The following is a 461,373-nucleotide window of genomic DNA, read 5'->3' on the forward strand; positions in this document are numbered from 1 at the left end:
GTGTCACTTACGCTTTGGCAACAGTGTCTTGCCCGTTTGCAGGATGAGCTTCCTGCCACCGAATTCAGCATGTGGATTCGTCCGCTGCAGGCTGAATTGAACGACAATACGCTGACCTTGTATGCACCAAATCGGTTTGTACTCGACTGGGTTAGAGATAAATATCTCAATAGTATCAATGGGCTGCTGAATGAATTCTGCGGTACGAATGTGCCGTTACTGCGTTTTGAAGTGGGCACGCGTCCTGCCGCACAGGTCACCACCAGCCAGCCGGCAATGGCCAGTTACAGCGCGCCTGCACCGATTGAAAATCGCCCGGCGCCCACGCAAATTTTGCGCCCAAGCTGGGATTCGGTGCCTGCGCCGGCTGATGTTACCTACCGTTCCAATGTGAATAACCGCCATAACTTCGATAACTTTGTGGAAGGTAAATCGAACCAACTGGCACGCGCGGCGGCACGTCAGGTAGCGGACAACCCTGGCGGCGCCTATAACCCTCTGTTCCTTTATGGCGGCACCGGTTTGGGTAAAACTCACCTGCTGCACGCGGTGGGTAACGGCATTATTGCGCGCAAGCCCAATGCCAAAGTGGTGTATATGCACTCTGAGCGTTTTGTTCAGGACATGGTTAAAGCCTTGCAGAACAACGCTATCGAAGAGTTTAAGCGTTACTATCGTTCGGTGGATGCACTGCTGATCGATGACATCCAATTCTTTGCCAATAAAGAACGATCGCAGGAAGAGTTTTTCCACACCTTCAACGCCCTGCTGGAAGGCAATCAACAGATCATCCTGACCTCGGATCGCTATCCAAAAGAGATCAACGGCGTAGAAGATCGCCTGAAATCGCGCTTTGGCTGGGGATTAACGGTCGCGATCGAGCCGCCTGAGCTGGAAACGCGTGTGGCGATCCTGATGAAGAAGGCCGATGAAAACGACATCCGCCTGCCGGGCGAAGTGGCGTTCTTTATTGCTAAGCGTCTGCGTTCCAATGTGCGAGAGCTGGAAGGCGCGCTGAACCGCGTGATCGCCAACGCGAACTTTACCGGTCGCGCCATTACCATCGATTTCGTGCGCGAAGCGCTGCGCGATCTGCTGGCGCTGCAGGAAAAGCTGGTCACCATTGATAACATTCAGAAAACGGTGGCCGAATATTACAAAATTAAAGTGGCGGATTTGCTGTCGAAACGCCGTTCGCGTTCGGTAGCGCGTCCGCGCCAGATGGCGATGGCGATGGCGAAAGAGCTCACTAACCACAGTTTGCCGGAAATTGGCGATGCGTTTGGTGGCCGCGACCATACCACCGTGCTTCACGCCTGCCGTAAAATCGAGCAGCTGCGTGAAGAGAGCCACGACATCAAAGAAGATTTCTCTAACCTCATTCGAACATTATCTTCCTGACGCATATGAAATTTATTGTAGAACGTGAGCAGTTACTGAAGCCCCTGCAACAGGTCAGCGGTCCGCTGGGCGGTCGTCCAACCCTGCCGATCCTTGGCAATTTACTGCTGCAGGTCAGCGAAGATACGCTGCGCCTGACCGGCACCGATCTGGAAATGGAAATGGTGGCGCGCGTTGCGCTGACGCAGCCACACGAGCCGGGGGCAACCACGGTTCCCGCGCGTAAATTCCTCGATATTTGTCGCGGTTTGCCGGAAGGTGCTGAGATCAGCCTGACGCTGGAAGGCGACAGAATGCTGGTGCGTTCTGGCCGCAGCCGTTTCTCGTTATCTACCTTGCCAGCCAGTGATTTCCCGAACCTGGATGACTGGCAGAGCGAGGTTGAATTTACTTTGCCGCAGGCAACGTTGAAACGCTTGATCGAGGCTACGCAGTTCTCGATGGCGCATCAGGATGTGCGCTATTACCTCAACGGCATGCTGTTTGAAACCGAAGGTGAAGAGCTGCGCACCGTCGCCACCGATGGTCACCGCCTTGCGGTGTGCTCAATGCCGATTGGTCAGGCGTTGCCAGACCATTCGGTGATCGTGCCGCGTAAAGGTGTGATTGAGCTGATGCGCCTGCTTGATGGCGGTGAAACACCGCTGCAGGTGCAGATCGGCAGCAGCAATATTCGTGCTCACGTTGGCGACTTTATTTTCACCTCCAAGCTGGTTGACGGACGTTTCCCGGATTATCGCCGCGTATTGCCGAAGAATCCTGATAAAGCCTTAGAAGCCGGATGCGATATTCTGAAACAGGCATTTGCGCGTGCGGCGATTCTGTCGAATGAGAAGTTTCGCGGCGTTCGCATCTACATCACCGAAAATCAGCTCAAAATCACGGCAAATAATCCCGAGCAGGAAGAAGCGGAAGAGATGCTGGATGTCTCTTACAACGGCACCGATCTGGAGATCGGATTCAACGTCAGCTATGTGCTGGATGTATTGAATGCGCTGAAGTGCGAGAACGTGCGTTTGCTGCTGACTGATTCGGTGTCGAGCGTGCAGATTGAAGATGTTGCCAGTCCAGCCGCGGCATACGTAGTTATGCCAATGCGCTTGTAAGGTCGGCATTTATGCCGACCTGGCGAATGTTCGCACCATCCTGGGAGCCATTAATGGCTCCCCTACAAGATCCCGAATAGCTTCATCCCGGAACACTTCATGGCTTTAACCCGCCTCCTGATTAAAGATTTTCGCAATATTGAGCAGGCCGATCTGGCGCTGGCCCCCGGTTTCAATTTTTTAGTTGGCGCCAACGGTAGCGGCAAGACCAGCGTGCTGGAGGCGATTTACACGCTGGGCCACGGTCGTGCGTTTCGCAGTTTGCAAGCGGGGCGCGTTATTCGTCACGATCAAGACGCCTTTGTGCTGCACGGCCGAATTGAAGGCAGTGAACGCGAACTGTCGGTGGGGTTAACCAAAAATCGCGCCGGCGACAGCAAAGTACGCATTGATGGCAGCGACGGTCATAAAGTCGCCGAGTTAGCGCAACTGTTACCCATGCAGCTGATCACGCCGGAAGGTTTTACGCTGCTGAATGGCGGTCCCAAATATCGTCGCGCCTATATCGATTGGGGCTGTTTCCACGCCGCGCCCGGCTTTTTCCATGCCTGGAGCAATCTGCGTCGTCTGCTGAAACAGCGCAATGCGGCGCTGCGTCAGGTATCGCGCTACAGCCAGATTCGTCCGTGGGATCAGGAACTGGTGCCGCTGGCCGAGCAAATCAGCGCATGGCGCGCCGAATACAGCGCGGCGATTTCCCGCGAGATCATCGCCACCTGTGGCCAATTTTTACCAGAGTTCGAGCTAGCGTTCTCTTTCCAGCGCGGCTGGGATAAAGAGAGCGACTACGCCGAATTGCTGGAGCGTAATTTCGAGCGCGATCGCGCGCTCACCTACACCGCCAGCGGCCCGCATAAAGCCGATTTTCGTATTCGTGCTGAGGGCACGCCGGTGGAAGATTTACTCTCACGCGGTCAGTTAAAGCTACTGATGTGCGCGCTGCGCTTAGCGCAGGGCGAATATCTGACGCGCAGCAGCGGACGACGCTGTTTGTATCTGATTGATGACTTTGCCTCAGAGCTGGATGACACCCGTCGCCGGCTGTTAGCTGAACGCCTAAAAGCCACGCAGGCTCAAGTATTTGTCAGCGCCATTGGTGTCGAGCATGTAATCGACATGAGTGATGAAAAGGGCAAGATGTTCCGCGTGGAACAGGGTAAAATAGTGGTTCAACCTGAAGATTAAATGAGCGAGAAACGTTGATGTCGAATTCTTATGACTCCTCAAGTATCAAAGTCCTGAAAGGGCTTGATGCGGTACGCAAACGCCCGGGCATGTACATCGGCGATACGGATGACGGCACCGGTCTGCATCACATGGTATTCGAAGTCGTGGATAACGCTATCGACGAAGCGCTCGCCGGTCACTGCAGTGACATTACCGTTACTATTCATGCCGATAACTCGGTTTCCGTGCAGGATGATGGACGTGGTATTCCTACCGGCATTCACCCGGAAGAGGGCGTCTCTGCGGCGGAAGTGATCATGACCGTTCTGCACGCAGGCGGTAAATTTGATGATAACTCATATAAAGTATCGGGCGGTCTGCACGGCGTCGGCGTTTCCGTGGTAAACGCCCTGTCGCAGAAGCTGGAGCTGACCATTCGTCGCGAAGGTAAAGTGCACCAGCAGGTTTATCAGCACGGCGTGCCGCAGGCACCGCTGGCGGTATCAGGTGATACCGACGCAACCGGTACCCGCGTGCGTTTCTGGCCGAGCTATGAAACCTTCACTAATGTGATTGAGTTTGAGTACGACATCCTGGCGAAGCGCCTGCGTGAACTCTCGTTCCTCAACTCTGGCGTCTCGATTCGTCTCGAAGATAAACGCGACGGCAAGAGCGATCACTTCCACTACGAAGGCGGTATCAAGGCGTTTGTTGAGTATCTCAACAAAAACAAAACGCCAATCCATCCCACCGTGTTCTATTTCTCTACCGAGAAAGATGGCATTGGCGTGGAAGTGGCGCTGCAGTGGAACGACGGTTTCCAGGAAAACATCTACTGCTTCACCAACAACATTCCACAGCGCGACGGCGGTACGCACCTGGCCGGTTTCCGTGCGGCAATGACGCGTACCCTGAACGCCTACATGGATAAAGAAGGTTACAGTAAAAAAGCCAAAGTCAGCGCCACCGGTGACGATGCGCGTGAAGGTCTGATCGCCGTGGTTTCGGTGAAAGTGCCGGATCCGAAGTTCTCTTCCCAGACCAAAGACAAGCTGGTCTCTTCAGAAGTGAAATCGGCGGTTGAGCAGCAGATGAACGAACTGCTGGCAGAATACCTGCTGGAAAATCCATCTGACGCCAAAATCGTGGTTGGCAAGATCATTGATGCGGCGCGTGCGCGTGAAGCGGCGCGTCGTGCGCGTGAAATGACGCGCCGTAAAGGTGCGCTGGATTTGGCCGGTCTGCCGGGCAAACTGGCGGATTGTCAGGAGCGCGATCCGGCGCTGTCTGAAATCTACCTGGTGGAGGGTGACTCCGCAGGCGGCTCCGCCAAGCAGGGCCGTAACCGTAAAAACCAGGCGATTCTGCCGCTGAAAGGTAAAATCCTGAACGTGGAGAAAGCGCGTTTCGACAAGATGCTGGCGTCGCAGGAAGTCGCCACGCTGATTACTGCGCTGGGATGTGGTATCGGTCGCGACGAATACAACCCGGACAAACTGCGTTATCACAGCATCATCATCATGACCGATGCGGACGTCGACGGCTCGCACATCCGTACGCTGCTGTTGACCTTCTTCTATCGTCAGATGCCGGAAATCGTGGAGCGTGGTCACGTCTATATTGCTCAGCCGCCGCTGTACAAAGTGAAGAAAGGCAAGCAAGAACAGTACATTAAAGACGACGAAGCGATGGATCAATATCAGATTTCTATCGCGCTCGATGGCGCAACGCTGCACACCAATGCCAGCGCGCCAGCTTTGGCGGGTCAGCCGCTGGAAACGCTGGTGGCTGATTTCAACAGTACGCAGCGCATGATCAAGCGTATGGAGCGTCGTTTCCCAGCGGCTCTGCTGCGTGGTCTGATCTACCATCCAACGTTAAATGACCTCAGTGACGAAGCCGCAGTACAGGGCTGGATCGACGCTTTAGTCGCGTATCTCACCGAGCGCGAGGCGCATGGCAGCAGCTATGTGGCGCAGGTGCGTGCAAACCGCGAACAGAATCTGTTCGAACCGGTGCTGCGTGTCCGCACCCACGGTGTTGATACCGATTATCCGCTGGATAGTGAATTCATCGATGGCCCGGAATACCGCAAAATCTGTAGTCTGGGCGAGCAGCTGCGTGGTCTGATCGAAGAAGATGCATTTATCGAACGTGGTGAACGTCGCCAGCCGGTAAGCAGCTTCGAGCAGGCGATTGAGTGGCTGGTGAAAGAGTCGCGTCGTGGTCTGTCTGTTCAACGTTATAAAGGTTTGGGTGAGATGAACCCTGAGCAGCTGTGGGAAACCACCATGGATCCGGATAGCCGCCGCATGCTGCGCGTGACGATCAAGGATGCTATTGCTGCTGATCAGCTGTTCACTACCTTAATGGGCGATGCAGTTGAACCGCGTCGTGCGTTTATCGAAGAGAATGCGCTGAAAGCGGCCAATATCGATATCTAATCGATAAGGCCGAGACAGAAAACCCTTCCCTGGTGGAAGGGTTTTTTATTTTCAGCGTGGGACGGAGAAACGGAAGCATGCGCCGGGGTATTTTTCATCCAGGCGGATATCTTTGCCATGCAGCTGCAGAATGCGGCGTACCACCATTAATCCTAAACCACCGCTGTTTTTTCGGGTGCTGGCATGGGAAAGTGCAGAAGGACGCTCAAACAGTGTGGCTCGTAAAGCCTCGGGAATACCCGGCCCGGAATCTTTCAGGCTCACTTCAACCTCACGCTCTGCGTTACGCAGCGTAACTTCAATCGTACCCGCCTGTGGCGTATATTTAAGCGCGTTATCCAGTAAGTTAGTTAGCACACGGTCAATCATTGAGACATCGGCATTTACCTGCGGCAACTGGTCTGGCATATCCACCACGAAGCGAATATTACGCGTGCTGGCCATTAATTCGAATTTCTGCACCACATCGTAAGTGAGTTCAGAAAGACTAAACGCCTCACAGTTGGGTTTTATCACGCCATATTCCAGCTGCGCCAATTCAAATAACTGCTGGGCTAACATGCTCACTTTCTGGCTTTGCGAAAGCGCGATATGCAAATAACGCTGACTTTCATCTGCTTTTAGGCTATCCGCTTTATACAGCAAGGTTTCAAGATAACCATGCAAAGTGGTGAGCGGCGTGCGCAGGTCGTGCGAGATATTGGCGACAAAATCGCGGCGCAGCTGATCCTGATAAGCCAGCTTTTCCCACTGAAAGGCAACGCGACGCGCCATACCGACAAAAGCACCTTGTAATACCGCCACCTCATCCTTTTCTTGTTGTTGCGGCAACGGTAACTCGGCTAGCTGTTTTATCTCCGTCATGTCTTCGCGGTTAAGTTTGCGTACGCGCTGCGTTAACTGACGCATCGGTCGGGTAATTAAACTGAACGCCACCACGCCCGCCGTCAGCCCAAACAGCACCACCAATAAAGAAGACCACAATGACGTACGCTGTAAAATATCGAGCTGCGCTTCCTGCTCCAGCTGGAGATAATTTTCTCCCTGGAGAATGACATACAGATAGCCAACAGGCTGGCCATTAAGCGAAAGGGGCGCAACGCTAAACACTTTCTTCTCCTGCAGATTACGCGGGTCATCACCATAAACTGGCGCAGCGGCGCCGTTGAGCTGTGATCGCAGGGGGGCAACGCTGACGTTGGTACGTTTAATATGATGAGGCGGCGCGGCATCGGCCAGAATATTGCCCTGCAAATCCAGCAAATAGACCTCAACGCTGGGGTTGAGCGCCATCAAATCATTAAACAGCGCCTTCATGAGCGGCAGGTTAACGCCTTTTTCGCCAATCATATCGGGATTAAGGCTGGCGATATGTCTGGCAAGTCCGTCGGATAAGCGTTGAACCACGGCGCTGCCATATTGTGCATTAATGCGAATCTGCATCCAGCCCGACAACAGTGTGCAAAGTAATAGCAGAGAAGCAAAAACCAGCGCCAGGCGCTGGCTAAGTGTCAGGCGTTTCATGTTTAAAACCTAATTCGCAGGCAGCGAAAATTTATAGCCTTTCCCCCACACCGTCAGGATGTAGCGGGGTTCGGCTGGGTTGTCTTCAATTTTCAACCGTAAACGGTTGATATGGGTGTTTACGGTGTGTTCATAACCATCGTGTTGATAACCCCAAACCTGATTAAGCAGATTGAGGCGAGAAAAAACTTTTCCGGGATGCCTGGCAAAGTAATAGAGCAGATCGAACTCACGCGGCGTTAAATTCACTGGCTTGCTGCGCAGCCAGACTTCTCGTGCCATGGGATCAATCATTAGCGCCTCGTGGTGCAGCGTACCGGCTTCCATGCGTGAATTGATGGCCATCGCCTCCTGGCGACGAAAAAGGGCTTTGAGCCGCGCCACCAGTTCCAGTACGGAAAAAGGTTTTGGCAGGTAATCATCTGCACCCAGTTCCAGACCCAATACGCGATGCACCTCGCTTGAACGTGCGCTGATCATGATAATTGGCGTATAACGCTTCATCGCGCGGGCTCGACGACAGATTTCTAATCCATCCACGCCGGGCAACATCAAATCAAGAATTAAGGCATCCCAATGCTGGGTTTCAAGCAGCTGCACAGCGAGATTCCCTTCGGCTGCGTGGGTTACGTCGTAGCCTTCATCCTGAAAGTTCAGACGTAAAACGTCGGCAATTCCGCAGTCATCTTCGACGATAAGTATTTTTTTTGCGTCGTGCATCATCCATTCCTGCTTCGCTTATCAGATCAATTTACCGCTAAAGACAGCGGAAAGTGTTCACATTTTGTTTAAACCTGCGTGAGGCTTTAGTGAACAACAACGCACCACAATAGCATTCAGTCCTTAAACGCTGCGCTCAGATACGGATTGAAAATTTCTCCATGGGGCCGCGGGTTTAAAAGCCAGTCATTGAGACATTTCTTGTCATAGGGCAGAGCGGGCCCGCGCAACAATGCGGCCACATTAAAAAGGGAGGCAGATGATATGGACATTCATTTGGACAAAAAAACCGCATGCCCGGCCGTGATTCATCCACGCTGGCTGCGAGCGTGCCACTGGATCAATGCCGCAGCCATTGTGCTTATGACGTTGAGCGGATGGCGCATTTATAACGCTTCACCCCTATTCGACTTTTATTTTCCGAGCGAGGTCACTCTCGGCGGCTGGTTAGGCGGAGCGCTGCAGTGGCACTTCGCCGCCATGTGGATTTTCGCTGCGAATGGTGTGTTTTATCTGACGATGAATATCGTGACCGGACGTTTTGCCAAAAAGTTTCTACCGCTGACGCTACGTGGGCTCCAGCAGGATGCCATCAACGCGCTAAAGGGCAAACTGGCACATGCGGATTTACGGCAGTACAACAACGTTCAACGGGCTGCCTATCTGTTTGTAATGGTGGATTGCCTGCTGCTGGTGCTGTCTGGGCTGGTGTTATGGAAATCCGTCCAGTTTGGATTGTTACGCGAACTCCTTGGCGGTTATGAGGCCGCGCGTTTCATCCATTTTTACGCGATGACAGCGCTGATGGGTTTTGTCGTGGTGCATCTGGTGATGGTGGCGCTGGTGCCTAAAACCTTCATTGCCATGCTGCGTGGACGCTAAGGAGAGCGAAATGAAAAAAAGTAATCTCGGACTTTCACCGGGCGATGCGGAGGCAGTAGTAAAAGAAGCGCAGCAACTTTTGGCGCGCCAGCTGGATTCATCCGCACGTCGCCGTTTTTTACGCCAGGGATTAACACTTGGTGGGGTGGTGATGCTAACCGGCTGCGATCTCCGCGAAACGCCCGACGTGGATAGCGTGCTGAATAGCTTTTCTCGCTTCAACGATCGCGTTCAGGGCTGGCTATTTAATCCTGCCAGTTTGGCACCGGAATACAGCGCAGATCGTATCGCTAAGTCTTTCCCGTTCAACGCGTTTTACGGTGAAGAGGATATTCCACAGGTTAATGGCGAACAGTGGCGCCTGGAGATTGCCGGTCTGGTGAGTGATAAGCGCAGCTGGTCGCTGCCACAGCTCTACAATATGCAGCAGGTTGATCAGATTACGCGCCATATCTGCGTGGAAGGCTGGAGCGCGATTGGCCGCTGGGGCGGCGTGCGTTTTGCTGACTTCCTGAAACTCATCGGGGCTGATACCACGGCCAAATATGTCAGTTTCAAATGTGCAGATGATTACTACACCAGCATCGATATGGCATCGGCGCTGCATCCACAAACCATCATGGCATTGAGCTGGGATGGACGCATTTTACCGCCTGAATATGGTTATCCGATGAAAATCCGTATCCCAACCAAGCTGGGATACAAAAATCCAAAGCATATACAGGTGATTGAAGTAACCAACCGTTATACCGGCGGTTACTGGGAAGACGAAGGATACAACTGGTTCGGCGGAAGCTGATCGCTAAAAACCCGGTGCCTGGTGCGCCAATACGCTTCATAAATGAAAATAATGTAAGGAAACACCCTATGAAAAACGTAATCGTAGCAACCTTTATCGCTTCAATGATGACCATGTCCGTTGCCTATGCTGCTGACACCATGGGCAAAGACGCCATGAAAAAAGATGAAATGGGCATGAAGAAAGAGGCCATGCACAAAGATGAAATGGGCATGAAGAAAGAGGGCATGCACAAAGATGAAATGGGCATGAAAAAAGACGGCATGCACAAAGATGCTATGGGCATGAAGAAGGATGCGATGGGTAAAGAAGATAAAATGAAAAAAGACGCAATGAGCCAGTAAAACCAGCCTCTTGCTCCCTGTATTTCAGGCCATCATGTATATGATGGCCTTTTTTAATGGTTGAGTAAAAAGTCTTAAGTCTGGTGTGAAACTGGCCAATGTGAGCTGAATCGCGCTAGCATTGATCAAAACCCTGACTCAACGAGGACGTTATGGCAATAAAACTGGTTGCAATCGATATGGACGGCACGCTGCTCAATCCGCAGCATGAGATCACGCCCGCCGTTAAATCCGCGATTGAGCGCGCGCACAAAAAAGGCGTTATGGTGGTGCTTACCACTGGCCGTCCCTATGTCGGTATTCAGCGCTATTTAATGGAGCTGAATTTGGTTGATGAGGGCCAATACTGCATCAGTTATAACGGTGCGCTGGTGCATCGTGCCAATGATGGTGAATGCGTTGCAGAAATTACCCTGGGCTTTGACGACTACCTTTATATTGAACAGCTAGCGCGTGAACTTGGCGTCCACTTCCAGGCTTTCGACAAATCCTTCCTCTATACGCCAAACAAAGACATCAGCGAATTCACCATCCACGAAGCGAGCCTCACTGGCATTCCGGTGCGCTATCGCTCTGTTGAAGAAATGGATCGCGCCATGCGCTTCCCTAAGCTGATGATGATCGATAAACCCGATCTGCTGGATTCTGCCATTCAGCGTTTGCCACAGCAGGCTCGCGATAATTACACCATCCTCAAAAGCGCCCCGTATTACCTCGAAATCCTCGATTCGCGTGCGAATAAAGGACAAGGCGTGAAAATGCTGGCTGAGAAACTTGGCCTGGCGCGTGAGGAGGTGATGGCGATTGGCGATCAGGAAAACGATCTGGCCATGATTGAGTATGCTGGAACGGGCGTAGCAATGGGTAATGCCATTGATTCGGTGAAAAAAATTGCGCAGTTCATTACCAAAACCAACATGGAAGATGGCGTGGCGCACGCTATCGAAGAGCTGGTGCTGTAAGCCCTTCTTTTTTCTCCTCACGTTGTGATTGGGTCGCCATGAGTGGCGACCCAACAAACCTCTCGATGCGATTTTAAGGTCGCCATTCCTGGCGTAATACCGATCGGTTAAGCAAAAAAATGCCTGTTTATGCTGGTGCGCATGAATGCGCACCCTACGAAAACCCGGGCTATATCCACGTAGGGTCACCATTCATGGTGACCGATTCAGGTTTAACTGACGAGCATTACGCCATTTCTGGCAACCCTACCGCGATTTCACATATGGATTGTCTATTTTGTGATCCACATTGTAGTACAGCTTAACGTTATGGTACTACAATCGGCGGCGTAGGCTTCGCGGAACGAAAGCAGTAATCTGATGCGCTATAGCCTTTCACTGAATGGAACATCATGACGCAAGAACAATTAAGTAAAACGGAACGCATCATCCTCACGCTGGGTGAAGAGATTGTGGCAGGGAAGTTTATGCCAGGTGCGGCGTTGCCGGCGGAAGCTGAACTGTGTGAGCGTTTTGGCACCTCGCGCAACATCATCCGTGAAGTTTTTCGTTCGCTGATGGCGAAGCGTTTAATGGAGATGAAGCGCTATCGCGGCGCCTTCGTTACGCCACGTAACCAGTGGAACTATCTGGATAGCGATGTGTTGCAGTGGGCGCTGGCGCACGATCAGGATCCGCGTCTGATTGCGGCAATGAACGAAGTGCGTGTGCTGGTGGAGCCGCAGATTGCGCGCTGGTCAGCCGAGCGCGCCACTTCAACCGATCTGGCCGCCATTGAGCTGGCCTACAACGCCATGGTGGCCAATCACCTCAATCGTGAAGCCTTTAACGAAGCGGATATTCGCTATCACGAAGCGGTGTTGAATTCGGTGCACAACCCGGTATTGCAGCAGCTCAATGTGGCAATCAGCCAGCTGCAAAAAGCGGTGTTTGCGCAAACCTATATGGCTGATGAAGGCAACATGCCGCGCACCTTAGCCGAACATAAAGCGCTGTTTGATGCCATTCGCCATCAGGATGGTGATGCAGCGGAGCAGGCGGCTAAAGCGATGATTGCCAGCTCAACGGCACGACTCAAGGAGATTATGTGACCAGCTATATCGCGATTGATTGGGGATCGACCAACCTGCGCGCCTGGTATTATCAGGCCGGTGAATGCAAAGAGGAGCGCCGTTCAGAAGCGGGTGTCACGCGCCTGGGCGATCGCACTCCCGCCGAGGTCTTTACCAGCGTGACCGACGGTTGGCCAACCAATGACGTTCCCGTCGTCATGGCCGGCATGGTTGGCAGCAACGCGGGCTGGCTATCGGTGCCCTATCTGTCCTGCCCGGTGGCGTTGGGTGAGTTGAGTAGCCGACTGACGCGCGTTGAAGATAAGGCATGGATCGTGCCGGGACTGAGCGTCGAACGTGACGACAACTACAACGTGATGCGCGGTGAAGAGACACAGCTACTCGGTGCGCTGGCATTGCAGCCCGCGCCGCTCTACGTCATGCCCGGTACGCATGCTAAATGGGTGCAGGTGGAACAGGATCGCGTGCTGGATTTCCGTACCGTAATGACCGGTGAGCTACACCATCTGCTGCTGAAACAGTCGCTGGTGGGCGCCGGTTTACCGCAGCAAGAAGAGAACGCCACCGCCTTCCACGATGGCCTACAGATCGGTAGCAACGATGCCTCGATTCTGTCTCGGCTGTTTGAGGTGCGTGCTTCACACGTACTCGGCGCGCGCGATCGCCGTCATATCAGTGATTTTCTCTCAGGTTTACTGATCGGCCACGAAGTGGCGCTAATGACAAAAAACCACGCGGCAGGCAGTCAACCGATCACCATTATTGCCGGAAGTGCGCTGGCGCAACGCTATCAGCAGGCGCTGCATTTTATCGGCATGGATTCAGTCACGCTGGAGGGCGATCGTGCTTTCCAGCACGGAATAAGGAGTATTGCGAATGTCCTGGCAAACTAAGGTTCCGCTGATCGCGATTCTTCGCGGTATCACGCCGGATGAAGCGGAAGCGCACGTTGGCGCACTGATCGACGCGGGTTTCGACGCGATTGAAATCCCGCTGAACTCGCCGGAATGGGCCAAAAGTATTGGCGCGATGGTGAAAACCTTTGGCGACAAGGCGTTAATTGGCGCCGGCACGGTGCTGAATCCGGCGCAGGTCGACGAGCTGGCGACGCTGAATAGCAAATTAGTGGTCACGCCGAATACCGATGCTGCGGTTATCCGCCAGGCGGTGGCCAAAGGCATGATCGTTGCCGCCGGATGTGCGACCGCCACCGAAGCGTTCACTGCTTTACAGGCCGGTGCGCAGGCGCTGAAAATTTTCCCGTCGTCGGCTTTTGGTCCGGGCTACATCAAAGCGTTGAAAGCGGTATTGCCGCCAGAGGTGCCGGTGTTTGCCGTGGGCGGCGTGACGCCGGAGAATCTGCATGAATTTATGGCCGCAGGCTGCATTGGTGCCGGCTTAGGTAGCGATCTTTATCGCGCCGGGCAACCGTTGTCGCGCACTGTGGAACAGGCTCGCGCATTTATTGCTGCTTATAAGGACGCTGTACGATGAAAATTACCAAACTGACCACTTATCGCCTGCCGCCGCGCTGGATGTTCCTGAAAATTGAAACCGATGAAGGCATTGTCGGCTGGGGCGAACCGGTCATCGAAGGGCGCGCTCGCAGCGTGGAAGCGGCGGTACACGAGCTGTCGGAGTATTTGATTGGCCAGGATCCGGCGCGCATCAATGATTTATGGCAGGTGATGTATCGCGGTGGTTTCTATCGCGGTGGCCCGATTCTGATGAGCGCGATTGCCGGTATCGATCAGGCGTTGTGGGATATCAAAGGTAAAGCGCTGGGCGTACCGGTTTATCAACTGCTGGGTGGTTTAGTGCGCGACAGCATCAAAGCCTACAGCTGGGTAGGCGGCGATCGTCCATCAGAGGTGATTGATGGCATTAAGAAACTGCGCACTATCGGTTTTGATACCTTTAAACTCAACGGCTGTGAAGAGATGGGCATTATTGATAACGCCCGCAAAGTCGACGAGGCCGTCAATACCGTGGCACAGATTCGTGAAGCCTTCGGTAAAGAGATTGAATTCGGCCTCGATTTCCACGGTCGCGTCAGTGCGCCAATGGCAAAAGTGCTGATCAAAGAGCTGGAACCCTATCGTCCGTTGTTTATTGAAGAGCCGGTGCTGGCCGAACAGGCGGAATACTATCCGCGCCTCGCCGCACAAACCCACATCCCAATTGCCGCTGGCGAACGTATGTTCTCGCGCTTTGAATTCAAACGCGTGCTGGAAGCGGGTGGTCTGGCGATTCTGCAACCGGATCTGTCGCATGCGGGCGGTATCACCGAGTGCTACAAAATTGCCGCAATGGCCGAATCCTACGATGTCGCGCTGGCACCACACTGCCCGCTGGGCCCGATTGCGCTGGCGGCGTGCCTGCACGTCGATTTCGTCTCGCGCAACGCGGTGTTCCAGGAACAAAGCATGGGGATTCACTATAATCAGGGCGCTGAACTGCTCGATTACGTGATCAATAAAGACGATTTCAAAATGGATGACGGTCATTTCTATCCGTTAAATAAACCGGGCCTCGGCGTGGAAATTAACGAAGAGTTAGTGATTGAGCGTAGTAAAAATGCACCGGACTGGAGAAACCCACTCTGGAGATTCCCGGACGGTTCAGTTGCTGAATGGTAAATACCCATCTTAATTTAAGCTGCAGATGTGTTTTCTGCCACTTAAATTATTTAGGATATTAAATTTAATTAAATTAAATCTAAACGATTATATGCCGGTGAAATAGGGCATAGGGCTTCACTCAGCCTTTTTCCCGGCACAGCTTATTTACCGCCACGGCGGCTTTACCTTTGTTACCACTACCTGCGTTTATCGGGGCGCGCTTTATCGCGTCTTAACGGCAATCGCGATTACGGAGAAACACCATGGATCTCTCTGCTGTTCACGCCAAACCGACGCGCCGTCGTTATATTACCTTGTTGATGATCTTTATTACGGTGGTTATTTGTTATGTCGATCGCGCTAATTTAGCGGTGGCCTCTGCCCATATTCAGGAAGAATTCGGCATCACCAAAGCGCAAATGGGTTATGTATTTTCTGCCTTTGCCTGGTTATATACGCTGTGCCAGATTCCCGGCGGTTGGTTCCTTGATCGCGTTGGTTCACGCTTAACCTATTTTATTGCCATCTTTGGTTGGTCGGTCGCAACGCTATTCCAGGGATTCGCGACGGGCTTATTATCCTTAATTGGCCTGCGCGCTATTACGGGCATCTTTGAAGCGCCCGCCTTTCCCACCAATAACCGTCTGGTGACCAGTTGGTTCCCGGAACAGGAGCGCGCTTCAGCGGTGGGCTTTTATACCTCCGGCCAGTTTGTTGGCCTGGCATTCCTGACGCCGCTGCTGATCTGGATCCAGGAACTGTTGAGCTGGCATTGGGTGTTCATCATCACCGGGGCCATCGGCATTATCTGGTCGCTGGTCTGGATCAAGTGCTATCAGGCACCGAGTCAGAGCAAAGGCATCAACAAAGCCGAGCTGGATTACATCCGCGAAGGGGGCGCGATGGTTGATGGCGATGCGCCGAGCGAGAAGAAAACCCGTACCAAACTTACCGCTGCCGACTGGAAACTGGTATTCCATCGCAAGCTGTGCGGCGTGTATCTCGGCCAATTCGCGGTGACGTCAACGCTGTGGTTCTTCCTGACCTGGTTCCCGAACTACCTGACGCAGGAAAAACACATCGCGGCGCTGACCGCGGGCTTTATGACCACGGTGCCTTTCCTCGCGGCGTTTGTTGGCGTGATTCTGTCGGGCATCGTTGCCGATCGCCTGGTGCGCAGCGGCCGTTCACTTGGGTTCGCCCGTAAAACGCCGATTATCTGTGGCTTGCTGATTTCAACCTGCATCATGGGCGCTAACTACACTAACGATCCCATCTGGATTATGACGTTGATGGCCATCGCCTTCTTCGGCAACGGCTTCGCTTCGATTACCTGGTCGCTGGTGTCGTCGCTGGCGCCGGTGCGCTTGATTGGCCTGACCGGCGGGATGTTCAACTTTGTCGGTGGCCTGGGCGGCATCACTGTACCGCTGGTGGTGGGCTATCTGGCGCAGGATTATGGCTTTGCGCCTGCGCTGGTGTATATCTCAGCCGTGGCGCTGATCGGTGCGTTGTCGTACATCCTGCTGGTTGGTGATGTGAAGCGCGTGGGTTAACTCATCCGGTGCGCATGAATGCGCACCCTACAAAACCGTGCCGTAGGGTCGCCATTCATGGCGACCTGGCTAATAGCCGCACGATAATGGCGACCGGGTTTAGTCGCATCCCGCCTGCAAATCACGTAATTTATCCGGCAACTGTTAGCTGTAAGGTTGCCTCATGTCAGAAAAACAACTCACCTTTGCTCAGCGTCATCACCAGTTGACCAACATCAACGTCTGGACCGGCGACAGCCAATGGCTGGCGTTTGATGTGCGACCTTCCGGCGCCTCTTTTACCAGCCTGACTATCGAACGCGTCAATGTGGCGAGTGGTGCCGTTGAAGTGCTGTATCAGGCGCGCGATGGCGCACACGTTGGCGTGGTGACCGTTAGCCCGGATTTGCCACCACGTTATGTCTGCATCCACGGCCCAGAACATCCGGATGCACACTGGCGCTATGATTTTCATCACCGTCGCGGCGTAATCGTGCAGCAAGGCATGGCGGAGAATCTCGATGCCTGTGACATCACCGCGCCTTATACGCCCGGGGCATTACGCGGTGGTTCACATGTGCACGTTTTCAGCCCCGATGGGACACGCCTGAGTTTTACCTACAACGATCACGTGATGCATGAAAAGGATGCGCGCGATGACCTGCGCAACGTGGGCGTTGCGGTGCCTCTGCATCCGGTGTGTCCGCCCAAACAGCATCCGCGTGAATATGACGGCAGCCATTATTGCGTGCTGATAAGCCAGACGCAGCGTGAGCCACAGCCCGGCAGCGATCAGATTGACCGCGCTTATGAGGAGTGCTGGATAGGTGATCAAGGCTATCAGAAAGCCGATGGAAGCTGGCAGCGCTGGGCAATTGCCTTTATCGGCGATACGCGTGCGGCGAATGGCGACAAAGTGGCAGAAATCTTTGTCGTGGATTTACCCGAACCCTTGGCGGATTACGCGAAAGCAGGCGCATCGCCTTTGCAGGGCACAGCCGAAAAACTGCCTGCGCCCCCGGCGGGCGTGCAGCAGCGACGCATTACGTACGGCAGAGGTTTAGCACCGCAGCCGCGTCATTGGCTACGCGCCGCACCCAACGGCAGCGCCATTGCCTTCTTAATGGCAGACGATCGCGATGTCGTGCAGCTGTGGCAGGTATCGCCTAATGGCGGAGAACCGCGTCAGATCACACAGCTGGCGAGTAGCATTCAGTCCGCCTTCAGCTGGCAACCTGCTGGCAACGCGATAGCCTTCATTTGCGATAACAGCGTCATGCGCTGTGAGGTGGCGACGGGGCAATGCTCACGTCTGACACAACGTAGTGAGCAAGCGCCATCCGGTGATGCAGTGGTATGGTCGCCGGATGGCGAGCAGATCGCCTATATGCGGGATGTTGAGGGGTGGCGTCAGCTATTCTGCGTCAGTGCGATTCCCCAGGCATAGATGCTGCAGTCGCCAGGCTGGCTTGGGTGCCCGCCAGCTTTTCGCTCTGCAGCACGCGCTCGTGTATGGAATCTTTACTTCTGTCGTCATCGGAACGGAAGTAATCCCACGGCAGCAGAATCGTATCCATCACGGCGGAGAAAGGTAAATCGATCAGCGCCAGCGGCTTGATCGCCCAACTGGTTTTGTCGTCAGTCAGCATCTCTGCGCTGGCGCGCGTGCCGGGATAATAGCCCTGACTTGCGCCAGTATGAGACATAACGCTGGAGCAGCCCGAGGTCGCAAAGGTCGTGCACACCAGCATAGCGGTGAGCGGAAAGCGTTTCATCATATTCATTTTCATCATCCCTTCAGACATGGCATCGCCCTGGCTGGAGTGTGTCACCTGACGTTAGCAAAGCTCTGTGGCCATGTCTGGCATTTCAGGCGAATCGTCCCCTGAGTGTATGCCATATCGTCAGAATTGCTGTAAAAAAATACGCATTAGCCCTTGAAAGTCATCAGGCTGCACCCATTTTCAGAGAACAGTGTTGTTGCTGTTGCCGTAAGGGGCAGCAACGGGCTAAACAACCTGTCCATGGTGGAAGGTTGCCTAAACTTGCTGATTATCAGGAGTCTTATTATGCGTAACTTTGATCTCTCTCCGCTTTATCGTTCTGCAATTGGTTTTGATCGTTTAATTAACCTGCTAGAGACCAATCAGAACCAGGCCAACGGTGGCTATCCTCCGTACAACGTCGAGCTGGTGGATGAGAACTTCTACCGCATCACCATTGCCGTAGCAGGCTTCGCGCAGAGCGAATTAGATATCACCTCTCACGACAATGTGCTGGTGGTGCGCGGTGCGCATCCTGAAGAGCAGCAGGAGCGTAAATACCTGTATCAGGGCATTGCCGAACGCAACTTCGAGCGCAAATTCCAGCTGGCCGATCACATTACGGTGCGCGATGCGCGTCTGGAAAATGGTCTGTTAAGCATCGATCTGGTGCGTATTGTCCCGGAAGAGGCGAAACCACGTCGTATCGAAATCCTGTAATCAGGATACTCAGTTGAATGAAAACGCCGCAGAGATGCGGCGTTTTTGTTTAGGTGCGCACCGCTAATCGCTGCGTCACCATCCCGCCAAATACATTGACCAGCAGGCCGAGAATGATCACGGAAACGCCGATCATCTGCCGTAGCGACAGGGTCTCATTCAGAATCAACGCAGCGCTGAGAATCCCCACCACCGGTACCAGCAAAGAGAGCGGCGCTATACGCCAGGTTTCGTAGCGGCTGAGCAGATTGCCCCAAATCGCATAGCCCATGATGGTGGCGACAAAGGCGAGGTAGATCAGCGCCAATAGGGTTTGCAGCGAGATATGCAGCAGGCTGGTGACAATCACCGTTTCCCCCTCAAACAGCCATGAGCAGGCAAAGAACGGCACGACCGGAACCAGCGCGCTCCATACCACCAGCGACATCACCGGCACGCTGCGATTACGCAAAATGATTTTGTTGGTGATGTTCCCGAGGCCCCACGACAGCGCCGCAGCCAGCGTCAGCATCATGGTGGTGAGCGTGATGCCCGCGGTGGTTTGCCCCTCCATGCCGGCGGTCGCCAGCATAAACATGCCGAGCGTCGCCACTAAAATCCCGACGATGTGATTCCAGCGCAGCTTCTCCGCCAGGAACAGCGCGCCGAGCAGCAGGGTGAAAAATGCCTGCGCCTGCAATACCAATGACGCCAATCCCGCGGGCATGCCGAGCTTGATGGCAAGGAACAGAAAGGCGAACTGGCCGAAGCTAATGGTCATGCCATAAACCACCAGCCAGCGCAGGGGAATCGCCGGACGCTTCACAAAGAAGATCGCCGGAAATGCCACCAGGGTAAAACGCAGTCCGGCCAGCAAAAAGGGCGGCATGCCCTGCAGACCCAGCTTGATCACCACAAAATTGATGCCCCACGCCACCACGACACACAGGGCCAACAACATATCTTTTACTGACATACCGTTTCCTTACTGCCGCATTCAGGCGGTTGCCGTCATCGGTGTCGCAATCTCGGCACAACATTCCTCACCGACAACGCGGAAGAAATCAGCCACCTGTAACGCCATAGAGCGATCCAGAGCACCCGCGTTAAACCACAGCGTGCCAACATCGCGCAGGCGATTATCAACCCGCAGCGCCAGCCGGTCATCAAAACTAAACGGCGGCACCGCGCCCATCTCGCACTGCGTCAGTTCCTGCGCCTTTTCAGGCGCAGCAAAGCTCGATTTCTTGCCGCCGATAGCGCGGGCGGCGCTTTTAAAGTTGATCTTGCAGTCACCCGGCACAATCGCCAGCAGATAGCGCGGATCGGCACCCTCTGGCATCGTCACTTCCAGCACCATCGCTTTGGCCGCCTGATTGAGATCGTTACCGCGAATGGCGCTAATTCGATCGGTTTGGCCAATGGCTTCATGCTCCACCACGCGATAGCGCGCCTGATGCTGATCCAGCAGGGCCGTCACTTTTTCAAAACTGTTCATGCTCGTCTCCTCGTCTAAAACCTGGCGTTAACTCCAGGCGATGGCGTGTTTCATTTTTTTGTCGGTCAGGCCAAAGAAAAAGCCCATGGTGATGCGCGTGTCGCCTTCCACACGATCAATTTCATGATAAAAAGCCGGGTTAAACAGGTAGATATCGCCACTGCGCGGTGAAAATTCACACACTTCACTGTGTTCAATCACGGCGGTTTGATAGCCGAGTTCCCCCGGCGTTTTGAAGCGCTCATCCAGAGGCTGCCACTTCTTATTGAAGATGCGCAGCTTGCCGCCCGCGTTGCACTCCTGCAAACAGACCACGCAGCTCAGCTGATGCAAGATCCCGGTCACGGTCAGGCCGCTGCCGGCGGCATCACGCACGATATTGTCGTTATGCAGGGGATTGGCGACGCCGTTGGCGTGGAAGCGCACAATCGAACCGGCGTAATCGCCCAACTCAGGCTCGTTGGCGGTTTGCAGGCTTTCCAGACGTAAGGCGTGTTTCACCCAATGGTAGATCTGATCGCGCAGGCAGTGCAGCGAGGGCGGCAGCATCGGCTGGATATCGCGCAGTTCGGTGAAGTAGTTTTCCGGCGCGGCGGTATGCTTCGCCAGATAAGGGCCGAGCGTCGTCAACGCGCCATTGGGGTAGTGCGATACGCGCACCTGCTCGCGGCAGCGTTGCAAATCGTTCACCACGGCTTCGCGCACCTCCGGCGTTAGAAAGTTGCGTAAAACCAGCAGCGGCACGCGTGCCGTAACGATGTCGTCCAGCCAGGTACTTTCCACAAACATTTCTGGGTTTATAACGCGTATCTGATTGAAAATAGCCATGTTGATCACTCCCCTAAAGGAAATTCATGAAGTTCATGGTTGCTCATGCGGCGCCATTCAGACGCCGTGCCCAGTGCCGAAATAGGTTCAGAAGAGATAAATGTCGTGTTGTTGTTTTGGAAACGGTGCAGCGTGAAATAGTTGGGATAGGGTGTATCAGCGGGATGCCACTGCCATGCCCAGGCTTTTTCGCGGGTAACAAAAATTGCGTTCGCCGAACTGCCGCCTGGCGCCACCTGCGCCATTTTGTTGCGCAAATAGTCGCGGGTGAAATCAGCGGGCGTGGCGCGATCAACGATGTACTCAAGATACTCGGCAGAATCGAAGCGCGACGCGGCCATGCCTAATTGCTGATACACAGTAGGCAAAAACCCGTTATGCATCATGTACCACTGGGTTTCGCCGCTGGTGCGCCACAGCGGATGGGAAAATTCGATACCCTGATTCTTACTTAAAGTGGCGTGGCGCACATGTACTGCCAAAAAGCGTCCGCGCAGGCGATCAACATCAATGCCCGGCAGCGCATCGGCGAAGGTGCCGGTGCCGTGTAGCGTGCGGATGTGGCCTTGCTCCAGCCATAAACAGCCCCAGCCGTTGGGATGCTGTTTGATCGGTCCTTCATGCGTGGCGGTTTCGCCGCAGCTCATGGCGCGTGCGGCCTCCAGCACCGCGGCGGCATCAAATTGGCCGTGCGCCAGAATCATTCTGCACATAGTAAATCTCTCTGTGTGGTGAGCGATGAGACGTCGAGGATCTGATGGAAAACCGCCAGAATCTCGTCCCGGCTCTCTGCCGCAAGACGAAAGGTCGCCAGAATCCCGGCGTGACGGGTTAGATCGGCATACAGCGAAGATCGCGGTGAGACATCCAGCACCGGTAGATTGAGCGGCGGCAACAGCTGACCGCGCTGCTGCTGCGCGATCCAGCGTTCTGCGGCGTCATATTGCAGGCGCTGACGTAAACGTACACGCCCCACCGCCGGCGGCTGGGCGGGGAAATCAAGCTGCGGCAGGCCGTGACCGGCTTCGATATGGAACGCCACTTCAGCCCAGTTGATGCCGGTGACTTCCTGCACCAGATTCACCACGCCCATGCCGGAGAGGCGAAAGCCCATTTCGAGAAAGTGCGGTTCGCCGTTCACCATAATGAAGTCGATGTGAAACGCGCCCTGACGATAGCCAAAGGTTTCGCAGCAGAAGCTCATCAGGCTGGAGAAGCTGGCGGGCAGCTGCTGCGCCGCGACGGCGACATGGCCGGATTCGTAAAAACTGACGCAGCCGTCGGCATCGGTGTGATGTTCGATCACCTTTTGGCAGCAGGTCAGCGCCAGCGCATGGCCTTCCGCCACCACACCTTGCAGCGAGTACTCATCGCCAGCCAGCCAGCTCTCGACGATAAAGCCGCTGAAGCCGCGACCGCCGTAATTCATGGTATCGACCAGCTTGTTGATCACCGCATCCAGCTGCTGCGCGTCTTTGACGAGCCAAATGCCCAGGCCGCCGCCGCCGTCGACGGGCTTGACGACGCAGGGATAGAGCAGGGCATCACGCGCGTCACGGATGCTCAGCGGTGAGGCGAAGAAGCGAAATTCCGGCTGCGGAAACCGCTGCCAGGCTTTGCGTAATGCCATGCGCTGAGCGTACTTATCCGGGGGAATAAAGCACCTGGCGGCGTCCGGCCCGGCCAGCAACTCCCGCACGCGCCCGGCGCTGGTGTTGTAGGCCTCAAAGCCTGCCAGCACGATCTGCGGATGTTCCATTAACCCGGCATGCAAACAGGCCTGCAGCACATCCCACGGATTTTCCGGGCGATCGAGGCGCACAACCAGATCGAACGGCAACGGGATGCTTAGCGATTGGTAATCGACAAAATCGCCCATCTCCGCCAGCACGGTAAAATAGCCCTCGCGTTTGGCCACCGCGCAGTAGGGATTTTGCCCATCGCGGGTGGCGCCAATCTGCAGGAAAATCTTTCTCATCGCGTTGCCTTACCGGGTTAACGCCCGGAGATCACTTCAGTGACGATGTCTTGCAGCACACCGTTATTCACCTGAATCACTGCTTTGTGCGGATCAAAACGCAGCACGCGTGAGAGCGCATCGCCGCGCTGGCTGTCCAGCAGTGAACTCACCTGCTCGCTGCGCCAGCAATGGCGCATTTGCGTAAGGGTTAAACCAGAAAGCTGCTCCAGCTGTTGCGCTACCAGCAGATCGTCGTTATCGCCGCCCAGCAGCGTGCGCACTGCCGCTTCGTCCGGTGCATCCTCTACCTGCTGCAGCCAGTTTTTCAGCTGGTGGCCTGCGGCGATAAACGGCGAATAGATCATGCAAATCAGCTGGGTTTCATTCAGACCAAAAGCCTGCTCGGCGAACTGCGCGGCGCGCTGACGGGCGCGTTTAATCGCTTCATCGTCCTGATAACGTGCCGCCATTTCATCGATCAGCTGCGGTGGGAAATCCTTTTTCACCATTAACCCAAGCGCAAAGCGCACATATTCGCGAATGCCTTCGGCGTAGCTACGCTGTAATAGCGTCTCCGCACGCAGACCGCGAATATGTGCCATTAACGTCGGGTTGCCGCAGTCCGATTCGGAAAAGCTGAACATCAGCTCATCAAAGCGGAAATGCATAAATTCCGTCAGCAGCGCCCAGTGCGCGCCGGCTTCATAGGCGGTGTCTTGATAGATGTTGAAGAACAGCGGATCGCGCACCAGCTGCCAGGTAATACGGTGCGCGGGGGTCACCTGATCGGCGCCGTAAATATCAGCAAAGTAGCGCTCAGCGACGCCATCTAAGGTTTGCAGGAAGCCGCTAAAGCCGCGTGACTTATCCGCCACCGGTGCATTAAACAGACGTGATAGATGGCGCGCCCACGCCAGATAAGCGGTTTGTTCCTGCGGTGAATCGCCGGTGATGATCACATCAACGCCGCCGTCATAATGCGCCGCCAAACCAAAGGAGTTCACCATGCTGAGGTTGCAGGCATTACAAAAGGTAGAGCGCGCATCGGCACGGAAACGGTGGCCATTCATCAGCACATCGTTGCGATTCTGCTGACGTACGCTGTCTGGCATGGGCAAATGACGATCGAAAGGGCGGATTTGCAGGCCATCGATTACCAAACATTCGGTGAAGTCATCTTCAAAGATATGCAACGCGCGATACACGCGATCGATATTTTCCATCACGCTGTCGTTCATCGCCGCATGGCGGTTGGTGCTGATGCGCAACTGAAACGTGCTGCCGTGCTGCTGCCAGATCAGTCCCTGAATGTAGCGTACATACGCCACCATATAGCTGCTGTCTTTGCCGCCGCCATAAGCCAGCAGTACGCGATTGTTTCCAGGATTGGCCGCATCGGGTAACGCGGCAAGCAGACGGTGCGAGCAACGCTGGGCTGAGTCGATAATCGTGGCAGTGAGATATTCTTCAATTTCTCTCATCATGGCGGACAGATTATTCATTTTTCACTTCATCCTTTGGCTAAGAAAATCGCAATTGTCCTGCTGGCGGCAGCGAGCGGAAATGGGCCACGAAGGGGTTACGGAATGAATTTTTCAGCGCGCAGGGTTCTCAATTAACTAATGCAGCCTAAAGTACTTTGAATGTAATCTGGTGAATACGCACAGATCATCACGAAATAGGGTGGAACAGATGGCGGGTGAAACGGAACAGGGCAGTCGTTACCGTCAAATTGCAGAACAGATAAAACAAGCCATTCATAGTGGTTCTCTGCCGCCCGACAGCCGGTTACCTTCGGTGCGCACGCTGGCAACGCAGCACAGTGTCAGTATGACCACTGCGCTAAAAACATTACGTACGCTTGAGGATGAGCACTACGCGGTCGCGCGGCCGAAGTCCGGGTTTTTTGTCGCGCCGCGCAAGGCCGATAATGTTTTTCCGGCGGTCATCAATGAGCAAGCGCGCGACGTTGCACCGCTCGACGAGCAAACCGAACTGCATCTGGCGATGCTGGGATCGGACTGTCGCGTGCGGCTGGATCTGGCGAACGGCGATATTTCACTCTATCCGGTCAAGAAAATCGGCTTGCTGATGCGTCAGATGGGTTACAGCAAACCGGCGCTGCTGGGGAATACGGTTAAAGGCACCGGTTATATGCCATTGAAAACCGAAATTGCCCGCCGGGCGGTGGATTATGGCTGCAATATCAGTGCAGATGACATCCTGATCACCAATGGCTGTATTGAAGCGATCTCTCTGGCGCTGCGCGCGACGACGCAGCCTGGCGATATCGTCGCAGTGGAATCGCCCTGCTATTTTGTGCTGCTGCAAATGCTACATAACCTCAATCTACGCGTGATTGAAGTGGAGGCTGGCCCTGCAGGCTACGTGAATGTTGAAAAACTGACGTCGCTATTTCAGCGCAAAGCGGTGCAGGCCTACCTCACCATTAACAACATCAATAATCCGCTGGGCAAAAGCATTCCTAACGAGCAGAAAGCCTATATCGCCCGCCAGGCCGACGAGAACGATGTGGTGATCATCGAAGATGATATTTTCGGCGATACCGCCTTTGGCGAGCGTCGTCCGTTCCCGATGCGCGCCTTCAGCCCAAATGCCATTTTGTGCAGCGGCTTCTCGAAAACCGTCGCGCCCGGCATACGTATTGGCTGGGTGCACAGCAGCAACTACATGCGCAAAATCGCCTCGCTGAAATACACCACCAGCATGGGAACCTCGGTGCTGTCGCAGGCGGCAATTGCCGAACTGCTGCGCAGCGGCGGCTACGACGCCCATCTGCGCAAGCTGCGGCGCGAGCTGAAAAACCAAATCCAGCACATGCGCCAGGCGGTGCTGCGCTACTTCCCGCCGGGCACGCGCGTCTCCGATCCCGAAGGAGGATATGTGTTATGGGTGGAGATGCCATTGGGCGCGTTGAACGTGCGCGCGCTGTTTCTCAAGGCGCGTAATGCAGGCATCGGTATCGCACCGGGGCATATTTTCGCCACTGATGACCGCTACGATCACTGTTTCCGACTCAACGCCGGCTTTGGCTGGAATGCCGAAGTGGAGCAGGCGATTCAGCAGCTGGGGCAGTGGTGCCAGTTGTCGTTGGGAGCGGCGATGTAAATATACTCTGAGGAAAGGGTCGCGTTAATAGCATAAACGGCAAAGGAACAATGACTTTGTCGCTACTCTTCATCTACGAATTAATAGATTCATTAAACACTTCTTTTAATTTTAGTAACTACGCTCATTGCTCTGATTAACGTTAATCTTGATATCTGCCAGCAATAAAGCCGCAAAAAAATAGCACGAACCAGGTCATTTAAATTAAACCTAAAAACAATAAGTTAGCCAAGCAATACGCTATTTTATTGGATTTTTATTACAAGAAAAGCTAATTAGTTCCGAGAAAAACCGCTTTGCACGAAATAAAAAGTGAGGTATTAATCTCCTCGCTGAATAGGTATGTGGGATTACAACATTGAACAAAGGAGTTGTTTATGAAAGTAATTGAGAGAGAATTACTGAGCTTCATTTCTGGTGGTGGTGGTCGTAACGATCCCCCTCGGGGCTCAAATAGTAAAAACAATAGCAATAACGGTGGCGCTGGAGGTAGCTCTGGTTACAACAGTGGCTATGTGGTTGGTTGTAATAATGGCATCATTGGCGGCACTATTGCTGGGGCCGCTGGTGGAATCGTCGGCGCAGGCCTGGGAATGGTCGGTGGCGCGATAGCCGGGGGTTGTTTCACAGGCAGTGGCAACGGTAATAATAACGGTAACAGTAATTCCTCTGGAAATTGTAATTCAGGTGGGATGGGCGGTTCCTGCAGCCGATAGATAACCCTCACCCGCTCCTTATTTGCGAGCGGGTGAATAGGAGTTAGACGTGTTCTTTTTATTCAAGAATTTTGTTTTTTTTGTGTTTTTGATGACTGGTTTTTTATTTATTAGTGGCGCTGGGGTTGTTGCAGAATTCTTCATTTACACCCCGCCACCTGAGTTGTCAAAATTGGTCGTCATTATCAGTTCATTATTATCCTTTGTTGCTCTGGCTCATAAGGTAAACAGTTTTTTAGCAAAAAAATACAAAGTGTCATGATGACGATATAATGCTAAGGGAAAAGGCTTATGGAAACAAACACTAAAAAAGAAGGTTTGTTAAACGTATCTCTTTTTCTTCTGATGTTTCTACTGACAGCTGTTCCGTTGCTCTTTCCCAATCGAAGAGAATTAATTGCGTCTGAATTGTTTTTACCGTATGGCTTTATAGTTGAGTTTTTTGTAATTGTGCCCGTTTATCTATTTAAATTTAAGAAGAAAGAGGGGTTCGGTGTCGGTAATTTTACACTAATGCAATTTGTTATGTTTTTTTCTTTAATTTTAATAATCCAGTTTGTTATACCAAAGGTGCTTTTTAATACAGGCGAAGTCGTTGTCAGTCATCAGCAGATTTCGCTACCGCTCTATACGCTTATTCTCACGCAAATATCTTATATTTTGATGGTGCCAGTTTATGAAGAGATAGCCATCAGAGGCGGGTTATTTGGCGCGTTAACTGTTTTTTCTAACAGTAAAATATTTTCTGCGCTTGTAACGTCCTTAATTTTTTCGCTGCTGCACACCCAGTATTCTGGGTTTAAGCCTTTCTTTCTTCTCTATCTTATTTCTTTAACGCTGGTTGCTGCGAGAGTCTTGTCAAAGGGATTATTATTACCTGTATTGCTGCATGTTTTTATGAACGGCATTGTGGTCAATGGACATTATCTATTCGGCCACTAAAAAATGAGTAAGGAATACTAAATTGTTTCGCCAGGAAGCGGTTGAGAATCACAGAATGAAATGGCGCGGTCGAGCCTTGCTGCTCCCCGGCATCCCTTTTTGGCTCATTGCGGGGCTGTCTCTCTTTTTTATTACTCTATTCCTGACCTTTGTTATTGCTAGCACTTATACCCGACGGATCAACGTCACGGGAGAAATATCCACTTATCCTCGCGCAGCTAATGTCTATTCCAGCGTTCAGGGTGTCGTGGTTAAGCAGTTCGTTACTGCAGGGCAGATGATTGAAACGGGTGCACCCATTTACCAAATAGACGTTAGCAAAACTACCCACAACGGCGTGGTCAGTGAAAATCAACGCCGGGATATTGATCACCAGCTTGAACGTATTACACAGATTATTAGCCGGCTTGAAAGCAGCAAGAAAGCCACTCTCGACACGCTGGAAAAACAAAAAGAGCAGTATGCCGGCGCGTTATTGCGCTCTACTGACATCCTCCGCCGCGCCCAGGAAGGGATCGGTATTATTAAGGAGAATATGGATAACTATCGGCGTTATCAGCTCCGGGGATTAGTAAATAAAGATCAACTTACCAACCAAGTGGCACTGTATTACCAACAGCAAAATAATCTCCTCGGACTATCAAGCCAGAATGATCAAAATGCGCTGCAAGTCACGGCGTTGGAGAGCCAGATATATACTCAGGGCGCAGAATTTGACAATCAGATTTACCAGATGGAACTGCAGCGTTTTGAATTGCAAAAAGAACAACTTAACATTGATGCCGGTGGAACCATCATTGTGCGAGCGCTGGCTGCTGGCCGTATCGATTCGCTGAGCGTTACGGTTGGACAGATGGTTAACGCTGGCGACAGTTTGCTGCAAATTCTCCCTCACACTATCGACCATTACGCCCTGGTGTTGTGGGTGCCCAATGACGCAATCCCTTATCTCACCCTCGGTGATCGGGTCAATATTCGCTATGAAGCCTTCCCTGCGGAGAAATTTGGTCAGTTTGCTGGCACCGTTACTGCCATCTCCAGAGCACCCGCATCACCGCAGGAAATGCTGACCTACCAGGGCGCACCCCGATCGGCATTAACTGCCGCGATCCCCTATTACAAAGTCATCGTCAGGCCAGAAAAGCCGGTTGTTATGTATGGCGGTAAACGTCTGAGTTTGGAGAACGGCATTAAAGCACAGAGCACGCTGTTCCTTGAAAAAAGGAGGCTATATCAGTGGATGTTTTCGCCGTTCTACGACATGAAACACAGCGTTATGGGGCCAGTCAATGAGTAGATTGACCTGCAAAACGCTGGTCGGTCAGCTGGAATTATGGCTGCGCCACCGTGTCCCAATGATCCACCAAACCGAGTCAGCCGAGTGCGGTCTGGCCTGCCTTGCAATGATCTGCGGATACTACGGCAAGAATGTTGATTTGATAGCGCTGCGACGGCAGTTCAACCTCTCGGCTCGCGGCACTACGCTGTCGGCACTGACGGGCATAGCTGATCAGCTAGGGCTGAGCACCCGACCGCTATCACTCGATATCGACGAGTTAGGCGCATTGAAGATACCGTGCATCTTGCACTGGGAATTCAACCATTTTGTCGTACTGGTAAGCATCCGGCGGAATGGTGTGGTGCTACACGATCCGGCGCGCGGCCGCCGGACGGTCAGCTTCGCAGAGCTGTCGAAAAATTTCAGTGGTGTGGCGCTCGAAGCCTGCCCAGGCAGCACATTTACCGCCGACAGCGTCCACAACAAAATCAGCTTCCGTACTCTGATCGCTAGCGTGCACGGCCTCAAGACCGTACTCGGCAAAATACTTTGCTTATCACTGGTGTTCGAGACCATCAATCTTGTGATGCCGGTCGGCACGCAGCTGGTGATGGATCACGCCATACCCGCAGGCGATCGGGGTTTACTGACCTTAATCTGTGCTGGATTACTCTTTTTTATCCTGCTGCGTGCTGCCGTGGGGATGGGACGTGCCTGGACCGCGCTGGTTATGGCAACGTTTATCAACGTGCAGTGGCAATCCGGCCTGTTCAATCATCTGGTACGCCTGCCGCTTGGTTACTTTGAACGGCGTAAGTTGGGTGATATTCAGTCTCGATTCGCTTCACTGGATACGCTGCGCAGCACCTTCACTACCAGCATCGTTGGCGGCATTATGGACAGCATCATGGTGATTGGCGTGCTGGTGATGATGGTCCTGTATGGCGGCTGGCTGACCTGGATCGTGATAGCGTTTACCACCTTTTATGTTCTGCTGCGCCTGGTAACCTACAAGTATTACCGGCAACTTTCTGAAGAGTTATTGGTCAGGGAAGCGCGCGCCAGCTCGTATTTTATGGAAACACTCTATGGCATTGCCGCCGTCAAAATGCAGGGCATGGCTCAGCGCCGCGTCTCCCACTGGCTGAATCTCGAAATCGATTCAATTAACACCGGTATTCGCGTCACCAAAATGGATATGCTGTTTGGCGGTATCAGTACCTTTATTGCCGCCTGCGATCAGGTTGTTGTTCTGTGGATGGGAACCCTCCTCGTGATCGATAACCAGATAACGATGGGTATGTTTGTCGCATTTGGCGTTTTTCGCGCACAGTTCTCAGACCGCGTTGGGTCGCTGACAGAATTTTTACTGCAGCTACGCATGATGAGTCTGCATAACGAGCGCATTGCCGACATTGCTCTGCACCCGCGGGAAAATTATAGACCTGAGCTCTGCTACGAAGCGAGACTGCAACCAATGGGGCTGGTAACCCATGCGCTGAGCTACCGCTACGACAGCCAGTCACCGGCAATATTTGATGCACTGAACATTTCGATCTTACCGGGAGAGTGCGTGGCGATTGTCGGCTCGTCCGGTTCGGGAAAATCCACGCTGTTGAAAGTACTGTGCGGTTTATTTTCTCCTACAAGTGGCTGTGTCGAGGTGGATGGCGTTGATATCCAGCAAATCGGTATCAACAACTATCACAAGATGATCGCCTGCGTGATGCAGGACGATAAACTGTTCTGCGGCTCAGTCCGGGAGAATATTTGCAGCTTTGCAGAGGAAATAGATGAAGCGTGGATGAAGGAGTGTGCTCGAGCCAGCTATTTGCATGAGGTTATTACGCGTATGCCAATGGGATATGAAACGCTGATTGGTGAATTGGGCGAAGGGCTGTCTGGCGGGCAAAAGCAGCGGTTGTTCATCGCCCGGGCATTGTACAAGAAACCTGCGATTCTATTTCTGGACGAGGCCACCAGCGCACTGGACAAAGAGAGTGAAGCAATGGTGAATCAGGCAATCAAAAAACTGAGCATTACGCGGGTAATCATCGCACACAGAGAGAGCACGATAGCATCAGCAGATAGAGTTATTACGCTAAAGTCATGTAATTTAAGACCTTACAACTGACCTGAGCCAGGTACGCATTCAGGCGAACCTGGCTACAACGCGGAATTTTTTACTCGCCGTTAAACGCGTTTTCCAACTCTTGCGCCAGAATTTGCACCGCGCGCTCAATCTTCTGCGCATCCGGCACGTAGTTCATGCGCATGCATTGATGGGTATGCGGCCATTCATGTTCCAGGCCGGGGAAGAAGAAGTGGCCGGGCACCATCAGTACGCCGCGCGCTTTCAGGCGCTGATAGAGCGTTTCGGTGCTAATAGGCAGATCGCGGAACCACAGCCACAGGAAAATGGCGCCTTCAGGTTTATGAATCAGACAGCGATCTTCCGGCAAATAGCGGCGCAGAATGGCAATCGTCTCGCTGACTTTAGCCTGATAGAACGGCTTAATTACCTCTTCTGACAGACGCAGCAAATCTCCGCGTACGATCATCTCATTGGCAATCGCCGGCCCAATGCTGCCCGGCGCGAGGCTGATAATGCCGTTCATGTTACCAATGGCGGCGATGGTGCTTTCATCGGCGACGATAATGCCACAGCGCGCACCCGGCAGGCCGAGTTTCGACAGGCTCATGCACAGAATGGTATTCGGGTTCCACAGCGGTCGCGCTTCGCTAAAGATGATGCCCGGGAACGGCACGCCGTAAGCGTTATCAATCAGCAATGGAACGCCGTGCTGCTGTGCCAACGCATCGAGCTGCAGCAGTTCGTCATCGGTGATCACGTTGCCGGTCGGATTGGTCGGACGCGAAACGCAGATCAGCCCGATATCATCATTCAGCGGCAGGTGATCGAAATCGACGTGATATTTGAATTGGCCTTCCGGCAGCAGCTCAATGTTCGGTTTGGCGGAGACAAACAGATCCTCTTCCAGTCCGGCATCGGCGTAGCCAAGATATTCCGGCGCTAACGGGAACAGCACGCGTTTTTTGCTGCCATCGGCGCGACGTCCGGCGAACAGATTAAAGAGATAGAAAAACGCACTCTGGCTGCCGTTGGTCAGCGCAATATTTTGCGCGGTTAACGGCCAGCCGAGTTCCTCACGCAGCATCTTCGCCAGCGCTTCCAGCAGCAGCGCTTTGCCGCGCGGGCCGTCGTAGTTACACAGCGCTTCGCTCAGCTTGCCGTCCTGATGCATCTGCAGCAGCAGTTGATGGAAGTAGTCGTTCATCGCCGGGATTTGCGCCGGATTACCGCCGCCCAGCATGATGGTACCGGGCGTGCGCAGGCCTTCACCCATGTCTTCCATCAGACGGGAGATGCCGGAATGTTGAGTAAATTTGTCGCCGAACTGAGAAAAGGACATAGGAAGTTAAAACGTTGTGAAATCGAATGGGGAACCACCATAGCGCCCGCCGCTGGCAGGCGCAATGGGTAAAGCAGCCGGCTTAGCGTTGGATCTGTGGGTTCACGCAGTTTTTCTCCACTTTACCGCTTAGGGCTGCAATCAGATTATCAACCGCGTCGCGCGCCATGCCATAACGGGTTTCATGGGTGGCAGACCCAATGTGTGGCAGGGCCACCACGTTTGGCAGCGTTAAAATCTCGGCATCGGCAGGCACCGGCTCAACTTCGAAAACATCAAGCCCAGCGGCATGAATTGTGCCGTCTTTCAGTGCGGCGGTCAGCGCCTGCTCATCGACTACCGGGCCGCGACCGGCATTGATCAGGATTGCACTTGGCTTCATCAGCTTGAGCTGCGCCGCGCCAATCATATGGTGCGTCTGTTCGGTTAACGGCAGGCTGATGCAGACAAAATCACTCTCTTTCAGCAAGGTTTCGAGATCGCAGGCGCGCGCGCCAAAGCGGGTTTCGGCTTCTTCATGCTGACGGCGCGCATTGTAGAGAATATTCATACCGAAGCCGAAATGTGCTCGTTGCGCCAGCGCCAGACCGATGCGGCCCATGCCAAGAATACCGAGGGTTTTGTGGTGCACATCAATGCCGAAATGATCCGGGCCAATACTCGCTTTCCATTCGCCGCCCTTCACCCACTTATCCAGCTCGGTAACACGACGTGCAGTGCTTAATACCAGCGCCATCATGGTATCGGCGACGGTTTCGGTCAGCACGGTTGGCGTATGCATCAGTAATACGTTGCGTTGATTCAGTGCATCGACATCAAAATTATCGTATCCCACCGATACGGTTGAGCAGGCGCGCAGCGCGGGCATTTTTGCTAGCAGATCGCCATTCACTTTGCCGCCAGAGCCAAGTAAACCTTGCGCCTGTTCGAACTGTGCCTTGTGCTGCTGGATAGTTTCCGCAGAAATATCATCTACTTCAGTGACGGAGAAATGATCGTCCAGCTTGGCGCGCAGGTCATCTGGCAGGCTCTTATACAGAATCACAGCAGGTTTCATCTTTTGCTCCCTTTAAAATGTTGGGGAGGCCTTGCGGCCTCCCGAATCGATTACGCGTGCTTCGCCCCGTGGACGGGCGGCGAGGTTTTGTTCTGGGCGGGTTTTACGACAAGCGTTAGCCAAACCGAAGCCAGCAGCGCTGCACCCATGAAAATGTAGGAGGCAGCAGGGCTGCCGGTAGCCCCATTAAGATAGCCTACAATCCACGATCCAATGAAGGAACCGAGCGCGCCCATACTGTTTATCAATGCCATAGCCCCGCCGGCGACGTTGCGCGGCAGCATCTCGGGAATGATGGCGAAGAAGGGGCCGTACGGTGCATACATCGCACCACCGGCGATCACCAGCAGCGTATACGACAGCCAGAAGTTGCTGGAACCGACCAGATACGAACCGAGGAAAGCCAGCGCGCCAATCAGCAGCAGCGGCCAGACAAACAGTTTACGGTTCTGGGTTTTATCGGACGCCCACGACACCACGATCATCGCAATGGTCGCCACCAGATACGGCACGGCAGAAAGCCAACCGGCTTCCACCATACCCATCTGCGAACCATTGCGCAGAATGGATGGCAACCACAGTACGAAGCCGTACACGCCGATGCTCCAGGCAAAATATTGCAGGCACAGCAGGATGACGTTGCGATTGCGGAACGCTTCACCATAGTTACGTACCGCTTTAATGCCTTCCTGCTCTTTTTGCAGCTGCGCCTGCAGCGCCGCTTTCTCGCTTTCGCTCATCCATTTGGCCTGCGCAGGTTTGTCCTGCACCATAAACCACCAGGCCACCGCCCAGATGACCGCCGGGATGCCTTCAAAGATAAACATTTCGCGCCAGCCAAAGGATTCAATCAGATAGCCAGAAACCACCGACATCCACAGCACCGTGACCGGATTACCGAGAATCAGGAAAGTATTGGCGCGCGAACGCTCTGATTTGGTAAACCAGTTGCTGATATAGATCAGCATTGCTGGCATCACCGCCGCTTCCACCACGCCGAGCACAAAGCGAATCGCCGCCAGCATCGGGATGTTACTGACGATGCCGGTCAGCGAGGCGCAGCCGCCCCATAAAATCAGGCACCAGAAAATCAGTTTCTTAACGCTGCGGCGTTCGGCATACAGCGCGCCGGGGATCTGGAAGAAGAAGTAGCCGAGGAAGAACAGGGCGCCCAGCAGCGATGACATGCCTTTGGTGATGCCGAGATCTTCATTAATCCCTGCGGCAGAGGCGAAGCTGAAGTTCGCCCGGTCCAGATACGCCAGACTGTAGGTGATAAACACGATGGGCATGATAAACCACCAGCGTTTTGGCGCGATTGTCTGCGATTTCATGGGTGACTCCTCTGGTTGAGGTGGGCGCATTCTATGGATGCGCCTCGGAATATCGTTGTTGTAGGTACAGACTATTTTTGAATCTTTGTCAGGTGGTCGCCATGAATGGCGACCCTACAAAACCGCACCAATCTCGTAGGGTCGCCATTTATGGCGACCAGGGTTTTGAATACGGAATCGTGCTTAGTAATCGCCCAGCGCCGCGCGGGTCGGCAGGCCTTCGCTATCGCCGGCGACCTGAATCGCCAGTGAACCGATTTTGTTGCCGCGCAAAATCGCCTGCGGCAGCGTTTTTCCTTCCAGCAAGGCGCTTATCAGACCAACGGCAAATCCATCGCCGGCACCCACGGTATCGACCACGTTTGCCACATGAATTGGCGCCACCTGACCCTGCTCACCGCTGGCGGTTTTGTACCAGGCGCCATCGCCGCCGGTTTTAATCACCACCGCTTTCACCCCTTTATCGAGGTAGAAGTCGGCAATGGCTTCAGGCTGACTGAAGCCGGTGAGAATCAACCCCTCTTTCTCACCCGGCAGCACCCAATCGGCATATTCCGCTAAATGGTTCAGCTGCTTGCGCATCTCCTCTTCGCTGCGCCATAGCACCGGACGCAGATTGGGATCAAAGGAGATGGTTTTGCCACGCGCGCGCATCTCTTTCGCCGCGTGTTGTGCCAGCTGAAGTGACGTATCAGAGATCGCAGCCGCCACGCCGCTTAAGTGCAGGTGGCGCGCGTGACCAAAATAGTCGTCGTTGAAATCATCTGGCGATAGGTGGCTGGCGGCCGAACCTTTACGGAAATACTCCACTTCCGGATCGGAGCCATCATCAACGCGAGATTTAAGCTGGAAGCCAGTGCGATAGCGCGCATCGGTGGTGACGCAGCGGTGATCGACGCCCTCTTTTTCCAACTGCTGCAGCGTAAAGCGGCCAAAACTGTCGTCGCCGACCCGGCTGACCCAACCCACGTTCAACCCGAGACGTGCCAGGCCAATCGCCACGTTGAGCTCGGCGCCGGCGATGCGTTTGATGAAGCCTTCAGCCGCCGCGAGATCGCCGGTTTGTTGGGCAATAAACATCGCCATCGCTTCGCCAATCGTCACCACATCCAGCGTTTTTTGCGTCATCATCGGTTCCTTACGCTGCACGCAGCAGGTCAACGTAATGGCGGGTCACCGCCAGCAAATCCGCACCTTCCAGCGGGAATTCGATACCGCGCGGTGCATCGGCGGGCAGCGCGTTGAGCAGCGAACGCCAGCTGTCATCGGCGTCATCCAGCGCGATGGCGCGGAAAGTGTCGCCATGCGGCACGGCGGCCTTAACGTGAATATAGCTGACATAACGGCTGAGCTGGGCCGCGGCCTGCAAACCCTCTTCACCCGTCCACTGCCAGTTGCCCATATCGAAGGTCATATCCAGCGGCAGAGCCGCATCGCAGGCTTGATGGAAGAAGCGCAGCATCGGCGCCAGTTTGCTGTCAGGTGTTTGGTCGTTTTCCACCACCAGCGTCACGTTTGACGCCTGCAACACGGCGAGCAGCGGGGTGACGTCCAAAGCAACGAAATGCCCTAACGCCAGCTTCAGGCGTTTAGCACCGATCTGCTCAGCTTCGTGCAGAAACTGGGCCAGACGTGGATTTAGTGCGCCATCATCCAGCCACAGCGCTTCCGGCACGGAATAGCTGGCGCTGAGCTGATGCTGGGAAATCGCGTTGCCCAGTGCGTGCAGCAGGCAGAGTTCACTGTCACTGAAGAGCTCGCGACGGATTTCTATGCCATCCGCGCCTGCTTTTTTTATCAGCGGCAGCAGCGCAGCCTGGCCGCCAAGTTCCGCTACTTTCTGCGCGCCGTATGCGGCAGATACAACAATAATTTCTGGTTTCATCGCTTCTCTCCGGGCATGACCACATCCCATTCGTTGTAAAAAAGCTAAATGGAACCGGTTCCAAAAGAAAGGCGCAGACTGCGGAAGTATGATCATGCTCACGAAGTGAGCCACAAATGAGGGGTTAGCGTAGCGGCTGGCTGGAGCCACGCACGATCAGTTCGCCGGAGAAGAGCTGCTCACGGATCGCCGTCTCGCTGCCTTCAATACGCGCGATCACTTGCTCCAGCGCGGCATAGCCAATTTGCCAGGTGGGCTGCTTCAGGGTGGTAATACCAACCCCCGCCAGCGCGGCCCACTCCAGCTCATCGAAACCGAGCAGGCCGATAGATTCGCCCCAGCGCAGTTGCAAGCGTTGCAGTGCACGCGCGACTTGCAAGGTGAGCGCGCCGTTAGCCGCGATTACCGCACAATTTTTACCCGGATGGCGCTGGTGGAAGTCACGTAACAGCGTTTCCAGCGCATCGGGCTGATGCAGCGCCACTTCGGCATTCTCCGCTTGCACGTGTGCGGCGTTTTTTACCGTGTCATAGAAGGCGCGAAGACGTTCGCGACGCGTGTTGACGCTGCCCAGTGGTTCACTGAGAAAGAGCAGCGCCTGATAGCCATTCTCCAGCAGATGCTGTGTGGCAATGTTCGACGCTTCAAGGTTGTTCAACCCAACCACATCGCAGGCGAAGTCGGGGATTTTACGGTCGATCAACACCATTGGCAGCATCGATTGCTGTAGCCGATTCAACACCTCTTCATGCATACCTACCGCATTCACCACAATACCTTCAACCTGATAGCTGCTCAGCAGCTGCAGATAATGCTGCTCGAGATCGACTTCATTGTTGGTATTACACATCAACAGAGTAAAACCCTGCGCGCGGCAGGCCGCTTCGATGCCGCTTAGTACATCTACCGAGTAGGGATTAGTAATGTCGGCAATGATCAGGCCGATCAAACGGGTGCGGCCGCGTTTGAGCCCGCGCGCCATCTGGCTGGGACGATAGTTGAGTTCGGCGATGGCCTGTTCGATACGGGCTTTGAGATCGGGCGAGAGGAGATTCACTTCGCCATTGAGGTAGCGTGAAACGCTGGTTTTACCGGTTTTTGCCGTACGGGCAACGTCACTGATTGTGGCTCGTGGCGGCCTGGTTTTCATTGCTTACACCTGCTGTAAAGAAACAGGCGAAGACTAACACAGCTCGCGCCTGGCGCAATCATTGCGCGTCAGAAGTGAGGCGCAATACCGGTTGCCACAGCGTCTGCAACTGGTTAACAGGGGTATCATTAAGCAGCTGTAGCACCATTTCCGCGATGCGCTCGCCGATGCGCTGCTGTGAGAGTTGCAGAATAGTATTGACCGGCTGATCGATGATTGAGTCATGCGGTAAACCATCGTAAACATACAGCGGGATAGCCTGCGCGCCCTTCAGCCTCGCAGCCTGCTGCAGGGCAATCGCGGCACCTTCACCCAGCGTACTGCAATCGGTAATGATCGCCTGCGGCGCGTCGCCTTGTGCCAGCCAGGCATTGGTTTGCTGATAGCCGGAGCGGCGCGTAGCGGGCAACGCTGCCATCAATGATTGATCGACCGGCGCCTGGTGCTGGATTAACGCATCGATAAACCCCTGGCGGCGATCGAGGGTGAAAGTCGAGAATTCATTACTGCCGAGATAGGCGAGGCGCGGTAATCCTTGTTGCAGGCAATGTTCTACCGCCAGAAAGGTGCCAGCGTGGTTATCGTAATCAATCCAGGCATAAGGCTGTGGCAGCTCGCTGCGGCCGAGTGTCAAAAAGCGAAACCCCTTCTGCTGCAAGCGTTGCAGGCGCGCATCCTGCGGCAGCGTGTGGGTCAGAATCAGTGCATCAATCGCGCCGCTGCGCATCATACGCATCAGCTTACGGTGCTGATCGTGAGATTTATCGGGCAGCAGCAGCAAATCAATATCGTGTTGAGCAAGGCATTGATCCAGCGTCAGCAGCATTTGGCTGTAATAGCTGTCATTGAGCGAAGCATGGCTGATAGGAAACACCAAACCCACCGCATTAGCGCGCCCGGTTTTCAGGCGGCGAGCAGCATCATTAGGGCGATAACCGCGCGCATGCGCTTCTTCTTCAATGCGTTTACGGGTGGTGGCGGCTACATCGTCATAGCCATTTAGCGCCCGGCTCACGGTGGTAACAGAGAGGCCAAGGGTAGCAGCGATGGCTTTTAGCGACATGATGACGTTCCATTGATCAAATTTTGATCACGCTAGCATAAAGGAAACGGCGGCTCTAGAAGTGGACGATTTTTTAGCTTTTTCTAACAAATATGCTGTTAAAAGTTGCTAAAAAGCGCGTAAAAACCGGCCTGCCCGCGCAGACCGGCTGCCCGCTTAGCTCAGCGGGCTAAGCGTAATCTCTACACGACGGTTCTGTGCTTTGCCGTCTTCGGTGCTGTTGCTGGCGATCGGATTGTCCGGACCTAAACCTTGGGTCCGCAGGCGGTTTTGTGCCACGCCTTGCAGAATCAGGCCGCTGGCCACGCTCTCTGCACGCTGCTGTGACAGGCGCATATTCAGCGCGCGAGTGCCGGTGCTGTCGGTGTAGCCCACCACATTCACGGCTGTTTTTGGATACTCTTTCAGCACCATAGCCACGCCGGTTAGAGTATTGGCCCCCGCCGGTTTCAGGTTGCTGCTGTTGGAATCAAACGTAACGTTATTTGGCATGTTGAGCACGATGTTATCGCCCTGACGCGTCACGCTCACGCCGGTACCGCGCATTTTGTCGCGCAGTTTGGCTTCCTGCACGTCCATGTAATAGCCCGCGCCACCGCCCAGTGCGGCACCGGAGGCTGCGCCAATTAACGCGCCTTTACCGCGATCTTTCTTCGACGATGACAGCACGCCGACACCTGCGCCCAGCACCGCGCCTAACCCGGCGCCGATGCCCGATTTTCCGGCCTGAGATTCGCCAGTGTAAGGATTGGTGGTACATCCCGACAAAGCAACACTGCCGCTCAATAACAAGGTCAGCGCCAAAATACGCTTGTTCATAAAAAATCCCTCACAGATTTAAACGGGGAAAAGCCCCAAAACGGCACTATTATGCCGTTCAATGATGGGGAAATGCGTGAGAGGCAGTCTTAAAATGTAAAGAATTGCGTTAAAGATTATCAGGATGGCAGAAACAGGTGGTTTGATGATCGTTGATCAGGCCGCAAGCCTGTAGAAATGAGTGGCAAATTGTTGGGCCGACGAATTTAAAGCCACGCTTTTTAAGCGCCTTAGAGAGCGCAATTGCGGGTTCGGAGGTGGTGGGGGCCGATTTATAATCCGCGTAATGATGCAAAATCGGCTGATTATCAACAAATGACCAGATAAAGCGGGAAAAGTCTTCCCCCGCGGCTTCCAGCGCGAGCAGCGCGCGGGCATTATTGATGATGGCTTCCAGCTTGCCGCGATGGCGGATCAGGCCGGCATCCTGCATCAGGCACGCCAAATCGTCTTCATCCATCAGGGCCACAGCATTGGCATCAAATTCATGGAATGCGCGGCGATAATTTTCGCGCTTTTTTAATACCGTTATCCATGAAAGACCGGCCTGCTGGCCTTCAAGGCATATCATCTCGAATAAGACGCGCTTATCAGTTTGCGGAACGCCCCATTCCTGGTCGTGGTACGCGATATACAGCGGATCCTGAGTTACCCAGCCACAACGTTGCATTGCCTCACTCCCTTTAGCAGATGAAAAAGCCGTAAATCCCTTGACGAATGACGAAATCGATTAATAGTTAAGCAATGGGTGCCGATAGTGATCTTATAAAATCTTAACGCCCATTCTCTTCCCCGGCTCGTCAGGAGTCTTTCATGTTGCAGAAAAGTCAGCGGACAGGCCAGCACAATCTTGCGCTGGCTTTTGGCGGTTTGTGGCTATTTTTTCTGGCCGGGAATGCGCATGCCTTAGATCAGACGAGCCAAAATAGTGCCCCCGATTACAATGCAATCCTTGCTGAAAAAATTTCCAGTAATCATCTGATGCTGACGGAAAATAGCGATGTCAGCTTGCTAGACGCGGCACTTAACTCACCCAATAACAGCGAGATGGTGCTGCATAGCGAAACCGCCAGCGTCGGTGCCGCGCCGTTTGTGAATCGTTACTCAGCAGGCTGGTCAATGCCGATGAGTGGCACAATCAGCACCGGGCCGGTTGCACAATTTGCGGTCGATGATTCGACGCTCAGCTGTCCAAAGTGTGAATGGGTAGACAGCAATAACGCCGAGCATATTGCGTCATTAGGCTGGCGCGTTGACTCCAGCCTCGGCGGGATATTGCCCTGGGCACAGGTGAGCTATAGCCATCTGGTGAATGAAGAGCTTTCTTCCCCCACGCGCCTCCGCCCCGATGAGACGAATGGCCGTGAAAACAATTGGGTGGATGTGAGCGTCGGCGCCAATATGCCGCTTGGCCAAAATATGGCGGCCTTTGCCTCCTTTGCACAAACCGGTGCGGTGAGCAGCGGCGAGCAGTTTATTTATAGCCTTGGCGTCAGCGCCAGCTTCTAATCGGCATAAAAAGAGAAGTGTTAAAAAGTGGGGTCAATATACTAAGCGCGCTAATCATTACTTTGGTCACAATATGCGCAACAATATTATTCTTATTAGCCGTGAAATTACGGCATTTATCATCAGTGGATTGGTGCTGGTTTTCTGTATGGCGATGGTCTATATCGACGTCAACTGGATGAACGATGCACTGCACGAAGCGTCTTTTACCGAAATCACGCAGGAGGTAATGCTGCTGCTGATCGCTTCCTGCTATTTCCTCTGCGCCTGGCAACGGTCGCAGCAGCGCAGCGTGCTGCTCCTGGTCGGCGGTTTTTATAGCTGTATGCTGATTCGCGAGATGGACTTTCTGTTCGATTTCATCAGGCACGGATCGTGGCTGTGGTTTGCGCTGGCGACAACGGCTGCCAGTCTGGCCATGGCATTGCGCCAGCCACGTCAGATTCTGCCCGGTCTGGTATCGCTGGTGCAGCATCGCAGCTGGCAGATGATGGCCGCAGGATTACTGGCTGTGCTGGTGTTTTCGCGCTTATTTGGCATGCATCAGCTGTGGGAACATCTGATGATGGACGGATATAACCGCGTGGTGAAAAATATGGCGGAAGAGGGCAGCGAGATGTTCGGTTACACTCTTTGCCTGATCGCCTCTGCACGCTATTTGTGGCAAACCCGACCACAGCCTGTCTCGGTTCAGGCACTGCCGGCTTCACGCCATGTGGAACACGCTCAACCGCTGTCTGCATCACGCTAATACCTACGACCTTTTTGGCGATCCCTTGCCCTAAAACAGGTACACTTACCGCATAACGTCGGTCTGAATTTGCCGCCCGACGCATCATGCTGGTTAACGTCAGGTTTCTTCATGTCAGTCAAAATCTTATCTTCAACGTTGGTGGGGCTGGATGGCTTTTGTCATGACCCGCTCGCGGTACTGCAACAGGCCGATAACGGCACGCTGGCGGTGCTGCATAACAATACGCCCGCGTTTTATGCGCTGACGCCGCAGCGTCTGGCGCAGTTGCTGGCGCTGGAAGCGGCCGCGCAGCAGCCTAATGATGTCACGCTGGATGAAAGTCTCTTTCAGACAGAAAGCGCGCCCATTGCCACGCCGGTGGGCAAGTTCGCTATGTACGAAGGCTGGCAGCCGGATAGCGATTTTCAGCGTCAGGCGGCCATTTGGGGCGTGGCGCTGAGCGAAGGCGTCACCGCCGCTGAGCTGGCCGCTTTTGTCGCGTACTGGCAGGCGGAAGGCCGATTATTCCACCACGTCCAGTGGCAGCAAAAATTAGCGCGCAGCGTGCAGATGAACCGTGCCGCCAATGGCGGGCAGCCAAAACGCGATCTCACGCAAATCAGCAATACTGATTATGATATTCCCGATGGATTCCGAGGTGAGTAATGAAAACGCCGAACGAACTTTTTAGCCGCCTGAAAAAAATGATGCCGTCCGACGTGCAGCCGAAATTTAAAAACGGTGCGGAGCTGCTGGCCTGGAATCAGGAGCAGGGCCGTTTGCGCTCGGAAGCAATTGTGCGGGAAAACCGCGCGATGAAAATGCAGCGCATCATGGGACGCTCCGGCATCCGTGAGCTGCACATGAACTGCTCGTTCGATAACTATCGCGTGGAAAATGATGGGCAACGTAAAGCACTGGCGATGGCGCGCGAATATGCCGCTGGATTTGAAAATAGCATCTCGAGCTTTGTCTTTTCCGGTCGTCCCGGCACCGGCAAAAATCATCTTGCTGCGGCGATTGGCAACGATCTGATTATCCGCGGTAAAAGCGTGCTGATTGTTACCGTGGCCGATTTGATGTCCAGCATGAAAGGCACCTTCAGCGGTGGCAGTGATTTAACCGAAGAGCGTCTGCTGCACGATCTTAGCCATGTTGATCTGCTGGTGATCGATGAGATCGGTATGCAGAGTGAATCGCGCTATGAAAAAGTGATCATCAATCAGATTGTCGATCGTCGATCTTCATCGAAACGCCCGACGGGAATGTTATCCAATCTTGATCCGGCCGGGATGAATTCTCTGCTCGGCGAACGCGTAATGGATCGTATGCGCCTCGGCAATAGTTTGTGGGTGCGTTTTGATTGGGAAAGTTACCGCAGCCGCGTGCGCGGTGATGAGTATTGAGGGGGGCTATGAAAGCAGCCGGTAAAGGTCCAGCGTTACTTCGTCTGAACAATCTGAAGCGGGTGATGACGCAACTGCGTTCGACCCGCATCACCTCCCGCCAGGATCTGGCACTAGCGCTTGAACTCAGCAAAAACACCGTCTCTTTGATTGTTGATGATTTACTGGAGCAAGGGCTGATCAACGAGCTTGGCCCGGTCAGCGTGGCATCGGCCGGTCGGCCAAAAATTGAAATTTCGCTGCGCGCAGAAAAGTTGAAAAGCGCCGGCATTATGGTGGAACGACAGGCGATTCACTGGCGCGTCTGCGACTACTTTTCGCAGGTGATTGCGGAACAAACCTGGCGAACGGAAACCCGCGATCCAGAGCATCTGCTGCATGAGCTGGTGGAGGTATGCCAAACCCTGCATGCTGCCCATCCCGAGTTGCTGGGCGTAGCGATTGGCTTCCCGGGCATCATCGATCCCGTGCGTGGATGGGTCCATTTCTCTGCCCATCTCGGTTGGCAGGATGTTGATGTCATGACCCTGCTGCACCGTGAAGTCCCTTTGCCTCTGCGCATTATGAACAACGTTAAAGCCGCAGCGCTGCTCTCGGTACAACAGTTGGAGCTGGATAAGTCGCAGAGCCATTTCTATCTGCGTATCTCTGAAGGATTGGGCGGAGCGCTGGTGGAGCAGGGTGAAGTGTTCACCGGCAGCAGCTGGACGGCTGGCGAAATTGGCCATCTGACCATTCAGCCCAACGGCGAGCGCTGTAGCTGCGGACGGCTGGGATGTTTGGAAACGTTGGTGAGTAAGCCCGCGATTCAGCAGCAGCTGGCAAAACGCAAAACGGGTTTGCGCTGGCAGAACTGCGAGAGCGAGCCGGAGATCGTCAATGAGGTGATGACGCAGGCGGGCACCCATTTAGGCAATGCGCTGAGTCAGGTCATGCAGCTGGTGAATCCGGCCAGCATCATCATTGATGGACCCTGGAATGCCCAACCTGCTTTTGTGCTTGCCGTGCAGCAGGCGGCGCAGGCCGGTGCGCTGGCCTTTACCTTCGCCCATACTGCGCTGCATTTTCTGCCGCTGCGTATCGATCCTGCCAACGGTTTAGCACTGGCGGTGATCGAGCAGTATGAGCGTCCAAGCCAATAACAGCGCGATAAATCGCGCCGCTACAAGTCCGTAGCGGCGCAATTCATTGCGCATCCTTTCGATTAATGCCTTGGAATATCAAACGACTCGCTCGGCTTGCCAGTTGCGGTGCTCTCCGGCAAATCCGCCTCGACGTTAAATTTACGCAGCACTAACGCATGAATCTTCTCGAGCGATACGCCCGCCGTTTCTGGTAAATAGCGGAAGGTAAAGAAGTACATCCCCAGCGAGAAAATCGCGAACAGCAGCAGCGGGAAGCCGCCGTGGAACATATCCAGCAGCATCGGGCTACTGTTCATAATTGGGAAGGTGCTGCTGATGACAAAGTTCGCCATCGACATCGCACAGATGGAAATCCCCACGCAAATCGAACGAATCTCCGTAGGGAACACTTCGCCCAGCACGGTCCACACGATCTGTCCCCACGTCATACCGAAGAAGATCATGTAAGCGAACAGGCCAACCACCGCCAGCATGCCCGGTAAATGGTAATAGAAGGCGATAAAGGAGTACGTCAGGCACACGCAGGAGGTGATGGCACCCAGCAGCAGCAGCTTACGACGCCCCACTTTATCAATCAGCAGCATGCCGGCCAGTACGCCAATAAATTGACAAATCGACAGCCAGAAAGTTTGCAGCAGCGCCGAGTCGGTGCTGCCCGCCACATTCTTCAGCAGCGTGGGCCCGAAATACTGAATCACGTTGATACCGCTAATCTGATTACCCACCGCCAGGCCAACACCGACGATCAGCAGCGGAATGGTCGTTTTATCCAGTCGCAGGCGCGATTTATGCTGTTGAGCGGTTTTGTCAGAAAAAGAGTGTTTGATTTCGTTGAACACGCTCTCGGCATGTTCGCGGTTTGAGATCTTGGTTAGCGTATCCAGCGCTTCATCATATTTCCCTTTCAGCACATTCCAGCGCGGGGATTCCGGGATAAAGGCGATGAACAGCATAAACAGCGCACAGGGCACCAGCGCCGTCGCGAGGATGTAGCGCCAGCCCATATTGATCATCACCTCGGGCAAGGTGGATTTGGTGATGAAATAGTTGGTCAGCAACACGACTGATTGACCGCCGACGCAGCACACGGCATACAGCGCGGTCGTGCGGCCGCGAAACTTTGAAGGGGAAAGTTCGGCCAGATAGATGGGGGAAATCACCGATGCCAGGCCAATCGCTAATCCCCCGATCATGCGGAAGATAACAAAGACGGTGAAGTTATGGGCGATAGCAGTACCGACCACCGAAACGGTGAACAGTAGAGCGGTGATGGCGAGTGATTTCTTGCGTCCGAGTCTGTCGCTGAGGCGCGGCGCCATAAAGCAGCCGACCAAACTACCGAGCAAGATATTGGAAACCGCCCAGCCCGTTTCAGCTGGCGTTAACTGGAAATATTCACTTAAGGGTTCGATTGCACCGGAAATAATGGAAGAGTCATATCCCATCAGCAGGCCGCCAAATGCCGCGACGGTACAGCAGAGAATGACATACTTCATGTTGTAGCGTTTTTGCCTGGTATCCATTGTTATAGCCCCTTGTCTCTACGGCCTGAACGTTGCTTGTTCAGAAAGAGGGTGGTGTAGGTTCAGATGTTCAACTGTTATTCACGCGAGGTCTTCATTGTGGAATATATGTTCTAAATGGTGTTTTTTGGATCATTTTTTCCGAAAAGTGTGAAGGTGGTTGCGAAATTCATTGATTAACGGAGCCGCGGCTAATTTATAGCTCAATGAAATGATAGGTTTTTCGTCAGCGTTCTTTGTAAGGACATTGCAAAGCTTGCTTAATAATGGAATTTTCATTCTGTTGTGCGCTCAGCATTGTAGATGTTATTTCAGTATGCTGAGCGGATTAGCGCGTTTCATTTTTTGCCAGGCAACGGGCATAATATGTTGATTCTCAGCCCCTCTTTGCGGACGCCGTAATGAAAACGCAGCGCATCACCCTGGACGATATTGCTACCTTGGCAGGCGTCACGAAAATGACGGTCAGCCGCTATCTGCGCACCCCTGAGAAGGTCAAAACGGAGACGGCAGAGAAGATTGCCAGCGTTATTGCCGAAATTGGCTACGTCGCGGATACCGAGAACGTGGCGACGAGCCGGCAAAATCCTCCCCGTATTGGCGTATTAATTCCTTCCTTTAATAATCAAATCTTTGCCGATCTGCTGGCAGGAATCGAATCGGTTACCAGTGCGCAAGGCTATCAAACGCTGGTGGTCAATTATGATTACAACGCGCAGCGTGAAGAGGAGCAGATCGCTACGGTGCTGGCCTTCAACATCAAAGGGCTGATTCTGACTGAATCGGTGCACACGGTGCGGGCGGAGAAATACCTTAATGCGGCCAATATCCCCGTGGCAGAAGTGATGGGGCTGACGGAGGCGCGTGGACGTATCAACGTGGGTTTCGACAACTATCGCGCCGGCTACGATATGACAGCCATGCTGCTGGCCAGCGGCAAACAGCGCGTCATCTATTTTGGTTCAATGTCCGATCGCCGTGATGAGCAGCGCTATGCCGGTTATCGCGATGCGGTTGAAGCCGCGGGCTTGCCTGCAGGGCGAATCGTGCCAAATAAGATCTCTTCGGTATCGATTGGAACCGGCATGATGACGCTGGCGCGCCAGCTCTATCCTGAGATGGATGCCATTCTGTGTACCAATGATGATTTGGCGGTCGGCGTGTTGCAGGAGTGCCAGGCGGCGGGCATTGCCGTTCCGCAAGCGATGGCGATTGCCGGTTTTCACGGGCTGGATATTGGTCAGGCAACCACGCCAAGATTAGCCAGCGTGATTACGCCACGCTTTGAGATGGGCAAAGTGGCGACGGAAATCATCCTGAAAAAAATTAATCAGCAGCCGACCATCGAGCAGGTAAATTTGCATTACCGGCTCTCAATGGGCGCGACCATCTGAAAAAATAAAACCCGCTTCAGGCTGCAGCGGAAGCGGGTTTTTTACAGCCTGACGAACTCAGTCGCGCGCTGTCGTGGTAGGAACAATCGGTGGCTGAGCATGATGCGCACGCTTCAGGAAGCGACTTTCCAGCACGTTCCATGAGGTGTAAGCCAGCGCCAGCGTAATCACTATCGTCAGCAGCAGACCAACAAAGGCATTGGAATCGTACACGCCAAAGTGCTGCAGTACCTGAATGATCGGCCAGTGATAGAGATACATACCGTATGAGAGATCGCCGTACTGGCTGATTTTGACCTCTTTGCACAGGTTGGTGCAGAACAAAATCACCACAGAAGAGAACGCCACCGGTTCAATGATGAAGGCATAATCGGTGCTCTTAAACAGCAGGAACAGCACCAGTGAAACAATGGTAATTTCCTTCAGGCGCTCAAAAATGGGCTGATGAACCGCTAACAGGCTACCGAAGAAGAAGTAAGACGACAGCGAGATAAACTGTTTCGCCAGCGTATCGGCTTTCGCGCCGGTATAAATGGTAGTGAAGTAGAAGAACCAGGCGCAGGAGATAACGAAAATCACGCTCCACACTTTCAGTGGATGCCTTTTCATCAACGGCACGATAAACGGCAGCAGCACATAGAGCGTCAGTTCGGCCTTGATGGTCCACAGCGATCCATCCATCGGCTGATTCGGGTTGTGAGTGAACACGCCCGGCAGCGAAGCCTGAATGAAGTTAAGGAAAGAGAAGTTAGCAATCAAATACTTGATGGTTTCTTTATTCTTGAGGAAATCCATCAGCGGCAGCGTGGTCAAACACATGCCAATCACAAAGCACAGAATAATAACGAATATATAAGCAGGTAAAATGCGTTGCGCGCGTTTAATAAAATAGGATTTAAGTGATTTACTTCTTAAGTAACTTTTCGCAATAAGAAATCCACTTATTGCGAAAAATCCTTTCACGGCAAAGTCACTATTTAGAAAATGAGCGAGGAAACGAATATCGGCATTCCGTGTCACCTCGGCGGCATGCACGAGCATGACGATAAAGGCGAGTGAGAATCGTACGATGTCAAAGTTATTTTTTTCGTTCATGTCTGCATTCTTACATTGAGTGACGTGGCACCAGAAAAGTCATGGGAGACTTCGCGTGGATGGTTAGGAATATTCCGACCTCTGCTGGCACAGATGTTACCTATTAGAGGTTCAAATAAAGCAAAATGCAACTGATGCCAGAATTAGGCAAAATATTCAGAATTTCGCCAGGCGTCTATCAGTGTTATCTTATAAAATGAAAAACGCTAACTGTAATCAGTTAGCGTTTCTGGTCCTACCGGAAAATCTTAAAGCTTTGTGAAACCTGATAGCCGGTAATCGACTGCTTGCTGGAAACAGTATTGTAATAAAGGTAATACAACACCATTAATATGGTAATGGCCACTGCAACCAATTTCTTGAGCTTTTTACATTCCCAAATACACAGGGAAATCAGCACCGGTTCAACCTGTAATAAATAGTTAGCCAGACGACCACCTGAAGCATAATCCTGCAGCGCCATCCTTAGACCACTACCAATCGCGAAGGTAATGACCAGAATGTAATAAGTGTTAAACTTTTCAAGATCAAGGTTTTTAATCTTATCGCTGAGCAGAACAAAACTAAAAATAAATACGAAGCCAATATTTTTCAGGTTAGAGAGGGTGAGAATCCCCTGATCCTGAGTCGAATCCTGGTTGGCGTAACCCATTGCCCTGTCGCCTAATCCACCAAGATGGCTGGAGAGTAAGGCAATCAGCGCCGAGCTGCCCATAAAGGCGAGCGGCAGGCTGGCCAGCACGATGAAGATTGGAATGTATTTGTTTTTTCGGACAATCATCGCCAAAGGAATGAGAATGGCAACAATCGCGGTGGCATGACTAATAAATGAAAGAATAAAGGTGGTAAACATCCCGGATTTGCTGCGGCGGGACATATGGTAAACAAAGCCCATCAGGAAGGCGGAACATAAACCGAAGCGAATTTGGTTCATGTCTTTGTTAATGAACAAGTGTGCGGAGTATACGGCCAGTGCAACCAGTGGCAGCGGCGTCAGTTTGCGGAAATAGTGGGCATTGACGCCAACCGAAATCACAGCAAAAACAAAAATGAAGATATCGGGATTTGCCGTAAACATACGGGTAATCCCAGCAATTGCGTATATAGCGGGTTCGTAACGAAACTCCTCTACGGTACGCCAAAAGCCTTCGATAACAATTTTATCGACAAACTGTACGAAGAAATCACGATACTGGAAGTCATCCAGGCCGGTTCCCAGGCCACGAATACCGCCGAAAGTAAAAAGTACTACTACGGCGACAAAATAAAGATAGGTTCTGATTTGTGCTGTGTTTTCATTTTTACTTAACATGGTTTCGACGATAGCGACGAAAGTCAGGCTAAGACTTATGATCCAGTAAATTCCCATGGTCACATATTCTTATAGTTTAAAATTTACTTATAACATATGGCCTTGTTAACGTAAACATGAGAAAAGTCTAATTTTTACTGGCCCGGTATTATATTGAGTGCAAGCGAGTATTATTATTTGCTAACGTTCAGGGATGCGTTTTTTGTTCGGCTACTATTTCGATATCTCATGGGTAAGCGTAAGGTAACAAAGGCCACTTTTTGCTGGCGCGAACCGTTTTTTGTCGCTGTTTTTACTCAGGATTTGGAGCCCGTGTGATGAAGTTCCCTCAATTGTCAGTCCTGCTTTTTTTACTGTATCTTCCTGCGGTGTTTGCCAATAAGGAAATTCCGATCTGGCCAAATGAAATGTCAGGAAATAATAAATTTATTAATTTCAGTAAAAACCCGGCCAGTAATAATCGTGCTGTCACAAATGTTGATTCTCCAGAAATGTTTTATGTTCCACCCACTGGAAAAAATAATCATTCGGCGGTGCTAATCATTCCTGGTGGTGGTTTTTCTTATATTATGAAAGATCTTGAAGGTTTGGATGTGGCAAAAATATTGAGCCAGAAGGGATATTCCTCTTTTGTTCTTATTTACCGTATGCCGCACGACGGTTCTGACGTTAATAGAAATAACGCATTCGCCGATGTGCAGCGAGCGATGCGCTTGATTCGTGCCAATGCCGCTAATTATCACATTGCACCCAATCAAATTGGCGTGATGGGCTTTTCGGCGGGCGCTTTCCTGGCCGCTAACGTCAGTAACAACCCGGATGTGACTAACTACCCTGCAGCCGATGAGCAGGACAAGGTTTCAGCGCGACCGGATTTCACCGCGCTGATCTACCCGGTGCTGTCATTGAAAGATGGGGTAACGCACGTGGGAACCCGTGCAGCGATGTACGGGAAAGCGATTAGCCCTGAAGTGATTGAGCAGAACTCGCAGGAAGATCGTGTCACTGCCAATACGCCACCAACATTCCTGGCGCAGGCGCTGGATGATGGTACGGCCTCACCGCAAAACGCATTGCGCATGTTTGATGCGCTGCGCAAAAACAAAGTGAAAGTGGAACTGCATCTCTTCCAGCAGGGCGGACATGGCTTCGGTACCGCCCAGAAGCAGAATATCCCCGCCAAAAACTGGCCGACGCTGTTCAGCGACTGGCAAGCGAGTCTGGTGAAGCATTAACAGTCATGGCAGATAGCGCAGAGGCAGCAGGGGAAAGGGATTTCCCTGCCCATTATCGCTCTCCTGCGCTTATATATTCCTCTCCATCGTGTTCTCATTTCACGCTCGTTACCGCGCGGTTCCTTTGTTAGAGTGTGATGAATTTTAAAGGAATGCTCTATGCCACGCGACAATCGCTTATCTCGCTCACTCCATGTGCTGATACATCTGGATCGTCACGTTAAACGCGCTACGTCCGAAACCATTGCCAAAATGCTGGATACCAATCCGGTAGTGGTGCGCCGCATGATGTCTGGCCTGCGCGAAAAAGGGTATGTGATGTCAGAAAAAGGGCATGGAGGAGGCTGGGAGCTGCGTGCGGCGCTGTCAGACATTTCCCTGCTGGACGTTTATCAAGCCATTGGATCGCCGGCCTTGTTTAGCATTGGACCCGCCGCCGAGTCATCACCTTGTTTGGTGGAACACGCCGTCGATGCGCGGCTCGACGAGGCGCTGAATGAAGCGGAAGCGATGTTGTTAAAGCGTTTTAGCCAAATAACCGTTGCCGATATCAGCGACGATTACCTGGCAAAAATGAAAAAACTTGGGCTTCCGTCTGACACCTTCCCTGACTGCAGCGAATAACCGATTTTTGTCGGTTATTCGCTATGCGCATTAATCCTGCTTCTGTAACGCTTTTTGTGCCTCATGCTTCATAACGTGCGTAGTGACCGCTGCCTGAAAGACCTTAAACATCAAACCATTAATAAATGTGGTTAGCGTTAAGGTGATAAAGGCGGTCATCGCCCAGTCAACAATCGTTATCCCGCTGTGCAGTAAATAAGGGTGATAAATCACCATCGCGATAAACACTACCCAATGGCTTAGGCAGTAGAAGCAATGGAATAGGTGGCCCAATAAGGCATGTTTTTTAGCGGTCCAGGCGCGTAATCCCGCGAACAGCTCAGTTTGAGTTATCGTCATAGAAATGCTGGCGGATGCCAGCGCAATTGCCAGGCATATCGCAAGGTCGGACATCAGGAGCGTATTCATATAACTTCCTTTTAGTTCAGAGCAGAGGGTGAGAGGTGATTTCATGTAACTAACAATATTACATGAATAGCTGTGCCGCAAGATGCCGCGATGTGGCTATGAGCCCAACAGGGTTAAATTGGCGAGTTATCGTTATTTATTGGCTTTTACCCATCACATAGCCAGCTAGCGCCTTTCTATAATGCTATCCACTCGCTGGAAGCGTTTCCGGCTTTACCTTTCGACATCAGGAGGAAAGATGGATATTAACGTCGCCTTTATGCAGCAACTGATGCTCTGGATTGAGGATAATATTGAGCAGAAACTCATTCTGGAAACCGTAGCGCGTCGTGCCGGTTATTCGCAGTGGCATCTGCAGCGGTTGTTCCGTAGCTATACCGGCATTGCGCTCGGCACCTATATTCGCGAGAGAAAGTTAACCGCATCGGTGATTGCGTTATTGAACGGAAACATGCCGCTGATGGATATTGCTATCAAATATGGCTTCGACTCGCAGCAAACCTACTGCCGCACCTTCCGTCGCATGTACCATCTGCCGCCCGGTGCATTTCGTCGCAAGTTTCAGCACAGCCTGCCGGAAATTGATGGGCCTGCTAGTCTGCTGTTTTTGCATCCGCTGAGTCGGCAGGCGGCGTAAAATATTTTCCCGGCGTTGAACCAAATGCGCTGCGAAAAGCGCTGATGTAGCTGCTAACGCTGTCGAAACCAACCTGCCACGCAACCTGCTGCACACTTTTGCCGGCTGCCAATCCTTCCAGTGATTTGAGTAAGCGTGAAACCTGACGATAGCGCGTCAAGCTCATCCCCACCGCGCTAGACCAGTGACGGCTCAGGCTGCGCGGGCTTAATCCTGCCCAGCGAGCGAGTTCTGGCCCGGTGCGCGCATCGGAAGGATCGTCCATCAACAGGCGCGCAATCTGGTGCAGCCGCGGTTCGGCAGGCAAGGGTAGCGTGAGGGGATGCTCGGTTGATTCATTGAGCTCATCAAGGAACACCTCGCACAGACGGTTGTAGCGCGCGCTACCCCAGTGATCGGGTGACAGCGTGGCCAGCCTTTCTGCCAACGGTTCCAGCACCGTGGGGCAGGAGAGTAACACTGGGCGATCGGGCAGCGGTGCGGCCAGCGAGTCGTCAACTAATACTGTCCAACCTAGCACGCGTCCTGGTCCGATAATCGCATGTTCAAAATAGGGGGGAATCCAGCCGACCAGACGGGGTGGATTGGCAAAGATGCCCGAAGGCGTTTTCACCGTCATTAATCCTTGTTTGAGGCAGTAGAGCTGTCCGGCAGCATGGCGATGCGTGATGCTTTCACCATGTAGCTGCTTCGACAATGCAGCGGCAATCACTTTTGGTGCATCTGGCGCCAGCAGGCGCTTTCGCAACTCATCCTGCCGCGGATGGCCAGAAAAGGTGAGAGTGTCGGTCGGATGAATAAGCATTTTTGCCTCCGCTGTGCGCTGAAGAAGCAAAGTGGCGGAGATTAGGGGGGAAGTAAAGTGCGGGCGCAGATCGATTGGCGACTGTGCCCGCTTTTGCAAAGATTAGAGAGCGTTCTGGCTCATACGGTCATAGGTTACCAGAGCCAGTAACAGCTGGCTCTGTGCAGCATAAAAACCGAATGCGTCATGCTCAGTGCAGTGTGCGGTAAAAGCGGGTAGCCAACGCCACAGCAGTCCAAGCGTCTTGTCGCGCAGCGCCAGACAGGCCGCGGCATTCGCTCTGTTTTCGCTGGCGGCAAAACTCAGGTAGCTCAACAACTCAAGGCAAATCGCCAGATGATCTTCCGGTTCAGGAAACGCCCGATCGCGCTCCAAACCGGCTTCCAGCAGCAGCGCCTGCATCTCTTCACAGGCAGCCTGACGGAAGCGCGCATTACCCGGCTCATAACAGGAGGCATAAGGCAACGCCGCCTGTTTTTGCGACATCAGGAACAGACCGGCAAAATCAGCCGCCAGTTCCAGACGCGCATCGGGGCGCAATTGCAGCGCCGCGATGCTGTTCCGGGAGGCGAGCACGCCATCCTGTAATGCAGCCTCGGCAGCCAGATGCTCAAGCCATAACGCCACATCCGGGCTCTGCAACTGCGCAAGCTGCTGCTCGTCTAATTCACGGGCGAACATCCCGGCGAACCAGCCATACAAGCAGGCGTAATGATGAGGTGTTAATTGACCCGCCATGATTACGCACTCGCCTCTTCTGGCTTCGGAATGTAGTCACACTTCGCGATCATCTCAGTTGGACCGCCGAAAGCCGTTACCGGCGCGATATCACCCTGATATTTCTCGATATTCACGATAGCGGTATGTGCGCTGGTTGCCTGAGCCAACTGCGACGAGCCAACGTCCAGTGTAAGCACATTCGGATTGCCATATTTGCACAGTGCACCCACTACGCCGCCGCGATCTGGGTTGTACCACGCGCCTTCATGGATGCGAATCACGCCTGGCTTGTAACGATCGGTGACCACCGCGCCCGCCAGCACCTGACCGCGCGCATTAAATACGCGGACCACATCGCCGCTGCGAATCCCGCGTGCGCTGGCATCCTGCGGGCTGATATAAACCGGCTCTTTGCCCGCCACGCTGTATTGTGCACGCAGCGTTTCGGATTCGCAGAGTTGCGAATGTAAACGGAAATCGGGATGCACCGACTGCAGATGCAGCGGATAGCGTGACGATCCCGGTCCACCGTGCGAGCGCTCGGCTTTTTCAAACCACATCGGGTGACCCTGACAATCGTCATAGTGCAGATCGGCAATGCTCTTCGAGTAGATCTCAATTAAGCCACTCGGCGTTCCTAACGGCTCCAGATCGGGGTCGTTACGGAATGCCTGATGACGAACAAACAGCTTCGGATCGTTAAACTCGATATAGCCGCTCTCATTCCAGAAAGCGTCGAATGCCGGTAACTGCAGGCCGCGGCCTTTACCCTGCTTGGCGCCATCCTGATAAATACGCTTCAGCCAGCCCATCTCATCCAGCCCTTCGGTGAAGGCCTGTTCGCGATCAAAGCGACGGCATAGGTCGCGGAAAATATCGAAGTCGTTACGCGCTTCAAACTGTGGTGGCACAATTTGCTTCATGCCGAGCAGACCACGGTTTGAGAGATTGCCGTACTGATCGATATCATTGCGCTCGAACTGCGTGGTCGCGGGCAGCACGATATCGGCGAAGCGGCAGGTTGCGGTCCACTGGTTATCAATCGATACCACGGTTTCCAGCGTCTGCCAGCCTTCAATGATACGGTTAGTTTGCTGATGGCGATGGAACGGGTTGGTACCGGCAAACACACACATCTTCAGCTGTGGCAGGGTGACTTTTTTGCCGTTCCAGTTGATCACTTTGCCAGGTTCCAGCATGGCATCAACAAAACGCGCGATGGGGATAGTGCTGCTGTAACCTTTGTAGTCGGTGCTGGTGTGACGCGGCGGCGTTGTCGTTGAGCCGGAGAAACCGCTCAGGATGATGCCGTTACGTGTTGGCGTACCCGCGCCGTTGTAATGCCAGCCGAAACCGAAGCCACCGCCTGGCAGACCAATTTGGCCCAGCATCGCGGCCAGCACCACCACCATCCACGCCCATTGCTCGCCGTGCTGCATGCGCTGCACGCACCAGCCCGCGATAATCTGGCTACGATCGGCCGCCAGCTGACGCGCCAGAGCGCGAATCGTCTGTGCATCAATACCGGTTAAGGTTGCTGCCCATTCGGCATCTTTTGGCTGGCCGTCGGTTTCCCCAGTGAGATAAGGCAGGAACTGCTCAAAGCCCACGCAATAGGTGCTGAGGAACTGGCTGTCGTGCAGCTTTTCACTGTAGAGAGTATGCGCGAGTGCCAGCAGGAGGGGGACGTCAGTTTGTGGATGCAGAGCAATATGCTGCACCTTATCGCGCCCCAAAAATTCATGGGTGCTGGATACCACGGGATCGACGCTGACGACGCGGATCTCGCCTTTCTCGACCTTCTCTTTTAGCTGCGCGTAATAGTCATACACGTCGTGATCCGGGCACCACCAGTTTGCCTGCTGGTTTTTCACCATGTCGGATCCCCACAGCAGCAGCGTTTTGCTGTTTTCCAGCACCAGCGGCCATGACGTCTGTTGTTCGTAAACTTCCATCGATCCAACAACGCGCGGCAGAATCACCTGTGCTGCACCCGTGGAGTAGTCACCGCCGCTGCCAACAGAGGCGCCATGCAGCGCCAGCGCACGGCTCAGCATGCCACCGGCGTTGTGGAACATACCGGTAGATTGCCAGCCACTGCCGCTCAGTAACGCGCTTGGACCATAAGTCGTCTGCACGCGTTCCAGCTCTTGATAGAACAGGTCCAGCGCTTCGTCCCAGCTCACGCGAACAAAACGGTTATCGCCGCGCTGACGCGTATCGCTTTGATGGCGTTTACGCAGCCAGTCCACCCGCACCATCGGGTAGCGCACGCGGGCGGTGCTATGCACGTGATCCGGTAATCCGGCGATGATTTTGCTGGGATAACGGTCTTGCTCAAACGGCGTGGCTTTCACAAAGCGACCCTCCACCACCGTAGCGCGAATTGCACCCCAGTGTGATCCGGTGAGAATACCTTGTGCCGCATGGGTTGCCGCCTGTGCCTGACGTGGCACCAGCAGCGAGGGCGCAAACATGCCCAGCGCGCTCAGTCCGCCGAGCTGAACAAGAAAGCGGCGGCGTGATTGGTTAAACGAATCAGTATGTTTCATGCTCGCTTCCTTAGTGTTTCTGCTGCGCGCCGCCGGTATCGGACGCATTCAACTGGAGATATTTCAGCAAGGTACGTTCTTCACGTTTATCCAGACTGGTGAAGCCGATCATGCCGTTGAGGGTGCCGATCCAGCCGTTGGCATCAAAGTGCGCTTTATCCGGCGCGCCGTGACACTGATTACAGGTGCCGCTGTAAAGCGCGCTGGCATAGGCCCAAATCGGTTTGCTGTCATTAACCATGTCGCCTTTCTGCATCCACGCGGTGGTTTGCAGTTTGCTCCATTTCACGTTCGTGGCCGTAACCGTGGTGGTTTCCAGCGTTTTCGCGTCTTTTTGCAGATCGTCGCGGATGGAAGAGACAAAAATACGTTTGCCTGGCATGAGTGACAGCACGCGCTGGCGACCTTCGGTTTCGGTCCAGCCGGTGACCTGCACTTGCAGCCAGTCGCCGTCACGCTTCACGACATGCACTTCAGAAGCGGGCAGCAGTGATCCTGAGGGGGCGCTGTCGGTTTTGTTGGCAAAGAGCGGCTTCATATCGAGTGCGAACAAAGTATCGCCGCTACTGTTGGCATCGGCGGTTTTGCGCATCTCTTCAAACTGTTTACGGAAACCGCTGCTCATATCGGGCAGCTGATGAGTGATACCTTTATGGCAGTCAATACAGGAGCGATTTTCCAGCGCGGCGGCACTCATCTGGCGCGCAGCCTCGGGTTTCTGGCGCGTATGATCCATCGCATCATAGTTATGGCAACCGCGACATACGGCGGAATTGCTCTCTTTCATGCGCTTCCACTCGCGCTCAGCAAGGATTAAGCGCTTCGCTTCAAACTTTTCTGGCGTATCAATCGACCGCGCAATCAGAGCCTGATAGAGATCATTACTTGCTTCCAGCTTGCGCTTTAGCATGCCCGGAATATCACGGGGGATATGGCAATCGCGGCACTCTGCGCGAACGCCTGATGGATTCTTGAAGTGGGTGGACTGCTTATACTCTTTGTACGGTTGCTGCATCCCGTGACAGCTCACGCAAAACTCTGTCGAGCTGGTCAGTTTAATCCCGGTGTGAGGTACCACAATAACGGCTAATCCAATGACAATCCCGACGAGCAGGATTGCCAGCACTGACCAACGTGCGCTGGGTCGGCGTAATCGCTTCCATAGTGTTTTCATTGCTGTAACCCTGTTTTTTTTAGCTATATCGCGCGGCAATTTTAGGGATGAGATATGAACAAGGTCAGCGGGCGGCATGAACAGAATACGGCGTAATATGAACAGTTATGAACAGAAAGGAATGGGCCAGCGATGTCGCATCACATAGTGATTGTTGAAGATGATGTGGTGACGCAGGCGCGGTTGCGCGACTACTTCATTCAGGAGGGATATCGCGTTTCGGTGACCAGCAGCGGTGCGGGATTGCGAGAACACATGCTGCTGCAACCCGTTGATTTAGTCCTGCTGGACATCAATCTGCCCGGTGAAAATGGCCTGCAACTCACGCGTGCGCTGCGCGAGCGATCCACGGTGGGCATTATTTTGGTCACGGGACGCAGCGATCAAATTGATCGTATCGTCGGGCTGGAAATGGGCGCCGATGATTATGTTACAAAGCCGCTCGAGCTGCGCGAACTGGTGGTGCGGGTGAAAAATCTGCTGTGGCGCATCGATCTGGCGCGCCAGGCGCAGCCGCTGCAGGAGGAGAATAGCTATCTGTTTGCTGGTTACAGCCTGAATATTTCCCGCCATACGCTGGAGCATGAAGGGGAGTTGATCAAACTGACGCGCGCCGAATACGAGATGCTGGTGGCTTTTGTGACGAATCCGGGCCAGATACTGAGTCGCGAGCGTCTGCTGCGTATGCTGACATCCAGCCGCGTCGATCAGCCTGATATGCGCACCGTCGATGTGTTAATTCGCCGCCTGCGCAGTAAGTTGCGCAGTGAGCTGTTTGTGACTCAGCATGGCGAAGGTTATTTACTGGCAGCTGACGTGCGTTGATAGAAATACACCGGACGAAATCCCGGAGGAGAGAGCGAAAGCGCAACACCGGCGCTGTTGCTGTTTTTTGCTGTCAAAATCAATATCGGCGGGCTGATATTATCCGGTACGCGTTGGCCTTGTAGTACCCGCACCGCTTGCTCCACGGCGAGCTCACCCTGCCAAACCATCTGATCGCTGGCCGCAACCACGATGCGATCGCGCTTCAATCCACGATAGACCTGATGGGTTAAATAAAATGAGGCGATCTCCAGCGGTGTTGTCCGATTACGCCCTTCGCCCATGGCCACTTCCGCTGCAATCGCCGTGCCCGCCACCAGATTGATTTCGGGATAGCGCTCCAGGCGGTCCTGTAACAGGTTACGCTGCACCTCAATGTCATTATCGCCATAGGCAACATCGACGATTTTCAGCAGGCTGCCAGTGAGTGCTGCCCGGAAACCGCTGCTCATCTCCTGGCTCCCTCCCGCATCAATCGGTCCTGGCATCAGTAGAATCTGCATCGGCTCATCTTGATGATGCGCCACCAGATAGTGGCCAATTTGATATCCCATTTGATACCAGGGAACGCCAACGCGCGTCCGCGCCGGAACATCGTTAACGGCATTCACCACCTCAATGATCGGGGTGTGTTGGGCAAATAACACCGCACCAGGAAACGTTGCCACGCTGCTGCCGAGTAAAATAGCCTCTGCTCCCCAGCGCTGGCAGGCTTCCAGCTGATGTTGCTGTACGTCGCCCTGACGATAGCCACCGGCTTCAAAAACATTGAGCGTGACGCCTAATCGGGCTGCCGCTTTACTCATCCCATAATTGATCGAGAGCCAGTAACCGTCTTTCAGATTGGGGTAAAGTGCGCACAATTTCCAGGCACGTGAAGCGCTCAGTGCTGGCAGGCTGGCGGCGGGGGAGCTGCTGCGATTGTCCTGCCAGTGCAGCAGCGGTAGCGCTGCCTGCAGCGGCATTGCCAGCACTAACAACGTTAAAAGAAGTATGCGCATAAATAACCTCAAACAAAGTGCGGCTAATGCTAGTGGCATTCGCCCGCCGGACTCAACTCTTTTTAGCGCGAAACCGCATGGCTAATACTTCCTTAATTCGTCGGTTATGGCTGGCTTTTGCCCTGATGGCGTTACTCACGCTGCTGAGCGTGGCCACGGGCTGGCTGAATCTGCGCTATGTCGGCCGCGTTGAACAGGCCGATACCCAATCGCTCCTTTCCAGCATGAACATGGCGCGTCACCTTAGTGTAGCGAGCGCCAGGGTGCTCTTTTCTGCACAGCAGCTCCTTAGCGCCCAGGATGAGCAGGAGTGGCAGGTTCAACGCACTATGCTGGGCAAGCAGAGCCAGAAAATCGTTTATCTCCTCCACCAGCTTAGCGCACAAGGCTTTGATACTCGCGCGATGGTGCAGCTGGAGACCGCTAACCGGCAGGCGATCATCCAGCAGGGCGATGTGGTGCATCAGCGCCTGCAGCTCACCCAGCAGCAGCGCCAGTTGAGCGATAATATTGGAGCAGCCGCACATCGCATTGTTGATTTGGCGCAGGGGCAGGCGAGTAATGCGGCCACCGCAGCAGGCGCAACGCAGGCAGGCATCTACGATCTCATCGAGCAACAGCATACCGCCGCCGCCGGGCAGGCACTCGACCGGTTGATTGATGTTGATCTTGAGTATCTCAATCAGATGGGCGAATTGCGCCTCATTGCGCTACGCGTTGAGCAGATAGTGATGACGTTGAAGCGCTATAACGGCGCGGCGGAGCCGGCAGAGACACCGCTGGCAGAGTTGATACAGGTACTGCATCGTCGCCAGCAGCGCGTTGAAGATCCCCGTATCAGACAAGATATTCGCGAGGCGCTGGCGATTGTTGCGCATTACACCACGCTGCTTGAAATGTGCCAGCAGCAGCAGCGCTTACACGCACAATTAGCAACGCTATCGCAGCAAAATTTCACGCTTTTCAGCCGTTTCAGTAGCGAAATGGAACGGCAGGTGAGCGAGATTGAACAGCGTAACGCGGAGGCGCTGAGCCGGGTAAACCGCGCGCGCGTACTCGGTACCGTCGCACTGGCGCTGTTGGGTGTGATGGCATTGCTGACCTTATCTCTGGTGCTGTGGCGGTTGGTTTATCGCTCGGTTTCGCTGCCGCTGGCGCGGCAAACCGATGCGCTGCAACGTCTACTCGACGGCGATCTCGACTCTCCCTTTCCCTCCAGTGGCAATGCCCGCGAACTCAATACCATCAGCCGCCTGATGGAGGCCTTTCGTACCAATGTCCGGGCGTTGCAATATCAGCAGCAGCATTTGGCGGAGTTAGTAAAAAACCGCACCGAAGAGTTGCAGGCGCTGGTGGTCGAACATCATCAGGCGCGCGCGGATGCTGAGCAGGCTAACCGCGCAAAGTCCGCATTTCTGGCGGCGATGAGCCACGAAATTCGCACGCCATTACACGGGATTTTGGGTACCGCGCAGCTGCTTGCCGATCAGCCGCTTAACATCAGCGATCGACGCTATGTGCAAGCGATCAACGATTCCGGCGAAACGCTGCTGTTTATCCTTAACGATATTCTTGATTATTCGGCGATTGAGTCCAGTCCGAAAACCATCACTCTACACAACGCACCGTTCGAACCGCGCCAGCTGCTCGGCAGTGTTGCGCAGTTGATGAATGGCCGTGCCCACAACAAAGGGCTGGCGCTCAACATTGAAGTGGATGCGCATGTACCAGAATGGATACAGGGAGATGTACACCGATTACGACAAATTGTGATGAACCTGGTGATGAATGCGTTGAGATTCACCGAAAATGGCGCCATCGTGCTGCGTATGAAGAGTTGCGCCTCTGAGTGGTTTATTGAGGTTGATGACGAGGGTTGCGGTATTGCGCATGACCATCAGGAGGCCATTTTCGCGCCTTTCGTCCAGCTACAACCCGGCAAGGGCGGCACCGGTTTAGGCTTGGCGATTTGTCGCGGTTTGGCGCAGGCGATGCAGGGCCAGTTAACCGTCACCAGCCAGCCGGAGGTCGGCAGTTGTTTCCGGCTGACGTTGCCGCTGGTTCATGCATCGGCCACGGTGTTATTGCCCGATTCTGCTCCCGCCGACCTTAGCCATTTGCATGTGTTAATTATTGAAGACAATCCGCTGACGCAGCAGATTACGGCAGAAATGCTGAAACGTAAGGGCGCACGCGTCAGTATTGCCGGTAGCGGTGAGTCAGCGTTGGCGTTTTTGGCACAAGGCGATGACATCGATTGTGCGCTGGTAGATTTCGCGTTACCCGATGCGAATGGCATCGAGTTGGCACGAAAACTGGCGCAATTTTATCCCGCCACGCGGCGTATCGGCTTCAGCGCAAGCGTTCCCGACGAGTTGCAGCCGCATGCTGACAAGCTGTTCTGCGGCATTATCCAGAAACCCGTCCACGGTGAAACGCTGTGCCGTCAGATAGTGCGCTTTCTGGCTTCTGCCCCCGTAACGGATCTCAACACTAACCAACTAAAGCAGGATTACGACACCTTTGGTGCGGATACGCTGCGTAGTTGGCTTGCATTGTTTCGCCAGCATGCAATGCCGTTGCTGGATGACATTGAATCTGCCGAACAGGATGAAATCGTATCGAAGTTAGCGCATCAGCTCAAAAGTAGCTGCGGCAGTTTGGGAATGCAAACCGCCTGGCAAGCCTGCGCACGGCTGGAGCAGGATCCTCAAGCGGATATCCCTCTAAGAGCCATTGTTGAACGCGGGTTGGTGGAGGTGGAGGCGTGGATTTATCAGGAGAATCGTGAGGCGCAAAGTGACTCAAGTGGTGAGGGATTACAGGAGTCGAATTGGGTTGTTAAGTAATTGATAATAATAAAATTAATTTACTTTGATAAAAAAGAGACCCTCACATGCATCCCCAAACTCTTTTCCTTACTGGTTTTTGTGTGAAAAATCAGCAGCTTGATTGGGGTTTAATCTTGTTATTTTACTTCACCGTGAAGGTTTTTATGATGACTGGGGCCACGAGATTTTGGCCTAAGAGTACGGTGAAAGTGCTGCAGTGCTGGTAAAAAAAGTCGGCACTGGCCTGTGGATTTTCAGATGATGGCAAACTGCTCGCACCGTTTAAGTTTAGGATGGTCGGGGATCTGTTGGATTGTGTGGAAGTTTTTCCAGGATCATGCCCTTTCGGCAGTCATTATGGAGTCGAACTGGATCACATTACTGCCTGCAAGAACAAACATTCCAGCCGGATAGCAAACCCAGTTGTTTTCCGCGCGCTTCGTTCCACACCCATTGCTAAATTTCTTACATGAAGCTACCTAATAGTTGTCGGAGTATTTAGGGATTCCGCGCAGTTTCTATGGGGCACTAATCTCTCACTGCGTTAAGATATGTGAGTGAGCCACATCGTCAACATTCTCCGATTTTCGCGGTAAACATCAATAAGTCTCATCTAAACAAAGAATATTGCTCCTGAGGCCCTGCGCTATCTATCCTTTTGTCCGGTCACGGACGAGATCTCATTTTCAATAAAAAAACCAAAAATAAAATCCCACGTGCAATGCATGGTTTTTCTGAAAATTTTAAACACTAAGTCAAATTGATCATTTGCCACACTCTCTTACACCGCAAGGGCTGAAGAGGGTATTGCAAGAAAAGTCTTATAAATCATGCTGATGATCTTATTTTGTTAAATCCATTAATTGTAAATTTATGTTACATATTTTTATTTCCAATTTATTACTTTGCGTTACTACACTCCGCGCATTGGGACTTATCCGAAATTATTTCATTTCAGATAAACATCCAAAGATACAGTGTCAGCTTGCTGGTGAATGGAATGCGCTCGCTTTTGACTCCGTTTGTTGACTCTCGTCGGATGACGTGAGGGGGGGAGGTAGTTCTGGCAGGGTTAGCCATTCTTATTAATTTCTCAGTGGCATTGACCGTTTCTATCATTCCATAGAATAGGGACAGCTATGTCTTACTCCTATCAGTCTGAGATCCCCAAGGCCCGCGTTAACATCCAGCTCAGACTGCACACGGGCAATGCACAGAAAAAGATTGAATTACCCCTCAAACTGGTCGTTGTGGGTGATTACAGTAACGGCGCTGAACAGCGTCCTGTATCTGAGCGTGAAAAGATCAACATTAATAAAAACAATTTCGACTGCGTGTTAGCCGACTTTTATCCTTCTATAAACCTTTCTGTAGCCAACACCCTTGCCGGTGACGGCAGCGAAGAAAACGTCAGCCTCTCCCTCAATGAAATGAAAGACTTCGAGCCGGAGCCGGTCGCCCGTCAAATTCCGCAGCTCAACGCGGTGCTCGCCATGCGCAATCTATTACGCGACCTGAAGGCTAATCCTTCCAAAGAGAAGCACAACCACCTTGAGCGCATTGAACTGCGTTACGAAAAAATCACCTGGACCTACAAAGACGGCAACATCATTCATTCGTACACATGGAGCGAACGCTCCACCGCCTTGTTACCGCACGAACTATTTAGCGTAATCGCTTGAGTGGATGGCGCGGTAGGGGCGGCCTTCAGTCCGCCCGCATGTTCAGAAGCTGATTTGTGGGTGCATCCGATGCGGGTATAGCCACAAACCACTTTCATTATCAGGCCTGCTTACCTTATGCGCTTTGGTTCACGGCGACGGGCGGTAGCGTGTCCGCAATTAGGAGAGTTTTGCTATGGATAGTCAGTCAGCCGCCTTGCTGCGTCGCCTTAACCCGTTCTGTGCGCAGACGCTGGAGGCTGCCGCATCGCTGTGCCAGACCCGCGCACACGCCGAAATTCAGCCGGAGCACTGGCTGCTCAATCAGCAGATTCTGCCGGTGCTGAGCCAGCAGCTGCTGACCCACATAGCTGCGAAGCAAAAACCACACTCCCTGACGCTTGGCTGGAATGAGGAAGAAGAGATTGTGCTGGAATTTGACTGGACTGAAGGAGTGCGCGCATGAGCCCCCATCCCCTAATCAGATTCAGCCACAACCATCATCAGCTGTCGGTGAAGGGATGTGAAGCAGAACTCGATGTGCTGGCGTTTGAAGGCGATGAAGCCCTGAGCACGCCGTTCCGCTACCGCATTGAATTCACAAGCTCTGACCATGCCATCAGCAAAGAAATGATGCTGATGAAAGCGGCCTCCCTGACGCTGCAGGCCCCGGTTGACCAGGGTTACGGCATCAAAATGCAGCAGGCCGTGCGTATCCTTCAGGGCGTGGTGAGTGGTTTTGAACGCCTCAGCACCTCAAAGGATGAAACCCATTATGCCCTGACGCTTCAGCCACGCCTGGCGCTGCTTGACCGTTCGCACCAGAACGCCATTTATCAGGACATGTCGGTCCCACAAATCGTGGAAAAAATTCTGCGCGAGCGTCACAGCATGCGCGGTCAGGATTTCCTGTTCTCACTGACACAGGAATATCCACGCCGTGAGCAGGTGATGCAGTACGGCGAGGACGACCTGCACTTTATTACCCGTCTGTTGGGTGAGATCGGCATCTGGTTCCGCTTTACCACCGACACGCGTCTGAACATCGACGTCGTGGAGTTTTACGACGGTCAACAGGGTTATGAAAAAGGTCTGATGCTGCCATCGGTTCCGCCATCAGGACAGCATTCGGAAGGTGTGGACTCGGTGTGGGGGATGGAAAGCCATCATAACGTAGTGCAGAAGCAGGTCAGCACCCGTGATTACAACTACCGCCAGGCCTCGGATGACATGAACACCCAGGTCGATGCGACCCGCGGGGATGCCACCACCTACGGTGATGCCTATCACTATGCTGATAACTATCTGACGGCGGGAAGTCACCATGACCGCAATCCGGCCCCGGAGTCCGGGGCGTTTTATGCCCGCATTCGCCATGAGCGCTATTTGAATGGTCAGACGCAGACCCATGCCATCACCAGCTGCCCGATCCTCTCTCCGGGGCAGGTGCTGAAAGTCACCGGCGGGTACGAAGTGGCTGAGGTGTTTGCGCATGGCGTGGTCATCACGGCGATGCACAGCCATGCGCGGCGGGATGAAGATTTTGGCGTCAGGTTTGACGGTATCCCGGACAGCACTGATTTTTGCTTCCGACCGAAACCTGGCTCACGCCCGGTGATGGCCGGCACGTTACCGGCCCGCGTCACCAGTACCACCGAAAACGATACCTACGGCCATATCGATAAAGACGGGCGCTACCGCGTCAATATGCTGTTTGACCGCGATAACTGGGAGACCGGGTTCGAAAGCCTGTGGGTGCGTCAGTCACGGCCATACGCAGGCAACACCTATGGCCTGCACCTGCCGCTGCTGGCGGGCACCGAGGTGGCGATTGGCTTTGAAGACGGTAACCCGGACAGGCCTTATATTTCTGGCGTGCTGCACGACTCGGCGCACGGCGACCACGTCACCATCCGCAACTACAAACGCAACGTCCTGCGCACCCCGGCGAACAACAAAATCCGCCTCGATGATGAGCGCGGGAAAGAGCATATCAAGGTCAGTACGGAATATGGCGGCAAGAGTCAGCTGAACCTCGGACATCTGGTTGACAGTGAGAAGCAAAAGCGCGGCGAGGGTTTTGAGCTCAGAACCGACAGCTGGGGGGCTGTACGTGCGCAGAAAGGGATATTTATCAGCGCTGATGGCCAGACGAAAGCACAAGATCAGGTGCTGGAGATGCAGCCGGCGGTCAGCAATCTGGGTGATGCCCGGGAGCAGATGACTTCAATCTCCGATGATGCGCAGAAGGCGACCGCGAACCCCGCTGATCTGCAGGCGCAGGTAAAACTGCTGGAGCAGCAGCTGACGGAGCTCAAGAAATCGGTGCTGCTGATGAGTGCGCCGGACGGCATCGCACTGACCAGCGGACAACATCTGCAGGTATCTGCCGGGCAGAACTTGATCGCCACAGCCGGTAAGAATGCCGATATCAGCGTGGTGAGGAATTTGTTTGTGGGTGTTGGTAATGCGCTCAGCGTGTTTGTGCGTAAGCTCGGCATTAAACTCATTGCTAATCAGGGACCGGTACAGGTACAGGCACAGAACGACTTGATGGAATTAATAGCCCGCAAGGAAATCAGCATCGTCAGTACCGAAGATGAAATAAAAATCATCGCGAAGAAGAAGCTGACTCTGAATGGCGGCGGGAGCTATATCAGGATTGATGCAAGTGCGATTGAATCTGCTACTGCAGGTGAATATCGTACGAAAGCAGGACACTATGGGCGTAAAGCAAGCGCATCAGAAAAGGTCACGATGCCTGTATTTCCTGTAATGGAACCTGGCGAACAAAGTTTACGTTTTGCTTTCCCTGGTGCCGATAGTGTCAGCCAAAGTATGGACTGGATGATAAATCAGCCGTATAGCATTACTGACAGTAATGGGAAAATCCTGTCGGCTGGTACTGTGGATAGTTCAGGTCGCTTCCCGAAAATAGTACTTCCTGAAAGCGATACAATAAACTTAATTATTGGGCGAGAAACCTGGGTTAAAGAAGATCTTTCTATTTCATCAACTGAAGATGACAGTGTGGAGGATCTTGGGGATGAAGAATCTGATGCCGATCTTTATTTAAGTGAGGTAGATTCTGAAGATGATAGGTCATCAGCATTGACTGAATCAATGATCGCAACTTTATTAAATTTAACAAAGGTTAGTTGACAATGTTAAATATGCTTATGAAATTTACGTTGAGTATAGCTATCTTATTTTATAACTTCGATGCATATGCTGCATGTCTGAAAGAAGGGGATAAGGTTGTACTCTCAGGAGTAATGAAAGAAGAGCTGTTTTATGGCCCCCCGAATTGGGGAGAAGATAGGAAGCATGACGAAAAATTACTCTACTGGATCCTGCATTTAAATAGCCCGCTAAAGTGCGTAGTTGATGCTAATAATGAGCAAAAAGGTTGGGGCAGCAATGTTCAGCTCATTATTAACGGTGAAGATTATAAAACTAAACGCAATTTACTTAATCACCATGTCACTGTAGATGGAAATGTTATGCTTGCTGTCACAGGCTATCATATGACTCCAGTTTTACTAAAAGACACCAGTTTTAAACCAACGAAAGAAAAATAAAAAAGGATGATGTATGAGATTTGTAAAAGCGACATACCATCTTGAAACCAAGACGGTTGAGTATGAAGCTGGTGATGGAACTCGTTTGCTAAAAACTGGTGGGACATTGAATTGGAGATTTAACAACCCTGGGAATATTATGGCATTGCCTGATGCAAGTAAGCAAAAAGGGCGGATAGGTGCCGGGACTGTGTATAATCCGAAAGAAAACACATTTGCGATTTTTTCTAGTATGGAGGCTGGGGAGCGTGAAAAATGTGCATTATTGAAGCGAAAATATCGAGATAACACCATCTCTGACATGATGTCGCAGTATGCACCTGAAACCGCAGGGAATGACCCAGTAGCTTATTCCAATTTTATAAGCTCAGAGAGTGGAGTTGCAAAAGATAAAAAAATATCTGACTTGAATGATAATGAATTCGGCAAAGTTGTGGATGCAATCAGTAAAAAAGAAGGTGGCTTGAAGCCCGGTACTGAAAAATGGGTGTATGTGACAAATGTGACTGTTTCTGATGGATCTCGACCAGTTGCTGATGTGCCATTTAAGGCAACACTAGGAAGCACTAGCTACGAGTGGAAAACAGACGCTTACGGCAAGCTCAAGACAATCATCCATACGAAACAAGGAATGGCTATTGTCGTCAAATATACTAATTCTGCTGGAAAAGAGGATGTTGTTTATTCAGCTGTTGCTGGGGATGAAACGAAGAATATACTGCTTACTAGAAACTTTTCTCAATTCTCTGCAAAAACACTTGCCGAGACCCCCAAAGCCCCACGTGAGAAGAGCGCTCAGAAGCCGATAGAGTACATAGTCATGTCAGGAGACTCTCTCTCGAAAATTGCCGATCGTTATAAGACAAGCGCTGATGAAATCGCCAAAAATAATAATATAAAAGATGTGAGTAAGATCTTCCCTGGTCAGAATTTGACGATTTATGGTGTCAATACTAATGGCTCTTCAGTATATATCGTTGCTCCAGGTGACACGTTGGCGAAGATCGCAGAAAAAAATGGTGGGAATGTTGACGATATTGCACAGCAGAATAATATATCAGATCCTAATAAAATATACCCGGGACAATCAATTTCTATAAAAAAAAATGGTAGTAATACTGCTGGCGAGACTGAAAAATCAGCAGTTAATCCTCCAACGTTAAAAACAGCTAGTAAAAAACCACTGCAAAATAGAAAAGTAAATACTAATAAAAAAGCGCTGGAATCGGTTGGGGGGAAAAAATCTGGTAATCCGATAGCGTTACTGCCTCATGATCAGCGAGAGGCTCCATGGATGGCGGTTGCATTTGAAGAGGGTAAGAATAGATGGAAATGGGGACGGGTGAGAGAAGGCGATGGTGGAATAAACTATCATAAGAAAACTGGTATTAATATGTCATCTATGGTGGGTGACTCTAATCCATGGTGTGCTTCTTTTGTAAATTATTGCCTCAAAGAGTCTGGGTATGCAATATCTGGTAGTGCAAGTTCTCAGTCCTTCTCGAAAAATAAGAATTTTGTAAAAATATCTCAGCCTATATATGGTGCAATAGTTGTTTTTCGTAAAAGAGGGTCGTGGACTGGTCACGTTGCCTTTGTGTATTGCAAGTTTAAAGATGGGGAATATGGTGTTTTAGGTGGTAATCAAGCGAATAGTGTGACAGTAAATCCACTGAAGAAAGTTTATCTTGAACAATTAAATTATGAGCTTATAGGGTATTATGTTCCGGCTTCATATCATCCTAACGCGGTTAGGATAGTTAAAAATGGCGGCGACTTATCATCAGATTTTGAAAGTATTGATAAGTTAAGAAAAAATCTTGGGTCTAACATGCTAACACTTGATGATACTAAAACTCGATGAATAATAGATGATTGGTTTACAATGTACGAATATAACCTATATTGGAGATTTCGATGAAATTGTTATTTAGTATTTTATTATTGTTCTGTTCTAATGCTTTTGCAAATGAGTGTATAACAAAAACAGATGTTGACTTTCTGAAAAAAGTATTTATTTCAAACGATAAAAATGGGCTGATTGCCCTTGCTTCTAATGGAGTAAAAGATAATATAATTAATGATGAGGTTTTCAAGAACAAAAGCATTACATTAAAAGGCCTTTCTGAGATTACTTATGCATGGGGGCGGAAAAGAAACGATGGTAGTCCTTTTCACTTAAGTCTTAAATTTCCCGAACAAAAGTTATGTGTTTGGCGGGTAACATTTACTCTACCTAAAAAGATACGAGAACAGTGTGATGATGACGGAGCCTATGGGTATTTCATAAACTTTATTAAAATTGGTAACTCCCTTAAGTTAAGCGATTTCACATCTTTATTTGTCGCACTGGATGATGGCACTTTAGCGTGCTCAAGTGCAAATGAGTTTATGATGCAAAAAAATTATGAGTAATGATAGTGATATCATTATTGGAATGAGGGATGTGGTCGATGAAAAAAGTTATTACCATATTTGTCCTTTTATATTCGTTCAATGTCTTTTCTGGTGATCCTGGCGGTATATCTTTATATGTGAAGCCATTATCATCAGCTATAGATTATAAATACATAATTGATGAGTTTTTCAGAAAATATTATGGTGTTGACAATGTAATTACACCGACATGTGACTCAAAGGACTACACCCCTTATGTAGATGAGACCTATTTAAATACCTCTTTAAAAGGGGTAGACGATCATGATCTTCTTCAAGCTATACATTCTCATGATTCTTGGATAAGAGTAGCTAATATTGAATGACAGAGTGAACATATTTGGCATGCAAATCATTTAGTAAGGATTAAAATGCTATATTAACTGGATTACTTTTTAGGAATAATATGAGGTTTCTTTCTGCAGAATTTCTGTTTATTTATTCTCCCTATGCTTCAGCTAACAAATATATAGCGAAGTCGGATATTTAATCATTGATTACGGTTTCAAAAACAATGATAAGCAATCCCTAATTGATGTGGCTGTTGCTCCAGTAAAACATTATATTGAGAATTATGTACTGATCAAAAATGAATATAGTACACATTACTAATGTATCTGATGCTTACTATGGCTGGGGTGTCGACAAAAATCAAAGTATCCTGTTAACATATCAGCTGTTTTTCCAAATGAAAAAGTGTGTGTATGGAATATATCTTTTGCACTACCGGAGTCCATGAGAAAAAATGTGATGATGATGGTGCTTATGGGTATTTTATTGAATTTAAAAAAGTTAATGGAAAAACAGTTCTGTATAATTTTACCTCTTTGTTTGATACCCTTCCCGACGGATCTTTAGCTTGCAAAGCTGCAAATAAATTTATGTTGCAAAAATAGCTTGTGAATATTGAAGTAAGCATCTGGTTAAAAATGGAGAATGTTATTGATGAATCATTATTCGGCGCCTTTGCTGCTTTTAAGGATGAGCTGTGTATTACTTATTTACCCAGTGAACTCTACTTTTGCTAAGGATCTAATTTCCAGTACAAAGTGGAACGATAACTCTGGCGAACATACACTGGTGATAGAAAAGCAAATTTCCAAAGATCAATCAGGAGAGCATTTGTCAATAAAGCAGTTGACTCAGGGTAATGTTGACTGGGTTCTTAACGATTATGTTAATGACTGTATTCTGGATATAAAGTTAGATGTTGTAACTGATTCGGTAGAGGTGAATAAAACGATTTCTGATGGCGTAGGAACTGTTTTATTTGCCTACAAGATTGGGTGTATTGGTGGACTCGATCCGGTAACCGTCAAGTATTTTGCATATAAATATGGCGTGAAGCACTCCTTAAGAGGAGAAGAGCATATCGTTGTTGAAAGTGGTAGTTATGGTGGAGAAAATCCTCCGATTCCAGATTATAATCTAAAAAAAGACAAGCCACTGTTAAATTACATGCTGAAAAAATGGAAGGCCATTTCAACGACAAAAATAAATTAGCAGTCTGATTTTTACTCCGGCGAATAACTTAGCAGGAAGTTCTTTTCTTGAGTATGGTTTTAATTGTTCAGTAATATGAGAAAATTAATGTCATATACACTTAAACATTTTCCAGAATGCTATCCCAGACCTAAACCTCTGAAATTTTTTCGTTGGCTTATTGCTCTGGTTGCCATGCTTTCGGTCAGTGTTATATTAATGCGTATATTCGGGAGTTATATTGATAACCTGTATTTTTGGAAAATTTCTTTAGGTGTGCCTATTGTTTTGTGGAGTGTTCCGTTTGCTTCTTGTTTGCTTCTGTGGGCATTGCAGGATAGCAAAGCAAATGCTTTCGACAAACAGCGAGAACAATGGATTCTTCGAGAAACCCGTAAGGCACGTCGTGCACTGCAGGTGCTGAATGCAACATTTATTACCGGCCACTCATCAGTTGCTCAGAAAGATACAGCTATTGCCATGCAAAATAACGATAGCATTATTGTTTCGCAGGTCGACCGGGATGGTAATGAAAGCTCCAGGATGAGCCAAATTTCTTCTAGCCCGCAGGACTCGCTAAAATTCGTGATAACGAATATTTTTTTGAAGTTGATTGCTGGCATTCCTTTCGCACAAATCCCTGACAAAGTACCACTGGTAGTATTTTTTGATATAACAACATCGCTGCCTCTGGAGAGTATTCGCCATTACTGGGATGAGGCCTGGCAAAAGAACAATATTACTCTTCCTGTTGAATATGGTGAAGGGAGTGGGCTCAGTGTAATTGACCGCTGGTTGAATGAGCGTATTAAAGATAAAGCAATGTTATTGGTTGTGGGTCTCCAGTTAAAGCCTGTCGATTCTGACAACACAGCTGAGGCCGGTGTTGCTCTGCTTCTTGGCAACCGCCTGACCCAGGAGGCACTCGAACCTCTCGCGCTGCTACACCGGCCAGATGCTGCTCCATCAGGTGAACTGAGCGAGGGGATGAACATGGCCGCCTATAACGTCCCGCTCAAAGAAAATATCGTGAAAAATTTATGGCTTGCCGGGTTGACCGGTGAGCAGCGCGCAGAAGTTATTGGGCGCCAGAATGCACACCCTGCGCAGTCTGTAGAGGATGACGCTGTCATTTCACTCGATACATCCATGGGACATGCCGGTGCCGCAGCCCCCTGGCTGGCTATCGCTGCCGCCACTGAAATCGCCCGACAAACTCTGTCACCACAGATGATTATCTGCGGTGATACCACACAGAATGTGCTGTGGAGCACGCTCATTACCCCGATTGCTTCCCGACAGGAGATGGATCCGTGAAGCTACCTTTAGCACCGAAGACTACGGAAGGCCGCTATCTTGCTGTCGCATTGATTTTCTTTTTGCTGTTAGCTGTTATGACGTTCATGGTCTGGAAGCATCCGGATATAGCCGGGATTGAAGACGGAAGTCAGCAGCAAATTTACTGGCTTATCGCCAGCGGATGTATTTCAGGGTGTGCACTTATCGTATCAGTGGTACTCCTGGCGGCGGTACGTAGTGCCGGAAAACAGGAGTTTAATGCGCTTGTCGACAACACCAACGGTGATGATGAGAAAAAAAAACGGGAAAATGATAAAGCGCCTGCTCATCCTGCGGTAGCCATGTGTAACAGGATTCGGGGACATCTCCGCGCCCGTATTGGCCTCTACTGGCGTCGTAAAACCCGTCTGTTGTTAATCACCGGCGATGAGGCGGCAATCGAACAGCTGGTACCTGGCCTGCAGGAAAACCAGTGGCTTGAAGGTAACCGTACCGTTCTGATTTACGGCGGCAGTCTGACTGCTGATCCGGATAAGGAAAAATACACCACGCTGCGTAAACTGCGCCGCGGGCGTCCGTTGGACGGGATTGTCCGCGTCATGTCACAGTCGTTTAATCTGACGCCACAAATTAGTGACAACGATTTACGCGGGCTGGAAAAAATCAGTGAACTGCTGCGTTATTCCACCCCGGTCTGGCTGTGGCAACTGTGTGACAGCAACTGGTCACAGGCTAAACGCACTGAGCAGGTGGTAGGCGCAAGTTTCCCACAATGCGCTAAAGCGGACGATATTGGCCGCCAGCTTAGGCATCTTCTGCCAGAACTACGGGAACAAGGCGTGAGCCAGATAGTTGAGAACAACAGCCACGACTTCCTGCTGCGCCTGGGCCAGCACCTTAAAGACGGGGGTATCGCCCGTTGGACTCAGCAACTGGTGCCATGGTTATCTGCCTCCCAGCAGCGCGTTCCGCTACGTGGCCTGATGTTCAGTCTGCTGGAGAATAAACCTGCCGATATATCAGAGGAAACAGCTGATGCGAGGAAATATATCCCTGAATCACAACGCCATACGCTGTACCTGCCAGTGACCTGGCAGGGGATCGTTGATGATTGTACCCGCGTGCGTGGCCGCCGCGTCGGTATGGCGTGGGAACAGACGCTGGCCTGGACGCTGATGGCCATTATCGGTCTCTGGGGGGCGGGGATGCTGCTGTCGTTTGCGGTCAACCGCCTGCAGATTGTCTCTGTGGCGCAGCAGGCTCATGCCCTGGTGGAGCATCCTTCTGTATCGGATTACCAGTTGACGGCTCTGCATACCCTGCGTAATGACGCTGGCCGCCTGCAGCACCATATTCAGGAAGGTGCGCCCTGGTACCAGCGCTTCGGTCTGGACCATAACCAGCAGTTGCTCGACGCGATGCTGCCCTGGTATGGGGTGGCGAACAATCACCTGATTCGCGATCCGGCAAATGCCGCCCTGACGCAGAAGCTCAGTATGCTGGCGAATTCTGCCCCCAACAGCGACCTGCGGACACAACTGGCGAAACCGGGCTATGACCAGCTTAAAGCCTGGCTGATGATGGCCCGTCCGGATAAAGCCGACGGCGCGTTTTATGCGCAGACCATGAAATCCGTACAGCCGACACGAATGGGCATATCAACCGGCCTGTGGCAAAGCCTGACGCCGGATTTGTGGGCCTTCTATATCACCGAATTGCCTAAGCAGCCGCAGTGGAAAATCACACCGGATGCGCAGCTGGTCAGCCAGAGTCGCCAGGTGCTGTTGCAGCAGATTGGCCGCCGTAACGCCGAAAGCACGCTGTATCAAAATATGCTCAAATCCGTTCGTCGTAACTTCGCCGATGTGTCCCTGGAGGACATGACCAGTGGTACCGATGCGCGGCAACTGTTTACCACCGAAGAGGTGGTGCCGGGCATGTTTACCCGCCAGGCGTGGGAAGGGGGCATTCAGCAGGCTATCGAGAAGGCTGCAAATTCCCGCCGGGATGAAATTGACTGGGTGCTGAGTGACAGCCGGAAAGCCGTCTCCTCAGACCTGTCTCCGGAAGCCTTGAAAGCACGTCTGACGCAACGTTACTTCACCGACTTTGCCGGCTGCTGGCTGAGCTTCCTCAACAGTCTGCAACTTAATCCGGCAAACAACGTTGCTGACGTTACCGACCAGCTGACGCTGATGAGTGATGTCCGGCAGTCGCCACTGATTGCCCTGATGAATACCATCGCCTGGCAGGGGCAGACCGGCCAGCAAAGCGAAGGCCTTTCGGATTCCATCATCAAATCGGCTAAAGACCTGGTAGGCGGTAAAGACAAGCCTGTGATTGACCAGTCTGCGTCGGGGCCACAGGGGCCGCTCGATGAAACCTTTGGCCCGCTGCTTCAGCTTCTGGGTAAAAACAAAGGCAGCAACGTCATGTCGGCTGACACCTCCCTGAGCCTGCAGACATATCTGACCCGCATTACCCGCGTGCGTCTGCGCCTGCAACAGGTGGCCAGCGCCTCTGATCCGCAGGATATGATGCAGACCCTGGCGCAAACTGTGTTCCAGGGCAAAAGTGTGGATCTCACCGACACCCAGCAATACGGCAGTCTGATTTCGGCAAGCCTTGGCGAAGAGTGGAGCGGCTTTGGCAGCACAATGTTTGTTCAGCCACTGACTCAGGCCTGGGAGACCGTGCTTCAGCCGTCGGCGGCGAGTTTGAATGACAAATGGAGCCGGTCCGTGGTGACGAACTGGCACACCGCCTTTGATGGACGTTTCCCGTTTGCGTCGAGTAAAAGTGATGCCTCCCTGCCAATGCTGGCTGAGTTTTTGCGCAAGGACAGTGGACGTATTGAGCGCTTCTTGTCGACAGAGCTCAGCGGGGTGCTGCACAAAGAGGGCAGCCAGTGGGTGCCGGATAAGGTCAACAGCCAGGGGCTGAGTTTTAACCCGGCCTTCCTGCGGGCCATTAACCAGCTGAGCCAGCTGTCGGACATTCTGTTCACCGATGGCAGCCAGGGCATCAGCTTTGAGTTACAGGCGCGTCCTGTGCCGCAGGTGGTGGAGACGCAGCTAACCATTGATGGACAAAAGCTGCACTACTTCAACCAGATGGCCGACTGGCAGAGTTTCCGCTGGCCGGGAGACACTTACAAGCCGGGGACGATGCTGACCTGGACCACGGTCAACGCCGGCGCGCGCCTGTTCGGAGATTACAGCGGGACCTGGGGCTTTATTCGCTGGTTGGACCAGGGCAAGCGCCAGCAGCTTGACCGCAGCCAGTGGATGATGAGTTTTACTGCACAGGATGGGCGCACATTGCAGTGGGTGCTGCGTTCCCAGCTGGGCAAAGGCCCGCTGGCGCTGCTTGATCTCCGGGGGTTCTCCTTACCAGAGCAGATTTTCAGTGTGGACAGCGCTGCCACGGCGCAGGCACTGATGAATTCGGGAAACAGTGGCATGGACGAGATGGAATAACACAATGAGCACACTGCAGAACGTTGTGACGGCCTGTCAGGCTGATGAAACTCAACTAAAGCTTCAGGCACAGGCGCGAACGAAAAGCTGGGATCGCTGGACTGCCCCCGTCAGTGGCAGTCATCCAACCGGTGAGGATCCCGGGTACGACGATAACTTCCAGCGTATCCGGGAAGAGGTCAACAAACTCTCCGGCATTGATACGGCGCTGATTTGCCAGCTGGCGGAAAAGCTGCTCACCACTGCTGCCCAGGATACTGGAGCAGGCGGACAGCACCTTCTCGCGCGGTGCCAATCATCTCTGACTGGATTTGCAGTGGTATATCCACCAGGCACTGATGAAATCGGGGCAGGATGTACTGGCTGATATCATCGCCGCCGACCTGAAAGGGTTGCTGCGTCGCCTTACCGGGCTTGAGACCCTGGCTTTTAATGACGGTACGCCGTTTGCCGATGAGGTCACGCTGAACTGGATAAACCAGAGCGTACTGGATGATATGTCCGGCTGGCGGGACGAGCTGGTCAGTGCCGCCAGCACGGCCGACAACGATATTTTGGCGCTGGAGTCGGAAGCGCTGGAGAAAGCGGACACTGACGGCCTGGATGCCACACTCCACTGGCTGCAGACACGGCTAGGTACAGATTCCACAAAAGAAAAATGGCTGCTGCGTTTGCTGATCAATCATTAGAGAATTTTGAAAAGGAGTGGTTTTGATGCAAAAATTTCCAATTAAACGCAGGGTTGGAATGTTTTTTGGTATGCTGTGTCTATATGTTCCATTGATCTTGGTGGGGGGAAGGCTTTCCTTAACTACGCTAAGAGAATATTATGAATTCCCATCTGAATTATCATTCTCATCTTTTTTTGTTTATGGTTTTTCCGCTATCTTCATCTTGACTCCAGTAGCATTTTTTTCTTTATGGCCTATTTTTCTAGGACGCAGAGTTTCAATGAAGGTACAAAAATTTGTAACTAAGTACATGATTGCAGTATTCATTGTTACTGTTGCTTTTCAGGTTGGATTTAAAATTTATTTTTCAAACAAAATTGAAAATAAAGGATATGTTGCCTGTCCAGGCACCCCGAAAGCTTGGGTGCCTGGCATGGCAACAAGATACGCCAAAGATCCCCAGAGTTGCCGTTAGTAAATGTCATAGTATGCCCAAAAAAGCTGGTGGAACACCTAATCTAAGATAAAACAGCATATTAAAAAATACATTGGTGACTTAACTTCACAGGTAATTAATTTATGAGTCCAAAACGTAGATTTATTGGAACCCTTATTATTTGGTGTGTTTCATCGTTTGGTTCTTTATGGTTTGCATATGATGCATTTACTGGACTATTTGAATTCGGAAATGAGATTGTTTTTTCACCAACGGTTTCCGCTCTGCTAATGATACCGATAATCCTACTTTTTCCATGTATATATTGGTATCTGGCCTTGCGGCACGGAGGGGAACAGGCAATTATCAAATGCAAAAACACCAATAGGTTTTTTATAGGTTTGGTTGGTGTTTTTCTCGTGAGCTCTATCATCTTTTCCTTTGCATACACTTCAACCCTTCAAAGTAAAGGCTATGTGAAATGCGCTGGTCGCCCGAATGGATGGATGCCGGGAATGGCCACTGAGTATGTACAACCACCATCGGTATGTGGGCAGCGTGAAAATTAATAAGATGTTCCTGTCCTCAGGAACATCATCAGCACAATTTTATTTAGATAATATTATTCATTCGGTAATTATTGAGCAGAAATCAATATGGATGATTTAACCTTACGTTATTACGACGCTGAAATGCGCTACCTGCTGGAAGCCGGTGAAGAGTTTGCCCGCGGACGGCAATGCTCAATCTCGATAAAGCTGGGGCGTGCGACCCTTACGTAGAGTGGCTAGCAGGAGGGGAAAACGAGCTGGCTCTGCATCTGCTGGATGAGCTCGATAGTGCAGCTCAGACAATCACCCTCACGCAGTAGACACCTGCACTGTTGTTTGAAGTGAAATCGCGCCGCCTCAGACTGCTGCGCATGAAAGCCACACGCATTGAAACCGATAAATCACGGTTACAGCCAGAGATGGACCAGCTTCTGGCGGGTCTGATTGCGCTCGATCCGGCAAGCAGTGCAGTGCTGTGCGGATAACCAGGACTTAATTTAGCGAAAAGGGAAGCGTATGGGAGCTGAAGGCTATTATCTGGTGCAGGGCGACAAGACGACCTGTGGCGGGATAATCACCACGGGCGCAGAGGATCACACTCTGTTTGATAAACCTGTGGCACGGGAGCAGGACAGCGTGACCTGCGGTAAACATGCCGGGCTTTTCAGGATAGCCGGTGGTATCGACAACGATACCATTCATGACAGGCGAATGGCCGGAACCCTCAACAGCTACAGTACCTGCCCCTGTAAGGCGAAGTTTATTCCGTCGATGTGGAATGATACATATGAGAAAAGTGGTGGTAGTGCAGATTCTGCAGAGAGAACAACGACAGCGGCAGCCACAACCACTTCATCAGCAACTACTCCATCAGTAACGACTTCCGGGCAGTCGTCAGATCTTAAGAGTAAGCTGCATTGTCAGCATGCTGACGGCGCTATACAGGTTGCTGATTATATACTCAATGAAATTAAAACGAATGTCAGAGGCCAGACTGCAGAAACAATACGTTATTTAATCGACGAAGATACTTTAAAACAAAGGCGCGCTGAGTGGGATAGACTTCCTTTTTATGCAAAGCTGGCTCCCCCTCCTCAGCCAGATTTGCTTGCTGCAATGGCAGTCTGGTATCAGACTGTTAAAACGGGTTCTACTTGGGATCACAAACCGAAGATTCGCGATAGATTTTCGTCGGTTGCAGTTGCGCGACCATTACCCAGAAAAGGGAAACCGTCAAGGTCTTATTACCACAAGTTCAAACAGCATGATTACTTTTATGATGTTTGGTCAAACATACATTATGGCTATGTTGGCCTTAGTGTCGGCTTTTCAGAATCATTGCTCTTAAAAGGTTCTACTTGGGAACAAAACATGACGCCAGGGGCGATTGGTGACGATACGGTGGACGACGTTACGAGCATGAAAATCGGTTTTGCTCTGTTCCATCAACACGGGAAATATGCAGACAGTTTGACTGTGAATAATATACTTGACGCGCTCGAGAAAACAGCTGATGTGTTAATACCTCACTCAAAGGAAAAACATTGGTGCTGGAATACAGATAACCCAGATAAGATTGAGGAGTGATTATGAAAAAGAAAATAGTTCTGGGTTGCATTGTATTGTTTTCGGGGCTATTGGTGCTAATTGCTCACATCTTCCCGACACGACCTTTCGTTACTATTACAAATAATACTAACAAGCCTCTTTTCATATATGCTGGTGAGAGCATCTATGACGTTGACCCCGAGCCTGAAGAAGTTGAGCGAATTATAAGGTCAAAACCTGAAATCATAGCTCCCGGCGAGCAATATGAATTTACTGCCTCGTTTATATCTCTGATTAGAAGAGATGCAGCAATCGATGTCGGTTGGCGGATTGGTGGCCAATATGAATATAATTCAACTGGTGGTGGAGGTCAGAATTTTATTCTTTCATCAACAGCAGGGGCGTGTTCTGTATCGATTAAAATAAACGATGGATTTAATAATAATATATTAGAGGGCACACCTGGTAATTTGTGTTTTAAAAAAATAATGGCATTCAAGTATAAATATTGATCTATGCCCTGCTTTCTTGGAAATACCTGTTTAAAGTTGAAATTTCCAGTATTTAATAATTGATAAGAAATTAATATAAATATATGGATGATTTAACCCAACGTTATTATGACGCCGAAATGCGCTATCTGCTGGAAGCCGGTGAAGAATTTGCCCGTGCTCACCCCGAGCAGGCGGCAATGCTCAATCTCGATAAAGTTGGAGCGCGCGACCCGTCCGTGGAGCGGCTAGCAGGAGGGGAAAAACGAGCTGGCGCTGCATCTGCTGGATAAGCTCGATAGTGCAGCTCAGACAATCACCCTCACGCAGTGGACACCTGCACTGTTGTTTGAAGTGAAATCGCGCCGCCTCAGACTGCTGCGCATGAAAGCCACACGCATTGAAACCGATAAATCACGGTTACAGCCAGAGATGGACCAGCTTCTGGCGGGTCTGATTGCGCTCGATCCGGCAAGCAGTGCAGTGCTGTGCGGATAACCAGGACTTAATTAAGCGAAAAGGGAAGCGTATGGGAGCTGAAGGCTATTATCTGGTGCAGGGCGACAAGACGACCTGTGGCGGGAGAATCACCACGGGCGCAGAGGATCACACTCTGTTTGATAAACCTGTGGCACGGGAGCAGGACAGTGTGACCTGCGGCAAGCATGCCGGGCTTTTTAAAATTGCCGGCGGTATCGATAACGACACTATTCATGATCGGCGTATGGCCGGCACCCTCGACAGTTACAGCACTTGCCCCTGCAAAGCGAAATTTATTCCGTCGATGATGGATGATACGTACGAGAAGAGTAGCGGAGCTTCCGCTACAGAACCAGCAGCAGGCTTTGCAGCACCTGTGCAAACTTCGCCAGAATTGCCGAGTTATCTGACCGGTAAGCAAAAGCCAACTAGATTTGTACCTGATTATCCAGTTTTACGGAATACTCATGATTTACCTGATGGTAATTTGAGGGCTATGCTAAGGCAAACTAATCAGGATGTGATGCTGCTCACTCTTCCAGAAGCTTTCGAAATATTGTCCTCGTGGGGGGCATGGAAACACGGGTGGGTAGCAATAACAGAAAGTGACCCCGGACAAATAGTTGTAAATTATGGAACAAATATCAAGGATGTTGTGACTGCATCCATGTTGATCAACCAATTGGGAAGCTTCAGCATAAAAGCAACAACATATGTAAACCACAACGGTACAGAACTGATAAAAATAAGTGGTTATCCTGGTGTAAGGAAGATATTGAATGCACCTGTGTTTGCGGCTAAAAATCCAAAGATTGTTGATTTGGGAATTGGTAAATATGGGTTTGCAAAATCTGTTGTTGAAGGAGCACGGCTGACATTTTATGTTGCAGCCGCTTATAGGACTATTGATTTCATTTTGAACGATGAGAGGTCTTTAGCTGAATTCATAGGATCTCTGGCTACTGATGTAGTGAAAATCGGCATTGTATCAGTAGTCACATTTGTCGTTGGAAGTGTCGTAGTAACCCCGTTGATTGCATTTAACCTTGTAATAGTCATTGGCGTTGGATTTTTTGCTGCCTGGGGTTTAAATAAGCTGGACCAGAAGTTTGGTGTGACAGACAAAGTAGTTGAGTACATTGATGCGGCTCAACAAGAATTTACTGAAAAAGCTAGAGAAATGGAAGACGGTTTTTGGGACTTAGGTGCTATGCTTGCAGGGCAAATGTTAAAAAAAGGAAAGCAAATTATAGAATCAGAGATTAGGGGATATTTGAGAGATTCGATTGGCGATATTACCAAAAGGACATACTAATATATGAATAAAAAAAACAAGGCTGTTTTTTCAGTTGTTATATTGTTGGTTGTTTCTATTGTGTCATTTTGCTTTTGGTTGAGCGAAATTTCTGATTATCTAGAATTCCCTGAAGAGATTGTTTTTTCGTGGATGTCATTAAGTCTTATATCGATACCGATAATGTTTGCATTTCCCTTATACTGGTTTTTTCTCTCACTTCGACATGGGGATAAACATGCACTTAAAAAAGTGAATGGAATTATGCCGCTTTTTAAGTTTATGTGTGTATTTACTTTTGCATTGTCATGTGCGATGTCGTTTGGTTATTTATCAGCACTAAAAAGCAAAGGTTACATTCTTTGCTCGGGAGTACCCTCTGGATGGACACCAGGAACAGCAAGCAAATATGTAGTTGATAAAAAATTATGCTTCAATTCGGGTTTTCAACATGAAAGATAGAGTTCGCGCATTTTTCGCTATCATTATCATTCTTGGGTTATGTTTTCTGAGTTTTTATCTTGGTGGAAGTATATTTAAAGAATATTTCAGCTTTGGTGATGAGATTGTTTTTTCATGGTTAACCGTTGCTTTAGTTGCGTTGCCTTTTGTAATGACATTCCCATTGGCCTATTTTATTCTGGTTCTCTTCAAGGGTAATGAGTTTGCTTTCAGGAAGATGGATTATTATGTCGTTTATTTAAAATGGGGTTGCATTGCTATCGTTGTACTGGGTCTGTTGTACTCCATCCTCTATCCCAAAGAGCTGCTTAGCAGAGGATATGTACGCTGCAATGGTATTCCATTGGGCTGGATGCCAGGCACAGCCACTCGTTATGTAAAAGAAAGATTTTCCTGTAAACCATATTGATGAGCGACCTTTTCTATTTGAAGTCGCCTGCCGGTTTTTTGGAATTCCCTTCATCGCTCATCACGCAGTAATTAACTAAACAGAAACTACTATGGACGACTTAACTCTGCGTTATTACGACGCCGAAATGCGCTACCTGCTCGAAGCGGGTGAAGAATTTGCTCAGGCCCACCCAGCAGGCGGCAATGCTTAATCTTGATAAAGCGGGCGCACGCGACCCGTATGTGGAACGCCTGTTCGAAGGTTTTGCTTTCCTGATGGGGCGGCTTCGCGAGAAGCTGGACGACGATCTGCTGGAGCTGACCGAAGGTCTGGTCAGCCTGCTGTGGCCGCATTACCTGCGCACCATCCCGTCCTTGTCAGTGGTCGAATTTTCTCCGGACTGGCTCCAGATGAAGGAGCCGATGCGGGTAGCCAAAGGCTTCGAGGTTCATTCCCGACCAATTGGTGAGAAGGGCACGCGCTGCCGCTACACCACCACAAAGGAAATCAGCCTGCAGCCGCTGTCGCTGGCACGGGCGAGTCTGGCAACCGATACGGATGGCCGCTCAGTCGTGACGCTGCGTTTCAGTTGCAGCAGCCTTGAGGACTGGAGCCGTCTTGACCTCAGCCATATCCCGCTCTATCTCAACGCTGATGCACCACTGGCCTGTGCCATGCACGAAGCCTTTACCATGAACGTGGCCCGGATGTGGCTGCGTCTTCCAGGGGAGGTGGACAGAAGGCCACTTGATGGGTATTTCACCGCGCTGGGATTTGGCGATGATGACGACTTGTGGCCGAAGGGAAGCAGCAGCTTTAGCGGCTATCAACTGCTGCTGGAGTACTTTACCTTCCGTGAGAAATTCATGTTCACGGGGCTACGTGGGCTGGAGACCGTGGCCTTTCCGGCTGAGCTCCCATGGTTTGGAATCGACGTGGTACTGACTGAGCGCTGGGAGCATGACTTCAGCTTTACCGAAAAGCATCTGCGCCTGAACTGTGTGCCGGTGATTAACCTGTTCCCGCTGGAATCTGAACCGCTGACGCTCAATTCTCTGCAAACAGAATACATGCTGCGCCCAATGCGCGTGCAGGATGGTCATACCGAGATATACGCTGTCGGTTCGGTGATGTCATCAAGCCAACATACCTACGTGCCGTTTTCGAGCTTCCGCCACAAAGGCGGAATGATGCGCCATGAAGCCCCGGAATATTACTACCACACTCGTGTGCGTCGCGGTCCGTCAGGTCTGCATAACACCTGGCTTATCCTCGGCGGTGAAGCCTTTGATAACCACACGGTACCGGAAGACGAAAGCCTGTCGCTGACGCTACCGGACTGAATATGGAGGCGCTCACGGCATCCGTTACGGGCCTGCTGGTGGAGGGCAGGGCTTTTGATATTTCCGGTATCATCCTGCGTGTTGACGACCGTGCCGTAAAGTTTGAGCCGGTATTTTTATATGGCCAGGTCGTCAAAGGATGCGTGGAGGCGACATTTCATGATGGAGGGCATGTGACTTCACTGGGACGTTTATTCATGCAATCAGGTAGCGTGAGCGAGTGGACCTTTACTCCAACGGGGGCACTCTCCCGTCCCGGAAAAATAATTGATGAGAGCACGTTTTTTGGTCTGATTTTAGAGCTTCTACCATAGCGGATGCTGAAAATTGAATCGTTATTTTTTTGCTATGAATCATTGCATATTTTCCTGACGAAATGATCAATAGCTTTCGGATTACTTAGCCCCAAAGTAAGGAATAAATCACGGATATGGAAATGAGAAAATTAATCTTCCTTCTGGTATCAGGAATACTGTTTACGGCACAAGCCGATGCTGCGCGTGGACGGCAGCCCTGTTCAGGTTCAAAAGGCGGTATAGCGCACTGCACATCGGATGGACGCTTTGCCTGTAATGACGGGAGTCTGAGTCAGTCAAAACGATTCTGTTCCGGTTATGGTTCCTCAGAAGCCAGCAATCGGGTAAAACCGTCCACTTCTACCCGAAAAACGCAGACGAAAAAGGTGACAACAGCGAAAAAGCAAAATCAGCAACGAGTGACAGAAAACGATGAGCCGGTCAATACCCAACCCCGCCAGCCCACATGCGCTCCCCTCTATATGGCCAGCAAGCCCGGATACACTCATTTACCCATTTGCTCAGGGAACCCGTATTAATTTGATATGGCAAAGATTCTCTTCCCGTTATTCAGATTAAATCGTCAGGATAGAAATAAGAAAGGAAAGAAATAAAACATGGCACGAAGAAAAAAAGATGACAATGCTGCAGGTATTATTCTGGTTATTATTGGCGTCATTGCCTGGGGCATTTATGTCGCGGTAAGAGCATTAATTAATTTTAATGAGCGATTTATTGAATCTGTGTCGAATCCGGCAGGGATCATCGGTCTGTTCTTTGGCTTACTGATAGCCGCTGTGCTGATAATACGGGTTTTCATTTACCGGGGATTCCGGAAGAAAACAGCAGAGCTTGAACAGGCCGCGTCGGACCTGGCTCAGAAAGAGAAAGCCTTTGATGAAACCGTCAGTAATGAAGTGAGCCGCGGCCTGTATCAGGAAAAGAAACAGCTTTCCGGTCAGTGGGATGACTTTCACAATGCCAGAAATAAAGCCTCCCAGGCACTGCAGCGTATTGTGGACTCCGCGTATAAATTCAAAGTCAAAACACTGCTTTCCGGCACCACGGTTAATAACTGGCAAAGCAAATACGACCAGCTCAGGAAGGAGAGAGACGCTTACGCGGCCATCAGTGAGAAAATCACTTTTCTGGAACTTGAAGATAATGCCGACTGGGAAGGCGTAAAACAGCAGTTTTTGGATAAGGTCGTCCTGCTGGAAAAAGCGCAGGAAGAAAAAGAATATCAGGCAGAGCTCAAGCGTCAGATGCGGGAAGAAAGACAGCGTCAGGATGAGCTGGAGCAGCAGCAGCGCGAAGCGGAAGAGGAGGAGCAGCGCCTTGCTGAGCAGCAGCGTCTACTGGAGGAAGCTCTGCTCGCGGCTGAAGGTGCTCACAGAGAAGAGCTGGAAAGACAGCGTCTGGAGCTGGAGCAGAAAATCCAGGACGTACACCAACAGTATGAACGAGCTAAATCCATGGCACAGCTCACGAAGCAGGGACACGTGTATATCATTTCAAATATCGGTTCTTTCGGCGAAAACGTCTTTAAAATCGGCATGACCCGACGACTGGAGCCTATGGATCGCGTGAAAGAACTGAGCGGGGCAGCCGTTCCGTATGATTTTGACGTTCATGCCATGATTTCCTGCGATGACGCCCCTGCACTTGAAAGAACGCTGCACGACCATCTGGAAAGCTACCGTATTAACCGGGTTAACCTGCGCAAGGAATTTTTCCGGGTTGAGCTCAGCAGAATTATTGATGAGGTGGAGCGCCACCACGGGCAGGTTGAATATATTGCTGACCCGGTGGCGCTACAGTATCTGCAGAGTCTTGAATATGCAGAAAGCGAAGCCGCATAACATCATATTCTGAAATTTTGACAGCGTAACTATTGCAGGGCTCCGCTGATGCACTGCACATAAGTGGATAACATTGTATGGCGAAATTAATGACGTCTCTGACGCTATGTTCCGGGAGAATGACGCACGGGGAGCGACGCGTAGCCCAGCGCCTTGAGTCACATCTCGGGGAGGACTGCCTTATCTGGTATGACATTCCGGTGGGGCGGGAATACAGGCATCCTGACTTTGTTATCATCGATCCCGTCAACGGCCTTATTTTTCTTGAAGTCAAAGACTGGAAGCTGAGCACCTTTCAGCATATTGACCCGCAGACGGTTACTCTCCTGACTGCGCAGGGAGAAAAGCAGGAACAAAATCCGCTGGTACAGGTCAGGGAGTATGCCTGTGCGACCGTCGAATCGTTATCCCGTGAGCCGAAACTGCAGCAAAATACCGGCCTGTACAAAGGTAAACTTAATATTGCCTGGGCTTATGGTGTTGTTTTTACCAATATCACCCGCCAGCAACTGACCTCCCTCTCAACCGACGGGGCGGTAGAATCCATATTTCCCCGGGCACTGACGATTTGTCAGGATGAAATGACTGAGTCTGTTTCTTTATCTACTTTTCGTTCTAAAATTTCCGGATTGTTTACTACCCGGTTCAGACCGGCAGTCACTCCGGTTGTCAGGGATATTCTCCGACAGCACCTGTTCCCGGAGATTGCCATTCGGACAAAGAAAAAGAGTAATCAGGTCTGCAGGGTAATGGACCTGCAACAGGAGGTTCTTGCCCGAAACCTCGGGGAAGGGCACCGCGTCATACACGGCGTGGCGGGTTCTGGTAAGACGCTCATTTTGCTCTACCGCTGTCTGTATCTTTCAGAAACGACAACGCGTCCTGTATTAGTGCTCTGTTTTAATATTATCCTGGCAAACTATATCCGTGAATGCATTGCTGAAAGAGGGCTGTCGGGGAAAGTGCACGTGTATCATTTCCACGACTGGTGCGCGAATGCTGCCCGAAAATTCAAACTCAATGTGAGCCGGGAAGGGCTGTACTTTGATAATTGCTTTGACGCTCTGGAAAATGCGGTTAACAGCGGAGCCGTGACGGACAGTGGTTATGATGCCGTGCTGGTCGATGAGGGGCATGATTTTGACCAGCGCTGGCTTTCGCTCATTGCTCGCCTGTTTGATAACACAACCCGTTCACTATTACTGATGTACGATGACGCGCAGTCGCTGTACCGACGTGAGAGAGCACTTAACTTCTCGCTGGCGAGTGTGGGTATCCAGGCTCAGGGGCGCACGTCTGTACTTAGGGTCAACTATCGTAACCCCTGCCGCATACTCAATTTCGCTTACGCCTTCTCACGTGACTATTTTGAAAGTCATCATAATCAGGAGCTCCCTCTGGTGCTGCCGGAAGCCTGCGGAGAAGAGGGGGATATTCCTGATATTGAATTATGCCAGTCTGAAGCGGAGGAGGCCCGTCGTGTAGTGGCATGGCTGAAGGAGCAACACGCGATTGCATGCCGCTGGGGAGATATGGCGGTAGTGTGCCCGACGCGTTATTCAGCAGACAGGCTCACCGTATTGCTGAATCAGCATAAGATACCCACCGCCGTCAGCTTTACCTCCGGGGATAAAAAAGCCTATTCACATCGTGACGATGTTGTACACCTCATGACCTTCCAGAGCAGTAAAGGTCTTGAATTTCCTTACGTTGCCGTCATCAATGCGTCTTTTGTTCATAAAGCAGCGGCGGATGAGTCGGAAGCTATCCCGGCGCTTTACGTGGCTTTTACCCGAGCGACGCGTTCGCTGCTGGTGACATGCTACAAAGAAAACAGCATCAGTCGTCAACTGACAAAATTTGCCGGCGTAGATCTACTGGGGCAACCGGATGACTATGCATAAAAAATTAAAAACCGGTAGCGGCCCACGGATGCTGTCGGATTATGCCACCCTGCGCGATGAGCTGACTCATCCGACTCGCCCGGATGTAAACTGGCGTTATGCCGAAAAACTGTGCCTTTCGCTGTTTGAGCAAAATGGTGTGGAGCTGCAAACGGCGGCCTGGTTGTTCGGCCTGAATGAAGGACTACCCATTCTGGAGGCCCTGATAAGCCATCATGGGGCACGCTCTGGCCGCAGCCGGTTCACGCTCGCATGGAAATCCTCAGTGGTTTGAGTCAGCGCCTGTAACAGCGGCTGCGCTCCCTCCACCGCAGGATCTTATCGCCCAGACACAGCAGCAGCTTGCCCGGCTGGATACATTGCCTCCTGACTTGATTATTGGTTACGGTTGGCAGCTCGTAGAACAGGCTCAGGTGTTGTGGCCGGAGCAGGCTAAATCCCTGGCGCGGCAGCCTAGGACTGATCGAGTGGCAAAACAGATTTGGGGGTATCAAAAAAGAGCTCACAATTTTACCCCCCCTTTAGCACCCCCAAATGTTTATTGATGGGGGTAGAATCCTGTTGACTCCCAGAGAGGATAGAAAGAGGTTATTCCAGTGAAATAGGGGGTTTAGTTGAATGTGAGGAAGTTCGAGAGAGCTAAAGTGGCGGAAGATCACAGGAGTCGAACCTGCCCAGGACCGCTGGCGGCCCTAACCGGATTTGAAATCCGGCCGCCTCACCGGAGACGACGATCTTCCTTTTACGTTGCCGCAGGAGTATAGCGGCAAAAGCGGGGGAATTCTTGATCTTAGCCAGTCGTCACAACACATTTTCGCCGTGAAGTTGCCGATACTCCTTTGGCGTATTGGCATAACTCTTTTTAAACACCGAATAGAAGTATTGCAGCGAAGGATAACCGCACATTTGCGAGATCTCATTGATGCTCATTGAAGAACACGCCAGCAACTCGCGCGCTTTCTCCAGTTTTTCCCGATGGATCATGGCGTGGATGGTATCGCCGGTTTCGTCGCGGAAGCGTTTTTCCAGGTTAGAGCGTGAAATACCGATGGCGTCGAGAACCTGCTCAACCTTGATGCCTTTACAGGCGTTAAAACGGATGTAATGCATCGCCTGAATGACGGCGGGATCGTGTAAGGAGCGGTAATCGGTGGAGCGACGCGCAATCACTTTCACCGGCGGCACCAGAATGCGTTGCAGTTCCAAAGAGTGCTTATCCAGCAGGCGATGCAGCAGTTTTGCTGCCTGATAACCCATCTGGCGCGATCCCTGCGCGACCGATGAGAGCGCCACGCGCGATAGATAACGCGTCAACTCTTCGTTGTCGATGCCAATTACGGTGAGCTTTTCCGGCACTGGAATTTTCAGGTATTCACAGGCCTGCAGAAGGTGTCGTGCACGGGCATCGGTGACGGCGATGATGCCGGTTTGTGGTGGCAGCGTTTGCAGCCAGTCTGCCAAACGGTTTTGTGCGTGCTGCCAATTTTCCGGTGCCGTTTCCATTCCCTGATAAACCACCCCCTGATAGCGCTCGCGCGATACCAGCTGGCGAAAAGCATATTCACGCTCCTGTGCCCAGCGTTTGCCGCTGGCGGCGGGCAGGCCATAAAAGGCGAAGCGGTTAATGCCTTTTTCTTTTAAATGTAAGAAGGCACTCTCCACCAGCGCGGCATTATCGGTGGCGATATAATGAACGGGCGGATAGTCCTGTTGCTGATGATAAGATCCTCCAACACCCACAATCGGTACCGACACATTCGCCAGCAATTTTTCAATGGAAGGATCGTCGTAATCGGCGATTACGCCATCGCCCAGCCATTCGCGAATGTTGTCGATACGGCAGCGAAAATCCTCTTCTATAAAGATGTCCCAGTCCGTCTGCGACGCCTGTAAATATTCACCAACACCTTCAACCACCTGGCGGTCATAAACCTTGTTGGCGTTGAATAGCAACGTAATGCGAAAACATTTCTCATGCATAATGGCGCCCCTCCTAAACTCGCTGCACCTTGCATAGCACGGCGCAGCCGATGGCAGAAAGAATTTGCGCCACACTGTGATCGCTCACGCGATTACATCCGGCGTCGCGTCGCGGTGTCCATCCATACCGCGAGCAGCAGAATCGCGCCCTTAACGATGTACTGCCAGAAGGTCGGGACATCCATCATGCTCATGCCGTTATCAAGTGAAGCCATGATAAAGGCGCCTATTACCGCGCCGGCCACAGATCCCACCCCGCCCGCGAGGCTGGTGCCGCCGATGACACAGGCGGCGATGGCATCCAGTTCAGCTATGTTGCCCGCTGAAGGCGAACCCGCACCCAGGCGTGAACTTAAAATCAAACCAGCAATCGCCACCATAACGCCATTGATCGCGAAAACAGCCAGCTTGGTGCGGGCCACATTAATTCCGGAGAGACGCGCGGCATCAAGATTACCGCCTATGGCATAGATCCGGCGGCCAAATGCAGTACGGGTTGCCATAAACATTCCGCCCAGCAGTAGCAGGGCTAATAACAGTACGGGCGTAGGTACGCCGCGATAATCGTTCAGCAGCCAGATCGCGCCCAGCACCAAAATGGCGGTAATGGCCTGCCGTACCAGCGCACCACTGACTGAGGCCTGCGTCAGGCCCAGCTTTTGACGGCGCAGACGTAAACGCCATTGCCAGAGAATAAATAACGCAAGACCCGCAAAGCCGAATCCGAAACCAATACCACCAGGCAGATAGCTTTGCCCAATTTGTGACATGGCTGGGCTGGTCGGCGCAACCGTTGTGCCGTCGGTGATGCCCACCAGAATGCCACGAAACGCCAGCATCCCCGCCAGCGTGACGATAAAGGAAGGCACTTTGCGATAGGCTACCCACCAGCCGTTCCAGGTGCCAAGTAGCAACCCCATTACCAGCGTTACGACAATAGTCAGTGGCAGAGGCCAACCGAGCCAGACGTCAAAAATGGCTGCTGCACCGCCGAGCAAACCCATCATTGATCCGACCGAGAGATCGATTTCTGCGGAGATAATGACAAACACCATGCCGACCGCAAGAATGCCGGTAATGGCAGTCTGGCGCAGCAGATTGGAAACATTCCGGGCGCTGAGCCACGCCCCGTCGGTGGTCCAGGTAAAGAACAGAGCAATCAGCACAATCGCACCCAGCATCACCAGAACCTGTAGATCAGGCAGTGCGAATCTCCCCGGCGCGCCTTTACCGGGTGTAGTGAGGCCGCGTTGTGTACTTTCGGTCTTAAGCATAATGTTCACTCCGCAGGGCGGCTTCCATCACCTGCTCCTGAGTCAGGTTATCGTTAATCAGATCGGCTTTGATTTGTCCTTCATGCATCACCAAAACCCGATCGCTCAGCCCCAGCACCTCGGGCAACTCCGAAGAAATAACAATCACGGCAATCCCTTGCTGCACCAGCGCATTGATCAGCAGATAGATCTCCTGGCGTGCGCCGACATCAATGCCACGCGTTGGCTCATCAAGAATTAAAATCTGCGGATTGAGCAGCAGGCATTTGGCGAGAATTGCCTTCTGTTGGTTCCCGCCGCTCAAGCGACCAATCGGCAGCTCCGGCGACGAGGTTTTTACACGCAGGCGCGTAATGGCCTGATTGATCGCTTGCTGCTCCTGCGCTTCGTCCAGGATGGAAAGTCGTGGTGTGAATTGTTCCAGGGCGGCAAGGGTGATGTTTTTACCCACGCCCATTAGTGAAACAATCCCATCCTTTTTACGATCTTCGGGCACCATCGCAATGCCATGGGCAATGGCGCTGCGGCAGTCGCGGATGTGGGCCTTCTTCCCATTGATAAAGATGTCTCCCTGCCAGCGGCCCGGCCAAACGCCAAATAAGCACTGCACGGTTTCTGTTCGGCCCGCCCCCACCAGACCGGCGATGCCAAGGATTTCGCCACGTTTCAGGCTGAAAGAGACGTTATTTACCCTTCGAATATGACGGTTGATGGGATGCCAGGCGGTGAGATTCTCAACCTGCAACACAGTGTCACCCATTTCATGTGGAGTGTGAGGATAGAGTGCAGTTAATTCTCGGCCCACCATCATGGTAATAATGTCATCCTCGCTCAGGCCAGCGGCAGGACGGGTGGCGATATGCTGGCCATCGCGGATTACGCAGATGGTGTCTGAAATCGCCTTCACTTCGTTGAGCTTGTGCGAGATGTAAATACAGGCGATGCCATGTTCGCGCAGGTTCTGGATGATGCTAAGCAGAACCCCGGTTTCCTGTTCCGTGAGCGAAGAGGTTGGTTCATCGAGAATCAACAGGCGCACCTGTTTATTCAGGGCGCGCGCAATCTCCACCAGCTGCTGTTGGCCTAATCCCAGTTCGCCGACGCGCGTGTCAGGTGAGACATGGAGTTTGACTCGCTCCAGCAACTGCTGGCAGCGCAACGTCATGATTTCATCATCCACCATGCCAAAGCGGCTCAGCTCCGCACCGAGGAAAATATTCTCCATGACCGTCAGTTGTCGCACCAGCGCCAGCTCTTGATGAATAATCACAATCCCTTTGCGCTCGGTATCACGAATGGTCTGCGCCTGGATTTCATCACCTGCAAACTGGATAGTGCCGTCGAAGTCACCGTGTGGATAAAGCCCGCACAGGATCTTCATCAGTGTCGATTTTCCTGAGCCGTTTTCACCGCACAGTGACATCACTTCACCCGCTTCCAGCCGCAGGCTAACGTCATCCAGTGCTTTCACCGTGCCGAAACGCTTTGTGATATGGTTCATTTCCAGCAACATCGACATCTCTCCTTCACCGGCTCACTTTTTAAAGTTCGCTTTGCTTGTGGAAGCCATCTTTAACAACTGTGCTTTCAATATTGTCTTTGTTTACGGAGATCGGTTTCAGCAGACGGGATGGCACATCTTTAAGGCCATTATTGAGTTTGCCGTTGCTGGTCGGCTGTTGATTGTCACCCAGTTGCACGGCGATTTTGGCTGCTTCGGTGGCAAGCTCTGTGATGGGTTTATAAACCGTCATGGTTTGTGTGCCGTTCATAATGCGTTTGATAGCGGCAAGATCGGCATCCTGCCCGGAGATGGCAACCTTGCCCGAAAGCCCCTGCGCACTAAGCGCCTGAATCGCCCCCCCGGCGGTGGCATCATTTGAGGCCACAACGGCATCAATATGGTTACCGTTAGCGGTTAACGCATTTTCCATAATTTTCAGGGCATTTTCCGGCAGCCAGGCATCAACCCACTGATCGCCCACCACTTTAATACTGCCATTATCAATATAAGGTTTTAACACTTTCATCTGACCTGCGCGGAACAGGCGAGCATTATTATCAACGGGCGAACCCCCCATTAGAAAATAATTCCCTTTTGGTACCTGTTTCACAATGCTTTCAGCCTGCAATTCGCCAACCTTTTCATTATCAAAAGAGATATAAAAATCAATGTCAGCGTTATTAATCATGCGGTCATAGGCCAGAACTTTAATACCTTCACGTTTCGCTTCTGCCACGACATTACTTAAAACCTGGCCGTTATAAGGGATGATGACTAACACATCGACGCCGCGATTTATCATATTCTCAATTTGCGACATCTGGGTTTCTTCATTGCCGTTTGCCGATTGCACAAACACTTTGGCACCCATAGATTCAGCTTGTTTAACAAAGATATCGCGGTCTTTCTGCCAACGTTCCAGGCGTAAATCATCAATGGCCATACCGATTTTTACTTCTTTAGCAATACCAGCATGACTAAACAGAGCCAGTGCTGCGCAGGCGGCTAACAGTGAATGTTTTATCTTCATGGTGTTCATCCTGTAGGTTGAGGCTATTGTCGTTGTAAGGAAAAACCAGGCCGATGAATTGTTGCGCTGAGTTTCTGACAACATCAATTACTGATTTTTATCTGGCCATTACGTTTTTTGGTTTATTTGCGATTTTATGAGCGCGATCGGGATTTAATTGTTTTCAGAAAAAGGAATGGTGTGGAGAAGATGAAAGGGGATAATGAAAATAACAACATTGTTTTGCGAGCTGGCGCACAAATAATAATTATCTCACTGCGAGTGTTAAATATCGTAATTGAGAAGCAGTAAATTACATTATCACAATGAAGGCTCAAAGCTGACCATTCGGGTCCTCATGCTAAGGAGCTTTATATGCACGCCTATTTCGACCAGCTTGACCGCGTTCGTTATGAAGGGACCGCAACGCATAATCCGCTGGCGTTCCGCCATTACAACCCAGAAGAAGTGATCCTGGGGAAAACCATGGCTGAGCATCTGCGTTTTGCGGCCTGTTACTGGCACACTTTCTGCTGGAATGGCGCGGATATGTTTGGCGTTGGTGCATTTGATCGACCTTGGCAGAAGCAGGGCGATGCGCTCACGCTGGCGCAGCAAAAGGCGGATGTCGCTTTTGAATTTTTCCAGAAGCTGAACGTACCCTATTACTGCTTCCATGATGTAGATGTCTCTCCGGAAGGCGACTCGCTGCAACGCTATCGAGAGAACTTTGCCGTCATGACGGATAAGTTGCTGCAAAAGCAGCAGGAAACCGGCGTGAAGTTGCTGTGGGGAACTGCAAACTGCTTTACTCATCCGCGCTACGGCGCCGGGGCGGCCACCAATCCGGATCCGGAAATTTTTGCCTGGGCGGCGACTCAGGTGTGCAGTGCGATGCAGGCGACACAAACCCTTGGCGGCGAAAATTATGTGTTATGGGGCGGCCGCGAAGGTTATGAAACCTTGCTGAATACCGACCTGCGCCAGGAGCGCGAGCAGATTGGCCGGTTTATGCAGATGGTGGTGGAACATAAGCACAAAATCGGTTTCAACGGCATGTTGCTGATTGAGCCGAAGCCACAGGAGCCTACAAAACATCAGTATGATTATGATGTGGCGACGGTTTATGGCTTCCTGAAGCAGTTTGGGCTGGAGAAAGAGATTAAGGTGAATGTGGAGGCTAACCACGCCACGCTGGCGGGCCACTCGTTCCACCACGAAATTGCTACCGCTATCGCGCTCGGTATTTTTGGTTCGGTAGATGCAAACCGCGGTGATGCTCAGTGCGGCTGGGACACCGACCAATTTCCCATCAGCGTCGAAGAGAACGCTCTGGTGCTGTACGAAATTATCAAAGCGGGCGGATTTACCACCGGCGGCTTAAACTTTGATGCCAAAGTGCGGCGTCAGAGCACGGATAAATATGATCTGTTCTATGGCCATATCGGGGCGATGGATACGATGGCGCTGGCATTAAAAGTTGCGGCACGCATGGTAGCGGATGGCGAGCTGGATAAGCGCGTAGCACAGCGTTATAGCGGCTGGAACGGGGAGTTTGGTCAGCAGATTCTGAAAGGAGAGTTCTCACTTGCAGCGCTGGCAGAGCAAGCAGAACAACAGCAGTTCAATCCACAACATCGCAGTGGCCGTCAGGAACAGCTGGAAAACCTGGTGAATCACTATCTGTTTGATTTTTAAATTTTCAGGAGCGCAGCATGGTTATCGGCATCGATTTGGGCACCTCCGGCGTGAAAGTGGTGTTGCTGGATGCAGTCGGCAAGGTGATTGCCGTGGCGAGTGCGCCGCTGGAGATCTCACGCCCGCAGCCGCTGTGGAGCGAACAGGATCCGGAAAGCTGGTGGCAGGCGACAGATAAAGCCATGCAGACGCTGGGGCAGCAGCACGATCTCAGCGGCGTTAAGGCGATAGGTCTAAGCGGCCAGATGCACGGTGCTACCTTGCTGGATAGCGATAACCAGGTGCTGCGCCCGGCGATTTTATGGAATGACGGGCGCAGCGGCGAGCAGTGCCGCGAGCTGGAGCAGCGCGTGCCGGATACGCGTCACATCACCGGCAATCTGATGATGCCCGGCTTTACCGCGCCCAAGCTGCTGTGGGTGAAACAGCATGAGCCGCAGCTGTTTGCGCAGGTGGCTAAGGTGCTGCTGCCGAAAGATTATCTGCGCTGGCGTATGAGCGGTGACTTCGCCAGCGATATGTCGGATGCGGCGGGAACCCTGTGGCTGGATGTGGCACGGCGTGACTGGAGCGATGTGATGCTCAACGCCTGTGATTTGCAGCGCAGCCAGATGCCGCAGCTGTTTGAGGGCAATCAGATCACCGGCAGCTTATTGCCGGATGTTGCCACGCGCTGGGGTATGCAAGCCGTACCGCTGGTGGCGGGCGGTGGCGATAATGCGGCGGGCGCCGTGGGTGTTGGTATGGTCGAGCCGGGACAAGGCATGCTTTCACTTGGCACATCCGGTGTTTATTTCGTAGTGAGCGACGGCTATCTCAGCAATCCAGCGCGTGCCGTGCACAGCTTCTGCCATGCGCTGCCACAGCGCTGGCATTTGATGTCAGTAATGTTAAGCGCTGCGTCCTGCCTCGATTGGGCGGCGGCGCTGACCGGCTGCGAGAGTGTGCCGCAGCTGCTGGCCGAAGCAGAAAACGCGCGGAGCGATGCCTCGCCGCTGTGGTTCCTGCCGTATCTCTCTGGTGAGCGGACGCCGCACAACAATCCGCAGGCGCAGGGCGCATTCTTTGGTTTAACGCATCAACATGGCCGACCGGAGCTGGCGCGCGCGGTGCTGGAAGGCGTGGGTTTTGCATTGGCTGAAGGCATGGATGCGGTGCACGAGTGTGATGTGCAGCCAAAAACCGTGATGCTGATTGGCGGCGGCGCGCGTAGTGCATACTGGCGGCAGATGTTGGCCGATATTAGCGGGCTGACGCTGGATTATTGTCACGGCGGCGAAGTCGGCCCGGCGCTGGGTGCGGCGAGATTAGCGCAGCTGGCAATTGATGCAGATAGCGAATGGCCGTCGCTGGCGTTGGCGCAGCGGCATCAGCCCGATGCGGCGCGTCATCAGGCCTATCAGCCGCAGCGCGACAAGTTTGCGCGCTTGTATCAGCAGTTAAAGCCGTTGATGTCTTAATGATGGCTGGATTTGGCAGGTGCTGGAAATTTTTATTAGATATGATAAGTGAGTAATGTCAGATGGTGTGGCCTGATTTGGTCGCCATGAATGGCGACCCTACGCTGTAGGGGCGGCATTCATGCCGCCCTGGCCAAACGTCGCACCTAATTTGGTATTCATGCCACCCTGGCCGAACGACGCACCCATCCCACGGAGCCCATCATGCCACAACACGTCTTCTTCCTTGTCCTTCCCGGCGTGATGGCGCTGGATCTCACCGGCCCGGCGGAAACCCTGCAGCTGGCCGACGGTCACTTCGCGCTGCACTACGTCGGCCCGCAGCCCAGCGTGCTGTGCTCCACCGGCATGACCATCGCAGACGTTGCGCCGCTACCGGCACAGCTTCCTGAAAACAGCCTGCTGGTGGTGCCAGGCGTCTATGATTCACGCGTATGGTTTGATACCGCACCGGCGGCGCTGGCGCGTGACTGGCTGCGTCAGCAGCAAGCGGACATTGATGCTAAGCGCATCACATTGATCTGTATCTGTTCCGGTGCTTTGCTCTCGGCTCAGGCGGGATTGCTGGATGGCGTGCAATGCACCACCCATCATGATGTTCTGCCACGTTTGAAAGCCGCCGCACCCGCTGCATTGGTGAAAGATAACCGCGTGTTCGTGGAAGATGGCGGCATCTGGACCAGCGCTGGCATTACCGCCGGTATCGACCTGGCGCTCCATCTGATCAATCGCTTATGTGGTGCGCAACAGGCGCTGAAGGTGGCGCGCGAAATGGTGGTGTGGTTCCGCCGTTCGGGCGATGATCCGCAACTCTCGCCGTGGCTGCGCTATCGCAACCATCTGCATCCGGCGATTCATCGCGCGCAGGACCTGATGATTGCCCATCCCGAGCGCGACTGGTCGCTTACCGCACTCGCCGAGCGGGCGCACGTCAGCGAGCGTCATCTTACGCGGCTGTTCCGTCAGCATCTGGGGATCAGCGTACGTGAGTATCATGAGCAGCTGCGTTTGGTGATTGCACGTCAACGTCAGCAGCAGGGCGAAGCGGCGGAAAAAGCGGCGCTGGCGGCCGGATTCTCCTCGGCACGCCAGCTGAAGCGAGCGTATCAGCGTTGGGACGATCAGCTCACCAGATGACGTTTATCGATGCGTTTTAACAGCATCGCTAGCAGCAAACTGCCAAGGAGCGTAACGCCCATCACCCAAGGTAAATCGAGCCACGGCCGCGACATGTCGTCGTAATGATGGGTGCGCAGATAATGGATAAACAGCGCGTGGAAACCATAAATCGGCAGTGAATAGCGCGAGATCGTCGCCAGCCCCGGCAGGGCGCGCTGATTCAACCTATTTTTGAACACTATCAGTAGGCTAATTGCAGCAATAAACACCAGCGGTCCGCAGTAGAGATACCATGTATCATTGAACGCGCCGTTGATTTTCAGCATCTGTTTAGTGCCGAGTGCAATGCCAATCACGCAGGCGATAAAGCCTAATCCTGCCAGCCAGCTAATGCCGCGCTTATCCGTCTCCATACAGCCAATCGCGCGACCGAGCAGCGCATACAGCAGGTAATAAATGCTGTCGCCGCTGACATAAAGATTCACCGGCAGCCAGTGGAATGGCCCCAGCGACTGGCTCACGGTATTGGGATTCGCCAGTACCGCTAACACGATGACCAACATGGCCACATAGCGCGGCGCCACGCTTTTCACCTGAATCAACGGTGAAAGCAGATAGATGCCGATAATGGCGAAGAAGAACCACAGGTGATAGAAGACCGGTTTTTGCAGCAGTTTGAGCAGCGATCGTCCTTCACTGATCGGCGTCAGCCAGGTGATATATGCCAGCGCCACCGCGCTGTAAAACAGCAGGCACAGCACGATGCGCAGCAGATGCCGCCCCTGCGCGCTGCGTTCGCCGAAGAACAGATATCCTGAGATCATAAAGAATAGCGGAACGCAGACGCGCGACGCCGAGTTAAGCAGGTTCGCCACATCCCAGCTGGTGCCGGTTACCGCCATGGGCCCGGTGATGTACCAGGTGGTGGTGTGAATGACGATCACCATCAGGCAGGCAACCGCGCGTAAGTTATCGATCCAGTAGATTTTTTGCTGCATGGCGTCCTCTTGCATTCACTGCGAAGAAGGGTAGCCAGTGAGTGGCACGCCAACAACCCTTCTGGCTGCAATTCAGATCACTCTGTATCAATAACCTGCGCGCTATGGCGACGAAATTGGCGCTGGATTTCCGGCTGCACAATCTGCGGTCAAAGGGTATACTGGCGCACTCTTTTTTTAACCGATCCGTATCGCGTGCGAATTCAACATGCAAAAGTTTGATACCAAGACCTTTCAGGGCCTGATCCTGACCTTGCAGGATTACTGGGCGCGTCAAGGCTGCACCATCGTCCAACCGTTGGACATGGAAGTGGGCGCCGGCACCTCTCACCCGATGACTTGCCTGCGCGCCTTAGGCCCAGAGCCGATGGCCACCGCCTACGTACAGCCATCGCGTCGTCCAACTGACGGACGCTACGGTGAAAACCCGAACCGTTTGCAGCACTATTACCAGTTCCAGGTGGTGATTAAGCCCAACCCGGACAATCTTCAGGAGCTGTACCTTGGGTCGCTGAAAGAGCTGGGTATGGATCCGACCATTCACGATATTCGCTTTGTCGAAGATAACTGGGAAAACCCAACGCTCGGTGCGTGGGGACTCGGTTGGGAAGTGTGGCTGAACGGCATGGAAGTGACGCAGTTTACGTACTTCCAGCAGGTGGGCGGCCTTGAGTGTAAGCCGGTGACCGGCGAGATCACTTACGGCTTAGAGCGCCTGGCTATGTACATCCAGGGCGTAGACAGCGTTTACGATCTGGTGTGGAGCGATGGTCCGTTCGGCAAAACCACTTACGGCGAAGTGTTCCATCAGAACGAAGTGGAGCAGTCGACCTACAACTTCGAATACGCTGACGTCGACTTCCTTTTCACCTGCTTCGAGCAGTATGAGAAAGAAGCGCAGCAGCTGCTGGCGCTGGAAAAACCGCTGCCGCTGCCTGCCTACGAGCGCATTCTGAAAGCGGCACACAGCTTTAACCTGCTGGACGCCCGCAAGGCGATTTCAGTCACCGAACGCCAGCGCTATATCCTGCGTATCCGCACCCTGACGAAAGCCGTGGCGGAAGCCTATTACGCGTCCCGCGAGGCGCTTGGCTTCCCAATGTGCAATAAAAACAAGTAAGAGGCAGCCATGACCGATAAAACTTTCCTGGTGGAAATTGGCACCGAAGAGTTGCCTCCGAAAGCGCTGCGCAGCCTGGCAGAAGCCTTTGCTGCGCACTTCACCGCTGAACTTGATAGCGCCGGTCTGGCGCATGGCGAAGTGAGCTGGTTTGCCGCGCCGCGCCGTCTGGCGCTGAAAGTGGCTACCCTTGCCGCCGCGCAGCCGGATCGCGAAGTTGAAAAACGTGGCCCGGCTATCGCCGCTGCGTTTGATGCCGACGGCAAGGCGACCAAAGCGGCCGAAGGCTGGGCGCGTGGCAACGGCATCACCGTTGATCAGGCTGAGCGCCTGAGCACCGATAAAGGCGAATGGCTGGTGCATCGCGCAGCGATCACTGGCGAAAGCGCGCAGGCGCTGCTGCCCGCGATGGTCGCGACTGCGCTGAGCAAGCTGCCGATTCCTAAGCTAATGCGCTGGGGTGCGAGCGACGTGCAGTTTGTGCGCCCGGTACACACCGTTACGCTGCTGCTCGGCGATGAGTTGATTCCCGCGAAGATTCTCGGTATTGAGTCCGATCGCGTGATTCGCGGTCATCGCTTTATGGGCGAGCCAGAGTTCACTATCGATAATGCCGATCAATATCCGCAGCTGCTGCTGGAGCGTGGCAACGTTGTCGCTGATTACGCCGCGCGTAAAGCCAAAATCAAAGCGGATGCTGAAGCGGCAGCGCAGAAAATTGGCGGCATCGCCGATCTGAGCGAAAGCCTGCTGGAAGAAGTGACCTCGCTGGTGGAATGGCCGGTGGTGCTGACGGCGAAGTTCGAAGAGAAGTTCCTCGCGGTACCGGCTGAAGCGCTGGTGTACACCATGAAAGGTGACCAGAAGTACTTCCCGGTGTATGACGCTGCGGGCAAACTGCTGCCGAATTTCATCTTCGTAACCAACATCGAATCCAAAGATCCGCAGCAGATCATCTCCGGTAACGAGAAGGTGGTGCGCCCGCGTCTGGCGGATGCGGAATTCTTCTTCAATACTGACCGCAAACAGCGTCTGGAAGATAACCTGCCGCGTCTGGAAACGGTCCTGTTCCAGAAAGAGCTGGGTACGTTGCGCGATAAAACTGACCGCATTCAGGCGCTGGCTGGCTGGATTGCGGCGCAGATTGGCGCCGATGTCAATCACGCGACCCGCGCCGGCTTGCTGTCGAAATGTGACCTGATGACCAACATGGTCTTCGAGTTCACCGATACGCAGGGCGTGATGGGCATGCACTACGCGCGCCACGATGGCGAAGCGGAAGATGTGGCCGTGGCCCTGAACGAGCAGTATCAGCCGCGCTTTGCCGGTGACGATCTGCCGTCGAATCCTGTCGCCTGTGCTGTAGCGATTGCTGACAAGATGGATACCCTCGCGGGAATTTTCGGTATTGGTCAGCACCCGAAAGGCGATAAAGACCCGTTCGCACTGCGTCGCGCGGCGCTGGGCGTGCTGCGCATCATCGTTGAGAAAAACCTGCCGCTCGATCTGCAAACGCTAACCGAAGAAGCGGTGCGTCTGTACGGTAGCAAGCTGAGCAACGCGAAAGTGGTCGATGAAGTGATCGACTTTATGCTGGGTCGCTTCCGTACCTGGTATCAGGAAGAGGGCCACAGCGTTGACACCATTCAGGCGGTGCTGGCGCGTCGTCCAACTCGTCCGGCAGACTTCGATGCGCGCATGAAGGCGGTTTCGCATTTCCGTACGCTGGAAGCCGCAGCCACGCTGGCCGCGGCCAACAAGCGCGTGTCGAATATCCTGGCGAAATCGACCGAAACCCTGAATGACAGCGTGCAGGCTTCCCTGCTGAAAGAGAACGAAGAGATCCAGCTGGCGACCTTCGTGACCGCGCTGGGCGATAAGCTGCAGCCGTTCTTTGCAGAGGGTCGCTATCAGGATGCGCTGGTGGAACTGGCGCAACTGCGTGAAGCGGTGGACAATTTCTTCGATAAAGTGATGGTTAACGCTGACGATCAGGCGGTGCGTATTAACCGTCTGACGCTGCTGGCACAGCTGCGTCAGCTGTTCCTGCAGGTAGCGGATATTTCGCTGTTGCAGTAATTGGCTTGGTCGCCATAAATGGCGACCCTACGCTGTAGGGGCCGGATAAATCGGAAGGGACGAGAAATCGTCCCTTGTTGTTTTAAAATTCGGCGCTGATTTCCTGCGAGTGGTGCAAGATGCGGCCGATAAAGATTTCATCCACTTCAGCGCGATAGATCACAACATGCTGTCCGAGAGGTAGCGAATAGATCTGCTTACCTAAATCTGGTCGTTTGCGACCTAAATCAAACATGGCCAGTTTGTCGAAGAGCTGAGCAAATCTGGAGCTATAATCATCAGCTAACTGCTCGCCATAATTCCAGTATCCATAAATCCAGATCTTCATCAGATCCGCATCAGCTTCCGGTTTTATCGTGATGGTCCTTTTCATAAATGCCTACCCTGGCTTTTGCACGTCTTAGAAAATCTTCATGATCCCACTCTTTTCCTGGGCCGCTTTCGAAACCCTCCCTGACTAACTCTCTGAGCTTCTCCAGCTTCGATTCCGCCTGTTTCTCACGCAGTAAACGCAGCGAGTCGCGTACCACTTCGCTTTGCGTACGGTAGTCGCCGGACTCAACCAGAGATTCAACAAACTCGCGCAGTTCATCACCTAAATCGATCGTCATGGTACGTGCCATTATCGTTATCCACTGTAAGAGTATTTCTTACATTCTGGCACTTTTTTGCGCAACGGGGAATGCGCGTTGCAGCGCGGTTACAGATAAAACTGCGAGGCAACGCGAAAGATTTTAAGCAGAAGAGGTGGGGAACAGGCGTGCGTCGCGCAGCAGATGATCGTTGCCACGACGGCGGGTGAAGCCGCTGCGGTCAAAGAATTCCAGAATCTGCACCGCCACTTTACGCCCGGTACCGAGCTGGTTGCGGAAATCGGCGGCGCTGGTGCTGCCACCTTGCGCGGCGCGCTGGCGAATCAGATCGGCGAAGATCTGGATCTGGTCGCTGCGATAGTAGCGATCGCGCACGATCGCTGTAATGTGCCCGAGGCGGGCAGCGGTAAGCAGCAGCGAGCGAATGGTCTGCTCATCCTGCTGTAACGTCAGCGCGATATCGCGTACCCATAGCGGCTGGTCGCTAAATAGCGGGCCAACCTGCTGCCACACTATTTCTTCCTGCAGGTTAAAGCGCGGTTCGAAATCAGGCAGATGGAGCCAGCCCTGTCGCTGTTGCAGCTGACCTTGTGCCAGCAGTTGCTCAATCAGCGCGAAGACCCATGCGGCCGGTTGATGCGACATTGCTACCCGGCGCAGACGATCCTGCCCGATGCCCGGCACTTCCGGATGCTGCTGATGAAAATGCGCCAACGCCTCCAGCAGCGTCTGTTGCCAGTTGGCTGCTTGTGCGGCACTCATCAGCGCGTTACCGAGCTGAACCGGTGCAATATGCTCGATTAATGCGTTCAGCGCGGGAGCGGTGAGCTGGCGTGCCCAGCTCAGCTCAGCCGATTCGGTCGGTTGATACGTCAGATGCGCGCGCAGGTTGGCGTCATCGCCTTCTGATGCGGCCAGTTGTTGCAGCCAGGCAAGGTAATCCGCCTGACGTTTGCCGCGCTTTTTGCTGTTAAGCAGCAGCACGCGCGCGCCGCCCAACGTTTGCTGGGCGTTGCTGTCGCGGATAATCAGCCGATCGTTCTCTGCCAGCCAGAGCGGTTCATTCAGCACTATTTCTGCCAGATTATCGGCCAAGAGCATAATGCGTCCGGTAACGTGGCTGGCGGCATGATGGACATGAATGGGCTGCGAGGTGCTTTTTAGCGGCTGCAGCAAGCGCAGCGCCACGGTTAAACGCGTGGTGCCTTGCGGTTGTGGTTCTGCCAGCAGCCAGTCGCCGCGGGCGATCTGCGCTTTTTCCACATCGCCAACGATATTCAGCGCGATGCGCTCACCGGCCTGCGCCCGCGTCACCGATTGGTTTTGCGCATGCAGCGCGCGCACGCGCAGTGGCACATTCAGGCTGCTAAGCCACAGCGTGTCGCCGACGTTGATCTCCCCCGACAGCGCGGTGCCGGTAACCACTAAACCGGTGCCTTTTAGCGTGAAGGCGCGATCGATGGCGAGACGAAAACGGTAGCGAGTGTCGAACGCCGGCTCCTGCAGGGGGCTGAGATGCCGCCGCAGCGCATCGATGCCGTGCTGCGTGTGGCTGCTGGTGACAAATTGTGGCACCGCCAGCCAGCCAAGCTGTTGCGTGAGCTGAGCTACCTGCTGCTGCACTTCGGCGATGCGCGCTTCATCCACGCGATCGGCTTTGGTCAGCGCCACGCTGAGCGGCGGCTGGCCGGCCATGCTGAGCAATTGCAGATGTTCGCGCGTTTGCGGCATCACGCCATCGTCGCAGGCCACCACCAGCAGCGCATGATGAATGCCGCCAATGCCGGCCAGCATATTGGTGAGAAATTTCTCGTGGCCCGGTACATCAATAAAGCCGAGCACGCGCCCATCCGGCTGCGGCCAGTAGGCATAGCCGAGATCGATAGTCATACCGCGCCGTTTCTCTTCCGGCAGGCGATCGGCATCGACGCCGGTTAACGCTTGCAACAGTGCGGTTTTGCCGTGATCGACGTGCCCAGCGGTGGCAATAATCATGCGACTAACGCCTTAATCAGGGCGGTTTCATCATCGAGGCAGCGTAAATCCAGCCACAGTTTGCCTTCCTGAATGCGACCAATCACCGGGCGCGCCAGGCTACGCCAGCGTTGCGACAAGTGGTTTAGGTGACTGCCGCGACCATCGCGCGGTGTGAAGGTGATGGCATAACTGGGAATGCGCTCAACCGGCAGCGATCCGCTACCAATTTGTGATGAACACGCCGCGATCGCCAGTGAAAAATCAGCGCCATAACGCTGCGCTAAGGGCGGCAGTACCCGTTCAGCCTGCTGCAGAATATCCTGCGAGCTGCGCGTCAGCAGCCGTAGCGTCGGCAAGGCTTCACGCAAGGTTTCTGGCTGACGATACAGTTGCAAGGTCGCTTCCAATGCGGCGAGCGTCATTTTATCAACGCGCAGAGCACGCTTCAGCGGATGCGATTGCAGCTGCTCAATCAGCGCTTTTTTACCGATGATGATGCCAGCCTGCGGTCCGCCTAACAGCTTGTCGCCAGAGAAACTGACTAAACTAACGCCGGCGGCAATCAGCTGCTGCGGCATCGGCTCGGCGGGTAGGCCAAACCCGGTCATATCTATAAGCGAACCGCTGCCAAGATCGGTAATCACCGGCAATTGATACGCTTCGCCTAACTCGACCAACTCCGCTTCGGTTACCGCATGGGTAAAGCCCTGAATCTGGTAATTACTGGTATGCACCTTCATCAACAGGCCGCTATTTTCTGCGATCGCGGCGCGATAATCCTTCAGATGAGTACGATTGGTGGTGCCAACTTCAACCAGTGTGCAGCCCGCTTGACGCATTACGTCAGGAATACGGAAAGCGCCGCCAATTTCGACCAGCTCGCCGCGCGAGACTATCACTTCACGCCCCGGCGCTAAGGCCGCCAGCATCAGTAAAACTGCCGCCGCGTTGTTATTGACGATGCATGCCGCTTCGGCGCCGGTTAACTCGCACAGCAGCGCACTGACGGCATTATCGCGATGGCCACGGGCCGCCTCATCCAGCGCGTATTCCAGCGTTACCGGCTGGCGTAAACAGTTTACCACCGCTTCAATGGCGCGATCGCTCAGTTGTGCGCGGCCGAGATTGGTGTGCAGCACCGTGCCGGTGAGATTAAACACCGGGCGTAGCGCACTTTGCTGCTGTCGTGCTGCACGCCGTAATGCTTCCTGCGGCCAGTTGGCGTGCCAGGCGGGCAACGTTTGATGCTGCTGAATGTGTTCACGCGCTTCCTGCTGCATGGCGCGTAGCTGATGGGTGGTAAAGGCGGTACCGGTTTGAGCAAGCAGCGGCTGCAGCGCGGGATCGCGCAGCAGGCTATCGATAGCAGGTAGTTGGCTGTACAGGGTTTTCATCGGATGGCTTAACAAGTGGGGGGTACGGTGCGGGCAAAACTTTCCCGTTCAAATAGGGTTTCAGCCAGCTTCACCAGCGCCGGGCGATTCACGCACCAGTTTGGCATGACGCGGCGGAAGTTGAGGTAGCCAAGCATACAGCCGGTGGCAATATCGGCCAGATTGAGCGCGCCGCTATTGAGCAGTTCCCCCTGCGCGGCGGCGGTTTCCAGTGCATCAAGGCCGCGCTGGATTTTATCGCGATTGCGCAGCAGCACCTCTTCGGATTGCCGATCGCCGGGACGCATTTGCTCACGCACGATCATCACCGCGGCGTCATTGATGCCGTCGGCCAGTTTTTCCAGCTGACGGATTTGCAAAGCGCGGAGGGGATCATCGGGCAGCAGGGCAGGCGCGTCACCGCGTAGTTCAATTACCTGCGCAATGATGGAGGAGTCAAACCAGGTGAGTTGATTGTCATCAATTAGCGCCGGCACTTTGCCCAGCGGATTGTATTGCGGCACATGAGTGTCGTCGGTCCACGGAGATTGATTCACGAATTCAAAAACCAGACCTTTTTCCAGCAAAATCACCGAAATTTTGCGTACAAAAGGGCTGGTGTAGCTGCCAATCAGTTTCATCGTTCGCCTCCGTGTTGAATGAATTCATGAAGAAGGTCGCCATGAATGGCGACCCTACAAACGGAACGTTTAATCGCCGGGGAACATAAACGGATTCAAACTGCTGCGAGCGAATCCTTCCTGCTCCATGCGGGCATCCAGCACCAGCGAGGCCAAATCATCGGCGACGGGCTCCACGGCGGGATCCTTCTCCTGATACAGCATCTTCAGGTAGGTGCCGCAGTCGCCGCAGCTTTCTGCTTTCACCGCCGCTTTTTCACTGTCCAGCGACCAGTAATGCAGATCGCCAGTTTGTTCGCAGTTGGAGCATTTGCTGCGCACCACATACCATTCGCTTTCACACAGATTGCAGTGCAGATAGCGCAATCCCTGCTGGCCCACGCTCATGTGCACCACGCTGGTCACCGGCACGCTGGCGCACACCGGACAGAACTGGCGATGCTCGCCATATTCCGCGCGCGCTTTGCCAGGAATCAATGCCGCCATCTGCGCCCAGTAGATCGACAGCGCCGCCCAGATAAAGGGCGATTTGTCGCTGCTGACCTGGGCAAAATCACCTTCCAGCAGCGCCTGTGCCAGATTCTCCAGCTCGGTGGTGGAGGCTTTTTCCAGATTCTCCAGCACCGCCAGCGCCTGACCGCTCATCTCCGGCTTCAGCTCGGCAATCAGCGAATGCAGCAGACGTTGCCAGTGCGCATCGCGCGGATAGGTGTGGATATCGAGCGGCGGTTTGCCCTGTTCGGCGCTTTGCGCCAGCCGCTGCTGCAGATCAAGCTGCAGCGGATGGTCATACAGCACGATCTCCTGCGCCTCGGCGATCACCGCGGCAAAGCGCAGGTAATCACCCAGCGGATTCTTCGCGGCCAGATCGCGCAAACGCGCCGCGCGGCGGCTATACAGATTTTTCAACCGGGGGAAAAGTAACGGCGGAACCTGCTCCGCCGTGTGCTTTTCGCCTTTATCCAGCTGGTCCTGCGGGATGATGCGAATACTCATCAGGGACGTTTTTCCTGTTGTGTTTGGCGTTGGCGCTGCTCGCGATACCAGCGTGGATGATGTTTCTTCGCCCACGCGGCCGGAACCCAGCCCTCAACCATGGCGGTAATGGTGCCTTTTACCCACAACGCGGCGTAAATGTGCACCATAATCACCACGATCAGCGCCACAGCTGAGACCGAATGCACCACTAAGGCGGCGCGAATCAGCGGAATGGCAAAGGCGCCGGCAAAGTAAGGGCGCCAGATGACAATCCCGCTCACCAGCAGCAAGACTAAGCTGATGATAGCAGCCCAGAACACACACTTCTGCCCGAAGTTGTATTTGCCGGTGTCGCCCACCTCTTCGTTTTGCACGATTTTGCGGATGTTTTTCGCCCACACCAGGTCTTCACGGTTGATCAGATTATGTTTCCAATAACGTAAGAACATGATGATAAAGGCGGCAAACATCACTACACCGACAAACGGATGCAGGATGCGCGCCAGCTGCGGCGTGCCAAGAACGTGCATCAGCCAGTTAAACGAAGGGAAAAAGAAACCCAGTCCGCTCAGCGCGGCGAAGACAAAACAGAACGCCACAATCCAGTGATTGATGCGTTCCGGTGCGCTGTAGCGCACCAGACGATCGCGTTTTTTCATTATTCGCGCTCCTCTTTTTCGTGCAGGTTCTCGTCTTCATCCTCTTCCACGCGGTTCGGGCCTACGCCGACGTAGTGGAACACCGAGGCAGCAAAGGTGGCGGCAAAACCGATGGCCGCCAGCGGTTTCCAGATCCCCTTCCAGAACGTCACCGCCGGGCTGATGCTCGGATTTTCCGGCAAACCGTGATAGAGCTGCGGCTTGTCGGCGTGGTGCAGCACGTACATCACGTGTGTGCCGCCCACGCCTGCGGGATCGTACAAGCCCGCATTGGCATAACCGCGCGTGTTGAGCTCGGCCACGCGTTCACCCGCCAGCGCCTGCATATCGCTTTTGCTGCCGAAATGAATCGCACCGGTCGGGCAGGTTTTCACGCATGCCGGTTCCTGGCCAACATTGACACGATCGACGCACAACGTGCATTTATACACGCGGTTATCATCTTTATTCAGACGCGGCACGTCGAACGGACAGCCCGCAATGCAGTAGCCGCAGCCAATGCACTGTTCGGACTGAAAATCGACGATGCCGTTAGCGTACTGAATAATCGCACCTTCAGAGGGACAGGCTTTCAGACAGCCGGGATCGGCGCAGTGCATGCAGCCATCCTTGCGGATCAGCCACTCTAACTTGCCGTTCTCTTCCACTTCTGAGAAGCGCATCACCGTCCAGGATTTGGCGGTTAAATCGGCGGGGTTGTCATATACCCCCACGTTATGCCCCACTTCATCGCGGATATCGTTCCACTCTGAACACGCCACCTGACACGCTTTGCAGCCGATACAGGTGGTCACGTCGATCAGTTTCGCCACTTCCTGCTGATGGTTACGCGCCTGCGGGGCAGGCGTGAGTCCATTGGTGGCGGAGCGGCGGATAATGTCTTGAGATTGATAAGCCATATTCGTTCTCCTTACACCTTCTCGACGTTGACCAGGAACGCCTTGAATTCTGGCGTTTGCGTGTTGGCATCACCGACAAACGGCGTCAGGGTATTAGCAATAAAGCCTTTCTTCGCCACGCCCTGATAGCCCCAGTGAATCGGAATGCCGATGGTATCGACGATTTTGCCGTCGACGTTCAGTGGACGGATGCGCTTGGTGACCACCGCTTTGGCTTTGATATAGCCGCGATTGGAGCTCACTTTCACCGTATCGCCCTGCGCGATGCCGAGCTTGTTGGCCAGCTTCTCGCCGATTTCAATAAACTGCTCCGGCTGCGCGATGGCGTTGAGCCGCGCGTGCTTGGTCCAGTAATGGAAATGCTCGGTGAGACGATAGGTGGTGCCGACATACGGGAACTGCTCCGCCTGGCCCATCGAGGCCAAATCGTCCTTGAACACGCGCGCCGCCGGGTTGGATATCACATTCGGATGCAGTGGGTTGGTGCCAATCGGCGTTTCAAACGGCTCGTAGTGTTCCGGGAACGGACCTTCGGCCATTTTGTCGAGCGCAAACAGGCGACCAAGACCTTCTGGCTGCATGATGAACGGCCCGACATCGCTGCCCGGCGCGGCGGCGCTGTAGTCCGGCACATCCATGCCGCCCCATTTGCTGCCATCCCACTTCAGGATCTGACGTTTCGCATCCCACGGATTGCCTTGCGGATCCGCCGAGGCGCGGTTGTAGAGAATGCGGCGGTTGAGCGGCCATGCCCAGCTCCAGTTCAGCGTGTTGCCGAGTCCGGTTGGATCGGTGTTGTCACGGCGCGCCATCTGGTTGCCTTCTGGCGTCCAGCTGCCGGCGAAAATCCAGCAGCCGCTGCTGGTACTGCCGTCATCTTTCAGATGGGCAAAGGTGCTGAGCTGTTGGCCTTTTTTCACCAGCAGCGTGCCTTTGTCATCGAACACGTCCGCCAGCGCTTTACCGTTGCTCTCCATCGCCACTTCTTCCGGGGCAGGATTTTCAGGCGTTTTATAGTTCCAGCTCATGTTCAGCACCTGCTCCGGCAGCGCACCGCCTTCACTGGCGTACATCTTGCGCAGGCGAGAGTAAATGCCGGAAAGAATCTCGCCATCATTCAGCGCTTCGCCTGGCGCATCCTGGCCTTTGAAGTGCCACTGCAGCCAGCGACCGGAGTTAACGATGGAACCGTTCTCTTCGGCGAAGCAGGTGGATGGTAAGCGGAACACTTCGGTTTGAATCTGTGACGGATCAACATCATTAAATTCGTCGTGATTCTCCCAGAAGGTTGAGGTTTCGGTGTTGAGCGGATCGATGGTGACCAGGAACTTCAGCTTCGACAGCGAAGCGATCACTTTGCGCTTATTCGGGAACGACGCCACCGGGTTAAAGCCCTGACACAGATAGCCGTTGACCTTACCTTGCGACATCATTTCGAAGTACTGCAGCACATCGTAGCCTTTGTCCCACTTCGGCAACCAATCGAAGCCCCAGCTATTTTCCTTCTGGGCTTTGTCGCCGAAGAAGGCTTTCATCTGGCTGACAAAGAATTTCGGATAGTTGCTCCAGTAGTTCACCTGACCCGGCAGCAGCGCTTTTGGCGTATTGGCAGCCAGATAGGTTTGCAGATCGGCTTGTTTCTCCGACGGCAAAGTCATGTAACCCGGCAGGCTTTGCGACAGCAGGCCGAGATCGGTGAGCCCCTGAATATTGGAGTGGCCGCGCAGCGCATTTACGCCGCCGCCAATCATGCCCATGTTGCCGAGCAGCAGCTGAATCATCGCCATGGTGCGGATGTTCTGCGCGCCCACCGAGTGCTGCGTCCAGCCGAGCGCATACAGGAACGAGGTGGTGCGATCGCGCGCGCTGGTTTCGCCAATCAGTTCGCAAACGTGCAGGAAGTCTGCTTTCGGCGTACCGCAGATACGTTCGACGATCTCCGGCGTGTAGCGGCTGACGTGCTGTTTCAGCAGGTTCCACACACAGCGCGGATGGGTGAGCGTGGCGTCGCGTTTGGCGAAGCCGTCGTCGCCCATCTCGTAGTTCCAGCTGGTTTTATCGTATTTGCGATTCTCTTCGTCGTAGCCGCTGAACAGGCCATCTTCAAAGTGATAATCCTCACGCACGATCAGGCTGGCATTGGTGTACGCCTGCACATATTCATGCTGGATTTTGTCGTTTTGCAGTAGCCACAGCAGTACGCCCGACAGGAAGGTGATGTCGGTGCCCGAGCGAATCGGCGTATAGAAATCAGCGACCGATGCCGTACGCGTAAAGCGCGGATCGATAACTATCAGTTTGGCTTTGTTGTGAATCTTGGCTTCCATCGCCCAGCGGAAACCGACAGGATGCGCTTCAGCCGCGTTCCCGCCCATCACAACGATCAGATTGGCATTACGGATGTCGACCCAGTGGTTGGTCATCGCACCGCGACCAAATGTTGGAGCAAGACTTGCTACCGTTGGTCCGTGTCAAACGCGTGCCTGGTTGTCGACCGCTAACATGCCGAGCGATCGGGTAAATTTCTGGGTTAAATAGCCGGTTTCATTGCTGGATGCCGAAGCGCACAGCATGCCGGTGGAGAGCCAACGGTTAACCGTCACGCCCGCCGCATTTTGCGCGATGAAATTGGCATCGCGGTCAGCTTTCATCAGCTTGGCGATGCGATCAAAGGCATCATCCCAGCTAATGCGCTGCCATTTATTGGAGCCTGGTGCGCGATATTCCGGGAAATGCAGACGACTGTCGCTGTGCACGAAGTCGAGCAGGCCTGCGCCTTTCGGGCACAATGCACCGCGGCTCACCGGATGATCCGGATCCCCTTCAATATGGAAAATGGTCTCTTTGGCGTTTTTCGCGCCGTCGCCGAGGCTGTACATTAACAAGCCACAGCCGACTGAGCAGTAAGTACAGGTATTACGGGTTTCGCGGGCACGCAGCAGTTTGTACTGTCGTGTTTCCGCCAATGCCACTTCCGGCGCAAAGCCGAGCAGTGCTGCCGTTGTCCCTGCCATACCGCCAGCGCATACTTTGAAGAATTTTCTTCGGCTGACATTCATGGATTATTATCCCTCTATATTCTTGCGATATACGGTGCAAGAATGACCCGACTAAACTTGTGACAATAGCGGCTAAATATTACCACAGCTTTAATGTGGTTGTTGCCCGAGACGAAAAAAGTGAAAGCGAATCAGCCAGAATGTAACGAGAGTGTGAATAAGATCTCAGGTGCGGTGCAGTCGCCGGTGTGGCAGCGCCGTACTATCGATAGCGCAGAAACCGACTGGCTGGCGCAGGAAGTGCCGATCGCGCTGGTCTATAACGGCATTTCGCACGTGGTGATGATGGCGACGCCCAACGATCTCGAAGCCTTTGCGCTCGGTTTTTCGCTATCGGAAGGGATTATCGAGCAGCCGAATGAGATTTTCGGCATGGACGTGGTGCCGGGTTGCCAGGGTATTGAAGTGCAGATTGAGCTCTCCAGTCGCCGCTTTATGGCGTTAAAAGAGCAGCGTCGCGCCATGGCGGGTCGCACCGGCTGCGGCGTATGCGGCGTGGAGCAGCTCGATCAAATCGGCAAACCGCTGCAGCCGCTGCCGTTCAGCCAAACCTTTGATTTAGGCCATCTCGATAAAGGGCTGGCGCAGCTGCGCGATTATCAGCCGATTGGTAATCTCACCGGCTGCACACACGCGGCGGCCTGGATGTCGCCGCAGGGTGAGTTGCAGGGTGGTTACGAAGATGTGGGACGTCATGTGGCACTGGATAAACTGCTCGGCAGTCGCAGCCAGCAGCCGTGGCAGCAGGGCGCGGTGCTGGTTTCCAGCCGCGCCAGCTATGAGATGGTGCAGAAATCCGCCATGTGCGGCGTTGAAATTCTGTTTGCGGTATCGGCGGCGACACAGCTCGCCGTTGAGGTAGCCGAGCGTTGCAATCTCACGCTGGTTGGCTTCAGTAAACCGGGCCGCGCCACCGTTTACAGTCATCCGCAACGCCTGCGTTAAACTACCTGTACCTGCGGCAGCGCCTGTTGCAGTGCCGCCAGCGCGCCGGGTTTTGCCGGGCCGCTGTCGCAGATCAGCAAATCGACATCGGCAATCGGAGCGTAAACCGTGCGGCTAACCACCCCGAGCTTGCTGTGATCCGCCAGTAAAATCGTGCGATTCGCCTGCTGCACCATGGCACGGGCAATTGCTGCTTCATGGGGATGGAAGCTGCTGGCACCGTTTTTAGCATCAATGCCGACCGGCGAAAGCAGCGCGACATCAGCGCGATAACGATAAATCTCGCCGAGGGTCATTTCGCCGCGCGTTTGCTGTGCGCCTGCCATCATCATGCCGCCAATCAAAATCACCTGATTATTCAATGTCTCATGCTCTTCCGCCGCGCTCAGCGCCAGCGCGGCCTGCAGGCTGTTGGTGATGATGGTTAAACCCGACATGGTGCGCAGCGCTTCCGCCAGCATGGTTGTCGTCGTGCCGGCATCAAGGAACAGGGTTTGTCCCGGCTGCAAATGCTGCGCGGCGGCGATGGCGATGGCGCGTTTCTCTTTCGCCTGCGCGTTGCGGCGCACCTGCAGCGGCGGCTCTGGCTGACTATCAACGGCCACCAAACCACCATGCACCCGCCGCGCCAATCCTTGTGCTTCCAGCTCAATAATGTCGCGCCGTGCGGTTTCGCGCGAGATGCCAAGCTCTTTAATAATGCGCTCGGTACTGACCTGATGTTGCGTGGTCAGCAGCGCACGAATGCGGTGTAAGCGAGTTTCCTGCAGCATGACTTTTCCCTGGGGCGTGTTCAATCTGGGCCTAAGCTTACCTGAGTGTCATCAGGCCGTCATGTGTATTTGGTTGTATTTGTGTATTTGGTTGCATTTGTCGCTAAAGCAGGCATGATAGCGACAATTGGCTATTTCGCATGCACCCCTTTCACCTTCGCAACGGGAGTTACCATGGCTACACGTTCTACCATCATGGACACCAACAGTTTTCGTGCAGAGCACGCCGACGATTTGGATGCGGAAACCCGCAAGCTGACCGATAAACGCAGCAAAGTGTTGGGCGAGTCATATCGTCTGTTTTACCGCAAGCCAGTGCATCTGGTGCGCGGCGAAGGGCAATATTTATGGGATGCCGCTGGCCATAAATATCTTGATGTGTACAACAACGTGGCGAGCATTGGTCACTGCCATCCGGCGGTGATTGAGGCGGTCAATCAGCAGATGAAGATGCTGAACACCCATACGCGTTATCTGCATGAGCGCATTCTCGATTATACCGAAGCGCTGCTGGCGACCACACCGGATGCCATCGACCGCGCGATGTACATGTGCACCGGTTCGGAAGCCAACGATTTGGCGATTCGCGTAGCGCGTGCCTTCAGCGGCGGCACCGGCATTATTGTGTCGCAGGAGGCCTATCACGGCACCAGCGATCTCACGTCGGGGGTTTCACCGGCGCTCGGCAGCGGACAGCCGTTAGCAGCAACCACGCGTCTGGTGCCGCCGCCGGATGCCTATCGCGTCAATGCGCCCGATCTCGGCGAGTGGTTTGCCAATGAAATCCAAAAGCAGATCGACGATATGAAAGCCCACGGTATTAAGTTTGCCGGCTTCCTCGCTGATTCCATCTTCTCTTCAGATGGTGTGCTGCCTAACCCGCGCGGCTTCTTGCAGAAAGCGGTCGATGTGGTGCATGCCAACGGCGGGATTTTTATCGCCGATGAAGTGCAGCCAGGCTTTGGCCGTACCGGCGATGCGTTCTGGGGCTTTGCACGCCACGGCGTGGTGCCGGATGTGGTCACCACCGGCAAGCCAATGGGCAACGGTATTCCTGTTTCCGGCCTGCTGGCGAAAAGCGATGTGCTGGCGGCGTTTAGCGATGAAATTCCTTACTTCAACACCTTTGGCGGTAATCCGGTGGCAATGGCCGCCGCGCAGGCGGTGTTGACGGTGATTAAAGAAGAGGACCTGCAGGAGCATAGCCGCGTAGTCGGGGCTAAGCTGTTGAGCGAATTGCAGAAACTGATGGATCGTCATGAATCAATTGGCGACGTGCGCGGCGCCGGGCTGTTTATTGGTTTCGAACTGGTGCAAGACCGCGCCAGCAAAACGCCGGATAAAGCGCTGGCGCTGGATTTGATTGAGAAACTGCGTGAGCACCGCGTGCTAACGTCAGTTGCGGGCCCGTACGGTAACGTGCTGAAGCTGCGTCCGCCGTTGGCGTTCCAGGAGGCGGATATCGATTGGCTGGTAGGGGCGCTGGATAAGTCGCTGAGCGAGCTGGGACGATAGAACGATCGTCATAAATAAGGTGCGATTATTAACAAGGTCGCCATGAATGGCGACCTTACGAATTTTGTAGGGTGGTCATTTATGGCCACCTCATTCTCAGACTGTGGCGGTTTCAGCGGCGAAAATGCGCTCCATCTTTTGCCACGCCTGCGCTACATCGTCATGCAGATTAAATAATCCCGATGTGCCCACGATAAACACATCAACGCCCGACGCCGCAATCTGCTTGAAGGTGCGCGCATTGCACGAACCATCAATTTCGGTCAGATAGTGATAACCCTGCTCTTCACGCATCGCAATCAGCTGGCGGATCTTATTCAGCGTTTCCGGTATAAATTTCTGTCCAGCAAAGCCGGGATCTACTGACATCACCGTTACTTTATCCAGCAGATGCGCGTATTCACGAATGGTTTCCGCTGGGGTTGCCGGATTTAACACCACGCCGCAACGCCGTCCGGCCTCTTTAATCTGCGTAAGTAAACGGAAGATTTTATTATTGGCGGTTTCGGGGTGAAAGCTAATAATATCCGCACCCGCCTCAATGCACATTGGAATAATATCTTCCGGATGATTCACCATTAAATGCACATCAATCGGCACTTCAGTAATTTTACGTAGGTTCTCAATAAAGAACGGCGATAGGGTAATATTTTTGACGTAGCTGCCATCCATAATATCGACATGATAAAACGCAGCGGTGCTATTCATCGCCTCCACTTGCTCGCGGAAGCGGGTAAGGTCCATGCACATTAATGACGGCGAAAATTTTGCACTCATAACTCTTTCCTCATTACAAAAACAGCGCCCGCAGGCGCTGTTGATGACATCAATGGAAGAACGAAATAATGTGGCCGAGCACGATACCGACAATGCCGAAGTCCGCGTCACCAAAGGTTGTGGAGGCGAAGCCGAGGTCACCCATCATCGGCAGCAGAATCGCGGGCAGGAAGGAGATCAGTAACCCTTGCACAAAGGCGCCGATCACCGCACCACGACGTCCGCCGGTGATATTGCCGTAGACGCCAGCGGTGGCACCGCAGAAGAAGTGTGGCACCAGGCCGGGAACGATCACGCTCAGACCAAACAACGGGCACAGGAACATGCTGATCAAACCGGCGGAGAAGCTCGACAGGAAACCGATGATCACCGCATTAGGCGCGAACGGGAACACCGTTGGGCAATCCAATGCCGGCTTGGCGTTAGGCACCAGTTTATCGGCAATGCCTTTGAAGGCGGGGACGATCTCCGCAATCACCATACGTACGCCGGCCAGGATAATGTAGACGCCGGCCGCAAAGGTAATCGACTGGATGATGGCGAACACAATGTAGTTCTGGCCGCCACTGATGGTTTCGGTAAACGCTTTACCGGCGACCAACACCAGCGCGATGAACAGAATCATCATGGTCAGCGAAATTGCTACCGATGAATCGCGCAGGAAGTTGAGCGTTTTTGGTACCTTCAACTCTTCAATCGACGGGCTGCCTTTACCGACCACTTTACCTACCAGTGCAGAGAGCAGGTAACCGGTGGAGCCAAAGTGGCCGAGCGCCAGATCGTCCGAATTGGTAATCTTGCGCGTAAAGGGCTGCAGAATTGCCGGGCACACCACCATCATGGTGCCGAGAATCAGTGATCCAATTACGACTAACCAGAATCCGTGCACACCACCCACTGACAGGATTACCGCCAGCATCGCCGACATATACAGAGTATGGTGGCCGGTCAGGAAGATGTATTTCAGCGGCGTAATGCGTGCCAGCAGAATGTTCACCAACATGCCGAACACCATGATCATCGCGGTTTCCGTGCCGTAGCTTTTCTGCGCCAGCGCCGCCATTGCGTCGGTGTTTGGCACCACACCCTGAATATTAAACGAGTGTTCAAAGAGTTGGCTAAAAATGGTCAGTGTGGCCGCAATTAAATTGGCCCCGGCGATGAGAATAACAAAACCCATAATGGTTTTAAGCGTACCGGAAATAACATCAGAGACCGGTTTCTTTTGCAATAATAAACCAAACAGGGAAAAAAGGCCGACAAGTATAGCGGGTGTTCCAAGAACATCCTTAATAATAAATTGCAGCATAACTTACTCCGTGGTGAGTAAAGTTTTCGGGGTGTTGTGTTGTTATATATTCTCAGCCAGGATTTCTTTAATTTTGGCATTATCCAGCAGGTTAGTCAGGCCAACCACTTTCGCGCTGTGCCCCGCTAACTGATCGGCAATATCTTTGGCGGCAATAATTAAATCGGCATGTTCAGATTTCGCAGAGGTTAAATCGGTATGACCGACTTCGGCTTCTTTGCCTAATTCCGCTACAATCTTCTTCACATTCATTTCAACAATGAAGCTGCTACCTAAACCATTGCCACACACAATCAGGATTTTTTTCATCGTAGGGTTCTCTGGTGATTAATTTTGAATGACAGCGTTTATGGCTGACAGAGTAGAAGCCGACAGCAGCTGCTGCAGGCGAGATTCGTCACTAAATACCTCCGCTAATGCGGTGATCATTTGAATATGATCGTCGCCTGATACCGCGCATAGCATGATGACGACATACACAGGATCGTTTTCATCTGCCTGAAAACTCACACCCTTTTTCACGTGCAGCAGCGACAAGCCATTTTTCTGCGCACCCTGTTCCGGACGAGCATGTGGCATCGCTAGTCCCGGAGCCAGCACGTAGTAGGGGCCCAGTTCTGCATGCGAGGTGAAGATGGCATCAAGATAAGCCGGACTGATTGCCCCTTCCGCCAGCAGCGGTTCAGCGGATAAGCGCACCGCTTCCTGCCAGTTGCTGACCTGCTCTACGACACGAATATGTTGTGGCGTTAGCCATTGAGTGAGCATCAGTAATTCCTCTTTATTCTTCGATGGGGTGCAATGTAGGTTATTTTCTCGCCCATTTTCTGTGATGATTGTCGCAAAAGTTAGCGCTAACACTGAGATTGTTAAAAAACGTGTTATCGCTAACATTTTCATGTGATGGGTTTGTCATTGTTGCAAGCACCTGACATGCTCACGCATTCTGGCGAGTTCGCGGGTGAGGGATGACCGAATCTGTGGTTTTTAACATGGCGCGTTAACAATTTTGGTTTTAAGCTGCGTCCTGGCACAAGCGGTGAGTAATGCAGGAGAGTGCATGACAGAAAAAAAACGGCGCAGTACCGGCAAAAGCACCCTGGCCGATGTTGCCCGTTTGGTGGGCGTAAGTACCATGACCGCATCGCGCGCGCTGCGCATGCCGGAGAAGGTTTCGCCTGACATTCGCGCCAAAATTGATGCGGCGGTCATTGAGTTGTCGTACGTGCCTAACGTGCAGGCAAGCAATCTGGCATCGGCAACTTCGCGGCTGATCACCATGGTGGTGCCCTCATTTGCCACGCCGGGCAGTACCATTGTTTCGGAAGCGCTGCAGGAAGTGCTGCGTCCACAGGGTTACAACATGATGCTGGCAGAAGCCAACCATTCGGCTGCGGAAGAGAGCGAACTGATCGAAATGCTGCTCTCTTATAATCCGGCGGCGATGGTGCATTTCAATTTCGATAACGCTGCCGAGGCGCATCGTTTGCTGAGCAATTCCGGGCTGCCGGTGATGGATATTGGCGGCGTACATCAGGATTCGGCGGGGATCAGCATTGGCGTCGATTACGCCAAAGCGATTCGCCAGCTGGTGCAGAGCCTGGTAGAGCGTGGCTATCGCAACCTCGGCTTGCTCTGCACCCAAAGTAACAACACCATCTTTCGCCAGCTGCTGAATGGCTGGCACAGCGGCATGTTAGCGCTGAATCAAGCGCCACATCGCGTGGTAACGTCACCGAAGATGCCGACCTTTGCTGCGGGACATAGCCTGCTGGCCGAGATCCGCATGACCTGGCCCGAACTGGATGTATTGATTTGCACCAGCGATGAAGTTGCCTGCGGTGCCATTATGGCGTGTCATGCGGCAGGGCTCTCGATTCCCAGCCAGTTAGCGATTGCCAGCATCGGAGGGGGGCCGTTAGCGGCAGTGTGTTCGCCACCGCTTACCAGCATTGTGCTGCCGTATGAAGAGATGGGGCGGACAGCGGGCAAACGTCTGCTGTCGGCGCTTAAGGGCGACGAGCCACCTGCTATCAATGAGCTGCCGGTTCAACTCAAATTGCGCGCCAGCACGCATAAGGTGTAGCGGTAAGTGCGCACCTTTTCCCAGATTCATCAAATCCTTATCAATTCTAAGGCATTGATAACCCTTTTACGGATCATGTTTTTAACTATAATGATCCGACTGCTTACGCGGCACACCCAGTGAGGTAGTGCTGCAAAACACTAAATGGAGAGGAAGAACATGAGTTATTCACTGCCATCCCTGCCGTATGCCTACGACGCACTGGAACCGCACTTCGACAAGCAGACGATGGAAATCCATCACACTAAACACCACCAGACCTACGTTAACAACGCTAACGCCGCGCTGGAAGGTACCGAATTTGCCAACCTGCCGGTAGAAGAGCTGATCACCAAACTGGATCAGCTGCCAGCAGATAAAAAAGGTCCACTGCGTAACAACGCGGGCGGCCATGCCAACCACAGCTTCTTCTGGAAAGGTTTGAAGCTGGGCACCTCGCTGCAGGGCGACCTGAAAGCAGCAATCGAAAAAGATTTCGGTAGCGTTGAAGCTTTCCAGGCTGAGTTTGAGAAAGCCGCTACCACTCGCTTCGGCTCAGGCTGGGCGTGGCTGGTGAAAAAAGGCGACAAACTGGCTGTGGTTTCTACCGCAAACCAGGACAGCCCGCTGATGGGTGAAGCCGTCGCTGGCGTTTCAGGTTTCCCAATCATCGGTTTAGACGTGTGGGAACACGCTTACTACCTGAAGTATCAGAACAAACGTCCTGATTACATCAAAGCATTCTGGAACGTTGTGAACTGGGACGAAGCTGCAGCGCGTTTTGCTTCTGCTAAATAAGTTCTGGCTAACGCCCGCAATATAGGTAACCGGTGGAGTTGTTCACCGGTTTTTTTTCGCTTTAATTAAACCATTCCTAAACGACGCGGATATTTTTCCGCACGATTATTACGCTGCGAAAGCTATTAACCTGCCGTTGATAATTTGGGGCATATAGTAGCGATAATTTGTCTCGCAAAGCCTAAATAATCATGTCTATTATCACAACTTCTGTGACGAATAATGATTCGTCAGCATCACTGTTTTTGCCATTAATTAGTGGGAAGTTCAGACCGGATAAATTATGGAATAGCAGTAGTTTCCGCACAAAATTTGCCTTAAGGTCGTTGGTATTTCCTATTACTACCTTCAGTTACCTTAATAAATTAGCGAAGTTACCAGCGCTGCCGCAATTATTGAGCCTACAAGGCCTGCTGCCGGCCAAACCTCATCGTCCCTACTTGCGCGCAGGTTTTAGCGTTGCGCAGCGCGCGCAGGCCATCATCGATCACTATATGTTGATGGACCAGCTGGATAACGCAACCTTGCGCCAGCTTTTGCAGAGTCCGGGCGACAATTTGCTGGCCAATTTAAGCGGCAAAAATGATGAGTCATTTTTGATTTATTGCTGTCCGGGCCGCTTCGACCGTGAAGGTGAAATTACACTGGAGTTGCGTTACGAAACCCAGTTAATTGCGTCTCTCTCGTTCTCTATTATTGGTGAGCGCCAGAAGCGCACCTTATTAATCGGTGGTTTACAGGGGCCGCGTAAACATATCTCTAACGATGTGATTCGCGATGCCACGAAAGCCGCACACGGCATATTCCCAAAACGTCTGCTGATGGAAGCCGTATTTAACCTGGCGGAGCAGTGTGGCGTAGAAGCGATAACTGCCGTTGGTGATACCACACACGTGTTCCGCAGCCTGCGCTATCGTCACAGCAAGAGCGACAAGTTTTTTGCGAGCTACAGCGAGTTTTGGCTATCTCTGGGCGGGGTGATGCGGTCGGATGAGCTGTTTATGCTGCCTTTGCGCGCAGAGCGGAAAGAGTTGGAAGAGATTGCCAGCAAGAAGCGCGCCGAGTACCGCCGTCGCTATGCCTTGCTGGACAGCCTAAATGAACAAGTTCATCAGGCGGCAGGCATCCAACGCGACGTCTCACACGCCGCGTAAGTCATGATTAGAACGGCTGCTTCGCGTAGCCGGTCATCACTTTTAGTCCCATCTCACGTCCGAGCGCGGTCATTGGGTGCACTACCACCAGGCCGCGCACACTTTTCTTGAATGCGCCCATGTTGGCCTGCTCTTTTTTGGTAATTTCGCGGCTAAAGCCCAGCTTCTGCAGCTGTTGCGCTTCTTTGCTTAGCTTCTCTGTACGTACACCACGCAGGCGCTCAATTTCCAGCTCCAGCTTCTCTTTTTCACGCAGCAGCTCTCCGAGCTTTTCGGCATCGCCAGACGCTAACAGCGGGGCTTCTTTGCGGTTGAGTGCGTCCAGCTGATCGCTGAGAAGTTTGATCTCGGCTTTTTCTTTTTCTTTCATTGGGGGAAACTCGTTAAGGAAAACAGGGAAAGGATACACAAATCTGCGCCGTTTTGCAGCGTGGAGCGTAGGGTGCGCATTCATGCGCACCTGGTCACCATGAATGGCGACCCTACAGTAGTTTGGCGAGGTTTTCATAGGGTGCGCATTCATGCGCACCTGGTCGCCATGAATGGCGACCCTACAGTGGTTTGGTGAGGTTTTCGTAGGGGCGCATTCATGCGCACCTGGTCACCATGAATGGCGTCCCTACAGTGGCTTGGCGAGGTTTTCGTAGGGGGCGCACTCATGCGCGCCTGGTCACCATGAATGGCGACCCTACACCGCCGGCTTTTTAAACACCTGTTTGTGCGAGATGCGGGAAATCAGCTCGGTCAGCGACAGCACCATGGTTGATCGTACCATTTGCAGATAACGCTGCTGCTGCATTGACCGGAGTTGATCGTCATCGCGGTTGAAATCCGGCTGCGGCGGCCAGGCGACCACGCAGTGCAATTCGCCAAACGGTCCAAGGATCTCATCGTCAGTAAAACGATAATCGCTGATGTCATGATTCAGTTCCTCGCGCAGCGCCAGCAGCAGTTCACAGTCTTCATACTCATGCCGGTTGATGACGCCAAGGCCGTAAATCAACTTGAGACGAACGGAGAGTTCGCCCAGCGGACCATCACCGAGCAGCAGCGGTTCTACCGCATATTTAACCGCGTAATCGTCCTTACGAAACACTTGCAGCACCAGCAGGTTAACCGCTTCGGTCAGCAGTTCAACGGCGGCGATCAGAAAGCTTCTCACCGAACGACCGGCATTCAGGCGCTCAAGCACCCGGTTTTCAAAAGCCTGCTTCTCTTCCATTATTGCCTGCATCGTTCAGCTACCGCCAACGGGCACGAAGACGTGCCCGAGTTAACCACTAAAGGGCGCGCATTATGCCATAGCGTTGTAAGCGCTCACCACTGAGGTGACCACATCGCTATTGGCATCCAGGCCGGAAATCTCAGCCAGCGTGGCCTGCGGGCCTTTTTCTGCCAGCAAAGCGACCAGCTCTTGCGCTTGCGGATCGGCTTCGCTGCGATAGTGCATCGCGGCGGCGATGCCCTGCACCAGATTGTCGTGAGACAGCTGATACTCCAGCGTGCCCAGCGTTGGCTTGATCAGGCGATCGCCCGCACTCAGCTTACGCAGCGGCTGACGGCCAACGCGCTCAACGTCATCTTTCAGGTAGGGGTTTTCGAAACGACTGAGGATCTTCTGGATGTAAGCCGCATGTTTATCGGCTTCAAAACCATAGCGCTTAATCAGTACCGCACCACTTTCCTGCATGGCACCTTGCACGATGGCACGGACTTTCTTATCCAGAATCGCATCACGAATGGTCGCGTGACCTGCAAGTTGGCCGAGATAAGCGGTGATCGCATGGCCGGTGTTGAGGGTGAACAGCTTGCGCTCAACGAATGCCATCAGATTATCGGTCAGTTCCATGCCTGGGATATTCGGCAGCTCGCCTTTGAACTGGGTTTTATCAACAATCCACTCGCTGAAGGTTTCAACGGTGACTTCCAGCGGATCGGTGGTGCCGGCTTCTGACGGCGGGACGATGCGGTCTACCGCAGAATCAACGAAACCAACGTGCGCTTCTACCCATGCGTGATACTGCTCTGGCAGGGCTTTCAGCACGTGCTGTTTCAGCTGGCTGGTACCGCGCACCATATTTTCACAGGCGATGATATTTAGCGGGCGGACGTTACCGCTGTCGCTGCGTTTGGCCAGACCTTTAGCCACGCCACCGGCGATGCGTTCCAGAATTTGCGGACCAACCGCAGTCGTCACAATATCCACTTCAGCAATCAGCGTAACGATATCGTCGCTGGTGCTGTTTACGGCGCTAACGCCTTTTACGATTTCGACTTTCGCCTGCTCGCCAACCACATGAACCGGATACTCATGACGGGCGTTAAGGGCATCAAGCACCACCTGATTGACGTCAGCAAACACCAGCTCGATTCCGGCATCTGCCAGCAACTTACCGATAAAACCGCGACCGATGTTACCTGCTCCAAAATGTAACGCTTTCATAAATTTGACCCATATCAAATGACGAAAGGGCGGGCAAGTCCGCCCCGGAAATGTGGGACGGGCTTACCCGCCCCAGGGAAGGTAAAACGTGCTGTTACGCTTTAACGGTGCTGCCTGAGAGCAGATCCAACACGTCCTGCACGCTGGTGGTGTTTGCCAGCTTCTCAATCACGCTGTCATCGTCCAGTGCGTTGGTCAGGCTGGTAATCACCTGAATGTGCTCATTGTTACGAGCGGCGATACCGATCACCAGACGCGCTACATCTTCTGACTCTTCGCCAAACTGTACACCTGCCGGATACTGGCAGAACACCACGCCGGTTTTCAGCACGCGATCTTTCGCTTCCACGGTACCGTGCGGCACAGCGATCGACTCACCCAGGTAAGTTGGCGTCAGCTTCTCGCGTTCCAGCATCGCTTCAACGTATTCCGGCTGGACGTAGCCGCCTTTCACCAGCTGCTCACCGGCAAAACGAATCGCCTGCTCTTTATGCGTGGCGCTCAGGCCGAGGAACACGTTATCTGCGCCCAGTTTGAACAGGTGCGCGTTGCCTTCGTCGTAGCTGTCCGCCAGTGTGGTCTGCACGGTTTCACGATGTGCTTCACTGCGATTAGCGGCAACCAGACGTTCAGTCAGATTGCTGTACAGCGCGCTATCAAGGAAGTTGTTCAGCGAAATATGCTGCGCCTGTGGCGCCTGGCGCATCGCACGTTCCGTCAGATCGCGGTGGGTAATCACCAAATCGACATCGCCCGGCAGCGAGTTAATCGCGCTGTTAGTGACAGAGATATTGCTCAGGCCGGCGTCCTGCACTTTCTTACGCAGAACACCTGCACCCATCGCACTTGACCCCATACCGGCGTCACAGGCCACGATGATTTTGCGCACGTGGTTCAGGTCAACGCTCATCGCATCGCCAGCGACCGGTGAACCCGCAACGGCCTGGCCTTTTGACTGCGCTTTCATATCTTTCATGCGCTGAGTCGCGGCTTCGATATCGTCATCTTCTTTCACTTTGCTGGTTTTCAGCAGGATTGAAGAGACCACGAAGGAGACAGCAAAGGCTGCGATAATTGCCGCGATGTTAGCGAAGTAGGCACCTTTTGGCGTCATCGCCAGTACCGCCAGGATGGAACCTGGAGATGCCGGCGAAACCAGACCGCCGTTCAGCAGCGTCAGGGTGAATACGCCAGTCATACCACCGAGGATAACCGCCAGCAGCAGACGCGGCGCCATCAGCACGTACGGGAAGTAGATTTCGTGGATACCGCCGAGGAAGTGGATAATCGCTGCACCACCTGCAGATTGTTTGGCGCTACCGCGACCAAAAATCATGTAGGCAACCAGCACACCCATACCCGGACCTGGGTTGGCTTCAATCAGGAAGAAGATTGATTTGCCCGCCTCGCTCGCCTGTTGGATACCCAGCGGAGAGAAGATACCGTGGTTGATGGCGTTATTGAGGAACAGGATTTTCGCCGGTTCAACAAAGATGGAGGTCAGTGGCAGCAGGTTGTTCTGCACCATCAGGTTCACGCCAGCGGCGAGAATGTGTGACAGACCTTCAACCAGTGGACCGATCGCCAGGAACGCCAGCAGCGCCAGCAGCATCCCGATGATACCGGCCGAGAAGTTGTTCACCAGCATCTCGAAGCCGCTTTTGATCTTGCCATCTACCACGCGGTCAAAGGATTTGATCGCCCAGCCGCCCAGCGGACCGGCAATCATTGAGCCAAGGAACATCGGCATATCGGCACCGACGATCACGCCCATGGTGGTGATTGCACCCACCACGCCACCGCGATCGCCGCCTACCAGACGTCCACCGGTGAAACCAATCAGCAGCGGCAGCAGGTAAGTGATCATTGGGCCGACGAGTTTCGCCAGCGTTTCGTTTGGAATCCATCCGGTTGGGATGAACAGCGCAGTGATGATACCCCAGGCGATAAACGCACCGATGTTAGGCATCACCATATTACTCAGAAAGCGACCAAAGCTCTGAACCTTGACCTTTACTGATGAGGACATAAACCCACCCCTTATTGAGACGCGCTGCAATAAGAGAGCGCGTTTGTTTTTGTTTGAACGTTACGGCGGGGGCCGTGGCATTACTGTATGCAGGCGGACTCTAGCACTAGTTTATTACGCTGCGTAGAGCACGGGCTTAGTGTGATGCAGATCACGCTAATTTGGGGTGGTGAGGGGGCTATAAGGTGACATCGATCACAAAAAAGAGCTGTAAGAAAGCAACGATGACGGATTTTTAAGCAAAACAAGGTGATGAATGTGACTTGAATCACCTTTTATTGGCGTTGGTTTGTTGTGTAAATGTGATCTTTGTCACAAACAATTTGTGGTCGAAAATGCGTCAGATCACACTATCGTGCAGCAGAAAAGCGCGCTGTAAGGAAGTGACGAAAATCTGAAAAGAGGTGAACCCATCAGGAGACGAGCAAGGGCGGTTTGTAGGGCCGCCCTTTATGGCGTAATGCCACTGAATTAAGCAAAAAAAGGGCTTTTTATGCAGGTGCGCATGAATGCGCACCCTACGAAAACCCGGCTATATCCACGTAGGGTCACCATTCATGATGACCGATTCACGCTTAACTAACGGGTATTACGCCATTTATGGCGACTCCGGAAAATGACTCAACGTTTTACAAACCGCCTTGCACCGCGTTTTGCGCTTGTGTGAGCGCCTGCGCGTTACTGGAAAGATTGCTCATTAGCGTGTTGTACTGCGTCGCCTGATCTTGCGTTGGGAATTGCACGCCGCCGTCATTAAAGGTAACGCGTGCGCCTTGCGATTGCAGATAATCCCCGGTTTGCACTGCCGCCTGGCTTAATGCCTGCAGCTGCGGCAGTAGCGGAATCAGCGTGCTGGCCGGCTGTGTAACGACTTTAGCGAAGGCGGCATCGTAAACTTTTTTCAGATCGTCCGGCTGCTTCAGCGTGGCTTTGCTGCTGTCGGCCTGCATTTTGGCGCTCTGAATCTGCTGTGTCAGCACACTCAAATTACTGCTCGCCTGGCGCAGGCTGTCACGGCGGGTTAAATAATCCTGCGGTACACGAATCGCAGCCAATTCATCGACAACGGGACGCATACCTTGATCAATTGCCTGGTTCGCCTGCTGTGAGAAGCCATACAGGATGGCGTAATCGCTGGCGTAGTTACCGAAGGTCTGCTTCTGGTTTTCACTCAGGCTGGGCAGATGCTCGCCGCTACGCATCACGGTATTTTGAAGGAAATCACTGAAAGCTTTACGCTGATCGCCCTCTTTGTCGCCACAGGCGGTGAGTTGCAACACCACCAATGCGCTGACCATCAGCATGCCGGTACGCATCCAGATGCGGGATAATCCTGACGCCATAATTCAACTCCTGTGATAATGGCTTTCTCCCATCCTATTCCAAGCCAATGCTCGAATTATTCGGGATTAAAATTTTTGCGAAAATGGTCCTAAAGAATAGTGCAATGATCTGGTGTGTACAACGGGCGCACCGGGCAAATTAAAACACCAGCGCCTGTCCATCTTTGCGGCTTTCCGTTGCGGCGATATAGAAGCCTTGTGGATCGCGAACAATCGCCTGCGCGCCGCCGAAGTTATAGCCGAGAAGGGGATCTTCGAGCGTGATCAGATGCCCCATTTCACGTAATTTTGCCAACGCGTTGCGATCGATACCCGGTTCGACCACCACTGAACGCCCTTGCTCAACGCGCCAGCGCGGCGCATCAATCGCCGCCTGCGGGTTTTGTTTATGCTGCATGATGCGCAGCGCCAGCTGCAGATGGCCTTGCGCCTGCATTGGACCGCCCATCACGCCAAACGACATCAGCGGCTGTCCCGCAGCATCTAAAGCAAACGCCGGAATAATGGTGTGGAACGGACGTTTACCGCCTGCCACCACGTTTGGATGTTGCGCATCGAGCGAGAACCCACAGCCGCGGTTTTGCAGACTGATGCCGGTGCCTGGCACCACCACGCCCGAGCCAAAGCCCATAAAGTTGGATTGTATAAAGGAAACCATCATGCCACTGGCATCGGCGGTGGAAACATAGACCGTGCCGCTCTGCTGCGGTGCGCCAAAGGTAAAATCTCCGGCTTTATCAGGATCGTTCAGCTGTGCACGTTGCTGAAGATAGCGATCGCTCAACAGCAGTTCGGCAGGGAATTCAAGGTGATCGTAATCGCTGACGTAGCGATCCAGATCGACCAGCGCCAGTTTCATCGCCTCAATAGAGAGATGCAACCACGGCACCGAATCCGGCGTATAGCGGCCAATATCCCATTGCTCGAGAATGCCCAGCGCAATCAAGGTGGCGATGCCCTGGCCATTGGGGGGCAGTTCCTGCACCGATCCACCGGCAAACGGACGCGACAGCAGATCAACCCAATCGGCGCAATGGTTATCCAGGTCAGACATACTGAGGGATGCGCCGTGCTGTTTGGCAAACGCCACCATCTTTTCGGCGAGTTCGCCGCGATAGAAAGCTTCGCCACGCGTTTCGGCGATTTTTTGCAAGGTAGTGGCTTGCGCCGGATTACGGAAGAGCTCACCGGCGCGTGGCGGCCGGCCATCGGGCGCAAAACACTCGGCGAAGCCGGGTTGATCTTTCAGTTTGTTATAGCCGCGCTGCCATAGGTGACCTATCAGCGGCGAAACCGGGAAACCTTCACGTGCATACGCTATCGCCGGCTGTGCCAGCGTGGTGAGCGGCAGGGTGGCAAAGCGTTCAGCCAGGGTTACCCAAGCCGATACCGCGCCAGGCACCGTGACGGATTCCCAACCGATTTCCGGCATCGCGTTATATCCGGCGAAACGTGCTGGGCTCCATGCCGCCGGTGAACGTCCTGAAGCATTCAATCCATGCAGCTGTTTGCCATCCCAGATAATGGCAAAAGCATCGCTACCGAGGCCGTTGCCCGTCGGCTCTAACACCGTGAGCGCCATTGCGCTGGCGATTGCGGCATCTACCGCATTGCCACCCTGTTGCAGCATGCGAATACCTGCCTGTGCTGCAAGCGGCTGCGAGGTAGCAACCGCGTTGCGGCCCATCATGGGTACGCGGTGTGAGGCATAGCTGGCGGTAAAATCCAAATCGCTCATAACCCTTTCTCTTTGCGTCATGCTGGTGCGGGAACGCTGCAGCGCTGTGCAGCACCATGAATGTGGGGGATAAGTGTTTAATAATAAGTCAGATAATTCATGTTGATAGCGAATTGGCACTTTTTTTGAATAGATTTTAATCAAGGCACTGCTTAACGCTACTGACTCGTAGTTTTAGGCACTGGTTGGGTAGCAAGTGCTGGTGGGTCAATCGGTTATGATGATCGATCGGGTAATGGCATAAGAAAGAATAAAAAATAATCAGGAATCAAGCAGCAAAGTCGGGGATCTGACCCATACTTAGAAACCCGGACAATTGTTGCATTGCCCTGGCATCTTTTTGCAGTGCACAACAGGCTGTGTCCCGCATCGGTTTAATAATAACTCCGCGATACAACCTAAACGGGTCGGTTTCAGCACCATTTGGTGCTTACGTCTCTACTTTCACGTGCTTCATAGTGAGTTTTTAAGGAGTTCTCTATGGAATTTAAAGATCCAATGGTCGAGTTGCTCAGCAGCCTTGAGCAGATTGTTTTGACACGTGATGCTCAGCCTTCCGTATCAGAAATTACACTCAATCAGGCTTCAGTTCCCGAGCCGCAGCGTTTACGCGAGATGACCGGCATGCAGGTGGATGAATTCGCCCGCGTGATGGGGGTGAGCGTCTCGTCAGTTAAAAGCTGGGAGGCGCAACGTACGCGCCCTTCCGCTACGGCGCGCAAACTGATGAAGCTGCTGCAAGCAAACCCCTATCTGGGGCGTCAACTGCTGGAGTAATACCAGGCTTTATTTGGTGCTCCAACCCGCCTATACGGCGGGTTTTTTAATTTACGTCGCTATACTTCGCCGCCTGTTTCACGAACCAGCTTTCCGGCACGCTGTGCGGCGGCTGTGCTAATTGAGCAAGACCCTGCTTAATTGTCTGTTCCGCCTGCTGCCACAAATGCCGATCCCCTTCGCGCAATAGTTGAATCTGAATCTGTTTTTCAACCAGATAGACGCGGGCAAAGTGAGCATCGTATTGCACGATGGCGCGGGTGTTATCGATGATATCGGCCAGTTTGATGGTTTGCGCCTCGGGTGAGGCCGCAGCGGTATGACGAAAATGCGCCAGCTTACGAGCGGCACGATTTTTTGCGGCGGGCTGCTCGCTGTCAGTGAGCATATCCACCAGTTCAGCCACCCGCGCGCCGAAATGACGTTCAATGTCTTCTAAAGTGGTGGGGGTATCTTCAACCGTATCATGCAGCCAGGCGGCGGCAATCATCTGTTCGTCATCGGTAACGCTCCGTACCAGTTCGGCGACGGCAGCGGGGTGAACAATGTAAGGTTCATCCGTATATTTACGGCGCTGGCCCGCAGCAGCATGCGCTTCTGTGGCATAACGGCGCGCTTGCTCTTCCAGTGAATCTCGCATATTCCACTCTCCCAGAGAAAGATTGCTTGCAATTATCTAGCGCGCTATCTATATTGAACCTCATGAACAGTAATCAAGATGACAAAAAAGTGAAGCAGGCGCCACTTCAGTTAGATCAGCAGCTCTGCTTTGCGCTGTACTCGGCGAATCTCGCGATGCACAAAGTCTATCGTCAGCTGCTGTCAACGCTGGAGATTACCTATCCGCAATATCTGGTCATGTTGGTGCTGTGGAATCAGGATGATGTCACGGTATCGGAGATTGGCGAGCAGCTGTTTCTTGATTCGGCAACGCTGACGCCGCTATTGAAACGTCTGGAAAGCGCCGGCTTATTGCGCCGCCAGCGTTCACGTCAGGATGAACGCCAGGTGGTGGTAACGCTAACCGATGAGGGGCGTGCGTTACGTGCCAAAGCCGCAAGTATTCCGGAAGCCATTCAGTGCGCGACCGCCTGCGATGATGATGCGATGGCGTTGCTGAAAGGCCAGTTGGACGATTTGCGCGACAGTTTGTCTCGCGCTAAGTAATTCGGGAAGTCGCTGTCTCGACATCCCACACCATGAAGTTCAGGCTTGCGCATAATAAGTAGTGCGCGATTATATAGCGAATTAATGAGGTTATTATGTCTTTAGAGAAAGTTGTTTACACTGCAAAAGCTAAAGCTACCGGTGGTCGTGATGGTCGTGCTACTTCTTCAGATAACGTGCTGGATGTAAAACTGGGCGTGCCAAAAGAGATGGGTGGCGCAGGCGGCGAAGTGACTAATCCAGAGCAGCTGTTTGCTGCGGGTTATTCGGCGTGTTTCCTTGGCGCGATGAAATTTGTTGCCAGCCGCGATAAAATTACCCTGCCAAAAGAGGCGTGGATTGAAGGTGAAGTGGGCATCGGCCCGATCCCGAACGGTTTCGGTATTGAGGCCAAACTGAATATCCATCTGCCAGACATGGATGCTGCCGAAGCACAGAAACTGGTTGATGCGGCGCACATTGTTTGCCCTTATTCCAATGCTACGCGCGGCAACATTGACGTAACGCTGAACATCATCAACTAATTGATGTTGATAAAATAAAAGGCTCCTGCGGGGGCCTTTTTCACGTCTGAATATAACGCCGATTGGTCCGATGAAAAAATTTTTCTGGTCTAACCATTGGTTAAATGTTCTACTGCTCCGCTTCGCGTCATCGCCCTATCGCCAATCAGAATCGTCCCGATCCTGCACGTTGCGTCACGCTTTTTCCGCGGTTTAGCGAACTCTACTGCCTTTAAATAGTCACATAACGGTTGATACAACGACACCAGGTCGGGAATAAATATTTTCATGAATTATATTAAAAGTTTAACGCAGCAAAAGCTGTCACTGCTGCTTGCTTTGTATCTCGGCATCTTATTGAATTTGCCGATATTTTATCGCCGTTTTGACGGTTTTTTAACCCAATCGACGCTCTCTAACTGGCTCTCTGCTGCCGCGGAAGTGATGGCGGCCGTGTTGCTGACTTTCTTCCTGATGCGCTTGCTGTCGCTGGGCGGTAAATGGGCTTATCGCGTTCTGGCCAGCCTAATTGTGGTGATTTCGGTTGCTGCAGCCTATTACATGGCGTTCTTCAATGTGGTGATCGGCTACGGCATCATTGCTTCGGTGATGACTACCGATGTCGATCTCTCTAAAGAAGTGATTGGCCTGCGTTTCGTGCTGTGGATGGTGCTGGTGAGTGCGCTGCCGCTGTTGCTAATTTGGAGTAATAACCTTAGCCAAACGCTAATCGAACAGTTGAAAACGCCGGGTCAACGTCTTAAACCCGTCGTGATTCTGTTGCTGAGCGTGGCGCTGGTGTGGCTGCCTATTCGCTATTTTGACAAGTTGCAGAAAGTTAACGAAGAGATCACTAACATCGATTTGCCGAGTTACGGCGGGGTCGTAGCGCACTCCTATCTGCCATCAAACTGGATCGCGGCGCTAGGACTGTTCGCCTGGACCAAAGTGGATGAAGAGTGGGATGGCAAAGAGCTGCTGGATCCGGCGAAGAAGTTCACCTACGTTGCGCCACCGGGCATTGACGATACTTATATGGTGTTTGTGATTGGTGAAACCACGCGCTGGGACCATATGGGGATGCTGGGCTACGATCGCGACACCACACCGAAATTGTCGAAAGAGAAAAACCTGGTCGCTTTCCGCGGCGAATCATGTGATACCGCTACCAAGCTCTCGCTGCGCTGCATGTTTGTGCGCGAAGGCGGCACCATGGACAACCCAGGCCGCACGTTGAAAGAACAAAACATTTTTGCGGTACTGAAAGAGCTGGGCTTCACCTCTGAGCTGTTCGCTATGCAGAGTGAAGTGTGGTTCTACGATAATGCAGACACCAACAACTTCTCATTCCGTGAGCAGATTGGTTCTGAGAAGCGCAATCAGGGCAAAGCGGTGGATGACATGCTGCTAGTGCCTGAACTGCAAGCCTCGCTGCAGCGTTTCCCGAAAGGTAAGCATGTAGTGATTCTGCATACCAAAGGTTCGCACTACCTTTATTCCCAGCGCTACCCGCGTGATTTCGCGCGCTATAAACCAGAGTGCATGGGGGTTGATGAAACCTGCAGTAAAGCGCAGTTGATCAATGCTTATGACAACTCCGTTTTATACGTGGATACCATGCTGGATAGCGTGCTCGATCAGCTGCGTGATAAGAAGGCGATAGTGTTCTACGCCGCTGACCACGGTGAATCGATCAGCGAGAATATGCATCTGCACGGTACCCCGCGCGAGATGGCACCGCCAGAGCAGTTCCGCGTGCCGATGATTGTCTGGGCTTCCGATAAGTATCTGGCAGACCCAACCAACCGCAGCAACTTCGAGCGCTTGCAGGCGCAGCAGCGCGTAGGTAAAACGCATCGTCATGTTGAGCTGTTTGATACGATTTTAGGTTGCCTCGGTTATACCTCTCCAGATGGTGGGATTAAAGCTGCCAATAACTGGTGTCAGGCACCTGCGGGCGCACCGGCTAAAACGCTGTAATATTTACCTGGAAGCTATTGAGCAGCAGGGCTTTTTAAGGCACTGCTTGCTTTCCAGGCGATCGGGCGGAATTTAGGTAAAAGGGATTGACGCTTTTTTAGCAGCGCAGTAATATGCGCCCCCATCGGCGAGTAGCGCAGCTTGGTAGCGCAACTGGTTTGGGACCAGTGGGTCGGAGGTTCGAATCCTCTCTCGCCGACCATCTTTGAAGAAACCTGCTTTTATAAGCAGGTTTTTTTTCGTCTGTCATTTGGACGGGATCGCTGCACCTTTCCTGAGCAACGCAGCGGGCAAACAGCAAAAGCCGTAAATACACCCTTTCCGCCAGCTAAACGCTAAATACTCAGTATTATGTCCACTTTACACGCTGCACCCCACGCCAAATCGAAGCCGCATGCTTAATTCGTGACACATTCTTCTTATGACCGGTTTATGCATCATGCTGATTTCTTATGCCATTTTACTAGCAGAATCCGCTGCCTGAACGTCATAACGCACGAAGAATCGTTCAGATATTCAGCATTTATCAATAACTTTTGTATGTTTTTTAGCGGTGATAATCACTGTCATTTGACTGTATAGCCAGATAATCACGCGGCATTGAGCGCTTTATCACCTTTTTTAATTTTGGCTTAGCGCCAGAAGGGTGTTTTTTATCGTTGCTTGCACTTACTCACACTCTGTGTAAATAACCCCACACTGTATTGACGTTCATTGCAACTGTTGACAAATTGATGCGTCAATCAAATGTAGAGACGGACGTGCCTGACAGATTCCACGGTGCCAGCGCAACAACTATAACCGCTCACATTTTGCTTACTCTTAATTGACCTGCCCGAACCGCATAAAAAAATCAGAGGTCGGGCGACGCACACAACATCACATCACAATGGAGCAAAACATGATCAACTCCCTGGCTAAATCCAGGATGCTGAAGGTCGGTCTCAGCCTGATTGCTATGACCGTTGCCGCTGGTGTCCAGGCGAAAACCCTCGTTTATTGTTCTGAAGGTTCGCCGGAAGGTTTCAACCCGCAGCTCTTCACTTCGGGCACCACCTACGACGCAAGCTCTGTACCGATCTACAACCGCTTGGTTGAGTTCAAAACCGGTACTACCGAGCTGCAGCCAGGTCTGGCAGAAAAATGGGATGTTAGCGCGGACGGTAAAACCTATACCTTCCATCTGCGCCAGGGCGTGAAGTGGCAAACCACCAAAGACTTCAAGCCAACCCGCACCTTCAATGCCGATGACGTCGTGTTCTCCTTCGAGCGTCAGCTCGACAAAAACAACAAATATCACGGTGTTTCTGGCGGCAGCTACGAATACTTCGAAGGCATGGACATGCCTAAGCTGATTGCCAAAGTCGAAAAAGTTGACGATTACACCGTACGCTTCACCCTGACCCGTCCAGAAGCGCCGTTCATCGCCGACCTCGGCATGGACTTCGCCTCAATTCTGTCAAAAGAATACGCCGACAACATGCTGAAAGCGGGCACGCCAGAGAAGCTGGACCTCAATCCAGTGGGCACCGGTCCGTTCGTACTGCAGCAGTACCAGAAAGATTCGCGCATTCTCTACAAAGCTAACCCAGACTTCTGGGGCACTAAGCCGAAGATTGATCGTTTAGTATTCTCCATCACACCAGATGCGTCAGTGCGTTATGCCAAACTGCAGAAAGGTGAGTGCCAGGTGATGCCGTACCCGAACCCGGCCGACATCGCCAGCATGAAGAAAGACGACAAAATTAACCTGCTGCAGCAGCCAGGTCTGAACGTTGGTTACCTGTCGTTCAACACCGAGAAAAAACCGCTGGATAACGTGAAAGTGCGTCAGGCACTGACCATGGCGGTAAACAAACAAGCCATCATCGATGCGGTGTATCAAGGCGCTGGTCAGCCAGCGAAAAACCTGATCCCACCAACCATGTGGGGCTATAACGATGATGTGAAGGATTACGCTTACGATCCTGAGAAAGCGAAAGCGCTGCTGAAAGAAGCAGGTATGCCGGATGGTTTCTCAATCGACCTGTGGGCCATGCCGGTTCAGCGTCCATACAACCCGAACGCACGCCGTATGGCGGAAATGGTTCAGGCTGACTGGGCGAAGATTGGCGTGAAAGCCAAAATCGTCACCTTCGAGTGGGGCGAGTACCTGAAGCGTGCTAAAGCCGGTGAACACCAGACCGTGATGATGGGCTGGACCGGTGATAATGGGGATCCGGATAACTTCTTCGCCACGCTGTTCAGCTGTGCAGCAGCGAAAGACGGTTCTAACTACTCACGTTGGTGCTACAAGCCGTTTGAAGATCTGATTCAGCCAGCACGTGCTGAAGCCGATCACAACAAACGTATTGAACTGTACAAACAGGCTCAGGTAGTGATGCATGACCAGGCACCAGCGCTGATCATCGCTCACTCAACCGTGTACGAGCCAGTGAGCAAGAAAGTATCGGGTTATGTGGTTGATCCATTAGGTAAACATCACTTCGAAAACGTCGATATCCAGGAATAACCTTTCGGATTATCGCGGTGAGGGCCAGCGCTGCTGGCCCTCGGGCGACCTCTTCGTCGCCCGCACTCCGCACTTTTTTTCCGGCTAATTCTACTATTGAAGCGCTTCTTGCGTCGCGTCCGCCCATGGCTGGCTGCGAGTGTTGAGCAATGTTGTCCCCGGCGGTAACGCCATGGGAAATGTCAGAGAACCAGGCTTATGCTGCAATTCATACTCCGACGTTTGGGCCTTGTCATCCCAACGTTCATCGGTATCACGTTATTGACCTTCGCGTTTGTCCACTTGATCCCCGGCGATCCGGTCCTGATCATGGCCGGCGAACGCGGTATCTCTCCGGAACGTCATGCCCAGCTGATGGCGCAGTTTGGCCTCGATCAGCCGATGTGGAAACAGTACATCACCTACATCAATGGCGTACTGCACGGCGACCTCGGCATCTCGCTGAAAAGTCGCATCCCAGTCTGGGACGAATTCGTACCACGCTTCAAAGCTACGCTGGAACTGGGTATCTGCGCCATGCTGTTCGCGATTGCTGTCGGTATTCCGGTGGGCGTGCTGGCGGCGGTTAAACGCGGCTCCATCTTCGATCACACCGCCGTCGGCATCTCCCTCACCGGTTACTCGATGCCCATCTTTTGGTGGGGCATCATGCTGATCATGCTGGTTTCGGTGCAGTTAAACCTCACGCCGGTCTCTGGACGCGTCAGCGACACCATCTTCCTTGATGACACTCATCCGCTCACCGGCTTTATGCTGATTGATACGCTGTTGTGGGGAGAAGAGGGTGATTTCAAAGATGCGGTAATGCATATGATTTTGCCCGCTATCGTGCTCGGCACCATCCCGCTGGCGGTGATTGTGCGTATGACGCGCTCCTCGATGCTGGAAGTGTTGGGAGAAGACTACATCCGCACCGCGCGTGCTAAAGGCCTGACGCGTATGCGTGTCATTGTGGTGCATGCGCTGCGTAATGCCATGCTGCCGGTCGTCACCGTCATTGGTTTGCAGGTCGGTACCCTGCTGGCCGGTGCGATTCTGACCGAAACCATCTTCTCGTGGCCGGGACTCGGTCGCTGGCTGATCGAAGCGCTGCAACGCCGTGACTATCCGGTGGTGCAGGGCGGCGTATTGCTGGTGGCCATCCTGATCATCGTGGTCAACCTGCTGGTTGATCTGTTGTACGGCGTGGTCAATCCACGTATCCGTCATAAGAAATAAGGGGGAATCATGTCTGCTGTTGATCCCGCAAGCGTAACTGCTGCACCCAAGCCGATGACCCCGTTGCAGGAATTCTGGCACTACTTCAAACGTAATAAAGGCGCAGTCATCGGCCTGGTTTACATCGTTCTGATGCTGTTAATCGCCATCTTTGCCGATGTGCTGGCACCGCATGCCCCGGCCGAACAGTTCCGCGATGCCTTGCTACATCCGCCAGTCTGGCAGGAAGGCGGCAGCTGGAGCTATATCCTTGGTACCGATGACGTGGGCCGCGATGTGCTGTCGCGTCTGATGTACGGCGCACGCCTGTCGCTGCTGGTCGGCTGCATGGTGGTGGTGCTGTCGCTGATTCTTGGCGTGATCTTTGGTCTGATGGCCGGCTACCTCGGTGGCGTGGTCGACGCCATCATTATGCGCGTGGTCGATATCATGCTGGCGCTGCCAAGCCTGCTGTTGGCGCTGGTGTTAGTGGCGATCTTTGGTCCGTCAATCGTCAACGCCTCGCTGGCGATTACCTTCGTGGCGCTGCCGCACTATATCCGTCTGACGCGTGCTGCGGTGCTGGTTGAAGTCAACCGCGACTACGTAACCGCGTCAAGCGTGGCGGGGGCCGGCACGCTGCGCCAGATGTTCATCAATATTCTGCCTAACTGCCTCGCACCGCTGATCGTGCAGGCATCATTAGGTTTCTCCAACGCCATCCTCGATATGGCGGCGTTGGGCTTTCTCGGTATGGGGGCGCAACCGCCAACGCCGGAGTGGGGCACCATGCTCTCCGACGTGTTGCAGTATGCGCAAAGTGCCTGGTGGGTGGTGACGTTCCCTGGCGTGACCATTTTGCTAACGGTTCTGGCATTCAACCTCATGGGCGATGGTTTGCGTGATGCACTCGACCCGAAACTCAAGCAGTAAAGAGGCACCGAGATGGCGTTATTAAATGTAGATAAGTTATCGGTGCATTTCGGCGACGAAAAGACACCGTTTCGTGCAGTTGACCGCATCAGCTACCAGGTCGAACAAGGCCAGGTGGTGGGCATCGTGGGTGAATCGGGTTCCGGTAAATCGGTCAGCTCGCTGGCGATTATGGGCCTGATTGACTATCCCGGCCGCGTGATGGCCGAAAAACTGGAATTCAATGGGCGCGATCTGCAGAAAATCTCCGAAAAAGAGCGCCGCCAGCTGGTGGGCGCTGAAGTGGCGATGATTTTCCAGGACCCAATGACCAGCCTCAATCCGTGCTACACCGTAGGTTTCCAGATCATGGAAGCGTTAAAGGTGCATCAGGGCGGCAGCAAACGGACCCGTCGTCAGCGTGCGATTGATTTGCTCGACCAGGTGGGCATTCCCGATCCGTCATCGCGTCTGGATGTTTATCCGCATCAGCTGTCGGGCGGGATGAGCCAACGCGTGATGATCGCCATGGCGATTGCCTGCAAACCGAAGCTGCTTATTGCCGATGAGCCGACGACGGCGCTCGACGTCACCATTCAGGCGCAAATCATCGAACTGCTGCTGGAGTTGCAGAAGCAAGAGAACATGGCGCTGATCCTGATTACTCACGATCTGGCGCTGGTGGCCGAAGCGGCACAGCACATCATCGTGATGTATGCCGGTCAGGTGGTGGAAAGCGGTAAAGCGGTGGATATCTTCAAAGCGCCGCGTCATCCCTACACGCAAGCGCTGCTGCGCGCGCTGCCGGAGTTTGCTGCCGACAAAGCGCGTCTGGCGTCGCTGCCGGGCGTGGTGCCGGGTAAATACGATCGTCCAACGGGCTGCCTGTTGAACCCGCGCTGCCCGTACGTGACCGATCGCTGCCGCCGCGAAGAGCCGGAGCTGCGCGACATTCCTGGCCGTCAGGCCAAATGTCACTTCCCACTGGATGATGCCGGGAGACCAACCTATGAGTCTTGATAACACTCAGCAGGAATACCTGCTGCAGGCCATTGACCTGAAAAAACATTACCCGGTGAAGAAAGGTCTGTTCGGCCAGGAACGTCTGGTGAAAGCGCTGGATGGCGTGTCGTTCAACCTCGAGCGCGGCAAAACGCTGGCGGTGGTGGGAGAATCTGGCTGCGGAAAATCGACGTTAGGCCGCCTGCTGACCATGATTGAAACGCCGACCGAAGGCCAGCTCTTCTGGCACGGTCAGGATCTGTTAAAGCACGATCCGCAGGCGCAGAAGCTGCGTCGTCAGAAAATCCAGATTGTGTTCCAGAACCCGTACGGTTCGCTCAATCCGCGAAAGAAAATCAGCCAGATTCTTGAAGAACCGCTGGTGATCAACACCTCGCTGACCAAAGCGGAACGCAAGGAAAAAACGCTGGAGATGATGGCTAAGGTGGGCCTGAAAACCGAGCATTACGATCGCTATCCGCACATGTTCTCAGGCGGCCAGCGTCAGCGTATTGCTATCGCACGCGGTCTGATGCTCGATCCCGATGTCCTGATTGCCGATGAACCGGTTTCTGCACTCGACGTCTCGGTGCGCGCCCAGGTGCTCAATCTGATGATGGATTTGCAGCAGGATTTGGGGCTGTCCTACGTCTTCATCTCGCATGACCTGTCGGTGGTGGAGCACATCGCTGATGAGGTGATGGTGATGTATCTCGGGCGCTGCGTGGAGAAGGGGAGTAAAGAGGCGATTTTCAGCAATCCGCGTCATCCTTATACCCAGGCGCTGCTGTCGGCGACGCCACGTCTTAATCCCGACGAGCGTCGCGAGCGCATCAAGCTGACGGGCGAGCTGCCTAGTCCGTTAAATCCGCCGCCGGGCTGTGCGTTTAACGCGCGCTGCCGTCGCCGTTTTGGCACTTGTGTCCAGCTGCAGCCAAAACTGAAACAATATGGCGATCAGCAAATTGCCTGCTTCGCGGTAGATCAGGATGAAAACCAGCCGGTGGTTACGCCATAAATTACCGCCATACATTGTTAAAGGCTCCCTTGGGAGCCTTTCTTATTTCACCCTTAATACATGAGGGAAATTAACGGGAGAAATCATTATCCTTAAATCGGCTCTAAAACCATTACGCTATTGCATCAGTCTTTAATTGGTCCTGACTAAGATATAAAGGGTTAAGACAAATTCCTAATTTTTCCAGCATTGTGTGAGTATCATCACATCAGATTAAAATCTGCAGGTTGCAGCGCAGTGGAGTATTTTCAGTAGCTTAGGTTAAAATTACCCGCGTGATTATTTCTGTTAATCGATATTAATTAATCGCCGTCAATAAATAATTGCACGCTTTTTGCATATCCGATTTTTCAATCATAAAGATAAAACTCTTTTATTGAATGCGGCGCTTTAATAATCAGAATTCTCTCACCGTCTTTTAATGCTTGTGATATATTCGCGGAAAATTCCCTCCCGTTTTTACAGGCTCTGATCATGAAGAATTACGACGATCTGCAGCGTTTTAAAGAAAAAACGCAGACGCTAGACATTGCTTTTAAGGATATGTCCGGCCAATCGCAGGAAGCCGATCAAAGTCAGTGGGCGTTGCTGCGCCAATTGGCTAGCGATGATGAGTCGGAATTAGGCAGCGGTCAGCGTATCGATCTGCCGCAGCCACAACCGATTAGCGTTGATGAATTTGCCGCACCACCTGCTCAGGCTGAGCCTGCCGCTGTTGCGGCTACGTCGCGCGGATCGATTCTCGAGAGCTTAAGCGCGCCTGTGGCAGCGCCATCGGCGATCGGTTCTTCACTGTTCCCGCCAGCACCCTCCGCGCAACCGGCGCAAACGGGGGCGCCGCTGGCGCCCAAGGCCACGCTGGTTGAACGTCAGGCGACAACATCACTGTTTCCGCCGGCGAAACCTGCTGTCGCGCCTGCTGTTAAGCCTGCAGCCGCTCCGCTGGCCGCAGCGCCTATCGCGCCAGCACCCACCTTTGCCGCACCGGTAGAACCGGCACGTCCGGCAGCGCCCACACCTTCTCGTTTTGGTGCCCTGTTCCGATCGCGCTCGGCAGAGCCTGCTAATCTTGCAAAAGAAACACCATTAAAACCGCTACTGGAGAAGATTGCGCTATGCCGTTAGTTTGTGTGTGCTCGCCAAAAGGGGGAGTAGGGAAAACCACCATGGCGGCCAACCTTGCATGGAGTCTGGCCCGCGCCGGCAGCAAGGTATTGGCAATCGATTTTGATGTGCAAAACGCCCTGCGCCTGCATTTTGGTGTACCGCTGCATGATGGCCGCGGTTTTGTTGCACGCTCTGCCGATCAGGCCGACTGGAGCCAATCCATTCTGACCACCGGCGGCAATATATTTGTTATGCCCTATGGCGATGTCACCGAAGAACAGCGTGAACGTTTTGAAGAAAACCTGGTAAAAGATCCGCACTTTCTGCAGCGCGGCCTGGATACCGTGCTGAATTACCCGGGATTGGTCATTATTGCCGATTTTCCTCCGGGTCCGGGTGCTGCGCTTAAAGCCATGACCGCTCTTGCCGATATGCATGTAGTGGTGATGTTAGCGGATACCGCATCAGTCTCTTTGCTGCCGCAAATAGAAAATGACCGCATGATAGGTCAGCCGCTAAATAATAAACGTGGTCATTATTTTGTCCTTAACCAAAGTGATAACCGCCGCATTATAAGTCGTGAAGTCACAACCTTTATGCAGCAGCGTTTGGGCGATAATTTATTAGGCGTTGTGCATCGTGATGAAAGCGTGGCTGAAGCGAATGCTTCACAACAATCGGTTTATGATTTCAGTCCGGCTTCTGCCGCGGCGTTTGATATCGAATTAGTGGCGAAACGCGTGGCAAATATCCTGGATATCACCGTAGGAAATGGTGAAGTTCAGGCGCCTATCCGCAGCCATTATTAATAATGAGGCCGGTATCGGCCGCATAAAAACAATACAGCTCCTTCAGGGTGAATCATGAGTAAACTCGGGTTTTACCTGCTGCTGCTGGTGCTTGCACCCGTAGCCGCGGTAATCGTCATCACGCCTATGGACAGCCAGAAGCAATATATCTTCGGCTTGATCAGCATCGGGATGATGTTTCTACTGGGCTTCAGTAAAAGCCGCAAAATAACCGTTGTGATGGTTATCCTTTCTGCGCTGATGTCGACCCGATATATCTGGTGGCGCACCACGGAGACGCTGCAGTTTAATTCAGAGATTGAAGCAATCCTTGGGATTGGCTTATATCTGGCCGAACTCTATGTCTGGCTGATTTTAATTCTTGGCTTCCTGCAAACCACCTGGCCATTAAAACGCACCATTGAGCCGCTGCCCGATGATACCAACCTGTGGCCGACGGTTGACGTTTATGTTCCCACCTATAATGAAAGCCTTGATGTGGTGCGAGATACCGTGCTGGCGGCGCAGTGTATTGATTATCCGCGCGACAAGCTGAAGGTCTATTTACTGGATGATGGCAAACGTAGCGAGTTTGCGGTATTTGCTGCCGACGTCGGCGTAGGCTATATCACCCGCGATGACAATAGCCACGCGAAAGCCGGTAACCTTAATCACGCCATGAAGATCACCAAAGGTGAGCTGATTTGCATCTTCGACTGTGACCACGTTGCCACGCGTACCTTCCTGCAGGCAACGGTAGGGCCGTTCCTCAACGATCCGAAACTGGCGCTACTGCAAACGCCGCACTACTTCTATTCGCCGGACCCGTTCGAACGTAATCTGCGTGCAGCGCGCAGCATTCCTAATGAAGGCTCGCTGTTCTACGGCCCGGTTCAACAGGGTAATGATAACTGGAACGCGACGTTTTTCTGTGGCTCCTGTGCGGTGATCCGCCGTAGCGCGCTGGAAGAGATTGGTGGCTTTGCAGTTGAAACCGTCACCGAAGATGCGCATACCGCATTGAAAATGCAGCGTCTTGGCTGGGGCTCCGCTTTCCTGGCGATCCCGCTGGCGGCTGGCCTGGCGACCGAACGTCTGGGGCTGCATGTGGTGCAGCGTAACCGCTGGGCGCGTGGCATGACGCAGATCTTCCGCGTCGATAACCCTTTGTTCGGCCGTGGTTTAACCTGGCAACAGCGTCTGTGCTACCTCAACGCCATGCTGCACTTCCAGTTTGGCTTGCCGCGCGTCGCGTTTTTGACCGCGCCGCTGGCGTACCTGCTGTTTAACCTGAATATCATTCACTCGTCGGCATCGCTGATCTTCGCCTACGTCTTGCCACATCTGGTGATGTCGCTGTACGTCAACTCGCGCATGAACGGCAAGTTCCGCTACACCTTCTGGGGTGAAATCTACGAAACCGTTATGTGCTTCCACCTCGTTATCCCCACGTTGCTGACCATGCTGGCACCGAAGCGCGGAAAATTTAACGTTACGGATAAAGGCGGCTTGCTCGATCAGGGTTTCTTCGATTTCCACATTGTGCGCCCGCATGTGATTGTTGCTGCGCTGCTTTCAATCGGCATTATTGCTGGCGTAGTGCGTGCCACCGCCCATGACTACTTTGGCGTCGATCCCTACGTTATTGCCCTTAACGTCGGCTGGGCGGTGTTCAGCCTGATCATTCTGATGGCGGCGATTGCCGTGGCACGTGAAACCAAACAGGTGCGTAAAACCATCCGTATTGACGTGCAGATTCCGGCGGTCATTCATTACGCCAGCGGCATCTCTTCACGCACGCAAACCAGCGATCTGTCGATGGGCGGTGCGCAGCTCGATGCGCCGGACCATCGTCATGAGCAGGATGACATCGAAGAGATCGATCTGCTGTTGAAATCCGGCACCATCACCATTCCGGTAAGCAAAATTTCCGGCGATGAAGAGAGCATCCGTCTGCGCTTTGGCGATATGCCGCTGGCGCGCCGCCGTGAATTAGTACGTGTGGTGCTGGCGCGTGCCGATGCATGGATTCAGCCGGAGTACAAGCAGGACAACCCTCTGGTTTCCCTTGGCACCATTATTCGTACCGTCTTTGAGCTGTTCTGGCTGACCTGGAAAGATCGCCGTGAGAAGCGTAAGCGTGATAACCAGCCTGCGGTAAAAGAGGACAGCGCTGCATGAAGAATTTGACGCAAACGTTGCTGGCAAGCTCGCTGGCAACGGCGCTCGTGCTCGCGCCAGCATGGGCTGAAACCCCGGCGGTGACTCAGGATAGTGCTGCGCTTTCAGCGGTTCCACCGCCACAGGGCATGGAAGGTGCGGCCGACCAGCAGTTACAGCAAGCCGCCGGTGCGGCGCCGTATGCTCCTTCGGAGAGCGCCCCCGCGAATGAGAATGCGGCGCCAGCCGCGCCTGCACCCGACATGGTGCTGCCTTCGGTCGAGCCAGGCGTCATAGCTGATAGCGGCACGGCTACGCTCAACCAGCCGATTAGCAGCACGGTTTCCGTCGCGCAGATGGGCCAGCCGCAGGGTATTACGCTCACCGGCGGTCAACTGCAATCCGGTATCGTGTTCACCTTGCCGACGGATGAAGTGATCACCAGCGCACGCCTCAACCTTTCGCTACGCGTCTCTGCAGCACTGGCGGCGCGTAACACTTCGCTGCAGCTGATGCTAAACGGTCAGCCGCTCGGCACCTTACCGCTGGGCTCCAGCGACAGCGATATCAGTGACTACCAGCTGGATATCCCGGCAGCGATGGTGGTATCGAGCAACAATCTGAGCTTCAAGATTAACGATGCCGATAAGCTGCTGTGCGAGAAAGAGAGCGCGCAGCAGTATCAGGTATCCATTTTGCCTAAAACCACGCTGAGCCTGGAAGGTCAGCAGCTGAACATTGGCACCAGCCTGCGCAACTTCCCGCGTCCGTTTATTGATGCGCAACGCATGACGCCAGGCAGCGTTAGCTTTGGCTTTGCCACCAATGTTGCGCCGGATAGCATCAGCGCGGCTGCGCTGGTGGCATCCTGGATGGGTATTCAGTCGGACTATCGCGGCATTCGTTTCCCGGTGGTGCGCGGCGATTTGCCCGAGCACAACGGTATTCTGGTGGGGCATCCTGGCGACAAAATTGGCACGGTGACGTTACCCGCGAGCAATGGCCCGCTGCTGCAGGTGATCGATAATCCCAACAATCCTGTTTACAAGCTGCTGCTGGTGGTGGGCGCCAATGACGATCAGCTTCGCCAGGCAGCTAACCGTTTAACCACGCAGCCGCTCACCACGGATGGCAACAGCCTGAATGTGCAGCCGCAGCCGATTGGCGTGCGAAAACCTTATGATGCGCCACGCTGGATTAACACCACGCGTCCGGTACGCCTGAGCGAACTGCTGCGTAAGGATCAGAGCCTGACCACCACCGGCATCTGGCACGATGCGCTGAGCGTCAATTTCCGCGCCGCGCCTGACCTGTTCCTGTGGGATGGCGATACCATTCCGGTGGATCTGCACTATCGCTTCCCGTCCGAAAGCTGGATTGATGAGAACAACTCGTTCCTCAACGTGATGATCAACGGCACCTTTCTGCGTAACCTGACGGTGAACAAAGTGGGCTTGCTGGAGAGCGCCTGGCATCGCCTGGGCGGTGACGCGCGGCAGGAGCATTACACGCTGAAGCTCGAACCCTACCTGATTTATGGTGACAACCAGCTGGCGCTCTATTTCAACATCAAGCCGAAAGCAGATGCGCCGTGCGGCGTGCTGCTGAACAACAATATCAAGAGCCGCATTGAAGAGGATTCATGGATCGATCTGAGCCACACGCGGCACTTCACCATGCTGCCGAACCTCTCTTACTTTGTCGGCGCGTCGTTCCCGTTCTCGCGGCTGGCGGATTTCTCGCAGACGACGCTGTTGTTGCCAGAGCAACCCAGCGACGCGGAGATCGCCACGCTGCTGGATATGGCATCACGTGCCGGCAACGCCACCGGCGTTCCACTGCTGCAGAACCAGGTGCTGTTTGGTCTGCCAAATGGCGGCACCAATCTGACTCGCCTGCAGCACAGCGATGTGTTGGCGGTGAGTACCACGCAGAACAACGACTTCAACCAACGGATGCTGGCCAATACGCCATTTGATACCAGCGGCAACACGCTGGGCGTGAAAGAGCCGACGAGCTGGGAAAAAGTGCGCGGCTGGCTGACCGGCGACTGGTATCGCCAGCAGCTGGATGCCGATCGTTACTTCTCATCGAACGAAGCGTGGCGCGGCTTTGTCAGCTATCGCTCGCCGTGGAACCGCGATCGTCTGGTGGTGATGACGGTGGCCACCAGCGATCAGCAGCTGCTACGCCTGCATGAAGATCTGAATTCTGCGCGCATTAACGCCGGTATTCGCGGTGATACTGCCATCATCACCGATGAGAACGGCATCCGCAGCTTCCGCGTGGGGCCGCAATTCCCGAGCGGCGAAATGCCGTGGTACATGATGGTGGTGTGGTATGCCAACCAGCACTCGGTGCTGATGGCGCTGGCGGCACTGCTGCTTTCAGCGCTGGTCGGCAGCGGTGCATGGGTGATGCTGAAACGTCATGCGTGGCGTCGTCTCAACCCAAAAGTTGATAGCAAGTCCGGCAAGAAGTAAGGATAAAAATAATGAAAAAACATCTGTTAAGTGCCGGCGTGCGTCATGCTCTGATTCTGGGGGGAGCACTGGCGCTCTCGCAGCCGCTGCTGGCGGCGGAGAGCAGCAATCCCGCGCTGCAGGCGCTGTTCGATCAAGCGGCTTACTGGCATCAGAAAGCGCATGACGATCTGGCGAAAGCCTCGCTGCAGAAAGTGCTGATGGTTGAGCCGAACAATACGCAGGCGCTCTATCTGCTGGCGCTCTATTCCCAGCAAAGCGGCGGCACGGCCGAAGCGGCGCAGTGGCGTGCGCGATTGAGTGCGGCCTCGCCAAACGATGCGCATCTCACCGAGCTGGATAACGCGCGTCAGCTGCAAACCATTCCGCAGGCGCAGCTGCAGCTGGCACGTCAGCAGGCGCGCAGTGGCAACATTGCCGCTTCGTTGCAAACCTGGCGTAATACCTTCAGCGGCAATGAGCCGCCGCCGAGCGTGGCGGCAGAATATTATCTGACCATGGCGGGCGATCGCTCGCTGCTGCCGCAGGCGGTGGAAGCGCTGCGCCAGTTCTCCGCCGATCATCCGCAGGATACCGGTGCAAAACTGGCGCTGGGTAAAGCATTAACCTATCAGGAATCAACCCGCCGTCAGGGTATCGATGTGCTCGCGAGCATGGCGGATGGCAACAAAGAAGCCGATCGATCGCTGCGCCAGGCCCTGCTGTGGCTTGGCCCGCAGGCTTCAGATGCTTCGCTTTATCAAACCTGGCAGCAGCGTCATCCGCAAGACAACGCGGTGCTGGATTACTACCGTAAAAACGTCGGCGGCGCGGAGAAAGGCGCGGGCTTTACTGCGTTAAACAGCGGCGACGTCAGCAATGCGCAAAACAACTTTGAGAAAGTGCTGCAGGCCAACCCGCAAGATGCCGATGCCTTGGCCGGCATGGGTTACGTGGCTCAGCGCGCTGGTCGCTATGCGGAAGCAGCGGATTACCTAACGCGCGCCGCGCAGCTGGGTGGCGATCAGAGCGACACGCGGCAGAAACAGGCCGCCGATGCGCGCTTCTATGCGCAGTTGGCCACGGCGCAGCAGGCGCTGAAAAATGGCGACAGCGCGCAGGCGCTGGCATTGAGCGAACCCCTGACGCAGGCCGACGGCGAAAAAGGGGTATCCGCCAAACTGTTCCGTGCCGATGTTCAGCGTCGCAGCAATCAACTCGATCAGGCGGAGCAAACCTATCGCGCCATCCTGCAAAGCGATGCCAACAACCGTAGCGCTAAAGAAGGCCTGTTCTACGTGCTGCGTCAGCAAAATCGCGGGGCGGAAGCCAATACGCTGCTGGCATCGCTACCCGACAGCGTGCGCCAGAGCGTCGCGCCGCGCGGCAATAGCACCGATCCAATTCGTGCGCAGGCCAAGCGTGAATTAGCCGCGGGCAACAACAGCGCGGCGATTGCTACGCTAAATAGCGGCATTCAGCGCTATCCCAACGATGGCTGGCTGCGTCTCGATCTGGCGCGCATCTATCGCGCACAGGGCGATAGCATGATGGCAGCGAATATCATGCAGCCGACCCTGCGTACCGGTGCGAGCACCGCTGAACTGTACGCGGGCGCGTTAAACGCCAGTGAAAGTGGCGCCTGGCAGCAGGCGAGTATGCTGCTGTCACGTATTCCCAACGGCAGCAAAAACAGCGATATGCGCGAGCTGGCACAGCGCGTGAATTTCAACCTGCAGATGACCACCGCCGATCAGTATCTGGCGCAGGGATCGAACGCTGCAGCGGCCAATACCCTGCGCGCGCTGGCGGCAACGCCACCGTCAAATCCGGTTGATGCCGGTAATCTGGCGCAGAAACTGGCAAAAGCAGGTGATATCACCACCGCGGTTTCCGTGGTGCGCAGCAACATGCAGCGCGGAGTGCAAGGCAACGCCGGGGATTACGCCGCACAGGTCGCAGTGCTGAATCAGGCCGGTTTGAATACTGAAGCGCAAAGCTTCCTCAGCAGTCCGGAACTGCAGGCGCGCAGCACGCCGACGCAGCTGGCGGGTATCCGCAATGGTTACGTGATCAACGAGGTCGATCGCCTGCGCGAGCAGAAACAGTACGCCGCTGCTTACGATAAGCTGGTGGGCGCGCTGCAGCACGATCCACAGAACCGCGATCTGATGTTCGCCATGGCGCGACTGTATCAATCCGGCAAGATGAACAAAGAAGCGGGCGTGGTGTATGACTACCTGATGACGCAGGACACCGCGACGCAAGACGCGCGTACTGGCGCCATCAACGTGGCGCTGGCGCAAAACGACCTCAACAAAGCCAACACCTTAACCCGCGGCCTGAATAACGCGCAGTCACCCGATCGCCTGCTGTTGCTTGCGCGCGTTGCCGAAGCTAACGGCGAACACAGCCAGGCAATGAGCTACCTGCGCACCGCGCGCGGTCAGCTGATTGGTCTGCAGGGTGCTGAAACCGGTAGCGTGCCGAGCGTGGGTGGTCTGGCCCTGGCCGATAATCCGTTTATCAATCGCGGCACCTCGCCGGTTGGCCGCTCGCCATCCAGCTATGGTGCGGTAATGCCGTGGCAATCGGCGCCCGACGCCACCAGCAGCGCGGAAGGGGTGACGCTGGCGAGCAACACGCCAGCCATTCAGCAGAGTCAGACGCTGCGCCAAATCGACAACATGATGGACGATTTGCAGGAGAAAACCGGTACCTGGGTGCAGGGCGCGGTGCAGGTGCGCGGACGCGACGGTGAATCTGGGTTGAGTAAGTTGACCGAAGCCAAAGCGCCACTGACCTTCTCTACCGTGCCGTTTGGCGAGTCGCGTTTCGATTTCACGATGACGCCGGTTTCACTCTCAGCCGGCAGCGCCGGCGGTGATGCCTGGCGTCGCTTCGGCACCAACTCGCTGGTGCAGGGCAACGTGGTGGCGACGGGAGGAGCGAAAATTGATGACGTGCCTAACTCTTCTACTGATTCGCAATCAGCGACCGGCGTTGAGCTGAACATGGCGCTGAAGGGCGACAGCTACAAGATTGATCTCGGCAGCACGCCGCTCGGACAAGATTTGAGCACGTTGGTGGGTGGCGTGCAGTGGTCGCCGAAGCTGACGGATTTCCTGACGCTGATCCTCACCGGTGAACGCCGCGCGATGACCGACAGCCTGTTGTCGTATGTGGGTGTGGAAGACAAAACCAGCGGTAAACGTTGGGGCCGCGTAACGAAAAACGGCGGTAACGCCTTGCTGAGTTACGACAACGGTGATGCCGGCTTCTACGCTGGTGCTGGCGCGTACAGCTACCTGGGTGAAAACGTGGCGAGCAACAATAGCGTGCAGGCTACGGCCGGAGCTTATGTGCGTCCGTATCACTTCGACGATCGCGAGCTGAAAGTCGGCATGAGCCTATCGTGGATGGATTACTCGAAAAACCTTAGCTACTTCAGCTACGGTCAGGGCGGTTACTTCAGTCCGCAAAACTATGCATCCGTATCGTTCCCTGTTGAATTCAGCCGCAAGTTTGACGATCTGAAAGTGAACGTGGGCGGCTCGGTGGGTTATCAATCCTATAGCCAGGATAAAAGCGCCTACTTCCCGAACAACCCGTCTCTGCAATCACAGTTGCAGAGTCTGGCTGACCAGGGCTACGTGAAGGACGCGTTCTACAGCGGCGATAGCAAAAACGGTATTGGCTACAACCTGCATGCCGGTGCGGATTACAAGATCAACAAAGATGTCACCGTAGGCGGTCAGTTAGGCTACGACACCTTTGGTGATTACAACGAAAGTACCGCCAATCTGTACTTCCGTTACCTGTTCGGAGATTACTAATGAGTGAGCAAATCGCAGCACGCGCCAGCCATCCACACCAGCCGGGCTGGTTTGATTTGGTGAGCGTGATGATTGAAAGCATGCTGGATAATGCTGGCGAGGAAGCGGAAGGCTTCCTGCAGGGTGTCGGCGCATCGCTGGCAACACGCTATCCTTTAGCAGAAGCGCGCACCGTGCAGGATCTGGAGCGTGAGATGAATCTGCAGCTGGCCCGATTTAACTGGGGTTTTGTGCAGTTGCAGCCGCAGGAAAACGCCATTCTGCTGCAGCACCACGCGCTGCCTCAGGGTGATATTCACGTAGCAGCAGAACGCTGGCAGCTGGCGTTGAGTGCGGTACTGGCTGGCCTGTATGCGCAGTGGCTGCAAGCACAAGGCGGCAGCGCGGCAGTGCCGGTAACCCTCGAGAAGAACGACGGCGGCACGCTGCACTATCGATATCAATAGGATGCTGTGATGAAAGTGATGCGGTTCTGGCGTCAATGGATGCTGTGTTTCATGGTGATGTTTTTTAGCGCCCAGGTGGCCGCAGATGGCTGGAGTACCTACAAAAGCCGGTTTATGAGCAGCGACGGCCGCATCAGCGATACGGCAAACAATAATGTGAGCCATACCGAAGGCCAGGGCTACGGCATGCTGCTGGCGGTGGCGCACGACGATCGTGTCACGTTTGATCTGCTGTGGCAGTGGACGCGCAGCCATCTGAGCAATCCACAGAACGATCTGTTCTATTGGCGTTATACGCCAGGTGCTGCCGATCCGGTTGCGGACAAAAATAATGCGTCCGACGGTGATGTGCTGATTGCGTGGGCCCTGCAACGCGCCGCACAGAAGTGGGGCGGCGATTATCAGCAGGCGTCCGATCGCATCCAACGTGCGGTGATTAAGCTTAATGTCATCGATTATGGCGGACATAAAGTGATGTTGCCGGGCGCGCAGGGGTTTAATAAAACCAGCTATGTGGTCCTCAACCCCTCTTATTTTCTGTTCGCGGCCTGGCGTGAGTTTGCCGATCATAGCCATCTGCGCATCTGGAATGAGCTGATTGATGACGGCATGGCGCTGTTAGGCGATATGCACTTTGGCAAAACCGGCCTGCCGCTCGATTGGGTAGCTTTGAATGCCGATGGTTCAGTGGCGCCGGCGCTAGGTTATTCCAACCGCTTCAGCTATGACGCGATTCGTATTCCCCTAAATATCTGGTGGTACGATCCGCAAAGTCTGCGTCTGGTGCCGTTCCAGCGCGTCTGGCAAGGCTCGCCACGGCTGACCACGCCCGCCTGGTATGATGTGCTGGGGAATACACCTGCACCGTACAATATGGAAGGCGGCCTGGTTGCCGTGCGCGATCTGACGTTGAACCAAACGCGCTATCTCAATGACCGTTTGGCGCCCGATCAAAACTACTTCTCCGCCAGCCTGCAACTGCTTACCTGGATGGCGTACCAGGAGAAGCGCTAAGTCTTATTTTCCACCGGGTCGCCATCAATGGCGTAATGCTCGTCAGCTAAGCGTGAATCGGTCACCATGAATGGCGACCCTACGTGGATATAGCCGGGTTTTCGTAGGGTGCGCATTTATGCGCACCTGCATCATTCCGAATCACCGCGAAAATTCTTCTGCATGGCCATTTTTCAACTTTATCCCGGCGAAATGCGACCCTGACCTGGGATATACTCGCTGCGCATTTCATCTAATTACATGGCCAAACTGGCCCGGAGAGGTTTTGTTGCGCGTCAGTCGTTCTTTAACGATAAAGCAGATGGCGACGGTTTCCGCCGTAGCAATTGTGACCATCAGCATTTTTATTGTCGTCCAGCTGTTTCATTTTGTGCAGCAGCGCAGGATTGACTACGCCCAACAAATGGAAAATGTGGCGCATACCGTGCGTCAGCCGCTCTCCGAGGCAGTGCTAAAAGCCGACATCCCGCAAGCTGAACATATCCTTAATACTCTGAAACCGGCCGGTATTTTATCGCGCGCTGATGTGGTGCTGCCGAATGCGTTTCAGGCGCTGCATGCCGATTTCGCGCCGGAAAAACCGGTGCCGCGCTGGGTGGCGCGCCTGTTTGAGCTGCCGGTACAAATCACGCTGCCGCTCTATTCGGTGGAGCGGTCTGGTTTGCCAAAGCCGATTGCCTATCTGGTGCTGCAGGCTGACTCCTCGCGCGTTTATCAGTTCCTGCTCAGCACGTTATCGACCATGATCACCACCTATCTACTGCTGGCGCTGATTCTCTCTGTCGCCATCAGCTGGTGTATCAATCGTTTAATTGTGCATCCGCTGCGCGATATTTCGCGTGATTTGCAGGAGCTGCCGCCGCAGGCGATTTTGACGCACAAGCTGGCGCTGCCCAACAATCACCGTGATGATGAAATTGGCATGCTGATCCGCAGCTACAACCGTAATCAGCAGGTATTAGAGTCGATTCACGATGAAATGAGCCGCATGACCACCCATTTCGCCGTGACGGATCTGCCCAATCGCGCGCTGTTCCTCGCGCTGCTCGAACAGCATATGAACCAGCAACGTAACCGCCAGGCGTGGGGACTGATGGTGATTCGTATCGAGACGCTACAGGAAGCCAACGGCGTACTGAGCGATGAACAGCGTGATACGTTAATGCTGACGCTGGTGGAGAAGATTCGCAGCACCGTGGACGATCACGTCTTACTGGCGCAAACCGGCCCCAGCGACTTCGCGCTGTTAATGAAGCGCGCGCACAACCCGTTTCGCGCCATGCGTCTGGCGCGCAACCTGATGATTCGCCTCAATCAGCCGGTGAATCTGCAAAATCTTCAGCTGCGGCCAAATGCCAGCATTGGGTTAGCGCTTTATGAAGAGAGCACCATTTCGGCCAGCGAACAGCTCGATCGCGCGACATCGGCAATGATGTCGGCGCGCCACCAGGGTAAAAATCAGATCCTGTTCTTCGATCCCGCCCTCACCGAACGGGCGCAAAAGCGTTTAACTCAGGAACATGACATCCTGCAAGGTTTGCAGGAGGATCAGTTTTCCCTCTATTTGCAGCCGCAAATCAATATGGAAACCGGTGAACTGGCCGGCGCCGAAGCGCTGCTGCGTATGCGCATGCCGGATGGCAGCTACGGGTTATCGGAAGAGTTCATTGCCAGCGCCGAGGAGATTGGGGTGATTTCGGCGATTGGGCGTTGGGTATTTGAAGAGGCCTGCCGCATTCTTGCCGCCTGGCAGAAGCAGGGGATCAATATACCGCTCAGCGTCAATATCTCGGCGGTACAGCTGCGCGATGCCAGCATGGTGAGCCATTTGCAGGGATTGCTGGAACGCCATCGTATTGCGCCCGGTAACTTCGTGTTGGAGATCACGGAAACCGCGCAGATTGGCGATGCTGAACAGGCGATTGCGCTACTGCGCTTGTTGCAAAAAACCGGCGTGGCCGTCGCGCTCGATGACTTCGGTATGGGCTACTCCAACCTGAATTATCTGCATCAGTTCAAAGCGCTGCCGGTGAACAAACTGAAAATGGATCGCAGTTTCGTCGCCGCGTTACCGGTTGATGACACCATGGTGCGCATTGTGGCGGCCATTGCCGACATCATTCACCTCGACGTGATTGCTGAAGGTGTGGAAACCGCCGAGCAGCGTGACTGGCTGCTGGCGCGCGGAATTACTATCGGGCAAGGCTACTTATATGCTGAAGCACTGCCTCTCGACGTCTTTAATCAACGCTGGCTCAATCCCTCCCAAACCCTTGAATAATCACCTTGGTTATTGATTTTCCTTACAAAATTAATGCGAAGCGCTAAGCTGAAGCGTTTCAGTTCATAGTTAGAGTTTTGTAACTTTTGTAAGGAATGTTAGGGGATATTAATCTTGTTAACAGGGTGTTATTTTCCTCGCCATCGGTAAGGTTTTACGCTTCTGGCGGCTTGCCGCATGCGTTACTCCACAACAATGGCGGTGAAAACCGTCTTACTGGACACCTGTTATGAAAATCTTAAAAAGCCTCTATTTTCAGGTACTGGTTGCCATCGGCATCGGCGTCCTGTTGGGCCACTTCTATCCTGAGTTAGGCGCGCAAATGAAGCCGCTCGGCGATGGGTTCGTTAAGCTGATCAAGATGATCATCGCCCCCGTTATTTTCTGTACGGTGGTGACCGGTATTGCCGGCATGGAGAGCATGAAAGCCGTTGGACGTACCGGCGCGGTTGCGCTGCTGTACTTTGAAGTGGTCAGCACCATCGCGCTGATCATTGGTTTGGTGGTGGTCAATGTGGTGCAGCCTGGTGCGGGCATGAACGTTGATCCGGCCACGCTGGATGCCAAAGCGGTTGCGGTTTACGCCCAGCAGGCGGAGCAGCAAGGTGTGGTTGCCTTCCTGCTGGATGTGATCCCGAATAGCGTCATCGGTGCTTTCGCCAGCGGCAACATCCTGCAAGTACTGCTGTTCGCTATTCTGTTCGGCTTTGCGCTGCATCGCCTTGGCAGCGCAGGTACGGTGATGTTCAACGTCATTGAGAGCTTCTCGAAAGTGATCTTCGGCGTTATCAACATGATCATGCGTCTCGCGCCTATCGGTGCCTTCGGGGCCATGGCCTTTACCATCGGCAAATATGGCGTGGGATCGCTGGTGCAGCTCGGTCAGCTGATTATCTGCTTCTATATCACCTGCGTGCTGTTTGTGGTGGTGGTGCTGGGGCTGATTGCGCGCTTTGCTGGCTTCAACATCTTCAAGTTTGTTGCTTACATCAAAGAAGAACTGCTGATTGTGCTGGGGACCTCTTCATCTGAGTCTGCGCTGCCGCGCATGCTGGATAAGATGGAGAAGCTCGGCTGTAAGAAATCGGTGGTGGGATTAGTGATCCCAACGGGGTATTCGTTCAACCTTGATGGCACCTCGATTTATCTCACCATGGCGGCAGTGTTTATCGCGCAGGCAACCAACGCACACATGGATGTCTTCCACCAAATCACGCTGTTAGTGGTGCTGTTGCTCTCTTCTAAAGGTGCAGCAGGTGTTACCGGCAGCGGCTTTATCGTGCTGGCGGCCACGTTGTCCGCTGTGGGCCATCTGCCGGTGGCGGGTTTAGCGTTGATTCTCGGTATTGATCGCTTTATGTCCGAAGCCCGTGCGCTGACGAATCTGGTGGGTAACGGCGTGGCGACTATTGTGGTGGCGAAGTGGGTGGGTCAGCTGGACGAGAAACAGCTGAACGCGACGCTTTCTTCAGGGAAAAAGGTGAATAACGCACCAGAAACCGCCGCGTAAAAGCGCTATTTGCGTTAATTTGCCCAGAAATGCCCGCTGTCGCTTGCCCTGACAGCGGGCATTTGCATAATAAACCCCATTGATTTTTTTCCCGATTTTTTGCCTCGTTGCGCGACATCCTGACCTTCTCGTGGTCAAAGAGTCTGTTATTAAATAAACGTGGCGGCAAAATGCCGCACCGGTCACCCAGATGTGGCCGAATATGCCGCGCTAACGAGCGTTGATCTGTTTGAGTAGGGGTTCACATGCAGGGCACCAGAATTCGGCTTTTGGTTGGCGGATTGCTACTGGCAGCATCCGGTTTTGGCGTGCAAGCCGAAACGCTCCAACCCGATCCCGCCTGGCAGGAAGGCAAACTGGACAATGGTTTTAGTTGGCAGCTTCTGACCACACCACAGCGTCCAAGCGATCGTATTGAACTGCGCCTGATTGTTAACACCGGTTCACTGGTGGAGAGCGCACAACAAACTGGCTACAGCCATCTTTTACCGCGTTTAGCGATGGTGCATAACGCCGCGCTGGACACCAATCAGCAACGTGCACTGTGGCAGCAGGCCATGGATCCACAGCGTCCGCTGCCGCCCGCTATTTCGTCGTACGATTACACCCAATATAATCTAAGTTTGCCCAATAACCGTCCAGACTTGCTGAAAGAAGCGCTCAGCTGGCTGGCGGCAACCGCCGGTAAAATGACCATCAACGAGCAGGTGGTTTCCGCCGCGCTGACGGCAACCGATCCCATCGCCACCTGGCCTGCCAATACGCAGGATGTGTGGTGGCGCTATCGCCTGAAAGGTTCGGCGATGCTGGCGCACGATCCGGGTGAGCAACCGCGCGCACCGGTCGATATCGCCCAGCTCAATAGTTTCTATCAGCAATGGTATACGCCCGATGGCATGACGCTGTATGTGGTCGGCAATGTTGACAGCCGCAGCATGGCGGAGCAGATCAATAAAGCCTTCTCGCCGCTGAAAGGCAAGCGCGTGGCACCTGCTGCGTTACCGACGCTCTCGCCGTTGCCGCATCAGCCGGTGAATCTGGTGAATGGCGGGATGAATCAGGATCGCCTGTCGCTGGTATGGGACACCGCCTGGCAGCCGATTCGTGATTCGCAGAATCTCCAGCGCTACTGGCAGAGCGATTTGGCGCGTGAAGCGCTGTTCTGGCATGTGCAGCGCGCCCTGGCGGACAGCAAAGCGCAAAGCGTGCAGGTTGGCTTTGACTGCCGTGTGCTGTATCAGCGTGCGCAGTGTTCCATCAACATGGATAGCCCGAATGCCTCGTTGCCGCAGAACATGAATCAGGTAGCGAAGGAGCTGGCCGCAGTCCGCGATAAGGGTTTGCCGCAGGATGAGTTCGACGCGCTGATGGCGCAAAAGCTGCTGGAACTCAACAAACTGTTCGCCACTTACGCCCGTACCGACACCGATATTCTGATGGGCCAGCGTCTGCGTTCGCAGCAAAATGCGGTCGTGGACATTGCGCCAGAGCAGTATCAGAAGCTGCGCCAGACATTCCTCAGCGAAATGACGCGCGACCAGTTGAATCAGGAACTGCGCCAGCAGCTGTCGCAGGAGCTGACCATGGTGCTGATTCAGCCGCAGGGTGAGGCCGAGACTAACGTGAAGATGCTGCAGGAAAGCTGGGATAAGGTGATGAAGTTACCAGACGCACCTGCTGCGCCTGCCGCTTCGGATGAAGTCAAACCGGATAACAGCGCTGGCGCGGGGGAACAGACCGCGCCATCATCCTGATTATCAGGTCTTAGCTCTAAGCCATTCCGTTACGAGCATTGGCCAGCTGGCGAGGGGAAGATCCGCCACGCCACGGATACCAAATCCGTGGCCGCCTTTCTGGTAGAAGTGAATCTCCACCGGCACCTTGTGCTCCCGCAGCGCGCTGAAAAACACCATGCTGTTATTCACCGAAACCGACTCATCATCGGACGCGTGAATCAGCAGCGTGGGCGGCGTTTGCGCATGTACGCGCGTCTCCAGTGAATACGCCTCAATCATCTTTTGATCTGGCCAGGCGCCCAATAAGCGGGTGCGCGCGCCTTCATGCGCCAGACCTTCACGCATACTGATTACCGGATAGAGCAGTACCATCGCATCCGGGCGCGGCGAGAAGCTGTCTGCCTGATCCTGCACCGGATAAAGTTTTTCACCGAAGCGCGTACCGAGGCTGGCGGCAACGTGTCCGCCCGCCGAAAAGCCCATCATCACAATGTATTTACCGTTGATGCCGCGTTGTGCTCGTTCACGCAGCACGCGCACCGCACGCTGCGCATCGGCCAGTGGCGCGTCCGGACCTTCGTGGTGACCATCATAGGGCAGGCGATAAGTCATTACCGCCAATGTGTAGCCCATCGAAGTGAAGAAGGTGGCAAGCGCGCTGCCTTCCCGATCGATCAATACCCGCTGATAACCGCCGCCCGGCGCCACCAACAGCGTAATACCGTTCGAGGTTTCCGGATGCCAGAGGGCAATTTCCGGGCAGCGCACGCCGGTGGCCGCACGGTCATAAGGTTCGTACTCTTTGGCGAGATCGACGATCTGCGGCTGAGCGCGCGAATCGCTCGCGCCTGGCGCATCACCGTTTGGCCAGATATTGATAATTTCTGTGTGCATAAGTCAGTCCTGAGCGAGTCATATTGTCATTATTCTGTTCGCGGCCGGAGTAACAGCATCCTGCTGTTATTGATTAAAACATGGTCTCTTTTGCGGCTGGCGTCCAGCCGAAAACCGCCGATTTCGCCAGTTTCGGACTATGCCTGGCGGGCGTGTTTTCGTGACATAACACATTGAATTTAAATCACTCTGATAAGCAGGGTTAAAGCGGTGCAGCGGGTAATGTTACAGAAGTGGACGAGCTAAGTGATTAGTGGAAATTGGCAGAGAAAAATACTGCGTTAAGGCAAACGTTGAGCACGAGGTGGTTAGCAATATTGATGAATTTGGTCGTCATAAATGACGACCTTACAATATGCGTAGGGTGCGCATTCATGCGCACCTGGATTAACGCGGCATTGCGCTGAGCGGAATAATCGCACCGCGATGCTGAATTACCGTGCTGGCGGTGAGGTGACCACGCGCTGCCGCCTCTTCGGCGCTGCCCCCGGCTAAACGCAGTGCCAGATACCCGGCGCTAAAGGAGTCACCTGCGGCGGTGGTATCAATCACTTTCTCTTTCGCCAGCTTGATCGCGGCAACGTCCCGCAGCGGTTCGTCGCCAACCGCCACCAGGCAGGAATCCGCACCGCGCTTAATCGCGATCTCCTGCACGCCTGCGGCACGCGTCCGGGCAATCACCGCATCCAGCGGCTGCTCGCCCCACAGCAGATCCTCATCATCAAGGGTGAGAAACGCCATATCGGTATGACGCAGCATCTCGGCGTACGCCTGCTGCGCGCTGGCTTTATCGGCCCACAGACGCGGACGATAGTTGTTGTCGAAAATTACCTTGCCGCCGTTCTGACGACAGGCGCTAAGCAGCGTCATGAGTTTGTTGCGGCTGGCGGCCGGCAAAATGGCCAGGCTGATGCCACTCAAATAGAGATAATCGTAGTGCGCCAGTTGCTGACAGATATCATCCGCCTGTGCGCTATCCAGCCAGAAGCGCGCGGCGGCGTCGTTGCGCCAGTACCAGAACGTGCGTTCACCGTGATCGTCGGTTTCGATGAAGTACAGGCCCGGCATTTTATTGTCGAGGCGCTGAATCAGATCGGTGTGAATCTGCTCCTGCTGCCAGGCGGCGATCATCTGATCGCTGAAGCTATCGGTGCCGAGTGCGGTGACGTAGTCGACACGCAGTTGCTGAGGATCTGACTGGCGTGCCAGATAAACCGCCGTGTTCAGCGTATCCCCGCCAAAACCGCGTTTGATGTTCTCACCTTTCTCGGACAGCTCAATCATGCATTCGCCGATGATGGCGATGTTCTTCTGCGTCATGGTCTTCAGCCTATAGTGAATTTCGCCTTAGTCTCGCGTCTGGTATGGCAGCCGTCAATGATTTTTAAAACGATGTTTTGATTTAGCTTAAGGCGGTAAACTCATCCTGCTGCGGTGATTTAACGGTCAAAGCGCGTTTTGTTTTGCCGATTAAGCGCGGAGCACGCTGTTACACTCAACGATTCTTGGGACTAATGAGATTGATAAAGTTATCCCTGCGATCGCCGATACTTGCCGCTGAGATGCTATTTGCAGGCACTCGACACCAACCAGGAAAAAACCATGGTGATGAAGAATTTGAGTCATCGGCTGCCTGTTTCAAATGAACTGGAGCAACAACAGGAAACGCGTTTCTTCTGGCAGCAGTGCCAACGATTCTATACTTTCCAGCCGATTTATCAGGTCTCAGGCCGCTTGCTGGCCATTGAATTACTGACGGCGGTGACCCATCCCTCCGCGCCAGAAAAAAGGTTGTCGCCCGAAGACTATTTCGAAGCCCTGACTATCTCGCAGCGGCTGGGTGTCGTCCAGGAGCAGCTGGAGCTCCTGGTAAAATGGTCACACTTTTTCAGTCAGCGTCAGCTGGTGGCGTCGGTGAATATCGACGGCCCAACGTTGATGGAAATTGAGCAGCATGAATTGATTCGTACCTTAATCGCGCAGTTACCATGGGTACGTTTTGAACTGACGGAGCACCACGCGCTGCCGCAGGAAGAGATGGTGGCGAAGATGCCGGAACTCGGTCCGCTATGGCTGGATGACTTTGGCTCTGGGATGGCGAACTTCTCTGCACTAACCGAACTGCGCTACGACTACATCAAATTATCGCGCGAACTGTTTATGCTGCTGCGTGCCAGTGACGAAGGCCGTTCAATGTTCTCCATGCTGCTGGCGTTAATTAACCGTTACTGCAACGGCGTTATCGTGGAAGGCGTGGAAACCGAAGAAGAGTGGCAACAGGTGCGCAGCTCCCCCGCGATGGCGGCGCAGGGCTATTTTTTCTCGCGTCCGGTGCCGTTTAGCGAGCTGGAACACATGGCACTTGAGCTTCCCTGATCCCGTTCTCCAGCGTCTCGACTATCCTTAGTGAGACGTGGAAGGGCATGGAGGAAGCAATATGTCACGTACTCGAAAGATCCTGAGCTGGGTGGTCGGGATTTTTTTGTTATTGGTAGTGTTAATTGTGGTGATCATCGCCACCTTTGACTGGAATCGTCTCAAACCAACGATTAATCAAAAAGTTTCAGCTGAACTGAATCGTCCTTTCGCCATTCGCGGCGATCTTGGCGTGGCTTGGGTGCGCAACCGTGAAGAGCCTGGCTGGCGCAGCTGGGTGCCATGGCCGCAGGTGCATGCTGATGATGTGATGCTCGGTAATCCGCCGACCGTTCCGGATGTCACCATGGTGCACTTACAGCGGGTAGAAGCGACTATTGCGCCGCTGGCGCTGCTGCATAAGCAGATCTATCTGCCGTGGATTAAGATGCAGCAGCCGGACGCACGTCTGGTGCAGACCGCCGACAAAAAGAACAACTGGACCTTCGATCTTGCCAGCAGCGGAAACAGCGATGCAAATGCAGCGCCTTCTGCCTGGTCATTCCGCCTCGATAACATCTTGTTTGATCAGGGGCAGGTGCAGTATCGCGACGCCATCAATAAAGCCGATGTTACGGTGACGATCAATCCGCTGGGGAAACCGGTCCCCTACGCGCAGGTTGCGGGCGGTAACGACCAGCAAAAAGGGGCGGGTGATTTTGTCTTCGGCTGGAAGGCGAGCGGCACCTACAACAACCAAAAACTGGATGGCGACGGTAAAATTGGCGGCATGTTATCGCTGCGCAGTAAAACCACGCCGTTCCCGCTGCAGGTGGATGTCCGCAACGGCAGCACGCGGGTGCGCCTTGATGGCACCTTGCAGGATCCGCTCAATCTCGGCGGTCTGGATGTGCGCCTGCGCTTCTCCGGCGACACGCTGGCGAATCTGTATGGCCTCACGGGCGTGCTGTTGCCGGATACGCCGCCGTATGAAACCGATGGTCATTTGATTGCGCGCTTCAACGAGGATAAAGGGCCGCTGTTCCGCTATGAGAAGTTCAATGGTCATATTGGTGACAGTGATATTCACGGCTCGCTCATTTATCGTCAGGGCAAACCGCGTCCTACGCTTACCGGTGAACTCACCTCGAACCAGCTGCGCATGGCCGATTTGGGGCCGTTGATTGGCGTCGATTCGGGTAAAGGCAGCGACAAAACGCAGCAGGCGAAAGCGCAGCGCGGAGAGGCCTCGACACAGCCCGCCGATCGCGTATTGCCGCATGATAAGTTCGATACCAAAAGCTGGGACGTGATGGACGCCGACGTGAAGTTCAGTGGTAAACGCATTGAACACAGCAGCAAGCTGCCACTCAGCGATCTTTATACCCATGTGCAGCTGAAGAACGGCGATCTGCTGCTCGATCCGCTGCGCTTCGGTATGGCGGGCGGCAGTATCAACTCCACCATTCATCTGGAAGGCGATCGCAGCCCAATGCGTGGACGCGCCGATCTGCATGCGCGCAAGCTGCGCCTGCGTCAGCTGTTCCCGAATGTCACTGCAATGCAAAACAGTTTGGGCCAACTTAACGGCGACGCGACCCTGAGCGGTACCGGTAATTCGGTGGCCGATTTGTTGGGCACCAGCGATGGTGAACTAAAGCTGCTGATGAATGATGGTCTGATTAGCCGAAGCCTAATGGAGATTGCTGGGCTGAACGTCGGTAACTATGTGGTGGGTAAACTGTTCGGTGATGATGAGGTGAAAATCAACTGTGCGGCTACCGATCTGAATATTCGTCAGGGCCTGGCGACGCCGAAGCTATTCTTGCTGGATACCGAGAATGCGGTCATCAACGTCACCGGCAACGTCAACTTCGCTAACGAACGCATGGATTTGTCGATCAATCCGGAGAGTAAAGGGATTCGCATCATCACGCTGCGTTCACCGCTCTATGTGCGCGGTACCTTTAAAAATCCGGATGCCGGTGTGAAAGCCGGGCCGCTCATCGCTCGCGGTGCTGCAGCGGTCGCTCTTGGTGCGGTGGTTGCGCCAGCCGCAGCGCTTTTGGCGCTGGTTTCACCCAGCGATAATGAAGAGAACCAGTGTAGCAACGTGCTGCAGCAGATGAAGAATCAGAAGTAATCAGTTACGCCACAGTACTTTGATGATGTGGTAACCAAAGGCGGTTTTCACCGGTCCGTAGGGCTGCAACAGCGGACAGGAGAAGACCGCCTTATCAAAGGCCGGTACCATCTGCCCTTTACGAAACTCACCCAAATCGCCGCCGTTACGACCTGATGGACAGGTAGAGTGCTTTTTAGCCAGCTGCTGGAAGTTTGCGCCTTTTTCAAGCTGCGCCAGCAGAGATTTAGCCTGCGCTTCCTCTTTCACGAGGATATGTAAAGCCGCCGCGGTTTTCGCCATGATGTCATCCTAATGTGTATAATCCGGCCATTATACCCTCCTTTCTTTTGATCCAACTGAGCGAATTCCGTTATGCGTTTAAATCCCGGCCAACAACGAGCTGTCGAATTTGTCACCGGTCCTTGCCTGGTGCTGGCCGGTGCGGGCTCAGGTAAAACGCGCGTTATTACCAATAAAATTGCTCATCTGATCCGCGAATGCGGCTATCAGGCGCGCCATATTGCCGCGGTGACCTTTACCAATAAAGCCTCACGCGAGATGAAAGAGCGTGTGGCGCAAACGCTGGGGCGCAAAGAGGCGCGCGGCCTGATGATTTCAACCTTCCACACGCTGGGGCTTGAGATCATCAAGCGTGAATACAAAGCGCTGGGGATGAAAGCGAGCTTTTCGCTGTTTGACGATCAGGATCAGCTGGCGCTGTTGAAAGACCTGACCAAACAGTGGCTGGAAGAAGATAAAACGCTGTTACAGCAGCTGATTTCCACTATTTCCAACTGGAAGAACGATCTGGTTGATCCGCAGGGCGCAGCGGGTTTGGCCAAATCGCAGCGCGACCAGATTTTCGCCCACTGTTATCAGCTGTATGACCAACATCTGAAATCCTGCAACGTGCTGGATTTCGACGATTTAATCGCGCTGCCGACGCTGCTGTTGCAGCGCAATCAGGAAGTGCGTGAACGCTGGCAGCAGCGCATTCGCTATCTGCTGGTGGATGAATATCAGGACACCAACACCAGCCAATACGAGCTGGTGAAGCTGCTGGTGGGTGCAAGAGCGCGCTTTACCGTGGTGGGCGATGATGATCAGTCAATTTACTCATGGCGCGGTGCGCGGCCGCAAAACCTGGTGCTGCTGCAACAGGATTTCCCGGCGCTGGAAGTGGTGAAGCTGGAGCAAAATTACCGCTCAACGCAGCGCATCCTGAAATCCGCCAACATCCTTATCGCTAACAATCCGCACGTGTTTGAGAAGCGCCTGTTCTCCGAATTGGGGCAGGGCAGCGAGCTGAAGGTGCTGAGCGCCAATAACGAAGACCACGAAGCGGAACGCGTGGCGGGCGAGCTGATCGCGCATCACTTTATCAATAAAACCGCTTACAAGGATTACGCCATTCTCTACCGCGGCAACCATCAGTCGCGCGTGTTTGAAAAGCAGCTGATGCAGAACCGTATTCCCTATCGCATCTCTGGCGGCACGTCGTTCTTCTCGCGTCCAGAAATCAAAGATTTACTGGCTTACCTGCGCGTGCTGACCAATCAGGAAGATGACAGCGCGTTTCTGCGCATTGTGAATACGCCGCGCCGGGAGATTGGCCCGGCAACGCTGCAGAAGCTGGGCGAATGGGCCAACCTGCGCAATAAGAGCCTGTATCACGCCAGCTTCGATATGGGGCTGGAGCAAACTTTGAGCGGACGTGGGCTGGAGCATTTGCAGCGCTTCACACACTGGCTGAACGACATCATTCAACTGACTGAACGTGAACCGGTCAACGCAGTGCGTGACCTGATACGCGGCATTGATTACGAAAGCTGGCTGTTTGAGACCTCGCCCAGCCCGAAAGCGGCCGAGATGCGCATGAAAAACGTTAATCTGCTGTTCCAGTGGATGACCGAAATGCTGGAAGGCGATGAGCTGAACGAGCCGATGACGCTGGCGCAGGTGGTTACGCGCTTTACGCTGCGCGACATGATGGAGCGCGGTGAGAGCGACGAGGAGCTCGATCAGGTACAGCTGATGACGCTGCACGCGTCGAAAGGGCTGGAGTTCCCTTATGTCTATCTGGTTGGCATGGAAGAGGGATTATTACCGCACCAGAGTAGCATTGATGAGAACAATATCGAAGAAGAGCGGCGTCTGGCCTATGTGGGCATTACGCGCGCGCAGAAAGAGCTGACCTTTACGCTATGCCGCGAGCGCCGGCAGTATGGCGAGCTGATGCGCCCGGAACCCAGCCGTTTCCTGCTGGAGCTGCCGCAGGATGATGTGGTATGGGAGCGCGAGAAAAAAGTGGTGAGCGCAGAAGAGCGGGCGAAAACCGGACAGACGCGCGTTGCTGGGTTAAGAGCGATGCTGGAGAACGCGAAGAAGGGTTGAAGAAGGGGCGCCATGAATGGCGACCCTACGTCGATTGTAGGGGCGGCATTGATGCCGCCTGACCATCAGGAAATCGTCAGCAGCCAGTGCACGTAAGATTGATAGTGGCTTTCCTGCTCCAGCAGCTCAGAACGCAGCGGGTGCGCTTCACGCCAACCGGCTGGCAGCGTCAGATGCAACGCATCATCATCCGCCTGCAAACGCACGGCGGGCAGGGTGTCATCGCGTCGACGGCTCGAGAAGATTATCGCTAAACGCAGCAAACGGCTTAAACGCTCCGCCATGCGCGGCGGGACGGCGTTCTGCTGCGTCAGCAAGGCCAAATCAATGCTGCCGCTTTGATTCTGTAGCAGACAGGCCAGCATTTTTTTCTGTGCGGGAGTGAAGCCGGGAAGATCAAGATGACGAATCAGGTAAGCGGCGTGCTGCGGTGCCTGACGGAAATCGACGCTCAGGCCAATTTCGTGAATCGAACAGGCGCTGAGAAGCAGATCGCGACATCGGTTATCCAGCTTCCAGCTGCTGCTCACCTGACGAAAGAAACTCTCTGCTAGCTGACGCACTCGACCAGCCTGCTCAATATCAATGGCAAAACGGCGCTGCACATTTTGCAGCGTGCGGCTGCGGATATCGCGATCCACTGGCAGATGCAGCATGCCGTACACCAAACCTTCCCGCAGTGCGCCGCCAGCCAACGTCATGCCTTCAATACCCAGCTCCTGGAAGATAGCGATGAGGATCGATAGGCCGCTGGGGAACACCAGCGCGCGTTCCAGCGTTAATCCTTCAATTTCCAGCTCTTCCAGCTTGCCGCATTGAATGGCGCGTTGCTTCAGCTGTTGCAGCTTGCTCAGGGTGATGCGTTCATCCATGCCCTGTGCCACCATGATTTCCTGCAATGCCTGCACGGTGCCGGATGCACCCACGCAGATTTGCCAGCCTTTCTCACGCAGCGCCGCTGCCACTGGACGAATCATCTCGCGTGCAGCCAGTTCGGCCTGCTCGAAATTCTCTTTCGCCAGATGACGATCGCTGAAATAGCGTTCAAGCCAGGTGACGCAGCCCATCGACAAGCTAAATAGCGTGGTGGCATGCGAGCCTTCGCCGGTCACCAGTTCGGTGCTGCCGCCGCCGATATCCACCACTAAACGCTGATCGGAACCGCCGGTGGTGTGCGCCACGCCTTGATAGATCAGGCGCGCTTCTTCTTCGCCGCTGATGACATTCACCGGGCAGCCAAGAATTTGTTCAGCGGTAATGAGGAAATCCTGCGCATTTTCTGCAATGCGCAGCGTGGCGGTTGCTACCACGCGGATTTGCTCTGGGGGAATATCCTGAAGCTGTTCAGAGAACAACTTCAGACACTGCCAGCCACGTTGCATCGCCTCTGCAGAGAGATGATTGGCTTTGTCGAGGCCCGCGGCCAGACGCACTTTGCGTTTTATCCGCGCGACGGTCTGAATACTGCCAGACACTTCGCGCACCACCAACATATGAAAGCTGTTAGAACCTAAATCAATCGCTGCATAGAGTGACGATGCGCTTAGCATGGTGTGCTTAACCCGAACGTTTACGGTTGCTATTGCGCGGTGCGCCACTACGACGGTTGCTGTTGTTCCCGCCACGGCGTGGACCGTTTCCTGAGCGACTGCGCTGCAGGCGCTTCGGCGGTGGTAGCTCGTTCAGCAACGCGTCGCTGTTGTACTTGCTCACCGGAATACCGTGACCAATGTACTCTTCAATCGCTGGCAGGTTCAGCGCGTACTCTTCACACGCGAGGCTAATGGAATGACCGCTGGCACCGGCGCGGCCCGTACGGCCAATGCGGTGTACGTAGTCTTCGCGATCGTCAGGCAGATCGTAGTTGAACACATGCGTGACCGCAGGAATATGCAAACCACGTGCGGCCACATCGGTGGCAACCAGGATATCCACATCACCTTTGGTGAAATCGTCGAGGATACGCAGACGTTTTTTCTGTGCCACGTCGCCAGTCAGCAGACCAACGCGGTGACCGTCGGCAGCCAGATGGCCCCAAATGTCTTCACAACGATGCTTGGTGTTAGCGAAAATAATCGCGCGATCGGGCCACTCTTCCTCAACCAGCGTCTGCAGCAAGCGCATTTTCTCTTCATTAGAAGGATAGAAAAGCTCTTCTTTGATGCGATGGCCGGTTTTCTGCTCCGGTTCCACTTCCACGTATTCGGCGTTGTTCATGTGCTCAAACGCCAGTTCACGTACGCGGTAAGATAAGGTGGCAGAGAACAACATACTCAGGCGTTGGGTGGCCGGCGGCATGCGGCGGAACAGCCAACGGATATCTTTAATAAAGCCGAGATCGAACATGCGATCGGCTTCATCCAGCACAACAACCTGAATGGCGCCCAGGTTGACATGGTTCTGCTTGGCATAGTCGATCAAACGTCCGGTGGTGCCCACCAGAATGTCGACGCCATCTGCCAATACTTTCAACTGTTTATCGTAGCCGTCGCCACCATAAGCCAGGCCCAGCTTTAAGCCAGTGACCTTCGCTAACGGCTCTGCATCAGCATGAATTTGTACGGCGAGCTCACGCGTTGGGGCCATGATCAGCGCACGTGGCTGATTAATCTGGCGACCTTCTGCGGCAGGATGAGAAAGAAGATAATGAAACGTTGACGTCAGGAACGCCATCGTTTTGCCGGTACCGGTTTGCGCCTGACCCGCAACATCACGCCCTGTAAGCGTAAGAGGCAACGCGAGCGCCTGTATAGGCGTGCAGTGGCTAAAGCCTTTAGTATCAAGGGCTTCTATCACCTGAGGGTGCAGGGCGAAGTCGGAAAACTTCTGTTCAGTTAAGTGTGTTTTGCTCATAGTGTGGTAGAATATCAGCTTACTAGCGCTTTACGAAAGCGTATCCGATGAAATAAAGTCAACCTACGTTGGTATAATTTCCGCCGATTCGCCAGGCACAATCTTTTGGAGTTAAACATGAGCAGCGATAAGATCGTTCACTTGACCGATGACAGTTTCGACACAGACGTACTGAAAGCAGACGGTGTCACTCTGGTAGATTTCTGGGCTGAATGGTGTGGTCCTTGCAAAATGATCGCCCCAATCCTCGACGAAGTCGCCGAAGAGTACGAAGGTAAGCTTACCATCGCGAAATTGAACATTGATGACAACCCGGGTACAGCGCCTAAATATGGCATCCGCGGTATTCCAACTCTGCTGCTGTTCAAGAACGGCGAAGTGGCGGCAACCAAGGTTGGTGCACTGTCTAAAGGGCAGTTGAAAGAGTTTCTGAACGCTAACCTGGCCTAAGCCCGGCGCGGTGTTTGTTCCGCAGTGGTGAATTTTTTCGCCACTGCTGGACGTCTCACTTTAAGCGTGTTAAGTTGAGTTCACTGCATTACGCTCTTACCTTGTAGTTTGCATCTAAGTTTTCCCTTGTCAGACCCTACTCGCAATGAACGTTATCGTGGTTTGGCAATCTGATGACTAGCACATTCGGCATCATCTTTCGACCGTCTCCTCGTTTCCTATCGCCACATCTGACGATAATCGTCGAGCTGAGTTGAAAAAGAGCCATTAACAGGCATGGAATTTTTGCCATACCACTCACGACAATCATTTCGAGAATTACCCCGAGTTTAAGAACCCATCACTATGAATCTTACCGAATTAAAGAATACGCCGGTTTCTGAGCTGATTACCCTCGGCGAAAATATGGGGCTGGAAAACCAGGCGCGTATGCGCAAGCAGGATATTATTTTCTCTATCCTGAAACAGCACGCAAAAAGCGGCGAAGACATCTTTGGTGATGGTGTGCTGGAGATACTGCAGGACGGATTTGGTTTCCTCCGTTCTGGAGACAGCTCCTACCTCGCCGGTCCCGATGATATCTACGTTTCTCCCAGCCAAATCCGCCGCTTCAACCTCCGCACTGGTGACACCATTTCTGGCAAGATTCGCCCGCCAAAAGAAGGTGAACGCTATTTTGCGCTGTTGAAAGTTAACGAAGTTAACTACGACAAGCCGGAAAACGCGCGCAACAAGATTCTGTTCGAAAACCTCACGCCATTGCATGCCAGCAAGCGTATGCGTATGGAGCGCGGGAACGGCTCGACTGAAGACCTGACAGCACGCGTGCTGGACCTGGCTTCCCCAATTGGTCGTGGCCAGCGTGGTCTGATCGTGGCACCGCCGAAAGCCGGTAAAACCATGCTGCTGCAGAACATCGCGCAGAGCATTGCCTACAACTATCCAGATTGCCTGTTGATGGTGCTGCTGATTGACGAACGTCCGGAAGAAGTGACCGAGATGCAGCGTCTGGTTAAAGGTGAAGTCATCGCTTCTACCTTTGATGAGCCAGCTTCACGCCACGTACAGGTTGCTGAGATGGTGATCGAGAAGGCTAAGCGCCTGGTTGAGCACAAAAAAGATGTGATCATCCTGCTCGATTCCATCACCCGTCTGGCGCGTGCCTACAACACCGTGGTTCCCGCATCAGGTAAAGTCCTGACCGGCGGTGTGGATGCGAACGCCCTGCATCGTCCGAAGCGTTTCTTCGGTGCGGCACGTAACGTGGAAGAGGGCGGCAGCCTGACCATCATCGCTACCGCGCTGGTTGATACCGGTTCGAAGATGGACGAAGTGATTTACGAAGAGTTTAAAGGTACAGGTAACATGGAACTGCACCTCTCGCGTAAAATCGCCGAGAAACGCGTATTCCCAGCGATCGATTACAATCGTTCTGGTACGCGTAAAGAAGAGCTGCTCACCACGCAGGAAGAGCTGCAGAAGATGTGGATCCTGCGCAAAATCATCCATCCAATGGGTGAAATCGATGCGATGGAATTCCTCATCAATAAACTGGCAATGACCAAAACCAACGACGAATTCTTCGATATGATGAAGCGTTCCTAAGTCGCAGGTGGCGACCCGCTAAGCCAAGCGGTGATTCGCACAATTTGCCAGGAATTATTGCTAACGCCACGTCTTAACGTGGCGTTTTTTATTTATGGGCATTAGGATGAGCCCAGTCAGGAAGCATTTATTTTGACTGTGGCAGATATTTGCTTGTTTTTTCAGCAATCAGACTTTTCTGCAGCAGAATTCGGAATAGGGATATACGGCAATAGCGGGTGTTTTGCCTATTGTTGACCACGATTTTAGCTGAGAGCATGAACGTGAATTTACTCACTATGAGTACTGAGCTTGGTTTAGTTTTTCTTTTTACTTTAGTGTTCCTGTTTTTTGCTCGCAAAGCAGCTAAAAAAATTGGGCTAGTGGACACTCCAAACTCCAGAAAAAGACACCATGGCGCCATTCCGTTAGTGGGTGGTATTTCTGTGTACGCGGGTATCTGCTTCGCTTTTGCCATCTCAAATTATTATTTACCGCACGCGATGCTCTATCTGAGCTGTGCGGGCGTGTTGGTATTGGTAGGAGCTCTTGACGATCGTTTTGATATCAGCGTCAAAATTCGTGCGCTGGTGCAGGCGGTGGTCGCCATTGTGATGATGGTGGGTGCCAAACTCTATTTGCTCAGCCTCGGATTTATTATCGGCCCGGTAGAGTTAATCGTTGGCCCCTTTGGCTATGTATTAACGCTGTTCGCCGTGTGGGCCGCGATCAATGCGTTTAATATGGTGGATGGAATTGATGGCCTGCTCGGCGGCCTCTCCAGCGTTACCTTCGCCGCGATAGGTATTATTCTCTACTTCGATGGCCAAACCAGCCTCGCCATGTGGTGTTTTGCGATGATCGCCGCCACCATTCCTTATATTCTGCTCAATCTCGGTTTGATTGGCCGCCGCTATAAAGTGTTTATGGGCGATGCCGGTAGTACCATGATCGGTTTCACTATCATCTGGATCTTGCTGGAAACCACCCAGGGTTTAAGCCATCCGATCACGCCGGTTACTGCGCTGTGGCTGATTGCCATTCCGCTGATGGATATGGTGGCGATTATGTATCGGCGTTTGCGGAAAGGCATGAGCCCGTTTTCTGCCGATCGCCAACACATTCATCATTTGATCATGCGCGCCGGCTTCACTTCACGTCAGGCATTTTTACTGATTACCGTGGCCGCAGCGATCCTGGCCGGTATTGGCGTGCTCGGTGAATATCTGGCCTTTATCCCGGAATGGGTAATGCTGGTGCTGTTCCTGATGGCGTTTCTCCTTTACGGCTATTGCCTGAAGCACGCATGGCGTGTAGCGCGCAAAATCCGTCGCATAAAACGTCGCTGGCAAAGCAGCAGCGAAGATAAAAAATAAATTACCCAGAAAGTACCCTGATAAGGATTTTTGTTATGACCTCTGTGGTTGTAGAAAACGAACTGGATGTGCGAGGCCTCGGCTGTACGCTGTGGCGTGGCAAGCGCTGGATTGTTGGCCTGGCGCTGCTGTTTGCGCTGTTTGCGTGGCTGGCCTCGATGTTGATGAAGCAGGCGTGGAGCACCACGGCAGTCACCGATCGTCCTACGGTGAATATGTTGGGTGATTTCTTTGTGCAGCAGCAATTTCTCAATAATCTGGATGTCCGCACCAATACGCTCAATCTCAGTTCGCCAGCCCCAACCGTTATGGATGAGGTTTATCAAGAGTTCACAATGCAGCTGGCATCATGGGATACGCGTCGTGATTTCTGGCAGCAGACCGATTACTACAAAAGTCGTAAAAGCGGCAACGCGCACAATGATGCGGCGCTGCTCGATGACTTAATCACCAACATCCAGTTCACGGCGGCCGATCCGGCGCGCAATGTCTTAGATAACATCAAGCTGGTCGCCGAAACTGCCGGTGATGCCAATAATTTGCTACGCCAATATATTGCCTATGCCAGCGAACGTGCGGCACGCCATTTGAATGCGGAGCTAAAAGGCGCCTGGCAGGCGCGCAACATACAGTTGCAGGCGCAGGTCACGCGTCAGGAAGAAGTGGCGCAGGCGGTGTTTGAACGTCAACGTCAGCGTATTGTGCAGGCGCTGAAGGTGGCCGATGAACAGGGCATTAAAGAGAATCGGGCGCCGGCTACGGGTGAGGCGCTGCCAGACAGCGATCGCTTCTTGCTTGGCCAGCAAATGTTGCAGGCGCAGCTCGACACGTTACAGGCCAGCGGACCTGCTTATGATTTAAGCTATGATCAAAACAAGGCGATGCTGAGTACGCTGCAGGCGGGGCCGCGTCTGGACAAACAGTTCCAGACCTATCGTTATTTGCGCACGCCGGAAGAGCCGGTTTCGCGTGATAGTCCGCGTCGTCTGTTTATGATGATCATGTGGGGCGCCATTGGCGCGCTGGTCGGTGCGGGAGTGGCGCTGGTGCGACGTCCGCGTTCAACGTTACCATCGAGCCATTAAGAGAAGCCACGTGAAAGTTCTGACCGTATTTGGCACGCGTCCTGAAGCGATCAAAATGGCTCCGCTGGTGCAGGCGCTGGCGCAGGATGCTGCGTTCGAGTCACGCTTATGCGTTACTGCACAGCATCGAGAAATGCTCGATCAGGTGCTGCGTCTGTTTCAGCTGCAACCTGATTATGACCTGAACATCATGCGTCCGGAGCAAGGGCTGACGGAGATTACCAGCCGCATTTTGCAGGGCATGAAAACCGTGCTGGCCGACTTTCAGCCGGATGTGGTGTTGGTGCACGGCGATACCACCACCACTTTTGCCGCCAGCCTGGCGGCGTTTTACCACCAGATTCCCGTGGGTCACGTGGAAGCCGGGCTGCGTACCGGCAACCTGATGTCGCCGTGGCCAGAAGAGGCCAACCGCACATTGACTGGCCACCTGGCGAGCTACCACTTCACCCCGACGGAAAACTCGCGGCAAAATCTGCTGCGTGAGAACCTGCCGGATGCGCGCATTTTCGTTACTGGCAATACGGTGATTGATGCGCTGCTGTGGGTACGCGATCGCGTATTGGATGATGCGGATCTCAATGCCCGCCTGGCCGCGCGCTATCCGTTCCTCGACGCCGATAAAAAGCTGATTCTGGTTACGGGCCATCGTCGCGAAAGTTTTGGCGACGGCTTCGAACGCATCTGCAGCGCGCTAGCGCAAATTGCACGCCAGCATCCGCAGGTGCAAATCGTCTATCCGGTGCACCTCAATCCCAATGTCAGCGAGCCGGTAAACCGCATTCTCAGCGGTATCGAAAACATCATTCTGATTGAGCCGCAGGAGTATTTGCCGTTTGTCTGGCTGATGAACCGTTCATGGCTGATTCTGACCGATTCCGGCGGCATTCAGGAAGAAGCGCCGTCGCTCGGCAAGCCGGTGCTGGTGATGCGCGATACCACCGAGCGGCCGGAAGCTGTGGACGCAGGCACGGTGAAACTGGTGGGCACCGATATCAGTAAGATTGTCGCGGAAGTCAGCCTGCTGTTGCAGGACGATGAAGCCTGGCAGGCAATGAGCCGCGCGCACAACCCTTATGGCGATGGCCATGCCTGCGCGCGCATCTTGCAGGCCCTAAAACAACACAGAGTATAACCATGCGTTTTGAAACCATTTCCGTTATCGGACTGGGCTATATTGGGCTGCCAACGGCGGCCGTTTTTGCCTCACGGGGGAAAAAAGTCGTTGGCGTGGATATTAATAGCCGCGCTGTCGAAACCATTAATCGCGGCGATATCCACATCGTTGAACCCGAACTGGGTGAGGTGGTGCGCGACGCGGTGCGAGACGGATACCTGCGCGCCACCACGCAGGCCGAAGCCGCCGATGCTTTTCTGATTGCCGTACCCACGCCGTTTATCGGCGATCATCAGCCCGATCTCAGCTACGTGCAGGCCGCCGCGTTGTCCATTGCGCCCGTATTAAAGGCGGGCGATCTGGTGATTCTCGAATCGACGTCGCCAGTCGGCGCAACCGAGCAGATGGCGCAATGGCTCGCGGATGCGCGTCCCGATCTGCGTTTCCCGCAGCACGGCGATGCGTGCGATGTGTTTATCGCGTACTGCCCGGAACGGGTATTGCCCGGCAAAGTGATGGTCGAACTGCTGGAAAACGATCGCGTGATTGGCGGCATGACGCCAGCCTGTTCTGCGCGCGCCAGCGAGCTGTATCGCATTTTCCTGCGTGGTGCATGCGTGGAAACCCATGCGCGTACCGCCGAGATGTGCAAACTGACGGAAAATAGCTTCCGCGATGTGAATATCGCTTTTGCTAATGAGCTGTCGCTGATCTGTGCAGAGCAAGGCATCAACGTGTGGGAACTGATTGCGCTGGCGAATCGCCATCCGCGCGTCAATATTCTGCAGCCTGGGCCGGGCGTTGGCGGGCACTGCATTGCCGTCGATCCCTGGTTTATCGTGGCGCAAAATCCAGAACAGGCGCGGCTGATTCGCACCGCGCGTGAAGTGAATGATGCCAAACCGGGCTGGGTGCTGGACCAGGTAAAACAGGCTTTGGCCGAATGCCTCACCGCCAGCGGTAAACGTGCCAGCGATATCACCATTGCCTGCTTTGGTCTGGCCTTCAAACCGAATATTGATGATTTACGCGAAAGTCCGGCGATGAGCGTTGCCCATCTGATTGCCGAATGGCACAGCGGACAAACCTGGGTGGTTGAGCCGCACGTAACGGCCATTCCGCAGCGTCTGGCGCACGAAGCCACGCTGGTCACCACCGAAGATGCGCTGCAACAGGCGGATATTCTGGTGATGCTGGTTGACCATGCGCAGTTCCGCGCGGTTGAGGCTGCACAGATTACCCAGCCGTGGATTGTTGATACCAAAGGCGTCTGGCGATGAAACAGTTTTTGGTGACCGGCGGCGCAGGATTTATCGGCTCGGCGTTGGTGCGTTTTCTGCTTGAAAACACTGAGCATCGCGTGGTGGTGGTCGATAAGCTGAGTTACGCTGGCAATCTGGCCTCGCTGGCGCCGGTGCAGCAGAACACGCGTTTCGCCTTCGAGCAGGTGGATATTTGCGATCGCGCCGAGCTGGATCGCGTGATGACGCAGTACCAGCCAGATTGCATCATGCATCTGGCGGCGGAAAGTCACGTCGATCGTTCGATTGATGGTCCGATTGCCTTCATCGAAACCAATATCGTCGGCACCTATCAACTGCTGGAAGCGGCGCGGCATTACTGGAATAACATGGTGGATGAGCGCAAAAAGGGCTTCATTCTCCATCACATCTCTACCGATGAAGTGTTTGGCGACCTGCACGGCAGCGACGATTTCTTTACCGAAACCACGCCGTATGCGCCCAGCAGCCCGTATTCGGCGACCAAGGCCAGCAGCGATCATCTGGTGCGCGCCTGGCTGCGTACCTATGGTTTGCCGGTGATCGTTACCAACTGTTCCAACAATTACGGCCCATATCATTTTCCTGAGAAGCTGATCCCGCTCACCATCATTAATGCGCTGGCAGGTAAACCACTGCCGGTATACGGCAACGGCAGCCAGATTCGTGACTGGCTCTATGTGGAAGACCACGCGCGGGCGCTTTATTGCGTAGTCAGCAGCGGCAAAGTGGGTGAAACCTATAATATCGGCGGTCATAACGAGCGACGGAATCTTGAGGTGGTGGAAACCCTGTGTGATTTGCTGGATGAACTGGCCCCACAGCAGCGTGCACCACAGCTGTCGTGCTATCGGGACTTGATTACCTTTGTGAGCGATCGTCCCGGCCACGACCAGCGTTACGCCATTGACGCCAGCAAAATTGCGCGCGAGCTGGGCTGGACGCCGCAGGAAACCTTTGAGAGCGGTATCCGCAAAACCGTGCAGTGGTACCTGGCGAACCCACAATGGTGGCAGGCGATTCTTAATGGCAGCTATCGCGGCGAGCGTCTGGGCCTGGCCACGCCGCGCTAAAACCCAATTCAGAAGGAGCAGCGATGAAAGGCATCATTTTAGCCGGAGGTTCGGGCACGCGTTTGCATCCGATTACCCGTGCCATCTCAAAGCAGCTGTTGCCGGTGTATGACAAGCCGATGATTTACTATCCACTTTCGGTGCTGATGTTGGCCGGGATCCGTGAAATCCTGATCATTACCACGCCGGAAGATCGCGCCCACTTTGAACGATTGCTGGGCGATGGCAGTGAGTTTGGCATACAGCTAGCCTATGCCGAACAACCTACCCCCGATGGCCTGGCGCAGGCGTTTATCATTGGTGAATCCTTTATCGGTGATGATCACTGTTGTCTGGTGCTGGGCGACAACCTTTATTTCGGTCAGGGCTTCAGTCCAAAACTGAAGAAAGTGGCGGCGCGCAGCAGCGGCGCCACCGTTTTCGCCTATCAGGTAATGGATCCCGAGCGTTTTGGCGTGGTGGAGTTTGATGACGACTTCAACGCGCTTTCAATTGAGGAAAAACCGCAGCAGCCGAAATCACGTTGGGCGGTAACCGGCCTCTATTTCTACGACAATCGCGTGGTGGAGTTTGCTAAACAGGTTAAGCCTTCCGCCCGGGGTGAGTTAGAAATTACCGCGATTAACCAAATGTATCTCGATCAGGGCGAACTCTCCGTAGAGCTGCTGGGTCGTGGTTTTGCCTGGCTGGATACCGGCACGCACGATAGCCTGATTGAGGCGAGTATGTTTGTGCAGACGGTGGAAAAGCGTCAGGGTTTTAAAATCGCCTGCCTGGAAGAGATCGCATGGCGCAATGGCTGGCTAAGCGACGCCCAGCTGCTGGCTGCAGCCCAGGCGCTGACTAAAACCGGCTACGGCCAGTATTTGCTGGATGTTCACCATGCCCGTCCGCGTCAATATTAATCCCCTTCACTGGGAAAACGATTTCTTCGGCCAGAACAGCGCCCGCCTGGAGCTGGAGGGCGATTTGCCGCTGTCTGAAGCGTTAACCCAGCCCTATACGCTTTGGCAAGTTAAAGTGCCCGCAGATCGTGTTGAGGCGATCGATGCCTTGAGCGAGCAGGGCTTTCAGCTGGTTGAAGGCGAAGCCGATCTGACGATCGCTATCAAAAATACTGAGCGGCAACCCGGCGTGCGGATCGCGCGTGAAGCACAAATCCCGGCACTGCGTGATGCGGCTGCGCAGGCATTTAGCCAGAGTCGCTTCCGTGCGCCGTGGTTTGAGCCTGCAGACAGCGGGCGTTTCTATGCGCAGTGGATTGAAAATGCCGTGCGCGGTACTTTCGACCATCAATGCCTGGTCGCTTGCGATGAACAGGGCGCATTGCAAGGTTTCGTCTCTATGCGGGAAGTGGACGGTGATATGCGTATCGGTCTGCTGGCGGTACTGCCTGGTGCGCAAGGATGTGGCGTGGGCCAGCGTTTACTGCTCGCTGCCGCTGACTGGGGCCGCGTGCGCCAGCTGGCGCATTTGCGTGTTGCTACCCAACTCAGCAATCTTACGGCGATGCGCCTTTATTTACGCAGCGGTGCGCGGCTGGAAAGCACCGCTTACTGGTTCTACAGGAAGGTCCCATGATCCCCTTTAATGCGCCGCCGATTGTCGGCAGTGAAGTTGAATATATGCAGTCGGCCATGGCCAGCGGCAAACTGTGCGGCGACGGCGGTTTTACCCGGCGCTGTCAGCAGTGGATGGAGCAGCATTTTGGCAGCAAAAAAGTGCTGCTGACGCCATCCTGCACCGCGTCGCTGGAGATGGCGGCGCTGCTGATTGATATCCAGCCCGGCGACGAAGTGATCATGCCGAGCTACACCTTTGTCTCCACCGCTAACGCTTTTGTGCTGCGCGGCGCGGTCATTGTGTTTGTTGATGTACGTCCCGATACGCTCAATATCGATGAAACGTTAATTGAAGCAGCGATCACGCCGAAAACCCGCGCTATCGTGCCGGTGCACTACGCCGGTGTCGCCTGCGAGATGGATACCATCATGGCGCTGGCGGCGAAGCATAAACTGTACGTAATTGAAGATGCCGCGCAGGGCGTGATGTCGCAATACAAAGGGCGCGCGCTGGGCACTATTGGTCATATTGGTTGCTTCAGCTTCCACGAAACCAAAAATTACACCGCAGGCGGCGAAGGCGGCGCAACGCTGATCAATGAGGCGAGGCTGGTAGAGCGTGCCGAGATCATTCGTGAAAAAGGCACTAACCGCAGCCAGTTTTTCCGCGGGCAGGTGGATAAGTATACCTGGCGCGATATTGGCTCCAGCTATCTGATGGCAGATCTGCAAGCCGCTTATCTGTGGGCGCAGCTGGAAGCGGCGGAGCAGATCAATCAGCAGCGTCTGCACCTGTGGCAGTGCTACTACGATGCGTTGCAACCGCTGGCAGCAGCGGGCCGCATCGAACTGCCGGTGGTGCCAAAAGATTGCCGCCACAACGCGCACATGTTCTATATCAAGCTGCGCGACAGCGACGATCGTCAGGCGCTAATCAACTGGATGAAAGAGGCGGAAATCCTCACGGTATTCCATTACATCCCGCTGCATTCAGCACCGGCGGGCGAGCGCTTTGGCCGCTTCCACGGTGCGGATGTGTTTACCACGCGTGAAAGTGAGCGCCTGTTGCGCCTGCCGCTGTTCTACAACCTGTCGGATAACAACCAGCGCACGGTGATCAGTTCGCTGCTGAGTTTCTTTGCCTGATGTCGTTAGCCAAAGCCTCAGTCTGGACCGCTTCATCCACGCTGGTAAAAATCGTGGCTGGCTTGCTGGTGGTGAAATTGCTGGCGGTGAGCTTTGGGCCGGAAGGTATTGGGCAGGCCGGTAACTTCCGCCAGCTCATTACCGTACTTGGCGTGCTGGCAGGTGCAGGTATCTTCAACGGCATTACCACGCTGGTGGCGCAGCATCAGCAACAGCCGCAGATGTTGCGTGCCGTAACGGGTACGGCATCTTCGATTGTTCTCGGCTTTTCAACACTGCTGGCACTGGTGTTTTTACTGGCGGCGCAGCCGATCAGCACAGCACTGTTTGGCCATGCTGAATACGAGAACGTGGTGCGGATTGTCGCTTTTCTGCAGCTGGGTATTGCCTGGGCTAATTTGACGTTAGCGCTGTTGAAAGGTTTTCGTGATGCACGCGGTAATGCGCTGGCGCTGATCGCGGGAAGCCTGATAGGCGTGATCGGCTATGTCATGTGCTGGTGGCTGGGCGGTTATGCCGGTGCGCTGGTGGGGTTGGCGCTGGTGCCGGCGCTGGTTGTGTTTCCTGCCCTGATCATGCTGCGTCGCCATCGCGACGTATTGCCGTTGAGCTGGCTTAAGCCAACGTGGCAGCCGGATTTGGCACGCAATCTGGCAAAGTTTACGCTAATGGCGTTGATGACCTCGCTCACCTTGCCGGTGGCGTGGGTGATGATGCGAAATCTATTGGCAGAACAGCAAGGTTGGGCGCAGGTCGGTTTATGGCAGGGTGTCACCAGCATTTCCGATGCTTATCTGCAATTTATCACTGCCACCTTTAGCGTTTGGCTGCTGCCGACGCTGGCGCGGCTGGAGCAGAAACCGCAAATCGCCCGGGAAATTGGCCGCGCGCTGCGCTTTGTCATGCCTGCCGTGGCCGTAGCAAGCTTCTGCGTATGGCTGCTGCGCGATGTCGCTATCTGGCTACTGTTCTCAGCGCAGTTCACCGCCATGCGTGACCTTTTTGTCTGGCAGTTGTGCGGGGACGTCTTTAAAGTAGGCGCCTATGTTTTCGGATACCTGGTGATCGCCAAAGCGTCGCTGCGCTTTTATATTCTGACCGAACTGAGTCAGTTCGCGCTGTTAACCGGTTTCTCCCGCTGGCTAATTCCGCTGCACGGTAGTGCCGGAGCCGCACAGGCCTATATGGCCACCTACATACTCTATTTCGCCCTTTGCTGTGGTGCCTTCATAATTTATTGCCGGAAAAAATGACGCTATTTCACGTATTGGGATCGGATATCCCGCACCACAATCATACGGTGCTGCGCTTCTTTAATGATGTGATAAGCACGGAGATGCCTGCAGATGCGCCGCGTCAATTTATGGTGGTGACCCGCGCGCCAGAAACGCTGCAAGCCTATTCAGCACTGCACATCGAAACTTTTGCCAACAAGCGTGCGCTGGCGCAGGCCGTTATCGCGCGCGCCGCTAATCGCGCGCAGCGCTTCTTCTTCCACGGCCAGTTCAATCCCAGTATTTGGCTAGCATTACTGAGCTGCAGGCTGCGTCGCCGGCAGGCATTCTGGCACGTATGGGGCGCAGATCTTTACGAAGAGGGGCGAGGCCTTAAGTATCAGCTTTTTTATCTGCTACGCCGATGGGCGCAGAGCCGCGTGTCGCAGGTATTTGCCACGCGCGGTGATTTACACCATTTCCAGCAGCGCCATCCGCGCGTACCGACCTCACTGCTCTATTTTCCAACGCGCATGCCGGACGCTGCCGTACCCGCAGCGATGGAATCCGCTGCGTTCACCATTCTGCTCGGTAATTCAGGCGATCGCAGCAATCGTCATATCGCAGGCTTAGAGGCGATTCGCGCGCAGTTTGGTGAGCAGGTCAAGGTGGTGGTACCGCTCGGTTATCCCGAGAACAATCACCGTTATATTGATGAGATTGCTGCCGCCGCACAGCGCCTGTTCCCTGCGGGGCAGGTCACCTTGCTGCGTGACAAGATCGACTTTGACGTCTATCTGGGATTGCTTAGCCGCTGTCAGCTCGGCTATTTTATGTTCGAACGTCAGCAGGGGATCGGCACGCTTTGCCTGCTGATTAAGGCCAATATTCCCTTCGTGCTGAACCGTAAAAATCCGTTCTGGCGCGATTTGAGTGAACAAGGTTTGCCGGTGCTGTTTAGCGAAGATGCGCTGGATGCTGCCAGCGTAGCCGAAGCGCAACGACAACTGGCGCAATGTGATAAATCATCGATTGCCTTTTTTGCTCCGGGCTATCTGGCAGGCTGGCGCCATGCGCTGAGCTTGAGTGAAGGGGAGAGAACATGAGCCTGATGCAGTTTTGCGGTCTGCTGGTGGTTTATCTGTTTTCGCTGGGGTTCATCCTGACCCTGACCTGGCGAGAGTTTAAACGGGTGCGCTTCAACTTCCACCTGTTCTTCACCATTCTGTTTTTGCTAACATTTTATTTCGGTTTCCCGCTAACCAGCGTGCTGGTGTTCCGCTTTAACGTCGCGGTGGTGCCGCCAGAATATCTGTTGCAGGCGCTGCTGGCTGCGACCAGTTTTTATGCCATCTATTACGTCAGCTATAAAGTGCGGCTGCGGCCAGCCAATGCACCGGTGCGGAAACCCTGGCTACAGATGAATCGGGTTGAAACCAATCTGACGTGTCTGCTGCTGGCGCTGGTAGCGATAGGTACCGTGACGGTTTTCTTTTTGCACAACGGCCTGCTGCTGTTCCGGCTCTCCGCGTACAACCAGATTTTCTCCAGTGAAGTCTCTGGCGTGGCGCTCAAACGCTTCTTCTACTTCTTCATTCCGGCGATGTTGATTCGCTACTTCCTAAAACCTACCCAGCGCCAGTGGCTGTGGTTTTTGCTGGTGTCGGTGGCATTTGGTCTGCTGACTTACGCGCTGGTGGGTGGCACGCGCGCCAATATCATTATCGCCTTCGCGTTATTCCTGTTCATCGGCATTACGCGTGGCTGGATCACCTTGTGGATGCTGGTGGGTGCGGGCGTGATGGCGATTGGCGGCATGTTCTGGCTGGCATTGCGTCGCTACAACCTTGACGTGGTCGGCGATGAGGCGTTTTACACCTTCCTCTATCTGACGCGCGATACTTTCTCTCCGTGGGAAAACCTGGCGCTATTACTGCAAAACTACGACAAAATCGATTTTCAGGGATTGGCACCCATTTGGCGTGATTTCTATGTGTTCATCCCCAGCTGGATGTGGCCTGGACGCCCGTCAATGATTCTGAACAGCGCCAACTACTTTACCTGGGAAGTGCTGAATAACCATTCAGGTTTAGCGATTTCACCCACGCTGCTTGGATCGCTGCTGGTGATGGGTGGCGTGTGGTTTATCCCGTTTGGCGCCGTTGCGGTTGGTTTGCTAATGAAAGGGTTTGATAACCTGTATCGCTATGGGCGCGATGCCAGCAACCGTTACAGTGGCGCGATTTTGCAGAGTTTTTGCTTTGGCGCGGTATTTAATATGATCGTGTTGGCGCGCGAAGGGCTGGATGCCTTCGGCTCACGCGTGGTGTTCTTTTGTCTGATTTTTGCTGCCTGTATGTGGGTGGCTAAATTGCTCTACTGGCTGTTGGCGCGCGCGGGGCTGATTCGTCCTCGCAGCGAGCCGGTTTTACACAGTCCCTCTTAACGTCTGGGCACAACGGGAAAATTCATACCATGGAAACCGATAAACCGCGCTATCGCCTGCGCGGCGTCGATCTTCACGCCTTCAATGATATGGCGAGCTTTCTGCAATTTTTGCTGCCCGATGGCACACCGCGCAGCGGCACGCTGATTGCGATGAATGCCGAAAAGATGCTCACCCTGGAAGAGGATGCGCAATTGCGCACGCTGATTGCGGAGGCTGAATTCAAATATCCTGATGGCATCAGCGTTGTCCGCTCGCTGCGTAAGAAATATCCTCAACTACAGGTCAATCGCATCGCAGGTGCGGATCTCTGGGAAGCATTGATGGAGCAAGCGGGCCGCAACGACATTCCGGTGTTTCTGATTGGTGGCCGTCAGACGGTGCTAGAGGAAACCTGCGAGAAGCTGCGTCGGCAGTGGAATGTGAACATCGTCGGCAGCCAGAATGGTTATTTTGCGCCAGAAGATCGTGAGTCGCTGTTTGCGCGTATTGCCGCTAGCGGCGCGCAGATTGTCACGGTGGCGCAGGGTTCGCCGCGTCAGGAGCTGCTCATGCGCGATTGCCGTGCACATTGGCCACACGCGCTCTATATGGGCGTGGGCGGCACGTATGATGTGTTCACCGGGCACGTCAAACGTGCTCCCGTTTGGTGGCAAAAATCAGGCCTGGAATGGCTTTATCGTTTAATCCGTCAGCCTTCACGTTTGCGCCGCCAGTTAAAGTTGCTGAAATATCTACGCTACCATTGGCGTGGCGATCTCTGATATTGCTGGTTTTTCCAGCAAAAAGGAGAGGGTAAGCAACTAAAAGTGCAGTAATTATCGATGGAATGCACAAAGCGTAATCAAACGCGTTTTTTTTATAAAAAAGGGCTGGACAGTGTGAGGTCAAGCCCGTAGTATGCCCATCCGCAACGGCGCTACGCGCCCGTAGCTCAGCTGGATAGAGCGCTGCCCTCCGGAGGCAGAGGTCTCAGGTTCGAATCCTGTCGGGCGCGCCATTTAATTTGTGCGCAAGAGCTTCGGTGGTTGGTTAACCGCGTTATGCAGTGAATTTACGTAAGCGTAACACGCTTACGCACCAGAATTATGGTGGCTATAGCTCAGTTGGTAGAGCCCTGGATTGTGATTCCAGTTGTCGTGGGTTCGAGTCCCATTAGCCACCCCAGATTTTGCTCGGACACGCGATGGTGGCGGAATTGGTAGACGCGCTAGCTTCAGGTGTTAGTGTTCTTACGGACGTGAGGGTTCAAGTCCCTCCCTTCGCACCAGGCAAAATTACGCAGTAGCGTTAAGAAGTAAAAAATCGGCGAGTAGCGCAGCTTGGTAGCGCAACTGGTTTGGGACCAGTGGGTCGGAGGTTCGAATCCTCTCTCGCCGACCATATTCGAAAAGCCTGCTTGAAAAAGCAGGCTTTTTTCGTTTTACACATTTGCCCTTTCACTCTTCTTCCTCAACCTTGTCCGTGCGCCTATTTCTGCACATTGTCGCTATTAGGCTACATTTAACCCTCTGTTTTTATTGGATATGACATTTGCTTGCATAGCTTGTCGCTTTGCAGAGACATCTTTCGGGTTGGATGTAGTGAATTCCCGACAGTGATATCAGACAGCGTCAAACCCTTATTTTTATCTTATTGAAATAAAATAACTTATTCTGGCACCTGCAACTTTGGCACGCCATGTGCAATAATATTGCTGTAGATGCTCATTCCACCTCTTATGTTTGCTAATGCTACATAAACCTGGGAATGATGCAGAGCCCCTTACGGCATCCGTTGTCCAGCCTGGCAGTCATTGCGCACGCTTTACTGCAGTAAGAAGGACATTACGTTGAGTCGGATGCCATCAGTTGTCTGAACGACCTGATCTTACACCTGCTTATGGCAGGTGTTTTTTTATCTGCAATTTGCAGCAGGCAAAAAAAAGCCGGGACAAGCCCGGCGTGCACAAAAGTAACAAACGTAAAAATCAGGCGCTGGGATTAGTCTTCAGCGTAAGTAACAGACCTTCGCGACGCATTTTGGCAGCGTCTTCCGGGCGGTGCAGACGATCGTAAACATCGGCCAGCCAGGCATAATCAAAGGCATCTGGACGCTGTGCCAGCGCCTGCTGGAAGGCTTCTGCCGCCTGCTGCCATTCACCATGACGCATCAGCATCTGGCCAAGCGTGCTGTGCAGCAGCGGTGTAGCGCCGTGCTGTTTAATCTGCTGACGCAGCGCTTTTTCCAGAGCTTGCGGATCGCCGCTTTTAATACGCGGCATTAGCAGCACCAGACGATCGTCATATTGACGCTTCAGACCTTCCAGCACGATGTTTTGCGCAGTATCGGGGTCGTCACATTCAATCAGATGTTCTGCCATTGCCACCTGCAAAGCGGTTTCCTGACGCGTTTTGCGGCTCTGGTTTTGCCACCATTTCTTCAAGCCGTCGCTGCCCTGATCGGCCATCGCCTGATTCATCAGGCCCAGCCAGGCTTGCTGCTGAAGGGCCTCGCGCTGTGCTTCATCATTGATCTGCACTTTTTGCATCGAAGGCAGAATATCGAGCAGCGCGCTCCACGCGCCGGTGCGAATATAAGCTTGCTCTGCCAGGCGTAATACTTCCGGATGGCGCGGTGCCACTTCCAGCAGACGATCTACACCATGACGCGCAGCGTGATCTTCGTTGCGCGCCAGTTGCAGACGTACGCGGGTAATTTCGACGGGAATCGTATCGTTCTCCGATAACTCTGCGGCACGTTCCAGATGCTGATTGGCGCGTACCTCATCACCACGTTGCTGTGCGGCTTCGGCAGCGAGTAAATAGTTAGCCACCGGCTGAACGGCGTGATCGGCGTTCTTCGATAACAACTTTTCGGCCTGCTTATAATCGCCTTCAGCCAGTTTCATCAGTGCACTTTGCGTGTGGCGCTGCGCGCTGCGACGTTTACGACCGGTGAACCAACCGCGTGTGCGTGCGCCGGTGCGTAGCAGGCGACGCAAAATCCATTCGACCAGCAAAATCACCAGTAGGCTGAGGATTAAAATAATCGCCAGCCCGGTTACGCTGGTTTCGATATTCCAGTTGTCGGTTTGAATCAGCACGTAGCCCTGATGGCCTGCCACCATCGGTCCAACCACGATGCCCGCCATTAGCAGCAGGAAAAGCACCAATACTTTCAGCATGCTTAGCCTCCCTGTTGATCAGCGGCAGCCGATGGTTGGGCCAGCAAATTACGCACGCGAGTTTGCATCAGTTTTTCCAACAGCGGCTGACTTTCCAGCGTATCCGGTACATCCATCGAAATGCTCTGCTGGCTCAGTTCATCCAGTTGCGTAAGGAAAGCTTTGGTCGCGGCATCATTGGTGTCATACCAGGCTCGAACCCAGGTCGATACCGCATCGATAGACTGCTTGTAAATTTCATCCTGATGACGCGGCACGGCTTGCGCCGCAATGAGCAGGCGCGAACGGATGTTTTCACGCAGATAAACGTCCTGATTCGGTGCCAGCAGCGGCTGTGCAGTGTTATCACGGCGACGGATGGTGATGAAATCATCCATAAAATTATGCCAGCTTTTCACCAGGTTCTGGCGCCACTCGTGCAGTGAACTGGAGAGCTCACCGCCGTCGGCATCCATGGGTGAATCATCGCTGTCGTTGTCGGCCAATCGCAGATTATCCACGCCGTTCGACAGCTGATTAAGCTTGAGGATGGTGCCGTCATAGTCAATCTGACTCACGGCAGAGAGTGAGCTGATATCCTGCGTCAGCGCGCGGCGCACATTCATGACGCTGGGATCGTTCATGTCTGCCAGGCTGGTATCTGCACTTTTCAGCAATGCCGCCGCGGTGGTGACATCCTGATCGCTCCACAACTTACGGCCGGCCAGCTTGACGAGGTAATCTGCCTGAGCCAGTAGCCAGGTGCGCGTGTCATTGCCGGAAATAGTGGCGACTTTATCACGCAGGGTTTCCAGCTCTTTGGCGCTGTTGTCCTGCTGGGTACGTGTTTCCTGCAGGGCACTGTTGGCGCTATTCAGCTGTTGCGTCAGCTGCTGTTTATCGCTGCCCAGTTGCTGCTGCAAGGCGCTCAGCTGCTCACTCAGATTCTGGTTAGTTTGAGCCTGTAAATCGGCCTGGTGTTTCCCATTGAGGTAAAGTCCCGCCCCAATCGCCAGCGCAATGACAATCGCCACCGCACTCAGCACTTTGCCATCGCTTTTTTTATCGCGAGGTGGCTGAGTAGCTGGAGAGGGAGAATTGTCCGCTGGGGTGGTTTCTTCAACCATGGCGGAGGAGGCTTTTTGTTCCGTCATTATGGCTCATCCCATTGTTAAGTTCAGCGTAACGCGCGCAGCAGCGCATCGTTATCGGCACCATCGGCTACATCTATGTCCTGCCAGCCCAATTCAGCGGCTTGCGTAGCCAAACGTTCACTGACGACAACAAGCCGACAGTGCAGTAACCATTCCCGCCGGTCAATCGGCGAAAACAGCGAAAACAGTTGTTGTAACATTTCGCCGCTGGTTACCACCAGCGTTGTAATGCCTCGATCGCGCCAGCGTCGGCCTTCAGTCGCGCCGTTATAGTGCTTTTCACAGCGCTGATAACACTCGCAATATTGTACTTCCGCGCCGCGTTCAATCAGCGTTTCTGCCAGTAATTCGCGGCCCGGGCTGCCGCGCAGTATTAGCGCGCGTTTGCCTGTTACCTGCTGCAGACGATTCAGGCGCACCAGCTCCTCACTGGTCTCCCGCGCATGAGGATAGTCTACTTTCAGATTACTGACGGTATGCAAAGCCAAAGCCGTGCTGCGTCCGATAGCATAATAGCTGAGCGCAGAAGGCCATGTTGTCGCGCTAAGTTGTAAAGCTGGCTGGGCGAAGGTCACCACCTGCTGCGACAGCAGAAACACCAGATCGCCCGCTTGCAGTGCGGCAAGTTGTTGCGGTAAATGAACAAGATCGCGACCCGGCGTGAATTCTATCAGCGGTAGGCTCCACGCCAGTTTCCCCAGGTTTCGCAAACGCGAGACCAGTTCACTGGCAGCCGGTTCCGGACGGGTCACAAGGATGGTCATGCGGGAGGATGTCCCTGATAGACTTCGCGCAGAATGTCGCGGGCGCCGCCATCCAATAACTCCTCGGCCAGGGAAATGCCCATTTTTTCCGCTTGATCACGCGGTCCACGACGCTCGCCCACCACCATTTGCTTGCCATCGGGCGATCCAACTAAACCGCGCAGCCAGAGCGCGTCGTCTTCCAGCACCGCGAAGCTGCCGATAGGCACCTGACAACCACCTTCCAGCCGCGTGTTCATGGCACGTTCAGCACGCACACACACTGAGGTCTCGTCATGATTCAACGCCTGCAGTAGCGTAATCAATTGCTCATCATCAATACGGCATTCGATGCCGACCGCGCCCTGGCCAACGGCTGGCAGAGAAATCTCTGCCGGCATGGCCTGGCGAATGCGATCTTCCAGACCCAAACGTTTCAATCCTGCGGCGGCCAGGATGATGGCATCATATTCACCGGCATCAAGTTTTCCGAGACGCGTACCCACATTGCCACGCAGCGAGCGAATGACTAAATCGGGACGACGCGCGCTGAGTTGGCACTGGCGACGCAGGCTGGATGTGCCCACCACCGCGCCTTGGGGCAGTTCATCAACGCTGTTGTAATGATTGGAGACGAAAGCATCACGCGGATCTTCGCGCTCGCAAATGGTCACCAGACCCAAGCCTTGCGGAAAATCGACCGGCACATCCTTCATTGAATGCACGGCAAGATCGGCACGGCCGTCCAGCATTGCCAACTCCAGCTCTTTGACAAACAGGCCTTTGCCACCCACTTTTGCCAGCGGCGTATCAAGAATGACATCACCTTTCGTGACCATCGGCAGTAGCTCAACTTGCAACCCCGGATGGGCGGCCATCAGGCGCTGTTGGACATATTGTGCCTGCCATAAAGCAAGAGGACTTTGTCTGGTAGCAATTCTGAAAATTTTGTTTAACATGCTGTTAACCATTTTGATCGTTCATCGAATATCCTATCATTGATAGGGGAATGCTGTCAGTTTCAACGGTCTTGTAAAGGACGCGATGTCAATTGTGGCCGTATTTACGCGGTTTGAAATTGAGGTTGGAGTCTGAAAAAAGCCGGGCTAGAGTCGGAACATGCTAAACTGTTAAGTAGCGCAACTTTCTTTACGGTCAATCCTCCAGGTGTTAGATTGATCACGTTTCCAGCAATAATTTGCCCAATATCTTTATTATTAAGCGGCAGGCGTTGGAAACAGGGTGCTTAACACTGGGACAATCAGGCGAAACGTCTTGTACCTCTACATTGAGACACTGAAACAGAGACTGGATGCTATTAACCAGCTGCGCGTTGATCGTGCACTGGCTGCCATGGGACCTGCTTTCCAGCAAGTCTACAGTCTGCTGCCAACATTATTGCACTACCATCATCCGCTGATGCCGGGCTACCTCGAAGGTAGCGTTCCGCATGGCGTTTGCTTCTACACGCCCGATGAAAATCAGCAGCAGCTGCTGCAAAATTTAGCGAGCGGCCAGCCGCTTGACCTCAGCAGCAGCGTGAAAGGCGAACGTCCGATCACCGGCATTTACTCCATGGGCAGTACCTCGTCCGTGGGGCAAAACAGCATCTCCGATCTCGACATCTGGGTATGCCATCAATCCTGGCTGGATAATGAAGAGCGCCTCAATCTGCAGCGCAAGTGTACGCTGTTGCAGAAATGGTGTGTGTCAATGGGTGTGGAAGTGAGCTTCTTCCTGATTGACGAGAACCGTTTCCGCCATAACGAAAGCGGCAGCCTTGGCGGTGAAGACTGCGGTTCCACCCAACATATTTTGCTGCTGGATGAGTTCTATCGCACCGCGGTGCGGATGGCCGGTAAACGCATCCTGTGGAACATGGTGCCGGGCGAAGAAGAACACCATTACGACGATTACGTCATGTCACTCTATTCTCAGGGCGTGCTCACGCCGAATGAGTGGCTGGATCTCGGCGGCCTTGGCACGCTGTCGGCGGAAGAGTACTTCGGTGCCAGTTTGTGGCAGCTATATAAAAGTATCGATTCGCCGTATAAAGCGGTGCTGAAAACCCTACTGCTGGAAGCCTACAGTTGGGAATATCCCAACACGCAATTGCTTTCGATGGATATCAAACAGCGCCTGCACGATGGCGAAATTGTCTGCTTCGGTCTTGATCCCTATTGCATGATGCTGGAGCGCGTAACGCGCTACCTCACCAGCGTTGATGATATGGCGCGCCTCGATTTAGTGCGTCGATGTTTCTACTTAAAAGTGTGTGAAAAGCTCTCCAGCGAAGATCATCATCATCAGCGCACGGGCTGGCGTCGCGAGATCCTTTCGCAGCTGGTGAAAGAGTGGGGCTGGGATGAAGAGAAGTTAGCGGTACTGGATAACCGCGCAGAGTGGAAAATCGAACGGGTACGCGAAGCGCACAATGAGTTGCTGGATGCGATGATGCAAAGTTATCGCAACCTGATCCGCTTTGCGCGCCGTAACAATTTAAGCGTCAGTGCCAGCCCGCAGGATATCGGCGTGCTGACGCGTAAACTGTATGCCGCATTTGAGGCGTTGCCGGGTAAGGTGACGCTGGTGAACCCCCAGATCTCGCCGGATCTCTCGGAAGAAAATCTCACCTTTATTCATGTCCCGGCGGGCCGCGCGAATCGTGCTGGATGGTATCTGTATAACCAGGCCCCCGACATGAGTTCCATCATCAGCCATCAGCCGCTGGAATATAACCGCTACCTGAACAAGCTGGTGGCGTGGGCGTGGTTCAACGGTTTACTCACCAGCAAAACGCGCCTGCATATGAAAGGCAACGATCTGTGCGATTTGCCACGTCTGCAGGAGCTGGTCAATGACGTGTCGAGCCACTTCCCGCTGCGCGTGCCGGCACCCACGCCGAAAGCACTCTATAGCCCGTGTGAAATCCGTCACCTGGCGATTATCGTCAATCTGGAACACGATCCCACCTCGGCATTCCGCAATCAGGTGGTGCATTTTGATTTCCGTAAGCTGGACGTATTCAGCTTTGGTCAGCAGCAGCAATGCCTGATTGGCAGTATCGATCTGCTGTATCGCAACTCGTGGAATGAAGTGCGCACGCTGCACTTCAGCGGCGAGCAGGCGATGATTGAAGCGCTGAAAACCATCCTCGGTAAAATGCATCAGGATGCGGCGCCGCCGGATACGGTAGAAGTGTTCTGCTACAGCCAGCATCTGCGCGGCTTAATCCGCACTCGTGTGCAGCAGCTGGTTTCAGAATGTATTGAGCTGCGTTTATCCAGCACGCGTCAGGAACCTGGCCGCTTCAAAGCGTTACGCATGGCGGGGCAAACCTGGGGCTTATTCTTTGAACGGATGAGCGTCTCCGTGCAGAAGCTGGAAAACGCCGTTGAATTCTATGGTGCGATTTCCAATAACAAGCTGCACGGTTTGTCGATCAAAGTGGAATCGAATCAGACGCCGCTGCCGCCGGTGGTAAACGGCTATGCCAGCGAGGGCATCATTCAGTTCTTCTTTGAAGACACCACAGACGATCGCGGCTTCAATATCTATATCCTCGACGAAACCAATCGCGTTGAGGTTTATCATCACTGCGAAGGCAGTAAAGAAGAGCTGGTGCGTGACGTGAGCCGTTTCTACTCTTCATCCCACGATCGCTTTACCTACGGCTCAAGCTTTATCAACTTTAACTTGCCGCAGTTCTACCAAATTGTGAACACGGGTGAGCGATTCCAGGTGATTCCGTTCCGCAGCCAAACGTTAACGCAGCTCTGCGCTACGCAGCCTGATAACGATAACGGCGATTTCCAGCCGCGTTACCAAATGCATTGATCCCGCCCGCGTTCGCGCGGTGGGATACGCTCTAACTCTGACCTGCTGCTGGAATTGCGGCTATTTCCTGTTGCTTTTACAACGTCAACTGCGATGATAAGCAACCATGGCTTAAGGACAGAAGAGCAGACAGAATGATACGAGCGATAAGTCAGCTGGGTATGGCGCTGGCACTGGTTAGCCTGGTAGGCTGTGGCCTGAAAGGACCGTTGTATTTCCCGCCAAAAGATCAACCCAACAAGCCTCATCAGCAGGTCACCGAGCAGCAGCAGAAAGCTTCTCAGGATGCTGATGTGGGTGGCCTGGTCACCAGCAAGCCTGGTTCGCAGGCAAACTAAACTCTATGAGTAATCCGGCGGAGCAGAAAATGCAGTTCTCAAAAATGCACGGTCTCGGCAACGACTTTATGGTTGTGGATGCCGTGACGCAAAACGTCTTTTTTTCGCCGGAACTGATTCGCCGCCTGGCGGACAGACATCTGGGGATCGGTTTCGATCAGCTGCTGATCGTCGAGCCACCTTACGATCCGGACCTCGATTTCCACTACCGCATTTTCAACGCCGATGGCAGCGAAGTCGCGCAGTGTGGCAACGGCGCGCGCTGTTTTGCCCGCTTTGTGCGCCTGAAAGGATTGACCAACAAAAGCGACATCCGCGTCAGTACGCAAACCGGTCGCATGGTGCTTAGCGTTACCAACGATGAGCTGGTGCGTGTGAATATGGGGCAACCTAATTTCGAACCGCAAAGCGTGCCGTTACGCGCAAATAAAGCTGAGAACCTTTATTTACAACGCGTTGCCGAACAAACCGTGATGTTTGGTGCGGTGTCGATGGGCAATCCACACTGTGTGATTCAGGTGGAAAGCGTGAAAACTGCGCAGGTAGAAACGCTGGGCCCGGAGCTGGAAAGCCATGAGCGTTTTCCCGAACGCGTTAATGTCGGCTTTATGGAAGTGATTCATCGCGAGCACATCCGTCTGCGCGTGTATGAACGCGGCGCGGGTGAAACGCAGGCGTGCGGTAGCGGCGCCTGTGCGGCGGTTGCCTGCGGCATTCAGCAAGGTATTTTGGCCGAGAATGTGCGCGTCGATCTGCCTGGCGGAACGCTGCATATCGCCTGGAAAGGGGAAGGGCAGCCGCTGTTTATGACCGGTCCCGCCACACACGTCTACGATGGGTTTATTCATCTATGAAAAATGTCGAAGAGCAGACCGAAAGCGAGGTTTTGCTGGACGATCAATCGGTAAGCGCATTTCTGCGTCACAACCCCGATTTCTTTATTCGCAATGCACGCCAGGTCGAACAGATGATGGTGCCGCATCCGGTACGCGGCAGCGTTTCGCTGGTGGAGTGGCATATGGCGCGACAGCGCAACCACATCCAGCAGTTGGAAGAGGAGATCACGCTGCTGATGGAGCAGGCCACGGCCAACCATCAGCTGTTTGATCGTCTGCTGACGCTGCAAGGCCATCTTGCCGCGGCAGACAGCCTGCAAGAGATGCTGACGCGTTTGCATCGCTGGGCACGCGAGCTGGGCCTGGCGGGCGCACATGTACGCGTGTTCAACGACAAGTGGCACATTGGCGCACCTTCAGATTTCACCCAACTCGGCTTGTCCCGTCAGGCGTTTGAGCCGCTGCGTATTCAGCGCTTTGGCGACGATCAGCACTATCTCGGCAGTCTGAATGGTCCGGAGCTATTACTGCTGTTGCCGCAGGCCAAAGCGATTGGTTCGGTGGCGATGTCGCTGATGGGTGAGCACGGCGAGCTCGGCGTGCTGATGTTTACCAGCCGCGATAACCAGCATTATCAGGCGGGCATGGGCACGCTGCTGCTACAGCATCTGGCGCAAATGCTGCCGGATCTGCTGTCGCGCTGGATTGAACGCGCATGAGTAGCGTCAGTCCGCTGCTGCCAGCCGTGGATGACTTTCTGCGTTATCTGAAAGTTGAACGCCAGCTCAGTCCGCTGACGCAAAAGAATTACCAACGGCAGTTGCAGGCCATTATCGACATGGCCGATGACATGAAGTTGACCAGTTGGGCGCAGCTCGAACCCGCGCAGGTGCGCACCCTGGCGGCACGCAGCCGTCGCGGCGGTTTGGGGCCTAGCAGTCTGGCATTGCGCATGTCGGCGCTGCGCAGCTTTCTCGACTGGCAAGTTCATCAGGGCATGTTGACCGCCAATCCCGCCAAAGGGATTTCCACGCCGCGTAACGCACGCCATCTTCCGAAGAACATGGACGTTGATGAAGTAAACCAGCTGCTGGAGATCGACCTTAACGATCCGCTGGCGGTGCGCGACCGCGCGATGCTGGAAACCATGTACGGCGGCGGGTTGCGTTTGTCAGAGCTGGTGAATATTGACTGTCGCCATATGGATTTGGAAGCCGGCGAAGTGCGGGTGCTGGGTAAAGGCAGCAAAGAGCGCCGGGTGCCGATTGGTGGCACGGCGGTGACGTGGATTCAGCACTGGCTGCCGCTGCGCGCGAGTTTTGCGCCGCAGGATGATGCGCTGTTTGTCTCCAGTCGCGGCAGCCGGATCTCGACGCGCAACGTGCAGAAGCGCTTTGCCGAATGGGGCATTAAGCAGGGCGTTGCCAGCCATATTCATCCGCATAAACTGCGCCACTCTTTTGCCACGCACCTGCTGGAATCGAGCGGCGATTTGCGCGCGGTGCAGGAGCTGCTTGGCCACGCCAATCTGGCGACCACGCAAATCTATACCCATCTGGATTTCCAGCATCTGGCGACGGTTTACGATGCGGCCCATCCGCGTGCCAAACGAGGAAAGTCTTAATGAAGTTTTATCGTCCGCTCGGCCCGATCAAAGCGATCACCTTTGATCTCGACGACACGCTGTACGACAACCATCCAGTGATCCGCAAAACCACGGCCGAATCGCACGCCGCCTTGCAGGCCTACCATCCGGCGCTGCGCGAGTTTACCCAGGCGGATTATCAGGCGCTGCGTAATGAGTTGCTGGCGCGCGAGCCGGAGATTTATCACGACGTGTCTGAATGGCGTCGCCGCTCGGTGGAGCTGGCGCTGCTCAATGTGGGTTTATCTGCAACGGAAGCAACCACCGGTGCCAGCGAAGTGATGAGCGTATTCCATCACTGGCGCAGCGAAGTCGCTATGCCTGACGAGACGCATCAAACGTTGACGTGGCTGGGCGAGCGCGTACCGCTGGTGGCGATCACTAACGGCAATGCCTGTCCGGAAAAGCTCGGCATCGATCACTACTTCCAGTTCGCGCTGCGAGCCGGTCCGCACGGCCGCGCTAAGCCGTGGCAGGACATGTATCACCTCGCGGCGCAGCGTTTGAACATCGCGCCTGAGCACATTCTGCATGTGGGAGACGATCTCACCACCGATGTCGCCGGTTCGCTGCGTGCCGGCATGCAAGCCTGCTGGATTAACCTGCGCGCAGGCAATCTGATGAAAATTGATGATGCGCGTTTGCTGCCGCACGTTGAAATTGATCGGTTGGCATCTCTGACCTCGCTGCTATAATAGCTGTAAATTTATCCAGTCGTATCCATCATCATTCGACTTGACGCTGCGTTGGCTGCGCGTGCTCACCCCGGTCATTTACTTATGTAAACTCCCGGGGATTCACACACTTGCCGCCTTGCGGCAAGCCGAATGATTTTGGATATGTATCTCAATTCTTAAAACGGTGCTTATGGACGTTTCTGAACTGCTTGACGGCTTGAATGACAAACAGCGCGAGGCGGTCGCCGCACCGCGTAGCAACCTGCTGGTGCTGGCCGGAGCAGGCAGTGGCAAAACCCGTGTGCTGGTACATCGCATCGCCTGGCTGCTGTCGGTAGAGAATTGTTCACCCTATTCGATTATGGCGGTGACCTTTACCAACAAAGCGGCAGCGGAGATGCGCCACCGTATCGATCAGCTGATCGGCACCAGCCAGGGCGGCATGTGGATTGGTACCTTCCACGGCCTGGCGCACCGTTTACTGCGCGCGCATCATCTTGATGCCGGTCTGCCGCAGGATTTCCAGATTCTCGACAGCGACGATCAGCTGCGCCTGCTCAAACGCTTGATCAAAGCCATGAACCTTGATGAGAAACAGTGGCCTGCGCGTCAGGGCATGTGGTACATCAACGGCAAAAAAGATGAAGGTCTGCGGCCAAAACATATCGAAAGCTACGGCAATCCGGTGGAGCAAACCTGGCTGCGTATCTATCAGGCGTATCAGGAAGCCTGCGATCGCGCCGGGTTAGTGGATTTCGCCGAGCTGCTGCTGCGCGCCCACGAATTGTGGCTTAACAAGCCGCATATCCTGAACCATTACCGCGAGCGTTTCAGTAACGTGCTGGTGGATGAATTCCAGGATACCAACAACATTCAGTACGCGTGGATTCGCATGCTGGCGGGCGACACTGGCCGCGTGATCATCGTCGGCGATGACGATCAGTCGATTTACGGCTGGCGCGGTGCGCAGGTAGAGAACATCCAGCGCTTCCTGCAGGACTTCCCTGGCGCAGAAACCATCCGTCTGGAGCAGAACTATCGCTCGACCAACAACATTCTGAAAGCCGCGAACACGCTGATTGCCAATAACAATGGCCGCCTCGGCAAAGAGCTGTGGACTGACGGCAGCGACGGCGAAAAGATCTCACTCTACTGCGCATTCAACGAGTTAGACGAAGCGCGCTTCGTGGTGAATCGCATCAAGAGCTGGCATGAGAACGGCAACGCGCTGCAGGATTGCGCCATTCTCTACCGCAGCAACGCCCAATCACGCGTGCTGGAAGAGGCGCTGCTGCAAGGCAGCATGCCGTACCGTATTTATGGCGGCATGCGCTTCTTCGAACGTCAGGAGATCAAAGACGCGCTGGCCTATCTGCGTTTGATGGCCAATCGCAATGACGATGCGGCGTTTGAACGTGTGGTGAATACGCCGGTGCGCGGCGTGGGCGATCGCACGCTGGACGTGGTACGCCAGACCGCGCGCGAACAACAACTGACAATGTGGCAGGCAACGCGCGAGCTGTTACAGAACAAAGCGTTAGCCGGCCGCGCCGCATCGGCGCTGCAACGCTTCTGCGAACTGGTGGATTCACTGGCCACCGAAACCGCCGAAATGCCGCTGCATGTGCAAACCGATCGGGTGATCAAAGACTCCGGTTTGTGGGTAATGTACGAGCAGGAGAAGGGCGAGAAAGGCCAGGCGCGTATCGAAAACCTTGAGGAACTGGTAACGGCCACGCGCCAGTTCAGCTATCAGGATGAAGACGAAGATTTGATGCCGCTGCAGGCGTTCTTGTCACATGCGGCGCTGGAAGCGGGCGAAGGTCAGGCCGACAAGTGGCAGGACGCGGTGCAGCTGATGACCATGCACTCGGCGAAAGGACTGGAGTTCAGCCAGGTGTTTATCGTCGGCATGGAAGAGGGCATGTTCCCGAGCCAGATGTCGCTGGATGAAGGCGGGCGTTTGGAAGAGGAGCGTCGTCTGGCTTACGTTGGCGTGACGCGCGCGATGGTGAAGCTCACGCTAACCTACGCGGAAAGCCGTCGCCTTTATGGTAAGGAAGTGTATCACCGCCCCTCACGTTTTATCGGCGAGCTGCCGGAGGAGTGCGTGGAAGAGGTACGCTTGCGCGCCAGCGTCAGTCGTCCAGTTAGCCATCAGCGCATGGGCACGCCGATTGCGCAAAACGATAGCGGCTTCACGCTCGGCCAGCGCGTGCGTCACGCCAAGTTTGGCGAAGGCACCATTATCAACCTCGAAGGCAGCGGTGAACACAGCCGCCTGCAGGTGGCGTTTCAGGGCCAGGGCATTAAGTGGCTGGTGGCGGCTTACGCCCGTCTGGAAACGGTGTAGCGCGGTTGCGCTACCTTGACGACTTTTTCGTCTCAGCGTAACATGCGCGCACTATTATCATGAGAGGACAATGCCTTGGACGCGCCCAGTCGATGCTGGCTCAATCACCTGTTTAACAGGAACTCCTAAGGTTACCTCTTTTAGCTGGTAGCCTTAGCGGTTATCAGCGACCTCCCTTTTTTACTCTCGTCGCATGAGTTAGCACTGATTTACCCTTGAAGCGAAAGTTTCCGTGTTCAGGCTTCGCCGTGCCCGCTATAAACAGTGGTTCACCGCCTTGTCCCATTCCAAAAAAATGGGGAGTTATTGCTATGCTGAGCGCATTTAAACTCGATCGTAATCGCCTGACGCGCATCGAGCTGGAAGAAGATAACGACAAACTCAACACGTCGGTGTGGGTCGATTTGATCGAGCCCGACGACAGCGAACGCGATCGCGTGCAGTGTGAACTCGGCCAGAGCCTGGCGACGCGTCCGGAGCTGGAAGACATCGAAGCCTCGGCGCGTTTCTTCGAAGATGAAGACGGCCTGCACATTCACTCCTTCTTCTTCTTTGAAGATGCGGAAGACCACGCGGGCAACTCCACTGTGGCATTTACCATCCGTGAAGATCGCCTCTACACGCTGCGCGAGCGCGAATTGCCAGCCTTCCGCCTCTATCGCATGCGTGCGCGCAACCAGACGCTGACCGATGGCAATGCCTATGAACTGCTGCTGGATCTGTTCGAAACCAAAATCGAGCAGCTGGCGGATGAGATCGAGAACATTTATAGCGCGCTGGAGAAACTCAGCCGCGTGATCATGGAAGGCCAGCAGGGCGAAGAGTACGATCAGGCGCTGTCACGTTTGGCAGAGCTGGAAGATATCGGCTGGAAAGTGCGTTTGTGCCTGATGGATACCCAGCGCGCGCTCAACTTCCTGGTGCGCAAGGCGCGCCTGCCGAGCAACCAGCTGGAGCAGGCGCGTGAAATCCTGCGCGATATCGAATCACTGCTGCCGCATAACGAATCGCTGTTCCAGAAGGTGAACTTCCTGATGCAGGCGGCGATGGGCTTCATCAACATCGAGCAGAACCGTATCATCAAGATCTTCTCGGTGGTTTCGGTGGTGTTCTTGCCGCCAACGCTGGTGGCATCAAGCTACGGTATGAACTTTGAGTTTATGCCAGAACTGAAATGGAGCTTTGGTTATCCGGGGGCGATTACTTTAATGATCCTCGCCGGGCTGGCGCCTTATCTCTATTTCAAGCGTAAGAACTGGTTGTAACCTGCCGAATATCTCGGTCGTCATGAATGACGACCCTACAAAATCGCTCCTGAAAACGTAGGGTCGCCATTTATGGCGACCGGAAAGCGCTTAAGCGATTAACATTAGCCCATAAACTAGCGCTGTTCCCCATTTCTGCGTAACCTGTTGGTTCTGTTTTCTTTCTGATTCCACCTTATGGCGCGCTTCTCCCTGCGACTTCAGTGGACCCTTCTGCTGATTGCATCGTTAGTACTGGGGATTATTCTCCAGTTGTTCCACCTTCCTGCGGCCTTGCTGCTTGGTCCGATGATCGTCGGCACCATCATGGGATTATCCGGCGCAACGGTGCGCATCGATAAACGTTTCTTCGTGCTGGCACAGGCGGTGCTGGGCTGCATGATCGGCCAAAGCTTATCGCCGGGAATTCTCACTCCGCTCATTCAGGATTGGCCGGTGGTACTGGCGGTGCTGGTATTGACCCTGGCAGCTAGCGGGCTATCGGGTTTTCTGCTGGTGCGCTTCAGTCATTTGCCCGGACCCACCGGCGCATGGGGATCGTCGCCCGGCGGCGCCTCGGCGATGGTGGCGATGGCCGGTGATTTCGGTGCTGATGTGCGGTTAGTCGCCTTTATGCAGTATTTGCGCGTGCTGTTTGTCGCCACGGCAGCCGCGGTGGTGGCGCGTATTGGATTAGGTTCCAGTGGCGGCACCGTGGATCTGGTGTGGTTTCCCGCGCTGCAGAGCAGTTTCCTGCTAACGCTGGTGGTCATGGTGGCCGGTGCATGGCTCGGTCAGAAGCTGCGTATTCCTTCTGGGGCATTGCTGCTGCCGGCGCTGATTGGCGCGATACTGCACGGCACCGATGTGGCCACCTTGCAGGTGCCGGAGTGGTTGCTGGCGCTGGCCTATTCGCTAATTGGCTGGAGCGTGGGATTACGCTTTACTCGCCCCATCTTCCTATTGGCGCTGCGCACGCTGCCGCAAATGCTGGTGTCGATTTTTGGTTTGATGCTGTTGTGTGGCGGATTAGCCTGGATGTTGACGCGCGTGCTGCACGTCGATCTGATGACCGCATACCTGGCAACCAGCCCTGGCGGGCTGGATACCGTGGCGATTATTGCGGCGGGCACGCGGGTCGATATCGCTTTTGTGATGGCACTACAGACACTTCGTCTGTTCACCATCCTGCTTACCGGTCCGGCGCTGGCGCGTTTTATTTCACGCTACGCGCACGCGCGTACGCGCTGAAAATACCACCGCATCAACAATGAAAACGGCAAGAGCCAGCCAGATAAAGCCGAAGGTCACCATTTTGTCCGGCGTCAGGCTCTCACCGTAGAAGATGACCGCCAGCAGGAACATCAGCGTCGGGCCAAGATACTGGAAGAACCCCACGGTGGATAAACGCAGACGCGCGCAGGCTGCGGCAAACAGCATCAGCGGAATAGTGGTGATAATGCCTGCCGCGACAAGCTTGAGATTCAGGCTCATGGCGTTCGCACTGAGATGGCTGGTGGCGCTGTCAGCGAAGCCAAACAGATAAATTGCCGCGAGTGGAAACAGCCACAGCGTCTCGATCAGCATGCCGCTTTGCGCATCAACCTGAATCTTTTTGCGCACTAAACCATATAAGGCAAAACTGAACGCCAGTCCCAGACCGATAATCGGCAGCGAACCGAATTGCCACAGCTGCACCAGCACGCCGGTTGTCGCCAGCAACACCGCCAGCCACTGCAAGCGACGGAAGCGCTCACGCAGGAATAGCATGCCAAACACCACATTAATCAGCGGGTTGATAAAGTAACCAAGGCTGGCTTCCAGCATATGCTGATTGTTTACCGCCCAGATAAACAGCAGCCAGTTGCCGCCAATGGTCACGGCGGTGAGAGCGAGCAGCAGCACTTTTTTCGGTTGCGCAAGCACGCTGCGCACCTGGGGCCAATTGCGGGTTAAAGTGATCAGTACCAGCATAAACAGCGCGGACCAAATCACGCGATGCGTCATAATTTCGGTGGCGGGGACCTCTTTTACCAGCTTGAAATAGGCCGGCGCGATGCCCCAAATAAAGTAAGCGCCAAGCGCGTAGCCAATACCCTGGCGAGTTTGTTGCGTATCCATCATCACATCCAAAAAGTGGCGATCAGCCAATCATATATGTTGCGGTAGCGGTAGCGATGTAATCGCCCTGCTGATTGTGTAATTCGACGCGCGCCACAGCGACTTTATTACCGCCGCGCAGCAGGCTGCTGGTGGCGATAAAGCGTTCGCCGCGGCCGGGACGCAGATAATCGACACGCATATCAATGGTGCCCATGCGTGACAAGCGCTGGCGCAGTTCGTCCTCGGTAATGCTGTCCTGACGCGTAAGCGCATAGCTGACACACACCAGTCCGGCGGCAACATCCAGCACTGAGGCAATGACGCCACCGTGCAGAATCTGCTGCGCCGCATTGCCCACCAGCATGGTTTTATTGGCAAAACCGAGCTCAGCGTAATCCGCTTCCAGCCGATCCAGCTCTAATCCCAGCGCCTGATTGAAAGGCATGTGATAAACAAATATTTCGCCAATCAGACGGCGCGCTTCCTGTTGTGTTAGCAACGGGGATGACATAGTTCCTGCCTTAAAATGTTAAAGAGTTGTGTATATTATGCCGCGTTCGCGCTGCTTTCCAGTTTCGGAAATCGGCACTGATCATCCGCTGGATTTGCGTGTAGAATGGCCTGCTTTTTGAACCGTCCATTGACGATCACGACACGCAGTTCCCTGGAGAATTCTATGCGTAAGCATTACGCCTTGCTGGCAGCGGCATTGATCCTTCCTGCCCTGGCGCAGGCTGAAGAAGCCACGATAAAAGAGGTTCATGATGCACCGGCAGTGAAGGGCAGCATTATCGCTAACCTGCTGGAAAAACACGATAACCCGTTCGTGCTTTATCCTTACGAAAACAATTACCTGCTTTACACCTACACCAGCGATATGAATAAAGAGGCCATCTCTTCCTATAACTGGGCCAATAAAGCGAAAAATGATGAAGTAAAATTCCAGCTCAGTCTGGCGTTTCCGCTGTGGCGCGGCATTTTAGGCGATAATTCGGTACTCGCCGCGTCCTATACTCAGCGTTCGTGGTGGCAGCTCTCTAACCGTGGCGCCTCATCACCGTTCCGTGAAACCAACTATGAGCCGCAAATTTTCCTCGGCTGGGCGACAGATTACACCTTCGCGGGCTGGACGCTGCGCGATGTGGAAACGGGCCTGAACCATGAGTCGAATGGCCGCAGCGATCCGACGTCACGCAGCTGGAACCGCGTTTACGCCCGCTTAATGGCAGAGAACGGCAACTTACTTGCTGAGATCAAACCCTGGTATCGTCTGCCAGAAAGTGAAAGCAATGACGATAATCCGGATATCACTAAATACATGGGTTACTACCGCGCCAAGCTCGGTTACATGATGGGCGACAGCATCTTCAGCGTGGAAGGCAACTACAACTGGAACAGCGGCTTCGGTGGCGCAACCTTCGCCTGGAGCTACCCAATCTCTGAACACGTGCGCTTTTACACGCAGGTCTTCAGCGGTTATGGTGAATCTTTGATCGACTATAACCATCGCCAGACCCGTCTTGGCGTGGGCGTGACGCTCAACGATTTGTTCTAACCAGCAAAAATACAGGATTACCGTGGCAACATCGGCAGTGCTTAATCAGGAAATGCTGGCGCAGCAGGTATTACAAGATACCTTCGGCTACCAGCAGTTCCGTCCCGGTCAGCAAAACATCATCGAAACCGCGCTTGCAGGGCGTGATTGTCTGGTGGTGATGCCAACCGGCGGCGGCAAATCGCTGTGCTATCAGATCCCGGCGCTGGTGCGTGAAGGATTGACGCTGGTGGTTTCACCGCTGATTTCACTGATGAAAGATCAGGTTGATCAGCTGCTGGCTAACGGTGTCGCGGCGGCGTGCCTCAACTCAACGCAAACGCGTGAACAGCAGCAGCAGGTTTTTGCGGATTGCCGTACCGGCAAGCTCAAGCTGCTGTACATTGCGCCTGAGCGACTGATGATGGATAACTTCCTCGACAGCCTGCATCAGTGGAATCCGGTGATGCTGGCTGTGGATGAGGCGCACTGTATTTCACAGTGGGGCCACGATTTCCGTCCGGAATATGGTTCGATTGGCCAGCTGCGTCAGCATTTCCCAGCGTTGCCGGTGATGGCATTAACCGCCACCGCTGATGAAACCACGCGTAACGACATCGTTCATCTGCTGCAGATGGACGATCCGCTGATTCAAATCAGCAGTTTTGACCGGCCAAATATTCGCTACACGCTGGTGGAGAAATTCAAACCCACCGAGCAGCTTCTGCGTTATGTGCAGGATCAGCGCGGCAAAAGCGGCATTATTTACTGTAACAGCCGCGCCAAAGTGGAAGACACCGCCGCGCGTCTGCAAAGCCGCGGCCTGAGCGTTGGCGCGTATCACGCCGGTATCGATAGTGCGCAGCGTGCCAGCGTGCAGGAAGCGTTTCAGCGTGACGATCTGCAAATTGTGGTCGCCACCGTGGCGTTTGGTATGGGCATCAACAAACCTAACGTGCGGTTTGTAGTGCACTTCGATATCCCGCGCAATATCGAATCCTATTATCAGGAAACCGGCCGCGCCGGACGTGATGGCCTGCCTGCCGAAGCGATGATGTTGTACGATCCAGCCGATATGGCGTGGCTGCGTAAATGTCTGGAAGAGAAAGTGCCCGGGCCGTTGCAGGATATTGAACGCCACAAGCTTAATGCGATGGGCGCGTTTGCGGAAGCACAAACCTGCCGTCGTTTGGTGCTGCTGAACTATTTTGGTGAAGGTCGCCAGCAGCAGTGCGATAACTGCGATATCTGCCTCGATCCGCCACGTCGCTACGACGGCCTGCTGGAAGCGCAAAAAGCGCTGTCGAGCATCTATCGTACCGGTCAGCGCTTTGGTATGGGCTATATTGTTGAGGTTTTGCGTGGGGCCAGCAATCAGCGTATCCGTGATAACGGCCACGATAAATTGCCGGTGTACGGTTTAGGCCGCGAGCACAGCCATGAACACTGGATTAGCGTGCTGCGTCAGTTGATCCACCTGGGCATGGTGACGCAAAACATCGCTATGCATTCGGCATTGCAACTTACGGAAGCCGCCCGCCCGGTACTGCGTGCCGAAGTGCCGCTGATGCTGGCGGTGCCGCGCATCGTAACGGTAAAAACGCGCAGCAGCAGTTCGCCAAAAGTGTATGGCGGTAATTACGATCGTAAGCTGTTCGCCAAGCTGCGTAAGCTGCGTAAGGCGATCGCCGATGAAGAGAACATTCCGCCTTACGTGGTGTTTAACGATGCCACGTTGATTGAAATGGCAGAACAAATGCCGATTAGCGCGTCAGAAATGCTCAGCGTGAATGGCGTCGGTCATCGCAAACTGGAGCGTTTTGGTAAGCCGTTCCTGGTGATGATTAAAGAACATGTTGATGAAGAATAAAGGAAATAAATCATGCTGATGTTATTCGCCACCGTCGCGCTGGTACATCTGGTTGCGCTGATGAGTCCTGGCCCGGACTTCTTCTTTGTGTCGCAAACGGCGGCGAGCCGATCGCGCAAAGAAGCGATGATGGGCGTATTGGGCATCACGCTGGGGATTGTCGTGTGGGCTGGCGTGGCGCTGATGGGCCTGCATTTGATCCTGGAAAAAATGGCCTGGCTGCATGAAATCATCATGGTCGGCGGCGGGTTGTATCTGCTGTGGATGGGCTGGCAGCTGATGCGTTCAGCGCGTCAACGTCACAAGCAGCCGCAGACGGAAGCACCGGTGGTCGAATTGCCGAAAAGAGGCATGAGTTTCCTGAAAGGTTTCCTCACCAATTTGTCGAACCCGAAAGCGATTATCTACTTCGGTAGCGTGTTCTCACTGTTTGTCGGCAACGATGTGGGTGCTATGGAGCGTTGGGGCTTGTTCCTGCTGATTATCGGTGAGACGTTCGCGTGGTTTACGCTGGTGGCGGCGATTTTCGCTATGCCGTGGATGCGTGATAAGTATCAGCGGATGGCGAAGTGGGTGGATGGCATGGCGGGTGTGTTGTTTGCCGGGTTTGGTATTCATTTAATCATTTCGCGATAACCCAGGTCGCCATAAATGGCGACCCTACGTAGGGTGGGCATTTATGCCCACCTGGTTGACTATCACGCCATTTTACGTGCGCTGGCTAACAGCGCGCCTACCGCCATAAATAAGCCACCAAAGGTGCGGTTCAGTAGCTTCATCTGCTGCGGTCCTTTAATCCAGCCTGCAATGCGCGTTGCCAGCGTGGCATAACCAATCATCACGATGATATCGACCACGATGGTGGTGACGCCGAGCACCAGATATTGCATCAACTGCGGCTGGTGCGGCTGAATAAACTGCGGGAACAGTGCGGCAAGAAACACGATGCTCTTCGGGTTGGTGAGATTCACCAGCACCGCACGTTTAAACAGGCGACGCCGCGGCATCGCTTTGGCTACGGCATCAAGATCGATACCGCCAGCGGAACGCCACTGCTGAATGCCCAACCACACCAGATAGGCTGCACCGGCCCACTTCAGCACTTCAAAGGCCAGCAGTGATTGCGAGAACAGCGCCCCTAATCCGGCACCGACCAGCACGATATGAATGGCCAGGCCAAGCTGCAAGCCGGTAATCGATGCCACCGCGCCGCGATAGCCATGGCTGATGCCGGTGCTCATGGTGTTAATCGCGCCGGAACCGGGTGAAAGGCTAAGGATGGTTGTGGTCAGCAGGTAGGTTAACCACCATTCAATGGTCATGTGCGACATTCCCTGAAGTTAGCGAAGTGTGACACAATACGACAGAAAATCGCGGCACGCTATGCAGCTCAGGTGCGCCATTCACGTTTTTTTCAGGGGGGACGGATGCAGCATCATAAACAGAGTTGGCTCGGGCGTGAGCGAGGCTTTGCAGCCTTTGCCACCGGTCCGCTGCTCGACTTCTGGCGTCGCCGTGAGGAGTGTGAGTTTACCGGCGTGGGTAACCTGAAAATCCGCTATGTTCGTTTCACCTCACCGCAACATCGTCGTGTCATTCTGGTCGTGCCTGGCCGCATTGAAAGCTATATCAAATACCCTGAACTGGCCTATGACCTGTTCCACTGCGGCTACGATGTGGTGATTCTCGACCATCGCGGTCAGGGACGTTCCGAACGTCTGCTGGAAGATTCACATCGTGGACATGTGGTGGAATTTAGCCACTACGTTGACGATTTGGAAACGCTCTATCTGAAAGAAATTGTCAGCAACCACTATCAACAGCGCTATGTGCTGGCGCACTCCATGGGCGGTGCGATTTTAGCGCTGTTTCTGGCGCGCCAGCCGCAGGCGTTCCATGCTGCCGTATTTTCCGCGCCGATGTTTGGCATTGTGCTGCCGCTGCCTGACTGGATGGCGCACCGTATTCTCGACTGGACGGAAAAACTCCCCGCGCTGCGCGAAGGTTATGCGCTGGGAACCGGACGCTGGCGCGCCAGTCCGTTTGGCATCAACCGCCTGACGCACAGCCGTGAGCGCTACCGGCGCAACCTGCGATTTTACGCCGACGATCCGGCGATTCGCGTCGGCGGCCCCACCTATCATTGGGTGCGTGAAGGCGTACAGGCTGGACGTAACATTTTTAGTCAGATCGAGAAAATCACCACGCCAACCCTGCTGCTGCAGGCCAGCGAAGATGATGTGGTGGATAACCGCTCACAGGATCTCTTTTGTGCGGAGATGGCCAAAGCAGGGCATCCCTGTGCCGGCAACGCGCCCTATGTCATCAAAGGCGCACGCCATGAGATCTTGTTCGAAAAAGATGCGATGCGTGCTGAAGCGCTAAATGCGGTGGTGGATTTCTTCGAACATCACGCTTAACAAATATTAATTACCGATATCAATACCCGAGGTTTACATGTATCACATCGTCGCATCCGACCTGGATGGCACGCTGCTCTCTCCGGAACACCGTTTAACTCCGTTCGCGCGCACCACGCTGCAGGAACTGGTGGCGCGTGACATCCACTTTGTTTTTGCTACCGGCCGTCACTATATCGATGTGGGACAAATGCGCGATAAGCTCGGCATTCCGGCTTACATGATCACCTCTAACGGCGCGCGCGTGCACAACGCTGATGGCGAACTGGTGTTTAGCCACAATCTCGACGCCGATATTGCCAGCGATTTGTACGGCCTGCAGTATCACGATGAGCATATTCTGACGCACGTCTATCGTGACGACGAATGGTTCATGAGTCGCCATCGTCCGGACGAACAGGACTATTTCCGCGAATCGGTATTCAACTATCAGGTTTATCAGCCGGGTATGCTGCCAACCGACGGGATCAGCAAAGTATTCTTTACCTGCGATGATCCTGAGCGTTTGGTTCCGATGGAACAGGCGATAGAAGCACGCTGGGGCGATCGCGTGAACGTCAGCTTCTCGCTGCCGACCTGTCTGGAAGTGATGGCGGGTGGCGTTTCCAAAGGTCACGCGCTGGAAGCCGTCTCCAAACAGTTGGGTTACTCGCTGAAAGAGTGCATCGCCTTTGGCGACGGCATGAATGATGTGGAGATGCTCAGCATGTCAGGTAAAGGCTGCATCATGCGTAATGCGCAGCAGCGCCTGAAAGACACCTTGCCAACGCTGGAAGTGATTGGCAGCAACGCGGACGATGCGGTGCCGCACACCTTGCGTAAGCTGTTCCTCGCCTAAAAAAACGGGCCGGTGATTGCCGGCCCGCTCTGGTTATACCAACTGTTTCTTGTGCTTATGTTCGCTCATCATGGTGAGCAGCAGCAGAATCACCGCCAGCACCGATCCGCCAATCATCACGATGAAGCCGCCATCCCAGCCGAAGTAATCTACGGTGTAGCCGACAATGGCACTCGCCGCGACCGATCCGCCAAGATAGCCAAACAGCCCGGTAAAGCCCGCCGCGGTTCCCGCCGCTTTTTTCGGAGCCAGCTCCAGCGCGTGCAAACCAATCAACATCACCGGACCGTAAATCAGGAAGCCGATCACAATCATGCACAGCATATCGATGCCTGGATTGCCGGGCGGGTTCAGCCAGTACACCACGGTGGCAATGGTCACCAGCGTCATAAAGAACACGCCGGTGGCGCCTCGGTTGCCTTTAAAGACTTTATCTGACATCCAGCCGCACAATAGCGTGCCAGGAATACCAGCATATTCATAGAAGAAGTAAGCCCACGAGGACTTATCCAGTGTGAAGTGTTTTACTTCTTTCAGGTAGGTTGGCGACCAGTCGAGAATGCCGTAGCGCAGCAGGTAAACAAACACGTTTGCCAGCGCGATATACCACAGCAGCTTATTGGGCAAAACGTACTGCATAAAAATCTGCTTTGCCGTCAGCTCCTGCTCGTGGTTCTCGTTGTAATCAGGCGGGTAATCGTTCTTCCAGGCTTCAATCGGCGGTAGACCGCAGGACTGCGGCGTGTCGCGCATGAGCGCAAAGGCGATGAAAGCGATGATAATCGCGCAAAACGCGGGCATATACAGCGCCGCTTTCCAGTCGTTGAACCACGCCATACCCAAAAGGAACAGCAGCGGTGGAATGCCGCCGCCAACGTTATGCGCACAGTTCCATATCGACACAATGCCGCCGCGCTCCTTCTGCGACCACCAGTGCACCATGGTGCGTCCACACGGTGGCCAGCCCATGCCCTGGAACCAGCCGCACAGGAATAGCAGCACAAACATCACCATGATGCTTGATGTCGCCCACGGTACGAAGCCCATAAACAGCATTACCGCTGCAGCGAGGATCAATCCAGCGGGTAAAAACACGCGCGGGTTCGAGCGGTCCGACACTGATCCCATAATGAATTTCGAGAAGCCGTAAGCGATAGAAATTCCCGACAGCGCAAACCCGAGATCGCCACGCGAGAAACCTTGTTCAACCAGATAAGGTATCGCCAGCGCAAAGTTCTTACGCACGAGATAGTAGGCGGCATAGCCAAAAAATATTCCCAGGAAAATTTGCCAGCGCAGACGACGATAGAGCGGATCGACACGATCATCCGCCACCTGGGGCCGATGCGATGCAGGTTTGAAGATACTCAACATGAGTGTGGCCCTCTAGGGCGCGATATCGTTATGAATTCCCAGCAGGTTGGGGCAAATGCAGCAAAGGTTATAAACGGAAAGGTGATGTTTCCATTTCGCGCAAAGGATAGTGATGGTCACGTACGGTTACTGTGATATGTGACACATTTGTTACAGTTTGATGACGATGAAGAGCGATAAAAACCAGGAAATGTTGTATTTCGCGCATTTTACTGGGGTTATAAAGCGAAGCGATAACGATTAATTGCCGATATTTTGCGCTATTGTAAACCAGATAATTCAGCCCGATCGCGACAGTTTGTTTACACTAGCGCTACTGTTTATTTTGGGATCGTTACCGTGCTGTTACTGATCGTTACCACCATTCTGTGGGCTTTTTCCTTCAGTTTAATCGGGGAATATCTGGCGGGTCAGGTGGATTCCTGGTTCTCTGTGCTGATACGTTTAGCGCTTGCCGCTATCGTCTTTTTGCCTTTCCTGCGCTGGCGCGGCTATCGTGCTTCTACCATCCTGCTGTATATGCTGGTGGGCATGCTGCAGCTCGGCATCATGTACTTGCTGAGCTTTGAAGCTTACTTGTATCTGAGCGTGACCGAGTTCCTGCTGTTTACCGTAATGACGCCGCTGTATGTCACGCTGATCTACGATTTACTCCGTCGGCGTCCGCTGCGTATCGGCTACGCCTTCAGCGCTATGCTGGCTGTGATTGGGGCGGCGATTATTCGTTATGACAAAGTGAGCGACCATTTCTGGTTTGGCTTGCTGCTGGTGCAGGCGGCGAATATCTGCTTCGCCATTGGCATGGTCGGCTACAAGCGCCTGCAGGAAACCCGCCCAATGCCGCAGCACACCGCGTTTTCATGGTTCTATCTCGGTGCGGTGATCATCGCCGTCATTGCCTGGAGCCTGTGGGGCAATCCCAACAAACTGCCTACTACGTCGCTGCAGTGGGGCATTCTGGTATGGTTGGGCGTTGTGGCTTCAGGTTTGGGCTACTTCATGTGGAACTACGGCGCCACGCAGGTGGATGCGGGCACCTTGGGCATTATGAACAATATGCATGTGCCAGCGGGCTTACTGGTGAATCTGGCGATCTGGCAGGAAAAACCGCACTGGCCGAGCTTTCTCGCCGGTGCCGCTGTGATCTTCGCTTCGCTTTATGTGCATAAACGCTGGGTGTTGGGCAGTAGTTCCAAAAGCAGCGCATAGAGTCAAAATCTCAGCGCTGTGTCGTAGGGTCGCCATTTTTTGGCGACCCATTTACGCCTTCTTAACTGGCCCCGGCCGATGAATCATCGTCAAACCCTTTAGGAAATTACGCAGAATCTGGTCGCCGCACTCGCGGAAATTCTTATGATCCGGGTTACGGAAAATGGCGCCCACCTCAGCCTGCGAAATCTTGAAGTTCGCTTTCAGCAGCACATCGGGAATATCGGTGGTTTTCAGCGCAAAGGCGATACGCAGCTTCTTCATGAAAATATTATTGTTCATGCGGCGCTCAATCGACGGTGCGGGCGCATCTTCACTCTTACCGCGACGATAAAAAATCAGACCGTTGAGGAAGTAACCCATCAACACATCGGGCAGCTTGCGAAACGCAGCATCGTCATCCTTCTTCATCCACGCCTGCACATCTTCCAGCGGCACTTCACTTCCCGCTAAGGCAAAAATCTCCACCACTTTGCTATCGCTCAAATCCAGCATATAGCGCACGCTGCGCAGAACATCGTTACTCATCATGGTGAAACTCTCTTGGTCGCGGGTTGAGGCGGCGCATTATAGAGCAGGCGGGGCAGGGATAACAGCACAGGCGACATTCGCCGCCCCGCGTCATCAGGATGAGGTGGTTTGTAATGCGCCAGGACGCGCAGCATCGCGCACGAAAGGTAAGTGTTCACAGGCGTGCTGACGGGCAAAACGTACAAAGGCTTCCAGCACCGGCTGACGCTGCTCGCCTTCACGTACCGCAGCATACAGGCGACTCCACAGGCCCTCGCCCAGCGTTCTGGTCACCACCAATCCCTGATGCTCGAAATTCTCCACCACCCAATGTGGCAGCGCGGCAATGCCCATGCGCGCTGACACCATCTGAATCAGCAGCAATGTATTATCCACGCTCTTCAGCGCAGGACTCACGCCCGCCGGCTGCAGGAAGTGCCGCCAGACATCCAAACGTTGACGCTGCACCGGATAAATCATCAGCACCTCTTCGGCCATATCTTCCGGAGAGATGTGATCAAGCTGCGCCAAAGGATGATCCGGCGCCATTACCAAACGCACTTCAAAATCAAACATCGGCGTGTAGAACAATCCGCTGCGCGGCAGAATATCTGAGGTTAATACCACATCCAGCTCACCCTGCTGCAGTGCGGGTTGCGGATCAAAGGTCACGCCGGATTTGAAATCCATCACCACCTGCGGCCAGCTTTGGCGGAAATTATTTAACGCGGGCGTCAGCCACTGAATACAGCTGTGGCACTCAATGGCGATACGCAACGTGGCCTGATGCGGCTCATGACATGCCTGCAAGGCCTGCTGAATCTGCGGCAAAACCTGCTCGGCCAGCTGCAACAATATCTCTCCCTGCGGCGTAAAGCGTAGCGGCTGGCTTTTACGTACAAACAGACGAAAGCCCAGGCGCTGTTCCAGATCGCTGAACTGGTGAGATAACGCTGATTGCGTTTGATGAAGCTGGGAGGCGGCGGCGGCTAAAGAGCCGGTATTCCGTAACGCCTGCAGCGTCCGCAGGTGTTTGAGTTCGATCATGAGATTCCTTCACATCGAGATTGAACAAATTGCGCTTGAGGAACATACAGTACCCGCAGATTATAGCGGTGTAAACATCTGGACGGCTAAACATCTCAAGTAAGCGCTGCGGCCACTTTACGTTTGTCCAGCCACACCGCTCGGCGAAGGGAATTTGCCTTCGCTGGATGAACGTAAATCGGTTGTACCTAAAGAATATCTGGAGAACATCAAATGACCATTCTGAACCATACCCTCGGTTTTCCTCGCGTCGGTCTGCGTCGTGAACTGAAAAAAGCACAAGAGAGCTATTGGGCAGGAAAAAGCTCACAGGAAGAGCTGCTGGCGGTAGGTCGTGAACTGCGTGCCCGTCATTGGCAACAGCAGAAAGACGCGGGCGTGAATCTGCTGCCGGTCGGTGATTTTGCCTGGTACGATCACGTACTGACCACCAGCCTGCTGCTGGGTAACGTGCCAGCGCGCCACCAGAACAAAGATGGTTCTGTTGATTTGGATACATTGTTCCGCCTGGGGCGTGGCCGCGCACCTAGCGGCGAACCGGCGGCGGCGGCCGAAATGACCAAATGGTTCAACACCAATTATCACTACATGGTGCCAGAATTCAGCCAGGGCCAGCAGTTCAAACTGACCTGGACACAGCTGCTCGATGAAGTTGATGAAGCGCTAGCGTTAGGCCACAACGTTAAACCGGTGGTGCTCGGCCCGGTTACCTATCTGTGGCTGGGTAAAGTGAAAGGCGAGCCGTTCGATCGTTTGTCACTGCTCAAAGAGATCCTGCCCGTCTACAAACAGGTACTGGCTGAACTGAAAAAACGCGGTATCGAATGGGTGCAGATCGATGAGCCTGCGCTGGCGCTGGAGCTGCCGCAAGCATGGCGCGATGCGTTCAAAGCGGCTTACGACGTGCTGCAGGGCGAATGCAAACTGCTGCTAACCACTTACTTCGACAGCATCGGTCAGAACCTCGACGTAATTAAAGCGCTGCCGGTGCAAGGTCTGCACGTTGATCTGGTACACGGTAAAGATGACATCCAGCAGTTGAACCAGCAGATCCCCGCAACTTGGCTGCTGTCCGTCGGCGTGATCAACGGCCGTAACGTTTGGCGTGCGGATCTCAGCAGCTGGTTTGAACGCCTGCAGCCGCTGGTTGGCCAGCGTAAACAGCTGTGGATCGGTTCATCTTGCTCGCTGCTGCACAGCCCCATCGATTTGAGTGTGGAAACGCGTCTCGACGACGAGGTGAAAAGCTGGTTCGCCTTTGCATTGCAGAAGTGTACGGAGCTGGCGTTGCTGAGTAAGGCGCTAAATAACAACGATGCCGCCTCTCTGGTGGCGTGGAGTGCGCCGATTCGTGCTCGAGCCAACTCAACGCGCGTGCACAATGCCGCGGTTGGTGAGCGTCTGGCAAAAATTCAGGCGAAAGATGTAGAACGCACCAGCAGCTATACCGAGCGTGCCAAAGCACAGCGCAAGCGCTTCAACTTGCCTGCATGGCCGACCACCACCATCGGTTCATTCCCACAAACCACTGAAATCCGCGGTCTGCGCCTCGATTTTAAGAAAGGTAACATTGACGGCGCTAACTATCGCACCGGTATCGCCGAACACATTAAACAGGCGATTGTTGAGCAGGAACGTTTGGGCCTTGACGTGCTGGTACACGGTGAAGCAGAACGTAACGACATGGTCGAGTACTTCGGCGAAAACCTCGACGGCTTCGTATTTACACAAAATGGTTGGGTACAGAGCTATGGTTCACGCTGCGTTAAGCCGCCGATCATCATTGGCGACGTCAGCCGCCCTAAAGCGATTACCGTCGAGTGGGCAAAATACGCGCAGTCGCTGACCGACAAACCGGTTAAAGGCATGCTGACCGGCCCGGTGACCATTCTCTGCTGGTCTTTCCCGCGTGAAGATGTGACCCGTGAAACCATCGCCAAACAGATTGCACTGGCGCTGCGTGACGAAGTGGAAGATTTGGAAAAAGCCGGTATCGGTATTATTCAGATTGATGAACCCGCGCTGCGTGAAGGCCTGCCGCTGCATCAATCCGATTGGGCAGCGTACCTGGCCTGGGCGGTCGACGCCTTCCGCCTGAATGCCGCAGTAGCGCAAGACAACACGCAGATTCACACCCACATGTGTTACTGCGAGTTCAACGACATCATGGATTCAATCGCAGCGTTGGACGCGGATGTCATCACTATCGAAACGTCACGTTCAGATATGGATCTGCTGGATACCTTTAAAGAGTTCGCCTATCCCAACGAAATCGGTCCCGGCGTCTACGACATTCACTCGCCTAACGTACCGAGCGTGGAGTGGATGGAAGAGCTGCTGCGTAAAGCGGCGCAGAGTATTCCGCAAGCGCGTCTGTGGGTGAACCCAGATTGTGGTTTGAAAACCCGAGGCTGGACGGAAACGCGTCAGGCTCTGGCTAACATGGTGAAAGCGGCGCAAAACCTGCGCGGTGAAAAAGCGTAATTGCGGTAAAAGTGGTTGTGTTAATACGTTGGGGCGCATGAGCGCCCCTTTTTTATTACGCGTTCGGCGCCACGCCATGCTGCGTGAACCACGCCAGCATGCGTTGCCAGCCATCTTTAGCAGAATCCGCGTGATAGCTCGCACGGTAATCGGCGTTGAAGGCGTGACCGGCATCCGGATACACCACGATCTCCGCTTTGGCATTGGCAGCATGCAGCGCCTGACGCATCTTATCAATGCTCTCCAGCGGAATGCTCTCGTCCTGACCACCGTACAATCCTAATACCGGCGCATTCAAATCCACCGCGATATCAATAGGATGCTTTTGCTGCTTCAGCGTTTTTTCACCGTCTAAGCGGCCGTACCACGCCACTGCGGCACGCACCTGCGGATTGTGTGCAGCAAATAGCCAGCTAATGCGTCCGCCCCAGCAGAAACCGGTAATGGCCAGGCGACGGATATCGCCATCATGGCGTGCCGCCCAGTTGGCCACATGATCGAGATCGGACAGTACCTGCGTATCCGGCACCTTGCTCACCAACTCTTTGAACAAGGTGGGAATGTCGTTGTAATCGTTAGGATCGCCTTCGCGGAAATAGAGCTCAGGGGCAATCGCCAGATAGCCTTCCAGCGCCAAACGGCGGCAGATATCGCGGATATGCTCATGCACCCCGAAAATCTCCTGCACCACTAAAACGACCGGCAGCGTGCCCTGATACGCTTTTGGCCGTGCATAATAGGCGGGCAGATTTTCGCCCTGGCTTGGGACTGAGGTTTCACCCGCATGAATCGCGTCGCTGGCGGTAATAATGGTGCTGCTTGCGGTGGGCTGAACTGCCGGCGCAAAGCCGCCGGGCGCCGTTTTTTGTGTCATATTGTCTTCGGTTTTCATTATTCTCTCCGTGCTAGCCATTGCGCAATCACGTAACTATAGCCTGGCTGAGGTAAGCCAGACTGACGTAGGGTGCCGAGGAATTTTTCATGCATACTTCTTCTCTATTAACATTGCGCTAAGAACTTACACAGCACCGCTTGTAGCAATTCAGAATTGCACAGCGTTAATGTGTGATGATAATCACATAATATTTTTCTGATAATGTAAGTTTCATTGTTGATGGTGAAATGAATCACATAATTATGTTGCCTGCTCACGTAGAGTGGCGCGCACATCCCCCCTATTTAGCAGGAGTCTGTTATGGCCGAGTCTGACGTTTTCCACCTTGGTATTACCAAAGCTTCCCTCAAAGGCGCCACCCTTGCCATCGTTCCCGGCGATCCAGAGCGCGTGAAGAAAATTGCCGCGCTGATGGACAATCCGCAGCATCTGGCTTCACACCGGGAGTTCACCACCTATCTGGCGGAAGTGGATGGAAAACCTGTGGTGGTGTGTTCAACCGGTATCGGCGGGCCATCCACGTCGATTGCGGTAGAAGAGCTGGCGCAGCTTGGCGTGCGTACTTTCCTGCGCGTTGGCACCACCGGCGCGATTCAGCCGCATATTAATGTTGGCGATGTATTGGTCACCACCGCCTCTGTTCGCCTTGATGGTGCCAGCCTGCACTTTGCGCCGATGGAGTTCCCGGCCGTGGCCGATTTTGCCTGCACCACCGCGCTGGTCGCTGCGGCGGAAGAGTGTGGCGCGAAAACACACATTGGCATCACCGCCTCTTCAGACACCTTCTACCCTGGCCAGGAACGCTACGACACCTTCTCGGGCCGCGTCGTGAATCGCTTCCAGGGCTCGATGAATGAGTGGCAGCAAATGGGCGTTCTTAACTATGAGATGGAATCCGCTACACTGTTAACCATGTGCGCCAGTCAGGGGCTGCGTGCCGGCATGGTGGCTGGCGTCATCGTGAACCGTACGCAGAAAGAGATTCCGGATGCGGCGACCATGAAGCAGACCGAAAGTGATGCGGTGAAAATTGTTGTTGAAGCCGCGCGTCGTTTAATTTAGTGCGCCATTCAAGGGATGAATTCGAGACCAGGACCATAGGGAGCTCAATAATTGCCTGATTAGAATGCGCGCTATTTCAGTCTTACTGAGAAATTACTTATGCGCAAAATGGTTTCTGTCTCACGCCCTCATTCCCTTAATAATCCCGCTGCTGCGCAATCACGCGTTGAAGGTGCAGCAGCACGATTTCGCGCCGCCATGACGGCTGCGAACTATCCCCTTGCGCGTCAGTGTTGTGAAGAAGTGCTGCGCGTTTTGCCTCAGCATATGCAGGTGCTTAGCGACTACGCGCTAACACTGATGCGTGTGGGCGAATATAAAAAAGCGTATAAGATTTACCAGAAGGTCTATCAGGCCCCGCCGGCGCAGCGTGCACAAGCCTCGGAAACCTGGCTGGATGGCTTGACGGAAGTTTGCGGCTGGCTGGAAAAGCACGATGAAGTGGCGCGTTACGGCCTGGAGTCGCTGGAGAAATCCGATGCGACCTTCAGCAAGGGCCAGAAAGTCGTGTTACCTTCCGCTGCGCCGCCGCCGTTTCATCGCAGTAACCCCGCGGAGAATATCATCGCCTTCAGCCTGTTCGGCGATCAGCCACGCTACTGTGAAACGCTGATTAAAAACATCGAAGTGGCGCGCGAGCTTTATCCTGACTGGATCTGCCGCATTTATCTCGACGACAGCGTACCGCAGCATGTCTGGCAACGTCTGCAGCAGCCGAATAGCCAGCTGGTGGATATGTCGCAGGAAAAAACGCTCTTCCCTACGCTGTGGCGTTTTCTGGTGATGGACGATCCCAGCGTTAAACGCTTTATCGTGCGTGATGCCGATTCGCTGCTGTCAGAGCGCGAAGTCGCGGCGGTGGAAGCCTGGCTGAATTCACCGTACTGGTTCCACCACATGCGTGACTACTTTACTCACACCGAACTGCTGCTCGCGGGCATGTGGGGCGGCTGTCACGGCGTGTTCCACAATGTTGAACAGCAGATGCGCGATTTTATCGCCCAGTATCAAGGCAGCGAACGCTTTACCGATCAGTACTTCCTTAAAGTGGCGCTGTGGCCAACGGTGCGCGACAGTTTGCTCAGTCACGATGATATTTTTCATTTTCATCAGGCACAGCCTTGGCCGACGCATCAACCGATTCGCTGGCAAACCAACAGTTTCCATGTCGGCAGTAACGCGGGCTTCTCCAGCATGGCGGGTGTCGTGGATAATGCGGAAAACGGTTGGCAGCGGGTTGAGATCACTTATGACGGAGAAAGCTGGACCTATCCGGCTAAAATACAGAACGAAACCGAATGGGTGCTGCCCATGCCGTTCTTCCTGATTGATGCGTGGAAAGCGGGCAAGCTGACCGTCAAAACGCGGTAAATATTGTCTGGACATTCATACAGTACACCTCTACCTTTTCCCTCAGCGAGACGATCCGCGGGGGAATTATGGATCAACAACTTATCATTAGCGGCGCGCTGGCACTGGCCGGCCTGGGCATTGGCTGGATCATTGCCCAGCTGCGCGCCGGTCATCAACACGCCAGCTTCACCACCGAGCGCCGTCTGTTGGAAGAGGCGCAGCAGCGTCAACAGCAGCAGCTCGAACACCTTCAGCAGCAGCTCCAGCAGCGCGAACAAGAGCTGCGTCAACTGCATGGCGCGCTTAGCGGTGCGCAAGAGCGCTTACAGCAGCTTGATTACTGGCGCGGCGAAAGTGAGCAGCTCAGTCGTGAATTGCGTAATCAGCTTGAAGTGAATAGCGCCCAGGAAGCTGAACTGCGCGAAGTCACCATTCGGCTTGAAGAGACGCGTTACGGCGCCGAGGAGAAACAGCGGCTGCTGACCAATAGCGAGCAGCGCCTTAGCGCGCAGTTTGAAAATCTGGCGAATCGCATTTTCGAAAACAGTGGACGACGTGTCGATGAACAAAACCGTCAGAGTCTGAATAGCCTGATTGCTCCGCTGCGTGAACAGCTGGACGGTTTCCGCCGCCAGGTGAATGACAGCTTTGGCCTGGAAGCGCGCGAACGTCATACGCTGACGCACGAAATCCGTCAGTTGCAGCAACTGAACGCACAGATGGCACAGGAAGCGGTCAACCTCACCAAAGCGCTGAAAGGCGATAATAAAATCCAGGGCAACTGGGGCGAAGTGGTGCTCAGCCGCGTACTCGAAGCCTCAGGTCTGCGTGAAGGCCATGAATACCAAACGCAGGTGAGCGTGCAGCTGGAACAGCAGGGCAGGATGCAGCCGGATGTTATCGTCCGACTGCCGCAGGGCAAAGATGTGGTGATTGATGCCAAAATGACATTGGTGGCCTACGAGCGCTATTTCAATGCTGACGATGAAGCCACGCGTGAGCAGGCGATTCAGGAGCACGTCAATGCCATGCGCGGCCATATTCGGCTGCTCGGCCGAAAAGATTACCAACAATTGCCCGGTTTACGCTCTCTGGATTATGTGTTGATGTTTATCCCGGTGGAGCCCGCGTTTCTGCTGGCCATCGATCGCCAGCCAGAGCTGATCAGCGAAGCGTTACAGCAGAATATTATGCTGGTGAGTCCAACGACGCTGCTGGTGGCGCTGCGTACCATTAACAATCTCTGGCGTTACGAGCATCAAAGCCGCAACGCGCAGCGTATCGCCGATCGGGCAACGCGGCTGTATGACAAGATGCGGCTGTTCGTCGATGACATGAGCGGCATTGGGCATAATCTGGATAAAGCGCAGCAAAGTTATCATCAGGCGATGAAAAAGCTGTCAGAAGGGCGCGGCAACCTGATTGCGCAAAGTGAAGCCTTCCGCTCGCTGGGTGTCGAGATCAAGCGGCCCATCAATCCACAGCTGGTGGAACAGGCGCAGCCGGAAGAGGCGGATGAAGATTGGGCTGACGATCCCGCGGTTGATGAAAACGCCACGGATCCAACAACGGATTCGCTGCGCCGCATCAACGAATAGCACGGTGGTCGCGTGCTCGTGTAGCGCGACTCTGATACACTTCGGCAAGAATTGTTTGTGGAACAGGTAAAACCGATGGCAGATGAATCACAGCAGGAAACTACCCATTTTGGCTTCCAGACCGTCGCTAAAAGCGAAAAGGCCGATAAAGTCGCGGACGTGTTTCACTCCGTCGCGGCAAAATATGACCTGATGAACGATTTGATGTCGTTTGGCATCCATCGTGTCTGGAAGCGTTTTACCATTGATAGCAGCGGCGTGCGCCGCGGTCAGCGTGTGTTAGACCTGGCGGGTGGTACCGGCGATCTGACGGCAAAATTCTCGCGTCTGGTCGGCGAAACGGGCCAGGTTGTCCTGGCTGACATCAACAGCTCCATGCTGAAGATGGGGCGCGAAAAGCTGCGTAATCTCGGCGTCTCGGGCAACGTCAGCTATGTGCAGGCTAACGCCGAAGCGCTGCCTTTCCCGGATAACTATTTCGATTGCATTACCATCTCGTTCGGTTTGCGTAACGTCACCGAAAAAGAGAAAGCGCTGGCGTCGATGTTCCGCGTGCTGAAGCCGGGCGGACGCCTGCTGGTGCTGGAATTCTCCAAGCCGCTACTGGAGCCGCTGAGCAAAGCTTACGACACCTATTCATTCCATATTCTGCCGCGTATTGGTCAGCTGGTGGCGCAAGATGCCGAGAGCTATCGTTATCTGGCGGAGTCAATACGTATGCATCCCGATCAGGAAACCCTGAAAGCGATGATGAACGATGCGGGTTTTGAAAATACCACCTACTTCAATATGACTGGCGGTATTGTCGCGCTGCATCGCGGATTTAAATTCTAATCCATCATGACTTTAACTCCTCTTATTACCGGCGGTCTTGAGACCGCCCTGAACCGTGTTCTGTACCGCGATCGCAGCCTTAAAGCCGCGCGTCAGCGTCTGGCAGGTAAAGTGTTGCTGCTGCGCCTGCAAGAGCTCGATTTTCCCTTAGTGCTGGTGTTTAGCGAATCACAGCTTGATGTGTTGAGTGATTGGCAGGACAGCGGCGACTGCGCGGTGAGCCTGCGTCTCAGCACCTTGCCGAAACTGCGCGACCGTCAGCAACTCACCGGTTTAATCCGTAGCGGTGAATTGGACGTGGAAGGTGATTTGCAGGTGGTGCAGCAGTTCTCTGCGCTGATGGATCTCGCCGAGCTTGACCCGGCAGAATATCTTGCGCCGTGGATGGGTGATATTGCCGCGCAGGGCATTAGCCAGGCCGCACGCCAGGCGTTGAAATTTGTGCAGCAGCAGGTGACCCGCCGTCAGGATTATCTTGGCCAGGCGCTAACCGAAGAGTGGCGCGTCGCGCCGGGTGCACTGGAGTTGGCATGGTTCTGCGAGGAAGTGGAAGCGATGGAACGTTCGCTCAATGCGTTTGAAACGCGTTTGGCACAGCTGGAGGCGAAATGACGCTGGGAGAAATTCGGCGCTTATACTTCATCATCAAGATCTTTCTTACTTACGGCCTTGATGAACTGATTCCCCGCATGCGCTTCACGCTGCTTTTACGCTTGTGGCGGCGCTGCATTTTCTGGATCCCTAATCAACACAAAGACGCTTCCGCTGGCGTGCGTATCCGTTTAGCGATGGAGCAGCTTGGTCCGGTGTGGATCAAATTTGGTCAGATGCTTTCCACGCGGCGCGATCTGTTCCCACCGGCGATTGCCGATGAGCTGGCAGTGTTGCAAGACCGTGTGGCACCTTTTGATGGTTTTAAAGCGAAGCAGCAGATTGAAAAGTCGATTGGCGGGCCGGTAGAAACCTGGTTTGACGATTTCGACATCAAACCGCTGGCGTCCGCCTCCATCGCGCAGGTACATACGGCAACGTTGAAATCCAATGGTCGTGACGTGGTGATCAAAGTGATTCGTCCCGATATCCTGCCGGTGATCCGAGCGGATATGCGCTTGATTTATCGTCTGGCGCGATGGGTGCCGCGTTTACTGCCAGATGGGCGTCGTTTACGCCCGGTAGAAGTGGTGCGCGACTATGAAAAAACCTTGATTGATGAGCTGAATTTACTACGTGAGGCGGCGAACGCCATCCAACTGCGGCGTAACTTCGATCAAAGCCGCATGCTGTATGTACCGGAAGTGTTTTCCGATTACTGCAGCGAATCGATGATGGTGATGGAGCGCATTTACGGTATTCCCATCTCAGATATCGCTACGCTGGAGCAGCACGGCGTCAATATGAAGCTGCTGGCGGAGCGCGGCGTGCAGGTGTTCTTCACCCAGGTATTCCGCGACAGTTTCTTCCATGCCGACATGCATCCTGGCAATATTTTCGTCAGCTATGACCACCCGGAAGATCCGCAGTACATCGGCATTGACTGTGGCATCGTTGGCTCGCTAAACAAGGAAGATAAGCGCTATCTGGCAGAGAATTTCATTGCCTTCTTTAATCGCGATTATCGCAAAGTGGCTGAGCTGCACGTTGATTCCGGCTGGGTGCCGCCCGATACCAATGTGGAAGACTTCGAATTCGCCATTCGTACCGTATGTGAACCGATTTTCGAAAAGCCGCTGGCCGAGATCTCCTTCGGGCATGTGCTGCTAAACCTGTTTAATACGGCGCGTCGCTTTAATATGGAAGTGCAGCCGCAGCTGGTGCTACTGCAGAAAACGCTGCTTTATGTCGAAGGGATTGGCCGCCAGCTCTATCCTCAGCTCGATCTGTGGAAAACGGCCAAGCCGTTCCTCGAGGATTGGATCAAAGACCAGATTGGGATTCCGGCGATCCTGCGGGCGGTGAAAGAGAAGGCGCCGTACTGGGCGGAAAAATTGCCAGAACTGCCGGAACTTTTTTACGACAGCATGCGCCAGCACAAATTATTGAAGCACAGTGTCGATAAACTCGTCACCGATTTAAATGCACAGCGAACGCGCAATCATCAGGCGCGCTACCTCTTCGGTGTAGGCGCTACACTGTTATTAAGTGGCACCGCCGTGCTGTTAAGTCGACCGGACTGGGATTTCTTTCCCGCGCTATTAATGGCCGCAGGCATCGTCACCTGGCTTATCGGCTGGCGCAAGACAAACTGATTGTCTGCCTGGTGCAAATCGCGTAATGTCGCAAGCTTAAGCCCGAAATCATACGGGCTTTCTGTGCGTTACAATCAACAGTTTTTCACAGAATATTAGAGGCATATCTCATGGGCGGTATCAGTATTTGGCAATTGTTAATCATTGCCGTCATTGTTGTACTTCTGTTCGGTACCAATAAACTTCGCAACCTGGGTTCGGATTTGGGATCTTCCATTCGCGGCTTCAAAAAAGCCATGGGTGACGAAGACGATAAAAAGGATCAACCGAAAGAGCAGGACGCTGACTTCAACGCCAAAACTCTGGCAGACAAACAGCAAACCTCGGCGACTAAAGACGACGCCCGGAACGACAAGCAGGTATAACTGTGTTCGACATTGGTTTTAGTGAACTGGTATTGGTGTTCGTTATCGGGCTAATTGTGCTTGGCCCGCAGCGCTTACCGGTTGCGGTGAAAACTGTCGTTGGCTGGATCAGAGCCATTCGCTCGCTGGCGGCGAATGTACAAAATGAACTGGCGCAGGAGCTGAAACTGCAGGAGCTGCAGGACAGCCTGAAAAAGGTAGAAGAGGCGGGCCGCGGCACGCTGTCGCCGGAGCTGAAAGAGTCGATGGAAGAACTGCGGAAAACCGCTGACTCCATGAAGCGCTCCGTGCAGCAGAGCATCGATCTCGAAAAAGAGGAAGATGAAGCGAACACCATTCATCAGACCCGGCCAGCAGCAGAGGCTGCCCAGCCAGTGACTTCACCGCCTGTCACGCCCGCTGCAGCGGAGCATCAAACCAGTGCACCTGCGCAGGCTCCGCAGCAGCCACATGACGTATCCCCTGTAGCGGAAACTCACTCCGTCGCCAGTGCCCCACAAAGCACCGCGAAGACTTCTCTCGTAAAAGATGAACCATAAACATGGCCGTTGAAGATACCCAACCGCTCATTAGCCATCTGATTGAGCTACGCAAGCGTTTGTTGAACTGCATCATCGCTGTTTTAGTCATCTTTCTGTGTCTGGTCTACTTTGCGAATGATATTTACCATCTGGTAGCGTCACCGCTGATTAGCCAGATGCCTGCCGGGGCGAGCATGATCGCCACCGATGTTGCATCGCCGTTCTTTACCCCTATCAAGCTCACGATCATTGTCTCGGTATTTTTGGCCGTGCCGGTGATTCTGTATCAGGTATGGGCGTTTGTGGCGCCAGCGCTGTATCGTCACGAGCGTAAACTGGTGATGCCGCTGCTATTCTCCAGTACGCTGCTGTTCTATGTCGGCGTGGCGTTCGCTTACTTCATCGTGTTCCCGCTGGCGTTTGGCTTCTTTGCCAAAACCGCGCCGCAGGGCGTGACTATCGCGACGGATATTACTAACTACCTCGACTTCGTTATGACGATCTTCATGGCGTTTGGCGTGGCGTTTGAGGTGCCGATTGCGATTGTGCTGCTATGCTGGACGGGCATCACCTCGCCGGAAGATCTGAAAAAGAAACGTCCTTACATTTTGGTTGGCGCGTTCGTTGTTGGGATGTTGCTCACACCGCCAGACGTTTTCTCCCAAACTTTGCTCGCTATTCCGATGTACTGCCTGTTTGAAGTCGGCGTATTCTTCTCCCGTTACTATGTGGGTAAAGGGCGTCACGCTTCGGATGAGGAACACAATACCGAATCCTGATGTCCTTAATGCAGGGCACCCGCTAGCGAGCGGGAAGAGAAAGCATCTAAACCGCCCATTGGGCGGTTTTTTTATTGGGGAGAAAACATGTTTGATATCGGTGTAAACCTGACCAGCACGCAATTCGCAAAAGATCGCGAGCAGGTTGTGAAACGTGCGCGCGAAGCAGGCGTCACCGGCCTGTTAATTACCGGCACCAATGCGCTTGAGAGTCAGCAGGCACGCCAGCTAGCAGCATTACATGCTGGTTATTGCTGGTCGACAGCGGGCGTCCATCCGCATCACGCCAGCGAATGGTCGGCGGAGACGGCGAATACCTTGCGCCGTCTCGCGGAGAGCGAACAAGTCGTCGCCATCGGCGAATGTGGACTGGATTTCAATCGCAATCTCTCGGCACACGATCAGCAAGAGTATGCTTTTGATGCGCAGCTGGCGTTGGCCGCTGAGCTGCAGCTGCCCGTTTTTTTGCATTGCCGCGAAGCACACGAGCGTTTTGTTGCCGTGCTTGAGCCGTGGTTGCCAAAACTGGCGGGTGCGGTGGTGCACTGTTTTACCGGCACGCGCGATGAGCTGCAGTCTTGTCTGGCGCTGGGACTTTCTGTAGGCATTACCGGCTGGGTGTGCGACGAACGTCGCGGTATGGAACTGCGTGAACTGCTGCCGTTGATTCCGGCCGAGCGACTGTTGCTGGAAACGGATGCGCCCTATTTACTGCCGCGCGATATGCATCCAAGGCCGACTTCGCGTCGCAACGAGCCGTGTTTCCTGCCGCACATTGTGCAGCAAGTAGCAAACTGGCGCGGTGAAGAGGCAGAAGCGCTGGGCGCGCAGGTCAATCTCAACGCGCGCCAGCTGTTTAAATTGGCTTAAAGTTTACGGAACTGCTTGTTATCCACGCTGCGCATCACCTGTTTATTCAGCATGTTTAGCAGCAGCACCGAACGCGTTTCACCATCCGGCTCGGCAAAAATGGCGCGCAGCCCTTCGAAAGTGCCATCGGTGATGATCACTTCATCACCGCTCTGCGGCGTTTCCGGATCGAGTACGATCTGCGGTGTATCGGTTTGCAGCGCTTCGATCACATTATGCGATACGGTCGCCGGCATGGTGCCGAAGCGTACGAAATGGCTGACACCGCGCGTGCTGCTGATGGTGGTGGTGTGAATCTCTTCGGGATCAAACTCGATAAACAAATAGTTGGGGAACAGCGGTTCACTCACGGTAGTGCGTTTACCGCGCACAATCTTCTCCAGAGCGATCATCGGGCTAAGGCAATTCACCGCTTGCCGCTCAAGATGTTCTTTCGCGCGCAACAGTTGTCCACGTTTACAATAGAGTAAGTACCAGGATTCCATAACTGCTCCCAAATAATGGACGCTAAGAATATCAAACCTGCTGTCAGAGTTATAGCGCATCGGCCGAGGGAAACGGTATGCTGAAAAAAATTTCACTGCGAATCTTCTGATTGATACGTCTTTGTCACCGTTTCTTGCAAGAAAATTGACGGCCGACAACCATCTGTATCAGACTCCTTCTCCATCTTACGATTGAAATGGAGTGGCTGATGGAACTGTTCCTGTTAAGTAATGGCAAAGTGGCTGACGATGCGCCGCTGTTGAGTTACGCCCACCCGCAACTGCACGCGATGATCGCCCAGCGTGGAATCACATCCGCGGTATTGGTGCCCTACGCGATTATTCGTGGCGATCATGCGCAGCGAGCCCAGGATTTATCAGATTCATTAGGTATTGAAGTGCGTACCGTGCATGAGTTTACCTCGCCCGTTGCGGCGATTGAGCAAGCTGAGCTGATTTTGGTGAGCGGTGGAAATACCTGGTTCCTCAATCAAATGCTGCATGAGCACGGCCTGATCGTCGCGATTCAACGCGCGGTGCGTGAGCGTGATGTGCCGTACATCGGCTGGAGCGCCGGATGCAACGTAGCAACGCCTTCAATCAGAACCACCAATGATATGCCAGTGCGCAGCAGTGTGGTGCTTCCGGCACTTGGTCTGTTCCCGGTGCAGATCAATCCGCATTATCTGGATGCGCACGTCAGCGGTCATATGGGCGAAACGCGCGATGAACGTCTGGCTGAATTCTGCGCCGTTAACCCGCATGAATCGGTGATTGCGCTGCGCGAAGCCAGCTTCCTGCACGTGAGTGAAAATCGTCTGCGTTACTACAGCGCACGCGGTGAAGACTTCAAAGTGTTCCGCCACGGCGAACCGACTGCGGCATATCATGATGTGCTGGCGATACAGTCGCTGGTGCCGTTTTCCTGTCAGCCAGCCTGACGCACTTCTGACTCAGAAACCTCAACATGCTAGCGTGAAACACACCTATAATGGCGCTTCACTCTGGCCGGAAAGCTAAAGCCGCATGAAATATCAGGATTTACGAGACTTCCTCTCGCTGCTGGAACAGCGTGGCGAGTTAAAGCGCATCACTCAGGAGATCGATCCTGAACTGGAGATGACGGAAATTGCCGATCGCACCCTGCGTGCCGGCGGCCCGGCGTTACTGTTCGAGAACCCAAAAGGGTACGACATGCCAGTGCTGTGCAATCTGTTTGGTACCCCGAAGCGCGTGGCGATGGGCATGGGCCAGGAAGAGGTCAGTGCGCTGCGTGAGGTGGGTAAACTGCTGGCGTTCCTGAAAGAGCCGGAGCCGCCAAAAGGCTTCCGCGATCTCTTCGATAAAATGCCGCAGTTCAAGCAAGTATTGAATATGCCCACCAAGCGCCTGCGCAACGCGCCGTGTCAGGAAGAGATTTTTAGCGGTGATGAAGTCGATCTATCGCGTATTCCTGTGATGAAATGCTGGCCGGGCGATGCCGCGCCGCTGATCACCTGGGGATTGACCGTCACGCGCGGCCCGCACAAAGAGCGGCAAAACCTCGGTATCTATCGCCAGCAGGTGATCGGTAAGAATCGCGTGATTATGCGCTGGCTGTCGCATCGCGGCGGCGCGCTGGATTTCCAGGAGTGGTGCAAAGCGCATCCGGGTGAGCGTTTTCCGGTATCGGTAGCGCTTGGCGCCGATCCTGCCACCATTCTCGGCGCGGTCACGCCGGTGCCTGATACGCTCTCTGAATATGCCTTTGCCGGTTTGCTGCGTGGCAACAAAACCGAAGTGGTAAAGTGCATCTCGAACGAACTTGAAGTGCCTGCGAGCGCGGAAATCGTGCTGGAAGGCTATATCGAGCCAGGAGACATGGCGCCGGAAGGGCCGTACGGCGATCACACGGGATACTACAATGAAGTAGATAGTTTCCCGGTGTTTACCGTGACGCACGTAACGCAACGTCGCAACCCGATTTATCATTCAACCTACACCGGGCGTCCACCGGATGAACCGGCGGTGCTGGGCGTCGCGCTGAATGAAGTGCTGGTGCCGATTTTGATCAAGCAGTTCCCGGAGATTGTGGATTTCTATCTCCCGCCAGAAGGGTGTTCTTATCGCCTTGCCGTGGTGACGATTAAAAAACAGTATGCCGGTCACGCCAAACGCGTGATGTTCGGCGTGTGGTCTTTCCTGCGCCAGTTCATGTACACCAAGTTTGTGATTGTATGTGATGACGACGTTAACGCACGTGACTGGAACGATGTGATTTGGGCGATTACCACGCGCATGGATCCGGCACGTGATACGGTGCTGGTTGAGAATACGCCGATCGACTATCTCGACTTTGCCTCACCGGTTTCCGGTTTGGGCTCGAAGATGGGACTCGATGCCACTAATAAGTGGCCGGGCGAAACCACACGCGAATGGGGCACGCCGATTGTCAAAGATCCGGCCGTTACGGCGCGTATTGACGCCATTTGGGATGAATTAGCAATCTTTGCCGAGCCGCCGCAGCGCTAAAAGCGGCAGACCAACCAGACCCGAAGAAAAAGGGAACGCATGACAACGTTAAGCTGCAAAGTAACTTCGGTTGAAGCGATTACGGATACGGTTTTCCGCGTCCGTTTGATTCCGGCCGCGGATTTTAGTTTCCGCGCCGGACAATATCTGATGGTAGTGATGGATGAGCGCGATAAGCGCCCGTTTTCTCTGGCGTCCACGCCGATGGAAAAAGACATCATTGAACTGCACATCGGCGCATCCGATCTCAATCTCTACGCGATGGCGGTGATGGATCGCATTAAAAACGATCGTCAGATTACGGTAGATATGCCGCATGGCGATGCCTGGCTGCGTGAAGAGAGCGATCGTCCAATCATTCTGATCGCCGGTGGCACTGGCTTCTCCTACGCGCGTTCTATTCTGCTGACCGCGCTGGCACAAAAGCCCGATCGTGAGATTGCGATTTACTGGGGCGGTCGTGAGCTGATGCACCTGTACGATTTGGATGAGTTGAATGCGCTAGCGGTGAAGCATCCGAACCTGAAAGTGATTCCGGTGGTTGAGCAACCGGCGGACGATTGGGTAGGGCGCAGTGGTACGGTGCTGACGGCGGTGATGCAGGATTACGCTTCACTCAGCGAACACGACATTTACATTGCCGGTCGTTTTGAGATGGCGAAGATTGCGCGGGAGCGTTTCTGCGCTGAGCGCGGCGCGCTGGAAGCACAGATGTTCGGCGATGCGTTTGCGTTTATCTGACAGACAAAAAAGCCCGCCCGAGAGGGCGGGAACACGTGCAATGGTTAACGTATTAAACCCGTTCGAATACCGTTGCGATGCCCTGGCCTAAGCCAATGCACATGGTCGCCAGACCAAATTGTGCATCGCGACGTTCCATCAGATTCAGCAGCGTGGTACTGATACGCGCACCGGAGCATCCCAGTGGATGACCGAGCGCAATCGCGCCGCCATTTAAATTCACCTTCTCATCCAACTGTTCCAGCAAGCCCATGTCCTTGATGCACGGCAGCGCCTGGGCGGCAAAGGCCTCGTTGAACTCGAACAAGTCGATATCCTGCACGCTTAAACCCGCACGCTTCAGCGCCAGCTTACTGGCGGGAACCGGTCCGTAGCCCATAATCGACGGATCGCAGCCGACGACCGCCATGCTGCGAATACGTGCGCGCGGCGTTAAGCCGAGTTCGCGCGCGCGGCTTTCGCTCATCATCAACATGGCGGCGGCGCCATCGGAGAGCGCCGATGAGCTACCCGCGGTGACGGTGCCATTCACCGGATCGAATGCCGGACGCAACGAGGCTAATCCCTCCAGGCTGGTCTCTTCGCGAATCACTTCATCGGTTTCATAACGCTTCAACACGCCATCGGCATCGTGGCCGTAGGTTGGCACGATTTCGCGCTTAAAGTCACCGCGCTGAGTGGCTGCCCATGCGCGCTGGTGTGAACGCAGGGCAAATGCGTCTTGCTGTTCGCGCGTGATGTGATGCATGCGCGCCAGCATTTCAGCAGTTAAACCCATCATGCCTGCCGCTTTTGCCACCGTGCGACCAAGGCCTGGATGGAAATCCACGCCGTGGCTCATTGGCACGTGGCCCATATGTTCTACACCACCAATCAAGCAAGCGTGCGCATCGCCCACCATGATCGCTCGGGCCGCATCGTGCAGCGCCTGCATCGACGAACCACACAGGCGGTTGACGGTGCTGGCAGGTACACGATGGGGGATCTCCGCCAGCAGCGCAGCGTTACGTGCAATGTTGAAACCTTGTTCCAGCGTCTGCTGTACGCAGCCCCAGATAATATCGTCCAGCGCGGCGGGATCGACCGACGGATTACGGCTCAGCAGCTCGCGCATTAAATGCGCCGAAAGATCTTCCGCGCGAACCTGGCGAAATGCACCGCCTTTGGAGCGGCCCATCGGCGTGCGTACCGCATCAACAATCACCACTTTTTCCATTTTTATTACCTCAGGCACTTTGCAGCGCCGCTTCGTCAATTGGTTGCACCGCGGGATACCAGCTCTGATGCTGATGGGCTTTTTGCAACAGCAGCTCCGGCAGCGCATACAGCGGGCCTAGAGCGGCATAACGCTTAGCCTGATCGACGACGTTGCTGTTGCCGAGCGTATCCATGTAGCGGAATGCGCCGCCGCGGAAAGGTGGGAAGCCGAGGCCATAAACCAGCGCCATGTCGGCTTCCGCCGGCGAGGCGATGATCTTCTCTTCAAGGCAGCGCACGACTTCATTGAGCATCGGCAGCATCATGCGGTTAGCAATCTCTTCATCGCTAAACACGCGGGTTGGCTGGCTGATGGGTGCCAACAGCGCATCCACTGCCGCATCGGCTTTCTTCTGTGCTTTGCCTTTTTTGTCCTGCTCCCAGCGGTAAAAACCCTGGCCGTTTTTCTGACCATAGCGTTTGGCTTCGAACAGCACATCAATGGCGTCGCGATAATCTTTCTGCATACGTGACGGGAAACCTTGCGCCATCACTTGCTGGGCATGGTGCGCGGTATCAATACCGACCACATCCAATAACCAGGCCGGGCCCATCGGCCAGCCGAACTGTTTTTCCATCACTTTGTCGATCTGGCGGAAATCCGCTCCGTCGCGCAGTAGCAGACTGAAAGCCGCGAAGTAGGGGAACAGCACACGGTTCACAAAGAAACCCGGGCAGTCGTTGACCACAATCGGCGTTTTGCCCATCTTGCTGGCCCAGGCCACCACTTTGCTGATGGTCGCTTCCGAGGTTTGCTCGCCGCGAATCACTTCTACCAGCGGCATCCGTGGTACCGGATTGAAGAAGTGCATGCCGCAGAAGTTTTCCGGGCGTTGCAGAGCTTTTGCCAGCTGGCTAATTGGAATGGTGGAAGTGTTAGAGGCCAGAATGGCATCTCCGCGCAGGTGCTGCTCAGTTTCCGCCAGCACTTTGGCTTTGATCTGCGGATTCTCAACAACGGCTTCCACTACCACATCGGTGCGTTCAAAACCGGCGTAATCCAGCGTCGGCTGAATGGTGGTGAGCACGCTGGCCAGTTTGGCCCCGTCAATTTTGCCGCGTTCCAACTGTTTGTTAAGCAGCTTGCTGGCTTCTGTCATGCCCAGCGTCAACGCCTGTGGATTGATATCTTTCATCATCACCGGCACGCCTTTCCATGCCGATTGATAGGCGATGCCGCCGCCCATGATGCCTGCGCCTAATACTGCTGCTTGCTGAGGAGCTCCTGCCGCGCTGCTGTGTTTCTTCGCCAAACCTTTGACGTACTGATCGTTAAGGAAAATACCAACCAGTGCGCGGGCGACATCGCTTTGCGCCAGCGGCACAAAAGCAGCGGTTTCCAGTTTCAGAGCATCGTCACGACCAAGACTGGCGGCGGCTTCAATGGTTTTCACGGCGGTAACCGGCGCCGGATAGTGTTTGCCAGCCGTTTGCATCACCATACTTTTGGCGATCGTGAAGCTCATTGCGGCTTCAATCGGACTGAGTTTCAGCGGCGCTAGCTTGGGTGCGCGACGCGCCTGCCAGTTGCCCTGCGTGATAGCGTCTTGCAACACGGTTAGCGCAGCCGCACGTAATTTGTCGCTACTGACGACTGCATCAACCAGGCCGAGCTTCAGGGCGCTGTTGCCATCCACATCTTTGCCCGCGGCGATGATTTCCATCGCGCTGTCAGCACCCAGCAGGCGCGGTAAGCGCACGCTGCCGCCAAAACCCGGCATAATGCCCAGTTTGGTTTCTGGCAGGCCGATGCGCGCAGTTGGCGTGGCAACACGGAAGTCCACCGCCAGCACGCATTCGCAGCCGCCGCCTAACGCATAGCCGTCGATAGCCGCCACGGTGGGTACGGGTAAATCTTCCAGCCGATTGAAGATGCTGTTGGCGAAAGCCAGCCACTGGCTCAGGCTCTCTTCCGGCGCATCAAACAACGACAGGAACTCTGTGATGTCGGCTCCGACGATAAACGCCGGTTTGGCTGATGACAGCAGCAGGCCGCGCAGCGCGGGTTGTTGTTCCAATACGCTCAGCGCCTCGCCTAATGAGGCGACAGTTTTGGTATCGAGTTTGTTCACCGAACCGGGCGCATCGAATACCAGCTCGGCGATGCCGTCGTCAAGCCAGTGCACTGAAAGGGTATCGCCTTGGTAGAGCATGTTCGTCTCCTGAAACCGCGAATGATGATCTGGTCATACCAGATGGATCGGAGTGTGAGTGTGATGTTAATTATTTGCAAACGAGAGTTTGATTATTTGGTACGGCGATCACAGCGCGTGCAAGACGGCATCCGCAACACGCCTGTGCTACACTGCGGCCACTTTCGCGACATCGGAGACAAGTCCATGGATTCACTGAAAACCCTGTATCACGCGCACATCGATACGCTGCAGAAGCGGGCGCAACAGGTGCTGGCTCGCTTTAAGCTTGATGCCATGCTGATTCATTCCGGCGAGCTGCTGACCGTTTTTCTCGACGATCATGACTATCCGTTTAAGGTGAATCCCCAGTTTAAAGCATGGGTGCCGGTGACGCAGGTGCCAAACTGCTGGTTATGGATTGATGGCGTGAATAAACCGAAACTGTGGTTTTATTCACCGGTGGATTACTGGCACAACGTTGAGCCGCTGCCGAATAGCTTTTGGACCAACGATGTTGACGTAATCGGCTTGAAGAACGCTGATGACATTGCGCAGCTGTTGCCTGCTCAGCGCGATAACGTGGCGTATATCGGTCCGGTACCGTCTCGCGCTGCGCAGCTCGGCATTCATAGCGAGCAGGTGAATCCTAAAGGTGTGATCGACTTCCTGCATTACCATCGCAGCATCAAAACAGATTACGAACTGGCGTGTATGCGAGAAGCGCAGAAGCTGGCGGTGGCGGGCCATCGCGCAGCCAAAGAGGCATTCGAATCGGGTATGAGCGAGTTCGATATCAACATCGCCTATCTGACGGCTACCGGTCATCGCGATACCGATGTGCCTTACGGCAATATCGTCGCGCTCAATGAACATGCTGCTGTGCTGCATTACACCAAACTGGATCACCAGCCGCCCGCGAAACGCCATAGCTTTCTGATTGACGCCGGTGCGGAATATCTCGGTTATGCCGCCGATCTGACGCGCAGCTATGCGGCGCAGAGTAAATCGCGTTATGCCGATATGATCGCCGCGATGAACAAGGAAGAGCTGGCGCTGATCGCCACGTTGAAAGCAGGTGTGCGCTATACCGATTATCATCTACAAATGCATCAGCGCATTGCGCGTCTGCTGCTGAAGTTTGAGCTGGTGAAAGGCCTGACCGAAGAGACGCTGGTGGCAGAAGATTTAACCGGTCCGTTTATGCCGCACGGTCTGGGACATCCGCTGGGCCTGCAGGTGCATGACGTGGCGGGCTTTATGCAGGACGACAGCGGCACGCATCTCGCTGCACCCTCACACTATCCTTACCTGCGCTGCACGCGCGTGCTGGAACCTGGCATGGTGCTGACTATTGAACCCGGCTTCTATATTATCGATTCGCTGCTGGCGAAGCTGCGCGGCGGCAAGTTCAGCCAGTACTTTGACTGGGCAGCAATCGATGCATTGAAACCGTATGGCGGTATTCGTATCGAGGATAACGTGGTGGTTCACGCCAATCGTATTGAAAATATGACGCGCGATCTGCACCTTGCCTGATGGATGCTTATGACATTCCCGCTGAGGCCGTGAGTCTCAGCGAGGAAACCATTAAGAAAAGTCGCTTCATCACTTTGCTGGCGCATACTGCGGGCGTGGAAGCGGCGCGCGCGTTTGTGCAGCAGGTGAAGCAGGAACATCCCACCGCGCGGCATCACTGCTGGGCGTGGGTGGCCGGTGCGCCAGATGATTCGCAACAGTTGGGGTTCTCCGATGATGGTGAGCCGTCTGGCACCGCGGGGAAACCGATGCTGGCACAGCTGATGGGCAGCGGTATGGGCGAGATTACTGCGGTGGTGGTGCGCTACTACGGCGGCATTATGCTTGGTACCGGTGGCCTGGTAAAAGCCTATGGCGGCGGGGTGCAGCAAGGGCTGAAGCAGCTAGTACGCCAGCGTAAAGTGCCGATGGAGTCCTTTACCCTGCACTGTGATTATGCCCAACTCAGCGACATTGAGCGCTTGCTGCAGCGTTTTGACGGCATCATTGAAGAGAGCCATTATCAGGATCGTATTGCGCTACGTTTGGCACTGCCGCATGGGCAGATTGATGGCTTTCGCCAAAACCTCTCTGATTACAGCCGGGGCGCGCTGACGCTCATCCCGCTGACAAACTAAAAGCATCTGTTTAAAGGAAACGGCTGAATGCATTTTCGTGCCATTACCCGCATTGTGGGCCTGCTGGTGATTCTGTTCTCGGTGACCATGATCTTACCGGGCCTCGTTGCTTTAATTTATCGTGACGGTGCAGGGCGCGCGTTCAGCCAAACCTTTATGATGGCGATTGTGATTGGTTCGCTGCTGTGGTGGCCGAATCGCAAACAAAAAACTGAACTCAAGCCGCGTGAAGGCTTCCTCATCGTGGTGCTGTTCTGGACCGTGCTGGGTAGCGTGGGTGCCATGCCCTTTATCTTCGCCGAACAACCGCATCTTTCGATTACCGATGCATTCTTTGAATCCTTCTCTGGACTCACGACCACCGGTGCCACCACGCTGGTGGGCCTCGATACGCTGCCAAAAGCAATTCTGTTTTATCGTCAGATGCTGCAGTGGCTCGGCGGGATGGGAATCATCGTGCTGGCGGTGGCGATTTTGCCGATTCTGGGCGTGGGGGGCATGCAGCTTTACCGGGCCGAGATGCCGGGTCCACTAAAAGATAACAAGATGCGCCCGCGTATTGCGGAAACGGCCAAAACCCTTTGGTTAATCTATGTGTTGCTCACCGTGGCGTGCGCGGTGGCGCTGTGGCTGGCAGGCATGCCGCTGTTTGATGCCATCGGCCATAGTTTCTCAACTATCGCCATTGGTGGTTTCTCCACGCATGATGCCAGCATCGGCTACTTTAATAGCCCAACCATTAACACTATTGTCGCGGTGTTTTTGCTGATCTCGGGCTGTAATTACGGCCTGCATTTCTCGCTATTAAGTGGCCGTAATCTCAAAGTTTACTGGCGCGATCCCGAATTCCGTATGTTTATTGGCGTTCAGCTGACGTTGGTGCTGATCTGTACGGTGGTGCTGTGGTTCCACAATGTCTATTCCAGCGGTTGGCAAACGCTTAATCAGGCGTTTTTCCAGGTGGTATCAATGGCGACGACCGCTGGCTTTACAACTGACAGCATCGCACGCTGGCCGCTGTTCCTGCCTGTGCTGCTACTGTGCTCGGCGTTTATCGGCGGCATGGCGGGGTCTACCGGCGGTGGTTTGAAGGTGATTCGTATACTGTTGCTGTTTAAGCAGGGGTCGCGTGAGCTGAAACGGCTGGTGCACCCGAATGCGGTTTACACCATTAAGCTGGGTAATCGTGCGCTGCCAGAACGTATCCTCGAAGCCGTTTGGGGATTCTTCTCGGCATATGCTCTGGTGTTCCTGGTGAGCATGCTGGCTATTATCGCGACTGGCGTGGATGATTTCTCTGCGTTTGCTGCGGTGGCTGCAACCTTGAATAATCTTGGGCCGGGGTTGGGTGTTGTGGCTGATAACTTCACTTCGATGAATGATGTTGCGAAGTGGATTTTGATTTTGACCATGCTGTTTGGACGCCTCGAAGTGTTCACGTTGCTGGTGCTGTTTACGCCGACTTTCTGGCGTGAATGAAAAAATAGGATTGAGTAATGAAAGCGTTGATTCTTTATTCCAGCCGAGATGGGCAAACCCGTGAGATTGCCGCGCGTATTGCACAGACGTTAGCGCCGCAGCAGCTGTGCGACGTCATCGATTTGCTGCAGGCGCAGAGGGTTGATTGGACGCAGTACGATCGCGTGCTGATTGGTGCATCGATTCGCTATGGCCATTTTAATCCTGCACTGATGAAATTTGTCACACAACATCAGTTGCAGTTGCAGCAGCGCGTGAATGGTTTCTTTAGCGTCAACCTGACAGCGCGAAAAGCAGATAAGTGCACGCCAGAAACCAATGCCTATACGCGCAAGTTCCTGGAAAAGTCGCCGTGGCAACCAGAATGCTGTGCGGTATTTGCTGGCGCGCTACGTTATCCGCGTTACCGCTGGTTTGATCGTATTATGATCCAATTGATTATGCGCATGACCGGCGGCGAAACTGATACGTCAAAAGAAGTGGACTATACCGATTGGAACAAAGTGACGCTTTTTGCCCAGGATTTTGCGCACTTACCAGGCAAATCGTTGTGAAATAGCGCGTTGTGGCGAAATTTAGGCCGGAAGATCATTTTTTTGCAATAAACCCTTGTCAGCTCCGAATAACTCCCTATAATGCGCCACCACTGAGACGGCAAAGCGGCAACGCAGGCGGCTCAGCAGGGAGTGAAGAAATTCATCCCGCCGGATGAAAGCGCTGAAAAAAGTGTTTGACTCTGAAGAGGGAAAGCGTAATATACGCCACCTCGCGACAGGCGGTTAACCCGCTGTTCGCAACGCTCTTTAACAATTTATCAGACAATCTGTGTGGGCACTCGCAGGATTGATATCAGCGTCTTTGGACGCAAAAAAATATCAAAGCCTCACGAGTGAACACATAATGAAATTCATTATGACGTTTTACAGATGAGCATCGCTGCACTTGTTGCAGCAAATCAAACTTAAATTGAAGAGTTTGATCATGGCTCAGATTGAACGCTGGCGGCAGGCCTAACACATGCAAGTCGAACGGTAGCACAGAGAGCTTGCTCTCGGGTGACGAGTGGCGGACGGGTGAGTAATGTCTGGGAAACTGCCCGATGGAGGGGGATAACTACTGGAAACGGTAGCTAATACCGCATAACGTCGCAAGACCAAAGTGGGGGACCTTCGGGCCTCACACCATCGGATGTGCCCAGATGGGATTAGCTAGTAGGTGGGGTAATGGCTCACCTAGGCGACGATCCCTAGCTGGTCTGAGAGGATGACCAGCCACACTGGAACTGAGACACGGTCCAGACTCCTACGGGAGGCAGCAGTGGGGAATATTGCACAATGGGCGCAAGCCTGATGCAGCCATGCCGCGTGTATGAAGAAGGCCTTCGGGTTGTAAAGTACTTTCAGCGGGGAGGAAGGCGGTGAGGTTAATAACCTTACCGATTGACGTTACCCGCAGAAGAAGCACCGGCTAACTCCGTGCCAGCAGCCGCGGTAATACGGAGGGTGCAAGCGTTAATCGGAATTACTGGGCGTAAAGCGCACGCAGGCGGTCTGTCAAGTCGGATGTGAAATCCCCGGGCTTAACCTGGGAACTGCATTCGAAACTGGCAGGCTAGAGTCTTGTAGAGGGGGGTAGAATTCCAGGTGTAGCGGTGAAATGCGTAGAGATCTGGAGGAATACCGGTGGCGAAGGCGGCCCCCTGGACAAAGACTGACGCTCAGGTGCGAAAGCGTGGGGAGCAAACAGGATTAGATACCCTGGTAGTCCACGCCGTAAACGATGTCGACTTGGAGGTTGTTCCCTTGAGGAGTGGCTTCCGGAGCTAACGCGTTAAGTCGACCGCCTGGGGAGTACGGCCGCAAGGTTAAAACTCAAATGAATTGACGGGGGCCCGCACAAGCGGTGGAGCATGTGGTTTAATTCGATGCAACGCGAAGAACCTTACCTACTCTTGACATCCACGGAACTTGGCAGAGATGCTTTGGTGCCTTCGGGAACCGTGAGACAGGTGCTGCATGGCTGTCGTCAGCTCGTGTTGTGAAATGTTGGGTTAAGTCCCGCAACGAGCGCAACCCTTATCCTTTGTTGCCAGCGGGTAATGCCGGGAACTCAAAGGAGACTGCCAGTGATAAACTGGAGGAAGGTGGGGATGACGTCAAGTCATCATGGCCCTTACGAGTAGGGCTACACACGTGCTACAATGGCGCATACAAAGAGAAGCGACCTCGCGAGAGCAAGCGGACCTCATAAAGTGCGTCGTAGTCCGGATCGGAGTCTGCAACTCGACTCCGTGAAGTCGGAATCGCTAGTAATCGTAGATCAGAATGCTACGGTGAATACGTTCCCGGGCCTTGTACACACCGCCCGTCACACCATGGGAGTGGGTTGCAAAAGAAGTAGGTAGCTTAACCTTCGGGAGGGCGCTTACCACTTTGTGATTCATGACTGGGGTGAAGTCGTAACAAGGTAACCGTAGGGGAACCTGCGGTTGGATCACCTCCTTACCTGAAGATACCTTCCCGCGAAGTGCTCACACAGATTGTCTGATAGAAAAGTAATGAGCAAGACGGCTGCGAAGTCGTGACACTACCGTGTCCCCTTCGTCTAGCGGTTAGGACTCCGCCCTTTCACGGCGGCAACAGGGGTTCGAATCCCCTAGGGGACGCCACTTGCTTGGTGACAGGTGAAAGGTGTCTCCACGACGTATCTCAAAACTGACGTAACCGTCATGTTTGAGATACTGCTCTTTAACAATCCGGAACAAGCTGAAAATTGAAACGACGTGTTGGTTCATTTCTCCGTAATAAGAAATGAATAACAACATGTTCGAGTCTCTCAATGCCTGCAGTCCCAAGCGTTGCAAAACGCCTGTGGGTTGTGAGGTTAAGCGACTAAGCGTACACGGTGGATGCCCTGGCAGTCAGAGGCGATGAAGGACGTGCTAATCTGCGTAAAGCGTCGGTAAGGTGATATGAACCGCTACAGCCGACGATGTCCGAATGGGGAAACCCGGTGCACCCAGTGCATCATCGCAACATGAATACATAGTGTTGCGAGGCGAACCCGGGGAACTGAAACATCTAAGTACCCGGAGGAAAAGAAATCAACCGAGATTCCCCCAGTAGCGGCGAGCGAACGGGGAGCAGCCCAGAACCTGAATCAGTTTGTGCATTAGTGGAAGCGTCTGGAAAGTCGCACGACACCGGGTGATAGTCCCGTACACGAAAGTGCACATTCTGTGAGTTCGAAGAGTAGGGCGGGACACGTGGTATCCTGTCTGAATATGGGGGGACCATCCTCCAAGGCTAAATACTCCTGACTGACCGATAGTGAACCAGTACCGTGAGGGAAAGGCGAAAAGAACCCCGGCGAGGGGAGTGAAACAGAACCTGAAACCGTGTACGTACAAGCAGTGGGAGCCTCTTTATGGGGTGACTGCGTACCTTTTGTATAATGGGTCAGCGACTTATATTCTGTAGCAAGGTTAACCGTATAGGGGAGCCGCAGGGAAACCGAGTCTTAACTGGGCGTTAAGTTGCAGGGTATAGACCCGAAACCCGGTGATCTAGCCATGGGCAGGTTGAAGGTTGGGTAACACTAACTGGAGGACCGAACCGACTAATGTTGAAAAATTAGCGGATGACTTGTGGCTGGGGGTGAAAGGCCAATCAAACCGGGAGATAGCTGGTTCTCCCCGAAAGCTATTTAGGTAGCGCCTCGTGAACTCATCCTCGGGGGTAGAGCACTGTTTCGGCTAGGGGGCCATCCCGGCTTACCAACCCGATGCAAACTGCGAATACCGAGGAATGTTATCACGGGAGACACACGGCGGGTGCTAACGTCCGTCGTGAAGAGGGAAACAACCCAGACCGCCAGCTAAGGTCCCAAAGTCATGGTTAAGTGGGAAACGATGTGGGAAGGCACAGACAGCCAGGATGTTGGCTTAGAAGCAGCCATCATTTAAAGAAAGCGTAATAGCTCACTGGTCGAGTCGGCCTGCGCGGAAGATGTAACGGGGCTAAACCATGCACCGAAGCTGCGGCAGCGACGCGTATGCGTTGTTGGGTAGGGGAGCGTTCTGTAAGCCGTTGAAGGTGGCCTGTGAGGGTTGCTGGAGGTATCAGAAGTGCGAATGCTGACATAAGTAACGATAAAGCGGGTGAAAAGCCCGCTCGCCGGAAGACCAAGGGTTCCTGTTCAACGTTAATCGGAGCAGGGTGAGTCGACCCCTAAGGCGAGGCTGAAAAGCGTAGTCGATGGGAAGCAGGTTAATATTCCTGCACTTGGTGTTACTGCGAAGGGGGGACGGAGAAGGCTAGGTTATCCGGGCGACGGTTGTCCCGGTTTAAGCGTGTAGGCTGACACCTTTGGTAAATCCGGGGTGTCTTAAGGCTGAGGCGTGACGACGAGCCACCACGGTGGTGAAGTAACTGATGCCCTGCTTCCAGGAAAAGCCTCTAAGCTCCAGGTAACACGAAATCGTACCCCAAACCGACACAGGTGGTCAGGTAGAGAATACCAAGGCGCTTGAGAGAACTCGGGTGAAGGAACTAGGCAAAATGGTGCCGTAACTTCGGGAGAAGGCACGCTGGCGCGTAGGTGAAGGGACTTGCTCCCGGAGCTGAAGCCAGTCGAAGATACCAGCTGGCTGCAACTGTTTATTAAAAACACAGCACTGTGCAAACACGAAAGTGGACGTATACGGTGTGACGCCTGCCCGGTGCCGGAAGGTTAATTGATGGGGTTATCCGCAAGGAGAAGCTCTTGATCGAAGCCCCGGTAAACGGCGGCCGTAACTATAACGGTCCTAAGGTAGCGAAATTCCTTGTCGGGTAAGTTCCGACCTGCACGAATGGCGTAATGATGGCCAGGCTGTCTCCACCCGAGACTCAGTGAAATTGAAATCGCTGTGAAGATGCAGTGTACCCGCGGCAAGACGGAAAGACCCCGTGAACCTTTACTATAGCTTGACACTGAACATTGAGCCTTGATGTGTAGGATAGGTGGGAGGCTTTGAAGCGTGGACGCCAGTCTGCGTGGAGCCAACCTTGAAATACCACCCTTTAATGTTTGATGTTCTAACGTAGGCCCGTAATCCGGGCTGCGGACAGTGTCTGGTGGGTAGTTTGACTGGGGCGGTCTCCTCCCAAAGAGTAACGGAGGAGCACGAAGGTTGGCTAATCCTGGTCGGACATCAGGAGGTTAGTGCAATGGCATAAGCCAGCTTGACTGCGAGAGTGACGGCTCGAGCAGGTGCGAAAGCAGGTCATAGTGATCCGGTGGTTCTGAATGGAAGGGCCATCGCTCAACGGATAAAAGGTACTCCGGGGATAACAGGCTGATACCGCCCAAGAGTTCATATCGACGGCGGTGTTTGGCACCTCGATGTCGGCTCATCACATCCTGGGGCTGAAGTAGGTCCCAAGGGTACGGCTGTTCGCCGTTTAAAGTGGTACGCGAGCTGGGTTTAGAACGTCGTGAGACAGTTCGGTCCCTATCTGCCGTGGGCGCTGGAGAATTGAGGGGGGTTGCTCCTAGTACGAGAGGACCGGAGTGAACGCACCACTGGTGTTCGGGTTGTCATGCCAATGGCACTGCCCGGTAGCTAAGTGCGGAAAAGATAAGTGCTGAAAGCATCTAAGCACGAAACTTGCCCCGAGATGAGTTCTCCCTGACTCCTTGAGAGTCCTGAAGGGACGTTGAAGACTACGACGTTGATAGGCCGGGTGTGTAAGCGCAGCGATGCGTTGAGCTAACCGGTACTAATGACCCGTGAGGCTTAACCTTACAACGCCAGAGGCGTTTTGGTGAGAGAGACCAGAGATTTTCAGCTTGTTTATGGATTGGTTTGCGGTGCCTGACAGGGCTTCGTGAACGAAACAGAATTTGCCTGGCGGCTTTAGCGCGGTGGTCCCACCTGACCCCATGCCGAACTCAGAAGTGAAACGCCGTAGCGCCGATGGTAGTGTGGGGCCTCCCCATGCGAGAGTAGGGAACTGCCAGGCATCAATTAGGTGAAGAAGCCCCGAACGGAAGTTCGGGGCTTTTTTACGTCTGTAGATGTTACTTTCCCAACGGAAACTAAGAAAACATCAACCTCGGAACATATCGATCAGGTAAACTACGGCCAGATAAACCAGTTAAGGCCGTGAAATGTCCAGCCCCTATACATCCCTACAAGCTTTCAACACCCTAGATCTTGCAATCAGCGCACAAACGCTGATCGTCGCCGATAATTCTGATGCCATAAGCTTAGCCTGGAAAAATAGCCAGCATTCCAACTTGCCCTTTATTGTATTGGGTGAAGGAAGCAACGTACTCTTTCTAGAGGATTTTAGCGGTACTGTTGTGATTAACGCTATCAAAGGTATTGCTATTGAAGAGCAGGATGAAGCATGGCATTTGCATGTCGGCGCCGGTGAAAACTGGCATAGTTTAGTTGAGCAGACGTTAAAGAAAGGGATTACCGGTTTAGAAAACCTGGCGCTGATCCCTGGTATGGCGGGGTCAGCACCCATTCAAAATATTGGCGCTTATGGCGTCGAATTTAAGGATATCTGCCACTATGTAGAAGCCTTGCATTTACCGACGCAGAAAATTATCCGTTTGTACCGTGAGGAGTGCCAGTTTGGTTACCGTGACAGCATTTTCAAGCATGAGATGAAGAGTGACTATGTCATTGTTGCAGTTGGATTACGACTGCTAAAACAGTGGCAGCCAGTTCTGAGCTATGGCGATCTGGTAAAGCTGAATCCAGCAACCGCCTGTGCCTGGGATGTATTTAATGCTGTTTGCCATATGCGACAAAGCAAACTGCCTGACCCACATATCACAGGCAATGTCGGTAGTTTCTTCAAGAACCCCCTCATTTCGGACGAGCAGGCGGCGGCATTAATTAAAGAGTGGCCAACTATCCCATATTATCCACAAGCCAGTGGTGACGTAAAATTAGCCGCTGGCTGGCTAATCGATCAATGTGGCCTTAAAGGGTATCGGGTCGGCGGTGCGGCAGTTCATCGTCAGCAGGCATTAGTGCTGATTAATGAAAATCACGCCACGCCGCAAGATATTGTAAGCTTGGCGCATCAGGTCCGAAATAGAGTCGGTGAAAAATTCGATGTTTGGCTGGAGCCAGAGGTGCGCTTTATCGGTGCTCGAGGCGAACGTAACGCCGTTGAGGTAATCTCATGAAAGATAATAGCGTGCCGTTAAAGTTAGTGGCACTTTTGGCTGATGGTGAATTTCACTCTGGTGAACAACTCGGTGAAGCGCTTGGGATGAGCCGGGCTGCTATTAATAAGCATATTCAAACCCTGAAAAGCTGGGGTTTAGATGTGTATACGGTGACGGGAAAAGGTTATAGCCTGCCAGCAGCTATGCAGTTATTAGATGAAGAAGTCATTTTGTCACATTTGCATCAACCCGATCTGGCAGTTATTCCTGTTATTGATTCTACCAACCAATATTTGCTGGAACGCATGAACCAGCTCCCTTCAGGCTATGCATGCATTGCCGAATATCAACAAGCAGGACGAGGACGCCGCGGCCGGAAATGGTTCTCTCCATTTGGTACCAACCTCTATATGTCAATGTATTGGCGCCTTGAGCAGGGGCCAGCAGCGGCAATGGGGTTGAGTTTAGTTATTGGTATTGTCATGGCTGAAGTCATTCAGTCGTTAGGTGCGCCTGATATACGCGTTAAATGGCCAAATGATCTTTATCTTAATGATCGTAAACTCGCGGGTATTTTGGTTGAGTTAACGGGTAAAACCGGTGATGCTGCGCAGATCGTTATAGGTGCCGGTATTAATTTGCTAATGCGCTCAGAAGGGGCAGCGGAAATTAATCAGGGCTGGATCAATTTGCAGGAAGCGGGAATCGAGATTGATCGCAATGAACTGGCCGCGAAATTACTCAACAGCCTGCGCGAAGCGCTACCAATTTTTGAGCGTGATGGTTTAGCACCTTTTGTTACGCGCTGGGAAGCCCTTGATAACTTTATTAATCGTTCTGTGAAGCTACTGATTGGCGAGCGTGAGGTACATGGTATTGCACGTGGAATCGATAACCAGGGGGGCTTATTACTAGAGCAGGGTGGTGAAATTAAATCGTGGGTGGGAGGAGAGATTTCTCTTAGGCCTGGTAATTAATTTCACCAGTTAAGGCTAAAACGCCCATTACTTTTTGGGCGTTTTAGCAAAAATCTCTATTTTCTTAACCGAAGACTTTGTACTGCGTGATCTGCTGATTTAGTCATAATAAGACTAGCGCGTTCACGAGTCGGGAGGATATTTTCCTTAAGATTAAGCCAGTTAATCTCTTTCCAGAGCCCGCGTGCGATATTGAGCGCATCCTCTTCTGGCAATTGAGAATAGTGATGGAAATAAGAGTCAGGATCGCTAAACGCTCCCTCACGGAATTTCAAAAATCGGTTTACATACCAACTTTCGAGTAACGACTCAGGTGCGTCAACATAAATAGAAAAATCCACGAAATCTGAGACAAATACATGGTGAGGATCGTGAGGATAATCCATGCCGCTTTGTAAAACATTCAATCCTTCAAGAATAAGGATATCGGGCTGTTGTACGACTTTGTCTCCGTCCGGGATAACATCATAAATAAGATGTGAATAAACCGGTGCTGTCACCTGGCTTGCGCCGGATTTTAAGTCGGAAACGAAATTTACCAGACGATGCATATCATAGGATTGCGGGAATCCTTTTTTCTTCATCAAACCGCGCTCTTTAAGCACGGCATTAGGATGCAAGAAACCATCGGTAGTGATCAGCTCAACCTTGCGGTGTTCTGGCCAGCGGCTAAGTAATGCTTGTAGCACACGAGCCGTGGTGCTTTTACCAACGGCAACACTGCCAGCAATACTGATGATATAGGGAATTTTTTGACCATTGGTACCAAGAAACTGCTCAAGCACCGCCTGGCGTCTCAAATTTGAGCTGATATAGAAATTAAGCAGGCGTGAGAGTGGAAGATAGATCTCGGCTACTTCTTCTAATGAAAGATCTTCGTTTATGCCACGTAAACGTTCAATTTCACCTTCGGCCAGCGTCATTGGCACCGAGTCGCGTAGCGCTGCCCATTGCTGACGATTGAACTGTAAATAGGGCGTAGTTAGAGGTGTCGTTTTTTTACTCATAAGCATGCGTTTGAGTGCAAATTTTGATGTATCAACATCTTGTAGCATCGAGCATACAACGATGTATCAAACTCAATTGCACGTCACAGGGGTAATTAACGAGAACAATGGGCAGGAGGGTAACACCAGTGTGAGTTTAAAAAGAAGTAAAATGACAAACATAAGCACGCTTTCGCAACCGTGTCCGCATTTTTCTTGTCGCTCAGTAGCTTGCCACTACATTTTCTGCTGAGGTGTTGTGCAAACGCTATGAGTAACTTACAGGGACATTGTAAATCATTAGCGCAAAACGAATGGGTTGCTCTCTTTCGCATAATAGAGCCGTACAACCACAGCGATAACCTCAACATATAGCAAGCGGGATGGACAGCTCTACGCCTCACGCTCCAGCCTTTGCATTAATCCTGGCCCTATACGATATGCCTGGCAGTGAAATCCCTCAGCTCCTCTTCCTCTCATTTTACTGGTTAATGTAGATAAATAAAAAAATGGTCCACTGACAAAAGATTTTTTGCGGCTTTTTTATAAAAAAAATCACCATTTGTACGATATCGGGCAGGGAGGAACCCAGAAGTCTGCATAAGAAAAGAAGAGGCTAAGCAAAAAGCGATTCATTAATGCGATGCAAAAATGCACGCACATTGAATGTTTTTTCTGCATATGATGACTGAATTGAGATGATTTGCACAAATAGTAAGCGATAGAACGAATTTGGCAATTTTTTTGTTGCATCCTTCTTCGGGTCTTCCTAGAATGCGCTCCACTTGATGCCGGCTTAGCTCAGTTGGTAGAGCAACTGACTTGTAATCAGTAGGTCACCAGTTCGATTCCGGTAGCCGGCACCATCAAGTAGGTGGGATTCCCGAGCGGCCAAAGGGAGCAGACTGTAAATCTGCCGTCACAGACTTCGAAGGTTCGAATCCTTCTCCCACCACCATCTCAACCTCTTGGTTGGGCATCAGATAAGGCCCTTATCTGATGGGTGAGTTTTTCATCTCTCACCTTCGAATTTCAGATTGTGCATTAGCGCAATCAAAGTCGGTCAGAAATGCTGACTGGCCGAATAATAGAAGGTCTTCTTTTATTATTCATAAGCTACAGAAAGAACAGGTAGCCGAGTTCCAGGATGCGGGCATCGTATAATGGCTATTACCTCAGCCTTCCAAGCTGATGATGCGGGTTCGATTCCCGCTGCCCGCTCCAGATGTGCTGATATGGCTCAGTTGGTAGAGCGCACCCTTGGTAAGGGTGAGGTCCCCAGTTCGACTCTGGGTATCAGCACCACTTCCTTTATCTCTCTCCTGATTCTCTCTCTGTAAACCAAACAGTCAGGCATTGCCTGGTTGATATGACGATATCTTCGATATATCCGTGTCTTAGAGGGACTAGCGATGGCTAAAGAGCAATTTCAACGCAACAAACTGCACGTAAACGTGGGCACCATCGGTCACGTCGACCACGGTAAAACCACCCTGACTGCTGCAATCACTACCGTTCTGGCTAAAACCAACGGCGGCCAGGCGCGTGCGTTCGACCAGATCGACAGCACTCCTGAAGAAAAAGCACGTGGTATCACCATCAACACGGCACACGTTGAGTATGAAACCCCGTCTCGCCACTATGCACACGTTGACTGCCCAGGCCACGCCGACTATGTGAAAAACATGATCACCGGCGCTGCGCAGATGGACGGCGCAATCCTGGTTGTTGCTGCGACTGACGGCCCAATGCCGCAGACTCGTGAGCACATCCTGCTGGGTCGTCAGGTTGGCGTTCCTTACATCATCGTGTTCCTGAACAAGTGCGACATGGTTGATGACGAAGAGCTGCTGGAACTGGTTGAAATGGAAGTCCGTGACCTGCTGTCACAGTACGATTTCCCAGGCGACGACACTCCAATCGTTCGCGGTTCAGCACTGAAAGCGCTGGAAGGCAACGCTGAGTGGGAAGCTAAGATCACTGAGCTGGCTGGTCACCTGGATACTTACATCCCGGATCCAGTTCGTGCTATCGACATGCCATTCCTGCTGCCAATCGAAGACGTATTCTCAATCTCTGGCCGTGGTACCGTTGTTACCGGTCGTGTAGAGCGCGGTATCGTTAAAGTGGGCGATGAAGTTGAAATCGTTGGTATCAAGCCGACTGTTAAGTCGACCTGTACCGGCGTTGAAATGTTCCGCAAACTGCTGGACCAGGGCCAGGCAGGCGAGAACTGTGGTGTTCTGCTGCGCGGTATCAAGCGTGAAGACATCCAGCGTGGCCAGGTTCTGGCTAAGCCGGGTTCAATCAAGCCACATACCAAGTTCGTATCAGAAGTATACGTACTGTCTAAAGACGAAGGCGGCCGTCATACTCCGTTCTTCAAAGGCTACCGTCCACAGTTCTACTTCCGTACTACTGACGTGACCGGTAACGTTGAGCTGCCAGAAGGCGTTGAGATGGTAATGCCTGGCGACAACGTGAAAATGACCGTTGAGCTGATCCACCCAATCGCGATGGACCAGGGTCTGCGTTTCGCAATCCGCGAAGGCGGCCGTACCGTAGGCGCGGGCGTTGTTGCTGAAGTTATCGCTTAATTACGATAACATTTGACGCAATGCACAAGGAAAGGGCATCATTTGATGCCCTTTTTGCACGCTGTAATATAGAACCTGGCTCATCAGTGATTTTCAATCATAATCATTGCTGAGACAGGCTCTGTTTCACGGCGTTGGATACCGAGTAACGCTCAAAAGCTCATTCGGTTTGGATGCCTCGCTCTGCGGGGCAGAATAGTTTCTGAATTATTGTGGCAGGTTGGTTTATGAGTGCGAATACCGAAGCTCAAGGAAGCGGGCGCGGCCTTGAAGCGATAAAATGGGTAGTTGTGATCGCATTGCTCCTGGTAGCAATCGTCGGCAACTATATTTATCGCGATGTAACACTGCCGCTGCGCGCGCTGGCTGTGGTTGTGCTGATCGCTGCCGCTGGCGGCATTGCATTGTTGACAATCAAAGGCAAGGCGACAGTGGCATTTGCTCGTGAAGCAAAAACCGAAATGCGTAAGGTCATTTGGCCGACTCGCCAGGAAACATTGCACACCACGTTAATCGTTGCCGCGGTAACTGCCGTGATGTCACTGATTTTGTGGGGGCTGGATGGTATTCTGGTCCGTCTGGTATCGTTTATCACTGGCCTGAGGTTCTGAGATGTCTGAAGCTCCAAAAAAACGCTGGTACGTCGTTCAGGCGTTCTCCGGTTTTGAAGCTCGCGTAGCGAAGTCGCTGCACGAGCATATCAAACTGCACAACATGGAAGAGCTTTTTGGCGAAGTCATGGTGCCGACTGAAGAAGTCGTTGAAATCCGTGGTGGCCAGCGTCGTAAAAGCGAACGCAAATTCTTCCCTGGCTATGTACTGGTTCAGATGGTGATGAATGATGCCAGCTGGCACTTAGTACGCAGTGTGCCGCGTGTAATGGGCTTTATTGGTGGTACTTCTGACCGTCCAGCGCCAATCAGTGATAAAGAAGTAGATGCGATCATGAACCGCCTGCAGCAGGTTGGTGATAAGCCGCGTCCAAAAACACTGTTCGAGCCAGGCGAAATGGTACGTGTCAGCGATGGTCCATTTGCCGACTTCAACGGTGTGGTCGAAGAAGTGGACTACGAGAAGAGTCGCTTGAAAGTGTCTGTTTCCATCTTTGGCCGTGCAACGCCAGTAGAACTCGATTTTGCTCAGGTGGAGAAAGGTTAACCCTTTTGTTCACTTTTTAGCTCTTGCGGAAGGCGCGAAATTTACCTATAATTTCGCGCCTTTTGTTTTTATGTGCCAGCAATGGCGTATAAATCGTTATCACGGGGAGCCTGTTTTCCAGGCGCTATAACCCAATTGAGGAAATATCATGGCCAAGAAAGTACAAGCCTACGTAAAGCTGCAAGTTGCAGCTGGTATGGCTAACCCAAGTCCACCTGTTGGTCCAGCTCTGGGTCAGCAGGGTGTTAACATTATGGAATTCTGCAAAGCGTTCAACGCGAAAACTGAATCCCTGGAGAAAGGTCTGCCTACTCCAGTTGTTATCACCGTATACAGTGACCGTTCTTTCACCTTCGTTACCAAAACGCCTCCGGCTGCCGTACTGCTGAAAAAAGCAGCGGGCATCAAGTCTGGTTCTGGTAAGCCGAACAAAGACAAAGTCGGTAAAGTTTCTCGTGCTCAGGTACGTGAAATCGCAGAAACTAAAGCTGCGGACATGACTGGTTCTGACGTAGAAGCGATGACTCGCTCTATCGAAGGTACTGCTCGTTCCATGGGCCTGGTAGTAGAGGATTAAGAAATGGCTAAGCTGACCAAGCGCATGAGCGTAATCCGTGACAAAGTTGATGCTACTAAGCAGTACGACATCAACGAAGCTGTTGCTCTGCTGAAAGAACTGGCTACCGCTAAGTTCGTAGAAAGCGTTGACGTTGCTGTCAACCTCGGCATCGATGCACGTAAATCTGATCAGAACGTACGCGGTGCGACCGTTCTGCCACACGGTACTGGTCGTTCAGTACGTGTTGCTGTCTTCACCCAAGGTGCAAACGCTGAAGCTGCTAAAGCAGCCGGCGCAGAACTGGTAGGTATGGAAGACCTGGCTGAGCAGATCAAAAAAGGCGAAATGAACTTTGACGTTGTTATCGCATCTCCAGATGCAATGCGCGTTGTTGGCCAGTTGGGCCAGGTTCTGGGTCCACGCGGCCTGATGCCAAACCCGAAAGTGGGTACTGTAACCCCTAACGTTGCTGAAGCAGTGAAAAACGCTAAAGCAGGTCAGGTTCGTTATCGTAACGACAAAAACGGCATCATCCACACTACCATTGGTAAAGTGGATTTTGACGCTGACAAACTGAAAGAAAACCTGGAATCTCTGCTGGTCGCGCTGAAAAAAGCAAAACCATCACAGGCGAAAGGCGTGTACATCAAGAAAGTCAGCATCTCTACCACCATGGGCGCCGGCGTTGCCGTTGACCAGGCTGGTCTGAGCGCATCAGCAAACTAATTGCTGCTTGTAACGGGCGAAAAATTCATCTAGAATCTTACGCCCGTTGTTCTGGTTGTTCGCGCAACTCAGAACCCAGATTCAAAGCGACTGAATAGCTATGCCTTAAAACTTAGTCATTCAGCTGCTTAGGTTGGAGCCAGGCCTTATCCTGGCCTCCGTCCAAGACCGCAGGAGCGAAATATTCTCGAATATTTTGCTTAATACCCTGCGTAGACGGTGACAGAACCAAAAAGAATTTTTTCTTCACTGGATTCTGCTCACCGTGTAATAGCGCTTATTGCCTTCGGGTAATTAAGTGAAGTGAGTTCCGGGAAATCTTTCCCGGTCAATCCAGGAGCAAAGCTAATGGCATTAAATCTTCAAGGCAAACAAGCGATTGTTGCTGAAGTTAGCGAAGTAGCCAAAGGTGCGCTTTCAGCGGTGGTTGCGGATTCCCGCGGTGTAACCGTTGATAAAATGACCGAACTGCGTAAAGCAGGTCGTGAAGCTGGCGTTTACATGCGTGTTGTTCGTAACACCCTGCTGCGCCGCGTCGTTGAAGGTACTCCTTTTGAGTGCCTGAAAGACACGTTTGTTGGTCCGACCCTGATTGCATATTCTATGGAACACCCGGGCGCTGCTGCTCGTCTGTTCAAAGATTTCGCTAAAGCGAATGCAAAATTCGAGGTCAAAGCTGCAGCCTTTGAAGGTGAGCTGATCACGGCGGCCAATATTGACCGTCTGGCAACTCTGCCGACTTACGAAGAAGCACTGGCACGTCTGATGTCGACCATGAAAGAAGCCGCTGCTGGCAAACTGGTCCGTACTCTGGCTGCTGTGCGCGATGCAAAAGAAGCGGCTTAAGGCTAATTTCTTTTCCTTCGTGCTTGCTAACGTATAAACTTTTTCTGATTTTTAGGAACAATCGATATGTCTATCACTAAAGACCAAATTCTGGAAGCGGTTGCCGCTATGTCCGTAATGGAAGTAGTTGAGCTGGTTTCTGCTATGGAAGAAAAATTCGGCGTTTCTGCTGCTGCCGCTGTAGCTGTTGCTGCTGGCCCAGCTGAAGCTGTTGAAGAAAAAACTGAGTTCGACGTAGTTCTGAAGTCTGTTGGCGCTAACAAAGTCGCAGTAATCAAAGCAGTACGTACTGCAACTGGCCTGGGCTTGAAAGAAGCTAAAGACCTGGTTGAAGCTACTGGTACTATCAAAGAAGGCATCAGCAAAGATGACGCAGCCGCTCTTGAAGCTGCTCTGAAAGAAGCTGGCGCTGAAGTTGAAGTTAAGTAAGACAACCCTTGGGTTGCAGCCTGAGTAACATTAGGCTGATGGCTGGTGACTTTTCAGGTCACCAGCCTTTTTGCGCTACAGGGGAATGATGGCGTTTCGCACTGTTTGTCCGTCATTCCTCTTCAATATCTTTTTCTATCGACGCCTTAATATATCGCTTTCCTGCAAAGGTTCCCTGCCTGAACAACGGCGATGAAATGATTTAAGAGTGATAGAAAGATGTATTGCATGGGGTGCTACGCATCGCATGAAAAACAAAAAATAGTGTTGCATGAACTGTCCTTTTCAGGACGGACAGCGTGGTTCGACATGTCAGCTAGCTGAGGAACCCCATGGTTTACTCCTATACCGAGAAAAAACGTATTCGTAAGGATTTTGGTAAACGTCCACAAGTTTTGGACATACCTTATCTCCTTTCTATCCAGCTTGACTCGTTCCAGAAGTTTATCGAGCAAGATCCAGAAGGCCAGTACGGTCTGGAAGCAGCCTTCCGCTCCGTATTCCCGATCTCTAGCTACAGCGGCAACTCTGAGTTGCAGTATGTCAGCTACCGTTTGGGTGAGCCGGTCTTTGACGTAACTGAATGTCAGATCCGTGGCGTGACCTATTCGGCACCGCTGCGCGTGAAACTGCGTCTGGTGATCTACGAGCGCGAAGCGCCGGAAGGCACCGTAAAAGACATCAAAGAACAAGAAGTCTACATGGGTGAAATTCCACTCATGACCGACAACGGTACCTTTGTAATCAATGGTACTGAGCGTGTTATCGTTTCTCAGCTGCATCGTAGTCCTGGCGTGTTCTTTGACAGCGATAAGGGTAAAACGCACTCTTCCGGTAAAGTGCTGTATAACGCACGTATCATCCCTTACCGCGGTTCATGGCTCGACTTCGAGTTTGACCCGAAAGATAACCTCTTTGTCCGTATTGACCGTCGTCGTAAGCTGCCGGCCAGTATCATTCTGCGCGCGTTAAACTTCACCTCAGAACAAATCCTCGATCTGTTCTTTGATAAAGTCGTTTATGAAATCCGCGATAACAAACTGCAGATGGAACTGGTGCCTGAGCGCCTGCGTGGTGAAACCGCCTCCTTCGATATCGAAGCCAACGGCACGGTCTACGTTGAGAAAGGTCGTCGCATTACTGCGCGCCACATCCGTCAGCTGGAAAAAGACAGCATTCAGCATATCGAAGTGCCGGTTGAATACATTGCTGGCAAAGTAGTCGCTAAAGACTACGTCGACCTGAACACCGGCGAGCTGATTGTTCCTGCGAACATGGAATTATCACTGGATCTGCTGGCGAAGCTGAGCCAATCAGGCCACAAGCGCATCGAAACGCTGTTTACCAACGACCTGGATCACGGTGCATATATCTCCGAGACCCTGCGTGTTGACCCAACCAGCGATCGCTTAAGCGCACTGGTTGAGATCTACCGCATGATGCGTCCTGGTGAGCCACCAACGCGTGAAGCCGCTGAAAACCTGTTTGAGAACCTGTTCTTCTCTGAAGATCGTTACGATCTTTCTGCGGTTGGCCGCATGAAGTTCAACCGTTCTCTGCTGCGTGATGAGATCGAAGGTTCAGGTATCCTGAGCAAAGACGACATCATCGAAGTGATGAAGAAACTTATCGGTATCCGTAACGGTATCGGTGAAGTGGATGATATCGATCACCTCGGTAACCGTCGTATTCGTTCTGTTGGCGAGATGGCAGAAAACCAGTTCCGCGTAGGTCTGGTTCGTGTTGAGCGTGCAGTTAAAGAGCGTCTGTCTCTTGGCGACCTCGATACGCTGATGCCACAGGACATGATCAACGCTAAGCCGATTTCGGCAGCGGTGAAAGAGTTCTTCGGTTCAAGCCAGCTTTCCCAGTTTATGGATCAGAACAACCCGTTGTCTGAGATTACGCACAAACGTCGTATCTCTGCTCTGGGCCCAGGTGGTCTGACTCGTGAACGTGCCGGCTTCGAAGTACGTGACGTACACCCAACCCACTACGGTCGTGTATGTCCTATCGAAACCCCGGAAGGCCCGAACATCGGTCTGATCAACTCACTCTCTGTTTATGCGCAGACTAACGAATATGGTTTCCTTGAAACCCCATATCGTCGCGTTGTAGATGGCAAAGTGAGTGACGAAATTCATTACCTCTCTGCAATTGAAGAGGGTAACTACGTTATCGCTCAGGCGAACACCAACCTTGCAGACGATGGCAGCTTTGTTGACGATCTCGTCACCTGCCGTAGTAAGGGTGAATCAAGCCTGTTCAGCCGCGATCAGGTTGACTACATGGACGTTTCCACCCAGCAGGTGGTTTCTGTCGGTGCGTCACTGATCCCGTTCCTGGAGCACGATGATGCTAACCGCGCCTTGATGGGTGCGAACATGCAACGTCAGGCGGTTCCAACTCTGCGTGCTGATAAGCCGCTGGTTGGTACCGGTATGGAACGTGCAGTAGCGGTTGATTCCGGTGTAACTGCCGTAGCGAAACGTGGCGGTACCGTTCAGTATGTTGATGCTTCTCGTATCGTTATCAAAGTTAACGAAGAAGAGATGTATCCGGGCGAAGCGGGTATCGACATCTACAACCTGACCAAGTACACCCGTTCTAACCAGAACACCTGCATCAACCAGATGCCATGTGTGAATCTGGGTGAGCCGATTGAGCGTGGCGATGTACTTGCTGATGGCCCGTCTACCGATCTCGGTGAGCTGGCGTTGGGTCAGAACATGCGCGTGGCGTTCATGCCATGGAACGGTTACAACTTCGAAGACTCCATCCTCGTATCCGAGCGTGTGGTTCAGGAAGATCGTTTCACCACTATTCACATCCAGGAACTGGCATGTGTGTCTCGTGACACCAAGCTGGGGCCAGAAGAGATCACCGCTGATATCCCGAACGTGGGTGAGGCTGCGCTTTCTAAACTGGATGAATCCGGCATCGTGTATATCGGTGCGGAAGTGACCGGTGGCGACATTCTGGTTGGTAAGGTTACCCCGAAAGGTGAAACCCAGCTGACGCCAGAAGAAAAACTGCTGCGTGCGATCTTCGGTGAAAAAGCCTCTGACGTGAAAGATTCGTCACTGCGCGTGCCGAACGGCGTATCCGGTACGGTTATCGATGTGCAGGTCTTCACCCGTGATGGCGTGGAAAAAGACAAGCGCGCGCTGGAAATCGAAGAGATGCAGCTGAAGCAGGCGAAGAAAGACCTGTCTGAAGAATTGCAGATTCTTGAAGCGGGCCTGTTCGGTCGTATCCAGGCGGTACTGATTTCGGGTGGTGTTGAAGCTGATAAGCTGGACAAACTGCCACGTGAGCGCTGGTTGGAGCTGGGCCTGACTGATGAAGAGAAGCAGAATTCTCTGGAGCAGTTGGCTGAGCAGTACGACGAGCTGAAGCACGAGTTTGAGAAGAAACTTGAAGCTAAGCGTCGCAAGATCACTCAAGGCGATGATTTGGCACCAGGCGTGCTGAAAATCGTTAAGGTGTATCTGGCTGTTAAGCGTCAGATCCAGCCTGGTGACAAGATGGCAGGTCGTCACGGTAACAAGGGTGTTATCTCGAAGATCAACCCTATCGAAGACATGCCTTACGATGAGAACGGTACGCCGGTCGACATCGTACTGAACCCGCTGGGCGTACCATCGCGTATGAACATCGGTCAGATTCTGGAAACTCACCTTGGTATGGCGGCGAAAGGCATTGGTGAAAAGATCAATGCGATGCTGAAGAAGCAGGAAGAAGTCTCCAAACTGCGTGAGTTCATCCAGCGTGCTTACGATCTGGGCACCGATGTGCGTCAGAAAGTTGACCTGAACACCTTCACCGACGACGAAGTGCTGCGTTTGGCAGAAAACCTGAAGAAGGGTATGCCAATCGCGACTCCGGTGTTTGATGGTGCGAAAGAGAGCGAAATCAAAGAGCTGCTGCAGCTCGGCGGTTTGCCTTCTTCCGGTCAGATCACCCTGTTCGACGGCCGTACCGGTGAGCAGTTTGAGCGTCAGGTAACCGTAGGTTACATGTACATGCTGAAACTGAACCACCTGGTCGACGATAAGATGCACGCACGTTCTACCGGTTCTTACAGCTTGGTTACTCAGCAGCCGCTGGGTGGTAAAGCGCAGTTCGGTGGACAGCGCTTCGGTGAGATGGAAGTGTGGGCACTGGAAGCATATGGTGCCGCGTATACCCTGCAGGAAATGCTTACCGTTAAATCTGATGACGTTAACGGCCGTACGAAGATGTATAAAAACATCGTCGACGGTAACCATCAGATGGAACCGGGCATGCCGGAATCCTTCAACGTACTGTTGAAAGAGATTCGCTCGCTGGGTATCAACATCGAGCTGGAAGACGAGTAAGTACTCGCAAGTACTGGTTACGGGACGTGCACTTCGGGTGCGCGTCCCTGAGAGTTCCACTCCGACGGGAGCTAATCCGTGAAAGACTTACTTAAGTTTCTGAAAGCGCAAACTAAGACCGAAGAGTTTGATGCGATCAAAATTGCTCTGGCCTCGCCAGACATGATCCGTTCATGGTCTTTTGGTGAAGTTAAAAAGCCGGAAACCATTAACTACCGTACCTTCAAGCCAGAGCGTGACGGTCTTTTCTGTGCCCGTATTTTCGGACCGGTAAAAGATTACGAATGCCTGTGCGGTAAGTACAAGCGTTTAAAACATCGCGGCGTGATCTGTGAGAAGTGTGGCGTTGAAGTTACACAGACCAAAGTACGTCGTGAGCGCATGGGCCACATTGAGCTGGCTTCACCTACTGCGCACATTTGGTTCCTGAAATCACTGCCTTCGCGTATCGGCTTGCTGCTGGATATGCCACTGCGTGATATCGAGCGCGTGCTGTACTTCGAATCTTATGTGGTGATCGAAGGCGGCATGACCAACCTGGAAAAACGTCAGATTCTGACGGAAGAGCAGTATCTTGACGCGCTGGAAGAGTTCGGTGACGAATTCGACGCGAAGATGGGTGCGGAAGCTATCCAGGCGCTGCTGAAAAATATGGATCTGGAGCAAGAGTGCGAGCAGCTGCGTGAAGAGCTGAACGAAACCAACTCCGAAACCAAACGTAAAAAGCTGACCAAGCGTATCAAACTGCTGGAAGCGTTCGTTCAATCTGGCAACAAGCCAGAGTGGATGATCCTGACCGTTCTGCCGGTACTGCCGCCAGATCTGCGTCCGCTGGTACCGCTGGATGGTGGTCGTTTCGCTACCTCAGATCTGAACGATCTGTATCGTCGCGTGATCAACCGTAACAACCGTCTGAAACGCCTGCTGGATCTGGCTGCGCCAGACATCATCGTACGTAACGAAAAACGTATGCTGCAGGAAGCGGTTGATGCACTGCTGGATAACGGCCGTCGCGGTCGCGCCATCACTGGCTCGAACAAGCGTCCGTTGAAATCTCTGGCAGACATGATCAAAGGTAAGCAGGGTCGTTTCCGTCAGAACCTGTTGGGTAAACGTGTTGACTACTCTGGCCGTTCAGTTATCACCGTTGGTCCATACCTGCGTCTGCATCAGTGCGGTCTGCCGAAGAAAATGGCTCTTGAGCTGTTCAAACCGTTCATTTACGGCAAGCTGGAACTGCGTGGCCTCGCCACCACCATCAAAGCCGCGAAGAAAATGGTTGAGCGCGAAGAAGCTGTCGTTTGGGATATCCTGGACGAAGTGATCCGCGAACACCCGGTACTGCTGAACCGTGCACCAACGCTGCACCGTTTGGGTATCCAGGCGTTTGAACCGGTTCTGATCGAAGGTAAAGCAATTCAGCTGCACCCGCTGGTTTGTGCGGCTTATAACGCCGACTTCGATGGTGACCAGATGGCTGTTCACGTACCGCTGACGCTGGAAGCCCAGCTGGAAGCACGTGCGCTGATGATGTCGACCAACAACATTCTGTCACCAGCGAACGGCGAGCCAATCATCGTTCCTTCACAGGACGTTGTTCTGGGTCTGTACTACATGACCCGCGACAAAGTGAACGCCAAAGGCGAAGGCATGGTGCTGACTGGCCCGAAAGAAGCTGAGCGTGTTTATCGCGCTGGTCTGGCCGAGCTGCATGCACGCGTTAAAGTGCGTATTACTGAATACACCAAGAACGAGCAGGAAGAGTTCGTTGCGAAAACCAGCATTATCGACACCACCATTGGTCGCGCGATTCTGTGGATGATCGTACCGAAAGGCCTGCCTTACTCCATCGTCAACCAGGCGTTGGGTAAGAAAGCGATTTCCAAGATGCTGAACACCTGTTACCGCATCCTGGGCCTGAAGCCGACCGTAATCTTTGCTGACCAAACCATGTACACCGGTTTTGCTTACGCAGCCCGTTCAGGTGCCTCTGTCGGTATCGACGACATGGTGATCCCAGCGAAGAAAGCGGAAATCGTAGCGGAAGCGGAAGCGGAAGTTGCTGAGATTCAGGAACAGTTCCAGTCTGGTCTGGTCACTGCTGGCGAACGTTACAACAAAGTTATCGATATTTGGGCCGCCGCTAACGAACGCGTTTCCAAAGCGATGATGGATAACCTGCAAACTGAAACTGTGATCAACCGTCACGGCGAAGAAGAGCAGCAGGTATCGTTCAACAGTATCTACATGATGGCCGACTCCGGTGCGCGTGGTTCTGCTGCACAGATTCGTCAGCTGGCCGGTATGCGTGGTCTGATGGCTAAACCAGATGGCTCAATCATCGAAACGCCGATCACCGCGAACTTCCGTGAAGGTCTGAACGTACTCCAGTACTTCATCTCCACGCACGGTGCGCGTAAAGGTCTGGCGGATACCGCACTGAAAACCGCTAACTCCGGTTATCTGACGCGTCGTCTGGTAGACGTAGCGCAGGATCTGGTGGTTACCGAAGATGACTGCGGCACGTTCGAAGGCATCATGATGACTCCGGTCATCGAAGGTGGCGACGTTAAAGAGCCACTGCGTGAGCGTGTACTGGGTCGTGTAACGGCTGAAGACGTTCTGAAGCCGGGCACTGCAGATATCCTGATTCCGCGTAACACCCTGATCGATGAGCACTGGTGTGATGTGATCGAACTGAATTCAGTTGATGCGATCAAAGTGCGTTCGGTTGTTGGCTGTGAAACCGACTTCGGTGTGTGCGCACACTGCTACGGTCGCGATCTGGCACGTGGTCACATCATCAACAAAGGTGAGGCCATCGGCGTTATCGCAGCACAGTCCATCGGTGAGCCGGGTACTCAGCTGACGATGCGTACGTTCCACATCGGTGGTGCGGCATCTCGTGCGGCTGCTGAATCCAGCATCCAGGTGAAGAACAAAGGTACTATCAAGCTGACCAACGCGAAGTCTGTAACCAACTCCTCAGGGAAACTGGTTATTGTTTCACGTAACGTTGAGCTGAAAATGATCGACGAGTTCGGTCGTACCAAAGAGAGCTATAAAGTGCCTTACGGTGCGGTCATGGCGAAAGGTGACGGTGAGCAGGTTGCCGCGGGCGAGACCGTAGCAAACTGGGATCCACATACCATGCCGGTCATCACCGAAGTGGGCGGTTTCATTCGCTTCACTGATATGATCGACGGTCAGACCATTACCCGTCAGACTGACGACTTAACCGGTCTATCATCGCTGGTGGTTCTGGACTCTGCAGAACGTACTGCGGGTGGTAAAGATCTGCGTCCTGCGCTGAAAATTATCGATGCCAACGGAAATGATGTGCTGATTCCAGGTACCGATATGCCAGCTCAGTACTTCCTGCCGGGCAAAGCAATTGTTCAGCTGGAAGATGGCGTTAAGATCAGTGCCGGTGACACGCTGTCGCGTGTTCCGCAGGAATCTGGCGGTACCAAGGATATTACCGGTGGTCTGCCGCGCGTTGCAGACTTGTTCGAAGCGCGTCGTCCGAAAGAGCCAGCCATCCTGGCGGAGATCAGCGGTATCATCTCCTTCGGTAAAGAGACCAAAGGTAAGCGTCGTCTGGTAATTACGCCGGTTGATGGTAGCGATCCGTACGAAGAGATGATTCCAAAATGGCGTCAGCTTAACGTATTCGAAGGTGAGCGCGTAGAACGTGGTGACGTCGTATCTGACGGCCCAGAGTCTCCGCACGACATCCTGCGTCTGCGTGGCGTCCATGCTGTGACCCGTTACATCACGAACGAAGTGCAGGAAGTTTACCGTCTGCAAGGCGTTAAGATTAACGATAAGCACATTGAAGTCATCGTTCGTCAGATGCTGCGTAAAGCAACCATCTCGAGCGTGGGAAGCACCGACTTCCTGGAAGGTGAGCAGGCTGAATACTCTCGCATCAAGATCTCTAACCGTGAACTTGAAGCGAATGGCAAAATCGGCGCGACGTTCATGCGCGATCTGCTGGGTATCACCAAAGCGTCACTGGCAACTGAATCGTTCATCTCTGCAGCATCGTTCCAGGAGACCACACGTGTCCTGACCGAAGCCGCAGTAGCAGGCAAGCGCGACGAACTGCGCGGCCTGAAAGAGAACGTGATCGTGGGTCGTCTGATTCCAGCCGGTACCGGTTATGCTTATCATCAGGATCGTATGCGTCGCCGCTCTGCGGGTGAAGCTCCGGTTGCACCGCAGGTTACTGCGGATGAAGCCTCTGCTAGCCTGGCGGAATTGCTGAACGCCGGTCTGGGCGGAAGCGACGACGAGTAAGTCGTCTGCTTAAGCTGACCAATAAAAAACCCTGCCTCGGCAGGGTTTTTTTTCGTCTCAATGCAGTTAAAACTTGCGGCAGACTTCGTCGCGTGTCAGCCCGATGTCGCGAAGCTGGTTGTCACTCAGCTGTGAAAGGATGCGATGCGTTTCACGCCGAGCTTTCCAGTTTTTCACCATGCGCACGGCACCGCGAAAGATATCCAATAACGTCACATTAAAAGGTTTAGCTGCGCGATTTTGGTCGAATTCCATAGTCATTGCCCTCAGTAGGTTGCCTGAGATGCATTGTCCAATTCCTGCACAAAATGATACAGATGCAAAAATCACTTATCTTTAACATACAGATTGCAATTGTGACGATCTGAATGGTAATAATACAGGGTATCTGTACCGGTTTGCTGTAATTAACGGCGGGATGAGGCATACGATGACGCGCTACCAACATTTAGCATGTTTGCTGTCGGATAGGATTGAACAAGGGCTGTTCCGCAGCGGCGAGAGATTACCATCGGTACGCACGCTTAGTCTGGAGCACGGCGTAAGTATCAGTACCGTGCAGCAGGCTTATCATTTGCTTGAAGAGAAGCAGCTGATTGTGCCGCAGCCACGTTCCGGATATTTCGTCGCAACGCGCAAAGCCACGCCGCCCGTACCTGCACTCACCCGACCAGCACAGCGACCGGTTGAAATCACTCAGTGGGAATCGGTGCTGGAGTTGCTAAGTAGCCGCACTAACAGCGATGTGTTGCAGCTCGGCAGCGGCATGCCCGATTTGACCCAGCCAACGTTGAAACCGCTGTGGAAAATACAGAGCCGCATGGCGCAAAAGCAGGATGTTGATCAACTCAACTACGACAGCTTGCTGGGCGTGGCGGCATTGCGCGAACAGGTCGCACGGCTGACGATCGACAGTGGTTGTCAGCTCACGGCGGACGATATTGTTATCACCACTGGCTGCCACGAAGCACTGTCGATTTCCATTCGCGCGATATGTCAGCCGGGCGACATCATTGCCGTCGAATCGCCCACTTTTCACGGCACCATGCAGACGCTGCGCGGCTTTGGCATTCGCGCCATTGAGATCCCCACGGATTCGGTGACGGGCATTAGCCTGGAAGCACTGGAACTCGCCTTTGAGCAGTGGCCGATTAAAGCGGTGGTTGTCGTGCCGAACTGCAATAATCCACTGGGATTTATTATGCCTGAGCCCCGCAAGCGCGCGCTGCTGACGCTGGCGCAGCGTTTCGATGCGGCGATTATTGAAGACGATGTCTATGGTGAGCTGGCATGGGAATATCCGCGCCCGGTTACGATTAAATCGCTGGATAGTGATGGGCGGGTGTTGCTGTGCAGTTCTTTCTCTAAAACACTGGCTCCGGGACTGCGCGTCGGCTGGGTCGCTCCGGGACGCTATCGCGATCGCGTACTGCATATGAAATACATCAGTACTGGTTCCACGGCGACGCAGCCGCAGCATGCGGTGGCAGAGTTTATTCGCCTTGGCCATTATCTGCCGCATCTGCGTCGTATGCGCCAGGTTTATCAGCGCAACTACGAAACCTTTAACTGCTGGGTACGCCACTATTTCCCGTGCGGTATTTGTGTGTCGCGGCCACAGGGCAGTTTCCTGATGTGGATCGAGCTGCCAGAAGCGTTTGACGCGGTCAGGTTGAATACCGAATTGCGGGAGCTGAATATCCAGGTTGCGGTAGGATCGCTGTTTTCGGCCTCGGGAAAATATCGCAATTGCCTGCGCCTGAATTACGGATTGCCAATGAATGAGCATACAGAGCAGGCGATAGCCCAGCTCGGTGCAGCAGTGGAGCGTGCCATGTTGGCCTGTAATATAGAAACTGTGCATACCTCCTCCCTGACTGTTTAAAAGAAAGGCAGGGCTGGGAGAGGTTAGGACCAGCCCTGGCCCGCTGCAAGCGACAGCGGGCAGGCACACTTTAACGTGGTTGCGAAATGGCACCAGATGCGACATCCAGCGAATGCATAATGCATTCCAGCTTATTACTCTTACTCACAACACCTTACATCTCTTCTGCGGGCTGGATTCCAGATTCCACCAATGCCAGCAGTTCCTGCGTTGCCGCACGCCAGTCTGGCGCTTGGGTAATTGCGCTCACTACGGCAATACTTCCGACGCCCGTTGCCAGCACTTCAGGTACGCGCGCCAGTGAAATACCGCCGATTGCCACGGTTGGCATGTCCTGCAAACGTGCCAGATGGCGTTTCAATTCCACCACGCCCTGCGGGGCTGATGGCATGTCTTTGGTTTGCGTGGGATAGATATGTCCGAGCGCAATGTAAGAAGGGCGCAGCGCGAGTGCGCGATCCAGCTCGTTATCATCATGCGTCGATAAACCTAAGCGCAATCCAGCCTGACGAATGGCCGCCAGATCGGCAACATCGAGGTCTTCCTGACCAAGATGTACGCCATAAGCATGATATTTGATCGCTAAGCGCCAGTAATCATTGATGAACAGGCGTGCGCGATACTGCTTGCCAAGTGCAATCGCCTCGCGCACTGCATCTTCAACTTCATGATCCTCGCAATCTTTAATGCGTAGCTGGATAGTGCGCACACCGGCTTCCAGCAGGCGCGCGATCCACTCCACGCTATCAACTACTGGATACAGCCCCAGTTTTGGGGCGGTGGCAGGAAAGGCGTCAGTCATACTTTTTCCTCTTTTAGGGTATCGGCAGCGTGATACAACTCGCCGCCACGATTGCGGAAGGCATCCGACATTTGCGCCATGCCCACCTCGATGGTCTGAGCTTCAACCTGTTGACGGGCGGCAAATTCGCGGACTTCCTGGGTAATTTTCATCGAGCAGAATTTGGGGCCGCACATCGAGCAGAAGTGCGCCACTTTTCCCGATTCTTGCGGCAAGGTTTCGTCGTGGTAGGCGCGAGCGGTATGCGGATCAAGTGCCAGGTTGAACTGATCTTCCCAGCGGAATTCAAAACGTGCTTTGGACATCGCATTATCGCGAATCTGCGCGCCCGGATGGCCTTTCGCCAGATCCGCAGCGTGTGCGGCGATCTTGTAGGTGATCAGCCCCTGCTTCACATCCTCTTTATGCGGTAAACCGAGGTGCTCTTTGGGCGTCACGTAACACAGCATGGCGCAGCCAAACCAGCCAATCATTGCCGCGCCGATGCCGGAAGTGAAGTGGTCGTAGCCGGGTGCGATATCGGTAGTGAGTGGACCGAGCGTATAAAAAGGGGCTTCGTGGCAGTGCTCCAGCTGCTCGGTCATATTGCGGCGAATCATCTGCATCGGCACATGGCCCGGACCTTCAATCATCACCTGCACATCATATTCCCAGGCAATTTTCGTCAGTTCGCCTAGCGTATGCAGCTCGGCAAATTGCGCCTCGTCGTTGGCATCCTGAATTGAGCCCGGACGCAGGCCGTCGCCCAAAGACAATGCCACATCGTAGGCAGCACAGATCTCACAAATCTCGCGGAAGTGGAGATACAGGAAGCTTTCGGTATGGTGCGACAGGCACCATTTCGCCATGATTGATCCGCCGCGTGACACAATGCCGGTGAGTCGTTTAGCCGTCATGGGTACATAGCGCAACAGCACGCCAGCGTGGATAGTGAAGTAATCGACGCCTTGCTCCGCCTGTTCCAGTAGCGTGTCGCGGAATATTTCCCAGTTGAGGTCTTCGGCAATACCGTTCACCTTTTCCAGCGCCTGATAAATCGGCACCGTACCAATCGGCACGGGGCTGTTACGCAGAATCCATTCGCGCGTTTCATGGATATAACGTCCGGTAGAGAGATCCATCACGGTATCTGCCCCCCAGCGCGTTGACCACACCAGTTTCTCCACTTCTTCTTCAATCGAAGAACTGACCGCCGAGTTGCCGATATTGGCATTCACCTTCACCAGAAAGTTGCGACCAATGATCATCGGTTCGGATTCGGGATGGTTGATGTTAGCAGGGATGATGGCGCGGCCGCTGGCCACTTCCTGACGGACAAACTCCGCGGTGATATTTTCCGGCTGGTTGGCGCCAAAGCTGTGACCGGGATGCTGCTGAAGCAGCACTTCACCACGAATACGCTCGCGGCCCATGTTTTCACGCAGCGCAATAAACTCCATCTCCGGCGTGATGATGCCCTGACGTGCATAGTGCAGTTGGGTAACGCAGCGACCCACTTTGGCGCGGCGCGGCTGTGGCAGATGCTCAAAACGCAAATGATCCAGGCCTTCATCTGCCAGACGCTGTTGGGTGTAACGGGAACTCAGCTGGTGAATGGTTTCGCTGTCGCCGCGCGCTTCGATCCAGTTGGTGCGCAGCCTGGTGAGCCCCTGATGCACATTGATCGTGGCTTCAGGATCGCCATAAGCACCGGCCGTGTCGTATACCGGCACCGGTTCATTCGGCTCATACTGTGGATCGTCTTTACTGCCGCCGGTGTGCGTTGGGCTCAGTTGAATCTCACGCATGGGCACGCGAATATCCGCGCGGCTGCCGGTGATCCAGATGCGTTTTGAGTTCGGAAAAGCGGTTCCCTGGAGGGAATCGATAAATTCCTGCGCCTGAGCACGTTGTTCACGACGAGAGGTTTTAGCAGACATAGCAAATTTCCTATAAAAGTTGGAAGTTGCTTGCCCAGAGTTCGGAAGGAGTAACAGATACGATAACGGCATAAGCCGACATCGTGCTGATGATATCTACTCTTGTTCCCTTCGCAGGTACTAACCTGATCAGGTTCCGCGGATCCCGAATTAACGGTCTCAGCCCCTAAGGGCACTCCGACAAGGTGTTGGGTTTTACGATATAAGCTACTTTGCTTGCCATTTTGCACCTGGGCAGTGCTCGTGGCCGTCACGTACTTCGTGTACGCTCCGGTCCCTGCGCGCTGTCCGAGTGCAAACTGGCTGCGCACGCTACGCTTATATCGCAAAACCTGACTCTTCATTTTTCTGGAAGAGGCTCATAAAAAAAGCCCATTTAGCATAAGAGGGCTTTTCTCGAATAACAAGTTTTTTACAACTGCGGGCATTCAGGCCGGGCGGGCGATGACGCTGTCATTGGCAACCGGTAGATGCGCCAGCTGGTTATCCCAGGCGAGTTGTACCAGCTTATCTTCCAGCGTGAAGCGCGATTCCAGCACTTCGCCGACTTCGGACAGCGCCTGCTGAAAATCGACACAGTTATCGTCGTTAATCGCTTGCTGCAAATGACTGTCGTAGAGCTGCATGATGCGGTCAGTGTTCGCCTCAAGTGCCGGATAAATTTGCGCGGCAGCCATTAAGGGGTTATCACCCTGCATCTCACTAATAATGTGTTCATACACGCTAAAATGACCGGTAGAAAGGTAATCCACCAGATTGTGGCAAAATGCATCCAGCGCTTGTTCATCCAGCGCGGTTAACGCATCTTTTTGTGGCTTCAGGCCAATAAGCTCGTAGTACGTGACAAGCAGCTGTCGACGGGCGCGCAACCATGAATCAACCAATTCATTTCCGCCGCCGACACGCTTTGTCAGGTCATCTAACTGGTTAAGCATATGGGGCTCCAGGTAGGTTATAGTTGTTTATTACACACTTAATATTAGAGTTTCAGCGTGCGGTTTAACGCTAAGGACAACGATTAAGATGCAACGTGAGATCTCAAGCTTAGACGCTGGATGGTGGATTGTCAGCCATGAGCAAAAACTTTGGTTACCGCAGGGCGAACTGCCGCATGGCTTATCCACCGATTTTGGACTCAGTGGCAGCCACGGCATTTTGATTGGCGAATGGCAGGGCGAAAACGTCTGGCTCGTGCGGGAAGCGCGTCCAGACAGCATGGGCTCGGTCCGCCAACTGATTGATCAAGATGTCGGTCTGTTCCAGATCGCCGGGCGCGGCGTGCAGCTGGCGGAGTTCTATCGATCGCATCGCTGGTGCGGCTATTGCGGCCATGAAATGCATATCAGCAAGCGCGAGTTCGCTTGTCTGTGTCATCACTGCCGCGAGCGCTATTACCCGCAAATTGCGCCGTGCATTATTGTGGCCATTCGCCGTGGCGATGAGATTCTGCTTGCCAATCATGCCCGTCATCGCAACAACATTTACACCGTGCTGGCGGGCTTCGTCGAAGTGGGCGAAACCTTAGAACAAGCGGTGGCGCGTGAAGTGATGGAAGAGAGCAACGTGCGGGTGAAAAACGTGCGCTACGTTACTTCGCAGCCGTGGCCGTTCCCGCATTCACTGATGATGGCGTATATGGCCGAATACGCTGGCGGTGACTTGCAGCACGACGGCAAAGAGTTGCTCGATGCCGGTTGGTATCGCTATGACGATTTGCCACTGTTGCCGCCGCCAGGCACGGTTGCGCGTCGCCTGATCGAAGATACCGTTGCCCTGTGTCGCGCCAGCGCGGCGTGAAAATGCTACACTGCCGGCCTTAGCATGAGAGAGCCTATTATGAGTGAACTGAAGAACGATCGTTATCTGCGCGCCCTGTTACGTCAACCGGTAGATGTCACGCCGGTATGGATGATGCGACAAGCCGGGCGTTATTTACCGGAGTACAAAGCCACGCGCGCTGAAGCCGGTGATTTTATGTCACTGTGTAAGAACGCTGAGCTGGCATGTGAAGTTACGCTGCAGCCGCTGCGTCGCTATGCGCTGGACGCGGCGATCCTCTTCAGCGATATCCTCACCATTCCCGATGCGATGGGACTTGGGCTTTACTTTGAAACTGGCGAAGGCCCCCGTTTCTCCCATCCGATCACCTGTCGCGCCGATGTCGACAAGCTGCCGGTACCGGATCCTGAGCAAGAGCTCGGCTATGTGATGAACGCGGTGCGTACGATTCGTCACAATCTGAAAGGCGAAGTGCCGCTGATTGGCTTCTCAGGTAGCCCATGGACGCTGGCAACCTATATGGTGGAAGGCGGCAGCAGCAAAGCCTTCACGAAAATCAAAAAGATGATGTACGCCGATCCACAAACGCTGCACAAGTTGCTGGATAAGCTGGCGGACAGCGTCATTCTTTATCTGAATGCGCAGATCAAAGCCGGCGCGCAGTCAATCATGGTGTTCGATACCTGGGGCGGCGTACTGACTGGTCGCGACTATCGCGAATTCTCGCTGTACTACATGCACAAAATCGTCGATAGCGTGCTGCACGAGAACGAAGGTCGTCGCGTACCGATTACGCTATTCACCAAAGGTGGCGGCCAGTGGCTGGAGGCGATTGCCGCGACCGGTTGTGATGCGCTGGGACTCGACTGGACTACCGATATCGCTGATGCGCGTCGTCGTGTTGGTGACAAAGTGGCGCTGCAGGGCAACATGGATCCTTCCATGCTGTATGCACCGCCAGCGCGTATCGAGCAGGAAGTGGCAGGGATCCTTGAAGGATTTGGCACGGGTGAAGGCCATGTGTTTAACCTGGGGCACGGCATCCATCCCGACGTGCCGCCAGAGCATGCCGGTGCATTTGTGGAAGCAGTGCATCGCTTGTCTCGTCCGTACCATCAAGGTTAATCATGGATTTAGCCGCATTACGCCAGGAACAGTTACAACGCGCTGCTGATGTGGTGCGGCAGGATGATTTCGACGTGCTGCCGCCGCGCTTCATTGGTGGCGCCGACGTCGGTTTTGAGCAGGGCGGCGAGGTCACGCGCGCTGCCCTGGTTATTCTCGAGTATCCTTCTTTAACGCTGGTGGAACATCGCATTGCGCGCGTGGCGACCACCATGCCCTACATCCCGGGTTTCTTATCTTTCCGCGAAATGCCCGCGCTGCTGGAAGCCTGGCAGCAGCTTTCCCAGCAGCCCGATCTGCTGTTTGTGGATGGCCATGGTATTTCTCATCCACGTCGGCTTGGCGTGGCGGCGCATTTCGGTTCGCTGGTGGATGTACCGACCATTGGTGTGGCGAAGAAGCGTCTGTGCGGACGTTTTGCTGATCTGGCTGCCGAGCCGGGCAGTCGCCAGCCGTTGATCGATAAGGGTGAACAAATTGGCTGGGTATGGCGCAGTAAAGCGCGCTGTAATCCGCTATTTATCTCCACGGGTCATCGCGTCAGCCTCGATAGCGCATTGCATTGGGTAGAAGCCTGTACGGCGGGTTACCGCCTGCCTGAACCCACGCGCTGGGCTGATGCTGTCGCTTCAGGCCGCCCGGCTTTTCTGCGCTGGCAAAATTCGCGTTAACGCTGTTTGCGCCCGGCTTTTGCGGTACACTGCCGCCAGCTAACCTATTGAGAGTAAGTTTGATGTTACAAAACCCCGTCCATTTGCGTCTGGCGAAGCTGGAAAGCTGGCAGCATATGACCTTCATGGCCTGCCTCTGCGAGCGTATGTTCCCCAACTATTGGGCTTTCTGTCAGCAGACTGAATTCGCCGATCCGCAACTCTATCGCCGTATCCTCGATCTGATCTGGGAAAGCCTGACGGTGAAAGATGCCAAAATCAATTTCGATGGTCAGCTGGAGAAATTTGAGGCTGCCATCCCTGACGGTGACGATTTCGAGGTTTACGGCGTGCACCCGGCGATCGATGCCTGTGTGGCATTAAGTGAACTGCTGCATGCCCAGCTCAGCGGTGAAACGCTGGAGCACGCGGTGGAAGTGAGCCGCACCTCGATTACCACCGTAGCGATTCTGGAAATGACCCAGGCCGGTCGTGAAATGACCGACGAAGAGCTGCGTGAAAATCAGGCGGTCATTGATGAATGGGACCTGCAGTGGGAGATTTTCCGCCTGCTGTCAGAGTGCGAGGAGCGCGACCTGGAATTGATTAAAGGACTGCGTGCAGACCTGCGTGAAGCGGGAATCAGTAACATCGGTATACTTTTTCAGCAATAAGGCAAGAAAACGTGACTTCAGGCCCGAATTACCGCGCCTGGAGGCTTCACATGGGCCCCCTGTCTGGTCTACATTTGGGGGGCTGAAAATTGTGGCTATCGGTGCGTGCTGGCTGAACAAGGCCTGAGAATGGCTTTTCCCTCGCACTCGTTGCTTAGCAAGCGATAAATACACTTTAAGGATAACTTATGAACAAGACTCAACTGATTGATGTGATCGCAGAGAAAGCTGACCTGTCTAAAACCCAGGCTAAAACTGCGCTGGAATCTACCCTGGCTGCGATCACTGAGTCTCTGAAAGAAGGTGATGCTGTACAACTGGTTGGTTTTGGTACTTTTAAAGTGAACCACCGCAATGAGCGTACTGGTCGCAACCCGCAGACTGGCAAAGAGATCAAAATCGCTGCAGCTAACGTGCCAGCATTCGTTTCAGGCAAAGCTCTGAAAGACGCTGTTAAGTAAGTTTCCGCATTGCGGTTTAGCTTTAAAAGAGGGGGCGTTATCGCCCCTTTTTGTTGCCGGGAGCGGCCATGCTGAATCAGATTAGTCAGCGCGTTTGCGCCCTGTTATGGGGTGCGCTTCTTACGGGTTGTAGCTCCACCCCCGATCTTCCTGCCTTTACGGCGAGCGGCTATCTGGCCGACCGCGGCACCGTACGCATCTGGCGCAAGAATAGCGACCATCAAGCCGTTCATCTTCGCACCGTCTTCACGCCATTTAATGGCGACGCGATGGAGACAACCGATTACAGCTGGCAACAGCAACAGCTGGTTAGCGTGGAAAGGCATCTTGCTGGCGCGCAGCCGGATGATGTCACTTTACGCTTCGATCATCAGGGTAACCTCAATTTTATGCAGCGCCAGCTGGCGGGACGACGTGAAGCGGTCAGCGCCGATAGCGTAGAGTTGTATCGCTTTGATGCGCAGCGCATGTTGGATCAGAGCAATGCGTTACTTGAAGGCCGCGTATTGCTGCGTCAGGGCCATTGGCTGGGTGGCAATCAGGTGCGTGAGTGCGATGACAAGCTGGTGAATGCGCCCTTTGATCGCGACACGCTGTATACGCTAGGTCGCCAGCAGCAGAGCCAGGCTGCGCCATTGATGGTGTCATGGCTGGAAGCGCCGGAAGGCGTGCAGCTGCTGCGCGTAACGTCGGACGACGAATGCAGCTGGCAGCCGAAAGAGAGTGACTTCTGACGAGTCGAACAGAGAAGGGGCACAAGCAGCGCCCCCTATGAATGCTTACTTACGGTTAATCGCGCGGTAGCCGATATCGCGGCGGCAGAAGCTGCCATCCCATGAGATGTGCTGCGCTAGCGCATAAGCGTTCTTCTGTGCGGCAGCAACATCGTCACCCAGCGCGGTGACGCATAAGACGCGACCGCCGTTGGTGACTACCAGATCGTCTTTCATCGTGGTTCCTGCATGGAAGACTTTGCCATCCGGAACTTCTTCCAGCGGCAAACCGTGAATCTGATCGCCAGTCGTATAATCTCCCGGATAACCGCCTGCCGCTAATACCACGCCCAGCGCAGGACGCGGATCCCACTTCGAGGTTTGCTGATCCAGTTTGCCGTCGGTAGCCGCCAGGCATAGCGCAACCAGATCCGACTGCAGGCGCAGCATGATCGGTTGGGTTTCTGGATCGCCGAAGCGGCAGTTGAACTCGATCACTTTGGGCTGACCGGCTTTATCGATCATCAAACCGGCATACAGAAAGCCGGTATAGATGTTACCTTCGGCTTTCATGCCGTTAACGGTTGGCCAGATGATCTGATCCATCACGCGCTGGTGGATCTCATCGGTCACCACAGGTGCCGGGGAATAAGCTCCCATGCCACCGGTGTTAGGGCCGGTATCACCATCGCCGACGCGCTTGTGATCCTGACTGGTAGCCATCGGCAGCACATTGTTGCCGTCAACCATCACGATAAAGCTGGCTTCTTCGCCATCCAGGAACTCTTCAATTACGATGCGGTGACCGGCATCGCCGAACGCATTGCCGGCCAGCATATCTTGCACAGCCGCTTCTGCTTCAGCCAACTCCATCGCGACGATAACGCCTTTACCGGCGGCCAATCCGTCAGCTTTGATCACGATCGGTGCGCCTTTCTCACGCAGATAGGCCAGCGCAGGTTCCACGTCGGTGAAGTTCTGGTATTCGGCGGTTGGAATCTGCTGACGTGCCAGGAAATCTTTAGTGAAGGCTTTCGAGCCTTCCAGCTGCGCAGCGGCCTGCGTTGGGCCAAAGATCTTCAGGCCTGCAGCACGGAACGCATCTACCACGCCAATCACCAGCGGCGCTTCTGGGCCAACGATAGTGAGGTCGATCTTTTCCTGCTGTGCAAAGGCCAGCAGTGCGGGAACATCGGTGGCGCTGATGGCCACGTTTTGCAGAGCGGGTTCAAGTGCGGTGCCAGCATTGCCTGGTGCGACAAACACGGTTTCCGCCAGCGGCGACTGCGCTGCTTTCCACGCCAATGCGTGTTCACGTCCGCCATTACCAATCACTAAAATTTTCATCTGTACTGCTCCCAACAATTAATGGCGGAAATGACGCATATCGGTGAAGATCATCGCGATGCCGTGCTCATCAGCGGCGGCAATCACTTCATCATCACGGATTGAACCACCCGGCTGAATCACGCAGCTAATGCCGACAGCCGCTGCGGCGTCGATACCGTCGCGGAACGGGAAGAAAGCGTCAGACGCCATCGCCGAACCTTTCACTTCCAGGCCTTCGTCACCCGCTTTAATACCGGCGATTTTAGCGGAGTAAACACGGCTCATCTGACCGGCGCCAATGCCGATAGTCATATTGTCGCGCGCATAGACGATGGCGTTGGATTTTACGAACTTCGCCACTTTCCAGCAGAACAGCGCATCACGCAGTTCCTGCTCAGTTGGCTGGCGCTTGCTGACCACGCGCAGCTGGCTGGCATCAACCATGCCCAGATCGCGATCCTGCACCAGCACGCCGCCATTAACGCGTTTGAAATCCAGCGCCGCAACGCGGCCTTGCCACTGACCACATACCAGAACGCGCACGTTCTGTTTGACGGCGGTGACTTTCAATGCGGCCTCGCTGGCGGAGGGGGCGATGATCACTTCCACAAACTGACGGCTGATGATGGCCTGCGCGGTGGCTTCGTCCAGCTCGCGGTTAAAGGCGATGATGCCGCCGAAAGCGGAAGTCGGGTCAGTTTTGTAGGCACGCTCGTAAGCTTCAAGAATCGACCCGCCCACCGCGACACCGCATGGGTTAGCGTGCTTGACGATGACACAAGCGGCTTCCTCGAACTCTTTCACGCATTCAAGTGCGGCATCGGTATCGGCGATATTGTTGTAAGAGAGCGCTTTGCCCTGAACCTGTTGCGCGGTGGCAACAGATGCTTCAGCCACATTCTCTTCTATATAGAAGGCAGCATCCTGATGGCTGTTCTCGCCGTAACGCATATCCTGTTTCTTAATGAAGTTGAGGTTCAGCGTGCGCGGGAAACGGCCGGCCGGTTCTTTGCTGTTGCTGTGATAAGCCGGCACCAGGCTGCCGAAGTAGTTGGCAATCATGCTGTCGTAGGCGGCAGTGTGTTCGAAGGCTTTAATGGCCAGATCGAAGCGCGTTTCCAGCGTGAGTGAGTTTTCGTTGGCATCCAGCTCGGCAATAATCGCCTCGTAATCGCCGCTCTTCACTACAATCGCCACGTCTTTGTGGTTCTTGGCTGCGGATCGAACCATGGTTGGGCCACCGATATCGATGTTCTCAACCGCCTCAGCCAGCGAGCAATCAGGTTTGGCAACGGTTTGTGCGAAGGGATAAAGGTTCACCACCACCATGTCGATCGGGTTAATGGCGTGCTCGGCCATGATCGCATCATCCTGACCGCGACGACCCAAAATGCCGCCGTGCACTTTTGGGTGCAGCGTTTTGACGCGTCCATCCATCATTTCCGGAAAACCGGTGTAGTCAGAAACTTCGGTGACGGGCAGGCCCGCATCTGCCAGCAGACGTGCAGTGCCGCCTGTGGAGAGCAGCTCAACACCACGACTGGAGAGTGCCTGAGCAAATTCGAGGATACCGGCTTTATCAGAGACACTGAGCAGAGCGCGGCGTACAGGACGACGTTGTTGCATGGTGGTTTTATCCCTTGGCTTTGTTTCGCGTAAAAAAGAGCGTTACATCAAGCTTAGTGTCTCTCTTCTATATAGAAGGCAACACTTGCCTCATGTAACGCCCCAAAAGGGGCATCCTTGACGTCGCCCGGCATTGTAGCGAAAACGTTTGCGTGATGCTCGCTTAAATTCATTTGTACGACGGAGTGTGGATAACTGTGTGTGTAACTGCGTATAAGGCGGGGTTTTGCTGTGGAATGCAGCGAACGGTTGTTTTTGTTGAATTTAGCGGTTGCGCACTGAGAACAACTCCCTATAATGCGCATCCATCAACACGGCACAACGGTTTACGAAATGTGGTGTTGGTGAGGAAGATTCGATAAGAACTTCCGCCGGATGAAAACGCTGAAAAAAGTGTTTGACTCTGAAGAGGGAAAGCGTAATATACGCCACCTCGCGACAGGCGGTTAACCCGCTGCTCGCAACGCTCTTTAACAATTTATCAGACAATCTGTGTGGGCACTCGCAGGATTGATATCAGCGTCTTTGGACGCAAAAAAATATCAAAGCCTCACGAGTGAACACATAATGAAATTCATTATGACGTTTTACAGATGAGCATCGCTGCACTTGTTGCAGCAAATCAAACTTAAATTGAAGAGTTTGATCATGGCTCAGATTGAACGCTGGCGGCAGGCCTAACACATGCAAGTCGGACGGTAGCACAGAGAGCTTGCTCTCGGGTGACGAGTGGCGGACGGGTGAGTAATGTCTGGGAAACTGCCCGATGGAGGGGGATAACTACTGGAAACGGTAGCTAATACCGCATAACGTCGCAAGACCAAAGTGGGGGACCTTCGGGCCTCACACCATCGGATGTGCCCAGATGGGATTAGCTAGTAGGTGGGGTAATGGCTCACCTAGGCGACGATCCCTAGCTGGTCTGAGAGGATGACCAGCCACACTGGAACTGAGACACGGTCCAGACTCCTACGGGAGGCAGCAGTGGGGAATATTGCACAATGGGCGCAAGCCTGATGCAGCCATGCCGCGTGTATGAAGAAGGCCTTCGGGTTGTAAAGTACTTTCAGCGGGGAGGAAGGCGGTGAGGTTAATAACCTCACCGATTGACGTTACCCGCAGAAGAAGCACCGGCTAACTCCGTGCCAGCAGCCGCGGTAATACGGAGGGTGCAAGCGTTAATCGGAATTACTGGGCGTAAAGCGCACGCAGGCGGTCTGTCAAGTCGGATGTGAAATCCCCGGGCTTAACCTGGGAACTGCATTCGAAACTGGCAGGCTAGAGTCTTGTAGAGGGGGGTAGAATTCCAGGTGTAGCGGTGAAATGCGTAGAGATCTGGAGGAATACCGGTGGCGAAGGCGGCCCCCTGGACAAAGACTGACGCTCAGGTGCGAAAGCGTGGGGAGCAAACAGGATTAGATACCCTGGTAGTCCACGCCGTAAACGATGTCGACTTGGAGGTTGTTCCCTTGAGGAGTGGCTTCCGGAGCTAACGCGTTAAGTCGACCGCCTGGGGAGTACGGCCGCAAGGTTAAAACTCAAATGAATTGACGGGGGCCCGCACAAGCGGTGGAGCATGTGGTTTAATTCGATGCAACGCGAAGAACCTTACCTACTCTTGACATCCACGGAACTTGGCAGAGATGCCCTGGTGCCTTCGGGAACCGTGAGACAGGTGCTGCATGGCTGTCGTCAGCTCGTGTTGTGAAATGTTGGGTTAAGTCCCGCAACGAGCGCAACCCTTATCCTTTGTTGCCAGCGGGTAATGCCGGGAACTCAAAGGAGACTGCCAGTGATAAACTGGAGGAAGGTGGGGATGACGTCAAGTCATCATGGCCCTTACGAGTAGGGCTACACACGTGCTACAATGGCGCATACAAAGAGAAGCGACCTCGCGAGAGCAAGCGGACCTCATAAAGTGCGTCGTAGTCCGGATCGGAGTCTGCAACTCGACTCCGTGAAGTCGGAATCGCTAGTAATCGTAGATCAGAATGCTACGGTGAATACGTTCCCGGGCCTTGTACACACCGCCCGTCACACCATGGGAGTGGGTTGCAAAAGAAGTAGGTAGCTTAACCTTCGGGAGGGCGCTTACCACTTTGTGATTCATGACTGGGGTGAAGTCGTAACAAGGTAACCGTAGGGGAACCTGCGGTTGGATCACCTCCTTACCTGAAGATACCTTCCCGCGCAGTGCTCACACAGATTGTCTGATAGAAAAGTAATGAGCAAGACGGCTGCGAAGTCGTGACACTATCGTGTCCCCTTCGTCTAGAGGCCTAGGACACCGCCCTTTCACGGCGGTAACAGGGGTTCGAATCCCCTAGGGGACGCCACTTGCTTGGTGACAGGTGAAAGGTGTCTCCACGACGTATCTCAAAACTGACGTAACCGTCATGTTTGAGATACTGCTCTTTAACAATCCGGAACAAGCTGAAAATTGAAACGACGTGTTGGTTCATTTCTCCGTAATAAGGAATGAATAACAACATGTTCGAGTCTCTCAATGCTTACAGTCTGCAGCGTTGCAAAACGCCTGTGGGTTGTGAGGTTAAGCGACTAAGCGTACACGGTGGATGCCCTGGCAGTCAGAGGCGATGAAGGACGTGCTAATCTGCGTAAAGCGTCGGTAAGGTGATATGAACCGCTACAGCCGACGATGTCCGAATGGGGAAACCCGGTGCACCCAGTGCATCATCGCAACATGAATACATAGTGTTGCGAGGCGAACCCGGGGAACTGAAACATCTAAGTACCCGGAGGAAAAGAAATCAACCGAGATTCCCCCAGTAGCGGCGAGCGAACGGGGAGCAGCCCAGAACCTGAATCAGTTTGTGCATTAGTGGAAGCGTCTGGAAAGTCGCACGACACCGGGTGATAGTCCCGTACACGAAAGTGCACATTCTGTGAGTTCGAAGAGTAGGGCGGGACACGTGGTATCCTGTCTGAATATGGGGGGACCATCCTCCAAGGCTAAATACTCCTGACTGACCGATAGTGAACCAGTACCGTGAGGGAAAGGCGAAAAGAACCCCGGCGAGGGGAGTGAAACAGAACCTGAAACCGTGTACGTACAAGCAGTGGGAGCCTCTTTATGGGGTGACTGCGTACCTTTTGTATAATGGGTCAGCGACTTATATTCTGTAGCAAGGTTAACCGTATAGGGGAGCCGCAGGGAAACCGAGTCTTAACTGGGCGTTAAGTTGCAGGGTATAGACCCGAAACCCGGTGATCTAGCCATGGGCAGGTTGAAGGTTGGGTAACACTAACTGGAGGACCGAACCGACTAATGTTGAAAAATTAGCGGATGACTTGTGGCTGGGGGTGAAAGGCCAATCAAACCGGGAGATAGCTGGTTCTCCCCGAAAGCTATTTAGGTAGCGCCTCGTGAACTCATCCTCGGGGGTAGAGCACTGTTTCGGCTAGGGGGCCATCCCGGCTTACCAACCCGATGCAAACTGCGAATACCGAGGAATGTTATCACGGGAGACACACGGCGGGTGCTAACGTCCGTCGTGAAGAGGGAAACAACCCAGACCGCCAGCTAAGGTCCCAAAGTCATGGTTAAGTGGGAAACGATGTGGGAAGGCACAGACAGCCAGGATGTTGGCTTAGAAGCAGCCATCATTTAAAGAAAGCGTAATAGCTCACTGGTCGAGTCGGCCTGCGCGGAAGATGTAACGGGGCTAAACCATGCACCGAAGCTGCGGCAGCGACGCGTATGTGTTGTTGGGTAGGGGAGCGTTCTGTAAGCCGTTGAAGGTGGCCTGTGAGGGTTGCTGGAGGTATCAGAAGTGCGAATGCTGACATAAGTAACGATAAAGCGGGTGAAAAGCCCGCTCGCCGGAAGACCAAGGGTTCCTGTTCAACGTTAATCGGAGCAGGGTGAGTCGACCCCTAAGGCGAGGCTGAAAAGCGTAGTCGATGGGAAGCAGGTTAATATTCCTGCACTTGGTGTTACTGCGAAGGGGGGACGGAGAAGGCTAGGTTATCCGGGCGACGGTTGTCCCGGTTTAAGCGTGTAGGCTGACACCTTTGGTAAATCCGGGGTGTCTTAAGGCTGAGGCGTGACGACGAGCCACCACGGTGGTGAAGTAACTGATGCCCTGCTTCCAGGAAAAGCCTCTAAGCTCCAGGTAACACGAAATCGTACCCCAAACCGACACAGGTGGTCAGGTAGAGAATACCAAGGCGCTTGAGAGAACTCGGGTGAAGGAACTAGGCAAAATGGTGCCGTAACTTCGGGAGAAGGCACGCTGGCGCGTAGGTGAAGGGACTTGCTCCCGGAGCTGAAGCCAGTCGAAGATACCAGCTGGCTGCAACTGTTTATTAAAAACACAGCACTGTGCAAACACGAAAGTGGACGTATACGGTGTGACGCCTGCCCGGTGCCGGAAGGTTAATTGATGGGGTTATCCGTAAGGAGAAGCTCTTGATCGAAGCCCCGGTAAACGGCGGCCGTAACTATAACGGTCCTAAGGTAGCGAAATTCCTTGTCGGGTAAGTTCCGACCTGCACGAATGGCGTAATGATGGCCAGGCTGTCTCCACCCGAGACTCAGTGAAATTGAAATCGCTGTGAAGATGCAGTGTACCCGCGGCAAGACGGAAAGACCCCGTGAACCTTTACTATAGCTTGACACTGAACATTGAGCCTTGATGTGTAGGATAGGTGGGAGGCTTTGAAGCGTGGACGCCAGTCTGCGTGGAGCCAACCTTGAAATACCACCCTTTAATGTTTGATGTTCTAACGTAGGCCCGTAATCCGGGCTGCGGACAGTGTCTGGTGGGTAGTTTGACTGGGGCGGTCTCCTCCCAAAGAGTAACGGAGGAGCACGAAGGTTGGCTAATCCTGGTCGGACATCAGGAGGTTAGTGCAATGGCATAAGCCAGCTTGACTGCGAGAGTGACGGCTCGAGCAGGTGCGAAAGCAGGTCATAGTGATCCGGTGGTTCTGAATGGAAGGGCCATCGCTCAACGGATAAAAGGTACTCCGGGGATAACAGGCTGATACCGCCCAAGAGTTCATATCGACGGCGGTGTTTGGCACCTCGATGTCGGCTCATCACATCCTGGGGCTGAAGTAGGTCCCAAGGGTACGGCTGTTCGCCGTTTAAAGTGGTACGCGAGCTGGGTTTAGAACGTCGTGAGACAGTTCGGTCCCTATCTGCCGTGGGCGCTGGAGAATTGAGGGGGGTTGCTCCTAGTACGAGAGGACCGGAGTGAACGCACCACTGGTGTTCGGGTTGTCATGCCAATGGCACTGCCCGGTAGCTAAGTGCGGAAAAGATAAGTGCTGAAAGCATCTAAGCACGAAACTTGCCCCGAGATGAGTTCTCCCTGACTCCTTGAGAGTCCTGAAGGGACGTTGAAGACTACGACGTTGATAGGCCGGGTGTGTAAGCGCAGCGATGCGTTGAGCTAACCGGTACTAATGACCCGTGAGGCTTAACCTTACAACGCCAGAGGCGTTTTGGTGAGAGAGACCAGAGATTTTCAGCTTGTTTATGGATTGGTTTGCGGTGCCTGACAGGGCTTCGTGAACGAAACAGAATTTGCCTGGCGGCTTTAGCGCGGTGGTCCCACCTGACCCCATGCCGAACTCAGAAGTGAAACGCCGTAGCGCCGATGGTAGTGTGGGGTCTCCCCATGCGAGAGTAGGGAACTGCCAGGCATCAAATAAGTGAAGAAGCCCTGAACTGACGTTCAGGGCTTTTTTACGTCTTAAGAAATGTAGCGCTGTGCTTTTATTTTATGCAATAAAGTGCCTATATCAGTTATCAACCGCTTCAACATCATCAATAACCTCTGAAAAATTCGTCGATCTCCCACGCCTGATTTCAAATTCCACCTAAAGCTGAAACATTTTCATAAACCGCATGAAGACTCGACATTTACGACATATCAGGCTAATGTCGGGCATCTGGATGTCTAAACGTTTATACGGTTGTAAGTAAGAGGTGAGCAGGCTATGCCAATCAGGATTCCCGACGAATTACCGGCAGTGAACTTTTTGCGTGATGAAAACGTCTTTGTCATGACGTCGTCGCGCGCCAGTGTTCAGGAGATCCGTCCGCTAAAAGTGCTGATCCTCAACCTAATGCCTAAGAAGATCGAAACGGAAAATCAGTTCCTGCGCCTGCTCTCAAACTCGCCGCTGCAGATTGACGTACAGCTGCTGCGCATTGATAGCCGTGAGTCGCGCAACACGCCAACCGAGCATCTGAACAACTTTTACTGCAACTTTGAAGATATTCAAAACGATAACTTTGATGGACTGATTGTCACCGGTGCGCCGCTGGGATTGGTTGATTTTAATGATGTGGCCTACTGGCCGCAGATTCAGCGCGTGCTGCACTGGGCCAACGAGCACGTCACATCCACACTGTTTGTCTGTTGGGCGGTACAGGCGGCGCTGAACATTTTGTATGGCATTCCTAAGCAGACGCGGCAAAACAAATTGTCAGGCGTCTACGAGCACCAAATCCTGCATCCACACGCGCTGCTAACCCGTGGCTTTGACGATAACTTCCTCGCGCCACATTCACGCTATGCCGATTTCCCTAGCCAGCTAATTCGTGATTACACCGATCTCGAACTGTTTGCCGAGTCGGAGGCAACGGGCGCGTATTTGATGGCGAGTAAAGATAAGCGTTTAGCCTTTGTCACCGGCCATCCTGAGTACGACGCTTTGACGCTATCAGGCGAATATCATCGCGATTACGATGCGGGTCTGCAGCCGGAGGTGCCGTTTAACTACTTCCCACAAAACAATCCAGAATTGCCGCCGCGAGCGACCTGGCGTAGCCATGGCAATCTGCTGTTCTCGAATTGGCTCAACTACTACGTTTATCAGATTACACCGTTCGATCTGCGACATATGAATCCAACACTCGAATAAGTCTCTCCCTCGTTTGATCCTGCCGTGACAGCCGCAAACTGTTGCGGCTTTTTTTTGCTTTCATTCTTTAGTGGAAATCATTGCCTTTAATTCGAGAGATTAAATTACATAAATATCATATTGATGTATGTAATTTGTAATAATAATGGAAATAGTTTTTGAAAATAAAATTAAAACCATTATGCTCTGATCTTGCAGGTTAAAAAACACCCTACATCCGGATCCGATCGCCAGACGATGGATCAACTCAGGAGGCAGCCCGCATGACAGACTCGGTTATCAGCAATACGCTAACCTTTAGCCAGCCCTTTACCCACGCGGAAAAGCAGCTGCTTACCCCGGAAGCGATCGACTTCATTCATTCACTGGTGGTGCGTTTTGCACCGGAACGCGAACGACTGCTGAAAGCACGCCGGCAACGTCAGCAGCGCTATGATCAAGGTGAGTTACCTGGATTCGATGCGGAAACCGCTTCCATTCGTGAAAATGAGTGGCAAGTTCGTCCCATTCCCCAGCTGCTGCAGGATCGCCGCGTAGAGATCACCGGTCCGCCGGATCGCAAAATGGTGATCAACGCGCTCAATGCGAACGTCAAAGTCTTCATGGCTGACTTTGAAGATTCACTGGCACCGACGTGGCAAAAGTTAGTGGAAGGACAGCTCACGCTGCGCGATGCGGTTAATGGCTCGCTGAGTTTCACCAGCGAGGCCGGTAAGATCTATCAACTGCGTGCCAACCCGGCACTGCTGATGTGCCGCGTGCGTGGCCTGCATCTGGATGAAAAGCATGTAGAGTGGCGCGATCGGGCCATTCCGGGTGGATTGTTCGACTTTGCGCTCTACTTTTTCCACAACGTTGAAGCGTTGCTGGAGAAGGGCCACGCACCGTGGTTTTATTTGCCGAAAACCGAGCATGCGGCTGAAGTAGCCTGGTGGCGTGAGATCTTCCGCTTTAGTGAAGATCGCTTTGATCTACCGCGCGGAACGATCAAAGCCACGGTGTTGATCGAAACGTTGCCTGCGGTATTCCAGATGGATGAGATCCTATGGGAACTGCGCGATCACGCGGTCGGCCTGAACTGCGGTCGCTGGGATTATATCTTCAGCTACATCAAAACATTGGGCCAACATCCCGATCGTATCCTGCCGGATCGTCAGCAAATCAGCATGGACCAGCCGTTCCTTGATGCCTATTCCCGCCTGCTGATCAAAACCTGCCATCGCCGCGGCGCGCTGGCAATGGGCGGCATGTCGGCGCTGATTCCGAGCAAAGATGCAGAGCGCAATTTATGGGTGACGCAAAAAGTACAGGAGGATAAAACGCGCGAAGCGGGCAACGGCCACGATGGTACATGGGTCGCCCATCCCGGCCTGGCTGATATCGCGATGGAGGCGTTTGATCGACGGTTGGGTCACCAACCTAATCAACTGCATATCACGCGTGCACAAGATGCGCCGATCACCGCCGAACGTCTGCTGGCACCGTGTCGCGGTAAACGTACGGAAGCGGGCATGCGCGCTAACATCCGCGTGGCGCTGCAATATCTTGAAGCCTGGATCAGCGGCAACGGCTGCGTACCGATTGATGGCTTGATGGAAGATGCCGCCACTGCAGAAATTGCGCGCACCTCTATCTGGCAATGGATTCATCACAAACAAATTCTCAGCGATGGCCAGCCGGTAACAGTCGCGCTGTTCGAACGGCTGCTGGATGAAGAGTTAGCCGCGCTGCAGCACACCCTTGGTACCGAACGTTTTAGCAACGGACGTTTCGAGGATGCTGCTGCGTTGATGGCAAACATCACTACCGATGATGAACTGATTTCTTTCCTCACTCTGCCGGGCTATCGCCTGCTGCCCTGAACCTGGAGATATGGCTATGAATCGTACGCAACAGATCAAACAACTGGAATCGAGCTGGAACGAGACGCGCTGGGAAGGGATCACACGACCATACAGTGCGGAAGATGTCATCAACCTGCGCGGTTCGGTCAATCCGGCCTGCACGCTGGCAGAGCGCGGCGCGACCAAACTGTGGTCGCTGCTCAACGGCGAATCCAGCAAAGGTTATATCAACAGCCTCGGCGCGTTGACCGGTGGTCAGGCGGTGCAGCAGGCGAAAGCCGGTATTGAAGCGATTTACCTCTCCGGCTGGCAGGTGGCAGCCGATGCCAACCTTGCTGGACAGATGTATCCCGATCAGTCGCTGTATCCGGTGAATTCGGTGCCCAATGTGGTGGAGCGCATCAATCAAAGTTTCCAGCGTGCCGATCAGATTCAATGGGCCAGCGGCGTGTCGCCAGAAGATAGCGATTTTATTGATTACTTCCTGCCGATTGTGGCCGATGCAGAAGCGGGATTTGGCGGCGTACTCAACGCGTTCGAGCTGATGAAATCGATGATTCAGGCCGGTGCCGGTGCGGTACATTTTGAAGATCAGCTGGCGGCGGTGAAGAAGTGCGGGCACATGGGCGGTAAAGTGTTAGTGCCGACGCAGGAAGCCATCCAAAAGCTGGTGGCGGCGCGTCTGGCGGCGGATGTAATGAACGTGCCGACAGTATTGATCGCGCGCACCGATGCCGATGCGGCCGATCTGATTACCTCCGACTGCGACCCGCGCGATGCGGCGTTCATCACCGGCGAGCGTACCGCCGAAGGCTTTTTCCGCACGCACGCCGGCATTGAACAGGCGATCAGTCGCGGGCTCTCCTATGCGCCGTATGCCGATGTGCTGTGGTGCGAAACCTCAACGCCCGATCTTGAACTGGCACAGCGCTTTGCCGATGCGATTCACGCGCAGTATCCCGGCAAGCTGCTGGCCTATAACTGCTCGCCGTCGTTTAACTGGAAGAAAAATCTCGACGATCGCACCATCGCGCGTTTCCAGCAGGCGTTGAGCGACATGGGCTATCGCTTCCAGTTCATCACGCTGGCTGGCATTCACAGCATGTGGTTCAACATGTTCGACCTCGCCCACGCCTATGCGCAGGGCGAAGGTATGCGGCATTACGTGGAAAAAGTGCAGCAGCCGGAGTTTGCGGCACGCGATAAAGGCTATACCTTCTCGTCACATCAGCAGGAAGTCGGCACCGGCTATTTCGATCGCATCACCAATGTGATTCAGGGCGGGCAATCCTCGGTAACCGCACTAACCGGTTCCACTGAAGCCTCGCAGTTCTAAACCCACACCGATACTGCCATTGTAGGGTCGCCATTAATGGCGACCGTTTTCCTGGAGCGTTGCCGATGACACCGAGAGAATCGCTGATCGCCCACACCATCCTGCAAGGTTTTGATGCGCAGTATGGTCGCTTTCTGGATATCACAGCCGGCGCACAGCAGCGCTTCGAGCAGGCCGACTGGCTCGCGGTGCAGCAGGCAATGAAAGCGCGTATCCATCTCTACGATCACCACGTTGGCCTGGTTACCCATCAGCTGCGCATTCTCAATGACACCTCGGAATGGGATGAAGCCTTTTGGCTGCGCGTTAAAAGCCATTACGAAACCCTGTTGCCTGGCTATCCGCGCCATGAAATTGCCGAAAGCTTTTTTAACTCGGTCTATTGTCGATTGCAGGGACACAGACACCTCTCGCCCGAGCGGCTATTTATCTTCCCGTCGCAGCCTTACGCGCCGGCTCCGGTTGCGCAGCGCCCGCTGTCGCGCCTCTATCGCCCGCAGCAAAATTGGCAGGAGACGCTGCGTCAGGTGTTAAATGACATGCCGCTGCGCCTGACGTGGCAGGATCAGACGCGTGATATCGGCTGGATTGTCCGTCATCTGCATGAACAGTTTGGCGCCGCGCAGTTGGCAACGGCAACGCTGGATGTTGCCTGCGAGCTGTTTTACCGCAACAAAACCGCGTGGATTGTGGCGCGGCTGCAGCTGAGTGATGGCATGGTGCCCTGCTTGCTGCCGATCCAGCGTGATGATGCTGGACGCTTGTGGATCGATACCTGTCTCACGGATAGTGATGATGCCAGCATCGTGTTTGGCTTCGCGCGCGCTTACTTCATGGTGTACGCGCCGGTGCCAGCAGCGCTGGTGGCGTGGCTACAGCCGATTCTGCCAGGCAAAACCGTCGCTGAGCGCTACATGGCGATTGGCTGTCAGAAGCACGGGAAAACCGAATGTTATCGTGAATATCTGCACTATCTGGCACACAGCCAGGAGGATTTCACCATCGCGCCCGGCATTCGCGGCATGGTGATGATGGTGTTCACGCTTCCCGGTTTTGATCGGGTGTTCAAAGTGATCAAAGACCGCTTCGCGCCACAAAAAGAGGTTACCGATGCGCAGGTGCGCGACTGCTACCGCATGGTTAAAGAGCACGATCGCGTCGGACGCATGGCGGATACGCAGGAGTTCGAACACTTTGCGTTACCGCGCGCGCGTATTCCCGCCGAGCTGATGGCGGAGTTTGAACGCGATATTCCTGAAAAGCTGGAAGTGCGCGACGACGTGGTAATCATCCGCCATTTATGGCTGGAACGGCGCATGGAGCCGCTCAATTTGTGGCTGGCGCAGGCCACGCCGGAGCAGCGGCAGCACGCGATTGGCGAGTACGGCGATGCGATTCGCCAGCTGGCGGCGGCGAATATTTTCCCCGGCGACATGCTGTTCAAAAACTTTGGTATGACGCGCCATGGTCGCGTGGTGTTTTACGACTACGACGAAATCCGTCCGATGAGCGAACTGGTATTCCGCGATGTGCCGCAGGCACGTTATGAAGAGGATGAGCTACAGGCCGAGCCCTGGTATAGCGTTGGGCCGGATGATGTGTTCCCGGAAACCTTCCGCTATGCGCTGTGCAGCGAACCGGCGACCGGTAAATTGCTGCTGGCGCTGCATCCCCAGCTGTTTGATCCCAACTGGTGGCGTGCGCTGCAAGTGCGCATCCGCGCAGGGCATATTGAAGAGGTGATTGCCTGGCGCGCCAGCCAGCGTTTCAGCGCGCGCTATGCTTCGGTGGCCGCTTAGCGGCCAGAATAGGTTTGCGTCACCTGTTTGGCGGCGCGAATCACCAGCGCACCCAGTTCGGTAATGCGGTCGTCGGTCATACGCGCAATCGGGCCGGAAATGGAAATCGCGGCGAACGGTTCGCCGTGCTCGTCATAAATCGGCGCGGCGACACAGCGCAGACCCAGCGCGTGCTCCTCATCATCATGCGAAAAGCCCATTTTGCGAATCAGCGCCAGATTTTCTTTCAGGCTGTGCGGCGACATCAGCGTCTTCGGCGTGTAGTGATGCAATCCTTTTTGGTGCAGCAGCGACGTGACTTGCTCATCACTCAGATGCGCCAAAAAGGCTTTACCGGCACCGGATGCATGCATCGGCAGCTTGCCGCCGATCGGCGCCGACATACGCATTAGCTGCGTGCACTGCACCTGATCGATAATCACCGCCTGATAATCACTAAGATCCAGCACCGCCAGATTCACCGTCTCGCCGGCATCTTCCATCAGCTTGCGTAATACTGGATGCACAATCGCCAGCAGATTGCGGCTCTGCAGAAAGCTGCTGCCGACCACAAAGGCATGTGAAGCGATGGTCCATAACCCTAAGTCGCCTACCTGATGGACAAAACCCTGTTGCTGCATGGTGGTGAGCAGGCGATGCGTGGTCGAATTCGGTAAGCCAGCCTGCTGGGCCAGCTCCGTGAGCGCTACGCTGCCGTGGGATTCGGCAATCAGCTCCAGCAGGCGCAGGCCGCGCGTCAGTGACTGAACCTGCCCGCCTACAGGCGCGCTGGTGGTGGTGGTTGTAGCACGAGGTTTCTTGCCGCGTTTCACGGGCGCAGGGGTTGCCATGACTTCTCCACAATCGCATCAATTATGGAAACCATTTTCGTTTTTAATGGTACGAATGCAAACGTTCGCTTTCTGGTCGGATCTGTTAGGCATCCTGGCTGAAAATGTCTCATCTGACCTGACTTTTGCTCACCTTAAAGATATGCCAGTATGTCTGGCTGGCATTGTTGCCAACGCAATGACGTGGACGGGGCAAGAGTGAGCAATAAAACAGACATGCTGCAGCAGCAGCTGGCGCAACGCATCATGATTCTGGACGGTGGCATGGGCACCATGATCCAGAGTTATAAACTGAGCGAGCAGGATTTTCGTGGCAGCCGCTTTGCCGACTGGCCATCCGATTTGAAGGGCAACAACGATCTGTTGGTGCTCACCAAACCGCAGGTGATCCGCGAAATTCATGATGCGTACCTCGCTGCGGGCGCGGATATTCTGGAAACCAACACCTTTAACTCCACCACCATTGCGATGGCGGACTATGCGATGGAAGCGCTGTCGGCGGAGATCAACTTCGAAGCCGCTAAACTGGCGCGAGCCTGCGCGGATGCATGGACGGCGAAAACGCCGCATCGCCCGCGCTACGTGGCGGGCGTATTGGGCCCGACCAACCGCACCTGTTCTATCTCGCCGGATGTTAACGATCCCGCCTATCGTAACGTCACCTTTAATCAGCTGGTGGATGCCTATCGTGAATCGACTCATGCGCTGATTGCCGGCGGTTCCGATCTCATCATGATCGAAACGGTGTTCGATACGCTGAATGCCAAAGCGGCCATCTATGCGGTGCAGGCCGAAATGGAAGCGATGGGCGTGACGCTGCCGCTGATGATCTCCGGCACAATCACCGATGCCTCCGGTCGTACGCTCTCCGGCCAAACTACCGAAGGTTTCTATAACTCGCTGCGCCACGCCGAGCCGCTGTCATTTGGCCTTAACTGTGCACTCGGCCCGGACGAACTGCGTCAATATGTCGCAGAGTTGTCGCGCATAGCCGAAGGTTACGTCACCGCGCACCCGAATGCCGGTTTGCCCAATGCCTTTGGTGAATACGATCTTGATGCCGCCATCATGGCTGAGCAGATTGGTGAGTGGGCACGCGCCGGATTCCTCAACATTATCGGCGGCTGCTGTGGCACCACGCCGGAGCATATCGCGGCGATGGCGGCAGCAGTAGAAGGCGTTGCGCCGCGCCGGCTGCCGGAGATTCCGGTGGCTTGCCGCTTAGCCGGGCTGGAACCGCTCAACATTCACGCCGATTCACTGTTCGTCAACGTTGGCGAACGCACCAACGTCACCGGCTCGGCTAAGTTCAAGCGGCTGATCAAAGAAGAGAAATATAACGAAGCACTGGATGTGGCGCGCCAGCAGGTGGAGAACGGTGCGCAAATCATTGATATCAACATGGATGAAGGCATGCTGGATGCGGAAGCGGCCATGGTGCGCTTCCTCAACCTGATCGCCGGTGAGCCGGATATCGCGCGCGTGCCGATCATGATCGACTCCTCAAAATGGGAGGTGATCGAGAAAGGCCTGCAGTGCATTCAGGGCAAAGGCATCGTTAACTCCATCTCGATGAAAGAGGGCGTTGAACCTTTCATTGAGCACGCACGCAAAGTGCGTCGCTACGGCGCGGCGATGGTGGTGATGGCGTTTGATGAAATCGGCCAGGCGGATACGCGCGCGCGCAAAATCGAAATCTGTCGACGTGCCTACAAGATCCTCACCGAAGAGGTCGGTTTCCCGCCAGAAGACATCATTTTCGATCCGAATATTTTTGCCGTTGCCACCGGTATTGAAGAGCACAACAACTACGCGATGGACTTTATTGGCGCCTGTGAAGATATTAAGCGCGAGCTGCCACACGCGATGATCTCCGGCGGCGTATCCAACGTATCGTTCTCGTTCCGCGGTAACGAACCGGTGCGTGAAGCGATCCACGCGGTGTTCCTCTATTACGCCATCCGCAACGGCATGGACATGGGCATCGTCAACGCCGGGCAGCTGGCGATTTATGACGATCTGCCAGCCGAACTACGCGATGCGGTGGAAGACGTGATCCTCAACCGCCGAGATGAGGGTACCGAGCGCCTGCTGGAGCTGGCGGAGAAGTATCGCGGCAATAAAGGCGACGGTGAGCAGGAGAAACAGCAGGCCGAATGGCGCAGCTGGGACGTGGTAAAACGTCTGGAATACTCGCTGGTGAAAGGCATCACCGAGTTTATCGAGCTGGATACCGAGGAGGCGCGTCAGGCATCCGAACGCCCGATTCAGGTGATTGAAGGACCGCTGATGTCCGGCATGAACGTGGTCGGCGACCTATTCGGCGAGGGCAAAATGTTTCTGCCGCAGGTGGTGAAATCGGCGCGCGTAATGAAGCAAGCAGTGGCCTATCTCGAACCCTATATTCAGGCCAGCAAAGAGGCCGGACGCAGCAACGGCAAGATCGTACTGGCGACGGTGAAGGGCGACGTGCACGACATCGGCAAAAACATCGTCGGCGTCGTACTGCAGTGTAATAACTACGAAATTATCGACCTTGGCGTAATGGTGCCGAGTGACAAAATCCTCAAAACCGCGCTTGCTGAGAACGCCGATATTATCGGGCTTTCCGGCCTGATTACGCCGTCGCTGGATGAAATGGTCAACGTGGCGAAAGAGATGGAGCGCCAGGGATTCACCATCCCGCTACTGATTGGCGGCGCAACCACCTCGAAAGCGCATACCGCGGTGAAGATTGAGCAGAACTACAGCGGCCCGACGGTGTATGTGCAAAACGCCTCGCGCACCGTGGGCGTGGTGTCATCGCTGCTCTCCGACACGCTGAAAGAGGATTTCGTGGCGCGCACGCGCAAAGAGTACGACACGGTGCGCATTCAGCACGGACGTAAAAAGCCGCGCACGCCGCCGGTGAGTCTGCAAACCGCGCGCGATAATGATTATTCCATCGATTGGGAAAGCTACACGCCGCCGGTGCCGCATCGCCTCGGTGTGAGCACGGTGCAAGCCAGCATCGAAACGCTGCGTAATTACATCGACTGGACGCCGTTCTTTATGACCTGGTCGCTGGCAGGGAAATATCCGCGCATTCTGGAAGATGAGGTGGTGGGTGAAGAGGCCAAACGGCTGTTTGCCGATGCGAATGCCATGCTCGATATGCTGAGCGCCAGCGGCACGCTCAATCCACGCGGCGTGGTCGGCATCTTCCCGGCTAACCGCGTCGGCGATGATATTGAGATCTATCGCAATGAGAACCGTGATGAGGTGCTGTGCGTGAGCCACCATCTGCGTCAGCAGACGGAGAAAACCGACTTTGCTAACTATTGTCTGGCCGACTTCGTGGCGCCGAAATCCAGCGGTAAAGCCGATTATCTCGGCGCGTTTGCCGTTACCGCAGGCATAGAAGAGGATGCGCTGGCCGAGGCGTATGACAAGCAGCACGATGATTACAACAAAATCATGGTGAAAGCGGTGTCGGATCGTCTGGCAGAAGCCTTTGCCGAGTATCTGCACGAGCGGGTGCGTAAGGTGATTTGGGGCTTTGCCGCCCATGAGAATCTCAGCAACGAAGAGCTGATTCGCGAGAATTATCAGGGCATTCGTCCCGCGCCGGGTTATCCCGCTTGTCCGGAACATACCGAAAAAGCGCCCATTTGGCAGCTGCTGGAGGTGGAAGCCAATACCGGCATGAAACTCACCGAATCCTTCGCCATGTGGCCCGGTGCGGCGGTTTCCGGCTGGTACTTCAGCCATCCTGACAGTAAATATTTCGCCGTGGCGCAGATTCAACGCGACCAGGTGGAAGATTACGCGGCGCGTAAAGGGATGAGCGTGAGCGAGGTTGAGCGCTGGCTGGCGCCGAATCTGGGTTATGACGCGGATTAATTCATTTAGGAGATCGCCATCAATGGCGGCCCTTCGTAGGGTCGCCATTGATGGCGACCGTGAACGGGGCGCATAATAAAAAAAGGTCGGCATAAATGCCGACCCTACAATTAATGAAAATAATCAATCAGTTAAACCGCGCATCGCGATCTGACGTCAGATCGTACAGCTGGTACTTACGGCCCAGCATCTGGCCGCCATCGCGCGTCAGCGGCACCCAATTCACCTGTGCACGGCCACGGGTTGGCGTCACGGTAAACAGATCCATCGGCACCGAAATGTAGAAGCCTTTGGTAAAGTCGCCTTCACCATACGCTTCTGCCGACACGTTGGTTTTGGTGGCGTAGAAGCCAACCATCACGCCGCTGTCGAAGCGCTTCGACACATCCAGCGTCACACCTTTATCTTTTGCCAGATATTGCCCGACGCTGGCTTTCACCAAGACATCCTGCATAAACCACGGACGCCAGTAGGTGGTGAAGTGTCCGGTTGGCGCTTTGTAATCGGTGAACTGCATCATGTTGTCCCAATCACGCTGCTTCACGTAGTTGGCATCAACCCCGAATGCCCAGTTGCTATCAATCGGACGATACAACACTTCGCCACCGACGCCGCCGTACATGGTTTCCAGATAACCGCCGTAAACCTGACCATAGAAACCATTGCCGAGCGAATGCATGTAGTTGGCTTGCAGATCGTTGACGTAAACGTTGTTTTCAACATAATCGCGAATGTGGGTGCGCACGCGCGGCAGCGTGGAATCCGCAGGTGCGCCGTTGTAGTTAAATTTGTTGTAGTTATTCGCGACGTTGCCGAACAGGCTGCCGCCCACCAGCAGGTGATCGGTGAGCCAGTAATCGGCGTTGGCCATCACGCCAACCTGATACATATAGAAGCTTTCCGGTCCGCCCACCGACTGATTCAGCACCGGCGACAAACTGTAGTTCAGGCGCTCTTTGCGGATAAAGAAGCCTTGCTCAGTGGTGCCGGGATCGACCGGATTATCACGCGTCTGCTGCAGCGGCTGCTCGTGTCCCAGCGGATAACCGGCCAGCTCGTTGTGCAGGCTGGCGACGTTGGTGCGCGTGCTGACCTGCGGCATATTGAAGCGCGACTCGGTGACATCGATGGTATCGATACCGGCTGGCAGGTTATTCATGATGATGCGATTGGCGCGATCGACGCCTTCGCGCGTGTCGCGATATTTGGTTTGTTCGCCGGAAACGTACAGCGTGCTGCCTTTGGTCTGAATATGCGGGCCGTTCAGCCCAGCGTTGTACTTCAGATCCGTCAGCTGATTCGCCACCACCGTTGGTTGCAGCAGGTCGCCCTGCGGCTGCGGGTTGTAGGCCGGTTTCTCGCTATCAATGTGCGACTGATGCAGATCGTTGAAGTTGGTGCGCAGGGTAAAGCCGAACATAAAGGTGTTGCCGCGCTCGTAGCTGGCGTTGATGTCGGCCCAATCGGTGATGCGATAAATCGCGCCGACGTTAACCTTGCTGCGCTGATCCAGACGGCCAGCAAAATCATCCTGATAGTTGTTGCCTTCGTATTCCACTTTGAGGCGCAGCGGCTGCCACGGCGTCTGATACTCCACGCCGCCGAACAGCGCCGACGGGCCATGGAACATCTGCGAACCGTTAATCGAACCCGCTTCACCACCGCCGGTGCGGCTACAGAAACTGTCGCTGTAGGAACAGAACGGATTTTTGATGGTGCCGCTATTGCCGAGATAGCCCCAGCCCAGGCCTAAGGTGAAATCAAACGGGCCCCACGCTTTGCTGGCGACCAGATATTCGCTGTCGAACAGGCCGGTGCCGCCTAAATCGCGCGAGCCAACCGCCACTTCGGGCAGCCAGTAGCTCTCCTGCCACAGCCGGAGCTTCACATCGAAGGCTTTGTCTTTATAGCTTTGGTTACCGCTGAAACCCTCTACCGCACTGTAGCGGCGCGTCCGCACGTCGGTATAACGCACGGTGGTTTCCAGCCACGGGAACAGCTGCAGTGAGGCCGAATAGTAACGATATTGATCGTTATCGCGGAAGTTAACGCTAAATTCACCCTCTTTCGCCATACGCGCCGTTGGCGTTTGCATCAGGCCCACGCCGCCGAAATCCGATTGCGAAGGACCGACCGGTTCAGGCCAGGTTTCCGCATGCACCTGGCAGGCAGCGGCAACGGAAGCAGCCAACAGGCTGAGAAGTAATTGTTTTTTCATCAGTCTGGTATCCGGTGAGTCAGAACGGAAAGCATGCGCGTATTCAAATCGCTTTGGCCCCAGGGCAGGCTCCATGAGGTGAAACCGAGCCAGATAATAGTGCCGGGCTCCACTTCAACGTGGCGATGATTCCAGTAAGCGATGGGCACTTGCTGCGTGCTGCCGGACGGCGCAATCACCGTGGCAAAACTGCGCTCCGCGCCGGACAGGCGTTCGTGACCGTCGAGATAATCACGCACCTCACGGCCGGGCTGCCAGCTCTCTTTACCGGGATTGCTCAGCGCACCGAGCACCAGCACCTGCGTGGGCTGCGCCAGCGTGTAAAGGTCATAGCTGCCCTGCAGCGTGCGGTTAGCCTGCGGACGCAGGCGCACTTCATCGGGATCGAGCGAAGTGAACTGGCGGCCAGTGACTTTTACGTCATTGAGCTGGCGGATGACTGCGCCAATAGTGGCGGCCAGCGACTCACCGCTGTCGGCTTGCCAGGCGCGCAGATCGACCAGCAGCTGTTGCTGCTGTTGTTGAGCCACGGCGGTTGCGCCGCGTTCGGCAATCACCGTACCCGGCCACCAACTGCGCAGTGCAGGATTTGTCAGTAATTGAGAGAGGTCTTGCGCATCATCGATTTGCAGTGCGTTTTTACCCTGCACATCGTGCACGGTGACGTGAGCCGCGGCCAGCGCATGGCCAGCCGTTAGCAGCATCAACGCTGCCAGCATTGGAGTTATTTTTTTCATGATTTCGCCGGCTTCAGAATAGTGGTTTCAACAGGGAAGGCGTCGGCGGCCAGCATCTGATTGGCCTGCAGCACCGTGCCATCGCGGTTATCGATCCAGAAGGTGTTCTGCCACTCCGCGCCCAGGCTTTCCATGCGCACGGTTTCATGCCAGACGCGGCAGGGCACGCGCTCACCGGCTATGTCCAGAACGGTATCGTCACCGCGCTGGAAGGTGGAGGTGGCCGTTGCGGCACGGACTTTTTCCTGTTCGCGCCACTGCACCACGCGCGTCCAGTCAGCACCGTTTTGCAGGTGCAGCGCATCGGCAAGCGGATCCTGCGCCAGATTACTGACATCCGTAAGGTTGCTCGGTAATCCCAGGGTTTTCACCAAACGACCATGCTGCATCACCAGCATGGCTTTATCCTGAGTCACCCATTTCTGCTGACCGTTTTCGTTGTAACCCAGCACCACGAAGATACGTGGGCCATCATTAATGCGGGCATAAAGGCTGGCGTAGGGCAGGTTATTGACCTGTTCGTCAGTGACCGTGACATCATCCGGCCCCTTTACGGCCAGCATTACGGTTTGTTCGAGGCCTTTTTGCGTTTGCGTGCAGGCCTGCAATAACAGGCAAAGTAGTAGCAAAGAGAGTCGGCGCACTGTGTATCCCTGTCTAAATAAGCCAAACAAAAAATAACCACACGACTGTGTGGTTATGTTTAAAGGTGCTACATCAACGAGTGGTGCTCGTTGTGGTGGTTGTTGTTGTACCGGTATTTGCGCCGTCACCGCCGCCAGAAGCAGCAATGCCGAGGCCCACTAACGCACCGAGCGCGCCGATACCCACAGCGGTAGACGCACCGGCAGAGATTGCTCCCGCCTGCGCGCCCGCTGCAGCACCAGCTTCTTCCGGTGCGGCAATCGCAGAGGAAGAGACGGCAACGTAAAGTAAGGCTGCACCGGCAACCATCAGTTTTTTCATAACAACGTTTCCTGCATTTATATAAATGAATGAATGTAGGATGTACCCAGATTTCGGGCGCGTTCAGTATAGGGCAACAAATTACCAGAGTTCAGTCTGAGTAAAAGAGGGTAACAAACAGTGATGTTTCTGGTGATAAATACGGCGAATTGGCGTTAGATGCTTTTTTTAAATGCACTTTTTTGCAGGTGTGGAATAATTAATGGGTTGTGCGAAGTGAGGCAGGATTTTTCACTTTTGCATTAACTATTGGTACGGAATAGGAATAATCAGATTTTCCTGAAGCAGGATAAATAAAAATCATAAATCAATCATATGGATAGATTTAAATTCTCGATAAATAGATCCATTTTTTAGTGAGCGCTATTCGGAATTATCTTGAAAAGATCCGATTATCCTTAGGTCACTTTAAGAATAATCTAACTGTGACGTGATGGGTAAATAACGGCGTTGTCAGGGGTATTAGGGAGTTAAACGTCATAGTGAAGGGAATATTGCCGGGGTCATGGCTTTGCTGCGGTAAAATTCATCCCAACAAGCAGGGATGAATTAATCTATCTGTGGATCTGATGTGGCAGGAAATATCAAGGCGTCGCCGTTAGCCAAAATAACCCGGAATAAGGCATTTTAAGGAAGTCGCGATGAACCGTCTCCAGATCTGCCTGAGGGTTGAGGTCGGTGAATAGCTGCGGATGCAGGAATTTCGCCATGGCTTCTACTGCCAGGATATTGAGCGGACTGTCATAGAACTGATGATAAATTACCATCACATCGCGCTGTTTCACCGCCTTCAGCACGTTGAGACCGTTGCGATTCAGCAAATGATCAAGGCGTTGCTGAGCGAGCTTAAGGTCAGCGGTATAACCGAGCGGCACGCCGATACTCTGTTTATAGTTATCGCTCCAGTCTGCGCCGGTCATCAGGTATTTGCCCGGTTGGCTGGTAATCAGCTGCTCAAGGCCGATGGTGCCATTTTTGCCCGAGAACAGATCGCTGCCCACATTCTTCCCGCCCGCCGTTTCAATAAATTCGCCAAAGCTGCCTTTGCCATAGGTGAAACAACACTCGTCGCCGGTCATGCCCGCATGACGCTCAATAAACACCAGCGGACGCTGTTGGGCGGTGAGGGATGCTGTGCGATCGCGGATCAGGCTCAGACGCTGTTGGTAAAACTGACTCCAGGCTTCCGCATGCTGTTCATCGCCCAGCACTTTGCCCAGCAGGCGAATGCTCGGCACGCTGTTGCTTAATGGGCGCAGGCGAAAATCGATGAACACCACCGGAACGCCAATCTTCTCCAGCTGATCCAATACACGACTCTGCTTCAGCTTCTCCAGCACCCCGAAATCAAAAATGATCAGATCAGGACGCATCTGCACCGTGCGTTCAACGCTGAAATCACTCAGGTAAGCATTCTCCAGCATCGGCAGCTTGCTCAGCTGCGGAAAGCGTTGCAGGTAGAGCGCATAGAGATCCGGCGCTTTGGTTTTAAGCGTGTTATCCCAGGCAATCAAATTTTTGAAGGGATCGTCAGGATGCACGATTTGCAGCGCCTGTAGCGCCCGGGCATCAGCCAATATCACGCGCTGCGCCGGATGCGCTAGCGTCACCTGGCGGCCGGCAATGTCTGTGACAGTAATGGGATCGGCCGCGACGCATGCTGCAGCAGTAAGCAGCAGGCTCGCCAGCAGCGCGCGAATGAGGGGGAATCGCATGGTCAATCAACCTGTAAAAAGTGGAACGGAAACTGGGCTGTTAACCCTTTCATATCAAGGTTACAGCCATAAAAAGCGTGGCGCATAAACAAAAGAGCGTTTACGCATCAACTTGCCTTACTTTATAATTGATAATGGTTATTATTCATATTCTTGTTTCTTTTTTAAAACAAAAACAGTTGTCTTATTGGGGATTGATTTAATAAATGTTAAAGGGTTATCACTATTCGCTGCTTGCGAGCGCTATCGCCTTCGCATTACCCACCCATGCTGCAGAAACATCAACTTCTACAACCGCCGATCGTACCGACAACTTAACCGTGGTGGGCAACTGGCTCGACAATGCTGATCCAGACAGCGTGGTGCTTGACCATCCCGGCGCGCGAACCATTGTTTCCAGTCAGCAGGTGAAAGAGAAAGGGGCTGAAACAGTTTCCGAAGCTTTGCGCGGCATTCCCGGCGTGCAGGTACAGGAAAACAACGGTACGGGCGGCAGTGACGTGTCGCTGAACGTCGGCGTACGTGGTTTGACCTCACGCCTCTCTCCGCGCTCCACCATTATGATGGATGGCGTGCCTCTGGCCGCTGCACCGTACGGCCAACCGCAGCTGTCGATGGCGCCTCTGTCGATGGGCAATATTCAGTCGATTGACGTGATTCGCGGTGGCACCGCGGTACGCTACGGGCCGCAAAACGTGGGCGGGGTGATTAACTTCGTCTCCAAAGAGATCCCGAAAACCTTCGGCGGTGGCGTCAGCACGCAGACCGAAGGCGCAGAACATGGCGGATTGAAAACGCTTACCAGTGCTTCCATCGGCGGTACCGCCGATAACGGTTTCGGCGCGGAGTTGCTCTACTCCGGACTGCACGGCCAGGGCTATCGCGCCAACAATGACAATACCGATATCGATGATTTCATGCTGAAGACTCGCTATGACTTCACGGATAAAGATCAGCTAACTGCCAACTTCCACTACTACAACGCGTCAGCGGGGATGCCGGGTGGTTTAACGGCAGCGCAGTACAAGGCCAATCCGTTCCAGTCGGTGCGTCGCTACGATCAATTTGAAGGCCGCCGTCAGGATATGTCATTCAAATATCGCCATCAGGAAGAGGATAGCCAGCTTGAAGTGCTGACTTACTTCACCAAAAGTTTCCGTACCAGTGATATTCAAAGCGGCATTGGCACCGGTGTGAATCTGGGTAAAAGTCGTCTGGCTGCCGCACCGCGCCATTATACGACCTGGGCGGTAGAGCCGAGTTATTCCCGGATGTTCCGCATCTGGGATATGGCGCATGAAGTCACGGTAGGTTACCGCTATCTAAATGAAACCTCTGATGAAAAGGGCTATCGCTCAGGGTGGTACGATCCTGACACCACCTTTTCTGCGCCGGATGCTAAAGAAAATTATTACCAGCATTCGTCAGGCGGTTCTGAAGCTCATGCGGTGTATATCGATGACGCGGTAAACGTCGGCAACTGGACAATCACGCCGGGTGTGCGTTACGAAAATATCAAAACTCACGTCTCAGATGGTTTTGCCAATATTGACCGCAACAAGTCATACAGCGAACCTCTGCCGTCGCTGAATGTGATGTATCACCTGAGTGATTCATGGAAACTGTTCGCCAACGCCAATACCTCCTTTGGTAGCCTGCAATACTTCCAGCTGACGCGCGGTGGCAGTGGCGGCCAGCCTGCACCCGGTCTTGAGCCGGAAAAAGCCTATACCTATGAAGTGGGAACGCGTTACGACGATACCGTGGTGAAAGCTGAGCTGACGGCGTTCTACATCGATTTCAACAACCAGCTGCAGTACATCAACAATACCATTGGCTGGACCACGCTGGGTGCCACGCGGCATGAAGGGATTGAGCTGGCGCTGAACTACGATTTGAGCGAGTGGGCACCCGCGCTGGAAGGGATGAGCCTCTACACCACCTACACGTACACCAAAGCCACGGCGCAGAAAGGGGAGTTTGCCGGTAAAGATCTGCCGTTTTACTCGCGCCAGGTATTTACCGTGGGTTCCCGTTATCAGACCGGAAATTGGGTATGGAACTTAGACGGTTTCGCCCAGTCTGGCCAGCGTTCGCCGGGTTCTGCAGACGCCGGCAATGGATACATTACCGAAGAGACGCCTGATGGTCAGTATGGTGATATTCCGGGCTGGATGGTGTGGAACGCGCGCGGCGAGTATGACTTCGGCCCAGCGTGGTCAAATCTGACGCTGGGGGCCGGGGTGAAAAACCTGTTTGACCAGCGCTACTTCACCCGATCCACCGATAACAACTACGGCAAGTATGTGGGTGAACCGCGTACATACTTCGTGCAGGCGTCGGTAAAGTTCTAATTCAGCACATAAAAAAGCCGTCATCCTGCGATGACGGCTTGTTACTGGCGATGGGATTGCCCCGATGAACTTAACGCCAGGATTTGTAACGGTTGATCAGGCCATTGGTCGAGCTGTCGTGGCTACTGATTTTCGCGTCATTCTCCAGCTCTGGCAGAATGCGGTTTGCCAGCTGTTTACCCAACTCAACGCCCCATTGGTCAAAGGTGAAGATGTTGAGAATCGCGCCCTGGGTGAAGATCTTGTGCTCGTACAGCGCGATCAGCGCTCCGAGGCTAAACGGCGTAATTTCACGCAGCAGGATGGAGTTGGTTGGACGGTTGCCCTGGAACACCTTGAATGGCACGATGTGCGCCACGGATTCGGCCGATTTACCGGCATCGGTGTACTCTTTCTCTACCACATCACGCGACTTACCAAACGCCAGCGCTTCGGTCTGCGCGAAGAAGTTCGATAGCAGTTTTGGATGATGATCGGCCAACACGTTGTGGCTCAGCGCCGGGGCAATGAAGTCGCACGGAATCAGTTTGGTGCCCTGATGAATCAGCTGGTAAAACGCATGCTGACCGTTGGTGCCCGGCTCGCCCCAGATGATTGGACCCGTCTGGTAATCCACTGGATTGCCTTCACGATCGACGTATTTACCGTTGGACTCCATGTTGCCCTGCTGGAAGTAGGCAGCAAAGCGGTGCATATATTGGTCGTACGGCAGAATGGCTTCGGTTTCTGCACCGAAGAAGTTGTTGTACCAGATACCAATCAGCGCCAGCAGCACCGGCAGATTCTGCTCGGCAGGCGTGTTGGCGAAGTGTTTGTCCATAGCATGCGCGCCGCTCAGCAGCTGCTCGAAGTTCTCGAAGCCAATAGACAGAATGATCGACAGACCGATGGCTGACCACAGTGAATAGCGGCCACCTACCCAATCCCAGAACTCGAACATGTTGTCGGTATCAATACCGAACTCACCGACCGCTTTGCCATTGGTCGACAGCGCGGCAAAGTGCTTCGCCACGTGCTGTTGGTCGCCTGCGGTTTTCAGGAACCAGTCACGCGCGCTGTGGGCGTTGGTCATGGTTTCCTGGGTGGTGAAGGTTTTGGAGGCGACGAGGAACAGCGTGGTTTCCGGGCTGAGATCTTTCAACGTTTCGGCGATGTGTGTGCCATCGACGTTGGAAACAAAGTGCATGTTGAGGTGATTTTTGTACGGACGCAGCGCTTCGGTCACCATGAAGGGGCCGAGGTCGGAACCACCGATACCAATGTTAACCACGTCGGTGATCGCTTTACCGGTATAGCCTTTCCATTCGCCGCTGATGATGCGCTCCGAGAAGCCTTTCATCTTCGCCAGCACCGCGTTGACTTCCGGCATCACGTCTTTGCCATCGACCACAATCGGCGTGTTGCTGCGGTTACGCAGCGCTATGTGCAGTACCGCGCGCTCTTCGGTGCGGTTGATCTTCTCGCCAGAGAACATCGATTTAATGGCGCCTGCCAGATCGGTCTCTTTAGCCAGCGCCTGTAATTTTTCGAGGGTTTCCTCGGTGATGCGGTTTTTTGAGAAATCCACCAGCATCTGGTCATCGAAAGTGGCAGAGAATTTCGCAAAACGATCGGCATCTTGCGCAAACAGGTCGGCAATTTGCACCGATTTCATCTGTTCAAAATGCTGCTGCAGCGCTTTCCAGGCTGCGGTTTGTGTCGGATTGATATTTTTCATGGCAACACTCTAGTTGAAATAAGAACCGTCATTCCATCCGGGGCATCCTGCTGGCCCGGCATCCTTAGCATTCTTGCACGGGGTTGAGTATGACCACAGTTACCACCGAAGGGAAAAAATTTGTGACCGTGGCCGCAGTGTTTCAGGTAAATCCGGCGGCGATTGTCAGCGGAACGCCAGGAAATTTCCCTGTGCCGCGTCAGCAAAAAGCCGCATTTGTCTGATTCGGACTCTACTTTAGGTCGGTGTCGGTCATCACGTTTGTTCAACGATGCGTTTACCGAAGTGTAAAGGTGAGCAAATCTTCAACCTGAAATAACTTAGCCAAAATAATTCGAGTTTCAGGAAGGCGGCAAGTGTATTCATCTCAAGAGCTTACTGAAGTAAGTGACTGAGATGAAGAGACGCAGCCAACGCACCTGAAACTTGACGTATGAAGGGTATGGACAGCAGAACAATTAATCAGTACTTTATGCGCGCTACTTACACCTCCGGGTGTAAGCCAGAAGAGGCGCGTCGCCCAGGCAGTGTGTTTGAGGATCCGTATCCGCAGATAACACATCAGGGGGTGTGACGCCGAGGTGGGGCAACACGCGGGGTGTTGCACTGTCGGCTGCAGGGGCTGAATCCTCTGGGTTGTCACCAGAATCGTCCACAGTCGGACGCTTCGCAAGGTGAAGCGCTTCTGGGTGACTTGTCTTCTGATCTTGTCTGCCCAATTCTGCTCTTCTCTTGTGCCTAGGCTGCTACTATGTCTTCCGCCCCAAAAACGGAAGAAAGATAACCTGACACGGGGTTCGTTACATGTCTCAACATCTGATCGTGGCTAAATTTGGCGGCACCAGCGTTGCCGATTTTGATGCTATGAACCGCAGCGCGGATGTCGTGCTGTCAAATGCCAATACTCGCTTAGTGGTGCTCTCTGCTTCCGCTGGCGTCACCAACCTGCTGGTTTCTCTTGCTGAAGGCCAGGAACAAGCGCAGCGCGCGTACCTGCTGGATGAAATCCGCCGTATTCAGTACGCCATCATCGATCGCCTGCAGTCACCGGATGTGATTCGCGACGAAATCGATCGCATGCTGGAAAATATCACCATGCTATCTGAGGCCACGTCGCTGGCGACTTCGCACGCGCTGACCGATGAGCTGGTCAGCCACGGTGAGCTGATGTCGACGCTGCTGTTCGTGGAGATCCTGCGCGAGCGTCAGGTAAACAGCGAATGGTTCGACGTGCGTAAAGTGATGCGCACCAGCGACCGTTTTGGCCGCGCGGAACCGGAAGTGGCTACGGTGAAAGAGCTGGCGGCGGCGCAGCTGCAGCCACGTATTGCTGAAGCGCTGGTGGTGACACAAGGCTTTATCGGCAGCGAAATTAAAGGCCGTACCACCACGCTGGGCCGTGGCGGTAGCGACTACACCGCCGCGCTGTTAGGCGAAGCGCTGCAGGCGGCGCGTATCGATATCTGGACTGACGTTGCGGGCATCTACACCACCGATCCTCGCGTGGTGCCAACGGCAAAACGTATCGAAGAAATTACCTTCGAAGAAGCCGCTGAAATGGCGATTTTTGGCGCCAAAGTGCTGCATCCTGCCACGCTGCTGCCAGCCGTGCGCAGCGATATCCCGGTGTTTGTCGGTTCGAGCAAAGATCCGGCCGCCGGCGGTACGCGCGTGTGCAACGAAACCAAAAATCCACCGCTGTTCCGGGCACTGGCGCTGCGTCGTAAGCAAACGCTGGTGACGCTGCATAGCCTGAATATGCTGCATGCCCACGGCTTCCTCGCCGAAGTGTTCAACATCCTGGCGCGCCACAGCATCTCTGTCGATCTGGTTACTACCTCCGAAGTGAGCGTGGCGCTAACGCTGGATAGCACCGGCTCCACCACCACCGGTGACAGCTTGCTGACGCAGGCGCTGCTGACTGAACTCTCTTCGCTGTGTCGTGTGGAAGTGGAAGAGAATCTGGCGCTGGTGGCGATCATCGGCAATAACCTGTCGAAAGCCTGTGGCGTGGGCAAAGAGGTCTTCGGCGCTCTGGAGCCGTTTAATTTACGCATGATTTGCTACGGTGCCAGCAGCTACAACCTGTGCTTCCTGGTGCCAACGCCAGATGCAGAAGAGGTGGTACGCGCACTGCATAAGAATCTTTTTGGTTCCTAAGGCAAATTTTTAGCAGTAAAAATCAAGCCGGACATGGTCCGGCTTTTTTATTGGTAAATTTTTTTAAACAATAATTTAAGCCTAGCGGTAGCGTCGCTTTCGAGCCAGACATTTCTGAAAAATCCCGGCTAAGCGCCTGAGACCCTTCTTGTTTTCACTGGAATTGCCTAAAAATCACACTAATCTCTCATTCAGCGGTTGTGCTTTAATCGCCTGAAACGATAATCCCGCCGCGAAAACATTAAATTATTTGAGGGAATAGATATGAAAAGGCTCGTGGCAGAAAGTCTCGGCACATTTGTGTTGGTTTTGGGTGGTTGTGGTAGCGCGGTGTTGGCTGCAGCGTTTCCAGAATTGGGCATTGGTTTTGCGGGTGTCGCGCTGGCGTTTGGTTTAACGGTTTTAGTGATGGCGTTTGCCGTTGGCCATATCTCAGGTGGCCATTTTAACCCGGCGGTGACGATTGGTTTAACCGCTGGCGGACGTTTCCCGGCGGCTCAGGTTGTGCCTTATATTATTGCACAATTGGTCGGCGCGATTGCGGCGGCAGGCGTGTTGTATCTGATCGCCAGTGGTAAAGCGGGTTTCGATGCGGCTGCTAGCGGCTTCGCATCCAACGGTTACGGTGAACACTCACCGGGTGGCTTTAGCCTGCAGGCGGGCATGATCAGCGAGTTGGTTCTGACGGCAGTGTTCCTGGTTGTGATCATGGGGGCGACCGATAAATATGCTCCGGCAGGTTTTGCGCCAATTGCTATCGGTCTGGCGTTAACGCTGATCCATCTGGTGAGCATCCCCGTCACCAACACCTCCGTCAATCCGGCGCGCAGTACCGGTGTTGCCATCTTCCAGGGGGGTTGGGCATTGGAGCAGCTGTGGATGTTCTGGGTGTTACCGATTATTGGTGCCGCGATTGGTGGTGTGATCTACCGCTTTTTGCTGGAAAAAGCAGAGTAATTTCGCCGTATTCCACGGATCGGCAGCAGCCGATCCGCATTTGTCCCCACAGGCGTCTTCCCGCCTTACGTCATGATAATGAAATGTTATGATCCTGCCTCCGTCGCTGTGGTCGTTCCCTGCGCGACATTTCATCTGTGGCAATAATAAAATAATTCCTAAGGAAGTCTGGTTATGCTCGGCAAACTTACTCGCCTGTTCCCGCTCTGGGCCGTGCTGCTCTCGGTTGCGGCTTATTATTCACCATCCACCTTTCTTGGCATTGGTCCGTGGGTCACCTATCTACTGATGCTGATTATGTTCGGCATGGGCGTAACGCTCAATATTGATGATTTCAAACGCGTGCTGGTACGCCCGGCGCCGGTGATTGCCGGGACTTTCCTGCACTACCTGGTGATGCCGCTGGCCGCGTGGGGACTGGCGAAACTGTTCCAGATGCCACCCGATCTGGCGGCAGGCATGATTCTGGTCGGTAGCGTGGCGAGCGGCACCGCATCTAACGTGATGATCTATCTGGCCAAGGGGGATGTGGCACTGTCGGTGACCATCTCGTCGGTGTCGGCGCTGGTTGGCGTATTCGCTACGCCGCTGCTGACGCGCCTCTATGTCGATACGCACATTCAGGTGGATGTCGTCGGCATGCTGCTTAGTATTGTGAAAATCGTGGTGATCCCTATCAGCCTTGGCTTGATTATCCACCACTCGATGAATAGCGTGGTGCGCCGCGTAGAGCCTTATCTGCCGGCATTCTCCATGGTGTGTATTCTGCTTATTATCAGTGCGGTAGTGGCAGGCAGCCAAAGCTTTATCGGTTCGGTCGGCTTAATGGTGATTGCGGCGGTGATTCTGCACAACGCGATTGGTCTGCTAGGCGGTTACTGGGGCGGCAAACTGTTCGGCTTCGATGAATCGACCTGCCGCACGCTGGCGCTGGAAGTGGGTATGCAAAACTCCGGTCTGGCGGCGACGCTGGGCAAACTCTACTTCTCACCGCTGGCAGCACTGCCGGGCGCGCTGTTCTCGGTGTGGCACAACCTCTCCGGTTCGCTGCTGGCCGGTTACTGGTCAGGTAAGCCGGTAGATAAGAAAAAGCCGTGATTAAATTTTATGGGGTGCCATAGCCGCACCCCTGTGCTTTACCATTTAATCAGCCATTCTTTTTCGGATTCTGATAAATAAAGCAAAAGATAAGGCGCTGGATATGATGTAAATTAACATGATATCCATGCTTTCAATGCTTACTAATTTAGATTGGGTGACTAGCTCAGCAGATTTTTTCCATGCAATCAGCCATCCTGTAATTAATAAAGTGAATGTGTTTGTTATCTGAAACGCAATCTGAAATATACATTCTTTATAAGTGCTGAATTTAACTACTCTATTGAATAATCGATATGCTGCGCTTTGATAAAACAAACAGAATAATGCAGCATAGAGTGGTGCAGTGAAGATAACGCTAATGTCAGATGTTATGCCATCGAATCCGATAAGGTAAAAATCCAGAATTTGATGACAAGAATAGAAACCATAAAGCAAAGCAAGTGCAGCAAATACTAATGGTAAGCAGAAAGCTCTCATAACCCATCTTTTGGCGTTGACATAGGATGAGCGCTAGCGGGAAGTGTCGAGAAAGATATTGGCACGTCAAGATTATAAAGCCTTTCAATGATGATAAATATTCCTGTCGCTTTGTAAGAATCGATATTATTTAACATGGCGTCCTCCTGGTGTTCAGAAAATATACCCATTTTTTTGAAAGAAGTGTGATGCCTTAATGAGAGAGTACAACTTTAAGTAACTGCTTATAGTTACATCCTACAATTCTTAAGCCAATATTCGAAGTTAAACGCTGATATTCATATCGTGATGCTTGTCAGTTAAGAACCCCCCCAATAACCGAGCGCACATATTGTAGCGGCGCAATTCATTGCGCGATAAATCGCGCCGCTACAGAATGTGCAGTGATTCAATGCGGCGCCTAACTGAGCGGCATGATGATATTCATATCGTGCTTCTCCTGAAGATAATTACAACTTCAGGTAAGTACGAATCCCATCAAGAAACATCTGCGTTGCCAGCATAATCAATATTAATCCCATCAGACGTTCCAGCGCGTTAACGCCTTTATCGCCCAGCAGACGTAAAAACAGGCCAGACATCAGCAAAATCACCACCGTCACGCCCCATGCAATCAGCAGCGCGCCCACCAGATGTGTCATCTGATGGGGATACTGATGCGATAACAACATCAGTGTTGCCAGCAGCGACGGGCCGGCCACCAGCGGGATCGCCAACGGCACCAGGAACGGCTCTTCACCGGCCGGTAATCCGCTGGTGCTGCTTTCGCCAGAAGGGAAAATCATGCGGATGGCGATCAGGAACAGAATGATGCCGCCGGAAATCGACACGGTTTCGGTGCGCAGATTCAGAAACGCCAGGATGCGTTCACCCGCGAATAAAAACAGCAGCATCAGGATGAGCGCGATCAGCATTTCGCGCATCAGCACCACCCGGCGGCGCTTGGGTTCGAGGTGCTTTAATACCGACATAAAGATCGGCAGGTTGCCCAGCGGGTCCATAATCAACAGCAGCAATATGGTCGCGGATATCATTTCAGTCATGTCAGGTAAACCATCCTATCGATTTGGCCGGGGGCCATTATTAGTTGTACTGCTGAAAAAGTTAGCGCAATCGAATTAATTCACTTGCCAGAAGTGCTGCATTTTGTAGAGTTGACGGTCATAGGTAAACCTGATTATTACGCAGACGGGCGCGATCGTTCGGCCGGTCTTTTCCTCGCACCACATAGGGCCTCTCCAGAAGCGCCCGAGACGGACAGAAAATGAAGAATGTAGGTTTTATTGGTTGGCGTGGCATGGTCGGCTCAGTGCTGATGTCACGCATGAGCGAAGAACGCGATTTTGACGTCATCAATCCGGTCTTCTTCTCCACGTCACAGCTTGGTCAGGCGGCACCGGCGTTCGGCACTAAGTCGACCGGTGCGCTGCAGGATGCTTTCGATATCGAGGCGCTGAAGGCGCTGGATATCATTATCACCTGCCAGGGCGGCGATTACACCAGTGAAGTCTACCCGAAGCTGCGTGAAAGCGGCTGGCAGGGCTACTGGATTGATGCGGCTTCCACGCTGCGCATGAAGGATGACGCCATCATCATTCTCGATCCGGTGAACCACAATGTGATTCGTCAAGGCCTTGATAACGGCATTAAAACCTTCGTCGGCGGCAACTGCACCGTGAGTCTGATGCTGATGTCACTCGGCGGACTGTTTGCCAACGATCTGGTGGAGTGGGCATCGGTTGCGACTTATCAGGCGGCGTCCGGTGGCGGTGCGCGTCATATGCGTGAACTGCTGACCCAAATGGGCATGCTGCATGATCACGTAGCGAAATCACTGCAGGATCCGGCTTCCGCGATTCTGGATATCGAGCGTAGCGTTACTGATTTCACGCGCTCTGGTACCTTGCCAACCGACAACTTTGGCGTACCGCTGGCGGGCAGCCTGATTCCATGGATCGACAAACAGCTGGACAACGGCCAGAGCCGCGAAGAGTGGAAAGGCCAGGCGGAAACCAACAAAATCCTGCGCACCAGCAGTGTGATTCCGGTTGATGGCCTGTGCGTGCGCGTTGGTGCGCTGCGCTGCCACAGCCAGGCATTTACCCTGAAGCTGAAAAAAGACCTGCCGCTGAGTGAAATAGAACAGCTGCTGGCTTCGCATAACGAGTGGGTCAAAGTGGTGCCAAACGATCGCGAAATCACCATGCGCGAACTGACGCCTGCCGCCGTTACCGGCACGTTGACCACGCCGGTTGGCCGCCTGCGTAAACTGAATATGGGGCCTGAATACCTTTCTGCCTTCACCGTGGGCGATCAGTTACTGTGGGGCGCGGCTGAACCGCTGCGTCGCATGCTGCGTCTGCTGATTGACTAAGCGCAGCGGCAAACCAGACAGGCCGGGGTTTCCCGGCTTTTTTTTGACCTTCAGGCTGCAAAAATTCATGCAAATTGCGCCAGACAAGTGATCCGCTTCCCCTTTTTGCTCGCCCGACAACAATTTTTCGCATTCCTCCCTGGCTTCTGCCAGCCCCAAGCTATGATTTAACAGAGATGTGCCGGTTGTTAACTGTTTTCGTTTTTTGAACTGAATGGTTTGTTGTACACGGTGATGATCTTTCCCACGGACGGTTGTGTCCTCGCAGTGTACCTATGGCTCAATGAAAAGCAGCGCACCCTAGTCGATAATTCTGCCGACTCGGGTCGCCTGCGCAAAATCATAGGAAGAAAGTCATGTCAGAGCTTCCCGATCGCCAGGCGATCAATGCCCTTTTTGCCGGGAATTACGCCGATCCCTTCTCGTTACTGGGGATGCACCAAACTACCGAAGGCCTAGAAGTGCGTGCGCTGCTGCCTGATGCCTCCGATGTGTGGGTGATTGAAACCAACACCGGACGTAAGTGCGCCCAACTTAAATGTCTCGACTCACGTGGCTTCTTCTGTGGCGTGATCCCGCGCCGTAAAAATCTGTTTGGCTACCAGCTGGCGGTGAATTGGCACGGTCAGCAAAACCTGATTGATGATGCTTATCGCTTTGGTCCGCTGCTGCAGGAGATGGATGCGTGGCTGCTGGGCGAAGGTACGCACCTGCGCCCTTACGAAACCCTGGGCGCGCACGGCACCACTATCGATGGCGTGCACGGTACGCGCTTCGCCGTCTGGGCACCTAACGCACGTCGGGTATCAGTCGTGGGTGAGTTCAACTTCTGGGACGGCCGTCGTCACCCGATGCGCTTCCGCCGGGAACTGGGCGTGTGGGAGCTGTTCGTCCCGGGCGCGGTAAACGGCCAGCTGTATAAGTTTGAGATTATTGATAATTCAGGCCAGCTGCGTATCAAAGCCGACCCTTTTGCCTTCGAAGCACAGATGCGCCCACAAACGGCTTCGATGATCTGTGGCCTGCCGCCGAAAACCGAGATGCAACCGCAGCGCAAAGCGGCGAATGCCTTTGATCAGCCGATTTCGATTTATGAAGTCCATCTGGGCTCGTGGCGGCGTCATACCGACGATAACTTCTGGTTAAGTTACAAAGAGCTGGCTGAACAGCTGATTCCCTACGTCAAAGAGATGGGTTTCACTCACATTGAACTGATGCCGATTAACGAACATCCGTTCGACGGCAGCTGGGGCTATCAGCCGTTGGGAATGTACGCGCCAACGCGCCGCTTCGGTACGCGTGATGAGTTCCGCCACTTCATTGCCGCTGCACACGATGCAGGGATTAACGTCCTGCTCGATTGGGTGCCGGGCCACTTCCCGAGTGATGATTTTGGTTTAGCAAAATTCGATGGCACTGAACTCTACGAGCACAGCGATCCGCGCGAAGGCTTTCATCAGGACTGGAATACGCTGATCTACAACTTTGGGCGACGCGAAGTCAGCAACTATTTATCTGGCAACGCCTTGTACTGGATGGAACGCTTCGGCATTGACGGACTGCGCGTGGATGCGGTGGCCTCGATGATTTACCGCGACTACAGCCGCGCCGAAGGTGAGTGGGTACCGAACCAGTTTGGTGGACGGGAAAACCTCGAAGCGATCTCTTTCCTGCGCCACACCAATCGCACGCTAGGCCGCGCCGCACCAGGCAGCGTGACGGTAGCGGAAGAGTCCACCGATTATCCCGGCGTCACGCGTCCCTCGGAAGACGGCGGGCTTGGCTTCTGGTTCAAATGGAACCTTGGCTGGATGCATGACACCCTGGACTACATGAAGCTCGATCCGGTGCATCGCCGCTACCATCACCACCTGATGACCTTCGGCATGCTTTACAACTACACCGAAAACTTTGTGCTGCCGCTATCGCATGACGAAGTGGTGCACGGTAAACGCTCTATCCTCGATCGCATGCCGGGCGACGCCTGGCAAAAGTTCGCTAATCTGCGCGCTTATTACGGTTGGATGTGGGGTTTCCCCGGCAAGAAGCTGCAATTTATGGGCAACGAGTTTGCGCAAGGCCGTGAATGGAACCACGACACCAGCCTTGACTGGCATCTGCTGGAGGGGGAAGACAACTGGCACAACGGCGTACAGCGGCTGGTGCGCGACCTCAACCATACCTATCGTCACTATGCGCCGCTGCATCAGCTTGATTTTGATGGACAAGGGTTTGAGTGGCTGGTGGTAGACGATCACGAGAATTCGGTCTTTGCCTTTGCGCGTCGCGATCGCGACGGCAATGAGATCATCGTCATCAGTAACTTCACCCCCGTGGTGCGTCATCACTACCGTTTTGGCGTCAATCAGCGTGGCGGCTGGCGTGAAGTGATGAATACCGACCAGCACGATTATCACGGCAGCGACACGCGTAACCACGGCGTGGTGCATACCGATGAGATTGACAGCCACGGTCGACCGCAGTCGTTGAGCCTGACCGTGCCGCCGCTGGCAACCCTCTGGCTGGTGCGGGAGAGCGACTGATGCTGGAGCAGGGGCAGCCGAAACCGTTAGGTGCACATTACGATGGGCACGGCGTCAATTTCACGCTGTTTTCCCAGCACGCTGAGCGCGTCGAGCTGTGCCTGTTTGACGCACACGGCGCTGAGCGACGTTTTCCGCTGCCCGCGCGCAGCGGTGATATCTGGCACGGCTATTTTCCCGCGCTCAAGCCCGGCCAGCGTTATGGTTATCGGGTTCACGGTCCGTGGGCACCGCAGCAGGGACATCGCTTCAATCCTGCCAAGCTGCTGGTTGATCCCTGCGCCAAAGCGGTAGTAGGAGATGTGGCGGACGAGGCTTGTGTTTATGGCGGTGAACGTGAGCCGGATCCGCTGGATAACGCCGCCGTTGCCCCTAAATCATTAGTGATTGCCGAGGATTTTAATTGGGAGAGTGACCAGCCACCGCGCACGCCGTGGGGTAATACGGTGATTTATGAAGCGCACGTGCGTGGCTTGACGCAGCAGCATCCGGAAATTCCGGAAAGGCTGCGTGGGACTTATGCGGCGCTAGGTCATCCTGCTATGGTGAACTACCTGCGCCATCTTGGCGTTACCGCGCTGGAACTGTTGCCGATTGCCCAGTTCACCAGCGAGCCGCGCCTGCGCCGTTTGGGTTTGAGCAACTATTGGGGCTACAACCCCTTCGCTTTATGGGCGGTAGATGCGCGCTATGCGTCGGGTGAAAACGGCTTATCACCGCTGCAGGAGTTTCAGCAGGCGGTAAAAGCGCTGCATGCCGCGGGCATCGAAGTGATTCTGGATGTGGTGTTCAACCACACCGCCGAACTGGAAGAGATCGGACCGACGATTTCCCAGCGCGGCGTGGATAACGCCAGCTATTACTGGCTTGATGGCAACGGTGAGTATCAAAACTGGACCGGCTGCGGCAACACGCTGAATCTCAGCCATCCGCAGGTAATGGCATGGGTGCTTGAAGCGCTACGCTATTGGGTGCGCAACTGCCATATCGATGGTTTCCGTTTTGATCTCGCCAGCGTATTAGGCCGTACGCCGGAATTTAGTCAGGATGCACCGCTGTTCGCCGCCATCAAAGCGTGTCCGCTGCTCTCGCAGGTGAAGCTAATTGCCGAGCCGTGGGATATTGGCCCTGGCGGTTACCAGGTGGGTAATTTCCCACCAGACTTTGCCGAATGGAATGATCATTTTCGCGACGCGGCGCGCCGTTACTGGCTGCAAGGTGAGCTGAATAACGGAGATTTTGCCCGCCGTTTTGCCGCATCCAGCGACGTTTTCCAGCGTGAGGCGCGTCTGCCGCACGCCAGCATCAATCTTATTACCGCCCACGACGGCTTCACGCTGCGCGACGTGGTGAGCTTCAACAACAAACACAATCAGGCCAACGGCGAAGATAATCGCGACGGCAGCAGTAATAACTTCAGCCATAACCACGGCAAAGAGGGGCTGCAGGTCAGTTTCGATATTGTCGAGCGGCGGCGGCGCAGCGTGCATGGCTTGCTGACGACGCTGCTGCTGGCACAGGGCACGCCGATGCTGCTGGCGGGCGATGAACGCGGTCACAGCCAGCATGGCAACAACAATGCCTATTGTCAGGACAATCCGCTGACCTGGCTCAACTGGCAACAGGATGATTTTGGACTGGTCGACTTCACTGCTGCATTAATCCATCTGCGCCAGCGCATTCCTGCGCTGACCGAGGATGGCTGGTGGCAGGAGGGCGATGGCAACGTGCAGTGGTTCAACGCCAGCGGCAAACCACTGGAAACAGAGCAGTGGGAACAGGGGACGCACAGAATGCAGATCCTGCTCTCCGGCCGCTGGTTAATAACAATAAACGCCACGGAATCGGTGAATGATATCGCCTTACCAGACGGAGAGTGGCGTGCCATTCCTCCTTTCGCCGGGGAAGATAACCCCATCCTGACAACTGTCTGGCACGGTCCCGCACACGGTGTGTGCGTGTTCCAAAAGCAATCATAAGGAGTCAGACATGGTGAAATTAGATAGAACAGATCATCTGATGCTGGCGCGCCAGCTCCCTACACAAACGGTTGCCTTGATCCTTGCTGGCGGGCGCGGTACGCGCCTGAAAGATCTCACCGCGAAACGCGCCAAACCTGCCGTGCACTTCGGTGGCAAGTTCCGCATCATCGACTTTGCGCTGTCCAACTGCATCAACTCGGGCATTCGGCGCATCGGCGTGATCACCCAATATCAGTCACATACTTTGGTGCAGCATATCCAACGTGGCTGGTCCCTGTTCAACGAAGAGATGAACGAATTTGTCGATCTGCTGCCCGCCCAGCAGCGTGCCGCTACCGAACACTGGTACCGCGGTACCGCCGATGCGGTGACGCAAAATCTCGACATCATTCGTCGCTATAACGCGCAATACATCGTGATTCTCGCCGGGGATCACATCTACAAGATGGACTACTCGCGCATGCTGCTCGACCACGTCGATCGCGGTGCCAAATGCACTATCGCGTGCTTACCGGTGCCGTTGGCCGAAGCCACGGCGTTTGGTGTGATGGCGGTTGATGCCGAAAACAACGTGATCGATTTTGTTGAAAAGCCGCCAAAACCGCCGTCAATGCCGGGGGATGACACCCGAGCGCTGGCGAGCATGGGCATTTACGTATTCAACGCCGATTACCTTTATCAGCTGCTGGAAGAAGACCTGCAGGTAGCCGATTCCAGTCACGACTTTGGTAAAGATCTGCTGCCAAAAATTGTCGCCAGCGGCGAAGCTTACGCGCACTCCTTTACGCTTTCTTGCGTGCAGATTGACGAAAAGGCCGAGCCGTACTGGCGCGACGTCGGCACGCTGGAAGCCTACTGGCGCGCCAACCTCGATCTAGCCTCGGTGACGCCTGAGCTGGATATGTACGACCATAGTTGGCCGATTCGCACCCATATGGAGCCGCTACCACCGGCGAAATTTGTGCAGGATCGTTCCGGCAGCCACGGCATGACGATGAACTCGCTGGTTTCGGGCGGCTGCATCATTTCTGGCTCGGTGGTGGTGAATTCCGTGCTGTTCCCACGCATTCGCGTGAACTCGTTTTGCAATATTGATTCCGCAGTGCTGCTGCCCGATGTGGTGGTTGGCCGATCGTGTCGTCTGCGCCGCTGCGTGATTGATCGCGCCTGCGAGCTGCCAGAAGGCATGGTCATTGGCGAAAACCCCGATGAAGACAGCCGTCGTTTTTACCGTTCAGAAGAGGGCATCGTACTGGTGACGCGCGCCATGCTGGCCAAATTAGCCAGAGCGGGTCAGTAGATGACGAAAGATTATAGAGAAAATTGCCGCGTGGAACGCGTGCGATAACAATAGGGGTTCAGGATGCAGGTTTTACATGTCTGTTCAGAGCTTTTCCCGCTGTTGAAAACCGGCGGACTGGCTGATGTCGTCGGTGCATTACCACAGGCGCAAATAGCCGATGGTACGGATGCGCGGGTGTTGATTCCCGCCTATCCGGATCTGCGTAAAGGGATTCCTGATACTGAAATCCTGGCGGAGCTGCAAACTTTTGCTGGACCGGTGCGCTTACTTTTTGGACAATTTAACGGCGTTGGCATTTATTTAATTGATGCGCCGGGACTGTATGAACGTCCCGGCAGCCCGTATCACGATACGTCGCAGTTTGCCTATGTGGATAACTACCTGCGCTTTGCCCTGCTGGGCTGGATGGGCGCAGAGATTGCCAGCGGATTAGATATGTACTGGCAGCCCGATATCGTGCACGCACATGACTGGCATGCCGGCTTAACCTGCGCCTACATTGCTGCGCGCGGTCACCCGGCGAAAACGGTGTTCACCGTGCACAATCTGGCGTATCAGGGGCTGTTTTCCGCGCGTCATTTGGATGAAATTCAGATACCGCGCGCCTTCTTCGATATGCATGGCCTGGAGTTCTTTGGACAGATCTCCTACCTCAAGGCGGGACTGTTCTATGCCGATCATATTACGGCGGTCAGCCCGACTTATGCGCTGGAGATTACCCGACCCGAATTTGGTTACGGTATGGAAGCGTTACTCGAGCAGCGCCTGCGCGAGGGAAGACTGAGCGGGATTCTCAACGGTGTTGATCCTGGCATTTGGGATCCGGCGCATGATTTGCTGCTCACCGCGCGCTACGACAGCGAAACGCTGGAGAGCAAAGCCGAGAACAAACGCCAGCTGCAGATTGCCATGGGCCTGAAGGTGGATGACAAAGCGCCGGTGTTCTGCGTGATTAGCCGCCTGACGAAACAGAAAGGGCTGGATTTGGTGCTGGAAGCGCTGCCGGGCCTACTGGCGCAGGGCGGCCAGCTGGTGCTGCTCGGTCAGGGAGATGCCGAGTTACAGCAAGGTTTCCTCGCGGCGGCTGCGGAGCATCCGGGTCGCGTTGGCGTGCAGATTGGTTATCACGAAGCCTTCTCGCACCGCATTGTTGGCGGCGCGGATGTGATTATGGTGCCGAGCCGCTTTGAGCCGTGCGGCTTAACCCAGCTGTATGGATTGAAATACGGCACGCTGCCGCTGGTGCGTCGCACCGGTGGTCTGGCGGATACGGTGCAAGACAGCTCACTGGAGAATCTGGCGGACGGTGTCGCCAGCGGATTCACCTTTGAAGACAGTAATGCCTGGTCGCTGCTGCGGGCGATTCGGCGCGCATTTGTTCTGTGGTCTCGACCTGCACTCTGGCGTTACGTTCAGCGGCAGGCGATGGGGATGGATTTTAGTTGGCAGGTGGCAGCACAAGCCTACCGCGATCTTTATCAACGTTTGCTGTAATGAGAGATTGGGATACTTGATATGAATGCACCTTTCACCTATGCCTCACCCACGCTGACGGTTGACGCGCTGAAGCACTCAATCGCCTATAAGCTGATGTTTACTATTGGTAAAGATCCCTCGATCGCGAATAAGCATGAGTGGCTCAACGCCGCGCTGCTGGCGGTGCGTGATCGCATGGTGGAACGCTGGCTGCGCTCCAGTCGCGCGCAGCTCTCACAGGATGTGCGGCAGGTATATTATCTGTCGATGGAGTTCCTGATGGGACGCACGCTCGGTAACGCGCTGCTGGCGATGGGCATCTACGACGATCTCAATCAGGCGCTGGACGAGATGGGGTTGGATCTCAGCGAACTGATGGAAGAGGAGAACGATCCCGGTCTCGGCAACGGCGGCCTTGGGCGTTTGGCCGCCTGCTTCCTTGATTCGCTCGCCACGCTGGGTTTGCCGGGACGTGGCTACGGTATTCGTTACGATTACGGCATGTTCAAGCAGAATATCGTTGACGGGCAGCAGCGCGAATCACCGGATTACTGGCTGGAATATGGTAATCCGTGGGAATTCCAGCGCTTTAATACGCGCTACAAGGTGCGTTTCGGCGGCCGTTTACAGCACGAAGGGGCGCGGGTGCGCTGGATCGAAACCGAAGAGATCGTCGCGATGGCTTACGATCAGATCATCCCCGGTTTTGACACCGATGCCACCAACACGCTGCGTTTGTGGGGCGCGCAGGCCAGCAACGAGATCAATCTCGGTAAGTTTAACCAGGGTGATTACTTTGCTGCGGTGGAAGATAAAAACCATTCGGAAAACGTCTCGCGCGTGCTCTATCCCGATGATTCAACCTATTCCGGCCGCGAGCTGCGTCTGCGCCAGGAGTATTTCCTCGTCTCTTCAACGGTGCAGGATATTCTCAATCGTCACTGGCAGATGCATGAAACCTGGGACAATCTGCCGGATAAAATTGCCATTCACCTGAATGATACTCATCCGGTGTTGGCGATCCCTGAATTGATGCGACTGCTGATCGACGAGCAAAAATTCAGTTGGGACGATGCGTTTGAAGTGACCTGTCAGGTGTTCTCCTACACCAACCACACCTTGATGACGGAAGCGCTGGAAACCTGGCCGGTGGATATGATCGGCAAAATTCTGCCGCGTCATCTCAGCATCATTTTTGAAATTAATGACTATTTCCTGAAAACCATCCAGGAATACTATCCGGATGATTGGGAGCTGATGGCGCGCATCTCGATCATTGACGAAAACGACGGTCGGCGCATTCGCATGGCGTGGCTGGCGGTGGTGGTAAGCCACAAGGTCAACGGCGTGTCGGAACTGCACTCCAATTTGATGGTGCAATCGCTGTTCGCTGATTTCGCGCGTTTATTCCCTGGCCGTTTCTGCAATAAAACCAATGGGGTGACGCCGCGTCGCTGGCTGGCGCTGGCCAACCCGCCGCTGTCCGATGTATTAGATGAAGCGATTGGTCGCAACTGGCGCACCGATCTCGGCCAGCTCAACGAGCTAACGGCACAAATCGATTACCCGGCGTTTATCGAGCAGATCGCCGACGCCAAATTCGCCAACAAAAAGCGCTTGGCGGATTGGGTGGCGAAAAATATGGATATTGTGCTGGACCCGCATGCGCTCTTCGATGTGCAGATTAAACGCATCCATGAATACAAACGTCAGCTACTGAACGTGCTGCACGTTATTACGCGCTATAACCGCATCAAGGCCGATCCCAACGCTGAATGGGTGCCGCGCGTGAATATCTTCGCCGGTAAAGCGGCGTCGGCGTATTACGTAGCGAAGCACATCATCCACTTGATCAACGATGTCGCCAACGTGATCAACAACGATCCGCAGGTGAAGAACAAGTTGAAGGTGGTGTTCATCCCGAACTATGGCGTGAGTCTGGCGCAGATCATTATCCCTGCGGCGGATCTCTCCGAGCAGATCTCCACTGCTGGCACCGAAGCATCGGGCACCAGTAACATGAAATTTGCGCTGAATGGCGCGTTAACCATCGGTACGCTGGATGGCGCTAATGTGGAGATGCTGGAGCATGTCGGCAAGGAGAATATCTTTATCTTCGGCAACACCACGCCGCAGGTCGAGAAACTGCGCACCGACGGCTACAACCCGCGTAAGTATTACGAGGAAGATCCTGAGCTGCATCAGGCGCTGACGCAAATCGCCAGCGGCGTGTTCAGTCCGCAGGAACCGGGTCGCTATCGCAATCTGTTTGATGCGCTGGTGAACTTCGGCGACCACTATCAGCTGCTAGCGGATTATCGTAGCTATGTGGATACGCAGGACAAAGTAGACAAGCTCTATCGTCAGCCGGATAAGTGGCAACGCAGCGCGGCGCTGAATATCGCCAATATGGGCTACTTCTCGTCAGATCGAACCATTCAGGAGTATGCGGATGAGATCTGGCACATCTCGCCAGTGAGGTTGTAAGGCGGGAATTTCAAAATCCAGGTCGCCATAAATGGCGACCCTACCAAACCGCACTGAACAAATGTAGGGTCGCCATTCATGGCGACCGATAAACGTTCAGATTTTAAGGATTATTTTAAAGTGATGCTTTTGACAATCCCGTCAGCATCACTTTGTGCCTGCTGCTGGTTATCCGCTGGCAAGGTAATTTGCAGCGTCAGCAGTTTGCCGTCCACTTTTGCCAGAATCACCGAAGACCATGACGTCTGGTTATTGGCAGAAATCACCGTATCCAGCTGCTGAGCCGGCTGATCCTTCAGCGTCACCGCTTTATTCGATACCACTTGCAGCTGTGGATCGCGGCTGCGCTGCTGCTGTTCCAGGCGCTGCGCCAACGCATCTAGCGCTTCGTTAGTGGGATCGCCCGCAATCACGATAATCGCGCGCTGGCCAGTTTCGTCGGCATAGACGTGCATGTTGGTGGATTCAGAACCGAGTTTGCCGCTCTTATCAGACATGCCCGCTGGCAGTGAGAAGCTCAGCTTGCCGTCCATCAGATTGACCGTCTGAGCAGACTGGCTGGCGCTGGCACCGTTGCTGTTTGCTGCTGCATCATCTTTCTTCTGGTCACATGCCGCCAAGCCTATCACCAGCAGGCCAATACCCACATATTTCACTACGTTACGCATTCTTTTCCCTTTTACATGATTCCAGTCAGGCGTTATCAAAACGGAATCGGCGGGCAAAAGCAACCACCGGAGTGTCAGGAAATTTTAGCGTGCCATGGCGTTACGTCTATGTGGAATCAGCCGAAATTCACCTGTCGCTGTGCGGAACGCTCGGCTAATCGCTTCAGCATGGCATTCAGCAGCACGCCGTAAGCCGGCAGGAAGAAGATCATGCAGATCAGCACTTTGAAGCTGTAATCCACCAGGGCGATCTCGACCCAATGCGTAGCCATAAACGGGTCTGGACTCTTGTAAAAGGCGATGAAAAAGAAGGCCAGCGTATCGCTGATATTGCCAAGGAACATCGCGGCCGCAGGGGCAATCCACCACTGGGGTAATTGGCGCAAACGGTTAAAAACGTGAACGTCGAGGATCTGGCCCAGCGCATAAGCCATAAAGCTGGCGCAGGCGATACGCGCGACAAACAGATTAACTTCTTCCAGCGATGCCCAACCCTGCCATTCGCCTTGATAAAAGACGCACGAGACGATGTAGGAGATCACCAGCGCTGGAATCATCACCGCCAGAATGATGCGACGAGCCAGCGGCGCGCCAAAGATGCGCACGGTGAGATCGGTTGCGAGGAAAATAAACGGAAAGCTAAACGCGCCCCAGGTGGTGTGGAAGCCGAAGATGGAAACCGGCAGCTGCACCAGGTAGTTACTGGAGGTGATTACCAGCAGATGGAAAAGCGATAGCCAAAACAGCGCATGCATGCGCTGACGTGCAGAAAAAGCAATCATGTAGGACCTTTTTAATAGTGGGGTGAGGGAACCCATTGCCCGTCATACTTCAAGCCGTAGCTGCGTTGGCTGCGTGCGTCCACCCCAGTCACTTACTTCAGTAAGCTCCTGGGGCTGCTCGCACTTGCCGCCTTGCTACAGCTCGAATTATTTAGGGCAAAATATGGTAGCAATTTAAAAATCGGCGGCATCTTAACGCGTTGCGTAATTTATGCAATGGTTAATTTTAACGCAATCGTTATCGCCTTGCGTTGGCTAATTCACACGCTAAAATGTGCGCCCATCATCCACCATAGACAGAGAATCATGAGCGATCCCTTTTCTGCGCCTGATCATCAGCTTGATGCCCTTGGCCTGCGCTGTCCAGAGCCGGTAATGATGGTGCGTAAAACCGTGCGCAGCATGCAGGCCGGTGAAACCTTGCTGATCATCGCCGATGATCCCGCCACCACGCGCGATATTCCCGGTTTCTGCCGTTTTATGGAACATCAGCTGCTGGCACAGCAGACCGAAAGCCTGCCGTACCAGTTTCTCATCAAAAAAGGGACTTAACGCTGACGCAGCAAGCGCAGCGCATTCGCGGTAACCAGCGCGGTGGCACCGGAATCTGCCAGCACCGCCAGCCACAAACCGGTAAAGCCGAGCAACGTGGTGACGAGGAAAATCGCCTTCAGGCCCAGCGCCAGCGCCACGTTTTGCCGAATGATGGCGCGCGTGCGCCGTGCCAGCACGATCGTGCGCGGCAGAATCGCCAGCTGATTTTGCGTTAATGCTACATCGGCGGCTTCCAGCGCGACGTCGGTGCCGCTGCCCATCGCGATACCGATCGTCGCTGCTTTCATCGCAGGCGCATCGTTGATGCCGTCGCCCACCATCGCCAGCGATTGTTGTGCGCCTAATTGCCGCACGGCTTCCACTTTATCGGCGGGTAAGAGACCGGCGCGATAATCAATCTGCAATTCGGCGGCAATGGCAGCGGCTGCTCGCGGGTTATCACCGGTCAACATCACGCTATTTACACCCAGTTTTTGCAGTTGAGAGAGTGCGCTTATCGCCTCTTCACGCAACTGATCCCGCAACGCCAATGCGCCGAGTACCTGCTGATCCTGCAACAGCAGCACCACGGTTTGACCCTGGGCTTCCAGCTCGGCAATCAGCTGCTGCTGAGTTGCGTTAAGCTGTCTGGCTTCACGTGGCGTGAGTAACTGATAGGTCACGCCATCAATGTCGGCACGAATACCGCTGCCCGCCAGGGTTTGCTGCTGAGAAGCGGAAGGGATCGCAAGCTGACGTCGCTCGGCTGCAGTGACAATGGCTCGCGCCAGTGGATGCGTGGAGCCCTGTTCAACGGCAGCGGCAATGCTGAGCAGGCTGTTTTCCGCTGTTCCACCGAACGACTGAATATGGGTGATCTGTGGCTTGCCCGCGGTCAGCGTGCCGGTTTTGTCGAACGCCATCATGCTAACGCGACTGAGCCGCTCCAGTGCCGCGCCGCCTTTTATCAGCGCGCCCTGACGGGCGGCAGCGGCCAATCCAGAGGTAATGGCCGCGGGTGTGGAGATCACCAGCGCACACGGGCAACCAATCAGCAGCAGCGTTAGCCCTTTATAAATCCACGGCAGCCATGCTCCAACGCCGAGCAGCGGTGGCAGCACCATCACCAGCAGCGCCAACAGCATAATCGCCGGCGTATAAATGCGGCTGAAGCGATCGATAAAGCGTTCAACCGGCGCACGATGGCTTTCGGCTTCTTCAATCAGCTGCAGGATGCGGTCGATAGCACTTTGCCCCGGCTGGGAAACCACTTTCAAGGTAACCAGACGATCGAGGCTGGTGGCACCGGCCATGATCTGTTCACCCGGCTCACGCGCCACCGGCAGCGATTCGCCGGTCAGCGCGCTTTCATCAAAACTGGCACTGGCATGCAATAACTCGCCGTCCGCCGGTAAACGGCCACCGGCCGCGACTTCAATCACATCACCAGGCTGCAGCACGTCTAAGCGGACATTTTCCCGTTGTGTGCCGACAATGCGCGTGGCGGTGTCAGGACGTAATGCCATCAGCGCGGTCACGCCGCGACGCGCGCGCGCGGCGGCGTAGGCTTCCAGGCGTTCGCCCAGCTGGAACAGCAGCAGCACCATGGCGGCTTCAGCGTGGGCACCAATCACCAACGCACCGGCGGCAGCGATGGTCATCAGCATCTCAATACTAAATGGCGATCCGCTGCGCAGCAGTTGCCAGGCGTTGCGCGCGATGGGGGCCAAACCAATCAGCGTGGTAGCAATAAACAGGCGATCGCCCCAAAGCGGTGAAACCTGGCTCAGCAGCCAGCTGGCGAGCATCAGTACGCCAAGCAGCAGTAAACCGGCATTTTCCTGCCAGCGGCTTTCCGGTGGTGGGGGCGATTGAGGATCGCTGGAGGTCAGCGTGAAGCCAGCATGTTTTACGGCTTGTTCGATAGCGCTGCGGATATCGTTTTCGGCATCCACCACCAGTTTTTCGCTGGCGAAAATCACTCGTGCTTGCTGCACCTGCGGCACGCGTTGCACGGCAGATTCGATTTTTCGTGCGCAGCTGGGACAATCCATGCCGGCAATCTGCCAGCGAAATTGGTGTGAAGTGAGTGCGGGCCTGTCACTTTCGGCGTCGCTTTCGCCGCCGGGCGAGCCGCTATCGCTGTCGCAGCAGCCACAATCACCTTCTGGCGTAACTGGCTGCGCGGCTGAGATTTTCAGGGCTGAGGGCTTTACGCTGCGAATCGAGCACAGCGGCTGCGGTTGGCGATGAGACTTTCCACAGCGGCAAGGATGGGCATGTTGATGCATATAACCTCCGGAATTAGGGGGCGGGATAGCACCCGCGCCCTAATGCTACACTCTGGAGTCAACTCCAGAGTCAAGCTGAAGGTGAGATTTTCTTCAATAAAGCCACAGGGAGCGCACAATCATAAAATGACCGGCGAAGTAACAGGCGGCGACGATGGCGCTATCGGCGCTGAAGCGGCGGCGATAGTGCGAGAAAAACCAGACAATGTTGGCTAACAGCAATAACGCGGCGCCGACAAGCAGCGAGAAACTGTAATCGGTTGGGCGGAAGAAGTAGTTCTCCGCTGCCATCCAGTTCATCACCAATGTCATGCCGATCAAGGTGCAGATTGGCCAGCGTAGATCTTCCAGCCTGGTCCAGAGAACGCCGATAACAATTACGCCAATCACCAGGAAGGTGAGGGGAATCGGCCAGAAGAAACTCATGGTCATGTGCGCGGCAAAGCTGATGGTGTACAGCAGATGCGACAGGAAAAATGCGCCCAATGCATAGAGCATCTGCTGACGCGGCAGCAGCATCAGCGCATCACCCACCAGCGTGGCAATAAGACCGGCCAGGATCAGATAATCGGTGGTGTTAAGCGTTGGCGCTTGCCACGCCCAGGCAACGAGCAACAGCAAGGTGACAGGTTTAAATAGCCAGCGCTGCCATTGCGGGCCGCGGTATGAAGCATCAACGTAGAGCCAGCCGGAAAAAAGTACGGCAAGGAAAGACCAAAGCATGTTTTCTCCCTTTTCTGAACGAAATGTCCGCCAGTTTGATGAATTTTCCCAAAATCACTTACTCAGTGTAAGTTACCGCCGCCAAATGTGACAATCAGCCGACTCTGGTTGTATGCTTTGACGTCTTTACCCGTTCCGACTCAACGCAAAGCACGAGATAAATCATGAGCAAACCACCGCTAATCTTTTTCATCGTACTGGCCATTATTGCCGTTCTGGCGACGCGTCAGTTTATCAAGCAGCGCCGCGAAACCGCGGTGAACGATGCCTCTCCAGTGCGCTCTTTGAGCGTAGAAGTGAAAACTAAGCGCGAATTTCCCTCCCCTAATCGCCGTTCACGCCAGCGCGAAGTCATTGCCGGAGAAGAGATGAAGTATGAAGCCTGGTTTCATCCACTGAATGGCGCGAGCGATATCAAAGTCTCGGTCAACGCCAGTGATTATCATCAGATGGATAAGGGCGTGAAAGGGGAGCTGAAAATGCAAGGGACACGCTTTGTCAGTTTTACGCCAGCGCCGTAAGGCCGCCATTCACGGCGACCTGGTCACTAAACGCACTCATTACATCTTCGGATAATGCTTTTTCTGCCACGCCAGCAGCTCAAACACGCCAAAGAAGAAGATCTTCGCCTGGGTTACGCCGCTCAGTTTGGGTGCGTCTTTTGCCTGAGTGGCGCGCAGCAGCACCAATTGCAGGCCGTGCATAATCACCATAAAGAACAGCGCCACATGCACAAAATAGCGCAGCGGCGTGGGGAAGGGCTGCACCAGATTGAGCAGCAAAAATGCCCATACGCAAATCATCAGCAAGCGACCCAAATTAAGCCACATTCTGCTTCTCCTGTTGGCGTTGATATAAGCGATAAGCCACCTGGCCGGCGATTTTCTCGCGGTATAAATCCCAATTGGCCGGTGCCACGGGCGTGCCGTTTTCCACTTCGCTTTCCACATAGATCAGCGCTTCATCGGCCAGCCAGCCATTTTGCTCCAGTAAGGTCAACGTTTCCTGTAACAGGCCTTTACGGAACGGCGGATCGACAAACACCACGTCAAACGGTTCGCCCGGCTGGCTCAGCCACTGCAACGTGTTGGTTTGCACCACTTTCGCCTGCGTGGCGCGCAGCGTTTGCAGGTTCTGCGAAAGCTGCTGCGCGACAGTACGTTCCAGCTCCAGCAGCGTGGCTGATGCGGCATAACGAGAGAGTGCTTCAAGGCCGAGTGCGCCGCTGCCGGCAAAGCAGTCGAGGCAACGCGCGTCCTGAATGTCTGGCGCTAGCCAGTTGAACAGGGTTTCACGCACGCGATCGGTGGTCGGACGCAGGCCAGCGCTATCCGGTACCGGTAATTTACGGCCGCGCCACTGGCCGCCAATGATGCGGATCTGGCCAGCGCCGTTGCTGCGGGGGGATTTGCTCATTTTGCTCACAACTCGTCATAATTTGTTGCGTAGTTTAACGGGCGTAGCGGGCAGAAGAAACGTTAAAAAAGGGTGCTGTGGTGCGCTGGCTGGAAAGTGTTAGACTACTGAGTTGGTAGAGCGCGCGTAATTACCTGATTTTTACGCGGCTCCCCGCAAAAAAATGCATATTTTATCCCCTGGGAACAGCGTGCTACCGGGAATAAGCCATCGAGGAGTAGGGTCACACAATGGCAAAAGAGAAAAAACGCGGCTTTTTTTCCTGGCTAGGCTTTGGCAAAGAAGAAGAGACGCAACAGCCTGTTGAAGAGCAGCAGCAAACTGCCGAGGTGGCACCTGAGCCCGCCGTTGAAGAGAGTGCGTTAGATCGCGCCGAAGCGCAGGCTGAAGAAACCGTCGCGGTTACCGAGCAGGTCGCGGAACATCAGCAGGTTGAACCAGAGGTTATTGCCGAGCCGATTAGCGCACCGCAACAAGCCGAGCCGGTTACCGCCATCGAAGAAGAAGTGCTGCCGGAAGAGATCGTCCAGCCGGTTGTCGCACCTATCGAAGAAGAGCCTCAGCTGGAAGAGCTGGCGCTTGATGCGCCAGACGTTGATGAAGAAGCCCCCGTAAGCGACGAAGAGCTAGAAGCGCTGGCGCTGGCAGAAACCTATGCAGAAGATGCTGAGCTGGCTGAGGAACCTCAGGATACCGTTAGCGATCTGCCACTGGCTGCTGCGCCCATTATCACCCAGGAGCAGGAGCGTCCTACCAAAGAGGGCTTTTTCGCCCGTCTGAAGCGCAGCCTGGTTAAAACGCGTGAAAACCTCGGTTCCGGTTTTATCAGCCTGTTCCGCGGCAAAAAGATTGATGACGACCTGTTTGAGGAGCTGGAAGAGCAGCTGCTGATTGCGGACGTTGGCGTTGAAACGACGCGCCGCATCATCACCAATCTGACCCAGCAGGCCAACCGCAAGCAGCTGCGTGATGCTGAAGCGCTGTATGGGCTGCTGAAAGCCGAAATGGCCGGCATTCTGGAAAAAGTGGACCAGCCGCTGGAAGTGGGCGGCAAAACGCCATTCGTCATCCTGATGGTTGGCGTCAACGGCGTGGGTAAAACCACCACCATCGGTAAGCTGGCGCGCCAGTATCAGGCGCAGGGCAAATCCGTCATGCTGGCGGCAGGCGATACCTTCCGTGCTGCGGCCGTTGAACAGCTGCAGGTGTGGGGCCAGCGCAACAATATTCCGGTCGTCGCGCAGCATACCGGCGCGGATTCCGCCTCCGTGATTTTTGATGCCATTCAGGCCGCTAAGTCGCGCAATGTCGATGTCCTGATTGCCGATACCGCCGGTCGCTTGCAAAACAAATCGCACCTGATGGAAGAGCTGAAAAAAATTACCCGTGTGATGAAGAAGCTGGATGAAGAGGCGCCGCATGAGGTGATGTTGACGCTTGACGCCAGTACCGGGCAAAACGCTATCAGCCAGGCCAAACTGTTCCATGAAGCGGTGGGCCTGACCGGCATCGCCCTGACCAAACTGGACGGCACCGCCAAAGGCGGCGTGATCTTCTCGGTTGCCGATCAGTTCGGCATTCCGATTCGTTATATCGGTGTTGGGGAAGGCATCGAGGATTTACGGCCGTTTAAGGCCGCAGACTTTATTGAGGCACTGTTTGCCCGAGAGGAATGATTGGGATGATTCGCTTTGAAGAGGTCAGTAAAGCTTACCTGGGTGGACGTCAGGCGCTGCAGGGGGTGGATTTTCATCTGCGTCCTGGTGAAATGTCGTTCCTGACCGGCCACTCTGGCGCGGGGAAGAGTACCTTACTGAAGCTGATTTGTGGCATTGAGCGCCCGAGTGCGGGGCAGATCTGGTTTAGCGGCCATGATATTTCGCGTTTGCGTCACAGTGAAGTCCCTTTCCTGCGACGTCAGATTGGCATGATTTTCCAGGATCACCACTTACTGATGGATCGTTCGGTCTATGACAACGTGGCGATTCCGCTGATTATCTCCGGTGCCAGCGGCGAAGACATTCGTCGCCGCGTATCGGCCGCGCTGGATAAAGTGGGCCTGCTCGACAAAGCGAAAAGCTATCCGATTCAGCTCTCAGGCGGTGAACAACAGCGTGTGGGCATTGCCCGCGCGGTGGTGAACAAACCGGCGGTGCTGCTGGCGGACGAACCGACCGGTAACCTCGATAATGCGCTGTCGGAAGACATTCTGCGCCTGTTTGAAGAGTTCAACCGCGTTGGCGTCACGGTGCTGATGGCAACGCACGATGTCGGGTTGATTGCGCGCCGGAATTATCGCGTGATGACGCTCAATCAGGGACGTCTGCACGGAGGCCACGATGGTCAATAAACGCAACAAGCGCGCACCTGCGCCGAAAGCGAAGCAGCCTTCTAAAAGTAAAGCGCTGAAGGGTGGCTGGCAGGAGCAATGGCGCTACGCGCTGCGCGGCACGCTGTCCGATATGTGGCGTCAGCCGCTGGCGACGCTGCTAACGGTGATGGTGATTGCTATCTCACTGACGCTGCCGAGCGTGTGCTACATGGTGTGGAAAAACGTAAGCCAGGCCGCGACCCAGTGGTATCCCGCCCCGCAGCTGACGGTGTATCTGGATAAAGCGCTGGATGACACCGCAGCAGAGAATGTCACCGCGCAGCTTAAGCAGCTGGATGGCGTGGATAATGTGAATTACCTGACGCGTGAAGAAGCGCTAAATGAGTTCCGCAACTGGTCGGGCTTTGGCGGCTCCATGGACATGCTGGAGCAGAATCCGCTGCCGGCGGTGGCCATCATCACGCCAAAACTCAACTTCCAGAATTCGGATACCATGGCGAATCTGCGCGATCGCGTAGCGAAAGTGCAGGGCGTTGATGAAGTGCGCATGGATGACAGCTGGTTCTCACGTCTGGCAGCGCTCACGGGGCTGGTTGGCCAGATCGCCTCAATGATAGGTCTGCTGATGGTGGTGGCGGTGTTCCTGGTGATCGGCAACAGCGTTCGTCTGAGCATCTTTGCGCGTCGCGATACGATCAACGTACAGAAGCTGATTGGCGCGACCGATGGGTTTATTCTGCGTCCGTTCCTGTATGGCGGTGCGCTATTAGGTTTCGGCGGTGCGGTGCTATCGCTGATTCTTTCGGAAGTGCTGGTGCTGCGCCTGCAATCGGTAGTGGCGCAAGTGGCAACGGTATTTGGTACTACCTTTGTGCTGGAAGGTTTTTCCTGGGATGAAGGACTGCTGTTACTGCTGATTGCCGGCATCATTGGCTGGATTGCGGCATGGCTGGCGACGGTACAACATTTACGCCGATTTACGCCACAGTAACCAAAAGCAACGTTTTTTGGTATACTCTTCCTCTGCTGCCGACGACCTGGGAGCAGAGGAATTCTCCTGTTTCCCCCGCCGTCATCTGTGTGTAAAATATTCACTGCTATAATTGAACTTGTGGATAACTTTGTCGTCCAAGTAGCACAGATTGCTTCTGGTTTTCTCGCGACGTTGACATAATGTAGCGTCTGCGCAAGGAAACGTGCAGCAAGTCCATTGAATTTGTGAGGGTTTGAATGACCAAAGAAATGCAAACTTTAGCGATTGCTCCTCTGGGTAACCTGGAATCTTACGTCCGGGCTGCCAACAACTGGCCGGTGCTGACGGCAGAAGAGGAAAAAGCATTGGCTGAGCGGCTGCATTACCAGGGCGATCTGGATGCGGCTAAAACGCTGATCCTGTCTCACCTGCGCTTTGTTGTTCATATTGCTCGTAACTACTCCGGTTACGGCTTGCCACAGGCGGACTTGATTCAGGAAGGTAACATCGGCCTGATGAAGGCGGTGCGTCGCTTCAATCCTGAAGTCGGTGTACGTCTGGTGTCGTTTGCCGTGCACTGGATTAAAGCAGAGATTCACGAATACGTGCTGCGTAACTGGCGTATCGTGAAAGTCGCGACCACCAAAGCTCAGCGTAAGCTGTTCTTTAACCTGCGTAAAAGCAAACAGCGTCTCGGTTGGTTCAACCAGGACGAAGTGGAAATGGTTGCGCGCGAGCTGGGCGTGAGCAGCAAAGATGTGCTGGAAATGGAATCGCGCATGGCCGCTCAGGATATGACCTTCGACATGTCGTCTGATGACGAAGCGGGCGAAGGCAAAGCGATGGCGCCAGTGCTGTATCTGCAGGATAAAACCTCTGACTTTGCCGATGGCATTGAAGAGGATAACTGGGATGCACACGCTGCGGACAAGCTGAGCGATGCAATGCTGAGCCTCGACGAACGCAGCCAGGATATCATCCGCGCCCGTTGGCTGGATGATGATAACAAGACCACGCTGCAGGAGCTGGCCGATAAATACGGTGTTTCTGCGGAACGCGTGCGTCAGCTGGAAAAGAACGCCATGAAGAAACTGCGTGTGGCGATTGAAGCCTGATAACTTTCAGGCGGAAAAACGGGGCGACTTTTTAAGTCGCCCTTTTTATTGCGCGCGAATCGGTCGCCATGAATGACGACCCTACAAATGGCGCGGTTTCGTAGGGTGCGCATTTATGCGCACCCTGTTATCAACCGCACGAAATCCTTTTAACGCACCCAACCATCAGCCTGCGCGCGAAAACCACATGCCTGCATAAAGGCTGCCCGCACGCCCCGATCGGCGTCGCCATCATCGGCAATCCACCAATCCGTCAGCGCACCATTCTGCGCAATTGTCTCTACCAGCAAATATTGACCTACGCCACGGCGGCGTGTCACTTCGCGTACGTTGAGATTAAAAATTTTTCCCTGCGTGCCGCTAATACTGAGTTGTAATGCGGCCAGCAGCCGATCGTTGAAACGCGCGGCATACAGCCGCTGTGTTTCGCTGAGTTGTGCTTCCAGTTGCACAATATCCATTTCTGGCCAGACTTTAGCTAAATCGATGCGATCCTGTGCGGTTAACGATGCTAAGCGCTGGATTGTCAGCTTCATACCTAATACCTGTACTAGTGCAAAGGCGATAGTGTAGCGAATTTAGACAGTCAGAGCGCTGTCACTTTTTTGCAATGAAAATAGGTCGAATGCCAGCCACTTTGCCAGGATTGTGGAGTAAGCCATCAATGATCGTTGAAAAAGCCAGCATAATGCGCTGGTATCCTGCTGAAAAATCGGCCATAACGACCAGACGATTCTGCTGCTCCACTCAGTCAATTCTGAATATGTCAGTTGATTTACAGAATAAAGTTCCTGTTTAATAACCTGAAAAATAAAGCCTTATTACCAATAAATGCCAGAAAAGCGCGCTAACCCATTATTGCAGAATGAGTTTTCCCCTTTGACTGGCAGAAAATAAACCAATCACAACACACACGACACAACTGATGGGGAAGTTCGCATGAAAATGAGTAAAGGACGCGCATTATTGGCGGGCTGCGTCGCCCTGGCGATGAGCCACGCGGCACTGGCGAAAGACATCAAAATTGCTATCGTCGGCGCATCAACCGGTCCGGTCGCGCAGTACGGTGACATGCAGTTTACCGGTGCAGCGCAAGCCATTAAGGACATCAACGCCAAAGGCGGCGTAAACGGTGACAAACTGGTTGGCGTGGAATATGACGACGCCTGTGACCCAAAACAAGCGGTTGCGGTTGCCAACAAAGTGGTTAACGACGGCATTAAATACGTTATCGGCCATCTGTGCTCTTCTTCTACTCAGCCTGCTTCAGACATCTATAACGACGAAGGCGTGCTGATGATTACCCCAGCCGCTACCGCACCCGAGCTGACTGCGCGTGGCTATGCTGACGTGCTGCGCACCACCGGCCTGGATTCCGATCAGGGCCCAACGGCGGCAACCTACATTCTCGATCACATCAAACCAAAGCGTATCGCTGTGGTGCATGACAAGCAGCAGTATGGTCAGGGCCTGGCGGAATCCGTACAGAAAACCCTGAAAGCCAAAGGCGGCAACGTGGTGCTGTTCGAAGGTATCACCGCCGGGGATAAAGACTTCTCCACGCTGATTGCGCGCCTGAAGAAAGAGAACGTGGATTTCGTTTACTACGGCGGCTACTACCCAGAGCTGGGCCAGATTCTGCGTCAGGCAAAATCGGCTGGCCTGAATGCCGGCTTCATGGGCCCAGAAGGCGTGGGCAACGCTTCATTGTCAAACATCGCGGGTGATGCATCGGAAGGCCTGTTTGTTACCCTGCCGAAGCGCTATGACCAGCTGCCAGAGAACAAGGCAATTGTGGATGCGATTAAAGCCAACACCGCGTCTAACCGCAAAGATCCCACCGGTCCGTTTGTCTGGACCACCTACGCTGCAATTCAGTCGCTGGTGGCCGGTATCGAACGCAGCAAGAGCGATGAGCCTGATGCGATCGCCAAGAACCTGAAAGAGGGCGCCGCCGTTCCAACCGTGATGGGCAACCTGAACTGGGATGAGAAAGGCGATCTGAAGGGCTTCGAATTTGGTGTCTTCAAATGGCACAAAGACGGCTCTTCTACTGCAGTTAAGTAATCCCCCAAAATTCCCTCTCCCGCACGCGGGGGAGGGAATTATTCAGCTCCAGAGCAGGTCTTCACTATGTCCGAGCAGTTTCTCTATTTCATTCAGCAGATGTTCAACGGGGTTACCCTCGGGAGCACCTACGCGCTGATCGCCATTGGTTACACCATGGTTTACGGCATTATCGGCATGATCAACTTCGCCCATGGCGAGGTGTACATGATCGGTAGCTATGTCTCCTTTATCGTGATTGCCGCCCTGATGATGATGGGCATTGATACTTCGTGGCTGATGATTGCCGCCGGTTTCGTGATGGCGGTGATCATCTCCAGCGCCTACGGCTGGAGCATCGAGCGCGTGGCGTATAAGCCGGTGCGATCGTCGAAGCGCCTGATCGCGCTAATCTCCGCCATCGGTATGTCGATCTTCCTGCAGAACTACGTCAGCCTGACGCAGGGTTCGCGCGATCTCGCGCTGCCAAGCCTGATCACCGGCCAATGGACGCTGGGTGAGAGCAACGGCTTTGCCGCCACGCTCTCCACCATGCAGCTGGTGATTTGGATTGTCACCTTCCTGTCGATGCTGGCGCTGACGCTGTTCATCCGCTATTCGCGCATGGGACGCGCCTGTCGCGCCTGCGCAGAAGACCTGAAAATGGCCAGCCTGCTGGGTATCAACACCGACCGAGTTATTTCACTCACCTTTGTGATTGGTGCGGCGATGGCGGCGGTGGCGGGCGTGTTGCTCGGTCAATTCTACGGCTCCATCAACCCGTTCATTGGCTTTATGGCTGGGATGAAAGCCTTCACTGCCGCGGTATTAGGCGGCATCGGCAGCATTCCTGGCGCGATGATTGGTGGCCTGGTGCTGGGCATTGCCGAAGCGCTGACCTCGGCCTATCTGTCGACCGAATATAAAGACGTGGTCTCCTTCGCGCTGCTGATTGTGGTGCTGCTGGTGATGCCAACCGGGATTCTTGGCCGTCCGGAGGTAGAGAAGGTATGAAACGCCTCGGTTTGGTCAACGCCGTGATCTCCACGGTGATGTTGTTGGTGCTCGCCACATTTTTCATGGGCGTACGCCTCGATTTGGATGGCACCAAACTGGTGGTCGCCAATGCGGGCGCGGTACGCTGGAACTGGATCTTCATTGGCTGTGCGGTAGTGTTTGTCTTCCAGCTGCTGCGTCCGCTGGCGCAGGGCAAATTCAAACGCAGCGGCAAAGGATTTGTCCTGCCAGGTTTTGATGGCTCAACGCCGAAGCAAAAATTGCTGATGGCGCTGGTGATCGCGGCGGCGGTGATCTGGCCGTTTCTGGTGTCGCGCGGCAGTGTGGATATCGCCACGCTGACGCTGATCTACGTGATGCTCGGCCTCGGTCTGAACGTGGTCGTGGGATTATCAGGATTGCTGGTGCTGGGCTACGGCGGTTTCTACGCCATCGGCGCTTACACCTTTGCCTTGCTCAACCACTATTACGGCTTTGGTTTCTGGGAAAGCCTGCCGCTGGCCGGTTTGGTGGCGGGCGTCTTTGGTTTGCTGCTCGGCTTCCCGGTGCTGCGCCTGCGCGGGGACTATCTGGCGATTGTGACGCTCGGCTTCGGCGAAATCGTACGCATTCTGCTGCTGAATAACACGGCGATCACCGGCGGCCCGAACGGTATCGCGCAGATTCCCAAGCCCAGCCTGTTTGGTCTGGAGTTTGGCCGCCGGGTCAGCGAAGGCGGCTGGAGCACCTTCCATGAGTTCTTTGGCCTGAAATACGATCCCAGCGACCGTGTAATTTTCCTCTATCTGGTGGCGCTGCTGCTGGTGGTGCTGACGCTGTTCGTTATCAACCGCTTACTGCGTATGCCGCTGGGCCGCGCGTGGGAAGCGCTGCGTGAAGATGAGATCGCCTGCCGTTCGCTTGGTCTGAGCCCAACGCGCATCAAACTGACCGCCTTCACCATCAGCGCCGTGTTTGCGGGCTTTGCGGGTACGCTGTTCGCCGCACGTCAGGGTTTCGTCAGCCCGGAATCCTTCACCTTCGTCGAATCGGCTTTTGTGCTGGCGATTGTGGTGCTGGGCGGCATGGGCTCGCAGCTGGCGGTGATCCTCGCAGCCATTCTGCTGGTGGTTTCGCGCGAGCTGATGCGTGATTTGAATGAGTACAGCATGCTGGTGCTCGGTGGTTTGATGGTGCTGATGATGATCTGGCGTCCACAAGGGCTGCTGCCAATGAAGCGTCCGCATCTGAAGATGAAAAGCAGTAAACAAGGAGAGCAGGCATGAGTCAGCCTTTATTAGCCGTTGAAGGCCTGATGATGCGCTTCGGCGGCCTGTTAGCCGTCAACAATGTGGCGCTTGAGCTGCATCCACAGGAAATCGTTTCGTTGATTGGCCCGAACGGCGCCGGTAAAACCACGGTGTTCAACTGCCTGACCGGTTTCTATAAACCAACCGGCGGCACCATCAAACTGCGCGATCAGCAGCTGCAGGGTTTGCCGGGCCAGAAGATTGCGCGTATGGGCATTGTGCGTACCTTCCAGCACGTGCGCCTGTTCCGCGAAATGACGGTGATTGAAAACCTGCTGGTGGCACAGCATCAGCACCTCAAAAGCGGCGTGTTCTCCGGTTTATTCAAAACCCCGGCTTTCCGTCGCGGTGAGAGCGACGCGCTGGATCGCGCGGCCACCTGGCTGGATCGCATCGGCTTGCTGGATCTCGCCAACCGCCAGGCGGGCAACCTCGCTTATGGCCAGCAGCGTCGTCTGGAAATTGCGCGCTGCATGGTAACGCGTCCGGAAATTCTGATGCTGGATGAACCGGCTGCCGGGCTTAACCCGCGTGAAACCCACGAGTTGGATGAGCTGATCGCCGAGCTGCGCGGTGAGCACAAGGTTTCCGTACTGCTAATTGAACACGATATGAAGCTGGTGATGGGCATTTCTGACCGCATTTACGTAGTGAATCAGGGAACGCCGCTGGCCAACGGTACGCCGGAAGAAGTGCGTAACAATCCGGATGTGATCCGTGCTTATTTAGGTGAGGCGTAACATGGCAAACCCGATTTTAACCTTGCAGAATGTCAGCGCCCATTACGGCCCGATCCAGGCGCTGCACAACATTAATCTGCACATCAATCAGGGCGAGATCGTTACCCTGATCGGTGCCAACGGCGCGGGTAAAACCACGCTGCTCGGCACCTTGTGCGGTGAACCGCGCGCCACCAGCGGCAACATTACCTTTGATGGCAAAGAGATCACCGACTGGCAAACGGCGAAAATCATGCGTGAAGCGATCGCCATCGTGCCGGAAGGGCGTCGGGTGTTTTCGCGTATGACGGTAGAAGAGAACCTGGCGATGGGCGGCTTCTTCGCTACGCGGCAGCAGTATCAGGAACGTATCGATCGCGTCTATCAGCTGTTTTCACGCCTGGCAGAACGTAAAGCACAGCGCGCGGGCACCATGTCCGGCGGTGAGCAGCAGATGCTGGCCATTGGCCGTGCGCTGATGAGCCAGCCGCGTTTGCTGCTGCTGGATGAACCGTCGCTGGGACTCGCCCCGATTATCATTCAGCAGATCTTTGACACCATTGAGCAACTGCGCAAAGAGGGCATGACCATCTTCCTCGTCGAGCAGAACGCCAATCAGGCGCTGAAGCTGGCGGATCGCGGTTATGTGCTGGAGAATGGCCACGTGGTGCTTGAAGACAGCGGCGAAGCGCTGCTATCCAATGAAGCCGTGCGGAGTGCTTATTTAGGCGCATAACCCCCGGTCGGCATGAATGCCGACCCTACACGATTTTGTAGGGTCGCCATTTATGGCGACTTAAACTCCAATCAAACCAAATTCCGCTGTCACATCCCCGTCATAAACCTGTTATTAATCCGTCATTTCCCCGTGTCATGTTACGTCGCGAACAAAAAAATGCGCGAATTCGCGCGTAGCTAACAGCACAGGAAAAACCTTATGTCCGCTTTTACGCTTCGTCCCCGCCTGATGAGTGTCGTGCTCGGTCTGGCGCTCAGCGGTAATGCGCTGGCTGCAACTGAGATCCCTTTCTGGCACTCAATGGAAGGCGAGTTAGGCAAAGAAGTTGATTCTCTGGCACAACGTTTTAACCAGGCTCATCCAGAATATAAAATCGTCCCGACTTACAAAGGTAACTACGAGCAAAGCTTGGCAGCGGGCATCGCCGCGGTGCGCTCGGGTAAAGCGCCCGCACTGCTGCAGGTGTATGAAGTCGGTACCGCGACCATGATGGCATCGAAAGCGATTGTGCCGGTCAATGAAGTGTTTAAAAACGCTGGCGTGCAGATGGATCCGCAGCAGTTTGTACCAGCCGTTGCGGGTTACTACAGCGACAGCAAAGGCCAGCTGATTTCTCAGCCGTTCAACAGCTCCACGCCGGTGCTCTATTACAACAAAGACGCGTTCAAAAAAGCTGGCCTGAATCCGGATCAGCCACCGAAAACCTGGCAGGAGCTGGCAAAAGATGCCGAAGCGCTGCGTAAAGCGGGCCTGACCTGTGGTTACGCCAGCGGCTGGCAGGGTTGGATTCAGATTGAAAACTTCAGCGCCTGGCATGCGCTGCCGGTGGCCAGTAAAAATAACGGCTTTGACGGCACCGATGCGGTACTGGAATTCAATAAGCCCGTGCAGGTGCGCCACATCGAAATGCTGGAAGCGATGAACAAGAAGGGCGATTTCACCTACTTCGGTCGTAAGGATGAATCCACCGCCAAGTTTTACAACGGCGATTGCGGCATCACCACCGCCTCTTCCGGTTCGCTGGCCGACATCAAACACTACGCCAAATTTAACTTCGGCGTGGGCATGATGCCGTACGATGAAACCGTACCGAACGCCCCGCAGAACGCCATCATTGGTGGCGCGAGCCTGTGGGTGATGAAAGGCAAAGATGCCAACACCTACAAAGGCGCGGCGGAGTTTATGAAGTTCCTCGCACAGCCGGAAATCGCCGCTGAATGGCACCAGAAAACCGGTTATCTGCCGATCACCACCGCCGCCTATGAGCTGACTAAACAGCAGGGCTTCTACGACAAGAACCCAGGCGCAGACATCGCCACGCGTCAAATGCTGAACAAAGATCCGCTGCCGTTCACCAAAGGCATGCGTCTGGGCAATATGCCACAGATTCGTACCATCGTGGATGAAGAGCTGGAAGGCGTGTGGACCGGCAAACAGACACCACAAGCCGCGCTAGATAACGCGGTGAAACGCGGTAACGAACTGCTGCGCCGTTTTGAGCAGCAAGTGAAGTAAACGCTGTCATCTCGGGGCCGACGTTTGGCGTTCGCCCCGATTTCTCTCTTTGATTGAGCCTGCTATGTCCTCATCGCGCCCCGTATTTCGCTCCCGTTTTCTGCCCTATTTGCTGGTGCTACCGCAGCTGGTGATTACGGCCATTTTCTTCCTGTGGCCCGCCGGTGAAGCTCTGTGGTATTCGCTGCAAAGCATTGATCCTTTTGGCATCTCCAGCACCTTCGTGGGGTTGGCGAACTTTAAGCGTCTGTTCAATGACGAATACTATCTGGCATCGTTCTGGACCACCATTGAGTTCAGTGCGCTGGTGACGATTTGCGGCATGACTTTTTCCCTGCTGCTGGCGGCGCTGGTGGATTACGTCATTCGCCTGCGTAAGCTGTATCAAACGTTGCTGCTGCTGCCGTACGCGGTCGCGCCGGTGGTGGCGGCAGTGCTGTGGATGTTCCTGTTCAATCCAGGGCTAGGGTTATTCAGCCACCTGCTGAACCAAATGGGCTACAACTGGAACTATGCGCAAAACAGCGGCCAGGCGATGTTCCTGATTGTACTGGCGTCGATCTGGCAGCAAATGAGCTACAACTTCCTGTTTTTCTTCGCGGCGTTACAGTCAATTCCCAAATCGCTGGTGGAAGCCGCCGCCATCGACGGTGCCGGTCCGGTGCGCCGTTTCTTTAATTTGTCGCTGCCGCTGATTACGCCGGTAAGTTTTTTCCTGCTGGTAGTGAATTTGGTTTACGCCTTCTTCGATACCTTCCCGGTGATCGATGCCGCAACCGGCGGCGGCCCGGTACAGGCGACCACTACGCTTATCTACAAAATCTATCGCGAAGGCTTCACCGGGCTGGATCTCTCCTCCTCTGCGGCGCAGTCGGTGGTGCTGATGCTGCTGGTGATTGGCCTGACTATCCTGCAATTCCGCTTTGTCGAGCGTAAGGTGCAATACCAATGATTGAGAATCGACGCGGGCTGGATATCTTCAGCCATACCTTGCTGGTGCTGGGCGTGCTGACCATTCTGTTCCCGCTTTATATCGCCTTTGTGGCGGCGACGCTGGATAACGAGGCGGTGTATCAGGTGCCAATGACGCTGGTACCGGGATCGCATCTGTGGGAGAACATCTCGCGCATCTGGACGCACGGCGTCAACGGCAATGGTCCGGCATTTGGCATGATGATGCTTAACAGCCTGCTGATGGCGCTCGGCATTACCGTCGGCAAAATCACCGTCTCAATGCTCTCCGCCTTCGCGCTGGTGTGGTTCCGTTTCCCGCTGCGCTCGCTGTTTTTCTGGCTGATTTTCATCACGCTGATGCTGCCGGTTGAAGTGCGTATTTTCCCGACGGTGGAAGTGATTTCGACGCTGAATATGCTCGACAGCTACAGCGGTTTGACGCTGCCGCTGATGGCGTCCGCTACCGCCACCTTCCTGTTCCGCCAGTTCTTTATGTCGCTGCCGGACGAGCTGATAGAGGCGGCGCGTATCGACGGCGCCAGCCCGATGCGCTTCTTCTGGGACATTGTGTTGCCGCTATCCAAAACCAATCTCGCCGCGCTGTTTGTGATCACCTTTATTTATGGTTGGAACCAATATCTTTGGCCGCTGCTGATCATCAACGACGCCAGCCTCAGCACTGCGGTAGCGGGAGTGAAAAGCATGATCAACACCAGCGGTGGCCCAACGCAATGGAATGAAGTGATGGCGGCAATGTTATTAACCCTGATTCCACCGGTGGTGGTGGTACTTGTGATGCAACGTGCCTTTGTGCATGGCCTGGTGGAGAGTGATAAATAAATGGCAGGCGTAACCCTTCAGACCGTTACCAAATCGTATGACGGCAAAAATCAGATCATTCAGCCACTGAATATCACCATCAACGATGGCGAATTTATGGTGATGGTGGGGCCTTCCGGCTGCGGCAAATCGACGCTGCTACGCATGGTGGCGGGGCTTGAACGCGTATCGTCTGGCGATATCTATATCGACGACAAACGCGTCACCAACATGGAGCCGAAAGATCGCGGCATCGCCATGGTGTTCCAGAACTACGCGCTCTATCCGCATATGACGGTGGGCGAAAACATGGCCTATGGCCTGAAAATTCGTGGCATGGGCAAAGTGCAGATCGCGCAGCGGGTGATGGACGCGGCGCGCAGCCTGGAGTTGGATCATCTGCTGCATCGCCGTCCGCGCGAGCTGTCGGGCGGACAACGTCAACGCGTGGCGATGGGCCGCGCCATCGTACGTGAACCGGCGGTGTTCCTGTTTGATGAGCCTTTATCGAATCTGGATGCGCGCCTGCGCGTGCAGATGCGTCTGGAGCTGCAACAGCTGCATCGCCGCTTGAAAACCACCAGCATCTACGTGACGCACGATCAGGTTGAGGCGATGACGCTGGCGCAGCGCGTGATGGTGATGAACAAAGGGGTGGTGGAGCAGGTGGGTACGCCGGTGGAAGTTTACGAACGTCCGGCCAGCCAGTTTGTTGCCTCCTTTATCGGCGCGCCGGCCATGAACCTGCTGCCGGGTCAAATTAACAGCGATGGCACGCGCTTTACGCTGGATGCACTTAACAGTTTGTTGCTGGGTGAGAGTAAAGCCAAATGGGCCAACCGCCCGCTAACGCTCGGCATTCGTCCGGAACATATTCAGCTCAGCAGTCGCGATGCCGGCGGTATTCCGCTGGTGGTCGAGACGCTGGAGATGCTCGGTGCCGATAATCTGGCGCATGGCCGCATTGGCAACGCGCGCATGGTGGTGCGTTTGCCACACAGCGAACGTCCGCAGGCGGGCAGCACCTTATGGCTGCATCTGCCGTCAGATGCGTTACACTTCTTCGATTCAACCTATGGAAAGCGTCTGGAATGAGTCAACACAACTGGCCTTACCCGCACATTGTTGCGCATCGCGGGGGCGGAAAACTGGCCCCGGAAAATACCCTCGCGGCGATTGATGTCGGCGCGCAGCATGGTCATACCATGATCGAGTTTGATGCCAAACTATCGGAAGATAAGCAAATTTTCCTGCTGCATGATGACACGCTCGATCGCACCAGCAATGGCTGGGGCGTGGCCGGCGATCTGTCGTGGCACAAGTTGTCACAGCTGGATGCCGGCGCTTGGTTTAGCCGTGATTATGAAGGCGAGCCGCTGGCGCTGCTGAGCGAAGTGGCAGAACGTTGCCGCCAGCATCAGATGATGGCGAACATTGAGATCAAACCGACCACCGGTAAAGACGTTGAAACCGGCCGCAACGTGGCGCTGGCCGCGCGTGAACTGTGGCAAGGACAAACGGCGCCGTTGCTATCCTCGTTCTCTTACGCCGCGCTGGAAGCGGCAATGCAGGCGGCACCAGAGCTGCCGCGTGGTTTGCTGCTGGATACGTGGCCTGACAACTGGCAGGCGCTGACTGCGGCACTGGATTGCGTGTCGATCCACCTGAATCACAAATTACTCGATGCCGAACGCACCGCGCAGCTGAAAGCAGCCGGTTTGCATATTCTGGTGTATACCGTGAATCAGCCCGCACGGGCGCGCGAGCTGCTGAGCTGGGGCGTCGACGCCATCTGCACCGATAGCATCGACATTATTGGTCCTGATTTCCGCTAGTTTTGCTGCTGTTTTTGGCCCGGCTGCGATTGAATCACCTGCTGCTGGGCACTGTTCCGCTGTTCCTGCACTTTGCGCTGCACGTCCTGGCTCTGCTGCTGTTGATCCTGCTGCAGCTTGCGCTTCTGCTGTTGCTGCTGATTCTGCATTTGCGACTGCATACGCTGCTGGCTCGGGTTGTAGCCGGGCTGATTCGGGTCGTTAGTGCTGTTCAAGGTATTCGCCATGCTGCTTAACGGCAGTAATGCTGCGATCATAATTAGCCATTTGTTTTTGTTCATGGTCTTCCTCCATCAATGCAGCCTGCTGCTGTGTGGTGTTATTGCCTGACTGGCAACAACGGCTACTTGTATAAGTTTATGCTATATCTCAAACACCTCTTCCAGGAGTGCGCCTAATTTAACTTTACTGCTACTCTTTTTACTGTGTTTGCAAACACTTGCATCAATTGATAACAAATGTAAATAACTTAAAAAGGGTGGTAGCAGGATGAGAATTAAGAGCAACCTACGTCAGCTCAGTTGGGCGTTGCTGATGAGTTTTACCGTCGTGCAGGGGGGACAAGCCGCGCCAGCCAATGCGCCGCCGGTCTCTTACGGCGTTGATAGCGATACCTTTCATCCGGTGAAAGCCAAACATGGCATGGTCGCATCGGTTGATGCGATGGCGACCGAAGTGGGTGTTGATATTCTCAGGCAGGGCGGTAACGCGGTAGATGCGGCAGTCGCGGTAGGCTTTGCGCTGGCGGTGACGCATCCGCAGGCCGGTAACCTTGGCGGTGGCGGCTTTATGCTGCTGCGTACCGCGTCCGGCCGCACCACCGCAATCGATTTCCGCGAAATGGCTCCGGCGCGAGCTTCGCGCGATATGTTCCTTGATAAGCAGGGCAATGCGGATAGTAAGTTATCACTCACTTCTCATTTAGCTTCTGGCACGCCAGGCACCGTTGCCGGGTTTGCGCTGGCCGCGCAGAAATATGGCACGTTGCCGCTGAGCACTTTGCTGGCCCCGGCGATCAAACTGGCACGTGACGGCATCGTGGTTAATGATGCGCTGGCTGACGATCTCGCCACCTACGGCAAAGAGACGCTGATTAACCACGACAACAGCCGGGCGATTTTCTACAAAGCGGACGGCCAGCCGTATCAGAAAGGCGAACGGCTGGTGCAGAAGAACCTCGCGCGTAGCCTGCAGCTGATTGCCCAGCAAGGGCCGGATGCGTTCTATAAAGGTAAAATTGCCGATGAAATTGCCGGTGAAATGGCGCAGCACGGCGGATTGATTGGCAAGCCGGATCTGGCGGCCTACCGTGCCGTGGAGCGCAAGCCGGTCAGCGGCACCTATCGCGGCTATGAAGTCTTCTCCATGCCGCCGCCGTCGTCCGGCGGGATTCATATCGTACAAATCCTTAATATCCTGGAAAACTTCGATCTGGCGAAATGGGGCTTTGGTAGCGCCGATGCGATGCAGGTGATGGCGGAAGCGGAAAAATATGCCTATGCCGACCGTTCAGAATATCTTGGCGATCCTGATTTCGTTAACGTGCCGCAGCAGGCGCTAACCAGCAAAGCCTATGCCAAAACGCTGGCGCAGCAAATTGACGTGAATAAAGCGCGCCCCTCCAGCGAGATCAAACCGGGCAAGCTGGCACCCTATGAAAGCAATCAAACCACGCACTTCTCCGTGGTGGATAAAGACGGCAACGCGGTAGCGGTTACCTATACGCTGAATACCTATTTCGGCAGCGGCATCGTGGCCGGAGAGAGCGGCATCCTAATGAACAATGAAATGGATGACTTCTCGGCGAAACCGGGCACGCCAAACGTGTATGGTTTAGTCGGTGGCGAGGCGAATGCGGTACAACCGGCCAAACGTCCGCTGTCATCAATGTCGCCCACCATCGTGGCGAAAGACGGCAAAACCTGGTTAGTTACCGGTAGCCCGGGCGGTAGCCGTATTATCACCACCGTGCTGCAAATGGTGGTGAACAGCATTGATTTTGGTATGAACGTGGCAGAAGCCACCAATGCACCGCGTTTCCATCATCAGTGGTTGCCGGATCAGCTGCGCGTAGAAAAAGGTTTTAGTCCCGATACGCTGCGCCTGCTGGAAAGCAAAGGTCAGCATGTGAAGGTGATGCCAGCCATGGGCAGCACGCAGAGCATTATGATTGGGCCGGATGGCACGCGCTATGGCGCCTCGGATCCGCGTTCAGTGGATGATTTGAGCGCGGGTTATTAATCCCTAATGCGCAATAAATTGCGCCGCTACGGTATGTGCACGCAGTTGTAGCGGCGCGATTTTAAGCGTTATTTCAAACGCGCCATGTAGTGCGTATCCACCATTTCACCGTTGCGCATCGCGTGCCGGCGCGCGGTGCCTTCAACCTCAAAGCCAAACTGCTGATACAAGCCAATAGCTTTATGGTTATCGGCAAATACCGTCAGCTCAATGCGCGTCACCTGCAGCCAGTTATCGCACAAGTCCACCATCGCGGACATTAAGGCCTTGCCCACGCCCCGGCGATGAAATCCAGCATCAACGCCCATGCCAAAGGTGGCAGCATGGCGACGACGCGCAACGGATTGCACCTCGAGCGTTAGTTGGCCGGCAATCTGATCGTCAATACAAGCCACCAGCATATGCAAGCCAGGGCGCAAATTACTCAGTCGCTCCTGCCAAAGCGCGGGTGATTGAAATGGCAACTGCAGCGTGCTGGCTTGCGGTTCTGGTTGGCTGTACATGCGCGATAATGCGGCGGCATCTTCGGGAATAGCATGGCGAATGACGATCTGACTCATCGAGCGGCTCCTTGTGCAAAATGGTTAAAATCCCCTTTAACATCAAGGAATTCTCAATTAACGTCAATGCAAAATAATTCGCGAAAGGGGTTTACAGACGCGAATGATAATGATTATTATTGCCATGCGAGCTCGGAAACGTCTCCTGACATCTGGGTAAGCACGACATTGCTCACATTGCTTCCAAGTATTATTTAGCCAGCTCGGGTGCTGGCTTTTTTTTTGCCTGCAATTTCCCTTCTTCATCTACCCAGTCCATCTCGCCAGATGTTATTCATGATTTTTGAACAGAGGCGTGAAGTTTTTCAGCTATCAATCAACTCATCTCAAGTCCAGACTGTAAAAAACATTGAGGAGAATTGAACATGATTTACGTACGTAAAGCTGAAGAACGCGGTCATGCTAACCACGGTTGGCTCGATAGCTGGCACACTTTTTCCTTTGCCGATTACTATGATGCCAACTTTATGGGCTTCTCCGCCCTGCGTGTGATTAACGAGGACGTGATCGATGGCGGTCAGGGTTTCGGTACGCATCCGCACAAAGATATGGAGATTCTGACGTATGTGCTTTCTGGCACCGTCGAGCATCAGGACAGCATGGGCAACAAAGAGCAGATCCCGGCGGGTGAGTTCCAGATCATGAGTGCTGGCACGGGCGTGCGTCACTCGGAATACAACGCCAGCGCCACCGATCCGCTGCATCTGTATCAGATCTGGATTATTCCAGAGCGTAAAGGCATTGAACCGCGCTATGCGCAGCGCCGTTTCGCTGATGTGAAAGGCCGCCAGTTTGTGCTGACGCCGGACGAGCGTGATGGATCGCTCAAGGTGTTTCAGGACATGACGCTGTCGCGCTGGGTATTTTCCACAGGCGAAAGCGATGACGTGGCGATTGAAGCGGGCCGCCGCGTGTGGATTCAGGTGGTGAAAGGGAAAATCAGCGTGAATGGCGAGCAGGTAGGCACCAGCGATGCGCTCGCGATCTGGGATGAACATGCGCTGAGCATCAAAGCCGACAGCGATGCTGAAATTCTGCTGTTCGATTTGCCGCCGGTATAAAACCGCGTAATAAATGTATTGGTCGCCATTCTTGGCGATCGATACATTTGATGGGGTGCGGATTCGTACGCGCCTGATCGGCGCGGTACGAGGCGTGGAAAATGAAAAATTAATGATAAACTTCATCTATCTCTGATTTCAGGCGCATAAGATGAAGAAGAAAAGACCGGTATTACAGGACGTAGCCGATCGCGTCGGCATCACAAAAATGACCGTCAGCCGCTACCTGCGCAATCCCAATCAGGTCTCTGCGGCGCTACGTGACAAAATCGCCGTGGCGCTGGACGAGCTCGGCTATATCCCCAATCGCGCCCCCGATATGCTCTCTAACGCCACCAGCCGCGCTATTGGCGTGCTGCTGCCTTCCCTGACCAACCAGGTTTTTGCCGATGTGCTGCGCGGTATTGAAGCCGTCACCGACGAAGCGGGTTACCAAACGCTGGTGGCGCACTTTGGTTACAACGCGCAGAAAGAGGAGTTACAGCTGCGTTCGCTGCTCGGCTGGAACATCGACGGCGTGATCCTTACCGAACGCACTCACACGGCAGGCACGCTGCGCATGCTAGAAGTGGCTGGCATTCCGGTGATTGAGATGATGGACTCGGTGACGCCATGCCTCGATATGGCGGTGGGCTTCGATAATGTCGAGGCGGCGCGTCAGATGACGCATGCTATTCTGAAAAAAGGCCATCGTCACACCGTGTATCTCGGTGCGCGCCTTGATGAACGTACTTTGCAGAAGCAGCAGGGCTACGAAAAAGCGATGCGTGAAGCGGGACTCACGCCGCATAGCGTGATGATGGAAGATGCCTCGTCATTCAGCGCCGGTGCGCAACTGCTGTGTGAAGCACAAAAGCGTTATCCCGAAACCGATAGCCTGTTCTGTACCAACGATGACCTCGCGGTTGGCGCAATGTTTGAGTGCCAGCGGCAGGGTTTGCACGTGCCGCAACAGATGGCGATTGCCGGGTTCCACGGCCACGATATTACGCAAGTGGTAAATCCACGGCTCGCCACGGTGCTGACGCCACGTGAGCGTATGGGGCGAGAATCGGCGGCGATGCTGCTGGCGCGGATTGGCGGCGATCGGACGGTCATGCAACCGCTGGATGTGGGGTTTGAAATTGCCGAAGGTGACAGCATCTGATTTTGGCGATTTTTTGAGTCAGTTCACACTTTCGTGCTTTTCCGCCTGACAAGGGTTGCCAGTCTTTCAGCGGCCTCCGACAATGATGACTGAAATTGTTATCGGTAACATTAGGCGGGTTTCCTGCCGGAGCGCAAAAAAAATGACAACGCCATCTCCATCGCACCACGTCTTTATCCTGATGGGCGTTTCCGGCAGCGGAAAATCTGCCGTCGCCAATCAGGTTTCTCACCAATTAAACACTGCGTTTCTTGATGGAGATTTCCTCCATCCGCGCAGCAACATCATGAAAATGGCCGAAGGCCATCCGCTGGACGATAACGATCGCCAGCCGTGGCTGCAGGCACTGAATGATGCGGCGTTCGCCATGCAGCGCACGCAGGAAATCTCCATTATTGTCTGCTCGGCGCTGAAAAAGTCCTATCGCGACATCCTGCGTCAGGGCAACGAGAACCTGAAGTTTATCTACCTGCAGGGCGACTTCGAAACCATCGAATCACGTTTGAAGGCGCGTAAAGGCCACTTCTTCAAACCGCAGATGCTGGTGACGCAGTTCGCCACGCTGCAGGAACCCGGCGCTGATGAGCCCGATGTACTGGTGGTTGATATCAATCATTCACTGGATGAGGTAGTTGCGGCCACGGTTGCGACCATTGAGGGTGCAATCAACAAGGGTTAGTCATGAGTACCGCAACGCTAGTGTTAACCGCAGCAGGCTCTGTCCTGCTGCTGCTGTTTTTGGTAATGAAAGCGCGTATGCACGCCTTTGTTGCCCTGATGTTAGTCTCTATTGGTGCTGGTCTGTTTTCCGGCATGCCGCTCGATAAAATCGCCGAAACCATGGAAAAAGGCATGGGCGGAACGCTCGGCTTTCTCGCCATTGTGGTGGCGTTGGGTGCGATGTTCGGCAAAATCCTGCATGAAACCGGCGCGGTCGATCAAATTGCTATCCGTATGCTGAAAACCTTTGGTGAAAGCCGCGCGCACTATGCGATGGGCGTTGCCGGGTTAATCTGCGCGCTGCCGCTGTTCTTTGAAGTGGCGGTAGTGTTGCTGATCAGCATTGCATTCGCGGTGGCGCGGCGCACCAAAGGCAATCTGGTGAAACTGGTGATTCCGCTGTTTGCCGGTGTAGCGGCCGCGGCGGCGTTCCTGCTGCCGGGACCGGCGCCAATGCTGCTGGCTTCGCAGATGCACGCCGATTTTGGCTGGATGATTCTGCTCGGCCTGTGCGCGGCGATTCCCGGCATGCTGATTGCTGGTCCGCTGTTTGGTAATTTCATCGCGCGTCACGTCAGCTTTAGCGCACCGCCGGAAGACCATCAGCCGGAAGTGGAAGAGGGCAAGCTGCCGTCGTTTGGCTTTAGCCTGTCGTTAATCCTCTTCCCGCTACTGCTGGTGGGGCTGAAAACCATCGGCGCGCGTTTCACCACGCCGGGCACCCATCTGTATGAGTGGCTGGAGTTTATCGGCCATCCGTTCACGGCGATTCTGCTGGCCTGTCTGGTGGCGATTTATGGTCTGGCGTACCGTCAGGGCATGGATAAAGAGAAGGTGATGCAGGTATGCGGCAGCGCGCTGCAACCGGCGGGGATTATTCTGCTGGTGATCGGTGCGGGCGGCGTGTTTAAGCAGGTGCTGGTGGATTCGGGTGTGGGCCCGGTGCTGGGACACGCGTTGACCGGCGCAGGTATGCCGATTGCGCTGGCGTGCTTCATTCTTTCTGGCGCGATCCGCGTGATTCAGGGATCGGCGACTGTGGCCTGTTTAACCACGGTAGGGTTGGTGATGCCGGTGATTGAGCCGCTGCATTACAGCGGCGCGCAGCTGGCGGCGCTATCGATTTGCATCGGTGGTGGTTCGATCATCATCAGCCACGTTAACGATGCTGGTTTCTGGCTGTTTGGCCGCTTTACCGGTGCGACCGAAGCCGAAACGCTGAAGACCTGGACGCTGATGGAAACCATTCTCGGTACCACCGGCGCGATTGTCGGCATGATTGCCTTTAGTTTGCTGTCGTGATGTAAACCCGCGCAATAAATTGCGTAATGCTCGTCAGTTAAGCGTGAATCGGTCACCATGAATGGTGACCATACGTGGATATCGCCGGGTTTTCGTAGGGTGCGCATTCATGCGCACCTGCATAAACAGGCATTTTTTTGCTTAAGTGAGCGGCATTACGCAATAAATTGCGCCGCTACAGAACAATGCAGATATTTGTAGCGGCGCGATTCATCGCGCGTCTTTGAACGTATCAATCCTCATCCCGCTCGTCATCCGGCTGATCTAACACCGTGTACGCCACGGCGCAGAACAGCGAATTCAACCGTTTCATATCGCCTAGCAGCCCAAGATGCAGCGAGCTGGTCTCGATACTTTGCACGTTCTGCATATGCAAACGCTCAACGTGCGCGTGGGAGAAGCGGCGGATCAGAATCCGGAAGCGATGCTTAGAGCGGCGCAGGCGTTTGGCGCTGGTGACGTCGTGTGAAAGGAACACCGACAAACTCAGGCGCAAATTGTAGAGTATCTGCTCCTGCAAGGTTTGCAGCTCCTCCAATCCTTCCGCTGAAAATGCCCGGCGCGCGGTCAATGATTTGTCCGCTACGTCGGCGCACATACGCTCAATAATATCGCCCGCTTGTTCAAGGTTGAGCGCCATCTCAATAATCTCCGCCCAGCGGCGTGAATCATCCTCAGGCAAATCCTCTTTCGGCATGCGCGCCAGATAAAGTTTGATGGCGGTGTACAGCACATCCACATCATCATCCAGCCGCCGCACCGCGCGTTCTTCGCGCAGGTCGCCGTGTACCACTTTATTAAACGACTCAATCATTTGCTCAACCACATCGCCGATGCGCAGCGTTTCGCGCGAGGCGTTAGCGAGCGCTAACGCAGGCGTATCCAGCGCGCTGCTATCAAGGTGTTTGGGCTTAAGGTGAAGCTCATTTTCCGCATCATCGTCAATCATACGGCGGCAGAGGCGCGCCATCGGTTCGGCGAACGGCACCATGACTAAGCAGCGAATCAGGTTGTAGAACACGTGGAAGAAGATCACCAGCTCTTCATCATTGACCGGCAATTTATCCAGCACGTCTGCGACAAAATTGACGAACGGCAAAATGGCGATGCTGCCAATCAGCTTAAACAGCAGGCTGCCGAGCGCAACACGCTTGCCTGCCGCATTGGAGCCGCTGGCATTAATCATGGCCAGTAAGCCGCTACCGAGATTGGCGCCAATCACCAGACACAGCGCAACTTTAAACGAGATGACGCCGGTGGCCGTCAGCGTAGCGGTAATCAGTACCGCCGCCAGGCTGGAGTAACTGATAATGGCAAACACCGCGCCAATCAGCGCATCGAGCATCACGTCGCCGGTCAGCGTGGAGAACAGCACCTGCACGCCTGCCGCCTGCGTAATGGGTTTGGCGGCGGCGACAATCAGCTGTAGCGCCAGCAAAATCAGGCCCAGGCCAATACTGGCGCGGCCGAGTTGGCCTCCGCGCGTTTGCTTACGACTGAGGAAAAACACCACGCCAAAGAAGATAAACAGCGGCGAAAGCCACGTCAGATCGAAGGTCAGGATGCGCGCCATGATGGCGGTACCGACATCCGCGCCCAGTACCACCACCAGCGCCGGCGTCAGGCCCACCAGATTCTGTGCAACAAACGATGTGACGAGTAGTGTCGTGGCGTTGCTGCTTTGAACTAATGCGGTGACGCCAATCCCGGCAAGAAACGCCATCGGTTTTTTTTCGACGCTGCGGCTGAGCACGCGGCGCAGATCGGCACCGTACACGCGCATGATGCCGGTGCGCACAATGTGCGTACCCCATACCAGCAGCGCAACGGCAGAGAGAAGATTAAGCAGAGTTAACACGTATAGAGGCTCCTCATCCGTCAGGCTTAAACAGTACCGATTGCCAGCCTGACGGTGAGCACAACCGGTAAATCCTTCGCCGCGTTGCGTTGCCCATTTTTTCGTTTAAATTAAGCGACCTGGCGCAACGTCGACATCTCTAACTGTAGCCCAATCTGCATGCCAGCGGGATGCAAATCTGCCACGCTGCGGTTCAGCACATCAATGGAAAGCTCAATATTTTGCGCTCGCACGCGATAGCGAATCACATTGCCGAGCAGGCTATGGCTGAGGATAGTGGCGGGAATACCTGCCTGCGGTGCGCACAGTTGGATCGACTCGGGACGAATTGCCACCTGGCCGCTAAAAGCCTGGCCCGTCAGCTGCGTCGCCTCTTCAGCGCTTAACAAATTGAAGTTGCCCATAAACCCTGCGGCGAATAGATCGGCCGGTTGGGTATACAGCATTTCAGCGTTGCCGTTCTGCACGATTTTTCCGCGGTTCATTAATACGATGCGGTCCGAAAGCGTCAGCGCTTCTTCCTGATCGTGGGTTACAAAAATGGTGGTGAGTTTCAGCTCGCGCTGAATATTGCGGATCTGCTCGCGCAGATGGCGACGGATGCGCGCATCCAGCGCCGATAGCGGCTCATCCAGCAGCAGTAAGCGCGGACGCGTCACCAGTGAACGCGCCAGCGCCACGCGCTGACACTGCCCACCTGAGAGCTGATGCGGATAGCGGCGGGCGAAGTCGGTGAGCTCAACCAGCGCCAGCACCTCCATCACACGTTTTTGAATATCGCTGCTGGGAAGCTTCTGCATCTTCAGGCCAAACGCCACGTTCTTCTCCACCGTCATATTCGGAAATAGCGCGTAGCTCTGAAAGACCATGCCGATGGTGCGCTTCTGCGGCGGCAGTGGCACCAGATCCTGACCCTGCAGCAGCACCTTGCCGCTATCAACGTCGGTTAATCCCGCGATGCAGCGCAGCAGGGTGGATTTGCCGCAGCCGCTGGGGCCGAGCAGGGTGACAAACTCGCCCTCTTCGGCGCTGAAATCGATATTTTCAAAAATAGAGGTTGGGCCGTAGCTTTTGTTCAACTGGGTGACGTTCAGGTAACTCATGGTTAGCCTCGTTCAGGATTGAGGGCATTCGCCAGCCAGGTGACCAGCAGGACGACGGCAAAATAGGAAATCACCAGCGCGCTGGTGAAGTGGCCGCTGCCGTTGCGCATATTGAAAAGATAAACCTGCAGGGTTTCATAGCGGGTACCGACCAGCATGTTAGCGAAGACAAATTCACCGATCAGGAAAGAGAAGGAGAGCAGCACCGCAATAAACACCCCTTTGCGCAGGTTTGGCAGCACCACAAATAGCGCGGCTTGCCAGGTGCTGGCGCCGAGTAGTTGCGCGGCATCAATCAGCTCTTTCAGGTTGATCGCCTGCATATTGTTAGAGATGGCGCGATAGATAAACGGCAGCGCGATGGTGAAGTAGCAGCCAATCAGAATCCACGGCGTGCCGGTGAGCATCAATGGCGACGAGGAATAGAGCTGCAGCAGACCAACGGATGAAACCACCGGCGGCACGGCGAACGGCATCAGAATCAGCACGTTCATTAGCGCATCCAGCTTTGGATAATAGTAAGCAATTACAAACATGGCAGGCAGCACCAGCACCAGCGAGAACAGCAGTGCGCCGAAGCAAACCAGCAGCGAATGACCCAGCGCCGTTAGAAAACGCGGATCGCTCCATAACGCAGTCAGCCATTTAAGCGTGAAGCCCTGCGGCAGAATGGTGTCGCTCCAGCTAGTTGAAATGCCATACAGCAGCGTCGCCAGCAGCGGCGCGGCTAAGATGCACAGCAGCAGCCAGACAATCAGGCGATGGTAAAATTTTTCTGCGCGAGACACGTATGGCTCCTTAAGACGCTTTGGCGTTGAGATAGCTGCGGCGCACCAGATACTGCTGCACCACGGTGATCAGCGCCATGATCAGCACCAGCAGCATTGCCAGCGCGCCACCGGTATTGGGATCAAGCGAGATATCACCGGATACCAGCGCGGCAATGCGCACCGGCACCACGTTAAAGTTACCGGTGGTCAGCGCGTAAATGGTGGCGTAAGCGCCGAGTGCGTTAGCCAGCAAAATCACGAAGGTGCCGAGCAGCGCCGGGAACAGAATGGGTAAACCAATGTGCCACCAATAGCGCCAACGGCCCGCTCCCAACAGCGCGGCGGACTCTTGCCAGTCACGGCGCAGGCCATCAAAAGCCGGATAGAGCAGCAGAATGCCGAGCGGGATCTGGAACCAGGTGTAAACCAGCACCATGCCGTCACGCGAGAACAGCTTAAAGCCTTCCAGCACGCCGTAATGGCGCAGCAGCAGCGTCAGGCAACCGTTCAGCCCCAGCAGAATGACAAAGGCAAATGCCAGCGGAACCCCGGCGAAGTTGCTGGTCATGTTGGTAAATGACATTAAAAAGCGCTGAAATCGCCCACTGCCGAGTTGATGCAGCGAATATCCAGCAATCAGCGAGATCAGCAGACCATAAATGCTTGACCAGATGGAGATATCCAGCGAGAGACGAAACGCCTGTAAATAGAATGGCGAGGTGAGAATGTCGCTGTAATTATCGATGCCCCAACGCTCGTTGATGTCGCTCCAGAAGCTATTAATGGCAATCCATAGCAACGGGGCGAGCTGAAACGCCACCCAAAACAGTGCAAAGGGCAACAGCAGCAGAGACGCGAGCGTTTTTCCTTTCATTACTGCGGCTCCGCCAGTAAACCATGGCAGATCGGCTTGTCGTGTTCGACGTTAAGTAAGCTGCAGACGATGCCGCACAGCTCGGTTTGCTGAGGCTGCAGATCGGGTTTTAATGAAAAACCGGTCCCAAACACAAACAGCGGTACCTGCGTCTCTTCCGGTAAAATACCACCGTGCGAGCGGTCATCGTTCATGCCGTGATCGGCGGTGACAATCACCTGATAACCTGCCGCCAGCCAGCCGGGCATCCACTGCGAAAGATAACCATCAGCCATGCGCGCGCGGTTGCGGTACTGCGGTGATGACAGGCTGTGCTTGTGCCCGGCATCGTCAATGTTCATGGGGTGGATGAGCAGGAAGTCTGGATCGTGGCGCAGGCGCAGACTTTCTGCATCTTCAAACAGGTGAGAATCCGGGTAACCGTCGTCCCAGTAAAAGTGCCCATACTGAATCGGCAGATCGGGCGCAACCGTGTGTCGGTCGCGCGCTGCGTTGAATGGAGATTGATTATAGAGCTCACTCACCCAGTGATACGCCGCCGCTGCGGTAGTAAGGCCAGCAGCTCGTGCGTAATGGAAGATGCTGCGTTGATTACTCAGACGGCTGACGCCGTTATGAATAATGCCGCTGCGCACTGGCGGAATGCCGGTAAGAATGCATTCGTACAGCGGGCGTGACAGCGAAGGCAGTTCGCAGGTCAGCGTATAATACTGGCCGTTGCCCTGCGCGCATTCCGCGAACAGATAGCCCATCGCGTGCTGCGCCACCTGATTACTCAGGCCATCCAACACCACCAGGATTGTTTTCATCCTTTCTCCTTTATGACAATCGTTAATCCAGGTGCGCATAAATGCGCACCCTACAAAACGCGTAGGGTCGCCATTTATGGCGACTTCTCCCCAGGAGCGCATAAATGCGCACCCTACAAAACCCGTAGGGTCGCGATTTATGGCGACCACACCTGAGAACGTTACTGCTTCATATTAATGATGACGTTCTCTTGCCACAGGCGCGGCAGCATTTTCGACGTCTTATCCCATGCGGCCTGATCTTTGATCGGACGGGCATTTTTATATTCAGACTGCGGCAGCAGTTTGGCCTGCACGTCAGCTGGCAGGGTTAAATGCTCGGCACGAATCGGACGCGCATAGCCTTTCGCCAGGTTGATCTGACCTTCATCAGACAAGATATATTCGCGCGCCAGCTTGGCGGCGTTTGGATGCTTAGCGTATTTGTTGATGATGGTGGTGTAGCCAGAGGTGACGGAACCATCGGATGGAATCACCACTTCGTAGCGATTTTTATCGATCTGATCGCGGTAGTTCAGGCCGTTAAAGTCCCACACTACAGCCACCTGGATTTCACCTTTCTCGATGTTGGCAATCACCGGATCGGTCACGCCAAGGCGACCCTCTTTCGCCAGGTCGCCGAAGAAGCTCAGCGCCGGTTTCACGTTCTTCTCGTCACCGCCCAGGGCATAGCTGGCGGCCAGTACGCCGTTAGCTGCCTGAGCCGCAGTGCCGACATCGCCGATAGTGACCACATACTTACCTTTCTTCAGATCGGCCCAGCTGTGCGGCACGTCCTTCACCTGCTGCTTATCCACCAGGAACGCGATGGTGCCGGTATACGCCAGCATCCAGTTGCCATCCTGATCTTTTGCCCAGCTCGGGATTTGATCCCAATGTGTTGGCTTGTATGGCTGTGCTACGCCTTTCGTCACGGCAATTGGACCGAATGCGGCACCCACATCACCGATATCGGCGCTGGCGTTCTCTTTCTCTGCAGCAAATTTTGCCAGCTCCTGTGCAGAGGACATGTCCGTGTCACTGTGCTTCAGGCCGTATTTGCTGTTGAGATCACTCCAGGTATCTTTCCAGTTTGCCCAGCTGTCTGGCATGCCGACGCTGTTGACCTGGCCTTCCGCGCGCGCCGCTTTTTCCAGCGCGGCGAGGTCATTATCTGCGGCGTGCGCGGCAGGCAGCGCAAGCAGTACGGCACTGGCTACTACAGAGGCGATTAACGCTTTCATCTCGATTGCTCCCGGTATATGTTGTGGGACTTCTTGGTCTAGTCCAGCAAGAACCGAGCCAATGTAGCCCGAGTAGATGAAGGTTTTATGACCATGGTGGTGAAATGTGGTGTGGCGCGACGATCCACATGCGGTTACAGCGCGCTAAAGCGTGGGTTGTTCCTTGTCACATTGTAGTCATCGAACTGTCATAGTGCAGATTTGCCCCAAAATGAGGCTAAAAAATGTTGTCTAAAACGGCAGATGTGATTGCGGCAGGGCTGCGGGAACGTATTGAAAACGGTGAATTTGCCAGCGGTCGTTTGCCTGCGGAACGCGCCCTAAGTGAACACTATTCCACCACCCGCATCACGCTGCGTGAGGCGCTCGGTTTGCTGGAAGCGCAGGGTATTATCTTTCGTGAACTGCGTCGCGGCTGGTTCATCGCACCACCGCGTCTGGTTTACAATCCATCGCATCACAGCCACTTTCATGCCATGGCTGCTGAGCAAGGGCGCGTGGCCAGTACCGAAGTGCTTGAAGCCAGTGAAGTGCCCGCACAGCTAGCGATTGCGCGTCATCTACAGTTGCTGGAAGGCGATAAGGTATATCGCGTTCGGCGCTTACGGCGTATCGACGGACGCGCAGTATTGTATGTTGAGCATTACCTCAACCCAGCCTATTTTCCGGGGTTAATGGCAGAGGACCTCACGCGATCGCTTACCGATCTCTACGATCAGCGTTACGGCATTCGCTATGGCGGCGCGCGTTTTACCATTTTGCCTGGGCCGCTTCCGGCACGTGCCGCTCCTGCCCTGAATGTGGCCAGCGGCACGCCGGGCTTGCTGATCACTCGCATCAACCGCGATCAATACAAGCGCGTCATTGATTGTGACTGCGAGTTCTGGCGCTACGACGCGCTCTGCGTGGATGTCGAAGTATAAATATTGTGATTTTGATCACACTACAGCATGATAGCGCCAACCAGTTCAGCGGAGACTAAGGCGCAAAAATGACAACAAAATCAGGCGTAGGGCAATATATTTCATTGCTGCTGCAGTGGGTGCTCAATATTGGACTGATCATCCTTGCCATAATCCTTGTGGTGTTTCTCGGCAAAGAAACCATTCATCTGGCCAATGTGCTCTTTAGCACCGGTGAGCAGACGTCTTCCTATCTGCTGATTGAAGGCATCGTCATCTATTTCCTCTATTTTGAATTTATCGCGTTGATTGTGAAATACTTTCAGTCGGGATATCACTTCCCGCTGCGCTATTTCATCTACATTGGTATCACGGCGATTATTCGCCTGATCATCGTCGACCATAAAAACCCCTTCGATACGCTGTATTACTCAGCTGCGATCCTGATCCTGGTGGTAACGCTGTGGCTGGCGAACAGTAACCGGCTGAAGCGTGAGTAATTAATATTCTTTCAATGACGTGGCACAACGAGCCGTGCCACGCATTCTCCTCTGCGTTAAACTAGGGCAACTTTTTTTCTGGAGATGCCCTGATGTCGCATGAAGCGCTGCGCCAGTTACGCGCACTGCACTGGCTACCAGCCTCTTCCCCGCTGCTTTCTGCCCCGCTAATTGACTGGTTGATGGAAGAGGATTCCATGACGCGTCGCTTCGAACAGCATTGCCGCCAGGTGACCGTTGAACTCATCCGCGAAGACTTTATTGGCATAGATGAAGTGACGGATGAAGCCGCGTTTTTGCCGGCAGACCAACGGTTCTGGCTACGCGAAATCGTGCTGTGCGGCGATGGCGAACCCTGGTTGATAGGCCGAACCGTGGTACCGGAAAGCACCCTGAACGGTCCGGAGCTGATGCTGCAACAGCTGGGTACGCGTCCTCTTGGCCGCTACCTGTTTTCTTCTTCTACCTTGAGCCGCGATTTTATCGATGCAGGCCAGGTGGGCGATCTGTGGGGACGGCGTTCCCGCCTGCGTTTATCAGGCAAACCGCTGCTGCTTACTGAACTGTTTTTACCTGCGTCGCCGCTGTATCGCACGCTGGACCAAGGATAAATGACCGTGCAAAACACTCTTCCCATGACCAAATGGCAGGCTTACCGCCGACTGATGCGTATCGATAAACCGATCGGCACCGTTTTACTGCTGTGGCCGACGATGTGGGCGCTGTGGCTTTCCGGCATGGCGATTCCGCCGCTGCCGGTGCTGCTGGTATTTGTCCTCGGCGTTATTGTGATGCGTGCAGCGGGCTGCGTGATCAACGATTACGCTGACCGCAAAATCGATGGTCATGTTAAGCGTACCGCTTCACGTCCACTGGCCAGCGGTGCGGTGACGGAGAAGGAGGCCAAACTGCTGTTTGCCGGCCTGGGAATTCTGGCATTTATGCTGGTGTTGACCATGAACACCATGACCATTTTGCTCTCCTTTGGCGGCCTGGCGCTGGCATGGGTGTATCCGTTTATGAAGCGCTACACGCATCTGCCGCAGGTGGTGCTGGGCGCGGCGTTTGGCTGGGCGATTCCGATGGGATGGGCCGCAGTTAGTGAGTCCTTACCTTTGGTTTGCTGGTTAGTATTCCTGGCGAATATCTGCTGGACGGTGGCCTATGACACGCAATATGCGATGGTTGACCGCGATGACGATGTGAAGATTGGCGTGAAGTCGACGGCCATTTTGTTTGGTCGTTACGACAAGCTGATTATCGGTCTGCTGCAGCTGGCGACGCTCGCCCTGATGGCGTTGGTCGGAATGATGCTCCATTTGAACGGCGCGTTTTACTGGTCGCTGTTACTCGCCGCGGGACTGTTTGTGCATCAGCAGAAGCTGATTGCTCAGCGCGAGCGCGATGCCTGCTTCCAGGCGTTTCTGAATAACAACTATGTGGGCATGGTGTTATTTATCGGCATCTTGCTCAGCACCGTACCGTTCGCCGATTTGCTGTAAACAAAAAAGGCGCACCGAAGTGCGCCTTTTTATCGCGGGTCGCCAGGTTAATCGTGCGCGACCGCGCTCTCAATCGTCAGACGCACATCGCTTGTCACTAACTCCGCCAGCATCTGCCACATCATATGACTACGTTCTGCATCTGCATCACCTTTATCACTGATGTAGCCTTCATCGCGCAGCGTCAGTACCAATGCGGTAAACACTGCTTTATCGAAGAACTCCGGCGCGTTGATACCGTGCAGCACTGAGAGACGTTGAGCCAGCGTGCGGCTCTCTTTCTCCAGCGTGCCACGGTTGATCGCCGGTTTCGCGCTGAGAATGGCGAAGGTAATCGCAAAGCGCTGCAACGTTTCACGAATACCCGCTGCCAGCAGCTGCAATGAACGATGACGTGCCGGGCTCATTTTGAGCTGGCCATCCTGCAGTGTAATCAGCCCCTGACGCGCCATTTCTACGCACAGTGCATTCAGCAGGGCGGGCAGCTCAGCATTATCCCAACGCAGGAACAACTCGCTCTTCAGCATTGGATACACCAGGCTAACCTGGCGCAGCAACTCTGCTTCGCTGATTTCACGATGCTGCTGCACGATGGCGGCGATCAACGATGGCATCACCAGCATATGATGGATATTGTTGCGGTAATAAGTCATCAGCACCGCCTGCTCGCGCGGCAGAATGATGATGTCGCCAATGTTGTCTTGCTCAGTCTCGAACTTGTTCATGCCCATGGCGTGATCAAGCAGTGCTTCGGCGCTCATATCCGGCACGGTTGCTTCCGGCGAATAGGGCACGTTACGCAGCAGTTGGGTGTAGCACTCCAGCTGCTCAATCAACTGTTCGCGAGTGAGTGAACGCTGACGTGAGGCCAGTAGCGCGGTGACGCACAGGTTCATGGCATTCGCGGCACCGGCTTCGTTGATGCGCACCATCAGCTTCGCCGCAATGTCATTTACGGCTGGCGTCATCCAGGCTGGACGTTGGGGTTCGATAGGATCGATCGCATCACGCCATTCCGGCACGTTTTTGTTCAGATAGTTCATCAAGGGCAGCGGTTCGCCAAAGTTGACGTAGCCCTGACCAAGATTGCGCAGCTTACGTAAGCCGCGCACCATCTGCAGGAAACTCTCTTTCTCTTTGGCCGCGCCGCGCAGTTCTTTCGCGTAAGTGCCCACTTCCATCACGTGCTCATAACCAATATAAATTGGCACGAAAGTGATGGGACGGCTGCCGCCGCGCAGCATGGCTTGCAGCGTCATTGATAGCGTGCCGGTTTTCGGATCCAACAATCTACCGGTACGCGAGCGGCCGCCTTCCACAAAATATTCCACCGAGTAACCACGGCTAAACAGTTCGCCGAGATATTCACGGAACACGGTGGAATAAAGTTTATTGCCCTTGAAGGTACGACGAATAAAGAACGCGCCAAGACGACGGAAAATCGGGCCCGCAGGCCAAAAGTTCAGGTTGATACCTGCAGCAATGTGCGGCGGCACCAGGCCTTGATGATATAGCACGTAGGAAAGCAACAAATAGTCCATATGGCTGCGGTGGCAGGGCACATAAACAATCTCATGTCCATCCTGTGCCAGCTGACGTACGCGCTCGCCACCGTGAACGTTGATGCCTTGATACAGCCGGCTCCACAGCCAGCCCATCACGCGGTCAGTCACTTTAATCGCTTCGTAGGAGAAGTTTGCCGCCACTTCTTCCATCATTTCGATGGCGTTCTGCTGGGCTTTCTCATGTGAGATCTTTTTGCTGCGCGCCTCATCTTCCACCGCTTTTTCAATCGCCTTGGATTGCAATAGCTTGTTGAAGAGATCCTGGCGTGCAGGCAGACGTGGACCCACAGCGGCCAGACGCTGGCGAGCAAAATGAATGCGCGCGACACGCGCCAGCTTCTGTGCAATCGACTTATCAGTGCCGTGTTCGGTCGCCATCTGACGTAACGAAACGGTTTGCGAGAAGCGGACAAAGCTATCGCGACCGTGCCACAAAATGGCGAAGAATTTCTGTACGCCATTCAGAACGCGCAGATGCGGTGTGGATTCACCTGATGTTTCACGTCCCGGCGCGCGGCCAAACATCACCGCGACCGGCAACATTTGTACATCGAGCTGCGGGTTGCTGCGGTGTAAATCCAGATAATCGTGGAACAGCTTTACCGATTCGGGATTGGCCACGAAATAGGGAATAACGCGTGGGCCATCGTGAATAAACACGTGGCGCGGCAGCAAGGTGCCATCGATCTCTAGCGGAGCCAGCGGATCGGGCAAATCGTGTTTCAGACATTGTGCACGAAGTGTGAGCAAGTCAGCCTTTGAATCATAAGGCAAAACATACATCACTGGACGTGTCGGATCGATTCCGTGTTCAGAGATAGGATCGGTCGGAATGACCTTACTTTTTACCAAAATAGAGAGTGGTAAATTCAATAATTTGTAATAGAGTTTACGCCAACCTGACATAGACAACTTAAAGCCTCTTGTTAGCAAAGCGCGGCAAGCATACCAGAAAGTGCAGCGAAGATCTGTGGCTCTGCCACCTCATACTGCCCACACATTGACGTCAAAATAGATCAAGGGTTCCATAAACATGGCAAATAACGTCACCGGTATTGTAAGAATAGTGAAAGCAGCCGGTTATTCCTGGCAGGGGCTGCGTGCCGCATGGCAGCACGAGGCGGCATTCCGCCAGGAAGCGATAGCCGCGCTGGTGGCGATTATCGTGGCATGTTGGCTGGATGTAGACGCCATTTCCCGCGTGCTGATGATTGGCTCCGTGGTACTGATTGTCATTGTCGAAATCCTTAATAGTGCCATTGAATCCGTCGTTGACCGCATTGGCCAGGAGCAACATCCCTTATCAGGGCGCGCCAAAGATATGGGCTCGGCTGCGGTATTGCTGACTATCTTACTGGCTCTTTTTGTTTGGATCGTGCTGCTCTGGACGCATTTGAGATAGCCATTCCAGATTCATCAAACCGCTGATTTTTCCCTCTGTTACGGTTTTCATTTCGCCAATACCTGTATATACTCACAGCGACTGTATAAACAACCAGGGGGCGGGATGAAAGCGTTAACTGCACGGCAGCAACAGGTCTATGACCTGATTCGCGACCATATTAACCAGACGGGCATGCCGCCAACGCGTGCGGAAATTGCTGCGCAACTGGGATTTCGCTCGCCCAATGCTGCTGAAGAGCATCTGAAAGCGCTGGCGCGTAAAGGCGTAATTGAAATTGTTTCCGGCGCATCGCGCGGGATTCGCTTATTAATGGAAGAAGAGCCGAGCGAAGGCTTGCCATTAATTGGTCGTGTCGCTGCGGGCGAGCCGCTGCTGGCACAGGAGCATATTGAAGCGCACTATCAGGTGGATGCAAACCTGTTCAAACCCAGCGCGGATTTCCTGCTGCGTGTGAGCGGTATGTCGATGAAAGACATCGGTATTATGGATGGTGACTTGCTGGCGGTGCATAAAACGCAGGAAGTGCGTAACGGACAGGTTGTCGTAGCGCGCATTGATGACGAAGTCACGGTCAAACGCTGGAAAAAGCAGGGCGCGATTGTCCATCTTCTGCCGGAAAATAACGATTTCCAACCGATTGTGGTAGATACCCGCGAGCAATCATTGACCGTTGAAGGTCTGGCCGTTGGGATCGTGCGTAACGGCGAATGGCTCTGATTCGTTCCTGATTCCCTCCTACTGCGGCGGCGTATGCTGCGCTGGCCGCAGTCTGCTAGTTTCTTCTTTTTGACATTTTCTGCGGCACTGTCGGGCGCAATCACGCTGGTTACCGCAAATAACGGAATGGGCTGATGCAGCTGTTTTCCCCTTCAGATAAAGCACTTTGGCGGCTGGCGCTGCCGATGATCCTCTCTAACATCACCGTTCCATTGTTGGGCGTGGTGGATACTGCCGTTATTGGTCATCTCGATAGCCCGATTTATCTTGGGGGCGTCGCCGTGGGTACCACGGCAACCAGTTTTATCTTTATGCTCCTGCTGTTTCTGCGCATGAGTACCACTGGCCTTACCGCGCAGGCGTTTGGTGCCAATGACAAAACGGCGCTGGCACGCGCCCTGACCCAACCGCTGTTGATTGCTTTGGTTTTTGGTTTGCTATTTATGGTGCTGCGAACGCCGGTAAGCAGTTTGGCAGCCGCATTAATGGGCGGCAGCCCAGAAGTGCAGCAGCAGGCCAAAATTTTCATTGAGATTCGCTGGCTTAGCGCGCCCGCCACCTTGGCTAATCTGGTTATTCTTGGTTGGCTGTTAGGCGTGCAATATGCGCGTGCGCCGATGGTATTGCTTATCGTCGGGAATCTGGTGAATATCCTGCTCGACCTTTTATTTGTCCTTCAGCTGCATTGGGGAGTGGCCGGTGCAGCGGCGGCAACGGCGCTGGCTGAATATGTCACGCTGGGAGTAGGTTTGTGGATGGTGGCGCGCGTACTCAAACTGCGCGGTATTTATTTCGCTCTACTAAAAAGCAGCTGGCGTGGCGATGCCGCGCGGCTGTTCCGTCTTAATCGCGACATCATGCTGCGCTCCTTAATGCTTCAAATCTGCTTTGCATCCCTGACCATTCTGGGGGCGCGCATTGGTCCTGATGTGGTGGCGGTTAATGCCGTATTGCTGATGTTCCTCACTTTTACCGCCTACGCGCTAGATGGCTTTGCTTATGCGGTTGAAGCCTGCTCGGGTGAAGCGGTAGGCGCGAAAGATCGCAGTCGATTAATACTTATCTGGCACGCGGCCTGCCGTCAGGCCTGTTTTGTCGCCGCAATATTTGCCCTGATTTATGCGTTCACGGGGCCGCAGATTGTGGCCATGCTGACATCACTGGAAGCGTTGCGTGAAATGGCCGACAGATATCTCATCTGGCAGGTGATATTGCCGTTGATAGGCGTCTGGTGTTATCTGCTGGATGGCATGTTTATTGGTGCGACGCGTGGTCGTGAGATGCGTAACAGCATGATGATAGCCGCCATGGGTTATGGCCTGACGCTGCTAACATTGCCCTGGCTTGGTAACCACGGTTTATGGCTGGCGATAACGGTATTCCTGGCGCTACGAGGTGTGACGCTGTGGCTGATGTGGCGCGGTCATTGGCAGCGCGACAGCTGGTTTAATGCCTGAATAAGCGAAGCGTAACCTACAGATTAATCTGTAATTTCCTGCAAACTTCGAAGCGGCAACTATAATTAACTCATACGGCGCAGATGAATAGCGCATCGTGTGGGTATGTTCTTTGATATACAGAGAATGTATCCGTCTCACTCAGGATGAAGTGGAGGATTATTATGAATAAAGACGAAGCTGGTGGAAACTGGAAGCAGTTCAAAGGGAAAGTGAAGGAGAAGTGGGGCAAGCTTACGGATGATGATATGACCGTGATCGAAGGTAAACGCGATCAGCTTGTCGGTAAAATCCAGGAACGCTACGGTTATGCGAAAGATCAGGCAGAGACCGAAGTGAAAGACTGGGAAAGCCACAACAAAGATTACCGCTGGTAATCGACGTCTTATTAAGGACGATGCTCCTACCCACCGATCATTATGATCGGGTCGGCACAAGGAAGTGCCAATTAAGCCTTTCTCACCCGTTTTTTACTCTCACTCTGATGGTCGTGTTCGCAACTATCATGCCGCGTACAAGCCGCAACTTCCGTGCAATTCTCGCATAAGCCATGTGCTTCAATCACCGTATGACGCAGTGAAAACCCTGCCTGATCTGCCAGTGTCGCAATGGTTTTTTCCACTCCATGTGCATGCTTTTCACTTACCGCCGCGCAGCCATCACACACCAGCATCACAGAAGTGTGCGCTGGTTCGTCGAAATGGTGGCAAACCACATAGCTATTATTCGATTCCACGCGGTGAATGAATCCCTGCTCCAGCAGAAAATCCAGTGCACGATAAATCGTGGGCGGTTTGGCTTGAGGTTCACTGACGCGCAGCTGATCCAGCAGGTCGTAAGCGCTAATTGATCCATTTTGCTCAGCCATCAGACGCAATACTTCAGCGCGCTGAGTAGTAAGGCGCACGCCGCGGTCAAGGCAGAGTGATTCAGCCTGGGTAAGCAGCTGTTCGGGCGTGAGGTTAGACATGAGCATTCTCCGGGTTGCAGGTTATGTTATTTTATCACACAATTTTTTCTACTGCTGTTATTGCTTTTTTAGGCGTGTTTTCTGCTAAAAAAACCGGTTAATCAATTTGTTACCGTTCCACTTTGTATTGACCTTCAGTTTTTGCCCATTTTCCCGATGTAAACCTCTATGTAGCCAAGGCAACGGCCGCTGGGATTTTGCTTTGCAACTCACCAGGTTAGCGTCTATGGTTCAAAAGGTCTTAAGTAATTTCTGGTATCAATTTAAACACTGTTAATCTTTCCGCATAAAAACACAGCGGAATGGTGTGAAAGCATCCAATTCTGCGAATAGCAGTGCTATTTCCTTTCAATTCACAGCAATGAAGCGTTAGCCATGGTTCAGAATAGCGGCTAACTAAACTGTTCCGTCGGTGAGTGGCTCAGCGACATTTCAAAGGTGATGGCAGGCTCATGGTGAAGACACTATTCAGGCACAAAAAAGTTGCTTATCTTGTTGGTTTGAATGCGGTATTTATTTCTTCTTCAGCTTTAGCAGCAGGCACATGGTATGACGCGCGCAATGATGCCATGGGAGGAACGGGCGTAGCTTCTTCCACCTGGAGTTCTGCGGTGCTGGCTAACCCAGCATTGATGACGAAAGCTCAGCCGGAAGATAACGTCAGCATCATTTTCCCTTCAGCTGGCGCACAGGTTACTGACAAAGACAAATTGATCGACCGCGTTGATGACATCACGGATAGTGTTGATCGTTATCAGGACGTGATTGATAACCTCACCTTTGCGGATTACCTCAATGGTTATCCGCAGCTGAAAGCGGCTGCAGGTGATGTGGCTAACCAGCTTAGCGATCTTCGCGGCAATAAAGCCAATGGAACTGCGGGTGTGGCGCTGGCCGTCACCGTTCCCAATGAAACCTTGCCTTTTGCGTTTATCACTAAGGCCTATGGAACTGCGCACGTACGTGCCAACATCGCGGATAGCGACATCGCCTATCTGCGTGGTGTTGCTAACGGTACCGTTATTCCTGTGCCGGGCGATGAGGACAAATTGCGTTCCAGCGCTAACGGCCTGGCGGCGTTAATCACCGATTATGGTGTATCAGTGGCGCATGAGTTCTCTATTGCCGGCCATCCGGTTTCTGTTGGTATCACGCCAAAACTGCAGAAAACCTGGCTGTATAACTACACCGCCAGTATCTATAACTACGACAAGAGCGACATCAACAGCAGCCGTTATCGCAGCAGCGATACCGGGTTTAACGTGGATGCCGGTGTTGCCACTGATTTTGCTGATAACTGGACTTTCGGTGTGACGGGGCAGAACTTAATCTCGCGTGATATCGATACTAAAGAAGTAAACGGTTATCGCGATACCTATCAAATTCGTCCGCTGGTCACGACTGGCCTCGCGTGGAATAACGGGCCGTTTACCCTGGCGGGTGATGTTGACCTGACAGAAACCAAGCGCTTCAAATCAGAAGAGTCCAGCCAGTATGCGGGCGTAGGTGCAGAGTATCGCGTGCTGGATTGGCTGGCGCTGCGCGCCGGTTATCGTGCCGATCTGAAATCGAATGATACCGACGTAGTTACCGCAGGTTTGGGCATATCGCCGTTCAACAATACGGTTCATCTGGATCTGGCCGGTTCAGTGGGCAAAGACAATACCGTGGGTGCAATGTTGCAGCTTGGGTTTAACTTCTAATCCTCACTCAACGGTTACTCCTGATAACGGGCGGCTGTGCCGCCCGTTCTGCTGTGATATGATTGCGCAGTTTCTCATCACTTAACTACTGCGGATTTACTGCGTTTCATGACCGATACTTTCTCCTCGCAACGTTTTTCAATTGCCCCGATGCTTGACTGGACCGATCGCCACTGTCGGTATTTTCATCGCAAGCTGAGCGGCGATACCCTGCTGTATACCGAAATGGTGACCACGGGCGCCATCATTCACGGTAAAGGCGACTATTTGGCCTACAGCGAGGATGAACATCCTCTGGCGCTGCAACTTGGGGGCAGCGATCCCGCCGCACTGGCACAGTGCGCCAGACTAGCAGAAGCGCGTGGCTACGATGAGATCAACCTGAACGTCGGTTGTCCCTCGGACCGCGTTCAGAACGGGCGTTTTGGTGCCTGCCTGATGGCGGATGCTGCGTTGGTCGCCGATTGTATTAAAGCGATGCGTGATGTCGTGAGCATTCCGGTAACGGTAAAAACCCGAATCGGCATTGACGAGCAGGATAGTTATGAATTCCTGTGTGATTTTATTGGCACCGTGGCGCAGCAGGGCGGCTGCGATACCTTTATTATCCACGCCCGCAAAGCCTGGCTGTCGGGTTTGAGCCCAAAAGAGAATCGCGAAATTCCGCCGCTGGATTATCCACGCGTTTATCAGCTGAAACGTGATTTTCCAACGCTAACCATGGCGATCAACGGCGGCATAAAAACGCTGGAAGAAGCCAAACTTCATCTGCAGCACATGGATGGCGTGATGATGGGCCGCGAAGCCTATCAGAATCCGGGCATTCTGGCGCAGGTCGACCGCGAGCTGTTTGGTCGTGATGTACCGCAGGTCGATCCGGTAGCGGTGGTGCGTTCGATGTACCCCTATATTGAAGCGGAATTGTCGAAAGGTACGTACTTGGGACACGTCACGCGCCATATGCTCGGCCTGTTCCAGGGCATCCCAGGCGCTCGCCAGTGGCGTCGCTATCTGAGTGAAAACGCCCACAAAACCGGTGCCGACGTGCGGGTGCTGGAAGCGGCGCTAGCCTTAGTTGCGGATAAAATCCCGCAGGAAGCGCTTTAACCCTTGTTGGGTAAGGTCACCATGAAGGGTGTAATGATTGTCAGTTAAGACATGAAAAAACCTAATCACCGAAAGCACACCTTGTAGCGGCGCAATTCATTGCGCGATAAATCGCGCCGCTACGGAAGGTGCGGTGATTTGGTACGGGATCGGGATTACACCATGAAGGGTACCCCTGCGTGGATATAGCTGGGTTTTCGTAGGGTGCGCATTAATGCGCACCAGACAAATAGCACGACAATTCTTCAGATATGGTTTTTTCCACACCACAAGTTGGCTATTTTCAGCACGTGCTCATCTGCCCATGGATCTTCACTTCAATACTTTCAAATAGTTAGCGCATTTACGAGTTGGCACGCATCTTGTAATACTCATGAAGTTACTCACACAGGAGCACCTTCGTGGAAATTCTCTTTGTTCTCGGCTTTTTTCTAATGCTGTTACTCACCGGCGTTTCATTGCTTGGTGTTATCGCCGCATTGATTGTTGCCACCGTCTTTATGTTCCTCGGCGGCCTGCTGGCAGTTGTTATTAAATTGTTACCATGGCTGGTGCTGGCGGTTATCACCGTATGGCTCTATCGCGCATTTAACACGCCCTCGGGTGAGGCGAAATTAAACAGGCTGAAAAGAAAAATCAGTAAGTTAGAGAGAAATGGTTGGCGGTAATTGCGGGAAAGATCACAGACTCAGACATTGCTTAGACCAATTTCGCAATTAAACATATTTTTTACTTATGTTTTCTGCCAGGATGATTGGCGTTGTTTCAACACGAATTCATCGCCGCTGTCCCTACACCAGCGCGAACTATAAAAAAGAAAGAAAAAGGGGCTTCCTACGGGAAGCCCCGTTTGCTTTTAGCGATCAGGGAATTAGCAGACTTGAACCCTGTGTTGCACGGCTTTCCAGCACCTGATGCGCACGTACCGCATCGCTTAAGGCAAATTTCTGCTGCTCAGGTACGTTAAGCTGAATTGCCCGGCTGGCGATCAGTGAGAACAACTCATTACTGGCGGCGTCGAGCTCTTCCCGGTTGGTGATATAGCCAAACAGGGAAGGTCGGGTAACGAATAGCGAGCCTTTCTTATTCAGTATGCCGAGATCGATACCGGTCACCGGACCCGAGGCATTACCAAAGCTCACCATCAATCCGTGGCGGCGCAGACTATCCAGCGAAGGTTCCCAGGTATCTTTCCCTACTGAGTCATACACCACCGCGACCTTCTCGCCCTTGGTTAATTCGCTTACGCGTTTCGCAATATCCTCTTCACGATAGTTAATGGTGGCCCAAGCACCCGCATCTTTTGCAATCTGCGCTTTCTCGGCCGAACCCACGGTACCTATCAGGTGTGCGCCCAGCGCTTTCGCCCACTGGCAGGCAATCAAACCGACGCCACCGGCCGCGGCGTGGAACAGGAAGATTTCGTCGGCTTTCACTTTGTAGGTTTGGCGCAGCAGATACTGCACGGTTAAACCTTTGAGGAAAGAGGCCGCGCCTTGTTCAAAGCTGATGCTGTCTGGCAGGATCACCAGGCGGTCTTCTGCCACATTGTGCGCTTCACTGTAGGCACCCAACGTCGCCTGGCAATACACCACGCGGTCGCCTGCTTTGAATCGCGTCACTTTTGATCCCACTCGCTTCACCACACCCGCGGCCTCGGTGCCCAGGCCCGATGGCAACTCCGCTACCGGATACAGGCCGCTACGTACGTAGGTATCAATGTAGTTAATGCCAATCGCCTTATTTTCCACCTGCACTTCATGCTCGGCGGGATCGGCTAACTCGAAATCGGCCCATTGCAGCACTTCTGGGCCGCCGTGTTGGTTGAACTGAATACGCTTTGCCATTCTGACTCCTGTGATTGTTCATCCTGGGACGGTATACTTGCGCGTCCCTTTCACGATCGGTAATGCATTCACTATGGCAGGAAATAAACCCACCAACAAATCGAACGAACCCCGCGATCGGCAGCTGGAAGGCGTGAAAATGCCACCGCATTCCATAGAAGCGGAGCAGTCGGTGCTCGGTGGGTTGATGCTGGATAACCAGCGCTGGGATAACGTCTCAGAACGTGTCGTCGCCAGCGACTTCTTTAACCGCTCGCACCGTTTAATCTTTACGGAAATGCAGCGTTTACTCGAAGCGGGCCAGCCGATTGACCTGATTACGCTCTCAGAATCACTGGAAACACTCGGTGAGCTTGAGATGGCGGGCGGCTTCGCCTATCTGGCCGAGCTGGCAAAAAATACACCAAGTGCTGCCAACATCGGTGCTTATGCCGATATCGTGCGTGAACGAGCGGTAGTACGAGAAATGATCGCGGTGGCGAACCAGATCGCTGATGCCGGTTACGATCCGCAGGGTCGCAGCAGCGAAGATCTGCTCGATTTCGCTGAATCTAACGTCTTCAAAATTGCCGAGCAGCGCGCCAATAAAGATCAGGGCCCGCAGAACATTGAGCAGATTCTGGAAGCGACGGTATCGCGTATTGAATCACTGGTCTCAACGCCGCATGACGGCGTGACCGGTGTTGATACCGGTTATCAGGATTTGAACAAAAAAACCGCCGGATTGCAGGGCTCAGACCTGATTATCGTGGCGGCGCGCCCTTCGATGGGCAAAACCACCTTCGCCATGAACCTGTGCGAAAACGCCGCGATGTTGCAAGACAAGCCGGTGCTGATTTTCAGTCTGGAAATGCCCAGCGAGCAGTTGATGATGCGTATGCTGGCGTCGCTCTCGCGTGTGGATCAGACGCGCATTCGTACCGGTCAGCTGGAAGATGAAGATTGGGCGCGCATCTCCGCGACGATGGGGATTTTGCTCGAGAAGAAGAACATGTTTATTGATGATTCTTCTGGCCTGACGCCCACCGAAGTGCGTTCGCGCGCGCGTCGTATCTTCCGTGAAAACGGCGGGTTGAGCCTGATCATGATCGACTACCTGCAGCTGATGCGTGTGCCGTCGCTGTCGGATAACCGTACGCTGGAGATCGCCGAGATCTCGCGCTCGTTAAAAGCGCTGGCGAAAGAGCTAAATGTGCCGGTCGTTGCCCTTTCACAGCTTAACCGCTCGCTGGAGCAGCGCGCCGATAAACGCCCGGTGAACTCGGATCTGCGCGAATCGGGCTCGATCGAGCAGGACGCCGACTTGATCATGTTTATCTATCGCGATGAGGTCTATCACGAAAATAGCGATCTGAAAGGCATCGCTGAGATCATCCTTGGTAAGCAGCGTAACGGCCCGATCGGTACGGTACGCCTGACCTTTAACGGCCAGTGGTCACGCTTTGATAACTACGCTGGCCCGCAATACGACGACGAATAATCCTTTCTCTGCGCCTGCATGCACGATTTGTGCATGCATTTCACGTCATCAGAAAATAGTGTTGGACAACCCCGCCTTCAATCGGGTTATCTGTAGCAAAGCGCACCCTATAACGCTGTGGAAACAGAATGACTCAGGTAGACGATCACGACCTTAAGATACTGACATTACTACAATCTAATGGCCGCCTTACCAACCAGGAACTCAGTGATTTAGTCGGGCTTTCGGCGTCGCAATGTTCACGCCGCCGCATCAATCTTGAACAGGCGAATCTCATTCTCGGCTATCACGCCCGCCTTTCGCCCGATGCAGTTGGCCTTGGTATGGTGGGATTAATTGAAGTTCGTCTGAAAAATCATACGCCGGATTATGAAGAGAGTTTCCATCGCATGGTGGAAGAAGAAGCCGCTATTGTTGATGCTTTCAAAACCACCGGCGATGCAGATTATTTACTGAAAGTGGCGGTGGCCGATTTAGCGTCGTTAAGCGCGCTGATTAGCCAGCTAGTGGCGGGGCATCAAAGCGTCGCGCACGTTAAAACATCCGTGGTTTTAAGCCGCTTAAAAGAGAACGGTTTAATGATCATCCCCCAGCACAAAACGCGCCAAAAAAGTGCATGATGTGCTAATCTGGTGCAATAATTGCCGAGTTAATGCAAAAAACGCGCATCAGAAAATAGATTTGTGCATAAGTTGATGGTTTATCCTTAATTGATGCACAAAAACCTGCAATAAAGCGCCTTAGTTATCAATTGGATAATCACTGGCACCCATCGGTGGTGACAAAACGTCGCCGATGTGGTGCGTTTTTTGCATTTGACGGGCATCATTTGCAATGAGATTAACCCATGGATAACGTTGTACAATCGACCAAAGTTCCCCATTCGCTGATTGAAGATGCGCTGGCAATTGTCCTTGGCACGCTGATGGTGTCGTTTGGCGTGATTATGCTGAAACAGGCGGGCGCGCTGACCGGTAGCTCGGCAGGTATTGCCTTCTTGATTAGCTACCTGACGCCGCTCTCCTTCGGCAGCGCGTTCTTCCTCATCAATCTGCCTTTTTACTGGCTGGCCGTGCGCCGCATGGGCTGGGAATTCACGCTAAAAACTTTCTGTGCTGTGGGCCTTGTGTCGCTGTTTACGCATCTGCATCCTCTCTTTGTGCATTTTTCTGCGCTAAATCCGTTTTATGCGACACTGTTCGGTAACGTGGTGATGGGCATTGGGTTTATAGTGTTGTTCCGTCACAAAGCCAGCCTTGGCGGCATCAATATTTTGGCGCTCTGGTTGCAGGACCGTATCGGGCTGCGAGCCGGGAAATTGCAAATGGCGGTGGATACCTGCGTGGTGCTGGCCTCGCTGTTTGTGGTATCAATGCCGATGCTGTTGGCCTCAATTGCGGGCGCGGTGATCCTTAATCTCATCATCGCAATGAATCATCGTCCCGGCCGTTACATGGTTTGATGACGCATCATTACCTCATACTCAAGAACAATCATGGAGATCTGCACCGTGTTTCAAAACGTTGATGCCTATGCCGGCGATCCGATTCTGTCGCTGATGGAAACCTTCAAACAAGATCCGCGCGATAACAAAGTCAATCTGAGCATTGGTCTTTATTACAACGAAGCGGGCATCATTCCTCAGCTGCAGGCGGTTGCCGCAGCGGAAGAGCGCTTGCAGGCACAGCCACATCAGGCATCGCTGTATCTGCCGATGGAAGGTTTGAACGCGTACCGTAATGCCATTGCGCCGCTGCTGTTTGGCAAAGAACATCCAGTGCTGAAAGCGGGGCGGATTGCCTCAATCCAGACGCTGGGTGGTTCAGGCGCGCTGAAAGTCGGTGCCGATTTCCTGAAACGTTACTTCCCCCATTCAAACGTGTGGGTGAGCGATCCAACGTGGGAAAACCACATCGCGATCTTTAACGGTGCCGGTTTCGAGGTGAATACTTACCCGTGGTATGACGCGGAAACCAACGGCGTACAGTTTGAGGCGTTCATTGCCAAACTGAAAACGTTGCCGAAGCAATCCATCGTGCTGCTGCATCCATGCTGCCACAATCCAACCGGCGCCGATCTGACTAACGCGCAGTGGGATGAAACCACCGACGTACTTAAAGCGCAGGAGTTGATTCCGTTCCTCGATATCGCGTACCAGGGTTTTGGTGCGGGAATGGAAGCGGATGCCTATGCGATTCGCGCGATTGCTGCAGCCGGTCTGCCTGCGCTGGTCAGCAACTCGTTCTCTAAAATCTTCTCACTTTACGGCGAGCGCGTTGGTGGACTTTCTATCGTCTGCGACAGCGCCGAAGAGTCTGTGCGCGTACTCGGCCAGCTGAAAGCCACCGTACGCCGTAACTACTCCAGCCCACCCAACTTTGGCGCGCAGGTGGTTTCATGCGTACTGAACGACGAAGCGCTGTTGACCAACTGGCTGGCTGAAGTGGAAGCGATGCGTCTGCGCATTATCGAAATGCGTCAGGCGCTGGTGGAAGTATTACGCGCTAAGCTGCCGGGGCAAAACTTTGACTACCTGCTGAAGCAGCGCGGTATGTTCAGCTATACCGGCTTGAGCGCCCAGCAGGTTGATCGCCTGCGCGATGAGTTTGGTGTGTATCTGATTGCCAGCGGCCGCATGTGCGTTGCGGGTCTTAACAGCCGTAACGTCAATCAGGTGGCCGAAGCCTTTGCTGCGGTGATGTAACGCCTTTTCTGCTGTTGAAAAACCGCCAGCCTGAGGTTGGCGGTTTTTTTATAACTTTTTTGTTATGTACAAACGGGACCGGTCTCGTTAGATCTTAATTTCTTGAATGTAAAGATGCTCGCGCCGACAGCGGCCGTACGCGACAACCTGTTGCGAACGCATACATACAAGGAAGCATGCTTATGACCCGGACAGCCCGTTCTTATTTACTCAATCCATTGGCTTGTGCTCTTGCCTTAGCCTTCTCACTTCCAGCTTTCAGTACCGAATTAACGCGCGACAATGGCGCTCCAGTAGGTGATAACCAGAACTCACAAACCGCAGGCGATCAAGGCCCTGTGCTGCTTCAGGATGGGCAGTTGATCCAGAAGCTGCAGCGCTTTGACCGTGAACGTATTCCCGAGCGTGTCGTCCACGCACGCGGCACGGGTGCTCATGGTGAGTTCCGTGCCAGCAAAGACATCAGCGATTTGACGATGGCTGAAGTGTTCAAGCCAGGCAGCGTGACGCCAGTCTTTGTGCGCTTCTCATCCGTGGTTCACAGCAAACATTCGCCGGAAACACTGCGCGATCCGCGTGGTTTCGCCACGAAGTTTTATACCAGCCAGGGCAACTGGGACTTGGTTGGCAATAACCTGCCGGTGTTCTTCATCCGCGATGCGATTAAATTCCCGGATATGGTCCATGCTTTCAAGCCCGATCCGCGTAGCAACCTTGATAACGATGCGCGCACCTTTGATTTCTTTTCCCACATCCCGGAAGCCACGCACGCCTTAACCATGCTGTTCTCCAACATGGGCACGCCGGCTAACTATCGTCAAATGGACGGCAACAGCGTCCATGCCTATAAGTTCGTCAACGCGAAAGGCGAAGTGCACTATGTGAAGTTCCACTGGAAGACGCTGCAGGGCGAGAAAAACCTCGATCCAGGTGAAGTTGCCGCCATTCAGAGTACCTCTTACAGCCATATGACTGAAGATCTGGTCACGGCGATTAACAACAAAGCCTTCCCGAAGTGGGATCTCTACATTCAAACCATCAAAGCCAGCGATCTCGATAAATACGATTTCAACCCGCTGGACGCGACTAAAATCTGGCCGGGCATTGCCGAAGTGAAGATCGGTCAGATGGAGTTGAATCGCAACGTTGATAACTTCTTCCAGGAGACCGAGCAGGTGGCGATGGCGCCGTCAAACCTGGTTCCGGGCATTGAAGCGTCTGAAGACCGCTTGCTGCAGGGACGTCTGTTCTCCTACGCTGATACGCAGATGTATCGCGTGGGTGCTAATGGCCTGAGCCTGCCGGTTAACGCGCCGCGCGTGCCGGTCAGCAACGGCAATCAGGATGGCGCGATGAACAGCGTTCAAGCCGATGATCATGGTGTTAACTATCAGCCAAGCCGCATTTATCCTCGCGAGGAGCTGCAAAGCGCACGTTACAGCCACACTCCACTGAGCGGAAGCACGCAGCAGGCGATCATCGCGAAAACCCAGAACTTCAAGCAGGCTGGCGAGCTATATCGTTCGTTTAGCGATAAAGAGAAAACCGATCTGGTTAACTCGCTTGGCGGCGCGCTGAAAGGTGTTGATGTGCAAAGCCGCGCCATTATGCTGTCGTTTTTCTATAAAGCCGATAAAGAGTACGGCACGCGCCTGGCGGCGATCACCAAAGATGACGTTGGCAGCATCAAAGCGCTGGCAGACAAGCTGAACGACTAATCTTCAGGCGGCAGACATCACGCTCTGCCGCTTTTTCCTTCCTGCAGGGTTTACCTTTCGCTGACATGCTGCACACTTAAACGGTGTATTTCATTTAGGGATTCTGGCATGTGGTATCAACAAACGCTTACGCTTGACGCCAAAACGCGTGGTTTTCATCTGGTCACTGATGAGATTATCGACCAGCTTAATGTCTTATCCGATGTGCGCGTCGGCCAATTGCATCTCTTGCTGCAACACACATCGGCCTCTTTGACGCTGAATGAGAATTGCGATCCCACGGTGCGCAGCGATATGGAGCAGCATTTCTTACGCCAGGTTCCAGAAAACGCGCCTTATCAGCACGACTACGAAGGGGCTGACGACATGCCCGCGCATATCAAATCTTCGCTGTTGGGTGTTTCACTGCTGATCCCGATTAATCGTGGTCGCCTGCTGCTGGGAACGTGGCAGGGGATTTGGCTCGGCGAACATCGCGTACACGGCGGTGCGCGGCGCATCGTGGCGACCTTACAAGGGGAATAAAACATGAATACTTCGGATCTACTGACTTACTGCATGGCCAAGCCGGGCGCAGAGCAGAGCTACAAAGAGCAGTGGCAGGCGACGCAAATCAAAAGCGAGGGCGTGCTTTTCGCCATGCTGTACGAGGTGAAGGGGCGCCCAGCGTTATCGCTGAAGGCTTCTCCGGCGCTGGCGGAGTTATTACGCGAGGAACATAGCGATGTGTTTCCTAGCGAGCATTTGAACAAGTCGCACTGGAGCACGTTGTGGCTAGATGGTTCGCTGAAAGATTCGCAAATTTACTATCTGGTGGATGCGTCCTGGCAACAGGCTGACGCCACGCGCGAAGCGGGCGTCAACCATGACGAAAACTGAGGCGAATTACGCCGCAGATTCCTCACGCAGGGTGTTGATATCAATCACGAAGCGATATTTCACGTCGCTTTTCAGCATACGTTCGTAGGCTTCGTTGATTTGGTTCATCGCAATCAATTCGATATCGGAAGTGATACCGTGCTTGCCGCAGAAATCCAGCATCTCCTGGGTTTCAGCGATGCCACCAATCAGTGAGCCGGCGACGCTGCGACGTTTGAAGATCAGGTTAAATACCTGCGGTGCCGGGTGATCGTGCTCCGGCGCGCCGACCAGCGTCATGTTGCCATCACGCTTCAGCAGGGTGATGAACGGATTAAGGTCGTGCTGTGCCGCCACGGTATTCAGAATGAAGTCAAAGCTATTGGTGTGCTGTGCCATCTGATCGGCATCTTTCGAAATCACCACTTCGTCAGCGCCCAGGCGCTTACCATCTTCAATTTTTGATGGTGAGGTAGTGAACAGCACCACGTGTGCGCCCATCGCGTGCGCCAGTTTCACGCCCATGTGACCAAGACCGCCCAGGCCGACGATGCCCACTTTTTTACCCGGGCCGACGTTCCAGTGACGCAGCGGCGAGTAAGTGGTGATGCCAGCACACAGCAGCGGCGCAACGCCCGCCAGGTCGAGATTTTCAGGTACGCGCAGCACGAAGCTTTCATCTACCACCATGTTGGTGGAGTAACCGCCGTAGGTAATCGCACCGGTTTGGCGATCTTCACCGTTATAGGTGCCGACGAAGCCGTTTTCGCAATACTGCTCCAGCCCTTCCTGGCAGCTTGGACAGCTGCGGCAGGAATCGACCATACAGCCAACGCCGACCAAATCACCCACTTTGTAGTTGTGCGTGTGCGCACCAACGGCCGTTACGCGACCCACGATTTCATGGCCTGGCACTACCGGGAAAACGGTGTTGCGCCATTCGTTGCGGGCGGTATGTAGATCAGAGTGGCAGACGCCACAGTACAACACTTCAATCTGCACATCATGATCGCGCAGTTCGCGTGGCTTAAAGTCGAACGGAGCGAGTTTTGCTTTCGCGTCCTGTGCGGCATAGGCATGCGTAATATTCATGGTGTCTCCAGTAGGATGTGTCGTGAGATTTTTGCGGGATCCCGTTCAGTACATGGAAGGGATAAAAGGGCGTAAGGACGCCAAAAGGAACGTTGTAAGGATAGTCAGCAGGATGAAAAGCGTATATGCCTGAAGTTGTCTGATTCTTGCCTGTTCCTGCATTTCGCGGCGGAAATCGACACTAAAAATAAGGCCCGCGCTGGCGGGCCTGAGAGAAATTTACTTCTTCAACATAGGTTTAAGGAAGCGGGCGGTATGCGAGCGTTCACACTCCGCTACCGTTTCTGGCGTGCCCGCAATCAGGATTTCACCGCCGCCGCTGCCGCCTTCCGGGCCGAGATCGACAATCCAGTCCGCGGTTTTGACCACGTCGAGATTGTGTTCAATCACCACGATGGTGTTGCCCTGATCGCGCAGCTGATGCAGCACTTCCAGCAGCTGCTGGATATCGGCAAAGTGCAGACCGGTGGTTGGCTCATCAAGGATGTACAACGTCTGGCCAGTACCGCGTTTTGACAGCTCACGCGCCAGCTTAACGCGCTGGGCTTCACCGCCAGAGAGCGTGGTCGCTGACTGACCGAGACGGATATACGACAGGCCAACATCAATCAGCGTTTGCAGCTTACGCGCCAGCGCCGGCACCGCATCGAAGAACTCACGTGCTTCTTCGATGGTCATGTCCAGCACTTCGTGGATGCTCTTGCCTTTGTATTTAATCTCCAGCGTTTCGCGGTTATAGCGTTTGCCTTTGCACTGGTCGCACGGTACGTAGATATCGGGCAGGAAGTGCATTTCTACCTTGATCACGCCGTCGCCCTGGCAGGCTTCACAGCGTCCGCCGCGCACGTTGAAGCTGAAGCGGCCCGGATTATAACCGCGTGAACGCGCTTCCGGTACACCAGCGAACAGCTCGCGCACTGGCGTAAAAATGCCGGTATAGGTCGCGGGATTCGAACGCGGCGTACGGCCAATCGGGCTCTGATCGATATCGATCACTTTATCGAAATGTTCCAGACCGGCGATCTCACGATAAGGCGCCGCTTCGATGGTGGTTGCACCGTTAAGCTGGCGCTGTGCAATCGGGAACAAAGTATCGTTAATCAGCGTTGATTTGCCGGAGCCGGATACGCCAGTGATGCAGGTGAATAATCCTACCGGGATCGTCAGCGTGACATCTTTAAGGTTATTGCCGCGCGCACCGGTGAGTTTCAGCACTTTAGTGGGATCGCCTTTTACGCGCTCTTTAGGAATGGCGATTTCGCGTTTGCCGCTCAAGAACTGACCGGTAAGCGATTGTTCATTGGCCATAATCGCATGGACATCGCCTTCCGCCACCACCTGACCACCATGCACGCCTGCGCCTGGTCCAATATCAATAACATGGTCAGCCGCGCGAATCGCATCTTCATCGTGCTCAACCACAATCACCGTATTGCCCAGATCGCGCAGGTGAATCAGCGTGCCGAGCAGCCGCTCGTTGTCGCGCTGATGCAAACCGATAGAGGGTTCATCAAGCACATACATCACGCCCACCAATCCCGCACCAATCTGGCTCGCCAGACGAATACGCTGCGCTTCACCGCCGGACAGCGTTTCCGCTGAGCGCGACATCGACAGGTAATTCAACCCGACGTTTACCAGGAAGCTCAGGCGATCGCCAATCTCCTTAAGGATTTTTTCCGCGATCTGCGCGCGCTGGCCGCTCAGCTTCATATTCGCGAAGAAATCCATCGCATGACCAATGCTCATCTCAGATATGGTCGGCAGGTTGGTGTCTTCGACAAATACATGGCGCGCTTCACGACGCAGACGCGTGCCTTCACAGCTGGCACAGGCGCGGTTGCTGATAAATTTCGCCAGTTCTTCACGCACCGCATTGGATTCCGTCTCTTTATAACGGCGCTCCATGTTGTGCAGCACACCTTCAAACGGATGGCGACGTACCGAGGTATCGCCCCGATCGTTAATGTATTTAAATTCGATATTTTCTTTGCCTGACCCGTAAAGGATCACCTTGCGCGCGTTGTCGCTCAGGCTGTTGAACGGGGCTTCGACATCGAACTGCAGATGCTCTGCCAGCGAGCGCAGCATCTGGAAGTAATAGAAGTTACGGCGATCCCAGCCGCGGATAGCGCCACCGGCCAACGACAGCTCCGGATTTTGCACCACGCGATCGGGATCGAAATATTGCTGTACGCCCAAACCATCACAGGTTGGACAGGCACCGGCTGGGTTGTTGAACGAGAACAGACGCGGTTCAAGCTCGCGCATGCTGTAGCCACAGATTGGGCAGGCAAAGTTAGCTGAGAACAACATCTCTTCAGCATCGGTATCGTCCATATCCGCAACGATCGCCGTACCACCGCTCAATTCCAGCGTGGTTTCAAACGATTCAGCCAGACGCGTTGCCAGATCGTCGCGCACGCGGAAGCGGTCAATCACCACTTCAATGGTGTGTTTCTTTTGCAGCTCAAGCTTGGGTGGATCGGAGAGATCGCACACTTCACCATCAATACGTGCGCGGATATAACCCTGTGCAGCAAGGTTTTCCAGCGTTTTGGTGTGCTCGCCTTTGCGATCTTTCACCACTGGCGCCAGCAGCATCAGGCGGCGACCTTCTTCCTGCGACAACACCTGATCGACCATCTGACTGACGGTTTGTGCCGCCAGGGGAACGTCATGATCGGGGCAGCGCGGCTCACCGACACGCGCAAACAGCAGACGCAAATAGTCGTGGATTTCCGTAATCGTGCCGACGGTAGAACGCGGGTTGTGTGACGTTGATTTTTGCTCAATGGAAATGGCGGGCGAAAGACCTTCAATATGGTCAACGTCCGGTTTCTCCATTAATGAAAGAAACTGGCGCGCATAGGCCGACAGCGATTCGACATAGCGACGCTGGCCTTCGGCATACAGCGTATCAAACGCCAGCGAAGACTTACCGGAACCCGATAGACCGGTGACCACAATAAGCTTATCGCGAGGAATGATCAGGTTGATGTTCTTCAAATTATGGGTGCGAGCACCGCGGACTTCGATCTTATCCATTCACCTTTCCCGGATTGAACAACACTCGCCATGCCTTGCCAGCATGACCAGCAGAAACGCATCATTATGGCACAAAAAATAAACTGAATAAATATCCAGTGTTTTTGCTAATCTTGGGGATAGGGAAAATTTGGAATCCCGCTCTAAAGTGGGCACACAGCAATGTGACGTGATACAATTTTTCGCTTAGACTTTTAGCATCAACTCATCGGGAGACAGCAACATGGCCAGTCGTGGCGTAAACAAAGTGATTCTAGTCGGGAATCTGGGTCAGGATCCGGAAGTGCGCTACATGCCAAATGGTGGCGCGGTAGCCAACATTACGCTGGCCACGTCAGAAAGCTGGCGCGATAAGACCACCGGTGAAAACAAAGAGATCACTGAATGGCACCGCGTGGTGCTGTTTGGCAAGCTGGCGGAAGTAGCCGGAGAATACCTGCGTAAAGGTTCTCAGGTTTACATCGAAGGGCAGCTGCGTACCCGTAAATGGACTGACCAGAGCGGCCAGGAAAAATACACCACTGAAGTGGTGGTAAATGTTGGCGGCACCATGCAGATGCTCGGTGGACGTCAGCAGGGCGCGAACGCCGGTGGCGCACCCGCGGGCGGCCAGGGCGGCAATAACAACGGTTGGGGCCAGCCACAGCAGCCACAACAGCAGCCGCAAGGCGGCAACCAGTTCAGCGGCGGTGCTCAGCAGCGTCCACAGCAGCAGAGCGCACCGGCGAACAATGAACCGCCGATGGATTTTGACGACGACATTCCGTTCTAAACGCTCTGCTGAGCGTTATCGGTTTGGTTGCTTTGAAAGCCCCGTCATACGGGGCTTTTTGTTGTCTGGAGAGTCAGCTTTTGATTTACTTGATCAGTCGATGATCGAATGCAAAGGGGAGCTTTTGTACACTCGGTAGAAAGCCCTTAAATGCCGGATGCTGAGGATTCAACACCGCATTGTTTTCCATCGGAATAATGCTTGAGGGAATAATCAGCGCTGCACCTTCCCCCGATTGAAGCCAACCTGTACCTAAATCCATGGTCGAAACCGGAGCCGGATCCTGGCGCCAACCGGCAGGCAAAAAATCTTCAGTAATGTAGGAGACTTCGTCGTCAGGGATCTCAATGCTGAATAAGGTGTACTCATCCAAAATCGACTCATTCGAGACATGCACCAGCACTTCAAGCGCGGCAAGTGAAACCGAGGTCGCGACATAAAGGGTTGGGTGGCCTTTATGATTCCAGCGGCCACCATACTGTTTCGCACCATTGCCGGTCCAGGCTTCAGAAGCATATTGCGTTTTGATTAGCCGGAAGAAAATCATGAGAAGACGCCATGCTCCAGTCGTCCAATCAAATCAAGCACATCTAATGCGCCGCTTTCCGTTGCCAGCAAGGTAATCGGTGCAACGTTACCTAATCCTTTCACCGGCCGGCTTAACCATTGGGTAGCGTCTTCTTTATTGCCACCAAACAATTGAACGGCAGCATCTATGACACGGACAAAGCGGGCGATACGTTCGCTCTCATCGGGTGACAAGCTTTTACCTGCGCTTTTACGGCGGGCAATATTACGCTCATTGATGCCAGTGACCTTCATGATCTCGGCTCTGCTCATCGCTGACCAATGACGAATGTCGTCGATCACCGCAACCGGTAAGCCTGCCTCGAGCATGCGAGTTAGCTCCAGTCCCCGTGGGGGTAAGCCAGCAAAGCGCCAAAGCGCGTTGTCATGTGATTTGCCATCAGGAATGTAGGCTCGCATAAATTTCTCCAAATCTGACAAATGTCATACTCTATTATTGACACTTGTCAGAAGTTTTCAATAGCAGAACCATTAATGCGGTCGCCATTCCCGTAATAACGCTTCCGTCTCACGCACCCGCACCGGATTACCCGGCATAATCAAATCGGCCCACACTTCATTGTGCTGATTGATCTGCTGTTGCGCGGAAACATAAGTGCGGTCGGCGGTGGTGTGCGCATCGGCGGCGACAGTGATGTGATAGCCGAGGCTGGCGCCGACTTTGATGGTGGTATCGACACAGTAATCGGTCGCGCAGCCGCAAATGACGAAGTTGTTAATACCAAATTGGTCGAGCTGAGCGGCGAGGTCGGTTTGCCAAAAGCTGTCGCACGCCGTTTTGTTGACGAAGAGGGCGTTAGCCGGCTGCTGCAGTTCGGGGACAATCGCCCAGCCCTCTGAATCTACCTCTAAGCCTGGCCCCACGTGCTGGATGAAAATAACCCGATCGGCGGCGGCAGTTAACTGATTAATGCGTTCGCACCGTCCAGAACGATCAAAGCGCGGCGTTGCCAGCACGCCATTTTGCATGTCCACGACCACAACTACTCGATTAGCCATCGTTATCTCCTTTTCAGTCCTTTGAGTGTCCGGTGAATACGTGAAGAGGTAAAGCAAATCCGTTTTGCATTTATCGGCATCCCCGCGCATGCTTATAATCGCTTTTAATCTGGAGGTGGGTTGTGAAGGTGGTTCCTGACGTTTTTCCTTGTGAGCAAGATCGGGCGCAGTTTCAGCATTTCGCTGAGCTGCCAGGCATTGAGCTTTATCAGGCGCACATCTCCCGCTACGCTTTTGAGCCGCATACCCATGAAGCCTTTGGCATCGGCACCATAGAGTCTGGAGCCCAGCGTTTCCGCTATCGTGGTGCCAACTACACCGCGCCCCAGCATTCGCTGGTAATGATGAATCCCGATGAGCTGCACACCGGTGAATCAGCCTGCGATGACGGTTGGCGTTATCGTATGATCTACATCGATCCGCAGGAAATGGATCGATTAACCGGCGATCGTCATTGGTGGTTCAGCGAGGCGCTACGTACTGATGTGCGTCTGGCACAGCCGTTTTCTCAACTGCTGGCACAGATGTGGCAGGCAGAAACCGCGCTGGAGCGTGAAAGCACGCTGCTCGAACTGCTGGAACTGATGCGTCCACTGGCACGCCAGGGCGAACCGCGCCCCGCAGAAGCGACGCATCGCTTTGATGCCGTTCGCGACTATTTGCGCGAAAATCTCGCCGAGCCGGTGCGGCTTGAAGAGCTCGCAGCGCTGGCGTCACTGTCGCCGTGGCATTTTCTGCGCAGTTTCAAACAACACTTTCACGTCACCCCGCATCAAATGCTGATGGCATTTCGCTTGTTCGCGGCCAAACAGCAGCTGGCACGCGGTGAAAGTGCCGCGACGGTTGCGGCATCTGTCGGCCTAACCGATCAGGCCCATCTCACGCGTGCATTCGCCCATCGCTACGGCATCACACCTGGACGCTACCAAAAACAAGTCTTCCACTCGCGCTAACCGCAATCTGCTACAAGCCTTTAACTATCTGCTCCATCACACTGCAGCAAATTACCTGTAAAGGAAGAGATGTATGTTTGCTGGAGTACTGTTTGCGCTGGCCGCGGGGCTAATGTGGGGGCTGATCTTCGTCGGCCCGCTACTGATTCCGGATTATCCCGGCACCTTACAATCGGCCGGGCGCTATGTGGCATTTGGTTTATTGGTGTTGCCGCTGGCCTGGTTCGATCGCCGTCGCTTGCGTCAGCTAACGCGCAAAGATTGGGTTGAAGCGCTGAAGCTATCACTGATTGGTAACCTGCTGTATTACACGTTTCTTTCCAGCGCGATTCAACGAACCGGTGCACCGATCTCCACCATGATTATCGGCACGCTACCGGTGGTGATGACCGTGACGGCTAATCTTTGCTATGGCCACGTGGAGGGACGCCTGCCGTGGCGTAAGCTGATGCCGGCTTTACTCATTATTGCTGTTGGGCTGATCTGCGTGAATATGGCCGAGATGCAGACGCAGGGGCCCGATTTTGATTGGTCGCGTTATCTGCTGGGTTTGCTGTTTGCGATACTGGCTTTAGCGTGCTGGACCTGGTATCCCCTGCGCAATGGTTTATGGTTGCGTGCTCATCCGCAGCATAAAGCAGGCTGCTGGGCGACGGCACAAGGTTTAGTGACGCTGCCGCTGGCGCTGGTGTTCTTTCTCTTAGTTTGCGGACAACTTCACTGGCAGCAACCTGAGTTTGCTCTGCCGTTTGGGCCACAGCCGCAGCGCTATCTGCTGTTAATGTTGGGACTGGGACTGTTTTGCTCATGGCTGGGCACATTGTGCTGGAATGCTGCCAGCCAGCGCGTGCCAACGGTGATCATGGGGCCGTTGATTGTCTTTGAAACCTTAGCCGGTTTGCTGTGGGCATTTCTGTGGCGACAAAGCTGGCCGCCGCTATTAACCCTAATGGGTATCGGCTGTCTGCTGGTGGGTGTGATCTATGCGATGCGTATTAAACCGCAGAAGGCTTAAGATCGCAGATAGCGCGACTGGATAAACGATTCAGGAGCGCTTTTCCCTGTATTTTTAAGAATTTCCCCCACGCTTTCCCCCCTTCGTATTGCCCTTTTTACCGCACGCTTTGCCCGCGATATAACAATACGGCTCATTTCATCCCCTTTAATCGCCCCTTTTTGTCATAAAAGAAGCGATCCGGATAAGCAGCAAGGGGGAATTCAATGATGTTAAGGCCACCTAAACGCGCCCCGAAGTCACATCACCGTGGCTAAAGTGCGTTCCGGCGAGGTAAAAACAGGCGCGAAGAGGCGCAAAAAGGTGCATTTTACCTGCCTTTTATTGCCCCCTGGCACTGAAGTCGGCTCTTGAAAAGCCACTTTTTGCTTAAGGGAATACGCCGTTGTTAAGAAACATTCGATTAGGCGTGAACAAAAAACCATTAAGCGCGGCGATGATTATGGTGAAAGAATTTACCTTATCCGCCACTTTTTAGCCGTTATTGTTTAGGAGCAATAACGTATCTAATCAGGATAATTCCTGGCAGCAAGTTGGCGGATTTAGACTAGTTCCGTTGAAACAGGTAATCGTAAAGTCAGGCAATAGATCCAATTGAAAACAGAGGCAATGTGTTAGCGGTTACACGGCGTTGTTCATTAATGCTTAACAGAATTGTCTGCATTCAGGGCTGATGATTAATGTTGGTAAAGTAATAGCCGAAGCGCCAATCTCACGTTAATGAGATTGGACTTCGTCTAAATGGCTTGAATAGAGAGACTTTTGCTGATGTGAATCTATTTTACCGCAAAAAAGGAAGCAATTCCGCGATGGTATTCATCAGGAAAAATTGGTTCGAATTGTTATGTTGTGAACACCGAATTAAATGATCTTCATATCTTCTGGTAAGAACAAATCTCAGCATTAAGTCAAATAACATCGGCCTTAATAATGCTAGCGATTATCTGTTCCTGATGGATAGTGATAAACGCTACGGCTAATATCCAGCAAGCGGCAGCTACGACGTGTACCTATGTCGAACGTGGTTTGCAGGAAGTTAACGGCCTGGCGCTTTTCATTTGTGGTGAAGAAGTTTTTTAGCACGCTTTGCAGCATCTCTTTGTCCGAACTCAGTGATTGCAGCTCGCGCGTAAGGTTAAGTAGCTGATCTTCCAGCTCCTTGATTTTACGACCTTCTTCGGAGGATAACCCTGAGAATTTCTTCTTCCAGCTATAGAAAGTGGCCTCGGAAATGCCTAGCTCCTCACAAATCTCCCTGACTTTCACTCCCGTTTCAGAAGCTTTAATGGCATTTGTGATTTGCTCTTCGCTATATCGTGACTTTCTCATAAATGCTATTACCTTTCTTATCAATTAGTGGATGAGAATTACTGTATTAATATCTGGCACTGCAAAAACACTATTAATGCAGTATTAAAGTGCGCGATTTGAATTGCGAGGGTTAAATTAAGATATTTAGAAGAAATATCATCATGGGATAAATCTTATTTTATTCTGAATGGCATTGAACGCCTTCCGGGCGTTAGGTTTTTGATATAAATTCACTCCATCCCAAATGCAGAAAAAATACTACATTCATTGGAAAAACGGCATAACCCAGACGCTGAAATGCTCGGGTGTGCCAGTAAACGTTTGTGCGGAATTTAAGCTGAAATCGTTTACATCCACGGAGTTTCGCACCGGATATAATCGGAATTTTCCTGAATATAGTTCTTAATTCCTGACGCGAGTCTCATTTTTCGGACCAGTTTGGTTTGAAGTTCATTAATTAAGTCAGGCCCACTGAGCGCTTGTTAATTCATTTCAAGGATGTTGTACCGAAAGTTGTTGTAGTTCGTAATACTAAGGATCAGTCAATGAAATTGAGCGTAATGTCGAATGCCGCCTGGATGATGTCTGAAAAGATTGTCTCCGTGTTCGGCGTCATATTTGTGACCTCCTACGTGGCAAAATCCTTTGGCCCAACCATCTTTGGCCAAATGGCGTTTTCGACCTCACTGTTTTCCATGGTGCAAACCGTGGCGATTTTCGGTACGGAAACCATTCTGTTTAAGCGGATTAGCAAAAGCGCACCGAAAGGGCTGCGCCTGATGACCGTAGCGCGCAATATGCGCCTGGTTTTGCTTTTGCTCACATCGCTGCCGGTGTTGATTTGGGTCTGGTACAACATGCAGGAAAATTTCCTCGCCTTTGCGCTGGCCTCGTTTATTTCCTCGGTGTTTGTGACGCAGGACACTTTTAGCGTCTATAACAATGCGCGCTTAGCGTCACGGCTGAACACCATCGCTAACTCGGTGGGATTGCTGCTGGGATTCACGCTGAGTTTCCTCATTGCCTGGCTACACCTCAATCCGCTGTGGCTCACCGTCTCCATTGTGGCGGTGACGCTGGTGCCGTATGCCATTAAGCGCATTAATTTTTACCGCGAAAATGAGGATGTGGCACCGCCACAGGAGAAGCGCAACGCCTATTTGCGCTACCTGCTCTATGCCGGATTGCCGCTGGCCATTTCCAGTATTTTCATCTCAGTGCAGGTGAAAGCGGCCCAGATGTTCCTGGCGGGCATCGCCTCAGCGCGCGACCTCGGCCTGTTTGCCGCGGCGAATACTATTTCGGCTTCATGGATTTTTATTCCGGTTGCCATCATCACTTCCTGCTTCTCGGAAATATTCCGTGAGCGTGGAGAAGCCGCCATGAAGCTGACAGCACGGCTCAATGGTTATGTCATGGGTGTTTCATTGTTGTTGTTAGCGGTGATCGCGATGTACGGCGAAAAAATCATCATCGCTTTGTATGGTCACGAATACACACAGTCAGGAAGTCTCATTACGTTGTTGTCGTTAGCAACCTGCTTTTCGGCGATGGGGACCGTAGCGTATCGCTACATGGTCAAAGAAGGCGGGTTTAATTATCTGTTGAAGAAAATTGTTTGCCTGATGGTTATCAGCTTGCCGCTGTCGTGGTGGCTGATACAGGGCTACGGCATCATGGGTGCCGCCTGGAGCGTTTTCATCTCAGAATTGCTGTCTCTTACCGTAATGAATTACTTCTTCAAAAATGGCGTCATCCAAAAAATCCAGGTTTCCTCACTCAACTACAAAACCTACAAATGAGGTCAGATATGCTCAAGTTGAAAGAAGAACTCAGAAGAAGCGTGCAGTACTTCATTAAGAAGATGCCCTGGGCAACCCAGGATCGTATCTACTACTTTCATAAGTTTCGTAGATTACCCAACCTGCGTGAGCCGAAGGTCTTCAATGAGAAGGTGCTGTACCGCAAATTCGTCCACGGCGACTATCAGATCTACGGACGCCTGTCGGACAAATATTCCGTGCGTGAATATATCGCCGAGAAAGTGGGTAGCGAATACCTGATCCCGCTGGTGTATGAAACCAGCGATCCCAGCTCGCTGCACACCTTGCCGAGCTGGAAAAATACGGTGATCAAACCGAATCATGCCTCCAACATGGTGGAAATCCTGCTGGAAGAGCCGGACGCGCTGAAGAAGCAGCAGATTATTAACGACTGTCATCGCTGGTTGAAAACCGACTTCGCCAATGAGGCGCGTGAGATTCACTATCGCTACATCAAGCCGCGTATTCTGGTGGAGCAGTACATCGGTGATGGTAAAACGGCACCGATCGATTACAAATTCCACATGTTCAATAAGCGCGATGGCAATTTTGAATATGTGCTGCAGGTGATATACAACCGCTGTAATCCGCTGTTGTCGATGAACTTTTATGTTAACAATCTGAAAGAGGCCTATCACAAGATTCGTGATACCGGCCTGGACGTGACACCGCAGATGGCGTCGTTACAGCACGCCCTGGCGTTGAGCAAAACGCTGGCCAGTGATTTCGATTACGTGCGCGTGGATTGGTACATCGATAACGACCAGATCTACTTTGGCGAATTGACCTTTACGCCGGGAGCTGGCTTAGTGACCGGTCTGGATCGCGGGCTTAATCAAATGATGGGTGATATGTGGATTCAGGATCGTCGCGGTACGAAGATACCGGGCGTCACGGTTGCGGATGTCGCCATCCCGGCCGTATTGAAGAAAATTTAAGAATCACACAGCAAAATAAAAAACCCCGCCTTGGCGGGGTTTTTTATTGGCGGCGATTAAGGCATCGGCCAGTCTGCTGGCGCCTGGCTCATCACCTGGATAAAGGCGTTCTTAGAGATTTCCATAAAGTTATGCAGATTCTCCATGCTTAACGTAATGCCAAGCAGGCCGGTAACGAACCAGCAGGACATGCCCACACCAATACCTCCACACAGCAGCGCCATCACGTGATGACTGTTTTGACGCAGTCGAATTTTCATGGTGCTGGCGAAGAACATCATTACTGCGCTCAGGAGTTCCCAGCGCATAACAATCAAACTGGTGGTTAACGTGGCCATCTGCAAAAAACCTCTTAGAATCAGTGATATCCCCGACATTCAATGGACATCACTGGCGGCAAAGAAGGAAGGTCAGGGAAGCCCTTCTGGCCGTCTTACTGCAAACAAGAAAGTGTGACTTGGCTCACATTATATCACTCGATTTTAAATTTTGAACAAAATTTATACCTTGTATGGTAGAAATTTTTTCATCGAAGAGGGAGGAATTGGTGGGCAAAAAGAGAGGTGCGCCCGCTTGGGGCGCGCAGAAAAGGTTAGCTAACCGGGCAGCACTCGCCGGTTGTACGTTGGGCAAAGCTGTTCATGCTGCTCTCGACGCAGTCAAAACTGAGCAAACGTGGACGCTGCATCATCGCCTGACGACGCATGGTATGACGATAAGCGGTCGGCGTTTGCGAGAACTGACGGCGGAACACGCGTGAGAACGTCTGCTGCGAATCGTAGCCGTACTGCATGGCGATATCGAATACCGGGCGCTGGGTTTGACGCAGCGCTTCTGCGGCCAGCGTCAGACGACGTTCGCGAATATAGCCACCCAGCGTCTGTTTCGTGACGGCACGGAACATACGCTGCAGATGCCATTTTGAGTAACCTGATTTTGCTGCGACTTCATCAATTGACAGCGCTTTATCCAGATTCTGATCGATCCAGTGGGTCAGCGAATGAATGATTTCCTGTTGCATCATAGCCTCATCCTTCTGATGGTTAATACCTGGTTAGAAATTCGTAGTTTTGCTGGGGTGCGAGTATAATTCCTCAAGTTAACTTGAGGTAAAGGCCCTAAATGAAAAAAGAACGCAATTACCCGAAGCCGGTGCTGACGCCGGGTGAAGTGGCGAAACGCAGCGGTGTGGCGGTCTCGGCGCTGCACTTCTATGAAACCAAGGGATTGATTTTTAGCTCACGCAACGGCGGTAATCAGCGCCGCTACAGCCGAGATGTGTTGCGCCGCGTGGCGATCATTAAAATTGCGCAGCGCATTGGCATTCCGCTGGCAACGGTGAGCGATAGCCTGACGCAGGTGCCGGCCAATAAGCGTATGTCGACGCAGGAGTGGGATGCGCTAACGCAGCATTGGCGTGAAGAACTGGATAAGCGCATCGAAACCCTTACGCGTTTACGTAACGATCTTGATGGCTGCATCGGCTGCGGCTGTTTATCGATGCGTGACTGCCCGCTACGCAATCCCGGTGACCGCCTGGGCGAACAAGGTTCGGGTGCGGTACTGCTCGATCCTGAACAAGACGAGCAGAAACGGTAATCGACTATACTTGCCGGGACACTTTTACCGGCAAGGAAAACCGTATGATCACCGTTCACCATCTGGAAAATTCCCGCTCGCACCGCGTGTTATGGCTGCTGGAAGAGCTCTCGGTGCCTTACCAAATTAAACGTTATCAGCGTGAAAACAGCCTGCTGGCGCCTGATTCCTTAAAGAAAGTCCATCCGCTGGGTAAATCCCCGGTGATCACCGATGGCAATCGGGTTATTGCCGAATCGGGCGCTATTCTCGAATATCTGCAAATGCGCTATGACAGTGAACATCAGCTGGCCTTGAGTGATGAGGATGAACAGATTCAGTCGCGTTATTGGCTGCATTACGCCGAAGGATCGCTCATGCCGCTGTTAGTGATGAAACTGGTGTTTGCTCAGCTGGGTAAGAAGCCGGTGCCGTGGCTGCTGCGTCCAGCGGGCATCGCGCTGAGTAAGGGCATTCAAAAGGCCTGGCTGAACAAACAGCTGGCGTTGCACGGCAGCGTCATCGAACAGCATCTCAGCCAGCACGCTTATTTTGCCGGTTCACGTTTTAGTATCGCCGATGTGCAGATGAGCTTCCCGCTGCTGGCGCTGCAGATGCGCGGTTCACTGCGTGAGATGCCCGCCACCTCACGCTGGCTGGAAACCATGCAGCAGCGCGCCGCCTGGCAACGCGCCATTGAGCAGGGCGGCCCGATTCAACTGCAGAGTTGATTGCGGCCAGGTCGTCATGAATGACGCCCCTACAAAGTCCATGATCGTAAGGTCGTCATTCATGGCGACCTGGGAACCCCATCGGCTGGATTTATCCTGCAATCCCCGCGATTAGTAGTTGAAAACACCATGCCAAACGCCAGATAATCGTTTGCCTTTTTTCCCTGTCTCTTTTTACCAACAGGAATACGCGGCGACGTAAACGTTTGCCTGGATTTTCACCATGAAAATCTCGCATCAGGGAGCAGCAAACGCGCGCCGTGCGGCAACTCACATCACAAAAAATATTGAGGAATGATTATGTCTGGTGAATCGCGCCCGGCCAGTGGAAAACTGGACGCCTGGTTCAACATCTCTGCACGCGGCAGCAGCGTGCGTCAGGAAATATTAGCGGGTCTGACGACGTTTCTGGCGATGGTCTACTCGGTTATCGTGGTCCCCAGCATGTTGGGCAAAGCGGGCTTCTCGCCGACGGCGGTGTTCGTTGCTACCTGTCTGGTCGCAAGCTTTGGCTCAATCATCATGGGCTTGTGGGCAAATCTGCCCATGGCGATTGGCTGTGCTATCTCACTGACCGCTTTCACCGCCTTTAGCCTGGTGCTGGGCCAGCACATTAGCGTACCGGTGGCGCTCGGCGCGGTGTTCCTGATGGGCTTATTGTTCACGCTGATTTCAGTGACCGGTATTCGCACGTGGATTCTGCGTAACTTACCGATGGGGGTGGCGCACGGCACCGGCGTGGGTATCGGCCTGTTCCTGATGCTGATTGCCGCAGACGGCATTGGTTTGGTGGTGAAGAACCCGGCGGCGGGCTTGCCGGTGGCGCTCGGCCATTTTGCTTCGTTTCCGGTGATCATGGCGCTGGTGGGACTGGCGGCTATTTTCGGTCTGGAGAAACGTCGCGTACCGGGCGGCATCCTGCTGACCATTATTGCGATCTCCATTATCGGTTTGATTTTCGATCCGGCGGTGACCTACCAAGGTCTGTTCGCCATGCCGAGCCTGGAGGATGCCAACGGTCAATCGGCGATGTTTAGCCTGGATATCATGGGTGCGCTGCAACCGGTCGTGCTGCCAAGCGTGCTGGCGCTGGTAATGACGGCGGTGTTCGATGCCACCGGCACCATTCGTGCGGTAGCGGGGCAGGCGAATCTACTGGATAAAGAGGGCCAGATCATGAACGGTGGCCGCGCGCTGACCACGGATTCTGTCAGCAGCCTGTTCGCCGGTCTGGTGGGCGCATCACCCGCTGCGGTTTATATTGAATCGGCCGCAGGTACGGCGGCAGGGGGCAAAACCGGTCTGACGGCGATCGTGGTCGGCTTGTTGTTCCTGGTGATTCTATTTATGTCGCCGCTGGCGTATCTGGTTCCCGCTTACGCCACCGCCCCCGCGCTGATGTATGTTGGCCTGCTGATGCTCAGCAACGTGGCAAAAATCGACTTCAATGATTTCGTGGATGCGATGTCTGGGTTGCTGACCGCAGTCTTCATCGTGCTGACGTGCAACATCGTAACCGGCATCATGCTCGGCTTCGCTTCGCTGGTGATTGGTCGCCTGTTCGCGGGTGAATGGCGCAAGCTGAACGTTGGCACGGTGGTGATTGCTGTCGCGCTGGTGGTGTTCTACGCCGGTGGTTGGGCTATCTAAAAAACCAAGATTTTTCTCTTTCTGCTCCTCGCCGCACATCGGGTTGCCCGCTGTGCGGCGTTTTGTTTTACACTTTCCCACGCAACAACATCGCTTTAATGAAATTGATTCGCCTAAGGAAAGCATGGAAATCTTCTTTACTATTCTCATCATGACGCTGGTGGTTTCACTCTCCAGCGTGGCGGCACGTATTCTGCCGTTTCAAATTCCTCTACCGCTGGTGCAGATTGCCGCCGGTGCGCTACTCGCTTTTCCCGTCTTCGGCCTGCATGTCGATTTTGACCCGGAACTGTTCCTCGTGCTGTTCATTCCGCCGCTGCTGTTCGCAGATGGCTGGAAAACGCCGATTAACGAATTTCTCCATCACGGTCGTGAAATCATGGGGCTGGCGCTGGTTCTGGTGCTGATCACCGTGGTCGGGATTGGTTACCTGATTTACTGGCTGGTGCCGGGCATTCCGCTGATTCCCGCCTTTGCGCTGGCGGCGGTGCTGTCGCCCACCGATGCCGTGGCGCTGTCCGGCATTGTCGGTGAAGGGCGTATCCCGAAAAAGATCATGTCGATTGTGCAGGGCGAGGCCCTGATGAACGACGCATCGGGCCTGGTATCACTCAAGTTTGCGGTGGCGGTCGCCATGGGCACCATGGTGTTTACGTGGGGCGGTGCCAGCGTTGAGTTTCTTAAAGTGGCCGTGGGCGGTTTGGTTGCCGGCGTCGCAATATGCTGGCTGTATGGTCGCTCGCTGCGCCTGCTGAGCCGCTGGAGCGGCGATGACCCGGCCACCCAAACCGTGCTGCTGCTGCTGTTACCGTTCGCCTCTTATCTGATTGCCGAACACCTTGGCGTGTCCGGCATCCTGGCCGCCGTGGCCGCAGGGATGACCATCACGCGTTCCGGCATTATCCGTCAGGCACCGCTCGCCATGCGTCTGCGTGCGAACAGCGTGTGGCAGATGCTGGAGTTTGTCTTTAACGGCATGGTGTTCCTGATGCTCGGCCTGCAGTTGCCAGACATCCTTTCCACGTCGATTGCCCAGGCACAAGCCGATCCCAATGTGGAACTGTGGATGTTGCTCACTGACGTCTTGTTGGTGTACGCCGCCCTGATGGTGGTGCGATTCGGCTGGCTGTGGATCATGAAGCGCACCAGTCAGCGCCTGCTGAAGAAAAAGCCGCTGGAGTTTACCAACTATTCGCTGCGCGAATTGCTGATTGCCTCTTTTGCCGGGGTGCGCGGTGCCATCACGCTGGCTGGTGTGCTGTCGATTCCGCTGTTCCTCAGCAATGGCGATCCCTTCCCGGCGCGCTATGAATTGGTGTTTATCGCCACCGGTGTGATTCTGGTTTCGCTGCTGGTCGGCGTGGTACTGCTGCCGATTCTGCTGCGCGATGTGGAAAGCATCGATAAGGTCGGTCATCGTCGTGAGATTCAGTTCGCGCGTGCCGCCATGGCGGGTGTGGCGATAGAGAGCCTGCACAAAATGGAGCAACGCCTCGAGAGTGACGCGGAAGAGAACATCGATCCCGAACTGCTGAAAGAAGTCAGTTTGCGGGTAATTGGCAATCTACGTCGCCGGGCGGAAGGCAAAAACGATATTGAGCAGGCGCAGTTTGCCGAAAACCTTGAGCGTCGTTTCCGCCTCAATGCGCTGCGAGCCGAACGTGCAGAGGTGTATCACCTGCGCGCGACGCAGGAAATCTCTAACGAGACGATGCAGAAACTGCTGCACGATCTCGATCTGCTCGAAGCGCTGCTGATAGAGAAAGAGGAATAGCGGCAAGCCTATTTTTCATCTGTAGCGGTGCAATCCCGGTGCGCATGAATGCGCACCCTACGTAAACCCAGTCAGATAAACGTAGGGTCGCCATTCATGGCGACCGGTTCAGAACGTTACTGTGCTGCTGTTGTTTTCACACCGAAAGCCGCGGTGCCTTATCCGGCCAGTGTTCACGGCAGCACTCAATCCATGCCTGCGCACTGCGTGATAAGTAACTGCCTTCTCGCCAAATCAAGCCCAGGCTCCACTGCAGCTCCGAATCCAGCGGCAGCCACAGCAGCGACTGCTTATCCAGCCGCTGACAGATCGGTTCCGGCAAAATCGCCAATCCCATCCCCGCTTGCACCATTGATGCCAGAAAATCCCACTGCGCGCTGCGTAGCGCAATGTTCGGTGTTACGCCCAGACGTTGAAACGCTTTCATGATTTGGCGATTAAGTGCGAACTCTTCATTGAGGATCAGCAGCGGATGCCGGGCTAATTCAGCCAAACCTACTTTGCGATGCTGTAGCCAGCTTTCACTGCGCGGCAGCAATACGCACATCGGATGGTGCATCAGCGCCAGCGTATTGAGCGGCAGCGCTGCATCAAGCGGCAGCGCGGTGAGGGCGATATCCAGCGCGCCGCTCAGCACCGCTTGTTGCGCGGTCAGCCCGCCAAACTCAGAAATTTTTAGCTGCACGCCAGGATAACGGCGACGAAAGGCGGAGATAGAACCCGCAATCTGCATGCCGACCATTGGCGGAATGCCCAGCCGCAGCTCACCGGTTTTTAGCTGGTTGATATCGCCTAACTCCGCCTCCAGCTGATGAAACTCCTGCAAAATCGCCAGCCCGCGCTGATAAACCGCCTGGCCACTGTCGGTCAGATGCAGCTTGCGCCCTTCGCGCAGCAGCAAGGTGCAGCCCAGCTCCTCTTCCAGCTGTCGCAGCATTTTGCTGATGGTGGGTTGCGTCACGTACAGCTTCTCAGCGGCGCGGGTGAAGCTCTGCTGACGGACCACTTCAGTGAAGTAGCGCAAGGCACGCACGTCCATAAACATTCCTTTTTGGCATAGTTTGAATGATTTTAATTCATTTCTTTCACAGTTTGCGGCGGATTTATACTAGAGCCCTGAATTATTCATCGGGGTGAAAGGAAATGATGGCATTAAGTCCGCGCAGAACGGATCTCCTGCAACGCGCTTTCGTACCGCTGCAGCTGGTGCTGTATGTCGGATTGTTTATGTTCAGCGGCGAGCTGGTGAGCTGGCTGCATCTACCGCTGCCTGCCAATGTGGTTGGTATGGTGTTGCTGCTGGGACTTATCATGACGCACATTGTGCCGCTGCGCTGGGTGAAAGCCGGCGCCAACTGGCTGCTGGCCGAAATGCTGTTGTTCTTTATCCCGGCGGTGGTGGCGGTGGTGAATTACAGCGATTTATTGCGCAGTGAAGGCTGGCGTATCTGCGTGGTGATTGGCGTGAGCACCTTGCTGGTGCTGGCGTCGACTTCACTGGTGGTCGACCATTTATACCGTTTTGAACTGGCACGCGCTGCACGCAAGCAGGACCATCATGAATGATCTACTGATTAGCCTGCTGTGTCTGGGATTCACGCTGCTGGTCTATTACATCAACAAAGTCCTGTATCGTCGCTGGCGTACGCTGCTGCTCATGCCGCTGGTACTCACGCCGCTGGTGCTGGTCGCGCTGCTGCTGCTTACCCACGTGAGCTGGAAAAATTATATCGCCGAAAGTCACTGGCTGATTTGGCTGCTCGGCCCGGCAACGCTGGCATTTGCCGTACCGGTGTATGAGAACCTCGAGATCATCAAGCGCCACTGGCTATCGCTGAGCGTGGGTGTCGTCACCGCTACGCTGGTGGCGGTGTGCAGCTCGGTATGGCTGGCGCGTTTACTGGCGCTGCCGGAATCCATCCAGCGCAGCCTGGCAGTACGTTCGATTACCACACCGTTTGCGCTGGCGGCAGCACAGCCGATTGGCGGTCAGCCGGATCTGGTGGCGCTGTTTGTGGTGATCACCGGCGTGTTCGGTATGGCGGTGGGCGATGTTCTGTTCCTGCGTATTGCCATTAAGCAGGGCGTGGCGAAAGGCGCGGGCTTCGGTGCGGCATCGCACGGTGCAGGGACCGCGCGCGCTTATCAACTGGGTCAGCAAGAAGGGGTGGTCTCGAGCCTGGTAATGATGCTCTCCGGCGTGGTGACGGTCATTCTCGCGCCCCTGCTCAGTCATCTGCTTTGGGCCGCTTAAGAAGCGGCTCTTTTGCCCGTCGTAACCCATTTTTACGTAAAGCTTTCCAAATAATGTTGTCTCCCGCTGCCAGGCTGGTACCCTTGCCGCCGAATTATTGGTCCTTCATGGAGTGGAATCACATGTTAAAGCAACTTGTTACTGGAAGCGTATTGGGTCTGGCACTGCTGAGCAGCGGCGCGCAGGCGATTGAGGGCAGTGTTGACGTGGGTGAGCACAGCACCAACCTGAACCTTGGTCTCGGTACTACCTCGCCAGGCCTGTTCCTGAAAGGCAACTGGCTGCGCAGCGATCACGATGGCAGCACCTATGGTGCCGGCCTGGGCTATAACATCGACGTGGGCGATTTCCGCATTGCGCCAACGGCGAAAGCGCTATTCACCCATCCGGAAGATGGTCGTGATGGCTTTACCGTAGCAGTGGGCGGCGGCGCGCAGTACAGCTTCAACAGCATGTGGGGACTGTATGGCGAATATTACTATGCACCGGAAGCGTTCTCCGATCGTCTGGATAGCTATCAGGAAGCGTCTGGTGGCCTGAGCTTCACGCCAATTTCGCTGCTGAACCTGCGTGTGGGTTATCAGTATATTGAGCTGAACAATAAGGGCAGCCGTAAAGATAACGTGCTGGTTGATGGGCCGTACGTTGGCGCGTCACTGCGTTTCTAATAATGATATAACCAGGTGCGCATTAATGCGCACCCTACATGTAGGGTCGCCATTTATGGCGACCTGGTCAATCAGCGCACCATATTTATGGCGACCTGGTCAATCACCGCACCGTATTTATGGCGACCTGGTCAATCACCGCTCCTAGTGCGATTTACCCTGCGAAATTCCTATTCCCGTCTGCGAACGAATAAACTGTCCGCGGAAGCGAGCACGTTCCTCGGCACCGCGCGCCGAGTGGTCGGTGATCGAGAACAGCCAAATGCCGATAAACGCCGCCAGCATCGAGAACAGCGCCGGATACTCATACGGATAAATCGGCTTCTCATGCCCCAGCACCTGCACCCAAATGGTTGGGCCAAGGATCATCAATAGCACTGCCGTAATCAATCCCAGCCAGCCGCCAATCATCGCGCCGCGCGTGGTCAGTTTTGACCAGTACATCGAAAGCAAAATAATGGGGAAGTTACAGCTGGCAGCAATCGAGAACGCCAGACCGACCATAAAGGCAATGTTCTGTTTTTCAAACAGAATCCCCAGCGCAATCGCCACCACGCCTAATACCAACACGGTGATCTTCGAGATGCGCAACTCATCGCGTTCTGTCGCTTTACCTTCGCGGATTACGCTGGCATAGAGATCGTGTGACACCGCAGAAGCGCCCGCCAATGTCAGACCCGCAACGACCGCCAGAATGGTGGCGAAAGCCACGGCCGAGATAAAGCCGAGGAACAAGCTGCCGCCAACCGCATTCGCCAGATGGACCGCCGCCATGTTGGTGCCGCCGAGCAGGGCGCCGCTGGCATCTTTGAAGGCCGGATTCGATCCCACCAGTAATATCGCGCCGAAGCCGATAATAAAGGTCAGGAAGTAGAAGTAGCCCATAAAGCCGGTGGCCCAGAACACACTTTTACGCGCTTCACGCGCATCGGCCACGGTAAAGAAGCGCATCAGAATATGCGGCAAACCGGCGGTACCGAACATCAAGCCCAGCCCGAGTGACAGCGCCGATATCGGATCTTTCACCAGCCCGCCTGGCTGCATAATCGCCGCACCTTTCGGATGCACCGCCATGGCTTCGGTGAACAGCGTATTGAAGCTGAAGCCGGTGGCTTTCATCACCATAATCGCCATAAAGCTGGCGCCAAACAGCAGCAGCACCGCTTTGATGATCTGCACCCAGGTGGTGGCCAGCATGCCGCCGAACAGCACGTACAGCACCATCAAAATACCCACCATCACCACCGCGATGTGGTAATCCAAACCAAACAGCAGCTGGATAAGCTTACCGGCACCGACCATCTGCGCAATCAGATACAGCGCCACCACGACCAGCGAGCCGCAGGCCGACAATGTACGGATGGGTTTCTGTGCGAGGCGATAGGAGGCAACATCAGCAAAGGTGTAACGACCGAGATTGCGCAGGCGTTCGGCAATCAAAAACAGGATCATCGGCCAGCCGACAAGGAAGCCGAGCGAGTAGATCAGCCCATCGTAACCCGAGGTATAAACCAGGGCGGAAATACCGAGGAACGAGGCGGCGGACATAAAGTCACCGGCAATGGCCAGCCCGTTCTGGAAACCGGTGATATTACCGCCGGCGGTGTAGTAATCGCTGCGCGAACGGGTGCGCTTGGATGCCCAATAAGTAATGCCGAGCGTCGCTGCCACAAACACCACGAACATAATAATGGCTTCATAGTTGGTGGCCTGACGCTGTACCGCGCCGGTTATCGCATCGGCGGCAAACACGCTGGCGGGCACAATAGCCAAAAACATCGAGAGCAAGCGCTTCATGATTTCACCTCGCTCAGGATCTGTTTGGTCAGACGGTCAAACTCGCCGTTGGCACGCCATACGTAGACGCCGGTCAGCACGAAAGACATCACGATGAGGCCGACGCCAATGGGAATACCCCGCGTCACGTTGGTACCTGCATGCAATGGCGTGCCCAGCCAGCCGGGCGCAAAGGCAATGAGCAGAATAAAGCCGACGTACAGCACCAGCATGATAATGCTAAGTAGCAGCGCGAAGGCCTGACGTTTGTGCACCAGTTCGTGATAGCGCGGGTTATTTTCGATTTGTAGCCAGATTGCTTCCTGTTGTTCCAGGGTTTCGTTCATCACATTTTCTCCAGAGGAAAGGCAGACAGCAATCTCACGGTAAAGTGATTTAACTGACTGAATATTCTAGTTATATATACCCTTCTTATTTCAAGCTACAGGTGCGTTGGCTGCGTATGCTCATCCCAGTCACGTACTTCAGTAAGCTCCTGGAATTCTCATCCTTGCCGCCTTCCTGCAGCTCGAATTATTTTGGGTATGGGTTGTGCGATGTTGAAAGGCATACGGCGTAAGGTAAAGGTGACGGAGAGTAACCTGCCGTGGACAGGCTGACACTCTCCGTCGGGACGATGCCGATTACGGCATAGTGATGGACTGTTTCTCCTCCAGCAATTTCTCTACCACGCCCGGATCGGCCAGCGTAGAGGTATCGCCGAGATTGCTGGTATCACCGGCAGCGATTTTGCGCAGAATGCGACGCATAATCTTGCCGGAGCGGGTTTTTGGCAGCGAGTCGGTCCAGTGCAGCACATCCGGCGTGGCAATCGGGCCAATCTCTTTTCGTACCCAGTTACGCACTTCGGTATACAGCTCTGGCGAAGGCTCTTCACCGTGGTTTAGCGTGATGTAAGCGTAGATCGCCTGGCCCTTAATGCTGTGCGGAATACCCACCACCGCGGCTTCGGCAATTTTTGGATGCGACACCAGCGCTGATTCGATCTCGGCGGTACCTAAGCGGTGACCGGAGACGTTGAGCACATCATCCACGCGGCCGGTGATCCAGTAATAGCCATCTTCATCACGGCGCGCGCCGTCACCGCTGAAGTAGCGATTTTTGAAGGTGGAGAAGTAGGTCTGCTCGAAACGATCGTGATCGCCATACAGCGTACGCGCCTGGCCTGGCCAGGAGTCGACGATCACCAGGTTACCTTCGGTGGCGCCATCCAGCTGATTGCCATCGTTATCGACCAGCGCCGGCTGCACGCCAAAGAAAGGTTTGGTGGCGGAACCGGCTTTCAATTCGGTGGCGCCCGGCAGCGGCGTGATCATAAAACCGCCGGTTTCGGTCTGCCACCAGGTATCGACGATCGGGCAACGGCTGTCGCCAATCTTCTTGTAATACCACTCCCAGGCTTCTGGATTGATCGGTTCACCCACCGAACCCATAATGCGCAAGCTGCTACGATCGGTGCCTTCAATCGCCTTATCGCCTTCGGCCATCAGGGCGCGGATCGCGGTCGGCGCGGTATACAGCAAGGTAACCTTATGTTTATCCACCACTTCGGCCATGCGGCTCGGCTTTGGCCAGTTCGGCACGCCTTCAAACATCAGCGTGGTCGCCCCGCACGCCAGCGGGCCGTAAATCAGGTAGCTGTGACCGGTGATCCAGCCGACATCAGCGGTACACCAGTAGACATCATCAGGATGATAATCAAACACATACTTGAACGTGCTGGCGGCATACACCAGATAACCGCCGGTGGTATGCAGCACGCCTTTCGGCTTGCCGGTGGAGCCGGAGGTATAGAGGATAAACAGCGGATGTTCGGCATCCACGGCAACCGGTTCATGCCGATCGCTGGCCTTTGCCACTAAATCGTGCCACCACAGATCGCGGCCTTCGCGCCAGCCGGTCTCTTTACCGGTGCGCTTGAACACCACCACATTTTTCACCGTGGTGACATTTGGATTGTTCAGCGCGTCATCAACGTTTCGCTTCAGTGGAATGCTGCGGCCGGCGCGAACGCCTTCGTCGGCGGTAATAATCAGTTTGGCATTGGAATCAACCACGCGTCCGGCAACCGCTTCCGGTGAGAAGCCGCCAAAAATTACCGAGTGCACCGCGCCAATGCGGGCGCAAGCCAGCATCGCGACGGCGGCTTCTGGCACCATCGGCATGTAAATCGCCACCACGTCGCCTTTTTTCACACCAAGGCTCACGAGCACATTGGCAAAGCGGCAGACGTCGCCATGCAGTTCGCGGAAGGTCAGGGTTTTGCTTTCGCTGGCGTCATCGCCTTCCCAGATAATCGCGGGATGATCGCCACGCGTTTGCAGATGGCGATCGAGGCAGTTGGCGGCGAGGTTCAGCGCGCCGTCTTCATACCAGCGAATCGAAATATTGCCGGGGGCAAAGGAGGTGTTTTTCACTTTGCTGTAGGGCTTAATCCAGTCGAGGATTTTACCTTGTTCGCCCCAAAAAGCGTCGGGATCGTCAACCGATTGTTGGTACAGCGCCGCATACTGATCGGCATTTATCAGGGCATTCGCTGCAATGGCAGCGGGTACGGGATGCTTGTGTATTTGGCTCATGGCTGACCTCCTTGAAGATGTTAATCATATGTCAATCAAAGGTTAAGGGAAGAGCGCAATAGGGCTTTGTTTCTGTTTTGTAGTCTGGATCACGACCTTTCCACCCGGCAAAATGCCCTTGAATCACTTGTTTAAAACGCTGCGTAAATTGCAGCTTGTGCTGCTCTAAGCCTACGAGATCTCTGCCACTGTTGTGCAAATAATCAGCAAACGCACCGGCGTGCTTTTTGCCCAGTTATGCATAGCTATGCGGAAACTTATCGAATTAACACTTTTCATAACAGCGAGTTATGGTCATTAACAAGCCTCAGCATTTTATGCTACTAACCTGAGTAAGATTTGCGCTATCGCGCCGGGGGTTGCATTTACCGTAGTGAAAATGGTACTTATCTCGGCCCTGTTCAGCAGGTATCTACTCAGGCTGCATCATTTCGCAGGCGCAAAATGCCTGCCAAGCGGTAAACGGCGCAGTCCACAATAACCTTCTATTTTTATCGGGCTTTTGCTCACTTCCCTGTGTGACATTTCTCCTGCACCTTCGCAGCAGAGCAAAGGGGTTTTTGACTTGAGGAAATAAAGCGTTATGAAAGGTTTTAAATTCACCCTTGCATGGCAGATTTTAGTTGCGCTGATTTTGGGCGTGATTGTAGGAACCGTGCTGCATAATCAGCCCGGCGAACGTGAATGGTTAATCACCAACATTCTGACGCCAGCCGGTGATATCTTTATCCATCTGATCAAAATGATCGTGGTGCCGATTGTTATTTCCTCGCTGATTGTCGGCATTGCCGGCGTTGGAGATGCGAAAAAGCTCGGACGTATTGGTGTCAAAACCATCATCTATTTTGAAGTGATTACCACCATTGCCATTGTGGTCGGCATTACGCTGGCCAACGTATTCCAACCCGGTAGCGGCATTGATATGTCAACGCTGGTAACGGTGGACATCTCTAAATACGAAGCGACAACGGCCGCCGTGCAGGACGCACCGCACGGCCTGGTGACCACCATCCTGTCGCTGATCCCGCAGAACATCTTCGCCTCGCTGGTGAAGGGTGACATGCTGCCGATTATCTTCTTCTCGGTACTGTTTGGTATGGGCCTGTCGGCGCTGCCATCGGAGCATCGCGATCCGCTGGTTACGGTATTCCGTTCTATTTCCGAAACCATGTTTAAAGTGACGCACATGATCATGCGTTATGCGCCGGTGGGTGTATTTGCGCTGATTGCGGTCACTATCGCCAACTTTGGATTTGCTTCGCTTTATCCACTCGCCAAGCTGGTGCTGCTGGTGTACGTGGCAATTCTGTTCTTTGCTTTCGTGGTGCTCGGCACCGTGGCACGCTTGTGTAAGCTGCGCATTACTACGCTGATGCGCATTCTGAAAGACGAGCTGATTCTTGCCTATTCCACCTCAAGTTCCGAAACCGTTCTGCCGCGCATTATGCAGAAGATGGAAGCCTATGGTGCGCCGAAAGCCATCACCAGCTTCGTGGTGCCAACCGGTTACTCGTTTAATCTCGATGGTTCAACACTGTACCAAAGCATTGCGGCGATCTTTATCGCCCAGCTGTATGGCATTGATCTGTCGCTCACCGACGAGATCATTCTGGTGCTGACGCTGATGGTGACCTCAAAAGGGATTGCTGGTGTGCCGGGTGTCTCCTTTGTGGTGCTGCTGGCGACGCTGGGCAGCGTGGGTATTCCGCTGGAAGGATTGGCGTTTATCGCCGGTGTTGATCGCATCATGGATATGGCACGAACTGCGCTGAACGTCATCGGTAACGCGTTGGCGGTACTGGTAATTGCACGCTGGGAAGACCAGTTCGACGCCAAACAGGCCGCTGCCTACGAGCAGCAGCTGCGTACGCAAAGCGCCAGTTAATTTGCCGGTGCGCATGAATGCGCACCCTACGTCATAGGGTCGCCATTCATGACGATCGGTATCCACAGAAACCCGCTTCGGCGGGTTTTTTTATGCCCGCTGCAGACAAGTCTTATAACCCTTTGTCTCAAACCTTGCTTAAATCCATACCCACTATAACCACAAGTGCTGCATAGCGTAGTTATAGTGGGTATAATGACTGTGTGCCAGGGACTCAAGGAGGCTGGATTGACCAGTGGCGAACTCATAAAGCTTTTAGAGCAAAATGGCTGGGTACAGAAAAGGGTGAAAGGAAGTCACCACATCTTCAAAAAGGATGGCGTGAGTTATGCCATTGCCGTCCCTCATCCCACAAAAGATATTTCAACGGGGACGCTAAACAAAATACTTAAACAGATATGAAAACAGGCGCACACAGCGCGCCCAAATTTCGGTAATAATTTTAAGTGCCTTGTACGTAATAGAAATCCAGCTTGAGCGGGTAGGGGGTTGCAAATGAGATATCCAATTTACATCCATAAGACAGAAACTGGCACTTACTCAGGGTTTGTACCAGATGTAACCGGATGCTATTTCGCAGGCGATACCTTCGAGAACACAATCAAAGATGCAGCGGAAGCGATAGACGCGCACGTAGAGTTTACGGTTGATGAAGGCGGTGCAATTCCAGAAGCTAAAACTTTTGATGCGCATCTTGATAATGAAGACTGCCAGGGCGGCACCTGGGCTTATGTCGATGTCGATGTAAGCAAGTATGATGGAAAGGCAATCAAGTTAAACATCACGATTGCACAAAACTTGTTAGCGCGCATTGATCGTTACGTCGAGGAACATCGTGAATATGGGTCAAGAAGTGGATTCTTAGCGGAGTTAGCCCGCAGAGAGTTGGCTAAAACATAAGAAATTCCCGTAAGACGTTTAATCATGGGTAATAGCCTGCTTATGCAGGCTTTTTTGTGGACGTCTGCCATCCCCAGTAGCGAGCAAAAATGACATATACCTGACGAATTAACAATTCTTTGTGATATATAGTTTGTTGAATAAATTATTCTCTCACAGGAGCCTGTCATGCAGATCGATCTCAGCCAGATGATTACCGAAGGCCGTAATCCCGCCAGCCAAAACATTGATGAGCTGGAGACTGAAGCCATGCTGCGCGTGATTAATGATGAAGACAAAAAAGTGGCGCTGGCGGTAGAAGCCATCGTGCCGCAGATTGCGCAGGTGGTGGATGCTATTACTGCGGCTTTCAGTAAAGGCGGCCGTCTCATCTACTGTGGCGCGGGCACGTCGGGGCGTTTGGGCATCCTTGATGCCAGTGAATGTCCGCCTACTTTTGGCACGCCGCGCAGCCAGGTGGTGGGATTGATTGCGGGTGGCCACGCTGCAATTCTGCAGGCGGTAGAAAACGCCGAAGACAACGTTGAGCAGGGTGCACAGGATCTGCGTGATATTGCTTTTAGCGCCAACGATGTGCTGGTGGGCATTGCTGCCAGCGGCCGGACACCTTATGTGCTTGGCGCTCTGGCGTATGCCCGCCAGCAAGGGGCTTTTACCGCCGCGTTGACCTGTAACCCTAACAGCCCGATGTCACAGGTCGCTGATGTGGCGCTGACGCCGGTGGTTGGCCCCGAAGTGGTGACCGGTTCTTCGCGCATGAAAGCCGGCACCGCGCAGAAGCTGGTGCTGAATATGCTCACTACCGGGGCGATGATTCGCAGCGGCAAGGTGTATGGCAATCTTATGGTCGATGTTGAAGCCACCAATCAGAAGCTGGTACAGCGCCAGGTGAATATTGTTAAGCAAGCCACCGAGTGTGACGATGCCACCGCGCAGCAGGCGCTGGCAGCCTGTCACGGACACTGTAAAACCGCGATTGTGATGGTGCTGGCCGAACTCAATGCTGAAGAGGCGCAAGCCCTGCTGAGCCAGAATCAGGGCTTTATCCGTAACGCTTTGCGTGGCGCAGGAGCTAATTAATGGCCGCTATCGAAGGTGTAGTGCGCGACATTTTGCAGGCGGTGGGTGGCGCAACCAATGTGGTGCAGTGCGGCAACTGTATGACACGCCTGCGCCTGACGCTGGCAGATGCTGCAGGTGTTGATAGCGCAAAGCTTAAAACGCTCCCGGGCGTATTGGGTGTCATTGAGAGCGATGCGCAGTTACAAATCGTGCTTGGCCCCGGTAAGGCGCAAACCGCGGCAGAGAAGATGCAGGCGTTACTCAATGATGGCAGTGAAGCCGCTGCATCACAGGAGCTGCAAGGTATTGCCTCCGCGCAAAAGCAGCAGATGAAGGCGAAGCAAACCAGCGCATTGCACCGTTTCCTCTCCCGCTTTGCCACCATTTTTACGCCGCTGATCCCTGGTTTCATCGGTGCCGGTTTGCTCCTGGGCTTTGCCACGCTGATTGAGCAGGTATTCCACCTTAATCAGCCCGGCGAACACGCGCGCTGGCTGCTTGCGACCGTGGCGTACATGAAGGTGTTCGGCAAAGGGTTGTTCACGTTCCTGAGTATTTTGATTGGTTATAACGCGCAGAAAGCCTTTGGTGGCACCGGCGTGAACGGCGCGATCGTCGCTTCGCTGTTTATCCTCGGCTATGTGCCCAAAGCCACGGTCGGCTATTACAGCGGCATGGAAGATTTCTTTGGTATGGCGATCGATCCGCGCGGCAACATTATTGGCGTGCTGCTGGCGGCTATATTTGGTGCCTGGGTTGAGAAACAGCTGCGAAAAGTGGTTCCCGATAATCTCGATATGATTTTGACGTCACTGCTGACATTACTTATTACTGGCGCCGTCACCTTCATGGTCATTATGCCGATTGGCGGTGAATTATTTAAAGGGATGTCATGGCTTTTCATCAATTTAAACAGTAATCCGTTTGGCTGTGCTCTCCTCGCCGGGCTGTTTTTAATTGCGGTGATGTTCGGTATCCATCAAGGCTTTATTCCGGTCTATTTTGCTCTAATGGAAACCCAGGGGTTTAATTCACTTTTTCCGATACTGGCGATGGCCGGAGCCGGGCAGGTGGGTGCTTCGCTAGCGCTGTGGTGCAAAGCCGATAAGCATTCGCTGCTGCGTAAGCAAATTAAGGGCGCGATTGTGCCGGGCTTATTGGGTGTGGGCGAGCCGCTGATTTATGGCGTGACGCTGCCGCGCCTCAAACCCTTTATTACTGCCTGTCTGGGCGGTGCGCTGGGCGGCTTCTTTATTGGACTGGTGGCGTGGCTGGGCCTGCCCGTCGGGATGAACACGGTGTTTGGTCCATCGGGGCTGGTGACGCTACCGTTAATGACCTCATCCCAGGGAATTTTTGCCGGTATGGCGGTGTATTTAGCCGGGCTAATAGTGGCGTGGATTGGAGGCTTCGCATTTACGTGGTGGGGCGGAACGCGAAATGTGGATTTGAGCTAAATGCAGTGCGGATGTTGGTTCGGTGCGCATTAATGTGCACCCTACAGCGTAGGGGCGCCATTTATGGCGACCGAAAAAATAGTGATTTGAGTCACATTTTTGCATTTTCTCGTATCGCTTACTCGTTTAGGTTATTTTTGCCGTTATCGGACCGAGTGTAAGTAAAGTGTTATGAAAAAATAAAAGAATTATTAATGAGTTGGAAAGCTAGTCTCTCAATTAATATTGGTCTTAAATTATTTGCAATTTATAACCCTGCTCGCAATTATTTCTCCCATATGACAATAAGTTAGTCAAAATTCCCTTTTGCATCAGTTAATAAAAAAGTCTATACCTACAGCCAATAAATCTATAACAACCGATCCATCCCTTTAACGCTACGCCTTACTTTCTTCACACAGTTGTTCTCGAATTAAATGACGACACGGGATTGGTATTAACCTGCCGTTTTATCCCCATCAAGATGAATTTAACGCTGTTGCAATAACAGCGTGGACGCTGCACGCCCACTGGAGGAAGTATGAGGTTTAAATTAAATCCGATCGCGATAGGGATGATGGCGGCGCAGCTGCTGTTCTATCCAGCGATTCAGAGTCAGGCTGTTACATTAGGCGCGTATACGCCGCAAGCTAATGATAACCAGGTGGGTAAAGTTGTCGTCGATGGTAATAGCGAAACCCTGACGGGTAACCAGGCGTTTACTCCAGGCACGGACGGGGCGGTAACCACCACCCTCGGGCAAGTGGCGATCACCTCCGGTTCGCAATATCTTAATCAGGATCGCCTCGATCCTGGCCCGCAAAACTTTGCTATCACCACGCCCGATCCGACTACCGGTACTAACACCACCTTCCAGGTGTATAACCCTGCCAGCCTGGTGGCACTGGCGCCCGTCACCAGCGCCACCAGCGTGCCTGATATCCAAAACGTAAATGATGGGCAATACATTAATGCGCGGATTGCGGATGTCACGGGCGGCGGCACGCTGGATGTCAATATCGGCCAGGCCAATGCGGCCAGCAGCGCAGCCACCAATAGCTGGACAATGGCGGCAAAGCAGACGCAATTGTTTAACGTCGATGCGGGCAGTACCGTCAACTGGAACAGCAATAACCGCATTAATTTTTTCGGTTCGACCGCGACACCGGATGGATCGGGATCGGCCACCAGTAGCTATCAGGTACAAAATCTTGCCACCTATGGCGGGGCATTCAGCGTACAGACGCTGGATGGCAAGAGCACCAATTTCACCGTCACCAATGCTGGGCAGCTGCAGAGCTATAACAACTGGTTAATCAGCCAGCTTCAGGCCGGCAATCTCGATAAAACCCGCTACCTGACTGAATTCAATAAAGCCGTTACCTTCACCAATGCCAATATCGTGTATGACGTCAGCGCTACGCCGCCGGACGAAGTCACGCAACCGATCGGCGATCGCATTGTGATTAATGCCGAGGGTGCCGGAACGAAAGTGAATCTGGCGGCGGGCAAAACGCTTGAAGTTATTGGCGCTTCTGCGGGCGGAGCGATAAAAGTCTCGAACGGCGCTGAAGCCGTGATTAATGGCAAGCTGGCGAGTCGTGGAAGCAATACCAATAACGGCACCGCGCTGGTATTAACCGATAACGGTAAGGGCACCAATAACGGCGTCATTAACGGCGGTTTTCTTAATCGTCAGGATGGCACCGGTATAGGATCGACCGGTTACGGTGCCAACGGTGTGAATGTACAAAACGGCAGTACTTTCGATAATAACGGTATTCTCAACCTCGCCACTACCGGCAGTAACTCCACGTATGGCGTGGCCGGTATCAACCTGGGGGCCACCTCCACCGCCACAAACAGCGGTAACATTAACGTTGGTGTCAATGGCTCCAGCGCACGTGGCATCACCTCGGGCGTATTGCTCACCGATGCCACCTCCACGTTTACCAATACCAGCAGCGGCACTATTTATATTGGTCGTGGACCACAAAATAGCCCGGGCGATGCGGCTGCCGATACGGCGATGAACCAGAGCGGATTGACCAGCGGTATTGCGCTGGTGGCTAACGGTAGCGCCACCAATGACGGCACCATCACCATTGGTAGCAAAACGCAAAATGCGGCGGGGATGTCGGCAACCGGTGCCAATAATGTCACGATGGTCAACAACGGCATCATCAACGTAAACGGTGCCGCAGCGGCCATACCGCGTGAAAATGTCGGTATGTTGGTGACTAACAGTTCAGGCACGATCACTAACAGTAACACCGGCGTGATTAATCTCAACGGCGTGAATGGCACCGGGCTGAAGGTGCTGGCAACCAATGGTAATACGGCTAGCGCCACCTCAACCGGCGTCATCAACGTCGCGGGCGGTGCCGATCCCGCCAGCGGTACGCGCAACTACGGTGTGTGGGTTGAGGGCCAGGGAGCGACCGGTAGCGCGCAGGCGACGATAGGCGGTCCCATCAACCTTAGCGGGAACGGGGCGATTGGCGTACACGCGCGCGGTGATGCAACGGTTACCGTCGATCCTGCCGCTGTGCCAACCTTCTCCAGCGGTACTAATCAGATTGCCTTCTTCGCATACGGCCCGAAAGCGCTGATTAACGTGCTGGGCAGTAATCCTTTTGACGTAACGACACAGAACTCAACGCTGTTCCGGGTCGAACAGGGGGCACTTTTCGAAGGTAATAATTTGCTGCTGACGGCTTCAGGCGCGGGTTCCACCGCCGTTGTTGGCAGCGGCCCCGGCACCAATGTGAACACGGATGCGGCGCAAATTAACGTCAGTGGCACCGGTGCAAATGGCATCACCGTTGAAGGAGGAGCAACCGGCGTCATTGCTAACACCACCACCATGAACCTCACCGGAAGCAATGCCATTGGGGCAATTGTCGACGGCCAGAAGCACGATATTTTTGGTAAAAACAGCGGTTCTCCGGTTGCCAGCACCAGTCTTAATTCTGCTGCGACACTCAATTCTAATGCGAGTGGATTAACCGGCTACCTGGCGCGTAATCGTGCGCAGTTAACCAACACCGGGGATATTAACTTTACGGGCGCCAACGCGACCGGCATTCGGGTGGAAAGCGGTGCCACCGGCACCAACAGTGGCAATATCAACATTAACGATGGCGGCACCGGTATTTCTGTTAACAGCAGCGGTACCACCACCACGGCGAATAACAGCGGCATCATCAACGTTAACGGCGGCAGCACGGGGGCGCGGACGCGTGGCGTCAGTGCCAGCGGCAGTGGCGCGGTGGCCAATCTTAACAGCGGCGCACTGAATCTTAACGGCGTGGGTGCCATTGGCGCTGAAGCCTTGAGCGGTGCTCGGGTTAACGTCTCTGCGGCGTCCACGCCAGTGTTCAATAATAGTGACCAGATTGCCTATCACGCGGCGGGGGCAGGATCGCTCATTAACAGCGCGGCGAATGCACTCAATGCCAACACAACCGGTTCAACCGGTTACCGCATTGATGACGGCGCCACGCTGGCACTGAGCAACGGCAGCGCTATTACCAGCAGCGCGGCAAACAGCACCGGTGTGATTGTCTCAGGAAGCGGCAGTACGCTAAACAGCGGTAACGGCCAATTTATTGCCAGCGGCGATGGCAGTACGGGCGTACGTGCCGAGGGTGGCGCGCAGGCAACGCTGGCAGCCGGTAGCACGATAAATGCCAGCGGCACCAATAGCGTTGGCGTGCTGGTCAATAACCTGCGTACCGATCTCAGCAACGCATTAAACGGCAGCGCAGCGCCCACGTTAGTCACCAATAACGGTGCCGTGAGCGGCGCTGGCACTAATGCGGTGGGCATTGATGTGACGAACGGCGCTGAATTGCTCAACAACGGCAACGTGAATTTCACCGGCAGCAACAACATCGGCATCCGCTCTCGTGCGGGCAGCACGATCACCAACAATGGCGTGGTTAACGTGGCAAATGGCACCGGGTTGGATGTCTCCGGTAACGGCACCACGCTGGCGAAGGGCGGCACCATCAACGTCGATAATGGCACCGCAGGTGTGCGCATCAGCGACGGCGCCCAGCTGGCGTTAACCGGCAGCGATACGGTGATCACCACGCGCGGTAATGCACACGGTATTTTACTGGATAGCGGCGCAACAGCGCTTAGCGCCAGCGACGCCACGGTGAATGTGTTAGGGAGCGGCAACGGTATTGAGAACCGTGCTGAACTGAGCAGTGTCGGCCTGAGCAATCTCACCATCAACGTTGGCAACGGTAACGGTATTCGTACCGCCGTAGGGTTTGATCCCGCCTCCACGGTGACCACCAATGTGTCCGGCAGCGGCAACGGCCTGAAAATCTCTAATGCCGATGGCTCAACCAGCAGCGGTGATTTAATCCTCGGTTCCGGCTATCAGTTCAATGTTACCGGTGCTGGCGGCACGGGCATCCAGGCCAATACCACCGGCAATATCACTACTGCGGCAAACGTCAATATCGATAATGCCGCAGGTGGCTCGGCGCTGGTTTCCAGTACCGCAGGCACCATCGTTAATACCGGTAATCTCAGTTCGAATAGCCTGACGGCACCGGTGGTGGATCTGCGTGGGGGGAAAACGGTGTTTGAGAACCTCGGCAACATCATCACCGCTAATCCACAAACCGTGGCGGTGGCGGGCAGTAACGCCGATGACGTCATTCTGCTCACGGAAGGGGATGTCCGCGGTGATATCAACCCTGGCGGAGGCTCAGACGTGTTCCGCTGGACGGGCGGCACGCTTAACGGCAGCCTGACGATGGGCAATGACAATAACAACAGTGCTGAGGTGAGCAATGTCGATCTCGGCACGACCTACCATCTCACCAGCGGCACTGGCACCGGCAATACGTTAACTTTCAGCCAGATCGACGCGCGCGGCGGCAGCTTCAGCGCCGACGATCTCAGCAAAGGGGTTAACCTCGGCAGCGGCTGGAGCACCATCAACTTTGCCAACACCCGCTGGACGTTAACCGACAACCTCAAGTTAGCGCACAGCATCATCAATGTGGATGCGGATTCAACCCTGTACGCGGGCGATAACGTGCATCCTACGCTGGCTGGCGGCACTGCCGATTCGCTGGTGGTGAATAACGCCGGTACGTTGGATCTCACTAACGGTGCAGGTTCGCCGGGCAACACGCTCGATATCGCCGGTTCGCTGGCCTCGAGTGGCGGGCAGCTTAATCTCATCACCACTCTCAATGAGGGCGGGGCGTTAAGCAACCAGTACACCGACCATCTGAACGTGACCGGCAATGCCACGGGCACCACGCTTATCAATGTGAAACTGACGGATGCCAGTACCGGTGCGTTGACCGATCTCAATCATAATGGCGGTGTGGAAGGCAACGAAGGTATTTCGCTGGCGCAGGTGGGCGGTAATGCCAGTCCTGACAGCTTTGCGTTGAAAGGGGGCTATCTGGCCGCGGGGCCGTGGCAATATCGGCTCTACACCTTCGCGCCGGGCAGCAGCGATGCTAACCAACGGCTGGTTAGCGGCAGTGGTAACAATTACTGGGATTATCGTCTGGCCAATTACTACGTCTGTGAGGACAGCGCGAGCTGCCAGCCTACCTTTGTCACCGATGGGTTTGGTACCCCACACAGCTACGATTCTCGTCCGGCGGTGGTACCGCAGGTTCCATCCTATGTTTCTGCGCCGGTGGGCCTGGCCTATTACACGGCGGCGATTATTGACGACCTGCATAAGCGTCTGGGCGAACTGCGCCACGAGCAGACGCGACCAGAAGGCGATGGCGGCGAGATGTTCCTGCGCTATATCGGCTCGAACATGAAGTACAAAAGCGATCAAAGCTTCCGTGACTACGGCTATGACTTCGACCTGGATTACAGCGCGGTGCAGGTCGGCGGTAACCTGCTGCGCCTCGACGGCGACAAAGATAGTCTGCACGGCGGTATCGCCTATACGCGTGGCAACACACGGATCCGTCCTGATGCGGCAGATGGCTACAGCAGCACCACCTTCGACAGCGACAGCCTGGCGTTTTATGGTACCTGGCAGCGCCAGAGCGGCTTCTATCTGGATGGCGTATTGTCCTTCGACTGGCATCGTGGTGAAACCGATATTGCCCGTACCCAGGAAGTGGCAAAGCTGAAAGGCCACGGTTGGACAGCGTCGCTGGAGAGCGGATATCCGTTTGAGTTAGGCGAGGGTTACAAGCTGGAGCCGCAGGCGCAGCTAATGTACATGCAGCTGAACATGAATGACTTCACCGATGAAGACGGCAATAAAGTGCGTTACGGTGACTACAACCAAACCATTGGCCGCCTCGGCGCGCGCCTTGATCGCACCTGGACTGATGACAGTAACCGCCAGTACACGCCTTATCTGCGCGCCAACTACTACAAAGGCTGGGGCGGCACGGCGGATACATCGGTTTCATCAGTGGATAATCCAGCATTGGGCGCCACCTTCAGCAGCGGTCACTTCGGCCAGATGTGGGAAGTGGGTGCCGGTGGTACCGCAACCGTGCAGAAAGACGTTTCACTTTACGCCGAGGCGGATTATCGCAAAGAGATTGATGGCAATGGCGCCAAAGGGTGGCGATATAACGTTGGCGTGAGGTGGCAGTTCTGATCTGGGTGCTAAAAGCAAAACATTGATCTGGTTTACTGTAAAACCCGGTTAATCGATGAGGTCAGTGACAAAACTGTGAAAGCCGCTGCAAAGCGGCTTTTTTGTTGCCGCTAATTTTGAACTGATGCTAAAGCCAGACCGTTCTTGTGCCGAAAAGGTAAAAAAGAGTAATAGATTTTTTTCTTTTAGCCTGCGTTTTGCAAGGACACACACATGCGCAACAATCAGCCCGTCACTCAGCGCGAATTTGCGTTTGACGATGACGCGACTTTGATGTCGACCACCGATCTTAATAGCCACATCACCTACGCCAACGATGCGTTCATCAACGTCAGCGGATTCTCCCCTGAAGAGGTGAATGGACAGCCGCATAATCTGGTGCGCCATCCCGATATGCCACCAGAAGCGTTTGCAGATATGTGGTCAACCCTGAAAAAGGGAGAGCCGTGGACCGCGCTGGTGAAAAACCGTCGTAAGAACGGCGATCACTATTGGGTACGCGCCAACGCGGTGCCGGTAGTACGCGCAGGCAAAGTGCAGGGCTTTATGTCGGTGCGGACCAAGCCATCGAAAGAGGAGGTTCGTCAAGCCGAAACGCTGTATCGCGCATTCCGTGAAGGTCGGGCTGGCGGGCGCCGCTTCTATAAAGGATTGATCGTAGGTACCGGCTGGCGCCGCCTCGGCTCGCTGCTGAAAACGCTGCCGCTGCGCTGGCGTATTCGCTCGACCTTACTCACGCTGCTGCCACTTTCAGTGCTGGGCGTTTGGTTGCTGGGCGTGGCTCCTGTGGCAATTGGCGGCTTCGCTGGCGGCATGGCGGCGATGTTGCTGCTGGCGAGCCTGTGGCTGGAGCAGCAAATTTCGCGTCCGATGGAGCGTATGTGTCGGCAGGCGTTAAGTGTGGCGACCGGTGCCAGCCACAAAGTTGAACAGATTGATCGCGTTGACGAGATTGGGGTAACGCTGCGCGCCATCGGTCAGCTTGGCCTGATGTTTCGCTGGTTGGTGGATGATGTCAGCGGCCAGGCGATCAATGTGTTGAGCGCCAGCGATGCCATTGCGCGGAGCAACGACGAACTGAGCCGTCGCACGGAACAGGCGGCCGCCAACGTCCAACAAACAGCGGCAACCATGAATGAAATGACGGCGACGGTGAAGAGCAACACCGAAACCGCCAGTGAAGTGAATGGCCTGTCAGAATCCACCAGTTCTGCGGCGATCAAGGGCGGCGAAGTCATGCAGGAGATGGTTGGCATGATGGCGGAGATCGCCGACAGCTCGCAGCGTATTGCCAGTATCACCAGCGTGATTGACGGCATCGCCTTCCAGACCAACATTCTGGCATTGAACGCGGCGGTTGAGGCGGCACGCGCCGGTGAGCAGGGCAAAGGATTTGCGGTGGTGGCCGGTGAGGTCCGAAACCTCGCACAGCGTAGCGCCAAGGCGGCCAGCGAAATTAAACATCTGGTGGAAACCAGCGCCAGCCGGGTGCAGTCGGGTAGCGATCACGCTGATGCGGCAGGACAGACCATGCAGGATATTGTCGGCCAGGTGCAGAATGTCACCGCGCTGATTGCACAAATCAGCGGTGCCACCGCCGAGCAGGCCGCTGCCTTAACGCAGGTCAGCACGGCGGTGGAAGATCTCGACGATATCACCCACCAAAACGCCGCGCGGGTAGCCGAAAGCGCAGAGGCGTCGGGCCGCATGAAGCATCAGGCCAACCGTCTGGTGGAAGCGATCAGCGTGTTCCGTTGATCTTCAGATGAGCTCACGTCCGGCACGCAGCGCACCGGGTGGGGTGCCGACAATGCGTTTAAACGCGCGGCTAAACGCCGCCAGCGAACCATATCCGAGGTGGAAGGCGACGCTTTCCACCGCTTCCCCCTCATTCACAATGCGTTCTACCGCCAGCCGCATGCGCAGCTCGGTGAGATAACGCAGCGGCGTCATGCCGGTTGCCGTCTGGAAGCGCGCGGCAAACACCGAACGTGAACTGCCGGATTCACGCGCCAGTCGTTCCACCGTCCAGTTCTCTCCGGGCGCGCGGTGCATCGCCGCCATTGCCTGGCTGAGACGCGGATCGCGCAGCGCCTGCACCAGTCCGCTGCCTTTGCCACAGCCGTTTTCCACCCAACCGCGCACAATCTGCGCCGCCACAACGTCCGCCAGCCGCGACAAAATCCCGGCAAAACCGGCTTTGCGCTGGCGCGTTTCACGCTCCATTGCATCGAGAATCGGCTGGATCTCGGGATATTGCGCCAGCAGCGTACTCACCAGCATCACATCCGGCATGGTGTGCACCAGCGGCTGCATGCCGCCGAGTTCGAACGCCATGCAGGCACTGAACAGAATCACATCGCTGTTATCCGGGCATAGCTCGCTGCTGTCGTCGATGGCGCAAACGCTGGCGCAAATCGGTCGGCTGTTAAACGTGGAGATGGGTTCGCAGATTGCGTCTTCAGACGAGATTAACGCGTGCGGTTTGCCGTGCGGAATCAGCAGCGCATCGCCGGCTTGCAGCGGATAGATCACGCCCGACGCGGAGCGGATCAGCAAGGATCCGCGCCCAACAAAATGCAGCTGCGCGCGGCCTGGCGCGTCGTCATATTGCAAACCGAACGGCGTATGCAGCGCGATACGCTGATATTTGACGCCGTACAGGCGCATGCCCATCAACAGTTCACTGGTCAGATCTTCATAGCGGCTCATACGAATCCAGACGAATAATCAAAAAACAAAGTTTCTGCATCATAGATCGTCTTGATGGGAGTCTCTATGCTTAAAGCCTAATATTTTGTGATGGGGATCACAGATGAGCCTGGAAACTGAAATAGTCGAATCACCTTTAGAGGTGACGAAACCGGAGTGGGGTGCGGTGTTTGCCATGGCGTTTGGCGTGTTCGGCCTGATTACCGCGGAATTTTTACCGGTGAGCTTGCTAACGCCGATCGCCGACACGCTGCATATCAGCGAAGGACAGGCGGGACAAACGGTGACCGTCACCGCGCTGGTGGCACTGCTCACCAGTTTGGTGATCGGTAACGTAACGCGTCAGATCGATCGCCGTCTGGTGATGCTGGGCTTTACGCTACTGCTGATCGCCTCCGCGCTGCTGGTGGCCTTCGCTGAGAATCTGCCGATGATTCTGCTGGCCCGCGTGCTGCTGGGCGTGGCGATTGGCGGTTTCTGGACGCTGTCTACCGCCATTACCATGCGACTGGTGCCGAGCGATCAGGTGCCGCGTGCGCTCTCAATCGTGTTCAGCGGTATTTCACTGGCAACCATCATTGCCGCGCCGCTCGGCAGTTATCTGGGGGCGATTATCGGCTGGCGTAATATCTTCATGCTGACCGCGGCGCTGGGCGTGCTGGCGTTGTTATGGCAGTTTTTCACCTTGCCTGCGATGCCGCCCGTGAACAAAGCGCGCAGCGGTGGCGTACTGGATCTGCTGCGTAACAGTGTGATGCGCTGGGGCATGCTGGCAGTAATCATGATGTTCACCGGCCACTTTGCCTTCTTTACCTACCTGCGTCCGTTCCTGGAAGGTAGCGCGCAGCTTAATGTGAATCAGCTGTCGCTGGTGCTGCTGGCGTTTGGCGTGGCCAACTTCTTTGGTACCTCGCTGGCCGGTTATCTGGTGACGCGCAGCGTTTCGCTGACGCTGACGGGAATGGCGCTGGTCATGAGCGTGACGGCGCTGGTGTTGGTGAGTTTTGGCAACGTGTCGTGGCTGGTGGGCGCGGGCGTGGCGCTGTGGGGGTTGGCGTTTGGTTCAATGCCAACCGGCTGGTCAACGTGGCTTTCACGTGCGGTGCCGGATGATGCCGAATCGGGCGGTGGTTTGCTGGTGGCAACCATTCAACTGGCGATCACCGCCGGTGCCGCAGCGGGTGGCTGGATGTTTGATCTGCAGGGCGCAGGCGGCGTGTTCCTCGCCAGCGGCGTGCTCATGCTGTTAGCCGCTATCACCATTTTCACCCGCGTTAGGCATCACGGTTAATCACTACCCGGTCGCCATAAATGGCGACCCTACAACAGCGTAGGGGCGCCATTTATGGCGACCGGGTTGATAACCGCATGGATTCTTACAAATACCTATCACAGCCATTTATCCTGCCTTTTAACTAAATGTCAGATTTTTAACCGTTTGCAGCAAGGTTAATCTAAACGTGCTTTATATGTTCAAAATAATCGAACAACTACGGCAAATCTCTCCGCTTTTTACTGATCAATTCTGCGCCTATTATGTCTCTCAACAAGGCGATAACGCCTTACTCAATTAAACGTACATTAAGGAATTGACCATGAAATCTATCAAAACTTTTGCTGCTGTTGTTGCTCTTACCGTTCTGCCATTCGCAAGCTTTGCACAAAGCATCACTGCAACCGCTTCAACGCTGGATGGCGCAGAAGCGCAAATCGCTGCTCAGGCGCATGAAGCTGGTGCTTCCTATAAAGTGACCGAAGCCAACTTCAACAACGGCGTGCACATGACTGCTGAACTGACCAAGTAAGTCGCATAAACGTTCTGTGCTGACAGGGTGCCTTCGGGCGCCCTGGCGGCGTTGCTAACCTGATAAAATCCTGTCACTTTCCCTCCGAAATGATTACTATTCTCAAATAATAACCTCTTTTGTCGGCTCGCCTCGGGCTGTCTTTTTTACATTGGTTGTAATGTCGAGCTTTCACTTCACTGCCATCAGGCGGTGTTTTTGCTATGGAGAAGTTATGAAGGCGAATAAAAAATCGTGGGCGCTGCGTCCTCTGTTGCTGGCAACGGCGCTGTTCTCTACCTCTGCGGCGATTGCGGCGGAAACTCAGCCGTTGAATCAGGTGATTGCAAAAGGCGCTTATGAGCTGGCGTTTAGCAATAGCGATAACGCGCTGTTCCTTGCGACCGCGCAAAGCACAACCGACAAAAAAGGCGGCACCGTTTATCGTCTCGATCCGCAGGATCTGGCGGTGAAGCAAACCATCAGCACCGATCTGCCGACCTTTGGCGCAGCCATCAACCAGAAAACCAACACGCTCTATTTCGGTAACACGCGCGACGGTTCACTGACGGCGGTGGATGCGACCAGCGGCAAAGTGATCAACACGCTGGTGCTGGATGGTCGCAAGCGCAGTGAAACCGTGCGTCCGCTGCAGCCGCGCCAGCTGGCCGTCGATCCGGCTACCGATCGCGTGTATATCACGGGTCTTGGTGAGCAGAGCGTGGTGTGGGTAGTGGATGGCAAAACCCTGAAACTGATTAGCACCGTGCCGAACACCGGCAAAATGGGCACCGGTTTGGCGATCGATTCTGCGGCGCAGAAGCTGTATGTGACCAATGCGGATAACGAGCTGGTCACCATCAATACGCGTCTGAACGCGATTGAAAAACGTCAGAAAATTGAGGGCGACAAAGATCACTTCTTCCTTAACATCTCGCTGGACACTCAAGGCCATCGCGCCTTCCTCAGCGATTCAAAGCAGCCGCAGGTGCTGGTGCTGGACACGCGTACGCAGGAAGTGATTCACAAGATCGCTGTGCCGGAATCGCTGGCGGTGTTGTTCAATGCCGATCGTGATGAGCTGTACGTCACCCACCGTAAAGCCGGTGAAATCAGCATCATCGACGCCAGCAGCTATAAGGTGAAACGCACGGTGAAAGCGCCGGGCCTGCCAAACAGCCTGGCGCTCTCAGCCGATGGCAAAACGCTGTTCGTCAGTATCAAGCAGCCGGGTTCACGCAAAGAGCCACCTAAGAATCCGGACAGCGTTCTTCGTATCGCCTTATAAGCGGTAATAGTCTGAATTAGAGGGCGGCTTGTGCCGCCCTTTGCATTTCTGCGATGCGTTATACGCTACCCTGTAGGACGACAACACCATAAGAGAGGACGCTATGAGCCAGTTTTTTATGCATGAGAAAAACGATCTGGTAAACGAAGCCATCGAAGGGGTTTTACTCAGTACGCCGTGGCATAACCTCAGTCGCCTCGATCTTGGCGATGAGATCCGTGTGGTGGTGCGTTCGGACTGGGATAAGAGCAAAGTGGCGCTGATTTCGGGTGGCGGTTCCGGTCATGAACCGGCGCATGCCGGATTCGTCGGTAAAGGCATGCTGACGGCGGCGGTGTGTGGCGACATTTTTGCCTCGCCGAGCGTCGATGCGGTGCTAAACGCCATCGTGAACGTGACGGGCGACGCCGGTTGCCTGCTGATTGTGAAGAACTATACCGGCGACCGTCTCAACTTTGGTCTGGCGGCCGAGAAAGCGAAAAACCTCGGCTACAAGGTTGAGCTGGTGATGGTGCAGGATGATATCGCGCTACCGGAAAACCCGCAGCCGCGCGGCATTGCCGGCACGGTGCTGGTGCACAAAATCGCCGGTTTTGCCGCAGAGCAGGGGCAATCGCTGGATGAGGTCAAAGCGCTGGCGCAGCGCGCGATTGATGCCACCTCGTCGATTGGTCTGGCCTTTGCCACCTGTCATGTGCCAGGCGAAAAGCGCGATGAACGCGTTGAGCCAGGCCACAGCGAGCTCGGCATGGGCATTCACGGCGAGCCGGGCGTGGTGACGCTCGATACGCAAAACAGCCGTAAAATCAGCAGCATCATGTCAGATAAACTGGCGCAGGCGTTGCCGGACGGCAAGCAGGCGCTGCTGCTGATTAACAACCTCGGCGGCTTTTCACAGCTGGAGCTGGCGTTGCTGACGCGTGAAGTGCTGCAGTCGCCGCTGGCGGCGCGCATCACCCATCTGATTGGCCCGGCGACGCTGGTGAGTGCGCTGGATATGAAAGGCTTCTCACTGTCGCTGCTGGCGCTGGAAGAGGCGTTTCTGGAAGCATTAAGCGCGCCGGTTCAGGTGCTGGGCTGGGTGCCAATGTATGACTTTGCACCGATCAGCCTGCAACGTGCAGAGAAAATCGGCAGCGTGCTGGATTTTGATGCATCTGAGAATGCCGAAGTAGCGAAGATTGTTGCAGGCGTCACGCAGACGTTGATCGATTTGGAAAGTGAACTGAACGCGCTGGATGCCAAAGTTGGCGACGGTGATACCGGTTCGACCTTTGCCGCCGGAGCGAAGAAGATTCAGCGCGGCCTCAATGATAAGCAGCTGCCGCTGGATGAGCTGCCAACGTTGCTGGCGCTGATTGGTGAGCAGCTGGCAACGGTGATGGGCGGATCGAGCGGCGTATTGATGTCGATTCTGTTCACCAGTGCCGGCCAGCAGCTGGAAGAGGGCAGCGCGCTGCCGCAGGCGTTGATGCACGGCCTGGAACGCATGAAGCATTACGGTGGTGCGCAGCCGGGGCATCGTACGCTGGTGGATGCGCTGCAACCGGCGCTGGAAGCGTTAGTCGCAGGCGAGTCGCTGGCGGCGGCCGCTAAGGCCGCACAGCAAGGCGCAGATGCGACCGCGCAGATGCAGAGCGCCAAAGCCGGACGCTCCGCTTATCTGAATCAACAAAGTCTGGATGGGGTGAAAGACCCGGGCGCGTATGCGATTGAGAAGGTGTTTGCGGTGTTAGCGCGCTAGCGTAGCCAGGTCGCCATTAATGGCGACCCTACATCGTAGGGTGCGCATTCATGCGCACCGTTTCAATGATCGCAGAATGGGTTAGCGCATTCATGCGCACCGTTTCACAGTCTGCACCTTACTCCGCCGCTTCGCGCATCATCTCATCGTGCGGAATATCATCCAGAATCTGCTCGAAACTGCGCAGACGTTTGTAGATCGACATCAGCGTAATCAGCGTTGACCACGAGGTGATCAAATACTGGAACGACGATCGCACCTGATCAAACACGTTGGTGATCTGGTTCAGCAGACCCAAGGTGATGGTGCCCGCCACAATCGACGGGAACAGCACAAACAGCCCGAACACGTTATCCACCTGCAAATACATAATGCGCGTGATGTTGAAGTACAAATAGTGGAAATAGAGGCGGAAGTAGTTCTGACGCACGCGAGTAAATAACTCATGCACCGTTGGCGGGGCGGCGCGCTCCGGATCGTCTTCGCCGTACACCAGCTCTTTACGATAGGCCGCTTCCACACGCTGATTGCGGAACTCCAGCCCCGGCAGTTTTATCCCCACCATCGCCAGCAGCGCAGTACCAAACAGCGACCACAGCAGCGCGGCAATCACCAATGCATACGGAATGCTGCCGAGAATCGGCACCTCTTTCACATGGTGCGACAGCGTCACCAGCACCGGCAAAAACGCCACCAGCGTCATAATCGCCTGAATAAAGTTAATGCCCCAGTCCTGCAGCGTACCGGCGAAACGCATGGTGTCTTCCTGCACACGCTGCGCTGCACCCTCAACCAGACGCAGACGCTGCCAGTTGTGCATGTAGTAATTGTTCATCGCGGTACGCCAGCGGAACACCCAGTGACTGACGAAGAACGAGTTCATCACGCCAATCACCACCGCAATCAGCGCGATGCCGAGAAACGCCAATACTTGCACATAGAATTGATGGATAGCGACGGAACCGGCTTTGGTTAACGCCTGCTGGATCATGTCATAGAACGGGCCGTACCAGGCATTCACGCCCACGCCAACCTGCACGCCAAACCAGGTGACGAAGATGATCAGCATTGACCCCCACACCGACCAGCGCTGCCACGGATGGTTATCAATCACGCGCCATGCAAGGCCAAAGATCCCAGCCACAATCCAGTAATAAGCATAAAACCAGAGCTGGCTGACGTGAATAAATCGGCTGGCATTGGTGGGTAATGGCTGTTGCATCGCCGCCTGTAATGCCGGCCAGCGCGCGGGAAAGTCATTGAAAAAGCCAAACCAGGCAAAAATTGCTATCAAACTCCAAATCGCAGCTGAGCTGAAAAACAGCGATGGCCGCGGAAAAAAGGACTTAAACATAGGCACTCCGCTGTTGTGTGTACGCTTTTATACCGCTTTATAGGGTTATCTGTCTGTTGTGGGTTGTATCTGACGATGACAGCTTCGCCGCTGCGATGTAAAGCGACAGCGGCAAATGTTAAGTAATTTGTGCGGATTTGTTTCTACGAACTAAATTATTAACAGCAATGGTGTTACACTTTGTGCGCTGTTACCGGTAACAGTGACGCTGTATCCCTTAAGCTATCAATAAAAAAACAATACTACGCAACTACTTAACTTTCGTATCGCATTATATGTGGTACTGAGGCAATGTCATGTCAGAACAAAAAAATGGTCACAGTCGCAGGGATTTTCTGCTGAGAACCATCACCCTGGCGCCGGCAATGGCGGTGGGCAGTACGGCGATGGGCGCGCTGGTGGCGCCGATGGCCGCCGGGGCAGCAGAGCAACAATCGTCATCACAACAGGCGCGGAGCTACCAGCCAACCTGGTTCACCGCCGAAGAGTTTGCCTTCATTACCGCGGCCGTGGCGCGCCTGATCCCCAGCGATGAACGCGGTCCTGGCGCACTCGAAGCCGGCGTACCGGAGTTTATCGATCGTCAAATGAACACGCCGTACGCCATCGGTAACAACTGGTACATGCAAGGCCCGTTCAATCCGGACCTGCCTAAAGAGTTGGGCTATCAGCTGCCGCTGGTGCCGCAACAAATCTATCGTCTCGGTCTCGCCGATGCCGATGGCTGGAGCAAAAAGCAGCACGGCAAAGTGTTCGCTGAGTTAACTGCTGAACAGCAAGATGCACTGCTGACCGCGTTTGAAAGCGGCAACGCGGCGTTTCCGCAGCTTCCGGCCAAAATCTTCTTCTCCTTCCTGCTGCAAAACACCCGCGAGGGGTACTTCAGCGATCCGATCCACGGCGGCAATCAAGGCATGGTGGGCTGGAAGCTGATTGGCTTCCCAGGCGCACGCGCTGACTTTATGGATTGGGTGGAACGCGGCGAACGGTATCCGTTCCCGTCGGTGGATATTCGCGGGGAGAGGACGTAAGCGTGGCAAATGAATTGAAAAAAGTGGATGCGGTGGTGGTCGGTTTCGGCTGGGCGGGCGCGATTATGGCGAAAGAGCTGACCGAAGCGGGCCTGAATGTGGTGGCGCTGGAGCGCGGTCCGCATCGCGATACCTACCCGGATGGCTCCTATCCACAGTCGATCGATGAACTGACCTATAACATCCGTAAAAAACTGTTCCAGGATCTGTCGAAAAGTACCGTGACCATCCGTCACGATGCGTCACAAACGGCGGTGCCGTATCGCCAGCTGGCGGCGTTTTTGCCGGGCACCGGCACCGGCGGTGCCGGTCTGCACTGGTCGGGCGTCCATTTCCGCGTCGATCCGGTCGAGCTCAATCTGCGCAGCCACTACGAGCAGCGCTACGGTAAAAATTTCATCCCGGAAGGCATGACGATTCAGGATTTCGGCGTAAATTACGACGAGCTGGAACCGTTCTTCGATCAGGCTGAAAAAGTGTTCGGCACCTCGGGCAGCGCCTGGTCGATCAAAGGCAAGCTGCTGGGCAAAGAGAAAGGCGGCAACCCGTATGCGCCCGATCGTTCCAGCGACTTCCCGCTGCCGGCGCAGAAGCGCACCTACTCGGCACAGCTGTTCGCGCAGGCGGCAGAATCCGTCGGTTATCATCCGTATGATATGCCGTCGGCCAACACCTCTGGCCCGTACACCAACACCTACGGCGCACAGATGGGCCCGTGCAACTTCTGCGGTTTCTGCAGCGGTTACGCCTGCTACATGTATTCTAAAGCGTCGCCAAATGTGAACATCCTGCCGGCACTGCGCCAGGAGCCGAAGTTTGAGCTGCGCAATAACGCCTACGTGCTGCGCGTGAATCTGACTGACGATAAAAAGCGCGCCACCGGCGTGACCTATCTCGATGGCCAGGGCCGCGAAGTGGTGCAGCCGGCGGATCTGGTGATCCTGTCAGCGTTCCAGTTCCACAACGTGCATTTGATGCTGCTTTCCGGCATCGGCAAACCCTATAACCCGATCTCCAACGAAGGGGTGGTGGGCCGTAACTTTGCCTATCAGAACATCTCGACGCTGAAAGCGCTGTTCGACAAAAACACCACCACCAACCCGTTTATCGGTGCCGGTGGCGCGGGTGTGGCGGTGGATGATTTCAACGCCGACAACTTCGATCACGGGCCGCACGGCTTCGTCGGCGGTTCGCCGTTCTGGGTCAACCAGGCCGGTACCAAGCCGATCTCCGGTTTGCCGACGCCAAAAGGCACGCCGAACTGGGGCAGCCAGTGGAAAGCGGCGGTAGCGGATACTTACAACCATCACATCTCGATGGATGCGCACGGCGCGCACCAGTCGTATCGCGCCAACTATCTCGATCTCGATCCCAACTACAAAGATGCCTACGGCCAGCCGCTGCTGCGTATGACCTTTGACTGGCAGGACAACGACATCAAGATGGCGCAGTTCATGATTGAGAAGATGCGCAAAATCACCGAAGCGATGAACCCGAAAATGATCATCGGCGGCGCGAAAGGGCCGGGCAGCCACTTCGATACCACCGTATATCAAACCACGCACATGAGCGGTGGGGCGATTATGGGTGAAGATCCGAAAACCAGCGCGGTTAACCGTTATCTGCAGAGCTGGGATGTGCCAAACGTGTTTGTGCCAGGCGCCTCAGCGTTCCCGCAAGGACTCGGCTACAACCCAACCGGCATGGTGGCGGCGTTGACCTACTGGTCAGCCAAAGCCATTCGTGAACAATATCTGAAAAACCCCGGCCCGCTGGTACAGGCATAAGGAACACGGCGATGATCAAAAGCATTTTAGCCCTGTTTCTGGGCACGATGACGTTCGCCGCAGTGGCGGATGATAGCGCTGCGGACGCGTTGGTGAAACGCGGCGAGTATCTGGCGCGCGCGGGTGACTGCGTGGCGTGTCACAGCGCGCAGGGCGGTCAGCCGTTTGCCGGTGGACTGCCCATGGCGACGCCAATCGGCACCATTTATTCCACCAACATCACGCCGGATAAAGCCACCGGCATTGGTGACTATAGCTACGATGATTTCCAGAAAGCGGTGCGTCACGGCGTAGCGAAAAACGGCGATACGCTCTATCCGGCGATGCCGTATCCGTCGTACGCGGTAGTCAGCGATGACGACATGAAGGCGCTGTATGCCTACTTCATGCACGGCGTGCAGCCGGTGGCGCAGGCCAATAAAGAGAGCGATATTCCGTGGCCGCTGTCGATGCGCTGGCCGCTCTCGATCTGGCGCGGCATCTTTGCGCCGGACGTGAAGGCGTTCCAGCCGGCGGCGCAGGAAGATCCTGTGCTTGCTCGCGGTCGCTATCTGGTGGAAGGTCTCGGTCACTGTGGCGCCTGCCACACGCCGCGCAGCATCACCATGCAGGAAAAAGCGCTTAATAACGACGAAGGCAACAACTATCTCGCCGGCAGCAGCGCGCCGATTGACGGCTGGACCGCCAGCAACCTGCGTGGCGACAACCGCGATGGTTTAGGCCGCTGGAGCGAAGAGGATCTCAAGCAGTTCCTGCGCTTTGGCCGCAACGATCACACCGCGGTGTTTGGTGGTATGACCGACGTGGTGCAGCACAGCCTGCAATATCTGAGCGATGACGATATCAGCGCGATTGCAAAATATCTGAAATCACTCGGCGCAAAAGATCCGAATCAGGCGGTGTTTAAGCAGGATGACGCCGTCGCCAAAGCGTTGTGGAAAGGTGACGACAGCCAGCCAGGCGCAGCAACCTACGTCGATAGCTGTGCGGCGTGCCACAAAACCGACGGCAGCGGCTATCAGCGCTTCTATCCGGCGCTGCGCGGTAATCCGGTGGTGATGGCTGACGATCCGACCTCGCTGATTCACATTGTGCTGGTGGGCGGTACTTTGCCTGGCGTGCAGGGTGCACCAACGGCGATCACCATGCCGGCGTTCGGCTGGCGCATGAACGACCAGCAGGTGGCGGATGTGGTGAACTTTATCCGTGGCAGCTGGGGCAATGGCGTGAAGTCGAGCGTAGCGGCGAAGGATGTGGCGGCGCTACGTAAAGACGAAACCGTGCAGCCGAAGCAGGGCAGCGCGGATATTAAGGTGCTGGAAGGGCAGTAGCTTTCCCTCACCCTAACCCTCTCCCGCAGGCGGGAGAGGGAACCGATCGAGCATATTTCTCCCCTAATTATTCCCTCTCCCACTTGTGGGAGAGGGCTAGGGTGAGGGCATCAACTCAAATATTCTCCAAATCCATGCCACGGGTTTTCGGCCCGTAAATTCCTACCGATAGCATCACCATCAACATGCTCAGCACGATAAAGGCGATCACGCCCTGGCTGCCGGCATACTGCAAAATAATGCCAATCAAAATGCTGCTGAACACCGTCGACAATCGGCTAAACGAATAGCAGAAACCCACCGCGCGGGCGCGAATGTGCGTCGGGAAAATCTCGGTTTGATAAGCGTGATAGCTGAAGGTCAGCCAGGCGTTGCTGTAGGTGATCAGGAAACCGCAGATGATCATCAGCACCGGATTCGTCATAAAGGCGAATAGCGTGCCGAACACCACCGTCATCAGCGATGACAGAACGATCTGCCATTTGTTCTCAATCTTATCGGCGTAGCGGCTGCAAATCAGCGAACCGAGCGGGTAGGCCAGCGTAATGAAAAAGGCATACAGCAGGCTGTGCGTGACGGTGGCGCCTTTGCCCGACAGCAGCGCGGGCAACCAGTTACCGAAGCCAAAGAAACCAATCGCCTGAAAGAAGTTCATCACCACCAGCATCAGCGTACGCTTGCGATAGGCCGGTGCCCAAATCTCACTGAAGCGACCTTTTTTCGGCAGCTGTGCCGCGGCATCGCTGTGGGAAAAGTCTTCGCCTGGCGAGATGCCACAGCGTTTTTCCATCGCGCTCAGCACCTGATGCGCTTCCTGATGGCGCCCTTGTTGCGCCAGCCAGCGCGCGGATTCGGGCAGGTTTTTACGGATCAGCCAGATCACCAGCGAACACACTGCGCCAGCAATCACCACCCAGCGCCAGCCCTCCAGGCTAAGGATGGTTTGCGGCACCAGCCACCACGACATCAGCGCCACCGCCGGTACCGACAGAAACTGGATAAAGAACGAGAAGGCGAACGCGCGGCTGCGCAGATGCGCCGGCACCCATTCGGAGAGATAAGTATCGATGGTCACCAGCTCCACGCCGAGACCAATGCCGACCAGGAAGCGGAACAGGATAATCATCTCCGCGCTCTGCTGGAACGCCATCAGCAGAGAAAACGCGCCGTACCACGCCAGCGCGCACATAAAGGTGAGGCGGCGGCCGAAGCGATCGGCATAGGGCGCGAGCAGGCTGGCACCGACAAACAGGCCAAGGAAGGTGGCGGAGGCAAACGCCGCCTGATCGGCGATGCCGAACACGCCCGCAGAGCCGGTATGAAACACGCCGGCGGCAATCAGGCCAGAGCTGATATAGCCGGTTTCAAACAGATCGTAGAGTTCAAAAAAGCCGCCGAGCGCCAGTAGCGTGATAAAGCGCCACAAACCCGCGGAAGAGGGCAGCGCATCAATGCGCCCGGCTAAGGTGCGGCGATCCGCGCTCATGCGATCGTTCGCCATCCCTGTCGATGTGATGGTTGTCATTGTTCTATAGACCTCGGTGTTTGCAGAACCCGCTGACGGCTGAGAGAGGTTTTAAAATAATTAACCGTTAGCAAGCGAAGGAATAGCAGAATAATAAATTCGTGACAGGTTGCCGAGAGGCGCTACGGTGACATTTTGGCAACATGCGTTGCAGTTCACAGAAGTGTGATCGCCATCCATGGCGCAGGCTTAGTGCAGGCTGGGATAAACGCCTGGTCCAATCGGTAAACCTAACGCGTACCACGCCAGCAGCAGCACGATCCAGGTGGTAAAGAACACCAGCGGATAAGGGAAGATCAGCACGTAATAGGTGCCTAGCTGTGCATCTTTTTGATAGCGCTGCAGAAAGCCGAGGAACAGCGGCAGGAACGGTGACATCGGCGCCAGCGGCAGCACGGCAGAATCGGCGATGCGGAAAATCATCTGGGCAAATGCCGGATGGAAGCCCAGCAGCATAAACATCGGTACAAATACCGGCGCGAGGATTGACCAGATCGCCGATCCGCTGGCGATAAACATGCACAGGAACGCCGACAGGAACATCAATCCCATAAACGCCGGTGCACCGCTGATGCCGGCGCTCTCCAGCACATCGGTCAGGCCTATCGCCATAAACTTGCCCATGTTGCTCCAGTTAAAGAAGGCAACAAACTGCGACAGCGGAAACACCATCACAATAAAGCCCGCCATGCTCTTCATCGGATCGACCAGCAGCTGCGGAATATCATCCGGACGGCGGATCTGCTTCGTCACCGCACCGTAGGCAATGGCCACCACGAAGAAGAACAGGATGATGATCGGTACAATGCCCTGAATAAACGGCGAGGGGATGATACCGCCGGTTTTCGGGTTGCGCAGCGGCGCGTGTTCCGGCACCACCAGCAGCGCCATTAGGGCAATAAATACCAGCGCGGCGATACCAGCGGCTTTCAGGCCGCGATTCTCCAGCGCGGTAAGCGGTGGCAGGCGATGATTATTGCCGCCGTTCCACGCTGGCAGACGCGGTTCGACGAATTTATCCGTCAACAGCGCGCCGGCGATGGTCAGCACAATCACCGAACTGGCCATAAAGAACCAGTTGTCGATAACGCTGACGTGCACGGTATCGCTCACCGCTTTGGCGGCTTCGGTGCTGATGCCGGAGAGCAGGACATCGGTGGTCACAATCAACAAGTTGGCGGTAAAGCCGGACGCTACCCCGGCAATCGCCGCCAGCAGGCCCGCCACCGGATGGCGTCCCACCGCGAGGAAAATCAGCGCGCCGAGCGGCGGCATCACTACCAGCGCCGCATCGGATGAGATGTGGCTGAAGAAGGCGATAAACAGCACCATGTAGCTGGCGTAGCGGCGGCTGACGCGTGAGGCCATTTTCACCATCAGCGACTGCAGCAGGCCGACTTTTTCCGCTAATCCAGCGCCAATCACCAGCGCCAGAATCGATCCCAACGGCGTAAAGCCGCTGAAGTTTTTGATGATGTTGGGCAGGATCCACTGAATTCCGGCGACGCTCAGCAGGTTGTTGACCCGCACCAGCTCGCCGTTAGTGGGATTCTTCACCGCCACATCAAGGCTGCCGAGAATGGCGGTGGCAACCATCAGCACCACAATCAAATAGACAAAAAGTAAGAACGGGTTCGGCACTTTATTACCAACGCGTTCAATCCAGCTAAACAGTTTTCCGGGGCTGCGGTTCTCCGTGGTGGCTTCCATAGATCAATCCTCGTCAGTCGTCTTGTTATGTTTGCATGCCCGCTTGGGGGCTATATTTTTTTGTATTTTTTGGGTAGTGCTCAGGTCGCCATTAATGGCGATATACATTGTGCGCCCATCATGACGGTCGCCATTAATGGCGACCCTACGAACCCCGTAGGGTGCGCATTTATGCGCACCGTGTTACGAATCGCACGAACCTTGATGACGCATTTATGCGCACCGGGATATCGCACCGCTATTTCAACTTCGACGGTGTGACATCTGCTGGAATCGGGCAGATGTAAGGTTGCTCGCGGCGCACGCGTTGGAACTCTTCGCGGCAGCGCGCCAGCGCCTCGTCATCCTGCAATAAGGTTAACGCGGTGGCGGCCATCACTTTGGCCGCCAGGCACATGCCTTTGTGCGCAATAGACGTACGGCCCTGCGCGACCAGCTGCCAGGTGTGCAGCGGCGTGCCGAAAGCAAAGCAGGGCGCAAAGCACTGCGCGGTGGGCGTCACCCAACTCACATCGCCAACGTCGGTTGAGCCGTAAAGCAGCTCACGCGTGACCGCATAAGGCGCCACCTCATCCATCAGAATCTTATCGCCCAGCGCGTCGGTCCAGGCGACGCCCGCTTCACCGCCGGTGCGTGCCGCATTGAGGCGCGCGTTGCGCAGATCGTCTTTGCTCAGCGTGGCACGAATCTCAGCGGCGAACGCCTGCTCCGCTTCGCTGTAGTCAGGCAAACCAAACTGATGCAAATAGCGCTCCATCACGCTTTCCAGCGCGCGATTCGGCACGTAATTGGAACAGGCTTTATCGAAGCGTACCGTCATCTGCGTGTCGGTCATCAGCGCCGCGCCTTTAGCGATGTTAATCACGCGCTGATAGATATCCTGCGCCTGATCGAGCTGCGGCGCGCGAATCAGGTACAGCACTTCGGCATCGGCTTGCACCACATTGGGGGAGACACCGCCGGTGTTGGTCACCGCATAGTGCAGCCGCGCTTCTTGTACAATGTGCTCGCGCAGGAAGTTAGCGCCGGTGTTCATCAGCGTCACCGCATCCAGCGCGCTGCGCCCCAGATGCGGCGAGTTAGCCGCGTGCGCCGCCACGCCTTTAAAGCGGAAAGCCGCCTGAATATTGGCCAGCGTGCTGAGGTTAAACATGCCGCTGAAGCCTTCGGGATGCCAGGTGACTGCCGCGTCCACATCGTCAAACAAGCCTTCACGCACCATAAAGGTTTTGCCGGAACCGCCTTCTTCGCCCGGACAGCCGTAAAAGCGCAGCGTGCCGCGCTGGCCGTGCTCTGCCCACCAGGCTTTGATGGCGAAGGCGGCGGCTAAACCGGCGGTGCCGAGCAGATTGTGGCCGCAGCCGTGGCCGTTACCGTTCTCCACCAGCGGCTGCGGCGTGGCGCAGCCTGATTGCTGGCTCAAACCGGCTAGCGCATCAAACTCGCCGAGAATGGCGATCACCGGTTTACCGCTGCCGATGCTGGCAACAAACGCGGTGTCGATGTTGCCGACGCCACGCTCCACGGCAAAGCCCTCCTGTTCCAGCGCATCGGCCAGCAGCGCGGCGGATTGCGTCTCTTCAAAGCGGGTTTCCGGCACGTCCCAGATGGCGTCGCTAAGAGCGCTAAAGCGCGGCTGGTTTTTGTTGATGTAGTGATTAATAAATTCGCTGTGGCTCATCGTTGGCCTCCAAACTGGGCTTGATTAAGTGCCAGTGTTGCTAGCGTCTGTACTGCGGTAGCCATGATTGCTTCGTCGAAATCGAATCTGGCGTTGTGATGGCCCGCCGCCAGTGCGCAGCCGAAAATCACATAGGAGGATTGGCCGCCGCGCTGCTGCACGCGCTCCAGCATGTAGGTGGCATCTTCGGATCCGGCCGCCTGCTGTTTGGTATCAACCACCGAAGTGAAAATGCCCAACGCCTCGGCCTGCTGGTGGATGAATGCCACCCACGGCTGACTTGGCGTGCAGCTACGTGCGCCGCCCATCAGCTTGACGTCATACTCCACGCCGTACATCGCCGCCGCACCGGCGATCACGCGCAGCGCCTGCTGATAGATATCGTCGTTGACGTGGTTGCTCGCGCCGCGCGTCTCCACCTTCATGAGCGCGTAGTCGGGCACCACGTTGCGACCGGAGCCAGCCTGTAATACGCCGACGTTAACACGCGCCACGCCGCCGCTGTGCTGCGGCAAATTGTGCAGCGCCAGTGTGGCCTGCGCCGCCGCCAGCAAGGCGTTGCGGCCTTCTTCCGGTTTGCCGCCGGCATGCGCGCCCACGCCGGTGAACGTGACGTCGAGTTTGGTGGTAGCGAGGAAGCTGTCGCTGCCACACACGATTTCACCGGCAGGCACGCCGGTGCCGAGGTGAATGGCGGTAAACAAATCGACATCATCCACCACGCCCGCGGCGACCATCGCTTTGGCGCCGCGCACGCCTTCTTCAGCTGGCTGGAAGATGATTTTAAGCGTGCCGCTCAGCTGATCTTTCATCTCCATTAATACGCCCGCCAGCGCCAGGCCGATGGTGGTGTGGCCATCGTGACCGCACGCGTGCATCATGCCGGGATTGCACGAGGCAAAGCCTTCCCGCGTCGGCAGATGATCGCTTGCGCGGCTTTCGTTTTGATCGAGTGCATCCATATCAACGCGAAAACCCATTACCGGGCCTGGACGACCGGTTTCCAGCGTCGCCACCACGCCACAAAATCCGCCGGAGAAGTGTGTGATCCACTGCGGCAGCGCACCTTGCTCCAGCGCGCGCGCTTCCTGTTGCGCCAGCACTTCATCGGAGGGCAATCCCATGCGCGCGTCGGCATCGATCACCTCGCGGCCGAGCTTGAGTTGATAACCAAGACGATGCAGCTCCTCCGCCACTAAGGTGGCGGTGCGAAACTCCAGCCAGCCTGATTCGGCAAAATGGTGCAGATCGCGCCGCCAGGCCTGCATCTGCGGCACGCGGGCGTTGACACGTTCGGACAGGGTTTTCATCGGCATTTCCTTTGTGTTGATTTTTTATGCATTCACTCGAATCTACACAATGGTTTTGGAGCGCATAAGATGCGAATATCTTGCTACTGATAAACAACGGTTATCACTTCAAACATGTCTGCGAACCTCAAACTTCATCAGCTGCGCGCCTTTGTTGACGTGGCGCGGCAGGGCAGTATTCGCGCCGCCAGCCGTTTATCCGGGCTCTCGCAGCCCGCGCTCACCAAAGCGATTCAGGAACTGGAGCTCACGCTGGGTGCACGGCTGTTTGAACGGCGCCAGCAGGGCGTCACGCTGACCGACATCGGTGATAACTTTTTCCAGCATGCCAGCCTAGTGCTGGAAGAGTTGCGGGTAGCGCAGGAGGATATTCAGCAGCGGCTGGGATTGGCAGGCGGGCGCGTGAATATTGGTGTGGGCGGCAGTATTGCGCGCACCATCATGCCGCATGTCATCACGCAGTTTCATCGCGAGTATCCGCTGGTAAAGGTACGCATTGTTGAAGGCCAACTGGTATCGATGGTGCAGGAACTGCGCCAGGGCGAGCTGGATTTCACCATCAATACCTACGAAAAAAATCATCTCGATCAGGAATTAATTTTTGAACGCTTGATGGAGCGCGACTATCAGGTAGTTATGCGTAAAGGCCATCCGATGGCGCACGCGCGCTCGCTGGCCGAGTTACAACACTGCGACTGGACCATGCCAACGCCGCAGGGCAGCTACTATCGGCTGCTGCACGATCTGTTTGGCGAGCGCGGCATGGCACCGCAAATTGTAGTGACCTGCGAAACCTTTATGGCTTGCACCAGTCTGGTGGCGCAGAGCGACTTCGTCAGTATTATCTCGCGCGATGTGATTGAAGATCCGACGCACGGCGGTCAGCTGATTTCGCTGGAGCTCGACGATCCCTTGCCGAAAGCCACGTTCTATCTGATCCAGCGCAAAGATGCTGCTCTGACGCCGATGAGTGCCTATATGGCGCAGCTGTTCCGCCGCCATTGTCAGCAAAGGTAAGAGTGCGTCCTGGCTCGCAACGGTATAAATAATGCGCACTACACTTGCATCTGGCGTTCCCTTAATGGAGTACAGACCATGCAAGTTACCCCGTATGTGTTCTACAACGGCCGCTGCGAAGAGGCGATTGCCTTCTACCTTGCGGCTACCGACGGCGAGCTGCTGTTTAAGATGACCTATGGCGATATGCCAGATGAAACGCCGGTGGAGGATGAAGGTTGCACTTCAGGCGTGAGCTTTTCACCCGAGCAGATTATGCATGCGCATGTGCGTATCGGGCAGGGCGAAATAATGATGAGTGATGGCGCACCGCAGGCGGAATATGCCGGTTTCTCGGTGAGTTTATCCACGCCGGATGAAGCGCAAGGGAAGCGTTGGTTTGATGCGCTGTCGGCGGGCGGTAACGTCACCAAAAGCTGGGCTCCAACGTTCTGGGCCAACGGTTTTGGGATGTTTACCGATAAATTCGGCGTGCCGTGGATGGTGAATGCGTATAAGCCGCAGATTTAAGGTGGATGCGATTTTCGACAAGGTGCGCATAAATGCGCACCCTACAATGTAGGGTCGCCATTAATGGCGACCGTTCAACCAAGCGCACAATTAATGGCGGCCGTTCAATCAAGCGCACCATTTAATAGCGGCCGCTTTACTCGATTAGAAGTTGTAACCCACCACCAGGTAGTAACCCCAGCCGGTTGATTTCACTTCAAATGGACCGTTGCCGAAGTTCAGCTCCTGGCCGTCAGCCCACTGGCCGCCGTTGTGGAAGTAACGCGCCACGGTTGAAACGTGCCAGTGATCGTAGTTCAGCGACAGAATGTGGCTGGAAGCGATGGAGTTGCTGGTGCGTGAACGATCGGACTCATCACGCAGATCGGAACCCCAGTCAAAGTTGGTAAAGCCGATGTAGCTCAGCTTGCCGCCCCACAGATCGGTAATCGGCACAAAGTATTTCACCTTGAAGCGATAACCATCCCAGCTGTTCTCGTTTGCCGCACCGTAGTTTTCCCACTGGTATTTGGCGTACACGTTGAGCGACAGGCCGATATCGCTGTGCGTATCGATGTCGGTGCCAAGACCCATGTACCAGGTGTTCTGACGGTTATCGCTATTGCGACCCATGTCATAAATATAGTTGTTGGCGAAATACCACTCTTTGAACGGACCAAATGAGAGATCGGTGCCGGTCAGTTTATCAATCGAGAAACGGGGCTCAATTTCCATGAACATCGGCGAACCGTGGTCAAATACGCCATTGGCGTTGCTATTGCCCACGCCAAAGAAGTTGGTCAGATCGAGGTAACCGTAGAAATCGAACCAATCCTTTTTGGTGAAGGCTTCGTATTCGAGGTACACGTCATTATTAAACTGGGGTCCAAAACGGGTATGCGTGCTGCCCACCACGTTAACGCTTTGATGCCACCAATCGGAAAGATACTGCGGATCGCTTTCTGCCGCTTGTGCTGCGCCAGTCAAGCTAGTGGCCAATAAGGCGCCTGCTATCAACGAGTTATATTTCATTATTTTAACCACATGCTTGTGATCGCCGGTCTTGTGCCGCGATCGGGTGAAGTCGATCCCAGGGATGGGCAGTGTGTTGTTGCATCCGGTCTCAAGCGCCAGATTTTCAAGCCCGCGTAATGTGCCTGTAACAGAGGCATAGAAAATAGATTTTGATCACGTTTGTCAAAAAGTGTTGCATTTCGATTCACTGAAAATGTGATCATTATCACAAATAAGCCGTGCGGCGAACGGAACCCCGCAACCGTTTACGTTGTCGCGTACGGCAGGAAATGTGTTTGATGTAGGGAAAGGATGTAGCGGCGCGATTTATCGCGCGTTTTTTGAAGGGGCACCGTGCTCGCTATGAAAATGCGCAATAAATTGCGCCGCTACGGCACGGTGCGAGTTATGGCAAGGTAACGCGCACCTGCAGCCCGGCAATCTGGCCCAGCGCATCATGGCGATTCGACAGCGCAACCTGCATCTGATGTTTCTGCGCCACGCTGCGCACGATCGACAGGCCCAGCCCGCTGCCTTGCGCCTGCACATCAGGCGAACGGGTAAAGCGGTCAAAAGCGCGTTCGATAAAGGATTCCGCCATACCTGGCCCGTTGTCCACAATATCCACCACGGTATGATTCCCCACCCGATGCAGCAGCACATCCACCAAACTGCCTTCCGGCGTATGCAGCATCGCGTTACCGATCAGGTTATCGAACAGGCTACGTAAATCAGAGCGACTGGCGTGCAGGCGATAGTGCGCTGTGCCGTTGAAGCCGATATCAATACCGCGTTTGTCGGCCACCACCATCAGCTGCTCAATGCTCTCTTTCAGCAGACTGTCCAACTCGATGGCTTCCACCGTGGCAACCACCGATTGATCTTCCTGGCGCGAAATGTTCAGCAGCTGCGTGACCAAATGACGCGTCCGGGTGACGCCCGCTTCCAGCTGATCGAACTGGCGACTGGCTTCTCCCGGCTGAATGTGTTGTCGCAGATTTTCCAGCTGCAAGGTCACGGCGGTCACCGGCGTGCGCAGCTCGTGGGCGGCATCCTCAAGGAACTGGCGCTGAGACGACCATGCCGTGCGCAGCTTATCCAGCAACGAGTTGTAAGCCGCCACCAGCGGCAGCACTTCATCCGGCAAGCCATCAGGAGATAGCGTATGCGGATGCAGCGTTTCCTGGGCGGCGATTTGACGCGATGCAACGCGTAAATCACGCGTGATGGCGCGTACCACCAGCCAGATGACGAGCAGCGAAAGCGGCATCATTAATACCAACGGAATGATGGCGGAGAGCGCCCGCTTCAGCATGATGCTTTTCATGTAGCCGATGTTGTGCAGCACCTGGATATTGCCAATTTCGCTGCCCAATTCGCCGGGACGCGTATAGACGCGCCATTCGCAGTCATCGCCACAATCACCCACTTTCAGGTCGTGCCAGCCATTTTTGCTTTGCAAGGGGGCATGCAGATCGGGCCACGAGCTGGCACGCAGCCGGTTATTGGTGTCCCACAGCTGGACAATGTAGGTGCTTTTCAGCTTTTCGGTATTCATCACCATCGGCATCAAGGCGGGCATACGCTGGCTGCTGGACCAGGCATCGGCGATCTTAGCAAGCTGATCGTCCTTCATGGTGCCCATCATGTCGCCGTAGCAGTGATAGAAATACCAGGTGACGCCGCCGATCATCGCCAGGTGCAGAATCACCAGCGTGGCGAGCAGTTTGTTACGCAGTGAGCGCATAAAGGTGAAAGGTTTCATATTGCCGGTACTCGCCAGCCGAGTCCGCGCACGTTGCGGATCACTTCGTTATCCAGCTTACGGCGCATGCCGTGAATTAATACATCAACGGCGTTGCTGCTCACTTCTTCGCCCCAGCCATAAATACGGTTCTCTAACTGCTCGCGCGACAGGATGGCGCCCGGGCGCTCCAGAAGCGCGTAGAGCAGGGCATATTCGCGCGCGGTAAGCTGCTCGCGCTGGCCTTTGTAGAGGACTTCACGCGTCATGATATCAATCTGCACGTCGCCGCTGCCCAGCAGGGAATCCGCCGCACCGTGGCGACGTCGGGTAATGGCGCGCATGCGCGCCAGCACTTCTTGCAGATCAAAGGGTTTCAGCAAATAGTCATCCGCACCGCTATCCAGCCCCTGAATACGTTGCTGCACGGTATCGCGTGCGGTAAGCACCAGCACGGGCGTCATGTCACCGCGCGTGCGCGCACGGCGCAGCACCTGCAGGCCATCTTCACGCGGCAAGCCCAAATCCAATAACACGCAGGTATAGCCGCCTTCGGTCCAGGCATTGCTGGCAAACACGCCATCACGCACCCAATCCACCGACCAACCTGCCGCTTCCAGCGCTTGCTGCAGGTTGGCGCCAATCATTTCGTCATCTTCTACCAGCAGCACACGCATGATGTTCTCCAACTTAACTGAGCGCAGTTTACCGTTGTTTTCTTAGCGCAGAATTACCCTGTTTTCTGCCTTGCTAATTCTGCGCTAATTTTCCGCTAATTAAGGGATAAATTTAACGCGCTACAGTAGCTGCACTGGACATATCGTCAAAGCAGGAGAATCCCATGAATCAGCGCGAATTTATCCGTAGTTTGCTGGACTGGATAGAAAATAATTTAGGACACGATTTGCATCTGGATGAAGTAGCACGCCGCTCGGGATACTCCCGCTGGCATCTGCAACGTCTGTTTCGTCAGCACACCGGGTTTTCTCTGGCAGAGTACATTCGCCAGCGCCGGCTGACTGAGTCAGCACTCACGCTTATCAACAGTGACGAAGCAATTTTGCAGGTGGCGATGAGCTACGGTTTTGATACGCAGCAGGCTTATACCCGCACATTTAAAAATTATTTCCTTGTGACGCCAGGCCAGCTGCGCCGCCAGCGCCGCGTTGAGCCGGATCGGCTGCTGTTCCCACTGGCGATGGCGAGTTGAAATACTTATTCCGATATTTCTCAGAGCACGCTTCGTAGCGGCGCAATTCATTGCGCAAGATCTGGATGGGCAATCAGGCGCCATTGATACGCGCGATAAATCGCGCCGCTACGAAATGTGCGGCGATGGACTTATTACTGGTTTAGCTTTTAATCTACGGTTCTCACTTATCTAGCCCACCAGAGAACATGGATAACAGCGACAATCTCACCGCCATGATGCTGTTTGCACGCGTAGTGGAACGGCAAAGCTTTAGTGAAGCCGCTCGTACTTTAGGCGTCTCCAAATCTCACGTCAGCCGTGAAGTGGCCCGGCTGGAAGTGCGGCTCGGTATCAAGCTGCTGCAGCGCACCACGCGTAAAGTGGTGCTGACGGAGCTCGGCCAGGCTTACTATCCGTTTTGTACGCGTATGCTGGCAGAAATGCATCGCGCCGATGCGTTTGTGCAGCAGGTGCATCAATTACCGGCGGGCAACGTGCGCTTGCAAGCACCGATCACCTATGGCTGCCAATGCGTGGTGCCGACGCTCAATGACTTTATTCGTCGTCATATTCATATCAATGTCGATCTTGACCTCACCACCCTTGATGATCCGCAACCCAGTGCCGATGTGGCGATCGTGATTCGCGCGCGTGCGCCTGATGCGGCCAATTTTCGAGAACTCAGCAGCATCGATTGGGGCTTGTACGCCACGCCGGATTATCTGGCGGCGCACGCAGCTATCGACCATCCCGAACGTCTGATGCGCCACGATCTGCTGCTGTTTCACGGACCGGCGCATACCGCAGCGCTGCCGTTTCGGCGCGATAAGCAGCGGTTAGCGCTGGATGTGCGCAGTCGCTTCCGCGCCAATAACAGCATGGCGCTGCTGAATGCCGCGCTGGCGGGCACGGGCATCGCTTATCTACCGGCCTATATGACGCAGGAAGCGTTGGCGCGCGGTGAAATTCAGCAGGTGCTGCCGGAGTGGCAGATGGATCGCCTGCACAGTTATCTGCTGCTGAAAGAGCAGCCGCAGCCCTCCTCGCCGGTAACCTTATTATGCGAGGCGCTAATTAATGCCCTCGGCAGTCGCTGATTGTTGTTTGCTGGCAACAATATTGCGCTGCCTGGCAATTATCACTGCAACGCTGTTCTCTGCCAGAAGTCACTGTTAGCCTGCTAAAAAAGCAAAAAACAGGGATATCACCATGCAACAACCTCCAATCGCGTTAGCGCCCGAACAGCAACACTGGAAGCGAAATTTAGTGGTCTGCGTGCTGGGTTCATTCAGCACCATCGTGGCGATGACGCTGCTGTTGCCGTTTCTGCCGCTCTACGTGCAACAGCTCGGCGTGCAGGAGCCGGCGGCGATTGCGCGCTGGTCAGGTGCGGCCTATGGCGCCACCTTCCTCAGCGCCGCGTTGACCGCGCCGCTGTGGGGCAAGCTGGCCGATCGCTATGGTCGCAAACTGATGTTAATCCGCGCCAGCCTTGGCATGGCGATTGCCATGTCGCTGATTGGCATGGCCACCGCGCCGTGGCAGCTGGTGGCGCTGCGTTTGCTGGCGGGATTACTTGGCGGCTACGCCTCAGGATCGACCATTCTGGTGGCGGCGCAAACGCCGAAAGAGCAAACCGGCTGGGCGCTCGGTATTTTATCGTCCGGCATTATGGCCGGTAACGTGGTGGGACCGCTGCTGGGCGGGGTATTGCCGCCGCTGATTGGCATTCGCCATACTTTCTGGTTGACGGGCGCGGTGATTTTCCTCGCCTTCCTGGCGACCACCTTTTTGCTGAAAGAGGTGCCACGTGCTGCTGGCAAAAAAACACAGCAGAGCGCAGCCGACGATGAAAAGTCGCTGAATCTGCCCGTAGTGCGCTTGATGTGGCTGTCGGGTATGTTGCTGATTTTCGCCAATATGTCGATTGAACCGATTATCACGCTGTACATCGGCCAGTTTGTCAGCGGCGATCACGCGGTAACGGTCACTGCCGGATTGGTGATGGCGGCAGCAGCGCTCGGCAGCATTCTTTCCGCGCCACGTTTAGGAAAGCTGGCCGACCGCGTTGGACATGGTCGCGTGCTGGTGTATGGATTAATAGCGTGCGCGCTGTTGCTGATCCCGCAGGCATTTATCAGTGAAGCCTGGCAACTGGTGGTGCTGCGTTTTCTGATGGGCATGGCGCTGGGTGGCTTGATGCCGTGCGTCACGGCGCTGATTCGCCACAGCGTACCGCAGTCGCAGGTGGGGAAGATGCTGGGCTATGCCACCTCGGCGCAGTATGTCGGCCAGGTTTCAGGTCCGCTGTTCGGCGGTTTTATCGGTGGTGCATTTGGCATGCGCCCGGTGTTCCTGGCGACCTGCGTAATCATGGCGCTGTGTGCGCTGTTAAACGCACGGGTGCTGCGTAAACGTTAACCGTAGGGTCGCCATTCATGGCGACCCTACAAAAAAGGCGGACTTCACAGTCCGCCTTTCTCATTACTTCAATGCGAAAACTTACTTCGCATCTGGCAGTGCATAGGCAATCACATAATCACCCAGCTTGGTGCCAAACGAACCGTGACCGCCGGCAGCGATAACAACGTACTGCTTGCCATCTACTTCATAGGTCATCGGCGTTGCCTGGCCGCCCGCTGGCAGACGCGCCTGCCACAACATTTCACCGGTGTTGGTATCGAACGCACGCAGGTAGTTATCTGCGGTAGCACCGATGAAGAACACGTTACCGGCGGTGGTGATTGGGCCGCCCAGCATTGGCATACCCATTTTGAACGGTACTGGCACTGGCGCGCTATCGCGTACCGTACCAATGCGTTTTTTCCACACGGTTTCGTTAGTTTTCAGGTCAACCGCTGAGACATAGCCCCACGCCGGTTGCTTACACGGCAGGCCAAACGGTGACAGGAACGGATTCAGCTCCACGCCGTACGGAACGCCGTACTGGGGCTGGATACCGGTTTCAGTACCTGAACCGCCTTTGTCGTCAGCCGGCGGCTCGATCGGGTTGCCCGGACCGCGCGGAACCAGCTTAGAGACAAACGGCAGCGCCATTGGGTTAGCAATCGCAATCTGACGATGTGGATCAACCGCGATACCGCCCCATTCGAACATGCCCAGGTTACCCGGGAACACCAGCGTACCCTGCTCAGACGGCGGAGTGAACGGACCTTCATAGCGCAGACGCTTGAAGATCACGCGGCACACCAGCTGGTCATACATCGTCGCGCCCCACATGTCCTTGTCCGTCAGATTATTTTTCGGACGGAAGGTCAGTTCGGAGTACGGCTGCGTAGGCGCTACGTGGTCGCCTTTAGCGGCGCCCTGTGGAACCGGGGTTTCCGGTGCAGGGACAACCGGCTCACCGGTACGGCGATCCAGCACAAAGATGTTACCGGTTTTCGCCGGCGCATAAATGACCGGGACGGTTTTGCCATCTTTATCGGTGATATCGGCCAGCGTCGGTTGAGACGGTAGGTCCATATCCCACAGATCGTGATGCACGGTCTGGTACGACCACACCAGCTTACCGGTAGTAGCATTCAGTGCCAGCACGCTGCTCGCATAACGCTCCTGCTCTGGAGTACGGTTGCCGCCCCAGATATCTGGCGTTGACACACCCATTGGCAGGTAAACGATATCCAGTTTCGGATCGTATACCGCCGGCGCCCACGAGTTCGGTGAGTTCATGGTGAAGGTGTGTTCATCACCTGGAATCGCGTTAGGATCTTTCGCGCCTGGATCGAATACCCACAGCAGTTTACCGGTGTTAACGTCAAAACCACGAATGGCGCCAGACGGCTCACGGGTTGAGTAGTTATCGGTCACCGCACCGGCCACGACGATGGTGGTATCGGTAATCACTGGCGGAGAGGTCGGCTCATATTGACCTGGGGTCAATACCGGCTGCTTGTGCTGCAGATCCAGTTCACCGTTGTTGCCAAAGGCGGCACAACGTTCACCGGTTTCCGCATCCAGCGCAAACATACGACCGTCGTTTACCGGCAGGTAAATGCGGCGTGAGCACAGCGCAGGTTGGGTGCTAGACGCATCGGCCGCAGCAGGGACTTCGTGGTAAGAAACGCCACGGCAGGTAACGTGCTGGAAGGTTGGGTTTGGCTTCAGGCCCGGATCAAATTTCCACTTCTGCTTACCGCTTTTCGCATCCAGCGCAAACAGAATCTGGTGTGGCGAGCACAGGTAAAGCGTGTCGCGGATTTTAATTGGCGTGACTTCGTCGGTAATCTCACCCGGATCGTTCGGGGTTTTCATATCGCCGGTCTGGAACTGCCAGGCAACCTGCAGTTCTTTCACGTTGCCGCTATTAATCTGCTTCAGCGGTGAGAAACGCGTGCCTTGCTGATCGCGTGCATAAGCAGGCCAGTCAGCATCATCGATTTTGCTTAACGGCTGCGCCTGCGGGGCATTGGCTGCCGCTGCTGGGATTTCACCGTTCAACTCTTGCGGATCGTGGAACACCGCCCACGCCAGCACCAGTGCGCTGGCAATCAGTGCGACGGCCATCAGACCCAATGCACCTTTGCTCGGCTGGTTCAAACCGCGATAAACAAACGGCAGAATCAGCCAGATGCCGAAGATCACCAGCACATCGGTACGCGGTGCCAGCGCCCAGAAGTCGAAGCCGACTTCCCATACGCCCCACACCAGCGTTGCCAACAGCAGCAATGCGTACAGCAGAAGTGCTGAGCCGCTACGGCGCCACAGCAGAACAGCGGTGATCAACATGATCACACCGCCAATAACGTAGTACCAGGAACCTCCAATGGCGGCTAACCAAACGCCACCAACCAGCATAAACGCGCCTGTCAGCAGTGCAAAAAGCACTGTGAGAAAACGGATTACGCCAAAAGATGAGGAAGCTTTCCCCATAATAATGACCTCTTTCTTTGCCATAAAAAACCAAAAAGGAAACAACGCGTTGGGCTGCTTCCCGACATAGAGTACGAAATAACGAAACCTGTTCGATCGGCGCTTTCCGTGCGGCGATATGATCCCTTTGCGTTAAATTTTATCTTAAAAACGTTAATGGGTTTGATATTTTTAGTGCTTTGCACTCGTAGAGGGCAAGTAGTGCGACATTTTATGAGGGAATTGAGACGCTATGTCCGGGGAAGTAGGGCCATAACGCCTCAGGGCAAAATTTTGTGTAAACGTTTACCCTTCAAACACTGTGCTGCTGGTACGTTGTTCCTGCCAGCCGCTCACATTCAGCTCTCTATAGCGCACCGCAGGCAGCATGAGTTGCGGCGCGCGTAATATCACTTCTGCTTCTCTTTCACGAAACGATTCCAGCAGGAATGGGAAGCTGAACTTGAGATAATTATCGTTAAAAAATTCCTCAGTGAGTACAACGCCGCTAAAAGGAAAGGCGGCGATATTCTTCCAGCAGGTGCCGGGTGGCGCCAAATCATAAAGCCAGAATGAGAAACGTTCACTTACTTGCCGCAGTTCACTATCTCTTTGAACTAAATCAGCGTAATTGATTGCTAGTCGTACATTTTTAGCGTGCAGGCTGGAATCAATTTGTGGCGATTGTAAAAAACTCTGCAGGTTATTTCCGGTTAACGGGATAATTATTAATTCGGGCGTATCCGGCAACTGATTATGCAGCGAAATTATGTTGTGTCCGTTAAGTGATGCTGTGCTTTCCTGTTCGCAATGCATAAAGGGTGCTGAATAACACACGCCAGTCAGCGCGCCGTCAAAACGACGGATACGCTCAGTAACATAAGGATTATAAGAACTGTTTTCCATTTATCTCTGTGAATAAATTAATTAGCTGGAACGTCTTATCTATTATAAGGACGGGAGTCGGTAGAAATCTTAGCGCTGTCAATATAAACCGTTTAGTTTATAAAGTTCAGCTTTTTTAACTGTCACTGATAGAGAGATATACAGGTCGTGATAGCGCTAATAATAGCGTTATTGGAATATCTGGAATTTTTTGGATATTTTCAGGTGAAAACCATCAGTGTGCTAATATTGTGGCCTCTATGCTTAGTTAATTTAGCGGTAACCTTCTGTTTTTAAACAGCACGGCTAGCCATTGCCTGGCTGAGGAAGATGCCGCACTCTGTGCTCTGAAAATAAAGCGGAAGCCATTCTGTGGCTTCTCACCAGGTTGGTGCAACGACGCTAACCGACGTCATTATTTAGGATGGGATAATATCTATGAGTTCAGCAGAGGATTCGTTGCTGCGGCACAGGTCTTTTGTCGCCTTTTGGCTGGCACGCACCTGTTCATCTTTCGGTTTTCAAATGTTCTCGGTGGCGGTCAGCTGGCAAATCTATGCCTTAACCCACAGTGCAATGGCGCTGGGGATGATCGGCCTGATGCAGTTTCTTCCCTCTGTGCTACTGGCGTTGCCCGCGGGTCATCTGGCCGATCAGCACGATCGCCGCCGAATTGTGTTGCTCGGACAATTCATTGAGTGGCTGGCCCTGCTTGGGCTTGTTGCGTTAACCCTCATTAACTGGGCAGGGAAGTTTGAGATTTGGGGATTGGTGTTCCTGATCTCAGTGGCGAAGGCACTGGAGTGGCCGGCCATCACCTCAATGCTGCCCGCGCTGGTGCCGCCGCCGATCCTGGCGCGCGCAATGGCCGCCAGTTCGGTGGGTGGCCAGGCCGCGGTGATTATCGGCCCAACGCTCGGAGGCTTCCTTTATGTAGCTGGACCGGAAGTGGTCTATGGCGTCTCGGCGCTGTTCTATCTCTTCTCGATTGTGCTGGTGAGCCGACTGCGCTATGAACGTCCACCGCAGGCGCGTTTACCGATGAACCTGCCAAATCTGTTTGCCGGCGTGCGCTTTATCCGCGATCGCAAAGATGTGCTCGGCGTGATTTCACTCGATCTGTTTGCTGTGTTGCTGGGCGGTGCCACCGCGCTGTTGCCGATTTTCGCGCAGGACATTCTGCACACCGGGCCGTGGGGATTGGGCATCCTGCGCGGTGCGCCATCAGTCGGCGCGCTGCTGGTGGGCATATGGCTCAGCCGCCACAAGCTGGAAAAGCATGTCGGCATGATTATGTTCGGCTCAGTGGCCGGTTTTGGCGTAGCCACGCTGGTGTTTGCGCTCTCGACGCAGCTGTGGCTATCAGTGATCGCACTGGCGGCGCTGGGCGGCTTCGATATGGTGAGCATGGTGATTCGCGGTGCGCTGGTGCAGCTGGATACGCCAGATGAGATGCGCGGTCGCGTTAACGCGGTCAATGCCATTTTCATTAATACCTCGAACCAACTCGGCGAGTTTGAATCGGGTTTGCTGGCGGCCTTTTTTGGCGCGGTGCCTGCGGCCGCGATTGGCGGCATCGGCACGCTGGTGGTGGTGGGCGTATGGATGACGATTTTCCCGCACCTGCGCAAACGGCAGAAACTGGAAAACGAAACTGCGATTTAATGGGATGTGTGCGGCCTGTCAAAGGGTGCGCAGTAATGTGCACCCTACGCAAAACGGATCGGTTTTTGTCAGGGGCGCATTGATGCGCCCCGGAAAAACGTTGGTCGCCGCTGTAACAGTTATTGCTTTTCCCTCACCTCAGCGCCTTACCCGCGCCGCAACCCAGCGACATCTACCTGCCAGTGATGCAGTTTGTTATACAGCGCGGTACGCGAAATCCCCAGCAGCTGGGCCGACTGGCGCAGGTTGCCCTTCTGCTCACGCACCACCTGCAGCACATGCTGGCGCTCATTCTCCTGTAGCGAGCTCAATTCACTTATCGGAGGCACGCCGTGCTGCATCATCTCTTCCGGCAGATCGCGGCGATCAATCTCCAGGCCCTCGCACAAGTTCACCATGCGTTCCACCAGATTCTCCAGCTCGCGCACGTTGCCGGGCCAATGCCATGCCTGTAAGCAGGCCATGGCTTCCGTAGAAAGCTGCGGCGCAATACGTTTCATGCGGGTACAAAGCGCCTGAATAAAGGTATTCACCAGCCCCGGAATGTCCTCCTGACGCTCACGCAGCGGCGGGATCTCCAGAGAGATCACGTTCAGGCGATAGTAGAGATCGCGGCGAAAGGCGCCTTTCTCCACCGCATCCAGCAGATTACAGTGGGTGGCGGCGATTATGCGCACGTTGACTTTGAGCGGGTGCGCCGCACCGATGCGCACCACTTCACCCTCCTGCAATACGCGCAGCAGGCTGGTTTGCGCCTCCAGCGGCATCTCGCCAATCTCATCGAGAAACAAGGTGCCGCCATCCGCCAGCTCAAACTTGCCTGCGGATCCCCCGCGTCGCGAGCCGGTAAACGCCCCATCGACATAGCCAAACAGTTCACTCTGCACCAAATCTCGCGGCAGTGCGCCGCAGTTCAGCGCGATGAACGGTTCCTGCTGGCGCGGGCTGGCGTTATGGATCGCCTGGGCAAACAGCTCTTTGCCGGTGCCGCTTTCGCCGGTTAGCAGCACGGTGCTGTCGGTGCGGCTGCTGGCGCGTGCTTTGTGAATCGCTTGCTGCACGCGCGGCGCATGGCCGCGAATCATTTCAAATGTGTAGCTGGCGCTCACACCCATCACGCGGCGCGTAATGGCGCGAATACGTTGATTTTCGCGCAGCGACAGCACGCGGCCGCCATCGGGGGCCGGCATCAGCGAAATCAGGCAGGAAATCGGGTTTGCGCCGTCCGGGATAAATTGTAGCTCGCGGTCATTGCAGAAGGGCATGGTAAGCAGCGATCCCCCCTGCGGCTGTAAAAGCGCATCGATGGTGCCCGCTTGCGGATCGAGGCCGCTGAAGATCTGCCGCGCATAGCGATTGAGGGTTTTAATGCGGCCATGACGATCGCAGACGATCACGCCTTCATTCAGCGTTTCGAGGATCGACTGCTGTTCAGCCAGCAAGCGCCGCAGTATCAATTGCTGACCTACCGCCTCCGCTGCGGCCTGCACGGTACCCAGCGTGTGCGCGTTGAAATTATCGGGCGTGGCGGTGAGCGTTAATACGCCCAGCAGCTGGCCGCTGGCATCACGCACCGGTGCGGCAGCACATTGGCGATGACGTTTGCGCAGGTCGAGCTTCCAGTTTTCACCGCCCAGTACATACACCAGACGCTGTTCGATCAGGCAGCGCGCGGTGCAGTTGGTGCCGAGCACCTCTTCGCGCAGGATGCTGCCGACCGGCGTAAGATCTGCGCCGCAAAAATGCAGCGTCACGCCCTGCGCATCGGTTAGGTTAATGTGCCCGTCTGGGTTATATGCCAGCAGGTTCTCCATAATGCTGCGTGCTGCGAGGATCAACTCGGCGTTGTGCTCAAGGATTGCCGCCAGCTCGTCAGCAGGCGGAGAGGTGTAGCTAAACGTGGCAGGATCGATGGCGCGCTGACGCGATCGTTGCCACGACTGCAAAATACTATGCCGCATCCAACCCGGCTGTTCACCGCGCTCAAAGCTATGCCAGCCTTGCCATAGCAAGGTATCCCACTCCCCAACCTCCGCGCTGTCCGGCAAGCTGAAGATCGGGTCGCTTTCATCTTTGAAAGGTAAACGCTCACTAGCACGCATGCGGCATCCTCCTATATTTCGGAATGTCCATTTTATTGACATGTGAAGTTGACATGTAAATTTTGTTGCCAGTTTGTGAGCTCTATCTGTGTTACGTCTCACATAATCAGCCCTGTTCCAGTTGGCATTGCCTTTGCAGTACATAACGCACATCCCTGCGCTCGAATGAGCTCCTCCAAAATAAAAAGGAATAGGTTATGACATTTCATCTTAAACCCGTGCGCGTAGGCCTGATTGGCGCCGGACGCATGGGCAGCTTCCACGCAGAAAACCTTGCCTGGCGCGTGCCGGGGGCGATTCTGGCAGCCGTAGGCGATCCGCAACCTGGCGCGGCTGAAGCCCTGACTCACAAACTCGGCGTAGCGAAAGCGTATAGCGATCTCCATGCGCTATTACAGGACCCGGAGATTGATGCGGTCGCTATTGCCGCCCCGGCGCGCACCCACGCTGAATGGGTGATCGCGGCAGCTGAAGCGGGCAAGCATGTCTTTTGTGAGAAGCCGATGGCGGTAACGCTGGATGAGGCCGACCGCGCCATTGCTGCCGCGAAAAGTGCTGGCGTGGTGCTGCAAGTCGGTTTCAACCGTCGCTTTGATTCGGGCTTTGCCGCAGCGATCGCGGCCGTGAAAGCGGGTGAGAATGGCACCACGCAGCTGAGCCGATCGCTAACGCGCGATCCGGGTCTGCACGATCCTTCTCGCATCCCGCAGTGGACGATCTTCCTCGAAACGTTGATCCATGATTTTGACACGCTGCTGCACTTTAATCCGGGGGCGAAACCGGTGGAAGTGTATGCGCTGGCCGATGCGCTGGTGCGTCCGGATTTTAAAGAGAAAGGCTTGCTAGATACTTCGGTGGTCACCATCCGCTTCGATAACGGCGCAATTGCCACCGCCGAAGCCAACTTCCAGGCGGTGTACGGCTACGACGTGCGCGGCGAAGTGTTTGGCAGCAAAGGCATGTTGCAGGCTGGGCATATCAACGCCAATCACTGTGTACGTTATCACCAGGATGGCATCGCCATCGAAACGTCTCGCATGGATTCAGATCTGTTGCGCGAGGCCTATGTTGCAGAGATGACGGAGTTTGCCCGCTGCATTCGCCATGGTGAAACACCCCGCGCCACCGGTGAAGATGCGCGTAACGCGCTGATTATTGCGCTGGCCTGTATCGAGTCAGTGCAACAGCAGCAGCCGATCATGTTGGGAGGTCGCTAATGGCAGGTTATCAATTGTCGGTGTGTGCCGAAATGGTGTTTCTCGATCTGCCGTTCATTGCGCGCGTGCAGCGTATTCATGAACTGGGCTTTGGCGTTGAAATCTGGGGCTGGGCCAATAAAGACATTGATGCGCTGGCGGCGACTGGCGCACGTTTCACCTCAATGACCGGCTATCTCAGCGGCAACCTAACCGATGACGATGAAATCCAGCAGCTGCTGCAAAGCGCTGAAGCATCGCTGGCGGTGGCCGAGCGTCTGAATTGTCCGGTGCTGAACCTGCACGGTACCGGGCTGGATGATAAAGGATTGCCGGTTAAACCGGTCGACGTGGTCACCGGCGCCATGTGGCTGAAAGCGGCGGATACGCTGCGCCAGGTGGCGCAATTGGGCGAACGTGCCGGACGCGTTTTCACGCTGGAAAACCTCAATTTACCGCTTGATCATCCCGGCACGCCGTTCGCGCTGGCAGCCGATACGCTGGCGCTGGTGGAGGCCGTTAACAGTCCGGCGCTGAAGATGAATCTTGACCTGTATCACGCGCAGATTGGCGAGGGGAATTTGATTGCTTTAATACGCCGTTGTGGCGCGGCGATTGGCGAGATTCAGGTGGCGGATGTGCCAGGACGCCAGCAGCCGGGCACCGGTGAGATTAACTACCGCGCCATCGCCCAAGCGCTGCGCGCTGAAGGCTATGAAGGCACCGTGGCGCTGGAAGGGTGGGCGAGCGGCGACAGCACCGCAGCGCTACAGCAGTTCCGCGATCATTTTTCCCTTTAAGTGTTCCAGCGCCGGGTATTTGCCTGTTACCCGGCGTGAAGCAACCCGTTGAAAGCAAAAATAATATCTCAACCCTACAGGACTATCCCATGAACATCAGAAATGTGATTCTTTGTGTGTGCTCGCTGTTGCTCAGTATGAGCGTTAGCGCCAAAACCTTTACCGTTGGCGTGGCGCTGGCCAACTTCGATCTCAACTTTGTCTCGATTCTGCGTACCCAGATGGAGGCGGAACTGAAAGCTAATCAGCTTAATAGCCAATTTGTGGATGCCAAAGGCGATGTGGCGCTACAAGTGCAGCAAGTGGATGATTTTATTAACCAGGGCGTCGACGCCATTATTCTCAATCCGGTGGATACGCAGGGCGTGCTGCCGATGATCACCGCCGCGAAAAATGCCGGTATCCCGCTGATATTTGTCAACCGTAAGCCGGAAGTGAAGCTGCCGGCTGATATGGCGTATGTGGGTTCTGACTCGGCGCTGGGCGGTGAAATGCAGATGGAAGCGCTGGCGAAGAAGATGAATTACAAAGGCAACGTGGCGATTCTAATGGGCGCGCTGTCAAATGAAGAAGCGCGTGAGCGTACCCGCGCGGTGGAAGCGGTGATCGCCAAATACAAAGATATGAAGGTGATTGAGAAGCAGAGCGCCAAATGGCAGCGCAACGAAGCGGTGGATGTGGTGTCGAGTTGGCTACTGAACCAGCGGCCGATTGACGCCATCGCGGCGAATAATGATGAGATGGCGATTGGCGCGATCATGGCTCTCAATCAGGCGAAGAATGAGAAGATATTGGTCGCCGGCATCGACGGCACGCCAGATGGACAGCAGTTTGTGAAGAGCGGCAAAATGGCGCTGACCATTTTCCAGGATGCCAAAGGACAGGCAACGGGCGCGGTGCAGGTGACCAAGGCGCTGCTGGAGAAGCAAAAGGTGCAGACGTTTAATTGGGTGCCCTATCAAACCATTACGCCTGATAACTACGCGCAGTTCGCGACGAAATAATTTGTCTGTGTACGAAGAATCTCTCCTGCTCATGGGAGAGGTTCTCCCTGTTGCTCCACACGCTAAGGGCTAATCTTCCTTTTCCGCTGCGCTTTATTTGCTTAATCCTGACTGATAAACTCCGGCTGCAACCAGAACTGCCTTTGGTTGGTAATTGATCAGGCATGATGCATTTACAGAACGATGTCGTTCTATTGGAGAAAAGCGCAGAATGGATAAAGACATTCTCAATACCATTGATTCCCAGCTTCTTTTCCCTGTTCAAAGCGATCGGCATATTATTTTTGGCGTGGACGGAAAATTCATTGCGCATTCACTGATTACCATCATGTCGATAATGAAACATGCGGGTAGCAGTCTTTATCATTTCCATCTTATCTCCTCAGAAATATCACCCATTGATGTCGTGCGACTTGAGAACATCTTTGCGGGTTCATTACATGGCTTAACGTTGCATCATATTCATGATGAACTCCTCAGCGCATTTCCAACCACCGAATTGTTTACCCGCGCTACTTATTATCGTTTTCTGGTGCCAATTATATTACATCACGCTGAAAAACTGCTTTATCTTGATGCGGATATCGTATGTTTGAATCCTATTGATGAGTTATGGCGAATGAATATGGAGCCGGAAGTCATTGCCTTAGTCGTGGGTGAAATCGCATCGTTACAACATCAGTTAGCAGAAAATGTCGGGCTCCATGACCGTCGCTATTTTAATGCCGGTGTAATGCTGATTGATATTAAAAAGTGGAATCATGAACAGGTCAGTCAGCACGCTTTTACTTTACTTAGCGAAAAAGGGAAATATTTTCAGTATCTTGATCAGGACGCATTAAATATCTTACTTGAGGGCCGTGTGGAATTTATTGATACGCGTTTCAATACTATCAACATGCTTTCGCATGATGATAAAGGCTATACTCAAGATGTGGCAAAAAATACCTGTTTCTTACATTACGCCGGCGCAGATAAGCCTTGGCAGGAATGGAATCAACAGCAAGTTTGCCATTATTACCGTGACATTTATCGAATTTCGCCATTAGCGGATTTACCTTATGAACGGCCTGGGAAGGTACAACATGCGAAAAGAATGTACAAATTACTTTTCCGTAATCATCAGTTCGCTCAAGGGATTTACTGGCGCTTGAAGTATTTTAAAATGAGGTATTTTTAAGTGCAGAATTTATATTTCAGGCGAAGGTTGACGAGCAAAAACATCTATCAACTCTGCTTTGTTATACTCAGCGTAGCTTTAGCCAGTTCGCTGGTAGTTCCCGCTTATCCTAAAAAAGCATTCTATCTCGTTGGCTATTTAACAGTATTATTTCTCCTTGTTCAGGGCGTTAAGCGGAAACTTGTCCTGGATAAGAGCGCTCTTATCCTGGTTTTACCTATATTATTATTAGGGTTAGTCAGGGTTATTTGGTCAAGAGTTTATGCTGATGCCACCTTTACTGATGTAGTGGATAATTATTTTCAGGGTGGGAAAATAATTATCATCTCTGCCTTTGTGAGCTACTTTTTTATTGCATGGCGTCACTATCTTTCACCTATGGTACTGCGTATCAGTGTTACTCTGCTATTTATCGGGCTATTGGCAACGCTTGGTACGGGCATCTACGAATATACACATACGCATCAGCGCATTAAGCTGTTAACAGATTCTGCGGGGACCGTTTCTTACCTTATAACGGCATTGGCCCTTAGCGCATTATTTATTGTCAATAAAGTGATCGTCCAGCGAGCCACTCAGATAGCGATGTTTGCTGCTATCTTCATAGTAAATATGCTGTTAATGTTCCTCACCGAATCTCGGGCTGCCGTGTTAGCGCTACCGGGTCTATATTTGTTGTGTTTTTATCTTACTCATCGCTGGGCTGGAAAATACGCCCTAACCATTTTTGCGGTGCTAATTTTGGGCGGAGTATTTTTGATGCCCAGTTCGATTATGCACCGTCTGGACAATATCCAGAGCGAGATCGACAGCTATCAAAACAATAATGATACCTCCATTGGTGCGCGTTTCTCGATATGGAAGGGGGGATATCACAGCATTTCCTGGACTCTACTGGGACAAAGTCCTGATGACAGGACCGGCAAGGCACGTCTCTATATCAATGAGAAGGAGCGTGCTAATCCTGAAGCCTATAAAAATGTGATGTATCATTTACATGATGACCTTCTGGAAACTCTGTCGTTGCAGGGTATTGCAGGTGCGCTCTCATTAATTCTCTTTTATTTTGGAATGATTGTTACTGCATTACGCTTCCGGGCGTTGGATATTACACTGTTACCACTTTCAATTATTATATTTGGTCTGACGGATACCGTCTGGATTCAAAGTGGTTCAGTGTTTATTCTAATGGCGGCGATTATTATTAGCTATTCGCTGATGAAGTCGACACCTAAAGAGTGATGTTTTTTTGTTGGGTGCGCATAAAGGCGCACTTTGCAAAATCGATGATTACGTTCTGATTATTATCAGTAATTTCAGGAAATTCCACGTAACTTCATTTTAAGAAACTTTTTCTTGAGGCTAAATCTCACTTTTACATCAGCCATAAATGAAACGACAGGTATTTGGTCTATTGCCTTTTTCACCACGCCTTGCTCATGTTCATCGCTAATCAATGGATAAAACTTATGTGCCAGATTAATCCAGTGGCATGAGAGCAGATTGCGATAGCGCTCTCCCAGTACAGCATCCATTTGCTGTGTCGCTTTAATGAGCATGGATATTTTATGCGCATCAAGCGCGCTGGATAGGCTCTGTCCTCTTTTAAAGTAAAGGTAGGGGCCTTGTGCAGCAAAAAATATTTTATGGCTGGCTTTGAGGATGGATGGGAATAAATACGCATCCTCATAGCAGGTGAAATCGGGGAAATGATGGTCCGCAAACAGCGATTTTTTTATGTATTGCCCAATAAAGTGGGCTTGAATTTCTCGGTGGATGAGGAATTTTTCAATCACCTGATGTTGCGTCAGCGCGGTTGTTTTCAAACCCTGCCACTGTTGAGGTGTTGATTTACCCGCATACACCTCATTAAGGGAAGTGAGAAGAATATCCGGTTGCTCTACCTGCAAAAAATGCACAATATCAGAAAACGAATTTTGCAATAGCTGGTCGTCACCATCGAGCATGGTGATATATTGACCGCTGGCTTGGCTGACAGCGAAATTCCTGACTTTGCCAATATTACGGAACATCACGTCAACGATTTTTACATGGCTACATGAAGCGGCAAATGCATGCAGCATCTCGCTGGTATTATCCGAAGAAGAGTCATTCACCAAAACAATTTCAATCTGCTCTTCAACGCCAGTACAGGCATTTTTTAAACTGTTTAACGTCTCGGTAATAAATTTTTCGCAGTTATGCGCCGTAACCAGAACGCTAAGCGTGTAAGGTGAATCCATAATAAATCTCTTTCCGTTACCGTATCGAGGTGCATCCATTACAAATAGTACACTAGCTTTCTTCCACGCTGTGAATGAATTCGTTTCCCTCGGCCAGTGTGACAATCATCACATCGCCACATATAAGCTATTACAAAAGCTAAACTTTCATTTTCCCACGCCGATAATTTTTCACTGAATCCGTGCGCTTTGCCCCGTGCGTTTGGGGCTCTTTGATCAACTTCTGGTGTGGAAAATTGCCATGATCGCAACGCCCTTGTCAGGCCCGGACGCCGTGCCGGTAGAAATGGTTTCGCTCAAGCGTATCGCACAGCGGGCTGACAGTCTGGCGGTAATCCTCAGCTGGGCACTGTGGCCAATGGCGATCGGCGTTGGCTGGCTCAATGACAACCTTCTGGTGGCGCTGATTGGCGGTGTGGTGCTGGCGCTGTTGGCAACCTTTATTGGTACCGCACTGCGCGGCACGCTGTTTTCGCGTTTGGTTTTGTCCACGCTGTTAATTGGCTGGGCGGGTTTGCTGATTCAACTCGGCGCTGGCGAGACTGAATACCATTTTTCGGTGTTTGTGCTGATGTCGGCGCTGTTAGCATGGCGCGATATTCGTCCGATACTGATGGGCGCGGCCGCGGCGGCGACGCATCACATCTTGTTCAATTATCTGCAAGAAAATGACCTGTTTGGCGTGGTGGTGTTCCATCATCCTGGCTGGGATATGGTGCTATTCCACGCGCTGTTTGTGGTGGCGCAAACGGCCATGCTGCTGGTGATTGCGCGCCAGATGGCGGCCGATGCGCGCTCTGCCAGCGAAGTGGCTGAGCTGGCGGCACAGATCAATCAGCAAGCCGGTTATCTTACATTGCGCGCCGATACTCAGCAGAGCGCGACGCCCTTTGCCCGCACCTTTAGCACCACGCTCGGCACCATGCACGGCACGTTACATCAGGTTAGCGATGGCGTTGCTCTGCTACTGACCGAGTCCGATAGCATTCTTGCGCGTAACGCCGCGCTCTCTACGCGTACGGATGAGCAGGCGCAGGCGCTGGAGGTGGCAGCCAGTGCGATGACCGAAATCAGCATCGCCGCCAGCTTAACCCGTGACAAAGCGCAGAGCGCACGCCAACTGGCGAGTGAGACCCGCGCCGTTGCCACGCGTGGCGAGGAGAATATTCAGTCGGCAATGCGCTCGATGGAAAAAATTAGCGAAGAGTCGAGGCGAGTGAAAATCATTCTGGAGCTGATCGACGGTATCGCATTTCAAACCAATATCCTGTCGCTAAATGCCTCGGTGGAAGCGGCGCGTGCCGGTAATCAGGGGCGCGGTTTTGCCGTGGTCGCCAGTGAAGTGCGCACTCTGGCGATGCGCAGCGAGAGTGCGGCGCGGGAAATTCGTCAGCTGATGGATGCCAGTGCTATCAGCACCGAGCATGGCAGCGTGCAGGTGGAACACGCGGCGCAAACCATGCGCGAGATTCATAGCAGTATTAGCGGATTATCTCAGCTGGTGACGGAGCTGTCGGAGATGAGTGAGCAGCAGAATCTGAGTATTGAGCAGATTCAGCAGAGCATTAATAGTATCGATCACAGTGTGCATCATAACGTACAGCACGTGGCTGAAACACTGCAGGTGGCGCAGCAGCAACAGCATCAGGCGAATGCGCTTAAGCAGGCGATTGCGTTATTCAGGTTGGGATAAGTTGGCAGCGAGGTCGCCATGAATGGCGACCTTACGGGCTTGTAGGGTCGGCATTCATGCCGACCTGGCCAATTACCGCACCATTGCGCGTTATTCCACGCCGTTAACCAGCAATACGCGGTACTTCGCGCCTTTGAGACGATGCGCTTTGGCTTCCTGATACGCCGGGCTGTAATACCAGCCTTTCGCCGCCTCAGCGTCCGGGAACTGCAGCACGACCACGCCTTCGGCTTGTGGGCCTTCCAGCGTTTCCAGCGCACCGTAAAAAGCCAGTGGGGTAATGGGGTGGTCGCCACGCGCCTGGCCTGCTTTTTCTGCGTAAGTTGCCAGCTCGTCTTTGTCTAAGGTTTCATCCTTAATAAACACCACATAAGCCGCCATTATTTCTCACCTCGCGCCTGACGTTTGTCTTCCGTGTTGTTATCAAAATCAGCGGCATCGTGACGTTCCAGCAGCTGATCCTGCGGCTCGGCGCCAAACGCACGATTGACTTTACGACCCCGAATCACCGCCGGACGCTCGGCAATCTCTTTCGCCCAACGCACCACGTTTTTATACGACTGCGCATCCAGGAATTCGCTGCCGCCATACTGATTATTCAGTACCAGATTGCCGTACCACGGCCAGGTGGCGATGTCAGCGATGGTGTATTCGTCACCGGCGAGGAAGCGATTATCCGCCAGCTGGCGATCCAGTACGTCAAGCTGACGCTTGGCTTCCAGCGTGAAGCGGTTAATGGCGTATTCGATTTTTTCCGGCGCGTAGTGATAGAAGTGACCGAAGCCGCCGCCAAGGTAAGGGGCAGAACCTTGCAGCCAGAACAGCCAGTTGAGCGTTTCCGTGCGTCCTGCCAGCGAGGTCGGCAGGAAGTGGCCAAATTTCTCTGCCAGATAGAGCAGAATGTTGCCCGATTCAAACACGCGCTGCGGTGGGCTAACCGAGTGATCGCTGAGCGCCGGAATTTTTGAGTTCGGGTTCACATCAACAAAACCGCTGGAGAACTGATCGCCATCGCCGATACGAATCAGCCAGGCATCGTACTCGGCGTCTTTCGCCCCAACTGCCAGCAGCTCTTCCAGCAGGATGGTAATCTTCTGGCCGTTTGGCGTGCCGAGCGAGTAAAGCTGCAGCGGATGTTTGCCAACCGGCAGGGTTTTCTCATGCGTCGGCCCGGCGGTTGGACGGTTGGTTTTCGCGCCGTTACCTTTGGCTTCCGGGTCCCAGGTCCAGACTTTCGCGGGCTGATACTGATGTTCCGACATAATGGTTTCGCCTTGTTGTGTTTGTATTTTTGCTGCTACTGAGTGTAGCAGCCAGTAATACAGGCGATTTAACCGCGCTGGCGGTAAGACGCAAAGTCGGATTATGTAAAGTTCTCTTGCATAAACAGCATAAGCTCGACATTGCCGACCTTAAGCTCCTTCATTTCCCAGCAGCTCACGCTCGATTAGCTCGCGCGTTTCAACTGCCTGATACTTCATCTTTTCCGGATAACCGAACAGCGCCGCAGAGATAATCGACTCGCCGCCAACCTTGAACGTGCGATGGGCAAAATTCATCTCGCGCAGTGCTTCAAACAGCGCATCGAAATTCACTTCACCTTCCCCAACTGCCACGTGCTGGTGGATAGTGGCATCTACGCCCGGCGGGTTAACAATGTAGCGGCAGTGTTTGGTGTGGTTCATGGTATCGGCAATCAGCATATGCGACAGATCGTCTCCGGCGTAATGCAGCATATTTTTCACATCGCCGACGCCTTTGTCGTAATAGAAGGTGTGCGGTGCGCTGTAGATATACTTCACGTTCTCGCTGCGGAACGACTTCACGATGTCGGCGGTTTCGTTACTTTGCTCGCAGAAATCCCATGGATGTGCCTGAATTTCGACGCGGATACCCTCACGTTCGAAGATCGGTAACAGTTCTTCCATCGAGCGATAAAACATCTCTTCACATATTTCGGGCTCGTTCGGATTACCGGAAAGCTCGGTGTTGATGACCTGCACGTTCATTTCCACGGCAATCTCGATCATGCGTTTCCAGTTCTTCACCGCAGCCTGACGCCGCAGTTCATCCGGACCAGACCAGCGATAAACGGTAATGAACGAGGAGATTTCCAGCCCGGTGGCGTTTAGCGCATTTTTGTATTCGCGCATGATTTCACGGCTGGCTTTCGGATGTTTATAGAACGGATTGATCTGTGGATGCGGCGACTGCTCGATGTACTTGTAGCCCCATTCAGCCACCTGATGCACCATGCGCGTGATGCCAAGATCTCGGATTACATCCACATCAAAAGCGATTTTCATTCTCTTCTCCTGAGCGTTAAAAGCGCACCGCATACGTTGAGTGGTGGTTCTTAAGAAAACTGATACCAAAAATTCATTATTAATTATATTGAAATGAAATTATCAGTTTTATATTTGCGAGAACGATCAAAATAATGAGAGAGAAAGTATCAAGTAATGAAATTTTTCACTGATGAGATGAGCAAGGTATTGGTGATTTTCGAGAAATAAGGGCATTATTTTTGATAGTTTATTATCATTTTTCTATGGGAATCGCTGAATGAGTAAAATCACTCTGAACGTCATCGCCGCCGCCGCAGGCGTGGGGGTGGCAACGGTTGATCGCGTATTAAACCGGCGCGCGCCGGTGCGTCCTGCCACCGAGCAGAAAGTACTGGAAGCGGCCAGTCGCCTTGGTTACCGCATCGGCCACGCGCCGCTGCGGCAGGAGGCACTGCCTGCATCCAGCGTGACGCTGCGCATGGGGTTCATCCTGCTAGCAAAATCCTACTCGTTCTATCATTCGCTCACCGATGCGCTGCGGCAGCAGACACAACTCTTCCATCCAGCCGGCAGCGAACCGCTGTTTGCCTGGCATGATATTCATGATGTTGAGGCTGTCGTGGCGTCGCTGTACGCGCTGGCTGAGCAGGTGGATGCCATTGGTGTCGTGGCGCTGGACCACCCGCTGATTCGCCACGCGATTGAAACCGTGTCGCGCCAGGGAGTGCGCGTTTATGCGCTGTTTTCCAACTTCTCGCCGTGCGGCCACGCCGGTTATATCGGTTTGGATAATCAGAAAGCTGGCCGCACTGCCGGCTGGGTGGCATCGCATCTGTTGCACCAGCCTGGCTCGGTGGGCGTGCTGGTGGGCGATCATCGCTTTATCTGCCAGGAAACCAATGAAATCGGCTTCCGATCCTATCTGCGTGAGCAGGACAGCACCCGACGCGTGCTGGAGCCGCTGAAAACCAATGAAACCATTGATGGTGGCTACCAGGCAACGCGTCAGTTACTCGATGACAACCCTGATTTAGCGCTGATTTTTGCGCCCTGTGGTGGCATTGAAGGCGTCATTCACGCGCTGCGTCAGCAGCCACAGCGCAAGGTGGCGTTGATCTGCCATGGTCCGGTGCAGGAGGGCGAGCTGGCGCTGATTGACGGGACCATCACGGTAATGATCCGCAATCGTATCGATGAGATGGTGGCGCGCCTGACGCAAATGGTGCAGCAGCATCATGCTGCACCTGGCGAGCATTTCACACAAATCACCCTGCCGTTCGATATTATCACGCGTGAAAACCTGTAAACCGCGCCATTGCTGACTTTGATATTTTTTATATCATTTTAATGATGCGAAATAGTATGATCGCTATCAAAAAATGAATGTTTCACGGTTGTTAGTGATGAAATATTTATTTGATACTTGCGCCATCCACTACCGCAAGGAACGATCATGTCTATTCATATTGCTAACGCGCCCTGTAGCTGGGGCGTTGATGATCCGAACAACCCTTTTCTGCCGCCGTGGCAGAAAGTGCTGAGTGAAGCGTCGCAGGCCGGTTATAAAAGCATTGAGCTGGGACCGTGGAGCTATCTGCCGGTGGATCCTGCCGAGCTGCGCCAGCAGCTGGAAGCGCACGATCTGTCGCTGGTGGCGGGCACCCTTTTTGATGATTTGGTGAGTGAAGCCAATTTCCCGGCGATGGTTGAACTGACGCACAACATTTGCCGTAACCTGTCGCTGGTGCCCACCGCCAGCAAAATTCACGCCGACAACATACCTGCGCCTTATCTGGTGATTATCGACTTCGGCAATCCAGAACGCGCTAAATACGCCGGTCAGTCTGATAAAGCGCCGCGCCTGTCAAAGGCTGACTGGCAGCGCATGATGCAGCACATCACCTCGCTGAGCCAGATCGCCTGGAACGAATATGGTGTGCGCGCGGTCATCCACCCGCATGCCGGTGGTTGCATTGAGTTTGCCGACGAGCTGCAGCAGCTGGTGGAGGACATCCCGCACGACGTGGCGGGCCTGTGCCTCGACACCGGTCATTTGTACTACTCCGGCATGGATCCCATTCCCTACCTCAGCCGCTACTGGCATCGCGTTGATTACCTGCATTTTAAAGACGTCAACGACGCGGTATGGCGCGACGTGATTGCGCGCGGCGTGGATTTCTTTGCCGCCTGCGCGGAAGGCGTCATGTGCCCGATCGGCAAAGGGGCAATTGATTATCCAGCGGTGCGCGCTTTCCTCGCAGCGCGCCATTATCAGGGCTGGATCACCATCGAACAGGAGCGCGATCCGCGAGATGCCGAGACCAGCCTGCGCGACGTCACCGCCAGCCTGCACTATTTGCAATCGATTGGATTCTGAGGAGATCAGCATGATCAACGGTATTAACGTTCTGAATCGCTCGCTACGCTGGGGCATGGTGGGCGGCGGCGGTACCAGCCAGATTGGTTACATCCACCGTTCGGCGGCGACGCGCGACAACAACTTTACGCTGCTGGCGGGGGCCTTCGATATCAACGCCGAACGCGGCCGCGCCTTTGGCACCTCGCTGGGCATCGACGCCATGCGCTGCTACGCGGATTATGAAACGATGTTTGTGGCTGAGGCGGCGCGCGCGGACGGCATCGAAGCGGTATCGATCGCCACGCCGAACAACACGCATTTCAGCATCTGCCGTGCGGCGCTAAATGCGGGTTTGCATGTGGTGTGTGAGAAGCCGTTGTGTTTTACCGCCGCCGAAGCCGATGAACTGGAAAAGGTGTGCATCGAGAAGAAGAAAATTATCGGTGTGACTTACGGTTACGCCGGGCATCAGCTAATTCATCAGGCGCGCGAGATGATCGCCGCAGGTTTGCTCGGTGAGATTCGCATCATCAATATGCAGTTCGCGCACGGTTTCCATAACGAAGCGGTGGAGCTGCAGAATGAAAGCACCAAATGGCGCGTCGATCCGCGCTTCGTCGGGCCAAGCTACGTGCTGGGCGATTTGGCAACGCATCCGCTATTTATTGCTGAAACGATGGTGCCGCATTTGCAGGTGAAGCGCCTGCTGTGCAGTCGCCAGAGCTTTGTCAAAACCCGTGCGCCGCTGGAAGATAATGCCTTCGTGATGATGGAGTATGATAACGGCGCGGTCGGCACCATGTGGGCGTCGGCGGTGAATAGCGGTTCGATGCACGGCCAGAAAGTCCGCGTGATTGGTGAGAAAGCCAGTATCGAATGGTGGGACGAACAGCCGAATCAGCTGCGTTATGAAGTGCAGGGCGAGCCGGTGCAGATTCTGGAGCGCGGCATGGGTTATCTGCATCAAAGCGCGCTGGCTGACGACCGTATCGGTGCGGGACATCCGGAAGGCTTGTTTGAGGCCTGGTCAAATCTCTATCGCCGCTTCGCGCTGGCGATGGATGCCAGCGATCGCGGCGATGCGGCTTTCCTGCGAGATTTCTGGTATCCCGGCGCGCATGCTGGCTTGATGGGCGTGCGCTGGGTGGAGCAGTGCGTGAAATCCGCCGATGCGGGCGCGGTGTGGGTGGATTGTTGAATCCAGTGCGGTGATGGACCAGGTCGGCATGAATGCCGACCCTACAAGGATGCCGACCAGCAACTCAATGCGATCGCAAATCACTTAAGAACCGCTGCGCGCGCGGATGCTGCGGCTGGGTGAAAAACTGCTCCGGTTGCGATTTCTCCAGAATCTGCCCCTGATCCATAAACCAGATGGTGTCTGCCACGTCACGTGCAAAATTCATCTCGTGGGTGACGCACATCATCGTCATCCCTTCCTGCGCCAGACCGCGCATCACCGACAACACTTCGCCGACCATTTCCGGATCGAGCGCTGAGGTGGGTTCATCAAACAGCATCACCGGTGGTTTCATCGCCAGCGCCCGCGCAATGGCTACGCGCTGCTGCTGACCGCCGGAAAGCTGCGCCGGATAGGCATCGGCTTTATGCGATAATCCTACGCGCTCCAGCAATTCGCCCGCCTGGCGCCGCGCCTCCGTGCGCTTCACGCCGAGTACTTTCATCGGCGACATCATGATGTTCTCGGCCACGGAAACATGCGGGAACAGGTTGAAGCTCTGAAACACAAAGCCGATGCGCGTGCGCAGTTGATTGAGGCGCGTGCTGCTGCCGTGAATATCGATGCCGTCAAACACGATCTGGCCGTCATCGATTGGCTCAAGGCGATTAACGGTACGAATCAGCGTGGATTTGCCGGAGCCAGAAGGGCCGCACACTACCACGACTTCGCCGGTATTGATCTCGGCGCTCAGGTTGGTGAGCGCCTGATAGGCGCCGTACCATTTGTTGACCTGATTAAACATGATCATCGGTCCCATGGTGTTTCCTTATTGCGAAGAGGGTTTAGTCAGCATCACCGCCGGCGCTACGCTGGCGGGCTGCGGTGGAGCCTGACGGCGTTTCTGCGCAATGTGCGCTTCAAGTTTATTGGCGAGCCAGGTGAGGCTGAAGCAGATGAGGTAGTAGCTCAGCGCCACAATCGCGAACACCTGAAACGGTTTGGTCAGCAGCTGATTGCTCACCTGATTGGCGGCAAACGTCAGTTCCGGTACGTTAATCACGTAGCCCAGCGTGCTGTCCTTGATGATCGACACCAGCTGGCTCACCAGGCTGGGCAGCGTGTTGAACAGCGCCTGCGGCAGAATCACCAGGCGCAGGGTTTTAAGATGGCTCATGCCCAGCGCGCGTGACGCTTCATACTGTCCATGCGGCAGCGCCTGAATGCCGCCGCGTACGATCTCGGCGATATAGGCGCTCTCATAAATCACCAGCGTACACAGCATGGTGGCGAATCCGCTGATGTTGTGGCCAATCAGCAATGGCACACAGAAGTAAGTCCAGAACACCACCATCATCAGCGGAATGCCGCGCAGCAGGTAAACCCAGCCGGTAGCGGGCCAGCTCAGCCAGCGCCACGGCGACAGACGCGCCAGGCCCAGCAGCACACCAATCGGAAACGCCAGCAGCACGGCCAGCACCGAGATCAGCAGCGTACAGAGCACGCCGCCAATCGGCCCGTTGGGATATTGCCCCATTAACAGCAGCATGCCGTTGTCATGCAAAATGGTGAAAATCTCAAACATCGCCATTACCTCGCATAGACGCGGTGGAAGCGGCGGGCCAGCAGCGCGCCAAGACCCATCAGCAGCAGGGAGAAGAACAGATAGCCCACGGTCGCCACGATGTAGGATTCGAAGGTGCGGAATGTCTGGTTCTCAATATCACGCGTGACATAGGTGAGATCCGCCACGCCGATCACCATCGCCAGACTGGTATTTTTAAACAGCAGCACCGTGTGGTTGATCATCGCCGGCAGCGCATTGCGAACGCCCTGCGGCAGAATCACCGCCTGCATGGCGCGCACATAACTCATCCCCAGCGCGCGCGCCGCTTCATTTTGCCCATCGGGAATGGCGCGCAGGCCGCTGCGGATATCTTCAGAGAAGTAGGCGGCCTGGCACAGGCCAAGCGCAGTGAGGGAAAACAGAAACTCGGCGTTGAAGTTATTGATCCACATCTGCAACGCCTCTGGCAGCAAGGTGGGGATCGCGAAGTACCACATCATCAGTTGAATCAGCGTCGGTACGTTTCGGTGGTAAGAGACGTAAGCTTTTACCAGGCCGACGGCGATACGGTTTTCAGTCAGGCGGATCACCACCAGCAGCAGCGCCAGTACCATTGCCAGTAGCCAGGCACCCAACGCCAGTTCAAGGGTGATCACCGTTCCGTCAACGATCATCTGGCCGTATTGGCCGGTTATCACACTGCTGAAATCGAGAGCCATACTGTTACCTCATCATCGCAGGCTAGGCGCTGTGGTCGCCCGGTCGCATAGTGGAAAGGCCGCCCGGCACCTGCAGCGTGGGGGTGATTTCGATATTGCCGATATTCACCGCCAGTGGTGCGGCGAGCGCGAAAGCGACGCAATCGGCGATATCTTTCGCCTGCGGCAGCTCAAAGCCATCAATAAAGCGGCGACGCGCCTCTTCATGATCGCCGGATACATTGCCGAAAATATCAGTGGCGACGCGGCCCGGACAGATTTCGGTGATGCGCACGCGTTTGCCGTAGCAATCCACGCGCAGCTGGCGCGAAAGGGCGTGCACACCGGCTTTGGTGGCGTGATAGACCGAGTTGCCGTTGAAGTTGTAGATGGCGGCAATCGAGGTGATGTTGAAGACGTGGCCACGATCGCGCGCTACCATGCCCGGCACCAGCAGACGGCACAGATGCAGTACCGCGCGCAAATTGACGTCGACCTGGGTTTCAATCACGTTCTCGTCCGCCTCGAGGATGGAACCCGGGTGCGATAAGCCTGCGTTGTTGACCAAAATGTCGATTTCGAGATCGTTGCAGAGTGCGGTGAGCGCGCTGACGTCGCTGACGTCGATGGCGTGTGGGATGCAACCGGTACGATCGGCCAGGGCCGCCAGCTGCTCTTTACGGCGCGCCACCGCGTGCACGGTAATACCCTCCTGGCACAAACGCTCAACAATCGCTTCGCCCATTCCGGCAGATGCACCGGTCACCAGTGCGGTTTTGTAATCTGAAAATGGCATCAGCTTCTCCTCGTATTGTCGTCTTTTGACTGTATGCAGTTATGCCGCAAGGGCATAAGACATAAAAATTTTGAGGCGATAAGCGCCCCTTATAACGCTGTGCTGCTGGCCCAGGTGCGCATGAATGCGCACCCTACGAACGCCATTACACCTACATGCGCACCCTACGTCGTAGGGTTGCCATTCATGGCGACCGATGCGGCTCAAGCGTCAGAATTCCCTCGTCATATTCCACCGCAGAAAGATGTTCAGCCGTGAGCGACCGGATCGTGCCGTTGGTGGGGCTGCGTACCGGCACATACAGCGGCCCAACCTGTACCAGCGCCACGATGTCACCGGCCTGCACCCATTGGTCGACCGCCACAAAATCCTGCTGGCTCTGCGGATGACGGCGCAGCAGCGTGCCGGGCATCGGTGCACCGATACGTTGTGTTATGAGGGAAGTTTCCGGGGAGGGAACCATCGCGGATACGGGCGACGGCGCGGACGGCGTGGCGGCAAAGGTTAAC

The 461,373-nt window shown here is 54.1% G+C and carries 389 protein-coding genes, 12 tRNA genes, 6 rRNA genes, 7 pseudogenes and 2 riboswitches (1 of these 416 only partly in view); of the genes and pseudogenes, 272 read left to right on the forward strand and 142 right to left on the reverse strand.

Annotated elements, in window-relative coordinates; all coding sequences use genetic code 11:
• The 4 genes from dnaA to gyrB all read left to right on the forward strand — a co-directional run.
• On the forward strand, positions 1 to 1,401 hold a 1,401-nt coding region (gene dnaA / locus AC07WB_RS00005; protein WP_494939846.1), incomplete at its 5' end, for a chromosomal replication initiator protein DnaA.
• Between the two features lie 5 nt (positions 1,402 to 1,406).
• On the forward strand, positions 1,407 to 2,507 hold the full coding sequence (gene dnaN, locus AC07WB_RS00010; protein WP_097095492.1) for a DNA polymerase III subunit beta: 1,101 nt from the start codon (positions 1,407 to 1,409) through the stop codon (positions 2,505 to 2,507).
• A gap of 99 nt (positions 2,508 to 2,606) precedes the next feature.
• Positions 2,607 to 3,692, forward strand: a complete 1,086-nt coding sequence (gene recF, locus AC07WB_RS00015; RefSeq protein ID WP_097095491.1) for a DNA replication/repair protein RecF — start codon at positions 2,607 to 2,609, stop codon at positions 3,690 to 3,692.
• Between the two features lie 17 nt (positions 3,693 to 3,709).
• Entirely contained in the window at positions 3,710 to 6,118 is a 2,409-nt protein-coding gene (gene gyrB, locus AC07WB_RS00020) for a DNA topoisomerase (ATP-hydrolyzing) subunit B (protein ID WP_097095490.1), read from the forward strand.
• 51 nt (positions 6,119 to 6,169) lie between these two features.
• Here the strand turns inward: gyrB and AC07WB_RS00025 are convergent, their stop codons facing one another.
• Both AC07WB_RS00025 and AC07WB_RS00030 read right to left on the reverse strand, forming a co-directional pair.
• Entirely contained in the window at positions 6,170 to 7,642 is a 1,473-nt protein-coding gene (locus AC07WB_RS00025; protein ID WP_097095489.1) for a sensor histidine kinase, read from the reverse strand.
• 9 nt (positions 7,643 to 7,651) lie between these two features.
• Positions 7,652 to 8,362: a response regulator transcription factor gene (locus AC07WB_RS00030; protein ID WP_097095488.1), complete on the reverse strand. Its 711-nt coding sequence runs from the start codon at positions 8,360 to 8,362 to the stop codon at positions 7,652 to 7,654.
• A gap of 264 nt (positions 8,363 to 8,626) precedes the next feature.
• Between AC07WB_RS00030 and AC07WB_RS00035 the strand changes: the two genes are divergently transcribed.
• From AC07WB_RS00035 to AC07WB_RS00080, 10 genes are all read left to right on the forward strand, one after another.
• Positions 8,627 to 9,244 carry a cytochrome b/b6 domain-containing protein gene (locus tag AC07WB_RS00035; RefSeq protein WP_400458604.1) on the forward strand — a complete coding sequence of 206 codons (618 nt, stop codon included), beginning with the start codon at positions 8,627 to 8,629 and terminating at the stop codon, positions 9,242 to 9,244.
• A gap of 10 nt (positions 9,245 to 9,254) precedes the next feature.
• Positions 9,255 to 10,043 carry a molybdopterin-dependent oxidoreductase gene (locus tag AC07WB_RS00040; RefSeq protein WP_494939847.1) on the forward strand — a complete coding sequence of 263 codons (789 nt, stop codon included), beginning with the start codon at positions 9,255 to 9,257 and terminating at the stop codon, positions 10,041 to 10,043.
• Between the two features lie 68 nt (positions 10,044 to 10,111).
• Positions 10,112 to 10,387, forward strand: a complete 276-nt coding sequence (locus AC07WB_RS00045; RefSeq protein ID WP_345827630.1) for a hypothetical protein — start codon at positions 10,112 to 10,114, stop codon at positions 10,385 to 10,387.
• Between the two features lie 152 nt (positions 10,388 to 10,539).
• Positions 10,540 to 11,349, forward strand: coding sequence for a sugar-phosphatase (gene yidA, locus AC07WB_RS00050; RefSeq protein ID WP_494939848.1), 810 nt, complete (start codon positions 10,540 to 10,542; stop codon positions 11,347 to 11,349).
• 392 nt (positions 11,350 to 11,741) lie between these two features.
• A complete protein-coding gene (locus AC07WB_RS00055) occupies positions 11,742 to 12,440 on the forward strand; it encodes a FadR/GntR family transcriptional regulator (protein WP_494939849.1) in 699 nt (232 codons plus the stop codon).
• Positions 12,437 to 13,315 carry a 2-dehydro-3-deoxygalactonokinase gene (locus tag AC07WB_RS00060; RefSeq protein ID WP_494939850.1) on the forward strand — a complete coding sequence of 293 codons (879 nt, stop codon included), beginning with the start codon at positions 12,437 to 12,439 and terminating at the stop codon, positions 13,313 to 13,315. Before AC07WB_RS00055 ends, AC07WB_RS00060 begins: the two co-directional genes overlap by 4 nt.
• On the forward strand, positions 13,299 to 13,916 hold the full coding sequence (locus tag AC07WB_RS00065; RefSeq protein WP_277977815.1) for a 2-dehydro-3-deoxy-6-phosphogalactonate aldolase: 618 nt from the start codon (positions 13,299 to 13,301) through the stop codon (positions 13,914 to 13,916). Before AC07WB_RS00060 ends, AC07WB_RS00065 begins: the two co-directional genes overlap by 17 nt.
• Complete coding sequence (dgoD, locus tag AC07WB_RS00070) at positions 13,913 to 15,061, forward strand: galactonate dehydratase (protein WP_097095480.1); 1,149 nt, start codon at positions 13,913 to 13,915, stop codon at positions 15,059 to 15,061. Before AC07WB_RS00065 ends, dgoD begins: the two co-directional genes overlap by 4 nt.
• A gap of 245 nt (positions 15,062 to 15,306) precedes the next feature.
• The gene (locus AC07WB_RS00075) at positions 15,307 to 16,599 is read left to right on the forward strand and encodes an MFS transporter (RefSeq protein WP_097095479.1); all 1,293 of its coding nucleotides are present in this window, start codon (positions 15,307 to 15,309) and stop codon (positions 16,597 to 16,599) included.
• A 163-nt stretch (positions 16,600 to 16,762) separates the two neighbouring features.
• Positions 16,763 to 18,025 carry a YidR family protein gene (locus AC07WB_RS00080; RefSeq protein WP_494939851.1) on the forward strand — a complete coding sequence of 421 codons (1,263 nt, stop codon included), beginning with the start codon at positions 16,763 to 16,765 and terminating at the stop codon, positions 18,023 to 18,025.
• Here the strand turns inward: AC07WB_RS00080 and AC07WB_RS00085 are convergent.
• Entirely contained in the window at positions 18,003 to 18,362 is a 360-nt protein-coding gene (locus AC07WB_RS00085; protein ID WP_494939852.1) for a YceK/YidQ family lipoprotein, read from the reverse strand. The two genes, AC07WB_RS00080 and AC07WB_RS00085, sit on opposite strands and share 23 nt — an antisense overlap.
• 285 nt (positions 18,363 to 18,647) lie before the next feature.
• On the opposite strand from AC07WB_RS00085, the gene ibpA reads away from it, so the two are divergent.
• Positions 18,648 to 19,061: a small heat shock chaperone IbpA gene (gene ibpA, locus AC07WB_RS00090; protein ID WP_097095476.1), complete on the forward strand. Its 414-nt coding sequence runs from the start codon at positions 18,648 to 18,650 to the stop codon at positions 19,059 to 19,061.
• Positions 19,062 to 19,110: 49 nt separating this feature from the next.
• On the opposite strand, the gene AC07WB_RS00095 is transcribed toward ibpA, so the two are convergent.
• The 6 genes from AC07WB_RS00095 to AC07WB_RS00120 are packed head-to-tail and all read right to left on the reverse strand — an operon-like array spanning position 19,111 to position 24,828.
• Positions 19,111 to 20,016: an EamA family transporter gene (locus AC07WB_RS00095; protein WP_097095475.1), complete on the reverse strand. Its 906-nt coding sequence runs from the start codon at positions 20,014 to 20,016 to the stop codon at positions 19,111 to 19,113.
• A gap of 21 nt (positions 20,017 to 20,037) precedes the next feature.
• The gene (locus tag AC07WB_RS00100; RefSeq protein WP_097095474.1) at positions 20,038 to 20,538 is read right to left on the reverse strand and encodes a YbaK/EbsC family protein; all 501 of its coding nucleotides are present in this window, start codon (positions 20,536 to 20,538) and stop codon (positions 20,038 to 20,040) included.
• Positions 20,539 to 20,565: 27 nt separating this feature from the next.
• Entirely contained in the window at positions 20,566 to 21,366 is an 801-nt protein-coding gene (locus AC07WB_RS00105; protein ID WP_097097619.1) for a 2OG-Fe(II)-dependent halogenase WelO5 family protein, read from the reverse strand.
• A 5-nt stretch (positions 21,367 to 21,371) separates the two neighbouring features.
• On the reverse strand, positions 21,372 to 22,079 hold the full coding sequence (locus AC07WB_RS00110) for a class II glutamine amidotransferase (protein ID WP_097095473.1): 708 nt from the start codon (positions 22,077 to 22,079) through the stop codon (positions 21,372 to 21,374).
• Positions 22,067 to 23,344 (reverse strand): ATP-grasp domain-containing protein, encoded by a 1,278-nt coding sequence (locus tag AC07WB_RS00115; RefSeq protein ID WP_400458613.1) that lies wholly within the window; start codon positions 23,342 to 23,344, stop codon positions 22,067 to 22,069. The genes AC07WB_RS00110 and AC07WB_RS00115 overlap by 13 nt, the downstream gene beginning before the upstream one ends.
• A gap of 17 nt (positions 23,345 to 23,361) precedes the next feature.
• Positions 23,362 to 24,828, reverse strand: a complete 1,467-nt coding sequence (locus tag AC07WB_RS00120; protein WP_494939853.1) for a hypothetical protein — start codon at positions 24,826 to 24,828, stop codon at positions 23,362 to 23,364.
• Between the two features lie 190 nt (positions 24,829 to 25,018).
• Between AC07WB_RS00120 and AC07WB_RS00125 the strand changes: the two genes are divergently transcribed.
• From AC07WB_RS00125 to AC07WB_RS00145, 5 genes are all read left to right on the forward strand, one after another.
• The gene (locus tag AC07WB_RS00125; protein ID WP_097095470.1) at positions 25,019 to 26,455 is read left to right on the forward strand and encodes an aminotransferase-like domain-containing protein; all 1,437 of its coding nucleotides are present in this window, start codon (positions 25,019 to 25,021) and stop codon (positions 26,453 to 26,455) included.
• A 377-nt stretch (positions 26,456 to 26,832) separates the two neighbouring features.
• Entirely contained in the window at positions 26,833 to 27,171 is a 339-nt protein-coding gene (locus AC07WB_RS00130; RefSeq protein WP_345827606.1) for a hypothetical protein, read from the forward strand.
• A 291-nt stretch (positions 27,172 to 27,462) separates the two neighbouring features.
• Complete coding sequence (locus AC07WB_RS00135) at positions 27,463 to 28,113, forward strand: CPBP family intramembrane glutamic endopeptidase (RefSeq protein ID WP_494939854.1); 651 nt, start codon at positions 27,463 to 27,465, stop codon at positions 28,111 to 28,113.
• 22 nt (positions 28,114 to 28,135) lie between these two features.
• Positions 28,136 to 29,410 (forward strand): HlyD family secretion protein, encoded by a 1,275-nt coding sequence (locus AC07WB_RS00140; protein ID WP_494939855.1) that lies wholly within the window; start codon positions 28,136 to 28,138, stop codon positions 29,408 to 29,410.
• A complete protein-coding gene (locus tag AC07WB_RS00145; RefSeq protein ID WP_494939856.1) occupies positions 29,403 to 31,526 on the forward strand; it encodes a peptidase domain-containing ABC transporter in 2,124 nt (707 codons plus the stop codon). The genes AC07WB_RS00140 and AC07WB_RS00145 overlap by 8 nt, the downstream gene beginning before the upstream one ends.
• Before the next feature lie 49 nt (positions 31,527 to 31,575).
• Here AC07WB_RS00145 and AC07WB_RS00150 read toward each other — a convergent pair whose 3' ends face one another.
• From AC07WB_RS00150 to AC07WB_RS00190, 9 genes are all read right to left on the reverse strand, one after another.
• A complete protein-coding gene (locus AC07WB_RS00150; protein ID WP_097095464.1) occupies positions 31,576 to 32,826 on the reverse strand; it encodes a valine--pyruvate transaminase in 1,251 nt (416 codons plus the stop codon).
• Positions 32,827 to 32,908: 82 nt separating this feature from the next.
• Entirely contained in the window at positions 32,909 to 33,883 is a 975-nt protein-coding gene (gene ghrB, locus AC07WB_RS00155; protein WP_494939857.1) for a glyoxylate/hydroxypyruvate reductase GhrB, read from the reverse strand.
• 50 nt (positions 33,884 to 33,933) lie between these two features.
• Positions 33,934 to 35,217: an MFS transporter gene (locus AC07WB_RS00160; RefSeq protein WP_097095462.1), complete on the reverse strand. Its 1,284-nt coding sequence runs from the start codon at positions 35,215 to 35,217 to the stop codon at positions 33,934 to 33,936.
• Positions 35,218 to 35,400: 183 nt separating this feature from the next.
• A complete protein-coding gene (locus AC07WB_RS00165; RefSeq protein WP_097095461.1) occupies positions 35,401 to 36,345 on the reverse strand; it encodes a sugar kinase in 945 nt (314 codons plus the stop codon).
• A 10-nt stretch (positions 36,346 to 36,355) separates the two neighbouring features.
• The gene (locus AC07WB_RS00170; RefSeq protein ID WP_097095460.1) at positions 36,356 to 37,102 is read right to left on the reverse strand and encodes a sugar phosphate isomerase/epimerase family protein; all 747 of its coding nucleotides are present in this window, start codon (positions 37,100 to 37,102) and stop codon (positions 36,356 to 36,358) included.
• Between the two features lie 124 nt (positions 37,103 to 37,226).
• Positions 37,227 to 38,252, reverse strand: a complete 1,026-nt coding sequence (locus tag AC07WB_RS00175; RefSeq protein ID WP_345827598.1) for a LacI family DNA-binding transcriptional regulator — start codon at positions 38,250 to 38,252, stop codon at positions 37,227 to 37,229.
• A gap of 58 nt (positions 38,253 to 38,310) precedes the next feature.
• On the reverse strand, positions 38,311 to 39,315 hold the full coding sequence (locus AC07WB_RS00180; protein ID WP_345827597.1) for a LacI family DNA-binding transcriptional regulator: 1,005 nt from the start codon (positions 39,313 to 39,315) through the stop codon (positions 38,311 to 38,313).
• A 156-nt stretch (positions 39,316 to 39,471) separates the two neighbouring features.
• Entirely contained in the window at positions 39,472 to 40,134 is a 663-nt protein-coding gene (locus tag AC07WB_RS00185) for an OmpA family lipoprotein (protein ID WP_097095457.1), read from the reverse strand.
• A gap of 109 nt (positions 40,135 to 40,243) precedes the next feature.
• Positions 40,244 to 40,804, reverse strand: coding sequence for a DNA-3-methyladenine glycosylase I (locus tag AC07WB_RS00190; protein WP_494939858.1), 561 nt, complete (start codon positions 40,802 to 40,804; stop codon positions 40,244 to 40,246).
• A 143-nt stretch (positions 40,805 to 40,947) separates the two neighbouring features.
• Between AC07WB_RS00190 and AC07WB_RS00195 the strand changes: the two genes are divergently transcribed.
• From AC07WB_RS00195 to AC07WB_RS00215, 5 genes are all read left to right on the forward strand, one after another.
• Entirely contained in the window at positions 40,948 to 41,643 is a 696-nt protein-coding gene (locus AC07WB_RS00195; protein WP_097095455.1) for an autotransporter, read from the forward strand.
• Positions 41,644 to 41,716: 73 nt separating this feature from the next.
• Positions 41,717 to 42,394 (forward strand): hypothetical protein, encoded by a 678-nt coding sequence (locus AC07WB_RS00200; RefSeq protein ID WP_494939859.1) that lies wholly within the window; start codon positions 41,717 to 41,719, stop codon positions 42,392 to 42,394.
• Positions 42,395 to 42,505: 111 nt separating this feature from the next.
• On the forward strand, positions 42,506 to 43,042 hold the full coding sequence (dnaT, locus tag AC07WB_RS00205; RefSeq protein ID WP_097095453.1) for a primosomal protein DnaT: 537 nt from the start codon (positions 42,506 to 42,508) through the stop codon (positions 43,040 to 43,042).
• Positions 43,042 to 43,782 carry a replicative helicase loader DnaC gene (gene dnaC / locus AC07WB_RS00210; RefSeq protein WP_097095452.1) on the forward strand — a complete coding sequence of 247 codons (741 nt, stop codon included), beginning with the start codon at positions 43,042 to 43,044 and terminating at the stop codon, positions 43,780 to 43,782. Before dnaT ends, dnaC begins: the two co-directional genes overlap by 1 nt.
• 8 nt (positions 43,783 to 43,790) lie before the next feature.
• Complete coding sequence (locus AC07WB_RS00215; protein WP_494939860.1) at positions 43,791 to 44,924, forward strand: ROK family protein; 1,134 nt, start codon at positions 43,791 to 43,793, stop codon at positions 44,922 to 44,924.
• A 62-nt stretch (positions 44,925 to 44,986) separates the two neighbouring features.
• Here AC07WB_RS00215 and AC07WB_RS00220 read toward each other — a convergent pair whose 3' ends face one another.
• Positions 44,987 to 46,450: a sugar porter family MFS transporter gene (locus tag AC07WB_RS00220; RefSeq protein ID WP_097095450.1), complete on the reverse strand. Its 1,464-nt coding sequence runs from the start codon at positions 46,448 to 46,450 to the stop codon at positions 44,987 to 44,989.
• Positions 46,451 to 46,851: 401 nt separating this feature from the next.
• On the opposite strand from AC07WB_RS00220, the gene AC07WB_RS00225 reads away from it, so the two are divergent.
• Positions 46,852 to 47,844: a LacI family DNA-binding transcriptional regulator gene (locus AC07WB_RS00225; protein WP_097095449.1), complete on the forward strand. Its 993-nt coding sequence runs from the start codon at positions 46,852 to 46,854 to the stop codon at positions 47,842 to 47,844.
• A gap of 57 nt (positions 47,845 to 47,901) precedes the next feature.
• Here the strand turns inward: AC07WB_RS00225 and AC07WB_RS00230 are convergent, their stop codons facing one another.
• Positions 47,902 to 48,939, reverse strand: coding sequence for an acyltransferase family protein (locus AC07WB_RS00230; protein ID WP_345827589.1), 1,038 nt, complete (start codon positions 48,937 to 48,939; stop codon positions 47,902 to 47,904).
• Between the two features lie 235 nt (positions 48,940 to 49,174).
• Positions 49,175 to 50,308, reverse strand: a complete 1,134-nt coding sequence (locus tag AC07WB_RS00235; protein WP_400458637.1) for an EpsG family protein — start codon at positions 50,306 to 50,308, stop codon at positions 49,175 to 49,177.
• 203 nt (positions 50,309 to 50,511) lie between these two features.
• Between AC07WB_RS00235 and AC07WB_RS00240 the strand changes: the two genes are divergently transcribed.
• Together AC07WB_RS00240 and AC07WB_RS00245 are read left to right on the forward strand one after the other, a co-directional pair.
• Positions 50,512 to 51,486, forward strand: a complete 975-nt coding sequence (locus tag AC07WB_RS00240; protein WP_494939861.1) for an alpha/beta hydrolase — start codon at positions 50,512 to 50,514, stop codon at positions 51,484 to 51,486.
• A 159-nt stretch (positions 51,487 to 51,645) separates the two neighbouring features.
• Entirely contained in the window at positions 51,646 to 52,110 is a 465-nt protein-coding gene (locus AC07WB_RS00245; protein ID WP_494939862.1) for an Rrf2 family transcriptional regulator, read from the forward strand.
• A 30-nt stretch (positions 52,111 to 52,140) separates the two neighbouring features.
• Here AC07WB_RS00245 and AC07WB_RS00250 read toward each other — a convergent pair whose 3' ends face one another.
• Positions 52,141 to 52,518: a DUF1360 domain-containing protein gene (locus tag AC07WB_RS00250; RefSeq protein WP_176519140.1), complete on the reverse strand. Its 378-nt coding sequence runs from the start codon at positions 52,516 to 52,518 to the stop codon at positions 52,141 to 52,143.
• 238 nt (positions 52,519 to 52,756) lie between these two features.
• Between AC07WB_RS00250 and AC07WB_RS00255 the strand changes: the two genes are divergently transcribed.
• Positions 52,757 to 53,155, forward strand: coding sequence for a helix-turn-helix domain-containing protein (locus tag AC07WB_RS00255; RefSeq protein WP_097095444.1), 399 nt, complete (start codon positions 52,757 to 52,759; stop codon positions 53,153 to 53,155).
• On the opposite strand, the gene AC07WB_RS00260 is transcribed toward AC07WB_RS00255, so the two are convergent.
• The 4 genes from AC07WB_RS00260 to torC all read right to left on the reverse strand — a co-directional run bounded on the left by AC07WB_RS00260 (position 53,112) and on the right by torC (position 58,406).
• Entirely contained in the window at positions 53,112 to 53,960 is an 849-nt protein-coding gene (locus AC07WB_RS00260) for an AraC family transcriptional regulator (protein WP_400458643.1), read from the reverse strand. The genes AC07WB_RS00255 and AC07WB_RS00260 overlap by 44 nt on opposite strands.
• Positions 53,961 to 54,062: 102 nt before the next feature.
• Positions 54,063 to 54,698 (reverse strand): molecular chaperone TorD, encoded by a 636-nt coding sequence (torD, locus tag AC07WB_RS00265; protein ID WP_494939863.1) that lies wholly within the window; start codon positions 54,696 to 54,698, stop codon positions 54,063 to 54,065.
• Positions 54,699 to 54,700: 2 nt separating this feature from the next.
• Entirely contained in the window at positions 54,701 to 57,232 is a 2,532-nt protein-coding gene (torA, locus tag AC07WB_RS00270) for a trimethylamine-N-oxide reductase TorA (protein ID WP_494939864.1), read from the reverse strand.
• A gap of 10 nt (positions 57,233 to 57,242) precedes the next feature.
• The gene (torC, locus tag AC07WB_RS00275; protein ID WP_494939865.1) at positions 57,243 to 58,406 is read right to left on the reverse strand and encodes a pentaheme c-type cytochrome TorC; all 1,164 of its coding nucleotides are present in this window, start codon (positions 58,404 to 58,406) and stop codon (positions 57,243 to 57,245) included.
• Positions 58,407 to 58,538: 132 nt separating this feature from the next.
• On the opposite strand from torC, the gene torR reads away from it, so the two are divergent.
• A complete protein-coding gene (torR, locus tag AC07WB_RS00280) occupies positions 58,539 to 59,231 on the forward strand; it encodes a two-component system response regulator TorR (protein WP_097095439.1) in 693 nt (230 codons plus the stop codon).
• Here torR and torT read toward each other — a convergent pair.
• A complete protein-coding gene (gene torT, locus AC07WB_RS00285) occupies positions 59,204 to 60,232 on the reverse strand; it encodes a TMAO reductase system periplasmic protein TorT (RefSeq protein WP_494939866.1) in 1,029 nt (342 codons plus the stop codon). The two genes, torR and torT, sit on opposite strands and share 28 nt — an antisense overlap.
• Positions 60,233 to 60,309: 77 nt before the next feature.
• On the opposite strand from torT, the gene torS reads away from it, so the two are divergent.
• The 31 genes and pseudogenes from torS to AC07WB_RS00440 all read left to right on the forward strand — a co-directional run bounded on the left by torS (position 60,310) and on the right by AC07WB_RS00440 (position 89,275).
• Positions 60,310 to 63,081 (forward strand): TMAO reductase system sensor histidine kinase/response regulator TorS, encoded by a 2,772-nt coding sequence (gene torS / locus AC07WB_RS00290; RefSeq protein ID WP_494939867.1) that lies wholly within the window; start codon positions 60,310 to 60,312, stop codon positions 63,079 to 63,081.
• A gap of 1,121 nt (positions 63,082 to 64,202) precedes the next feature.
• Positions 64,203 to 64,745, forward strand: a complete 543-nt coding sequence (gene tssB, locus AC07WB_RS00295) for a type VI secretion system contractile sheath small subunit (RefSeq protein ID WP_097095436.1) — start codon at positions 64,203 to 64,205, stop codon at positions 64,743 to 64,745.
• 175 nt (positions 64,746 to 64,920) lie between these two features.
• Positions 64,921 to 65,190 carry a hypothetical protein gene (locus AC07WB_RS00300; protein ID WP_097095435.1) on the forward strand — a complete coding sequence of 90 codons (270 nt, stop codon included), beginning with the start codon at positions 64,921 to 64,923 and terminating at the stop codon, positions 65,188 to 65,190.
• The gene (locus AC07WB_RS00305; protein ID WP_097095434.1) at positions 65,187 to 67,886 is read left to right on the forward strand and encodes a type VI secretion system Vgr family protein; all 2,700 of its coding nucleotides are present in this window, start codon (positions 65,187 to 65,189) and stop codon (positions 67,884 to 67,886) included. Before AC07WB_RS00300 ends, AC07WB_RS00305 begins: the two co-directional genes overlap by 4 nt.
• Positions 67,887 to 67,888: 2 nt before the next feature.
• A complete protein-coding gene (locus AC07WB_RS00310; RefSeq protein ID WP_097095433.1) occupies positions 67,889 to 68,305 on the forward strand; it encodes a DUF4431 domain-containing protein in 417 nt (138 codons plus the stop codon).
• A gap of 13 nt (positions 68,306 to 68,318) precedes the next feature.
• The gene (locus AC07WB_RS00315; protein WP_097095432.1) at positions 68,319 to 70,169 is read left to right on the forward strand and encodes a TIGR02594 family protein; all 1,851 of its coding nucleotides are present in this window, start codon (positions 68,319 to 68,321) and stop codon (positions 70,167 to 70,169) included.
• A gap of 53 nt (positions 70,170 to 70,222) precedes the next feature.
• Complete coding sequence (locus AC07WB_RS00320) at positions 70,223 to 70,720, forward strand: sugar ABC transporter permease (protein WP_320204468.1); 498 nt, start codon at positions 70,223 to 70,225, stop codon at positions 70,718 to 70,720.
• 38 nt (positions 70,721 to 70,758) lie between these two features.
• Positions 70,759 to 71,067: a hypothetical protein gene (locus tag AC07WB_RS00325; protein ID WP_141400229.1), complete on the forward strand. Its 309-nt coding sequence runs from the start codon at positions 70,759 to 70,761 to the stop codon at positions 71,065 to 71,067.
• Between the two features lie 378 nt (positions 71,068 to 71,445).
• Complete coding sequence (locus AC07WB_RS00330) at positions 71,446 to 71,637, forward strand: hypothetical protein (protein ID WP_320204467.1); 192 nt, start codon at positions 71,446 to 71,448, stop codon at positions 71,635 to 71,637.
• A gap of 49 nt (positions 71,638 to 71,686) precedes the next feature.
• Complete coding sequence (locus AC07WB_RS00335) at positions 71,687 to 72,244, forward strand: M949_RS01915 family surface polysaccharide biosynthesis protein (protein WP_097095431.1); 558 nt, start codon at positions 71,687 to 71,689, stop codon at positions 72,242 to 72,244.
• Positions 72,245 to 72,331: 87 nt separating this feature from the next.
• Positions 72,332 to 73,540 (forward strand): KPHS_23130 family T6SS system protein, encoded by a 1,209-nt coding sequence (locus AC07WB_RS00340; protein WP_494939868.1) that lies wholly within the window; start codon positions 72,332 to 72,334, stop codon positions 73,538 to 73,540.
• A complete protein-coding gene (locus AC07WB_RS00345) occupies positions 73,537 to 77,001 on the forward strand; it encodes an ImcF-related family protein (RefSeq protein WP_097095429.1) in 3,465 nt (1,154 codons plus the stop codon). The genes AC07WB_RS00340 and AC07WB_RS00345 overlap by 4 nt, the downstream gene beginning before the upstream one ends.
• Before the next feature lie 4 nt (positions 77,002 to 77,005).
• Positions 77,006 to 77,368: a hypothetical protein gene (locus AC07WB_RS00350; RefSeq protein WP_444505490.1), complete on the forward strand. Its 363-nt coding sequence runs from the start codon at positions 77,006 to 77,008 to the stop codon at positions 77,366 to 77,368.
• Positions 77,256 to 77,681 (forward strand): annotated as a pseudogene (locus AC07WB_RS00355) (type VI secretion system domain-containing protein); the annotation flags it as partial. The gene AC07WB_RS00350 and the pseudogene AC07WB_RS00355, both read left to right, overlap by 113 nt.
• A gap of 34 nt (positions 77,682 to 77,715) precedes the next feature.
• Positions 77,716 to 78,147: a DUF1240 domain-containing protein gene (locus AC07WB_RS00360; RefSeq protein ID WP_097095428.1), complete on the forward strand. Its 432-nt coding sequence runs from the start codon at positions 77,716 to 77,718 to the stop codon at positions 78,145 to 78,147.
• A 104-nt stretch (positions 78,148 to 78,251) separates the two neighbouring features.
• Entirely contained in the window at positions 78,252 to 78,677 is a 426-nt protein-coding gene (locus AC07WB_RS00365; RefSeq protein ID WP_141400228.1) for a DUF1240 domain-containing protein, read from the forward strand.
• A gap of 87 nt (positions 78,678 to 78,764) precedes the next feature.
• Positions 78,765 to 78,946 (forward strand): annotated as a pseudogene (locus AC07WB_RS00370) (type VI secretion system baseplate subunit TssF); the annotation flags it as partial.
• A gap of 229 nt (positions 78,947 to 79,175) precedes the next feature.
• Entirely contained in the window at positions 79,176 to 80,246 is a 1,071-nt protein-coding gene (locus AC07WB_RS00375) for a polymorphic toxin type 44 domain-containing protein (RefSeq protein WP_494939869.1), read from the forward strand.
• Positions 80,247 to 80,248: 2 nt separating this feature from the next.
• Positions 80,249 to 80,719 (forward strand): immunity protein TsiR, encoded by a 471-nt coding sequence (gene tsiR, locus AC07WB_RS00380; RefSeq protein ID WP_176519139.1) that lies wholly within the window; start codon positions 80,249 to 80,251, stop codon positions 80,717 to 80,719.
• 83 nt (positions 80,720 to 80,802) lie between these two features.
• Positions 80,803 to 80,958, forward strand: a pseudogene (locus AC07WB_RS00385) (type VI secretion system baseplate subunit TssF); the annotation flags it as partial.
• Positions 80,951 to 81,196: pseudogene (locus AC07WB_RS00390) on the forward strand (type VI secretion system domain-containing protein); the annotation flags it as partial. The pseudogenes AC07WB_RS00385 and AC07WB_RS00390, both read left to right, overlap by 8 nt.
• A gap of 31 nt (positions 81,197 to 81,227) precedes the next feature.
• Positions 81,228 to 82,493, forward strand: coding sequence for a PAAR domain-containing protein (locus AC07WB_RS00395; RefSeq protein ID WP_097095425.1), 1,266 nt, complete (start codon positions 81,228 to 81,230; stop codon positions 82,491 to 82,493).
• A 3-nt stretch (positions 82,494 to 82,496) separates the two neighbouring features.
• Positions 82,497 to 82,934, forward strand: a complete 438-nt coding sequence (locus AC07WB_RS00400; RefSeq protein ID WP_097095424.1) for a DUF1240 domain-containing protein — start codon at positions 82,497 to 82,499, stop codon at positions 82,932 to 82,934.
• The gene (locus AC07WB_RS00405) at positions 82,924 to 83,343 is read left to right on the forward strand and encodes a DUF1240 domain-containing protein (protein ID WP_141400227.1); all 420 of its coding nucleotides are present in this window, start codon (positions 82,924 to 82,926) and stop codon (positions 83,341 to 83,343) included. The genes AC07WB_RS00400 and AC07WB_RS00405 overlap by 11 nt, the downstream gene beginning before the upstream one ends.
• Before the next feature lie 91 nt (positions 83,344 to 83,434).
• Positions 83,435 to 84,659, forward strand: a pseudogene (gene tssF / locus AC07WB_RS00410) (type VI secretion system baseplate subunit TssF); the annotation flags it as partial.
• An 11-nt stretch (positions 84,660 to 84,670) separates the two neighbouring features.
• Positions 84,671 to 84,982 (forward strand): hypothetical protein, encoded by a 312-nt coding sequence (locus AC07WB_RS00415; protein WP_320204466.1) that lies wholly within the window; start codon positions 84,671 to 84,673, stop codon positions 84,980 to 84,982.
• A 122-nt stretch (positions 84,983 to 85,104) separates the two neighbouring features.
• Positions 85,105 to 85,503: a YdcA family protein gene (locus tag AC07WB_RS00420; RefSeq protein ID WP_097097615.1), complete on the forward strand. Its 399-nt coding sequence runs from the start codon at positions 85,105 to 85,107 to the stop codon at positions 85,501 to 85,503.
• A gap of 78 nt (positions 85,504 to 85,581) precedes the next feature.
• Positions 85,582 to 86,826: a GIY-YIG nuclease family protein gene (locus AC07WB_RS00425; RefSeq protein WP_097095422.1), complete on the forward strand. Its 1,245-nt coding sequence runs from the start codon at positions 85,582 to 85,584 to the stop codon at positions 86,824 to 86,826.
• Between the two features lie 77 nt (positions 86,827 to 86,903).
• Positions 86,904 to 88,730: a 3'-5' exonuclease gene (locus AC07WB_RS00430; RefSeq protein WP_370659786.1), complete on the forward strand. Its 1,827-nt coding sequence runs from the start codon at positions 86,904 to 86,906 to the stop codon at positions 88,728 to 88,730.
• Positions 88,717 to 89,015 (forward strand): annotated as a pseudogene (locus AC07WB_RS00435) (type VI secretion system ImpA family N-terminal domain-containing protein); the annotation flags it as partial. The gene AC07WB_RS00430 and the pseudogene AC07WB_RS00435, both read left to right, overlap by 14 nt.
• Positions 88,946 to 89,275: a VasL domain-containing protein gene (locus AC07WB_RS00440; protein ID WP_141400226.1), complete on the forward strand. Its 330-nt coding sequence runs from the start codon at positions 88,946 to 88,948 to the stop codon at positions 89,273 to 89,275. The pseudogene AC07WB_RS00435 and the gene AC07WB_RS00440, both read left to right, overlap by 70 nt.
• A gap of 100 nt (positions 89,276 to 89,375) precedes the next feature.
• Here AC07WB_RS00440 and AC07WB_RS00445 read toward each other — a convergent pair.
• From AC07WB_RS00445 to xylF, 5 genes are all read right to left on the reverse strand, one after another.
• Positions 89,376 to 89,470, reverse strand: a tRNA-Sec gene (locus AC07WB_RS00445).
• 61 nt (positions 89,471 to 89,531) lie between these two features.
• Complete coding sequence (gene xylR, locus AC07WB_RS00450) at positions 89,532 to 90,710, reverse strand: D-xylose utilization transcriptional activator XylR (RefSeq protein WP_494939870.1); 1,179 nt, start codon at positions 90,708 to 90,710, stop codon at positions 89,532 to 89,534.
• Positions 90,711 to 90,802: 92 nt separating this feature from the next.
• Complete coding sequence (gene xylH, locus AC07WB_RS00455) at positions 90,803 to 91,984, reverse strand: xylose ABC transporter permease XylH (protein ID WP_345827573.1); 1,182 nt, start codon at positions 91,982 to 91,984, stop codon at positions 90,803 to 90,805.
• Positions 91,977 to 93,503, reverse strand: a complete 1,527-nt coding sequence (locus tag AC07WB_RS00460; RefSeq protein ID WP_494939871.1) for a xylose ABC transporter ATP-binding protein — start codon at positions 93,501 to 93,503, stop codon at positions 91,977 to 91,979. The genes xylH and AC07WB_RS00460 overlap by 8 nt, the downstream gene beginning before the upstream one ends.
• A 22-nt stretch (positions 93,504 to 93,525) precedes the next feature.
• Positions 93,526 to 94,518 carry a D-xylose ABC transporter substrate-binding protein gene (gene xylF / locus AC07WB_RS00465; RefSeq protein WP_494939872.1) on the reverse strand — a complete coding sequence of 331 codons (993 nt, stop codon included), beginning with the start codon at positions 94,516 to 94,518 and terminating at the stop codon, positions 93,526 to 93,528.
• A 354-nt stretch (positions 94,519 to 94,872) separates the two neighbouring features.
• Here xylF and xylA point away from each other — a divergent pair, with 354 nt between their 5' ends.
• From xylA to AC07WB_RS00480, 3 genes are all read left to right on the forward strand, one after another.
• Positions 94,873 to 96,195 carry a xylose isomerase gene (xylA, locus tag AC07WB_RS00470; RefSeq protein ID WP_097095417.1) on the forward strand — a complete coding sequence of 441 codons (1,323 nt, stop codon included), beginning with the start codon at positions 94,873 to 94,875 and terminating at the stop codon, positions 96,193 to 96,195.
• A gap of 17 nt (positions 96,196 to 96,212) precedes the next feature.
• Entirely contained in the window at positions 96,213 to 97,655 is a 1,443-nt protein-coding gene (xylB, locus tag AC07WB_RS00475) for a xylulokinase (RefSeq protein ID WP_494939873.1), read from the forward strand.
• Positions 97,656 to 97,859: 204 nt separating this feature from the next.
• Entirely contained in the window at positions 97,860 to 98,792 is a 933-nt protein-coding gene (locus tag AC07WB_RS00480) for a GlxA family transcriptional regulator (RefSeq protein ID WP_097095415.1), read from the forward strand.
• Here the strand turns inward: AC07WB_RS00480 and AC07WB_RS00485 are convergent.
• On the reverse strand, positions 98,777 to 99,772 hold the full coding sequence (locus AC07WB_RS00485; RefSeq protein WP_097095414.1) for an acyltransferase: 996 nt from the start codon (positions 99,770 to 99,772) through the stop codon (positions 98,777 to 98,779). The genes AC07WB_RS00480 and AC07WB_RS00485 overlap by 16 nt on opposite strands.
• A gap of 208 nt (positions 99,773 to 99,980) precedes the next feature.
• Here AC07WB_RS00485 and glyQ point away from each other — a divergent pair, with 208 nt between their 5' ends.
• The gene (gene glyQ / locus AC07WB_RS00490) at positions 99,981 to 100,892 is read left to right on the forward strand and encodes a glycine--tRNA ligase subunit alpha (RefSeq protein WP_008105242.1); all 912 of its coding nucleotides are present in this window, start codon (positions 99,981 to 99,983) and stop codon (positions 100,890 to 100,892) included.
• A 9-nt stretch (positions 100,893 to 100,901) separates the two neighbouring features.
• Positions 100,902 to 102,971 (forward strand): glycine--tRNA ligase subunit beta, encoded by a 2,070-nt coding sequence (gene glyS, locus AC07WB_RS00495; RefSeq protein ID WP_097095413.1) that lies wholly within the window; start codon positions 100,902 to 100,904, stop codon positions 102,969 to 102,971.
• 82 nt (positions 102,972 to 103,053) lie between these two features.
• On the opposite strand, the gene AC07WB_RS00500 is transcribed toward glyS, so the two are convergent.
• The 9 genes from AC07WB_RS00500 to fdnG form a co-directional block, all read right to left on the reverse strand.
• On the reverse strand, positions 103,054 to 103,344 hold the full coding sequence (locus tag AC07WB_RS00500) for a type II toxin-antitoxin system RelE/ParE family toxin (RefSeq protein WP_097095412.1): 291 nt from the start codon (positions 103,342 to 103,344) through the stop codon (positions 103,054 to 103,056).
• Positions 103,310 to 103,594 carry a type II toxin-antitoxin system ParD family antitoxin gene (locus AC07WB_RS00505; RefSeq protein ID WP_061719305.1) on the reverse strand — a complete coding sequence of 95 codons (285 nt, stop codon included), beginning with the start codon at positions 103,592 to 103,594 and terminating at the stop codon, positions 103,310 to 103,312. The genes AC07WB_RS00500 and AC07WB_RS00505 overlap by 35 nt, the downstream gene beginning before the upstream one ends.
• Before the next feature lie 111 nt (positions 103,595 to 103,705).
• Complete coding sequence (selB, locus tag AC07WB_RS00510) at positions 103,706 to 105,559, reverse strand: selenocysteine-specific translation elongation factor (RefSeq protein ID WP_494939874.1); 1,854 nt, start codon at positions 105,557 to 105,559, stop codon at positions 103,706 to 103,708.
• A complete protein-coding gene (selA, locus tag AC07WB_RS00515; protein ID WP_494939875.1) occupies positions 105,556 to 106,935 on the reverse strand; it encodes an L-seryl-tRNA(Sec) selenium transferase in 1,380 nt (459 codons plus the stop codon). Before selA ends, selB begins: the two co-directional genes overlap by 4 nt.
• An 8-nt stretch (positions 106,936 to 106,943) precedes the next feature.
• Positions 106,944 to 107,555, reverse strand: a complete 612-nt coding sequence (locus AC07WB_RS00520) for a glutathione S-transferase (RefSeq protein WP_097095409.1) — start codon at positions 107,553 to 107,555, stop codon at positions 106,944 to 106,946.
• Positions 107,556 to 107,624: 69 nt separating this feature from the next.
• Positions 107,625 to 108,551, reverse strand: a complete 927-nt coding sequence (gene fdhE / locus AC07WB_RS00525; RefSeq protein WP_345827560.1) for a formate dehydrogenase accessory protein FdhE — start codon at positions 108,549 to 108,551, stop codon at positions 107,625 to 107,627.
• The gene (gene fdoI, locus AC07WB_RS00530) at positions 108,551 to 109,192 is read right to left on the reverse strand and encodes a formate dehydrogenase cytochrome b556 subunit (RefSeq protein ID WP_097095407.1); all 642 of its coding nucleotides are present in this window, start codon (positions 109,190 to 109,192) and stop codon (positions 108,551 to 108,553) included. Before fdoI ends, fdhE begins: the two co-directional genes overlap by 1 nt.
• Positions 109,192 to 110,091, reverse strand: a complete 900-nt coding sequence (fdxH, locus tag AC07WB_RS00535; RefSeq protein ID WP_097095406.1) for a formate dehydrogenase subunit beta — start codon at positions 110,089 to 110,091, stop codon at positions 109,192 to 109,194. Before fdxH ends, fdoI begins: the two co-directional genes overlap by 1 nt.
• An 11-nt stretch (positions 110,092 to 110,102) precedes the next feature.
• Entirely contained in the window at positions 110,103 to 113,150 is a 3,048-nt protein-coding gene (gene fdnG / locus AC07WB_RS00540) for a formate dehydrogenase-N subunit alpha (RefSeq protein ID WP_494939876.1), read from the reverse strand.
• A gap of 153 nt (positions 113,151 to 113,303) precedes the next feature.
• On the opposite strand from fdnG, the gene fdhD reads away from it, so the two are divergent.
• Positions 113,304 to 114,095, forward strand: coding sequence for a formate dehydrogenase accessory sulfurtransferase FdhD (gene fdhD / locus AC07WB_RS00545; RefSeq protein WP_370659785.1), 792 nt, complete (start codon positions 113,304 to 113,306; stop codon positions 114,093 to 114,095).
• Here the strand turns inward: fdhD and AC07WB_RS00550 are convergent.
• Positions 114,092 to 114,868 (reverse strand): DeoR/GlpR family DNA-binding transcription regulator, encoded by a 777-nt coding sequence (locus tag AC07WB_RS00550; protein WP_345827553.1) that lies wholly within the window; start codon positions 114,866 to 114,868, stop codon positions 114,092 to 114,094. The genes fdhD and AC07WB_RS00550 overlap by 4 nt on opposite strands.
• A 174-nt stretch (positions 114,869 to 115,042) precedes the next feature.
• Between AC07WB_RS00550 and AC07WB_RS00555 the strand changes: the two genes are divergently transcribed.
• Positions 115,043 to 116,383 carry an aspartate aminotransferase family protein gene (locus tag AC07WB_RS00555; RefSeq protein WP_494939877.1) on the forward strand — a complete coding sequence of 447 codons (1,341 nt, stop codon included), beginning with the start codon at positions 115,043 to 115,045 and terminating at the stop codon, positions 116,381 to 116,383.
• Positions 116,384 to 116,479: 96 nt separating this feature from the next.
• Here AC07WB_RS00555 and alsE read toward each other — a convergent pair whose 3' ends face one another.
• Genes alsE through AC07WB_RS00575 form a run of 4 tightly spaced genes read right to left on the reverse strand, consistent with a single transcriptional unit; the run spans position 116,480 to position 119,237 of the window.
• Positions 116,480 to 117,160, reverse strand: coding sequence for a D-allulose 6-phosphate 3-epimerase (gene alsE / locus AC07WB_RS00560; RefSeq protein WP_400458686.1), 681 nt, complete (start codon positions 117,158 to 117,160; stop codon positions 116,480 to 116,482).
• 49 nt (positions 117,161 to 117,209) lie between these two features.
• Entirely contained in the window at positions 117,210 to 118,469 is a 1,260-nt protein-coding gene (gene ulaA / locus AC07WB_RS00565; RefSeq protein WP_097095400.1) for a PTS ascorbate transporter subunit IIC, read from the reverse strand.
• 42 nt (positions 118,470 to 118,511) lie between these two features.
• Positions 118,512 to 118,778, reverse strand: coding sequence for a PTS sugar transporter subunit IIB (locus AC07WB_RS00570; RefSeq protein ID WP_097095399.1), 267 nt, complete (start codon positions 118,776 to 118,778; stop codon positions 118,512 to 118,514).
• Positions 118,779 to 118,796: 18 nt separating this feature from the next.
• On the reverse strand, positions 118,797 to 119,237 hold the full coding sequence (locus AC07WB_RS00575) for a PTS sugar transporter subunit IIA (RefSeq protein WP_097095398.1): 441 nt from the start codon (positions 119,235 to 119,237) through the stop codon (positions 118,797 to 118,799).
• A gap of 292 nt (positions 119,238 to 119,529) precedes the next feature.
• On the opposite strand from AC07WB_RS00575, the gene AC07WB_RS00580 reads away from it, so the two are divergent.
• From AC07WB_RS00580 to AC07WB_RS00590, 3 genes are all read left to right on the forward strand, one after another.
• Positions 119,530 to 120,555: a LacI family DNA-binding transcriptional regulator gene (locus AC07WB_RS00580; RefSeq protein WP_494939878.1), complete on the forward strand. Its 1,026-nt coding sequence runs from the start codon at positions 119,530 to 119,532 to the stop codon at positions 120,553 to 120,555.
• Positions 120,556 to 120,714: 159 nt separating this feature from the next.
• Positions 120,715 to 121,332 (forward strand): superoxide dismutase [Mn], encoded by a 618-nt coding sequence (gene sodA / locus AC07WB_RS00585; protein WP_007893384.1) that lies wholly within the window; start codon positions 120,715 to 120,717, stop codon positions 121,330 to 121,332.
• Between the two features lie 191 nt (positions 121,333 to 121,523).
• Positions 121,524 to 122,486 (forward strand): VirK/YbjX family protein, encoded by a 963-nt coding sequence (locus tag AC07WB_RS00590; RefSeq protein ID WP_494939879.1) that lies wholly within the window; start codon positions 121,524 to 121,526, stop codon positions 122,484 to 122,486.
• Positions 122,487 to 122,493: 7 nt separating this feature from the next.
• Here AC07WB_RS00590 and AC07WB_RS00595 read toward each other — a convergent pair whose 3' ends face one another.
• From AC07WB_RS00595 to AC07WB_RS00620, 6 genes are all read right to left on the reverse strand, one after another.
• Complete coding sequence (locus AC07WB_RS00595; RefSeq protein ID WP_097095395.1) at positions 122,494 to 122,856, reverse strand: YibL family ribosome-associated protein; 363 nt, start codon at positions 122,854 to 122,856, stop codon at positions 122,494 to 122,496.
• A gap of 318 nt (positions 122,857 to 123,174) precedes the next feature.
• Complete coding sequence (gene mtlR / locus AC07WB_RS00600; RefSeq protein ID WP_176519138.1) at positions 123,175 to 123,720, reverse strand: mannitol operon repressor MtlR; 546 nt, start codon at positions 123,718 to 123,720, stop codon at positions 123,175 to 123,177.
• A 60-nt stretch (positions 123,721 to 123,780) separates the two neighbouring features.
• A complete protein-coding gene (mtlD, locus tag AC07WB_RS00605; RefSeq protein ID WP_097095393.1) occupies positions 123,781 to 124,929 on the reverse strand; it encodes a mannitol-1-phosphate 5-dehydrogenase in 1,149 nt (382 codons plus the stop codon).
• Between the two features lie 94 nt (positions 124,930 to 125,023).
• Positions 125,024 to 126,958, reverse strand: coding sequence for a PTS mannitol transporter subunit IICBA (locus AC07WB_RS00610; protein ID WP_400458693.1), 1,935 nt, complete (start codon positions 126,956 to 126,958; stop codon positions 125,024 to 125,026).
• Between the two features lie 629 nt (positions 126,959 to 127,587).
• Complete coding sequence (locus tag AC07WB_RS00615) at positions 127,588 to 128,301, reverse strand: DUF3053 domain-containing protein (RefSeq protein ID WP_097095392.1); 714 nt, start codon at positions 128,299 to 128,301, stop codon at positions 127,588 to 127,590.
• Positions 128,302 to 128,440: 139 nt separating this feature from the next.
• Positions 128,441 to 130,039 carry a gamma-glutamyltransferase family protein gene (locus tag AC07WB_RS00620; protein ID WP_494939880.1) on the reverse strand — a complete coding sequence of 533 codons (1,599 nt, stop codon included), beginning with the start codon at positions 130,037 to 130,039 and terminating at the stop codon, positions 128,441 to 128,443.
• Positions 130,040 to 130,519: 480 nt separating this feature from the next.
• On the opposite strand from AC07WB_RS00620, the gene AC07WB_RS00625 reads away from it, so the two are divergent.
• Positions 130,520 to 130,816 (forward strand): HTH-type transcriptional regulator, encoded by a 297-nt coding sequence (locus AC07WB_RS00625; RefSeq protein ID WP_007893362.1) that lies wholly within the window; start codon positions 130,520 to 130,522, stop codon positions 130,814 to 130,816.
• 46 nt (positions 130,817 to 130,862) lie between these two features.
• On the opposite strand, the gene AC07WB_RS00630 is transcribed toward AC07WB_RS00625, so the two are convergent.
• Positions 130,863 to 131,456, reverse strand: a complete 594-nt coding sequence (locus tag AC07WB_RS00630) for an HD domain-containing protein (RefSeq protein WP_097095389.1) — start codon at positions 131,454 to 131,456, stop codon at positions 130,863 to 130,865.
• Positions 131,457 to 131,518: 62 nt separating this feature from the next.
• Between AC07WB_RS00630 and AC07WB_RS00635 the strand changes: the two genes are divergently transcribed.
• The 19 genes from AC07WB_RS00635 to AC07WB_RS00725 all read left to right on the forward strand — a co-directional run bounded on the left by AC07WB_RS00635 (position 131,519) and on the right by AC07WB_RS00725 (position 158,465).
• Positions 131,519 to 131,983 carry a MarR family winged helix-turn-helix transcriptional regulator gene (locus AC07WB_RS00635; RefSeq protein ID WP_097095388.1) on the forward strand — a complete coding sequence of 155 codons (465 nt, stop codon included), beginning with the start codon at positions 131,519 to 131,521 and terminating at the stop codon, positions 131,981 to 131,983.
• A 95-nt stretch (positions 131,984 to 132,078) separates the two neighbouring features.
• On the forward strand, positions 132,079 to 132,507 hold the full coding sequence (locus AC07WB_RS00640) for an organic hydroperoxide resistance protein (RefSeq protein ID WP_494939881.1): 429 nt from the start codon (positions 132,079 to 132,081) through the stop codon (positions 132,505 to 132,507).
• Between the two features lie 267 nt (positions 132,508 to 132,774).
• Positions 132,775 to 134,466 (forward strand): kdo(2)-lipid A phosphoethanolamine 7''-transferase, encoded by a 1,692-nt coding sequence (gene eptB, locus AC07WB_RS00645; RefSeq protein ID WP_097095386.1) that lies wholly within the window; start codon positions 132,775 to 132,777, stop codon positions 134,464 to 134,466.
• 125 nt (positions 134,467 to 134,591) lie between these two features.
• A tRNA-Pro gene (locus AC07WB_RS00650) sits at positions 134,592 to 134,668 on the forward strand.
• A gap of 699 nt (positions 134,669 to 135,367) precedes the next feature.
• Positions 135,368 to 136,978, forward strand: coding sequence for a dipeptide ABC transporter periplasmic-binding protein DppA (gene dppA, locus AC07WB_RS00655; RefSeq protein WP_494939882.1), 1,611 nt, complete (start codon positions 135,368 to 135,370; stop codon positions 136,976 to 136,978).
• Between the two features lie 198 nt (positions 136,979 to 137,176).
• Positions 137,177 to 138,196, forward strand: a complete 1,020-nt coding sequence (gene dppB, locus AC07WB_RS00660) for a dipeptide ABC transporter permease DppB (RefSeq protein WP_097095384.1) — start codon at positions 137,177 to 137,179, stop codon at positions 138,194 to 138,196.
• A gap of 9 nt (positions 138,197 to 138,205) precedes the next feature.
• On the forward strand, positions 138,206 to 139,108 hold the full coding sequence (gene dppC / locus AC07WB_RS00665) for a dipeptide ABC transporter permease DppC (protein WP_061719333.1): 903 nt from the start codon (positions 138,206 to 138,208) through the stop codon (positions 139,106 to 139,108).
• Positions 139,109 to 139,120: 12 nt separating this feature from the next.
• Complete coding sequence (gene dppD / locus AC07WB_RS00670) at positions 139,121 to 140,107, forward strand: dipeptide ABC transporter ATP-binding protein (RefSeq protein WP_097095383.1); 987 nt, start codon at positions 139,121 to 139,123, stop codon at positions 140,105 to 140,107.
• Positions 140,097 to 141,107: a dipeptide ABC transporter ATP-binding subunit DppF gene (gene dppF / locus AC07WB_RS00675; protein ID WP_097095382.1), complete on the forward strand. Its 1,011-nt coding sequence runs from the start codon at positions 140,097 to 140,099 to the stop codon at positions 141,105 to 141,107. Before dppD ends, dppF begins: the two co-directional genes overlap by 11 nt.
• A 474-nt stretch (positions 141,108 to 141,581) precedes the next feature.
• Positions 141,582 to 142,232, forward strand: coding sequence for a cellulose biosynthesis protein BcsO (bcsO, locus tag AC07WB_RS00680; RefSeq protein WP_494939883.1), 651 nt, complete (start codon positions 141,582 to 141,584; stop codon positions 142,230 to 142,232).
• Positions 142,223 to 143,023, forward strand: a complete 801-nt coding sequence (gene bcsQ, locus AC07WB_RS00685; protein WP_494939884.1) for a cellulose biosynthesis protein BcsQ — start codon at positions 142,223 to 142,225, stop codon at positions 143,021 to 143,023. Before bcsO ends, bcsQ begins: the two co-directional genes overlap by 10 nt.
• A gap of 54 nt (positions 143,024 to 143,077) precedes the next feature.
• Positions 143,078 to 145,183 (forward strand): UDP-forming cellulose synthase catalytic subunit, encoded by a 2,106-nt coding sequence (gene bcsA / locus AC07WB_RS00690; protein ID WP_494939885.1) that lies wholly within the window; start codon positions 143,078 to 143,080, stop codon positions 145,181 to 145,183.
• Positions 145,180 to 147,645: a cellulose biosynthesis cyclic di-GMP-binding regulatory protein BcsB gene (bcsB, locus tag AC07WB_RS00695; protein ID WP_494939886.1), complete on the forward strand. Its 2,466-nt coding sequence runs from the start codon at positions 145,180 to 145,182 to the stop codon at positions 147,643 to 147,645. The genes bcsA and bcsB overlap by 4 nt, the downstream gene beginning before the upstream one ends.
• Positions 147,646 to 147,656: 11 nt before the next feature.
• Positions 147,657 to 151,460: a cellulose biosynthesis protein BcsC gene (locus AC07WB_RS00700; protein WP_097095377.1), complete on the forward strand. Its 3,804-nt coding sequence runs from the start codon at positions 147,657 to 147,659 to the stop codon at positions 151,458 to 151,460.
• Positions 151,460 to 151,906, forward strand: a complete 447-nt coding sequence (gene bcsD, locus AC07WB_RS00705; protein WP_345827524.1) for a cellulose biosynthesis protein BcsD — start codon at positions 151,460 to 151,462, stop codon at positions 151,904 to 151,906. Before AC07WB_RS00700 ends, bcsD begins: the two co-directional genes overlap by 1 nt.
• A 9-nt stretch (positions 151,907 to 151,915) precedes the next feature.
• Positions 151,916 to 152,920, forward strand: a complete 1,005-nt coding sequence (locus AC07WB_RS00710) for a family 8 glycosyl hydrolase (RefSeq protein WP_494939887.1) — start codon at positions 151,916 to 151,918, stop codon at positions 152,918 to 152,920.
• Between the two features lie 268 nt (positions 152,921 to 153,188).
• Complete coding sequence (hmsP, locus tag AC07WB_RS00715; protein ID WP_320204465.1) at positions 153,189 to 155,201, forward strand: biofilm formation regulator HmsP; 2,013 nt, start codon at positions 153,189 to 153,191, stop codon at positions 155,199 to 155,201.
• 229 nt (positions 155,202 to 155,430) lie between these two features.
• Positions 155,431 to 156,711, forward strand: a complete 1,281-nt coding sequence (locus tag AC07WB_RS00720) for a dicarboxylate/amino acid:cation symporter (RefSeq protein ID WP_008105722.1) — start codon at positions 155,431 to 155,433, stop codon at positions 156,709 to 156,711.
• A gap of 245 nt (positions 156,712 to 156,956) precedes the next feature.
• Positions 156,957 to 158,465: a M16 family metallopeptidase gene (locus tag AC07WB_RS00725; RefSeq protein WP_494939888.1), complete on the forward strand. Its 1,509-nt coding sequence runs from the start codon at positions 156,957 to 156,959 to the stop codon at positions 158,463 to 158,465.
• A gap of 3 nt (positions 158,466 to 158,468) precedes the next feature.
• Here the strand turns inward: AC07WB_RS00725 and AC07WB_RS00730 are convergent, their stop codons facing one another.
• Together AC07WB_RS00730 and kdgK are read right to left on the reverse strand one after the other, a co-directional pair.
• A complete protein-coding gene (locus AC07WB_RS00730; protein WP_097095372.1) occupies positions 158,469 to 159,341 on the reverse strand; it encodes an alpha/beta hydrolase in 873 nt (290 codons plus the stop codon).
• A gap of 387 nt (positions 159,342 to 159,728) precedes the next feature.
• A complete protein-coding gene (kdgK, locus tag AC07WB_RS00735) occupies positions 159,729 to 160,661 on the reverse strand; it encodes a 2-dehydro-3-deoxygluconokinase (RefSeq protein WP_345827518.1) in 933 nt (310 codons plus the stop codon).
• Positions 160,662 to 160,943: 282 nt separating this feature from the next.
• Here kdgK and pdeH point away from each other — a divergent pair, with 282 nt between their 5' ends.
• Positions 160,944 to 161,717 (forward strand): cyclic-guanylate-specific phosphodiesterase, encoded by a 774-nt coding sequence (gene pdeH / locus AC07WB_RS00740; RefSeq protein WP_345827516.1) that lies wholly within the window; start codon positions 160,944 to 160,946, stop codon positions 161,715 to 161,717.
• A gap of 61 nt (positions 161,718 to 161,778) precedes the next feature.
• Positions 161,779 to 163,839 (forward strand): AsmA family protein, encoded by a 2,061-nt coding sequence (locus AC07WB_RS00745; RefSeq protein WP_097095369.1) that lies wholly within the window; start codon positions 161,779 to 161,781, stop codon positions 163,837 to 163,839.
• Here AC07WB_RS00745 and ppiC read toward each other — a convergent pair whose 3' ends face one another.
• Positions 163,840 to 164,121: a peptidylprolyl isomerase PpiC gene (ppiC, locus tag AC07WB_RS00750; protein WP_008105734.1), complete on the reverse strand. Its 282-nt coding sequence runs from the start codon at positions 164,119 to 164,121 to the stop codon at positions 163,840 to 163,842.
• A 72-nt stretch (positions 164,122 to 164,193) separates the two neighbouring features.
• Here ppiC and rep point away from each other — a divergent pair, with 72 nt between their 5' ends.
• On the forward strand, positions 164,194 to 166,215 hold the full coding sequence (gene rep, locus AC07WB_RS00755; RefSeq protein ID WP_494939889.1) for a DNA helicase Rep: 2,022 nt from the start codon (positions 164,194 to 164,196) through the stop codon (positions 166,213 to 166,215).
• A gap of 65 nt (positions 166,216 to 166,280) precedes the next feature.
• Here the strand turns inward: rep and gppA are convergent, their stop codons facing one another.
• Together gppA and rhlB are read right to left on the reverse strand one after the other, a co-directional pair.
• Positions 166,281 to 167,765, reverse strand: a complete 1,485-nt coding sequence (gene gppA, locus AC07WB_RS00760) for a guanosine-5'-triphosphate,3'-diphosphate diphosphatase (RefSeq protein ID WP_097095366.1) — start codon at positions 167,763 to 167,765, stop codon at positions 166,281 to 166,283.
• 7 nt (positions 167,766 to 167,772) lie between these two features.
• Positions 167,773 to 169,068, reverse strand: coding sequence for an ATP-dependent RNA helicase RhlB (gene rhlB / locus AC07WB_RS00765; protein ID WP_097095365.1), 1,296 nt, complete (start codon positions 169,066 to 169,068; stop codon positions 167,773 to 167,775).
• A 117-nt stretch (positions 169,069 to 169,185) separates the two neighbouring features.
• Here rhlB and trxA point away from each other — a divergent pair, with 117 nt between their 5' ends.
• The 18 genes from trxA to AC07WB_RS00855 all read left to right on the forward strand — a co-directional run bounded on the left by trxA (position 169,186) and on the right by AC07WB_RS00855 (position 184,784).
• Complete coding sequence (gene trxA / locus AC07WB_RS00770; protein WP_008105741.1) at positions 169,186 to 169,518, forward strand: thioredoxin TrxA; 333 nt, start codon at positions 169,186 to 169,188, stop codon at positions 169,516 to 169,518.
• A 345-nt stretch (positions 169,519 to 169,863) separates the two neighbouring features.
• Positions 169,864 to 171,123, forward strand: a complete 1,260-nt coding sequence (gene rho / locus AC07WB_RS00775) for a transcription termination factor Rho (protein ID WP_008105744.1) — start codon at positions 169,864 to 169,866, stop codon at positions 171,121 to 171,123.
• Between the two features lie 278 nt (positions 171,124 to 171,401).
• Positions 171,402 to 172,478: a UDP-N-acetylglucosamine--undecaprenyl-phosphate N-acetylglucosaminephosphotransferase gene (gene wecA, locus AC07WB_RS00780; protein WP_097095364.1), complete on the forward strand. Its 1,077-nt coding sequence runs from the start codon at positions 171,402 to 171,404 to the stop codon at positions 172,476 to 172,478.
• A 35-nt stretch (positions 172,479 to 172,513) separates the two neighbouring features.
• Entirely contained in the window at positions 172,514 to 173,563 is a 1,050-nt protein-coding gene (gene wzzE / locus AC07WB_RS00785) for an ECA polysaccharide chain length modulation protein (protein ID WP_097095363.1), read from the forward strand.
• 10 nt (positions 173,564 to 173,573) lie between these two features.
• Complete coding sequence (gene wecB, locus AC07WB_RS00790) at positions 173,574 to 174,698, forward strand: non-hydrolyzing UDP-N-acetylglucosamine 2-epimerase (RefSeq protein WP_345827510.1); 1,125 nt, start codon at positions 173,574 to 173,576, stop codon at positions 174,696 to 174,698.
• A 2-nt stretch (positions 174,699 to 174,700) separates the two neighbouring features.
• Positions 174,701 to 175,960 carry a UDP-N-acetyl-D-mannosamine dehydrogenase gene (wecC, locus tag AC07WB_RS00795; RefSeq protein WP_097095361.1) on the forward strand — a complete coding sequence of 420 codons (1,260 nt, stop codon included), beginning with the start codon at positions 174,701 to 174,703 and terminating at the stop codon, positions 175,958 to 175,960.
• Positions 175,957 to 177,033, forward strand: coding sequence for a dTDP-glucose 4,6-dehydratase (rffG, locus tag AC07WB_RS00800; RefSeq protein ID WP_097095360.1), 1,077 nt, complete (start codon positions 175,957 to 175,959; stop codon positions 177,031 to 177,033). Before wecC ends, rffG begins: the two co-directional genes overlap by 4 nt.
• Positions 177,034 to 177,056: 23 nt before the next feature.
• Positions 177,057 to 177,938, forward strand: a complete 882-nt coding sequence (gene rfbA, locus AC07WB_RS00805) for a glucose-1-phosphate thymidylyltransferase RfbA (protein WP_097095359.1) — start codon at positions 177,057 to 177,059, stop codon at positions 177,936 to 177,938.
• On the forward strand, positions 177,916 to 178,614 hold the full coding sequence (gene rffC, locus AC07WB_RS00810) for a dTDP-4-amino-4,6-dideoxy-D-galactose acyltransferase (RefSeq protein ID WP_345827504.1): 699 nt from the start codon (positions 177,916 to 177,918) through the stop codon (positions 178,612 to 178,614). Before rfbA ends, rffC begins: the two co-directional genes overlap by 23 nt.
• Positions 178,611 to 179,741: a dTDP-4-amino-4,6-dideoxygalactose transaminase gene (gene rffA / locus AC07WB_RS00815; protein WP_097095357.1), complete on the forward strand. Its 1,131-nt coding sequence runs from the start codon at positions 178,611 to 178,613 to the stop codon at positions 179,739 to 179,741. The genes rffC and rffA overlap by 4 nt, the downstream gene beginning before the upstream one ends.
• A complete protein-coding gene (gene wzxE, locus AC07WB_RS00820; protein WP_345827500.1) occupies positions 179,741 to 180,994 on the forward strand; it encodes a lipid III flippase WzxE in 1,254 nt (417 codons plus the stop codon). Before rffA ends, wzxE begins: the two co-directional genes overlap by 1 nt.
• On the forward strand, positions 180,991 to 182,061 hold the full coding sequence (gene wecF / locus AC07WB_RS00825) for a TDP-N-acetylfucosamine:lipid II N-acetylfucosaminyltransferase (protein ID WP_494939890.1): 1,071 nt from the start codon (positions 180,991 to 180,993) through the stop codon (positions 182,059 to 182,061). Before wzxE ends, wecF begins: the two co-directional genes overlap by 4 nt.
• Positions 182,058 to 183,401: an ECA oligosaccharide polymerase gene (gene wzyE / locus AC07WB_RS00830; protein ID WP_097095354.1), complete on the forward strand. Its 1,344-nt coding sequence runs from the start codon at positions 182,058 to 182,060 to the stop codon at positions 183,399 to 183,401. Before wecF ends, wzyE begins: the two co-directional genes overlap by 4 nt.
• 29 nt (positions 183,402 to 183,430) lie before the next feature.
• Positions 183,431 to 184,165: a lipopolysaccharide N-acetylmannosaminouronosyltransferase gene (wecG, locus tag AC07WB_RS00835; RefSeq protein ID WP_400458718.1), complete on the forward strand. Its 735-nt coding sequence runs from the start codon at positions 183,431 to 183,433 to the stop codon at positions 184,163 to 184,165.
• Positions 184,166 to 184,324: 159 nt separating this feature from the next.
• Positions 184,325 to 184,401: transfer RNA gene (locus AC07WB_RS00840), tRNA-Arg, on the forward strand.
• 91 nt (positions 184,402 to 184,492) lie between these two features.
• A tRNA-His gene (locus AC07WB_RS00845) sits at positions 184,493 to 184,568 on the forward strand.
• Positions 184,569 to 184,584: 16 nt separating this feature from the next.
• Positions 184,585 to 184,671 (forward strand) — tRNA-Leu (locus tag AC07WB_RS00850).
• A gap of 36 nt (positions 184,672 to 184,707) precedes the next feature.
• Positions 184,708 to 184,784 (forward strand) — tRNA-Pro (locus tag AC07WB_RS00855).
• 586 nt (positions 184,785 to 185,370) lie between these two features.
• On the opposite strand, the gene hemY is transcribed toward AC07WB_RS00855, so the two are convergent.
• Genes hemY through hemC form a run of 4 tightly spaced genes read right to left on the reverse strand, consistent with a single transcriptional unit; the run spans position 185,371 to position 189,402 of the window.
• On the reverse strand, positions 185,371 to 186,567 hold the full coding sequence (hemY, locus tag AC07WB_RS00860; protein ID WP_400458720.1) for a protoheme IX biogenesis protein HemY: 1,197 nt from the start codon (positions 186,565 to 186,567) through the stop codon (positions 185,371 to 185,373).
• A gap of 2 nt (positions 186,568 to 186,569) precedes the next feature.
• Entirely contained in the window at positions 186,570 to 187,700 is a 1,131-nt protein-coding gene (gene hemX, locus AC07WB_RS00865; protein ID WP_494939891.1) for a uroporphyrinogen-III C-methyltransferase, read from the reverse strand.
• Positions 187,701 to 187,723: 23 nt separating this feature from the next.
• A complete protein-coding gene (gene hemD, locus AC07WB_RS00870; protein WP_345827495.1) occupies positions 187,724 to 188,464 on the reverse strand; it encodes a uroporphyrinogen-III synthase in 741 nt (246 codons plus the stop codon).
• A complete protein-coding gene (gene hemC, locus AC07WB_RS00875) occupies positions 188,461 to 189,402 on the reverse strand; it encodes a hydroxymethylbilane synthase (protein ID WP_494939892.1) in 942 nt (313 codons plus the stop codon). Before hemC ends, hemD begins: the two co-directional genes overlap by 4 nt.
• A 316-nt stretch (positions 189,403 to 189,718) precedes the next feature.
• Here hemC and AC07WB_RS00880 point away from each other — a divergent pair, with 316 nt between their 5' ends.
• From AC07WB_RS00880 to AC07WB_RS00920, 9 genes are all read left to right on the forward strand, one after another.
• On the forward strand, positions 189,719 to 192,280 hold the full coding sequence (locus tag AC07WB_RS00880) for a class I adenylate cyclase (RefSeq protein WP_345827491.1): 2,562 nt from the start codon (positions 189,719 to 189,721) through the stop codon (positions 192,278 to 192,280).
• Positions 192,281 to 192,414: 134 nt separating this feature from the next.
• Positions 192,415 to 192,618 carry an LPS translocon maturation chaperone LptM gene (lptM, locus tag AC07WB_RS00885; protein ID WP_097095348.1) on the forward strand — a complete coding sequence of 68 codons (204 nt, stop codon included), beginning with the start codon at positions 192,415 to 192,417 and terminating at the stop codon, positions 192,616 to 192,618.
• Between the two features lie 29 nt (positions 192,619 to 192,647).
• Entirely contained in the window at positions 192,648 to 193,472 is an 825-nt protein-coding gene (gene dapF, locus AC07WB_RS00890; protein ID WP_097097610.1) for a diaminopimelate epimerase, read from the forward strand.
• The gene (locus AC07WB_RS00895) at positions 193,469 to 194,173 is read left to right on the forward strand and encodes a DUF484 domain-containing protein (RefSeq protein WP_400458725.1); all 705 of its coding nucleotides are present in this window, start codon (positions 193,469 to 193,471) and stop codon (positions 194,171 to 194,173) included. Before dapF ends, AC07WB_RS00895 begins: the two co-directional genes overlap by 4 nt.
• Positions 194,170 to 195,078, forward strand: a complete 909-nt coding sequence (xerC, locus tag AC07WB_RS00900) for a tyrosine recombinase XerC (RefSeq protein ID WP_097095346.1) — start codon at positions 194,170 to 194,172, stop codon at positions 195,076 to 195,078. The genes AC07WB_RS00895 and xerC overlap by 4 nt, the downstream gene beginning before the upstream one ends.
• Positions 195,078 to 195,794 (forward strand): 5-amino-6-(5-phospho-D-ribitylamino)uracil phosphatase YigB, encoded by a 717-nt coding sequence (gene yigB / locus AC07WB_RS00905; protein WP_097095345.1) that lies wholly within the window; start codon positions 195,078 to 195,080, stop codon positions 195,792 to 195,794. Before xerC ends, yigB begins: the two co-directional genes overlap by 1 nt.
• Before the next feature lie 172 nt (positions 195,795 to 195,966).
• Positions 195,967 to 198,129 carry a DNA helicase II gene (gene uvrD, locus AC07WB_RS00910; protein WP_097095344.1) on the forward strand — a complete coding sequence of 721 codons (2,163 nt, stop codon included), beginning with the start codon at positions 195,967 to 195,969 and terminating at the stop codon, positions 198,127 to 198,129.
• Positions 198,130 to 198,440: 311 nt separating this feature from the next.
• The gene (gene corA, locus AC07WB_RS00915) at positions 198,441 to 199,394 is read left to right on the forward strand and encodes a magnesium/cobalt transporter CorA (protein ID WP_097095343.1); all 954 of its coding nucleotides are present in this window, start codon (positions 198,441 to 198,443) and stop codon (positions 199,392 to 199,394) included.
• 177 nt (positions 199,395 to 199,571) lie between these two features.
• Positions 199,572 to 200,624 carry an AbrB family transcriptional regulator gene (locus AC07WB_RS00920; RefSeq protein ID WP_494939893.1) on the forward strand — a complete coding sequence of 351 codons (1,053 nt, stop codon included), beginning with the start codon at positions 199,572 to 199,574 and terminating at the stop codon, positions 200,622 to 200,624.
• On the opposite strand, the gene rarD is transcribed toward AC07WB_RS00920, so the two are convergent.
• Both rarD and AC07WB_RS00930 read right to left on the reverse strand, forming a co-directional pair.
• Positions 200,595 to 201,494 (reverse strand): EamA family transporter RarD, encoded by a 900-nt coding sequence (rarD, locus tag AC07WB_RS00925; RefSeq protein WP_494939894.1) that lies wholly within the window; start codon positions 201,492 to 201,494, stop codon positions 200,595 to 200,597. The two genes, AC07WB_RS00920 and rarD, sit on opposite strands and share 30 nt — an antisense overlap.
• Before the next feature lie 22 nt (positions 201,495 to 201,516).
• Positions 201,517 to 201,987 carry a thioesterase family protein gene (locus AC07WB_RS00930; protein ID WP_097095342.1) on the reverse strand — a complete coding sequence of 157 codons (471 nt, stop codon included), beginning with the start codon at positions 201,985 to 201,987 and terminating at the stop codon, positions 201,517 to 201,519.
• 165 nt (positions 201,988 to 202,152) lie between these two features.
• Here AC07WB_RS00930 and pldA point away from each other — a divergent pair, with 165 nt between their 5' ends.
• The 3 genes from pldA to rhtC are packed head-to-tail and all read left to right on the forward strand — an operon-like array spanning position 202,153 to position 205,516.
• Complete coding sequence (gene pldA / locus AC07WB_RS00935; protein WP_097095341.1) at positions 202,153 to 203,031, forward strand: phospholipase A; 879 nt, start codon at positions 202,153 to 202,155, stop codon at positions 203,029 to 203,031.
• A gap of 22 nt (positions 203,032 to 203,053) precedes the next feature.
• The gene (gene recQ / locus AC07WB_RS00940; protein ID WP_400458732.1) at positions 203,054 to 204,880 is read left to right on the forward strand and encodes an ATP-dependent DNA helicase RecQ; all 1,827 of its coding nucleotides are present in this window, start codon (positions 203,054 to 203,056) and stop codon (positions 204,878 to 204,880) included.
• Between the two features lie 12 nt (positions 204,881 to 204,892).
• On the forward strand, positions 204,893 to 205,516 hold the full coding sequence (rhtC, locus tag AC07WB_RS00945) for a threonine export protein RhtC (RefSeq protein ID WP_097095339.1): 624 nt from the start codon (positions 204,893 to 204,895) through the stop codon (positions 205,514 to 205,516).
• 62 nt (positions 205,517 to 205,578) lie between these two features.
• Here rhtC and rhtB read toward each other — a convergent pair whose 3' ends face one another.
• A complete protein-coding gene (rhtB, locus tag AC07WB_RS00950; RefSeq protein ID WP_400458733.1) occupies positions 205,579 to 206,202 on the reverse strand; it encodes a homoserine/homoserine lactone efflux protein in 624 nt (207 codons plus the stop codon).
• A 105-nt stretch (positions 206,203 to 206,307) separates the two neighbouring features.
• On the opposite strand from rhtB, the gene pldB reads away from it, so the two are divergent.
• The gene (pldB, locus tag AC07WB_RS00955; protein WP_097095337.1) at positions 206,308 to 207,300 is read left to right on the forward strand and encodes a lysophospholipase L2; all 993 of its coding nucleotides are present in this window, start codon (positions 206,308 to 206,310) and stop codon (positions 207,298 to 207,300) included.
• Between the two features lie 37 nt (positions 207,301 to 207,337).
• Entirely contained in the window at positions 207,338 to 208,138 is an 801-nt protein-coding gene (gene yigL, locus AC07WB_RS00960) for a sugar/pyridoxal phosphate phosphatase YigL (protein ID WP_494939895.1), read from the forward strand.
• 33 nt (positions 208,139 to 208,171) lie between these two features.
• On the opposite strand, the gene glpT is transcribed toward yigL, so the two are convergent.
• Positions 208,172 to 209,512 (reverse strand): glycerol-3-phosphate transporter, encoded by a 1,341-nt coding sequence (glpT, locus tag AC07WB_RS00965; RefSeq protein WP_097095335.1) that lies wholly within the window; start codon positions 209,510 to 209,512, stop codon positions 208,172 to 208,174.
• 339 nt (positions 209,513 to 209,851) lie between these two features.
• Between glpT and AC07WB_RS00970 the strand changes: the two genes are divergently transcribed.
• Entirely contained in the window at positions 209,852 to 210,721 is an 870-nt protein-coding gene (locus tag AC07WB_RS00970) for a carboxylate/amino acid/amine transporter (protein WP_494939896.1), read from the forward strand.
• A gap of 51 nt (positions 210,722 to 210,772) precedes the next feature.
• On the opposite strand, the gene AC07WB_RS00975 is transcribed toward AC07WB_RS00970, so the two are convergent.
• Together AC07WB_RS00975 and metR are read right to left on the reverse strand one after the other, a co-directional pair.
• The gene (locus tag AC07WB_RS00975) at positions 210,773 to 211,252 is read right to left on the reverse strand and encodes a YehS family protein (RefSeq protein ID WP_097095333.1); all 480 of its coding nucleotides are present in this window, start codon (positions 211,250 to 211,252) and stop codon (positions 210,773 to 210,775) included.
• Between the two features lie 93 nt (positions 211,253 to 211,345).
• On the reverse strand, positions 211,346 to 212,278 hold the full coding sequence (gene metR / locus AC07WB_RS00980) for an HTH-type transcriptional regulator MetR (protein WP_097095332.1): 933 nt from the start codon (positions 212,276 to 212,278) through the stop codon (positions 211,346 to 211,348).
• A gap of 213 nt (positions 212,279 to 212,491) precedes the next feature.
• On the opposite strand from metR, the gene metE reads away from it, so the two are divergent.
• Positions 212,492 to 214,762 (forward strand): 5-methyltetrahydropteroyltriglutamate--homocysteine S-methyltransferase, encoded by a 2,271-nt coding sequence (gene metE, locus AC07WB_RS00985; protein WP_494939897.1) that lies wholly within the window; start codon positions 212,492 to 212,494, stop codon positions 214,760 to 214,762.
• Positions 214,763 to 214,817: 55 nt separating this feature from the next.
• Here metE and AC07WB_RS00990 read toward each other — a convergent pair whose 3' ends face one another.
• A complete protein-coding gene (locus tag AC07WB_RS00990) occupies positions 214,818 to 215,654 on the reverse strand; it encodes a dienelactone hydrolase family protein (RefSeq protein WP_097095330.1) in 837 nt (278 codons plus the stop codon).
• Positions 215,655 to 215,957: 303 nt separating this feature from the next.
• Here AC07WB_RS00990 and udp point away from each other — a divergent pair, with 303 nt between their 5' ends.
• The 10 genes and pseudogenes from udp to tatD all read left to right on the forward strand — a co-directional run bounded on the left by udp (position 215,958) and on the right by tatD (position 225,285).
• Positions 215,958 to 216,719, forward strand: a complete 762-nt coding sequence (udp, locus tag AC07WB_RS00995) for a uridine phosphorylase (protein WP_494939898.1) — start codon at positions 215,958 to 215,960, stop codon at positions 216,717 to 216,719.
• A 99-nt stretch (positions 216,720 to 216,818) separates the two neighbouring features.
• Positions 216,819 to 218,090: a tetratricopeptide repeat protein gene (locus tag AC07WB_RS01000; protein ID WP_494939899.1), complete on the forward strand. Its 1,272-nt coding sequence runs from the start codon at positions 216,819 to 216,821 to the stop codon at positions 218,088 to 218,090.
• A gap of 68 nt (positions 218,091 to 218,158) precedes the next feature.
• Complete coding sequence (gene rmuC, locus AC07WB_RS01005) at positions 218,159 to 219,670, forward strand: DNA recombination protein RmuC (RefSeq protein WP_494939900.1); 1,512 nt, start codon at positions 218,159 to 218,161, stop codon at positions 219,668 to 219,670.
• A gap of 75 nt (positions 219,671 to 219,745) precedes the next feature.
• A complete protein-coding gene (gene ubiE / locus AC07WB_RS01010) occupies positions 219,746 to 220,504 on the forward strand; it encodes a bifunctional demethylmenaquinone methyltransferase/2-methoxy-6-polyprenyl-1,4-benzoquinol methylase UbiE (RefSeq protein ID WP_008105805.1) in 759 nt (252 codons plus the stop codon).
• A 6-nt stretch (positions 220,505 to 220,510) separates the two neighbouring features.
• A complete protein-coding gene (gene ubiJ, locus AC07WB_RS01015) occupies positions 220,511 to 221,116 on the forward strand; it encodes a ubiquinone biosynthesis protein UbiJ (protein ID WP_097095326.1) in 606 nt (201 codons plus the stop codon).
• Positions 221,113 to 222,750 (forward strand): ubiquinone biosynthesis regulatory protein kinase UbiB, encoded by a 1,638-nt coding sequence (ubiB, locus tag AC07WB_RS01020; protein ID WP_494939901.1) that lies wholly within the window; start codon positions 221,113 to 221,115, stop codon positions 222,748 to 222,750. The genes ubiJ and ubiB overlap by 4 nt, the downstream gene beginning before the upstream one ends.
• Before the next feature lie 110 nt (positions 222,751 to 222,860).
• On the forward strand, positions 222,861 to 223,115 hold the full coding sequence (gene tatA / locus AC07WB_RS01025; RefSeq protein WP_009127893.1) for a Sec-independent protein translocase subunit TatA: 255 nt from the start codon (positions 222,861 to 222,863) through the stop codon (positions 223,113 to 223,115).
• A gap of 2 nt (positions 223,116 to 223,117) precedes the next feature.
• Positions 223,118 to 223,651: pseudogene (gene tatB / locus AC07WB_RS01030) on the forward strand (Sec-independent protein translocase protein TatB); the annotation flags it as partial.
• 5 nt (positions 223,652 to 223,656) lie between these two features.
• Complete coding sequence (gene tatC, locus AC07WB_RS01035) at positions 223,657 to 224,415, forward strand: Sec-independent protein translocase subunit TatC (protein WP_097095323.1); 759 nt, start codon at positions 223,657 to 223,659, stop codon at positions 224,413 to 224,415.
• An 87-nt stretch (positions 224,416 to 224,502) separates the two neighbouring features.
• Positions 224,503 to 225,285: a 3'-5' ssDNA/RNA exonuclease TatD gene (tatD, locus tag AC07WB_RS01040; RefSeq protein WP_400458750.1), complete on the forward strand. Its 783-nt coding sequence runs from the start codon at positions 224,503 to 224,505 to the stop codon at positions 225,283 to 225,285.
• On the opposite strand, the gene rfaH is transcribed toward tatD, so the two are convergent.
• Complete coding sequence (gene rfaH, locus AC07WB_RS01045) at positions 225,282 to 225,770, reverse strand: transcription/translation regulatory transformer protein RfaH (protein WP_494939902.1); 489 nt, start codon at positions 225,768 to 225,770, stop codon at positions 225,282 to 225,284. The genes tatD and rfaH overlap by 4 nt on opposite strands.
• 209 nt (positions 225,771 to 225,979) lie before the next feature.
• Here rfaH and pepE point away from each other — a divergent pair, with 209 nt between their 5' ends.
• The 3 genes from pepE (at position 225,980) to fre (ending at position 229,022) form a co-directional block, all read left to right on the forward strand.
• Positions 225,980 to 226,711, forward strand: a complete 732-nt coding sequence (pepE, locus tag AC07WB_RS01050) for a dipeptidase PepE (RefSeq protein WP_097095321.1) — start codon at positions 225,980 to 225,982, stop codon at positions 226,709 to 226,711.
• An 85-nt stretch (positions 226,712 to 226,796) separates the two neighbouring features.
• Positions 226,797 to 228,281, forward strand: coding sequence for a 4-hydroxy-3-polyprenylbenzoate decarboxylase (gene ubiD / locus AC07WB_RS01055; protein ID WP_097095320.1), 1,485 nt, complete (start codon positions 226,797 to 226,799; stop codon positions 228,279 to 228,281).
• Between the two features lie 39 nt (positions 228,282 to 228,320).
• A complete protein-coding gene (gene fre / locus AC07WB_RS01060) occupies positions 228,321 to 229,022 on the forward strand; it encodes an NAD(P)H-flavin reductase (protein ID WP_345827466.1) in 702 nt (233 codons plus the stop codon).
• Positions 229,023 to 229,074: 52 nt separating this feature from the next.
• Here fre and fadA read toward each other — a convergent pair whose 3' ends face one another.
• Entirely contained in the window at positions 229,075 to 230,238 is a 1,164-nt protein-coding gene (fadA, locus tag AC07WB_RS01065; RefSeq protein WP_345827465.1) for an acetyl-CoA C-acyltransferase FadA, read from the reverse strand.
• Between the two features lie 10 nt (positions 230,239 to 230,248).
• Positions 230,249 to 232,432, reverse strand: coding sequence for a fatty acid oxidation complex subunit alpha FadB (gene fadB / locus AC07WB_RS01070; RefSeq protein ID WP_494939903.1), 2,184 nt, complete (start codon positions 232,430 to 232,432; stop codon positions 230,249 to 230,251).
• A gap of 186 nt (positions 232,433 to 232,618) precedes the next feature.
• Here fadB and pepQ point away from each other — a divergent pair, with 186 nt between their 5' ends.
• The 10 genes from pepQ to birA all read left to right on the forward strand — a co-directional run bounded on the left by pepQ (position 232,619) and on the right by birA (position 244,196).
• Positions 232,619 to 233,950, forward strand: coding sequence for a Xaa-Pro dipeptidase (gene pepQ, locus AC07WB_RS01075; RefSeq protein WP_494939904.1), 1,332 nt, complete (start codon positions 232,619 to 232,621; stop codon positions 233,948 to 233,950).
• Positions 233,950 to 234,567, forward strand: a complete 618-nt coding sequence (locus tag AC07WB_RS01080) for an IMPACT family protein (RefSeq protein ID WP_400458759.1) — start codon at positions 233,950 to 233,952, stop codon at positions 234,565 to 234,567. The genes pepQ and AC07WB_RS01080 overlap by 1 nt, the downstream gene beginning before the upstream one ends.
• Positions 234,568 to 234,594: 27 nt before the next feature.
• Positions 234,595 to 236,046, forward strand: a complete 1,452-nt coding sequence (gene trkH / locus AC07WB_RS01085; RefSeq protein WP_097095314.1) for a Trk system potassium transporter TrkH — start codon at positions 234,595 to 234,597, stop codon at positions 236,044 to 236,046.
• 17 nt (positions 236,047 to 236,063) lie between these two features.
• The gene (gene hemG, locus AC07WB_RS01090; RefSeq protein ID WP_097095313.1) at positions 236,064 to 236,600 is read left to right on the forward strand and encodes a menaquinone-dependent protoporphyrinogen IX dehydrogenase; all 537 of its coding nucleotides are present in this window, start codon (positions 236,064 to 236,066) and stop codon (positions 236,598 to 236,600) included.
• 409 nt (positions 236,601 to 237,009) lie between these two features.
• Positions 237,010 to 238,550, forward strand: a 16S ribosomal RNA gene (locus AC07WB_RS01095).
• Between the two features lie 89 nt (positions 238,551 to 238,639).
• A tRNA-Glu gene (locus tag AC07WB_RS01100) sits at positions 238,640 to 238,714 on the forward strand.
• Between the two features lie 213 nt (positions 238,715 to 238,927).
• Positions 238,928 to 241,833: ribosomal RNA gene (locus tag AC07WB_RS01105) — 23S ribosomal RNA — on the forward strand.
• 102 nt (positions 241,834 to 241,935) lie between these two features.
• Positions 241,936 to 242,051, forward strand: a 5S ribosomal RNA gene (rrf, locus tag AC07WB_RS01110).
• Together the 16S, 23S and 5S rRNA genes with 1 tRNA gene alongside form the textbook arrangement of a ribosomal RNA operon.
• A 148-nt stretch (positions 242,052 to 242,199) precedes the next feature.
• Complete coding sequence (gene murB, locus AC07WB_RS01115; RefSeq protein WP_097095312.1) at positions 242,200 to 243,237, forward strand: UDP-N-acetylmuramate dehydrogenase; 1,038 nt, start codon at positions 242,200 to 242,202, stop codon at positions 243,235 to 243,237.
• Positions 243,234 to 244,196, forward strand: a complete 963-nt coding sequence (gene birA, locus AC07WB_RS01120; RefSeq protein ID WP_097095311.1) for a bifunctional biotin--[acetyl-CoA-carboxylase] ligase/biotin operon repressor BirA — start codon at positions 243,234 to 243,236, stop codon at positions 244,194 to 244,196. Before murB ends, birA begins: the two co-directional genes overlap by 4 nt.
• A 56-nt stretch (positions 244,197 to 244,252) precedes the next feature.
• Here the strand turns inward: birA and coaA are convergent, their stop codons facing one another.
• The gene (gene coaA, locus AC07WB_RS01125; protein WP_097097607.1) at positions 244,253 to 245,203 is read right to left on the reverse strand and encodes a type I pantothenate kinase; all 951 of its coding nucleotides are present in this window, start codon (positions 245,201 to 245,203) and stop codon (positions 244,253 to 244,255) included.
• A 769-nt stretch (positions 245,204 to 245,972) separates the two neighbouring features.
• Here coaA and AC07WB_RS01130 point away from each other — a divergent pair.
• The 13 genes from AC07WB_RS01130 (at position 245,973) to rpoC (ending at position 260,160) form a co-directional block, all read left to right on the forward strand.
• Positions 245,973 to 246,048, forward strand: a tRNA-Thr gene (locus tag AC07WB_RS01130).
• A 7-nt stretch (positions 246,049 to 246,055) separates the two neighbouring features.
• A tRNA-Tyr gene (locus tag AC07WB_RS01135) sits at positions 246,056 to 246,140 on the forward strand.
• A 191-nt stretch (positions 246,141 to 246,331) separates the two neighbouring features.
• Positions 246,332 to 246,406 (forward strand) — tRNA-Gly (locus AC07WB_RS01140).
• Between the two features lie 5 nt (positions 246,407 to 246,411).
• Positions 246,412 to 246,487, forward strand: a tRNA-Thr gene (locus AC07WB_RS01145).
• Between the two features lie 107 nt (positions 246,488 to 246,594).
• Positions 246,595 to 247,779 carry an elongation factor Tu gene (gene tuf / locus AC07WB_RS01150; protein ID WP_097095310.1) on the forward strand — a complete coding sequence of 395 codons (1,185 nt, stop codon included), beginning with the start codon at positions 246,595 to 246,597 and terminating at the stop codon, positions 247,777 to 247,779.
• Positions 247,780 to 248,006: 227 nt separating this feature from the next.
• Positions 248,007 to 248,390 (forward strand): preprotein translocase subunit SecE, encoded by a 384-nt coding sequence (gene secE, locus AC07WB_RS01155; RefSeq protein WP_097095309.1) that lies wholly within the window; start codon positions 248,007 to 248,009, stop codon positions 248,388 to 248,390.
• A gap of 1 nt (position 248,391) precedes the next feature.
• A complete protein-coding gene (gene nusG, locus AC07WB_RS01160; protein WP_007886300.1) occupies positions 248,392 to 248,937 on the forward strand; it encodes a transcription termination/antitermination protein NusG in 546 nt (181 codons plus the stop codon).
• A 148-nt stretch (positions 248,938 to 249,085) separates the two neighbouring features.
• Positions 249,086 to 249,514, forward strand: a complete 429-nt coding sequence (gene rplK / locus AC07WB_RS01165) for a 50S ribosomal protein L11 (RefSeq protein WP_007886298.1) — start codon at positions 249,086 to 249,088, stop codon at positions 249,512 to 249,514.
• A 3-nt stretch (positions 249,515 to 249,517) separates the two neighbouring features.
• Positions 249,518 to 250,222 (forward strand): 50S ribosomal protein L1, encoded by a 705-nt coding sequence (gene rplA, locus AC07WB_RS01170; protein WP_097095308.1) that lies wholly within the window; start codon positions 249,518 to 249,520, stop codon positions 250,220 to 250,222.
• Between the two features lie 348 nt (positions 250,223 to 250,570).
• Positions 250,571 to 251,068, forward strand: a complete 498-nt coding sequence (gene rplJ, locus AC07WB_RS01175; protein ID WP_058973440.1) for a 50S ribosomal protein L10 — start codon at positions 250,571 to 250,573, stop codon at positions 251,066 to 251,068.
• A 66-nt stretch (positions 251,069 to 251,134) separates the two neighbouring features.
• Positions 251,135 to 251,497: a 50S ribosomal protein L7/L12 gene (gene rplL / locus AC07WB_RS01180; protein WP_097095307.1), complete on the forward strand. Its 363-nt coding sequence runs from the start codon at positions 251,135 to 251,137 to the stop codon at positions 251,495 to 251,497.
• Positions 251,498 to 251,829: 332 nt separating this feature from the next.
• Positions 251,830 to 255,858, forward strand: a complete 4,029-nt coding sequence (gene rpoB / locus AC07WB_RS01185) for a DNA-directed RNA polymerase subunit beta (protein ID WP_097095306.1) — start codon at positions 251,830 to 251,832, stop codon at positions 255,856 to 255,858.
• 78 nt (positions 255,859 to 255,936) lie between these two features.
• Positions 255,937 to 260,160, forward strand: coding sequence for a DNA-directed RNA polymerase subunit beta' (rpoC, locus tag AC07WB_RS01190; protein WP_007886289.1), 4,224 nt, complete (start codon positions 255,937 to 255,939; stop codon positions 260,158 to 260,160).
• 66 nt (positions 260,161 to 260,226) lie between these two features.
• Here the strand turns inward: rpoC and AC07WB_RS01195 are convergent, their stop codons facing one another.
• Positions 260,227 to 260,415, reverse strand: a complete 189-nt coding sequence (locus tag AC07WB_RS01195) for a DUF1127 domain-containing protein (protein ID WP_097095305.1) — start codon at positions 260,413 to 260,415, stop codon at positions 260,227 to 260,229.
• A gap of 175 nt (positions 260,416 to 260,590) precedes the next feature.
• Between AC07WB_RS01195 and AC07WB_RS01200 the strand changes: the two genes are divergently transcribed.
• Positions 260,591 to 262,045: an aminotransferase-like domain-containing protein gene (locus tag AC07WB_RS01200; RefSeq protein ID WP_097095304.1), complete on the forward strand. Its 1,455-nt coding sequence runs from the start codon at positions 260,591 to 260,593 to the stop codon at positions 262,043 to 262,045.
• A gap of 154 nt (positions 262,046 to 262,199) precedes the next feature.
• Here AC07WB_RS01200 and thiE read toward each other — a convergent pair whose 3' ends face one another.
• From thiE to rsd, 3 genes are all read right to left on the reverse strand, one after another.
• Positions 262,200 to 262,847 (reverse strand): thiamine phosphate synthase, encoded by a 648-nt coding sequence (thiE, locus tag AC07WB_RS01205; protein WP_097095303.1) that lies wholly within the window; start codon positions 262,845 to 262,847, stop codon positions 262,200 to 262,202.
• Positions 262,844 to 264,766 carry a phosphomethylpyrimidine synthase ThiC gene (thiC, locus tag AC07WB_RS01210; protein ID WP_494939905.1) on the reverse strand — a complete coding sequence of 641 codons (1,923 nt, stop codon included), beginning with the start codon at positions 264,764 to 264,766 and terminating at the stop codon, positions 262,844 to 262,846. The genes thiE and thiC overlap by 4 nt, the downstream gene beginning before the upstream one ends.
• Positions 264,767 to 264,855: 89 nt before the next feature.
• Positions 264,856 to 264,956, reverse strand: a riboswitch (TPP riboswitch).
• A 238-nt stretch (positions 264,957 to 265,194) separates the two neighbouring features.
• Entirely contained in the window at positions 265,195 to 265,701 is a 507-nt protein-coding gene (gene rsd / locus AC07WB_RS01215; RefSeq protein ID WP_097095301.1) for a sigma D regulator, read from the reverse strand.
• Positions 265,702 to 265,789: 88 nt separating this feature from the next.
• Between rsd and nudC the strand changes: the two genes are divergently transcribed.
• The 6 genes from nudC (at position 265,790) to AC07WB_RS01245 (ending at position 270,189) form a co-directional block, all read left to right on the forward strand.
• Complete coding sequence (gene nudC, locus AC07WB_RS01220; RefSeq protein ID WP_494939906.1) at positions 265,790 to 266,563, forward strand: NAD(+) diphosphatase; 774 nt, start codon at positions 265,790 to 265,792, stop codon at positions 266,561 to 266,563.
• Between the two features lie 39 nt (positions 266,564 to 266,602).
• Positions 266,603 to 267,670: a uroporphyrinogen decarboxylase gene (hemE, locus tag AC07WB_RS01225; RefSeq protein WP_097095299.1), complete on the forward strand. Its 1,068-nt coding sequence runs from the start codon at positions 266,603 to 266,605 to the stop codon at positions 267,668 to 267,670.
• A gap of 2 nt (positions 267,671 to 267,672) precedes the next feature.
• Complete coding sequence (gene nfi, locus AC07WB_RS01230; RefSeq protein WP_097095298.1) at positions 267,673 to 268,341, forward strand: deoxyribonuclease V; 669 nt, start codon at positions 267,673 to 267,675, stop codon at positions 268,339 to 268,341.
• Positions 268,342 to 268,403: 62 nt separating this feature from the next.
• Positions 268,404 to 268,994, forward strand: a complete 591-nt coding sequence (locus AC07WB_RS01235) for a YjaG family protein (RefSeq protein WP_008108422.1) — start codon at positions 268,404 to 268,406, stop codon at positions 268,992 to 268,994.
• 188 nt (positions 268,995 to 269,182) lie between these two features.
• Positions 269,183 to 269,455 (forward strand): nucleoid-associated protein HU-alpha, encoded by a 273-nt coding sequence (hupA, locus tag AC07WB_RS01240; RefSeq protein ID WP_097095297.1) that lies wholly within the window; start codon positions 269,183 to 269,185, stop codon positions 269,453 to 269,455.
• A gap of 68 nt (positions 269,456 to 269,523) precedes the next feature.
• Positions 269,524 to 270,189 (forward strand): DUF1481 domain-containing protein, encoded by a 666-nt coding sequence (locus tag AC07WB_RS01245; protein ID WP_097095296.1) that lies wholly within the window; start codon positions 269,524 to 269,526, stop codon positions 270,187 to 270,189.
• Between the two features lie 45 nt (positions 270,190 to 270,234).
• Here AC07WB_RS01245 and purD read toward each other — a convergent pair whose 3' ends face one another.
• Complete coding sequence (purD, locus tag AC07WB_RS01250; protein ID WP_494939907.1) at positions 270,235 to 271,515, reverse strand: phosphoribosylamine--glycine ligase; 1,281 nt, start codon at positions 271,513 to 271,515, stop codon at positions 270,235 to 270,237.
• 18 nt (positions 271,516 to 271,533) lie between these two features.
• On the reverse strand, positions 271,534 to 273,123 hold the full coding sequence (gene purH, locus AC07WB_RS01255; protein WP_097095294.1) for a bifunctional phosphoribosylaminoimidazolecarboxamide formyltransferase/IMP cyclohydrolase: 1,590 nt from the start codon (positions 273,121 to 273,123) through the stop codon (positions 271,534 to 271,536).
• Between the two features lie 630 nt (positions 273,124 to 273,753).
• Here purH and AC07WB_RS01260 point away from each other — a divergent pair.
• The 8 genes from AC07WB_RS01260 (at position 273,754) to aceK (ending at position 285,002) form a co-directional block, all read left to right on the forward strand.
• Positions 273,754 to 275,294, forward strand: a 16S ribosomal RNA gene (locus AC07WB_RS01260).
• An 89-nt stretch (positions 275,295 to 275,383) separates the two neighbouring features.
• Positions 275,384 to 275,459, forward strand: a tRNA-Glu gene (locus AC07WB_RS01265).
• Positions 275,460 to 275,672: 213 nt separating this feature from the next.
• Positions 275,673 to 278,578 (forward strand): 23S ribosomal RNA (locus tag AC07WB_RS01270).
• A 102-nt stretch (positions 278,579 to 278,680) separates the two neighbouring features.
• Positions 278,681 to 278,796 (forward strand): 5S ribosomal RNA (rrf, locus tag AC07WB_RS01275).
• Between the two features lie 297 nt (positions 278,797 to 279,093).
• Complete coding sequence (metA, locus tag AC07WB_RS01280; protein WP_097095292.1) at positions 279,094 to 280,023, forward strand: homoserine O-acetyltransferase MetA; 930 nt, start codon at positions 279,094 to 279,096, stop codon at positions 280,021 to 280,023.
• A gap of 263 nt (positions 280,024 to 280,286) precedes the next feature.
• The gene (gene aceB / locus AC07WB_RS01285; protein ID WP_400458193.1) at positions 280,287 to 281,885 is read left to right on the forward strand and encodes a malate synthase A; all 1,599 of its coding nucleotides are present in this window, start codon (positions 280,287 to 280,289) and stop codon (positions 281,883 to 281,885) included.
• 16 nt (positions 281,886 to 281,901) lie between these two features.
• A complete protein-coding gene (gene aceA / locus AC07WB_RS01290) occupies positions 281,902 to 283,203 on the forward strand; it encodes an isocitrate lyase (protein WP_494939908.1) in 1,302 nt (433 codons plus the stop codon).
• Positions 283,204 to 283,268: 65 nt separating this feature from the next.
• Positions 283,269 to 285,002, forward strand: a complete 1,734-nt coding sequence (gene aceK, locus AC07WB_RS01295) for a bifunctional isocitrate dehydrogenase kinase/phosphatase (RefSeq protein ID WP_097095289.1) — start codon at positions 283,269 to 283,271, stop codon at positions 285,000 to 285,002.
• On the opposite strand, the gene iclR is transcribed toward aceK, so the two are convergent.
• On the reverse strand, positions 284,999 to 285,832 hold the full coding sequence (iclR, locus tag AC07WB_RS01300) for a glyoxylate bypass operon transcriptional repressor IclR (protein ID WP_097095288.1): 834 nt from the start codon (positions 285,830 to 285,832) through the stop codon (positions 284,999 to 285,001). The genes aceK and iclR overlap by 4 nt on opposite strands.
• Between iclR and AC07WB_RS01305 the strand changes: the two genes are divergently transcribed.
• Together AC07WB_RS01305 and metH are read left to right on the forward strand one after the other, a co-directional pair.
• Positions 285,831 to 286,034: a hypothetical protein gene (locus tag AC07WB_RS01305; RefSeq protein WP_097095287.1), complete on the forward strand. Its 204-nt coding sequence runs from the start codon at positions 285,831 to 285,833 to the stop codon at positions 286,032 to 286,034. The two genes, iclR and AC07WB_RS01305, sit on opposite strands and share 2 nt — an antisense overlap.
• Before the next feature lie 14 nt (positions 286,035 to 286,048).
• A complete protein-coding gene (gene metH, locus AC07WB_RS01310) occupies positions 286,049 to 289,714 on the forward strand; it encodes a methionine synthase (protein WP_370659813.1) in 3,666 nt (1,221 codons plus the stop codon).
• Between the two features lie 127 nt (positions 289,715 to 289,841).
• On the opposite strand, the gene AC07WB_RS01315 is transcribed toward metH, so the two are convergent.
• From AC07WB_RS01315 to AC07WB_RS01335, 5 genes are all read right to left on the reverse strand, one after another.
• A complete protein-coding gene (locus AC07WB_RS01315) occupies positions 289,842 to 291,932 on the reverse strand; it encodes a YjbH domain-containing protein (protein WP_097095285.1) in 2,091 nt (696 codons plus the stop codon).
• On the reverse strand, positions 291,932 to 292,669 hold the full coding sequence (locus tag AC07WB_RS01320) for a capsule biosynthesis GfcC D2 domain-containing protein (RefSeq protein WP_494939909.1): 738 nt from the start codon (positions 292,667 to 292,669) through the stop codon (positions 291,932 to 291,934). Before AC07WB_RS01320 ends, AC07WB_RS01315 begins: the two co-directional genes overlap by 1 nt.
• Positions 292,666 to 293,313, reverse strand: coding sequence for a YjbF family lipoprotein (locus tag AC07WB_RS01325; protein WP_400458188.1), 648 nt, complete (start codon positions 293,311 to 293,313; stop codon positions 292,666 to 292,668). The genes AC07WB_RS01320 and AC07WB_RS01325 overlap by 4 nt, the downstream gene beginning before the upstream one ends.
• 73 nt (positions 293,314 to 293,386) lie before the next feature.
• A complete protein-coding gene (yjbE, locus tag AC07WB_RS01330) occupies positions 293,387 to 293,635 on the reverse strand; it encodes an exopolysaccharide production protein YjbE (protein ID WP_097095282.1) in 249 nt (82 codons plus the stop codon).
• A gap of 584 nt (positions 293,636 to 294,219) precedes the next feature.
• A complete protein-coding gene (locus AC07WB_RS01335; protein ID WP_494939910.1) occupies positions 294,220 to 295,350 on the reverse strand; it encodes an ABC transporter substrate-binding protein in 1,131 nt (376 codons plus the stop codon).
• A 206-nt stretch (positions 295,351 to 295,556) separates the two neighbouring features.
• Here AC07WB_RS01335 and AC07WB_RS01340 point away from each other — a divergent pair, with 206 nt between their 5' ends.
• A complete protein-coding gene (locus AC07WB_RS01340; RefSeq protein WP_494939911.1) occupies positions 295,557 to 297,704 on the forward strand; it encodes a TonB-dependent receptor family protein in 2,148 nt (715 codons plus the stop codon).
• A 70-nt stretch (positions 297,705 to 297,774) separates the two neighbouring features.
• Here the strand turns inward: AC07WB_RS01340 and pgi are convergent, their stop codons facing one another.
• Positions 297,775 to 299,421, reverse strand: coding sequence for a glucose-6-phosphate isomerase (gene pgi / locus AC07WB_RS01345; RefSeq protein WP_494939912.1), 1,647 nt, complete (start codon positions 299,419 to 299,421; stop codon positions 297,775 to 297,777).
• 89 nt (positions 299,422 to 299,510) lie between these two features.
• Between pgi and AC07WB_RS01350 the strand changes: the two genes are divergently transcribed.
• The 4 genes from AC07WB_RS01350 to panS all read left to right on the forward strand — a co-directional run bounded on the left by AC07WB_RS01350 (position 299,511) and on the right by panS (position 303,636).
• On the forward strand, positions 299,511 to 299,645 hold the full coding sequence (locus tag AC07WB_RS01350; RefSeq protein WP_494939913.1) for a hypothetical protein: 135 nt from the start codon (positions 299,511 to 299,513) through the stop codon (positions 299,643 to 299,645).
• 274 nt (positions 299,646 to 299,919) lie between these two features.
• A riboswitch (Lysine riboswitch) is annotated at positions 299,920 to 300,114 on the forward strand.
• A gap of 111 nt (positions 300,115 to 300,225) precedes the next feature.
• Complete coding sequence (gene lysC / locus AC07WB_RS01355) at positions 300,226 to 301,581, forward strand: lysine-sensitive aspartokinase 3 (protein WP_097095278.1); 1,356 nt, start codon at positions 300,226 to 300,228, stop codon at positions 301,579 to 301,581.
• A gap of 264 nt (positions 301,582 to 301,845) precedes the next feature.
• A complete protein-coding gene (aqpZ, locus tag AC07WB_RS01360; RefSeq protein WP_097095277.1) occupies positions 301,846 to 302,538 on the forward strand; it encodes an aquaporin Z in 693 nt (230 codons plus the stop codon).
• Between the two features lie 174 nt (positions 302,539 to 302,712).
• Positions 302,713 to 303,636, forward strand: a complete 924-nt coding sequence (gene panS / locus AC07WB_RS01365) for a ketopantoate/pantoate/pantothenate transporter PanS (protein WP_097095276.1) — start codon at positions 302,713 to 302,715, stop codon at positions 303,634 to 303,636.
• A 45-nt stretch (positions 303,637 to 303,681) separates the two neighbouring features.
• Here panS and AC07WB_RS01370 read toward each other — a convergent pair whose 3' ends face one another.
• From AC07WB_RS01370 to AC07WB_RS01380, 3 genes are all read right to left on the reverse strand, one after another.
• Positions 303,682 to 304,116, reverse strand: coding sequence for a hypothetical protein (locus tag AC07WB_RS01370; RefSeq protein WP_494939914.1), 435 nt, complete (start codon positions 304,114 to 304,116; stop codon positions 303,682 to 303,684).
• A complete protein-coding gene (locus AC07WB_RS01375; RefSeq protein WP_494939915.1) occupies positions 304,113 to 304,253 on the reverse strand; it encodes a hypothetical protein in 141 nt (46 codons plus the stop codon). The genes AC07WB_RS01370 and AC07WB_RS01375 overlap by 4 nt, the downstream gene beginning before the upstream one ends.
• Positions 304,254 to 304,565: 312 nt before the next feature.
• Positions 304,566 to 305,159 (reverse strand): YhgN family NAAT transporter, encoded by a 594-nt coding sequence (locus AC07WB_RS01380; protein ID WP_345827447.1) that lies wholly within the window; start codon positions 305,157 to 305,159, stop codon positions 304,566 to 304,568.
• A gap of 221 nt (positions 305,160 to 305,380) precedes the next feature.
• On the opposite strand from AC07WB_RS01380, the gene asd reads away from it, so the two are divergent.
• From asd to glgP, 6 genes are all read left to right on the forward strand, one after another.
• The gene (gene asd / locus AC07WB_RS01385; protein WP_494939916.1) at positions 305,381 to 306,490 is read left to right on the forward strand and encodes an aspartate-semialdehyde dehydrogenase; all 1,110 of its coding nucleotides are present in this window, start codon (positions 305,381 to 305,383) and stop codon (positions 306,488 to 306,490) included.
• A 356-nt stretch (positions 306,491 to 306,846) separates the two neighbouring features.
• Positions 306,847 to 309,033: a 1,4-alpha-glucan branching enzyme gene (gene glgB, locus AC07WB_RS01390; protein ID WP_097095271.1), complete on the forward strand. Its 2,187-nt coding sequence runs from the start codon at positions 306,847 to 306,849 to the stop codon at positions 309,031 to 309,033.
• A complete protein-coding gene (gene glgX / locus AC07WB_RS01395) occupies positions 309,033 to 311,012 on the forward strand; it encodes a glycogen debranching protein GlgX (RefSeq protein WP_494939917.1) in 1,980 nt (659 codons plus the stop codon). The genes glgB and glgX overlap by 1 nt, the downstream gene beginning before the upstream one ends.
• Positions 311,013 to 311,022: 10 nt before the next feature.
• Complete coding sequence (gene glgC, locus AC07WB_RS01400) at positions 311,023 to 312,315, forward strand: glucose-1-phosphate adenylyltransferase (protein WP_097095269.1); 1,293 nt, start codon at positions 311,023 to 311,025, stop codon at positions 312,313 to 312,315.
• A gap of 63 nt (positions 312,316 to 312,378) precedes the next feature.
• Positions 312,379 to 313,812 carry a glycogen synthase GlgA gene (gene glgA, locus AC07WB_RS01405; protein WP_097095268.1) on the forward strand — a complete coding sequence of 478 codons (1,434 nt, stop codon included), beginning with the start codon at positions 312,379 to 312,381 and terminating at the stop codon, positions 313,810 to 313,812.
• 21 nt (positions 313,813 to 313,833) lie between these two features.
• Positions 313,834 to 316,281, forward strand: a complete 2,448-nt coding sequence (glgP, locus tag AC07WB_RS01410; RefSeq protein WP_097095267.1) for a glycogen phosphorylase — start codon at positions 313,834 to 313,836, stop codon at positions 316,279 to 316,281.
• A gap of 110 nt (positions 316,282 to 316,391) precedes the next feature.
• Here the strand turns inward: glgP and AC07WB_RS01415 are convergent, their stop codons facing one another.
• Together AC07WB_RS01415 and AC07WB_RS01420 are read right to left on the reverse strand one after the other, a co-directional pair.
• Complete coding sequence (locus tag AC07WB_RS01415) at positions 316,392 to 316,949, reverse strand: DcrB family lipoprotein (protein WP_097095266.1); 558 nt, start codon at positions 316,947 to 316,949, stop codon at positions 316,392 to 316,394.
• 116 nt (positions 316,950 to 317,065) lie between these two features.
• Positions 317,066 to 317,731 (reverse strand): 7-cyano-7-deazaguanine/7-aminomethyl-7-deazaguanine transporter, encoded by a 666-nt coding sequence (locus tag AC07WB_RS01420; RefSeq protein ID WP_097095265.1) that lies wholly within the window; start codon positions 317,729 to 317,731, stop codon positions 317,066 to 317,068.
• 306 nt (positions 317,732 to 318,037) lie between these two features.
• Between AC07WB_RS01420 and tusA the strand changes: the two genes are divergently transcribed.
• Entirely contained in the window at positions 318,038 to 318,283 is a 246-nt protein-coding gene (gene tusA, locus AC07WB_RS01425) for a sulfurtransferase TusA (RefSeq protein ID WP_494939918.1), read from the forward strand.
• Here tusA and AC07WB_RS01430 read toward each other — a convergent pair.
• Positions 318,280 to 320,556, reverse strand: a complete 2,277-nt coding sequence (locus AC07WB_RS01430) for a zinc/cadmium/mercury/lead-transporting ATPase (RefSeq protein ID WP_494939919.1) — start codon at positions 320,554 to 320,556, stop codon at positions 318,280 to 318,282. The two genes, tusA and AC07WB_RS01430, sit on opposite strands and share 4 nt — an antisense overlap.
• Before the next feature lie 93 nt (positions 320,557 to 320,649).
• Positions 320,650 to 321,279 carry a lysoplasmalogenase gene (locus tag AC07WB_RS01435; protein ID WP_345827442.1) on the reverse strand — a complete coding sequence of 210 codons (630 nt, stop codon included), beginning with the start codon at positions 321,277 to 321,279 and terminating at the stop codon, positions 320,650 to 320,652.
• 164 nt (positions 321,280 to 321,443) lie between these two features.
• Here AC07WB_RS01435 and AC07WB_RS01440 point away from each other — a divergent pair, with 164 nt between their 5' ends.
• Complete coding sequence (locus tag AC07WB_RS01440; RefSeq protein WP_494939920.1) at positions 321,444 to 321,800, forward strand: DUF2500 domain-containing protein; 357 nt, start codon at positions 321,444 to 321,446, stop codon at positions 321,798 to 321,800.
• 39 nt (positions 321,801 to 321,839) lie between these two features.
• On the opposite strand, the gene AC07WB_RS01445 is transcribed toward AC07WB_RS01440, so the two are convergent.
• Positions 321,840 to 322,109, reverse strand: coding sequence for a DUF1145 family protein (locus AC07WB_RS01445; RefSeq protein WP_097095261.1), 270 nt, complete (start codon positions 322,107 to 322,109; stop codon positions 321,840 to 321,842).
• Positions 322,099 to 322,695: a 16S rRNA (guanine(966)-N(2))-methyltransferase gene (gene rsmD, locus AC07WB_RS01450; protein WP_097095260.1), complete on the reverse strand. Its 597-nt coding sequence runs from the start codon at positions 322,693 to 322,695 to the stop codon at positions 322,099 to 322,101. The genes AC07WB_RS01445 and rsmD overlap by 11 nt, the downstream gene beginning before the upstream one ends.
• Before the next feature lie 230 nt (positions 322,696 to 322,925).
• On the opposite strand from rsmD, the gene ftsY reads away from it, so the two are divergent.
• From ftsY to rpoH, 4 genes are all read left to right on the forward strand, one after another.
• Positions 322,926 to 324,371, forward strand: a complete 1,446-nt coding sequence (ftsY, locus tag AC07WB_RS01455; protein WP_494939921.1) for a signal recognition particle-docking protein FtsY — start codon at positions 322,926 to 322,928, stop codon at positions 324,369 to 324,371.
• 5 nt (positions 324,372 to 324,376) lie between these two features.
• Positions 324,377 to 325,045 carry a cell division ATP-binding protein FtsE gene (gene ftsE, locus AC07WB_RS01460; RefSeq protein ID WP_097095258.1) on the forward strand — a complete coding sequence of 223 codons (669 nt, stop codon included), beginning with the start codon at positions 324,377 to 324,379 and terminating at the stop codon, positions 325,043 to 325,045.
• Positions 325,035 to 326,018: a permease-like cell division protein FtsX gene (ftsX, locus tag AC07WB_RS01465; protein ID WP_097095257.1), complete on the forward strand. Its 984-nt coding sequence runs from the start codon at positions 325,035 to 325,037 to the stop codon at positions 326,016 to 326,018. The genes ftsE and ftsX overlap by 11 nt, the downstream gene beginning before the upstream one ends.
• A gap of 239 nt (positions 326,019 to 326,257) precedes the next feature.
• Positions 326,258 to 327,115, forward strand: a complete 858-nt coding sequence (gene rpoH, locus AC07WB_RS01470) for an RNA polymerase sigma factor RpoH (protein WP_064737937.1) — start codon at positions 326,258 to 326,260, stop codon at positions 327,113 to 327,115.
• A 149-nt stretch (positions 327,116 to 327,264) separates the two neighbouring features.
• Here the strand turns inward: rpoH and panM are convergent, their stop codons facing one another.
• Positions 327,265 to 327,651 carry an aspartate 1-decarboxylase autocleavage activator PanM gene (panM, locus tag AC07WB_RS01475; RefSeq protein ID WP_345827438.1) on the reverse strand — a complete coding sequence of 129 codons (387 nt, stop codon included), beginning with the start codon at positions 327,649 to 327,651 and terminating at the stop codon, positions 327,265 to 327,267.
• 61 nt (positions 327,652 to 327,712) lie between these two features.
• Positions 327,713 to 327,862 (reverse strand): hypothetical protein, encoded by a 150-nt coding sequence (locus tag AC07WB_RS01480; RefSeq protein WP_176519137.1) that lies wholly within the window; start codon positions 327,860 to 327,862, stop codon positions 327,713 to 327,715.
• Positions 327,863 to 328,054: 192 nt separating this feature from the next.
• Here AC07WB_RS01480 and AC07WB_RS01485 point away from each other — a divergent pair, with 192 nt between their 5' ends.
• From AC07WB_RS01485 to ugpQ, 10 genes are all read left to right on the forward strand, one after another.
• Positions 328,055 to 329,182, forward strand: coding sequence for a branched-chain amino acid ABC transporter substrate-binding protein (locus AC07WB_RS01485; protein WP_061718403.1), 1,128 nt, complete (start codon positions 328,055 to 328,057; stop codon positions 329,180 to 329,182).
• Between the two features lie 66 nt (positions 329,183 to 329,248).
• On the forward strand, positions 329,249 to 330,175 hold the full coding sequence (livH, locus tag AC07WB_RS01490; RefSeq protein ID WP_097095255.1) for a high-affinity branched-chain amino acid ABC transporter permease LivH: 927 nt from the start codon (positions 329,249 to 329,251) through the stop codon (positions 330,173 to 330,175).
• Positions 330,172 to 331,443, forward strand: a complete 1,272-nt coding sequence (locus tag AC07WB_RS01495; protein ID WP_494939922.1) for a high-affinity branched-chain amino acid ABC transporter permease LivM — start codon at positions 330,172 to 330,174, stop codon at positions 331,441 to 331,443. Before livH ends, AC07WB_RS01495 begins: the two co-directional genes overlap by 4 nt.
• Positions 331,440 to 332,207 (forward strand): high-affinity branched-chain amino acid ABC transporter ATP-binding protein LivG, encoded by a 768-nt coding sequence (gene livG / locus AC07WB_RS01500; protein ID WP_097095253.1) that lies wholly within the window; start codon positions 331,440 to 331,442, stop codon positions 332,205 to 332,207. Before AC07WB_RS01495 ends, livG begins: the two co-directional genes overlap by 4 nt.
• 1 nt (position 332,208) lies before the next feature.
• Positions 332,209 to 332,922, forward strand: coding sequence for a high-affinity branched-chain amino acid ABC transporter ATP-binding protein LivF (gene livF / locus AC07WB_RS01505; RefSeq protein WP_097095252.1), 714 nt, complete (start codon positions 332,209 to 332,211; stop codon positions 332,920 to 332,922).
• Positions 332,923 to 333,123: 201 nt separating this feature from the next.
• Positions 333,124 to 334,440, forward strand: a complete 1,317-nt coding sequence (gene ugpB, locus AC07WB_RS01510; RefSeq protein ID WP_097095251.1) for a sn-glycerol-3-phosphate ABC transporter substrate-binding protein UgpB — start codon at positions 333,124 to 333,126, stop codon at positions 334,438 to 334,440.
• A 64-nt stretch (positions 334,441 to 334,504) separates the two neighbouring features.
• Positions 334,505 to 335,392, forward strand: a complete 888-nt coding sequence (gene ugpA / locus AC07WB_RS01515; RefSeq protein WP_049851264.1) for a sn-glycerol-3-phosphate ABC transporter permease UgpA — start codon at positions 334,505 to 334,507, stop codon at positions 335,390 to 335,392.
• Positions 335,389 to 336,234 carry a sn-glycerol-3-phosphate ABC transporter permease UgpE gene (gene ugpE, locus AC07WB_RS01520; RefSeq protein WP_494939923.1) on the forward strand — a complete coding sequence of 282 codons (846 nt, stop codon included), beginning with the start codon at positions 335,389 to 335,391 and terminating at the stop codon, positions 336,232 to 336,234. Before ugpA ends, ugpE begins: the two co-directional genes overlap by 4 nt.
• Positions 336,235 to 337,308, forward strand: coding sequence for a sn-glycerol-3-phosphate import ATP-binding protein UgpC (locus AC07WB_RS01525; RefSeq protein WP_097095249.1), 1,074 nt, complete (start codon positions 336,235 to 336,237; stop codon positions 337,306 to 337,308).
• On the forward strand, positions 337,305 to 338,048 hold the full coding sequence (gene ugpQ / locus AC07WB_RS01530; protein WP_097095248.1) for a glycerophosphodiester phosphodiesterase: 744 nt from the start codon (positions 337,305 to 337,307) through the stop codon (positions 338,046 to 338,048). Before AC07WB_RS01525 ends, ugpQ begins: the two co-directional genes overlap by 4 nt.
• Here ugpQ and AC07WB_RS01535 read toward each other — a convergent pair.
• Positions 338,045 to 338,329 carry a DUF2756 domain-containing protein gene (locus AC07WB_RS01535; RefSeq protein WP_097095247.1) on the reverse strand — a complete coding sequence of 95 codons (285 nt, stop codon included), beginning with the start codon at positions 338,327 to 338,329 and terminating at the stop codon, positions 338,045 to 338,047. The genes ugpQ and AC07WB_RS01535 overlap by 4 nt on opposite strands.
• A gap of 208 nt (positions 338,330 to 338,537) precedes the next feature.
• Between AC07WB_RS01535 and ggt the strand changes: the two genes are divergently transcribed.
• A complete protein-coding gene (gene ggt, locus AC07WB_RS01540) occupies positions 338,538 to 340,289 on the forward strand; it encodes a gamma-glutamyltransferase (RefSeq protein ID WP_494939924.1) in 1,752 nt (583 codons plus the stop codon).
• A 68-nt stretch (positions 340,290 to 340,357) separates the two neighbouring features.
• Here ggt and AC07WB_RS01545 read toward each other — a convergent pair whose 3' ends face one another.
• On the reverse strand, positions 340,358 to 340,849 hold the full coding sequence (locus tag AC07WB_RS01545; RefSeq protein WP_494939925.1) for a GNAT family N-acetyltransferase: 492 nt from the start codon (positions 340,847 to 340,849) through the stop codon (positions 340,358 to 340,360).
• 365 nt (positions 340,850 to 341,214) lie between these two features.
• Here AC07WB_RS01545 and AC07WB_RS01550 point away from each other — a divergent pair, with 365 nt between their 5' ends.
• From AC07WB_RS01550 to gntU, 4 genes are all read left to right on the forward strand, one after another.
• Positions 341,215 to 341,910, forward strand: a complete 696-nt coding sequence (locus AC07WB_RS01550) for a pirin family protein (protein WP_097095244.1) — start codon at positions 341,215 to 341,217, stop codon at positions 341,908 to 341,910.
• A 151-nt stretch (positions 341,911 to 342,061) separates the two neighbouring features.
• Positions 342,062 to 343,057 (forward strand): gluconate operon transcriptional repressor GntR, encoded by a 996-nt coding sequence (gene gntR / locus AC07WB_RS01555; protein WP_494939926.1) that lies wholly within the window; start codon positions 342,062 to 342,064, stop codon positions 343,055 to 343,057.
• Positions 343,058 to 343,199: 142 nt separating this feature from the next.
• The gene (gene gntK, locus AC07WB_RS01560; protein ID WP_097095242.1) at positions 343,200 to 343,736 is read left to right on the forward strand and encodes a gluconokinase; all 537 of its coding nucleotides are present in this window, start codon (positions 343,200 to 343,202) and stop codon (positions 343,734 to 343,736) included.
• A gap of 2 nt (positions 343,737 to 343,738) precedes the next feature.
• Positions 343,739 to 345,079 (forward strand): gluconate transporter, encoded by a 1,341-nt coding sequence (gene gntU / locus AC07WB_RS01565; RefSeq protein ID WP_097095241.1) that lies wholly within the window; start codon positions 343,739 to 343,741, stop codon positions 345,077 to 345,079.
• 232 nt (positions 345,080 to 345,311) lie between these two features.
• Here gntU and AC07WB_RS01570 read toward each other — a convergent pair whose 3' ends face one another.
• From AC07WB_RS01570 to AC07WB_RS01595, 6 genes are all read right to left on the reverse strand, one after another.
• The gene (locus AC07WB_RS01570; protein ID WP_494939927.1) at positions 345,312 to 346,937 is read right to left on the reverse strand and encodes a Na/Pi cotransporter family protein; all 1,626 of its coding nucleotides are present in this window, start codon (positions 346,935 to 346,937) and stop codon (positions 345,312 to 345,314) included.
• A gap of 110 nt (positions 346,938 to 347,047) precedes the next feature.
• Entirely contained in the window at positions 347,048 to 348,040 is a 993-nt protein-coding gene (locus AC07WB_RS01575; RefSeq protein WP_097095239.1) for an ABC transporter ATP-binding protein, read from the reverse strand.
• Between the two features lie 2 nt (positions 348,041 to 348,042).
• Entirely contained in the window at positions 348,043 to 348,828 is a 786-nt protein-coding gene (locus tag AC07WB_RS01580; RefSeq protein WP_097095238.1) for an ABC transporter permease, read from the reverse strand.
• Positions 348,829 to 348,838: 10 nt separating this feature from the next.
• Positions 348,839 to 349,684 carry an ABC transporter permease gene (locus AC07WB_RS01585; protein ID WP_345827433.1) on the reverse strand — a complete coding sequence of 282 codons (846 nt, stop codon included), beginning with the start codon at positions 349,682 to 349,684 and terminating at the stop codon, positions 348,839 to 348,841.
• Complete coding sequence (locus tag AC07WB_RS01590; protein WP_494939928.1) at positions 349,684 to 350,493, reverse strand: alkaline phosphatase family protein; 810 nt, start codon at positions 350,491 to 350,493, stop codon at positions 349,684 to 349,686. The genes AC07WB_RS01585 and AC07WB_RS01590 overlap by 1 nt, the downstream gene beginning before the upstream one ends.
• A gap of 161 nt (positions 350,494 to 350,654) precedes the next feature.
• On the reverse strand, positions 350,655 to 351,716 hold the full coding sequence (locus tag AC07WB_RS01595; protein WP_345827432.1) for an ABC transporter substrate-binding protein: 1,062 nt from the start codon (positions 351,714 to 351,716) through the stop codon (positions 350,655 to 350,657).
• A gap of 224 nt (positions 351,717 to 351,940) precedes the next feature.
• Here AC07WB_RS01595 and AC07WB_RS01600 point away from each other — a divergent pair, with 224 nt between their 5' ends.
• The 4 genes from AC07WB_RS01600 to ubiA all read left to right on the forward strand — a co-directional run bounded on the left by AC07WB_RS01600 (position 351,941) and on the right by ubiA (position 354,620).
• A complete protein-coding gene (locus AC07WB_RS01600) occupies positions 351,941 to 352,639 on the forward strand; it encodes a UTRA domain-containing protein (protein ID WP_494939929.1) in 699 nt (232 codons plus the stop codon).
• 68 nt (positions 352,640 to 352,707) lie between these two features.
• Positions 352,708 to 353,118, forward strand: coding sequence for a phosphate-starvation-inducible protein PsiE (gene psiE, locus AC07WB_RS01605; RefSeq protein WP_097095233.1), 411 nt, complete (start codon positions 352,708 to 352,710; stop codon positions 353,116 to 353,118).
• A 92-nt stretch (positions 353,119 to 353,210) separates the two neighbouring features.
• Positions 353,211 to 353,729, forward strand: a complete 519-nt coding sequence (gene ubiC, locus AC07WB_RS01610) for a chorismate lyase (RefSeq protein WP_097095232.1) — start codon at positions 353,211 to 353,213, stop codon at positions 353,727 to 353,729.
• A gap of 6 nt (positions 353,730 to 353,735) precedes the next feature.
• Positions 353,736 to 354,620 (forward strand): 4-hydroxybenzoate octaprenyltransferase, encoded by an 885-nt coding sequence (gene ubiA, locus AC07WB_RS01615; protein WP_345827429.1) that lies wholly within the window; start codon positions 353,736 to 353,738, stop codon positions 354,618 to 354,620.
• Positions 354,621 to 354,667: 47 nt separating this feature from the next.
• Here ubiA and plsB read toward each other — a convergent pair whose 3' ends face one another.
• Complete coding sequence (gene plsB, locus AC07WB_RS01620; RefSeq protein WP_400458166.1) at positions 354,668 to 357,091, reverse strand: glycerol-3-phosphate 1-O-acyltransferase PlsB; 2,424 nt, start codon at positions 357,089 to 357,091, stop codon at positions 354,668 to 354,670.
• Between the two features lie 127 nt (positions 357,092 to 357,218).
• Between plsB and AC07WB_RS01625 the strand changes: the two genes are divergently transcribed.
• From AC07WB_RS01625 to AC07WB_RS01640, 4 genes are all read left to right on the forward strand, one after another.
• Positions 357,219 to 357,587 carry a diacylglycerol kinase gene (locus tag AC07WB_RS01625; protein ID WP_097095230.1) on the forward strand — a complete coding sequence of 123 codons (369 nt, stop codon included), beginning with the start codon at positions 357,219 to 357,221 and terminating at the stop codon, positions 357,585 to 357,587.
• 105 nt (positions 357,588 to 357,692) lie between these two features.
• Positions 357,693 to 358,307 carry a transcriptional repressor LexA gene (gene lexA / locus AC07WB_RS01630; RefSeq protein ID WP_097095229.1) on the forward strand — a complete coding sequence of 205 codons (615 nt, stop codon included), beginning with the start codon at positions 357,693 to 357,695 and terminating at the stop codon, positions 358,305 to 358,307.
• Between the two features lie 134 nt (positions 358,308 to 358,441).
• On the forward strand, positions 358,442 to 359,764 hold the full coding sequence (gene dinF / locus AC07WB_RS01635) for an MATE family efflux transporter DinF (RefSeq protein ID WP_494939930.1): 1,323 nt from the start codon (positions 358,442 to 358,444) through the stop codon (positions 359,762 to 359,764).
• Positions 359,765 to 359,928: 164 nt separating this feature from the next.
• Entirely contained in the window at positions 359,929 to 360,141 is a 213-nt protein-coding gene (locus tag AC07WB_RS01640) for a CsbD family protein (RefSeq protein WP_097095227.1), read from the forward strand.
• 71 nt (positions 360,142 to 360,212) lie between these two features.
• Here AC07WB_RS01640 and zur read toward each other — a convergent pair whose 3' ends face one another.
• Positions 360,213 to 360,734, reverse strand: coding sequence for a zinc uptake transcriptional repressor Zur (gene zur / locus AC07WB_RS01645; RefSeq protein WP_097095226.1), 522 nt, complete (start codon positions 360,732 to 360,734; stop codon positions 360,213 to 360,215).
• 452 nt (positions 360,735 to 361,186) lie between these two features.
• On the opposite strand from zur, the gene AC07WB_RS01650 reads away from it, so the two are divergent.
• The 3 genes from AC07WB_RS01650 to pspG all read left to right on the forward strand — a co-directional run bounded on the left by AC07WB_RS01650 (position 361,187) and on the right by pspG (position 364,212).
• Positions 361,187 to 362,437, forward strand: a complete 1,251-nt coding sequence (locus AC07WB_RS01650) for a conjugal transfer protein TraF (RefSeq protein ID WP_097095225.1) — start codon at positions 361,187 to 361,189, stop codon at positions 362,435 to 362,437.
• A gap of 108 nt (positions 362,438 to 362,545) precedes the next feature.
• The gene (gene dusA, locus AC07WB_RS01655; protein WP_097095224.1) at positions 362,546 to 363,544 is read left to right on the forward strand and encodes a tRNA dihydrouridine(20/20a) synthase DusA; all 999 of its coding nucleotides are present in this window, start codon (positions 362,546 to 362,548) and stop codon (positions 363,542 to 363,544) included.
• A 401-nt stretch (positions 363,545 to 363,945) separates the two neighbouring features.
• Positions 363,946 to 364,212 carry an envelope stress response protein PspG gene (gene pspG, locus AC07WB_RS01660; protein ID WP_097095223.1) on the forward strand — a complete coding sequence of 89 codons (267 nt, stop codon included), beginning with the start codon at positions 363,946 to 363,948 and terminating at the stop codon, positions 364,210 to 364,212.
• 195 nt (positions 364,213 to 364,407) lie between these two features.
• Here pspG and AC07WB_RS01665 read toward each other — a convergent pair whose 3' ends face one another.
• Positions 364,408 to 365,391 (reverse strand): quinone oxidoreductase, encoded by a 984-nt coding sequence (locus tag AC07WB_RS01665; protein ID WP_345827426.1) that lies wholly within the window; start codon positions 365,389 to 365,391, stop codon positions 364,408 to 364,410.
• A gap of 73 nt (positions 365,392 to 365,464) precedes the next feature.
• On the opposite strand from AC07WB_RS01665, the gene dnaB reads away from it, so the two are divergent.
• From dnaB to AC07WB_RS01700, 7 genes are all read left to right on the forward strand, one after another.
• Positions 365,465 to 366,871, forward strand: coding sequence for a replicative DNA helicase (gene dnaB, locus AC07WB_RS01670; RefSeq protein ID WP_097095221.1), 1,407 nt, complete (start codon positions 365,465 to 365,467; stop codon positions 366,869 to 366,871).
• A gap of 128 nt (positions 366,872 to 366,999) precedes the next feature.
• Complete coding sequence (locus AC07WB_RS01675) at positions 367,000 to 367,491, forward strand: Lrp/AsnC family transcriptional regulator (protein ID WP_097095220.1); 492 nt, start codon at positions 367,000 to 367,002, stop codon at positions 367,489 to 367,491.
• 227 nt (positions 367,492 to 367,718) lie between these two features.
• Entirely contained in the window at positions 367,719 to 368,333 is a 615-nt protein-coding gene (locus AC07WB_RS01680; RefSeq protein ID WP_494939931.1) for a YitT family protein, read from the forward strand.
• 48 nt (positions 368,334 to 368,381) lie between these two features.
• Positions 368,382 to 369,575 carry an amino acid aminotransferase gene (locus tag AC07WB_RS01685; protein ID WP_097097605.1) on the forward strand — a complete coding sequence of 398 codons (1,194 nt, stop codon included), beginning with the start codon at positions 368,382 to 368,384 and terminating at the stop codon, positions 369,573 to 369,575.
• Between the two features lie 176 nt (positions 369,576 to 369,751).
• On the forward strand, positions 369,752 to 371,293 hold the full coding sequence (locus tag AC07WB_RS01690; protein ID WP_494939932.1) for a catalase: 1,542 nt from the start codon (positions 369,752 to 369,754) through the stop codon (positions 371,291 to 371,293).
• Positions 371,294 to 371,401: 108 nt separating this feature from the next.
• A complete protein-coding gene (locus AC07WB_RS01695) occupies positions 371,402 to 371,818 on the forward strand; it encodes a secondary thiamine-phosphate synthase enzyme YjbQ (RefSeq protein WP_097095217.1) in 417 nt (138 codons plus the stop codon).
• A 3-nt stretch (positions 371,819 to 371,821) separates the two neighbouring features.
• Positions 371,822 to 372,172: an MmcQ/YjbR family DNA-binding protein gene (locus AC07WB_RS01700; RefSeq protein ID WP_097095216.1), complete on the forward strand. Its 351-nt coding sequence runs from the start codon at positions 371,822 to 371,824 to the stop codon at positions 372,170 to 372,172.
• A gap of 6 nt (positions 372,173 to 372,178) precedes the next feature.
• Here AC07WB_RS01700 and AC07WB_RS01705 read toward each other — a convergent pair whose 3' ends face one another.
• A complete protein-coding gene (locus tag AC07WB_RS01705) occupies positions 372,179 to 373,243 on the reverse strand; it encodes an NAD(P)-dependent alcohol dehydrogenase (RefSeq protein WP_097095215.1) in 1,065 nt (354 codons plus the stop codon).
• Between the two features lie 219 nt (positions 373,244 to 373,462).
• The gene (uvrA, locus tag AC07WB_RS01710; protein WP_097095214.1) at positions 373,463 to 376,291 is read right to left on the reverse strand and encodes an excinuclease ABC subunit UvrA; all 2,829 of its coding nucleotides are present in this window, start codon (positions 376,289 to 376,291) and stop codon (positions 373,463 to 373,465) included.
• Between the two features lie 223 nt (positions 376,292 to 376,514).
• Here uvrA and ssb1 point away from each other — a divergent pair, with 223 nt between their 5' ends.
• Positions 376,515 to 377,063, forward strand: a complete 549-nt coding sequence (gene ssb1 / locus AC07WB_RS01715) for a single-stranded DNA-binding protein SSB1 (RefSeq protein ID WP_097095213.1) — start codon at positions 376,515 to 376,517, stop codon at positions 377,061 to 377,063.
• 85 nt (positions 377,064 to 377,148) lie between these two features.
• On the opposite strand, the gene AC07WB_RS01720 is transcribed toward ssb1, so the two are convergent.
• The 3 genes from AC07WB_RS01720 to AC07WB_RS01730 form a co-directional block, all read right to left on the reverse strand.
• The gene (locus AC07WB_RS01720) at positions 377,149 to 377,610 is read right to left on the reverse strand and encodes an RES family NAD+ phosphorylase (RefSeq protein WP_494939933.1); all 462 of its coding nucleotides are present in this window, start codon (positions 377,608 to 377,610) and stop codon (positions 377,149 to 377,151) included.
• Positions 377,607 to 378,050: an Xre family toxin-antitoxin system antitoxin gene (locus AC07WB_RS01725; RefSeq protein WP_345827423.1), complete on the reverse strand. Its 444-nt coding sequence runs from the start codon at positions 378,048 to 378,050 to the stop codon at positions 377,607 to 377,609. The genes AC07WB_RS01720 and AC07WB_RS01725 overlap by 4 nt, the downstream gene beginning before the upstream one ends.
• A 72-nt stretch (positions 378,051 to 378,122) precedes the next feature.
• A complete protein-coding gene (locus AC07WB_RS01730; protein ID WP_494939934.1) occupies positions 378,123 to 378,650 on the reverse strand; it encodes an isochorismatase family protein in 528 nt (175 codons plus the stop codon).
• Between the two features lie 122 nt (positions 378,651 to 378,772).
• Between AC07WB_RS01730 and AC07WB_RS01735 the strand changes: the two genes are divergently transcribed.
• Together AC07WB_RS01735 and AC07WB_RS01740 are read left to right on the forward strand one after the other, a co-directional pair.
• Positions 378,773 to 379,603 (forward strand): AraC family ligand binding domain-containing protein, encoded by an 831-nt coding sequence (locus AC07WB_RS01735; RefSeq protein ID WP_494939935.1) that lies wholly within the window; start codon positions 378,773 to 378,775, stop codon positions 379,601 to 379,603.
• 73 nt (positions 379,604 to 379,676) lie between these two features.
• Positions 379,677 to 380,618 carry a DMT family transporter gene (locus AC07WB_RS01740; protein ID WP_494939936.1) on the forward strand — a complete coding sequence of 314 codons (942 nt, stop codon included), beginning with the start codon at positions 379,677 to 379,679 and terminating at the stop codon, positions 380,616 to 380,618.
• Positions 380,619 to 381,551: 933 nt separating this feature from the next.
• Here the strand turns inward: AC07WB_RS01740 and AC07WB_RS01745 are convergent.
• Positions 381,552 to 381,947 carry a transposase gene (locus AC07WB_RS01745; protein WP_097095207.1) on the reverse strand — a complete coding sequence of 132 codons (396 nt, stop codon included), beginning with the start codon at positions 381,945 to 381,947 and terminating at the stop codon, positions 381,552 to 381,554.
• 527 nt (positions 381,948 to 382,474) lie between these two features.
• Between AC07WB_RS01745 and AC07WB_RS01750 the strand changes: the two genes are divergently transcribed.
• Together AC07WB_RS01750 and AC07WB_RS01755 are read left to right on the forward strand one after the other, a co-directional pair.
• On the forward strand, positions 382,475 to 383,731 hold the full coding sequence (locus tag AC07WB_RS01750; RefSeq protein WP_097095206.1) for an oligosaccharide flippase family protein: 1,257 nt from the start codon (positions 382,475 to 382,477) through the stop codon (positions 383,729 to 383,731).
• 8 nt (positions 383,732 to 383,739) lie between these two features.
• A complete protein-coding gene (locus tag AC07WB_RS01755) occupies positions 383,740 to 384,690 on the forward strand; it encodes an ATP-grasp fold amidoligase family protein (RefSeq protein WP_097095205.1) in 951 nt (316 codons plus the stop codon).
• Between the two features lie 56 nt (positions 384,691 to 384,746).
• Here the strand turns inward: AC07WB_RS01755 and AC07WB_RS01760 are convergent, their stop codons facing one another.
• Positions 384,747 to 385,028: a YjcB family protein gene (locus AC07WB_RS01760; RefSeq protein WP_097095204.1), complete on the reverse strand. Its 282-nt coding sequence runs from the start codon at positions 385,026 to 385,028 to the stop codon at positions 384,747 to 384,749.
• Positions 385,029 to 385,282: 254 nt separating this feature from the next.
• Positions 385,283 to 385,714, reverse strand: coding sequence for a superoxide response transcriptional regulator SoxS (gene soxS, locus AC07WB_RS01765; RefSeq protein ID WP_097095203.1), 432 nt, complete (start codon positions 385,712 to 385,714; stop codon positions 385,283 to 385,285).
• A gap of 98 nt (positions 385,715 to 385,812) precedes the next feature.
• On the opposite strand from soxS, the gene soxR reads away from it, so the two are divergent.
• The 4 genes from soxR to AC07WB_RS01785 all read left to right on the forward strand — a co-directional run bounded on the left by soxR (position 385,813) and on the right by AC07WB_RS01785 (position 390,423).
• The gene (gene soxR / locus AC07WB_RS01770) at positions 385,813 to 386,289 is read left to right on the forward strand and encodes a redox-sensitive transcriptional activator SoxR (protein WP_494939937.1); all 477 of its coding nucleotides are present in this window, start codon (positions 385,813 to 385,815) and stop codon (positions 386,287 to 386,289) included.
• Positions 386,290 to 386,333: 44 nt separating this feature from the next.
• Positions 386,334 to 386,999 (forward strand): glutathione S-transferase family protein, encoded by a 666-nt coding sequence (locus tag AC07WB_RS01775; RefSeq protein WP_494939938.1) that lies wholly within the window; start codon positions 386,334 to 386,336, stop codon positions 386,997 to 386,999.
• 300 nt (positions 387,000 to 387,299) lie between these two features.
• A complete protein-coding gene (locus AC07WB_RS01780; protein WP_494939939.1) occupies positions 387,300 to 388,649 on the forward strand; it encodes an NCS2 family permease in 1,350 nt (449 codons plus the stop codon).
• A 124-nt stretch (positions 388,650 to 388,773) separates the two neighbouring features.
• On the forward strand, positions 388,774 to 390,423 hold the full coding sequence (locus tag AC07WB_RS01785; protein ID WP_097095200.1) for a Na+/H+ antiporter: 1,650 nt from the start codon (positions 388,774 to 388,776) through the stop codon (positions 390,421 to 390,423).
• 136 nt (positions 390,424 to 390,559) lie between these two features.
• On the opposite strand, the gene AC07WB_RS01790 is transcribed toward AC07WB_RS01785, so the two are convergent.
• Positions 390,560 to 391,462 carry a LysR family transcriptional regulator gene (locus AC07WB_RS01790; protein ID WP_097095199.1) on the reverse strand — a complete coding sequence of 301 codons (903 nt, stop codon included), beginning with the start codon at positions 391,460 to 391,462 and terminating at the stop codon, positions 390,560 to 390,562.
• 104 nt (positions 391,463 to 391,566) lie between these two features.
• Here AC07WB_RS01790 and AC07WB_RS01795 point away from each other — a divergent pair, with 104 nt between their 5' ends.
• The 3 genes from AC07WB_RS01795 (at position 391,567) to AC07WB_RS01805 (ending at position 393,345) form a co-directional block, all read left to right on the forward strand.
• A complete protein-coding gene (locus AC07WB_RS01795; protein WP_494939940.1) occupies positions 391,567 to 391,989 on the forward strand; it encodes a CidA/LrgA family protein in 423 nt (140 codons plus the stop codon).
• Positions 391,982 to 392,677, forward strand: a complete 696-nt coding sequence (locus tag AC07WB_RS01800) for an LrgB family protein (RefSeq protein ID WP_097095197.1) — start codon at positions 391,982 to 391,984, stop codon at positions 392,675 to 392,677. The genes AC07WB_RS01795 and AC07WB_RS01800 overlap by 8 nt, the downstream gene beginning before the upstream one ends.
• 122 nt (positions 392,678 to 392,799) lie before the next feature.
• Positions 392,800 to 393,345, forward strand: a complete 546-nt coding sequence (locus AC07WB_RS01805; protein WP_097095196.1) for a YfaZ family outer membrane protein — start codon at positions 392,800 to 392,802, stop codon at positions 393,343 to 393,345.
• A gap of 144 nt (positions 393,346 to 393,489) precedes the next feature.
• Here AC07WB_RS01805 and actP read toward each other — a convergent pair whose 3' ends face one another.
• From actP to acs, 3 genes are all read right to left on the reverse strand, one after another.
• Entirely contained in the window at positions 393,490 to 395,142 is a 1,653-nt protein-coding gene (gene actP, locus AC07WB_RS01810; RefSeq protein WP_097095195.1) for a cation/acetate symporter ActP, read from the reverse strand.
• The gene (locus AC07WB_RS01815) at positions 395,139 to 395,468 is read right to left on the reverse strand and encodes a DUF485 domain-containing protein (RefSeq protein WP_097095194.1); all 330 of its coding nucleotides are present in this window, start codon (positions 395,466 to 395,468) and stop codon (positions 395,139 to 395,141) included. Before AC07WB_RS01815 ends, actP begins: the two co-directional genes overlap by 4 nt.
• Positions 395,469 to 395,765: 297 nt before the next feature.
• A complete protein-coding gene (gene acs / locus AC07WB_RS01820) occupies positions 395,766 to 397,721 on the reverse strand; it encodes an acetate--CoA ligase (protein WP_097095193.1) in 1,956 nt (651 codons plus the stop codon).
• Between the two features lie 583 nt (positions 397,722 to 398,304).
• Here acs and gltP point away from each other — a divergent pair.
• The 7 genes from gltP to AC07WB_RS01855 all read left to right on the forward strand — a co-directional run bounded on the left by gltP (position 398,305) and on the right by AC07WB_RS01855 (position 411,381).
• Entirely contained in the window at positions 398,305 to 399,606 is a 1,302-nt protein-coding gene (gene gltP, locus AC07WB_RS01825) for a glutamate/aspartate:proton symporter GltP (RefSeq protein WP_097095192.1), read from the forward strand.
• A 228-nt stretch (positions 399,607 to 399,834) separates the two neighbouring features.
• A complete protein-coding gene (locus AC07WB_RS01830) occupies positions 399,835 to 400,008 on the forward strand; it encodes a type II toxin-antitoxin system HicA family toxin (RefSeq protein ID WP_097095191.1) in 174 nt (57 codons plus the stop codon).
• 93 nt (positions 400,009 to 400,101) lie between these two features.
• Positions 400,102 to 400,506 carry a type II toxin-antitoxin system HicB family antitoxin gene (locus tag AC07WB_RS01835; RefSeq protein ID WP_097095190.1) on the forward strand — a complete coding sequence of 135 codons (405 nt, stop codon included), beginning with the start codon at positions 400,102 to 400,104 and terminating at the stop codon, positions 400,504 to 400,506.
• Between the two features lie 168 nt (positions 400,507 to 400,674).
• On the forward strand, positions 400,675 to 401,586 hold the full coding sequence (gene murQ, locus AC07WB_RS01840) for an N-acetylmuramic acid 6-phosphate etherase (protein WP_345827417.1): 912 nt from the start codon (positions 400,675 to 400,677) through the stop codon (positions 401,584 to 401,586).
• Complete coding sequence (murP, locus tag AC07WB_RS01845) at positions 401,586 to 403,025, forward strand: PTS N-acetylmuramic acid transporter subunit IIBC (RefSeq protein WP_097095188.1); 1,440 nt, start codon at positions 401,586 to 401,588, stop codon at positions 403,023 to 403,025. Before murQ ends, murP begins: the two co-directional genes overlap by 1 nt.
• Before the next feature lie 520 nt (positions 403,026 to 403,545).
• On the forward strand, positions 403,546 to 409,623 hold the full coding sequence (locus tag AC07WB_RS01850) for an autotransporter outer membrane beta-barrel domain-containing protein (protein ID WP_494939941.1): 6,078 nt from the start codon (positions 403,546 to 403,548) through the stop codon (positions 409,621 to 409,623).
• A 213-nt stretch (positions 409,624 to 409,836) separates the two neighbouring features.
• On the forward strand, positions 409,837 to 411,381 hold the full coding sequence (locus AC07WB_RS01855) for a methyl-accepting chemotaxis protein (protein ID WP_494939942.1): 1,545 nt from the start codon (positions 409,837 to 409,839) through the stop codon (positions 411,379 to 411,381).
• A gap of 3 nt (positions 411,382 to 411,384) precedes the next feature.
• Here the strand turns inward: AC07WB_RS01855 and AC07WB_RS01860 are convergent, their stop codons facing one another.
• Positions 411,385 to 412,335, reverse strand: coding sequence for an AraC family transcriptional regulator (locus AC07WB_RS01860; RefSeq protein ID WP_097095185.1), 951 nt, complete (start codon positions 412,333 to 412,335; stop codon positions 411,385 to 411,387).
• A gap of 103 nt (positions 412,336 to 412,438) precedes the next feature.
• Between AC07WB_RS01860 and AC07WB_RS01865 the strand changes: the two genes are divergently transcribed.
• The 4 genes from AC07WB_RS01865 (at position 412,439) to AC07WB_RS01880 (ending at position 417,151) form a co-directional block, all read left to right on the forward strand.
• On the forward strand, positions 412,439 to 413,626 hold the full coding sequence (locus tag AC07WB_RS01865; protein ID WP_494939943.1) for an MFS transporter: 1,188 nt from the start codon (positions 412,439 to 412,441) through the stop codon (positions 413,624 to 413,626).
• A 304-nt stretch (positions 413,627 to 413,930) separates the two neighbouring features.
• On the forward strand, positions 413,931 to 414,140 hold the full coding sequence (locus tag AC07WB_RS01870; RefSeq protein WP_007888545.1) for a YdgH/BhsA/McbA family protein: 210 nt from the start codon (positions 413,931 to 413,933) through the stop codon (positions 414,138 to 414,140).
• A gap of 214 nt (positions 414,141 to 414,354) precedes the next feature.
• On the forward strand, positions 414,355 to 415,407 hold the full coding sequence (yncE, locus tag AC07WB_RS01875; protein WP_494939944.1) for a 7-bladed beta-propeller protein YncE: 1,053 nt from the start codon (positions 414,355 to 414,357) through the stop codon (positions 415,405 to 415,407).
• A gap of 103 nt (positions 415,408 to 415,510) precedes the next feature.
• Entirely contained in the window at positions 415,511 to 417,151 is a 1,641-nt protein-coding gene (locus tag AC07WB_RS01880) for a dihydroxyacetone kinase subunit DhaK (RefSeq protein WP_494939945.1), read from the forward strand.
• 118 nt (positions 417,152 to 417,269) lie between these two features.
• Here the strand turns inward: AC07WB_RS01880 and sbmA are convergent, their stop codons facing one another.
• A complete protein-coding gene (sbmA, locus tag AC07WB_RS01885) occupies positions 417,270 to 418,505 on the reverse strand; it encodes a peptide antibiotic transporter SbmA (protein WP_345827411.1) in 1,236 nt (411 codons plus the stop codon).
• A gap of 296 nt (positions 418,506 to 418,801) precedes the next feature.
• On the opposite strand from sbmA, the gene AC07WB_RS01890 reads away from it, so the two are divergent.
• The 3 genes from AC07WB_RS01890 to AC07WB_RS01900 are packed head-to-tail and all read left to right on the forward strand — an operon-like array spanning position 418,802 to position 422,654.
• Positions 418,802 to 419,536: a gluconate 2-dehydrogenase subunit 3 family protein gene (locus tag AC07WB_RS01890; protein WP_097095180.1), complete on the forward strand. Its 735-nt coding sequence runs from the start codon at positions 418,802 to 418,804 to the stop codon at positions 419,534 to 419,536.
• Between the two features lie 2 nt (positions 419,537 to 419,538).
• The gene (locus AC07WB_RS01895; RefSeq protein ID WP_097095179.1) at positions 419,539 to 421,323 is read left to right on the forward strand and encodes a GMC family oxidoreductase; all 1,785 of its coding nucleotides are present in this window, start codon (positions 419,539 to 419,541) and stop codon (positions 421,321 to 421,323) included.
• 11 nt (positions 421,324 to 421,334) lie between these two features.
• A complete protein-coding gene (locus AC07WB_RS01900; RefSeq protein ID WP_345827410.1) occupies positions 421,335 to 422,654 on the forward strand; it encodes a c-type cytochrome in 1,320 nt (439 codons plus the stop codon).
• Between the two features lie 115 nt (positions 422,655 to 422,769).
• Here AC07WB_RS01900 and AC07WB_RS01905 read toward each other — a convergent pair whose 3' ends face one another.
• The 4 genes from AC07WB_RS01905 to AC07WB_RS01920 all read right to left on the reverse strand — a co-directional run bounded on the left by AC07WB_RS01905 (position 422,770) and on the right by AC07WB_RS01920 (position 428,880).
• Entirely contained in the window at positions 422,770 to 424,179 is a 1,410-nt protein-coding gene (locus tag AC07WB_RS01905) for an MFS transporter (RefSeq protein ID WP_097095177.1), read from the reverse strand.
• Positions 424,180 to 424,368: 189 nt separating this feature from the next.
• On the reverse strand, positions 424,369 to 425,889 hold the full coding sequence (gene abgT / locus AC07WB_RS01910) for a p-aminobenzoyl-glutamate transporter (protein ID WP_494939946.1): 1,521 nt from the start codon (positions 425,887 to 425,889) through the stop codon (positions 424,369 to 424,371).
• Between the two features lie 238 nt (positions 425,890 to 426,127).
• Positions 426,128 to 427,570 carry a M20 family metallopeptidase gene (locus tag AC07WB_RS01915; RefSeq protein WP_494939947.1) on the reverse strand — a complete coding sequence of 481 codons (1,443 nt, stop codon included), beginning with the start codon at positions 427,568 to 427,570 and terminating at the stop codon, positions 426,128 to 426,130.
• A complete protein-coding gene (locus AC07WB_RS01920) occupies positions 427,567 to 428,880 on the reverse strand; it encodes an amidohydrolase (RefSeq protein WP_494939948.1) in 1,314 nt (437 codons plus the stop codon). Before AC07WB_RS01920 ends, AC07WB_RS01915 begins: the two co-directional genes overlap by 4 nt.
• Positions 428,881 to 428,994: 114 nt before the next feature.
• On the opposite strand from AC07WB_RS01920, the gene AC07WB_RS01925 reads away from it, so the two are divergent.
• A complete protein-coding gene (locus AC07WB_RS01925) occupies positions 428,995 to 429,897 on the forward strand; it encodes a LysR family transcriptional regulator (RefSeq protein ID WP_097095173.1) in 903 nt (300 codons plus the stop codon).
• Between the two features lie 78 nt (positions 429,898 to 429,975).
• Positions 429,976 to 430,407 (forward strand): VOC family metalloprotein YjdN, encoded by a 432-nt coding sequence (yjdN, locus tag AC07WB_RS01930; protein ID WP_097095172.1) that lies wholly within the window; start codon positions 429,976 to 429,978, stop codon positions 430,405 to 430,407.
• A 144-nt stretch (positions 430,408 to 430,551) separates the two neighbouring features.
• Here the strand turns inward: yjdN and AC07WB_RS01935 are convergent, their stop codons facing one another.
• From AC07WB_RS01935 to AC07WB_RS01945, 3 genes are all read right to left on the reverse strand, one after another.
• On the reverse strand, positions 430,552 to 431,418 hold the full coding sequence (locus AC07WB_RS01935; protein ID WP_097095171.1) for a nucleoside-specific channel-forming protein Tsx: 867 nt from the start codon (positions 431,416 to 431,418) through the stop codon (positions 430,552 to 430,554).
• Between the two features lie 388 nt (positions 431,419 to 431,806).
• Entirely contained in the window at positions 431,807 to 433,165 is a 1,359-nt protein-coding gene (locus AC07WB_RS01940) for a sensor histidine kinase (protein WP_097095170.1), read from the reverse strand.
• Positions 433,162 to 433,821, reverse strand: coding sequence for a response regulator (locus AC07WB_RS01945; RefSeq protein WP_494939949.1), 660 nt, complete (start codon positions 433,819 to 433,821; stop codon positions 433,162 to 433,164). Before AC07WB_RS01945 ends, AC07WB_RS01940 begins: the two co-directional genes overlap by 4 nt.
• 164 nt (positions 433,822 to 433,985) lie before the next feature.
• Between AC07WB_RS01945 and AC07WB_RS01950 the strand changes: the two genes are divergently transcribed.
• From AC07WB_RS01950 to AC07WB_RS01960, 3 genes are all read left to right on the forward strand, one after another.
• On the forward strand, positions 433,986 to 434,354 hold the full coding sequence (locus tag AC07WB_RS01950; protein WP_007888509.1) for a helix-turn-helix domain-containing protein: 369 nt from the start codon (positions 433,986 to 433,988) through the stop codon (positions 434,352 to 434,354).
• Positions 434,355 to 434,542: 188 nt separating this feature from the next.
• Entirely contained in the window at positions 434,543 to 435,433 is an 891-nt protein-coding gene (locus AC07WB_RS01955; RefSeq protein WP_097095169.1) for a LysR family transcriptional regulator, read from the forward strand.
• 112 nt (positions 435,434 to 435,545) lie between these two features.
• Positions 435,546 to 436,757 (forward strand): MFS transporter, encoded by a 1,212-nt coding sequence (locus AC07WB_RS01960; protein ID WP_494939950.1) that lies wholly within the window; start codon positions 435,546 to 435,548, stop codon positions 436,755 to 436,757.
• An 81-nt stretch (positions 436,758 to 436,838) separates the two neighbouring features.
• On the opposite strand, the gene AC07WB_RS01965 is transcribed toward AC07WB_RS01960, so the two are convergent.
• Both AC07WB_RS01965 and AC07WB_RS01970 read right to left on the reverse strand, forming a co-directional pair.
• Entirely contained in the window at positions 436,839 to 439,229 is a 2,391-nt protein-coding gene (locus tag AC07WB_RS01965) for a glucose/quinate/shikimate family membrane-bound PQQ-dependent dehydrogenase (RefSeq protein WP_494939951.1), read from the reverse strand.
• 285 nt (positions 439,230 to 439,514) lie between these two features.
• On the reverse strand, positions 439,515 to 440,114 hold the full coding sequence (locus AC07WB_RS01970; protein ID WP_494939952.1) for a hypothetical protein: 600 nt from the start codon (positions 440,112 to 440,114) through the stop codon (positions 439,515 to 439,517).
• A gap of 417 nt (positions 440,115 to 440,531) precedes the next feature.
• On the opposite strand from AC07WB_RS01970, the gene AC07WB_RS01975 reads away from it, so the two are divergent.
• Positions 440,532 to 441,758: an MFS transporter gene (locus AC07WB_RS01975; protein WP_345827401.1), complete on the forward strand. Its 1,227-nt coding sequence runs from the start codon at positions 440,532 to 440,534 to the stop codon at positions 441,756 to 441,758.
• A gap of 146 nt (positions 441,759 to 441,904) precedes the next feature.
• On the opposite strand, the gene AC07WB_RS01980 is transcribed toward AC07WB_RS01975, so the two are convergent.
• Positions 441,905 to 443,860: a sigma-54-dependent Fis family transcriptional regulator gene (locus tag AC07WB_RS01980; protein ID WP_097095165.1), complete on the reverse strand. Its 1,956-nt coding sequence runs from the start codon at positions 443,858 to 443,860 to the stop codon at positions 441,905 to 441,907.
• A 197-nt stretch (positions 443,861 to 444,057) separates the two neighbouring features.
• Here AC07WB_RS01980 and AC07WB_RS01985 point away from each other — a divergent pair, with 197 nt between their 5' ends.
• The 5 genes from AC07WB_RS01985 to AC07WB_RS02005 all read left to right on the forward strand — a co-directional run bounded on the left by AC07WB_RS01985 (position 444,058) and on the right by AC07WB_RS02005 (position 449,282).
• Entirely contained in the window at positions 444,058 to 445,077 is a 1,020-nt protein-coding gene (locus tag AC07WB_RS01985) for a Gfo/Idh/MocA family oxidoreductase (protein ID WP_097095164.1), read from the forward strand.
• Positions 445,077 to 445,856: a TIM barrel protein gene (locus AC07WB_RS01990; protein ID WP_400458137.1), complete on the forward strand. Its 780-nt coding sequence runs from the start codon at positions 445,077 to 445,079 to the stop codon at positions 445,854 to 445,856. The genes AC07WB_RS01985 and AC07WB_RS01990 overlap by 1 nt, the downstream gene beginning before the upstream one ends.
• 89 nt (positions 445,857 to 445,945) lie before the next feature.
• Positions 445,946 to 446,860 (forward strand): substrate-binding domain-containing protein, encoded by a 915-nt coding sequence (locus AC07WB_RS01995; protein WP_494939953.1) that lies wholly within the window; start codon positions 445,946 to 445,948, stop codon positions 446,858 to 446,860.
• A gap of 211 nt (positions 446,861 to 447,071) precedes the next feature.
• Positions 447,072 to 448,040: a glycosyltransferase family 8 protein gene (locus tag AC07WB_RS02000; protein WP_494939954.1), complete on the forward strand. Its 969-nt coding sequence runs from the start codon at positions 447,072 to 447,074 to the stop codon at positions 448,038 to 448,040.
• A gap of 27 nt (positions 448,041 to 448,067) precedes the next feature.
• Positions 448,068 to 449,282 (forward strand): O-antigen ligase family protein, encoded by a 1,215-nt coding sequence (locus AC07WB_RS02005; protein ID WP_320204464.1) that lies wholly within the window; start codon positions 448,068 to 448,070, stop codon positions 449,280 to 449,282.
• A gap of 74 nt (positions 449,283 to 449,356) precedes the next feature.
• Here the strand turns inward: AC07WB_RS02005 and AC07WB_RS02010 are convergent, their stop codons facing one another.
• Complete coding sequence (locus AC07WB_RS02010; protein WP_494939955.1) at positions 449,357 to 450,283, reverse strand: glycosyltransferase family 2 protein; 927 nt, start codon at positions 450,281 to 450,283, stop codon at positions 449,357 to 449,359.
• 241 nt (positions 450,284 to 450,524) lie between these two features.
• Between AC07WB_RS02010 and AC07WB_RS02015 the strand changes: the two genes are divergently transcribed.
• Positions 450,525 to 451,976: a methyl-accepting chemotaxis protein gene (locus AC07WB_RS02015; RefSeq protein ID WP_494939956.1), complete on the forward strand. Its 1,452-nt coding sequence runs from the start codon at positions 450,525 to 450,527 to the stop codon at positions 451,974 to 451,976.
• Positions 451,977 to 452,066: 90 nt separating this feature from the next.
• Here AC07WB_RS02015 and AC07WB_RS02020 read toward each other — a convergent pair whose 3' ends face one another.
• From AC07WB_RS02020 to AC07WB_RS02030, 3 genes are all read right to left on the reverse strand, one after another.
• The gene (locus tag AC07WB_RS02020; protein ID WP_097095157.1) at positions 452,067 to 452,357 is read right to left on the reverse strand and encodes a DUF1330 domain-containing protein; all 291 of its coding nucleotides are present in this window, start codon (positions 452,355 to 452,357) and stop codon (positions 452,067 to 452,069) included.
• Complete coding sequence (yghU, locus tag AC07WB_RS02025; RefSeq protein WP_400458131.1) at positions 452,357 to 453,238, reverse strand: glutathione-dependent disulfide-bond oxidoreductase; 882 nt, start codon at positions 453,236 to 453,238, stop codon at positions 452,357 to 452,359. Before yghU ends, AC07WB_RS02020 begins: the two co-directional genes overlap by 1 nt.
• Before the next feature lie 150 nt (positions 453,239 to 453,388).
• Entirely contained in the window at positions 453,389 to 454,282 is an 894-nt protein-coding gene (locus tag AC07WB_RS02030) for a sugar phosphate isomerase/epimerase family protein (RefSeq protein ID WP_345827393.1), read from the reverse strand.
• A gap of 259 nt (positions 454,283 to 454,541) precedes the next feature.
• Here AC07WB_RS02030 and AC07WB_RS02035 point away from each other — a divergent pair, with 259 nt between their 5' ends.
• The 3 genes from AC07WB_RS02035 (at position 454,542) to AC07WB_RS02045 (ending at position 457,821) form a co-directional block, all read left to right on the forward strand.
• Positions 454,542 to 455,570: a LacI family DNA-binding transcriptional regulator gene (locus AC07WB_RS02035; RefSeq protein WP_494939957.1), complete on the forward strand. Its 1,029-nt coding sequence runs from the start codon at positions 454,542 to 454,544 to the stop codon at positions 455,568 to 455,570.
• Positions 455,571 to 455,717: 147 nt separating this feature from the next.
• Positions 455,718 to 456,641 carry a TIM barrel protein gene (locus AC07WB_RS02040; protein WP_494939958.1) on the forward strand — a complete coding sequence of 308 codons (924 nt, stop codon included), beginning with the start codon at positions 455,718 to 455,720 and terminating at the stop codon, positions 456,639 to 456,641.
• 10 nt (positions 456,642 to 456,651) lie between these two features.
• A complete protein-coding gene (locus tag AC07WB_RS02045; RefSeq protein WP_494939959.1) occupies positions 456,652 to 457,821 on the forward strand; it encodes a Gfo/Idh/MocA family protein in 1,170 nt (389 codons plus the stop codon).
• A 64-nt stretch (positions 457,822 to 457,885) separates the two neighbouring features.
• On the opposite strand, the gene AC07WB_RS02050 is transcribed toward AC07WB_RS02045, so the two are convergent.
• From AC07WB_RS02050 to AC07WB_RS02070, 5 genes are all read right to left on the reverse strand, one after another.
• Positions 457,886 to 458,623: an amino acid ABC transporter ATP-binding protein gene (locus AC07WB_RS02050; RefSeq protein ID WP_345827390.1), complete on the reverse strand. Its 738-nt coding sequence runs from the start codon at positions 458,621 to 458,623 to the stop codon at positions 457,886 to 457,888.
• Between the two features lie 9 nt (positions 458,624 to 458,632).
• On the reverse strand, positions 458,633 to 459,388 hold the full coding sequence (locus AC07WB_RS02055; protein WP_097095150.1) for an amino acid ABC transporter permease: 756 nt from the start codon (positions 459,386 to 459,388) through the stop codon (positions 458,633 to 458,635).
• 5 nt (positions 459,389 to 459,393) lie between these two features.
• Positions 459,394 to 460,089, reverse strand: coding sequence for an amino acid ABC transporter permease (locus AC07WB_RS02060; RefSeq protein ID WP_097095149.1), 696 nt, complete (start codon positions 460,087 to 460,089; stop codon positions 459,394 to 459,396).
• 22 nt (positions 460,090 to 460,111) lie between these two features.
• Positions 460,112 to 460,864, reverse strand: a complete 753-nt coding sequence (locus AC07WB_RS02065) for an SDR family oxidoreductase (protein WP_097095148.1) — start codon at positions 460,862 to 460,864, stop codon at positions 460,112 to 460,114.
• A 184-nt stretch (positions 460,865 to 461,048) separates the two neighbouring features.
• Positions 461,049 to 461,373: the 3' portion of an acetyl-CoA carboxylase biotin carboxyl carrier protein gene (locus AC07WB_RS02070; RefSeq protein WP_494939960.1), read on the reverse strand. Its footprint extends 107 nt past the window's final position; the window shows 325 of its 432 coding nt (coding positions 108-432); the start codon falls outside the window, past its right edge — the gene reads right to left on this strand; the stop codon is at positions 461,049 to 461,051.

The sequence above is a fragment of the Pantoea sp. GW821-FHT03E06 genome (assembly GCF_059420725.1).

Coding starts and splice junctions, on each gene's coding strand:
- AC07WB_RS01940 (WP_097095170.1), bottom strand. CDS start 433,165: ATGAAACCTTTCACCTTTATGCGCTCACTGCGTAACAAACTGCTCGCC.
- AC07WB_RS00595 (WP_097095395.1), bottom strand. CDS start 122,856: ATGAAAGAAAAAGAAAAAGCCGAGATCAAACTTCTCAGCGATCAGCTG.
- AC07WB_RS02035 (WP_494939957.1), top strand. CDS start 454,542: ATGAGTAAAATCACTCTGAACGTCATCGCCGCCGCCGCAGGCGTGGGG.
- AC07WB_RS00225 (WP_097095449.1), top strand. CDS start 46,852: ATGAAAACGCAGCGCATCACCCTGGACGATATTGCTACCTTGGCAGGC.
- murB (WP_097095312.1), top strand. CDS start 242,200: ATGTCCAGCCCCTATACATCCCTACAAGCTTTCAACACCCTAGATCTT.
- corA (WP_097095343.1), top strand. CDS start 198,441: ATGCTGAGCGCATTTAAACTCGATCGTAATCGCCTGACGCGCATCGAG.
- AC07WB_RS00640 (WP_494939881.1), top strand. CDS start 132,079: ATGTCTTTAGAGAAAGTTGTTTACACTGCAAAAGCTAAAGCTACCGGT.
- AC07WB_RS02045 (WP_494939959.1), top strand. CDS start 456,652: ATGATCAACGGTATTAACGTTCTGAATCGCTCGCTACGCTGGGGCATG.
- rhtB (WP_400458733.1), bottom strand. CDS start 206,202: ATGACCATTGAATGGTGGTTAACCTACCTGCTGACCACAACCATCCTT.
- torA (WP_494939864.1), bottom strand. CDS start 57,232: ATGAAACATACTGATTCGTTTAACCAATCACGCCGCCGCTTTCTTGTT.
- AC07WB_RS01745 (WP_097095207.1), bottom strand. CDS start 381,947: ATGAGAAAGTCACGATATAGCGAAGAGCAAATCACAAATGCCATTAAA.
- metR (WP_097095332.1), bottom strand. CDS start 212,278: ATGATCGAACTCAAACACCTGCGGACGCTGCAGGCGTTACGGAATACC.
- ftsY (WP_494939921.1), top strand. CDS start 322,926: ATGGCAAAAGAGAAAAAACGCGGCTTTTTTTCCTGGCTAGGCTTTGGC.
- hemX (WP_494939891.1), bottom strand. CDS start 187,700: ATGACGGAACAAAAAGCCTCCTCCGCCATGGTTGAAGAAACCACCCCA.
- AC07WB_RS00145 (WP_494939856.1), top strand. CDS start 29,403: ATGAGTAGATTGACCTGCAAAACGCTGGTCGGTCAGCTGGAATTATGG.
- AC07WB_RS00430 (WP_370659786.1), top strand. CDS start 86,904: ATGGCGAAATTAATGACGTCTCTGACGCTATGTTCCGGGAGAATGACG.
- AC07WB_RS00610 (WP_400458693.1), bottom strand. CDS start 126,958: ATGTCCTCATCAGTAAAGGTCAAGGTTCAGAGCTTTGGTCGCTTTCTG.
- yghU (WP_400458131.1), bottom strand. CDS start 453,238: ATGTCGGAACATCAGTATCAGCCCGCGAAAGTCTGGACCTGGGACCCG.
- AC07WB_RS01690 (WP_494939932.1), top strand. CDS start 369,752: ATGCTTATGACCCGGACAGCCCGTTCTTATTTACTCAATCCATTGGCT.
- AC07WB_RS01725 (WP_345827423.1), bottom strand. CDS start 378,050: ATGCGAGCCTACATTCCTGATGGCAAATCACATGACAACGCGCTTTGG.
- rpoH (WP_064737937.1), top strand. CDS start 326,258: ATGACCAAAGAAATGCAAACTTTAGCGATTGCTCCTCTGGGTAACCTG.
- glyS (WP_097095413.1), top strand. CDS start 100,902: ATGACCGATAAAACTTTCCTGGTGGAAATTGGCACCGAAGAGTTGCCT.
- dppD (WP_097095383.1), top strand. CDS start 139,121: ATGGCGTTATTAAATGTAGATAAGTTATCGGTGCATTTCGGCGACGAA.
- nudC (WP_494939906.1), top strand. CDS start 265,790: ATGCAACGTGAGATCTCAAGCTTAGACGCTGGATGGTGGATTGTCAGC.
- AC07WB_RS01965 (WP_494939951.1), bottom strand. CDS start 439,229: ATGGGGAAAGCTTCCTCATCTTTTGGCGTAATCCGTTTTCTCACAGTG.
- fdhE (WP_345827560.1), bottom strand. CDS start 108,551: ATGAGTATTCGCATCATCCCGCAGGACCAGCTGGATAAAGGCGAAAAG.
- AC07WB_RS01880 (WP_494939945.1), top strand. CDS start 415,511: ATGAGCCAGTTTTTTATGCATGAGAAAAACGATCTGGTAAACGAAGCC.
- pdeH (WP_345827516.1), top strand. CDS start 160,944: ATGGTGATGAAGAATTTGAGTCATCGGCTGCCTGTTTCAAATGAACTG.
- ppiC (WP_008105734.1), bottom strand. CDS start 164,121: ATGGCGAAAACCGCGGCGGCTTTACATATCCTCGTGAAAGAGGAAGCG.
- AC07WB_RS01850 (WP_494939941.1), top strand. CDS start 403,546: ATGAGGTTTAAATTAAATCCGATCGCGATAGGGATGATGGCGGCGCAG.
- ulaA (WP_097095400.1), bottom strand. CDS start 118,469: ATGCTGCAATTTATTATTAAGGATGTTCTTGGAACACCCGCTATACTT.
- bcsA (WP_494939885.1), top strand. CDS start 143,078: ATGAGTAAACTCGGGTTTTACCTGCTGCTGCTGGTGCTTGCACCCGTA.
- AC07WB_RS00330 (WP_320204467.1), top strand. CDS start 71,446: ATGGAATATATCTTTTGCACTACCGGAGTCCATGAGAAAAAATGTGAT.
- AC07WB_RS01665 (WP_345827426.1), bottom strand. CDS start 365,391: ATGGCAAAGCGTATTCAGTTCAACCAACACGGCGGCCCAGAAGTGCTG.
- AC07WB_RS00720 (WP_008105722.1), top strand. CDS start 155,431: ATGAAAATCTTAAAAAGCCTCTATTTTCAGGTACTGGTTGCCATCGGC.
- AC07WB_RS01705 (WP_097095215.1), bottom strand. CDS start 373,243: ATGAATATTACGCATGCCTATGCCGCACAGGACGCGAAAGCAAAACTC.
- AC07WB_RS00190 (WP_494939858.1), bottom strand. CDS start 40,804: ATGCAACGTTGTGGCTGGGTAACTCAGGATCCGCTGTATATCGCGTAC.
- rffG (WP_097095360.1), top strand. CDS start 175,957: ATGAAACAGTTTTTGGTGACCGGCGGCGCAGGATTTATCGGCTCGGCG.
- rep (WP_494939889.1), top strand. CDS start 164,194: ATGCGTTTAAATCCCGGCCAACAACGAGCTGTCGAATTTGTCACCGGT.
- tssB (WP_097095436.1), top strand. CDS start 64,203: ATGTCTTACTCCTATCAGTCTGAGATCCCCAAGGCCCGCGTTAACATC.
- birA (WP_097095311.1), top strand. CDS start 243,234: ATGAAAGATAATAGCGTGCCGTTAAAGTTAGTGGCACTTTTGGCTGAT.
- abgT (WP_494939946.1), bottom strand. CDS start 425,889: ATGGAAGCCACCACGGAGAACCGCAGCCCCGGAAAACTGTTTAGCTGG.
- rplA (WP_097095308.1), top strand. CDS start 249,518: ATGGCTAAGCTGACCAAGCGCATGAGCGTAATCCGTGACAAAGTTGAT.
- asd (WP_494939916.1), top strand. CDS start 305,381: ATGAAGAATGTAGGTTTTATTGGTTGGCGTGGCATGGTCGGCTCAGTG.
- AC07WB_RS00135 (WP_494939854.1), top strand. CDS start 27,463: ATGGAAACAAACACTAAAAAAGAAGGTTTGTTAAACGTATCTCTTTTT.
- AC07WB_RS00625 (WP_007893362.1), top strand. CDS start 130,520: ATGGAATTTAAAGATCCAATGGTCGAGTTGCTCAGCAGCCTTGAGCAG.
- AC07WB_RS01970 (WP_494939952.1), bottom strand. CDS start 440,114: ATGGAAAACAGTTCTTATAATCCTTATGTTACTGAGCGTATCCGTCGT.
- aceA (WP_494939908.1), top strand. CDS start 281,902: ATGAATCGTACGCAACAGATCAAACAACTGGAATCGAGCTGGAACGAG.
- AC07WB_RS00150 (WP_097095464.1), bottom strand. CDS start 32,826: ATGTCCTTTTCTCAGTTCGGCGACAAATTTACTCAACATTCCGGCATC.
- tatA (WP_009127893.1), top strand. CDS start 222,861: ATGGGCGGTATCAGTATTTGGCAATTGTTAATCATTGCCGTCATTGTT.
- AC07WB_RS01195 (WP_097095305.1), bottom strand. CDS start 260,415: ATGGAATTCGACCAAAATCGCGCAGCTAAACCTTTTAATGTGACGTTA.
- yjbE (WP_097095282.1), bottom strand. CDS start 293,635: ATGAAAAAACTGATGGTTGCCGGTGCAGCCTTACTTTACGTTGCCGTC.
- wecF (WP_494939890.1), top strand. CDS start 180,991: ATGACGCTATTTCACGTATTGGGATCGGATATCCCGCACCACAATCAT.
- AC07WB_RS00420 (WP_097097615.1), top strand. CDS start 85,105: ATGAGAAAATTAATCTTCCTTCTGGTATCAGGAATACTGTTTACGGCA.
- AC07WB_RS00555 (WP_494939877.1), top strand. CDS start 115,043: ATGGCTACACGTTCTACCATCATGGACACCAACAGTTTTCGTGCAGAG.
- AC07WB_RS00300 (WP_097095435.1), top strand. CDS start 64,921: ATGGATAGTCAGTCAGCCGCCTTGCTGCGTCGCCTTAACCCGTTCTGT.
- metH (WP_370659813.1), top strand. CDS start 286,049: ATGCTGCAGCAGCAGCTGGCGCAACGCATCATGATTCTGGACGGTGGC.
- AC07WB_RS01430 (WP_494939919.1), bottom strand. CDS start 320,556: ATGCATCAACATGCCCATCCTTGCCGCTGTGGAAAGTCTCATCGCCAA.
- bcsQ (WP_494939884.1), top strand. CDS start 142,223: ATGCCGTTAGTTTGTGTGTGCTCGCCAAAAGGGGGAGTAGGGAAAACC.
- AC07WB_RS01335 (WP_494939910.1), bottom strand. CDS start 295,350: ATGCGATTCCCCCTCATTCGCGCGCTGCTGGCGAGCCTGCTGCTTACT.
- AC07WB_RS00550 (WP_345827553.1), bottom strand. CDS start 114,868: ATGCTGCAGGAAACTCGCTTACACCGCATTCGTGCGCTGCTGACCACG.
- AC07WB_RS02020 (WP_097095157.1), bottom strand. CDS start 452,357: ATGGCGGCTTATGTGGTGTTTATTAAGGATGAAACCTTAGACAAAGAC.
- xylF (WP_494939872.1), bottom strand. CDS start 94,518: ATGAAGATAAAACATTCACTGTTAGCCGCCTGCGCAGCACTGGCTCTG.
- AC07WB_RS01720 (WP_494939933.1), bottom strand. CDS start 377,610: ATGATTTTCTTCCGGCTAATCAAAACGCAATATGCTTCTGAAGCCTGG.
- AC07WB_RS00425 (WP_097095422.1), top strand. CDS start 85,582: ATGGCACGAAGAAAAAAAGATGACAATGCTGCAGGTATTATTCTGGTT.
- AC07WB_RS00405 (WP_141400227.1), top strand. CDS start 82,924: ATGAAAGATAGAGTTCGCGCATTTTTCGCTATCATTATCATTCTTGGG.
- ghrB (WP_494939857.1), bottom strand. CDS start 33,883: ATGAAACCTGCTGTGATTCTGTATAAGAGCCTGCCAGATGACCTGCGC.
- actP (WP_097095195.1), bottom strand. CDS start 395,142: ATGAAGCGCTTGCTCTCGATGTTTTTGGCTATTGTGCCCGCCAGCGTG.
- AC07WB_RS01975 (WP_345827401.1), top strand. CDS start 440,532: ATGAGTTCAGCAGAGGATTCGTTGCTGCGGCACAGGTCTTTTGTCGCC.
- yigL (WP_494939895.1), top strand. CDS start 207,338: ATGTATCACATCGTCGCATCCGACCTGGATGGCACGCTGCTCTCTCCG.
- fre (WP_345827466.1), top strand. CDS start 228,321: ATGACAACGTTAAGCTGCAAAGTAACTTCGGTTGAAGCGATTACGGAT.
- glgX (WP_494939917.1), top strand. CDS start 309,033: ATGCTGGAGCAGGGGCAGCCGAAACCGTTAGGTGCACATTACGATGGG.
- AC07WB_RS00250 (WP_176519140.1), bottom strand. CDS start 52,518: ATGAATACGCTCCTGATGTCCGACCTTGCGATATGCCTGGCAATTGCG.
- ubiE (WP_008105805.1), top strand. CDS start 219,746: ATGGCAGATGAATCACAGCAGGAAACTACCCATTTTGGCTTCCAGACC.
- AC07WB_RS00180 (WP_345827597.1), bottom strand. CDS start 39,315: ATGTCGCTAAAAGCCATCGCTGCTACCCTTGGCCTCTCTGTTACCACC.
- AC07WB_RS00395 (WP_097095425.1), top strand. CDS start 81,228: ATGGGAGCTGAAGGCTATTATCTGGTGCAGGGCGACAAGACGACCTGT.
- AC07WB_RS00115 (WP_400458613.1), bottom strand. CDS start 23,344: ATGAGAAAGATTTTCCTGCAGATTGGCGCCACCCGCGATGGGCAAAAT.
- aqpZ (WP_097095277.1), top strand. CDS start 301,846: ATGAAAAGGCTCGTGGCAGAAAGTCTCGGCACATTTGTGTTGGTTTTG.
- gntR (WP_494939926.1), top strand. CDS start 342,062: ATGAAGAAGAAAAGACCGGTATTACAGGACGTAGCCGATCGCGTCGGC.
- AC07WB_RS01625 (WP_097095230.1), top strand. CDS start 357,219: ATGGCAAATAACGTCACCGGTATTGTAAGAATAGTGAAAGCAGCCGGT.
- AC07WB_RS01815 (WP_097095194.1), bottom strand. CDS start 395,468: ATGAACGAAACCCTGGAACAACAGGAAGCAATCTGGCTACAAATCGAA.
- AC07WB_RS00185 (WP_097095457.1), bottom strand. CDS start 40,134: ATGAACAAGCGTATTTTGGCGCTGACCTTGTTATTGAGCGGCAGTGTT.
- ubiC (WP_097095232.1), top strand. CDS start 353,211: ATGTCGCATGAAGCGCTGCGCCAGTTACGCGCACTGCACTGGCTACCA.
- trxA (WP_008105741.1), top strand. CDS start 169,186: ATGAGCAGCGATAAGATCGTTCACTTGACCGATGACAGTTTCGACACA.
- AC07WB_RS00075 (WP_097095479.1), top strand. CDS start 15,307: ATGGATCTCTCTGCTGTTCACGCCAAACCGACGCGCCGTCGTTATATT.
- rho (WP_008105744.1), top strand. CDS start 169,864: ATGAATCTTACCGAATTAAAGAATACGCCGGTTTCTGAGCTGATTACC.
- AC07WB_RS00215 (WP_494939860.1), top strand. CDS start 43,791: ATGAAAGCAGCCGGTAAAGGTCCAGCGTTACTTCGTCTGAACAATCTG.
- AC07WB_RS00065 (WP_277977815.1), top strand. CDS start 13,299: ATGTCCTGGCAAACTAAGGTTCCGCTGATCGCGATTCTTCGCGGTATC.
- AC07WB_RS00335 (WP_097095431.1), top strand. CDS start 71,687: ATGAATCATTATTCGGCGCCTTTGCTGCTTTTAAGGATGAGCTGTGTA.
- pldB (WP_097095337.1), top strand. CDS start 206,308: ATGCAGCATCATAAACAGAGTTGGCTCGGGCGTGAGCGAGGCTTTGCA.
- murQ (WP_345827417.1), top strand. CDS start 400,675: ATGCAGATCGATCTCAGCCAGATGATTACCGAAGGCCGTAATCCCGCC.
- fdxH (WP_097095406.1), bottom strand. CDS start 110,091: ATGGCTTATCAATCTCAAGACATTATCCGCCGCTCCGCCACCAATGGA.
- dnaC (WP_097095452.1), top strand. CDS start 43,042: ATGAAAACGCCGAACGAACTTTTTAGCCGCCTGAAAAAAATGATGCCG.
- ftsX (WP_097095257.1), top strand. CDS start 325,035: ATGGTCAATAAACGCAACAAGCGCGCACCTGCGCCGAAAGCGAAGCAG.
- AC07WB_RS00170 (WP_097095460.1), bottom strand. CDS start 37,102: ATGAAACCAGAAATTATTGTTGTATCTGCCGCATACGGCGCGCAGAAA.
- AC07WB_RS00725 (WP_494939888.1), top strand. CDS start 156,957: ATGCAGGGCACCAGAATTCGGCTTTTGGTTGGCGGATTGCTACTGGCA.
- dppA (WP_494939882.1), top strand. CDS start 135,368: ATGATCAACTCCCTGGCTAAATCCAGGATGCTGAAGGTCGGTCTCAGC.
- gyrB (WP_097095490.1), top strand. CDS start 3,710: ATGTCGAATTCTTATGACTCCTCAAGTATCAAAGTCCTGAAAGGGCTT.
- AC07WB_RS00575 (WP_097095398.1), bottom strand. CDS start 119,237: ATGCTCACTCAATGGCTAACGCCACAACATATTCGTGTCGTAGAGCAG.
- psiE (WP_097095233.1), top strand. CDS start 352,708: ATGACAACAAAATCAGGCGTAGGGCAATATATTTCATTGCTGCTGCAG.
- AC07WB_RS01860 (WP_097095185.1), bottom strand. CDS start 412,335: ATGAGCCGCTATGAAGATCTGACCAGTGAACTGTTGATGGGCATGCGC.
- rfaH (WP_494939902.1), bottom strand. CDS start 225,770: ATGGAATCCTGGTACTTACTCTATTGTAAACGTGGACAACTGTTGCGC.
- glgP (WP_097095267.1), top strand. CDS start 313,834: ATGAATGCACCTTTCACCTATGCCTCACCCACGCTGACGGTTGACGCG.
- AC07WB_RS00920 (WP_494939893.1), top strand. CDS start 199,572: ATGGCGCGCTTCTCCCTGCGACTTCAGTGGACCCTTCTGCTGATTGCA.
- AC07WB_RS00245 (WP_494939862.1), top strand. CDS start 51,646: ATGCCACGCGACAATCGCTTATCTCGCTCACTCCATGTGCTGATACAT.
- AC07WB_RS01595 (WP_345827432.1), bottom strand. CDS start 351,716: ATGAAAGCGTTAATCGCCTCTGTAGTAGCCAGTGCCGTACTGCTTGCG.
- xylB (WP_494939873.1), top strand. CDS start 96,213: ATGGTTATCGGCATCGATTTGGGCACCTCCGGCGTGAAAGTGGTGTTG.
- sbmA (WP_345827411.1), bottom strand. CDS start 418,505: ATGTTTAAGTCCTTTTTTCCGCGGCCATCGCTGTTTTTCAGCTCAGCT.
- AC07WB_RS00990 (WP_097095330.1), bottom strand. CDS start 215,654: ATGAAAACCGAAGACAATATGACACAAAAAACGGCGCCCGGCGGCTTT.
- AC07WB_RS01235 (WP_008108422.1), top strand. CDS start 268,404: ATGTTACAAAACCCCGTCCATTTGCGTCTGGCGAAGCTGGAAAGCTGG.
- rffA (WP_097095357.1), top strand. CDS start 178,611: ATGATCCCCTTTAATGCGCCGCCGATTGTCGGCAGTGAAGTTGAATAT.
- AC07WB_RS00175 (WP_345827598.1), bottom strand. CDS start 38,252: ATGAAAACCAGGCCGCCACGAGCCACAATCAGTGACGTTGCCCGTACG.
- AC07WB_RS00365 (WP_141400228.1), top strand. CDS start 78,252: ATGAGTCCAAAACGTAGATTTATTGGAACCCTTATTATTTGGTGTGTT.
- xylA (WP_097095417.1), top strand. CDS start 94,873: ATGCACGCCTATTTCGACCAGCTTGACCGCGTTCGTTATGAAGGGACC.
- AC07WB_RS01900 (WP_345827410.1), top strand. CDS start 421,335: ATGATCAAAAGCATTTTAGCCCTGTTTCTGGGCACGATGACGTTCGCC.
- ubiB (WP_494939901.1), top strand. CDS start 221,113: ATGACGCTGGGAGAAATTCGGCGCTTATACTTCATCATCAAGATCTTT.
- iclR (WP_097095288.1), bottom strand. CDS start 285,832: ATGGCAACCCCTGCGCCCGTGAAACGCGGCAAGAAACCTCGTGCTACA.
- plsB (WP_400458166.1), bottom strand. CDS start 357,091: ATGTCAGGTTGGCGTAAACTCTATTACAAATTATTGAATTTACCACTC.
- AC07WB_RS00975 (WP_097095333.1), bottom strand. CDS start 211,252: ATGATGAGTAACGATGTTCTGCGCAGCGTGCGCTATATGCTGGATTTG.
- AC07WB_RS00620 (WP_494939880.1), bottom strand. CDS start 130,039: ATGAGCGATTTGGATTTTACCGCCAGCTATGCCTCACACCGCGTACCC.
- livH (WP_097095255.1), top strand. CDS start 329,249: ATGTCCGAGCAGTTTCTCTATTTCATTCAGCAGATGTTCAACGGGGTT.
- AC07WB_RS00570 (WP_097095399.1), bottom strand. CDS start 118,778: ATGAAAAAAATCCTGATTGTGTGTGGCAATGGTTTAGGTAGCAGCTTC.
- AC07WB_RS00350 (WP_444505490.1), top strand. CDS start 77,006: ATGAGCACACTGCAGAACGTTGTGACGGCCTGTCAGGCTGATGAAACT.
- selB (WP_494939874.1), bottom strand. CDS start 105,559: ATGATTATTGCCACCGCTGGGCACGTCGATCACGGCAAAACCGCACTG.
- AC07WB_RS00255 (WP_097095444.1), top strand. CDS start 52,757: ATGGATATTAACGTCGCCTTTATGCAGCAACTGATGCTCTGGATTGAG.
- AC07WB_RS01420 (WP_097095265.1), bottom strand. CDS start 317,731: ATGATTGCTTTTTCTGCACGTCAGCGCATGCATGCGCTGTTTTGGCTA.
- AC07WB_RS00035 (WP_400458604.1), top strand. CDS start 8,627: ATGGACATTCATTTGGACAAAAAAACCGCATGCCCGGCCGTGATTCAT.
- ibpA (WP_097095476.1), top strand. CDS start 18,648: ATGCGTAACTTTGATCTCTCTCCGCTTTATCGTTCTGCAATTGGTTTT.
- AC07WB_RS00230 (WP_345827589.1), bottom strand. CDS start 48,939: ATGAACGAAAAAAATAACTTTGACATCGTACGATTCTCACTCGCCTTT.
- yidA (WP_494939848.1), top strand. CDS start 10,540: ATGGCAATAAAACTGGTTGCAATCGATATGGACGGCACGCTGCTCAAT.
- AC07WB_RS01245 (WP_097095296.1), top strand. CDS start 269,524: ATGCTGAATCAGATTAGTCAGCGCGTTTGCGCCCTGTTATGGGGTGCG.
- dppB (WP_097095384.1), top strand. CDS start 137,177: ATGCTGCAATTCATACTCCGACGTTTGGGCCTTGTCATCCCAACGTTC.
- panM (WP_345827438.1), bottom strand. CDS start 327,651: ATGAAGCTGACAATCCAGCGCTTAGCATCGTTAACCGCACAGGATCGC.
- dusA (WP_097095224.1), top strand. CDS start 362,546: ATGACCGATACTTTCTCCTCGCAACGTTTTTCAATTGCCCCGATGCTT.
- kdgK (WP_345827518.1), bottom strand. CDS start 160,661: ATGACGCAGAAGAACATCGCCATCATCGGCGAATGCATGATTGAGCTG.
- AC07WB_RS01985 (WP_097095164.1), top strand. CDS start 444,058: ATGACATTTCATCTTAAACCCGTGCGCGTAGGCCTGATTGGCGCCGGA.
- AC07WB_RS01535 (WP_097095247.1), bottom strand. CDS start 338,329: ATGAACAAAAACAAATGGCTAATTATGATCGCAGCATTACTGCCGTTA.
- panS (WP_097095276.1), top strand. CDS start 302,713: ATGCTCGGCAAACTTACTCGCCTGTTCCCGCTCTGGGCCGTGCTGCTC.
- AC07WB_RS01370 (WP_494939914.1), bottom strand. CDS start 304,116: ATGAGAGCTTTCTGCTTACCATTAGTATTTGCTGCACTTGCTTTGCTT.
- fadB (WP_494939903.1), bottom strand. CDS start 232,432: ATGCTCTACCAAGGCGATACCCTTTCAGTGCACTGGCTTGACGACGGC.
- AC07WB_RS00165 (WP_097095461.1), bottom strand. CDS start 36,345: ATGACGCAAAAAACGCTGGATGTGGTGACGATTGGCGAAGCGATGGCG.
- thiC (WP_494939905.1), bottom strand. CDS start 264,766: ATGTCTGCTAAAACCTCTCGTCGTGAACAACGTGCTCAGGCGCAGGAA.
- AC07WB_RS01495 (WP_494939922.1), top strand. CDS start 330,172: ATGAAACGCCTCGGTTTGGTCAACGCCGTGATCTCCACGGTGATGTTG.
- udp (WP_494939898.1), top strand. CDS start 215,958: ATGGCCGAGTCTGACGTTTTCCACCTTGGTATTACCAAAGCTTCCCTC.
- AC07WB_RS01950 (WP_007888509.1), top strand. CDS start 433,986: ATGAATCAGCGCGAATTTATCCGTAGTTTGCTGGACTGGATAGAAAAT.
- AC07WB_RS01755 (WP_097095205.1), top strand. CDS start 383,740: ATGCTCAAGTTGAAAGAAGAACTCAGAAGAAGCGTGCAGTACTTCATT.
- AC07WB_RS00110 (WP_097095473.1), bottom strand. CDS start 22,079: ATGTGCAGAATGATTCTGGCGCACGGCCAATTTGATGCCGCCGCGGTG.
- AC07WB_RS00460 (WP_494939871.1), bottom strand. CDS start 93,503: ATGTCGATGTTGCTGGAAATGAACCATATCACAAAGCGTTTCGGCACG.
- coaA (WP_097097607.1), bottom strand. CDS start 245,203: ATGAGTAAAAAAACGACACCTCTAACTACGCCCTATTTACAGTTCAAT.
- AC07WB_RS00590 (WP_494939879.1), top strand. CDS start 121,524: ATGTCTATTATCACAACTTCTGTGACGAATAATGATTCGTCAGCATCA.
- gntU (WP_097095241.1), top strand. CDS start 343,739: ATGAGTACCGCAACGCTAGTGTTAACCGCAGCAGGCTCTGTCCTGCTG.
- AC07WB_RS01785 (WP_097095200.1), top strand. CDS start 388,774: ATGGAAATCTTCTTTACTATTCTCATCATGACGCTGGTGGTTTCACTC.
- AC07WB_RS00310 (WP_097095433.1), top strand. CDS start 67,889: ATGTTAAATATGCTTATGAAATTTACGTTGAGTATAGCTATCTTATTT.
- AC07WB_RS02065 (WP_097095148.1), bottom strand. CDS start 460,864: ATGCCATTTTCAGATTACAAAACCGCACTGGTGACCGGTGCATCTGCC.
- AC07WB_RS01440 (WP_494939920.1), top strand. CDS start 321,444: ATGAGCAAACCACCGCTAATCTTTTTCATCGTACTGGCCATTATTGCC.
- AC07WB_RS01305 (WP_097095287.1), top strand. CDS start 285,831: ATGACTTCTCCACAATCGCATCAATTATGGAAACCATTTTCGTTTTTA.
- sodA (WP_007893384.1), top strand. CDS start 120,715: ATGAGTTATTCACTGCCATCCCTGCCGTATGCCTACGACGCACTGGAA.
- yjdN (WP_097095172.1), top strand. CDS start 429,976: ATGCAAGTTACCCCGTATGTGTTCTACAACGGCCGCTGCGAAGAGGCG.
- purH (WP_097095294.1), bottom strand. CDS start 273,123: ATGCAACAACGTCGTCCTGTACGCCGCGCTCTGCTCAGTGTCTCTGAT.
- AC07WB_RS01585 (WP_345827433.1), bottom strand. CDS start 349,684: ATGAAAGGAAAAACGCTCGCGTCTCTGCTGCTGTTGCCCTTTGCACTG.
- rffC (WP_345827504.1), top strand. CDS start 177,916: ATGCCCGTCCGCGTCAATATTAATCCCCTTCACTGGGAAAACGATTTC.
- torR (WP_097095439.1), top strand. CDS start 58,539: ATGTCGCATCACATAGTGATTGTTGAAGATGATGTGGTGACGCAGGCG.
- AC07WB_RS01780 (WP_494939939.1), top strand. CDS start 387,300: ATGTCTGGTGAATCGCGCCCGGCCAGTGGAAAACTGGACGCCTGGTTC.
- AC07WB_RS01805 (WP_097095196.1), top strand. CDS start 392,800: ATGTTAAAGCAACTTGTTACTGGAAGCGTATTGGGTCTGGCACTGCTG.
- secE (WP_097095309.1), top strand. CDS start 248,007: ATGAGTGCGAATACCGAAGCTCAAGGAAGCGGGCGCGGCCTTGAAGCG.
- AC07WB_RS01905 (WP_097095177.1), bottom strand. CDS start 424,179: ATGACAACCATCACATCGACAGGGATGGCGAACGATCGCATGAGCGCG.
- AC07WB_RS01435 (WP_345827442.1), bottom strand. CDS start 321,279: ATGCTTTGGTCTTTCCTTGCCGTACTTTTTTCCGGCTGGCTCTACGTT.
- dnaT (WP_097095453.1), top strand. CDS start 42,506: ATGTCAGTCAAAATCTTATCTTCAACGTTGGTGGGGCTGGATGGCTTT.
- purD (WP_494939907.1), bottom strand. CDS start 271,515: ATGAAAATTTTAGTGATTGGTAATGGCGGACGTGAACACGCATTGGCG.
- AC07WB_RS00485 (WP_097095414.1), bottom strand. CDS start 99,772: ATGCAGCAAAAAATCTACTGGATCGATAACTTACGCGCGGTTGCCTGC.
- AC07WB_RS01945 (WP_494939949.1), bottom strand. CDS start 433,821: ATGCGTGTGCTGCTGGTAGAAGATGACGAAATGATTGGCGCCAACCTG.
- dppF (WP_097095382.1), top strand. CDS start 140,097: ATGAGTCTTGATAACACTCAGCAGGAATACCTGCTGCAGGCCATTGAC.
- dinF (WP_494939930.1), top strand. CDS start 358,442: ATGCAGCTGTTTTCCCCTTCAGATAAAGCACTTTGGCGGCTGGCGCTG.
- AC07WB_RS00055 (WP_494939849.1), top strand. CDS start 11,742: ATGACGCAAGAACAATTAAGTAAAACGGAACGCATCATCCTCACGCTG.
- AC07WB_RS01525 (WP_097095249.1), top strand. CDS start 336,235: ATGGCAGGCGTAACCCTTCAGACCGTTACCAAATCGTATGACGGCAAA.
- AC07WB_RS01080 (WP_400458759.1), top strand. CDS start 233,950: ATGGATGCTTATGACATTCCCGCTGAGGCCGTGAGTCTCAGCGAGGAA.
- livF (WP_097095252.1), top strand. CDS start 332,209: ATGGCAAACCCGATTTTAACCTTGCAGAATGTCAGCGCCCATTACGGC.
- AC07WB_RS00085 (WP_494939852.1), bottom strand. CDS start 18,362: ATGAATATGATGAAACGCTTTCCGCTCACCGCTATGCTGGTGTGCACG.
- rfbA (WP_097095359.1), top strand. CDS start 177,057: ATGAAAGGCATCATTTTAGCCGGAGGTTCGGGCACGCGTTTGCATCCG.
- glgB (WP_097095271.1), top strand. CDS start 306,847: ATGTCAGAGCTTCCCGATCGCCAGGCGATCAATGCCCTTTTTGCCGGG.
- AC07WB_RS02050 (WP_345827390.1), bottom strand. CDS start 458,623: ATGGGACCGATGATCATGTTTAATCAGGTCAACAAATGGTACGGCGCC.
- metA (WP_097095292.1), top strand. CDS start 279,094: ATGCCAATCAGGATTCCCGACGAATTACCGGCAGTGAACTTTTTGCGT.
- mtlD (WP_097095393.1), bottom strand. CDS start 124,929: ATGAAAGCGTTACATTTTGGAGCAGGTAACATCGGTCGCGGTTTTATC.
- AC07WB_RS02040 (WP_494939958.1), top strand. CDS start 455,718: ATGTCTATTCATATTGCTAACGCGCCCTGTAGCTGGGGCGTTGATGAT.
- yigB (WP_097095345.1), top strand. CDS start 195,078: ATGAAGTTTTATCGTCCGCTCGGCCCGATCAAAGCGATCACCTTTGAT.
- ugpQ (WP_097095248.1), top strand. CDS start 337,305: ATGAGTCAACACAACTGGCCTTACCCGCACATTGTTGCGCATCGCGGG.
- glpT (WP_097095335.1), bottom strand. CDS start 209,512: ATGTTGAGTATCTTCAAACCTGCATCGCATCGGCCCCAGGTGGCGGAT.
- metE (WP_494939897.1), top strand. CDS start 212,492: ATGACCATTCTGAACCATACCCTCGGTTTTCCTCGCGTCGGTCTGCGT.
- AC07WB_RS01575 (WP_097095239.1), bottom strand. CDS start 348,040: ATGAGTTACCTGAACGTCACCCAGTTGAACAAAAGCTACGGCCCAACC.
- AC07WB_RS01995 (WP_494939953.1), top strand. CDS start 445,946: ATGAACATCAGAAATGTGATTCTTTGTGTGTGCTCGCTGTTGCTCAGT.
- AC07WB_RS00325 (WP_141400229.1), top strand. CDS start 70,759: ATGAAAAAAGTTATTACCATATTTGTCCTTTTATATTCGTTCAATGTC.
- AC07WB_RS00500 (WP_097095412.1), bottom strand. CDS start 103,344: ATGAAAAGGACCATCACGATAAAACCGGAAGCTGATGCGGATCTGATG.
- AC07WB_RS00745 (WP_097095369.1), top strand. CDS start 161,779: ATGTCACGTACTCGAAAGATCCTGAGCTGGGTGGTCGGGATTTTTTTG.
- AC07WB_RS02000 (WP_494939954.1), top strand. CDS start 447,072: ATGGATAAAGACATTCTCAATACCATTGATTCCCAGCTTCTTTTCCCT.
- tuf (WP_097095310.1), top strand. CDS start 246,595: ATGGCTAAAGAGCAATTTCAACGCAACAAACTGCACGTAAACGTGGGC.
- glgC (WP_097095269.1), top strand. CDS start 311,023: ATGGTGAAATTAGATAGAACAGATCATCTGATGCTGGCGCGCCAGCTC.
- lptM (WP_097095348.1), top strand. CDS start 192,415: ATGATACGAGCGATAAGTCAGCTGGGTATGGCGCTGGCACTGGTTAGC.
- mtlR (WP_176519138.1), bottom strand. CDS start 123,720: ATGCAGGCAATAATGGAAGAGAAGCAGGCTTTTGAAAACCGGGTGCTT.
- torD (WP_494939863.1), bottom strand. CDS start 54,698: ATGGCGGGTCAATTAACACCTCATCATTACGCCTGCTTGTATGGCTGG.
- AC07WB_RS00045 (WP_345827630.1), top strand. CDS start 10,112: ATGAAAAACGTAATCGTAGCAACCTTTATCGCTTCAATGATGACCATG.
- ftsE (WP_097095258.1), top strand. CDS start 324,377: ATGATTCGCTTTGAAGAGGTCAGTAAAGCTTACCTGGGTGGACGTCAG.
- AC07WB_RS00360 (WP_097095428.1), top strand. CDS start 77,716: ATGCAAAAATTTCCAATTAAACGCAGGGTTGGAATGTTTTTTGGTATG.
- AC07WB_RS01445 (WP_097095261.1), bottom strand. CDS start 322,109: ATGTGGCTTAATTTGGGTCGCTTGCTGATGATTTGCGTATGGGCATTT.
- lysC (WP_097095278.1), top strand. CDS start 300,226: ATGTCTCAACATCTGATCGTGGCTAAATTTGGCGGCACCAGCGTTGCC.
- rsd (WP_097095301.1), bottom strand. CDS start 265,701: ATGCTTAACCAGTTAGATGACCTGACAAAGCGTGTCGGCGGCGGAAAT.
- AC07WB_RS01835 (WP_097095190.1), top strand. CDS start 400,102: ATGAGATATCCAATTTACATCCATAAGACAGAAACTGGCACTTACTCA.
- AC07WB_RS00120 (WP_494939853.1), bottom strand. CDS start 24,828: ATGAATAATCTGTCCGCCATGATGAGAGAAATTGAAGAATATCTCACT.
- AC07WB_RS01920 (WP_494939948.1), bottom strand. CDS start 428,880: ATGAAAACCCTGTCCGAACGTGTCAACGCCCGCGTGCCGCAGATGCAG.
- AC07WB_RS00710 (WP_494939887.1), top strand. CDS start 151,916: ATGAAAGTGATGCGGTTCTGGCGTCAATGGATGCTGTGTTTCATGGTG.
- AC07WB_RS00260 (WP_400458643.1), bottom strand. CDS start 53,960: ATGCTTATTCATCCGACCGACACTCTCACCTTTTCTGGCCATCCGCGG.
- AC07WB_RS01315 (WP_097095285.1), bottom strand. CDS start 291,932: ATGAAAAAACAATTACTTCTCAGCCTGTTGGCTGCTTCCGTTGCCGCT.
- AC07WB_RS01865 (WP_494939943.1), top strand. CDS start 412,439: ATGAGCCTGGAAACTGAAATAGTCGAATCACCTTTAGAGGTGACGAAA.
- dnaB (WP_097095221.1), top strand. CDS start 365,465: ATGGCAGGAAATAAACCCACCAACAAATCGAACGAACCCCGCGATCGG.
- rpoB (WP_097095306.1), top strand. CDS start 251,830: ATGGTTTACTCCTATACCGAGAAAAAACGTATTCGTAAGGATTTTGGT.
- AC07WB_RS00635 (WP_097095388.1), top strand. CDS start 131,519: ATGAACAGTAATCAAGATGACAAAAAAGTGAAGCAGGCGCCACTTCAG.
- AC07WB_RS01890 (WP_097095180.1), top strand. CDS start 418,802: ATGTCAGAACAAAAAAATGGTCACAGTCGCAGGGATTTTCTGCTGAGA.
- livG (WP_097095253.1), top strand. CDS start 331,440: ATGAGTCAGCCTTTATTAGCCGTTGAAGGCCTGATGATGCGCTTCGGC.
- AC07WB_RS00930 (WP_097095342.1), bottom strand. CDS start 201,987: ATGTCATCCCCGTTGCTAACACAACAGGAAGCGCGCCGTCTGATTGGC.
- AC07WB_RS01775 (WP_494939938.1), top strand. CDS start 386,334: ATGATCACCGTTCACCATCTGGAAAATTCCCGCTCGCACCGCGTGTTA.
- AC07WB_RS01960 (WP_494939950.1), top strand. CDS start 435,546: ATGCAACAACCTCCAATCGCGTTAGCGCCCGAACAGCAACACTGGAAG.
- rhlB (WP_097095365.1), bottom strand. CDS start 169,068: ATGAGCAAAACACACTTAACTGAACAGAAGTTTTCCGACTTCGCCCTG.
- AC07WB_RS01760 (WP_097095204.1), bottom strand. CDS start 385,028: ATGGCCACGTTAACCACCAGTTTGATTGTTATGCGCTGGGAACTCCTG.
- AC07WB_RS01650 (WP_097095225.1), top strand. CDS start 361,187: ATGGTGAAGACACTATTCAGGCACAAAAAAGTTGCTTATCTTGTTGGT.
- ugpB (WP_097095251.1), top strand. CDS start 333,124: ATGTCCGCTTTTACGCTTCGTCCCCGCCTGATGAGTGTCGTGCTCGGT.
- AC07WB_RS00505 (WP_061719305.1), bottom strand. CDS start 103,594: ATGGCACGTACCATGACGATCGATTTAGGTGATGAACTGCGCGAGTTT.
- tatC (WP_097095323.1), top strand. CDS start 223,657: ATGGCCGTTGAAGATACCCAACCGCTCATTAGCCATCTGATTGAGCTA.
- ubiJ (WP_097095326.1), top strand. CDS start 220,511: ATGACTTTAACTCCTCTTATTACCGGCGGTCTTGAGACCGCCCTGAAC.
- trkH (WP_097095314.1), top strand. CDS start 234,595: ATGCATTTTCGTGCCATTACCCGCATTGTGGGCCTGCTGGTGATTCTG.
- AC07WB_RS00220 (WP_097095450.1), bottom strand. CDS start 46,450: ATGGATACCAGGCAAAAACGCTACAACATGAAGTATGTCATTCTCTGC.
- AC07WB_RS02055 (WP_097095150.1), bottom strand. CDS start 459,388: ATGTTTGAGATTTTCACCATTTTGCATGACAACGGCATGCTGCTGTTA.
- aceK (WP_097095289.1), top strand. CDS start 283,269: ATGACACCGAGAGAATCGCTGATCGCCCACACCATCCTGCAAGGTTTT.
- AC07WB_RS01870 (WP_007888545.1), top strand. CDS start 413,931: ATGAAATCTATCAAAACTTTTGCTGCTGTTGTTGCTCTTACCGTTCTG.
- AC07WB_RS01485 (WP_061718403.1), top strand. CDS start 328,055: ATGAAAATGAGTAAAGGACGCGCATTATTGGCGGGCTGCGTCGCCCTG.
- soxR (WP_494939937.1), top strand. CDS start 385,813: ATGAAAAAAGAACGCAATTACCCGAAGCCGGTGCTGACGCCGGGTGAA.
- zur (WP_097095226.1), bottom strand. CDS start 360,734: ATGTCTAACCTCACGCCCGAACAGCTGCTTACCCAGGCTGAATCACTC.
- AC07WB_RS01915 (WP_494939947.1), bottom strand. CDS start 427,570: ATGAGCCACAGCGAATTTATTAATCACTACATCAACAAAAACCAGCCG.
- AC07WB_RS01955 (WP_097095169.1), top strand. CDS start 434,543: ATGGATAACAGCGACAATCTCACCGCCATGATGCTGTTTGCACGCGTA.
- AC07WB_RS00130 (WP_345827606.1), top strand. CDS start 26,833: ATGAAAGTAATTGAGAGAGAATTACTGAGCTTCATTTCTGGTGGTGGT.
- AC07WB_RS01935 (WP_097095171.1), bottom strand. CDS start 431,418: ATGAAATATAACTCGTTGATAGCAGGCGCCTTATTGGCCACTAGCTTG.
- nusG (WP_007886300.1), top strand. CDS start 248,392: ATGTCTGAAGCTCCAAAAAAACGCTGGTACGTCGTTCAGGCGTTCTCC.
- gltP (WP_097095192.1), top strand. CDS start 398,305: ATGAAAGGTTTTAAATTCACCCTTGCATGGCAGATTTTAGTTGCGCTG.
- yncE (WP_494939944.1), top strand. CDS start 414,355: ATGAAGGCGAATAAAAAATCGTGGGCGCTGCGTCCTCTGTTGCTGGCA.
- AC07WB_RS01415 (WP_097095266.1), bottom strand. CDS start 316,949: ATGCGTAACGTAGTGAAATATGTGGGTATTGGCCTGCTGGTGATAGGC.
- hemY (WP_400458720.1), bottom strand. CDS start 186,567: ATGCTGAAAGTATTGGTGCTTTTCCTGCTGCTAATGGCGGGCATCGTG.
- AC07WB_RS00305 (WP_097095434.1), top strand. CDS start 65,187: ATGAGCCCCCATCCCCTAATCAGATTCAGCCACAACCATCATCAGCTG.
- glgA (WP_097095268.1), top strand. CDS start 312,379: ATGCAGGTTTTACATGTCTGTTCAGAGCTTTTCCCGCTGTTGAAAACC.
- AC07WB_RS00080 (WP_494939851.1), top strand. CDS start 16,763: ATGTCAGAAAAACAACTCACCTTTGCTCAGCGTCATCACCAGTTGACC.
- hemD (WP_345827495.1), bottom strand. CDS start 188,464: ATGACCATCCTTGTGACCCGTCCGGAACCGGCTGCCAGTGAACTGGTC.
- tusA (WP_494939918.1), top strand. CDS start 318,038: ATGAGCGATCCCTTTTCTGCGCCTGATCATCAGCTTGATGCCCTTGGC.
- AC07WB_RS01740 (WP_494939936.1), top strand. CDS start 379,677: ATGTTTGCTGGAGTACTGTTTGCGCTGGCCGCGGGGCTAATGTGGGGG.
- xylH (WP_345827573.1), bottom strand. CDS start 91,984: ATGCTTAAGACCGAAAGTACACAACGCGGCCTCACTACACCCGGTAAA.
- AC07WB_RS00025 (WP_097095489.1), bottom strand. CDS start 7,642: ATGAAACGCCTGACACTTAGCCAGCGCCTGGCGCTGGTTTTTGCTTCT.
- AC07WB_RS01000 (WP_494939899.1), top strand. CDS start 216,819: ATGCGCAAAATGGTTTCTGTCTCACGCCCTCATTCCCTTAATAATCCC.
- AC07WB_RS00375 (WP_494939869.1), top strand. CDS start 79,176: ATGGGAGCTGAAGGCTATTATCTGGTGCAGGGCGACAAGACGACCTGT.
- AC07WB_RS01730 (WP_494939934.1), bottom strand. CDS start 378,650: ATGGCTAATCGAGTAGTTGTGGTCGTGGACATGCAAAATGGCGTGCTG.
- AC07WB_RS00480 (WP_097095415.1), top strand. CDS start 97,860: ATGCCACAACACGTCTTCTTCCTTGTCCTTCCCGGCGTGATGGCGCTG.
- AC07WB_RS02010 (WP_494939955.1), bottom strand. CDS start 450,283: ATGGATTCACCTTACACGCTTAGCGTTCTGGTTACGGCGCATAACTGC.
- AC07WB_RS00100 (WP_097095474.1), bottom strand. CDS start 20,538: ATGAACAGTTTTGAAAAAGTGACGGCCCTGCTGGATCAGCATCAGGCG.
- AC07WB_RS00160 (WP_097095462.1), bottom strand. CDS start 35,217: ATGAAATCGCAGACAATCGCGCCAAAACGCTGGTGGTTTATCATGCCC.
- dapF (WP_097097610.1), top strand. CDS start 192,648: ATGCAGTTCTCAAAAATGCACGGTCTCGGCAACGACTTTATGGTTGTG.
- AC07WB_RS01990 (WP_400458137.1), top strand. CDS start 445,077: ATGGCAGGTTATCAATTGTCGGTGTGTGCCGAAATGGTGTTTCTCGAT.
- wzxE (WP_345827500.1), top strand. CDS start 179,741: ATGTCGTTAGCCAAAGCCTCAGTCTGGACCGCTTCATCCACGCTGGTA.
- AC07WB_RS01675 (WP_097095220.1), top strand. CDS start 367,000: ATGACTCAGGTAGACGATCACGACCTTAAGATACTGACATTACTACAA.
- rhtC (WP_097095339.1), top strand. CDS start 204,893: ATGCTGATGTTATTCGCCACCGTCGCGCTGGTACATCTGGTTGCGCTG.
- AC07WB_RS00415 (WP_320204466.1), top strand. CDS start 84,671: ATGGAGGCGCTCACGGCATCCGTTACGGGCCTGCTGGTGGAGGGCAGG.
- AC07WB_RS01590 (WP_494939928.1), bottom strand. CDS start 350,493: ATGAAAACAATCCTGGTGGTGTTGGATGGCCTGAGTAATCAGGTGGCG.
- torC (WP_494939865.1), bottom strand. CDS start 58,406: ATGAAAACACTATGGAAGCGATTACGCCGACCCAGCGCACGTTGGTCA.
- wecC (WP_097095361.1), top strand. CDS start 174,701: ATGCGTTTTGAAACCATTTCCGTTATCGGACTGGGCTATATTGGGCTG.
- AC07WB_RS01795 (WP_494939940.1), top strand. CDS start 391,567: ATGATGGCATTAAGTCCGCGCAGAACGGATCTCCTGCAACGCGCTTTC.
- hemE (WP_097095299.1), top strand. CDS start 266,603: ATGAGTGAACTGAAGAACGATCGTTATCTGCGCGCCCTGTTACGTCAA.
- soxS (WP_097095203.1), bottom strand. CDS start 385,714: ATGATGCAACAGGAAATCATTCATTCGCTGACCCACTGGATCGATCAG.
- dgoD (WP_097095480.1), top strand. CDS start 13,913: ATGAAAATTACCAAACTGACCACTTATCGCCTGCCGCCGCGCTGGATG.
- AC07WB_RS00320 (WP_320204468.1), top strand. CDS start 70,223: ATGAAATTGTTATTTAGTATTTTATTATTGTTCTGTTCTAATGCTTTT.
- rplK (WP_007886298.1), top strand. CDS start 249,086: ATGGCCAAGAAAGTACAAGCCTACGTAAAGCTGCAAGTTGCAGCTGGT.
- bcsB (WP_494939886.1), top strand. CDS start 145,180: ATGAAGAATTTGACGCAAACGTTGCTGGCAAGCTCGCTGGCAACGGCG.
- fdoI (WP_097095407.1), bottom strand. CDS start 109,192: ATGAAAAAACGCGATCGTCTGGTGCGCTACAGCGCACCGGAACGCATC.
- dnaN (WP_097095492.1), top strand. CDS start 1,407: ATGAAATTTATTGTAGAACGTGAGCAGTTACTGAAGCCCCTGCAACAG.
- AC07WB_RS00615 (WP_097095392.1), bottom strand. CDS start 128,301: ATGGCGTCAGGATTATCCCGCATCTGGATGCGTACCGGCATGCTGATG.
- AC07WB_RS00315 (WP_097095432.1), top strand. CDS start 68,319: ATGAGATTTGTAAAAGCGACATACCATCTTGAAACCAAGACGGTTGAG.
- AC07WB_RS00520 (WP_097095409.1), bottom strand. CDS start 107,555: ATGAAACTGATTGGCAGCTACACCAGCCCTTTTGTACGCAAAATTTCG.
- ugpE (WP_494939923.1), top strand. CDS start 335,389: ATGATTGAGAATCGACGCGGGCTGGATATCTTCAGCCATACCTTGCTG.
- gppA (WP_097095366.1), bottom strand. CDS start 167,765: ATGCTAAGCGCATCGTCACTCTATGCAGCGATTGATTTAGGTTCTAAC.
- tsiR (WP_176519139.1), top strand. CDS start 80,249: ATGAAAAAGAAAATAGTTCTGGGTTGCATTGTATTGTTTTCGGGGCTA.
- AC07WB_RS00340 (WP_494939868.1), top strand. CDS start 72,332: ATGTCATATACACTTAAACATTTTCCAGAATGCTATCCCAGACCTAAA.
- AC07WB_RS00895 (WP_400458725.1), top strand. CDS start 193,469: ATGAAAAATGTCGAAGAGCAGACCGAAAGCGAGGTTTTGCTGGACGAT.
- AC07WB_RS01790 (WP_097095199.1), bottom strand. CDS start 391,462: ATGGACGTGCGTGCCTTGCGCTACTTCACTGAAGTGGTCCGTCAGCAG.
- wzyE (WP_097095354.1), top strand. CDS start 182,058: ATGAGCCTGATGCAGTTTTGCGGTCTGCTGGTGGTTTATCTGTTTTCG.
- wzzE (WP_097095363.1), top strand. CDS start 172,514: ATGACCTCTGTGGTTGTAGAAAACGAACTGGATGTGCGAGGCCTCGGC.
- wecG (WP_400458718.1), top strand. CDS start 183,431: ATGGAAACCGATAAACCGCGCTATCGCCTGCGCGGCGTCGATCTTCAC.
- murP (WP_097095188.1), top strand. CDS start 401,586: ATGGCCGCTATCGAAGGTGTAGTGCGCGACATTTTGCAGGCGGTGGGT.
- AC07WB_RS02060 (WP_097095149.1), bottom strand. CDS start 460,089: ATGGCTCTCGATTTCAGCAGTGTGATAACCGGCCAATACGGCCAGATG.
- rplJ (WP_058973440.1), top strand. CDS start 250,571: ATGGCATTAAATCTTCAAGGCAAACAAGCGATTGTTGCTGAAGTTAGC.
- AC07WB_RS02030 (WP_345827393.1), bottom strand. CDS start 454,282: ATGAAAATCGCTTTTGATGTGGATGTAATCCGAGATCTTGGCATCACG.
- AC07WB_RS00030 (WP_097095488.1), bottom strand. CDS start 8,362: ATGCACGACGCAAAAAAAATACTTATCGTCGAAGATGACTGCGGAATT.
- AC07WB_RS00730 (WP_097095372.1), bottom strand. CDS start 159,341: ATGCACACAGAAATTATCAATATCTGGCCAAACGGTGATGCGCCAGGC.
- gntK (WP_097095242.1), top strand. CDS start 343,200: ATGACAACGCCATCTCCATCGCACCACGTCTTTATCCTGATGGGCGTT.
- pldA (WP_097095341.1), top strand. CDS start 202,153: ATGCGTAAGCATTACGCCTTGCTGGCAGCGGCATTGATCCTTCCTGCC.
- AC07WB_RS01750 (WP_097095206.1), top strand. CDS start 382,475: ATGAAATTGAGCGTAATGTCGAATGCCGCCTGGATGATGTCTGAAAAG.
- AC07WB_RS00040 (WP_494939847.1), top strand. CDS start 9,255: ATGAAAAAAAGTAATCTCGGACTTTCACCGGGCGATGCGGAGGCAGTA.
- AC07WB_RS00580 (WP_494939878.1), top strand. CDS start 119,530: ATGACAGAAAAAAAACGGCGCAGTACCGGCAAAAGCACCCTGGCCGAT.
- AC07WB_RS00095 (WP_097095475.1), bottom strand. CDS start 20,016: ATGTCAGTAAAAGATATGTTGTTGGCCCTGTGTGTCGTGGTGGCGTGG.
- alsE (WP_400458686.1), bottom strand. CDS start 117,160: ATGAGTGCAAAATTTTCGCCGTCATTAATGTGCATGGACCTTACCCGC.
- AC07WB_RS00440 (WP_141400226.1), top strand. CDS start 88,946: ATGGGGCACGCTCTGGCCGCAGCCGGTTCACGCTCGCATGGAAATCCT.
- ubiD (WP_097095320.1), top strand. CDS start 226,797: ATGAAATATCAGGATTTACGAGACTTCCTCTCGCTGCTGGAACAGCGT.
- xerC (WP_097095346.1), top strand. CDS start 194,170: ATGAGTAGCGTCAGTCCGCTGCTGCCAGCCGTGGATGACTTTCTGCGT.
- bcsD (WP_345827524.1), top strand. CDS start 151,460: ATGAGTGAGCAAATCGCAGCACGCGCCAGCCATCCACACCAGCCGGGC.
- AC07WB_RS01800 (WP_097095197.1), top strand. CDS start 391,982: ATGAATGATCTACTGATTAGCCTGCTGTGTCTGGGATTCACGCTGCTG.
- AC07WB_RS01340 (WP_494939911.1), top strand. CDS start 295,557: ATGTTAAAGGGTTATCACTATTCGCTGCTTGCGAGCGCTATCGCCTTC.
- AC07WB_RS01545 (WP_494939925.1), bottom strand. CDS start 340,849: ATGAGTCAGATCGTCATTCGCCATGCTATTCCCGAAGATGCCGCCGCA.
- torS (WP_494939867.1), top strand. CDS start 60,310: ATGGCTAATACTTCCTTAATTCGTCGGTTATGGCTGGCTTTTGCCCTG.
- wecA (WP_097095364.1), top strand. CDS start 171,402: ATGAGTACTGAGCTTGGTTTAGTTTTTCTTTTTACTTTAGTGTTCCTG.
- thiE (WP_097095303.1), bottom strand. CDS start 262,847: ATGACTGACGCCTTTCCTGCCACCGCCCCAAAACTGGGGCTGTATCCA.
- AC07WB_RS01980 (WP_097095165.1), bottom strand. CDS start 443,860: ATGCGTGCTAGTGAGCGTTTACCTTTCAAAGATGAAAGCGACCCGATC.
- nfi (WP_097095298.1), top strand. CDS start 267,673: ATGGATTTAGCCGCATTACGCCAGGAACAGTTACAACGCGCTGCTGAT.
- AC07WB_RS01680 (WP_494939931.1), top strand. CDS start 367,719: ATGGATAACGTTGTACAATCGACCAAAGTTCCCCATTCGCTGATTGAA.
- AC07WB_RS01200 (WP_097095304.1), top strand. CDS start 260,591: ATGACGCGCTACCAACATTTAGCATGTTTGCTGTCGGATAGGATTGAA.
- bcsO (WP_494939883.1), top strand. CDS start 141,582: ATGAAGAATTACGACGATCTGCAGCGTTTTAAAGAAAAAACGCAGACG.
- recF (WP_097095491.1), top strand. CDS start 2,607: ATGGCTTTAACCCGCCTCCTGATTAAAGATTTTCGCAATATTGAGCAG.
- AC07WB_RS01640 (WP_097095227.1), top strand. CDS start 359,929: ATGAATAAAGACGAAGCTGGTGGAAACTGGAAGCAGTTCAAAGGGAAA.
- tatD (WP_400458750.1), top strand. CDS start 224,503: ATGTTTGATATCGGTGTAAACCTGACCAGCACGCAATTCGCAAAAGAT.
- rarD (WP_494939894.1), bottom strand. CDS start 201,494: ATGGATACGCAACAAACTCGCCAGGGTATTGGCTACGCGCTTGGCGCT.
- rplL (WP_097095307.1), top strand. CDS start 251,135: ATGTCTATCACTAAAGACCAAATTCTGGAAGCGGTTGCCGCTATGTCC.
- AC07WB_RS02015 (WP_494939956.1), top strand. CDS start 450,525: ATGATCGCAACGCCCTTGTCAGGCCCGGACGCCGTGCCGGTAGAAATG.
- AC07WB_RS01375 (WP_494939915.1), bottom strand. CDS start 304,253: ATGTTAAATAATATCGATTCTTACAAAGCGACAGGAATATTTATCATC.
- lexA (WP_097095229.1), top strand. CDS start 357,693: ATGAAAGCGTTAACTGCACGGCAGCAACAGGTCTATGACCTGATTCGC.
- AC07WB_RS00105 (WP_097097619.1), bottom strand. CDS start 21,366: ATGGCTATTTTCAATCAGATACGCGTTATAAACCCAGAAATGTTTGTG.
- AC07WB_RS00235 (WP_400458637.1), bottom strand. CDS start 50,308: ATGGGAATTTACTGGATCATAAGTCTTAGCCTGACTTTCGTCGCTATC.
- AC07WB_RS00700 (WP_097095377.1), top strand. CDS start 147,657: ATGAAAAAACATCTGTTAAGTGCCGGCGTGCGTCATGCTCTGATTCTG.
- AC07WB_RS01550 (WP_097095244.1), top strand. CDS start 341,215: ATGATTTACGTACGTAAAGCTGAAGAACGCGGTCATGCTAACCACGGT.
- AC07WB_RS01855 (WP_494939942.1), top strand. CDS start 409,837: ATGCGCAACAATCAGCCCGTCACTCAGCGCGAATTTGCGTTTGACGAT.
- aceB (WP_400458193.1), top strand. CDS start 280,287: ATGACAGACTCGGTTATCAGCAATACGCTAACCTTTAGCCAGCCCTTT.
- hemG (WP_097095313.1), top strand. CDS start 236,064: ATGAAAGCGTTGATTCTTTATTCCAGCCGAGATGGGCAAACCCGTGAG.
- AC07WB_RS01700 (WP_097095216.1), top strand. CDS start 371,822: ATGAATACTTCGGATCTACTGACTTACTGCATGGCCAAGCCGGGCGCA.
- AC07WB_RS01695 (WP_097095217.1), top strand. CDS start 371,402: ATGTGGTATCAACAAACGCTTACGCTTGACGCCAAAACGCGTGGTTTT.
- selA (WP_494939875.1), bottom strand. CDS start 106,935: ATGAAAACCCTGTACAGCCAACTACCTGCTATCGATAGCCTGCTGCGC.
- AC07WB_RS01350 (WP_494939913.1), top strand. CDS start 299,511: ATGACCACAGTTACCACCGAAGGGAAAAAATTTGTGACCGTGGCCGCA.
- uvrD (WP_097095344.1), top strand. CDS start 195,967: ATGGACGTTTCTGAACTGCTTGACGGCTTGAATGACAAACAGCGCGAG.
- AC07WB_RS00630 (WP_097095389.1), bottom strand. CDS start 131,456: ATGCGAGATTCACTGGAAGAGCAAGCGCGCCGTTATGCCACAGAAGCG.
- hemC (WP_494939892.1), bottom strand. CDS start 189,402: ATGTTAAACAAAATTTTCAGAATTGCTACCAGACAAAGTCCTCTTGCT.
- rsmD (WP_097095260.1), bottom strand. CDS start 322,695: ATGAGCAAATCCCCCCGCAGCAACGGCGCTGGCCAGATCCGCATCATT.
- AC07WB_RS00125 (WP_097095470.1), top strand. CDS start 25,019: ATGGCGGGTGAAACGGAACAGGGCAGTCGTTACCGTCAAATTGCAGAA.
- acs (WP_097095193.1), bottom strand. CDS start 397,721: ATGAGCCAAATACACAAGCATCCCGTACCCGCTGCCATTGCAGCGAAT.
- ggt (WP_494939924.1), top strand. CDS start 338,538: ATGAGAATTAAGAGCAACCTACGTCAGCTCAGTTGGGCGTTGCTGATG.
- AC07WB_RS00400 (WP_097095424.1), top strand. CDS start 82,497: ATGAATAAAAAAAACAAGGCTGTTTTTTCAGTTGTTATATTGTTGGTT.
- hupA (WP_097095297.1), top strand. CDS start 269,183: ATGAACAAGACTCAACTGATTGATGTGATCGCAGAGAAAGCTGACCTG.
- AC07WB_RS01380 (WP_345827447.1), bottom strand. CDS start 305,159: ATGACTGAAATGATATCCGCGACCATATTGCTGCTGTTGATTATGGAC.
- AC07WB_RS01320 (WP_494939909.1), bottom strand. CDS start 292,669: ATGAAAAAAATAACTCCAATGCTGGCAGCGTTGATGCTGCTAACGGCT.
- pepE (WP_097095321.1), top strand. CDS start 225,980: ATGGAACTGTTCCTGTTAAGTAATGGCAAAGTGGCTGACGATGCGCCG.
- xylR (WP_494939870.1), bottom strand. CDS start 90,710: ATGCATGAGAAATGTTTTCGCATTACGTTGCTATTCAACGCCAACAAG.
- pepQ (WP_494939904.1), top strand. CDS start 232,619: ATGGATTCACTGAAAACCCTGTATCACGCGCACATCGATACGCTGCAG.
- pgi (WP_494939912.1), bottom strand. CDS start 299,421: ATGAAAAATATCAATCCGACACAAACCGCAGCCTGGAAAGCGCTGCAG.
- eptB (WP_097095386.1), top strand. CDS start 132,775: ATGAATTATATTAAAAGTTTAACGCAGCAAAAGCTGTCACTGCTGCTT.
- ugpA (WP_049851264.1), top strand. CDS start 334,505: ATGTCCTCATCGCGCCCCGTATTTCGCTCCCGTTTTCTGCCCTATTTG.
- rmuC (WP_494939900.1), top strand. CDS start 218,159: ATGGATCAACAACTTATCATTAGCGGCGCGCTGGCACTGGCCGGCCTG.
- AC07WB_RS01600 (WP_494939929.1), top strand. CDS start 351,941: ATGTTGTCTAAAACGGCAGATGTGATTGCGGCAGGGCTGCGGGAACGT.
- glyQ (WP_008105242.1), top strand. CDS start 99,981: ATGCAAAAGTTTGATACCAAGACCTTTCAGGGCCTGATCCTGACCTTG.
- AC07WB_RS01925 (WP_097095173.1), top strand. CDS start 428,995: ATGTCTGCGAACCTCAAACTTCATCAGCTGCGCGCCTTTGTTGACGTG.
- AC07WB_RS00195 (WP_097095455.1), top strand. CDS start 40,948: ATGTTGCAGAAAAGTCAGCGGACAGGCCAGCACAATCTTGCGCTGGCT.
- fadA (WP_345827465.1), bottom strand. CDS start 230,238: ATGGAAAAAGTGGTGATTGTTGATGCGGTACGCACGCCGATGGGCCGC.
- torT (WP_494939866.1), bottom strand. CDS start 60,232: ATGCGCATACTTCTTTTAACGTTGTTAGTGCTGGCAATGCCGCTGCAG.
- ssb1 (WP_097095213.1), top strand. CDS start 376,515: ATGGCCAGTCGTGGCGTAAACAAAGTGATTCTAGTCGGGAATCTGGGT.
- dppC (WP_061719333.1), top strand. CDS start 138,206: ATGTCTGCTGTTGATCCCGCAAGCGTAACTGCTGCACCCAAGCCGATG.
- uvrA (WP_097095214.1), bottom strand. CDS start 376,291: ATGGATAAGATCGAAGTCCGCGGTGCTCGCACCCATAATTTGAAGAAC.
- AC07WB_RS00200 (WP_494939859.1), top strand. CDS start 41,717: ATGCGCAACAATATTATTCTTATTAGCCGTGAAATTACGGCATTTATC.